The organism is Sulfidibacter corallicola, assembly GCF_017498545.1.
Lineage (GTDB): Bacteria > Acidobacteriota > Holophagae > Acanthopleuribacterales > Acanthopleuribacteraceae > Sulfidibacter > Sulfidibacter corallicola.
In genome coordinates, this window is record NZ_CP071793.1 from 8790904 (window position 1) to 9252276 (window position 461373).

246 protein-coding genes, 3 pseudogenes and 5 CRISPR repeat arrays (2 of these 254 cut by a window edge) are annotated in these 461373 nt (G+C 60.4%); of the genes and pseudogenes, 122 read left to right on the forward strand and 127 right to left on the reverse strand.

Going from position 1 to position 461373, the window contains the following annotated elements; translation table 11 throughout:
* The 5 genes from J3U87_RS26735 to J3U87_RS26755 form a co-directional block, all read left to right on the forward strand.
* A protein-coding gene (locus J3U87_RS26735) for a CRTAC1 family protein (protein WP_237378849.1) crosses the window boundary here: on the forward strand, positions 1-1001 show its 3' portion. It extends 1171 nt beyond the left edge of the window; 1001 of the gene's 2172 nt are visible here — the last part of the coding sequence; the start codon falls outside the window, past its left edge; the stop codon is at positions 999-1001.
* Between the two features lie 167 nt (positions 1002-1168).
* Entirely contained in the window at positions 1169-1456 is a 288-nt protein-coding gene (gene grxC, locus J3U87_RS26740) for a glutaredoxin 3 (protein ID WP_237378850.1), read from the forward strand.
* Between the two features lie 331 nt (positions 1457-1787).
* Positions 1788-2978: a hypothetical protein gene (locus J3U87_RS26745; protein WP_237378851.1), complete on the forward strand. Its 1191-nt coding sequence runs from the start codon at positions 1788-1790 to the stop codon at positions 2976-2978.
* Between the two features lie 250 nt (positions 2979-3228).
* Positions 3229-5097 carry a lytic transglycosylase gene (locus J3U87_RS26750; protein ID WP_237378852.1) on the forward strand — a complete coding sequence of 623 codons (1869 nt, stop codon included), beginning with the start codon at positions 3229-3231 and terminating at the stop codon, positions 5095-5097.
* A 111-nt stretch (positions 5098-5208) separates the two neighbouring features.
* Entirely contained in the window at positions 5209-5424 is a 216-nt protein-coding gene (locus J3U87_RS26755) for a C1orf53 family protein (protein ID WP_237378853.1), read from the forward strand.
* A 205-nt stretch (positions 5425-5629) separates the two neighbouring features.
* On the opposite strand, the gene J3U87_RS26760 is transcribed toward J3U87_RS26755, so the two are convergent.
* Entirely contained in the window at positions 5630-7816 is a 2187-nt protein-coding gene (locus J3U87_RS26760; RefSeq protein WP_237378854.1) for a VWA domain-containing protein, read from the reverse strand.
* Between the two features lie 625 nt (positions 7817-8441).
* On the opposite strand from J3U87_RS26760, the gene fliK reads away from it, so the two are divergent.
* From fliK to lon, 6 genes are all read left to right on the forward strand, one after another.
* Entirely contained in the window at positions 8442-11930 is a 3489-nt protein-coding gene (gene fliK / locus J3U87_RS26765; protein ID WP_237378855.1) for a flagellar hook-length control protein FliK, read from the forward strand.
* A 131-nt stretch (positions 11931-12061) separates the two neighbouring features.
* Complete coding sequence (locus tag J3U87_RS26770) at positions 12062-12871, forward strand: hypothetical protein (RefSeq protein ID WP_237378856.1); 810 nt, start codon at positions 12062-12064, stop codon at positions 12869-12871.
* Between the two features lie 103 nt (positions 12872-12974).
* Positions 12975-15404: a PhoX family protein gene (locus tag J3U87_RS26775; RefSeq protein ID WP_237378857.1), complete on the forward strand. Its 2430-nt coding sequence runs from the start codon at positions 12975-12977 to the stop codon at positions 15402-15404.
* 298 nt (positions 15405-15702) lie between these two features.
* Positions 15703-17553, forward strand: a complete 1851-nt coding sequence (locus J3U87_RS26780) for an ATP-binding protein (protein WP_237378858.1) — start codon at positions 15703-15705, stop codon at positions 17551-17553.
* Position 17554: 1 nt separating this feature from the next.
* The gene (locus J3U87_RS26785; RefSeq protein ID WP_237378859.1) at positions 17555-18253 is read left to right on the forward strand and encodes a response regulator; all 699 of its coding nucleotides are present in this window, start codon (positions 17555-17557) and stop codon (positions 18251-18253) included.
* A 914-nt stretch (positions 18254-19167) separates the two neighbouring features.
* Entirely contained in the window at positions 19168-21609 is a 2442-nt protein-coding gene (gene lon, locus J3U87_RS26790) for an endopeptidase La (RefSeq protein ID WP_237378860.1), read from the forward strand.
* A 59-nt stretch (positions 21610-21668) separates the two neighbouring features.
* On the opposite strand, the gene J3U87_RS26795 is transcribed toward lon, so the two are convergent.
* Together J3U87_RS26795 and J3U87_RS26800 are read right to left on the reverse strand one after the other, a co-directional pair.
* Entirely contained in the window at positions 21669-23129 is a 1461-nt protein-coding gene (locus tag J3U87_RS26795) for a pyridoxal phosphate-dependent decarboxylase family protein (protein WP_237378861.1), read from the reverse strand.
* Positions 23130-23647: 518 nt separating this feature from the next.
* The gene (locus tag J3U87_RS26800; protein ID WP_237378862.1) at positions 23648-24892 is read right to left on the reverse strand and encodes a hypothetical protein; all 1245 of its coding nucleotides are present in this window, start codon (positions 24890-24892) and stop codon (positions 23648-23650) included.
* 177 nt (positions 24893-25069) lie between these two features.
* On the opposite strand from J3U87_RS26800, the gene J3U87_RS26805 reads away from it, so the two are divergent.
* Positions 25070-25537 (forward strand): hypothetical protein, encoded by a 468-nt coding sequence (locus J3U87_RS26805; RefSeq protein ID WP_237378863.1) that lies wholly within the window; start codon positions 25070-25072, stop codon positions 25535-25537.
* Positions 25538-25653: 116 nt separating this feature from the next.
* Here J3U87_RS26805 and J3U87_RS26810 read toward each other — a convergent pair whose 3' ends face one another.
* Together J3U87_RS26810 and J3U87_RS26815 are read right to left on the reverse strand one after the other, a co-directional pair.
* On the reverse strand, positions 25654-26982 hold the full coding sequence (locus J3U87_RS26810) for a hypothetical protein (protein ID WP_237378864.1): 1329 nt from the start codon (positions 26980-26982) through the stop codon (positions 25654-25656).
* A gap of 325 nt (positions 26983-27307) precedes the next feature.
* Positions 27308-27916, reverse strand: a complete 609-nt coding sequence (locus tag J3U87_RS26815; RefSeq protein ID WP_237378865.1) for an ECF-type sigma factor — start codon at positions 27914-27916, stop codon at positions 27308-27310.
* Between the two features lie 462 nt (positions 27917-28378).
* Between J3U87_RS26815 and J3U87_RS26820 the strand changes: the two genes are divergently transcribed.
* Positions 28379-31759: a serine/threonine-protein kinase gene (locus tag J3U87_RS26820; RefSeq protein ID WP_237378866.1), complete on the forward strand. Its 3381-nt coding sequence runs from the start codon at positions 28379-28381 to the stop codon at positions 31757-31759.
* Between the two features lie 30 nt (positions 31760-31789).
* On the opposite strand, the gene J3U87_RS26825 is transcribed toward J3U87_RS26820, so the two are convergent.
* Entirely contained in the window at positions 31790-32017 is a 228-nt protein-coding gene (locus tag J3U87_RS26825; protein ID WP_237378867.1) for a hypothetical protein, read from the reverse strand.
* Positions 32018-33851: 1834 nt separating this feature from the next.
* Complete coding sequence (locus J3U87_RS26830; RefSeq protein ID WP_237378868.1) at positions 33852-35843, reverse strand: choice-of-anchor X domain-containing protein; 1992 nt, start codon at positions 35841-35843, stop codon at positions 33852-33854.
* Positions 35844-36316: 473 nt separating this feature from the next.
* On the opposite strand from J3U87_RS26830, the gene J3U87_RS26835 reads away from it, so the two are divergent.
* Together J3U87_RS26835 and J3U87_RS26840 are read left to right on the forward strand one after the other, a co-directional pair.
* Positions 36317-37414, forward strand: a complete 1098-nt coding sequence (locus J3U87_RS26835; protein ID WP_237378869.1) for a PA0069 family radical SAM protein — start codon at positions 36317-36319, stop codon at positions 37412-37414.
* A 110-nt stretch (positions 37415-37524) separates the two neighbouring features.
* A complete protein-coding gene (locus J3U87_RS26840) occupies positions 37525-38295 on the forward strand; it encodes an NRDE family protein (protein ID WP_237378870.1) in 771 nt (256 codons plus the stop codon).
* A 275-nt stretch (positions 38296-38570) separates the two neighbouring features.
* Here the strand turns inward: J3U87_RS26840 and J3U87_RS26845 are convergent, their stop codons facing one another.
* Positions 38571-39926 carry a M43 family zinc metalloprotease gene (locus J3U87_RS26845; protein WP_237378871.1) on the reverse strand — a complete coding sequence of 452 codons (1356 nt, stop codon included), beginning with the start codon at positions 39924-39926 and terminating at the stop codon, positions 38571-38573.
* Between the two features lie 551 nt (positions 39927-40477).
* Between J3U87_RS26845 and J3U87_RS26850 the strand changes: the two genes are divergently transcribed.
* Positions 40478-45769, forward strand: a complete 5292-nt coding sequence (locus tag J3U87_RS26850; RefSeq protein ID WP_237378872.1) for a two-component regulator propeller domain-containing protein — start codon at positions 40478-40480, stop codon at positions 45767-45769.
* A 352-nt stretch (positions 45770-46121) separates the two neighbouring features.
* On the opposite strand, the gene J3U87_RS26855 is transcribed toward J3U87_RS26850, so the two are convergent.
* The 6 genes from J3U87_RS26855 to J3U87_RS26890 all read right to left on the reverse strand — a co-directional run bounded on the left by J3U87_RS26855 (position 46122) and on the right by J3U87_RS26890 (position 56699).
* Entirely contained in the window at positions 46122-47540 is a 1419-nt protein-coding gene (locus J3U87_RS26855) for an IS1182 family transposase (RefSeq protein ID WP_237377403.1), read from the reverse strand.
* A 950-nt stretch (positions 47541-48490) separates the two neighbouring features.
* Complete coding sequence (locus tag J3U87_RS35060; protein ID WP_272932426.1) at positions 48491-52180, reverse strand: CUB domain-containing protein; 3690 nt, start codon at positions 52178-52180, stop codon at positions 48491-48493.
* 385 nt (positions 52181-52565) lie between these two features.
* Positions 52566-53231, reverse strand: a complete 666-nt coding sequence (locus J3U87_RS26875; RefSeq protein ID WP_237378873.1) for a purine nucleoside phosphorylase YfiH/LACC1 family protein — start codon at positions 53229-53231, stop codon at positions 52566-52568.
* Between the two features lie 95 nt (positions 53232-53326).
* Entirely contained in the window at positions 53327-54352 is a 1026-nt protein-coding gene (gene dusA / locus J3U87_RS26880) for a tRNA dihydrouridine(20/20a) synthase DusA (protein WP_237378874.1), read from the reverse strand.
* Between the two features lie 103 nt (positions 54353-54455).
* Entirely contained in the window at positions 54456-55202 is a 747-nt protein-coding gene (locus J3U87_RS26885) for a LolA-like protein (RefSeq protein WP_237378875.1), read from the reverse strand.
* A 225-nt stretch (positions 55203-55427) separates the two neighbouring features.
* On the reverse strand, positions 55428-56699 hold the full coding sequence (locus J3U87_RS26890; RefSeq protein ID WP_237378876.1) for a S41 family peptidase: 1272 nt from the start codon (positions 56697-56699) through the stop codon (positions 55428-55430).
* Positions 56700-57131: 432 nt separating this feature from the next.
* Here J3U87_RS26890 and J3U87_RS26895 point away from each other — a divergent pair, with 432 nt between their 5' ends.
* Positions 57132-58484, forward strand: coding sequence for a flavin-containing monooxygenase (locus J3U87_RS26895; protein ID WP_237378877.1), 1353 nt, complete (start codon positions 57132-57134; stop codon positions 58482-58484).
* A 289-nt stretch (positions 58485-58773) separates the two neighbouring features.
* Here J3U87_RS26895 and J3U87_RS26900 read toward each other — a convergent pair whose 3' ends face one another.
* Positions 58774-59436, reverse strand: a complete 663-nt coding sequence (locus tag J3U87_RS26900) for a TetR/AcrR family transcriptional regulator (RefSeq protein ID WP_237378878.1) — start codon at positions 59434-59436, stop codon at positions 58774-58776.
* Between the two features lie 156 nt (positions 59437-59592).
* Positions 59593-60069 (reverse strand): low molecular weight protein-tyrosine-phosphatase, encoded by a 477-nt coding sequence (locus J3U87_RS26905; RefSeq protein ID WP_237378879.1) that lies wholly within the window; start codon positions 60067-60069, stop codon positions 59593-59595.
* Positions 60070-60325: 256 nt separating this feature from the next.
* Here J3U87_RS26905 and J3U87_RS26910 point away from each other — a divergent pair, with 256 nt between their 5' ends.
* The 4 genes from J3U87_RS26910 to J3U87_RS26925 all read left to right on the forward strand — a co-directional run bounded on the left by J3U87_RS26910 (position 60326) and on the right by J3U87_RS26925 (position 70660).
* Positions 60326-62326: a methyl-accepting chemotaxis protein gene (locus J3U87_RS26910; RefSeq protein WP_237378880.1), complete on the forward strand. Its 2001-nt coding sequence runs from the start codon at positions 60326-60328 to the stop codon at positions 62324-62326.
* 598 nt (positions 62327-62924) lie between these two features.
* Complete coding sequence (locus J3U87_RS26915) at positions 62925-66227, forward strand: ligand-binding sensor domain-containing protein (RefSeq protein ID WP_237378881.1); 3303 nt, start codon at positions 62925-62927, stop codon at positions 66225-66227.
* A 254-nt stretch (positions 66228-66481) separates the two neighbouring features.
* Positions 66482-69838, forward strand: coding sequence for a sensor histidine kinase (locus tag J3U87_RS26920; RefSeq protein WP_237378882.1), 3357 nt, complete (start codon positions 66482-66484; stop codon positions 69836-69838).
* Between the two features lie 411 nt (positions 69839-70249).
* Entirely contained in the window at positions 70250-70660 is a 411-nt protein-coding gene (locus J3U87_RS26925; RefSeq protein ID WP_237378883.1) for a hypothetical protein, read from the forward strand.
* 38 nt (positions 70661-70698) lie between these two features.
* Here J3U87_RS26925 and J3U87_RS26930 read toward each other — a convergent pair whose 3' ends face one another.
* The 6 genes from J3U87_RS26930 to J3U87_RS26955 form a co-directional block, all read right to left on the reverse strand.
* Positions 70699-71712 carry an AraC family transcriptional regulator gene (locus tag J3U87_RS26930; protein WP_237378884.1) on the reverse strand — a complete coding sequence of 338 codons (1014 nt, stop codon included), beginning with the start codon at positions 71710-71712 and terminating at the stop codon, positions 70699-70701.
* A 323-nt stretch (positions 71713-72035) separates the two neighbouring features.
* Entirely contained in the window at positions 72036-72872 is an 837-nt protein-coding gene (locus tag J3U87_RS26935) for an oxidoreductase (protein ID WP_237378885.1), read from the reverse strand.
* A gap of 329 nt (positions 72873-73201) precedes the next feature.
* Positions 73202-74731 (reverse strand): hypothetical protein, encoded by a 1530-nt coding sequence (locus J3U87_RS26940; RefSeq protein ID WP_237378886.1) that lies wholly within the window; start codon positions 74729-74731, stop codon positions 73202-73204.
* 27 nt (positions 74732-74758) lie between these two features.
* Positions 74759-75586, reverse strand: coding sequence for a hypothetical protein (locus J3U87_RS26945; protein ID WP_237378887.1), 828 nt, complete (start codon positions 75584-75586; stop codon positions 74759-74761).
* A gap of 66 nt (positions 75587-75652) precedes the next feature.
* Positions 75653-76465: a 4'-phosphopantetheinyl transferase family protein gene (locus J3U87_RS26950; protein ID WP_237378888.1), complete on the reverse strand. Its 813-nt coding sequence runs from the start codon at positions 76463-76465 to the stop codon at positions 75653-75655.
* 87 nt (positions 76466-76552) lie between these two features.
* Positions 76553-77503, reverse strand: a complete 951-nt coding sequence (locus tag J3U87_RS26955; RefSeq protein WP_337249543.1) for an acyltransferase domain-containing protein — start codon at positions 77501-77503, stop codon at positions 76553-76555.
* 389 nt (positions 77504-77892) lie between these two features.
* On the opposite strand from J3U87_RS26955, the gene J3U87_RS26960 reads away from it, so the two are divergent.
* Positions 77893-79962: a S9 family peptidase gene (locus J3U87_RS26960; protein WP_237378890.1), complete on the forward strand. Its 2070-nt coding sequence runs from the start codon at positions 77893-77895 to the stop codon at positions 79960-79962.
* Positions 79963-80415: 453 nt separating this feature from the next.
* Here J3U87_RS26960 and J3U87_RS26965 read toward each other — a convergent pair whose 3' ends face one another.
* From J3U87_RS26965 to miaB, 5 genes are all read right to left on the reverse strand, one after another.
* Positions 80416-82380, reverse strand: a complete 1965-nt coding sequence (locus J3U87_RS26965) for a M3 family metallopeptidase (RefSeq protein ID WP_237378891.1) — start codon at positions 82378-82380, stop codon at positions 80416-80418.
* A gap of 1795 nt (positions 82381-84175) precedes the next feature.
* Positions 84176-84877, reverse strand: a complete 702-nt coding sequence (locus J3U87_RS26970) for a DUF4336 domain-containing protein (RefSeq protein WP_237378892.1) — start codon at positions 84875-84877, stop codon at positions 84176-84178.
* A 1304-nt stretch (positions 84878-86181) separates the two neighbouring features.
* Positions 86182-87009 (reverse strand): ParB/RepB/Spo0J family partition protein, encoded by an 828-nt coding sequence (locus tag J3U87_RS26975; RefSeq protein ID WP_237378893.1) that lies wholly within the window; start codon positions 87007-87009, stop codon positions 86182-86184.
* Positions 86999-87757: a ParA family protein gene (locus J3U87_RS26980; RefSeq protein WP_237378894.1), complete on the reverse strand. Its 759-nt coding sequence runs from the start codon at positions 87755-87757 to the stop codon at positions 86999-87001. The genes J3U87_RS26975 and J3U87_RS26980 overlap by 11 nt, the downstream gene beginning before the upstream one ends.
* Before the next feature lie 339 nt (positions 87758-88096).
* Positions 88097-89479 (reverse strand): tRNA (N6-isopentenyl adenosine(37)-C2)-methylthiotransferase MiaB, encoded by a 1383-nt coding sequence (miaB, locus tag J3U87_RS26985; protein WP_237378895.1) that lies wholly within the window; start codon positions 89477-89479, stop codon positions 88097-88099.
* A gap of 937 nt (positions 89480-90416) precedes the next feature.
* On the opposite strand from miaB, the gene J3U87_RS26990 reads away from it, so the two are divergent.
* The gene (locus tag J3U87_RS26990; protein WP_237378896.1) at positions 90417-90821 is read left to right on the forward strand and encodes a hypothetical protein; all 405 of its coding nucleotides are present in this window, start codon (positions 90417-90419) and stop codon (positions 90819-90821) included.
* Between the two features lie 138 nt (positions 90822-90959).
* Here J3U87_RS26990 and dnaE read toward each other — a convergent pair whose 3' ends face one another.
* The 6 genes from dnaE to J3U87_RS27020 all read right to left on the reverse strand — a co-directional run bounded on the left by dnaE (position 90960) and on the right by J3U87_RS27020 (position 101281).
* Entirely contained in the window at positions 90960-94424 is a 3465-nt protein-coding gene (dnaE, locus tag J3U87_RS26995; RefSeq protein WP_237378897.1) for a DNA polymerase III subunit alpha, read from the reverse strand.
* 279 nt (positions 94425-94703) lie between these two features.
* Complete coding sequence (gene era, locus J3U87_RS27000) at positions 94704-95591, reverse strand: GTPase Era (RefSeq protein ID WP_237378898.1); 888 nt, start codon at positions 95589-95591, stop codon at positions 94704-94706.
* 627 nt (positions 95592-96218) lie between these two features.
* Positions 96219-97694 (reverse strand): replication-associated recombination protein A, encoded by a 1476-nt coding sequence (locus tag J3U87_RS27005; protein ID WP_237378899.1) that lies wholly within the window; start codon positions 97692-97694, stop codon positions 96219-96221.
* A complete protein-coding gene (locus J3U87_RS27010) occupies positions 97691-98641 on the reverse strand; it encodes a GHMP family kinase ATP-binding protein (RefSeq protein WP_237378900.1) in 951 nt (316 codons plus the stop codon). The genes J3U87_RS27005 and J3U87_RS27010 overlap by 4 nt, the downstream gene beginning before the upstream one ends.
* Positions 98638-99843: a M20 metallopeptidase family protein gene (locus tag J3U87_RS27015; protein ID WP_237378901.1), complete on the reverse strand. Its 1206-nt coding sequence runs from the start codon at positions 99841-99843 to the stop codon at positions 98638-98640. Before J3U87_RS27015 ends, J3U87_RS27010 begins: the two co-directional genes overlap by 4 nt.
* Before the next feature lie 898 nt (positions 99844-100741).
* Positions 100742-101281 (reverse strand): hypothetical protein, encoded by a 540-nt coding sequence (locus J3U87_RS27020; protein WP_237378902.1) that lies wholly within the window; start codon positions 101279-101281, stop codon positions 100742-100744.
* 411 nt (positions 101282-101692) lie between these two features.
* On the opposite strand from J3U87_RS27020, the gene J3U87_RS27025 reads away from it, so the two are divergent.
* From J3U87_RS27025 to J3U87_RS27045, 5 genes are all read left to right on the forward strand, one after another.
* Entirely contained in the window at positions 101693-103420 is a 1728-nt protein-coding gene (locus tag J3U87_RS27025) for a cyclic peptide export ABC transporter (RefSeq protein ID WP_237378903.1), read from the forward strand.
* Entirely contained in the window at positions 103417-104658 is a 1242-nt protein-coding gene (locus J3U87_RS27030) for a prohibitin family protein (RefSeq protein WP_237378904.1), read from the forward strand. Before J3U87_RS27025 ends, J3U87_RS27030 begins: the two co-directional genes overlap by 4 nt.
* A gap of 209 nt (positions 104659-104867) precedes the next feature.
* Positions 104868-107135, forward strand: coding sequence for a hypothetical protein (locus J3U87_RS27035; RefSeq protein ID WP_237378905.1), 2268 nt, complete (start codon positions 104868-104870; stop codon positions 107133-107135).
* Positions 107132-107875: an ankyrin repeat domain-containing protein gene (locus J3U87_RS27040; RefSeq protein ID WP_237378906.1), complete on the forward strand. Its 744-nt coding sequence runs from the start codon at positions 107132-107134 to the stop codon at positions 107873-107875. Before J3U87_RS27035 ends, J3U87_RS27040 begins: the two co-directional genes overlap by 4 nt.
* 57 nt (positions 107876-107932) lie before the next feature.
* Positions 107933-108970, forward strand: a complete 1038-nt coding sequence (locus tag J3U87_RS27045) for a hypothetical protein (RefSeq protein ID WP_237378907.1) — start codon at positions 107933-107935, stop codon at positions 108968-108970.
* 929 nt (positions 108971-109899) lie between these two features.
* Here J3U87_RS27045 and J3U87_RS27050 read toward each other — a convergent pair.
* The 4 genes from J3U87_RS27050 to fadR all read right to left on the reverse strand — a co-directional run bounded on the left by J3U87_RS27050 (position 109900) and on the right by fadR (position 115751).
* Positions 109900-111462, reverse strand: a complete 1563-nt coding sequence (locus J3U87_RS27050; protein WP_237378908.1) for an FGGY-family carbohydrate kinase — start codon at positions 111460-111462, stop codon at positions 109900-109902.
* Positions 111455-113170, reverse strand: coding sequence for a glycerol-3-phosphate dehydrogenase/oxidase (locus J3U87_RS27055; protein ID WP_237378909.1), 1716 nt, complete (start codon positions 113168-113170; stop codon positions 111455-111457). Before J3U87_RS27055 ends, J3U87_RS27050 begins: the two co-directional genes overlap by 8 nt.
* 80 nt (positions 113171-113250) lie before the next feature.
* A complete protein-coding gene (locus tag J3U87_RS27060) occupies positions 113251-114840 on the reverse strand; it encodes an FAD-binding oxidoreductase (RefSeq protein ID WP_237378910.1) in 1590 nt (529 codons plus the stop codon).
* Between the two features lie 107 nt (positions 114841-114947).
* Positions 114948-115751: a fatty acid metabolism transcriptional regulator FadR gene (gene fadR / locus J3U87_RS27065; protein ID WP_237378911.1), complete on the reverse strand. Its 804-nt coding sequence runs from the start codon at positions 115749-115751 to the stop codon at positions 114948-114950.
* Positions 115752-116180: 429 nt separating this feature from the next.
* Here fadR and J3U87_RS27070 point away from each other — a divergent pair, with 429 nt between their 5' ends.
* From J3U87_RS27070 to J3U87_RS27080, 3 genes are all read left to right on the forward strand, one after another.
* Positions 116181-117815 (forward strand): ATP-binding protein, encoded by a 1635-nt coding sequence (locus J3U87_RS27070; RefSeq protein WP_237378912.1) that lies wholly within the window; start codon positions 116181-116183, stop codon positions 117813-117815.
* Between the two features lie 41 nt (positions 117816-117856).
* Positions 117857-118222 (forward strand): PAS domain-containing protein, encoded by a 366-nt coding sequence (locus tag J3U87_RS27075; RefSeq protein ID WP_237378913.1) that lies wholly within the window; start codon positions 117857-117859, stop codon positions 118220-118222.
* Positions 118223-119573: 1351 nt separating this feature from the next.
* The gene (locus J3U87_RS27080) at positions 119574-121910 is read left to right on the forward strand and encodes a glycosyl hydrolase family 18 protein (RefSeq protein WP_237378914.1); all 2337 of its coding nucleotides are present in this window, start codon (positions 119574-119576) and stop codon (positions 121908-121910) included.
* Positions 121911-122436: 526 nt separating this feature from the next.
* On the opposite strand, the gene J3U87_RS27085 is transcribed toward J3U87_RS27080, so the two are convergent.
* Entirely contained in the window at positions 122437-123372 is a 936-nt protein-coding gene (locus J3U87_RS27085) for a diguanylate cyclase (protein ID WP_237378915.1), read from the reverse strand.
* 302 nt (positions 123373-123674) lie between these two features.
* Here J3U87_RS27085 and J3U87_RS27090 point away from each other — a divergent pair, with 302 nt between their 5' ends.
* Both J3U87_RS27090 and J3U87_RS27095 read left to right on the forward strand, forming a co-directional pair.
* On the forward strand, positions 123675-124358 hold the full coding sequence (locus J3U87_RS27090; protein WP_237378916.1) for a cyclase family protein: 684 nt from the start codon (positions 123675-123677) through the stop codon (positions 124356-124358).
* Positions 124359-124785: 427 nt separating this feature from the next.
* Positions 124786-125211, forward strand: coding sequence for a type 1 periplasmic-binding domain-containing protein (locus tag J3U87_RS27095; RefSeq protein WP_237378917.1), 426 nt, complete (start codon positions 124786-124788; stop codon positions 125209-125211).
* Between the two features lie 1265 nt (positions 125212-126476).
* Here J3U87_RS27095 and J3U87_RS27100 read toward each other — a convergent pair.
* Together J3U87_RS27100 and J3U87_RS27105 are read right to left on the reverse strand one after the other, a co-directional pair.
* On the reverse strand, positions 126477-127646 hold the full coding sequence (locus tag J3U87_RS27100; protein WP_237378918.1) for an MFS transporter: 1170 nt from the start codon (positions 127644-127646) through the stop codon (positions 126477-126479).
* Positions 127647-128323: 677 nt separating this feature from the next.
* Positions 128324-129325, reverse strand: a complete 1002-nt coding sequence (locus J3U87_RS27105) for an N-formylglutamate amidohydrolase (protein WP_237378919.1) — start codon at positions 129323-129325, stop codon at positions 128324-128326.
* A gap of 584 nt (positions 129326-129909) precedes the next feature.
* Here J3U87_RS27105 and J3U87_RS27110 point away from each other — a divergent pair.
* The 3 genes from J3U87_RS27110 to ribD all read left to right on the forward strand — a co-directional run bounded on the left by J3U87_RS27110 (position 129910) and on the right by ribD (position 137381).
* Positions 129910-131601 (forward strand): hypothetical protein, encoded by a 1692-nt coding sequence (locus J3U87_RS27110; protein ID WP_237378920.1) that lies wholly within the window; start codon positions 129910-129912, stop codon positions 131599-131601.
* 330 nt (positions 131602-131931) lie between these two features.
* Positions 131932-135015, forward strand: coding sequence for a sensor histidine kinase (locus J3U87_RS27115; protein WP_237378921.1), 3084 nt, complete (start codon positions 131932-131934; stop codon positions 135013-135015).
* Between the two features lie 1229 nt (positions 135016-136244).
* Positions 136245-137381 (forward strand): bifunctional diaminohydroxyphosphoribosylaminopyrimidine deaminase/5-amino-6-(5-phosphoribosylamino)uracil reductase RibD, encoded by a 1137-nt coding sequence (gene ribD, locus J3U87_RS27120; protein ID WP_237378922.1) that lies wholly within the window; start codon positions 136245-136247, stop codon positions 137379-137381.
* A gap of 142 nt (positions 137382-137523) precedes the next feature.
* On the opposite strand, the gene J3U87_RS27125 is transcribed toward ribD, so the two are convergent.
* Positions 137524-139947: a TonB-dependent receptor plug domain-containing protein gene (locus J3U87_RS27125; protein ID WP_237378923.1), complete on the reverse strand. Its 2424-nt coding sequence runs from the start codon at positions 139945-139947 to the stop codon at positions 137524-137526.
* A gap of 262 nt (positions 139948-140209) precedes the next feature.
* Between J3U87_RS27125 and J3U87_RS27130 the strand changes: the two genes are divergently transcribed.
* The 6 genes from J3U87_RS27130 (at position 140210) to J3U87_RS27155 (ending at position 153052) form a co-directional block, all read left to right on the forward strand.
* Positions 140210-140548 carry a hypothetical protein gene (locus J3U87_RS27130; protein WP_237378924.1) on the forward strand — a complete coding sequence of 113 codons (339 nt, stop codon included), beginning with the start codon at positions 140210-140212 and terminating at the stop codon, positions 140546-140548.
* A gap of 784 nt (positions 140549-141332) precedes the next feature.
* On the forward strand, positions 141333-144770 hold the full coding sequence (locus tag J3U87_RS27135; RefSeq protein ID WP_237378925.1) for a M12 family metallo-peptidase: 3438 nt from the start codon (positions 141333-141335) through the stop codon (positions 144768-144770).
* Positions 144771-145841: 1071 nt separating this feature from the next.
* The gene (locus tag J3U87_RS27140) at positions 145842-146483 is read left to right on the forward strand and encodes a hypothetical protein (protein ID WP_237378926.1); all 642 of its coding nucleotides are present in this window, start codon (positions 145842-145844) and stop codon (positions 146481-146483) included.
* A 1156-nt stretch (positions 146484-147639) separates the two neighbouring features.
* Positions 147640-150006, forward strand: a complete 2367-nt coding sequence (locus J3U87_RS27145; RefSeq protein ID WP_237378927.1) for a PPC domain-containing protein — start codon at positions 147640-147642, stop codon at positions 150004-150006.
* A gap of 458 nt (positions 150007-150464) precedes the next feature.
* Positions 150465-152651 carry a glycosyltransferase family 2 protein gene (locus J3U87_RS27150; protein ID WP_237378928.1) on the forward strand — a complete coding sequence of 729 codons (2187 nt, stop codon included), beginning with the start codon at positions 150465-150467 and terminating at the stop codon, positions 152649-152651.
* The gene (locus tag J3U87_RS27155) at positions 152648-153052 is read left to right on the forward strand and encodes a DUF2304 domain-containing protein (protein WP_237378929.1); all 405 of its coding nucleotides are present in this window, start codon (positions 152648-152650) and stop codon (positions 153050-153052) included. The genes J3U87_RS27150 and J3U87_RS27155 overlap by 4 nt, the downstream gene beginning before the upstream one ends.
* Positions 153053-153633: 581 nt before the next feature.
* Here J3U87_RS27155 and J3U87_RS27160 read toward each other — a convergent pair.
* A complete protein-coding gene (locus J3U87_RS27160) occupies positions 153634-154017 on the reverse strand; it encodes a tautomerase family protein (protein WP_237378930.1) in 384 nt (127 codons plus the stop codon).
* A 361-nt stretch (positions 154018-154378) separates the two neighbouring features.
* Here J3U87_RS27160 and J3U87_RS27165 point away from each other — a divergent pair, with 361 nt between their 5' ends.
* A complete protein-coding gene (locus J3U87_RS27165) occupies positions 154379-155467 on the forward strand; it encodes a CNNM domain-containing protein (protein WP_237378931.1) in 1089 nt (362 codons plus the stop codon).
* A 291-nt stretch (positions 155468-155758) separates the two neighbouring features.
* Here J3U87_RS27165 and J3U87_RS27170 read toward each other — a convergent pair whose 3' ends face one another.
* Positions 155759-157132 (reverse strand): tryptophanase, encoded by a 1374-nt coding sequence (locus tag J3U87_RS27170; protein WP_237378932.1) that lies wholly within the window; start codon positions 157130-157132, stop codon positions 155759-155761.
* An 830-nt stretch (positions 157133-157962) separates the two neighbouring features.
* Between J3U87_RS27170 and J3U87_RS27175 the strand changes: the two genes are divergently transcribed.
* Positions 157963-165030, forward strand: a complete 7068-nt coding sequence (locus J3U87_RS27175; protein WP_237378933.1) for an RHS repeat-associated core domain-containing protein — start codon at positions 157963-157965, stop codon at positions 165028-165030.
* Positions 165031-165629: 599 nt separating this feature from the next.
* Here J3U87_RS27175 and J3U87_RS27180 read toward each other — a convergent pair.
* The gene (locus J3U87_RS27180; protein ID WP_237378934.1) at positions 165630-165803 is read right to left on the reverse strand and encodes a hypothetical protein; all 174 of its coding nucleotides are present in this window, start codon (positions 165801-165803) and stop codon (positions 165630-165632) included.
* A 235-nt stretch (positions 165804-166038) separates the two neighbouring features.
* Here J3U87_RS27180 and J3U87_RS35390 point away from each other — a divergent pair, with 235 nt between their 5' ends.
* The 6 genes and pseudogenes from J3U87_RS35390 to J3U87_RS27210 all read left to right on the forward strand — a co-directional run bounded on the left by J3U87_RS35390 (position 166039) and on the right by J3U87_RS27210 (position 178470).
* The gene (locus J3U87_RS35390; RefSeq protein ID WP_420038225.1) at positions 166039-166347 is read left to right on the forward strand and encodes a phage integrase N-terminal SAM-like domain-containing protein; all 309 of its coding nucleotides are present in this window, start codon (positions 166039-166041) and stop codon (positions 166345-166347) included.
* A gap of 24 nt (positions 166348-166371) precedes the next feature.
* A complete protein-coding gene (locus J3U87_RS27190) occupies positions 166372-166686 on the forward strand; it encodes a transposase zinc-binding domain-containing protein (RefSeq protein ID WP_272932525.1) in 315 nt (104 codons plus the stop codon).
* A gap of 23 nt (positions 166687-166709) precedes the next feature.
* Positions 166710-167444 (forward strand): IS91 family transposase, encoded by a 735-nt coding sequence (locus J3U87_RS27195; RefSeq protein WP_237384541.1) that lies wholly within the window; start codon positions 166710-166712, stop codon positions 167442-167444.
* A gap of 384 nt (positions 167445-167828) precedes the next feature.
* Positions 167829-170908: a CRISPR direct-repeat array (repeat unit 29 nt; unit sequence CGGTTCATCCCCGCGGGCGCGGGGAACAC).
* A 139-nt stretch (positions 170909-171047) separates the two neighbouring features.
* Positions 171048-171935, forward strand: a pseudogene (locus tag J3U87_RS27200) (tyrosine-type recombinase/integrase).
* Between the two features lie 6 nt (positions 171936-171941).
* Positions 171942-173192: an IS91 family transposase gene (locus J3U87_RS27205; RefSeq protein ID WP_272932427.1), complete on the forward strand. Its 1251-nt coding sequence runs from the start codon at positions 171942-171944 to the stop codon at positions 173190-173192.
* A gap of 384 nt (positions 173193-173576) precedes the next feature.
* Positions 173577-177326: direct repeats of the CRISPR family, unit length 29 nt; unit sequence CGGTTCATCCCCGCGGGCGCGGGGAACAC.
* A 706-nt stretch (positions 177327-178032) separates the two neighbouring features.
* Positions 178033-178470, forward strand: a complete 438-nt coding sequence (locus tag J3U87_RS27210; RefSeq protein ID WP_237378936.1) for an avidin/streptavidin family protein — start codon at positions 178033-178035, stop codon at positions 178468-178470.
* Positions 178471-178741: 271 nt separating this feature from the next.
* Here the strand turns inward: J3U87_RS27210 and cas2e are convergent, their stop codons facing one another.
* The 9 genes from cas2e to J3U87_RS27255 form a co-directional block, all read right to left on the reverse strand.
* On the reverse strand, positions 178742-179095 hold the full coding sequence (cas2e, locus tag J3U87_RS27215; RefSeq protein WP_237378937.1) for a type I-E CRISPR-associated endoribonuclease Cas2e: 354 nt from the start codon (positions 179093-179095) through the stop codon (positions 178742-178744).
* Positions 179076-179996: a type I-E CRISPR-associated endonuclease Cas1e gene (gene cas1e / locus J3U87_RS27220; protein WP_237378938.1), complete on the reverse strand. Its 921-nt coding sequence runs from the start codon at positions 179994-179996 to the stop codon at positions 179076-179078. Before cas1e ends, cas2e begins: the two co-directional genes overlap by 20 nt.
* Positions 179993-180643 (reverse strand): type I-E CRISPR-associated protein Cas6/Cse3/CasE, encoded by a 651-nt coding sequence (gene cas6e / locus J3U87_RS27225; RefSeq protein ID WP_237378939.1) that lies wholly within the window; start codon positions 180641-180643, stop codon positions 179993-179995. Before cas6e (J3U87_RS27225) ends, cas1e begins: the two co-directional genes overlap by 4 nt.
* Positions 180644-180645: 2 nt before the next feature.
* On the reverse strand, positions 180646-181416 hold the full coding sequence (cas5e, locus tag J3U87_RS27230; RefSeq protein WP_237378940.1) for a type I-E CRISPR-associated protein Cas5/CasD: 771 nt from the start codon (positions 181414-181416) through the stop codon (positions 180646-180648).
* 3 nt (positions 181417-181419) lie between these two features.
* Positions 181420-182466: a type I-E CRISPR-associated protein Cas7/Cse4/CasC gene (cas7e, locus tag J3U87_RS27235; RefSeq protein ID WP_237378941.1), complete on the reverse strand. Its 1047-nt coding sequence runs from the start codon at positions 182464-182466 to the stop codon at positions 181420-181422.
* A gap of 131 nt (positions 182467-182597) precedes the next feature.
* Entirely contained in the window at positions 182598-183143 is a 546-nt protein-coding gene (gene casB, locus J3U87_RS27240) for a type I-E CRISPR-associated protein Cse2/CasB (RefSeq protein WP_237378942.1), read from the reverse strand.
* A complete protein-coding gene (gene casA / locus J3U87_RS27245) occupies positions 183140-184759 on the reverse strand; it encodes a type I-E CRISPR-associated protein Cse1/CasA (RefSeq protein WP_237378943.1) in 1620 nt (539 codons plus the stop codon). Before casA ends, casB begins: the two co-directional genes overlap by 4 nt.
* 297 nt (positions 184760-185056) lie before the next feature.
* On the reverse strand, positions 185057-187897 hold the full coding sequence (gene cas3 / locus J3U87_RS27250) for a CRISPR-associated helicase Cas3' (protein ID WP_237378944.1): 2841 nt from the start codon (positions 187895-187897) through the stop codon (positions 185057-185059).
* Positions 187898-188038: 141 nt separating this feature from the next.
* Complete coding sequence (locus tag J3U87_RS27255; protein WP_237378945.1) at positions 188039-188602, reverse strand: 3'-5' exonuclease; 564 nt, start codon at positions 188600-188602, stop codon at positions 188039-188041.
* Between the two features lie 597 nt (positions 188603-189199).
* Here J3U87_RS27255 and J3U87_RS27260 point away from each other — a divergent pair.
* The gene (locus J3U87_RS27260) at positions 189200-191221 is read left to right on the forward strand and encodes a right-handed parallel beta-helix repeat-containing protein (RefSeq protein WP_237378946.1); all 2022 of its coding nucleotides are present in this window, start codon (positions 189200-189202) and stop codon (positions 191219-191221) included.
* Positions 191222-191715: 494 nt separating this feature from the next.
* The gene (locus tag J3U87_RS27265) at positions 191716-192036 is read left to right on the forward strand and encodes a hypothetical protein (RefSeq protein WP_237378947.1); all 321 of its coding nucleotides are present in this window, start codon (positions 191716-191718) and stop codon (positions 192034-192036) included.
* Between the two features lie 220 nt (positions 192037-192256).
* Here the strand turns inward: J3U87_RS27265 and J3U87_RS27270 are convergent, their stop codons facing one another.
* The 7 genes from J3U87_RS27270 to J3U87_RS27300 all read right to left on the reverse strand — a co-directional run bounded on the left by J3U87_RS27270 (position 192257) and on the right by J3U87_RS27300 (position 202791).
* On the reverse strand, positions 192257-193687 hold the full coding sequence (locus tag J3U87_RS27270) for a PKD domain-containing protein (protein WP_237378948.1): 1431 nt from the start codon (positions 193685-193687) through the stop codon (positions 192257-192259).
* 14 nt (positions 193688-193701) lie between these two features.
* On the reverse strand, positions 193702-194655 hold the full coding sequence (locus J3U87_RS27275; protein WP_237378949.1) for a hypothetical protein: 954 nt from the start codon (positions 194653-194655) through the stop codon (positions 193702-193704).
* A 391-nt stretch (positions 194656-195046) separates the two neighbouring features.
* Positions 195047-195640 (reverse strand): ECF-type sigma factor, encoded by a 594-nt coding sequence (locus J3U87_RS27280; protein ID WP_237378950.1) that lies wholly within the window; start codon positions 195638-195640, stop codon positions 195047-195049.
* A 48-nt stretch (positions 195641-195688) separates the two neighbouring features.
* Complete coding sequence (locus tag J3U87_RS27285; RefSeq protein ID WP_237378951.1) at positions 195689-198445, reverse strand: serine/threonine-protein kinase; 2757 nt, start codon at positions 198443-198445, stop codon at positions 195689-195691.
* Between the two features lie 434 nt (positions 198446-198879).
* Positions 198880-199566, reverse strand: coding sequence for a hypothetical protein (locus tag J3U87_RS27290; protein ID WP_237378952.1), 687 nt, complete (start codon positions 199564-199566; stop codon positions 198880-198882).
* Between the two features lie 808 nt (positions 199567-200374).
* Positions 200375-201067 (reverse strand): type I-E CRISPR-associated protein Cas6/Cse3/CasE, encoded by a 693-nt coding sequence (gene cas6e / locus J3U87_RS27295; protein WP_237378953.1) that lies wholly within the window; start codon positions 201065-201067, stop codon positions 200375-200377.
* Between the two features lie 179 nt (positions 201068-201246).
* Entirely contained in the window at positions 201247-202791 is a 1545-nt protein-coding gene (locus J3U87_RS27300) for a hypothetical protein (protein ID WP_237378954.1), read from the reverse strand.
* 1070 nt (positions 202792-203861) lie between these two features.
* Between J3U87_RS27300 and J3U87_RS27305 the strand changes: the two genes are divergently transcribed.
* The 3 genes from J3U87_RS27305 to J3U87_RS27315 are packed head-to-tail and all read left to right on the forward strand — an operon-like array spanning position 203862 to position 208064.
* Positions 203862-204887, forward strand: a complete 1026-nt coding sequence (locus tag J3U87_RS27305; protein ID WP_237378955.1) for a ferritin-like protein — start codon at positions 203862-203864, stop codon at positions 204885-204887.
* A 38-nt stretch (positions 204888-204925) separates the two neighbouring features.
* Positions 204926-206938, forward strand: a complete 2013-nt coding sequence (locus J3U87_RS27310) for a LodA/GoxA family CTQ-dependent oxidase (protein ID WP_237378956.1) — start codon at positions 204926-204928, stop codon at positions 206936-206938.
* Positions 206925-208064, forward strand: a complete 1140-nt coding sequence (locus J3U87_RS27315) for an NAD(P)/FAD-dependent oxidoreductase (RefSeq protein ID WP_237378957.1) — start codon at positions 206925-206927, stop codon at positions 208062-208064. The genes J3U87_RS27310 and J3U87_RS27315 overlap by 14 nt, the downstream gene beginning before the upstream one ends.
* A gap of 289 nt (positions 208065-208353) precedes the next feature.
* A CRISPR array of direct repeats spans positions 208354-211067; the repeat unit is 29 nt; unit sequence GTGTTCCCCGCGCCCGCGGGGATGACCCG.
* A gap of 91 nt (positions 211068-211158) precedes the next feature.
* Positions 211159-211797: direct repeats of the CRISPR family, unit length 29 nt; unit sequence GTGTTCCCCGCGCCCGCGGGGATGACCCG.
* Positions 211798-212181: 384 nt separating this feature from the next.
* On the opposite strand, the gene J3U87_RS27320 is transcribed toward J3U87_RS27315, so the two are convergent.
* From J3U87_RS27320 to J3U87_RS27335, 4 genes and pseudogenes are all read right to left on the reverse strand, one after another.
* Positions 212182-213432: an IS91 family transposase gene (locus tag J3U87_RS27320; protein ID WP_237378958.1), complete on the reverse strand. Its 1251-nt coding sequence runs from the start codon at positions 213430-213432 to the stop codon at positions 212182-212184.
* A gap of 6 nt (positions 213433-213438) precedes the next feature.
* A pseudogene (locus tag J3U87_RS35395) lies at positions 213439-214194 on the reverse strand (tyrosine-type recombinase/integrase).
* A complete protein-coding gene (locus tag J3U87_RS27330) occupies positions 214166-214324 on the reverse strand; it encodes a phage integrase N-terminal SAM-like domain-containing protein (protein WP_237378959.1) in 159 nt (52 codons plus the stop codon). Before J3U87_RS27330 ends, J3U87_RS35395 begins: the two are co-directional and overlap by 29 nt.
* Before the next feature lie 522 nt (positions 214325-214846).
* Entirely contained in the window at positions 214847-215674 is an 828-nt protein-coding gene (locus J3U87_RS27335; RefSeq protein ID WP_237378960.1) for a transposase, read from the reverse strand.
* Between the two features lie 42 nt (positions 215675-215716).
* On the opposite strand from J3U87_RS27335, the gene J3U87_RS27340 reads away from it, so the two are divergent.
* From J3U87_RS27340 to J3U87_RS27350, 3 genes are all read left to right on the forward strand, one after another.
* On the forward strand, positions 215717-216304 hold the full coding sequence (locus tag J3U87_RS27340; RefSeq protein ID WP_237378961.1) for a hypothetical protein: 588 nt from the start codon (positions 215717-215719) through the stop codon (positions 216302-216304).
* A gap of 277 nt (positions 216305-216581) precedes the next feature.
* Positions 216582-217907 (forward strand): AAA family ATPase, encoded by a 1326-nt coding sequence (locus J3U87_RS27345; RefSeq protein WP_237378962.1) that lies wholly within the window; start codon positions 216582-216584, stop codon positions 217905-217907.
* Positions 217904-218623, forward strand: a complete 720-nt coding sequence (locus J3U87_RS27350) for a retron system putative HNH endonuclease (RefSeq protein WP_237378963.1) — start codon at positions 217904-217906, stop codon at positions 218621-218623. The genes J3U87_RS27345 and J3U87_RS27350 overlap by 4 nt, the downstream gene beginning before the upstream one ends.
* 391 nt (positions 218624-219014) lie before the next feature.
* Positions 219015-219285: direct repeats of the CRISPR family, unit length 27 nt; unit sequence GTATTCCCCGCACGCGCGGGGATGAAC.
* A gap of 386 nt (positions 219286-219671) precedes the next feature.
* On the opposite strand, the gene J3U87_RS27355 is transcribed toward J3U87_RS27350, so the two are convergent.
* Positions 219672-221027 (reverse strand): IS91 family transposase, encoded by a 1356-nt coding sequence (locus J3U87_RS27355; protein WP_237378964.1) that lies wholly within the window; start codon positions 221025-221027, stop codon positions 219672-219674.
* Between the two features lie 549 nt (positions 221028-221576).
* On the opposite strand from J3U87_RS27355, the gene J3U87_RS27360 reads away from it, so the two are divergent.
* Entirely contained in the window at positions 221577-222713 is a 1137-nt protein-coding gene (locus tag J3U87_RS27360; RefSeq protein ID WP_237378965.1) for an alpha/beta hydrolase-fold protein, read from the forward strand.
* A gap of 1405 nt (positions 222714-224118) precedes the next feature.
* Here the strand turns inward: J3U87_RS27360 and J3U87_RS27365 are convergent.
* From J3U87_RS27365 to J3U87_RS27390, 6 genes are all read right to left on the reverse strand, one after another.
* On the reverse strand, positions 224119-224487 hold the full coding sequence (locus tag J3U87_RS27365) for a DUF779 domain-containing protein (protein ID WP_237378966.1): 369 nt from the start codon (positions 224485-224487) through the stop codon (positions 224119-224121).
* A 104-nt stretch (positions 224488-224591) separates the two neighbouring features.
* A complete protein-coding gene (locus J3U87_RS27370) occupies positions 224592-226088 on the reverse strand; it encodes an aldehyde dehydrogenase family protein (protein ID WP_272932428.1) in 1497 nt (498 codons plus the stop codon).
* A 341-nt stretch (positions 226089-226429) separates the two neighbouring features.
* Positions 226430-227641: a hypothetical protein gene (locus tag J3U87_RS27375; RefSeq protein WP_237378967.1), complete on the reverse strand. Its 1212-nt coding sequence runs from the start codon at positions 227639-227641 to the stop codon at positions 226430-226432.
* A gap of 9 nt (positions 227642-227650) precedes the next feature.
* Positions 227651-228937 (reverse strand): hypothetical protein, encoded by a 1287-nt coding sequence (locus J3U87_RS27380; RefSeq protein WP_237378968.1) that lies wholly within the window; start codon positions 228935-228937, stop codon positions 227651-227653.
* On the reverse strand, positions 228867-230252 hold the full coding sequence (locus tag J3U87_RS27385; RefSeq protein WP_237378969.1) for a hypothetical protein: 1386 nt from the start codon (positions 230250-230252) through the stop codon (positions 228867-228869). The genes J3U87_RS27380 and J3U87_RS27385 overlap by 71 nt, the downstream gene beginning before the upstream one ends.
* The gene (locus J3U87_RS27390) at positions 230206-230670 is read right to left on the reverse strand and encodes a hypothetical protein (RefSeq protein WP_237378970.1); all 465 of its coding nucleotides are present in this window, start codon (positions 230668-230670) and stop codon (positions 230206-230208) included. The genes J3U87_RS27385 and J3U87_RS27390 overlap by 47 nt, the downstream gene beginning before the upstream one ends.
* A 379-nt stretch (positions 230671-231049) precedes the next feature.
* Between J3U87_RS27390 and J3U87_RS27395 the strand changes: the two genes are divergently transcribed.
* Together J3U87_RS27395 and J3U87_RS27400 are read left to right on the forward strand one after the other, a co-directional pair.
* Entirely contained in the window at positions 231050-232255 is a 1206-nt protein-coding gene (locus tag J3U87_RS27395; protein ID WP_237378971.1) for an AAA family ATPase, read from the forward strand.
* Positions 232252-233127, forward strand: a complete 876-nt coding sequence (locus tag J3U87_RS27400) for an HNH endonuclease family protein (protein WP_237378972.1) — start codon at positions 232252-232254, stop codon at positions 233125-233127. Before J3U87_RS27395 ends, J3U87_RS27400 begins: the two co-directional genes overlap by 4 nt.
* A gap of 745 nt (positions 233128-233872) precedes the next feature.
* On the opposite strand, the gene J3U87_RS27405 is transcribed toward J3U87_RS27400, so the two are convergent.
* Entirely contained in the window at positions 233873-235123 is a 1251-nt protein-coding gene (locus J3U87_RS27405) for an aspartate aminotransferase type Ic (RefSeq protein WP_237378973.1), read from the reverse strand.
* A 535-nt stretch (positions 235124-235658) separates the two neighbouring features.
* On the reverse strand, positions 235659-238928 hold the full coding sequence (locus tag J3U87_RS27410; protein WP_237378974.1) for a sensor histidine kinase: 3270 nt from the start codon (positions 238926-238928) through the stop codon (positions 235659-235661).
* 625 nt (positions 238929-239553) lie between these two features.
* Between J3U87_RS27410 and J3U87_RS27415 the strand changes: the two genes are divergently transcribed.
* From J3U87_RS27415 to J3U87_RS27425, 3 genes are read left to right on the forward strand one after another with little or no spacing between them, the layout of a single operon-like run.
* Positions 239554-240141, forward strand: a complete 588-nt coding sequence (locus tag J3U87_RS27415; protein WP_237378975.1) for an RNA polymerase sigma factor — start codon at positions 239554-239556, stop codon at positions 240139-240141.
* Positions 240138-240731: an anti-sigma factor gene (locus tag J3U87_RS27420; protein WP_237378976.1), complete on the forward strand. Its 594-nt coding sequence runs from the start codon at positions 240138-240140 to the stop codon at positions 240729-240731. Before J3U87_RS27415 ends, J3U87_RS27420 begins: the two co-directional genes overlap by 4 nt.
* A complete protein-coding gene (locus J3U87_RS27425) occupies positions 240728-241396 on the forward strand; it encodes a hypothetical protein (protein WP_237378977.1) in 669 nt (222 codons plus the stop codon). The genes J3U87_RS27420 and J3U87_RS27425 overlap by 4 nt, the downstream gene beginning before the upstream one ends.
* 152 nt (positions 241397-241548) lie before the next feature.
* Here the strand turns inward: J3U87_RS27425 and J3U87_RS27430 are convergent, their stop codons facing one another.
* On the reverse strand, positions 241549-243414 hold the full coding sequence (locus J3U87_RS27430; protein WP_237378978.1) for a GNAT family N-acetyltransferase: 1866 nt from the start codon (positions 243412-243414) through the stop codon (positions 241549-241551).
* Positions 243415-244813: 1399 nt separating this feature from the next.
* The gene (locus J3U87_RS27435; protein ID WP_237378979.1) at positions 244814-246430 is read right to left on the reverse strand and encodes a M43 family zinc metalloprotease; all 1617 of its coding nucleotides are present in this window, start codon (positions 246428-246430) and stop codon (positions 244814-244816) included.
* A 392-nt stretch (positions 246431-246822) separates the two neighbouring features.
* On the opposite strand from J3U87_RS27435, the gene J3U87_RS27440 reads away from it, so the two are divergent.
* From J3U87_RS27440 to J3U87_RS27500, 13 genes and pseudogenes are all read left to right on the forward strand, one after another.
* Positions 246823-247752 carry a M28 family peptidase gene (locus J3U87_RS27440; RefSeq protein ID WP_237378980.1) on the forward strand — a complete coding sequence of 310 codons (930 nt, stop codon included), beginning with the start codon at positions 246823-246825 and terminating at the stop codon, positions 247750-247752.
* A 1320-nt stretch (positions 247753-249072) separates the two neighbouring features.
* Complete coding sequence (locus tag J3U87_RS27445; protein ID WP_237378981.1) at positions 249073-251121, forward strand: type VI secretion system Vgr family protein; 2049 nt, start codon at positions 249073-249075, stop codon at positions 251119-251121.
* 112 nt (positions 251122-251233) lie between these two features.
* On the forward strand, positions 251234-252247 hold the full coding sequence (locus J3U87_RS27450; RefSeq protein ID WP_237378982.1) for a DUF2169 family type VI secretion system accessory protein: 1014 nt from the start codon (positions 251234-251236) through the stop codon (positions 252245-252247).
* A gap of 12 nt (positions 252248-252259) precedes the next feature.
* Positions 252260-253354, forward strand: coding sequence for a beta-ketoacyl synthase N-terminal-like domain-containing protein (locus J3U87_RS27455; RefSeq protein ID WP_237378983.1), 1095 nt, complete (start codon positions 252260-252262; stop codon positions 253352-253354).
* A gap of 22 nt (positions 253355-253376) precedes the next feature.
* The gene (locus J3U87_RS27460) at positions 253377-253856 is read left to right on the forward strand and encodes a DUF4150 domain-containing protein (protein ID WP_237378984.1); all 480 of its coding nucleotides are present in this window, start codon (positions 253377-253379) and stop codon (positions 253854-253856) included.
* Positions 253857-253912: 56 nt separating this feature from the next.
* Positions 253913-255280 carry a hypothetical protein gene (locus J3U87_RS27465; protein WP_237378985.1) on the forward strand — a complete coding sequence of 456 codons (1368 nt, stop codon included), beginning with the start codon at positions 253913-253915 and terminating at the stop codon, positions 255278-255280.
* A gap of 9 nt (positions 255281-255289) precedes the next feature.
* Positions 255290-255793: a hypothetical protein gene (locus J3U87_RS27470; protein ID WP_237378986.1), complete on the forward strand. Its 504-nt coding sequence runs from the start codon at positions 255290-255292 to the stop codon at positions 255791-255793.
* Positions 255794-255810: 17 nt separating this feature from the next.
* Complete coding sequence (locus J3U87_RS27475) at positions 255811-256230, forward strand: hypothetical protein (RefSeq protein ID WP_237378987.1); 420 nt, start codon at positions 255811-255813, stop codon at positions 256228-256230.
* 17 nt (positions 256231-256247) lie between these two features.
* Positions 256248-258659: a glycosyltransferase family 2 protein gene (locus J3U87_RS27480; protein WP_237378988.1), complete on the forward strand. Its 2412-nt coding sequence runs from the start codon at positions 256248-256250 to the stop codon at positions 258657-258659.
* Entirely contained in the window at positions 258656-259993 is a 1338-nt protein-coding gene (locus tag J3U87_RS27485) for a hypothetical protein (RefSeq protein WP_237378989.1), read from the forward strand. The genes J3U87_RS27480 and J3U87_RS27485 overlap by 4 nt, the downstream gene beginning before the upstream one ends.
* Before the next feature lie 39 nt (positions 259994-260032).
* Positions 260033-260380, forward strand: a complete 348-nt coding sequence (locus tag J3U87_RS27490; protein ID WP_237378990.1) for a DUF5397 domain-containing protein — start codon at positions 260033-260035, stop codon at positions 260378-260380.
* A pseudogene (locus J3U87_RS27495) lies at positions 260380-260659 on the forward strand (virulence factor). Before J3U87_RS27490 ends, J3U87_RS27495 begins: the two are co-directional and overlap by 1 nt.
* 64 nt (positions 260660-260723) lie before the next feature.
* Positions 260724-261761: a phosphatidate phosphatase App1 family protein gene (locus tag J3U87_RS27500; RefSeq protein ID WP_237378991.1), complete on the forward strand. Its 1038-nt coding sequence runs from the start codon at positions 260724-260726 to the stop codon at positions 261759-261761.
* 1107 nt (positions 261762-262868) lie between these two features.
* Here the strand turns inward: J3U87_RS27500 and J3U87_RS27505 are convergent.
* Positions 262869-263873 carry an alpha/beta hydrolase gene (locus J3U87_RS27505; RefSeq protein ID WP_237378992.1) on the reverse strand — a complete coding sequence of 335 codons (1005 nt, stop codon included), beginning with the start codon at positions 263871-263873 and terminating at the stop codon, positions 262869-262871.
* A 223-nt stretch (positions 263874-264096) separates the two neighbouring features.
* Here J3U87_RS27505 and J3U87_RS27510 point away from each other — a divergent pair, with 223 nt between their 5' ends.
* Positions 264097-264990 carry a LysR family transcriptional regulator gene (locus J3U87_RS27510; RefSeq protein ID WP_237378993.1) on the forward strand — a complete coding sequence of 298 codons (894 nt, stop codon included), beginning with the start codon at positions 264097-264099 and terminating at the stop codon, positions 264988-264990.
* Positions 264991-265321: 331 nt separating this feature from the next.
* Positions 265322-265900 (forward strand): ECF-type sigma factor, encoded by a 579-nt coding sequence (locus tag J3U87_RS27515; RefSeq protein WP_237378994.1) that lies wholly within the window; start codon positions 265322-265324, stop codon positions 265898-265900.
* Positions 265901-266119: 219 nt separating this feature from the next.
* On the opposite strand, the gene J3U87_RS27520 is transcribed toward J3U87_RS27515, so the two are convergent.
* Positions 266120-266731: a DUF4352 domain-containing protein gene (locus tag J3U87_RS27520; RefSeq protein WP_237378995.1), complete on the reverse strand. Its 612-nt coding sequence runs from the start codon at positions 266729-266731 to the stop codon at positions 266120-266122.
* 293 nt (positions 266732-267024) lie between these two features.
* Here J3U87_RS27520 and J3U87_RS27525 point away from each other — a divergent pair, with 293 nt between their 5' ends.
* Complete coding sequence (locus J3U87_RS27525; RefSeq protein ID WP_237378996.1) at positions 267025-268689, forward strand: diguanylate cyclase; 1665 nt, start codon at positions 267025-267027, stop codon at positions 268687-268689.
* 370 nt (positions 268690-269059) lie between these two features.
* Here the strand turns inward: J3U87_RS27525 and J3U87_RS27530 are convergent, their stop codons facing one another.
* Positions 269060-269311, reverse strand: a complete 252-nt coding sequence (locus tag J3U87_RS27530) for a hypothetical protein (RefSeq protein WP_237378997.1) — start codon at positions 269309-269311, stop codon at positions 269060-269062.
* Positions 269312-269977: 666 nt separating this feature from the next.
* Here J3U87_RS27530 and J3U87_RS27535 point away from each other — a divergent pair.
* Positions 269978-273214 carry a TonB-dependent receptor gene (locus tag J3U87_RS27535; RefSeq protein WP_237378998.1) on the forward strand — a complete coding sequence of 1079 codons (3237 nt, stop codon included), beginning with the start codon at positions 269978-269980 and terminating at the stop codon, positions 273212-273214.
* 96 nt (positions 273215-273310) lie between these two features.
* Here J3U87_RS27535 and J3U87_RS27540 read toward each other — a convergent pair whose 3' ends face one another.
* Together J3U87_RS27540 and J3U87_RS27545 are read right to left on the reverse strand one after the other, a co-directional pair.
* Positions 273311-273589: a hypothetical protein gene (locus tag J3U87_RS27540; RefSeq protein WP_237378999.1), complete on the reverse strand. Its 279-nt coding sequence runs from the start codon at positions 273587-273589 to the stop codon at positions 273311-273313.
* A 33-nt stretch (positions 273590-273622) separates the two neighbouring features.
* Positions 273623-274366, reverse strand: a complete 744-nt coding sequence (locus tag J3U87_RS27545) for a hypothetical protein (RefSeq protein ID WP_237379000.1) — start codon at positions 274364-274366, stop codon at positions 273623-273625.
* 330 nt (positions 274367-274696) lie between these two features.
* Between J3U87_RS27545 and J3U87_RS27550 the strand changes: the two genes are divergently transcribed.
* Entirely contained in the window at positions 274697-275224 is a 528-nt protein-coding gene (locus J3U87_RS27550; protein ID WP_237379001.1) for a GNAT family N-acetyltransferase, read from the forward strand.
* Between the two features lie 293 nt (positions 275225-275517).
* Here the strand turns inward: J3U87_RS27550 and J3U87_RS27555 are convergent, their stop codons facing one another.
* Positions 275518-277959 (reverse strand): M14 family zinc carboxypeptidase, encoded by a 2442-nt coding sequence (locus J3U87_RS27555; RefSeq protein ID WP_237379002.1) that lies wholly within the window; start codon positions 277957-277959, stop codon positions 275518-275520.
* Between the two features lie 394 nt (positions 277960-278353).
* Here J3U87_RS27555 and J3U87_RS27560 point away from each other — a divergent pair, with 394 nt between their 5' ends.
* From J3U87_RS27560 to J3U87_RS27570, 3 genes are all read left to right on the forward strand, one after another.
* Positions 278354-279673: an MDR family MFS transporter gene (locus J3U87_RS27560; RefSeq protein ID WP_237379003.1), complete on the forward strand. Its 1320-nt coding sequence runs from the start codon at positions 278354-278356 to the stop codon at positions 279671-279673.
* A 778-nt stretch (positions 279674-280451) separates the two neighbouring features.
* Positions 280452-283487, forward strand: coding sequence for a di-heme oxidoredictase family protein (locus J3U87_RS27565; protein WP_237379004.1), 3036 nt, complete (start codon positions 280452-280454; stop codon positions 283485-283487).
* 264 nt (positions 283488-283751) lie between these two features.
* Complete coding sequence (locus J3U87_RS27570) at positions 283752-287111, forward strand: family 31 carbohydrate-binding protein (protein WP_237379005.1); 3360 nt, start codon at positions 283752-283754, stop codon at positions 287109-287111.
* Positions 287112-287482: 371 nt separating this feature from the next.
* Here the strand turns inward: J3U87_RS27570 and J3U87_RS27575 are convergent, their stop codons facing one another.
* The 3 genes from J3U87_RS27575 to J3U87_RS27585 all read right to left on the reverse strand — a co-directional run bounded on the left by J3U87_RS27575 (position 287483) and on the right by J3U87_RS27585 (position 291889).
* Positions 287483-289303, reverse strand: a complete 1821-nt coding sequence (locus J3U87_RS27575; RefSeq protein ID WP_237379006.1) for an amidohydrolase — start codon at positions 289301-289303, stop codon at positions 287483-287485.
* A gap of 341 nt (positions 289304-289644) precedes the next feature.
* Positions 289645-290247, reverse strand: coding sequence for a TetR/AcrR family transcriptional regulator (locus J3U87_RS27580; RefSeq protein ID WP_237379007.1), 603 nt, complete (start codon positions 290245-290247; stop codon positions 289645-289647).
* 331 nt (positions 290248-290578) lie between these two features.
* Positions 290579-291889, reverse strand: a complete 1311-nt coding sequence (locus J3U87_RS27585) for a protoglobin domain-containing protein (RefSeq protein WP_237379008.1) — start codon at positions 291887-291889, stop codon at positions 290579-290581.
* A gap of 438 nt (positions 291890-292327) precedes the next feature.
* Between J3U87_RS27585 and J3U87_RS27590 the strand changes: the two genes are divergently transcribed.
* Positions 292328-293029, forward strand: coding sequence for a peptidoglycan recognition protein family protein (locus J3U87_RS27590; protein ID WP_237379009.1), 702 nt, complete (start codon positions 292328-292330; stop codon positions 293027-293029).
* Between the two features lie 298 nt (positions 293030-293327).
* Positions 293328-294812 (forward strand): sodium:solute symporter family protein, encoded by a 1485-nt coding sequence (locus J3U87_RS27595; protein WP_237379010.1) that lies wholly within the window; start codon positions 293328-293330, stop codon positions 294810-294812.
* Positions 294813-295806: 994 nt separating this feature from the next.
* On the opposite strand, the gene J3U87_RS27600 is transcribed toward J3U87_RS27595, so the two are convergent.
* A complete protein-coding gene (locus J3U87_RS27600) occupies positions 295807-297912 on the reverse strand; it encodes a cation:proton antiporter (RefSeq protein ID WP_237379011.1) in 2106 nt (701 codons plus the stop codon).
* Between the two features lie 209 nt (positions 297913-298121).
* Positions 298122-301514 carry a hypothetical protein gene (locus J3U87_RS27605; protein ID WP_237379012.1) on the reverse strand — a complete coding sequence of 1131 codons (3393 nt, stop codon included), beginning with the start codon at positions 301512-301514 and terminating at the stop codon, positions 298122-298124.
* 690 nt (positions 301515-302204) lie between these two features.
* Here J3U87_RS27605 and J3U87_RS27610 point away from each other — a divergent pair.
* Both J3U87_RS27610 and J3U87_RS27615 read left to right on the forward strand, forming a co-directional pair.
* Complete coding sequence (locus J3U87_RS27610) at positions 302205-307337, forward strand: tetratricopeptide repeat protein (RefSeq protein WP_237379013.1); 5133 nt, start codon at positions 302205-302207, stop codon at positions 307335-307337.
* 77 nt (positions 307338-307414) lie between these two features.
* Positions 307415-308116 (forward strand): hypothetical protein, encoded by a 702-nt coding sequence (locus J3U87_RS27615; RefSeq protein WP_237379014.1) that lies wholly within the window; start codon positions 307415-307417, stop codon positions 308114-308116.
* A gap of 554 nt (positions 308117-308670) precedes the next feature.
* On the opposite strand, the gene J3U87_RS27620 is transcribed toward J3U87_RS27615, so the two are convergent.
* Positions 308671-310743, reverse strand: coding sequence for a M28 family metallopeptidase (locus tag J3U87_RS27620; protein WP_237379015.1), 2073 nt, complete (start codon positions 310741-310743; stop codon positions 308671-308673).
* A gap of 1184 nt (positions 310744-311927) precedes the next feature.
* Here J3U87_RS27620 and J3U87_RS27625 point away from each other — a divergent pair.
* Positions 311928-312533 (forward strand): trimeric intracellular cation channel family protein, encoded by a 606-nt coding sequence (locus J3U87_RS27625; protein ID WP_237379016.1) that lies wholly within the window; start codon positions 311928-311930, stop codon positions 312531-312533.
* 25 nt (positions 312534-312558) lie between these two features.
* Here the strand turns inward: J3U87_RS27625 and J3U87_RS27630 are convergent, their stop codons facing one another.
* The 8 genes from J3U87_RS27630 to pulA all read right to left on the reverse strand — a co-directional run bounded on the left by J3U87_RS27630 (position 312559) and on the right by pulA (position 328134).
* Positions 312559-314367 (reverse strand): V-type ATP synthase subunit A, encoded by a 1809-nt coding sequence (locus J3U87_RS27630; protein WP_237379017.1) that lies wholly within the window; start codon positions 314365-314367, stop codon positions 312559-312561.
* Entirely contained in the window at positions 314364-315041 is a 678-nt protein-coding gene (locus J3U87_RS27635; protein WP_237379018.1) for a hypothetical protein, read from the reverse strand. The genes J3U87_RS27630 and J3U87_RS27635 overlap by 4 nt, the downstream gene beginning before the upstream one ends.
* A 13-nt stretch (positions 315042-315054) precedes the next feature.
* Entirely contained in the window at positions 315055-315741 is a 687-nt protein-coding gene (locus J3U87_RS27640; RefSeq protein ID WP_237379019.1) for a hypothetical protein, read from the reverse strand.
* A 16-nt stretch (positions 315742-315757) separates the two neighbouring features.
* Positions 315758-316204, reverse strand: a complete 447-nt coding sequence (locus J3U87_RS27645; RefSeq protein WP_237379020.1) for an ATP synthase subunit C — start codon at positions 316202-316204, stop codon at positions 315758-315760.
* Positions 316189-317982, reverse strand: coding sequence for a V-type ATP synthase subunit I (locus J3U87_RS27650; protein ID WP_237379021.1), 1794 nt, complete (start codon positions 317980-317982; stop codon positions 316189-316191). Before J3U87_RS27650 ends, J3U87_RS27645 begins: the two co-directional genes overlap by 16 nt.
* Positions 317979-318575 carry a V-type ATP synthase subunit D gene (locus J3U87_RS27655; RefSeq protein WP_237379022.1) on the reverse strand — a complete coding sequence of 199 codons (597 nt, stop codon included), beginning with the start codon at positions 318573-318575 and terminating at the stop codon, positions 317979-317981. Before J3U87_RS27655 ends, J3U87_RS27650 begins: the two co-directional genes overlap by 4 nt.
* Positions 318572-319936, reverse strand: coding sequence for a V-type ATP synthase subunit B (locus J3U87_RS27660; protein ID WP_237379023.1), 1365 nt, complete (start codon positions 319934-319936; stop codon positions 318572-318574). The genes J3U87_RS27655 and J3U87_RS27660 overlap by 4 nt, the downstream gene beginning before the upstream one ends.
* Positions 319937-321366: 1430 nt before the next feature.
* Positions 321367-328134, reverse strand: coding sequence for a pullulanase-type alpha-1,6-glucosidase (gene pulA / locus J3U87_RS27665; protein WP_237379024.1), 6768 nt, complete (start codon positions 328132-328134; stop codon positions 321367-321369).
* Positions 328135-328430: 296 nt separating this feature from the next.
* Here pulA and J3U87_RS27670 point away from each other — a divergent pair, with 296 nt between their 5' ends.
* Together J3U87_RS27670 and J3U87_RS27675 are read left to right on the forward strand one after the other, a co-directional pair.
* Complete coding sequence (locus J3U87_RS27670; protein WP_237379025.1) at positions 328431-329897, forward strand: nicotinate phosphoribosyltransferase; 1467 nt, start codon at positions 328431-328433, stop codon at positions 329895-329897.
* 214 nt (positions 329898-330111) lie between these two features.
* Entirely contained in the window at positions 330112-330801 is a 690-nt protein-coding gene (locus J3U87_RS27675; protein WP_237379026.1) for an NUDIX hydrolase, read from the forward strand.
* A gap of 50 nt (positions 330802-330851) precedes the next feature.
* Here J3U87_RS27675 and J3U87_RS27680 read toward each other — a convergent pair whose 3' ends face one another.
* Positions 330852-331040: a hypothetical protein gene (locus J3U87_RS27680; protein WP_237379027.1), complete on the reverse strand. Its 189-nt coding sequence runs from the start codon at positions 331038-331040 to the stop codon at positions 330852-330854.
* Between the two features lie 1179 nt (positions 331041-332219).
* Here J3U87_RS27680 and J3U87_RS27685 point away from each other — a divergent pair.
* Positions 332220-333797: a bifunctional aminoglycoside phosphotransferase/ATP-binding protein gene (locus J3U87_RS27685; RefSeq protein ID WP_237379028.1), complete on the forward strand. Its 1578-nt coding sequence runs from the start codon at positions 332220-332222 to the stop codon at positions 333795-333797.
* A gap of 50 nt (positions 333798-333847) precedes the next feature.
* Here the strand turns inward: J3U87_RS27685 and J3U87_RS27690 are convergent, their stop codons facing one another.
* Positions 333848-334066 (reverse strand): hypothetical protein, encoded by a 219-nt coding sequence (locus J3U87_RS27690; protein ID WP_237379029.1) that lies wholly within the window; start codon positions 334064-334066, stop codon positions 333848-333850.
* A gap of 31 nt (positions 334067-334097) precedes the next feature.
* Here J3U87_RS27690 and J3U87_RS27695 point away from each other — a divergent pair, with 31 nt between their 5' ends.
* From J3U87_RS27695 to J3U87_RS27705, 3 genes are all read left to right on the forward strand, one after another.
* Positions 334098-334673 carry a lysophospholipid acyltransferase family protein gene (locus J3U87_RS27695; protein WP_237379030.1) on the forward strand — a complete coding sequence of 192 codons (576 nt, stop codon included), beginning with the start codon at positions 334098-334100 and terminating at the stop codon, positions 334671-334673.
* 520 nt (positions 334674-335193) lie between these two features.
* On the forward strand, positions 335194-335751 hold the full coding sequence (locus J3U87_RS27700; RefSeq protein WP_237379031.1) for a YceI family protein: 558 nt from the start codon (positions 335194-335196) through the stop codon (positions 335749-335751).
* A gap of 83 nt (positions 335752-335834) precedes the next feature.
* Positions 335835-336656: a hypothetical protein gene (locus J3U87_RS27705; protein ID WP_237379032.1), complete on the forward strand. Its 822-nt coding sequence runs from the start codon at positions 335835-335837 to the stop codon at positions 336654-336656.
* 89 nt (positions 336657-336745) lie between these two features.
* On the opposite strand, the gene J3U87_RS27710 is transcribed toward J3U87_RS27705, so the two are convergent.
* The 6 genes from J3U87_RS27710 to J3U87_RS27735 form a co-directional block, all read right to left on the reverse strand.
* Positions 336746-338467: a hypothetical protein gene (locus J3U87_RS27710; protein WP_237379033.1), complete on the reverse strand. Its 1722-nt coding sequence runs from the start codon at positions 338465-338467 to the stop codon at positions 336746-336748.
* Between the two features lie 886 nt (positions 338468-339353).
* Positions 339354-340499: a DUF4097 family beta strand repeat-containing protein gene (locus J3U87_RS27715; protein ID WP_237379034.1), complete on the reverse strand. Its 1146-nt coding sequence runs from the start codon at positions 340497-340499 to the stop codon at positions 339354-339356.
* 128 nt (positions 340500-340627) lie between these two features.
* Positions 340628-341650 carry a hypothetical protein gene (locus J3U87_RS27720; RefSeq protein WP_237379035.1) on the reverse strand — a complete coding sequence of 341 codons (1023 nt, stop codon included), beginning with the start codon at positions 341648-341650 and terminating at the stop codon, positions 340628-340630.
* A 9-nt stretch (positions 341651-341659) separates the two neighbouring features.
* The gene (locus J3U87_RS27725; RefSeq protein ID WP_237379036.1) at positions 341660-342205 is read right to left on the reverse strand and encodes an RNA polymerase sigma factor; all 546 of its coding nucleotides are present in this window, start codon (positions 342203-342205) and stop codon (positions 341660-341662) included.
* 110 nt (positions 342206-342315) lie between these two features.
* Positions 342316-343617 carry a glycosyltransferase family 4 protein gene (locus J3U87_RS27730; protein ID WP_237379037.1) on the reverse strand — a complete coding sequence of 434 codons (1302 nt, stop codon included), beginning with the start codon at positions 343615-343617 and terminating at the stop codon, positions 342316-342318.
* 387 nt (positions 343618-344004) lie between these two features.
* Positions 344005-344433 (reverse strand): GFA family protein, encoded by a 429-nt coding sequence (locus tag J3U87_RS27735; protein ID WP_237379038.1) that lies wholly within the window; start codon positions 344431-344433, stop codon positions 344005-344007.
* A 387-nt stretch (positions 344434-344820) separates the two neighbouring features.
* Between J3U87_RS27735 and J3U87_RS27740 the strand changes: the two genes are divergently transcribed.
* A complete protein-coding gene (locus J3U87_RS27740) occupies positions 344821-346305 on the forward strand; it encodes a LamG domain-containing protein (protein ID WP_237379039.1) in 1485 nt (494 codons plus the stop codon).
* A gap of 174 nt (positions 346306-346479) precedes the next feature.
* Here J3U87_RS27740 and J3U87_RS27745 read toward each other — a convergent pair whose 3' ends face one another.
* The 14 genes from J3U87_RS27745 to J3U87_RS27810 all read right to left on the reverse strand — a co-directional run bounded on the left by J3U87_RS27745 (position 346480) and on the right by J3U87_RS27810 (position 390869).
* Entirely contained in the window at positions 346480-347181 is a 702-nt protein-coding gene (locus J3U87_RS27745; protein WP_237379040.1) for a LytR/AlgR family response regulator transcription factor, read from the reverse strand.
* 53 nt (positions 347182-347234) lie between these two features.
* Positions 347235-348986 (reverse strand): histidine kinase, encoded by a 1752-nt coding sequence (locus tag J3U87_RS27750; RefSeq protein WP_237379041.1) that lies wholly within the window; start codon positions 348984-348986, stop codon positions 347235-347237.
* Between the two features lie 442 nt (positions 348987-349428).
* Positions 349429-350277, reverse strand: a complete 849-nt coding sequence (locus J3U87_RS27755) for a hypothetical protein (protein ID WP_237379042.1) — start codon at positions 350275-350277, stop codon at positions 349429-349431.
* A 415-nt stretch (positions 350278-350692) separates the two neighbouring features.
* Positions 350693-351178, reverse strand: coding sequence for a hypothetical protein (locus J3U87_RS27760; RefSeq protein ID WP_237379043.1), 486 nt, complete (start codon positions 351176-351178; stop codon positions 350693-350695).
* An 11-nt stretch (positions 351179-351189) separates the two neighbouring features.
* Positions 351190-353619 (reverse strand): RHS repeat domain-containing protein, encoded by a 2430-nt coding sequence (locus J3U87_RS27765; protein ID WP_237379044.1) that lies wholly within the window; start codon positions 353617-353619, stop codon positions 351190-351192.
* Between the two features lie 81 nt (positions 353620-353700).
* Positions 353701-354063, reverse strand: coding sequence for a hypothetical protein (locus J3U87_RS27770; RefSeq protein WP_237379045.1), 363 nt, complete (start codon positions 354061-354063; stop codon positions 353701-353703).
* Between the two features lie 171 nt (positions 354064-354234).
* Positions 354235-354474 carry a hypothetical protein gene (locus J3U87_RS27775; protein ID WP_237379046.1) on the reverse strand — a complete coding sequence of 80 codons (240 nt, stop codon included), beginning with the start codon at positions 354472-354474 and terminating at the stop codon, positions 354235-354237.
* A gap of 100 nt (positions 354475-354574) precedes the next feature.
* A complete protein-coding gene (locus tag J3U87_RS27780) occupies positions 354575-355873 on the reverse strand; it encodes an RHS repeat domain-containing protein (RefSeq protein WP_449222393.1) in 1299 nt (432 codons plus the stop codon).
* Between the two features lie 237 nt (positions 355874-356110).
* A complete protein-coding gene (locus J3U87_RS27785; protein ID WP_237379048.1) occupies positions 356111-356452 on the reverse strand; it encodes a hypothetical protein in 342 nt (113 codons plus the stop codon).
* 5 nt (positions 356453-356457) lie between these two features.
* On the reverse strand, positions 356458-367737 hold the full coding sequence (locus tag J3U87_RS27790; protein WP_237379049.1) for an RHS repeat-associated core domain-containing protein: 11280 nt from the start codon (positions 367735-367737) through the stop codon (positions 356458-356460).
* 639 nt (positions 367738-368376) lie between these two features.
* Positions 368377-387528, reverse strand: coding sequence for a CARDB domain-containing protein (locus J3U87_RS27795; protein WP_237379050.1), 19152 nt, complete (start codon positions 387526-387528; stop codon positions 368377-368379).
* A gap of 113 nt (positions 387529-387641) precedes the next feature.
* On the reverse strand, positions 387642-388127 hold the full coding sequence (locus tag J3U87_RS27800; RefSeq protein WP_237379051.1) for a hypothetical protein: 486 nt from the start codon (positions 388125-388127) through the stop codon (positions 387642-387644).
* Between the two features lie 50 nt (positions 388128-388177).
* A complete protein-coding gene (locus J3U87_RS27805; RefSeq protein ID WP_237379052.1) occupies positions 388178-388966 on the reverse strand; it encodes a glycosyltransferase in 789 nt (262 codons plus the stop codon).
* A 973-nt stretch (positions 388967-389939) separates the two neighbouring features.
* The gene (locus tag J3U87_RS27810; protein ID WP_237379053.1) at positions 389940-390869 is read right to left on the reverse strand and encodes a PDZ domain-containing protein; all 930 of its coding nucleotides are present in this window, start codon (positions 390867-390869) and stop codon (positions 389940-389942) included.
* Positions 390870-391272: 403 nt separating this feature from the next.
* Between J3U87_RS27810 and J3U87_RS27815 the strand changes: the two genes are divergently transcribed.
* Complete coding sequence (locus J3U87_RS27815; protein WP_237379054.1) at positions 391273-392778, forward strand: sialidase family protein; 1506 nt, start codon at positions 391273-391275, stop codon at positions 392776-392778.
* Between the two features lie 39 nt (positions 392779-392817).
* Here the strand turns inward: J3U87_RS27815 and J3U87_RS27820 are convergent, their stop codons facing one another.
* Positions 392818-393285, reverse strand: coding sequence for a type III secretion system chaperone (locus tag J3U87_RS27820; protein ID WP_237379055.1), 468 nt, complete (start codon positions 393283-393285; stop codon positions 392818-392820).
* A gap of 44 nt (positions 393286-393329) precedes the next feature.
* Positions 393330-393881 carry a type III secretion system chaperone gene (locus J3U87_RS27825; protein WP_237379056.1) on the reverse strand — a complete coding sequence of 184 codons (552 nt, stop codon included), beginning with the start codon at positions 393879-393881 and terminating at the stop codon, positions 393330-393332.
* A 494-nt stretch (positions 393882-394375) separates the two neighbouring features.
* On the opposite strand from J3U87_RS27825, the gene J3U87_RS27830 reads away from it, so the two are divergent.
* From J3U87_RS27830 to J3U87_RS27840, 3 genes are all read left to right on the forward strand, one after another.
* The gene (locus J3U87_RS27830; protein WP_237379057.1) at positions 394376-398386 is read left to right on the forward strand and encodes a ubiquitin carboxyl-terminal hydrolase family protein; all 4011 of its coding nucleotides are present in this window, start codon (positions 394376-394378) and stop codon (positions 398384-398386) included.
* A 205-nt stretch (positions 398387-398591) separates the two neighbouring features.
* Positions 398592-399245 carry an ECF-type sigma factor gene (locus J3U87_RS27835; RefSeq protein ID WP_237379058.1) on the forward strand — a complete coding sequence of 218 codons (654 nt, stop codon included), beginning with the start codon at positions 398592-398594 and terminating at the stop codon, positions 399243-399245.
* A gap of 1032 nt (positions 399246-400277) precedes the next feature.
* Positions 400278-407471 carry a polymorphic toxin-type HINT domain-containing protein gene (locus J3U87_RS27840; protein WP_237379059.1) on the forward strand — a complete coding sequence of 2398 codons (7194 nt, stop codon included), beginning with the start codon at positions 400278-400280 and terminating at the stop codon, positions 407469-407471.
* 1161 nt (positions 407472-408632) lie between these two features.
* Here J3U87_RS27840 and J3U87_RS27845 read toward each other — a convergent pair.
* A protein-coding gene (locus J3U87_RS27845; protein ID WP_420038213.1) for an IS3 family transposase occupies positions 408633-409752 on the reverse strand; the annotation gives its coding sequence in 2 pieces (ribosomal slippage) (positions 408633-409464 and positions 409463-409752; 1122 coding nt in all).
* Positions 409753-411000: 1248 nt separating this feature from the next.
* Positions 411001-413325: an ATP-binding protein gene (locus J3U87_RS27850; protein WP_237379060.1), complete on the reverse strand. Its 2325-nt coding sequence runs from the start codon at positions 413323-413325 to the stop codon at positions 411001-411003.
* 262 nt (positions 413326-413587) lie between these two features.
* On the opposite strand from J3U87_RS27850, the gene J3U87_RS27855 reads away from it, so the two are divergent.
* The gene (locus tag J3U87_RS27855; RefSeq protein ID WP_237379061.1) at positions 413588-413812 is read left to right on the forward strand and encodes a hypothetical protein; all 225 of its coding nucleotides are present in this window, start codon (positions 413588-413590) and stop codon (positions 413810-413812) included.
* 12 nt (positions 413813-413824) lie between these two features.
* Here J3U87_RS27855 and J3U87_RS27860 read toward each other — a convergent pair whose 3' ends face one another.
* The 3 genes from J3U87_RS27860 to J3U87_RS27870 form a co-directional block, all read right to left on the reverse strand.
* A complete protein-coding gene (locus tag J3U87_RS27860; protein ID WP_237379062.1) occupies positions 413825-416167 on the reverse strand; it encodes a hypothetical protein in 2343 nt (780 codons plus the stop codon).
* Positions 416168-416830: 663 nt separating this feature from the next.
* Positions 416831-418669 (reverse strand): ATP-binding protein, encoded by a 1839-nt coding sequence (locus J3U87_RS27865; RefSeq protein WP_237379063.1) that lies wholly within the window; start codon positions 418667-418669, stop codon positions 416831-416833.
* Positions 418666-420984: a tetratricopeptide repeat protein gene (locus J3U87_RS27870; protein WP_237379064.1), complete on the reverse strand. Its 2319-nt coding sequence runs from the start codon at positions 420982-420984 to the stop codon at positions 418666-418668. The genes J3U87_RS27865 and J3U87_RS27870 overlap by 4 nt, the downstream gene beginning before the upstream one ends.
* A 1524-nt stretch (positions 420985-422508) precedes the next feature.
* Between J3U87_RS27870 and J3U87_RS27875 the strand changes: the two genes are divergently transcribed.
* From J3U87_RS27875 to J3U87_RS27910, 8 genes are all read left to right on the forward strand, one after another.
* Positions 422509-423150, forward strand: a complete 642-nt coding sequence (locus J3U87_RS27875) for an RNA polymerase sigma factor (RefSeq protein ID WP_237379065.1) — start codon at positions 422509-422511, stop codon at positions 423148-423150.
* A gap of 1618 nt (positions 423151-424768) precedes the next feature.
* Positions 424769-425614 carry a hypothetical protein gene (locus J3U87_RS27880; protein ID WP_237379066.1) on the forward strand — a complete coding sequence of 282 codons (846 nt, stop codon included), beginning with the start codon at positions 424769-424771 and terminating at the stop codon, positions 425612-425614.
* A gap of 1575 nt (positions 425615-427189) precedes the next feature.
* Positions 427190-428251 (forward strand): M12 family metallopeptidase, encoded by a 1062-nt coding sequence (locus tag J3U87_RS27885; RefSeq protein ID WP_237379067.1) that lies wholly within the window; start codon positions 427190-427192, stop codon positions 428249-428251.
* Positions 428252-428712: 461 nt separating this feature from the next.
* A complete protein-coding gene (locus tag J3U87_RS27890; RefSeq protein WP_237379068.1) occupies positions 428713-429447 on the forward strand; it encodes a carbonic anhydrase family protein in 735 nt (244 codons plus the stop codon).
* Between the two features lie 311 nt (positions 429448-429758).
* Positions 429759-430214 carry an Hsp20/alpha crystallin family protein gene (locus tag J3U87_RS27895; RefSeq protein ID WP_237379069.1) on the forward strand — a complete coding sequence of 152 codons (456 nt, stop codon included), beginning with the start codon at positions 429759-429761 and terminating at the stop codon, positions 430212-430214.
* 131 nt (positions 430215-430345) lie between these two features.
* Entirely contained in the window at positions 430346-431035 is a 690-nt protein-coding gene (locus tag J3U87_RS27900) for a methyltransferase domain-containing protein (protein WP_237379070.1), read from the forward strand.
* 122 nt (positions 431036-431157) lie between these two features.
* Positions 431158-431649 carry an SRPBCC family protein gene (locus J3U87_RS27905; protein WP_237379071.1) on the forward strand — a complete coding sequence of 164 codons (492 nt, stop codon included), beginning with the start codon at positions 431158-431160 and terminating at the stop codon, positions 431647-431649.
* 254 nt (positions 431650-431903) lie between these two features.
* Positions 431904-432137: a RebB family R body protein gene (locus J3U87_RS27910; protein WP_237379072.1), complete on the forward strand. Its 234-nt coding sequence runs from the start codon at positions 431904-431906 to the stop codon at positions 432135-432137.
* 239 nt (positions 432138-432376) lie between these two features.
* On the opposite strand, the gene J3U87_RS27915 is transcribed toward J3U87_RS27910, so the two are convergent.
* Entirely contained in the window at positions 432377-433429 is a 1053-nt protein-coding gene (locus tag J3U87_RS27915; RefSeq protein WP_237379073.1) for a hypothetical protein, read from the reverse strand.
* A 462-nt stretch (positions 433430-433891) separates the two neighbouring features.
* Here J3U87_RS27915 and J3U87_RS27920 point away from each other — a divergent pair, with 462 nt between their 5' ends.
* From J3U87_RS27920 to J3U87_RS27970, 12 genes are all read left to right on the forward strand, one after another.
* Positions 433892-434566, forward strand: coding sequence for an SRPBCC family protein (locus J3U87_RS27920; RefSeq protein WP_237379074.1), 675 nt, complete (start codon positions 433892-433894; stop codon positions 434564-434566).
* A 128-nt stretch (positions 434567-434694) separates the two neighbouring features.
* Entirely contained in the window at positions 434695-434973 is a 279-nt protein-coding gene (locus J3U87_RS35400) for a RebB family R body protein (protein ID WP_420038226.1), read from the forward strand.
* 50 nt (positions 434974-435023) lie between these two features.
* The gene (locus J3U87_RS27925; protein ID WP_237379075.1) at positions 435024-435398 is read left to right on the forward strand and encodes a RebB family R body protein; all 375 of its coding nucleotides are present in this window, start codon (positions 435024-435026) and stop codon (positions 435396-435398) included.
* A 143-nt stretch (positions 435399-435541) separates the two neighbouring features.
* Positions 435542-435883, forward strand: a complete 342-nt coding sequence (locus tag J3U87_RS27930; RefSeq protein ID WP_237379076.1) for a hypothetical protein — start codon at positions 435542-435544, stop codon at positions 435881-435883.
* Positions 435884-436224: 341 nt separating this feature from the next.
* Positions 436225-436422: a hypothetical protein gene (locus J3U87_RS27935; protein WP_237379077.1), complete on the forward strand. Its 198-nt coding sequence runs from the start codon at positions 436225-436227 to the stop codon at positions 436420-436422.
* A 994-nt stretch (positions 436423-437416) separates the two neighbouring features.
* On the forward strand, positions 437417-438220 hold the full coding sequence (locus J3U87_RS27940) for a hypothetical protein (RefSeq protein ID WP_237379078.1): 804 nt from the start codon (positions 437417-437419) through the stop codon (positions 438218-438220).
* Positions 438221-438434: 214 nt separating this feature from the next.
* On the forward strand, positions 438435-438677 hold the full coding sequence (locus J3U87_RS27945) for a hypothetical protein (protein ID WP_237379079.1): 243 nt from the start codon (positions 438435-438437) through the stop codon (positions 438675-438677).
* Between the two features lie 317 nt (positions 438678-438994).
* Positions 438995-439267, forward strand: a complete 273-nt coding sequence (locus J3U87_RS27950) for a RebB family R body protein (RefSeq protein ID WP_237379080.1) — start codon at positions 438995-438997, stop codon at positions 439265-439267.
* Between the two features lie 393 nt (positions 439268-439660).
* Positions 439661-439933, forward strand: a complete 273-nt coding sequence (locus J3U87_RS27955; RefSeq protein ID WP_237379081.1) for a RebB family R body protein — start codon at positions 439661-439663, stop codon at positions 439931-439933.
* 399 nt (positions 439934-440332) lie between these two features.
* Positions 440333-440731, forward strand: a complete 399-nt coding sequence (locus J3U87_RS27960) for a RebB family R body protein (RefSeq protein WP_237379082.1) — start codon at positions 440333-440335, stop codon at positions 440729-440731.
* Between the two features lie 443 nt (positions 440732-441174).
* Positions 441175-441897, forward strand: a complete 723-nt coding sequence (locus J3U87_RS27965) for a hypothetical protein (RefSeq protein ID WP_237379083.1) — start codon at positions 441175-441177, stop codon at positions 441895-441897.
* Between the two features lie 15 nt (positions 441898-441912).
* A complete protein-coding gene (locus tag J3U87_RS27970; protein ID WP_237379084.1) occupies positions 441913-442581 on the forward strand; it encodes a hypothetical protein in 669 nt (222 codons plus the stop codon).
* 390 nt (positions 442582-442971) lie between these two features.
* Here the strand turns inward: J3U87_RS27970 and J3U87_RS27975 are convergent, their stop codons facing one another.
* The gene (locus tag J3U87_RS27975) at positions 442972-455892 is read right to left on the reverse strand and encodes an RHS repeat-associated core domain-containing protein (protein ID WP_237379085.1); all 12921 of its coding nucleotides are present in this window, start codon (positions 455890-455892) and stop codon (positions 442972-442974) included.
* Between the two features lie 92 nt (positions 455893-455984).
* Positions 455985-461373: the end of a LamG-like jellyroll fold domain-containing protein gene (locus J3U87_RS27980; protein WP_237379086.1), read on the reverse strand. It continues 17495 nt past the right edge of the window; the window shows 5389 of its 22884 coding nt (coding positions 17496-22884); its start codon lies off the right edge, out of view — the gene reads right to left on this strand; its stop codon occupies positions 455985-455987.

The following is a 461373-nucleotide window of genomic DNA, read 5'->3' on the forward strand; positions in this document are numbered from 1 at the left end:
TGGACCTGATCGTCGCCAACAACCAGGGCAGCCCCAAGTTGTTTCGCAACGACGGCCACGGCGAGGCACACTACCTGAAGGTTCGCCTCCAGGATCGTTCGGGCAATCGCGACGCACTGGGTGCGCGGGTGACGATCCAGGTGGGCGACACCCTACAGGTTCGCGAGATCGGGAACGGCAACCAGTTCGTCTCCCACAATCCCGCCGAAGCGCACTTTGGATTGGGCGCCGCCACGCGGATCGACCTGCTGACGGTGACCTGGCCCGACGGGGCGCGGGAAACCCATGCCGACATCGAGGTCGATCGCAAACTGGTACTCACCCGCGAGCAGGCGCCGAACCAAGGCTGCGGGACGGCCACCACCCGCGTGCTCCCGCACGTAACGCGCCCCGGTAACGGCTTTCACTCCGAACTGTTGATCAGCAATCACGGAAGCTTGGACGCCGTCGTGGATGTGGTGGCCTACGGCACCGGCGGCGAGGCATTGGCGATGGCCGCCATCGATGTGGATGTGGCCGCCTTCACCCGGGTCGCACTCGCGTCCCTTTTTGGTGATGCCAAGGTCAGCCATCTCACCCTCACCGCCCCGCGGGAAGTCGTTTCCGCCATCCAGTACCGTCACGACCTGGCCGCCAACACGCCGGCCCAGGTCCGCGAGCGCCGTAGCACGGCCCACGCCTTCGAGGTGGTTGCCGGCAACGGCGTCCTGACGTTCGACGGCCTGGCGCTCGTCAATTTCGGGGACGGGGCTGCCGCTGTGACGGCATCCTTGTTGGACGACCGCGGCGTGGCCCTGGAAGAAGCGATCCTCGACGCCGCCCTGGCTCCCCGCGCCAAGGTTTCGGCCGTGTTCTCCGACTTTTTTCAATCCGACCTGTCCGGACGACGCGTTCGCATCACCTCCGATCAGCCCGCTCACGCCCTTTTCCTGAGAGGCACCCACCCCGGCATCGAGCCAGGCCTGCTGTTCGAAGTGGCGTCGACCGGCCAAACCGAATAGGGTTCGCCCGGATTGCGCGCGTGTCCTAGGGCAAGCTGGCCGCCTTGCCTCGGCACCGGGAACGAGCCACGGGAATGTTTGCGTTGCCGCCTGGTGTTCGCTTAACCTAAAACCTGGTGTCCGTTTCTCCGATTCGGATTCGAAACGGCACGCGACTGGGAGGTCTCATGAGTGATTCACAAAACTACCAGGCCGAGGTGGTCATCTACACCACGCCCTGGTGCCCCTACTGCATCCGCGCCAAACATTTGCTGAACAAAAAGGGCGTGGCCTTTCGCGACGTGAACGTTTCCTTCGATCGCGAAATGCGCCAGAAACTGGTCCAAATGAGCGGCGGTCGCACCACCGTTCCCCAGATCTTCATCAACGGGCAATCGATCGGTGGCAGCGACGAACTGCACGGCCTGGAACACCAGGGCGAACTGGATGCCATGCTGGCCGCGGCGCCCGCCTGACCAGCATTCGGCACGAGTACCCGCCGAAACGATTCGGGGTCCCACACGATTGCGGACCCCGAATTATTTTTGGTACATTTTCGTGCCGCGGCTACTGGCAATGGGTATGATCCTTCTGAAGCCGGGAGGATCTCGCGAATCCAGGGGTGTCTCCGGCAGGTAGTGGTGTTAGAATTATAAAAGCCATAGACACAGTGGTTACGTAACTGGTTGCAGGGCACGTCAAATTACCGGACGATTTCGTCTCTCCCATCCCGTCATTTTTGCCGCCTTCCGTTGCGGGGACGGAGAGACCCCTTTCCAAGATCCTGGGAACACATACGAGGAAACATTGAGCGATCGCAAGAAGGTTCTCCTGTACCTCATCTACGGGGAGAAAGAGGATTACTGGAGAGAAGTCAAATTCAGCATTCTAAGCGCCCTGCGCTTCCTGAACGAGGAGCCGGATCACGGTATCGACATCGTTCTGGCCACCGACAAGCTCGACTACCTGACGGGTTGGCCGGTGGTGTCCCACCCGTTCGATCCGGATCGGCTGGCCGAATGGGCGGGGCCCGACAATTACCTTCATCGCTCCAAGAATCGCGTCATGGCGGAGGTCATGGACCGCTTCAAGGGAACCTGTATCTTCATCGATACCGATACCTACTTCACGCAATCGCCGAGCCGCCTGTTCGAGCGCGTCGGACCGGGTCACACGGTGATGCACAAACCCGAGGGCCTGATCCTCGAGGCGCACAAGGGCATCGCGGATTACGCCGTCGGCCGGCCGTTGACGGATCCCGAGGGCGGCACCTACACCATTTCCGCGGATTCGATGATGTTCAATTCGGGGGTCGTCGGCCTGGACTATGCCGATCGGGCGTTGCTCGATCGCGCGCTATGGCTGGTCGACGAACTCTACGGTCCGACCAAGGTATTCAACGTCGAACAGTACGCCCTGGGCGAGGTGTTGCGAACGCGCACCGACCTGCAGATGAGCGGCGATCTCCTGGTTCACTACTGGGGATCGACCCGCGCTTTTTTTCACCTTTCGATGGAGAATTTTTTCAACGACCACAAGGATTTGCCGTTGGCCGACCTGGCCGGGCTCTGCGGTACGATTCGCGCCGAGGTCCCCAAGAATCCTATCTCTCAGCGCCTTTGGGCTCGCTTGCAGCGCATTCTGGGGATTTGGAGCGAGGTCTATGGCGCCGCCTACCTGGCGGTGCGGGCCAGCGTTCAGCAGGAAGGGCATCGCACGGGCGAACGGGCTTCGGCGGCATTTCGCGACTACGCTCTCTTCCTCCTGCGCGAGGAGCGGGACAACTGCGCACGCAACTTTGCCGACGGCAAGATCAAGTCGCACCGGCTGGAAAACCGTCTGTCTCACATGTTGCAGGGCCGGGAGTGGCGCGAGGTCCGCGACCCCGAATGGCTGAACCGCTTTCCCCAGGAAGAACAGGACCGCTGGGACCGGTTTTGGGGTGAGACCAAAACCCTGTTGGAGCGGGTGCGCGAAGCCCAGGGACGCACGACGTAAGAAGTCGGGTCGCGATGATTCTCCAACTCTGAAGCCGTCATCCAAACCAACAACACCTGGACAGGGATTCCGGGCTTTCTGTATGGTAGTCAGGGGCTTGTAGGCCTAATTCGAGCGACGTCGACACCATCAGACGTGTCAGACATACGCGGTGTCGATGATCACTCTCGGGAAATCACCGTCTTTTTTCAGTTGCAGCCCCGCCTGGGAACCCTAAAAATGGCAGAAGCCAACGTTATGGAGATGTCGTTTGTCCTACCGTGTCACCACCAAGTCGTCCTCGAACTCGTCCGCTCTTTCCTGGTCCACGATGCTGTGTCTCGCCTTTCTGAGCCTGGGATGCCTCAGCGCCAAAAAGCAGGTCGCCCAGACGGAGGCACCGCCCGATCCCGTCGACCGAGAACCCCAGATGCAGACCGTGGCGACCGAGGCCGAACCCGAATCGCTCGCGGATGTGGAAGACGACTCCGTCCCGCTACCTACCAGCGACGATCCGTCGCTTCTGGCGAATCAGGGCGAGCCTGAAGATGCGACCGCATTTCAACCGGACGCGCATCACCATCATGCCGCCGGCGAAGGGGAGCCAGAGGAGTCGCTGACGCCACGCCAGATGCTGGAACAGGCCTTGGGCGCCTACCAGTTGTCCCAGGAGGCTTGGAAATCCGGCGAGCTCGAGGCGGCCCTGAGCGAATTGGACAACGCCTACACCTTGATTTTGGGCATCGACGAACGGCAAAATCCCGAGATTCTCCAGGAAAAGGACGACCTGCGATACCTGATTTCGCGCCGGGTGGTGGAGATCTACGCAAGCCGAACCACTTCGGTGGGTGATCTGAAGAAGTCGATCCCCATCGTCATCAACGAACACGTGGAGCGCGAGATCCGCAGTTTCCAGACGCGCGAACGGAAATTCTTCCTCGCATCCTACAAGCGGTCGGGCATGTATCGACCCATGGTCGAAAAGGTCCTGGCCGAAAACGGCATGCCCCAGCAGTTGATCTGGTTGGCCCTGATCGAAAGCGGCTTCAAGACCAACGCACTTTCCCGGGCGCGGGCGCTGGGCCTTTGGCAGTTCATCCCCTCGACCGGTTACCGCTACGGGCTGGAACGCAACCGCTATATCGACGAACGCATGGACCCGATCAAGGCCACCAATTCGGCCATCGCCTACCTGCAGGATCTCCACAACCTGTTCGGCGATTGGCTGACGGCCCTGGCCGCCTACAACTGCGGCGAGGGACGTGTCCAGCGTGTGATCAACGGGCAGCGCCTCAACTACCTCGACAATTTCTGGGACCTGTACGAACAACTGCCGCGCGAGACGGCGCGCTACGTGCCGCGCTTTCTGGCGACGCTGGCCATTTTGGAGGATCCCGCCAAATACGGCTTCGATTTGCCCGAACTCGACGCGCCCATGAATTTCGAGATCGTCAAGGTCGATCGGCCCCTGTATCTTTCCGAGGTCGAACGGCGCCTGGGCCTGCCGGCCAAGAGCCTGAAGAAGCTGAATCCCGAGCTGCGTTACGGCCTCACGCCGGACGTGACCTACAATCTGCGAGTACCGCCGACCTACGCCGAGCAGGCCGTCACGGCGCTTGCCGAGATCCCCGCCGGGGAATTGCCCGCCGACGCCTACGTGGTTCACCGCGTTCGCCGCGGCGAGAGTCTGTACACCATCGCCAAGAAGTACAAGACCACCATCGGTCGCATCGTGGCCGCCAACAAGATGAACAACAAGAACCGCATTTGGCCGGGTCAGAAGTTGAAGGTTCCCGGTCGCGGCGTGAAACTGCCGCCACCCACCGTCGCCGCCTCGAGCGGGAGCTGGGTCACCCACAAGGTGCGTTCGGGCGACAACCTGTGGCGCCTCGCGGGTCAGTACAACACCACCATCGGCAAGATCAAGAGTTGGAACAAGCTCAGCAGCAGCCGTCTGAGCCTGGGCCAGACCCTGAAGATTCAACAGGGTTCGGCAAGCAAGCAGTACCGCGTGCAGCGCGGCGATACCATGGCCAAGATCGCCAAGAAGCTGGGCGTCTCGCTCACCAAGCTGTTGCGCGCCAACAACATGAGCAAACGCGACAAGATTTATCCCAACCAGGCGCTGGTCGTGCCCTGATCTCGAATTCGCCGTTCTGCACGCGACAGCGCCCCTGTTTGCGAAGGGGTTCCGGTGTTAGACTTGGGAGCCGCGCGCGGTGCATACGGATTTCCCGAGGTGGAGGGTGACATGGACAGAGAGGACATCCCGTCGCTGTTCGAGAGATTGAGCAGCGACCGGTACTTGACGCCGGAGGGATACACGGTCTTCACCGAGCGCTTCCACATGAGTCGTGGTTTTTGTTGCGGAAATGGGTGCCGTCACTGCCCGTTCGAGCCGCGGGCCCAAAAGAACAACCGCCACGTCGCGGCCGCATATCTCACCCATCAGCCGAAAGGAATCTAGGACAGGGGTGGAAAGCCTGCCGGAGGAACTTGCCGAAGTGATTCAGCCGAGAAGTTCCCTCGGTAGCACATCCAGCGAATGGGCCTGCCGAACACGGAGTAACTCTCGACAATCGAGATCGATGATTTGATTCGTGTCAATCCGTGTGGTTCGGGCACAGACTTCCTTGCGCCAGGGGGGCTCGAGAAAGCGCTTCCCTGAGACCCTAATCCGATTGCTGGGCCGTCTGGTTTTCACCGTAGATTTCGTCCAGATCCCCGAGGAACGGACGAAAGCGCGCCTGGGTATTGGGCTTCTTGATGAACAGGTCCAGACTATCGGGCTCCAGCTTGTTCTGGCGGGTGTAGAAATTTAGCAGGTAGTACGATCGCAACTCGTGGTAGATCCGCAGGAAGTCGCGATCCATGTGTCGGAAATCCCGTATTTCGGTGGCCATACAGCCGGTCAGCCCCGCCAATTCCTCCAAGAACGAAAAGCCCGAGCGATCCCATTTCGGCAAGCGCTCCTCGTTGAAATACAGCGCGTACAGCATCACCGGTGATCCGCTGAGCATTTCGCGCAGGCTTTCGTCCACCACGGTCGACATCGTATTCAAGCCGTCGGATACCAGGATGATGACCTTGGTCCCGGATCGCGCCATCAACTGCTCGTGGGCCACGTAGATCGCGTCGTTCAGGGCCGTGGCCGATTGGGGCGCCAGGGTGAACAACTTACCCTCGGGGGTGGCCGAGGGTTCGGTGAAATCGAACAGCCGCATGACCTTTTGGTCGAAGGTGTAGGCCGCCACCCGATCCTTGGGCCCGAGCTGCTCGATGAAGGTGTTGACCGCGAACTGGGTGCTGAACAGTTTCGGGCCGCCCATGGAAGCCGACGTGTCCAGCAGGAACACCACGTTCAGGGGCGCCTCGTTGCGGCGAAACCGTTCGATCGGACGTGCGTTTCCGCGTTCGAGCACCATGAAATCCAGGGATTTCAGGTTCCGTAGCAAACGTCGCCCGCCCTGGGTCACGATGGCGCGAATGGTCACCAGGTTCACCTGTTCCTCCACTTCGAGGGGAACCGCCTTGAATTCGGTGGTGGTGACCGCCCGGGTCTCGTCGTAGAAGAAGGCCTCGGCGCGCAATTGCTGCCGACCGTACTGTTTGTGGAACTTGTGGCGATGTTGGAACGGCGGGGAGCTGAATTCGCGCACCAGTTCGTCGTTCACGTAGAGGTCCATGCTCAACAGCCGCGACGGCGAGCTGGGACCTTCGATGCGAACCGAAACCTCGCCGCCGACCAGGTCGCCCGAGCGGGGACTGAGCACCGTCGGCTTCAAACGGGGCTCCTGTTTGAAGGTGTGACGCCGCGCCAGCAACGTGGAACGATGCGAGTCCAGTTTGCCCGTAATGCGTTCCAAGACCTTGCGGGCCCGTTCGTTGGGCGCCACGACGGCGATGTTGCGCACCAGCAGTTCGTGGGCTCGATGAATGCGACCGGTCGTCCTGTAGATTTCGGCCAAGGTCGCCAGGGCCGTGGGCTCCGCCGGACATCGCGCCAGGTAGGCTTCCAGGTCGCGTTCCGCGGCGCTCTTGTTCCCTCGCTCGTAATGATCCAGGCCCGAGATCAACAGCTTCAGGGTCTTGCGATAGTGCTTGAGGTGAAAGGCGCTGGTCTGGAGCAGGGCCGTGCCCTGCCATTCGAAGTGCGCCGTACCCAGCATGTGGGGTCGCCGATCCGGATCGTTGCGATGCCAGACCGAGCCGGATCCCGCCACCGCGTGAATGATTTCCCGGCGCTCGCTGGTCGGCGTGAAGGGCGTGATGAAGGAGAGTTCCATCAGGAAGTGATCTGCACCGGGTAGGCTGCAGCGCACTTCGCCTTCCGGAAAGAAGATGGCCTTGACGAAGTCCAGGTACCCGTTCAGGTCTTTCAGGGGGATCGTGCGGTGATCGTCTTTTCGCGCCACGAACGCGTAGCCCGGCTTGGTGGAAAGCCCGATCGAAACCCGGTTGCGCAGGCGTTGGATCGGTTTGCCGGTCAGGTGACGCAATGCCAGTTGGTAGGGCAGGTCGTAGAACACCTTGGGTTCGGTCAGGGGCTGGGGGAAGACGGAGGCGCGCTCGCGATCCACGTGAAGCAGGCACAGCCACATTTGCCGCAATACCCCGTCCAGCAGGCCGTATTGCAGGGATTTGGGAAGGCCCAATTCTTCGCGTTCCATGTCGTCCATGGAGAGAAAGGGTTCCAAGGTGCCGGTGACGATCAGTTCCGAATCGGTGGCCGTCGCATGGAGATCGACAAAGTGGATGATCGAAAAGGCGGCGGGATCGTCGGTCGTCGCGGCGGTGGGTTGCTCCGGCGCGATGGGAGCCAGAAAAAGGAGCGAGCACAGAGAAAAGAACAGGGACATGATCACCTCAAGGGCGGACTGAGACGGTGAAAGTCATTCAAAACCAAGTCAGATTCGGAACCAACGAGGGGTCGACCCCGACGCGATGCAAATCGCTGTGATTGAACCGCTATATGCTAACAACGCCAGACCGGGCCAAGTCCCTTAATTCCGGTTTGCCCAGACGTGATCCGGCCCACCGCAAACCGAAGGCGGCCATCCGAAGCCGAGTCGCGCCGCTGCACGTTCAGGCGGGTTCGGGCCTCCCAGGATGGGTGGCATAATTTTTTTAAAAAAAATTGTGAACGGTTCGGTTCGATTCGGTGAGTGTGTAAGTGGTAGAGCATTTTGAAGGGAGCTAATAACTCCAAAACGCATTCGCGTTACGTTTGATCGCCCACCTCACGGCTGGGCGATTTTTTTTGTCCCGATCGCCGATATGGCGGCTCACGTTCCAAACGGCGGATGGTCGTGCTCGCGAAAGGCGGGATCCCGCATTTCTCGTCGGACTTCGCCTTCGGAGCGGAAGGTTTATGGGAAATGCGGGTTACAATGGACGCAAAGTCCTTGGAACATGCGACGACCGCTTTCTTCCGGTGCTCCGGACCGACGCGAAGCGGTGGCGCTCGTCCTTGTGGGAGCGACAATGAAGGTTCAAACCCCGATGCCGGAACCTCGCCGTGTTCGGCTCGACGTCAACCGTGACGGACCGGTTCGCCTGGAACAGGGGAATGCCTCCTACGGGGTGCGGCTCGGGGACAAACTGATCGGGTTCTCCGGTGAAGAGGCGCGCTCGGTCGCGCTCAGTATCGAAAAAGGCCGCCTGCAGGTCCAGGTCCAATCCGAGGCGGGCCAGCCACTTGCCCAAATCAACGTGCCCCACGCTTCCGCCCTGCAACAACACATGCAGGTTCTGCAGGATGCCGGCATTCATTTCGAAGCACGGGAAACGGCGGAACTCGCCAAGCTGATGCAGCTCAGCATGAACACCGGGGTGACCCGAACGGACATCCTGCTGATGCTGGACGAGATCGCGCACGGCGTCGCCCAGGTTCAGGCCCCCGGCGCCATCAACGCCGGCGATCTCTATCCGGAACTCACCAACAAGGTTCAGGCATTGCTGCGCGCCATGCCCGAAGACATTCAGCGGGTGGTGTTGCTCAGCAACGCCGACCGCTTCGACGACGCCACCTGGCGCGCGCTCCAGGTGCTCAACAAGGTCGACGCGAATTTGGACCCGGCGACCTACCGCTTTCTCACGGGCAAGGGCCCTTTGGATGCGCGCGTCTTGGCCGAACTGCCCAAAATCGCCGCGCGCGAACCCATGGGCCTGCCACCACTGGTCAAACCACTGGATGCAGGGGCCTTTCAATCTCTGGTCGAAGTGCTGCGGACCAAGGCCCCTTCCTTATCGGTGGCCGGCGGTCCCGCCTGGGTTCGCTTTCCCCCGGCCCTGGCCGACCAGTTCTTCCAGACCATGAACCTGGAGATTCCCAATTTCGCGGCCGCCGGTTCCTTCGAGGAGTTGGAGCAGCGATTCTGGGTCGAGTCCGCCCTGCGCCACACCGGTTCGACCCGGTCACCGCTGGCCGAGCGGTTGCTTCACCTGTTGGACGCCAAGAGTTATCACAAATTGGCGGCTTTTCTCACGGGCAAGCCGGGTATCCATTTCGACGGCGAGTTGAAATCGGCCCTGATCCACTTTCTCAAACACCCGCCCGCCAAGCCGCCCTCGGAACGGCTCACCAGTCTCGACCCCACCGCCCTCTCACGGGTGAAGGAATACCTGGGAACCCAAAAACTCGACCTCGAGAAACTGTTGGGGGAGGGGCTTCCCAAAGCCGGACAGGGCCGCATGCTGGCCTCCCACGGTGGCGAACGGATGTTGTCGCTCGCACGGACCTTCGCCGCACTGGACCCCGCCCAGAAGGCGGCCTTTTTCGTGCTCGATCGCTTGGATCCGGTCAAGCACGGCGACTTGTTTCAGTTCTTCAACGGCGAACACCGGCTTTCGCAGATGACGCCGTCACTGCAGAAATCTCTCGAACGATTCCTGGCGCAGTCCAATTTCCCGAGGGTGCAGCAAGGCCTGAACGCCTTCGTTCCCGCGCGATTCGACCATTTGAGCGATGCCATCGCGCGCATGCCGCATATCGGCGAACCCGACGGATTTCTGCCGGCCAACGCCCATCTTCGCGATGCACTGGCCGGAATGGGTGAGGGCGGTCAAACGACGGCCGTCGACAACGACCGCTTCTCCCAATCGCGCAAGACCTTCGGTGAATTGGAGCCGTTGTTGGGCAAGTTGCCCAAGGATCGCGTCAATCGGGAGCTCACCAACCTGTTGCGCAACCACCTGCTCGATTTCAAGCGCGTGGCGCTGATCGACCAGGCCTGGAAGGCGGGTGACGTGGTGGACGGCCTGTTGCGGGGCGAGGCCGATCCGCGCGCCACGCTGCCTCGACTCGTGCACACCCTCAAGACCGCCCGCTACCTGCTTTCCCACGAGCGTCACCATCCACTGGGAGAGGTGTCCTGGGATCTGTGGCGCCAGGGCGAACGCACCCTGACTTCCGATAACGCCAATCCCGATCTACGGGAGCGGGTCACCGCCGCCGATCGCGGCATCAATCGTTACCTGTGGCTCGATCGATTTTTGGCGGAGCGAGCCGCGACCGAAACGGATCCCGCCTTGTTCGACGACCAGTCGCGCATCATTCGGCTCGACAGGTTCCTCAACAGTGTTCGTTTGAACGGCAGCCGACCCCAGCTCTTCAACATCTTGGAACAGCATCGCGGCCTGTTGCGGGAATTGAGCGAAGTGGGCGCCCAGGAGCCGAGCCTGTTGGTCGACGGCTTCGAACACGCCCTGAAGGGCCTGAAGGGCGAAGAGATCAACGACAAGATCACGTCTTTTTTGCAAAAGCATTCATCCAAGTTCCACCGCATCGCCCTGCTGGATCAGGTCTGGAAAATCGGGCGCCTGGGGGAGCGCATGGCCCAGGGGGGCGGCGATCCTTTCGAGGCGGCGCGCGGGATGGCCGACGGTTTGCGCGGTTTGGTTCGCCTGCTGGAGCAGCATGGCGATGCCGAGCTCGATTGGGACCTGTGGCGCCAGGATGTGCGCGACCTGCCGCGGCGCACCGATCCGCGTCCCAATCTCCAGGATCGCCTGGTGCGGGAGGAGCAAGGCATGCGGCGCTACCTGGCCATGGACCGCCTGCTCCCCGACAAGGATCCCGGGCTCGAGGAAAAACTTCGCGAAATGAGTTGGATCCGCCGTGCCGAACGCTTTCTCGGTCAGGTGGAACAGCATCGTGGCGAGAGCCTTCCCAAACTGATGGCCGCCTTTCAGAAGAATCGGGCATTGCTTTCCGAGCTGACGCGGTTCGCCCTGGAAGGGGAGCACCACGACTGGAGTTTCCAAACCAAAAGCCCGCTGAATGCCCGTAAAGCGCAGCAGTTCGAACAGGTTCGCGAACAGATTCTCGCGGGTCAAAAGCCCGATCTCGGATCCTTGTTCGAGGGGCCCTTCCTCAAATCCGAGTTCGGCGAGCGAGCCGAATCCCATCAGCGCCTGGAGATGAAACGCTTGGAACCGCTGTTCAAGGAGGCCATGGCGCGCATGGAACGCCAGGTGGACGGACTGCCCACCGAGTTGCTGCAATCCCTGTTGCCCGAGGGAGCCGACAGCATCGGCAAAATCAAGCAAATGCTCGATCTGGTGCGCGACTTCAACCAACACCAGAACCTGAACCAGGCGCCGCTGTACCTGAGCCTGCCTTTCAAGATGGGCGATCGCGATACCGAAATGGAGCTGGCCTACATGCGCCTGCCCGGCAGTGGCGATCGCAGTCGTTTTCTCGTGGTCATCCACCTGGATTTTGCCGGCTGGGGCCACCTGCGCGTGGATGCGCTCAAGGAACGCGACCAATTGAACGCCACCTTCTGGGTGGAAAACCGCAAGATGCATCACCGCGTTCTGGCCGATCTTCACCTGCTCGAGGATCGGCTCGAAGAGCTGGGTCTGGGGGAAGCCTCGTTGACGGTCAAGGTCGCACCGGAGCGCGCCGCCAGCTCGGTTGCGGATATGTGCATGCCCGAAGACGAAAACCGCTTGGACCTTTCGATTTGAAGGCTCTTCGCCGTTCCCGCCGCGAAGGCCGAAAGGGCCCTCGTTCGCGGTTGTCTCGCTCCGGTTCTGGCGTTGCGCCGTGATGTCGGTGTATGCTGAGGCCACACGAAGCAGCAGGGGAGTGAGGGTTCATGGCGCACATCGATGAGGCCGCTCGCGAAATCTTGGCCCAGGTTCAGGCCGGCAAGATCTTGCCGGGAGAGGCACTCGACCATCTCCTGGCCATGGCGGAAAAGCACAACCTGGTGCTCGCCGACGATTTGGAGCGTCAGTTCACCGGCATCATGCAGACCAAGGAGTTCCTACCCGAAGACATCGTGGTTCGGGTGAGCGAGCCACAGCCCGATGTCCGCGAGCCCACGCCGCAACCGGGATACGAAGAACACGGCCCGGCCGAAGAGGGTCCGGAGGGCGATGTCCTGGTCCAGACGAACGAGGACGAACCCGATTCGGAAGATTTTTTGGATCAACTCTCGTGGTTGGTTCGCGACCTGCTTTTCCTTCAGTTCCAGAAGCTGGATCTCTTCCACCGCCAGGACGAGAAGTATTCGCTCTCGGATTTGTTGGCTCGTACCGGTTTGCGTGAGGGGCACGGGGCCTGGCTCGACGAGTTGGTGGGCTTTCTGACCACCACGGAGATGCTGTGCAAGCACGATATCCCCGGCCAAGGCACCGTTATCGGTGCGCAAATCACCACGGAAGCGGTTCGGCAACGACTGGCCAACTTGGCACGCTATCGCCAAAACCTCACCCGCGACTTACCGCAAGCGGCTGATCTGTTTCGCGTTCTGGAGACCTGCATCCAGGCGATGGGCGAATACATGGCCGAACATGCACGTTCGGAACCCTCGGAGCGGCAAGCGGTTACGCCCGAGGCCGCAACCCTGCGCATGTTGAATCTGCGCGAAGTCCATACCGAGCCCGAGGCCCTCTCTCCCTGAGCGTTTCGGCTCGACGACCGTCTCGATCCATTTCATTTCCATTCGATCGCCGATTGGCTCGTTCGCATTCACTCGCAATCTCCCCACCTTTCAGGAGTACTCCATGCCATCGAAGCACTCGAAATCACCCTCTTCCGCCTCCCCGCTCGATCGCCGAAGCTTTTTGCGTTATTTGGGCGCCGGCGCGGGCACTGCCGCCTGGGTCGCCGCCCCGATCGGCGCGGCCGCAACCTCTTCGAAAAGCGGGCCCGCCGCTGCCGCAGCCACCGAACCCGAAGCCCACTCGGCCGATTGGAGCCTGACCGACGGCATGCCGGCCTGGAAACCGGTGGCTTCCCCGGTTCCTTCACCCGGCAGCTTCGCCGATCCAAGCCTGGACAAGACCCGGCTCCATCGGTTCGAAGTCGTGGACGACATGCTGTTGCCCGAAGGATTCGCCTACCGCGTCCTGGCGGGTTGGGGCGACCGGTTCGGCCCGGACGCGCATCGCGTTCAATTTGGATACAACAACGATTACACCGGTTTGGTCCCGATCGAGGGCACCTCCGACGATTTCTATTTGTTCGTGAACCACGAGGAACTTTCCTCCCGGCCCTGGCTCCAGGGGTTCACCCAGTACCACGGGGGCCGCGCGCCCCGTGTCGCGATCCGGCCCGACGCCGAAAACCCCAAAAAGCCGCGACTGGAAATCGCGGGCACCCTGATGCCCACCCACGCCTGTGACCTGAGCGATTTCGGGGCGCTGTCCAAGGAACTCCAGGCGGAAATTCGCTACCTCTGCGAACAGGGTCTCGGCGACCTGGGCATCTCGGTGTTGCGGATTCGTCGATCCGCCCAGGGCCACTACTCGGTGGTCCAAGATGCCACCGATCACCGCCGCATCTCTACCTTCTCCACCCAAAACATCGATCCCGCCGTGGTGGCCAAATTCGCCATGGACGGGCCCGCCGCATCGGTCGCCAAGGCCGGACCGGGAACGTTTGGCAATTGCAGTGGCGGCACCACGCCTTGGGGAACCTTTCTCACCTGCGAGGAGAACATCCAGAACCACGTGAACCCGCTGATCAAAGCCGATGGCAGTCTTTTCCCGCGAAAGGAGAAGCTGGGAGCCTCGCCCTCGTTCAACCGGGCCGGCGAAGTGGACGCCCGAACGCCCGAGCCCACCTTCATCGCCGGTATGGGCGCCGGCTTGAAGCAACCTCTCGACGGCCGCGGCTACGGCTGGGTTTGCCAGATCGATCCGAAGACGGGCTTGATGGCCAAACACTCGATGCTGGGCCGGTTCCGCCACGAGAATGTCGCCCTTCGATGCCAAGCCGGTAAAAAACTGGCGGCGTACATGGGCGACGATCGGCGCGGCGGTCACGTCTGGAAATTCGTCAGTCGCCGAACCGTCGCCGACCCCAAGGATCCCGCCAATTGGAACCTGTTCGGCGAGGGCACCCTTTATGCCGCAAAGTTCGACGCAGGTTACGGCGGTCGCTGGATTCCGCTCCAGCTCGACACCCCGCTGGCCGAGCCGCAACCGCAACACACAGCCAGCCAACACCTGTTTTTGCCGCGCCGGCCCGACGGTGGACATGTGGCGGTCGGCGTCGCGGGTGCAAAGCGAACCGAGCAGACACCGGCCGATTGGATGGCCGCGGTAAGCGCGTTCGCCGGCAAACCTTTCGATCAGTGTACTTTGGGCGATCTGGTCTCTGCGCCCGAAGGGATGACCGGGGCGGCTCGCGATCGATACCGAATGGGCGTTCTGCTGATGGACGCCTATGCCATGGCCGGTGCCGCCGGTGCCACGCCCGCCTCCAGGCCGGAAGATTTGGAAGTGCATCCCACCGACAACAGTGTCTATATCGCCTTCACCGACCACACCGGCGGTGGCGACGGTTCACCGGACCTTCGCGTGTTTCCCGATGGAAAGGGTGACAGTTCCCGAATGTACGGTGGTATTTTTCGAATCGTGGAGGAAGGCGATCGGCCCGATGCCACGAAATTCGGCTGGGGGCGTTTCGTCCCTTCGGGTGAGGTTTCCGACGAAGGCGGCGGCTTCGCGTGTGCCGACAATCTGGTTTTCGATCCCAAGGGGCATCTTTGGATGGTGACGGACATTTCGACCAGCGTGTTGAACCAGCCCGTCGACCGCCGCAAGGGCAAGACCAAACCCGGAGGCTCCAAATTCCCCGGTGTCTTCGGCAACAACTCCCTGTTTTTCGTGCCGACCCATGGGCCGGGGGCGGGTACGCCCTTCTGTTTCGGGATCGGGCCGGTAGAATGCGAGTTGACCGGACCCACCTTCTGTGACGGCGGCCGGGGGCTGATTCTCTCGGTACAGCATCCCGGAGAGGTGAACGGAACCCGGCGTGCCGCGCGTCCCGAGGAGGAACGAAACTATGCGCTTACCGATCGCCGGGGCGAACCGTTCCAACAGACGCGCAAGGTACCGCTGGGAAGTAACTGGCCCTCCGGTACCTTGGATCAAACGCCGCGTCCCTGTGTGGTGGTGATTGCACGGGAGGCACCACAGCGGGGATAAGGGGTCTTTGCAAAAGGGATCTGCGGGAGGGTTTGGGCAACCAGGCCTTCCCTTCGCGCGCGCGTTCGCCCCATATCTGGCCAAAGGGTAACTATCCAAAGCTACGGATATTTCTTACTTTTCTTCTTTTCCGGAATTTGTGGGTCAAGCACGCTCGTTTTTTCTCTTCGATCCGGGTTAAAGTATGGGTTGGATGTGATTTTCTTATCGCTGCTCCATGAGTTTCGGCGCCTGAATCACGCGCCGTGCTCAATCTTCGGATTCGATAAATGCTGAAGGCGGGAATAGGTTTTTTAGTGTGAAATTCAAGCTCAAGATGGTTTACAAGCTATTTTTCGCGATGTTGATCAGCAGCGGCGCCGCACTCGTGCTCATGAGTATGTTCATGCAGTGGAGCCTCAATCAAGGCTTCCAGGAGTACCTCGACCGCCTGGACGTCGATGCGGAACGCGATTTCGTCAATCGGTTGGCTACCGAATACGCCGTTCACGGCTGGCGTCGCCTCGAATCAAACCGCCAGGTGTGGCACGACCTGCGCGAAGGCAACTCATTTGGAACGGGAAGCGGCCATCGGCCGCCGCAACATTGGTTCGAAGACCCCACCCGATCGCGCGCGGATCGGCGCAGCGGCAATTTGGAGCCCGATCACGGATGGGGGAGAGGTCCACGTGGCCCGCGCCGGCGCGAAGCCGATGCCGTCAGTCCGCAGTACGGCCCGCGCTCGCCGCGGGACCGCTTCGAGAACGATACTTCGGTGACGCTTCCCGAAACGAATGTGGCCAAAGTGGAAAACGGCGCACACGAGCTGGCCGCCAAGGGCGACGACAGTTTGCCCGAAACGAAACCGGATCGAGCGGGATCGGCTGGTACGGCCACGGCTTCGGGTGAACGAGATTCAGGATTCGCCTCGACCTCGGGCGATCCCCGCAGCCGCGGCGGTTACGACCAGGGCTCGAATGGGGTCGACGATGATTCCACCGCCGACACGACCGCACGGAACGGAGCCTGGTCCTCGGACGGCAGGCGAGCCGTTGCGAGCGGGCGACGCGGCGGACGCGACCTACCGCCGCGTTACGTGTTGCTGGATGCCAACCACCGGCCGATTGCCGGACGCGCCATCAACCGCAAGGACCTATTGCTCGAACCGATTCTGCACCAGGGTAACATCGTGGGTTACCTGGGCATCGGTCGGCGCGAAAACCCGATCACGGGCAACGATTATCGCTTCCTCGCCGATCAATACCGCAAGTTCTACATGTTCGGCGGGTTGGTTTTGGTGCTTGCCAGCCTGGTCTCCGTCTTTCTGGCGCGCCATTTTTCGAGTCCCATCAAATCCCTGGCCCGAGCCGCTCACGACCTGGCTTCCGGCGCCTACAAAACGCGGGTCGAAGTCAGTCGCGGCGACGAATTGGGGCAACTGGGGCAGGATTTCAATCACCTGGCCAATACTCTCGCCCACAACCAGGAAGCACGCCAACGCTGGATCGCCGACATTTCTCACGAGCTGCGCACCCCTCTGGCCGTGATGCGCGGAGAACTGGAAGCGATTCAAGACGGCGTCCGCCGGCCCGACGACGGCAGCATCAAGTCGCTTCACAACGAGGTGCTGTGCCTTTCCCAGATCGTCAACGACCTCTACGAACTCTCTCTTTCCGACCTGGGTGCACTCAATTATAAAAAGGAACCACTGCATCCCAGTGAAGTCTTGGATCAGGTGGTCCATCTTTACGAACCGCGGCTCGCCCGTCGCGAGCTTCAACTCGAGTACCACGCCAACCTGGGTGACGAGGTGGAAATCAGCGGCGATCACCAGCGCCTGACCCAACTGTTCTCGAACCTCCTGGAAAACTGTTCGCGCTACACCAATGCCGGCGGAATGGTTCGGGTTACCGCCCGGATGAACGGCGAGGAGATCCTGGTGGGCATCGAGGACACCCCGCCCGGGGTTCCCGAGGAGATGCTGGGCAAACTGTTCGAGAGGTTGTTTCGCGCCGAGGTCTCTCGCAGCCGCAAACACGGCGGTGCGGGCCTGGGCCTCGCGATTTGCAAAAACATCGTGGAAGCCCATCAGGGCTCCATCGAAGCCAAGACTTCAGAACTGGGCGGCCTGGCCGTCTGGATTCACTTCCCGTTAGAAAGGTGGACATGACGTGAATGATCGTGACAACAGCGAAGCAGGAACTTTGGTGGTGGTCGCAGAGGACGAACCCAAGATCGCCAAGGTCTTGACCGATTACCTTTCCGCCCACGGTTACGAAACGCACTGGATCGAAAACGGCAGCGAGGTCGTGGATTACGTGCGCAGCAGAAACCCCTCGCTTCTGCTCTTGGATGTGATGTTGCCGGGCAAGGACGGCATGAGCATCTGCAAGGAACTGCGAACCTTCACCCAGATGCCGATCTTGATGCTGACCGCACGCGTCGAAGAAGTGGACCGTATCCTGGGGCTCGAGCTGGGCGCCGACGACTACATTTGCAAACCCTTCAGTCCGCGCGAGGTCGTGGCTCGAGTGAAGACGGTCTTGCGGCGGGCGGCACCGCGCAGCGAGGAGCCCGAAGAGGAGAAGGTGTTCGCCGTGGACGAGGAGCGTCGCGAAATCCGGGTCAAGGGCAGCTTGCTGACCCTGACACCCAACGAGTACACCCTGTTGCGGGTGCTCATTAAGCAACCAGGCCGCGTATTCACGCGCGACCAGTTGGTGGACAATCTCTACGACGATTTCCGCGCGGTCACCGATCGCACCATCGACAGCCACATCAAGAACCTGCGCAAGAAGATCACGGCGGTGATGCCGGGAACGGAAGTGATCCGATCCGTGTACGGGGTGGGGTACAAGCTGCAGTTGTAACGGCGCGCGTCCGGCTGCCGAAGAATCCAGGACACCGGGTCGAACCTCCGAGCGTCGAAGCGTCGCGTTCGGGTGCGATCGAAATCGGCCCGGTCGACACCGGCAAGTATCGAGGTAACGCCTGTCCATTGCCAAAAAGCGCGAAGCGACCCCCGCCTGGCTCAACGACGGGCGTTTTCGCGGGATTCCCGAAAGCGGAGAGCGGCACGGCCGTTGATCGGGCAGGGCCGGTATGGCCGCTGGCTCGACGCTTCGAAGCGATCAGGGCCGGACAGGAACAAAACACCAAAGAGCGACGCACCAATGGAAGCAGGCGCTTCGGAACCGGCCATGCCATACCGGCCGTGCCATACCGGCCGTGCCATACCAACTGCGGCGACGCCCCTATCGTGGATGTGAGAACTCCCAAGTGATTCGTTTCGATTAGGTTTCGATCTGAAACCCAGTGGTCGGTATGCCTAAGACCTGTGTTCCGGTGGTTCGGCAATCCGACCATCGGCACTCCGGATCTCGGCATGAGTGGCGTATATGTACCTGAAACGGAAGGTCGATGCCCTTTTGGACGAAAGTCACTCATTCGTGTCGCGTCACTTCGACGCGTTGATCCAGCGGATCAACCTACCGGGCCTTACCCTTCTCTCGGCTTGCGGGTTCTCTTCGCGATGAGGCTTCGACGCGTTGATCCAGCGGATCAACCTACCGGGCATCACGACCCTCTCGACAGGCGGGAACTGTGATGTCGCATGACATCGCGGGGAACCGGGTCCCTTCCGGCACGTAAATCGGGACGTCCGTCCCTAGATGTCGACCCCCCGGTGGAAAGCCCTCCCAAAAGAAAAAGTGAATCATAAGTCACTTGCACTCGTATGCAATGAGTGATTTACTTATTGAAAAATTGAGTGAGGTGCTATCACATGAGTGAACAGCTCGACACTAAAGATGAGATCCACACCTACCCGCTCTTGGCTCTCAAGAATGTCGTCGTTTTTCCCGAAACCCCCAAGTCCCTCTTCTTCAACCGCCCACAGTCACTCGAAGCCATCAAGGAAGCCGTGACCCGCAAGCGGCCTGTGCTTGTCGTCACCATGAAGTCTCCCGATCGCGACGTGAAATCGCGCGACGATCTACACCAGATGGGCGTCATCGGCCGCATCGCAAAGGTTCAGCGCCTGCCCAACGGCGCGGTTCAGGCCCTGCTCGAACCCAGCCAAAGGGCCTCCGTTCTGGCCGTCGACCTGAATGGCCCCTTCTTTACCGCCAAGGCCCGCCCGGTCTCCTCGCGCGAATCCGCCGATCTGGAACTGCCCCAACTGGTCCAGGCCCTGAAACACGAGGTCTTCAACCATCTGGACATGGAGAAAAAGCACCAGCAGATCCAATGGAACGAGGAGTTGGACCGCAAGGACGTCCCCGCCGGTCGTTTCGCCGACGCCGTGGCGCCGATGCTCAACGCCTCGCTCGACGAACTCCAAGACATCCTTGAAACGCTGGATACCCGCGAACGGGTGGAAAAGGTCTACACCCTGCTCTACAAGGAAATCCAGCAACGCAAGTTCGAGAAGGATCTGAAGGCCCGTATCGAGGAACAGGTCGGCAAGCGTCAAAAGGAATACTTCCTCAACGAACAGATGCGCGCCATTCAGGAAGAGATGGGTGAATCGCCCGAGAACGCCGAGTTCGACGCCATCGCCAAGGCAATCGAGGAAGCCGAAATGCCCGAGGCGGTTCGCGAAACGGCCGAAAAGGAATTGGCCAAGCTCCGTCGAATCGGCCTGCAGTCCCACGAGGCGACCCCGGTGCGCAACTACCTGGATTGGTTGACCAGTGTGCCCTGGTCCAAGGCCACCGAGGACAATCTCTCGGTCCACCACACCGAGGAAATCCTGAACGAGGACCACTACGGCCTGGACAAACCCAAGGAGCGGATCATCGAGTACCTGGCCGTCAGCCAGGCGGTCGGCGCGCTCAAGGGTCCCATCATCTGCCTTTCCGGACCTCCGGGCGTGGGCAAGACCTCGTTCGCCAAGAGCATCGCCCGTTCCCTGGGCCGCGAATTCGCGCGCATCAGCCTGGGTGGCGTGCGTGACGAGGCCGAAATCCGAGGCCATCGACGCACCTATATCGGCGCCATGCCCGGCAAGATCATCCAAACCATGAAGAAGGTCAAAACCGTCAACCCCGTGCTCTTGTTGGACGAGATCGACAAGATCAGCAACTACTTCGGCGGCGGTCCCACCGCGGCCTTGCTGGAAGTCCTCGATCCCGAGCAGAACCATACCTTTATGGACCACTACCTCGAAGTGGAGTACGACCTTTCCAAGGTGCTGTTCATCTGCACCGCCAACGACCTGGGCACCGTTCCGCTGCCCTTGCGCGACCGCATGGAAATTATCGAACTCAGTGGCTACACCGAGTTGGAAAAGGTCCACATCGCCAATCGCTACCTGATTCCCAAACAGATGAAAGAAAACGGCCTGGTCGACGATCAGCTCCAGATTCCCGGCAAGCTGTTGCTGGAAGTCATTCGTGGCTACACCCGTGAAGCCGGCGTACGCGGCCTGGACCGGACGATTTCCAAACTGTGCCGCAAGGCGGTCACCGATCGCCTCAAGTCCGGCAAGGAGAAGAAAATCCGTTTGACCCGGCGCAAGGTCCAGAACTATCTGGGCATCGCCCCGTTTTCGCACCAAAAGCTGGAGCAGGAGAACATGCCGGGCATGGTCACCGGTCTGGCGTGGACCTCGGTGGGCGGGGAAACCCTCTCGATCGAAGTCCAGGCGATGAAGGGAACCGGCAAACTGAGCCTCACCGGCAAGCTCGGCGATGTCATGAAAGAGTCGGCCCAAGCGGCGCTGTCCTACGTCCGCGCCAACGCCAACGACCTGGGCATCTACGGCAAATCGTTCAAGAACATGGACATCCACATCCACGTACCGGCGGGTGGGACGCCCAAGGACGGACCCTCCGCCGGCATCGCGCTGGCCGGGGGCCTGGTTTCGGCGCTCACCGGCATCCCGATTCACTGGAACGTGGGGTTGACCGGTGAAATCACCTTGCGTGGCAACGTGTTGCCCATCGGCGGCCTGAAGGAGAAGTTGATGGCCGCCCTGCGCGCCAACCTGGACAAGGTCCTGATTCCCGTCCAGAACGAAAAGGACCTGGCCGAGGTTCCGGCCGAGATTCGCGATCGGTTGCAAATCGTCACGGTCAAGCACGTGAGCGAAGTGTTCCCGGTCCTGCTCGAACACCTGCCGATTCCCGTCAAGGAACCCGAAGGCGAGAACTCCGAGCGACAGGGCGCGTTCGTGCCCGATCGCATCGAGTCCGGCTCGAGCCAACCCTCCGGAATGGACTGAGGCTGGCGACGAAACCCGTGCAAAAGGAGCCGCGCAGGAGATCCCTGCGCGGCTTTTTTTCAGGCGAGGCTTCGGGCGATCTCGTCGAGCTTGATCAGCGTTTCGTGAATTTCCGAAACCTCGGTGCGTGGATTGATGGTGCACATGCGAATCACCGTCCTTTCGCGTAAGCGAGTGTGAATCACCATGCCATAGCCCTCCTGGTTGAATTGGTCCACGATGGCCTCGTTAAGGGCGTTTCGTTCGTCTTCCCGGGTTCCTGGCGGGGCGTAGCGCAGCGTGAGCACCGCGAGTTTGGCCTGCGTGACCACTTCCCAATTGGGTAGGGTGCGTGCCGCACGTTCCGCCTCTTCGGCCAGGTACATGCCCCAATCCTGGGCCTTGCCAAAGGACTCGGCCCCAAAAATCTTGAGCGACAACCACAATTTCAGGACGCGAAAGTCACGGGTCAATTGAATGCCGTAATCGCAAAAATTGCGTTCGAGCGAGTCGTCTACCAGTTTCAGGTATTCGGCGCGGTACTGGAACGTGCGCCGCAGGTGAACGCCTTCACGAACGATCAGGCACCCGCAGGAATAGGGTTGGAACATCCACTTGTGCGGGTCCATCCCGATCGAGTTCACGCGATCGAGTCCGGCGAGCATCTCCCGACCTCGGGTCGAAAAGATGGAGCCGGCACCGTAGGCGCCGTCCGCGTGGAGCCACATGCCTTCTTCTTCGCAGAAGTCGGCGGCTCCCTGGATCGGATCGATGCTGCCGGTGTTGGTCGTGCCCGTGTTGATCACGAGGCAGAAGGGACGCATACCGGCCTTGCGGTCGCGCCTCACTGCTTCGGCAAGGGCGTTCAGGTCGAGTGTGTAGTCTTCCAGAGAGGGCAAGCGGCGAATGTTTTCACGAGGAAAACCCAGCAACCAAAGGTCGCGGTCAATGGATTTGTGTGTTTGATCGGAGCAGTAGATGGTTGCGTCGGCGGTCTTGTTGTCCAACAGCGCGTTGCGTGCCGTGGCCATGGCCACCAGACCGGCCTCGCTGCCACCACTGAGGAAAACCCCTCGCGCTTGGGCGGGAAAGCCGCAAAGGGTGCGTAACCAGTCGATGACGATCAGTTCGATCTCGGCGGCACCGGCTCCGCCGATCCAGGTTCCGGAGAATACGTTGAATCCATTGGTGAGGCATTCCGCGACCGCTCCGGGGAAATTACCCGGTCCCGGAACGAAAGCGAAAAAGCGCGGATGGTCGTGATGGGTGATGTTGGAAAAGACGCGGTTCTGCACGTCGTCCAGCACGTATTCTGGCGGACTGCCCTCGAGGGGCAGGCGATCGTTGAGCAATTGGTCGAGGACGGATTCGCTCTTGTAGTTCATCACTTTTTTTTCGCGGATCTGGGTCAAATGGCGGATGACCATGTCGATGGCTTGGTAGCCGAGCCGTCGCATTTGATCTTCGGAGAGTTCGAGATGGCGGTTCAGAGTCGATGCCCGACCGGAAGTCACCTCCGAAAGATTGGGAGCCAAGGCCATGAAAAACCTCCAATGGGAAAGAGAAAGGGTCAGATGAACTTTTCGGTAATGGCATTTGTGACCTAAATTTTATTCTGTGATTTTTTTGAAAATATACCTATGTAAACAAGTGTCACATAACCAAAATTTAAACGTATCTCAAGGTTTTCGCGGTTTGAAATCCTTTCAAAAGAGTCGTGTTCTAGTCTGAATTTCGGCCACAACGCAATCGATACCAACCCGATGAAAAGATTGATAATGGTTACGTGCACCTTTGCTTATATTCAATTTTTGATGAAAAAAAATCTCACGACCAGTGCGAAAATCGCTGTAATCGATCGATCGTGAGGGTTCGTCATGAATTCCGATTCGAATCATTTTTGAACGATTTATGCGAATTTCAGCTCGACGCAATGCTGAAAAAAACCGAATTTCACCTGAAGAAGAGTTAGGGAAGCGTTGACGTGTTTGGTTCATCGGGACCACTCTCGACCATGAGGTGATGGCGGTGTCCCGTCAAAACCCTGGCTGGATCGGGGTCACGAGGGAGGTAGTTTGGAAAACCCTTCCCAGATGACCATACCGATCTCGCCGGCAATCGCTCGAGCTTCGGCTCGGTCATTCTTCCACGAGGTCGAATCACCTCGAACTTTGTTCAAACGGGCCCGGGCGACCAAGGATTCGGCCAGCAGGGGCAGGAGCCGTGCGCGGCGAAAACCATGCACGGCAATGTCCAAATGCCGTGCGGCTTTTTCGATAGGGGCGTCATCCTTGTCGTCGCCCAAAGCCGTGAGTACAAGTCCCATGCTGAGATGACCCATCCATTTCGAAAGCGTGAATTCCCGTCGAGTACCATGATCGAGAAGCCGTTGCGCGTGGTTGGCGGCCGCATCCATTTGATTTACGGAAAGATAGGCCTGAACCAAAAAAACGTCCAAGATGCCGTCATCCCGAAATAGGAATGAATCGTCTTGAAATGAGCTCCAATCGCAGGGTGGCGCATCGGAAACACCCCGTGCTCGCAGGATAAAAAATACGGCGTTCGCCACTCGTTTTCGGAAATCGATCGCTTTAGGGGAGTCACTTGTCACGATGATCCGAGGCCGAGAAGTACTGCCCGCTTCCACGCTCAGCTCGTCAATTTCGCGAGCTACTTCCAACGCCCGCGCATCATGGCCCTGCCAAAGCGAGGTGGTGAGTTCGATGCATTGATTCCTGAACCGGGGCAGGCTGTCGGGAGAGGTATGTACGCGAAGCTGCGAGGTTGTCGACCGAACGGCATCAAATTTTCCGGCAAGCATGAACAGGTTTGCGCGTTGGACTTCCAGGAGGCGACAAAAGTGCCCTTCGTTCGACCCGATTGATGCGGAAGCAAAGGCTTCGATCCCGTCATCCAGCAGCGCGAGGCTTTCCGGCAACGCCGCCAAATCGACGGCCAGGTATTGCTGGCTTCTGTTGATTTGGCCGAAATAAATCACACTCCAGATCGACATGGGATCATATCCTCGCGTGCCATGCCATAGCGCGGTCATCAGCGGCTTCATCTCGTCCAGTGTATCCGGATGCTTCTTTGGGCAGATCTTTTGATAGTGTTCACACAACCGTTGATGTGCGGTCTTCACCACCAAGGGCTCCAGCTCGGAGGATTGTGGCTCTCCGTATGCCGAGGCCTCATCGGTCAATCGCCAACCTTCCCCGACGCGCTCCAGGAAGCCGTCTCGAGCCGCGACCGAGATGGCGTACTTGATCGCCAAATCCGCTTGCCCGACCAAGGCGTCGGTCAAGCCGGGAAGGGATTCATCCCGAATGACCGCCTCGATCGCCTCCCACGTCGCCGGTTCGCGAAACAACGAAAACACCAACCAGAGTTGCACCTTCCAGGGGGCTGTCATGGCTTCTGCCTGGTGGGGTTCCGACGAATACCCAAGCATCCCGTCTTCGGCCCGCCTGGTGGACTCGGCATGCGGCAGGTAGGCGCTCATATCGACGGACAAAGTACGCACGGCCGGCTCGGGGTTTTCGAAGCCGACAACCGCCGCCCGCCACGACCAAGTGTCCGGCGCGCCCAGAGCGAAGGCTCTGATGCCCTTCGCCGGAAGCCACAAGATCAGGGCGACCTTCAAGCGTGCAAGTGCATCGCGATGATAATTGAAGCCGTTCAACCAAGTTTGCGATTGGTCTCCCGTGAATACCTCTTCCAAACCTCGCAACAAAATCGGTTGCCGGGGAGAGGCCAAATCGACAAGCCGAGATTCCCACTTGGAGAAATCACCGTCGGTGCTGGGATCCCAGTCGAACAAAATCGCGTGCGGCCACATCTGCATCAACCGTTCGATGGCGTAATTGCGCACGGTGAGGTCCTCGTATTCCGCGACGATCAAACGGAAACCGGAACCCTTGCCAACCAAACGATCCATTTGGCGAAGTGAACCTTTCCACGAGTCAGGCTCTTCGAAAGCGCACCACGATTCCGGCAGCGTCCGGCTCGGCTCTTTTTCGGCAGGGAGCGGATGTGTCTCGCTCGTTCTCCGGGCTTCATCCTCGGTCACGATTCGGTTCCTTCGGCCAGCTTGCGATAGTGACTGATGCGGCGTACGGCGGGGTGGGATCTGCGCCAGTAACTGTTGTATTCCAGCAACGCGAGGTTGTAGAGCATGTTGTTGATCCGTTCCGGTTCACATTCCGGCTCGTGTCCTTCGTCGATCTGATGCAGCGCCTGGTAATCCTGGGGGCCCAACCAGCGATCAAAATCGGCCGCCAACCGGTCCATGGCTTTTTCGACCGCCTCGTCATCGAACAGTTCGGTCTCGGTCAGGGAAAAAGTCGACGACATGAGCCGAATCAATTCGCGAGGGTTGCCACCGGAATAGCGTACCAGTTTGGCAAGGGTCTCTTCGCTGTCGAACAGGCTGATATCTGCCCGTCGCAACGCCATGTCCCGCAAAACCCGATAACCCGGCTCGAACAGATGGGTTTCATCGTCCTTTTCGTGAAGCTTCACCATCGGCAGCATGTGGGTCTTGAAGCGAGTCTGTAACTGATTGCCCGTGTGCAACAGGTGAATCGGGGCACAATAGAGAAAATTCCCCGCGATCAGTTGGAGCTGATTGGCATCTTCGATGAAAAATCGTTGCGCATCTTCGCCGTTCAGGCGATCGGTACCGTCGATGATGAACAACACTTTGTGGCCCAGCCCATCCTGATGGATGATCTTCTGGACTTCGGCGAGAAGCTTGTTGAAGTGGGCGGCGAAGTCCGTAAAACTGTTTTTGATGGCCTTGCGCAGTTCGGTCTTGTAGGTCGCATTCGACTTGAAACTGGCGGTCACTTTTGCGAACAGGCTCGCCAAAAAAGGGAGTCCTTGCTTCGCCTGGACACCGGCTTCGGTTTTCAGCTCGAAATCCTGGGTGTTGGTTTTACTTTTCACCCGCTCGTAAAACCAGTCTTTGAGCGGTTCGACGAGTGAATCTTCGATGGAGATGGACTCCTGTGCCAACTGGTGTAACAGTTCCCCCGCGGAGGCCATCAACACATCGGTATATTGTAAATTTTGGGGATCCAAACGCTCCAAGATATCGGTGAACACCACGAAAAACAAATCCTGACCGTGAAGACGGCCGGCCAGCTTGCGCAGTTCGGTGCTTTTTCCACAGCCGCGGTGCCCGCAAAGAACCAGGTATTGAGAATCGTGTGCGCCACGGAGTTTCCACGAGCCTTTATCGGAGACGCCCAATTCTCGCAGCATGGGACGCAACGAAAATTCCCCTCGCCCCTGGGTCAAGTCCAAATAGAGTTCATGTCCCTGGCCCAGGGCACGATCGTATTCCAAAAGCTTGGCCGTATCCCAGATGTCCTTTGGCGGTTCGAATGTCATGTGCGTTTACCTTTTACGATGAAACAAGATAGCGGACTTGATTCGGTAGTGATGGCTTCGGTTCATTTCATTCTGCCACATACTTGGATCGATCGCAGTCTGTTTCGCCTCCGTTCCCTCCGCGACCTCGGTTGCGGCAACCCGGTGTCACGCCGACCGAGATGGAAAACCGCCTACCAAGTCGGCATGCCGACATGCGTGTCGTATGAAAGGAGTCACTCGGACCCTCCGCGGAAGCCGATGCCCGCGTTCGGCACGTCGCAAGTCTTGGCTGGGCGCTGCTCGGGGTAGGGAAGTGGTCCGCCTTTACTGCCCCGTGGGCCGCTCAGGCCGTCAGTTTGTGGCGCAAAAAACCCAGGGCCGCCTTGAGCTCCAGGAAGACCTTGGTTCGGCCGTAGCTGGTCTCGCGAATGATCTGGTCGATGGTCGCGTCTTCGAAAAAGCGCAATTTGACGATCTTGGCCTGTACCGGGTCGATTTGCTCCAGCAGATCGAGCGCCCGTTGCAGCCCCAGGAGCTGCTCGGGACCCAGCGGCGGCGGCTTGACCTGGATCTGGTCGTTGACTTCCTCGCCCTCGAAGCGACCGCCGTGGCGCAATTGGTATTTCTCGTGATTGAGCAGCACCCACAACAGAATTTTTTTGGCCAGTGCGTAAAATTCCCGGCGATTCTGCCACGGTCGCTCCGGATCACCGCGGTATTCGCTCAGTTTCGGGAAGGCCTGGTGCAGCAGATCGGTGGTGCACATGTCGACCCCGCGACGATGGTCCGAAACGAACTCGCGCAACACTTTACGGGAAAGTTTGCGCAGCTCGTTGGCGACCGCGGGCCACAATTCGTCCATGCTGCCGGGTTCGCCATCCTGCCAACGAAGTAACAATTGGGTGATGTCGCGATTCAAATCCCCGGCAAAGGGAAACTGACGTTTGTTCAATGGGTGCTCCTCACTGATCTCGTCATATTTTTACATTTTTCGTCGGGAGCTGCCCAACTTGTTCTGCGTTTCCCGCGATTTCTCCCAGGCATCCGCACATCACCCGCAAAAGCCCGGCCCCGGGCAGATCGTTGGTTTTCGGCGCGGGGGCGGCCTGTGGTATTTTCATGGTGGCCCGTCCCTTTCCCCGTCGGTCAAGTACATGCATCGAACGCCGAAACATAGAGCAGCTCGGGTGTGTTTCGTGATCTTCCTGACCAACGCCGGGCCGTTTGGGTTTCACGCCTGGTTTATGATTCGAGGGATCTTTTGGGTTCGCGCATACATGACCTCGTTTTCGCTTTAGACGCGCTCCCGGCCAACAGCCACGTTCTTCAGCCACTCTGAAAAGTTCAACCCATTCCACGCATCGATCGTTTTCTTCGTGGGTCTCTCGCTCGCCGTCAGGATGTGTTCCGCTTCATGAATCTCCAACGTGAACGCCGTATTCTCGATCTTTTCAAACGTGCCCTGGTGTTGCCGGATTCGGAACGCGAGGCGTTCGTTCGCGATGCTTGTGGCGAGGACGAGGACCTCTGCCGCACCATTCTGGTTCGCCTTCAAAAAGCCGACGAGGTCATGAACACCTTCGGCGAATTGAGCGACGGCGGAACCCTCGCCGGCATGCGCGTCGGTCCCTATCAACTGTTGCGGCTCATCGGCGAGGGCGGCATGGGCGATGTCTATCTGGCCACCCGCCAGGGCGAGTTCTCTATGGAAGTGGCCGTCAAATTCCTCAAACGCGGCGTCGCCGACGATGTCATCAAGCGCTTCCAACGGGAACGCCAAATCATGGCCGATCTCTCCCACCCCAACATCGCGGCCCTGTTCGACGGCGGCAACACCAGCGGTGGACGGCCTTACTTCGTGATGGAGTATGTCGAAGGCATACCCATCGACGATTACTGCCGCAAACACGATTTGAATCTGCGCCAGCGCCTTCGGCTGTTCCGCAAGGTTTGCCGCGCCGTGAGTTTCGCCCACCGAAATCTGGTCATTCATCGGGACCTGAAGCCGGCAAACATCCTGGTGGACCGACACGGCGAACCCAAACTGCTGGATTTCGGAATCGCCGGGTGGCTCGACCCGTCTACGCGAGCCCAGGATACCGAGACGATACACGGCCATCGCGCCATGACCCTGGAGTATGCCTCGCCGGAACAGGTCAAGGGCGAGCGGTTGACCGCCGCCACCGACATCTATTCTCTGGGCGTCATCCTCTACGAGCTGCTGACCGAGACCCGCCCGCTCAAGATTCGCGACCTGCCGCTGGTCGAGGCCATGCGGCGGATTTGCGAGGAGCCCCCGCGGAAACCCAGTTCGCTGGTGTTTGCCTCCCAATCCGATGTGCCCGAAATGGATGTGGGCACCACCAGAGTCTCGCGCATGACCCACGTGCCCCGTTGGCGGCGTCACATCGCCGGTGATTTGGATACGATCGTGCTCATGGCCCTGCAAAAGGAGCCCAGCCAACGGTTTCCGTCCGTGGAGGCGCTCAGCGAAGAGATCTGGCGCTACCTCGAAGGTCTGCCGCTGCGGGTGCGACCCAAGAGTTGGCTCTACCGAACCACGAAGTTCGCCGGTCGTCACCGCACCGCACTGGGGGTCGCTTCCGGCTTTCTGGTTTTGGTGTTCGCCCTGTTGGTGACCCTTTGGTTTCAACAGATTCAATTGAAGAAGGAGCGCGATCGCGCCCACGTGGAGCGGGACCGCGCCCAGCAGGAACGCCAGGTTTCCGAAATCGCCACCAAATTCCTGAAGGGTGTTTTCGAGGCCGCCGATCCACGACTCGCGGAGGGCGAATCGATCACGGCCGACGATCTGCTGGCGGAAGGGTCGCTTCAAATTCGCGGTGCGCTGCAGGAGTATCCCGAAATACGCGCCAACCTGCTGGATACCCTGGCCGAAGTCCACATCAGCCAGGGCCTGTTTGCCGAGGCGCTCTCCTTTCTGAGCGAGTCCGAGGCGCTGCGAACCTCGCTGACGCCCGGCTCGTTGGAACTGGCCAAGGTCAAACACCTGAAGGCGCTCGTGCACCTGGAACTCGCCGACTATCCCGCCGCCGAAAAGGCCGTCAAGGAAGCGCTCACACTGCGCGAATCGGCACTCGGCAAGGTTCATCACCAGACCTACGAGAGCCTGTTCCTCATGGGGCGAATCACCTATGAAAAGGGGAATTACCGTCAGGCCGAACCGCTGTACCGGGAAGCGATCGAGGGCATGGCCAGGCTTCGCGAAGCCAGGGACCTCGAGGTCGACAAGGAAGCCCTGCTCAAGTTGGGCGCCGTGGCCGCGCCTCTCGAGAAACGGGACCGCGACCTGCTGTTCGCCGAAATGGCGGCCGAGTTCGCCAATTTCCTCTACGTGCGCGTCAAGTACCGTCAGGCCCTGGCCTATCAGCGCCGCGCACTGGAACTGTTCGAGGCATATTTACCGCCGCGCCACCCCGACATCGGCGATGCCCAACTTACGCTCGCCGGTATCCACGTGGCACAGGGTCGCCTGGAGGAAGGCAAATCGGTCTATCGCGACGTATTGGCGCTGCGCGAGAGAACCTATGGCGAAAACCACCCGCTGGTGGCGGATGCGCTCGGCGACCTGGCCGACCTGCAGATGATGATCGGCGAGTTCGACCAATCGCGGCAATCGATGGAGCGCGCCCTGCACATTCGCCGAACCCGATTGGGAGAGAACCATCCCAAGGTGTGGCTCAGCCGTCAATCGCTGGCGCGCTTGGCCCAGGTCGGCGGCGATTTCGAAACCGGGAGCCGCGAATTGAACCTGGTCCTCGAAGGCCAGCGCAAAGTGCTCGGTGCCTCGCATCCGGACATCGCCGAAACCCTGAATCTCCTGGGGATCATGACCTTCGAGCAGACGCGCTACCAGGAAGGCATCTCCTTTTTCCGCGAGTCGCTGGAAATGAAGCGCCAATTTTACGGCGACGAGCACCCCACCGTGGCAACCACCATGGACAACCTGGGCCTGCTCTACCAGGAACTCGATCGCTTGACCGAGTCCGAGCGCCTCCATCGCGACGCGCTGGAAATGCGCCGCCGCCTCCTGGGAGAGGACGATCTGGACATCGCCTACAGCCTGACGAGCCTGGCGATCGTGCAGCAAAAACGGGGGCAACCGAACGAGGCCGAACGGCTGGCACACCAGGCGGTGGGCATCTACCGCGGGGTTCTGGGCAACGACCATCCCGATCTCGCCAGCGGGCTGAACAATTGGGCCATGATGCTGCTGGACCTGAATCGCTTCGAGGAAGCGCTGCCCCTGCTGGAAGAGACGCTCACTATCGAGCGCAAAGTCTACGGCAGCGAACACCCCACGATCGCGATCACGCTCACCAACCTGGCCGGCGCCCTCGTCGATCTCAATCGCCTCGAAGAGGCCGAACAGCGGTATTTGGAGGCCCAGGGAACCCTCGTCCAAAACATGGGCCCGGACTATGGGGAACTACTCTACCCTCTGCGGGGCCTGGCCAAGTTGTATCTGGTGCAGGGCCGTGTCAAGGAGGCCGAGGTCACGGCACGCAAGGCCCATCGACTGGCACTCACCATTTTCGACAGGCACAACTTCCAGGCGGTCCGTTGCGAAAAGGTTCTGGGACTGGCCCTGGCGGCCCAGGGTCGCTATGCGGAGGCGGAACCCCTCCTGATTCATGCGGAGCAGGTGCTCGCGAGTCATCGCGGGATTCAAACCCGGTTGATTCGCGAGCTCTGGGTCACCCTGATTCGGGTTTGCGAGGACCTGGGTCACGAGGAACACGTCCGTCAGTTCAAGAATCTGCTCAACCAATGACCGACAGGGAGCCTCGGCCCCGGCTGGCGATCACTCCTCGGCGAGAATGGTCAACTCGGCCACACTGGTCCAGGGATTTCCGTTGATTTCTTCCAGGGCTTGGAGCGCGACCATGCGGCCGTCCATGGTTTCGAACCGAACGGTCTTTTCGGCACAGCATCCGTCGAATTCGCCCAGTGAGGAGTTCCCGCATTTTTTGAGAGTCGGCGCGGCAGTAGGTTGGGCTGCCAGCCCGACCAATCGAAGCAACTCAAGCAACGACAATCCATTGAGCCAAAGAGCGGAGCCCGATTTTCTCCCTCACGACCCCCATCGAAAGCCGTAATGTCCAAGGTCCCCGCATCGTGAGAGGGGCGTCGGGCCTGTAGGTGGAACAGCTTGTTCCACCAATCGAAGCAACCCAAGCAACGACAATCCCTTGAGCCAGAGAGCGGAGCCCGATTTTCTCCCTCACGACACCCATCGAAAGCCGTAATGTCCAAGGTCCCCGCATCGTGAGAGGGGCGTCGGGCCTGTAGGTGGAACAGCTTGTTCCACGAATCGAAGCGGCGTCCGTTTCGGTCAGGTATTGAGCCAAAGAGCGGAGCGATCCGTTCTCCCGTGCAGGTCAAAGCCGAGATTGAAACCCTCTCGATCGTATCGGTACATCGCGTCGGAGGAGCTTCGGCTGGTTGAGCAAGCTGCTCAACCTACGGGCTTTACGAAGCTTGGGAGCTTGAGGGGACCTCGTGCCGGTTGGCTTCGACGAGCAGCCGATCTTAGGGGAACGGATCCCCGACCCGAATCGGGTCGACCCATCGTAGAGCGTGATCCCGGAGTTCCCGCATCTCGAGAGGGCGGCAGGACCTGGAGATGGAACAGCTTGTTCCACCAATCGAAGCAACCCAAGCAACGACAATCCATTGCGCCAGAGAGCGGAGCCGATTTTCTCCCTCACGACCCCCATCGAAAGCCGTAAGGTCCAAGGTCCCCGCATCGTGAGAGGGGCGTCGGGCCTGTAGGTTGGGCTGCCAGCCCGACGCTTCGAAGCAACCCAAGCAACGACAATCCATTGAGCCAAAGAGCGAAGCCGATTTTCTCCCTCACGACCCCAATCGAAAGCCGTAAGGTCCAAGGTCCCCGCATCGTGAGAGGGGCGTCGGGCCTGTAGGTGGAACAGCTTGTTCCACCAATCGAAGCGGCGTCCGTTTCGGTCAGGTATTGAGCCAAAGAGCGGAGCGATCCGTTCTCCGGTGCAGGTCAAAGCCGAGATTGAAACCCTCTCGATCGTATCGGTACATCGCGTCGGAGGAGCTTCGGCTGGTTGAGCAAGCTGCTCAACCTACAGGCTTTACGAAACTTGGGAGCTTGAGGGAACCTCGTACCGGTTGGCTTCGACGAGCAGCCGATCTTAGGGGAACGGATCCCCGACCCGAATCGGGTCGACCCATCGTAGAGCGTGATCCGGGAGTTCCCGCATCTCGAGAGGGCGTCGGGCCTGTAGGTGGAACAGCTTGTTCCACCAATCGAAGCAGCGTCCGTTTCGGTCAGGTATTGAGCCAGAGAGCGGAGCCCGAATTTCTCCCTCATGACCCCCATCGAAAGCCGTAATGTCCCACGCCACATGCCATCGACGCGACCTAGCATTGATCCAAATCGATCATCGAGAGCTCCAGAAGCTCGACTTATCAGCTTCGCTCTTGTACCACTTGATCTTGCGTAGCCTGAATCGCTTCGAAGCGTCGGGCTGGCAGCCCAACCTACAGGCGCGACGCCCCTCTCACGATGCGGGGAATTTGGACTTTTCGGCTTTCGATTGGGGTCGTGAGGAAAATGATCGGCTTCGCTCTCCGGCGCAATGGATTGCTGTTGCTTGGGTTGCTTCGAAGCGTCGGCCCAGCGGGCCAACCTACAGGCCTGACGCCCATCTCGTGAAGCGGGAACTGTGGACTTTGCGACTTCGTTGACGCATGGCGAGGGAAAGTATCGGCTTCGCTCTTTGGTGTAACTCTCTTCTGTGATAGACGAAAAAAACCACCGGCGGAACGACGGTGGGCCGTTCTGCCGGTGGTTTTGGATGCCTTCGCGGAAAGGCTGAATTCAGTGCGCCAAATCAGCGTGCCGCGTTGCTGTTCATGTTGCTGTTACGCGAAGAGTCCTTGACCTGGGCCGGGTCCCGCATCTCGATGTGACACCAACCGGTCTTGTGGCCCATGTTGTTGGCGCCCGAGAGCTGGCCGGCCCATTTCTCGGTCGTGCCGTCCTCGGGATCGTCCAGCACGAACTCGGCCGCGATATGGCAAAAGTCCCACCGCCACCAGACGTCCTTCTCGGAGGTGGTGTGGTAGTAGACTTTTTGCCGCGCCCAAGAGGGAATGCCCGACAGCCACTGGGATGCGCCGTCGTACGTCATGTCCTCGTTGGTGCCGCAGGAAATGCCGAAGATGTCGCCGATCGCCGCGATGAGACCGGCCAAAACCGTACCCTGGTAGGGCGTGCCGACCGATTGAATCAGTCGATTGCCGGTGGCGTTGTCCAACCCGCTCCAATAATAGGTATAGAGATGGAGCGCGGCCGCCCCGCCCTGGCTATGGGCCACCACCCCGAACGAATCCAGGTTGGAACCCTGCTGGGCGATCAATTGGGCGAAGGTGTCGTGGCTGCGGTTTTTGTTGGGGTCGGAGAAGACCTGATAGTTGCTGAAATGGTTGGTCGGCCAGGTGCCGCCTCCCGAGCAGAAACCGTGAACCAGCATCAGTTTGCTGCCGGCTTTGTTGCGAAGATCCCGCACCGGGCGCGGGCCCATCAGCATTTCTTCGTCGACCGTCTTGAAAACCGGCAGGGTGTGTTCGGGAATCGCCGGCATCTGGACGGGGATTCCCGCCTGCTTCTCGATCAGGGCGATGTAGGTGGTGCTGTCCTCGACTCGAAGGTTGCGCAGTTCCAGATTGCCGTGAACTCCGGCTCGGCTCAGCCAGCGCGTATCCAGGCCCAGATTCAGGAAGCCATCCTCGACGCGCGCCATGCCGCCCAGCCAGGCGACACCCTTGTAGGGGCCGGTGGCGTCCTTGCCCCAGAGCTCCGCATAGACGCGATAGGAACCGCCGGTTTCCATTTCGTCCACGGGAATCTGCAGGTTCACGCGTTTGGAAGACACCGGGCTGGCTTCCACCAGGGGCTCGCGCAGATCCAAATTGGGGAGCAGGACCTCGATCGCGTCCATGGTCGAGCGGACCCATTGCCGCCCTTGGCCGTCGGTGCCGCGAGCCACGATGTGGGCAACGTAGCGACCCGGCTCTTCGGGCGTGAAGCGCAGCGAGAACTGGCGATCTTCGGCCAGCGCGTCGCCATCGGATCCGTCGTCGCGCATCGTCAGCCTGTGGATCTCGCCGGCAGGCGATTGCAATTCCACCAGAACCTCGTCCAAGCGATGGGAGAGAGACTTTTCGTAAGAATCGCGATCTTCGTAACGCTGGGTCACCTGGCAATGAAGCGTCAGCGGGGTGCCGACCAACTGGCGACGATGCCCCAGGTGGGTATAGATCGCCGCATCGGCCTCGTCGGCGATCACCAGGAATCCGTCACTGAAGGCGAGCGGATCCACGCCGCCGTGTTTGGCCTGAATCGAAATCGACCAATCACCGCGGGGCATCTGGTCGACCCGGTAGAAGGAGCCCGGAAGATCGTTGTTCAGCACCGAAATGGACGTGTGCTCCTGGAGCTGGGCGAGATCCTCGATGGGATAGGCGCGCTTGCCGTTGGGGGCGCGTAACTGGAGCTGCCAGGGTTCGCCTTGGTTGAGGACCAGCAGGTGAACGGGACCGTCGATCGCGATCGGGACCCGAGCGCGCCAGGTCAAAGTGCCCGGATCGGTCTTGCTCGGCTCCAGCCGCACCGGCAGCAGGGCCGAATGGGCGCGTGTACCCGCATCGGCGGGGTCGATCGACTTCATGGTCGAGAACGCTTCGGGCGGCCCGGCAAGCTGTTTCGGTTGAGGGTAAGCGGCGAGAAGGGGAAGGGCGAACATCAAGGACATGGTCAGGACGGAGGCAAGGGTAGAGGGGCGGGCGCGAGAAACGAGCCTACCGATTAGTTCAGGAACCATACTGTCTCTCCTCGAGACGTGCCGTCCGAGGTGGCATCACTTTGGAAACAGGACCCCGATGGAAAATTGAAAAATGAGAATATAGAGAGGATATGTCCGGTCGTGAAAGACCGGGGGCCACCGGGGCGCCAGCCGGTCGGGAAGGCACGGTGGAATGTGAAATTTAAATGGCCAAACAATGAATGTGTGCTCATTGTAACCAAAAAGAAAATAACCGGTAAATAAAAAACGAAAATATGTTGCCGGAAAATCGCCGCGTCGATCCGCATCCCCTGAAAATTTGCGCCACCTTTCCCGGAAACCCGCTGCTGATTTCCCGATTGACCTCCGGTCATCACCTGCGCGATCCCGCCTTGGAGCCCAAGCGAAGTGGGGCCTCCCAAATTCTCTGAATTCCGGATTGACCCCTTTCGCGACCGGCGCACGGTAGAATGGGGCATGGCGATGTGGCACACGGCAACGGGGGCGCTCGGATGACGGATCTGGATCTCAAGGTGACGCGCAAGGGGAGAGGCGCCCTCACCAATCGCGAGGGACGCTTCGAAAAAGCCCAGTCCCAGGCCTTCGACGACGGTTGGGGTACGCTCGAAGATCACCTGGCCGAATTGCCGCCCATCAAGACGACCGTATCCGAGGATGCCACCCGGTCCATCGTGACCCGCAATCAATCGCCCGATATCCCGTTCGAGCAGAGCATCAATCCCTACCGCGGTTGCGAACACGGCTGCATTTACTGCTACGCCAGGCCGACGCACGCCTATTGGGGGCTCTCACCCGGGTTGGATTTCGAGACGCGCCTGTTCAAAAAGACCAATGCCGCCGAGTTGCTGGAGAAGGAGCTGCGGCGCAAGTCCTACGAGCCCAAGCCCATCACGGTCGGGGCCAACACCGACCCCTACCAGCCGGTCGAACGGGAACATCGCGTCACCCGCGAGGTGCTCACCGTGTTGTCGCGGTTCCAGCACCCCGTGGCGCTGATCACCAAGTCGGCCCTGGTGTTGCGCGATCTGGACCTGCTGGCGCCCATGGCCGAAAAGGGCCTTGCCCAGGTGTTCGTGTCGGTGACGACGTTGCGGCCTGAGCTGGCGCGGATCATGGAGCCCCGAGCCGCGGCGCCCCATCGTCGCTTGGAAACCCTTCGCGCGCTTTCCGAGGCCGGCATTCCCACGGGCGTCATGAGTGCGCCCATGATTCCGGCGCTCAACGATCACGAGTTGGAAGCCATCTTGACCGCCGGTGCCGAGGCCGGCGCCGCCTACGGCGGTTACGTGTTCCTGCGCCTGCCGCTGGAGCTTCGCGAGCTGTTTCGCGAGTGGCTCGAAACCCATTTTCCCGATCGCGCCGAACACGTGATGAGTTTGATCAAGCAGAGCCGTGGCGGTAAGGAGTACCAGGCCGAATTCGGCAAACGGATGCGGGGTACCGGTCATTTCGCGCATTTGTTGAGTCAACGGTTTCGCCTGGTCGCACAAAAGCTCAATCTCAACAAGAGCCGCAACAAGCTGCGCACGGACCTGTTCAAGCCACCGCCGCGCGCGGGCGATCAACTGTCGTTGTTCGAGGAGCCCTGAACCACCGCGAAGCTGGAGTACCGAACCCGGTCGGGTTATCATTCGAGTCATTCCCGCGGCATCGCAGACGCGTCGAAGCGGGAATCAATCGGGAACCCAGCGGACAGACGATGTGCATCATTTTTCTGGCATACCAACACTTCCCACGGCTGCCACTGGTCTTGGTGGCCAATCGCGATGAATTCTACGGCCGTCCGGCACTGCCGCTGGCGTTCTGGGAAGACGAACACCAGATCTTGGCGGGCCGCGACGGAACCGCGGGCGGATCCTGGCTGGGCGTGAACCGCTCCGGTCGAGTCGCGGCCATCACCAATATCCGCAACCCTGCCGAACGCAAGATTTTCGCGCCGTCGCGCGGGCTTCTGGTGCGCGATTTCCTGCGAGGCCACACCGGCGAGCGGGAATTCATGAATCTCCTGCTCGAGAAGGGCGGCGACTACAACGGGTTCAACCTGATTTTCGGAACGGTTTCGCGTCTGTACTGCTACGACAACCGCACCAACCGCATCGAGGCTCTCGGGGCCGGCATTCACGGGCTGAGCAACGACGTGATCAACACGCCCTGGCCGAAGGTAGCCAAAGGGAAGCGCTTCCTGGACGGGCTTTCCATGGATGCCGACGAATGGTCCGTCGACCGGCTTTTCGAACTGCTGGGCGACCGCGAGCAACCCGACCCCGCATCGTTGCCCGATACCGGCATCGGGCCCGAGTGGGAGCGCCTGCTGTCGCCGATTTTCATCGTCAGCCCCATCTACGGTAGCCGCTGCGGAACCGTGTTGACCCTGGATACGGAAGGTGGCGTGTACATGGAAGAGCGGACCTATTTCAGGAAACCGGACAGCTACCAGGCACACCGGTTTCAATTCACGCTCGGTACCTGAAGGATCGTTTCGGGCGAGGTGCCCGGCGGCGAACCGCCGGGCCGCAGACAGCTAGAGCCTATCCAGAAACAGGGTTTTCCTGAAAATGTACCTCTGCATCTGCAGGGTCGCCAATTCCAACGGGTACCAGCATTCAGGCGTCAGCCAATCAACTTGAAACAATGATCTTGCTGTGACCTGGCGCCTGATGCCGGATACCGTGCCCATCCAGCCAAACCATTTTGGAAATCACGATCTTCCCGATTCCGGATGGGCACGAGCCAGATCTCGATCGATTACTGGCAGGCCGTCAGGGCGTGAACGAAGTCCAGGACATTGACGATGTTGTTGGAGTCGTAGTCGTAGCCCTGGCCGACGCCCTCGTTGCGCCAGTAGCTGTACATGTCGGCGGCCACGCCGTCGGTGATGGTTACCGTGACCTGGGCCTGCGCGGTGCAGCCGTTGCCGTCGGTGATGGTGACGGTGTAGGTGGTGGTCTCGGTGGGCGCGGCGGTGGGATTGGCCACGGTCGGATCGCTCAGGCCGTCGGTCGGTTGCCAGGAGTAGCTGTAGTTGCCCGCGCCGCCGGAACCGCCGGCGGAGAGTTCCGTGTCGCTGCCGAGGCATACGGCCACGTCCGAACCCGCATCGACCGCGACGTCGCTGCCGTCACAGTTGTTGTTGACGATGGTGTACAGATCGGTGCGGTAACTTTCCAGGGTGCAGCGCATGCGACGGATCTGTTCGGTGGTGAATTCCCACATGCAGGGGTCGTAGGAATAGTTCATGTAGTTGTGAATGGGCTTGAGTTCGCCACAATCGTTTTCGGTATCGTTGCAGGAACTGAAATTGGGGCTGAGCTCGGCGTTGGTGTCGCAAATGAGGTCGCCGTCGCTGTAGCAGTTGGGCGTGCCCTGGCTGGGGCAGCCACCGCTGTTGGTGAAGGTGTGTTCCAAACCGAGGAAGTGCCCGACTTCGTGGGTCGCGGTGCGGCCCAGGTCGAAATTGGTGTGGTTGCCCGTGTTGGCGGCGAAGTAGGTGTGGCCGATGACGACGCGATCGGCGTTGGTCCCCACCAGGGAGCCGTTGGCGTTGGCGGGCAGGAAGGGGACGTAACCCAGGGAACCGTCACCGGAGTTGGTGTAGATGTTCATGTAGCGCGAGGGGTCCCATGCCAGATCGTTGTAGTAGCCGCCGTTGTCGTTGTACCAAGACGTGTTGCAGGAGCGGGTGATACCGGTGGTCGGATTGCCGTCCGGGTCGGTCGTCGCCAGAACGAACTGGATCTTGGCGTCACTGCCCGGCTCGCCACTGGAACCCTTGATGGCTTGGAAATCTTCGTTCAGGACCTGGATTTGATTGTGGACCAGGTCGTCGCTGAGCGAGCCGACGTTGCAATTGTCGTCCATGATGATGTGGACCACCACCGTGATCTGGTAGCTCGCCGCCGGATCGTAGGCCTCTGTGGGGTTGGTCAGGTTGTCGCTGCAATCGGAGGGATCGAAACGCGACTCACCGTAGCGCTCGATGAGCTCCTCTCGCGTCGGGGTCCCGCAACGGCGCAGGTCGCCCTCTCCGAATGCCTCTTGTGCCTGCACCGCGGGAAACCACAGTACGAGGCAAACGACAGACCAAAAAAATCTCGAGTTCACATGTTCCTCCTGGAAAATTGGGCGGCCAATGTAACCGACCGAAAAGAAAAAACGCATTGTACCGAAGCAAATTGAAGGGGACATCAAGCCATGGATCCATGTAACGAAGGTTTGATTCAAAAACATCGATCGGAAAAAAGTTCCGTGGAACCTTACGCAAACGAAAGTACCCGGTGATCATCCCATTCCTTATAAGTCAGGAATTCTCACGCGGAACGGCCGGTTTCGCGTTTTGTCAGAAACCTCACGCTTTTCCGGAAAAATTCAAAAAAGATTTCGCCACTAACAATACTATCCTCGTGAATCGAGGTGAGACAGAGGCCATATTTTACTTGGTAGCCTAAGTATTCTACAAGTAGATCTCACGGGGATCATTCGCCGGTAGCAAGCCGATCTCCCCTAAAGTATAATGGATCCAATTCCTACTTGGCTGATCGGTTTTTCTCTCAAGGTGCCCCATGGCGTACTTGGCGGGCGGGGTAGGGGCGTGGTCAAATCTGGCGCACTCCCGCGAGAAGCGTCGTGATTGGTTCAAGAACGGGTGGAAGCCTTTGAATTTCTTGAGATTACACTGGAAGTATCTATCCTGTGGGATCGGTCTGCTACTTCTTTCTACGGGCTTCCTCCACGGCCAAAAAAGCCAGATCAGCTTCCAGCAGTGGAATCGGACCAGCGGTCTGTCCCAGGGTTCGGTGTACGACATCCTTCAGGACGAAACCGGCTTCATTTGGATCGCCACGCAGGACGGATTGAATCGGTTCGACGGTTACGAGTTCGAGATTCTGCGCCACAATCCCCGAGATCCCGACAGCCTGTCGGGCAACCACATCGTCCGCCTGTACCAGGATCGCAAGGGCGAGTTGTGGGTCGGCACGTGGGATTCGGGCCTGAACCACCTGCGCCTCCAGGAAAATCAGGTCACCCACTACCGCGTCGGCATGGAAGGCGTGGGCTTGGATCACGACCGCATTCGCGCCGTCGAGGGCGACAGTACGGGCCGGTTGTGGATCGGCACCGAAAAGGGCCTGAACCTGTTCGATCGCGAGCGGAATCGCTGGAAAAACTTTCGCGAGGCTTTCGCCAATCCCGCACCTTCGGAAGCGCTGGCCTCGAACGAGGAGCGATCGGCCCTGTCCCTGGATGGCCGGGTCCGCAGCCTGCTGATCGACGGCCGTGACCGGGCCTGGGTGGGGACGGGTGCCGGGTTGGATCGCATCGAAATCGATGCCGAATGGCCGGAAACCCTATCGCCTCGGAGCATTCAGCGAATCGCCCTGCCAGGAGAGGCCCATGGCCGGATCACGGTCACCGGCCTGGTCCGCGATCACCGCGGCACCTTGTGGATCGGTACCAGCGTGGGTCTTTTTCGCATCTTGCAGGCCGAGGAGGGGGCCACCACCGCGACCGCCGTCCCTCTGGCCAATCACCGCAAGACCGCCGACGAGCCCCTTTTCATCACTTCGCTCACCCTGGAGAGCATGGGTGACGAACTCCTCTGGATCGGCACCCGAGAGGGGCTCATTCGCTACAACCCCAATTCCGAGCAGGTCTACGTACACGGCTACCGACCCAACGACCTTCACGGCCTGGGTCACCCCCACGTGCGTGCGCTGCTGCTCGATCGGATCGGCAACCTGTGGGTCGGCACCGAGTCGGGCCTGAACGTCTTCGCGCGCCAATCGCGCCGCTTCGTCAGTTATCGCCACGCACCCGACAACCCCAATTCGCTTTCCAATTCCACGGTGTGGTGCTTCCTGGAGGACCGGCCCGGGTACCTGTGGGTCGGCACCTCTCACGGGCTCAATCTGTACGACCTCTTCACCGACCGCGTGGTCCAGTTCCAGGCCGATCCCAAGAACCCCAAGTCCCTTTCCGACAGTCGCGTCTACAGCCTGCTCAAGGACGACCAGGATCGCCTTTGGGTCGGGACCCATCGCGGGCTGAGCCTGCGCGATACCGAGGATTCCGGATTCGCGCGGTTCCGTCACGAGCCCGAAAACCCCGCCAGCCTGGCCAACAACGTCGTGTTCGTGCTGCTGCAGGACAGCCGTCGCGACATCTGGGTGGGCACCATGAGGGGGTTGCACCGCTGGATTCCGGAACAGCGCGCCTTCGAGCGCTTTCAGCACGATCCCGACAACGAGTTGAGCCTCAGCGGCAGCGAAATCATGGCCGCGCTGGAAGACCGCCCCAGTCGCCTGTGGGTCGGCACCACCCGCGGACTCAACCGCTTCGACACCGAGACCGGTCGCAGCCGCCGGTACCTGCAGGATCCGGGGAATCCCTACAGCCTGAGCAATCACAACATCCTTTCGCTGGCCAAGGCATCCGACGGCACCTTGTGGGTCGGGACCAAGGCCGGACTCAACGCCCTGGAGGACGCCCAGCAGGGGCGGTTTCGCGTGTTCGGCATCCCCCAGGGATTTCCCAGCGAGACCATTTACGGCATCGTGGAAGATGGCCGCGGCATGATTTGGACCAGCACCAACAACGGGCTGGTGAGGCTGGATCCGCGGAGCCAGGAAATCCAGACCTTCGACATCTACGATGGGCTGCAGGGCAACGAATTCAACTTCGGCGCCTGTTACCGCAATACCAGCGGCAGTCTTTTTTTCGGAGGCCCGAACGGCTTCAACATGATCGCCACCAACCGCCTGAAGGACGACGTGCCGCCCCAGCCGGTGGTGCTCACCCACTTGCGCCTGGACAATCAACGAACGACCGGTTTTTTCTCGGGACAGGCTTCGGAGCACACCATCGCACCACTTTATCTCTTGGATCAATTGGTGTTATCCGATCAGCCGCCGGTCATCGGTTTCGATTTCACCGCTCTCTACTATTCCGGCACACCCAAAATCCGCTATGCCTACAAGATGGAAGGGTTCGACGAGGCGTGGATCGAAACCAACGGCGACCGTCGCACCGCGACCTACACCCGACTGCCCCCCGGCGAATACCGATTCCAGGTGAAATCGACCGATTGGAACGGTGCCTGGGGCGAGCCCACCCACCTGGCGATCCACTTGCGACCACCGTGGTGGCGCACGCTTTGGGCGATGAGCCTGTTCGCAGTCCTGGTGGTCGGCATGGCGATCTTCGGCGTCCAGCGGGTGCGGGCCCGCCTGTTGAGCGAGCGCCACGCGCTGCAACGGTTGAGTGAGATGGATCGCCTCAAGGACCAGTTCCTGGCCAATACCTCCCACGAGTTGCGTACGCCCCTGAACGGGATCATCGGCCTGACCGAATCCCTGCTCGACGGGGCCGCGGGTGCCGTGACGCCCCGCATGAAAACCGATCTGAAAATGATCGTCTCCAGCGGGCACCGGCTGGCTCGGCTCGTCGACGACATCCTCGACTACGCCAAATTGAAGCGGCACGATTTGGATCTGAACCTGATCCCCAATTCGGTCAAACAAACCGTCGATCAGGTGTTTTCCATCAGCAAGGGCCTCATCGGCAAGAAACCGCTCGAGCTGATCAACATGGTGCCCGAGGACTTTCCCGTGGTGCTGGCGGACCCCAACCGGTTGCAGCAGATCCTCTACAACCTCATCGGCAATGCGATCAAGTTCACCGACCAGGGGACCGTCGCCGTCAACGCCAGCATGGAAGGGGACCAGGCCAGCATCACCGTCGCCGATACCGGCTGTGGGATTCCCGAATCCCAGGTGGTCTCCATTTTCGAGTCGTTTCACCAGGCCGACGGCCACACGGCGCGCGTGCATACCGGCACCGGAATCGGGTTGGCGGTCACCAAGCAACTGGTCGAACTGCACGGCGGCAGGATTTGGGTGCATACCAAGCAGGGCACCGGTTCGACCTTCTTTTTCACGTTGCCTTTCGCCCAGGATACGGGCAACGCCGAAGCCTTCTTTCAGACCGGCGACCTGGCGGACGCCCATTCGCCACTGGCCGATCGCCTGCCTGCCAAAACCACCCAATCGTTCGGGACCCAAACCCTCAAGCTGCACAGCCCCATGCTGCCCGGCAGCCCCAACATCCTGCTGGTCGACGACGATCCGGTCAACCGCAAGGTGCTGGCCAACCACCTCTCGCTGCGCAACTACAACCTGGTCGAAGCCGTCGACGGCAAGCAGGCCATCTCCGTTCTCGCCGATCGCAGCGACGTCCATCTGGTGCTTCTGGACATCATGATGCCCGATCTGTCCGGATACGAGGTGTGTACCCGCATTCGCGAGCAGTATTCCATGCAGGAGCTGCCCATCATTTTCCTCACCGCCAAGAACCGTTCGGAAGACATGGTTCGCGCGTTCAAAGTGGGCGGCAACGACTTTCTCTCGAAACCGGTGTCGAAACCCGAACTTTTGGCACGGATTCGAACCCATTTGGATCTGATGTATGTCAACCGCAACCTCGAGAGCCTGGTGCGTGCGCGCACCGAAGAGCTCCAAAGCCGCAACTACGCCCTCGACCAGAAATACCGCGAAATGGAGACCTTGAACCAGATTGTCCAGGCCATCAACCGCGAAATCGAATTCGAGCGCGTGCTGGAAACGCTGCTCCATCAAATTACCAGCCTGTTCTCGCAAGCCGACCGGGCCTTTTGTTTCGTGTTCGATCGCATGAAGAAAACTTTCATGGTTCCGGCGGCGATCGGCTACCCGGACTCGGTCTTCCATTTCGAGCGCAGCGAGGAACAGCTCCGGGCGCTGCTCCAGGCCCACCGGCGCGAGTGGCAGGAAGGCTTGTTCACCAAGACCGAGTTGGATGTCGCCCAATGGGAAGAAACCGGCTGGGCGTTCACCCAACCCGTCGGTCTCCTGGCGATGGTGTTGCGGCTGGAAGATCAATTGGCGGGCGTGATCGTCTTGGAGACCCTGACTCCGGAGCTAGCCTTTGGCGATGAAGATCTCGAGAAGTTCGAGCTGTTCCGCGACCACATCATTACCGCCTTGATTCGGGCGCGCACCATGACCGACCTCATGAACGCCCAGAACGCGTTGGTCAAGACCGCCCACCAGGCCGGCATGGCCGAAATCGCCAGTTACGTGCTGCACAACATGGGCAACAGCCTCAACAGCCTGGGCATCAGTTGCCAGCTCATTCAGGAACATGCAACCAAGCGCAAGTGGTTGGAAATGCTCGAAAAGTTGGGTGATTTGCTGACCAGCGAAGAGGACCGCCTGTCCGAATTCATCGTCGAGGATCCACGTGGCGCCAAGATTCCCCAGGCCGTGCGCACCATCGCCTCGGCCATGCGCGAGCACTTGGCCCTGCTGGATCACGAGGCCGGCCAATTGAACGACCAGGTCTCCACGACCCTGGCCATTCTTCAGCAGCAATGGCAGCACTCGCGCGGCGAAGTCTTGCGCGAACAGGTCGACATCAACGAACTGCTGGAAGAGGCGCTCGGTTTGGATTGGTATTTGATCCAAAAGCACATGATCAAGGTGGAGCGGGATTTACAGCCGGTGGTGGAGATCTCGCTCGAGCGGGCCAAGGTGTTGCGCACCTTCCTGTGTTTGTTGGAAAACGCTCGGGAATCGGTCATGGAACAGGTGGCCGAGGGCAAGGGATGGATTCGCGTCGCGACCCAGATGGAGCCCGATCGGGTGGTGCTCACGCTTTCCGACAACGGCAGCGGCATCGAGCCGGAGGTTCGCCAGCGGGTGTTCAACCAGGGGTTTTCCACCAAGCCGGGTCGCCATGGGTTCGGGCTGCACTATGCGGCGGCGACCATGGACGAGAGCGGCGGCGAGATCGAGGTGGAGAGCGACGGCACCGGCACGGGCTGTCTCGTTCGCCTCAAATTTCCGCTCGAGCCGCCCAAGCGGAAGGTGAAATATCCGGCATCCGCGTCGCAGACCGCCACCGAGGGTTGAGCGCTCCGAAGTCCCCGCATCCAAGGAGGAGTGCCATGTCGGTAGGTTGGGCAGGGGTGGTAAGCCCGCTGGGCCGACACTTCGAAGCGCGAATCTTCGCAGTGCCCGCATCCAAAGAGGGTCGTAAAGCCTGTAGGTTGAGCAGCTTGAGGCTGTGTGAAAACCCTGAATTCCCTCGTTTCGGCCTGCACCGGTTCTTTTTCTTCACCGGCCGTTCCGGCCGTTCCGCAACTTAATCCTTATCTTGTTGGCTTTGGGGTGATGGTTTCTGTCTCCTTTTTCTGGTGAGGTAGCACCTGATCTTTTAATTAGCTTGGTTAAAACAACTTACAACTCAGTCGCGGTATTATTCTTACAGAGCTTCCATCAGTCTTTCTTGTCCCATGATGTTGAAGAACCTCTTCATGTTGTAGGCCAGGGCCGCCAAGTTCATTTCTGTCCTCACGTTCTCCATTCCTTTCGTTAAGAAACTCCCATACTGGAAGCTCGCCTTTAGCACCCCAAACGGATGTTCCACCAGCCCTTTTCGGGCCTTTTGCAGGAAGCCCTTTTTCTTGCTCTCCCGCTCTAACTCCTCGATTTGATCTTCATATGCGCTTCTCTCGATCTGTCGACCGCTTTTTGCGGTGGTGCATTGATCTCTGAGCGGGCATCCTTTGCAAGCCTTCGTTTTATAGATGGTTTTCGCTTGTTCTGAGCTCTTCTTTTTCAAGGGCTCCAACACCTCTCCGTTCGGGCACGTGTAGGTGTTCGCGTCCCTGTCGTAAACGAATGCCTCTTTCGTGAATCGACCCGATGTCTGCTGCCGGGTTCTACAGGGAGGCACCCTCGGTGTAATCCCTTCATCCAAACACTTCGCCATTTCCTGATGGCTGTAATATCCTTTGTCCGCTACAACCTCGCACTTTTCGATCCCCAGATTTTCCTTTGATTTTAGGCTGATCCCACTCAACTGGTCTTTATCGTTTCGCGCTTGGTTGACATCCACCGCCGCCACCAGCTTGTGCTTGTGATCCACTCCGATTTGCACGTTGTAACCCACTGTCTTCCCATGCCTTCCCCTCATTGCACGGGCGTCCTCATCTGTAAGAGATACCTGACTATCTTGGCTCTCCTTCAACCGAGTTTCGGCCTCCTTCAATTCCTCCTTTTGCTCCGTCAACTTGCGGATTTTTTCTCTCAGCTCTTTCTTGGTCGCCTTTTGAACCTTTGCCTCTTTCTCGTCCTGCTTGGTCAGCTTTTCCAGGTAGTCTTCGATGCGTTCTTCGATCTGGCTTATCACCTTCGCCAAACGCGAGGCATTGAAGTTCCGTGCCTGGCTGTTGACTGCTTTGAACTTGCTGCCGTCAATACCGAGCAATTCACAGCCGAACAATTGGTTCTTTTTGCAGAGTAGGGTGAACTGGCGAAATACCCCAGCGATCCCCTTTTTGTTGTTCTTGCGAAAATCGGCAATCGTTTTGAAGTCGGGTTTCAGACCACGCATCAGCCACATCAGCTCTACGTTCCGATGGGTTTCCTTTTCGAGGCCTCGACTGGAACGTATCTTGTTGAGATATCCGTAGATATAGAGCTTGATCAGGTCCTTGGGATCGTAGCCAGGGCGCCCGGTTTTTTTAGGTTCGGAACGTACGAATTTAAGTTCTTCCATGTCGAGCGAGTCGACAAAAGCATCAATAAACCGAACCGGATTCTCCTCAGCAACAAAGTCGTCCATGAGGGGAGGAAACATCTGGGTTTGATCACGAGGAGTGCCTGAAATGTATCTCATAAAACACGGATACCTCACTTGTTTTAAAAGACTTATAGCACAAAATTGCGCAAAAATAAACGTAAAATACTGATAAATATACATGTTATGAGTTTTCACACAGCCTCAGCTTGCTCAACCATTCGAAGCGAGGTAACTTTCAGTAATTCAAGCTCGTCAAGAGCGAAGTGTCGACGTTGGCATATCCGTGTTCATCGAAGAACGAGCGGGCGAGGTGCCCGCAAGTTGAGAGATTCGTCCTGCCTGTAAATGAGGGTACTACCCAGGCCAGCTTGCTCCATCATTTGAAACTGGCCGTCAGGGAGCGCTCGTATCCCGGAGATGGTTGCCAAATGTATCTCTGCCGAAGTAATTCCTTCTGATTCCTTCAACCGAAACCCCCAGCGATTTCGGTTATTGGCCCCGAACTTCCGATCTCGATAGCTCCGCTCTTTGGCTCAATACTTCGTCGAAGCCGAAGTCGCTTCGATTGGTGGAGCAGGCTGCTCCACCTACAAGCACGACGCCACTCTCACCTTACGGGCACTCCAAAGAGACGCACTTCGACATGTCGGTCGGGCCGGCTTACCGCCCCTGACCAATTTACTGCCATCGCAACACTTTTGGGCTTGCCGGCACTCCGTAGATTGGCCCCGAACTTCCGATCTCGATAGCTCCGCTCTTTGGCTCAATACTTCGTCGAAGCCGAAGTCGCTTCGATTGGTGGAGCAGGCTGCTCCACCTACAAGCACGACGCCACTCTCACCTTACGGGCACTCCAAAGAGACGCACTTCGACATGTCGGTCGGGCCGGCTTACCGCCCCTGACCAATTTACTGCCATCGCAACACTTTTGGGCTTGCCGGCACTCCGTAGAGCACCGTGGCGATTCGAGCCCCGGAGCAAAACGAAAAAGGCGGATTCGGACGACGTCCGAACCCGCTTGATCAGTTTGGAGGATTTTCGTGTCGTTACGGCTCGTAGTAGACCGTCAACGTCACGCCCGAGAACGCGTTGTAGCCGCGAAGGCTGACGTGCCAGGTTCCGGCTTGCGGACTCGCCACATCTACCGATTCGCGGTTACCGCCTATGTAGGGACGGTAATCCCAGTCGTCTTTTGTGGGCTGTGCCCCATTTCGCACGTACAGGTCGGCATCGCCGCTTCCACCCTCGATGTCGATATCCAACTGGCTCGCACCTGCCGGAATCTCGATGGTGAAGTGCAACCAATCACCATGGGCCGCCGCCAAATCGGTTTCCGTGAAACCCTGGCGGGTATCGATCTGGTAGGAAGCCGTGAGCTGGAGATTACCGAAGCTGTTGTAGGCCCGAATACCGATGAAGTACTCACCCGCGCTGGGGTTCGCCACCGTGCAGGTTTCGTTGTTGCCGTTGCTGTAGGGACGGCAGTCCCAGTCGTTTCGGGTGGGCTGGGCGCCCAAACGCGTGTACAGATCGGCATCACCGAATCCACCGCTGATTTCGAACGTCAGGTCGCGTGTGTTTTCCGGCACGATCATGCGGAAGTACAACCATTCATCCTGGCTGGCACTCAATCCCTCGATCGTCTGGCCGTTGCCGATGACCGGAATGCCCGAACCCATTTCAACGGTGATCGTCACCGAATCGGATTCCGTCGCTCCGGCACTGTCGCTCACGGAGGCAGTGATGACATGGATGCCTTCCGAGAGGGTCGAGACAGAGAAGGAAGCGCCGCTGCCGATGACGCCGTCCCTGGAAGACGACCAGGAGAGCGATGCCGCAAGATCGCCGTCTTCCGCATCGTCGGCACTGCCCGCGAAAGAAACCGCGTCACCGACTTCATAGGTGGCACCGTCGGCGGGCGCCGTGATGGATACCACCGGTGATTGGTTGGGGGGACCCGCTTCGGTCGAGAAGTGAGCCGCCCATCCGTGCCCGATCGTGTTGTCGTCCGAAACGAAGCGGAAGGTCAGGGCACCGCTGGGATTCGTGGCCGTGACTTTCCCCGGCGAACTGATGTTGCAGTACGTGCCCACCAACGGTGCGGAAGTATCCGTACCATCGTAGATTTCCAGGTAGTCGTACAGGCAGGTCCGATCGGAGGGCTCCATGCTGAAGGCGCCAAAGGTGAAGGTCAACGGGTTGCCGCTGGGTGGGACGATGGTCATCACCCGGTTTTCGTCGTTGGCATAGGAACCGTAACGGCCGGAATCGATGAAGATGCCCGATTCCGCCTGAACCGTACCGGACTGCATCGTGTAGACCTGAGTCGCGTCCGTGTCCACTTGTTCGATGAGTGAGCTCCAACCGGGGCCCGTCGTGTTGTCGTCGGTGAGGAACCGGAAAGTCAAGGCCCCGGAACCGTTCGAATCGCTGGCGCTGACCACACCCGGAGAATTGCTGTTGCAGAAGGTTCCGATTTTGGTGGCGCTTGTGTTGGTCCCGTCGAAGATTTCGAGGGTGTCGTACTCACAGTCGGCGTCATCGCCCTCCATCAGGAAGGAAGCGAAGGTGACCCGCAGCTTTTGGTCGGCCGATTGAGGGTGGAACGTCAACGTCTGGTTGGTGTCGTCGCTGTAGTCGGCGTATTTCCCGCCGTCGAGGAAGATACCACCGGACGTGGTCTCCTGACCGTTTTTCATCAGGTACTCGTTGCCGCCCGGATCCTCCAGGGTGATGAACCCACTCCAGCCGGGTCCGGTGCGATTGTTGTCGGAGACGAAGCGGAACGTGAGTGCGCCCTGTGCGTTCGAGGCGGTGATGATGCCCGGCGAGCCCGCGCTGCAGAAGGTGCCGATCGCGGGCGAGGACGTGCCGGTCCCGTCGTAGATTTCCAGGTAGTCGTACTCGCAGTTCTCGTCCACATCTTCCATCATGAAGGAGGTGAAAACCACGCGCAGCATTTTACCGGCTTCACTGGGCGACAGGGTCATGGTTTCGTTGTATTCGACCCCGTAGTTCCCGTGCAGACCGGGATCCACGAAAACCCCGGAACCCGTGGAGAACGTGCCCGACTGCATGATGAAGGTGGTATCGTCCACGTAGTCGAAACCCGCTTCCCAGCCGCGATGGTTACCGCTGCCATTGGCGATGAACCAGAACGTAATCGCACCGGAAGCATTGGTCGCGCGAATCACACCGGGTGAATTCGAGCCCGTGTAGGTTCCGATGAGCGGCGCACTGGTCGACGTGCCGTCGTAGATCCGGAGTTGGTCGCTGTCCGCAAGCCTGAATTCTGCGAAGGAGAAACGCAGCATTTGGCCGTTGTCGCGCGGGTAGGCCGTCAACGTGTGGTCCACATCGTGGTCGTAGTAACGGGTGGGCTGGGCGTCGGTGAAGGTACCCTTGTGGATCAGGGCCGTACCCGGATGCATGGCCAGGTCGTCGGATACCTGAATGTACCGGCGGCGATGGGTTTGGTGGGTGGCACCAGAGGCCGTGTTTACCGTGAGCACCACGTCGTAGGCGCCGGCCTCGGCGTAGGTGATCGGCGGCGGCGTGGCGCCGTTGTGGGCGCTCGGGCTCCCGCCGGGAAACGACCAGGACCAGGACGTGATCGCACTGGAACCGGAAACGGATCGATCGGTGAAGTCGACGGATTCGTTCGGCGTGATGCGTTTACCGGAAGCGAGGAAGGAGGCGCGAACCTGGCTCCCTACGATACCGGTATCCACCAGGTTGTTCTGGGTCCACAACTGGTTGCGCAACGCGACCTGGGAGTTGAGGGCCGCGTGCATGCGGGTGACCTGCCCCTGGGAGAAGGCGATCGGACACTTGGCGTAGTCCATGAAGTTCTGGACCATGTCCAGGCTGCCACAAGTGGATGCCGAGGTGTCGCACCCGCTCGTTCCGGAGCAGTTCGGCGTGTCGCTCACGCCGTCGTCCTCGCTGCAGGCCTCGGCGCTGCCGTGGGTGCCCGGACCCCAGGTATGCCGCAAATTCAGCGAGTGGCCGATTTCGTGAGTGAGTATCGAGTGGTAGCCGGGCGTGGTGGCACCCAGGGCCCAGGTGGAAATGACGATGCCGTCAAGGTCTTCCAGGCCGCTACCTTCGTCCACCTGCGACGGGAGATAGGCCCAGGCCGAACCGTTGCTGCCGTCCGAACTCTGAACGACCCACACGTTGAGGTATTTGTCGTGAGGCCAGGAGTTGACGCGTTTCAGCTCCGGGTAACTCCAGAGGCCGTTGTAGGTGTGAATGGTGACGTCGCGCGTGATGCCGCTGGTCGGGTTGCCGTCGGGATCGCGTTGCGCCAGCACGAATTCGATACGGGGATCGGCCACGATACCGGCGAAGGCTGGAACGATGTCGTCGAAGACCCCGTTCTGGGCGTTGAACTCGCGGTTCACGATCTCGAGCGCCTCGTGGATCTTGGCGTCGGTCACGTACCCGTCGTTGCCGTTGTCGCTCTGCCAGGTCATGACATGGAACACCACCGGAATCGTGTAGATCGGAGCCTTTTTCTCCGAATCGGAAAGTGCGGAAAAGCGTTGAAGGTCGAGTTGCTGTTGGGCTTCCGCCTTGCGGTGGAGCGCCTCCAGCTCCGGCTGTTGTCGGTAGAGCCCGTGAATGTGTTTTTGAAGGGAAGGCCCGACACGGCAGGGTCCGCCCGTTTCGGGCAGAGCCAATAGGGGAAGGGCCGCCTGGACGAGCAGAAGGAAAAGGAGCAGTGAACGCATATGCTCTCCTCAAATCAAGAATGGATTATCAATGGCGAGGTATCGAAATAGACAAATGAAATTTATCTGATATACCAAAGATGTACATAAATTTTTCGAAATGTTTACCAATTTGTCAATCCCTATTCTTACCGGGGCCGTCCAGGTTTCCCCTTGCGACTGGCCTTTCGACCAATCCGAGCAGGGCCGTACACCCTTTTGGCGTTGCCAGCCTCAGCCAAAAAAAATGCGCCCGTTTTGGGCGCACTCATGAATTCAGATATTTAGAACCCTTGGCCGGGTCCATGCCAGGTACTGGCGGCGATGACCGTTTCGAAGGAACCGCCCGTGCCTCGGTTCCCGGATGTTTCAAAAAAACGCCTGACTCGCTTAGCGGCTAGGAAGGCTAGATTCCCTCGGTCATACGATAGATGTAGCTGTAAATGGAGCGATCGCGATTTTTGTCACGGCGAAAGGAAGGTAGGGGAGAAGCCACCGTACAAACCGGAACCACCTCCACCCGAGCCTCCGCAATGCCGAGCTCGATCAATTGGGCGCGAGCCATGCCCTTGAGATCGAACAGCCGCTTGGTGCCGCCCGCCGGCGCCGGCTTCAGGTGCGAAGCCAAGGCCGGGTCTTCCGCGAGCCACGCTTCGTAGAGGTCGCGGTCGACCTCGTAGTTGTCCGCCGAAATGGCGGGGCCGATGAACGCGAAAACCCGCGACATGTCGAAGTGCCCGGTCAGGCGTTCGACGATGCCCGCCCGAAAACCGCGCCAACCCGCGTGAACCGCCGCGATTTTGTGGCCGTCACTCAACACGACCGGCAGGCAATCGGCGGTTTTCACCACCAGCGCCACGCCGGGAAGTGTCGAAACCAGCCCGTCGCCCTCGTGGTAGCTCCGTTCATTGGCAAAATAGGCGTCGTCCCGGATAGCCACACCGTGAACCTGTTTCAACTGTCGAACCTCGAGGCCCAGCTCGTCGAGAGATTCGAGTTCGAGGCACGAGCCCATGCGAACGGGGCCCATCTCGGCACTCCAGCATCCATTCGAAGCCAAACGGTAATCCATGCATACCTCTATCGTTCGCGTCATGTCGCGTTTGTGCACGCGGGCCATTGCCGGGAATTGTCTCACGGGGTGCCCACCCAGGCCAATGCGCCCGCTCAGGAAGCTTCGGGGTGTGCCGATTGCGTCAGTTCGGCAGGGGTGTAACCGAAAGTCTTGATGTAGAGTTCCACCAAATCGAAGGTTTTGGGATTGTCTTGAATGAGACGACTCACCGCCTGACGCCAGCGACGGGCACGTGGGCGGTTCTTGAACAGGCCAACCAGGTGTTTGCCCACGAGGGAGAACTTGAGGCCCGAGGCGACTTCCCGGCGGGCGTATTCGTTCAGGGCCGCCATCAGCCCCAATTCGTCGATCGGCTCCCGCGGCGGCTCGCCGAAGATGACGTGATCCGCTTCGCCGAACAGCTCCGGCTGCTGATAGGCCGCGCGACCGACCATCACCCCGTCCACGTGTTTCAAGTGTTCCTTGGTTTCCGCCAAAGTCTGGATCCCACCATTGATGACGATGTCCAAATGGGGAAAGTCTTGTTTGAGTTGGTAGATCAAATCGTAGCGCAGGGGAGGCACGCTGCGGTTTTGGGCGGGGCTGAGGCCTTTCAGCCAGGCCTTGCGGGCGTGCGCGATGAACAGGTCGTTGCCGCTCTGGCTGACGATCTCGATAAAGCGACAGAGATGTTCGTAACTGTCCAGGTCGTCGACACCCAGGCGGTGCTTCACGTTCACCGGAATCGAAACCACGTCGCGCATGGCCGTGACCACTTCCGCCACCCGCTCGGGTTCCTTCATGAGGCAGGCACCGAAGCGGCCCCGTTGAACACGGTCCGATGGGCAACCGACGTTCAAGTTGATTTCGTCGTAGCCGTATTCTTCACAGACGCGCGCCGCGGTGGCGAGTATCTTCGGATCGTCGCCGCCCAATTGCACGGCGATCGGGTGTTCGATGGGATCGTATTTCAGCACGCGATCCAGGAAATCGGAATTCAGATTGTAGGTGATCGTGTTGCCGACCACCATTTCGGTGTAGAGCAGGGTTCTCTTGGTGAACTGGCGCATCATGAACCGGAAGTGGCGGTCGGTATAGGCCATCATCGGCGCCACGCTCAAACGGTGGTAATCCTTCAAGTACGTTTCTCCAGATTCGGCCCGTCGGCCGAACGAATGCAAATCGAACGAAATCGGCCCATCGCGTGCGGGCGATGAGCCGGTGTCGGGTGGCGCGTGGCGCCTACTCGGTGGCGGCGGCGGTCAGCTCGGAAGGGAGCTGAAACTTACTGTCGGGAATCTTGGCGTTGATTTCCGTTTCCTTGATGACCAGGTTCATCTGCTGGCCCATCACCGAGACGTTGGTCTCCATCGGGATCTGGAAACCCTTGTGGATGTCCTTGTATTGGTGGAAGGTGGAAATCACGTTCATCTGGCCCATGGCACTGGTCATCAGCGCTTCCGTCTTGAGGATCAGGTAGGTTTCCTTGTCGATGTACTGAACCATTTCCATTCCGGCGTTGGTGACGATCTTGATTTTGTGGGTCGCTCGATCGCCGACGTTCTCCTCTTTCAGGTAGGCCACTTCCTTGTAGTGGTCGCGCCAGTTGAGGATGGCCTTGAAGTCGTTTTGCAGCAGGAGGTTCTCTTTTTCCTGGCCTTCCAGTTTGCGCGTCCCCATCATCGGGTTCTTTTCGTAGCATTCGGTACCGTCGCAGCCCTGCTCCGCCACCATCGACATGCCCTGCCCGACGATTTCCATTTTGGTGTAGAGTTTCCCACCGTCTTTCATGAGAACCTGGAGGTCCGCGGTCAGCCCCTGGGGCATGGTCGCCTGTCCGTTCAGGATCAGACTCGTGATTTCCTTGGCAGCGATCTCGCCGCCCAGAACCTTGGCCGATTTGTCCAAAACTTCGTCGGCTTTCCCGGCCAGCAAGACCGGAGTCATCAATAACCAAAGCACCGCAAGTGTCGTTTTGGTCGCATTCATGGGAAAACTCCTTCTCTTCTGAGGTGTCCGGCATGGGGTCGACGGAAAAAACCGTCGGGACACCTTTGAAACTTGTCGAATCGATAATTGTAACTCGGATGACCCGAAGTTGGCGAATTGGAGGAAATGGCGCGGTACAACCCGGGTTTCGGTGCGCCCGGCTTCAGGCGAGCGCGGCCCCGGGTGGGAACCGCGTGCCTTCGAGAGCCTCGATATCGTCCGGGCTTACCCGCTTTTTCCCTTTTGGGCACGAATCCAGGCCAAGGCGGCTTCCATGGCCGCGTCCTGTTTGTGACCCAGGCTCTTCGCCGTGTGGGGCGTCTCTTCGTCGGGTTTGACGCCGTTGCCTTCCAGATGGCGGCCGCCTTCGCTGACGTAGTCGGCGATGGCGTATTGGAAGCGGTCGCCATTGGGGAGGAGCTCGATGATCGAGGGCAGGGCCGCACCGGCCGAGCGGGTTCCGAAGACGCGGGCACGTCCGAGATCCTGCAGGCCCGCCGCGAAAATTTCGCTGGTGCTGGCCGAGCCGCCGTCGATCAGGACCGCCAGCGGCTTGTCGTAGATCGGTTTTTGGGGGAAGACCGCGAAATTCAGGCTACCGCCCGTGTTGTTCATCACCCCCAGCTTGGCGTTTTCCGAGAGCAGCCGGTTGGCCAACGCCACGGCGATGAATCCGATCCCGCCGCCGTTGCCGCGCAGGTCGATGATCATGCCGTCCGTTTCGGCGAACGTCTTGAGGGTCTCGTTGTCGAAGCGGGTCTTGACCTCGGGAATGAAGACGTTGAACGCCATGTAACCCACGTTGGACGGCAGCACCCTGGATTCGTACTCGAAATAGATGGTGGGGAGATTGAGCAGTTGCTTGGGTTCACCGGCGGGTTTGGAGGTGGTGAGGCTGACCTCGAAGGTCTTGCCACCGTCGGCGACCTTCAACTTTTTCGTTTTTCCGGGGAAATCCTCGAACAGGGAGTTCAGCGTGCGGGTCAGGTAGAGCCGGCTTTGGGCTACGGAGCTGTATACATCCTTGATTTTGGTCACCACCGGCGCAAGTGGTTTGCCCTGGAGTTCCAGGATGCGACATCCGACGCTCAGTCCTTGTTTCGCGGCCTCGTCCGTCAAGTCGACGACGTAGACTTGATCGTCGACGAGGGCGACCTGAATGCCCAGCGTGCCCGGTCCGCCTTCGGAGAAGTCGCCCACCAGGCCCTCCAGCTCGTTGAACGAGCCGGAGCCGTAGACGTGGAAATGGCTTTGGCCCAATTCACCGATCATTCCGTTGATCACGTCGTGGAGTTCGGTGCGATTTTCGGCCTTTTCCGCCTTTGGCCGGTATTTTTCTTTCATGGCCGCCCAATCTACGCCGGTCGCTTCCAAATTCCAATGGCGGTCCTTGATGGTCTGCCAGACCTTGTCGAAGGAAGCCATGTCCTCGGGCGAAGCTGCGTGGATCGGCGCCAGAAAAAGAGATGCTGCCCATATGGCGAAAACCAACTTCATAACGTCCCCTTAGCTAAATTTTTGAGCGTGCGAAGCCGTGGTCAAGGGCTTCGACGTTATATTTGTCTTTCAGGTCGGACGATTCTTACCGCCAAAGTGAACGATATCGGTTTTTCTTCGGTATCGCTTCACAAACGGCGCCTCGTCGGGAACGATGCGCCGCACTCGGGAGTCGGTGCAGGCTCCATCCAACCGGTCGATCTCGGTGAGGGGAGATCGCACCGTTTCCGGATGGGCACATGTTAGCACTCTACGGGAAAAAGAGGCCCGTGATGTGGATTCGGTGGAGAGGGAAGGAGATGACTTTAAAACTGACGCATGTGTCAACTTTGTGTTGACAGTGTCGTTCACTTCTGGGAATCTAGAATCCCATTCCACTCACATCGGGGCTGGACCCGGGGCCTACCCGTCCACCCACCTGGAGATGCCGATATGACACAGAATCGACGGATCGGCGTGATTGGTGCCGGGCCTTGTGGCATTACCGCGCTCAAAAACTTGCGCGATGCGGGTTTTCAACACATCACCGTATTTGACCGTAACCGGGACGTCGGCGGGAATTGGCTCTTTTCCACCGAACCGGGCCATTCCAGCGTCTTCGAGACCACCCATACCATCAGTTCCAAGAAGTTGTCCCAATACGACGATTTTCCCATGCCCGAGGACTACCCCGATTATCCCGGGCACCGGCACCTCGCCAGCTATTTTCAAAACTACGCTCGTCAGTTCGGGCTTTACGAACACATCGAGTTCGGCACGACCGTGACTCGGGCCGAGCCGCGCGACGGCGGAGGTTGGCGGCTTTCACTGCAAAGGGAAGCGGGCGAGCCGACCCAGGTCGAGGAACGTGAGTTCGACGAGTTGGTCGTTTGCAACGGCCACCACTGGGACCCGCGAATGCCGAGGTATCCGGGTCAGTTCGGCGGACGGCTGCTCCACTCCCACGACTTCAAGAGGGCGGCCCCCTTTGCGGGCGAACGGGTCCTGGTCATCGGCGGAGGCAATTCCGCCTGCGACGTGGCCGTCGAAACCAGTCGGGTTGCCCAGAGGACCGACATCAGCATGCGTCGCGGGTATTGGATCACGCCCAAATTCATGCTGGGCGTTCCCACGGACATCATGAACGAACGGCTGCTGTGGTTGCCCAAACCCCTGCGTACCTGGGTTTCGGAAAAAATCCTCTATTTCCTGCGTGGTTCGAACCGCTCCTATGGGTTGGCCCAGCCGGACCACCGCTTCGGTGAAACCCATCCGACCCTCAACTCGGAATTGCTGTACTTCATTCGCCACGGCAAGGTGACGCCCAAGCCCGACATCGAGCGGTTCGACGGCCACCGGGTTCATTTCAGCGACGGCAGCCAAGGCGACTACGATTCGGTGATCGCCTGCACCGGATACCGCATCTCCCATCCTTTTTTCGACAAGGCGACGGTCGACTATTCGGAGGGTCCGGTGCCTCTCTATTTAAAGATGTTCCCCAACGGGCCGAAAAATCTGTATTTCATCGGGCTTTTCCAGCCTTTGGGCAGCATTTGGCCCTTGGCGGAACTGCAAGCCAAGATCCTGGCCCGTTACCTGGTCGGGACCTGGCGATTACCTTCCGATTTGGGCAGGGCGATTCACGCGGAGATCCATCATCCCGATTACCATCAGTTGGATACGCCGCGTCACACGATCACGGTGGGATACCACGCCTTCCGCAAACGGCTGTTGAAGCACCTGCCGGCGCCTATCGCTCAGGTCCCGGCAAACAAGAACGTTCGCAGTAGTTTGACTGGGGCCTGAAGGCCGATACCGTGCCCACCCAGCGAACTTCACGGAGCATTCCCGCGAGGTTTCAGCGCTGGTTGGGCACTTCCACAAGGATATGCGGACACGCACCAAATCTGGGGATACTAGGTACACCTAATCATCACAGACATTTAGCCGATACCTGATACCTGATACCTGATACCTGATACCTGATACCTGATACCTGATACCTGATACCTGATACCTGAAGGCCGAGCCGTGCCCATCCAGCGGCCCCCGGTGAGGTTTGTCGCGAGGTTTCCCGCGCTGGATGGGCACACGCTCATTTTCCGGCCGAGCTCGTTTCCACACTGGCGCGACCCGCGACGCGGGCCATCCCGCCCTGGAATAGGTCGGAGAGAAAATTCGCCATCGCCAGCGGCTCGATTTCCGGGTCTTTCGCCATTTGGGCCAATATTTCGAAGCCCGCTCCGGCCATGACCCAGGTCATCCATTGAACCGGGGCGCGGGGCATCATGCCCGAATCCATCGCCCGTTCCAGGTCGGCGGCGAGCTCGGAAAACAGCGCACTCACCAGTTGGCCGTCCGCGACCAGTCCGCGCAACACGGCCTGGTTCCGCGAGACCAGTTGCAACAGCTCGGGCTGGTCCCGAAACATGTTGAAAAAAGCCAGGAAGGCGTTGGCCAGAAAACCGTGGGCGTCGCGCGCTTCGCCGCGAGCCCGTTGGACGCGACCGCGTAGGTCGCCGACGATGCCGTTCATCAGTTCCTGGAACACCGTTTCCTTGTCTTGAAAGTAGTTGTAGAAGGTGCCGGGGGAGAGGCCGCTCTCACGGACAATGTCACGGACCGTGGCGGCGTCGTAACCGATTTGGGCAAAAACCCGCTGTCCGGCTGCCAGGATGGCCTGACGATTTCTGATTTTTTTGAGTTCTCGTGCGCCCATCTGGGCGTGTGGGTCTGTGGTTTGGTCCCGATTGTCCAAAGGGATTCACTCCTTCACGAAAAATGATGGTGTGCATTTTCGAAGGGAATCGCCCGAAATCGATCGCGGGCAGGGAATGGGCGTCCGTGTGGGAAAGTTACAGGACGGGTCGGTCGTCGGCTCGGAACGGGTGTGGTTCGGCATGAAGGCCGATGACTACAACCCGTGTTCGCGGCGCACGTGATTCAGAAGGGCGTCGGCGCCGGACGCGATCAGGTCGAACGTGTGCACGAAGCCTTCGGACCCTCCGTAGTAGGGATCGGGCACGTCCTCGGTGGCGACGTCCTCGCTAAACGACAGAAATAGATGAATCTTGTCGCGATGACGTTCCGGCGCCATGGCCAGCATATCCTCGTAGTGGCTGCGATCCATGGCGAGCAGGTAGTCGAACTCCTCGAAATCCCCGTGCTGGATCTTGCGGGCCCGTTGTCCCGAAAGGTCCACCCCGCGGTCGCGCGCCATGCGCACGGAGCGCGGATCGGGTGGTTCGCCGACGTGATAGCCGATCATGCCGGCCGAATCGATCGCGAACCGATCGGCGAGGTCGCGCGTGTCCACCAGGTCACGGAAAACGCCCTCTGCCGTTGGGCTGCGGCAAATGTTCCCCGTGCAAACGAACAATATTCGGATCATGTGAAACCTCGTTTTCTTGATCTGAGCCACGAAGTACCTATTATGGTCAATTCTTGCGGCGCTGTCAGCTCGGAGACCGCCAAAAATTCGCATGATCTCGATCGAAATAAACGTTCTATTCGAACGCGTCAAAGGCTACAATAATCCTACTTGATTCCCAATTTTGAATTTTACCTTTAGATTCTGGATTTCTTGCGGTGTGCCAATTAACAGGGCTGCCCTGTGACGGCACCTGCCATGGACGTAGGAGGCCTGGTTGCTCAAGGATGTATCACTCTCGCTTCTTTTCAATGGTTTGTTTGCCCTGTTGATTTTGCTGTCCGTCGCTTCGCTTTTCACCGGGGGAGCCGCGGACGACTCGGGTGGAAAGACCGACCCGCGGGCCGTCCTGGCCCAGCAGGCGGAATTGGCCGAGCGCCTTGCGAAAGAAACCCTGGCCCTGGCCGGCGGTGTCGATGGGGAGACCTGGCACCGTGCCCGTCAGCAGACCGAGGGCGACTTTTCCGCGATCATGAGTGCCTTTCGCGGTGAGCAGGTCCCGGCCGATCAACGGAGTTCGAACCTGATCCTGCCCGATCCGACCGCGAACCAGGATCTCTTGGACAAGTTGAACGGGGTGGATACAGCCTGGCAGGCCCTGATCGCCAAGGCTCACGAAGTGGCGCCATTGCCCGATGCCACGGGGGATGCGGCGCCGGCGGGCGGCGATTCGCTGGGTTTGGGCCTCGACATGGATGCGTTGCTCGAAGAGGATACCTCCGCAGCCGAGGGCGCCGATGCGGCGGCCGACACGGCGGCGGATGCACTCGGCGAAGAAACGATCGCGGCGGAACCCGCCCAGCCGGCCATGGACGCGGCCGCGGTTTCCGCCATGATGACCGAGGTCATCAAAACTCGCCAGGCAATCGCCGATGCGAGCCAATACCTCGCAGGGTCCGCCGGAGGCGGCGGATCGACGGGCACCACCGGATGGGTGATCGGGGGATTGTCGATTCTGATCGCCCTGCTCGGCATCGCCATGGTGCGCTCTCGATTGGCCGGACCGTTCGCGAGAGTCCTGCAATTCACCCACGAACTGGCCGAGGGCGACCTGAACCGCGAGCTGCCCGAAACGGGCAGGGACGAAATGGGTACCCTGGTGCGGTCCCTCAATCGGATCAGCACCGACGTCGGCGGCGTGATCGGTTCGATCCGTGCCCAGACCGACCAACTGGACCAAAGCTCCGATCATCTGTGTCAAAACCTCTCCGACAGCGCCGCCAAGGTAGGCGAAGCCAAGTCCCATGCCCACGGTTTCGCCGAAAACATCGGCCACTTGCTGACCCAAAACGGGACGCTCGCCTCGCTGACCGACAATCTCAACGAGGAAACGGAAACCATTTCGGGCGTTTCCGAGAAAGTTTCGAGTGGCCTACACCATGCCTCTTCCGAAGTCGTGCAGTTGTCTTCGGTCATCAACGAATTGGCGGCATCGGTCGAGGAAGTTTCGGCCTCCCTGTCGCAGATCTCGGCCAGCACCGACGAAACGGCGCAACTGTCCAATCAGGCGGCCCAGCAAGCCGGGGAAACCTCGGAATTGGTGACGCAACTCGGTGAGTCCGCTGCCCAGGTGGGCAATGTCGTGACCTTGATTCGGGGCATCGCCGACCAGACGAACCTGCTCGCGCTCAACGCGACCATCGAGGCCGCGTCGGCAGGGGAGGCCGGCAAGGGATTCGCGGTTGTCGCCAACGAGGTCAAGGAACTGGCTCGAAAAACGGGTGAGGCGACCCAGTCCATCCAAAAGCAGATTCAGGCGATGCAGTCCAATTCCCAAGAGGCCGTGGCCGCCATCGGCAACATCGTGAACGTGGTTCAGGAAATCAACCGGGCCTTCGGCGACATCGCCCATTCCGTTCGCGAACAGTCGCAGGTCATCTTCGATGTATCTCAAAGTGTCACTCAGAGTGCACAGACCACCAACCAACTGACCGAGCACATTCAGGGTGTCGCCAAACACGTAGACACCGCGGATTCCTCGATCCACGTCCTCGTGGGCCACGCCCAGCAGATCGCGGATCAGGTCCGCGGCTATTCGGGCGATCTCGGCGATTTGCAGAAGCACCAGGTCGCGTTGGTGGATCGGGTGGACCACAACGGCGACCTGTTGACCCAGAGCGATCAATCGAGTCGTGAGGTTCGCGAGCAGGTGGCTTCACTGAAAGATCAGATCGGTCGCTTCAACCTGACACAGGCGACGGGTGCCTCGCTCAACTGACGAGTCGATCCCCAGGCGGCCCCACTTTTCGAAGTGGGCCCCAAAACAAAAAAAGGAGGTCCGCTACCCGCTTGCCATGGTAGCGAACCTCCATATCGGTGGTGAGGAACTCGGAGAGGAGACTTTTTAAGAAAGCCTACAGGGCCCGGTAAGAGCACGTTGCATGCCACCGAATTGCGAACCGGTTTGATTCGGGACGCCATCCACCGAGAATGCGACAGGGGTCACGGCACGGATAGGGGAATGGCGCCCTTTTCGGGCAAGGACGGCCGATACGCGACCGTTCACGGCTCGAGGGGTCGCGGTGATTCGAGCATGGAGGGGAGAGCGTCTGACGTCTTTGGCACACCAATGCGCCGCCAAGGTGTCTGGAACCGGTGACAGATTGGCGCAGCGTTGTCTTCTTGTGACGGTTAAGTTAAGAAAAGATACTGTGTTTTTCCCTTTTTGATGCGTCACCGGCATGATAGGGTTAGTGAATCTCCTTCGGCGGATCTTCTCGATGTTGCCGGGATTTCTCCGCTTACCAAAAATCCCCAACAACCGCAAACGACAGCTTTCCAAAATATGGAATCGCCCATTGGGAACCGAACCGTTCATGTTCTCTCGGTATCTTGCCCAGTGCCTCATCCTCCATTTTCTTGCGTCCACGCTGTGGCTGAACGCCAAACATTCGCCTTGGAATCCTCCTCGATTCAAGCGGATCGGTTTGGAACAGGGCCTGTCTCATCGATCCGTCTACGCCCTCCACCAGGATCATCAGGGGTTTTTGTGGGTCGGCACCCAAAACGGGCTCGACCGCTATGACGGGTACCAGTTTCGCTCCTACAAATCGGAGGCGACGGACCCCAGCACACTCTCCAGCGACAATGTGAGCTGCATCTACGAGGACGAGGACGGGTATCTCTGGATTGGGACCTGGGGCGGCGGCCTCAATCGCTACGACCCGAACAGCGACACCTTTAAACGCTTCAACTCGGAAGGCGAGGGGGGCGAAGCCCTGAGAGCGCTCCGCATTCAGCGGATTCACCGAGGCCAGGGAGATATCCTGTGGCTCAGCACCTATGCCAACGGGTTGGTGCGGTTTCATCGCCAGACCGGCCGTGCCCAATCGTTTTTTCCTCAATGGGAGGAAGACGATCGCCAGAGCCGGGTTTGGGATCTCGCCATCGATGCGAACGGTTTGATTTGGGTCGGCACCGAGCGTGGTCTCTACACCTTCAATGCGGGCGACGAGACCTTCATGCGTTTCGAGGCCCAAGGGCAGCTCGGGGTGGAGCTGAATCAGGCCCAGGTGCGCACCCTGTTCCTCTCGAAACTGAACGACCTTTGGATCGGTACCGATCGCCGCCTGTTTCGCTTGGAGTTGAACGCCGGTCGCCTGGTTCGGGAACAGCCGATCAAGGAAGACGGCACGCCCCTGGAGCCGACCAACATCAACACGATCATCAGTGGCAGCGCCGGTAGATTGCTGGTCGGCACCCTGTTTTTCGGACTCTTCGAATACGACCAGATGACCGGGCGCTGGGCCCACCATCTCAGTTCCGGAACCGACGCGCAGAGCCTCTCCCATCACGACGTGCGCTCGCTGCTGATCGACCGGACCCGCGTGCTGTGGGTGGGCACACGCGGTGGCGGCCTTTCCAAGCTGGATACCAAACGCCCCAAATTCGAGCTGTACCGTCACGTGCCGGGCAAGCCTCACTCGCTGCCGGCCGCCGAAGTTCGCGCCATGACGACCCAGCCCGATGGAACCCTCTGGGTGGGCACGCGCGGCGGTGGGCTGTCGCGCATCGACCGACGCAACGACACCGCCCAGCACTACCTGGCCGACTCCGCCGTGGCGGACAGCCTCAGCCATTCATGGGTCTACGCCCTGTTGTGGGATCGGCGCGATCGCCTGTGGGTGGCTACCTACGCGGGACTCAACCTCATGCAGGAAGGCGGTGGGTTCCGTCGCTACTTCCACGACCCCGAGCGACCCGACTCGCTTTTGGACAACCAGGCGGAAAGCCTGCTCGAAACCCACGACGGCGAGATCTGGGTCGGCACCGCGCGGGGGATTTCGCGATTTCGCGACGGGCACTTCATCAACCATCCCTGCCACCCGACGATGGAAGGCGCACCGCGCGGCACGCACGTGTACACGATTTTTCAGGATTCGCAGGGCACGATTTGGGTGGGCACCGCACACGGCGGGCTCAACCAGTTCAATGCCGAGCGGCAGATGTTCTCCTCTCACCAACCCATCCCCGGAGATCCATCCAGCCTGCCCAACGCCACCGTGCTGTCGATCGGAGAAAACGGCAAAGGCCTGTGGGTGGGCTCCTTCGGTGGTGGACTCAGCCTGCTGGATCGCGAATCGGGCCGGTTTCGCCACTACGGCCTGCGTGACGGATTGCCGAACAACATCGTCTACGGCATCTTGGCCGATCACGAGGATCAGCTCTGGATCAGCACCAACAAGGGGCTGTGCCGGTTCGACACGAACGAAGAGACCTTTCGAGAATTCGGGATCGACGACGGCCTGCAGAGCGAGCAGTTCTCGGTGGGTGCCTATCACAAATCCGGCGACGAACTCTTTTTCGGAGGCCCACTCGGCCTCAACAGCCTGATCCCTCGAGACCTTCACGATCATTTGAACCCGCCCCACATCGCGCTCACCCGCTTTCGCGTCATGGATCGGGAGCGCCGGCCCCCGCTCGGCCAAGAAACCGTGGCATTGGAGCATTCCAAAAATTTTCTGTTCTTCGAATTCTCGGCCCTGGACTTCACGGCACCCGAGAAGAACCTCTATCAACATTATTTAGAAGGGTACGATCGCGATTGGTCGCCGCCAGGACGCCAACGCGTCGCCGATTACCCGCTGTTGGCGCCTGGCCTGTACCGGTTCCGCGTTCGCGCCGCCAATCACGACGGCGTCTGGAACGAGGAAGGGCTCACCCTGTCGATCCGAATCCTGCCGCCGTTTTACCGCACCCCGTTGGCCTACGCGCTCTATCTGGCGGCCCTGTTCCTGTTCGCGGGCATCCTGCTCCAGGCGCGTAGAAAGCGGTTGGAGCAAAAGGCTCGGGTCGAGCGAATCCTCGAACGCCAGAAAATGGCGGAAGAATCCAGTCGCTCCAAAAGTGCCTTCCTGGCCCAAATGAGCCACGAATTACGCACGCCACTCAACCACATCATCGGCTACAGCGAGATCCTGGAAGAAGAAATGGCCGAATTGATTCACTCGGAACAGGATCGCGGCCAGCTCAACACCGATCTCCTCAAGATTCGTTCGGCGGCCTACTACCAGTTGTCCCTCGTCAACAACCTCTTGGACTTCACCAAGATCGAGTCCGGCGACATTCAACTCTTCCTCGAGCGCTTCCCCATTCGGGAGCTTGTCGAATCGGTGGTCAGCCAGCTTCGGGCCCTCCTCAAGAAACAGGGCAACCAGTTGCTGTTGGAATTCGAACCCGCCAATCCGGGCAACATGGTCGCCGATATCATCAAACTCAAGGCCTCGCTGCTCAACCTGCTCAACAACGCCAACAAGTTCACCGTTCGCGGCCAGATCAGCCTGCGGGTCTTTCGCTACGATCGCGAAGGGGAGGAGTGGGTCGGTTTTCAGGTCGAGGACACCGGCATCGGCATCAAAGAGCATCAGCTCCAACACCTGTTCCGCGAGTTCACCCAAATGGAAGATCACAACAAATACGGCGGAACGGGCCTCGGCCTTTACGTGACCCGTTGTTTCTGCAGGCTGATGGGGGGCTCGATCGAAGTGGCCAGCCAGTACCGGCGCGGCACCACCTTCACGATGTACCTGCCTGCCGTGGTCGGCACCGAAAACGTCACCATCCGCAAAATGAAGCCAATCATCGTGGAACAACCCAAGACAGGGGAGACCCATGTCTGAACCGGACGGCTCCGCGCCGAGCCGGATTGCGCCTTGTGGCGCGGGGCGGGACTGCGCCAAAGGAGCATTTCGCGGTACAATGAATGCAAAGGCTGATTTCGACAGGTACCGCAAAGCCGACTCCTATGAAAAAACTGGGAGAGGCGATCTTTTTTCGATTTCTCCGATTGGGTTTGCGACATGATGGCTTTCAGAGGCTGTGAATTGAGAATGGGTCCTGGGACCTTTGCGCGAAAAAGGGCGAGGATCGTGTGATGCGCATTACGGACTCAGAGGGGACCGACGTCCTGGCCGGCAGCTTTCGAGGTCTGCGCCTGGCCTTTTGGGGTTTCGTTCTCTCCTGGGTGACGCTTTGCGCGGGAGATCCGCAGACCGAGGGCCGCTTCACGCGAATCGACCTCGAACAGGGCCTTTCCCACAACTTCGTCTGGACCATTTGCGAGGATGGCGAGGGGTTCCTCTGGTTCGGCACCTACCACGGCCTGAATCGCTTCGACGGCTACCAGTTCAAGACCTTCTACAAGGATGACGACGATCCCCATACAACCAACCTGGGCGATGACAACATCAGCGACCTGGTGCTTGATCGAGAGGGCCACCTTTGGATGACCACCTGGAAAGGCGGACTTTACGGGTTCGATCCCGACAAGGAGCAGTTTCGGCCCTATCGCCATCGCGCCGGCGATCCGGAGAGCCTCGCCTCGAATCACCTTCAATCGGTGATTCTGGCCGAACGGGGCGCACTTTGGGTGGGTACGCTGGACCACGGCATCAATCGTCTCGACACCCGCACCGGCAAGGTTCGCCGCTACGATCCCGGCCTGTTGCCGGGGGCGCGCATCTGGTCGATGTATCTAGAGGGGGACGAATATCTTTGGATCGGCACCAACAAGGGGCTCGTGCGCATGGCCCTCGCCACCGAAACCTTCGAATGGATCGGCGAGGAAGGGACCGAACTGGATCACCAGCGCGAGATCCGCAGCCTCGTGGCGGACAACGAGGGATCCCTTTGGATCGGCACCGATCGCAATCTGGTCGTGCTCGATCTCGGCAAGGGTACCTATGCCGAGGTGCCCAAGCCGCGTCGAGGTCCCAACCAGCCCGATCAGTTCACGGTGACATCGCTCTACCTGGACCGCCATGGTCGGATTTGGGCAGGCAGCAAATTTGGCGGGCTCTTCTGCTACCTGGCGCCGGACCTCCTGTGGCGACGCCACCAGACCAATCCCAACGATCCCTATTCGATCAGCCACCACGATGTCCACGACATCTTCGAGGATTCTTCGGGAAATCTTTGGGTCGCCACCAAGGGCGGCGGCGTGAACCGGCTCAACCTACGCCCGCCCAAATTCACGAATCTCTCGCACGCCCCTTCGGACCTGGACAGCCTGACGTTCGGCAACGTGCGCGCCATCGCCACGACCCGCGACGGCCTGACCTGGGTGGGCACCTACGGCGGCGGACTCGACCGCTACGATCCCAGGGAACAGAGTTTCGTTCACTACCGCTCCCAGGCGGAAGACCCCACGACCATCGGCGACAACTACGTGATTTCCATTCTGGAAGCTCGCGACGGCAATCTGTGGATCGGAACCCTGAACGGCTTCAATGATTTCGACCGGCAGACCGAGCGGTTCGTTCGCTATCGAATCGAGGAACCCGATCCCGCGGATCCCACCGTCAAGAAGATCAACCGCATTTTTTCACTTTACGAGGATGCGACCGGACGCCTTTGGCTGGGCACCGGACGAGGCGTCCACCACTGGGAACGGGGGACCATCACTCCTTTCACTCCGGATGTGCCCGCCTACCGCAACCTCTCCGCCGCGCGCATTCATTTCCTCTGGCCGGATCGCGAGGGCTTGTTATGGATCGGCAGCAACAAGGGCCTGGCCCGGATGAACCAGGGGACGGGGGAGATGACTGTCTTCGGCACGAACAACGGCGACCAGGACATCTTGCCCGACGACGCCTTTTATCACATGTGTGACGACGACGAGACCTGGTGGCTCGCCTCCAGGAGCAGCGGCCTGATCGCCCTGAGCAAGGAAGACGATTCCGTGCGCACCTTCCCGGAAGGTCCCGGCATTCCCCAAGGCGCGGTGAACGGCGTTCTGGCCGATCGCCGCGGTTACGTTTGGCTCAGCACCAACCGGGGCATCACACGGTTCGACCCGGTCAACGGTAATTTCCGTCACTTCGACGTCACGGACGGTTTGCGCAACACCCAATTCGCCAAGGGATCGGCCTACCGCTCACCCAACGGGCAAATGTTTTTCGGGGGCATGCTCGGGGTCGATTCGTTCTATCCGGGCCAAATCTCCGACGATGGGTTCATCGCCCCGGTGGTCATTTCGGGATTCAGGATCATGGACCGCGATGCGGGGATTCGTCTCTACGACCGATCGCGCATCGAACTGAACTATCGCCAGAACTTCATTTCCTTCGAGTTCGCCTCGCTCGATTACACCCGGCCGGCCCTGAACCGCTACGCCTATTATCTCGAAGGCCTCGATCCCGATTGGAACTTCGCCGGCACCCGCCGGTTCACGACCTATCCGAATCTGGCGCCCGGTGCCTATCGCCTCCATGTGAAGGCCACCAATCACGACGGCGTCTGGAACGAAGACCCGATCGTGGTGGACATCGAAATCAAGCCTCCTTTTTATTTTACCTGGTTTGCCAAAATGTCTTATTTGGCCATCGGATTTGTCTTGGTTTTTGGATTCATCCACCGCCAACGGGAACGCGAACGACAGCGCGCACGCATGGAGTTGTTGACCGAACAACAGAAAATGGCGATCGAGGCCAGTCGCGCGAAGAGTGCCTTTCTGGCCCACATGAGCCACGAGCTCCGTACGCCGCTGAACGCCATCATCGGTTACAGTGAGCTGATCGAGGAAGAGCTGGAGGAACCCGATGACGCGCATCCGTTGCTCTTGGATGTGGGCGTGGATGTGGCCAAGATCAAATCGGCGGCCCAGTACCAGCTCTCCTTGGTGAACAACATCCTGGATTTGACCAAGATCGAATCGGGCAAGGTCGACCTGTTCGTGGAGGAGTTCGACGTCGCCACCCTGGTCGGCAACGTGCTCAACAACATCAAGCCCATGCTCCTGAAAAACAAGAACACGCTGAAGCTCCATTACGAGCCGGGACCCCCGGGACTCATGATCACGGATATCACCAAGCTCCACGGGGTCCTGCTGAACCTGTTGACCAACGCCAACAAGTTCACCGAGGGCGGCCACATCCACTTGATGATTCGCCGGCTCAGACGCCAAAAGGACCACTGGTTGGAATTCCAGGTTCGCGACACGGGCATCGGCATGCGCCCGGAGAAGATGGATCGCCTGTTCAAGGAGTTCTCACAGATCGAGGACCACAACAAGTACGGCGGAACGGGTTTGGGACTGTTCATCAGTCGCTACTTCTGCCGCTTGATGGGTGGCGACATCCAGGTGGCGAGCACCTTCGGCAAGGGATCGACGTTCACGTTCACGTTGCCCGCGATCGCTCCCACGTCACCGACCGTGGACGAAGAGACCACCACCGCGATCCTGGCACCGGAAAGCCTGAGTACCCATCAAACCGCCGATTCCATTTCGTGAGGCGGAGTTGTTCGCTGCCATTTGGGCATGGGTTTGAGGAAGAACGCTTTTTTCACCACATTTCGCCAATGGTGCGTGACCACCGGTTCCAAATGTAACGGGTGACCGAGCTGGACAGCGTGCATCGTAAAACCAATTTGGCGGTTACAGTCTTCTCGAATTTGGATGGGCAACAACTGGATTGAAGGCAACGAAAAATGGTAATCTTTTGTTTGTCACGAAAATTCACTTTCTGGAGTTTATATGATTCCATCCATTCTATTCCTTTCGATCCTCGCATGCCCGACGATTCATGTTCCGTTCAACACCTTTTGCCTCGACCCCTGTTGGCCTGCCGGTCCCGGTATGTGCGGAGAAACTCCCGCCGATTGCATGGATGAGATTCGCGAATGGGTGAGACGGGGCCGGGAAATGATCGCGAACACGCCTCCCACGCCAGAGTGCAGCCACGCGCTCATCGAGCAATGGCGGAATATGCACTATTACGGGTCGATCTACACCAGTTATTGCCGGCTTTGTTTTTCCGACATCATGAACCCCAAAAAGGGTGAGGCGGCATACTTCCAAGAAACGGTGGAATCCTATATCGAATTCTCGCGGACCATCGAACTGTGGGAACGGCGCAACCCAGTCGCGGCCCTGAAACTACTCATGCAACACAACACGGGCGCACTCGAAAATGCACAATTCGCTCGAAAAACCTGGTTGGAGAGGGTGCCGAGCGACGACCGGGACGCCGTGCTCGATATCCTCGAAATTCACCTCGTGTTCCTGGAATTCGAAGCCGAGCTGTTGGCACAGGCGTTGGATGTGCACAAATGAAACGGGGCCTGATGTTTCGGGCCGATCCGATCGAAAGGTCAGGAACGGGCCTCCAACGCGAGGTGCTTGCTGCGGTATTCGCCCGGTGTTGCGCCCGTCCAGCCCTTGAACGCGCGCTGGAACGAGTTGCTGTCGTGGAAACCCAGCAAGTAGGAAATCTCGCCCTGCGGAATCGAGGACCGCACCAGGTAGTGTTGCGCCAGCTCCTTGCGCGTGCCGTTCAAGATGTCCTGATAGCTCGATGACTCCCGGCTCAGGTGACGCTGCAACGAACGCTTGCTCATCGCCAGGCGGTTGGCCACCTCCTCGATCGAATTCTGGCCGCTGGGCAGCATTTCCAACAGCGCGCTCTTGACCCTTTGCGCGATGCTGGTTTCGGTGTCCAGGTCCGACAGCTTTTTTTTGAGTTCGGCTTCGAAGAAGTTCCACATGCCGGCATCTTCGGTCAGGAACGGGTAGGTCGCGTCTTCGGCGGAGAACCCGATACGTACGGCCTGACCGGATCGCAGACGCGTGCCGAAGTAAACGTCGTAGGGCGCCGTATCGGAGGGGAGGTTAGGGAGTTCCGCCTGGACGGGAATGATGCGCTTGCGTGTCGCCAAGCGCGCCAACTGGGTGAAAAACACGAGCTCGGCGGCACCCAGGGAGCGCGGAATCGCACCGTCGTGCCCGTAGCACGTCAATGTGAGGCTGGTTCTCTCTTGGCTGATGTCCACCGTCATCCTCATGGGACCGATCAATCGCTTGAAATCGGCCAGGCGCAACAGTGCCGTGTTCAGGTTGGGACAGCAGAGACAGGCGAAAATGGGCGGATCGAAAGCCTCCACCGAAATCGCCTGACCGATTTTCAAGGGCAGTTCCTCGGTGCCCGCGGCCTGTTCGAGCCCGCGCCAGAGATTGAAATACTCCGCCGCCGTCAGGGTCGCATCCTTGCGCGAGAACAGGTCGGTGGGCAAACCCGCCAGGGTCAGGACGTGACCCGGGTTGATGCCCATGTCCGCGATGATCAGTTTCCAGCCCCGGTTCACGCTGAAATGGATTGCCTGTTTCATGGGGACGACCTCGCTTCGATCCCCATGTCGGGGATCGCTTCAATATCTTCGGGTTTATGGGAGGTTTCGGAAAAGGGGAGCCGAATCATGAGGCGAGGCCCTGCTCCTTGTGGGCATCGATTCGGGTGAGGTCATTGGTGCATGGTGGGCGTACTTCGACGCGCCCCACCGCCATACGGGTCCGTGCACGAGCGCAGGGGTCCTGGGCGGCGTCACTGCCACCGTGACGACATACGTTCATGGGGATGTCGAGGTCGACTCCGGTGACCCACTCTTCGCGGAGCCGTCATCGCCACCCGTGTTTCGGGGAACCTTGGCGACGATCAGTGCACCATCGAAAGGACGATTCTGTCGAAGACCCGGTCTCCGAACCACTTGCGAATGAACATCATCGGTCTGGCGTACTTGCCGGCCACGTAGCGGGTTTTCGGCTTGGATGCGCGAACGGCCTTCAGGATCAGCTTCACGATCACGCTGGGATCGGAGGCACCGCCACTTTGGTAGGAGGCTTCCGTCGCCGCGGCCATGGCATTGGCCATGTCGCCGTAGGGGCCCTTGCCGGAGCGCTGGACCATCGGGTCCATCATCACGCTGCCGAACTCGGTTTGGATCGCGCCGGGTTCGATGACCACCACGTCGATGTTGAACGGGCTCAGTTCCAACCGCAGGCAGTCGGACCAGCCTTCGAGGGCGTGTTTTGTGGCGTGGTACCAGCTACCCAGCGGAGTGTAGACCTTGCCGCCCATGGAAGAGATGTTGATGATCTTGCCGGCCTGTTTTATCCGCATGGAGGGCAGTACCAACTGCGTCAGGCGGGCCAGGCCGAACAGGTTGACTTCGAATTGGTATCGGGCGTCGTCGATGGCGACGTCTTCCATGGCACCGTACAAACCGAAACCGGCGTTATTGATCAGAACGTCCACGCCACCGTGATCGCGTTCGATGGTCTCCACGACGGCGCGTACCTCGTCGTCCACGGTGATGTCCATCTTCAAGGTGATGGCGCCGAAACGCACCAAATCGGTCATGGCGTCCAAGCGTCGGGCGACGGCGTACACGACCATGCCTTCGCGCAACAATGCTTTGGCGAAGGCTTTTCCCAAGCCCGAGGATGCGCCCGTAATCAAGGCCACTTTTTTCTTCGCGGTAGCTGAATTCATGATGTCCCCCTGTGCCAATCGGCGTTCCTTACTGGTCACCAATTTAGTGGGAAACCCAATTGGGGAAAATGGCGGATCGCGCCATGGTTGATTCATTTGGCGCCACCCCGGCCGCAATACGCGACGGGCCCCATCCAGAAGGTGACATTTCGCATTTCGGATCGCCCGAAAGGTGCGACCCGGGGCAAACCCATCCATGCCTTGCGGTATGTTGGGATGGGCATTGTCCGCGATCAACCGGATGCTTGGATGGCCGTTGCTCGCGATCAATCGAACGCTTGGACGGTCACCGTTCGCGGCCAATCCTGGGGAGATGTGCAGCCCAGGCGCTACTCGATGCCTTCTGCGGCGAGGGCGTCGACGATCTTAGGGTGGCGCCGTAACCGCGCCTCCGCCGCCTCGGGCGTCAGGCCCCGTGCCACCAACGCCGCTCGGGGGACCAGGCGCGTCTGCCGCACCGCGCGCGCGATCAACGCCTCGCGCGGCACGCCCACGGTCGCGTCCAGCAAGCGCCGAAGCACATCGTCCGCGTCATCTTCCGAGCATCGCCCCAGGTGGGCCACGATGCGACAGGCACGCGTGTAGAGCTTCAAGTTGCTGATGCGCAGATCGATCATGCGATTGCCGAACACCTTACCGGCCCCGACGAAACCAAGCGTGGAAACGGCATTCAGCCGCCACTTCCACCACAGGTCGCGCAGGCCGGCGTCCCAGGTCCGTACCGCGTCCGGCTCGGGCAACGTCAGCAGGATGGCATCGCCCGGGACGGCCACGCCGGGAGGAAGAATGGCCTCGGGTGGCCGCAAGGCCAACACCGCACGCGGCGGTATCCGCCGTCCTTTGGCGCCATCGCCCAACCACCCTTCGACCGGTACGAGCCGGTGAAGGCTCATATCGAAGCCAGGAAGCCAGCGCGTCACGGTACCCGGCACCCGTGCCTGGACCTGGTTCGGTTTGGCGCCGAAAGTGGGCGGGCATTCGCTCGCATCCAAGATCGCCATCAACCCCAACCGATCGGGGGCGAGGTAGACGAGCTGGCCGTCTTCGGCCAGACAGGCGACGGCCGCCTCGATCACGTGCGACAGATCTGACGCACGGTGGTAGGCGTCGGCCAGCACCTGTCGACATGTCTCGATTCGGGCCCGCGGTGCTTCCGTCCCGAGCAGCACATCGAGTGTGATTTTCGTCGCGGTGCCGCCTTTCATGCGGGTCGACCCGGTCAGGGGCTCGGGCCCGATGGCGGGGGTCAACACAAAGGCGTCCGGCATTTCCTGCATGGTCGCCAGCAATGCGCGGAACGAGTCGCCGTGACGGCCCAATCCGGTCAGCGGCCGATCGACGGCGGTCCCGGGACTGGTGAACCCCAAGACGGCGACCGTCGTGTCGGGACGATCCAGACAAGCCGCCACCTGGCCGGCCACATAGGCCGCCGAAAGACCACACGTGATGCCCACGTACACGGCCGGCCCCGGATCGGCCAGGTAGGGGACCAGATCGGCGTGCCCGGCGGCAGGGGAGTCCTCGACCCCTTCCCGGGCTCGGAAATAGGCGGCCATGCCGCCGGCCAACAACCCATGAACCTGGGGTTTGCCACTTGTCGCCGCGCACTGCAGCGCCAGACGCCCACTGGTTCCCGCTCCGCCGAACACCACCCGACCGCCCGGCTTTCGCAGCGTGTCGTGGATTCGGCGCCACAGCGCCTCCAGGCCCGCCAGGAAGTCGGGATCCAGCAGGCCCGCGCCCCAGGCATCGCTGCCGAACAGCTCGCGATCGGCATCGGCCAGCAGGTTCAGGGCCTCGATCGTGGGCACCCGATCCAACCGGGACGTGTGGGGATGATCCATTTCGGTCATGCGCATGGCGACCTCCGCGCGTTTCGAGGTTCCTTAAAAGACGATCCGAAAAACGCGATCCACCATTTTCTTTTGGACGTCCAGGTGGTCACAGCCCTCGCGGCGCTGGGCTTCGATATTGATGTAGCGGACCTTCTTCATCTCGGCGAATACCGACAAGGATCCGTCGTCCTCATCGGGTAGGGTCGCCACCTGGCGATGCTGGAGCACGATGTTGTAGCCCCATTTGCGCAGCTTGCGGAAATCCCGCTTGCGGTTGATGAAAAACAGGTCGTCCTCGTCATGGGTGCCGTGGTGCAGTTTGGCGATGTACTTGGCGCCCTTGTCCAGTTTCTTCTGGTAGCGTTCCATGGATACGGTGCCGATGCCGCCCTTTCCGTCGTCGTCGTAGCCGTCGGTATTGTTGTGAATCGCCACCACCACCGTGCCGCGCTTCAGGTCGTTCATGTGCCCGACCACCCAGTGGCCGATGGCCAGGGCCCTGGCCATCGTCGGTTCGAAGTCCGGATGTTCGCGGGTCAAACCTTCGTTGAGCCGCAGCAACGACGACGCGGCACCCGCCGAGGTGAACATGCGGTTGGGATCCAGTTCGTAACGCCCCTCGTTCACGGTGAGGGTCAGGTGACGCTCACCGTGCTGGCGAAGGATCAACAAGTGCCCTCGCTCGCGCACCACCTTCTCGGCGAGGTAATCGTTGACCACCTTCTCGTTTTCGTGGGGCGCGAAAAAGAAGACCTTGCCGTCGTAACCCGGCGAAGAGAAGAACTGCAGACGAATGTCGTCCTGGTCGGGGAAGGGCACCACCTGCGAAGGCGGCGGTGAAAAGGCGAAGGCGAAAAATGCAACGAACAGATTGATCAACGGAACACTCCTGAAACGACCCGTTTCGGTGGTTGAAGAAATTCGGGGAGGTTGAACGGTGCGGGCTCAATCCATCGAGTCGCGCAGCATCTCGCAGGTGAAGGGTTCGGATCCGACCAGCGGTACGGCCTTGCGCAGCGACAGACGGAACGAGACCCCGGGTTTGCGCTCGAGGGTCAGGGCCATTTTGTGTTCGTCCGACACACGCCACGAGCGGAACTGCCATCGCTCGGGGTCGTCGAGCTGTTTGGGATCGATGTAGATGCCGATCCGGCGCCCCTCTTCGAGCAGGAAACTGAAATCGCCCAGCGGGATGGACAGCCCCATGCCACGCGCCTTGATATAGGATTCCTTCAGCGTCCAATAATCGAAGAAGCGATCCTTTTGGTTGGCTTCCGGCAGGCTCTTCAGCTCCGTCACCTCGCGCTTCGAAAAGAAGCGATCGGCGATCTGGATCTGCTCGCCGTCGCGCGTGACCTGCTCCACGTCGACACCCACTTCCAAATCCTTGACGACGGCGATCGAAATCAGGCCGCGGGTATGGGAAATGTTGAAACGGAGATTCGGCCATTCGGGCTCGCGCACGATCGAGGGCCGGCCGTATTTATTGGTCTCGAAGGTCCACATGGAGGGCCGAACTTCGGGCACGTATCGCGTGAGCAGGCTGCGAATGAAACCACGCGTGACCAGGTACTGGTGCTGATCCCGCTCGAAATAGAAGCGCTTCTGTTTCTTGGCCTCGAGCGGATTGAGGTAGAGATGGTAGCGCTTGAGGAGGTCGGGATCGGTGATTTGGTTGGAAAAGGCCAGCCACACGTGGATTTCGTCGTCGTGTAATTCGAGCGGCGTGGCCCAGTTGTCGGACTCGCTGATGGGCATGTCGGTTCCTTGGAATGGCTTTGGGGGAAGGGGAGTGGGGTGCGGCACGCCGGAACGGGGCGCCGCGGCAGAGATCCTCACGGAGCGTCAACGCAGCGCGGCGACCGCCTTTTCCAGCATGCTCAGTTCTCGGCCGAAGGGCGTCAGGATGTTGACGGTTTTGGACGTGGAAATCCTACCGGCCCCGTACTTGACGAAATTGGCGAGCGTACCCGAGGGCCCCAGGTCCACATAGCGCAGGGGACCCATTCGCTCCAGCGTCTGAACCGCTTTTTCGAATTGCACCGCTTCCCGGCACGACCGCCAGAAATGGGCCTGATCGGGGAAGTCCACCCGTCCGCCGGCCACCCCGGAAAAGAAGGGGATGCGCGGCTCCTTCGCGGGGGAAAGGCCATCGAAATAACCGGCCCTGCCATTCTCGATCAGCGGGGAGTGGAAACCTCGGCGCACCGGTAACTTCTGGCAGATGATGTCTTCGTCGGACAGCGACGTCTCGATGTGGTCGAGGCGATCGAAAGTGCCGGTCACGCAGAAATGGGTGGCGAAATTGATCCCGGACAGCCAGGTGCCCTCGAACATCGAAGCCCGCTCCTGCATCATCTCGGGCGGGCCCAGGATCGCCATCATGCCCGCTTCCACCGTTTTGTCCTCGAAAGTCAACGCCTGACGCACCAGCAGCGGTATGACCTCCTGGACATCGAAAACTCCGGCCTCGACCGCCGCGTTCCACTCGCCCAGCGAATAACCGAGCACGAAATCGGGACGGATGCCTTTGGATCGAAGCAATTCACTCATGGCATAACCCAGCATGAAGCAGCCCGGATGGGTGTGACGCAGGCGGTCGAACGGGTCCGACTTCTTTTTGGAGGGATCGAACACGATGTCGATCAGGGATTGGCCCAACAACGGGCGGGCCAGTTCGTCGCAAGCCTCGAGGGCGCGACGGAACACGGGTTCTCCTTCGTACAGTTCCTTTCCCATATGAAAAAATTGAGCACCTTGGCCCGAAAACATAAACGCGATTGGAAGACGACTCATGGTGTGGGTTCCTTTTTGGTTCTTGAGGTGGTGGCCGAAGACATCCGAGGACGAAGGGGCAACTGGGGCGTGGTGCCGAGCCGGGAGTGGATCCCGAGGTCGACGGCACGGTGGATTGGCGATGCTCCGATGCAAGGATTCCGGCCGATTTCAGCACATTTACGGGCAAACGGCAATGGGGAGAACCGGACCCGCGGACGGGATCCGGAGCACCGGAATTGGGGTGTGCACCCGCCATCGGCGTGCTCGGTCCGCCTCGCGTTTTCGGGGAACGCTTTGGCGGTCCAGCCTGAAAGTGTCGAATCCTTCGGTTACTGCTATGATCGAACGGAATTTTGGTAATGATCGAACCACGTTGAACTCGAGTGAACCCGAGAAAGGATGGATTCATGATCAGCAGTAGAAAGGGGAGAGGCGTTCTGGGCTTCTTCGTTTGGGTGGCCCTGTCCGCGGTTCTGGTTGTGGCCACAGACCGCCGCCCCATGACGGCGGAAGACCTGTGGGCCATGGCGCGCATCGCATCGCCGAAGCTTTCGCCCGATGGAAAATGGGTCGTCTACGCACAATCGGTCTTCGATATGGAAAAGAACAAAGGCAACAGCGACCTGTGGCTCGTGCCCTTCGACGGCTCGGAACCCGCGCGCCAACTGACCTGGCAGAACGGCTCGGACAACGGTGCCGTTTGGCATCCGGACGGCCGCTCCCTGTTGTTTCGTTCGAAACGCAACGGCGACGGCACCCAGCTCTACCTCTTGCCGATGAATGGCGGTGAAGCGCGACCCCTGACCAGCCTGCCCGTCTCGCCTTCCGCACCCCAATGGTCGCCCGACGGCAAGACCGTCTACTTCCTGGCCCAAACCTGGCCCGACATCAACGACGATTTCGACGCCTTGAAAGACCGCCTCAAAGAGATCAAAGACGATCCGACCCAGGCCAAAATCACCGAATCCCGCCTGGTTCGGTATTGGGATCACTACATGAAAGCGGGCGCGGTCCAGCACCTTTTCGCACTGGACGTGGCCAGCGGCAAGGTCGTGGACCTGATGCCGGGCGAAACCCTGTTGCTGCCGTTCTGGTCGTCCTCCTCCACGTTCGCGGTTTCACCCGACGGAACCCAGATCGCCTTCTCCGCCAACAAGACCGAGCCGCCCTACACCACCCTCGATTTCGACCTGTTCCTGATCCCTTCTAGCGGTGGAACCCGCGCCGACGGCACGATCCGCAACCTGACGGAGTCCAACCCGGCTTTCGATCACCATCCGCGTTTTTCGCCCGATGGAACCCACCTCTACTTTGACCGCAACGACCGTGTCAGCGTGGCGCCCGACGTCTCGGAGCTGGCACGATTGAAATTGGCCGACGGATCCGTGGAAACCCTGTTGCCGGATTTCGAAGAGGAAGTCGGTAGCCTGGCCTTCACCCCGAACGGCAAGGGCATCCTGTTCGTCGCCCAGAAGCAGGGGCACAATCAGGTGTTTCGCGCGAACCTCGGCAACCGCAAGGTGACCGAGGTGTTTTCCAAGCATTCGTCGACCGGCCTTTCGGTCTCGAAACAGGGCGACATGGTGTTTCTGCAGGAAGCGATCGGTTTTCCGGCACGCCTGCTGGCCATGAAGGCCAAGGACAAAGAACCGCGGATTTTGGTGGATCCGAACGCGGAACGCATGGCTGCCTTGGATGTGGGCGCCGCCGAATCGATGACGTTCAAGGGCGCCGACGGCGATGATACCCAAATGTTCGTCATCTATCCGCCCGGCTTCGATTCCACCAAAAAGTGGCCTCTGTTACAGGTCATTCACGGTGGCCCCCACAGCGCCTCCCGCGACGCATTCCACTACCGCTGGAACCTGTCCCTGTTCGCGGCCAAGGGTTACGTGGTGAGTGCGGTCAACTTCCACGGCTCGACCGGCTTCGGGCAAGCCTTCCGCGAGTCGATTTGGGGCGCCCATGGCGACAAGCCCTTCGACGACATCATGAAGAGCACCGACTTCCTGGTGGGCAAGGGCTTCATCGACGAAAAGCGCATGGCCGTCACCGGTGGTTCCTACGGCGGCTACATGGTCTCCTGGATCGTGGGTCATACCGATCGCTTTGCGGCGGCCGTCAACCACGCCGGGGTCTACGACCTGATGTCGCAGTTCGCCTCGGACTGGACATGGAGTCGTCCGGGCAACTACGGCGCCGCCCCTTGGGAAGATCCCGAGCGCATCGATCGCTACTCGCCGAGCCGATTCGCCAAGAATTTCTCGACCCCGACATTGATCATTCACGGAGAGAAGGATTATCGCGTGCCCTACACCCAGGGTTTGAACATGTACCAGGTACTCAAGGGCAAGGGCGTGCCCTCGCGCCTGGTGATCTACCCCAGCGAGAACCACTGGATCCTGACCCCGAAAGGCGGGGTGTTGTGGTGGAAGGAAGTCCACGACTGGTTGGGTCGTTACCTGGCCGCCCAGTGATTCTGGTACGCGTTTTCATCGACGGTGAACCCAACATGGATCAGGCCCTCCAAGCTCGGTTGACCGCGGACAATCCCCATCCCAACTCGTCATGTTGGGATGGTCTCCGTTCGCGCCCCACCGGATGCTTGGATGGTCTCCGTCCGCGGCCAATCCTGGAGGGATGGCCAAACCCATATTTGGACGGCGATACATAAAAACGCGTGCCGCAGGGACGACACCAGCAGGCGTCCTGAAGGGACGACAGGGTACAGCGAAGGCGGTTCGCACCTCCAGCGCGACCCGGGGCAGATCCTCGTCCAAAAGGATCTCGGATTTGGCGGCGTTTTCCCATCGGCATTCGTTTATCGGACATTGGCAAAGAAGGTGGTGAAAAAAACCCTCCCTTAAAACCATGCGGGGACGCGCTCCCGACGCCCCCGACACGGCTTCGAAAGGGGAGTGGCACCGATCTCAAACCCCGAGGTTCTGGAGAAAGGCGTCCATGTTGGGTTCCCGGCCGAGGAAGGCCTGGATCAGCTCCATCGGTTCCTCGGTGTTGCCTTTGGCCAGCACCTGATCGCGCAGGGCGCGGCCGGTGGCGGTATCGAAAAGCCCGGCCTGTTTGAACCGCGAAAACATGTCGTCGGCGAAGACGCGGCTCCACAGGTAGCCGTAATAGCCGGCGGCATACCCGACCAGGTGGCCGAACCCGGCCTCGAAGTGGGTGTCCGGCATCGGTTCGAACAGGGTGTGCTCGCGCTGCAGGTCCATGACCAGGGCGTTGATGGATTGCCCCTCGCCTGGCCGGTAGCGATCGTGCAGCGTCATGTCGATCACCCCGTAGAACAACTGCTGCTGGGTGTTGATCCCACTGTTGAGGTGCTTGGTGGCCAGTAGCTTGTCGACCAACGCATCGGGAATGACCTCGCCGGTTTGGTAGTGACGGGCGAAGGTCTTGAGGGACGCGCGCTCCCAGACCCAGTGCTCCATGATCTGGGACGGCATCTCGACGAAGTCCCGCATGACGTTGGTCCCCGCGAAGGTGGACAGTGGGGAAGTGGTCAGCAATTGGTGCATCAGGTGGCCGAACTCGTGGAACAGGGTTTCCACGTCATTGTGGGTCAAGAGGCTGGGGCGATTCTCGGAAGGCTCGGTGAAGTTGCACACGAGGGCCGCGGTGGGCGTCGCGTATTCGCCATCACCCAGGCGCTTGCCTGGCTGGATGTCGAAGCACGCGGCGTGGCTGTACTTGTTTTCCCGCGGGAAAAAGTCCAGGTAGAACAGGCCGCAGCGCTTGCCGTCGCGAACCACCTCGAAGGCCCGCACGGTGTCGTGCCACACCGGCAGCTCGGAATGTTCGCGGAACTCGATGTCGTAGAGGGTCTGGGCCACCGAGAAGATGCCGTCGAGGGCGCGATCAAGCGGAAAGTAGGCCTTCAGTTCTTCTTCGTTGAGCTGGAACTCCGCCTCGCGGTAGGCCTCGGTGACGAAGAGTTTGTCCCAGGCCGCGACCTCACCCTTGGCGGCGTAGGTCTTGAGCGCATCGTAATCGCGCTGGGCCTTGTCCACCACGCGCCGCGACAGTTCGTCGTAAAAATCCCAAACCTTGCCGGGTTCCTTGGCCATGACGCTGTCAAGCTGGTACTTGGCGAAGGTATCGTGACCCAACAGTCGGGTACGCTTCGAGCGCAATTCGAGAATCTCTTCGAGCAGGGTTCCGTTTTTGTCCTTGGCGCGATTGTTATATAGGTAGTAGAGCCGCTTGCGCAGATCTTCCGATTTGGCGAACTTCATCACCGGCATGTAACTGGGCGTTTGCACCGTGATTTTGTAGGTACCGTCGGGTTGGCGATGGCGGCTCTTGAAATCATCGGTCAGGCCGTCGAGTTCCGCTTCCTGTGCGATCAGGGAATCGTTGCACTCCGAGATGTTCTTGTTGAATTGAAGTTCGCGGGCACTCAGTTGGTCATCGATCTCCTGGAGCGTGGTGCGGTCCTCGGCACTCAACTTGAACCCGTTTTTCAGGTAGTAATCCATGCTCTTGTCCAGGTAACGCAGTTCGAGCGAGTCCAGGGAAACGCGGCCCTCTTGAACCTCGCGATTGAAGGCGTCAAGTGATTGGAACAGCTCCTCGTCGAGCGCCAGCGCGTTGAGAAAGGTGAACAGATCCTGAACCGCCTGCTGACAGGCGGAGCGAATGGTGGCGTCCGGATGGGTTTCGTTCAGCAGGTAAAGCGGCGAGAGCACGCGATCCATGACGAACCGCATCTCGTCTTTCAGCATCAGGCGCGCTTTGTCGGCGACATCCGTTTCGAGGATTCGGGCCTTCAATTGCAGTGCTTCGTCGCGCGCACGCTGGGCGGCCTCGGCAATCAAATCGGTCGTGATTTGGTCGAAGGGGATCGGTTCGCTTGGAACGCGAAAAAAGGGATTCATACAACCTCCGCAGTGGTGAAAAGGACGGTTTCGTTAAGTCGCCGCATTGTACCACTAACCGGACGTCGGCTCGGTCGATTCGTGATCCGGGTGTGAGGTTGGCGATGTCGGCGTGCCGATAAAAGCAAGACATTCAAAACATCAAGGTTTTAACACCGTGAACAAAGTCTTGATAGTGTTTGTCTTGATTCTGAATTAGTCTTACTATGGGTGCAGGATTCGCGTTGTTCCAAAGTTCACTCCCGGAGGAAGGGGAGTGGCGGCTAATGCGGGTTCGATTCTGAAAACGAGGGATTTTTTTACCACAGAGGCCGCGAAGGTCACGGAGGTCAAATGCCCTCCGGGTCTTGGAGGGGGCGTCCCAGATGGGGCAGGTCTGAGTACGCGGAGGTTTGCCTGGATCGAACTCGAGGGTGCGGAGGTTGTCGAAATCCGTTGGGTCACGGTCACCTTTCATTTGCGCCCTCGACCCTGCCGGACCCGAGGGCGCCGGAGGCTACCGTACTTCGTGTCGAACCTGAGTACGCGGAGGCTGCCGAATTCCGCTGGGTCAGGGTCACCATTTATTCACGATCTCAACCCCGTCGGGCCCGAGGGTGCAGAGGCTACCGAACTCCGTGTCGGACACGAGCACACAGACACTATCGGACTCCGCATTGAACCGGAACACGAGCAAAACAATATAAAGCAAAGCATTAGATATCAGTTTATTGGAACTTATTTCCAGGTTTAGGAGCCATTATCGATATTTTAAATCAGAAATCTGACATCTAATGATGTATTTGTATTCAAACCTTGTTTTTAAAGTTATTTATTCCTGTCTGTCGAAGTTATGGACGAGCCATGAGCGTCGAGGGATTGGGTTGTATGGCGACCAAGCCAGGAACGATGACCGACGGAGAACCATGATCAATCGGAGCAAGGCTACGTTCGGTCCGCCGATATCAGCAAGAGAGCCAGGATATGTTTCAACGACCAGAGTTTGATGATGCGATGATGCGCTGTTACGAGAAGCGCTGCTTCAATCTTGCGACGGCATCAATGGCAACGGGGGGATCCATTCCCCCTTTGCCGCAATTCCGTGGTTGCTGCCGCCTTGACCAGCAGGGCGGCAAGGGATCGTCATCATGTCTGCAAACGAAGGGGGGACCCATTCCTGATGTCGCCAGGGGGTCAATTCTAAATGTCGCTTGACATCGAACGGGGCCTGGTCTCGCATCCAAGACTCCAGATACCACTCACGAGAGGCGTCTGGTTTCGCATCGGTGAAACGGATCCTCGAAGTAACGAGACTCCACCCAACCTCAAACCCCAGCAGCCGACCAGGGCGGATGCTTCGAGACCAATGCGACAGCAGTCTCTGCGACCTCCGTGACCTTTGTGGTGGAAAAACCTGCTCACCGAAGCCGCAAACCCGCCGAGAAGACGACAACCCCCAAGAAGACACCCTGGCTGCCGAATCGGACACAATCGCGAGAAACAAGCCCGTTTTGAGTGAAAAATCGCGATGCCTCAATCGGTGACATCCTCATTTTGCAACTGAGCGGGAGTTTAAGCCCAACCCCTTGTACCTAAAGAGGTTGACAAGCAGCCACATAGGCGAGATCACAACGCGACACATGTAGCGGCCGAGCCATCCTTTCCGAAGCATCTTTTCCCTATAAGTCATATTATGTAAAGTTAACGATTGTTGCGAAGCTTCCCAGGAGCTGATTGCCGCGCTGGCAATTCTCTCCCTCGCGCTCTTCCAGTCGGGATTTTATTCGGAATCGGAATTCGACTGTCGCGTTTGCCCTCAATGTTTCCCGAACGCTTTTTGGAAAGCCGACCTGCCGTCCTCTCGGACGAGCCGGCCGTGGGAAAGCACGATTCTCTCGAAGTCCCATTCCAAGATCTTGGAAATGGATTGCTGGAACAGCACCCTGTCTTTGATCAGGGCTTTCTTCTCGATGGGTGCCCAACCGAACCGACCGTAGTTGCCCATCACCCTGAACAGCATGCGTGTCGTGATTGGACTCTCCTCACAGATGTGCAGCCCGATATCCGTCACGACCAATGTGCGGGTGGTCGCGTGAAAGAAGACGACCTCATTCAGCGTAGGACATCCACCCACGACATGGTGTGCCAATTCGGACGACCAAGGATACGCCTTGCCTTCCTCGAGAACCTCGTCGAATTCGATATCGGGTCGCTTGATGTCCAGACCTGGCGAACAGTAAAAACGGGCGTCGGGATATTGCGCCTTGTAGTCACCCACAAACAAATGGTGCCAACAGTTGGGTGCCGCCACGTGCCTGACCGAGCCTAGGGCTTCGAGGTCCTGCTTCAGTTTTTCCCCAAGTTTTATCGGTGAATGGACGAACAGGTCGCCTTGTCCCGTCAGGTCGATGACGGTCATGCGGGCGCCGATTTGCAAGCCAAAAAAACGGAACGGTTGGCGGCACGTCCAGATCCCTTCTTCGAACGGTTCCAGCAAGCCATAGGGACTCTCACTCATCTCACCCACCCTGTAACCACGATTGCCGGGGATGAGTATACCGAATGCCTCTCCCCTACACCACGGTCATCCAGGTGCATGTGACTTCCTCGATGGCGAATGCTTGGATCATATCCATCCCGATCGGCTGCTGCGTTCGCGGCTATCCTTCCAGGATTGGCCGCGGACGGTGCCCATCCAAGCATCCGGTTGACCGCGGACAGCGACCATCCAACTATCCGGTTGACCGCGAATGGTTCCCATCGAGGCATCTGGTTGGCCGCGGACGGTGCCTATCCCGACACAACGCAAGGCTGGGATGGGCCCGCCCCGGGTCGCGCTGAAGGTGCGACCGGACGTCCCTTTGGACCACCATTTATTAAAAACGCGTGCCGCAGGCGCGCCACCAGCAGGCGTCCTGAAGGGACGACACAGAACAGCGAAGGGTTAAGGAGGCAGCGCCGACGCAACCCTGGTTACCTGGGGTTCCCGCATCCAGCCCTGGAGGGGCGGCTCCGCGAAGGGTTCTTCGAATATGGCGCGAACTCCGCGGGTGGCCATCCGAACTTGGCGGGAATCCCCGCGGATGGCCTCGAACATGGCGGGAACCCGACGGAGGGCCATCCGAACATGGCGGGGACCCTACGGAGGGCCATCCGAACATGGCGGGAACCCGACGGAGGGCCATCCGAACATGGCGCGAACCTCGCGAGGCGCTTCGTAGTCCCGCCCCTTCAGGGCTGGGGTTCAGGCACTCCATAGAACCAGGGTTGCGTCGCCTCTGGCTCCTTAACCCTTCGCTGTAATGTATGACCCTTTCAGGGTCCCTGCTGGTGGCGCGCCTGCGGCCCGCGTTTTAAATAAGTTGTGGTCCAGGCATTCCGTTGGCCATCCCTCCAGGATTGGCCGCGAACGGTGCACATCCAAGCATCCGGTTGATCGTGGACAATGTCCATCACCGGAACGCCGGACCGCCTTCGCTGTAATGTATGACCCTTTCAGGGTCCCTGCTGGTGGCGCGCCTTCGGCACGCGTTTCAATCAAGTGATAATCCCAACAGAGGGCTGGCCATCCCTCCAGGATTGGCCGCGAACGGTGAACATCCGAGCATTTGGTCGATAGTGGAGGAATCGCATCCAGGCATCCGTTCGGCCATAAACCATAGCCGACTCATCCCATCTCAAAACCCAGCAACGATCCGAGGCGGAAACTCCAAGAACCAAGGCGCTTACGACCTCCGTGGCCTCCGCGACCTCCGTGGTAAAAATGAACCCTTCCCCCGCAAAACCATGCCGGGATTCGCTCTTCACTCCCCTCGCCTCGCTTCACTCCCCTCCCCGGGCCTGGGCCTTCAAATCGGAGAGCACCTGTTCCAGCGCTTCGATCATCTCGTCCGCCTCGACCTCGCTCTTCTTGAACTTCAGCGAAAAATTGAAGGTCTTGCCAGGCGATCGGTACTTGAACACGAACGGCTTGGGTTTGCTCTGCTTCTTCGCGACGCGACGTACCTCTTCCCTACTGGCACCGTTCGCGATCCGCTCGATCATGGCCAACTGCTCCTCGAGCGTGTCGAGCCGGGCCACGCCCAGCAACATGGTCTTGGCCGTGATGTCGGCCTCCATGGCGGCCTCGCGAACTTCGGGCGCCAAGGTGGCCAGCGTCAGGATTTCGGTGACCGAGGAGCGGCTTTTCCCGATCCGGCGGGCGATGTGATCGTGGGTGTAATTGAACTTCTTCAACAGGACCTGCAACCCGTCCGCTTCTTCGAAGGGATGGAGGTCCTTGCGCTGCAGGTTCTCCACCAGCGCAATTTCGAGGATCTGGTTCTCGTCCAGGTTCTTGATGATACAGGGCACCATCTCCAACCCGGCGGCGGTGCTCGCGTGGTAGCGTCGCTCCCCGGAAATGATGCGGTATTCGCGCCCTTCCTTGTTCACCAACAAGGGTTCCAGCACGCCCTGCTCCTTGATGGACAACGTCAACGATTCCAGATCGCCCATGTCCTTTCGGGGCTGGTCCGGGTTCGGGCTGATTTGGCTCAGAGGAAGGTGGCGACCCACCACGCCTCCATCGCGTTCCGTCACCAGGTTGTCCACGTAGTGGGCACTGTGCCGCATTTTCTTGGTGGTCGGCAAGCCTCTTCTAGCTGACACGCTTGAGCACCTCCTCGCTTAGGTTCTGGTATTGAAGGGCGCCGGTACTGCGCGGCGCAAAAGTGAAAATGGACTCTTTGTAGGCGGGCGACTCTTCCAGGCGCACGTTGCGGGTGATGACCGTCTGGAACACCTTGGCGCCGAATACCTCGCGAATCTGGCCGAGAATATCGCGGCCCAGCACGGTACGCTTGTCGTACATGGTCACCAGCACACCCAAAATCTCGAGTCCCGGATTCGTGCGTTTCTTGATTTTCTCCACCGTATCCAGCAGGTCGTCGGTCCCCTCCATGGCGAAGTAGGACGACTGAATCGGCACGACCAAATGGGTGCTGGCGACCAGTGCGTTGACGGTCAACAGACCCAGGGTCGGCGGTGTATCGATGAAGACGAAATCGAAATCGTTGGCGACCGAATCCAGCACGTCCTTGAGTCGATAGGGTGCTTCCAATTCGCCTTGGAGCTGCTGTTCGACGCGGGCCAGGCCGATGCTGGCCGGGGCGATCCAAAGGTTTTCGGTCTGCGTCTCGTGAATGGCGGCCTCGGCATCGCTCTCGGGATGGAGAAGCCAGTCGTAGGTAGAGCGTTCGGCCGGCTCACTCAAAAACGACATGCTGCTGTTGGCCTGCGGGTCCAAATCGATGAGCAGCACTTTCTTGCCGGCGAAACCCATGGCAGAAGCTAAGTTGATGGCAGTCGTGGTCTTACCGACGCCGCCTTTCTGGTTCGCAATGGAGATGATCATCATATGTACCTAACCGATTCATGGTTTTTTAGGGTTGGGTCTCCTGAAATCAGGAGCCATTTTAGCCCATCGTTTCGGGCGATGCCAGGGAACAAAACGGCGTGAACGCGGGTGAAAGACGCAAAGCCATGCCTCACAGGCGTTGCGGGTTGTCATTTTTTTGTGAGGGTGAGATCGACAAACCTGGACGATTCACGACCGCGCCCACCGGTCGACGGGGCCTCGGCCGCGAACGCAACCCGAGCCTGCCCCTTGGGGAGCCGGCGCACCCAAGTCACCCGCGCGACAACCTGCCACCCGTAACTCCAAATGGGAGAAAGTCGGCATGCCGACATGGGCGATTCAGGCGGTGGCGATCTCCACCGGCACTTGTTCGGCCAGGTGCTTCACCTGGTGGTCCGTCAACTTGCCGCGCAGGGTGTGCAGGCCGGTGTCGACGATGTCGACGTTGACCGGCTGCCCGTAAAAGCGCTCGGGGTTGCCGATTTCGGACTCGACGTGCACGAGAATGTTGTCCCGGGTCCGGCCCGCGATGGGATAGCGATCCCCTGGCTTGACGGTGTCGACGAGGATGTTGGCGGCCTTGCCGACGCGGGCATCCATCAGTTCTTTTTGCACTTCGGCCTGGTGCTGTTGAAGAATCTTCAACCGGTACTGCTTCTCTTTCAGCGGTACGGGGTCCCCGTGTTTGACCGCTCCGGTTCCTGGCCGTTCGGAGTAGGAAAAGGAGAAGATGCGGTCGTAGCCCACTTCGTCCAACAGCGTCACGGTATCCCAGAACTCGTGCTCCTTCTCGCCGGGAAAGCCGACGATGAAGTCGGAGGTCAGGCTGAACGGCACGCCGTCGAGCACCTCGCGAATCATGGCCACTTTGTCGAGGTACAGCTCGCGCGTATACTCACGGCCCATGCGCTTGAGGATGCGGCTGTTGCCGGACTGGGCCGGCAGGTGGATGTTGGTGGCGACCTTGGGGCAGTCGCGAATGGCCTCGATCACTTCGCGATCGAAGTCCTTGGGGTGCGGCGAGACGTAGCGAATGACCTCGATCCCCGAAATATCGTTCAGCGCGCGCAGCAGGTACGCGAAATTGACGGAGCTGAAATAGGAGTTGACGTTCTGACCCAGCAGCTCGATCTCCTTGTAACCGGAATCGGCCAAGCGGGCGACTTCGTCGCGGATGTCCTGCCAGGGGCGGCTGCGCTCGCGACCGCGGGTGAAGGGCACGATGCAGTAGGTGCAGTAATTGTCGCAGCCTTCCATGATGGTGACGCGGCCGCGCAGGCTGGAGCTGCGCTTGGGCAGGCTGGCGGGGAACAGGTGGTTCTTGGGATCCTTGTGGGTGTCCACCTGGCGCCCCTGGTGGCCGTGGATGCCGTCGATCATGTCCGGCAGTTTTTTGAGGGCCTGGGTGCCCAGGACCAGGTCCACATAGGGGGCGCGATCGAAGATATGGCCGCCGTTCTGTTGGGCCACACAGCCGGCGACGCCGATCAGCATGTCGCCGTCGCGCTGTTCCTTGACCTTTTTCAATACGCCGAGGCGAGAGAAGACTTTTTCTTCGGCTTTCTCGCGAATGGTGCAGGTGTTGAGCAGGTAGACATCGGCCTGGTCGACTTCAGAGGTGGGCTCGTACCCCATTTCCGAGAGGATGCCGGCCATTTTCTCCGTGTCGTGCTCGTTCATCTGGCAGCCCCAGGTTTCGATGAAGTAGTGCTTTTTGGTCATGGTCTTGTCCCTAAGAAATGAAGTCGTGCGGCCGGTCACGGAGCGCGGCGCAACTGACAGTTATATCGCGAAAGGCTCGACCCCGCAAGCGACGATGTCGGCGTGCCGACATCGAGCGATCGGGTGCCGGCGGAGGTGCAGGAGGTGCGCGCGGACATCGCGATGAACAACCCCCTGCCCGGGTCACGCCGGAGGTGTGAGTGGACGTTGCCGGGCTGGTAGCGATACTCTGGGACGTGGTTTGGGATGGTCATTGGCCGTGATCGAACGGATGCGTGGATGCTCTCCGTTGCGGTCAACCGAATGCTTGGATGCATTCGGTTGGCCGCGATGGTGCCCATCCCAGCATACCGCATGGTTGGGATGGGCACCTGCTCCGGGTCGCGTTGACGGTGCGACCGGACGTCCCTCGGGATAGGCACCTGCTCCGGGTCGCGCTGAAGGTGCGACCGGACGTCACCCGGGACCACAACTTATTTAAAACGCGCGCCTTGGCGCGCCACCAGCAGGGACCCTGTAAGGGTCACACAATACAGCGAAGGGTGAGGTGCCGTAGAGGCACCGTAACCCTGGTTGCCTGGGGTTCCCGCATCCAGCCCTGAAGGGGCGGCTCCGCGAAAGGTTCTCGGACATGACGGGAACCCCGCGTGGGTCATCCGATTATGACGGGAACCCTGGGAGATCCGGTCCTGACGGGAACTCCGCGAGGGCCATCCGAACTTGGCGGGAACTCCGCGAGGCGCTTCGTAGTCCCGCCCCGTTGGGGCTGGGGTTCGGGAACTACCGAGGACCAGGGTTGCGTCGTCGTTCCGACTCCTTAACCGGACCGCCGGACCGCCTCCGCTGTATGGTGCCGTCCCTTCAGGACGTCCGGTCGCACCTTCAGCGCGACCCGGGTCGAACCCATCCCAACGATGCGTCTTTCGGGATGCCCGTTATGCTTGGTCACCCGAATGCTTGGAAGCTCTCCGTTGGTGGCAATCCCTCGTGGATGGCCGCCAATGGAACACATCCCATCAAGAGTCAACACGGACAGAGACGCGGGTGGCCTAAACCGCCTGCCCGATGTCGGCATGCCGACATTGGGTTTCCCGCCGGCATCACGACGGCTCTATCCCAACAGATCCGCAATCCGGTTTTGGGAATTGAGGGCTTCGCTCTCGATCAGGTCGCTTCGTTTGAAGTGAGTGGCTTCGATTGGTTCACCAAGCTGGTGAACCTACAGGCCGTTCGTCGCTCTTTGGATGCGGGGACTTCTGACGGCTCGGCTTCGGACTGGGATGTCGGGCCGGCGGCCCAACCTACCGGCAGTTCGTCGCTCTTTGGATGCGGGGACTTCTGACAGTTGGGCTTCGGACTGGGATGTCGGGCCAGCGGCCCAACCTACCGGCAGTTCGTCGCTCTTTGGATGCGGGGACTTCTGACGGTTCGGCTTCGAGGGACGGCTTCCGACGCCAATGTCGGCATGCCGACATTGGCGTCAGTAGCGCAACAGCATCTTTATTTTTCCGTTTTCCTGGGTGAACCGCGACAGGGCACTGCCCGGCTCCACGTTCAACGACTGGGGTTTGATCACGGTCTTGTACTTGCCGTCCACCTGCACTTCGAAATAGACCTGGCACTCGCCAGGACTGCCCTTCAGCTCCTGGTGCAGTCGCGACAACAGGCCCGCGTCCACCTCGCTGGCGTCGAATTGGAACACGCAGGATCGTACCCGTTTGGCCTCCCACTCGGTCAGCTCCCAGGCCTCCTGCAACTGCACGCTCGGTTTGTCGTTGCGGAAGTCCACCCGGCCCTTGATCACCAGCAGCGCCTCGTCCGCCAGCAGGTGCTTGAACTTTTCATAGCTCTTGGGGAACACGACCACGTCCGCCACGCCATAGAAATCTTCCAGCGTCAGGAAGGCCATCATGTCGCCCTTTTGAGTCGTGATCTTGCGGACCGACTGCACCAGGCCGCCGATGATGACCTCGTTGCCCGCCGCCGTCTTTTCCAGGTCCCGCGTGTACCCGGTCGCGTGTTTCTTGAACAGCTTTCGGTAGGCCTCCAGCGGGTGGCCCGAGAGGTAGAACCCCAGGGTCTCCTTCTCGAAGTCCAACTTTTCCTTGTCCGGCCACTCGTGCTCGCCGAATTTGACGTAACACCGCTCCCCTACGTCTTCACCGAACAAGTTGTCCTGGCCGCCCTTGGCTTCCTTCTGGATCTGTTGGCCCCAGCCGTGCAAATCCTCGATGGCGTCGAACATGGCCCGCCGCGGCAGCTCCATGAAGTCGAACGCGCCGGATTTCACCAAAACTTCGATCACCTTTTTGTTGACCTTGCGCAGGTCCACTTTTTCGAAGAAGTCCACCAGCGAGTCGATGCTCTCCTCCCGCTTGACCTCCATGATCGACTCGAGCGCGTTGTCGCCCAGGCCCTTGATCGCACTCAACGCAAAGCGGATGTTGTTTCCCTCGCAACTGAACTTGTCGCGCGAGCGACGAATGTCCGGCGGCAGCATTTTGATGCCCATCTGCCGCAACTTTTCCACGTAGTTGACTACCTTGTCCGTGTTGTCTTTATCGAGCGTCAGCAAGGCGGCCATGAACTGGACCGGATAGTTGGCTTTCAGGAAGGCCGTTTGATAGGCCACCAGGGCGTAGGCCGCCGAGTGCGATTTGTTGAAGCCGTACTTGGCGAACTCGGCCATCTTGTCGAACAGGCCACCGCACACGTCCTCCGGGTACCCCTTTTTACTGGCGCCCTCCAGGAACTCCAACTTCTTTTGGGCCATGACCTCGGCCTTCTTCTTACCCATGGCGCGGCGCAACAGGTCCGCGCCGCCCAGGGTGAAGCCGCCCACGACCTGGGCGACCCGCATGACCTGCTCCTGGTACAGGATAACGCCGTAGGTCTCTTCGAGGATGTCTTCCAGGACGGGGAGCTCGTAATGGGCTTCGGCTCCGTGGGCACCCTCGATGAAGGTGTCGACCATGCCCGATCCCAGCGGACCTGGCCGGTAGAGCGCGTTGAGGGCGATGAAATCCTCGAAGCGTTTGGGTCCCAGGCGGATCAGCAGGTTTTTCATTCCGTCGGATTCAAACTGGAACACCCCGTCCGTTTCGCCTTTGCAAAACAGCTCGTAGGTTTTGGGATCGTCGAAGCTGGTGATCGTGTTCAGGTCCACCTCTTCACCGGTGGTCTCCTTGATGTTGGCCAGCGCGGTGGAAATCACCGTCAGGGTCTTCAGGCCCAGGAAGTCCATCTTCAGCAGGCCGATCTGCTCGGCCTCGTCCTTGGCGTACTGAAGGCTGATGGTGCCCTTCTTCGGATCCTTGTAGATCGGGCCCCAGTTGGTCACGTCGCCAGGGGCGATGATGACCCCGGCCGCGTGCACCCCCGTGTTGCGGCTGAGGCCCTCCACCTTGATACTCAGGTCGATCAGTTCCCGGATCCGGTCGTCCTTCTCGTATTCCTCGTGAAATTCCGGGCTTTGGTCCAACGCCTTGGGTAGGGTGATGCCCAGGTCTTCCGGTACCAGCTTGGCGATTCGGTTCGTTTCCTGCGGCGAGAACCGCAGCGTACGCCCCACGTCCTTGATGGCCATGCGGGCCTTCATGGTACCGTAAGTGACGATCTGACAGACGTTTTCACGCCCGTACTTCTCCGTCACGTAGTCGATGACTTCGCCACGCCGGTCCTGGCAGAAGTCGATATCGACATCCGGCATGGTGACCCGCTCTTTGTTGAGGAAGCGTTCGAACAGGAGATCGTACTGCAAGGGGTCGATATCGGTGATTTCCAGCGAGTAGGCGACCAGGGAGCCGGCCGCCGAACCGCGGCCCGGACCCACCGGCACGCCCATTTCCTTGCCTTTGCGGATGAAGTCCCAGACGATCAAGAAGTAGCCGGGAAATCCCATGTCGTTGATGACCTGGATTTCTTCCTTGATGCGCTCGTAGTATTCCGGCCACTCCTTGCGCAGCACGCCCTTGTCCTTCATTGGTTCCAGCACGGTGCGGCGGCGGTTCTCGAAGCCTTCCAGGCTGACGTGCTCCAGGTAGGTTTCCAGCGTGTGGTTTTCGGGAATGTCGAAAAGCGGGAGCTGGTATTCCTCCATCAACTTGAACTCGATCATGTCGGCGATTTTGACCGTGTTCTCGACCGCTTTTTCGTACCCCTTGAAGATCTCGTACATCTGCTCCGGGGTCTTGAAATAGTATTCGTTGTTGGGGAAGCGCCACCGGCTGTCGTCGTCGCGGAACGCGTTGGACTGAATACACAACAGAACGTCGTGCACCTCGGCATCGGGTTGTTCCAGATAGTGCACGTCGTTGGCCGCGACACATCCCACGCCCAGCTTTTCCGCCATCCCGGCCAGGACCGGAATCATCTGGATTTCCTCGTCCTGAAAATGATTTTCCAGCTCGATGAAGAAATGCTCCGGCCCGAACAGATCGCGCAGGCGCTTGGCGTAGGCGAAGGCCTCGTCGTAGCGGTTGGCTTTCAGGTGCTGGGGGATGTAGGCACCCAGGTCGCCCGAAAGGCAGATCAAGCCCTCGTGGTACTTTTCCAAGAGTTCCCAATCCACGCGCGGCTTGTAGTAAAAACCTTCCGTGTAACTGGTCGACACCAGCTTGCAGAGGTTCTGGTAGCCCGTCTGGTTCTTGGCGAGCAGGATCAGGTGGAAGCTCTCGCGCATCCCGCCGCGATCCGCTTTCGAGCGTTTGATCTTTTCGTGCCGCGAGGATTCCGTGAGGTTCACCTGACAGCCGAGGATCGCCTTGATCCCCGCCTTCCGACACTCGTTGTAGTGGCGGATGGCGCCGAACATGTTGCCGTAGTCCGTGTTGGCCAGGGCGGTCATGCCCAGCTCCTTGGCCTTGGCAACCAACTGCGGGATTCGGCAGGAGGCGTTCAACAACGAATATTCGGTGTGAACGTGCAGGTGAACAAAAGAACTCATCAAACAACCTCTTTATAATCAATTGATTACGTAAAATTGCAAATGTCGGGAGAATCCGACGTCGAGCCATTGCGGCCAGGGGTGGCAGAGCGCGTCATTCGTTGGTCTCGCGGCTCCGAGACCCTTCCCTGTCGAACCTGTGGCTCTTGATGTTGATGTACTATAGCCCGCCGCATGGGCTCGCGCCAAACGTTTCGGGCGCCCCTGCGGAGACCATCCGATCGCCGTGCGATCGGGCTCGGAGCGGTTTATATAACCCTTTTATTTCAAGAATATGGACTATTTTAGGTTGATTTCACCCAAAAAGCGGTCGTTGTTCCGCCAGTTCTCGCTGACCTTGACGAACAGGTCCAACTCCACCGGTTTTTTCAAGAGTTCGTGCAGGGAACGTTGTGCGCCCCGGCGGATTTTGCTGATCATGGAGCCCTGTTGGCCCAGGACGATGCGCCGCTGGCTGGCTTTTTCGATGTAGATGACCGCGCCGATTTCGTACGTCTCACGCGCTTCGTCGTATTGAAAAGATTCGATGGCGACGGCCGCGGCGTGCGGAAGTTCTTCGCGTGTGTAGTGCAGGATCTTTTCCCGAATCAGTTCCTGCGCCATGAACCGAATGGGTTGATCGGTCAGCATGTCGTCCTGGAACAGGAATTCGCCCTCCGGTAGATAGGAGGCGATGATCGACATCAAATGATCGCGGTTGTCACCGGTCTTGGCCGAAATCGGAATCAATTCTTTCGGTTGGAATTCCTTGTGGATCGTGTCCAGGGTCGGCAAGACTTTCGACTTGTTGACCAGGTCCATTTTGTTGGCGACCACGATGATCGGGATATCGAGTTTGCCCAGCATCTCGTGGACGAAGCGATCGCCTGAACCAAGAGGTACCGAAACATCGATGAAATGGAGGATCAGGTCGGCGTCGCCGACGCCTTGGTTGACCAGGCGCATCATCACGCGGTTCATGGCGTGATTCGGTTTGTGGATGCCTGGCAGATCGAAAAACCCGATTTGGAGATCGTCGCCGTGGTAGACGCCAAGGATGCGGTTCCGCGTGGTTTGGGGTTTGTCGGACACAATGCTGACTTTTTCGCCCAACACAGCATTGAGAAAAGTGGATTTGCCGGCGTTCGGGCGGCCGGCAAGCGCGATGTAACCGCATCGTTTGGTCAAAGAATCCTCCCTGAGAAAGGCACCGAAAAGCCATGCGAGGCTTCCGGAGCGAACCCATCCGGCCGCGCCCGAGATGACGATGCGCGGTGTAGGGTCGAAAACCGATGAGGCAACGCCATCGGCTTCCGCATCATACACGATCGACGGTATCGGCGCATCAACCAACCCGTGTATGCTGGGATGGGTACCATCGCGGTCAACCGAATGCTCGATTGTTCACCGTACGCGGCCAATCCTGAAGGGATGGCCGGCCGTATGTTTGGACCACCATACATAAAAACGCGTGCCGTAGGCACGCCACCAGCGGGCGTCCTGAAGGGACGACACAGTACAGCGAAGGGTGAGGTGCCGTAGAGGCACCGTAACCCTGGTTGTTGGGGGTTCCCGAACCCCAGCCCCAACGGGGCGGAACGATGCGAGCCGTCGCGGAGTTTGCGTCAAGTTCGGACGGCCCAATGCGGAGTTTCCGTCACCTCCGCGGAGTCCATCGCAAAGTTTGCGTTAGTGCGAAAAGCCCTCGCGGAGCCGCCCTTCCAGGGCTCAGGGCTGGATGCTCGAAATAAATCGAAAAATCGGAAGCACGACGCACGAGCCTCCGAACCATTGCATTCAGAATGCGTTACCGAATCACTCTTCGGCCGGCTTGTCTTCGGTTTCTTGCTCTTTTGCCGCAGGGGTTTCCGCCTCCGCGAGACGAAACACGCGCTTGAACGTCAGTTGACCTTTTTGAACCAGGAGGTTCAGGCCGGCACGAATGACCGGTTCCGGGACATCCAGCGCCTCGGCCAACACCTGAGCCTCGATTTCGAAATGGTCCGCTTCCGCCTGTTTGGCCCGCAAAGTCTCGAGCAGGCGTTCGAGCAATTCCGCCGGTACCTCTTCCCTGCCCTGGGCGCGCTTCCCGGGTCTGACAAATTGTTCATGCGCAATCTCTTCAGGAAGAAAAATCTGACTTTTCTCAGGGTGTTTATGTGAATAAACATAACCCACACCATGACCTAAATCTTTGGCTCCCTTGTAGTGGCTGTCGCGCAAATGAGGCGGTATGGGATCCAGTCTTCGGTTGCGAATCAGGGTTGCCGCTTTGCCCAAAGCTTCCACCGCTTCGTTGGACTTGGGCGCCCGAGCCACGTACAACGCGGCCTGAGCCAGCGGAATACGCCCTTCGGGCAGGCCCAGGACCTGTACCGCACGAAAGGCGTGACCGGCAACCACCAAGGCCTGGGGGTCCGCGTTGCCCACATCCTCGGCTGCGGTCACCAACAGGCGACGGGCGACAAACAAAGGATCTTCGCCGCTTTCCAGAAAACGGACCAGGTAATAGATCGCCGCGTTGGCATCCGATCCTCGCAGGGATTTTTGAAACGCACTCGCCAGATCGTAGTGATTGTCACCTTTGCGATCGCCGGATACCTGGGTTTGCCTGAGGCACAGGGTGACATGATCGAGCGTGATGATCTCGTCGGTGGCCCGAGCGATCATCGACGCGCTCTCCAAAACGGTGAAAGCCAGCCGTAAATCGCCCCCGGTCCGCGTCGCAACCCACTGGAGGGCTTCGGGGTCGGCTTCCAGGCCAAGGGCCGCTACGGCGCCCTGCATGCCTTCGAGAATCGTGTCCGGACCTAGGGGCTCGAGTTGAATGAGCTGCACGCGGGACCGCAACGCCTGATTCAGGCTGAAGTAGGGGTTTTCGGTGGTGGACCCGGCCAGCACGAAGGTGCCGGCTTCCAGGATAGGCAACAGTACGTCCTGCTGACCCTTGTTCAGGCGATGAATTTCATCGATAAAAACCAGGGTTCGGCGCTCGTATTGTTGCCAGCCGTTGCGCGCCTCGGCCGCCAACTCGCGAATATCCTTGACCGATGCCGAGGAAGCGTTGATCGAACGCCCCTCCCAATCCAACAGCGAAGCCAGAAGCCGGCTCATGGTGGTCTTGCCGGTGCCGGGTGGCCCCCAAAACACGATGTGGGGCATGGTTCCCCGTGCCAGAAAGGCTTCGAGCATGGAAACCGCACGCGACTGACCCAGGACCTGATCCAGAGATTTGGGGCGCAGGCGCTCCGCTAACGGCGCGGGCGGCGTGGATTCGCCAAACAGGCTCACGGATCGACTCGCTCACAACCTCGCATATCCGGCTTTACTTCGAAGACTTGGAGGTTGTTTTCCAAAGCGGTGCTTTTTATTTCGTCGAGATCGTAATCGGGACCGTAGGCCAGCATGCAACCACCGCCCCCGGCGCCACAAGCCTTGCAGGCGAGCGCATCTTTGAAGCGTGTCGCGAATGCGGCCATATCCTCGGTCAGGATCTGTGGGCACAGCTCCTGGCGGAGCGCGGCTTCGCGCTGCATGCAGGCAAAGAAATCGCGAGCGTCGCCCGACAGGAGAACCGATTCCAGATCGTGCGCATTGTCGGCCAATGCGTGCAGGGTGCGCAGCGTTCGCGCCTCGCCTTCGCAGGCCGCCTTGACCACCGCCCAATTGTTGATCCCCGAGTGATGCTGAATCGGCGAATAGGCCAGGATCAAAGGGCGTTCCGTGAGGAATGCGGGCACGGGGAGCGCCTGACGGGTAGGCATCCCCAATTCATAACTGATCGAACTCAAACCGCCGTGAATGGCGCCGATGGCGTCCTGGGTCCCGGCAGGCTTACCCAGCAGGCGGTGTTCTAGAACAGTCACCCACTTCAAGACTTTATGTTTATCGAACGAATGGTCGTTTTCAAGACTTTGGACGAGGTTGACCAGCGCCACGAGCAGGCTCGAACTGCCCCCCAAGCCGGAGGCCCTGGGAATATCGCTGGTCACGCGGAGGCCGAGAGCCTCCGGCGCCCCGAAATAGGCAAAGGCCTTCTCGTACAGCGGCATGCTGGCAAAAGGTTGCGGTTTGCCTTCGTCGAGGGCGACCCCTTCCCATTCACGCGTGGCTTCGATGGTCACGCGTAAATCGATGGCGAGGTTCAAGGTCTTGGCGTGTTCGACCAAAAAACACAAAGGGGGAACATCCAGCGTTCCCCCGGCGAGATCGATGCGCGCAGGTGCGCTGAACTTCATAGATCCAAAGCTCCGGAACAAAAGGATTTGGCGTAGGTGTAAAACATGCGGGCCCCTACTTCGAGCGCCGCTTCGGAGGGTTTGTAATGCGGCGAGTGAATGTTGGCGCATTCATCCTGGTCGCACACGCCCAAAAAGAAGTAGACGCCGGGGATTTTCTCGGCGTAGTAGGCGAAGTCTTCGGCGGCGAGAACCGGCTGGACCGGTGTGGTCTGGAACCCCGAATCTTGAAGCGCGGCAACCGCGTGTCGGGTCCACTTTGGGTGATTCTGCGTCGAGGGGCACATGGTCTCGTTTTCGAACTTGTACTCGGCGCCGTGTGCTTCGGTGATGCCGGCGATGATTTGATCCAGAAGCTGGGGAATGCGATCTCCCGTCTCCACGTCGAGTGTGCGAATGGTGCCACTCAGGCGTGCCTCGTCGGGAATGATGTTGAAGCGCTGGCCGGCGAGGAATTCACCGAACGAGACCACGACGGGATCGCGCGAGTCGGTACGGCGACTGACGATGCTCTGGGCCTGGGTCACGATCGCCGAGGCGATGTAGATGGGATCGATACCCGCTTCAGGGGTGGAGCCATGGGCCTGCTTGCCGCGCACGGTGAGGAAGAACCGATCGGCGCGAGCCATGATGCCGCCCGAACGATAGCCGACATGGCCCACGGGGAGATTGCCCATGGTGTGCAATCCGAAGATAACGTCGGGGACGGGGTCGCTGAGTGCGCCGTCGGCGATCATCAGCGAGGCGCCTCCCTCCTCGCCCGGTGGCGGGCCCTCTTCGGCGGGCTGAAACAGAAAGACGAAGGTACCGGTGAGGTCCGGATCGTTTTTGATGGACAGCATGGCGCCGAACAGGATGGCGGTGTGCATGTCGTGACCGCAGGCGTGCATCACGCCTTCGTTCTGCGAGGAAAAGGGCAAACCGGTCTGCTCGGTCACGGGCAGGGCGTCGATATCCGCGCGGAAGGCCAGCGTCCGCCCCGGTTTCCCTGTGTCGTACACGACCCTCAATCCGGTTTTCGCGTGGACCGTGATCCGATCGAAGCCGGCGGCAGCGATCTTTTCTTTCAAATACGCTTGCGTCTCGAACTCGCGATTACTGAGTTCCGGGTGGCGGTGGAGGTGCCGTCTCACGGCCAACATTTCCTCCTGGACTGACCGATCGATGGTCAGGTCGGCGCCCAGGACTACAAACCAACACATTAACCCAATCAACAATGGATAACTCCGACGCTTCGTGGCGCATGGTAGATACCGTTTTCGGACGTATTGCCGGTTGGCAATCTAACACGATTCTCGCTTCATTGCGAGAGGTTATCGCGCCGCGGCAATCTTACGGTGTCGCGCATGATTCGGCGTGGTTTTCGGTTCGGATCGGGCGCGCTTCAAACTGAAAAAGTTCACCACAGAGTCGCCGGCCACCGGGTTTCAAGTGGGTAACTAATCGAAGCGAATCGTTTGGGAGTTCCCGCATTTGTGAGAGGGGCGTCGTTGCAGTAAGTGCCGGGCCATACCGGCCGTACCCACCCAGGGCGCCGGGCCGACATTCATTGACGAACTCCCCGAACATCCGCCCTTTTAGGTTTATCTTCAGGTTTTACATTATATAGAGCCAGGAACCAGGGGGCATCCACAGCTCGATTTCGAGACAGAAACAGCGCACCTGGGTTCTGGCGAAGGGCCATGGGTCGTTCATCCGAAAAAATCAGCAGGAACCCATGAACATCGGAACCCAGGAAAGGATCCGCATTTGATGACACACCATGGTCCTGCTTTTCCTGGTTTCCATCATTCCAGCCTTCCTGATCAAGATTTGACGACGGCAAGACCCAGCTCAGGTAGAATGCACCACTTTGTTACATAAGAGCCAGGAACCAGGGGGCATCCCCAGCTCGATTTCGAGAAAGAAACACCTCACTCGGTTTCAGCGAAGGGCCATGGGCCATTTGTCGAAAAATTAAACCTGGAACCCATGAATATCGGAAATCAGGAAAGAAACATCATGTAGGCTGCAGACGACGAAGTTCTTCTCCTGGTTTTTGAATTTCCTGGTTTCTTGATTTTCGTCGACGGCAAGACGGATCCCCGGTCGAGAACCAATTCAGTCTTCTGCGGTGTCCGGGCGCGTTTCCCGGTCGCCGGCATCGGTCAAACGGAAGACGCCCCATTGAAGCCGTTCGACCTTGTCGGTCTTGTTGGCCAGGTCGCGCACGATCTGACCCAAGTGGTTCATGTCGGCCTCGGGAAACAGCTCTCGATAACAACGGGTGATGTCGTCCAGGCGTGGGTTTTCGATACCGCGCCGCTTGAGCGTGGCGAGCGTGTCCAGCACAAGCTGTCTGCGATTGACCTGACCTCGATAAGTGCGCCGCTGGGTGCCCGCTCGCTGAGGCGTGACCTTGGGCGTGGGGTTCTCGTTGCCCGGTGCCGTCGGGGTGCGAGGTGCCGATTTCTCGGCTGGCGGCTTCGTTTCGGTCGTCGCCTCGGAACGGGGCTGCACGGACGGAGGCTCGGCGCGCGTCACTGCCGGCGTCAGATCCTGTCCCTGCCGAGCGAGCAGCATCAACAGCCTGGCGCATTCCTCCGCACCAGCCTCGATTTCAAGATTGGGAATGTGATCGTAGGCGATCTTGATCTTCATGCCCGCATGGTACCTGTTTTTGTATTGAAGATCAAGATCCGAGAGGGTTAACGAAATCAGATACTAAGACTTGTGCATCAACTGATTGTCTTAATCAAGCCTGCGTCTTGTTTTTGTCTCAGATCTATTGTCTTGAAATCAACACAGAGCAAACCCCATCACTCCGAATGAACCGTCTCCCCCGCGAAACCCACCCGGAAACGTAAATCGGATCACCACAGTGATTGCCAGCATTCGGACTTTCATGTAACATATTCATTTTCTCGGACTTTTCATCTTCTTGTCTCCCTCCCCTCCCCCGGAGATGTGGTCGCACATGCGCCCTTCCCGCCCTGTTCGCCTTTGGAGCCCTTCCATCCGGTTGGGATTCCTTCGCTTAATAAAATTCCATCCACGATTGCGTATTCATCCATGAAACTCTTACAACTTTTCCGAAAGGAAGCTGACTCCTCCGGAACGCCGCTCATCGTCATGACCATTCTCTCCGGTCTCGCCAACGCCGGCATTCTCGCGGTCATCAACTCCGCCGCCGATCAGGCGCTCGATAGCGGTGCGGCCAGCTTCCGCATGCTCGCGATTTTCCTGCTTGCCATCTGCGTCTTCTTCATTTCGAAGAAATATGCGCTGTTGGAAACGGCCGTGTTGGTCCAGAAGGTGATCGAGAACATTCGCGCCCGCATCATCAATAAAATTAGAGCCGCCGATCTGCGTACGATCGAAACCCTGGGCGAAAGCGAGATCTACAACCGACTGACGCAGGACGCCCAAACGATCTCCAGCGGAGCGCCCATGATCGTGAACGCGCTGCAGTCGGCGGTCATGCTTTTCTTCTGCGTGCTCTACCTGATCGCCCTCTCGAAGTTGGCCTTTCTGATCACGGTGGGCATGATCGTGGCCGCGATCTTCGTCTACTTTTCCAACCAACGCGAGGTGACGCGCAACATCGCGTTGGCGACCGATCAGGAGACGGAATTTTTTTCTTCGCTGAACAACGTCCTTCAAGGCTCCAAGGAACTCAAGGTCAACCAGAGCCGCAACGACGATCTGTACAATAATTACGTGCTTCGCATTCTCTCCAAGACGAAGGACCTGAAGATCGTCTCGGAAAAACTGCTGCTCTCCAATTTCATGTTCACCCAGGCGTTCTACTACGTGTTGCTGGCCGTGATCGTGTTCTTGCTTCCCAAGTTGGGGCACATCAGCGGAGATGTCATCACCAAGACGACGGCGGCCATACTGTTCATCGTCGGTCCCCTGGAAATGCTGGTCGCCGCGATTCCCAGCCTGGCCAGAACCAACGTCTCGATCGACAACATCGAGGACCTGGAACGGAAACTCGACAAGTACACCCGCCGCGACGCGCCGGTGGAGCAACACGTCACCGAACGGCTGGCACGTTTCGAAACGATCGATCTGTGCAATCTCGTCTTCAGCTATGGCCACCAGAAGGGGCGCGACACCTTCACCCTCGGCCCGGTGGATCTGACGATCCACGCCGGCGAGGTGCTGTTCATCATCGGCGGTAATGGCAGCGGGAAATCCACGGTGATGAAGCTGCTGACGGGGCTGTACTACCCCGATTCCGGCTCGGTCCTCGTCGATGGCGAACCCATCGACGAGAACAACTACCAATCCTACCGGGAACTGTTCTCCATCATCTTTACCGATTTCCACCTGTTCGATCGCTTCTACGGCCTGCAGGACGTGGAACCCCAACTGATTCACAATTTCATCAAGGAAATGCAGCTTTCGGGCGTGGTAGGCTACAAGTCCGGTCGCTTCACCAACCTGGATCTCTCCACGGGCCAACGCAAACGCTTGGCGATGATCAACTCGTTCCTCGAGGACAAGCCGGTCTGCATCTTCGACGAGTGGGCCGCGGACCAGGATCCGGGGTTCCGCCGTCACTTCTACGAGCACATGCTGCCCAAACTCAAACGCGAAGGGAAAACGATCGTGGCGGTGACCCACGACGATCACTACTTCCACTGTGCGGATCGCGTGTTGAAGATGGACATGGGTAAGTTCGTGCTGTACCAGCCGGAACAGGCCGAAGTGCCCTTGACCCGTCACAAGGTCAAATCGAGAAGAATGATTCCCATCGTCAGATCCATGACCCGAAAGAAAGTAGCGCCATGAAATCGAAAAAAGACACCTCACCCCAAGACGCCGAACCTCGCAAGGACGAACCGGGTTCCGAACCGCGACCGGACGAATCCGGAGCCGACCCATCTCCGAACGAAGCCGCCGCGGACACGGAACCCCATGCGGCGACCGGTGGCGGTGGCGGTTCGGACGACGGGAACGGCGGCAACGGCTCGGGCGGCGACGGTGACGGCGAGGAAGCCCCGAAGCCGCGCAAAGGACGGTTCGCGGCCGCGCGCGCGAAGATCGCGGAACGCGTCGCCAACGCACGCCACTACCTGCTGACCCATCGACGGGAAATCGCCATCGGCATCCTGTCGTTCATCCTGGCGTTGGTCATCCTTTGGCCGTACATCTTCATCGCGATCCACTCGGGCCAGGCCGGTGTCTACTACAGCCGTTTCTTCGGCGGCACTCGGGTGGACGAGCGCTACGACGAAGGAACCCATTTCATCTGGCCTTGGGACAAGCTGTACATCTACGACATCCGCATCCAGGAATCCAAGCAGGTCATCGAGGCCCTGGCGCGCAATGGTCTGACCATCAAGGTCCACATTTCGATTCGGTATCGCCCCATTCGCGAGCGGCTGGGTTACCTGCACAAGAATGTCGGCCCAAAATACCTGACCAAGATCGTCGTGCCCGAGATCGAGATGGTGGTTCGCGAGACGGTCGGCCACTACTACCCCGAAGAAATCTACAGCACCAAGCGCGAACCGATCGAAAAGATCATTCGCAACTCCAAGGGCGAGGTCGGCTCGCGCTACATTCAGGTCGACGACGTCATCGTGCGTCGTATCGAGCTGCCGAAAATGATTCAGGACGCCATCCAGCGCAAGCTGCAGCAGGAGCAGGAGTCTCAGGAATACGTTTTCCGGTTGGAGAAGGAACGCCAAGAGGCGGAACGGAAGCGCATCGAGGCCCGAGGGGTCCGCGATTTCCAGGAGATCGTGTCGAGCGGTATCAGCGAGCACCTGCTGCGCTGGAAAGGGATCAAGGCCACGCTGGAATTGGCGAAATCGCCCAATTCGAAGATCGTGGTCATCGGGAGCGGCAAGGACGGTCTACCACTGATCCTCAATACGGCCGAAATGGACAAGTACCTGGAGGAACACGTCCCCCCGAAAAAGGGCCACAACCCCAAGGGAACTCCGGTTTCGCCGACCGGCGATCCCCTACTGAACAACGACCCCAAGGAGGAAAACAAGCCGGCCAGCGAGGAATCGTTGTAACATGACCCCGCGTCCACATGTGCCGGAGTGACGCGGCTCCCGAACCTGCCCATGGACCCACCCTCGCGATAAATCGCCGCCGATTGAAAGAGGCCCTCTCCGGCAACCTCTCGAGATTGACGAACCGCCAGCCTGGTGATAGCGTCGAGGCATTCCCGCAAAAAAATCGCGGCCCGCGCCATCACCGTTCATTTCACACGAGGTTGCCCATGCGTCTTGCTTTCGCGCTCCTGTTCTGGATTCCGTTCGCCTCGGCACCGCTGCTGTGGGCCTGCGGCCCGGGAGGCGTCTACGAAGAAGTCCATTTGAGCCTGTTCGACTACGAACTCGCGGCGCCCCGCGACGCCGATCCCCCCACCCCTAGTCCGGGTTACCCCACGATGACGAATCCGGCAGACCTGCAATCGCTTCACAAGATCAATCGCCACCTGTGGCACGCGTACGGTCAGGACATCGGCCTGACGCACCTGGACGAAGAAATATACACCTTGACGCAAGAGCAGATCTCCGCGCGGTTGACAGCTCAGGCGCCGGATCGGCTCCGAGCACGCGAGGCCTACACCTACATGCTCGCGGCAAAAGAGGTCCTCGGGCTGCTGGAACACTTCGGTTGGACTTCGCGACCGAGCGAAGAAATCCACCGGGCCGGGGATTTGGAACGGCTCCTGACCCGATGTGAACAGCACGCCCGCGCCGATACCACCCACGCCTTCATCGCCCAACGCTACGGGTTCCTGGCGGTACGGCTGGCCGCCGAGCTGCAGTCTTCCGAGCGGGCCCGCGTCCTGTTCGACGAAACTGTCGCCAACCACGGACCCGGCCTCGTCACCGATTGGGCCTCGGGTTATCTGGCCCGCGCCCATTACGTGCGTCGCGAAATGACCCAGGCCCTGCCGATCTATTTCGACCTGATGAAGGTGACGCCGGTGGAGATCGCCCGGCCCGCCTACCAGTCCCTCCAGTGGGCGCTCGCCGGTCAACCACCGGATCAGGTCGCCGAACTGGAATCCAAACTGAGCGACACGGATGACAAGGTCTGGGTCTGGCTGATCTCGGCCGACCGTTACCGCGGCAACTGGGTCGCCAAGGCTTTCGAACGCGTGTTGACGCTGGCGCCCGACTCCCCGGACCTGGCGTTGCGTGCCGGCTCCATCATCCACGGCATCGAAATTCACGAATTGGAGGGCCGATGGGACCTCCTCACCGCTCCCAGAGAGGCCAGCGCCCCCAAGCAATTCGCCGCGCTTCGCCAAGCCTTCCTCAAAGCGGCCACCCATCCCAAAGTGCCTCACAAGGCCTATTGGTACCTGGCCGCCTGCTACCTCTCGTTGCTCGACGGGGACGGGACGGCGGCCGAAACCCACCTTGCGGCCGCCCGCGCCGTCGGGGACACCGATTCCAGAATTCGCGACCAGGCCAATGTTCTCGAAGTCTTGCTGATGCTCGGCCAGAACTACCAGGGAAGCGCCGATCACGATTGGAAGACCCGGGCACTCGCCTGCCTGGATCGGTTTCAGGTCAATCGCGAACTGGACCCAGAACACGCCAGGGAAAAATACCAATCGCTGATGTCGGTCATCGCCCAGCTTTTCTTCAAGGAGGGCGACATCCCGCGGGCCGCCCTCACTTACGAGAAAGCCGGATCCGATACCCTTGCGATCGAAATGTTGGGCGCCATGGTCGACAATGCGGACCTGGACGCCTTCGCCAAACAGGTCGACAATCCCTCGGATCCCATGGATCGCTTTTTGTTCGAGGGTTCCGTAGTGGCCAACCGCGATCGATTGCTTCAAATCCGGGCGTTGCGCGCCTTTCGCCGCGGTGCCTGGCGGGAGGCACACACCTACTTCGACCAAATGGGTGCGGGCGACGCCTCGCCGATCGTTCACTTCTCGATGCAGAACCCGGAACTGGTGAACGAATCGGAGTCCCAACAAACCAGTCTGAGAGGGTTGGTAACCCGGCTGGAAGCGTTGGATCTGGGCCGTAAGGGACTGGCCAAGCACGATCCGATTGCCCATGCCCGGATCACCCTCATGATGGGTCACATCTTCTACAGCCTGAGGTCCACGGAGAGTCCCTATATCGCGGGCGGCGTGGACCGCCGCCGTTGGACCCACAATTACATTTACTGGGGGACCGAGGGACACTGGTTCACCGGTCCCATGAACGATGCCTACGGCTCGGCGGCATCCGATGAGATGGATCTGCTGAACAGGTACCTGCGCGCCGAGCGCTACTATCTCGAGGTCGCCGACAACGAGGCCGCGCCCGAGTTGGCGGCGGAGGCCTGCATCATGGTGCAGGCCTCCCGCAACCGATTCCTTTCCCGTGAGATAGTCCCGAGTCGGGATCCCGAACATCAGTATTTCTCGCACTTCGTCCGGAAATACAAGGACACCGCCTTTTTCGAGGCGTACCGTCCCACCTGTCCGCCATTGTCCGCCTTCGAACCGAACTCGGGAGACACGCCATGATCACGCTTCTCTGCGCCCTCTTGTTTACGGATCCCGATGCGATGCTCTCGGCGATCCAAAAGGAGCGGGACCCTGCGATCATCGAAAGGTACCGCCTCACCAATGACACCCGCATTCACGGCGTGCCCGCCTTATACCACGCCCTTGCCGCCGGCAACGCCCCACTGGTCGAGGCCCTTGCGTCCCAAACCTTTTCGAACGAGGCGGACGACCTGCTGAACGCCACGCCGCTCTCCTGGTCCCTGCTCTACGGTCGCACCGACATGGCGCTCTGGTTGATCGATCACGGGGTATCCGTAGACCAGCAGGACCCGATCAACGGAGAAACCCCGTTGATCTGGGCCGTGCGTCATCGCGACAAAACATTTGCGGAACAGCTCCTCGCCCGCAAGGCGCGACCGGAAGTGCGCGACGCACAGGGCCGGGATGCACTCTACTTCGCCTACCACCTGGTGGATCCCGAACTGGTGGCGTCGTTGCGACGAGCCGGGGCCGAACAGACCGAGGCCGAGCGGCTCTGGGCGGAATCGGTGCGGTTCGACAGGATCGAAGTCATCCACCTGCTGCTGGAAGCCGGTCCGCCGCCGACCACGCCTGTGTGCCCGTATTTCAAGTGGTGTGACGAACTCGAAAACCCCAAATCCCTGCTCCAGCTCGCACGGTACCTGAATCGACCGGCCATCGAGGCCCTGCTCGAGAAAATGCCGGCGGATTCCGAATCAAGCGATCGAGAGCCCTAGGAAAAGGCGGCACCCTTCTTGACGATCTCTTTTTTCCGCGCACCACGCAGGGCCGCCGTGCTATTGGCATCTGCCCTCGCCACAGCCTTCCTGATCGGTGCGGCCACGACATGCACCCGTTCGGGCCCAGCTCCCAAGGCCGCCTTCTACTACTGGAAAACCGGCGACAAGCTGAACGACGCCGATGCGGATCTGCTCCAGCGGCTTGCGGTCGACACGCTCTACCTTCGCTTTTTCGATTTGGATTGGGATGCCGAAAAGGGGCAGCTTCGGGTACGGGCCCCGTTCCATTCGCGCGGCGGGTACCGCCCCGAACGCGTCGTCCCGGTCGTCTTCATCACCCGCTCGACACTCGAACACCTGGCGCGCCGCGATCCGGACGAACCTGCGCGGTTCCTGCGCGACCGGGTCCAGGCCATGTTGCACGCTTCGGGGATTTCCACCATCGACGAGATCCAGTTGGACTGTGATTGGGAACCCCGCCACCGCGAAACCTATTTCGCCCTGATCGACGCGGTTCGCCGGACCTTCGACCAGGCCTTCGGGGATGTCCACGTCAGCGTCACGATCCGGCTCTACCAGCTCCGTCACCGCACGACCGCGGGCATTCCGCCGGCCGACAGCGGGGCGCTCATGTTCTACCACACCGGATCCCCCCGCGATTTCGAGGAGACAAACGCCATTCTCGACAACCGGGTCGTCAAGGGCTACCTTCGCGACGCCGCCGGCTATCCCCTACCGATTCAAGCGGCCTACCCGACGTTCTCCTGGGCGATTCAGTTCACCGCGACCAAACGCTTTTTGCGGTTGGTGAACGAGGCCACGCTCCAGGATTTCGATCCGACCCATTTCCGAGAGGAGGAGCCGGGCCTGTACCGCGCCATCACGGACCACATGCTCGGCAGGGATCAGGTCGCCGTGGGCGACTATCTCCGCATCCAACGCGTGGAGCCGGACCAACTGCGCGAGCTCGTCACGGAGACCGAAAAGCATTTCCGACCGCAATCGGTGCTTCTCTTCGACTACGACCGCGAACGGATCAGGCGTTGGCTGGAGGCCGACCCCCAATTGTTCGACCGGGTCTTTGCGCGGTGAGCGAAGGGTACCGTTTGAAGCCACCGAATGCCGAGAGATGCGTCGTGCAGGGCCGGTAAGCCGGCTGGATGTACTTTCCGAAGCGATCCAGGCTAGGAGTTCCCGCATGGTTTGAGGATCGGCGCGGCTGTAGGTTGGCCCGCTGGGCCGACACTTCGAAGTGACGGAAGTCGCAATGTCGCCCGATCACCAAGAGCGGAGCCAAAGGTTTCGCTGAAGAACGGCGGCCGGAGACCCCGCACGTTCGTATGCGACGTAAAGCCTGTAGGTTGAGCACGGCCGGTATGGCAGCTTGCTCAACCAATCGAAGTGACGGAAGTCGCAATGTCGCCCGATCACCAAGAGCGGAGCCAAAGGTTTCGCTGAAGAACGGCGGCCGGAGACCCCGCACGTTCGTATGCGACGTAAAGCCTGTAGGTTGAGCACGGCCGGTATGGCAGCTTGCCTTACCGGCCGTACCATACCGGCCGTACTCAACCAATCGAAGCTATCCTGCAAAAATCGAAATTGGTCATCGAGAGATCTAAAGGACCGATTTATTTGCTCCGCTCTTTTACCACTTGATCTTGCGAAGCGTGGGTCACTTCGAAGTGTCGGCCCAGCGGGCATACCGCCCGTGACCAACCTACCGCGACGACGCCCCGCTTCGAAATGTGGGAACCGCGCGCGTTTGTGGCTTCGAATGGTACATCCGGCGGATGTACCTACCTGGCACGACGCCCCTTATCGACATGCGGGAACTCCTCGAACGAGTCCCTTCGAAGTGTCGGCCCAGCGGGCCAACCTACAGGCTTTACGTCGCTTACGAACGTGCGGGGTCTGCGGGCCTGCTCGCTTCGGGTTGTCACTTTCTCGAAACCAGGCGGGTTTGCCCGCTGGTCCTCGGCATCTCGAGGTGCGGGTACTCCCCGCTGGAGCCTGTCGACCGCTCAGCCGGAGATGCCGGCCATGACCTGGTAGATCTCTTTGTACAGGGGACGCAGCCTGCGGTACATCTTCAGGTAGACGTTGCGGTACAGGGCGTCGTACCGGCGCGCGTGCTCCGGAATGGGGTCGAACACTTCGCCGAGGTGGGTCATCTCGGATACGGCCGTTTCGAAATCGGGGTGCAGACCCAGCCCCACCGAAGCGATGATCGCGGCGCCCAACCCGGAGGTCTCGTAGGTGTGGGGCCGCGCGGTGGGCAGGCCGAACACGTCGGCCGTGATTTGAAGCGCGGTGTCGCTCTGGGAGCCCCCTCCGGAAACGCGCAAGCTGGTGATCGGAACGCGCGACCGACGCGCGACGCGCTCCTTACCCTCGCGTAAGGCGTAGGCCAGGCCCTCGAGAATCGCGCGGTACAAATGGCCGCGCGTGTGCGATTCGGTGAACCCGATGACCCCACCCTTGGCTTCCGGGCCGGGCAGTTTGATTCCGGGCGTCCAGTAGGGCTGCAACATGAGTCCGTCGCTTCCCGCGGGAATGTCGCGAATCAACCGTTCCAGCAGGACCTCGGGCGGTACACCCTGCGCGCAGGACTGCTCCACTTCCTTGTGGCCGAATTCCTGTTTGAACCACTCCACCATCCAGTAACCGCGAAAAATCTGAATCTCCGGGCTGTAGTGACCGGGGACCCCGGCGGGATAGGGCGGTATGAAGGGAATCGATTCCACGTATTTGGCCTGGGTGGTGTTGATGGTGGCCGTGGTCCCGTAGCTCAGGCAACCCACGTTCGGCTCGAGACTGCCGGCACCCAGCACTTCACAGGCTTTGTCGGCCGCCGCCGCGATGACGGGCAATCCCTTGGGGATCCCCGTTTGTTCGGCCGCCCAATCGGTGATCTCGCCCAGTCGCTCGGCGGGTGGCACCAATTCGTTCAGCAGGGTCGGCTCGATGCCCAACGCGTCCCACTTCCAGTCGCGCGGTCCCGCCCATGCCAACCCCTTGTAATCGAAGGGCAAGTAACCCACCTGGCTGCCGACGGAGTCGGCGAACCGACCGGTCAGGCGGTAGTTCAGAAAGCCCGAGAGCAGGACGAACTTGTGGGTATCGCGCCACAGCTCCGGCTGGTGGGTCTGCAGCCAGATCGATTCGGCATTCGCCTGTAGGTAGGCCACCGTGTCCGCCACCCTGGCCACTTTGAACAGCAGCCCCCACAGGCCGCCGACCGGTTTCTGACCCGACGTGGTGCGCTGGTCCAGCCACAGGATCGCCGGGCGCAGGGGCCGGCCTTCGCGGTCCAGATTGACGACGGTCCCGCGCTGGGTGGTCACGGCGACACCGGCCAGCGCGTCCTTGCGCACGCCGGGCCGCTTCCAGAGCGTTTGGCAGGCTTCGACCAGGGCGTTCCAGTAGACCTCGGGATCCTGCTCGGCCCAGCCCGGCTTTTGGGCGAAATAGGGCTGAAACGGGACCCGCACCTTGGCGATCAACGTGCCCCGCGGGTCGAACGCCAGTGCCCGCAGGCTCTGGGTCCCGTTGTCGATGGCGAGAATCTGGGGCTCGTCACTCATGGGGCACGACCGGTGGGGTGGCTTCCCGATCCTCGGGTTCCGTCGCCTCATCGGATGCCGCGCGTTCGATCATTTCCGGCGGAAGACTGTAGTGCCGACGCCAAATTTCCAGGTAGGCCGCTTCTTCCTTCTCCCAACGGGCGTCGTCCCAATCCAGCTCGATCTGGACGATTTCCCGAATGCGCGGCAGGATGTCCCGGCCCCCTTCGGCCAGGAGCAGGCCAATGCGCGTTCGCCGCAACAGCAGATCGTCCAGGTGTGCCACCTGCTCGCTTCGCGCGGTCCAACGCAGTTCGACCCACAGTGTCTCGGTACCGGGAATGGTCCTCAACTCGTCGGGACCCGCGCAGCGAATCAAGGCCCCGGCCGCCAGGCCATAGCGACCGAGCAACCGGTTTCGAATCGGGGCCTCCAGCGGCGGCAGGGCTTTCCAATCCGGCTCGTCCTGACGGAATACCGGCGGATGCTTGTCGATGTGCACATCGTCACCCAGGTATTTTTTGGCCTTTTGCAGCAGGTCGAAGGCCATCTTGCGGAAGGTGGTCAGTTTGCCACCCGTGATGGTGAGCAGCCCGTTCTCGTCCCAGATCGCGTGGTCCCGCGATTCCTTGGAGGGATCCTTGGCACCGTGACTGATCACCGGCCGCACGCCCGACCAACTGGCGATGACGTCGTCGACGGTGAGATTCAGCCGCGGGAAACGCGCCTGTACCACTTCCATCAGGTAGTCGACTTCATCGGCGGTGACCGAGGCCTCCTCATCGAGATCCTGACGGTGGTCCACATCGGTGGTGCCCAACACGCTGGCGCCTTCCCAGGGCAACAGGAAGACGGGCCGGCGATCGCGGGGATGGAGAATGGTCATCGCCTGCGGCGCGGGCAGGCGCCAGGCCGGAAACACGAGGTGGCTGCCACGCAGGGGGCGGAGCCGCTTTTCCTCCGTACGGCGGAGATGGTCGGCCCAGGCTCCGGTGGCGTTGACCACGACGCGGGCGCGCAATCGGGCCGATCCCCCGTGAATCAAGTCGTGAAGCACTACGCCGGCGACGCGATCGTCCTCGAAAAAGGGTTTTTCGGCTCGAACGTAGTTGAGTGCCGAGCCGCCCAGGGCCATCGATTCGAACACGAGCCGCAAGACGAGGCGCGAATCGTCGGTCTGTGCATCGTCGTAGCGCAGACCGCCCTGCAACCCTTCCGGATCCAGGTGGGGAACCATCATCTTGAAGGTCTCGGCGTCGAACACCTCGTGATCCATCTTGGCCGCGAGCAGGTCGTACAGGGTGAGGCCGGCTCGAAAAGTCCACTTGCCGGGTTTTTGTCCCTTGTAGTTGGAAATGAGGAACTTGAGCGGTTGAACCAGGGTTTGCGATTCCTTGAGCAGGCGCTGGCGTTCGTGGATGGCATCGCGGGTCAGCATAATGTGCCCTTCCTTGAGGTAGCGCAACCCGCCGTGGACCAGCTTCGACGAGCGGCTGGACGTGCCCCACGAGAAATCGCGCTGCTCCACCAAAAGGACTTTGAGGCCCATGCGGACCGCTTCGCGCATGATGCCGGCGCCGGTGATGCCGCCACCGATGATGATCAAATCCCAAACGGGGTGTTCGTCGGAGGCCAGTTCGCCCCAGAATCGGGACCGCCAGGACGCGTTCCAGGCCTCGCAACCCCCGGAAGGAGAGGGTTCGGTATTTCCATGCTGGTGTTCACTCATGACTCGCCTCTTTTATTCATCTCGACCCAAGTCGCGTGTGCTGGGTAGGTTTGGTGAGCTTCGTTGGTGTCTTGGGGTGATCAGACCAATTTTCCGGGATTCATCATCCCGTTCGGATCGAAGAAGCGGCAGTTCGCCTTCAGCGCTTCGATGCCGAGCGGGGTTTTTTCGTGAACCAGGTAGGGACGGTGATCCTCGCCGACGCCGTGTTGATGGCTGATGGTGCCGCCGTGTTTGACGATGGCCTCCGAGGCCGTGCTCTTGAGTTTGTGCCACCGGCGCAGGGTTTCTTCACCGGTAGGCGCCAGGCGGAAGAGGTAGGTGGTGTAGATACTGCTGCCGGTGCTGTAGAAATGACTGAGGTGGGTGAACACGTGGGTGCGTTCCCCCTCGGGTTCGAGGGCCGTGCGCAACGCATGTTCGATGTCGTGCATCGCTTGGCCGACGCGGCTCCAACTGACGCAGGTCTCCAGGGTGTCGACCCCGAACCCCATGGTCCACAGCCCGTTGCGCACGTACGGCGTGCGGAACCGGTTCTTGCGCCAGGCATTGCCGAGCATGCGGTACATGTGGACGCCGCGGTAGCTCTTACAAATGCTCAGGGCCTTGCGCCGGCTGAGTTTGACCAATTCGCGCGAGCCGGTGAAGCCGAGGATCAGCATGCAACCCTCCTCGCCGACGCCGCGAAGCTCCAAGTATTGTTGAAGTCCCTTGATCAGGCGTTCCTTGCCGGCGAGCGCGAGGTTGGTGCGGGTCTCCAGCGCATTGCTCAGGCGCATCATCGAGAGCGGGAACCCTTCCTGGGAAATGGCGCGGACGGCCTGTTCACCGTGCGCCCAATCGGGGAAAAACACCGCGTGGAAACGCTCCGAATCAGGCAGGGCCCGTACCCGAACGGTGGCCTCGCTCAAGATCCCCATTCGCCCTTCCGAACCCAGGACCATCTGGCGCAGGTCGGGACCGGCCGCCGAAGCGGGCAGCGGTGGTGTGACCAGGTCGCCGGCGGGCGTGTGCAGGGTTCCACCGGCGAACATGTCCTCGATGCGTCCGAACCCCAGCGATTGCTGGCCGGACGAGCGGGCCGCCACCCAACCGCCGAGCGTCGAATATTCGAAGGACTGGGGATAATGCCCCAGGGTAAAACCACGGGCGCGCAGGGCGGCTTCCAGGTCGGGACCGGTGACGCCCGCGCCGAAACTGGCCAGGCGATTGGTCTCGTCGAAGTGGGTCAGGGTGTTCAGCCGCGTGGTGGCGATCGTGAGCACCGGCGCTTCGCCCGCGGGCGTGGTCAAATGGCCAACCACGCTGGTGCCGCCGCCGTAGGGAATCACCCGCGCGCCGACCTCGTCGGCATAGCGAAGCAGGCTGCGCACCTCGTCGGCGGTGGTGGGAAGCGCGACGCCGTCGGGAAAGCGCGCCAGGGAACCGCTGCGCACGTGAACCCAATCGGGAAAACTTTGACCCGCCGCATGGCGCAGGCGTACTTCGGGGTCGCGGTCGACCAGGGGATGTGCCGGCAATCGCGAAGTGGGCACCCTGGCGATCGTGGCCTCCAGGGAAACGTCCTGTTGCGGTTCGCCCTCCCCGACCAGCTCGGCCAACAGGGCCTTTGCCGTGGGCGCCAGGTGCATGTCCACCGATTCGTCGCCCCATCCATTCCATCTTTTCATCGTCTCTCCTCCCCCAACTTGCCGCTCCGCACCTGCACGGCTATGGAGCGGCCTATCTTTCCAGGCCCATGTGTGTTTCGTGTCGAACCAAGGACGGAACGATCGATTCAGCGCGAGTCGATCTCGATCGCCGGTTCGGCGATCACCGGTTCCGGAGGCATCGCTTCCGGAGCGGCGCCCGTTCCCTGTTCGGATGTCTTGGTTGTCTGTGCGTTGAGATTCGCCTGCAATTCGGCCCAGTAGACAATGCTCTGGCGCATGACGTTCTTGGTCAGGGATTCCGCGGCATCGCTCTGGCGTTGGCGCGCGAGCTGCCCCAGCGTGCGATAGAACCGATCCGACGCCCGCCGCGCGGCAGGCAACGAAAAGTAGGCGATGCCGATGTCCAGGTAGAGTTCGCGGAAACCGTTGAGAATCAGTGGGTAAACCGGGTTGGCGCTGGTCACGGCCAAATCGTGGTGGATGTCCCAGTCGAACCGGCAATAGGCTTCCGCCTCGTCCGGTAGCTCTTCGTGTCTGGCGGTCTGGATCACGACGCGATCGGGATCGTGAATGATGGCCGCGCAGGTGTAGGCCGGCGCCAGAACCTGGCGAACCTCGAGCAGTTTGGCGATGAACAGGGGATCGACGGCGCGGCCGGTGGACACCATGGCGCTGAGCACGTTGAGGCCGCCCTCGATCCAAAAATCGTTGACCACCGTGGGCTTGCCCTGGCGAATGGTGATCCAACCGTCGCGGTCCAGCTTTTTGAGTGTTTCGCGCAGGGTCGGGCGGGTGATGCCGAGCTTCGCGGCCAGTTGGCGCTCGCCCGGGAGCGCGGTGCCGGCGGGCAGCTCGTCGTCGAGAAAGGCGCGAATGAGCACCTGTTCGGCGTGGACGGCGGGCTTTTGCAGGGGTGGTAACGCGTTCAAGGAACACCTCCAACTGGTAAGTGGTCAGACCAGTTGATTTTCACTATAAAAAAGGGGCGACCTCGGTGTCAAGCACCGGTTGTCGCAAATTTCCAGCACAGGAAAACCGGCGAGTTTCTCTTAGTGCCCTATTCGAAAAAATCCGTCGAATTTTCGCGCGCCTTGTCCTGGATCGAGCCGCACGTCTTCTTCAAGTATCCAGGATTCGCGGGCCTCTTCCCTCTCCTCTGACCTATTTTCCGCACGATTGGGGACCGCGATCACGTGAGGGGTGACAGGGAATCCCGTACCCCTGCGGTTCGGCTGCGAGGAAATGGTGCGAAAGAGGTTGCGTTGCCTCTTCGTTTTTTGAAAAATCAAGGTATTGATTTTTGTCCACGATACTTTTGAAAAAAATCGAGACACGGGGCGCACCGAGGAGCCGCATCTTTGAAACAGCCCGAAATCCCGCCCAACGAGACCAAGCGCCTGGACGCCCTGGCCGAGTACGATCTATTTGACGACCCTCGTGGTGAGGTTTTCGACGACCTGACCTGGTTGGCCTCGGAAATCCTCGAGGTGCCTATCTGCCTGATCAGCCTGGTCGACCGCGATCGCCAGCGTCTGTTGACCCGCCAGGGCCTCGACGTCGCGGAAATCCCCAGGCACATCTCGTTCAGCGCCCACGCCATTCTGGGGGATGAGCCCTTGGTCGTCACCGATGCCTCCGAGGACCCGCGCTTTTCGGGCAATCCCCTGGTCGTCGGTCAGACCGGCATCCGGTTCTACCTGGGCATCCCGCTCAGAACGCCCAAGGGGTACAACATCGGCTCCCTGTGTTTGATGGATACGCGACCCCGGAAGGTCACCGAACGCGCCATCGCCAGGCTGCGCGTCGTCGCACGCGCTGTGATGGCCGAATTGGCACATCGCCGGGAACGACGCAGGCTGAATCGGGAACTGGCGGCCTCGGCCCAGGAAAATCAACGAAAAGAAACCCTCTTGACCGATCTGTGCTGCGAGATCCGGGAACCCCTCGCGGTGGTCGAAGGCAGCACCAACATTTTGATGGAAGCCGAGGGGCTTTCGGACGTTCATCGCGAAGATCTGGGTTTGATCCACCAGGCCACGAGCCAGGTGGCTCAGGTCATCGACAACATCTTGATCTACCAGAACGCCCACGACAGCAAGCTTCCCGGAAAGTACGAAGCCATCAATTTCCGGGCCCTGCTCGAGAGTGTCATCGAGTCCTACGACCTCCTGACCAAGCGCAAGGAAAACCAAATCACGCTGCACGTTCACGAGGATGTGCCCCACGTGTTTCTCACCGACCCCCTGATCGTGCGTCAAATCCTGTTCAACCTCGTGGACAACGCCTCGCGCCACACCCGTCACGGGACCATCGAGGTGGGGGCCCACGCCGATCCTCAGTCCCAGGCGCCGGTCATGCTGCGAATTTGGGTCAAGGATTCCGGCTCGGGCTTGAACGAAAGCCAGCTCCTCGCGTTGGAGCGGTTCATCCGAACCGGGGAAGACCAGGAAATGCGCAGCCGGGCCTATTCGGGCCTGGGGTTGTACCTGACCCACCAGCTCGTGAAGGAGTTGGGCGGGAATCTCAGGGTGACCAGCAAGCCGGAAGCGGGCATGACCACGACCTTGCTGATTCCCGTCACGCTGCCCGACGACCAGGTCGATGCGGGCGAGCCCCTCATGATGCTCTCGGCCTTGGTGGCCTGTACCGATCCGATCTCCCAAATCATGACGACCCGGTTCCTGCGCCAACTGGGTCACGAGGTCGCGACGGTGGATTCGGTCGAGGACCTTTGCCGCCACTGTCGGGAGCGACGCCGGGACCTGGTGATTTTCGACAGCTCGCTCGGTCACGAGAAGCTCTCGGCGATGGTCGAGGCCCTGGCTGGATTTCAGAGCGAGGAACGCAAGGTGGCCAAGGTGGGCATCGTCGCCAATGACAACCAGCATCGGATTTTTTCCAATCTCGGTATCGTCGAGATCCTGATGAAACCCGTGACCAAGACCCGTCTTCAGCAGAGCCTGTGGACCCACGTCATGGACGAGGTCTCCTGATGCAGCCAAGCCCGAGGCCGCGCGACGGCCGGGAGGGACCGATGGGCAAGACAACTTACCGCGATGTCCCCGTCATGATGCATGCGATCGACAACGAAGGTGTGCTGATCGACGTGAATGACGAATGGTGCCGCGTCATGGGCTACCGCCGCGATGAAGTGCTCGGCCGGAAATCGCTGGATTTCCTGACGGAGGAGAGCCGCAACCTGGCCATCAAGTCGGTGCTGCCGTTTTTCTTCGAGAAGGGCTATTGCAAGAACGTGCCTTATCAGTTCGTGACCAAGAGCGGCGCGATCATCGAGGTCGAATTGTCGGCGGATTCCGTGCGGAACGAGGACGGCACGGTGCGCGAGTCGCGGGCGGTCTTGGTCAACCGCAGCGAGCGGGAGGCGGACGACTATTCGTAGGTCGGGCGTCGGTGCTCGGCCTTTGATGGTGTTGGGTTGGGGCGTTTTATTACCACGGAGTCGCCGCCCAGGCCGGGGGCCCGGGTTTCAGGTGGGTAACTAATCGAAGCGAATCGTTTGGGAGTTCCCGCATTTGTGAGGGGGGCGTCGTTGCAGTAAGTTGGCCCGCCGGGCCGACATTTTTCGACGAACTCCCCGCACATCCGCCTTTTTAGGTTTTTATCTTTATCTTCGAACTTTACAGAGTTTGTTACATAAGAGTCCACGGAGTTCGTGGAGGGAGCGTGCACGACCCAAGACGGCTCCTGCTTCCCAGGATTTACACATCATTCGCTCGGGGATCGCCGGAACAAAAAACTTGTCCCAAGCCATCCCCAGCCTTTCATGTCCCCCTGCCAAAAAATTCCAATCTCGGTTACTTCCAAAAACATCAATTACCAATTAGTTTTTTAAATACAAATACTTACCGCCTTTTCCGAGTCATTTTCCCATGCAATGGGCGATGGATCGCCTCCGCTGCTCCGCGAACTCCGCGAACCCGTGGTGAAAAAGCCCTGCATCAACCGGCAGGCAACCATCGACGATCAAGCCTCAACAACCGTGGTTTGTACACTACGTCCATACTCCACGAACGGAAAATGCACGCCCCGTTTAATTTTTAGAAATAAAAAACTTACGATATTCACCACCTCCGGAGCAAGCAAGGAGTCCCGCCCATTCCCCCTCCCTCCGCGAACTCCGCGATCTCAGTGGTGAAAATGATCCCTCGCCAATCACCATGTTGGATCGTGCCACTCAAACCTCTTTGATAAAACGGCTTAGGTATTTTTGTCACTTAGTTTTACAAAAGATATCGCAGTTGTCTTCAGAACGACCTCTCGGGGCATGCTTTCCCGGCTTTTCGACGTAGAATCACACCCCCTATGTTGTGGTTTTTTGTGATCCTCTTCATTTTTTGATCAAATTCGCTGGCTTTTGGGTATAATCCGGTCACAACAATTTGTAATTCCACTAAACAAAAAGTGCTTTCGGGGACCTCAAAGCCGAAGAACGTGGCTCACCTCACAGATCGCTCGGCCAAGATAATGGAGGTTAGATAAAGAAAGTCGACCCTGTCCCGATTTCGCGATCGACTCATTCCATTCGCTTCTGCTCTGTCGTTGATTCGTATGTCGTTTTTTTCATCATTTCAGGGATCGAAGCGAATTCGGGATTGGCCTGCCCAGGCCGGTGGTCAAAGGCTTTGGACCGAGGAAGGCCCCTCCGCGAGGATGGGTCCGTGAGGCTGGACGCTCCTCTTCCAGGTCCGCGAATGCAACGAACATGTGCCATTTTTTTGAGGAGAGAACATATGGTTTTCCATGGAACGCGGGCGCCGCTAAGGCTCGCACTGTTGAGTTTGATCGGAATGGTGGCGACTGCCACGGTTGCGGCCCAGGACATTCAGTACCGGGTGGATTTCAGCCTGTCGTCCGATTGGGGCAGCGGCCACACGGGAAAATTGGAGATCACCAACACCGGCGCCGCAACGATCCAGGGCTGGCGCCTTGATTTCGACTACGATTACGGCATCGACAGCATCTGGGATGGACGCCTCGAGGGTCGCGAGGGCAACCGCTATTCGGTGGCCGACATGGGTTGGAACGCGACCATCGCACCCGGCGGAAAAGTGAGCTTCGGCTGGAACGGCAGCCCCGGCAACGTGGAGGCGGTGCCCACCAATTTTCGACTGAACGGCGCGGCACCCGGTGGCGGTGACGGCTCCGATGGCGGTGATGGCGGCGACGGAAGCGACGGTTCCGATGGCAGCGATGGTTCCGATGGTTCCGATGGTGGTGACGGTTCCGACGGCAGTGATGGCTCCGACGGTGGCGACGGCTCCGATGGCGGTGACGGCTCCGGTTGCGCCGCGATCGACTTCAACGTGACCGGCGCCTGGTCCGGCGGCTTCGGCGCCGAGATCACGGTGGCGAACACCTCCGACGCCGAGATTCGCGACTGGAAACTTACGTTCGAGTTCGACGCCCAGATCGGATCCCATTGGAACGGTCGCGTCACCCAGAGCGGCGGCTCCTACGAAGTGGAGCCCGCCTCCTGGAACGCGGTCATCCCCCCCGGCGGCAAGGCCACGATCGGCTTCAACGGAACCTACAGCGGTTCCGAGGTGCCCCAGCCGCGAGGCTACCACCTGACCCATACCGGCGGCGATTGCGATGGCGGCGACGGCACGGATGGCGGCGACGGTGGTGATGGCTCCGACGGTGGTGATGGCTCCGACGGCGGTGACGGCTCCGATGGTTCCGACGGCGGTGACGGCTCCGACGGCGGCGATGGCTCCGATGGTAGCGACGGCGGTGACGGCTCCGACGGCGGCGATGGTTCCGACGGTAGCGACGGCGGTGACGGCTCCGACGGCAGCGATGGCTCCGATGGTAGCGACGGCTCCGATGGTAGCGACGGCTCCGATGGCGGCGATGGCGGCGACGGCTCCGACGGTGGCGACGGTGGCCACGGCAAACGGATCATCGCTTACTACACCTCCTGGGCGATCTACGGCCGCAACTTCCAGGTGGCCGACATTCCTGGCGATAAAATCACTCACATCAACTACGCCTTCGCCAACATCTCCAGTGCGGGCGAGATCATGATCGGCGACTCCTGGGCGGACGTCGAAAAGAGCTACCCCGGCGACACCTGGGACCAGCCGATTCGCGGCAACTTCAACCAACTGCTCAAGCTCAAGGAGCGCTACCCGCACCTCAAGACGCTGATCTCGGTGGGCGGCTGGACCTGGTCGGGTCGCTTTTCCGACGTGGCCCTGACCGATGCCTCGCGCGCCAAGTTCGCCGCCTCCTGCGTCGCGTTCGTGAAGAAGTACGGCTTTGACGGCGTGGACCTCGACTGGGAGTACCCGGTCGCCGGAGGCTTGCCGAGCAACGTGTACCGGCCCGAAGACAAGCAGAACTGCACCAAGCTCTTCGCCGAGCTGCGCCGTCAGTTGGACGAGTTGGGCGCCCAGGAGGGCAAACACTACCTGCTGACCGCGGCGATCGGTGCCGGTTACGACAAGATCGCCAACCTGGAAGTGTCGGCCATCGACGCCCTGCTCGACTTCATCAACGTCATGACCTACGACTTCCACGGCGCCTGGGAAAACACCACCAACCACCACTCCCCGCTCTACGCCAATCCCAATGACCCGAACCCCAACGACCAGATGCGCCAGAAGTACAACGTCAACGGCGCCATCACCGAGCTGCTCGAAGCCGGTGCCCAGGCCCGCAACCTGGTGGTCGGCGTACCCTTCTACGGACGCGCCTGGAAGGGGGTTCCCGCCACCGACGGCGGCCTCTTCAAGTCCAGCACGGGCGTGCCGCCCGGAACCTGGGACGACTGGGCCTCCGGCGCGACGGGTGTCAACGACTACTGGCAGATCGCCGAATTCGCCGGCAGCGGCAACTACACCCGCCATTGGGACGAGGCGGCCCAGGCACCCTACCTGTACAGCCCCTCGCAACACGACGGTCACTTCATCAGCTACGAGGATCGGGAATCCCTGAACATCAAGATCGACTACATCCGCAGCAAGGGCCTCGGCGGTGTGATGTTCTGGGAGATCTCGGGAGACGACCGCTCCTTCGGCCCCGCCTCCCTGGTGCACACCATTCACGAGGGACTCAATCGCTGATCCCTCGACCTAACTGAAACCCCGACACGACGATCGGCGGAGTCCTCGCGGGCCCCGCCGATCGAACCATTTTTATCTCCTTGATGGGGATTTCGATCCACCTGCGCAAGCCGACCAAAGCATGGATGTCGGCATGCAGACATGGTCGCTGCGGTGCGCCGGAAACCCAGGCGTCGCCAGCGGATTCGAGAATCGATGATGGCGCGCGGCCTGAACCGAGTGTCACGGCCACCAGTTGTAAGGGAATGCTGCCCTATCCATGGTGCCCCTCCAGAAACAGGGGTTTTGCGGAAGGGGTCCTCTGGATCGACATGGTTTCCAACGTGAGCTGCTTTCAGCAGTCAGCCAATCACCGATGACCAAGCATCTTGTGAAACCCGACGCCTGAAACCCGATAGCGTGCCCATCCAGCCAGCCCTTGTTGGGCGCCACGATCTTTCCTTTTCTGGATGGGCGCCAGCTAGAAGCTCGGGTCTCGCCGAGGTTTCCGCTGACCGATGACGCGTCTTGGGTCCCCGAACTCGCCTTACGTGTCTTGGGTCGTGGAACTCACGACCTTGATCTGGTTGCGACCGGCGTTCTTGGCGATGTCCAGCGCCTTTTCGGCGGCTTCGATCAATCGATCCTCGTGCAGATCGGCCGTGGGCACCAAACTGGCCAGTCCCAGGGTGACGGTCACGTGACCGCCCACTTCCTCGGCGTCGCGGTTCTCGATTTCCAGCGCTTCCACCTGCTTGCGCAGCGTTTCGCCCACCAGGAAGGCCGCTTCGGACTCGGTTTCCGGCAGCAGCACCGCAAACTCTTCGCCGTTGTAGCGCGCCACGAAGTCACCGGGGCGTTTGACGGTTCGCGCCATGGCCTGGGCCACCAGCTTCAGGCAGTCGTCGCCGGCTTGGTGGCCGTACATTTTGTTGAATTGCTTGAAAAAGTCCATGTCCACGAGGATCAGCGAGAGGGCGCGGCGGTTGCGGCGGGCGCGATTCCACTCTCGCTTGAGGGTTTCGTCGAAATAGTGGCGGTTCTTGACGCCCGTCAGCCCATCCAACACCGAGGCGTGCTCCACCTGCCGCCGCAGGAACTGGATCTCCAATTGGGTCTTGATGCGCTGCAGGACCAGCGGCGTCTGCAGCGGTGCACGGAGGAAATCCCGAACGCCCAACCCGAAGGCCTCGCTGAATCGGGGCGCCTCGTCATCCACGGCCATCAGCAGGATCGGCACGCTCTGGGTGCGTTGCTCGGCGCGCAATTCCGCGCACAACGCGTACCCGTCGCCGTCCGGCAATCGGGTACTGGTCAGGATCAGTTCGATGTCCGGGTTCTCGCGAAACTGCCGCAAGGCGTCTTCTTTGGAGGTGGCCTCGACCGGCCGGTAGATCTCTCCCAGCAGAGTGGTCAGGGTTTCTTTCGTGTCGTGCTGCGGGTCCACTACCAAAATCTTGGGTCGCGCATTCGCTATCAGCATCGACACATCCTCCATGATTGATTCGTTCACGCCAGTTTAGGCAGCGACGGTTCAAAGTCAAGCACGACAAGACGATCTATGACATTCATCTCGTGGTTTTCTGGGGGTGGAGAAGCGGGAAAAGTAGACGCTTTTCATCATAACAGATCGCAGACCTCGGCAGTACTCTATTGCGTATAGGCAATTACCCGCTTCGCGGCGGGTCGGAACCGGCTCCGGAGGACCTCGATTCGCACTTGACTCCGCACGCCATTTGCTCCCATGGTCTGTATCACCCCCATCCTTAATATCGCGAGGTGCCCATGTCTCCCGAAATCAAACCACCCAAAATGATCGATCTCAATCACCCCATTTCCGCGGGGATGATCACCTACCGCGGGTTGCCCGGTCCCGTTATCGAAGATTTCATCGGCTACGAGGCTTCCCACGACCATTACGCCGAGGGTACCGAATTCCACATCGGCAGAATTGACATGATCGCCAACACGGGAACCTACATCGACACGCCGATCCACCGCTACCGATCGGGCTACGACCTGGCCGAACTGCCGCTGGCCCACATCGCCCATCTTCCGGGTCGCGTCTTTCACGCTCCCGCCGAACCGCGCGTACTCGGCCCCGAACTCTTCGAGGGCGTGGACATCGCGGGCAAAGCGGTCCTCATCCACACGGGCCACGCCCGCTGGTGGGGCGACGACCGTTACTTTCGCGATCACCGCTGCCTCGACGAAGCGGCGGCCGAACTGCTTTGCCGCCAAGGTGCCCGGCTGGTGGGCATCGACAGCCTGAACATCGACGACACCGTCGAAGGCGGTCGCCCGGTTCACTCGCTGCTGTTGGAAGCGGGAATTCCGATCGTCGAGCACATGTGCGGCTTGGACCAACTGCCGGACGAGGGATTTCTGTTCTACGCGGTACCGCCGCGCATTCGAGGACTGGGATCTTTTCCGACGCGGGCTTTCGCTATCGTGAATTCCGAAGGTTGACGCGATCGGCCCGAGATGGTCCTCGCCTTCGATCAGGCAAGGCATGAAACCGACAACCAAGGAAACCCCAGCCTTCGGGGAATGCCCATCCTGGTATTTCCCTTCCTGGGTTGCACGCTGCCTGGGTTCCTGGCGGGTTTTCGCGAGAGTGCCGCCAGGCTCCCGCTTCGGCATTCGGTTTCGAGATCCCTTTTTCGAAACGGTATCTCGCGGTCACGGTGCCGGTCACCCGTTGATTTCATGAATTAAGTTGCGTTGTGAACAAATCATGAGGATAACTCCCAAAAATGTCGCGGTGCGCGAGCCTATACGGTCGTTTTTGTGACAAGTACGTGATTTTCCGTAATTTGGAGCGGTATTTTCCAATACCGCTTCGGTTCCACGGTACAATTCTGTGACGTATGTACTTGCTTTGGAGGCATCGATCATGCGCCTGACTGGAGTCCTGCTTTCCTTGATTTTGATGATTCAAACCAGTGCGTTCGGCAATGAGCGGGTGGCCGCGGATCTCGTGGAAGTGGTCAATCAAAACCCCAAAATCAAAAAAATTGCCGTCATCTACAACCCCAACATTTCCGAAGTCCTGATACCTCCCCAAATCGCCCAGGCGAAGCTGTTCAAGGTACCGGTCAAGAACACGCGCGAGATCGCGCAGGTGGTCAATCGTTTGGTGTTGGCCCAACATGATGTCAACGCCATCTATTTGGTGCACGACCGTTTCAAGGCCGTGACCAACAAAGCTTCGGTTCGGTATTTGGGCAAGGTCGCTCGCAAAAATCAATTGGTGTTGCATTCGGACAACCAGGAAGTCGCCTCTGGCTTCGCCGAGTTGAATGCGCGCGTCGAGTTGTAATCGTTCTCAACCGATGCCATCTCCCCGCAAAAGCCGCTCCCCCGAGCGGCTTTTTTGTGCCTGACCCCGTGGAGAAACCCAAACGCGTGCCTCGGGTGTTTTAGGGGAACGGGGACGCTTCGCGCTTTAGCCTCGAGTTCTTTCGTTGCTCGAGTCGCTTCGATTGGTTCACCAAGCTGGTGAACCTACAGGCCTTGCCGCCCTCTCGAGATGCGGGAACTTCCGGATCACACTCTTCGATGGGTCGTCCCGATTCAGGTCGGCGATCCGTTCCCCTAAGATCGGCAGCTCGTCGGAGCCAACCGGCACGAGGTTCCCGCAAGCTCCCAAGCTTCGTAAAGCCTGTAGGTTGGCCCGCTGGGCCGACGCGTCGAAGCAACCCAAGCAACAGCAAACAATTACGCAATTGAGCGAAGCCCAGAATTGCCCTCGCGGCCCCATCCCAAGTTGCCAAGTCCAAAGTTCCCGCATCGTGAGAGGGTTGTCAGGCCTGTAGATTAAGCAGCTTGCTCAACCAGCCGAAGCTCCTCCGACGCGATGTACCGATACGATCGAGAGGGTTTCAATCTCGGCTTTGACCTGCTCGGGAGAACGGATCGCTCCGCTCTTTGGCTCGATACCTGACCGAAACGGACGTCGCTTCGATTGGTGGAACAAGCTGTTCCACCTACTGGCCTTGCCGCCCTCTCGAGATGCGGGAACTCCCGGATCACACTCTACGATGGGTCGACCCGATTCGGGTCGGCGATCCGGTCCCCTAAGATCGGCAGCTCGTCGGAGCCAACCGGCACGAGGTTCCCGCAAGCTCCCAAGCTTCGTAAAGTCAGTAGGTTGGCCCGCTGGGCCGACGCGTCGAAGCAACCCAAGCAACAGCAAACAATTACGCAATTGAGCGAAGCCCAGAATTGCCCTCGCGGCCCCATCCCAAGTTGCCAAGTCCAAAGTTCCCGCATCGTGAGAGGGGCGTCAGGCCTGTAGGTTGAGCAGCTTGCTCAACCAGCCGAAGCTCCTCCGACGCGATGTTCCGATACGATCGAGAGGGCTTCAATCCCGGCTTTGACCTGCTCGGGAGAACGGATCGCTCCGCTCTTTGGCTCTATACCTGACCGAAACGGACGTCGCTTCGATTGGTGGAACAAGCTGTTCCACCTACTGGCCTCACGACCCTCTTTGGATGCGGGCGCTGCCAAGATGCACACTTCGATCGGTGGTAATAAAATCTCGGCCCCGAAACCATGCGGGGCCGGGCGCCCGACCTCAACCCATCAAGGCCGCCCGCGCTCCGCTTGCAACGTCTGCGGCAATTCGGAGGCCGGATCCTGGCGTTTCAAGGGATTCAGCCAGAGCAGCACCAAACCGGCAGCCTGCAACGGCAGGATCCATAAAAACACTTCGCGAATCGGCATCTGCTCGTGTAGCCAGCCGGACAGCCCACTTCCGACGATTGCCGATACCCCGCCCACACAGGTCGAGAACAGCCCCTGGTAACTGGCGCGGTTCCCCTGTTGGGAAAACCGCGAAATGGCCTGCATCGCGGCGGCGTAAAAAAGGCCGAAGCCGAGACCGTGCAAAAGTTGGCTCGCGCCCAGAACCCAGGCCACCGGATACAACCCGATCACCAACCAGCGAATCAGGTTGGCCGCGAACGCCGCCAAAAGCAGGGTCCGGTAGTGCCAGCGTTTGAAGAACCAGCCGGAGGCGAGGAATACCCCGATCTCCGCGAGCACACCCAGGCTCCAATACCAACCGGTGGCCTCGGCGGAAATCCCGGAATCGATCAAGAGCAGGGTGAAGCCGTAGTGATACGGCGAAAAGGACAGCCAGTGCAGCATCATCGCCAGCAACCAGAGCCACCAGCTCCCGGTGAGCTCTCGCCAGAAGGGAGATTGCCGGCGCGTCTGGCGGGGTTTGATTTCGCGCGGCAGGAAAAAAGAGTTCAGCCAGAACAGGAGGGCCGCGACAACCAGCGCCGGGAAAAAGATCCGCAGGCCGAAGCGATCGACCAGGTAGCCCATGCCGATCGATGACACGATGAACCCGAGCGAGCCCACCAGCCGCCGGTGACCGTAGCGCTTGGGGTCGCCGCCCGAGACCTGCATGGCCAGGGTGTCTTGAAGCGAAATGACGGGCGCTTGGGCCGCGCCGAACAAGAACAGCGGTAGGAGAAACAACAGGCCGGCCTCGTCCGAGAACACCCAGAGGATCGGGGTCAAGGCCATCAGAACCAGAGCGTCGAGCCGCAACAGGCGATCCACGGAGAGGAAGCGATCACTCAGGCGACCGCCGAGCAGGGGCATGATCGCGTTGAAGAAGTAAAACCCCGAGAGAATCAATCCCGTTTGGGATTTGGAAAAACCCAGATCCAGCAAGACCGGGCTGAGATACGGCAGAAGCAGGCCGAACAGCAGAAAGAAGAAAAAGAAACTCGCAGCCATAGCTCCCCCAGGCGGTTGCCAAAGCGGCGTATTGTAACACGACACTGTGGAGTGCGGTGCGCGAAGGAGCCGTGCAAACAATGCGTAAGTTGTTTTTTACCACGGAGTCGCCGCCCAGGCCGGGGGCCCGGGTTTCAGGTGGGTAACTAATCGAAGCGAATCGTTTGGGAGTTCCCGCATTTGTGAGAGGGGCGTCGTTGCAGTAAGTTGGCCCGCCGGGCCGACATTTTTCGACGAACTCCCTGCACATCCGCCTTTTTAGGTTTTTATCTTTATCTTCGAACTTTACAGAGTTTGTTACATATAGAGTTCACAGAGTTCACCGAGGCAGGCACGAAGCCGTCGAGGGGGGGAATTGCCATCCTCATAAAGAGCGGCTTGAACTGCCACTCAGCTACCTAATTATCTTCGATGTGAACAAGAAATCTCTATGTTTTTTGGCAACAAGATTGAACTAAACGATTTAAACTCAAGGGTGATCACTGAAAAAACGCTGATCTTCGGAAACCCCCCATGTGCAGGCTCCGAAAAAGGTTTAGTTGGGACAACCCGTGTGGAATCGTGGCTAACTTCTAAAAAATTATTATAATTCTCCGTTTTCTCTGTGGACTCAGTGGTAGAAACCGCAGCCACCACAAAGCCGGGATGGACAACCCCTCAACCGGCGAACATCCAACTCAAAGTGTATCGGAGAGGAAACCGGCGATGCCTTCTACCAACGGATCGGTCATGTGCGCCAATTTCGTCGGGCTCACGGGCCAGATGGCAAACGGCTCGAACGATTCGGCCAACAAGTCGCGCCGAATTTCCATCGACAAGATGCGGTGGGGATAGCGCTCGCAGTGATGGTACCCGGCGGCGGCGGGATGCAACGGATAGGGGTCGTCGCAAGTGATCTCGATGTCCTGCGACCGATAGGCCGCCAACACCCGTTCCACCAGGCGCGGCGGGGCCAGCATCGAACCGTCCGGCGGGGTGGTGATCAACTCGACCGCGGGCCGATGGGCGTAGGTCGCAAATTGCGCCGGCTGGTAGGCGCGGTGCAACGTGTCGACGATGTATTCCCCTTCCACCAGGGATACCGAAATCGGTGCGTAGGTGTGGAGGTTGAACGCAAAGCCCTCGTTTTCGCACGCGAACGCGTAACCCCGGCGAGCCTGCTGCTGGTAGCGATCGTACAGCTCGTGCAGCAACGTCAAATCGGCTTCGTCGTCGATGAACGAAGCCGTCGTTCCGGTGAGGTTGGCGGCCTTGCGAACCGATTCGTCGATCACCCACTGGCGATTGACGTCCACGATGGTGCGTGGCAACAGGCTTCGCAACACCACGATGTCCAAGCGACGCTGGATCTCGCGCAGTCGGGTTCGCTGCGTCGCACCCAGGCGGTCGCCCAGCCGATCGACGAGGGCCGGATCGGTCAGCGCACCGGCGAGGTAAAAAGCGTATTCGGGGGAACCCTGGTCGGTATTGACCATGAAGAAGTCGTCGTATCGGTCGTCGGTGTACTGGCGAATCCGCGATTTCAAGCCGTGTAGATGCGTCAACTCGGTGGCCCCGTGGGGTAACTCGATAAAAAGGGGGACGGGTGGATCGGACAGGGGGGATCCGCCCGAGAACCGAAACACATCACATATTCCTTCGACAGACTGAATCCCCTTGTAATCCGAAACTTTCTCCATACCCGAATCTCCTCCCTTGCAAATAACTTTCGCAGCACCCATCATATCCTGGACATTTGGCCAAAGAACCTGGCCCAGAACCGCCACAACCCGCGAACACGCTAGCACCCTCGCTTCGGTTGGGCAACAACCAATCGAGATCGAATCCGGTTCGGTTCTCACCCGCCTCGACGCCCGTCGCGCGTCTTTTCCGCCGATCGGAAAAGAACTGAATTCTGGCGCTCAACATGAAGTTAAATTTGATGTTAATATACGTTTAGGAGAAAATGAGACTTGCTCTGTTTCAAGCATTACCCATGAATCTTTAAAGCCTTGACTCCGGATGCCGAGCTTCGTTCTCCGCGCTCCTGGAATTGGGAACACCCGTCGATCGCCATCATCCCCAAGGATGTCGTGTATGGCGGCGTCGATTTCGGTCGCTCACCCGTATTCGGGAACCCGCCAGGTGGGCGTAAAATAATATGGGTCCTTTTCGGTAAGTTGTGCTCTCCGCTTTCTTGAATCTACCATTCCTGAAATGTTTATCCTTATTCATTCCATACACATTCATCGTCGCCGATCTCTTTCGGTTTTCGGGAGCTCCCATGAAAGAACTGTCCCCAGAATGCGACCTGGCCTATGACCTCACGCAAGATGCACCAGCCCTGCTGGAGGGGCTGCCCGACACCCCTGCGACCAAACACGCCTGGCTCGAACGCCGCGCGCACCTGGAGGCCGCCTACGCCGAAGAACAGGCCAGGCAGCACCTGGTCGCCGCATCGAAACACGACGAATCCAGGGTCCGCGCCGACGCCCTGACCCAAATCGAAAAGCTAAGAAGTGAATGGCGTCTGATCAGTCAAAAATTGGACGCCGTTCAAAGCCAATTTTTCCCGGTTTCGGACGACTGTCCCAAGGTGTTTCGCGCCTGGCAGCGTCAAGTCGAGGCAAGGCAAGAAAACCATACCGAGAGAAAAACGGAGATCGAACGGGAAATCGCCGAAATGGCCCGCGAACACCGAGAAGAGGTCGGTACCGCCCGCCTCGATTGGCGCGGGCACGCGCGACCCCTCACCTCCCTGATCTGGGAGTTGACGGGTTCTTCCCGGCGCACCCGTGAAGAGGCCTGGCGCGTGGTTTCCCAGGAATACTACCGCCTTGCGCCGTTCCGCGAGGAGCGTTTCTCGCGCATGGTGAACCTGCGCCGCGAGTGGGCACCCCCCACCGAAGGCGACGATTTCCGCGCCCTCGTGTTCCGCCAGGCCGGGCTGGATGCCCTGGATGCCGCCACCTGCCGGCAATACGCCGAGGCCTGTGAAAAGGTGGTCGTCCCGGCATTGCGCGTCCGCGACGAACGACATCGTCGGTTCCTGGGTGTCGAGGTGTTGTATCCCTGGGACATGCAGGTTCCCGCCTACCAGGCCCCTCCTCCCCTGGGCGACAACCCCAAGGACTTGATTCCCATCGGCGAGCGCCTGTTCGAAGCCATGGATCCCGAGCTGCACGCGTGGTTCAAGACCCTGGTCGAGAACCAGTGTATGCACATCGAAACCTGGCCCGACAGCACGGCGGAAAGCTTTTTGGTCATGCGCGACCTGACGGGCCTCCCCTACCTTTCGCTCACCTTGACCACCAGTTGGACGGATCTCCATCTCCTGCTTCAGGAACTGGGCAAGGCCTTTCATTATTTGGCGTGTCGCCATCGACCCACCCATTTCGACCGCAATCCCTCGACCGGCTCGCTGCTCATGGCGTCCTATGCGCTGGAACTGCTTTCCATGGAATACTGGGATCACCTCTATCCCAATCCGCGTGACTGCAACCTCGCCAAACGGGAACAATACGAGCGGGTGCTGGCCCTGCTACCGCGTTTCGCACGACTGGATCGATTCGAGTCACAGATCTACCACATGCCGATCCAATCGGCGGTGGCCCGTTGCCAACTGTGGTGCGATTTGGACGAACGCATGGGGCGAACCTGTGATTGGTTCGGGCTGGAGCACCTGCACGCGGTTCAATGGCACCAGGAACGGGGCCTGCTGGAGACGCCCTTCTCTTCGATCGAGCACGCCTTGGCGCTGCTCGTCGCGCTCGATCTGTGGATGACCGCCCGCGCACAGGGGACTCCCGAAGCGATCTCCCAATTCAAGGAATTGCTGGCACTGGGCAACGCCAGAGGCCAGAACGCGATTCTGCGCGATTGGGTGGCGACCCACGGCACCTGGGAAGGGCGCCTCGGCGAAGTGGTCGAGGCACTGACCGCCGAACTGACTCTTTTGGATCAGGCCCTGGATTGAACGGGTCCTTTTCCAATCGTTCGCGGATCGGTTGGGCTCGTGTTTTGACCTGAAATGGGACATTCCAGTGTGCAACAGTCTTGTTGCACGAAGGGAAGCACCCTGTTCTCAAAAAGTTAGGATTCCTCGAAATTCGGCGCCTTGGGAATCCGAATTTCGAGGGTCACACCGCCGCCACAAGGCCATCGCCGCCTCGCAACGGGGCCTGGCGGCAGGATCCGAGGGAGCCGTTCGCCAAAACCGCTGTTTCTGGATGGGCCCCTGCCTGGTTATAATAGGGTCACGGCATTTCAATGAAACACGGTTCACACGACAGAACTGGAGTCGTGCATGAGTACAGGCTCGGGCCCCCGGCCGGCGCGCTTCGATTGGAGACCTCGTCTTCGTTCAAGCCTGTCCCCTTTTCTCGAGATCGCATTGATTCTGTTTGGGCACAGCCTTGCCTGGGCCCAATACCTTCCCTTTCGCACGCTTTCCATCGACGACGGCCTCCTGCAATCGACCGTGTACGACATGTACCAGGATCAACAGGGATACCTGTGGCTCGCGACGATTGCCGGAGTCAGCCGATTCGACGGTCTGGATTTTCACAACTACACCAATCACGACGGGCTTCCCCATTATTTGACCCGATCGATCCTGCAGACGCCGGACGGGCGGATATGGGTGGCGACCGATGGCGGCTTGGCCTCGTTCAACGGAGATGCGTTCGAGAGTCTCGGGCACATCGATCCGCGTCTGGATCTCCCGGTTCGCGCGCTCTACCCCAGCGGCCCGGGCTTTTTCATCGGCACGCTGGGAGCTGGTCTGTGCCTGTGGAACGGTCACGCCCTGACCTGTTTCGATGCACCCGAGGAGATGAAATTCAGGCAGGTCGGCGCCATCACGTCGGATGGGCGGGACGGGCTTTGGTTGAGTACCGAACGCGGCATCGCTCACTTCGACGGGATTCGCATCACCCCCTTCCCCGCGGCGGACCGGTTGCCCGCGCGCAACGTGCGAACCCTCTACCGGGATTCGCGCGGTCGCCTGTGGATCGGCACCCACCGCAACGGCGCCCTGATTTGGGACGGCAGCGAGCTGCGTGTCCCGGGCCCCGTGGCGACCGACGACGCCGGTTCCCAGCCAGAAGAATCGGTCGAGAACCCGTTGGCCGGCGAGGCGGTCAATCGCTTTTTCGAGAGCGAGAACGGCGACATGTGGGTGGCCACCCGCGAATCGGGGGCCTTTCGCTTCGACGCCGAAGAGCGACTCGTGAAGCAATACACGAGTGCGGTCGGCTTGGGTTCGAACAGTGTCTATTCGTTCCTGCGCGATCACGAGGGCGGCCTGTGGTTCGGCACCTTCGGCGGCGGCGTGTCGCGTCTGCCGGGCGAGGACCTGTTGCGCTACGCCAAGCAGACCGGGCTGCCCGACCCCAACGTGTACGCGATTACCCAGGACGGCGAGGGCACCATTTGGATCGGCAGCAACGGTGCCGGGCTTTCGCGCATGGAGGGCGATCGCCTGGTGCAGTTCGAACGCAACGACGAACTGGCGCATCCCAAGGTCATGTGCGCCATGTCCGCGTCGGACGGGTCCCTGTGGGTCGGCACGCTCGGCGGCCTGAGCGTGTTCGACGGCCAGGCCTTCCGCCACTACAAACGCGGGAGGGATTTACCGCACAACACGGTCTACGACCTGGCCGAGGATGACGGGGGACGGGTCTGGATCGGGACCCGTCGTGGCCTGGTGAAATACGAGAACGGGATGTTCACGAGGCCTCGCGGCCCCAACAGTTGGAAAGCCGCACAGATCAACACCCTGTGGATCGATCAGGACGGGGTGTGGTTGGGCTCCGCCGAAGGGTTGGCTCGGGTTTCCCGGAATGTGATCCAGCCCATCCAAAGACCCACCGATGCCGAACTCTTCGTTCAAGACCTGGTGCGCGACGGCGACGGGGTGCTGTGGTTGGCGACCAGTGACGGGCTGTACCGCTACGATCACCACGGTTTCGAACGCTTCGGCGCCAAAGAGGGGCTTTCGTCCTCGATGTGCAAGGCGGTGACGATCGATCGGCGCGGTCACTTGTGGGTGGGCACCCTGCGCGGCCTGTACCGCTACGATTACCGCACCTTTTCGGTCTTCACCTCGCGGGACGGGGTGGCCTCCAACGAAATCAACCGCGGCGGAGCCTTTCGCGACAAGACCGGCAACCTGTGGTTCGGCACCGTTCACGGTGTGACCAAGGTTCGACACGACGCGAACTTCACGCCGAACACCACGCCCCCGCCGATCCACATCCGCGGCCTGGTGGTCAACGGCGTTCCCCAGCGCCCCAAGGACGTCTACAGCCTGCCCCACGACCGCAACGACCTGGCCATTTCGTTCAAGGCGATCACGTTCTCCGCCCCCGAGGAACTGAAGTACAGCTACCGTTTGAAGGGCGGCGAGGCCGTCTGGCGCCAGGGCACCACCGACAACGTGCTGTTCCCGGCCCTTTCGCCGGGTCGCTATACCTTCGAGGTGCGCGCCTGCAACAGCGACGGCGTCTGCAGCGAAAGCCCGGCTCGCCTGTCGTTCCAAATCCACCCTCCTTTCTGGGCGGAGGTCTGGTTCCGCGCCCTGCTGCTGGCGGTGGTGCTGGCGTTCGGCTACCTGGTGTTCCAGGATCGCATGCGCAAGGAACGCATGCGGACCAATGCCGCCGCGGCTACCGCCACCGCCGAGGCCAAAAGCCGCTTCCTGGCCGCCATGAGCCACGAATTGCGTACGCCGCTGAACGCCATCCTCGGGTACAGCGAGCTGCTGGCCGAGGAGGCCGAAGACAACGACCACCAGCAGTACCAGGACGACCTGGATAAAATCAACTACGCGGCCCGCCAACTCCTTCAATTGGTCGACAACCTGCTGGACCTCTCCAAGCTGGAGGCGGAGAAGACGTCGATGCACTGGGAATCGTTCGCCGTCGAAGAATTCGTGCTGAAGCTGACGGGGTTGGTACAGCCGCTGGTGGCCAAGGGCGGCAACGTGTTCCGCACCAATCTCGATGGCAGCCCGACCCTGATTTATGCCGATCGCACCAAATTGCGTCAAATCCTGCTGAACCTGATCAGCAACGCGGCCAAGTTCACGGAAAACGGCACCATCACCCTGCGGGTGACGATCGACGCGGCCAAAAACGGCGATCCGCACACGCTTTGGCAGGTGGAGGATACCGGTATCGGCATGGACCCCACCCAGCTCCAACACCTGTTCCAGGCCTATACCCAGGTGCACACGGCCGATGTGGCCAAGTACGGCGGCACGGGCTTGGGACTGATGTTGTGCCGCCGCTTCTGTACCATGATGGGTGGCGATCTGACGGTGTCCAGCGAGGTCGGCGTGGGCACGACCTTCTCGGTGGTGCTGCCGGACAGGCAGAAGCCGGCGTAGCGGCAACGCGCCAAGCCCACGAGCGTCCATTCCCCAAAACACCCACCACCGAAGCCGTAAACCATAAAACAAGCATTTCCAGAAAAGTACACCTTGCCTGCCGGTTGAACAGGGGCGGTAAGCCAGCTTGCTCAACCAATCGAAGCGATCTAGCATGGATAGAAATCGATCATCGAGAGATCTAGGCCCGACTTATTTGCTCCGCTTTTTGGCTACTTAATCTTGCGAAGCGTGGATCGCTTCGAAGTGTCGGCCGGGCCGGCCAACCTACAGCCGCGCCGATCCTCAAAGCATGCGGGAACTCTTCGCATGGATCACTTCGATCTAGCATGGATAGAAATCGATCATCGAGAGATCTAGGCCCGATTTATTTGCTCCGCTTTTTGGCTACTTAATCTTGCGAAGCGTGGATCGCTTCGAAGTGTCGGCCGGGCCGGCCAACCTACAGCCGCGCCGATCCTCAAAGCATGCGGGAACTCTTCGCATGGATCACTTCGATCTAGCATGGATAGAAATCGATCATCGAGAGATCTAGGCCCGATTTATTTGCTCCGCTTTTTGGCTACTTAATCTTGCGAAGCGTGGATCGCTTCGAAGTGTCGGCCGGGCCGGCCAACCTACAGCCGCGCCGATCCTCAAAGCATGCGGGAACTCTTCGCATGGATCACTTCGAAACGTACATCCAACGGATGTACCTACCGGGCACGACGCATCCCTCGGCATTCGGGCATTCCGAGCACTTTTGTTTCAAGTGAAGATTGGGCTCGCGATCTGGGCGGCCAGACTTAACCTACTAGGTTTTAGGCCTTTTACCGTCGCCCGAGCCTGCCGGGCGATCTCGCGTGCGAGCGACGAAGATTCCGGCGACGGTCCGGGTGGGAACCACGACCGCTTGGCGACACCTGCGAAGTTCCGAAGGCCGCGTCAAAAAACGCCGCGTTCAAATATATGGACAAGGCCGCGACCCATTTCCGTCTCGGAATTTTCTCATTCAAGCTTTTCCTTGCTTTTTCCCCACGCCCTTGGTTTGATACTTGCCGGATCGAAGCTGCCTGGGGTTGGGGCGCCATGATGTATGCCGTAGGATCCGAGGTTTCCCACCAACACCACCTCTCTCCGCTTCGAATTGGCGACGCCTCGATCGGCGTGCGCTGCACGTTGGAGCCTGTCCCCTTGGCGCCAACGCCCGCTGTCGCAAAGGGGAATGCTTGAAAATGGGGGAGCACACCATGGAAGGTGAGGTAATCAAAGATCAACCCGAGTGGCGCCAGGGTGATATCCGATTCATGAAACGCGCATTGGAGCTGGCCGAGCGTGCCGCGGGGCGCACGTCGCCGAATCCGATGGTCGGGGCGGTCATCGTCAAAGAAGGCCGCGTGATCGGCGAAGGCTGGCATCATCGCGCCGGCGAACCCCACGCCGAAATCGAAGCCCTGCGCAGTGCCACCGAAGACGTGCGTGACGCCACGGTCTACGTCAGCCTGGAACCCTGCTGCCATTTCGGCCGCACACCACCCTGCACCAAAGCCCTGATCGATGCCGGCATCACCCGCGTCTTCTACGCCACCAGCGACGAAGACCCGCGCACCAAGGGCGAAGGCCACAAGGAACTCGAGGCGGCCGGCCTGGAAGTCGTACGCGGCCCGCTCGAGGAAGAGGCCCGCCACCTGAATCGCGCCTTTTTCCACTTCATGACGGCGAAACGCCCCTACGTCATCGCCAAGTACGCGATGAGCCTGGACGGGCGAATCGCCACCCACACCGGCAACAGTCACTGGATCACCGGGCTCGAGTCGCGCGCCGAAACCCACCGCCTGCGCGACAACTGCGATGCGCTGCTGGTCGGTGCCGGAACCGCCATCGCCGACGATCCGGAACTGGTGGTCTCGCTGGAAGAGCACGACGGACGGCAACCCCTGCGCGTGGTGCTGGACAGCACCGGTCGCGTGCCCCTGAAGGCCAAACTGTTCGACGCGTCGCTGCCCGGCAAGACCGTGCTTGCGACCACCTCGGCGATGGACGTCTACCATCGCTCCGAATTGGTCAGCAAGGGCGTGGAGGTCTGGGAGATTGCACCCACCGAAAATGGCGAAATCAGCCTGATTCCCCTGCTGGAACGGCTCACCCAGCACGACGTGCTGTCGCTCATGGTCGAAGGCGGCGCCATCACCCTGGGTTCCTTCTTCGCCGAACACCTGATCAACGAAGTCTGGGCGTTCGTCGGGGCCAAATTGATCGGCGGCTCCGGTGCACCCGGACCGATCGGATCCACGGGCATCGCCCGCCTGGAGCAGTCGCCGCCGCTGGACGTCTACGAGACCGAACGGCTCGAAAGCGATGTCCTGATCAAGGCGAAGGTCGTCTGAATCGAACCCCGCCCCATGCGTGAGCTCGCCCCCACCGGAATCGGTTGAATCCCCCCCCGAGTCGATTCTCCAGGAGAGGCACAAACCAAAAAGGCCGCCCCGTAAGGCGGCCTTTTCGCGTTTCTGGGTCCCGAAATCGGGATTACATTTTCAGGTTGAATTTGGTGAAGAAGAACGAACCGTTGATGCCCATCTGGACGTTTTCCCAGGGCGCACCGTTTTCGGTCTCGTTGGGATCCTGGCGCGTCGGGTTGGTGTCGAAGATGTTGGTGCCGCCGAAGGTCCAGGTCACGCCGCGACCCAGATCCACGTTGAAGGACAGGTCCACCGTGGTGGCGGGATCGTAGGATTGCGGCGGTGAATCGGGATCGTCCAACTGGGTCCAGGTACCCGAGACCACGTCGCCGAAGTGGGCGACTTTCAGGTTGCCGCCGAAACGGTCGCGCGAGTAATCGAAGGTCAGGGTCGCCTTGGTTTCGGGTGCCGACCCCTCGACGAACATCCGCTCACGGGTGCTGAAGTAGATCTCTTCCTTGCCTTCCAGGCTGGGGGCGGTGTTGATTTCCTCGACCTCCGTCTTGTTGTAGTTGAAGGCCACGAAGCTGTTCAGGTTGCCGCCGGCGAGCTTGCCGCGATGGGCGATGGTCAGGTCGACTCCCTCGGTGCTGGTGTCGATCGCGTTGGTGAAGAAGCGCGCTTCCGAAAGGCCCTGGGCGTCGATGATTTCGCCGATGTCCGAGTCCTCGGCCGTGAAACCGCCGGTCAGGACGATGCGGTCCTCGATGTCGATCACGTAGCCGTCGAGGGTGATGGTCAGTTCGGAACGCGGGGTGTAGGTGAACCCGAAGGTCAGGTTCTCGCTGGTTTCTTCCTTGAGCGAGGGAATGCCCACGAGGCGCGCCAATTCGCTTTCGTTGGGCGCCAGTTTCACGTCGGCGGCGACGCCGGCGATAAAATCGGTGAAGGTGGAGCTGAAATAACGCTGGTGCAGGCTCGGCGCCCGGAACCCGGTGCTGACGCTGCCGCGAAAGGCGATCCGCTCACTGGCCTTGTAGCTGAGGGCCAGCTTGCCGTTCACGGTGTCGCCGAAATCACTGTAGTCCTCACCGCGGACGGCCGCGGCCAGCAGGAACTTTTCGGAGAACTGTAGTTCCACGTCCAGGTAGAGCGCCGTGTTGTCGCGATCGGCATCGATCTCGTCGACCGGTTGAAAGCCGGGGAAGCCCTGGGACCCGGCATTGCCGCCGCCCGCACCGTCGAAGTCCGCGTAGGAACCGGGCTCGCCGGCGAAGATTTCGTAGGTTTCACGCCGGAACTCGAAGCCGGTGGCCACGTTCACGCCGGCCAGCACATCGGGGAAGAACCGGGAGAAGTCGAGGTTCGTGGTGTGCTGGGTGAACTGGAAACCGCCCGCGTCGAATTCGGTGGGCGAGATGCCGTTGTTGGTGGTGGCGATCGAGGCGTTCAGCGTCTGGGTGATCAGGTACTCCATGCGGTTGGAACCGTAGGTCGTACTGATGTCGTAGAACCAGGCGCCGGCCAGGCCGTGGAACCCGAACGCGGCCGAGTAGTCTTCGATGTCGGTTTCGATTTCGGGTACGAAGCCGTCGGGGTACATTTCCGCCGAGTTGCGCGAGGGAATGTCGTCGGAACCCACGCCGTCGCGGTACCAGGCACCGGCGGCGCCGTCGCGGGCGTTGAGGCCGCCGTGGCCGTAGAAGGTGCCCACGTCGCCGACCGGCTTGCTCAGGTTGAAGAACAAAATGCTGTTTTCGGTTTCGGCATCGCCGATGATGCGCGGTTCGTTGTCGCCGGAACGGTCGGTGCGGTCACGGGTCAGAAACTCACCCGTCAGGTTCAACACCCCGCCGTTGCCCAGTTCCATGCCGTAGTTCAGGGCGGCCTGGCCGTAATCGCCATCCCCTTCCTGGTACTGCCCCAAAGAGGCCACCGCATTCAGGCCCAAATCCTTGCGCAGCACGATGTTGATGACGCCGGCGATCGCGTCCGATCCGTATTGGGCCGCCGCACCGTCGCGCAGGATCTCGATCCGCTCGATGGCGCTGACGGGGATCGTGTTCAAATCGGTGCCCACGTTGCCGCGCGCCCGGGTACCGAACAGATAGACCAGCGACGACGTGTGGCGCCGCTTGCCGTTGATGAGCACCAACACCTGATCGGGTCCCAATCCGCGCAGGGTGGCCGCATCCACGTGGTCACTGCCGTCCGAGCCCGACTGACGGTTCGAATTGAAAGACGGCGCGGTGAACTGGAGAAGCTGGCCCAAATCCAATTGACCCGAATCGGAAACCAGTTCCTCGACCGGCACCACGTCGACCGGCACCGGGGTTTCCGTCTGCGACCGCTCCAGACGTCGCGTACCGACCGTGATCGTTTCGACGATGGCCGGTTGTTCGACCGACTCTTCCTCCGCTTGACTTTCCTGGGCGAAGCCCATCGCTCCGAGACCGCAGAGCCCGACCATCGCACTCGTTGTCCAAATGTTCCTGAATCGGCGCAGCAGCGTCCGGCGCAAATCCGATTCGGTCTGCCAAAGAAATCGCATGATTCCCTCCTGTGAACTCTCCTGGGTTTTGTCCCGATCGACAAAAAAGCTTGCCGGATCACTGTCCGGGCCCACTTCGAGGTGCCGTGGCCCGACCGTCCCGAATGACGGCCACTTGGGACACCAACCCGTCGAAGCCCCACCCGAGGTCGACCACACGGGAGGCGTGTGCCGAGCGGATGAGATTCGACCATGTGCAGTAATCGCGTATCCTCCGTTCGTTCAGGGCCGGCAATATTAATGAAAACCGGAGATCGCCTGAATGAAGGGTTTGGTAGAAAAATACATTCACGTTGAGTTCGGTAAGGAGCACCGTGGCAAAATCAAACACAAAAGTATGCAATGGCTTATCGCCGATCGGGAGTTGGAAAATCATTTCCGATTTCTCCGGCCAGGTCAATACAACATTGAAAAAAAAGGTGCCAACCCGGTTAATATGGCGCACCGTTTCGCGTGGGTTCGGGCTTCGAAACCGGGGCCCTTCCGGGCGCATCGCACATGGATAAGGTGCCTAACCACAGGGACCATGGAGAAAACCCGGGCAGCACGGGGCGGCGACCGCGACGCGTTCCGCGGCACCCGTGGATCCACGCCGCGATGATGACCGGGATCACACATGCACTATTTTCGGAGACACACGTATTCACATGGAATTAAAATCAACTCATGCGGCACACGAAACTCACCTCCCAATCCTGCCGCACTTTTTCAAAATTCCCTCTTGAAATTAGTTATCCTTCTCCAACACCTTGAAGCATAGGCTCGGATATGGGCTTGATCGGCGTTGTCTATGGCAAGGGACAACGAATCCGATCGGGACCTCGTTCCTTTTTCAAGCTTGAGCAAATTGGCCGGAACACTCCGGCCTTTTTTTATGGTGACCGCGCCGCCACGACTCGCCATCGCGGTCCTTTTCCATCGCGAACGGGCCGGTTCGTACCACTTTTTCACGCTTGTTTGCCTACCTGAGTCACCAAATCTACCGATCTTTGTCACTTTTCCATAGATTTTTGCGATATTTTTTTGGACTGATTGAATACAATCTTTTCCTACGCCCGTTTTTCCCCCTTGTTTTTCTCTACCGAGTACATCGATGGGCGGGCTGATTCGACGACCGAGTCGTGGCACGCCACTCGGGGTCCGTGATACGACACAAGGCTTTTTCCAAACGCAGGAGCCATCGAGCCGATCGACCGGTACCCGGTCGATCGCGAGGGTTCGAACGACCCGGAACCATGGGTTCGCGCCGCTCTCGCTTCCCGTCGCGACAAAAGTCTTGTGAGGCGCACCGCCATGAATCGTACCCATTGGTAATGAACTCCCCGAATTTTTCCGGTCGTCCTCAATCGTGCAATCTCGCTAATTACTTAAAAGGTGAACAAAACATGATCTTGAGTCTCCTATTGGCAATGGCAATTCAGGGCTGGGACGCCCCCCGATCGCCGGTCGAGCCCCATTCGCTCGCATTCAGCTACCACTCCCCCGCCCAAAAATCCCTCCCCGCCCAACTGAAAGCGTTTCCAACTCCCGATGGCACCGTCGACCTGGCCCTTCAATCGTTTGACATCTGGCAACAGGAAGGCGTGGTCGTCGAATACCGCAGCGAAGGCATCCGCCGCCACAAGCCTTCCCGCGATCGGCAGTACTACCGCGCGGTCACCAAGCAAGGCCGCCTGATTTTCCTCGCCGGCAACGCCGCGGAAGGATACCGCGGATTCGCGGAAACCAAGGCCGGCGTGCAACGGCTCACCTGGCGCCAGGACTCGGTACGCTACACCACCCAGATCAACAGAGGATTCGAGTGTCGCGCCGCGGCAACCGGTTTCAAGTTCCCCGAAATGTCGAAGTCTCCCCGCAAATCGGACGACGGCCAGATCACGGTGATCGACCTCGCCATCGAGACCGACAATTTCCTTTATCGGGAGATGGGTTCCACCGAGGCGTTGGTAGAAGTCATCAGCCTCAGTTTCGCCGCGGTCAGCGCCATTTACGAACGCGATCTCGGTGCGGCGTTGCGCCTGACCCACGTGGCCGTGTACCCCGAAGCCCATCCCTGGAACACCTTCACCCTCTACGAACTTCAGGATCACTGGCAGGATCCCAACAACGGCAAACAGCACATCGCGCGTACCCTGACCCATTTGCTCACGCCCATCGGCGGCTATGGCCAGGGGTTCATCGATACCTTGTGCGACAGCACCTGGGGATTCGGCCGCAGCGCATTTTTCGGCACCATCCTGGAAGACGGAGATCTCTCGGATGTCAGCCTCTTGGCCCACGAGCTGGGTCACAACCTGGGTAGCCCACACACCCACGATTACCTGCCCGCCATCGATCGCTGCCCGACCTATACCGGCGACGCCCCCGCTGACGGCGGCACCATCATGAGCTACTGTTACTTTCAGACCGCCATTCCCGAAACCTTCAGCTTCCACCCTCGCGTGCAGGAGCTGTTGCGCGACCGCATCGCCGCCGCGGCGTGCACGGCCGGTACCGAATCGGCGATCGCCTTCGAAGACCCGAACTTCAAGCTGGCGATTCTCGCCCAGGCCGATGCCAACGACGACGGCGAGATCTCCCTGGACGAAGCCGCCTCGGTGACCGACATCGATGTCAGCGGTCAGCAGATCGAAAGCATCGCGCCCCTGCGCCACTTCGTGAATCTCGAAGGCCTGATCGCCACGGACAACGGCATCACCCGCCTTCCGGAGGCGCTGCCCGCCACGTTGCTTCGGCTGAACCTCGCCGGCAACCCACTCAGCACCGAAAACTGCACGCTGTTGGCTTCGCTGCGCCATCAGACCTGGGAAACCTTCGAACTCGGCGAAGGGTTTTCCTGTGACCAGGATCGGCTCCAGTTTGCGGATCCCAACCTGACCGCCGCACTGGCGGCCCACGACACCGACGGGGACGGCCACCTGAGCCGGCTGGAAGCGTCCGCCATCAGCTCCCTCGACTTGACCGAACGGGACATCGAAGACCTGAGCGGCCTGGACCAATTGAAGAATCTCCGCAGCCTGGACGTGAGCCGCAACCGATTGACCCGACTGGCCAGGTTGCCGCTGAGCCTGATCGACGTGACGGCCACCGACAACCAGCTCGAGAACATCGACGAAATCGTTCGCCTGCACCAGTTGAGCTACCTGGACGTGTCCGGCAACCGGCTCACCGGGCTGCCGCAGATCGATCATCTGTTCTTCTTGGAGACGTTGATCGCGGACGACAACCAGTTGACCGAGTTGCCGAGCTTGATCGCCGAGTCGCTGGGATTGTCGCGCCTGTCGCTGGCCGACAACCAGTTGACCGAGCTGCCTGAACTGCCGAAACTGCTGTTCTTCCTGGATGTTTCCGGCAACGAGTTGACCGAGCTGCCCTACGTGGCACCGGTCAATTACCAGGATGCGCAGCTTTTGTTTTTCGAAAACAACCGCATCGGCACGGACAGTTGCGACCTCCTGACGGAATACGTGGAACGCGACCTGTCTTCGCTGAGCTACCTGCCGCAAAAGGAGGGCGTGACCTTCGACTGCCTGGCCACACCTTCGCGCCCGCCGATCATTCAATCGCTGCCCTGGATCGTCAACAACGGCTCCTTCAAAAGCCAGGTCGCGATATGGAACAAGGCCTCCGAAACCCGTACCGTCAGGCTGCGCGGGGTCGTACGCCAGCGCGAAGCCTGGACCACCGTCACCTTGGAGCCCAACTCGCGAACGCTGTTCGCCCCCGAGGACCTGTTCGGCAACGCCACCCGGTACAGCCTGTATCTGCACGGGTTCCACAAGGACCTCACCATGACGGCCCACCTGGACAACCTGCGTGGCCCCTCGGCGGGCACCCACGCCGCGAGTCATGCCGCCACCTACGCCACGATGACCAACAAGGTGACCTTCGTCGGTTTGACCAGCATGTCTCCGGTGGTGCTGACGCTGCCAGGCGCGACCTTCGAGGCGCCGGTACCGCTCAGCCTGGAACTGTTCGGCGCCGAAGGACGAATCGGTGACGCGGTGAGCGTCACGCCACAGGGCGCGGCGCCCTACGTCGCGCAACTCGAGAAGCTGTTTCCCGAGTCAGTGGGGCAGGCGGACCTGACGCTCCTGGCTCGCGCCCCCAGTGGCAATCGCTTGTGCGGCACCCAGTACCACTTTCAGGGTTGGGCCGAAATGGCCATGGCCGAAGCGACGCCGTTTCTCTACAACAGCACCATTCGCTTCTTCCCCGTCGGGAACGATCTGAAGTCGGTTCGCCTGAACCTGTTCAACGCCGGCGAAAGCGACGGCGGCATCTTCCTGCTCGCCTACGGTGCCGACGGAGCGCGGGCCAATGCCGGCTTCCAGGTGAAGGCCAAGGGGACCTTGACCATCGATCCCTCCGAGCATTTCGACGGGGATCAACCCACCAGCCTGCTGGCCTTCGGCAGTGCGGCGACGTTCGGGAGCATCATGCTGCAAGATCAGGTGGGATCCGGCGACGCATCGCCCGCGATGATGCCTCTGCCGCGGTTGACCTCCAGTCTCTCGACCATCGAGTTCCACGATTTGGCCGAATCGGCGCAAACCCTGCTGTATCTCGCGGCCTTTCGGCCCACCGACGTCACGCTCCACCTGTACGACCTGAATCATCAGGAAATCGCCCAGGAAACCTGGACCGTTCCCGAGGGTGGCAACGCCACCTGGGTCGGCGATTTGGGCGAGGTCTTTCCCGGTGTCGACCTGGAAGACAAGTACCTGGTCGTCCAAAATGGTCGCGGTCAGCCGATGGTCGGCTACCTGCGTCACGTGAACGAGGAGGGACGTTCCTCCCTGCTGGGTTCGCTGCCCAAATAACGGGTTCACCGACTGCGGAAACCCAAAAGGCCTCGGCACTGCCGGGGCCTTTTCTCGTTGGGGAAGCGGGTTCGGATGTTTACCGCCGAGTCGCCGCCCAGGTCGGCGGCCGGATTGCCGATGATCCGGCACACCGACCACCGGGTTTCAAGTGGGTAACTAATCGAAGCGAATCGCTGGGGAGTTCCCGCATTCATCAGAGGGGCGTCGTGCCTGGTAGGTGCGACCGCTGGTCGCACATTCCGAAGCTCCTGTTTTTATTGGAGCTTCGCTCTTTGGCGTTCTGAATTTTCGCAGCCCTGATCACTTCGAAGTGTCAGCCGGGCCGGCTTACACCCCTGACCAACTTACTGCCGCGCCGACCCTCGCAGCATACGGGAACTCTTCGCATGGATCACTTCGGCGAGTTCAGCCAGCGGCTGAACCTACCTGGCACGACGAATCTCTCGACTTTAGGACACTCCAGACGAATTCGTTTCGAGAGAATCACGTACCGGCGGGCATACCCGCTCGATTTCGAGAAAGAAACAGCACACCTGGTTTCTAAGGATCGGCATTTGGTGCCGTATCATGGTCCTGCTTTTCCTGGGTTCGTTCATTCCTGCCTTCCTGATCAAGATTTGGCGACGGCAAGACCCAGCTCAGGTTGAATGCACCACGTTTCAAGAGAGAGCAAGGAAAGCGCCGAGGAACAGACAAATGAAACCGTGTTCAATTGAAAACTCGCACCATAATGCCGCAATTTATGCCCAAGAGACTTGCCGGAGTGCAAGGGTTCTCCTTCGGTACTATCATTACCTTTTTTGAGATGAATATTCTTTTATTAGATTTTCTCTATTGTGATTGTTTCACTTATTCATTATGGTGGTGTCCGAGGCATACAACCGGTCGCCACGGCTTCCCCGCACAAAACGATTCATCGCCGTGGATCCCTGCCCGGACAGACATTTCGCGCTCGATACCCTCGCGCATATGTCCCACGGAATGACAAGCCTCCAGATGAGCGCGAGAGTCCACGCGCAACGCTTTCTCTTTTCAACTCACCTTTGGAATGCACTCTCGGGAGGATCAATGCGAGGCAGATTGAGGTTGGTACCCCATTACTCGGCGGCAGATGTGGATTGGGCGGAGGACTTACTTTCGTCCGCGCTGGAACAGGTCGATGAAGCCAAAGTTTTTTATGATTACGATGACTGGGAAAAACCGGATTTTATCTGCCCACTGTTGAAGAAAGTGGCCGCAAACAGCTTCGGCAAAGAGCTGATCACCCGCGTTTCCAAGACAAGTCGCAGCATCGAGCTTCAATTCAACGAACTCGGCGCGACGGGAGAGGCATCGGAGCCGGAGCCCACGACTGCACCGGAGCCGACCACCGCCGGTGAACCGCTGTCGGCGCCGCTCCAATTCTCGATGCCAAGGGAAGCCCCCGACGAAGACGGTTCGGCCAAAGCCAAGGCGGTCAAGGTCACCAAACTGGCACCCGACCCCAAGCTCAAATCCGAAGAGGACGAAAAACCCAAGTCGAAGCTGACCGCCAACCAGAAGCGGGTGGTCGAGGCCCTGCGCGCCGCGGGACGGCCGCTCAGCCGGGACGAACTGCTGGAACAGGCCGGTATCGCCAGGTTACCGCGCGTGCTGAAAGGGGTTCGCACCATCACGTTCCGCAAGAAGGACCAAACCGAAGCGGTTCGCTACGAGCTCGATCAAATGTAAAGGCGATCCGTGGTCGGATCGCCACGGAATCAGGGCTATCAGGTATCAGGTATCAGGTATCAGGATAAAAGAGCACAGCTCCGCTTCATGTGTAAACTCTTCGGTTTAAAACCGTTTCCATGGCGAAGTGTGCGCCTGCGAAGGAGTGCCCTTCCGAGGAACGGGCTAGCGGACGAGGCGTGTCTCCGTTTACAGGAACCCTCTGCAAAAGGTGAGCTGTAACACCTGATTTACAGTGATTTACACTTGTTTTACAAAAGAAATCCAATTAATATATCACTCAGATCGAACAGGCACACACCCATCTCATACTTGCCCTGCCCCGCGGGAACAACCTCTACCCTTTCCCATCCGCGATTCGGTCCCCTCCCGTTTTTTTCATTTCATTGGTGGGACCCGCTCTTTTAACCTCCCTTCATCATTTTTTCGTCAAACGGCGAGCCGGACCCCTGTGCCGGTCGTCCCGTCTCGTCATCTCATCACGATTCCCGTTGGCATCTGCCGATCCCCAAAGACCGATCGGCAGCAGCCGGTCTCGGTGCCTCGCCGTGCGACCGGTAACCGTGCGTTTTCCGATTCCCGCTCGAAGATGACCGGGCTGGGAAGTGGTGTGCCTTCCCGTGCCTGGGCGTTTCATGAGCCCAACCGAAACCCCCAATCCCGAACCAAACGGCATCGTCCGATTTCGATGCCCCAACCCCCCGAATCGCGTCCCAGGTCCGGCCCCGTGCGGTTTTTGCGCCGTCGGGTCGTCCGGTCTCTTTGGATGACGCGACTAACTTAGCGGGAACCTTTTTCGAAGAGAAGCGACGGCACCCACCGCCTCGTGACATCGCGACCCCCGTCGACCCCACGATCCGAACGGACTCGACGTCGACACCGATCGGTTTCGCGGACAAGGGTCACTCGATTCACGAGCAAGGGTCTAGGTGTGTCCGCAGGAAGCGCTTTTCGGAAGAAGGGGTTCCTAGAGGAGAGAACAATGCGTCATTGTAAGTTTGCATTTTCACATTTCCTTTTTCTATCTGCGACCTTGCTGCTCTTTCCGTCACCTTCGATTGCACTACCAACCGATGGTCGACACCTGAAAAAGCCCTCGGAAACCCATGCACCCGAGGCATCTCAGCACGTTTTTCTGCAAAAGAATGCGACCGAATTGCAGAATCACATTCCGCTGAACAACCTTTCTGCTTCTCAAAATACGGAGACCCATTACTACATCAACATTCCCGCCGGGGCCTCGAACCTGAGTGTTCGTATTTCCGGCGGCAGCGGGGATGCCGATATGTATCTTCGCGAGGGGACGGCACCCTCCCAGACCGAGTACGATTGCCGCCCCTGGGTCAACGGCAACCCCGAAACCTGTACTGTCGCCCAACCCAACCAGGCCACTTATCACGTCATGATTCGCGCCTACACCAGCTATTCCGGGCTCACCCTCGTGGCCGACTACGAGGCCCCGGTCGGCGGCCCCTTGAGCAACGACGTCCCGGTCACCGGACTGGGCGACGCTCAAAACGGCCAAATGCACTTTTACCTGGATGTGCCCCAGGGCGCGTCAAACCTCACCTTCAACATCGACGGCGGCAGCGGCGACTGCGACATGTACGTCCGCGCCGGAGCGCAACCCACCAAGACGACCTACGACTGCCGGCCTTGGGTCAACGGCAATAGGGAAACCTGCGACTTCGCCAACCCACAAGAGGCACGCTACCACGTCATGCTGGTGGGCTACAGCAGCTACAGCGGCGTGACGCTGACCGCCAGTTACGAGGGCGGCAACGGCGGCGACTGCACCCCCGGCCAAGACGGCGGGTTCACCCTCCACAGGTTGGGCAACGGCGAGGTTACCGAGAACAGCTACGGCTCCTGGATCCGTATCCAGGGCAATGTGGACGAGAACTACCAGATCAGCGTCTGTCAAGATCCCGAATACGGCGTGATCATGTTCAGCGGCAGTCCCATTCAGATCAGCAACGGCTTCGATCATCGGTTCACGTACAGCTACAACCACCTGGGAAGCCGTCCCACCAATACCGACAGCTTCGTGGTTCGGGTCGAGAACAACGGCAACGTCTCCACCCAGACCATCGAACTCACCCTGAACAATCCGACCGTGCCGCACCCGGTGCAACCGGCCTGTGCCGACATCAACGTCGACGCCGACCTGGACGGCATCCCCGACTGCGCCGAGCAGCCCGGCCGCACCTTCTACGGCATGCCGCTCTACGACTGGGGCGCGCGCACCAACCAGAAGGACATCTTCATCGAGGTGGACTATATGGCGGTTCACACGTTGCGCGACTATGAAGGCAACGTCATGACCGACGGCGAAGGCAACCCGCTGCAGGACCACGGCACCGAGCCCCTGCGCGAGTCGCTGGACATCGTCGTGGACCTCTTCGCCCAACGCGGGTACACGGTTCACTTCGACATCGGCGACCTCTACGACCAGAGCCCCGGTATCGATCCGGCCGATCACGACCTGGGTGCGGGTCAGGCGATTCCCTTCGAAGAATACGTGCACCTGAATCGCTGGACGGACACCTACAACGGTCGCGAAATCCCGGTACCGGGCATGAGAGAAGATTTCATGCCCCAGTACTTCGAGAACAATCCCGAGCGCAAGCGCATCTTCTACTACCTGTTGTTCGCCAACTCCCAGGGCGGCAGCAACCGCGGTTCCTCCGGTCAGGCGCCGGATACCTTCGACTACTGGTTCTACCTGTCGATGGGCGGATCGCGCTGGCGCATGGATGACGACACGCCGGAAAACCGCAACATGCTCATCAACGCCCACGCCTCGACCATCTTCCACGAGCTCGGTCACGTGGTCGGCTTCGCCCACGGCGGCAATCCCGAACTCTCGTACGACGAACGTCAGTTGTTGAACTACAAGCCGAACTACCTCAGCAGCATGAACTACCTGTATCAGCTCCAGGGCGTGCCCCACGATTTCCCCGACCTGGACGTACACGCCATGATTCTCGATCGCTATCAGTATGCGCGCGGCAGACAGGGCATCCAAGCCTGCCGCGACGAGCTGTACGCCCGCAGACCCGACAACTACACTTGGGGCAACCTGTTGCACGGCCTGTTCGGCGATCCGTCGCAATTCCACATCACCTACTCCGACGGGACCAACGCGCCGATCGACGAAAACGCGATCTCCGAGGCCGGAACCCTGGGCGGCCTCGATTACGACTGCGACGGCAGCGTCTCCAACAGTACGGGCAGCTTCGACATCAATTTCTCCGGCACCTACAACGTGCTGGAAGACTACGACGACTGGGACAACCTGTACCTCTACTACCGGTATCTCAACTACCAAAACGGACAGTTCATCATCGAGCCGGGCACCAATGTACTTTGGGCGCGCTCACCTGGTGACGTAAACGGACAGAACAGCCAGAGCCTGCGCAAGGAAGAAAACCCGATCGGCGTGCAGGAATGGGTACCGCCCCAAGAGGTGTTTGACGCGATCCACAAGCGTCAGAACCGCGAGGTGCGCATCCAGAAGTAATCGCGACAACGCGGCACCTGTTCGCTGCTTCCCACGATCAGGCGCCGTTTCACACGGCGTCTGAACCGAGGCTCGGTTCGGACGCCGTGAAACCGGTACAACGGCGATTGGACACGAGGGATACCCTTGTCGTCGAATCGCCGTTTCTTCGTGAACCCGTGGATCTGAAGAAGATCCTGTTGCCGGTCACCTGGACAGGTGCCGCCAGGGCAAAAAAATGGGCTTCACCGTCGATTCCGGGCGATGACCGATTGGTGCTAATTAGTACAAGTATATTTATTTCAAACAGTTAAAGAAAAACCACGCGTTTCGGCCTTCATTCTGCTTTCTCCGGATTTCATCCGCAATGTGACGGAGATCAACCCATCTCCCGAGTGCGTCGGTTTCGGGATCCAGGATCCTCCCGAACCGGTTCTATGCGGGTTTCGATGAATGAAGTGAAATTCAGGTGGTTTTCGATGAATCGTTCCAGTACGTGGGGGATACCGGCATTTTTTCGCGAGCTCTACCGCGAACCCATGACCGCGAGAGAACCGTCACGGCGCCCTTTTGTCACACCGATGGCGATCCTGTTCATCGCCGCGATCTTTCTGCGGATGTGGTTCCTGCACCGCTTCGGCACCTTGCTGTTCCCCGATTCCCTATTTCGCTATCTTCCGATCGGCGTCCATGCCCCGGAGCGGTGGCTCGGCTCGGTTTACGATACGCCCGGCTATCCGCTCTTCATTTCGGCCGTGCATCACGGACCCGGATTGTACCCCTGGCTGCAGCTCGGCCAGGCGGTGCTCGACGGGTTGACCGCGCTGATGGTGCTCGACATGGGGCGCCGGCTGGATTTGGGGATCTGGGCCTGGCCGCCGGCCTTGATCATGGGCTTGGGTGCCCATCACATCGCGTTCAGCAATGCGGTCCTTTCCGAAACGCTGTTTTGCTTCTTGACCGTGGGCTGTTGCTGGTGGTTCCTGCTGCTGCGGAGCCGACCCGACCGCGGCTACGGCTATTTCGCGGGGCTGGGGCTGTGGGTGGCCGCCCTGACTTTGACTCGGGCGAACGGGGTCCTGTTCCTGGCGCTGTTCACCTTCGCCGGCCTGTGGTTTTCCTCGCTGAAGGGTCAACGCGGGAAGTGGATCCTCTTCGGGAGCTGTGCCGTGGTGCCGATCCTCGCTTGGGTCGGCTACAACTACCACTCGCGAGGCCTGCTGGGTATCGCCCAAGGATCCGGTTGGCAGTTCCTGCAGGCTACGTCCTACCACGGCCTTCTGGTCGCCGAGGATCTTCCCGCGGAGGACCGCGACGCCTACACGGACCTCGCGTCCCTGTACCGGATTCGGGCGAAGCATTTCGACCCCGCCAAACCGAGGAGGGCGGTGCTCGGTTACGATCGGCAGTACCGCGACATCGCGTTGTCGGCGGTCAGGCGGGATCCGCTGGGGTACCTGCGCGGGGTGGTTTCCTCGATGCGGCTCCCCACCCAGGAGATCTACGACATGTCGAAGCTGCCGTTGCGGCAGGGCAATTGGACGCATCATCGCAACCTGGCCGCCAAGACCGACTACCTTCACTGGATGCCGCCCTATCACGAGCAGGGCCTCTTTCGGCGCCTGTACGGGCACCTGATGGTGCTGTCCTTCAAAAACAAGATGCCCATCTTGATGCTCTTTTCGCTGTGCGCCTGGTTGTATGCGGTGTACCGGAAGCGTCCCTACCTGTTCCTCCTGGGCGGTCTCCCCTTTTTGAACGGGCTGCCGCTGCTGTTGATGCTCAACCCCATCGATCGCTACTTCTACCCGTTCGAGCCCTTGCTGTGGCTGACCCTGTTCGCCGTACCGCCACTCGTGCGGCGCGCCGCGTTCGGGGCCCCGGCAAGCGACCGGCCCGGGTGGCGTTGGTGGTGGCCTACGGCCGATGTCTCGGCGCTGGGCAGCGACCTCGCAACGGGTTCCACGCGCGTGATCGATCGTGGCCTGGTGATCGTGCCGGCCTACAACGAGGCCGACAACCTGCCGACCCTGCTGGACCGTTTCGGTGACCCGGAGGGTTGGGACCTGCTGGTGGTGAACGACGGGTCCAGCGACGACACGGCCGAGATCCTGGCACGCTCCGGTGTCCGCCACATCAATTTGCCGATGAACCTCGGGATCGGCGGTGCCATGCAGACCGGCTACCGCTTCGCCTTCGAGAACGGATACAGCCGGGCGATCCAGATGGACGGCGACGGGCAACACCAGCCGGAGCAGATCGCCCGCCTGGAAACGGCCCTGGCCGAGGCGGACTGCGTCATCGGCAGCCGATTCCTGGAGCGGCGCGGCTACCAGAGCACGCCGTTGCGTTTGTTGGGGATCCGGATGATTTCGTGGACCCTGTACCTCATGTCCGGGCGCCGCATCCGCGACTGCACCTCGGGGATGCGCATGGTCAACCGGCGCGTGCTGGCCCTGTTCGCGAACCACTACCCTCACGACTTCCCGGAGCCCGAGTCGCTGGCGATGCTGTTGCGGGCGGGATGTCGGGTGGTCGAAGTGCCCGTGGAGATGGCCGAACGCGGCGGCGGCGCCAGCTCGATTCAGGGCCTCAAATCGGTGCTCTACATGATCCAGGTGATTCCCAAAGTGGTGTTGTCGTCGATTTTTCGGAGGTTTGTATGAGCGAGATCCCCTTTTCGGTGTTGGGCTTCACGATGGTGTTCGTGGCCTGTCACCTGTGGTTGCTGCGGCGCACGGTACAACGCAATTTGATGACGCAGAATTCGCTGCTGTTCTGGTTCGCGGTGGCATTGGCTCTGTTCCTGATGGCGTTGTTCCCCGCGCCGATGATCCAGCTCACGTCGTGGCTGGGTTTCGAAATCGCCGCCAACGGCGTCTTCTTCCTGGCGATTGGGTTTCTGATGTTTCTCAACCTCCTGCAATCGCTGGAGATCAGTCGCCTGAACCGGATGATCCTGAGCTTGACGCAGGCCTACTCGCTGAAGATGTGCCTCTCCGAGGAGGTGGAGGCGGGATCCTTTCCCGTGCGGCACGGGGAGGATGCTGCCGAGTTGGGGTCTTGATTGGGGGAGTTGGGTGCAGGGCCCGGCATGGGTTGGTGGGAGGGGAATTTTCCACCACCGAGATCGCGGAGTTCGCGGAGGCGGACCAGTCCGCACCCTTCCCCCGGAAGTATCCACCCGCCCTAACATGGCGTGGAGTCAAGTAGGAGGCGGACCAACACGTCGAAGTGCCACCATTCGGAGTTCCCGCATGTCGATAAGGGACGTCGTGCCAGGTAGGTACATCCGCCGGATGTACCAATCGAAGCCAGCAACGCGCGCGGTTCCCGCATTTCGAAGTGCGCCGTCGTCGCAGTAGGTATGCCCGCTGGGCCGACATTCGAAGCAGCCCATACTGCGCAAAATCAAGTGGTAAAAGAGCGGAGCAGATATGCCAGGTCTCTCGACCTCCCGATGATGGATTTCACCATGCCCAGTCGCTTCGATTTCTTGAGCACGACCGGTAAGCGAGCCTGCTCCACCAATCGAAGGGACCCAGGCTCGCGGCTCCGAGGCTCCAAAGAGCGAGGCGTGCAGCGCCATCCCGCCCGCCACACACGCTCGAACGCCTCGGTAGCAATCGACACCCACCGAGGATCCCGCTAGACGTCGACCTTATAGTTGAGCGCGGCCTCGTCGCCGGTCATGCCGCGAAAGCCCCAGCAATGGGCCGGCTGTTCCTTGATCGTGATTTCCAGGTCCACGGGGGCGATGCCGAGCCGCGCCTCCACCTGACGGAACATGGCTTTGATCAGCGCTTTTTTGGTTTCGATCTTGCGACCTTCGATCATGTTGATCTCGATGACCGTGTAGGCGCCGCTACGACCGCCCGGGTAATAGAAGTCCTCTCGGTCCATGGGCATGAATCGGTGGGCACGCTTGTCTTCGGGCATGCCGAGCACCGCTTTCATGCAGTCGTGCAAAATATCGGAAAGTTGGGCCTTGATGGGGTTGAGCCGCTCTTTGATTCCATAAACGACAATCACGCAAACCTCGCTTGGGTTCAGGGTCATGGACATCGAGGACGAAACGCAGCGTCCCCGACATCCCGATCGGCGCCCTGGTATGCCACGGCGACCATCCAGAAAACCCATCATACCCTGTTCGTGACCACCATCGCCCAAGGGCTCGCCCCGCGTCCACCCTACCGAAAACCAACGGCAATCGGCGCGAAACGATTCAGGTCCCAGGGATCCCCCGGAAAAAATCGACCCCGAAGTCTGCGGCAGGTGCTGGACGGCGGGCGTTAGGCCTGATATGTTCTGGCAAAATCTTACGGGGATGAACGTACGCGAGAAGGCTTCCTCACTGAAGCCCGAACCCGCATCACAGAGGAAAAACCAATCTATGACACTGCTGATCGTCTATGTGGTCCTTGCGCTGGGCGTTTCGTTTTTGTGCTCCATCCTTGAAGCCGTGCTGCTGAGCATTTCGCCTTCCTTCGTCGCCCAACTGGAAAGCGATCGACCCAAGCTCGGCCGGCGTTTGCGCCGATTTAAAGACGAGGTGGACCGTCCACTTGCGGCGATCCTCAGCCTCAATACCGTCGCCCACACGGTGGGGGCCGTCGGTGCCGGGGCACAAGCCGCCGCGGTATTCGGTCAAACCTATGTCGGCATCATTTCGGCCGCGCTGACCCTGCTCATCCTGGTCCTCTCCGAAATCATTCCCAAAACGCTGGGCGCGCTCTACTGGCGCCGGCTGACCCCTTGGCTGGTGCGGATTTTGGGACCGATCACGCTTTCGATGTGGCCCTTGGTGAAAATGGCCGAAGGGCTCACCCGCCTGCTGAAATCCGGAGACGTGGTCCTGGTCCTGGAACGGGAGGAAATCCTCGCCCTGGCCGGGCAAGGTAGCGAGAAAGGGGTCTTCAACGAAAGCGAATCGCGTATCCTCCAGAACCTGTTTCGCCTGCGCGAGGTGCGCACCGAAGATATCATGACGCCGCGCACCGTGCTCTTCTCGCTGGAGGAAACCATGACGGTGGCGGAGGTACGGGCGTCCCATCCCAATATCCGCTTTTCCCGCATTCCCGTCTATAGCGAGAATCCGGACAACGTCGTCGGCTTCGTGCTCCGGAGCGATGTGCTGCTTTGCGCCGCGGAAGGACGTGGTCAGACGTTGCTTTCCGATCCCGAACTCAAGCGGCCGATTACGATCGTCCTGGGAAGCTGTCGGCTGTCCGAGCTTTTCGAACGGTTGATCGGCGAACACAACCACTTGGCGGTGGTCGTCGACGAGTACGGAGGTGTCGAGGGGCTGGTGACGATGGAGGATTTGATCGAGACCCTGATCGGTTTGGAAATCGTCGACGAATCGGATCCCGTACGCGACATGCGAGAACTGGCCCGCCTACAGTGGTTGCGACGGGCGAAGCGCATCGGTTTGAACGTGGACGAGGACCCGGAACCCCCTCGCGAAGCAGAGGACAAGTGACGGAGGGACCGCGGCGAGGCCCATCCCGAAACAACGGGAACATCCAGCGCGAATTCGAACGTGAAACACCATGCTTCGTTTTTGGCGAAGGGCCACGGGCCATTCACCAGAAAAATGAAGCATGAAGCCATGAAAATCGAAAGCCAGGAACGGATGGCAGATGGGGTACCATGGCCATGCATTTCCTGGCTTCGATTTTTCCTGACTTCCAGATAACGTGGTGACGGCCGCAAGACCCATCCCAGGTTTTATGCACCACTTCGTTCCGAAAGAGCTTGCGTCGTTCGGTAATTAGGCCAGTGGCTGGAAATGACACGAAAAGTGTCGAAGCACTTTGGGCTGTTTGGTAATTTTCAGCCCCGCATAGGCTTCGCGATGGTTCCAAACCTCCTCGATCACCTCGGCAAGGTAGTCGAAATGGCTTTGGGTATAGACCCGCCGGGGGAAGGCCAGACGCACGAGTTCCAACGGCGAGGCCTGCTCGATTCCCGCTTCGTCAAAACTACCGAACATGACCGAGCCAAGCTCCACCGCGCGAATGCCACCCTCAATGTAAAGCGCGTTGACGAGTGCAATGCCAGGATATGCCAGCGACGGTATATGGGGCATAAACGCTTTCGCATCCAAAAATACAGCGTGGCCGCCACCCGGTTTCATCACGGGAATGCCCTTTTTTTCCAACTTGTTCATTAGATAGGAAACCGTAGCGTGGCGATAGGTTTGATACTCGAAATCCAAGGCCTCCATCAACCCTACCGATATGGCTTCCAGATCGCGCCCGGCCAAACCACCATAGGTGGGGAATCCTTCGCGCAGAATCAGCATATTCTTAAAATCTTCGGCCCAAACGTCGTCATTACAAACGAAGAAACCGCCGATATTGGCCAAACCATCTTTTTTCAAACTCATGGTCGCCGCATCCGCGTAAGAAAAAATTTCTTGTGCTATCTCGAGCAAAGCCTTGCCCCGATAGCCTTCTTCGCGCTCGTGAATGAAGTATGAATTCTCGGCAAAGCGACACGCATCGATGATCAGGGGGATTCCGTGTCGCTTCAGGACTTCTTTCACGCCACGGATGTTGGCCATGGAAACCGGTTGCCCACCGCCGGTATTGTTGGTCACCGTAATCATGCAAAAAGGGATCTTTGCGACGCCATGCTCTTCGATACAGGCCTCGAGCTTCGCGATGTCCATGTTGCCCTTGAAGGGCGCGTCCAAGGTTGGATCCAAACCTTCATCGTTCAGTAAATTCAAGGCCTTGGCACCCGCCACCTCCAGGTTGGCCCTGGTCGTATCGAAGTGGCTGTTGTTGGGGACCACATCTCCAGGCTTGATGCGTGTCATCGCCAACAGGCTTTCGGCGGCACGGCCCTGATGCGTCGGGAACACATGCTTGATGTTGGTGATGGTTTTAATGGTATCCCTGAACCGCTTCCAAGACCTGCTTCCCGCATAACTCTCATCGCCGAGCATCAAGGCGGCCCACTGTTGGGCCGACATGGCTCCCGTGCCGGAATCGGTCAACAAATCTATGGCACAATCTTCCGCATCCAGCAGAAACACATTATGAAATGCTTCTTCAAGCTTTTGGATACGTTCTTCTTTTGTGATGATCTTGATCGGTTCGGTCATTTTAATGCGGAAGGGTTCCATGATAGTACGCATAAAAGATCCTTTGTTTATGTGCTTGGTGTCCCCACAACAAATGTCGTGAGATGAGCCGGGAACCATGTTCTTTTGGCGTATTCATTGATTGTAACCATTATGCCGTCGCCCACCACCATATATGGTAATCCTTGGGATTTCAAGGGGAAACACGAGGTCTTTTTGTACCCGTGCGAGATATCGATTCGGCGCTGCCAAGCGACCCGGCGAAGGCCCCCACGGGTTCACCCATATCACCTCGTTCTCGGCGGGATCGAGGCCGGACCTCGCGTGGTTTCTCGATGCGCGCGAACGGCGGAACGCCCGAGTTCTGATCGCGCCGGGGTGGTTGGCGAAACCGGAATCGAGAAAGGTGGACCCTTCGATGGTATTCATGGCTTGATCGCGGCTCGTCACACTGGTCGAGAAAGGTGCTCGCCAGCCAGATACATCTCCAGAAGGAAGCGTGAACAAGATCACGAAATAGCCCGGCTGCATGATTGAGCTTTAAACAAACACAGTTCGCCATGACGGTTTGTTCATGAGTTCGGGTTAATTATCGACAAACTGAAAATCGATAAATCACGCGTACTCAATACATTCATGGAGACAAACTGTCTATGACTTCTTTTCGTAGAGCTTGGTTAGTAAAACCCAAGCTTTTCTTGATTTTTGTTTTTCTGTGGGCCCCGCTCGTTTTTGGCGCCGGACCCTTTCATCAAAACCTTCTCCAGAACCCACAAGTCGGCTCGCCGACCAGTAACCGCATCGGCCCGCAAAACCCGCGCGGTTGGGAAGGAAGTTACGGAAATTGGCACTTCCAAAACGGCGAAATTCGAACCTGTGACTTCATGCATTTGCGTCAAACCATCGACCTTCGTCAGTTGGGTTTCACCGAGGAAGAACTGAAGACCCATCCGCGAACCGACTTCAGCGCGCGAATGTTGGCTCAATTGTTTCACGGTGATCGCTTTGTCTTCCGCGTCACCCTGCGCGACGACGCGGGAGAAACGCTCGACGTGCTGCGCGTCGACACCGACAGTGCGTCGGCGTTGCGGGACGAATGGGAACCCATCGCCATTTCCTCGAGCGACTATCACGGTACACCCGCCGAGATCGAGGTCTATGTATTTGGCGAATCGGCGTTTGACGGTTGTTTTGGTCCGCTCGTTCGCGACCTGAACTTGCGCCTGAGCCAGCCGTTTCCGGCGGGCGGCCTGATCGGCGAGTTCTCCACGGACGGCTTCGGAAGCGCCAACTACCAAATCGGTATCGATGTCCCGCCCGGCATCGGTGGAATGCAACCGGCTCTGGCGCTCACCTACAACAGCAATACCCCCGACGGCCTGCTGGGCATCGGCTGGACCCTGAGCGGGGTGCCTTCCATCGGCCGTGGTCCCCAAACCAAAATGAACGACGGTCGCTACAAACCCGTTCGTTATCGCAGCGACGATAAAGATCGCTTGTACTACAACGGGCAACGCTTGATTGCCGTCACCGATCGCAACGGCCGCGAACTCGATTCCCCATCCGCGCGGGCGGCCGCATACGGCCGTGACGGTACGGTCTACCACACCGAAATCCAGTCGTTCATGCGCGTGACCCAATCCGGCGACATGGACGGCACGGCCTCGTTCACCGTCGATTTCGGCGACGGTCGGCACATGATCTTGGGCGGAAACGACGACTCCCGAGCGAAGTTGGCCGGGAAAACCCGTACTTGGGGTGTCGATTCCCTTACCGACAGCAACGGCAATGAAATCCTGTTCAGTTACCGGACCGACACCGGTTCCAGTTTGTTGGTCGATCGCATCGACTACACCAACAACGGCGCCTACAGCGGCAACCGCGCGGTGAGTTTTCGGTACGAAGCACGGGAAAAGCCCGTCACGATTTACGAAGGTGGCCACGCCCTGACGGTCTCCCACACCCTGAGCAACATTTACACGCACCTGGGCAGCGAAGACGTCCAATACTACGCGCTTTACTACGAAACCAGCCCCAGCAGCGGCAAACCGCGTTTGAATCGACTGTATCGCTGTACCTACGATGCCATGGGTAGCGTCGGTTGCTTCAACCCGATGAAATTCAACTACCAGGACAGCCCCAATTTCGGGGGACGCGAAGAGGTTCTGCTCGACTCGTTGGGTACCCCCGTTCACCAAAACGATTCTTTCGTTGTCGGTGATTTCTACCTGGACGGTTTTGCCGATCTGCTTTACTACAATCACGATCGCCGTGGTTTCATCGCCTACCATAGCCAGGGCTCCGCCGCGTCCAGCGGCTACGGCTTCCAAAACCGCGATTTCCATACCGGCTTGGACTTTCCCCTGTTCCGCAATGCCGCCCAGCCGTTTTTCGCCGCCGACTTGAACGACGACGGCCTGACGGACGTGCTCTATCTCACCGGCGAGGGCAACGAGTTTGCCGCGGTGATCAACTCGGCTTCCGGCCAAAAAACCAACATTCACTACGGGCGTCGCCCCTCGACACAACCCATCTACAGTTGGTCGCACCAATGGGTGGTCGATTTCGACAACGACGGTTTTCCCGACCTGGTGTACCAGGCGTTGAACGGCGATGATTACTATCTTTTGCGCAACGACGGTTCTTCTTTCGAAGCGGCGCGCCGGATCGCCTCGAATCCCCGCCCGGTGAACCTCGATTCTTCCCAACAGTGGATTGCCGACGTAACCGGCGACCGTAGGGTCGATTTGATTTTTGTCGACGCACACAATCTCAACTACTACGTCATGGTCAATGACGGTGCGTCCTGGGGTTCGCCGCAACAATGGCACACCTTCAGCAGCAATGTCGTGTTCGGGTTCAAACACTGGTTGGTCGACGCCAACGGCGACGGGTTGGGCGACGTGGTGTACGCCCATTCCAAAAGCCCGGGCACCATCGGCTTCAAAGCCTTGTTGAGTACCGGCACTTCGTTTATGGCCAAAGACCTGATCGACCGCAGTACCAAGGCCACCGCGGGCGGCTCGTTGCAATGGTTGACCGATATCAATGGCGACGGGGCCATCGACCTGCTCTACCAATTGGTGAACCAGGGTGTGCCCACCAACGCCTACTACCAAACCACCCAATTCGGCAACGGCCCGGACGACCAATATCACCGCAAGTTCGGTGACTTCGAAGAAATCGGCGATGCGACACCGGCCCAACAGTGGTTACTCGACGTGAACGGTGACGGCGTCGCCGACGTGGTTCGCCGTTACGATCACGACGATTACAAGGGCATTCGGGTTCTCCTGAACCAGGGGAAACGCAGTGACTTGTTGATCGAAATCGACAACACCATGGGTGCCGGGGTGGAAATCGACTATCGCACGCTGAGCCCCGGCGATCACTATCGCGTAAGTTCAACTCATCCGGGCGCCGGTCAAAAGTACTTTTTCGGCCCCATTGCCATCGTGTCCTCGTACCGGATCAAGGCCAAAAGCAATCCCGACACACGGTTCCGCATGATTTACGAGGACGGCATCTTGGACGCGGAACGCGGCTTCACCGGTTTCCGCAAAACCCGTTCGATTCACCAGGGTTCCAAGATCGTTTCGGAAACCCGGTACCACACCGAAGGCGATCTCGCGCGACGGGTGAAGGAACAGCGCAGTTACCTCGCCACCTCCGGTGACGGTGAGGGCCAATTCCTTTCGTCTTCGACCCAAGCATACGAAGTTCGGCGCAAAAACGGGGTGATCACCATTTTGCCGACCGTTCAGGTTCAAACCACCGACTACGACGGCCGCGACGGCGTGGTTCGCACCACCAAATCCTACGACGCCTTCGGCAACCAAACCGTCGATTTGGTGGAAAACCTCAGCGACCCCTCCGATGAAGACATGGCGACGGTGATCCGGTACGCCAACGACCCCACCAACTGGATTCTGGGCAGAAAACTGGAAACCAAAATCATGGTGGGCAACCCGCAATCCACCGACGTGTTCCACACTTGGCGCGCCGGCGTGGACCAATCTTGGATTCGTTACAGCTACGATGCTCGCGGCAACAACACCACGCTCGAAGAATACCTGGTTCCCCAACACCGGTGGGCCGTCGAGTCGAGTACCTTCGATCGCTTCGGCAACCCCACCTCCAAAACCGGACGCGCGGGCGATACGGTTCACATCGCCTACGAAACCACCTGGAACACCTACCCCCATCGCATCTCCTATCCCGTTTCCGGGTTGAGCGAAACCCAGATCTACGATGCCCGTTGGGGTGAACTCACCACGGCGACCGACGCCAACGGGGTGATCGCCACCACCAAATACGATGGGTTCGGCCGGCCGATCGAGACGTGGACGCGTTCAGCCGACGGCAGCGACGTCCTGATCGGGGAAACGGTCTATGGGTTCGACGGCGATTACGGCTATTTCGTCGAAGACCGCACGCGCGTGAGCGATACCGATGACAACCGCGACAACTGGAGTTGGGAGCGTACCTACTTCGACGGCTGGATGAACGCCTATCGCATCGAGTCGCGCGGCGAAAACGGCGACGTGCTCGTGCGCCACGACCTTCTGGACGAGGCCGGACGCCAATGGCGCAAATCGCTGCCATACAAAAAAGGTGAAACGCCCAGCTACGTGGAACTGGCGTACGACGCCAGGTCGCGCGTCATTCGCATCGACGAGCCAGGCGGAAAACAAACCCACATCCAATACGGCGCCAACGCCCAGGGTCCGGTCGAGACCCGGCGTGTTTCCGATCCTTCCTCCACCAACGCCGGCGTGCTCGTGACGACCGAAACCCAATACAATTGGGACGGCCAGAAAACGCGTTTGACCAACCCGGACGGTAGCCGGCAAACGTGGGCATACGACGTGATGGGCCGCATTCTGGAAGTGGTCGATCCCCTGGGCGGCGTGTCCCGCTTCAGCTACGACTCACGTGGCAATGTCTTGAGCCGCACCGAACCCGATACCGGCACCACCACCTACACCTACGATCTCGAAGGCCGGCGCACACAACAAACCGACGCGGCCGGCAACCAGGTCCGCTTCCGTTTCGATGCCATGGGCCGCATGATCGAAGAGGTCCGCGACTACGCCGACGGAACCTCGAAAGACGTGACCTTCACCCTCCGTTACGACGAAAGCGGCGTGGCCTACGGCAAAGGACGCGTCACGTCGATCCATCGCGACAAGGATCCCATGACTTGGCGGTGGGCCTACAATCGCCTGGGCCTGACCGACACCATGTCGCTCGAAGTTCGCTCGGGATCCTTCACCGGCCGAACCTACGTGATGCGTCACGAGTACGACGCGAGTGGGCAATTGACGGCCATGACCTATCCCGACGGCAGCGTCCGCCGGCACCAATACGACAATGCCGGCTTCCTCACCGCGATTCGCCTCAAACAGGCCGGTAGTTCCACCGAACAGACGATTGTGCGCATGCGTGACTTCGCCAGTGCCGGTCGTCCCCAAACAATCGAGTACGGCAACGGTTTGACCACCGATTTCACCTACGACGTGCATGGTCGAATCCTGTCGCGCAACCTGTACCGCACCCAAAACGGCAGCGATCTGTTGGATACGCGGTTGACCTGGAGCCCGGCCGGAAAGGTCACCTCCATCAGCGAACGCATGGATGCCGACCAGAACCAATTCTTCAGCTACGACAACCGCGGACGGCTTAAGACCGCGAGTGGTGCCTATGGTTCCTTGGACTATGCGCACGACGCCAACGGCAACCTGGTTTCGCGTGACGACGAAACCTTCTTCCGCGACGACGTGGTTGCCGTCAACCGCTTGAGCGAAACCTCCAGTGGGCGACGGTACCGCTATTCCGACGGCGGCTGGATGACCGAACGCCAAAACGGCCAAAACCACATTCGCCACGAATTCGATGCGGTCGGCAACCTCACCGCCGTCGACACCAGCGCCAACGGCGGCCGCGATTGGAACAACCACGAGCGGGCCACCCACGATTACGGCAACCGCACCGTCACCAAAAACTACGCCGACGGCAGCGCCGTCCTTTTTGCCTTCCCCGGATTTCGCGTCGACCGCACCGCTTCGGGTCAAGTGACCCACACGGTGTCGATCGGGGGGAAAAGCGGTGAATTGTACGCGGTGACCCGCGCCGGCTTCGGGAATGCCCAGAGTGCCGCGCTCCTGCCGAACCTGTACACCACCACCGACCTGAGAGGTCTGGTGATGAAGTCGCAATGGCAGTTTTTGGCCGCGTTGGAACGGGTGGTGGACCATCCCCATTTTGGGTTGGCCCTTTCGCTGGCTTTGTTGCTCGCCGCGATGGCGCTGTATGCCTGGCTGGCGTTCCGCGGGGCCCGCTCGCGTTCTGCCATCGGCCGTGCCCGCGGGGTTCTCGCCCAACTGGGGGTCGGTTTGGGCCTGGCCGGCGAACGCGACATGCGCCTGCGTCGTCGTGAAGCGACCGAATTCGTGCGCGACCGCGGTTTCGCCCGTTTGGCGACCGGCTTCACCATGGTGGCCATGGTGTTGGTGGGTCCCGCCTCCATGGCCGCCACCGTTCCCGGCGTCAACGGGCCCGGCCGTCCGGTTGCGGGTACCGTGCGCTATTTCCACACCGATCAAATCAGCAGTACCCGGCTGGTAACCAACCAATCCGGCGCCGTGGTCGCCCAGATGCTCTACACGCCCTATGGCCGCCAGGTGGGTGCCGCATGTGAGGGTGTCGACGATTTCGTGCCAAAATTCTCCGGAAAGGAATGGGATGGGACCAGCGGGCTCTACGATTTTGGTGCGCGCCACTACGATCCCCATGCCGGTACCTTCATCACGCCCGATGCGGCGCGGCAGTTCCCCAGCCCCTACACCTATGCGGGCGGCGATCCGGTCAGCCTGATCGACCCCGACGGCAACTTCATCGTGTCCTTGATCGTCGGGGCGATCATCGGTGCCGTGATCGGCGGTTACTTCGGTGGTGTCAGCGCCAACGGCGGCGAGTACAATCCCGCCAAGTGGGATTGGGCGTCGGGTAAGACCTGGGCCGGCATTTTCATCGGTGCCGGATTCGGTGCCGTGGGCGGCGCCCTCGGCGGCGCGGCCTTCGCGGCCGGCGGGTTCACCCTGAGTTTGGTCGTGGGTGTGACTTCCGGATTTGTTCTCGGCGGCCTCGAAGGCGTGTCCTTGGGGGCGCTCAACGGACAAACCGGCGGGGAACTGTTCACCTCGTTCGCGGAAGGCGCGCTTTACGGCGCGTTGTTCGGCGCGGCGGGCGAAATTGCCGGATACGGCGTCGGCAAGGCACTCGGCCGGGCGGCCAAGGCCCTGAAAGGCCGGTTCGGCTCATCGTTTTCGAAAGTGTCGCGCGCCGGTTCGCGCGTGAAGGGCGACTTCCCTAAGGATCTCGGGCCCGTGACCGTGAAGAACTCCGGAGGCTTTGAAGCCGGCGACCAAATTGGTGGGCGTTCCTTCAACAGCCAGACCTTCCTGCGCGACCACTTCAAAGGCAAAACCAAGGTGGTTCCCTGGGATCCCAACCTACGCGCCAAGAAATCGACGCCTCACTTCTATTCCGTCGAGAACAAGAGCGGCGGCGAGGTATTCGTCACCACCGAATTGACGGATAGTTACATGGTTCGCAAACTGTTGAAAGGATTGCCCAAAAAGAAGGGGAAGCAGGTGACCGTTCTCTCGGGAACCCACGGCGACCTGGAAGGCGGCCTGGCGCGGGAGATCGACTTCTTCAATGAGGATTTGGCGACCGTGGCCAATTTGAAGCGCACCAAAACGGTGGAGGTCGTCGACGTGTTCGACCTGTCACCGGAGGCCCTCAAGGCGCGCATCAACCGTCCTGGCACCGTGGTTTGCGCCTGGTGCCTGAGCGAGCGGTCGACGGACGTGATCGACGCCCTCAAGTTACCGCGGGTGGTGCCCGGGCGTGATTTGAAACCGGCCTATTCCGTCAATTATCCATAAATCGGGACCCTCCGATGCTTTGACGACCATGCTCCAACCGGGCGGGACCCACGTCCCGCCCTTTTTTGTGGTGCCGCTCACGACCCGGCACCTTCGGGGGCGAGATCCCCTGTGGGTCCAGCGGTGGAAGGTCCCAAAGGTGAACTTCGTCCTGGCCCGGTGCATTTCGCCCCAAAAGTCGCGAGCCGTTTCGGCTGCCACCACAAAGTCGCCGCCCAGGCCGGTGTTCGGATTGCCGATGGTCGGATTGCCGATGGTCGGAATGTCGATAGTCCGGCACACAGGCCACCGACACACAGGCCACCGGGTTTCAAGTGGGTAACTCATCTAAGCGAATCGCTGGGGAGTTCCCGCATTCACGAGAGGGGCATCGTGCACGGCCGGTATGGCCCGGTAGGTGCTGGGCCATACCGGTCGTGCCCACCAAGGACGCTGGGCCGACATTTATTGAAGAACTCCCTGAACATCCCCCTGATCAGGTTTATAGCTTTATCTTCGAACTTTACAGAGCTTCTTGCAAAAGAGCCGCGCACCAGCGGGCAAACCCGCCCGATTTCGAGAAAGAACGCTATTTCTGGTTTCTGGCGAAGGGCCTTGGGTCATTCATCCGAAAAATTTAGCAGGAACGCATGAACATCGGAAACCAGGAATGGATCGGCATTTGGTGACACATCATGGCCCTGCTTTTCCTGGTTTACATCGTGCCTGTCTTCCTGATCAAGATTTGGCGACGGCAAGGCCCAGCTCAGGTTGAACGCACCACTTCGTTTCAAGAGAGTGCACCCAGCCGCCGAATCCACGCCGGCCTCGACTCCGGGAGATACCATCGAAAACCCACCGGGGTCCATCTCCGCGGGCGCGGGGAACACTCACCATTTGGGTAATAGAAAATGTGTCCTGGCGGTTGAACTAAACCGCTTCGCGGTAGTTGGCGGCCATCTTTCGAAAGAGGCCACCTTGTGATCGAGGAGGAATCACCCCCTCGATCAACGAAACAAGGAAGTCGTGATGACCGAACTTAGAACTCAATTTACGCGATTTTTGGAAACCCGCAACTATGCGCCCGGCACCATCTGCCGATACGTGCTCACTGTCGCCGATCTTGCCCAGCACTACCACCGCCGCCCCGACCGCATCAATGACGAGGAAGTTCAAAACTTCCTCCATAACATGGCTTACCGGCGCAAACTCAGGTGGTCTACCATCCACACCGCCGTGTGTGCCCTCCACTGCTTCTACCATCGCTTCCTCCGCCATCCCCCGCATCAATTCATGATTCCTACACCCAGGCTTCCTAAACGGCTGCCCCTTGTTTGAAGCCCCGAGGAGATCCAGCACCTCATTCGCACTGCGGGTCAACACTGCACGCAAACCCAAGTGATCTGCGGCAATCGCCATTGTCCGCGCTGCGGCGGCGGCGCCCGTTTCCGCTGGGTCGCCCAACGCATGGACGAGCTGTTGCCGGTACCCTACTTCCACCTCGTATTCACCTTACCAGAGCAGCTCAATGCGTTGGTCCAGCACAATCCCCGGCACACCCTCGGCTTGCTGTTCCGTTCGGTTCGCGATACTTTGGCCACCTTTGCCAAGGATCCAAAGCATCTCGGTGCGGAACCCGGAATTCTGATGGTCTTCACACCTGGGGTAGCAAGCTGAACCTTCACTACCATCTCCACTGCATTGTCACCGGTGGTGGTCTGGCGCCCGACAGGTCGCGTTGGATCGCCTCACGGTCACCCGACTACCTCTTTCCGGTCCGCGCGATGAGCCCCGTGTTTCGCGGAAAGTATCTTGGCGGCCTGGCCAAGCTGATCCACGACAAGCAGCTTCGATTTCCTGACGCATGCGGTGAGGGCTATTGGGAAAGACTGAAATCTAGGCTCTATCGAAAGCCATGGATGGTCTACGCCAAACCGCCGTTTGGGGGGCCCGAGCAGGTGCTCAAATACCTCGGTCGATACACCCATCGTGTCGCGATTTCCGACAAGCGCATCCTCAGTCACGTCAACGGGATGGTGCGTTTCGTCTACAAAGATTACCGCCAAAGGGGGCGACGTCGGGTCATGACGTTGCCCGAACGTGATTTCGCGCGTCGCTTTTTGGATCATGTATTGCCACGCGGTTTCGTCCGAATTCGCTACGCCGGTCTTCTGAGCCATCGCAAAAAGGCGGAGAGCCTGAGCCGGTGTCGCGAGCTATTGGGCACCCCGGTTCTCCAACTGCCCCAACCCGGAACGACCTGTCCGACCCACCCTGCCGAAATCGAGACGGCAGAAGCCTCCGACCCGTCGTTGGACCAAGCGCTTGGGCCAAGAACCTGTCCGGAGTGCAACCACGTGGCCTTGTTCTTTAAAGAGCCGATTGCGTGGGTGGTGGTCACCCGGGCGAGACGAAAATGGTGGGACACCTCATGAGCACCGTGAAAGTCCGCCTGATGAAGTTAGACCCCAAAAGAGATGCCCAAAAAGAGGCATCACGGCCAAAGCTTGGCTTGAACTCAAGTTGGCCACGTGTTCGGCCGGGTGGACCCGGCCAAGCTCAACTGCCGACAGGGTCTTGGTTCGTCCCGACTTCGATTCGGAGCGATGCAGCACGAGGCGTAATGGGTTCCGGACAAGGATGGCGGTTCGAGGGAACGGGGTACTTCCATAGAAACCCCATAGGGAGCGGGGCGGTAAGCGAGGGGCGGTAAGGGAAACGCCGTGCGGCTCAACGGTTCCGTTCAACCAGTCTTATCAAGAAGCGAATCAGCGGAAGTCACGGTACCGATGCGGGCTCGCTTCTCGATAAGACTCTTTTCGTTCATCCCCGCGGGCGCGGGGAACACCGACCGCTGCGGGGCTCTCGCCCGAGCAATTACGGTTCATCCCCGCGGGCGCGGGGAACACATAAACGAATGTCGCAACTTCGGCAAGTCAAACGGTTCATCCCCGCGGGCGCGGGGAACACCCATCGGCCGCGCTTCGTCGCTCTGAGGCTGTCGGTTCATCCCCGCGGGCGCGGGGAACACGTTCTGAACCGCCAACCCAAACCCGACCCCGCCGGTTCATCCCCGCGGGCGCGGGGAACACGAATATACTCTAGAAGATCTTGTCGAACGAAACGGTTCATCCCCGCGGGCGCGGGGAACACCTGGCTGAGGTGCGGGCCCGTGTCGACGTGGCCGGTTCATCCCCGCGGGCGCGGGGAACACGAACAGTGGATGATAGTAAACAAATTAGAGCACGGTTCATCCCCGCGGGCGCGGGGAACACGCTTCGTCATACCATCCTGCCGCAGCTTTGGCCGGTTCATCCCCGCGGGCGCGGGGAACACTCCGAGAGGCGCCATCGATCGAAGGTGGAATGCGGTTCATCCCCGCGGGCGCGGGGAACACGCCCTATGGGCGGATCCCTTTTGAACCGCTTGGGGTTCATCCCCGCGGGCGCGGGGAACACGGCGATCTATGGTTTTCGTGGTGCCGACACCACGGTTCATCCCCGCGGGCGCGGGGAACACCAAGAACTCGTTACAATCTTGGGTGAGTGTCGCGGTTCATCCCCGCGGGCGCGGGGAACACGGCCATTTTCTTAGCTGCTGCGCGTCGTTGTTCGGTTCATCCCCGCGGGCGCGGGGAACACTGCCAAAGAAAAAATCATATTTCACGGAACCACGGTTCATCCCCGCGGGCGCGGGGAACACCCTAAGATTGTTAGGTGTTAGCTTCGTTTCGCCGGTTCATCCCCGCGGGCGCGGGGAACACTGCCAAACATCATGGCATGAATCTTGTCATCTCGGTTCATCCCCGCGGGCGCGGGGAACACATACCATCAAGCTAACTCATTGTGTACCAAGGCGGTTCATCCCCGCGGGCGCGGGGAACACGGTGCCGTCGTAATAGATCCAAAGCGGTGCCACGGTTCATCCCCGCGGGCGCGGGGAACACCGCATGCGCTCCAGCAAACGGCATACCATTGCCGGTTCATCCCCGCGGGCGCGGGGAACACTACAGCTCTTGAAATGGCGCAGCTTGCGGATCTGGTTCATCCCCGCGGGCGCGGGGAACACTGCATGGCTGCAGCATACGCCCGTTTTTGCGTCGGTTCATCCCCGCGGGCGCGGGGAACACACATTAACGTAAAATTTTCTCATCCCGATAAACGGTTCATCCCCGCGGGCGCGGGGAACACCAAACGAGGCTACGATTCGGCCATCCGAGGCCCGGTTCATCCCCGCGGGCGCGGGGAACACTCCAAGTTCCTGACACGTCACGTCCTTATTGACGGTTCATCCCCGCGGGCGCGGGGAACACCAATACGCAATGGGGCGCCCGAACACCCATTGCGGTTCATCCCCGCGGGCGCGGGGAACACCATCTTCATATAGGCTTGCCGCATGTCTCGGACGGTTCATCCCCGCGGGCGCGGGGAACACCACCACCTCTGGAAGACGTTAATGTGAACGATCGGTTCATCCCCGCGGGCGCGGGGAACACTACTATGTCGGAAAACTCTTCAACATCGGTGTCGGTTCATCCCCGCGGGCGCGGGGAACACCCCTACTTCGAAACGCTGTTTAGGTCCGAGAACGGTTCATCCCCGCGGGCGCGGGGAACACTCTTTCAGTTGGATTTTTACCACAGTTCTGAACGGTTCATCCCCGCGGGCGCGGGGAACACTTAGATTGTAGTGTTAGCAGTTAGAGTTTAGTTGGTTCATCCCCGCGGGCGCGGGGAACACAAGCATACGGCTTCGAGACGCAAAAAACGGGCCGGTTCATCCCCGCGGGCGCGGGGAACACGATAGAGATACCAGCTCGAAAGACCGAATGGGCGGTTCATCCCCGCGGGCGCGGGGAACACTTTTTCCGTTTTTTGTGACATGTGACACATCCCGGTTCATCCCCGCGGGCGCGGGGAACACGTCGTGGCGGTTGGAAGTGGATGTTTTTGTGATGGTTCATCCCCGCGGGCGCGGGGAACACAAGCCGGGTAGGGACGTCCTTTTTTTTCGCCGCGGTTCATCCCCGCGGGCGCGGGGAACACCGGGCTGCTCTACGAACGCCGCGAAATGTTGACGGTTCATCCCCGCGGGCGCGGGGAACACACGGATGTATAACTGCCTGGATTGTAAACGAACGGTTCATCCCCGCGGGCGCGGGGAACACAGACATAGTATTAGGCACCATGCTAGCACACGCGGTTCATCCCCGCGGGCGCGGGGAACACACACCTAGACTATGTCGTCAAACCCCCGTTCAGGGTTCATCCCCGCGGGCGCGGGGAACACCTTGGCGAGAATCCGCCATTCGCGATAACAGGCGGTTCATCCCCGCGGGCGCGGGGAACACAAACCCTCTATCTTTCCCGTGAGATCGAAAGCCGGTTCATCCCCGCGGGCGCGGGGAACACGACATATGCGTGCATGTCGCCGCTAGATGCAGCGGTTCATCCCCGCGGGCGCGGGGAACACCGCTAGATCGGTGCAATCGTTGGCGACCATGACGGTTCATCCCCGCGGGCGCGGGGAACACGATGAATTCGCGACCAAAACGTTCCGCGGCCCCGGTTCATCCCCGCGGGCGCGGGGAACACGGTCAAGCAAAAGTTTTGACTTTTTTAGGAGACGGTTCATCCCCGCGGGCGCGGGGAACACGGCTTTTAGCCGTCTGGGTAGGTCAGTGATACCGGTTCATCCCCGCGGGCGCGGGGAACACAAGCAGAGTCGTTTTTCCCGACCCTGCCACGGCGGTTCATCCCCGCGGGCGCGGGGAACACGATGGCATAAAAAATGATTTTGGTGAGTTTCATTGGTTCATCCCCGCGGGCGCGGGGAACACGACATTGATTTGTTCGAGGAATATATTCCCGAGGGTTCATCCCCGCGGGCGCGGGGAACACCACGCGGGTCTATGAGATGGAGTCAATCACAACGGTTGAACTAAACCGCTTCGCGGTAGTTGGCGGCCATCTTTCGAAAGAGACCACCTTGTGATCGAGGAGGAATCACCCCCTCGATCAACGAAACAAGGAGGTCGTGATGACCGAACTTAGAACTCAATTTACGCGATTTTTGGAAACCCGCAACTATGCGCCCGGCACCATCTACCGATACGTGCTCACTGTCGCTGATCTTGCCCAGCACTACCACCGCCGCCCCGACCGCATCAATGACGAGGAAGTTCAAAACTTCCTCCATAACATGGCTTACCGGCGCAAACTCAGTTGGTCCACCATCCACACCGCCGTGTGTGCCCTCCACTGCTTCTACCATCGCTTCCTCCGTCATCCCCCGCATCAATTCATGATTCCGACACCCAGGCTTCCTAAACGGCTGCCCCTTGTTTGGAGCCCCGAGGAAATCCAACACCTCATTCGCACTGCGGGTAAACACTGCCCCCAGACCCAAGTGATCCTGATTGTGGCTTACGCCACCGGCCTGCGGCTCAGCGAACTCTGTCATCTTCGCCTGAAGGATCTCGATCCGGACCATCAAACCACCTGGGTCCGCCAGGGGAAAGGGGGCAAAGACCGGGCCGCCCTCTATCCGCCCCGCCTCAAACAGGTTTTGGATGAGTACCGGGAAGCCTACCAACCGCTCGACTAGTTGTTTTACCGACCCGATACCCCGCACCTTCACCTTTCACCCAAGACCTTGGTCAAACGATTCGCCAAACTCAAAGAACGGGCCGGCCTGATTCGTGAGGGCGGTCTTCACTCGTTTCGACACAGCTTTGCCACCCACCTCATTGCACGTGGCATTGATATTTACACCGTTCAAAAGCTCCTCGGACATAAGAGCGTCACCACGACTCAGGTGTACATCCATCTTGCCCAAAGCATGATCCTTTCCCGTGCCCAAAGCCTCGACCTCCTCGACTACCAATCCTTCAAGGGGGTCGTGACACCCAAGAGATCCCAGCCCTGACCCGGCATGTCCGGCAAGGGACCCGGTCTTCTGATCCGTTCCCCAGCCACCGCCCGACTCGGTGACCTCTTTGCCCATCTCGGCCCCTCCTTTCTCAATGCGGAGGGCCTGACGGGAGCGCAAGCACGCGTGTTCCGGGATCTTGCGCAGTGCCGCACGCCCGCACTTGGCGGTGAGATCTGGTCATGTCGCCATTGCGGCGAGTCGGTACCCGTCTATCATTCCTGCGGCAATCGCCATTGTCCGCGCTGCGGCGGCGGCGCCCGTTTCCGCTGGGTCGCCCAGCGCATGGACGAGCTGTTGCCGGTACCCTACTTCCACCTCGTATTCACCTTACCAGAGCAGCTCAATGCGTTGGTCCAGCACAATCCCCGGCACACCCTCGGCTTGCTGTTCCGTTCGGTTCGCGATACTTTGGCCACCTTTGCCAAGGATCCAAAGCATCTCGGTGCGGAACCCGGAATTCTGATGGTCCTGCACACCTGGGGTAGCAAGCTGAACCTTCACTACCATCTCCACTGCATTGTCACCGGTGGTGGTCTGGCGCCCGACAGGTCGCGTTGGATCGCCTCACGGTCACCCGACTACCTCTTTCCAGTCCGCGCGATGAGCCCCGTGTTTCGCGGAAAGTACCTTGGCGGCCTGGCCAAGCTGATCCACGACAAGCAGCTTCGATTTCCTGACGCATGCGGTGAGGGCTATTGGGAAAGACTGAAATCTAGGCTCTATCGAAAGCCATGGGTGGTCTACGCCAAACCGCCGTTTGGGGGACCTGAGCAGGTGCTCAAATACCTCGGTCGATACACCCATCGTGTCGCGATTTCCGACAAGCGCATCCTCAGTCACGTCAACGGGATGGTGCGATTCGTCTACAAAGATTACCGCCAAGGGGGGCGACGTCGGGTCATGACGTTGCCCGAACGTGATTTCGCGCGTCGCTTTTTGGATCATGTATTACCACGCGGTTTCGTCCGAATTCGCTACGCCGGTCTTCTGAGCCATCGCAAAAAGGCGGAGAGCCTGAGCCGGTGTCGCGAGCTATTGGGCACCCCGGTTCTCCAACTGCCGCAACCCGGAACGACCTGTCCGACCCACCCTGCCGAAATCGAGACGGCAGAAGCCTCCGACCCGTCGTTGGACCAAGCGCTTGGGCCAAGAACCTGTCCGGAGTGCAACCACGTAGCCTTGTTCTTTAAAGAGCCGATTGCGTGGGTGGTGGTCACCCGGGCGAGACGAAAATGGTGGGACACCTCATGAGCACCGTGAAAGTCCGCCTGATGAAGTTAGACCCCAAAAGAGACGCCCAAAAAGAGGCATCACGGCCAAAGCTTGGCTTGAACTCAAGTTGGCCACGTGCTCGGCCGGGTGGACCCGGCCAGGCTCAACTGCCGACAGGGTCTTGGTTCGTCCCAACTTCGATCCGGAGCGATGCAGCGCGAGGCGTGATGGGTTCCGGACAAGGATGGCGGTTCGAGGGAACGGGGTACTTCCATAGAAACCCCATAGGGAGCGGGGCGGTAAGCGAGGGGCGGTAAGGGAAACGCCGCGCGGCTCAACGGTTCCGTTCAACCAGTCTTATCAAGAAGCGAATCAGCGGACGTCCCGGTACCGATGCGGGCTCGCTTCTCGATAAGACTCTTTTCGTTCATCCCCGCGGGCGCGGGGAACACTTTGCGGGAACGTTTCATTTTTTGAACGGTTTCGGTTCATCCCCGCGGGCGCGGGGAACACGGATTATACTACTCCTCGTTAAATGGATTCTTCGGTTCATCCCCGCGGGCGCGGGGAACACTATAAAATAACTAGGGTTAGAAAAGCTTACCCTGGTTCATCCCCGCGGGCGCGGGGAACACATTTAAAGCAACCCCGGATACATTGATGAAGTTGGTTCATCCCCGCGGGCGCGGGGAACACCTTTCCGACAAACAGTTTTTCGCCGTTCTCGTCGGTTCATCCCCGCGGGCGCGGGGAACACTTGATCGCGTCTCTGAGATCCCTCGCGTTCCGCGGTTCATCCCCGCGGGCGCGGGGAACACCTCCATGGTACTATTTAAGCCCATGAGGGTATTGGTTCATCCCCGCGGGCGCGGGGAACACAAGTCGATTGAAGATGCCGTAATTGGATAGTCCGGTTCATCCCCGCGGGCGCGGGGAACACCGATCCGCATGTTAGCATCAAAAACCATGATACGGTTCATCCCCGCGGGCGCGGGGAACACACCTGACAAAACACAACACAAATCTAGTATATCGGTTCATCCCCGCGGGCGCGGGGAACACGATTTTTGGCGCGTCGTCCTCAAGACTGCCCGCGGTTCATCCCCGCGGGCGCGGGGAACACCTTCCACAAAAATACCATATACTCTTATGGTCTGGTTCATCCCCGCGGGCGCGGGGAACACGATCGTGACCGTGACACATACGTTTTTTGGCGAGGTTCATCCCCGCGGGCGCGGGGAACACTCATAGTATCACTCGCATCCGAAGCGGGCAGTCGGTTCATCCCCGCGGGCGCGGGGAACACCTCAAAGAAGAAGAAAAAGAAATCATAAGGGACGGTTCATCCCCGCGGGCGCGGGGAACACTAAATTGAAGGCATCCAGGGCCCCCTGAATGCCGGTTCATCCCCGCGGGCGCGGGGAACACGTGGTGTGATAATATCGTTAGGATGGTCGTTTCGGTTCATCCCCGCGGGCGCGGGGAACACGATGGTACAAAATCGCAACAAGTGATAGAGAGCGGTTCATCCCCGCGGGCGCGGGGAACACAAAAGAGTGAGGTTCATTATGAAAGAAGGTTATGGTTCATCCCCGCGGGCGCGGGGAACACTTCTCGACTGGCAGATCCGCCAGGAAACGTTCCGGTTCATCCCCGCGGGCGCGGGGAACACGCGAAGCACTCGGATGGATTCCCAAGTTCATTCGGTTCATCCCCGCGGGCGCGGGGAACACACCTCCATGTAATTAAGCTAGTTCTAAGCTAGCGGTTCATCCCCGCGGGCGCGGGGAACACTTGATCGCGTTCCGGAGATCCGTTGCGTTGCGCGGTTCATCCCCGCGGGCGCGGGGAACACAACCGTGCCAACACTAGCCCCATAGATAACTGGGGTTCATCCCCGCGGGCGCGGGGAACACGCCATTTTTTTTTCCTAGTTCCATCCCCAGGGCGGTTCATCCCCGCGGGCGCGGGGAACACGGTGAGATAGGGTTCGAAGACGACTGTGTCGTCGGTTCATCCCCGCGGGCGCGGGGAACACGTATTGAATGTTCAATTAGATCATGTGTTAACTGGTTCATCCCCGCGGGCGCGGGGAACACATCTGATTAATATCTAACTCTTTAAGAGGAATCGGTTCATCCCCGCGGGCGCGGGGAACACGTCGTTTGTGTAATGCAAAATGATTCTGTAAACGGTTCATCCCCGCGGGCGCGGGGAACACTTCTATTTCCTCTATGATCTTCTCAGCATATTCGGTTCATCCCCGCGGGCGCGGGGAACACGAAATCATGTTGCTTGGCAAACCGGACGTTGTCGGTTCATCCCCGCGGGCGCGGGGAACACCTCCCGCAAGGCCCCCATGCTGCTTTTTCAAACGGTTCATCCCCGCGGGCGCGGGGAACACAAGGAAATAATGGATAGATACAATCACTTTGCCGGTTCATCCCCGCGGGCGCGGGGAACACCGCGCATGCAGAGTGGGCCGCCCTCATTTTTACGGTTCATCCCCGCGGGCGCGGGGAACACTTAAAATTAATTGTGTTGTTGCAACAGGGATTCGGTTCATCCCCGCGGGCGCGGGGAACACCTTAGGTTAACTGACAGTAATGTCAACGACCTCGGTTCATCCCCGCGGGCGCGGGGAACACTACTAAGATAGGCAGTAGGCAGATTGAAGGTACGGTTCATCCCCGCGGGCGCGGGGAACACGCACAGGTGTTCACATGCAATGTTTACGAGCACGGTTCATCCCCGCGGGCGCGGGGAACACCTGTATTCTCGCAATTTCCGACGCGATAGAGACGGTTCATCCCCGCGGGCGCGGGGAACACCACATTGTCGACGCCCTGTATCTGAAATACATCGGTTCATCCCCGCGGGCGCGGGGAACACTTTTTAAAAGTGCTTTACTCATCTAAAACATCCGGTTCATCCCCGCGGGCGCGGGGAACACGTTGTATAGGGCCGAGATGTGGAAGCCGGCGACGGTTCATCCCCGCGGGCGCGGGGAACACTGACTCTAGAAGCTTTAACAAAAACGGCGGGCCGGTTCATCCCCGCGGGCGCGGGGAACACAAGAGTCGTTTTCTGGTCAACTTGCCAGTTGGCGGTTCATCCCCGCGGGCGCGGGGAACACTTTCGAGACAGCGGCAACTCATAGAGAATTTGCGGTTCATCCCCGCGGGCGCGGGGAACACTTTTGTACTTCAGTGACGCGGCGACAAAAGACCGGTTCATCCCCGCGGGCGCGGGGAACACTCGCCAAAAAACGATTGGACTGTGGTAACGATCGGTTCATCCCCGCGGGCGCGGGGAACACGGTACCTCTCTGTCTAATGTGCTGGTGATGAGCGGTTCATCCCCGCGGGCGCGGGGAACACCACGTCATCTCAACCCACCATGCCATCCGGAACGGTTCATCCCCGCGGGCGCGGGGAACACAGTTACCGCCGAACGCGTGATTGGCGGATACGCGGTTCATCCCCGCGGGCGCGGGGAACACGATGGCCGCAGTGATCACATCGCGAGCGAACGGGGTTCATCCCCGCGGGCGCGGGGAACACGGCATAACAATCGGAGTCTCGCAGGAATCGGGCGGTTCATCCCCGCGGGCGCGGGGAACACCGTTTCCCGAGTTCGATGTCGAATTACGGTATCGGTTCATCCCCGCGGGCGCGGGGAACACCCGGAAGTTCGTCCACTTCCGGTTCCTGTGAGCGGTTCATCCCCGCGGGCGCGGGGAACACCCATTTTTACGTGGTGCTCGTCAGAAGAGCACCGGTTCATCCCCGCGGGCGCGGGGAACACCATTTTTTTTTCTAGTTCGTCCCAGGGCAGGGCGGTTCATCCCCGCGGGCGCGGGGAACACGAAGAATCTCTAATTGCTTATATAAATGCAATAGGTTCATCCCCGCGGGCGCGGGGAACACAAATGTTGGTCCTCTCCGTAAACTAGACCAGCCGGTTCATCCCCGCGGGCGCGGGGAACACTGAATTAATTTCTAACTGTCTGAATCCATTGGCGGTTCATCCCCGCGGGCGCGGGGAACACAGACGCGAGCCGGTGGCTACGATCTCAAAGGCCGGTTCATCCCCGCGGGCGCGGGGAACACTCAGAAGACTGCTATTACCCTGTGGATTCTGTCGGTTCATCCCCGCGGGCGCGGGGAACACACTGGTTTCGAACTTACCCAATCTCAGGGAGATAGGGCTTTTGGGAAATGGTACCGATTTTGCCAGCATTTCCAACACTGCATCGGAACCCTCCATCCCATGTCCGTTCGAAGCGCTAACCCTATCTTACAACAAGTCACCGACATGAAGGACACTTCCTGCACCCCTTCCCCGGCTTCGGCACGCATCCCATCAATCTCGGTTTCGGGAAAGAACGACATCGGCTCGACCCCGTCGAATTCGACACCCTTCCTCCTGGTCCAACCCACCTGGTCCCCTTCCTCGATCGATGCCACCGGAATCCGAGAACGACCGTTGCCAGGAAGTCGGATGGATCGAATGGCTCGAGGGCGAAAAAATGTAACGACGAACCACCATCTTCGTGGGTACCTTCCCGGGTTCCTCAGTTTATGGCTTCCTGATTTCTTCGACGAAGTTCCCGGTGACCACAGCAGTTTCTCGCGAGACCGAATGGGCCGTCCTCGCGCCGGAAGGTCACATTCAGCCCGAACAACCATGCTAGAATCCCCGGCATTCGCACCTATCCCCAGTCCTCCCCCGGCATTCCCCGCCTTACTTCCCCCCCTCGCAGCACGATCAAATACCGCAGATCCCCAAACACCCACACTCGGTGTCGGTTCGTTCCTTCGAGGCCTGCTGGGGTTGCGCCGGATTCTCCCCAAAGCCAGTCACGGAAGGAAAACCCATGAAAAAATTCGCCATTCTCACGTTCGCCCTTTCCTTTGCGTTTCCCCTTTTCGGCCAGTCGCCCAAACCCAACTGCAAGAATCTCCAGGGCGATTGGGTCAACGAGCTCGAGTCGGTCATAACCATCAACAAAGTGACCGAAACCGGCCCGGGCTACGGAACCTTCGAAGGTCTCTACAAGCCCCCTGGCTCAGCCGGCAAAGTTTTTGCCTTGAGCGGATTGTATAACGATGTCGCCGGTTCGGGTCACCAAGCCAAAGCCCTGACGTTCTCGGTTCAATGGCGCGATTGGGGCACCCTCACTACCTGGGCCTGCACCTGCCAGGAAGTGAACGGTGTCCCCACCCTGAAGTCGGTGCTCCACATCATTCGCGCCAACGCCGATGTGGCGTGGTCCCACGTCACCACCAACACCGAGACCTTCGTTCCGAAGTAGCCCCCGCACGGGCGGGGTACACTCTGTTTTTCACGTCCGCCGCTGATCCCGCGCTGGTGCATCCCCGCGCGGGCGGGGTACACGATGGTTCCTAACTCGACACGATCGAGTTGGAGGGTACATCCCCGCGCGGACGGGGTACACGTCGAGGTTGTCAACGGCGAGTACACCGACCCCGGTTCATCCCCGCGCCGGCGGGGTTTTGCCCAGGCTTGCCGGTGCTGGATCGAAACACTCTCTTCCCGAGCTCGTTCGAGATCATGGCTCTACCTTACAACAGGTCGTCGAACTGGAAGGGTACGTCCTCCTCCCCTTCCCCATCCTCGGCTCCCGCCGCTCCGCCTTCGGTTTCGGGGAAGAACGACACCAACTTGACGCCGTCGAAATCGACCGGCAGCCTCCGGTTCCGCCCCGACGTGGCGAAGTCGTAACCCTGGTCGTTGGGCGCGCTCCAGGCCATGACCGCGTTCCCCTCCCCCACCAGTTCCTCCACGTGCAACCAGATCATTTCGCGCTTCTTGGCGTTGACCTGGCCCACGTACACCCCGGCCCGAATCTCCAACAACCACACGGCCAGGCGCCCCCGCAGCCGCGGCGGCACGTTCTCAACCACGATGACCAGCATCGCCCAGCCCCTTTTCGTCGGAGAACGCTGGCCCGACCACGCCGGCCTGCTCGATCGTCGCCACGTCCAGGCCGCCCGCCGCGAGCACCTCGTCGATCAGGGGAATCAAGCGGCCGAGCAGCTTGGCCTTGCGGAAGTGGTCACGGCACTTCAGGCGAACCTCGCGGACCGGGTCCTTGCTCTTTTTTGCCGCGACCGCGAACGCCACGGGCACCACGCTCTCGAACTTGACCAGGTCCGCGATGTCGAAGACGAAGGAACGCGGCTTCCCCACGTGCACGAACCCGATCGACGGCGCGTACCCGGCCGCCAAGATAGCCGCCTCCGAGAGCCCGTACAGGCAGGCGGTCGCCGAACTCAGGCACTGGTTGATGCGGTCCGAACCGTCCCAATCCTTGGGGTCGTAGTTCCGCTTGCCCCAGGGAATGCCGTAGCGCGCCGCCATGTCTCGGTAAATTTCCCGGACCCGCTTCCCTTCCAGGCCCCGCAGTTGGTTCACACTGCGCCTGGCCGGCGGCTCCTCGCCGAACCGGAGCGCGTACATCTTGCGCACCACCTTCAACCGCAACGTCTCGTCCAGCGCCAGCTTGGCCTGGTACAGGAGCCGGTCCGCCCTGGCCCCGCCCGGCTGACCCGCCGCGTAGAGCCGCACCCCCGCCTCACCGACCCACACCAGCAGGCAGCCGACCTTGGCGCACAGCTTCACCGCCTCGTGGGTCACCCGACAGCCGGGCTCGAGAAACAGGCACGTCACACTCCCCACCGGGATGTGGGTCCGCACGCCTCGCTGGTCCACCAGCACGAAGGCACCGTCGCGCACGTCCAACTGGCCGCGCTCCAGGAAGAGCCACGAGATGCGGTCCTTGATCGGCGTGGGCCGCAACTTGGGCAGGATCGTCATGCCCGCCGGACCAGCATCAGGCCACACCCGAACGACTTGGCGGGCCCCAACCCGTTGAACAACATGTTCCGAAAGGCATCGACCTCCGTCACGCGAAGGGTTCCCGTGAGGTCCATCGTGGTCACCGTCATGGGGTCCGGGTGCTTCCGCTTGTGGAACACCGACGGTCGGTAGCAGGCGACCAGGGTCCGTCGCGCGCCGATTTCGAAACCGTGCGACGACGCGCGGCGCGCCAGCCACTCGCAGCCCAACCGGTAGATCAACTCGTTTTGATCCAGCTTTTCGCGTGCCTCTTTATCTAATTGGTACTTGTAGTCCATCACGACATCGAAGCGCTTGACCCGCTTGCCTTCCCGGCGCGAGACGACGGGATTGACGCGCAAATCGAAATGGAGCAGATCGCCGTTGCACAGGTCGGGGGTGTAGGGTTTGGTTTCGACCCGCCACTTCGCCACGGGTTGCGGCGGTTCCAGGGAAACCAGGAAATACCTCGGACGGCCCCGATCCAAGTCGTACCGGAACATCCAGCGACGCTTCGCCTTGGGATCGAGGGGAAAAAACTTCCACACCATTTCGTGATGGCGGTACGGGTTCCAGTTCGCGATCTCCTTGGGACTGCCTTCCCACGTTATCCGGCTCAAATACATCGTCAATCCCTCCCCTCACGGTGATCTGGGGCGACCTCGCCCTCCGGCTCCAGGAGTCCGCCTCGTTCTTCTCGCGCGTGAAAGAGCCAACGTCGCCGGGAGGCCAGGCCATCGCGACGGTGGAACAGGTGCTGCGTCTTCAGCGAATCGTCGTGCCCCTCCCAATACACGCGTTGCCCCCTTCCGGCACCCCGCGGTCCCCGCACCTGTTCTCGCAAGAGCTGGGGCAGGGGTGCCTCGGTGAAGGCGACCTTCAGGTTCGGCGCTTCCACGATCTTGGGGATCAGGGGCCAGGCCGGCGGACAACTCTTTCGGCCCAGGTACAAGTGGAACCTGGGCCGAGCCAGGGCCTGGCTCAGTCGCGCCAACGAGAAGGCACCTTCCTCCCGCATCCACAGGACCACCGTGAAGCAGGCATCGGCCCGGTAATAGCGGTCGGACAGAACCGTGTTCAGCTTTTGCTCGCCCAATTCCTCACGCCGGGTGTACCAGCCTTTCCCTTTGCGCGAGCCCGGCACCTGGGAGGTGTGGTAATCCTTGAGTACGATCCCGGGCGCATCGACCCGCACCGCGAACCCCAAGGTCCGGTGCAGGTCCTCGTGGACGTCCGCCTCTTCCCGGGAAAGGCCCAGCGCGGCCCCGAGCAATCCCAACACGGCGCTTTTGGTGGGCCGCCCCTCATCGCCGCGATGCTCGCCGACCGCCACCGGACCCCAGGACTGCAGCGGCCCGAAGAGGTGCAACACCAAGAACCGTTCGAGCTGTTCTTCCATGGCTCACCCCTCGCTGACGAAATCGAGCAGTTCGCCGAAGCGGCCTTCGCCTGCCGCGGGATAGAACTCCATGGCGCGACCGGCACCGACCTCGTAGCAGTCGGCCAGGTTCGAACGCATGGTGCGCATGGCATCGACCGCGTTGGCCAAGATATTCGATTGGTCGCTGTCCCGAATGTCCTTGATGAAGGCCATCGCCAAGGATCGCGGGCTTTGGTCCTCGTGCTCGGCGAGGATGTAGCTCGCCAGGCCGAGCGCGGCGAAGCTGTTTTGCTTCCCGCCGGGAGAAACCTTGGCGATCGACGCGACCAGGGCCCGAAGGCTGTGGCTGGCCAGGTCCGCATCATCGCCGAGGTTGGACACCAATTGGTCGCGGTTGATGTTGACATAGAGGTAGTAGAGACCCGATCCGAAGCCGAGTTCGTCCAGGTGGCCGGCTCCCGTGTCTTCGCGTCGATTCAAATCGTCGACCGCGGTAAAGAAGTCATCCTCGACCGCGACCTTGTTGACCGAGATCGCGTGGGCCACCTGAACCGCGGCCTCACAATTCTGGCTGGGATGGTCGGCCAGCATGCGGCCGAACATGGCGATGTCGGCCGCGTGTGGGGCGCCCCGCAGGGCGTGCAGCTCGTCGTCGGTCGGCGGACGCTTCTGCTCGGCGCAGGTGCGCGCCAGTGCCAGCACCGCGGCCTTCTCTTCCGGCGAGTAATGCACCAATTGGGGCGTATCCAGATCGCCCTTCTTGATGTTGGAAAAGGTCTTGGTGAAATGCTGGGCCCATTCTTTGGCTTTCTTTTCGTCGATGCCCTGTTCCTCGAGAATCGGCATCACCCAGGAGGTCGCGATTTTGCGCGTGCGCACGCCCAAGTGGCCGGCGAGGGCTTCCTGAAAGAGGTCACTGGTGCGCCAGGCGCGTTTGAGGCATTGGGAAGAGATGCGCAGGCGGTTGGTGCCGCCGACCTGAGCCGTTTTGGGCCGGCCCAGATCGTCGCGGTTCAGGTTGGACGGCGGATAAAAGGTCAGGACATGCAATTGGGTAAAACGGGACATGGTGACTCCTCATGAAGCGCGAAAATATTGCGGAAGTAATGCGGAAGTGATTCGAAAGTGGTGGAGAGACGAAGCGCGATCGAAGGCGGCGGAATCCTCGATCGCAGCCCGGGCAGCAGGCAAACCGGGGTTCAACCCTTCTTCTGCGGCAGATGGGCGTAGTAGTCGTAGGCGAGCCTTTTGCGGGTTTTGGCATTCCAGGTCCACATCACCCTGGTCAGGTCGGCGATGTTGATTTCCCGGCCCAGCAGGTGAATGATGCGCCGCCAGGCACGTAGTTGGGCGTCCGAACCCTCGGAGGCCAGCAGCCGTCGAAAGCGCAGTTCACTGACCTTGGGACGGCCTTTCGCGTCGTCGGCCATTTGGCGGGCCAAGGGCTCGTTGTCCTTGTTGGCGCGAACCCGGGACAGCAGCATCGCCAGCCGCAACAAGGTGTCGCGCTCGTAGGGCGTCAGGCTGCAGGAGGGGCGGCGAACTTCCCCGTCCACGACCTGCGCCGCCTCGACCATGTGCAGCAGACGAAAGAACCCGGGACAGGCGCAGGCCTCGTCCTCGCTGGCGGCACGGCGGAGTTCGGCCCTTTCGCGGGCGAATTTGCGGTGACTCGACGGATCACCGAACCACTTCAAAACCACGGTCATCACGTGTGCGGTGAGGTCTCGGTTGGCTGTGTTCATGCGGTCGTCTCCTCGCGTTTCGTTGGGGCGGGCGGCAAGTCGAGCATCGCTCGCAGCCGTTTGCCCCTGGGTGAAGTGAACTTGACGAGCTGGTTGTAGGCGCGCGCGACGCGGGCGGGATCGACGACTTCGACCGCCCGGTCGGCAGTGTGCGACTCGAAACAGACCAGGGCTTTGCGCTGCAATTGCCGCAGCCAGGTCTCCCGGGGTTCGACCGCATCGGGGTCGTGCGCCAATTGGGCCACGAGAGCCAAAAAGTCGGCTTCGGTTTCGTTCCAAAAGGTCAAGTCCAGATGGGACCAATCGCCACGGGCCTTGATGGGCCCCTTGAACGCCGATTTCACCTGCGCCCGCAAGGTTTGACAGACGTTTCGCGCCGCCTGGATCATGCCCTGGATGTGTGCGCGGTAGTGTTCTCGCTGGTCGATGTCGTCGGCGTGGGCCAGGAGCACCGGCATGGTCCGGTCGATCCAGGCGCGGGCTTTGGCGTTGTCCATGTCGTAGCCGAAGACCCAGAGGCGGGGTTCCCGCATGTCCGACTCGCGGGTGATTCGCTCCAGGTACCGCACCCGATTACCGTAGCGGCTGACGATTCGCGCGGGAAGCCTGCGCTCCTTGCCCTGCTCGCAATCGGAAAAGGCCAGGCCCAGCCAGTGGTGGTAGCTCAGGGATCCGGGTTGGCCGTGGAGGGGGAGCACCTGGTCGGCCTTGTCCAAATAGTGCGGCGTGAGGGGATGGTGCCAGCCCTCGCCGTAGTTGTTGCCGTAGTTCTTGGTGACATAGTCGCGAAACAGCGCCGACCGGTGACGGCCTTCGAGGTCGCAGATCCCGCCGTCGCGATCGGGGTCGCACAATCGGATGCGGCGCGGCATGCCCCAGTAATGCACGGCCGGGTGGCACGACACCGCGTGGATCTCGGAGCCCTTTTTCTTGCTGTCCCGGGTCGGTCGGGCCCAGGGGAAGCAGTCCTCCAGCTCCCATTGACGGTGGGCATCGGGGTGCCCGGCCAGCAGGTCGTCGCGGACCAACACGCCCAGCCACAGGGTTTGCCACAGGGTCGGGCGCCAGATGACCGTCGTCAACGGGCCGCCGCCACGGAGGCCGACCCGGTGACCGGCGCCGCCGCTGGGCGCGTTGGTTTGCAGGCAATAGAGCGCGACGGCGGTGAAGAAGGGACCCAATTGGCGAACCGTGCCGCGCTTGACGAAGTGATCAATGTTGTTTTTCAGGGTGTTGCCGCCCGGGGCCTCGATCAGCAGGGTCCCGATGCCCTTGGCCTCGGATGGCGTTGGCTCCAGCTCGAGATCCTGCATGAACCGCACGCCATCGCCCAAGAGTTCGAAGAAGGGCGCGGCCTTGGCGAAGACGGCCTGCAGCTCGTCCGGGTCCGGCGGGTTCGCGAATCGCTGGAGCCACGTGTCCTCGTCTGGCGGGGCGAACAGGGTTTGAAGCACGCCGATGGCGAGCTGCACGAGGGCGCCGTCGAAATCGTGGCGAGGGGTGAGGAACTGAGTGACGGAGTTCCGGGTTTCGGCGATTTGGTGAAGGGGGATGGTGTCTTCGCGACCATCCTGGCGCAAGACGGGAAAACAGCGATCGGTCAGTAGATTCAGCATATGTATCTCACTACGTGATAATCAAAAAAGATCGACGTATTGCTCGTTATTGGTATCTGCGAAAAAGGGCGGAAATTTGGATCAATATGCAGTGATTTTTTTCGGGTCCACCCTTCGCTTTTTGTCGTGCATCCAAGGAAAGGTCTTTTTGGAAGTGGATCCTGTGGATCGGCCGGGTTTCAAATGCAACCTGCTGTCAGCAGTCAGGTATCAGGTTTCGGCTAATTATCTGTGAACAAGCTGATCCCTGATCCCTGATCCCCTGCCCAGCCAGCCGAGCCAGCTTGGAAGTTACATTCAATTCGTTTCTGGATCGGCATCCGGTAGCGCCAGACCTTTTTCTCGCGAGTAAAAAAGGGGACGCTCGCCGTCGCCGGTCAGGGCGCGACCTTCCCACTCCCCTTCCCCGACCGGAACCATGGGAATCAACGCCACGCCTTTGTTCCGGTCCGGCAAGGCATCGCAGAGCGCCAGGTACGCGCGCTCCTGTGGTCCCTGCCAGCCCGGGCTGCCCGTTACCGGGCCGAAGCGCACCGAAACCTGGCTCTTGTGCCAACGCAGGAGTTCCGTTTCGCCTGGGTCATTCGATGCCGAAGCGAGTGGTGAGAATCGCTGGCCGTCCCACTCGGCCAGTCGAAGCCGAATCGGGTTTTCGCCGAGCCGGGTCGTCAGTTCCTCGCGATCCAATACGCCTCGTTCATGGGAGCTTTCGTAATCCTGTTCCCACGAGAGGGTTCGGAGAATGGCCTTGGATCGATTGCCCAAGTTTTCGGCACGATGCTGCTCGTCGATGTCCCGCAGGAGTTCCGGGAGATCGACCGCCCCGTACACCGCCTCAATCAGATCTCGCGAATCCTGCGGCAACGCGAATGTGGGTTTTTGACGCAGCGCTTTTTGGGTCAACCAGTTGGTGGCCGTGTTGGGATAGACCCAGGCCGCGTTGCCCAAGACGTCCTTGTACCAATCTTTCTCTGGATCTTCCCGCCAAGCGGGGGCGAGGACCAAAAAATGTTTGGATCCGCGTTCGTCCCTGCGGCGGCCGTGGTTGGCGGGGTCCAGCCACTCCCCCGCCTCCGTGCGCGGGTGTCGTTGCTGACGACCCAGTCGTTGGACCAAGGCATCGATGGGGGCCAGGTCGCTGACGACCCGATCGAAGTCCACGTCGAGCGATTGTTCGAGGACCTGGGTCGCCACCACCACCTGGCCACGACGGCCACGGTAGTCGGCCTCCTTGCCGAACCGTGCCAGCAGGTCTTTTTGAATGCGCTCGCGGTCCGCGCCGCAGAAGCGGGCGTGGAACAGGTGCAGGCGGTTCGAATCGATGCCTGCCCGGTTCGCAAGCCGTTCGAAGGACTCGGTCGCCTGGTCGACCGTATTCCGAATCCAGGCGACGCACTTGCCCTCGGCCACCCATGCCTCGATTTGCGCCAAAACCTCTTCCTCGTCGTGAACGAAAGCGGCGTTCACGTGTTGGACCTGCGCCTCGGGTGTTTCCCAGGTCGCGTGATCGGCTGTCAGGGCGCTCGCTCGAACGTGGGTCATCAGCGGGAAAGGTGGCTTTTCGCCGTACACCAGGTCGATGTCCTCGGGTGGGTAGCCCAGGGATCGGTAAAAGCTTTTGACGAACGATTGGCGCAACCTGCCGGGAAGGGTCGCCGAAAGCAGGATGGTCGAACCGCCGGCCCGCGTGTGGAAGGCGATCAGGTTCTCGATGATGTGGCGCATGTAATCGTCATAGGCGTGGACCTCGTCGATGATCAGCACCTTGTTCACCAGCCCGAAGAGCCGCATGGCACCGTGCTTGACGGGCATCACGGCGAGCATCGCCTGATCGACGGTGCCGACCCCGATCGCGCCCAGCAGGCACTTTTTGCGGTTGTCCGCCAGCCACGACGAGCAAAGCGCGGAGGCCGGCGCGGCTTCGCCATCGAGGTGTCGTTCCGCGGGCACCGCCTCCAAACCCAGACGGTTGGAGAACGCGGGGTTCAGGGCGGCCGAGCCGTGGGCCAGGATCAGGGCGGGTTGGCGATCGCCGGGGATGTAGAACTGTTCGAAGGTCTTCTCCATCCGGTCGAACATCTGGTCGGCCGTGGCCATGGTGGGCAGACCCATGAAGAAGCCGGCGGCCCGGCCCTTGGCCATCAGCTTTTGGGTTGCCATCAAGGCCGCTTCGGTCTTGCCGCTGCCGGTCAAGTCCTCGATGATGATCAGGTTGGGGCCTTCGGTATCGAGGTTCAGGGCGGTTTCGATCCTGGCCTGAAGCGGGGTCGGTTCCGAGAGACTTGGGAAGAGTGCGGCGAACGTCTTGGCGGGCGCGGTGGGCGGGGGCACCAGCCAGGTCTCGGCAAGCGCTCGCTTGGCGCCGGGAACCGCGACGGTGTGGAAGTAGTCCTCGATGGGGTGGTTGGCGCCCTCGGTGTGGTAGGCGAAGAAGCGCTGGTTGGAGCCCAGCCAATCGCAGACCATGGTGAAGCCGGCCAAGTAGAACGAGAGCTGTTTGAAACGTTGGTCGAGGTCTCCCTTCGCCGAGGCGGGCCAAGGGAGTTCGAACGGGAACAGCTTCGTCAGGTCGGCAACCCATTGGGCGGCGGCGCGGCGGTCCTCTGGGGAGAACAAGGTATGGGAGCTCTTCGGTGTTTTTGGAGGGCGGCCGTGATGGCCGGTCACCGCCACGGCGAGCGCGTCCAGCGGGCCGATCCAGGCTTGTTTCCAAGTGGGGTCGCGGAACAGGGGCCGGAGGTGGATTGGTTCGAGCTCGATCCACAACTCCAGACCGAGCGCATCGTGCCTCGGGCCGCGTCGATGGCGGGTGGGCCCGGTTGGCTCCTGAAGGGCCCGATAGATTTCGGGGACTTGCGCCTGGAACAGGTGGCTGAATTTGCCGAGGTCGTGGCAGGCCACCAAAAAACAAAGGAACCGCAGCGACGCCTCGCGGCCCAGCGGCTCGAGAAACGCCTCGAACAGCCTGGCCCAATAGGGCCTCTGGCTCGAATCCGGTGCTGGGTTGGCGCCGCCGAGAAGCAGGTAGGCGACGGCGGCGACGTCGAGGCAGTGGAACGGCAAGAGGTGGTAGGGCTCGGCCCCGTCGTGCTCGGGTTTGGCTTTGCCCCAGTAGCGGAAATAATCTTTTTCGGTCACGAGAAGTCCCTTTGCGGGATGGTTTGGAGAGGTGAGCCACTTATACCGCGATGGCTATTCCCGCTTCAATTAACTTTCCCGAGAAATTGGAAATAAATGTGAATACCACTTGAACGACCATCCTCTGTAAATCCCACCAAATTATTGCGTTCCATTCGATTCGGCAGGGCCAACCCCATCCAGAGCGAGCGCGAGCAGTGCGGCACGCTCCGCGTCGTCAGGTGCCCGGTGGGGCCGCAAACCTTCGCCGATCCCCAAATGGCCGCAAAGATCGGCCAGCCGGTAGGACGGCCCATGGGGCAGCCGGGTTTTGGCGAGGGCGTGGGTGCAGATGAAGGTCAAACGCGGGCCCGGCAGACCGCAACGGGCGCAGGCGTCGTAGAAGAAACGGCGCTCGAAGGCCGCGCGGTGGGCGACAATTGGTCCGGCCCCGAGGAACCGGCAGATCTGCGGTAGGAGGGTGACCAGCGTCGGAGCCTTCCGGAGCTGCACCTCCGAGATCCCGGTCAGGCGCGAGATGGAGGCCGGCAGCGATGGGGTGTGGACCAGGTTGGACCAGCGGTCCAGGATGCGGGAGCCTTCCACGCGGACGGCTCCGATTTCGATGATCCGGGCCCCGAGGTGGGGATAGAGCCCGGTCGTCTCGAAGTCCAACGCGACGAAGGATGAAGGCAGCGGCGAAAATTTGGAGATTTGGTTGAGCATGGGTCTATGATAAATCGGGACAGAGATCTCGTCAGCAGGCAAAAGCCAAGGTCTGGAAGCGAATGTAAAATTGGCGCTGGAAGCAAATCTTTTCGAGACCAGAGTGTTCCCTGCACCCGCATCGATGACCCGGGTAATGCACAGATTTCGCACACTTGGGTTGATGGGAAGTCGAGTTCTGGGCCAAAAAAAGACTCCCGATGGTGGGGGCCTGCGTTTCTCATCGTGTTGCCGTGATGATTTTCGGTGAATTGAGTGGGACCTTCGGGTAGGTTTATCAACTCCATCGACCGCTCCCCTACAACACCCAGATCAAACTGGGGATTTCCTCCAAGGGTTCGAGGAGGTTCCAGAGGATCCAATTTCGGTTCAGAGGGTCCCGGCTTGGAACGAGCCGTCACGAGCGTCTCCCGCTTTCGCCGTCCCGTTTCGGCGGGAATGCTGGGGGTATCGGGGACTCCTTGAGTGAAGTCACAGACAAAGAACGATCTATCCGAGTAAGGTGCCTCTTTCAATCACTGCGAATGAACACGAACAGGATTCTCGCCGGCGAGCAGTTTGCCCGGCTCAATGCCGAGCACCAACAGAGAGGCAATCATGGTCCCATTTTCCAAACAACTCATGATCCCCACGTTTGCCGCACTCGCCTGCCTACCGAACTTGGCTGCCGTCGAGATCCAACTCTACGGGAATCATCACACCATGGGAATCATCGTCGAGATGGACAGCGGTGAGGACGCCGACCAATCCGCAATCGCCACACCGAGCTACGGTCTTCCCGGAGAACCCCTCCAGGAAGGGTTCCCGCTGACCCGCGTTTCGGCGACCCGATTCGTCGGCAGCCTATTCGATTTAACCCCCGGAACAAGGTACGAAGTCCAGGTGCGCTTCAGCGACCCGGGCGATCCCATCGACGGACTCCTGCTCGAATCCGAAGGCGAGACCAGGGTGGAACCACAACTGCCCGCGCCGCAACGGGAATGGATTGTGAGCCCGAATGGATCGGGCACGGATTGCACAGAAAATGCGCCTTGCTCGTTTACCGAGGCGTTGAGCCGGGCGGTCGCCGGTGAGGTGATCCTTATGGGAGGCGGCGTCTACTACATCGGTGAATTCTCGCCGCCTCGGTCCGGGACGATCTCAAACCCGATCATGATCCGGTCCCAGCCCGGTGAGCAAGCCGTTTTCGACGGCGCCGACCCGGCGGCTTTCCATTGGACGGCGCAGGGCAACGGCGTGTATCGGACGACGGCCAATGCTGCCGACACCCATTTGGTCACAGCAAACGGGGAGCGGCTCTATCCCTACGGTAACTTCGCCGACCTGGAATCGCTCGAATGGGGATTGCCCGGTTTCTTCGCCGACGGGACCACACTCTACGTGAAACTCGCCGGCAATGCCGATCCCAACGAGGCCGTGATGATCGTGTCCCGCTACAACTACGCGTTCGAGTTCGGCGGGACCGGGCTGGCCCTCCACGACCTGACCTTCCGCCACTACGGTCGCGGCAGCTACGCCAAGGCGATCTACCTTAACGGTGCCTCCGAATGTTGGATCCGCGACTGTACCTTTGCGATCAACGACACTGCGATCGGGATTAAACGCGAGGCGAACCGCAACCTCATTGAACACAACGAGTTCTACGATACCATCTACCTCTGGCCATGGGACGCAGTCAAGGCGGGCGCCCAGCTCGAGAGTGGTGCGATCGTCTTCTTCTCTCCGGTGACCGGGCGGGGCAACATTATTCGCCGCAACTCGTTTCACGACTTTTTCGACGCATTGGGGGCCTGTCCGGAAGGCGATAACGGCACGCTCACCAACGAGACCGACATCTACGAAAACACGATTGAACGGGCCGGCGATGACGGCCTCTCGGCGGACGGCGTCTGTTCCAATCTCCGGATCTGGAACAATACCTTCCACGATGTGCTCGTCGGCATCTCGCTGGCACCGATCCTGGAAGGCCCGGTCTACGCCCTGCGAAACACGATCTCGCGAACCGGCGGTGGGAACAGCAACTACACCGGCCTGCCCTTTAAATACAACGTCGCCGGACAACCGACCTCCGGGATCTCCTATCTGTTTCACAACACCAGCTACGCGGAGAGGTCCGACAATCACGGGTTCTGGATCAAATCACCGGGGACCTGGCGCAATATCGTCATGCGCAACAATCTCTGGGTCGGCACGGCCCACGCCCTCAACAACGCCAACACCTCCCAGCCCATCGATATCGATTACGACCTGTTCTGGAACCAGGGAGATGCATCCCTGATCCGCTGGGGCGCCTCGCGCTACGATTCGCTCGCCCAATTCATCGCGGCGACCGGGCTCAACCCGAACGGGATCGCCGCTGACCCGCTCTTGCTCGATCCCGAAGGCGGCAATTTCACCCCGAACGGAAGTAGCCCCGCGGTCGATGCCGGCCTGGTCATCCCGGGGATCAACGATTCTTTCAGCGGGGACGGACCGGATCTCGGCGCCCATGAGCGTATCGAGTCGGAGGGCGGACAGTGGATGAGGTGGGGTGCCCACAGCAACGACGCGCTCTACCTGGCATCGCTTGACGGTAACGGCGACGGCATCCTCAATGTTCTGGACTTCATTGCAAACTGAGCCGCAGCCAACTTCGGACACCATCGCGGCCTGGAAAAGAAACAGATCGTTAATTGATCATTTTTTTCAGTGGCTTCGGTAGCTCCATCATGATTCCGCCCTCGGCTCATCGCTCCGATTCTCTTCTCGGATCACCCTGATTTCACGGCTCCTCTCCACTCGGCGTTCCATGCTGTCGAGCCGAGGGATTTGCCTTCCTATGGCAGCGTCCGAACTCGTAGTAAAATGGCACCCTGTCCAGGAGCTGAAACCCATACCAAGGCCGCGCCCGCCTCGGATTACCTTTTTGCCTCGAGGAGCTGTAATTGCTGCTATTCCTTCTTTTCATATGCGGTGAACCCACCAGACCGATGACCGAAATGCACGGTGATTGCTCAGATTACTCTTGGGACATGACCCGGGAGTTCCAACTCGTGCGTCAGGCACGAGAAACGACGGAACCCTTTTCGGGAACCTTTCTCACGGCCCGGAAACAGGAGGTTACGCTGGTGCCCATGCCGCAGGTTTCCTATGCCGCCCCGCCACCTGAGCGCAAAAAAAGCTTCCAGGGTCATTATGGCGGATCATGGCCGTTAATCATCGAAGCCGACGGCGTGTATCGTATCTGTCTGGATTCAAAGATCTGGTTGGACCTGGTTGACACCGAAACCGGCACGCCCCTGTCCTCCAACCTGTTTGAAATGCAGACCGGCTGTGAAGAGATTTTTAAGGTGGTGACCTACACCTTGGAGAAAGGAAAAAAGTACAGCCTCCAGTTGGCCTTTGCCAAGAACCCCCACGCCACCGTCCTGATTACCCCACACCGAAGCCCTTAGGTTCCCGTGAGTCTCCCATTCCTCCACCAACCGCTCACGACAACGTGTGACATATCGACACCCGCGCACACAGGGTGACACGAAGCGCTCGTCGCGCGGCACGCGCGCGATCCCACCCAAAAACGAACCGGAGACGCCCCGTGGGAACGGCTCCGGTTCGGGTTGGCCGGCCGACGCATTCGGAAAGGACGGCCTCACGCCGCCGCGACCGAGTCGACTGCTAGAAGGGTTCTTCGATCAGATAGAGCTTCGTCTTCACCGACAGGGCGTTCGAGGGTCGCGAGGTCGCCGAGCCCGAAACCGCCTGGATCCGGTACCAAGTGACCGTCAGGCTACTGCTTGGCGCCTCCGGATGATTGGGGTGAATTCGCATCTGATCGGTAAATGCCGATCCAACCGTGGTCCCGATGACCTCAAATGAGCCATTCCCCAAGGCGCGCTCCACCCGATACGAATCGGCGCCGGAGACCGCCGTCCAAGTGATGTGCGGATGCTTGCCGTCGGCAAAGGTGACCATCACCCCCGTCGGCGGGGTGAGCGTCCCCACGTCGATGGTTTTGGTCAGGCTCGAGGCAACGCCGTCGCCGTCGGTCACCGTGAGGCGTACTTCATAGGCGCCGGGATTCGCATATTGATGGGTAGGGTGACGCTCATTGGAAACGCCGCCATCGCCGAACGACCAAGCCCACGACACGATACCCAAGTCGTCGTAGGACATGTCGGTGAAGGTCGTCTGGTTCGGCCCAACCGCGTAAGTGAACCTCGCCGTGGGCGCCTTGTTCAGCGTGAGACCCAACACCACTTCGTGCTCATCGGTTTCGATTTCCGTGCGCACCACCCCCAGTTCCTCGGGCAACGCCGGCAGGGTGAAACCGCCCATGTCAAAATCCTTGTTCACAAAATGGTCGTTCAGCGCATGGGTTGCCACGGACCTCAAAATGCCCGGTAGATTGCGCGACGGATCCAGCTCGGAATCGTCGGCGCGGAACACGAGCCGAACCTGATCACCTTCCGTCGCCACCCTAAAGGAGCCGTAGAGGAAAAAATCGACGTCGTAAACCTTGTCAAATTCGAAGAGCTCGAGATCAATCTCGCCGAAAAGCGTCAGCAGGCCGTAAACCACCACTCGATTACCCGGTTGGATATCCACCTCGACCGAATCGAGATTGGCCATCCAAGCCTGTAACAACGCGCCGTACTCCAAATCGCCGACATTGACGACGCGTGCGACGGTAAGCACCGCCAACCCGCGATTTATGTCGGATTCATTCATGCGAACCCGCACATCGCCCAGCCTGCTTTCCGGCGGCGACGCCAGCGTCTCGGCGTGGCGAAACGAACTCCGGGCCACCCCGTTACAGGCCCTGACGCGAAACCGATGGACACCTGGCTGAGCCAGATCGACCTCGGCAGACCGATTCAAACCCGAGTAAGCCAGAAACTCGGAACCCGATGGATCTATTTGAAACAACTGGTAATAGGTTACCTGCCCCGTGGCCGCCCCCCAGGACACCTGTACCGACGGCGCGTAGGCCGAAGCAGGCACCGTGAACGAGGAAGGCGGACTCGGCGGCTGGAGATCGGGGTCTTCATCGCCGCAAAAGCCGGGAAGGTAGGCGCCAAGGATACATAAAACGAACATCTTCTTCATGACTGCCACTCCTCTCAATTGAATGCCCCTCTAAGGATGCCGCCGGCCGGGTTGGCTAGCCATTTGCGCGCATAGACCGAACCACCACCACGAAACTCGCCGTAGACAACGACGGCACCGGACCCAATCGCGCGATCCGTGCGGAAGAGCGTCCATTGGTTCTTGCTCGTCAGGCCCGTTTGTGCGGTGGTATAGGGTCTATTTTCCATGGTGAAAACCTCCAAGATGACAACCTCTACTTCCAGGTTCGCCCACAAATAAACACCACCGCCGCTTGCAATCCGAACATCGAACCTGGGGCGTTCCGCGTCGAACCCGGCCGAAACGGTGAACTGAAGGGACCCGTCCACCACGGCGAACCCAATCCCCAAATCGGCGACGGTGATCGCGTGGTTAGCCAATTGCTCGCCGCCCAATGCCTCGAGCAATTGGCCGCGATAGACCTCCAATTCCAACAAGCCGTATTCGGCCAGGAAGGCGTCCACCAGCCAATCGGGAAGATTGGCGCCGCGAAGTTCGTCAACCAGGCCCTCGAGGCTCGCCAAGACCGACCCGGTCGTGACCCGGCAGCGGCCGATATCGAGCCCCGGCCGAATCACGGCGCGGTAAACCGGTGTGGGCGAACCCGCGATAACCGCGCTCGCCGAAAACGAGAAGACGAGGTCGGCCCGATCGGTGGTGAACTCGGCGCGCACCTGATCCAATTCGATTTGGTAGGTGATCAAGTCGTCAAGGTTCCCCGTCACGGTCATCGGCAGGCGATCTTCCAAGATTTGCGTCTCGATCAATTGATTCACAAGGGTTTCGTCGACCTCCACGGCGGCGGAAATTTCGTATTCACCGTCGAGGACGCCGTCACAAGGGTCCAAAGCGAAAGCAGGAGCCGCGGTCAAGCACAAGCAAACGCCGATCGCCAGGCGTTTCCCCAAACTCGACCACCACTCCCTGGTTCTGAAAAGATCTAGCATGATCGTTCTCCAGTCATGGGTAAATGGTCGCGCACCACAAGGGCCGCGACAGGCGGGCGCCGGCCGGACCACCTGGACCCGACCGTTTCATCGCCCGACACCGGAGCACACGAGCTAGGGTTAGATAAGCGCTCAAAAAAACGGAAAGTCTTTCGCTCAGGTAGAGCCCATCCAGAAACGAAAAGATCGTGACTCCCAAAATGGTTAGGCTGGATGGGCACGGTATCGGGTATCAGGTATCAGGTATCAGGTATCAGGTATCAGGCCCAGGTATCAGCAAAATCATTGTTCAGAGGTGATTAGCTGATACACGAATGCTGATACCAGGTTGCATTGAGAATCGACCGATCCCGAGGAACCCTTTCAGGAATACCTTGTTTCCGGATGAATACTAGGTCATGGCGAGGTTGCCGCCCGAGTGCCTTAACTGGCTTCGAACCCAGCCATTTGCGGCTTTCAACTCGCGACGAATGGTGGATTCGCCCAGCTCGAAGGCCTCGGCCATTTCAGCAATCTTCAGCCCACACAGGAAGCGGCACTTCCAGATATTGGCCTGACGGCGATCGAGCCGTTCCAAGCCGGCCAGCGCCTGGCCGAGCGCCAACAGATCCGGGCTCGGGCGGCCGTCTCGTTCGGGATCAAACGAAACCCAAACCGTGTCTCCACCGTGTTTTGCCGCTTTCTTGCGCTTGGCGTGATCGACCAAGATATGCAGCATGGCGGTGGAGACCAAGGCGTAGAACTGGCCCCGCGACCGCCAAGGGCGGTCGGTGCCGGGCTCGCGACTCAACAGTTTCAGGCAGGCTTCATTGACGAGCACGGTGGGTGAAAACAAGGTGTCGGAGCGAGACCCGAGCCGTGCTCGAGCGATTTTCACCAGCTCACCGTGGGCCAGCGCAAACAAACGATCCAAAGCCCCGCGATCGCCGCCGCGCCAACGCTCCAATAACTCGGTAATCTCACCCGCCGCCGGGGCGTGCTGCATAACTCCTCCTCGGCAAGGTGGACGGGGTCGGCATGCGTCCCGGCCCGATCATCCGGCCTCCAGGGCCGAATCGTTTGATTCCATGGAATCCAGTAGTTGCCGGGCACGCTTCGTGAGCGGATCATCGGCGCCGAGCACCTTCGACCTGCCGTCCAGGCAGGCCTCGATCAAGGTTCGCGCCTCTGCCTGCTCGCCGTGAGCGGCGAGGAAGCGGCCCAAACGCTCCATCGCGTACAAGGTCGCGGGATGGTCCGCTCCCAGGAGGGTGCGCCGTCCCGCCAGGAAGGCCGTCAAACCGACGCGCGCTTCGGCCTCGCGGCCCGCCTTCTCGAGCACCGTACAGAGATTGCCCAGCAGGGTCAGGGTATTGCGGTTCTCGACCCCCGCGACCTGTTCGAGCTCGCGGGCACGGACCTCGCGGAACAAGCGAATCGCGTCTTCATGACGGCCCTGCGCGCCAAAGACCCGAGCCTGGAAACCAAGGACCCGGACCGCCATCGCGTTGCCTTCACCCATCGCCACCAAACTCCGCTCGCGCGCCTCGTCGAACAAGGCGTGGGCTTCTTCGTAACACTGCAGCCGGCCAAGGATACCGGCATGGTTGATCATCGCCTCGAGGGTCTTTTCGTGATCGGCTCCCAGGACGCGTTCACGGGTTGCGACGACCCGGCGAAATACCGGCTCGGCGTCGGTGAAATTGCGGCTTCCGCGCAGCGCCCCGGCCAGGCCGTGCAGGCTCGTCACCGTATCGGGATGATCCGGCCCCAGTACCCGATCGCGACGGGCGAGTAATTCGCGGAACAAGGGCTCGGCATCGGCGTGCCGTCCCTGCCGAATGCGGATGAATCCCAAGACGTTCATCGCCGTCAAGGTACGCGGATGGTCCTCGCCGAAGACCACACGGCAACCGGCCACCACCTCCTCCTGGAGCGCGTGCGCTTCCGCCAAGCGGTTGAGCGAGGAAATCGTCGCGGCGAGATTGTTCAGGCTGCGCAAAGTCTGCTCGTGTCGATCGCCGAGACGTGCACGTCGCCCCGCCAGGACGCGCCGGTGTTTCTCCGCCACACCTTCGATGCGTCCCATTTTGAACTCGGCCTCGGCCAGAGCCTCGAGCGCATCGAGCGTGCGCAGGTCCCCGGCGCCGAAAGCGCGCTCACAAGCCGCCAGGTTCTCGCGGGCGAGCGCGTTCGCCTCCTCGTGACGGGCCAGTTCGGTCGCGATCTCGATCATCACCAGTCGGGTGGCGATGCGGTCGGGATGGGCCGGCGGAAAGAGCTCACGACGAATCGCCAGTGCGGTCCGGCCATGGGATTCGGCCTCGCGGAAGAGGCCCAGGCCCAGGTAGGTCGCTGCAAACACGTGGTTGAGTGCCGCTTTGGTCTCGGCTCGCCCCTCGAAATCGTCGCCGATGCGGGCTTCGAAGGTGGTGAGTAGGTCGCGCACCTTCACGTCGGGGCCCGCCTCCAGGGGACTCGGCGACGCCAGGAACTCTTGAAGCATGCGCACCGTGTGTTTCACGTGGGCCGCCTCGGCACCCGCGCGTTTCCATCCGGAGGCGGCGCCGACGATCCCGGCCAGAAGCAACAGAACGAAACTCCCCGCCACCCCCACCTGGAGCCGGTTGCGCCGGATGAACTTCTTCGCCTGATAGAGGCGGTCCGGCGGTGCCGCCCACAGCGGGCGACCCTCGAGGTAGCGTGTTAAATCGCTCGCCAGCGCCCACACCGACGGGTACCGTGCCTCGGGATCCGCCGCGAGGGCCTTGGCCACGATCCAACGCACATCGCCGGCAAGCAACTTCCTCAGGCTAACCGAGGTTTGCCCACGCTGCGCCGCGCGCGCCGACGTATCGGCGCCGGCCAACCTGGCGAGTAACAGCCCTTCCAACGGCACGGCAGCCTCGTCTTTGGCCCGCTCGTCATGGGCCGCCGGCCGACCGGCCAACAGTTCGGCCAGAATCACGCCGAGCGAGTAGACGTCGGACCGGGTGTCCGCGGGCAAACCGCGTGCCTGTTCCGGACTCATGTAGGCGCGCGTCCCCACGACCGCGCCCGTCCTCGAACGCACCGGGTTGGCCGGTTCAGCACCGGCTTCGGCACCCTCCGGCCCGGCCTCGAAGCGCGCGATGCCAAAATCGATGACCTTTGGCCCGGGCTTGCCGTCGATTTCAGTGATCAAGATGTTCGATGGTTTGAGATCGCGATGGATCACGCCCTTATCGTGGGCGAACTGGACCGTCTTGCAGATCTCGAGGAACAACCGGATCCGGTCGGTGGGTGTCAGGCAACGGCGGTCACACCACGCACCGAGATGTTCGCCCCGAATAAACTCCATGGCGAAAAAGGGCGCGCCGGACGGGGCGGCCCCGCACCCGAAAAGGGTGGCGATGCAAGGATGGTGGAGCTCGGCCAGCACCTGTTGTTCGTGACGGAACCGAAGGATCGAGGCCGGCGAGACCCGCTCCGGTCGAATCAGTTTCAAGGCCACCTGGCGACGAGGCGCCTCTTGTTCCGCGAGAAAAACCGAACCCATGCCGCCCTCGCCCAGCCGCGCCAAAACGCGATACCCGCCGATGACGGCCCCGGGTACCACCTCCTCAAGAAAGGACGAGGCCTCGTGGCCGATCATCTCCTCGAGCGAAGCACCCTGCTCGGTAGCCGCCACCAGGATGGAGCGCACCCATTCCGCCAGGGCGCCGTTGCCGGCGCAGGCCTCCGCGAGATAAGCTTCCCGGTCTTCGCCGTCCAGGTCCAGGGCGTGATTGTAGATGGCGAAAGCGCGCGTTCCCGGAACCTCCAAATCCATGTCACGTCTCCCCATTGCGAGATTTCCGCCTGATGGTACGGCGTCGCCGGCCAAAGGCGATAAGAAGGCACCAAACCAACCAAAGCTCTCATTATATCGGGGTGAGTCAAATTACATAGACCTTACCTATTCCCCTCCCTCTCCACACCTACTCGCGGCTATTTTTTTTCAAGAACCCGAGTAATTTTCACCAACCACTTACTCACCATTTGCGGCGACATCGAGCGACGAGAACCAACGGTTCCCCACACCCCCGCCATGCGATCAAGTTAAGGATTCAACCTTAGCGATCAGGCCGGTAAGCAAAGGTGTACCAGACGGTTTTCGTGTTTCGATTCGTTGGCAGACGGCGCGGGTACTTTCGGCCCGGCTCGATGCTGGTCCTCGCTCTTAAAATGATCCTGAAAAGAAACGGAGGGTCACGTTTCCGATCGTTAAAGACTCGACATGGGTCGATACTTCGAGGCTTGTCCGAACAATTCCTGTTGGGCTTCGGCGCCGATCTCTCTAGAGCACTCGGCCAACATTTTTTTGAGGAGCGCCGCTTCCTCATCCCACAGTTCTTTGGCTGAAGGGGATCGCCCGAAACCTTCGTGCTTGGCGTCAAACAAGCCGGACGCAAACACTTTTCCGCTGCCACGCTCGATGAAGCGGACTTGGACAAAACACTGAACCATGAGTTTCGTCAAACTGGGAAGGTTGTGAGTGACGGCCCAGTAGTTCGTTTTCACTTCGAGCACAAAGTCGAAATCGGGGTACTTCGTGGTGACATTCTCCCGTCTTCCTGAAAAGGTTCCGTGCCGATTGGAAATCTTCACGTCCATGTGGTAGCGATCAGCCAATACCCGAGCGAGGTGGTCGGCAACCGGGATTGCCGGGTCTTCAAGCTGGAAACGCGCGACCTTTGATTCTACGGGCTCGGATCGACCGAATATCTCTTTCGGATCCAACTCGTCTTTCATCACTTTGGCAAAAGACTTGTCGGCGAAAGGAACGGGGTCCCAGGTATGGACTACCAGCGTTCTCCCTTGCAACGATGTAGCTTCGGCTGATAGGGCCATTTTTTTAGGTCCACAACCCGCCAACATGATCATGCAGCCCACTACCAACGCTCGATTCATGATGTTTCTCCAATCTGCTTCACCACTGTCGGCTCGTGTCCACAAAGCCATGGCTGGGATCCGTTCTTCGTAAATGGCCAAGCTTCTACACGGAATTCACCATCGTGGATTCTGGGTCTAATATGACCAAGCGAGATTTGGTCGGGTTCGTGGTCAACTATCTGAGGGGGAGCACCTACTTTTCTTGTAAATATTTTGATTTCAGTGTATTGAGGACAAACAGGGCGATACCGGGCCTCGGAATTGAACCGGTGAGTCGCCGCCCGGGCCGGTGTGCCGGTCGTCCGGCAATCCAACCATCGTCAGTCTGACCACTGTGTTCTCAAGTGGGTAAGGTTAGACATTTAGAGCCACATCGGGCCCATGCTTTTTCTGGTTTCGATTCTTCATGCCTTCCCGATTTGGTTTGACGACGGCAAGACCCAGCGCAGATTGAATGTTCCCCTTTGTTTCAAGAGGGCCCCGAACCAGCAGGCCAACCCGTCCAATTTCGAGAACGAAACAACGCGAAGTGAGCCGGCCCGAGGAGCCCGCATTCGCGCAAGAGACATAAAGCCTGTAGATTGAGCAGGACCGGTATGATTCCGCAATTCCCGGCTTCCCGATCGATTTTTCTGGAGGCCTCGTCATGAACCTGCTTATGGACCCAATCCCGAACAAGCGCCCCTTCGAAGAAATCCTCGTTGCCACAAGGACCGACCGATTCGAAGCCATCCCGACCACTGCTTGGGTAAGTCGCATGAACCAACAGCCTCGCCCCCACAAATGGGGCCCATCGGCTGAGCGATCGAGGCCGCGATGGGCACCTTCAACACGGGGCCGGGATGGAGACGAGCGCCCCGGATTCAGATGGAGCCAGGGTTGCATAGGGACCCACCAACAAAAGGCCGCATCCAAAACTCTTTCCCCGCCCGATGCCGTTCACCATCGCCGTCGTGAACGCGGCCGGGTCCGTCACGGTCAACGCGCCCGCGAAGTCCACCATGCCCAAGGTCAGCCAACGCCCCTTGCGCCGGAAGGTGGCAAGACGGCACGCCGCGACACGAAGGCTTTCCGGATCGCACCGGAACCCATGGCGGTTCGCTTGATCGAGGAGCCACATCGCGCAGGTTTCCTCCAAGCTGGTGGCGTCTTGGGGATCGTGGGTGCGGATCAAGTCGAATCGTTGCCCGCGCGCCGCGCTGCCCAAGGATCGAGACCGCGTCGGATGCGCCCGTAGGGCGAACGGGAAGCTTAACCCCGCTTCCAGCTCCGGTAAATCGAACGGCGTCGAACGCAGGTCCCAGATCCCCGCCATATTCCGGGGCGGCCGCACCGACAACGCCGAGAAAAACGGCTCGCCCCGAACGAGATCGAAGCGGTACAGGAAATCTCGGTCCCGGTCGGCGTGGTCCCCAAAAAACTGCCAAACCACTTGGTGCGCCCGGTAGGCCGACCAGTCGGTTCCCGCCATCGTCACCCCGGTTTCCAAAGCCATCGTGTTGAAATGCAAATACGCCATGCCGCAGCCTCCCAAACATGTGAGATGTTGGGGAGGTGCAGCTCGAGACCCCCTCCCCTATCGGTACATAGGTATTTTTAGGCGTTCCTGGTTCACGCCATTTCAAGCCTTGCTTCTCGAAAAGGCCGGAACCTATCCCGAACTCCTGTTCGAGATAGGCTCCGGACAAGCATCCTGCCTTACTGGGGTAAGGCAAAAACGGCTACAGGTGGGGTCGGTTCGTTATTTTCGTGATCACCGACCACATAAACCCGGTCATCCTGAATGAACAGGCCACTCGGCTCACGCAGAATCGTCGGATCGATCCCGAACGTGCGCTGGATTTCCCCATCGAGGGAGATCTCGAGCAGGTCTTTGTAGGCATAAGAAAGCGCGTAGATTTTGCCGTCGTAGTATTGGACCCCGGCGGCATCGTAATCGAAAATACTGCCCTCGACTTCACCTTGATAGGAAAGCGTGCGGCGCGACAATTCATTGAATGCCGCATCGACCTCGAGCAGGATGTCCTCTTGATCTTCAGCACCATCGGACAGAAGGAAAAAGGAATTCGAATCCGCACGGTGGGTCAGTCCCGAAAACGACAAGGTCTCGCCATCGTTACCCGGATAGGCCACATCGAATTCTTCCCGATATTGGTAGGTGTCCATGTCCCGTTCATAACGGGCTACGTATCCCTCATCGGTCAATACATATACATTGGCGTCATCGCCACTGATGCCCTCTGTACAACCTTGGTTACATTGCACGTTCTGATAGTCGACATCAAACTGCCCCACACTTTGAAAGTCTTCATCGAGTTCGAAGACTTCCGCCTGATCGGTGGTGAGAAACCACTGACCTTGGGCGCTCCGCCAAATGCCGGAGGGCTGCTTGACATCTTCAGGCAAGCTGATGAGCTCCACCAGGGCCAGTTCCGCGGCATTTTCGATCGGTGAAACCCGTTCCTTGTGTTTGTCTTCAACCAGCACCAGGCTCAGGTCGGGATGGGTTGTGGCAATCAGGATGCTGTCGTCCGGCATCAGGTCGATATCGGTAATCAGGTCATTTTCGAACCCCAGCACTTGCCAGGACGACACAAAATCCAAGGAAAAATGCCCCATCTCGAATTGGTAAATCACATTGTCGCCAAGTGATGTGTCCACCACATAGACAGAGGTCTCATCCACGGCCAGGCCGTTGATCTCCATGGGGCGATCAAAGTCGTAGCGCGTGAAGCACCAGGGGAACCGCTTGTGCAACCGCAGCAGGTCGCCGCGGCAGGCATCATAGACCCAGACATAATCCGAGTCGGGCGTGGTGGCAATTTCGCTGAAGGCAAAGTGGCCCCAAAGGCGCCAGGTCCGTTCGATGCCCTGTGCCGTGTTCTTGTAAAAAACGTTCCGGCTTCCATCCACATACCAGTAAATACCATCGCCGTCGTGATCGAAATCGAGGGCCGCAAGCAAATCGTCGTCGACACTCCCGGGCGCATAGGGCAACTGGGTTTCATTGGCGTCGATGTGCCCATAGGCCCCGTTCCGTTGCAGTATTTCGATCATGGGCAGGCTGGTTTCCACGATGGTCGGATGGTTAATCGGTTCGTGGGGACCGTAGTCCACATAAAGCGATAAGGGAAAGTCTTCCTCCATGGTTCGGTGATCGCCGTCGGGTACCGTCACCGGAATGACGATGCCACCAAAGGCGCAAAGGGAAAAGGTCGTCAGCAGAAAATAAACAGATTTCATAAGAGCTCTCCTTTGTGTAGCGGTTCAAGGAAAGCCTAAGGGAGGGCCCGTGAAGCGGCCGTAAAGTGGAAGTCAAATGCAGGTGAAATCCATGCGGAAGGCGTTCCGGAGTTGGGTCGAAAGCTTCGCTGGTACGTAGTGCCGCTTGCATAACTTTTTTAAAACCACAGAGTCGCTGCCCAGGCCGGGGGCCCGGGTTTCAGGTGGGTAACTAATCGAAGCGAATCGTTTGGGAGTTCCCGCATTTGTGAGAGGGGCGTCGTTGCAGTAAGTTGGCCCGCCGGGCCGACATTTTTCGACGAACTCCCCGCACATCCGCCTTTTTAGGTTTTTATCTTTATCTTCGAGCTTTACAGAGTTTGTTACATAAAGAGTTTGTTACATAAGAGGTTACGGAGGCTGGTTCAGTGAGGCTGAGGGAACGCCTGCTTCACCAGCAAGGAAGAGTGGATCGGATGGTTACATGGAAGGTCGCAGATGAATCAAAGTTGATTCATGTTTGTGGCCGCTATTTATCATTGATGTATTTGTTGGATTCTTTGTAATCGATGGCCCAGCATGGCCTTGGCTCGCAGTTACGGATGTAATGAAGGTTTCCTCGGGACATCTCTCGTGCGTTTGCAAAGGTAGTTTCCAAAGGATAATTAAAATTCTCGATAACCAAATGTATTTCTTGAGTCATCCTCACCGGCAAATGGCGGTAAAAATCTCCGCAGGTACGTCGCACGGCTCTCCGTGAACTCCGCGAACTCCATGGTAAAAAAAGACTTACACGTCAACCCCTTGCACCGACAGAAAACCCCCTCCGCCCCACACTGTGGTGAAAACCCGCAGTCACCGTTCACCGCCAAGGCATAGTATTCTGTGGGCTCATGTCGTGCGAATGCGCGTCTTACAATAGTTATCTCTTATTGATACCCGTGAAAATACCGCTTCCATATTTGCGCACTGCCTGAAATTTAACTAAGATAGATGATATTCCTCAAAAAACTTGCCCCACCGCCTCCGTTTCCATAGCACGGGAATGGGTGCGTCTTTCCCTCCCCCACACCGATCAGCGAGGTATCACCATGTCGTCATGCGACCCCGGATGTTTTCCGCCCAAATGGCATCTCGACCACTTGCGGACCCACCTCCAGGCAGCGGTTTGCCTAGAGTTTTGGACCGTTCCTTATTACATGACCGCCGCCTACTCCATCAAAAACCCCGCCAGCCCCGCGTTCCGCTTGATTCGCTCCGTGTTCTACCAGGAAATGCTGCACATGCAATTGGCGGCCAACGTCTACAACGCGTACTTTGACAACTTCTCGTTTTTGCCCGAGTTCCTGCAATACGAGGAGATACCGGTCCTGAATTTTAATTTGGACACACCCAATCCCACCGAGATCTACCACCCCTACACCGCCGAGTTGGGACCGCTGGACCTGGCGCGCATCAACACCATGTGCTTGATCGAGTACCCCGATTGGGCCACCCACGGTTCGCCCAGCCTGCAGGAAGACATCTACCAATACGGTTCCATCGCCGAATTTTACCAGGCCACCTTGGTGGGCATGGCCGAACTGGTGGAACACCTGCGCGGCGGCCAACGCCAAATCGATTTCTTCAAAAACTACTACAACCATTTTGAGAACCAAACGGTGATTCACGACGGGCTGGACGGCCTGCGCGAAGCCCAGAACCTGATTTGGGCGATCACCGACCAGGGTGAGGGCCAGTACCAAGGCGATCGCGAGATTCCGCTCCAGTACCGGAACACCGCCGATGGCGTGATGCCGGCCTGGGCGCATTTCCGGAAGTTCTCCAGCATTCGGGCTCGGTTGCTGAGCGGCCGGGTCATCGAAGATTCACCGGTGTATTCCGGTGAGACCAATCCGGCGCCGGGAACGCCCGGGTACCAAGCCCAGCAGACCTTGATCGATAACTTCGCGGTCTTCCTTCAGGAGTTGACCGATCTCATCAACGGCCATGCCACCGCGGACTTCGGTTCCCTGATGCCGACCATCGGCGCCAACGTGCTCTCCTGCTGGCGTCACGGCGCCGTGCCCAAATTCTACCCCGACCCCAAAACGCAAACGGATCAACCGGGAACATAAGGGGGCCTCCCCCAGCCTTGAGATGAGGAGCATTGAAGATGACACAGGTTTTTCGCATTCACCCGGCGATCGGCTTCGCTAGGGTCGGCAACAGTGAAGAGTACTATCTGCAACCCGAAACCATCGCCGGGCTGCCCGTGCCCGACGGCCTACCGCCCACCTCCGGCGGCCTGCCGATCAAGGCCGGCACCGAAGACACGCCGATCACCTCCGACGACGTGCGCGACCGGTTCGGTCAATTGAAACGTCAGGCCGCCCGCTTCCGCGTTTTCGAATACGATCTCGAGAAAACCCCCGAACGGTACCCGAACCATGGCGGGCGAGAGCTGGAGCTGGGCAAGACGAAGGTCGACGGCAAGAACGTCGTCGACATTGTGTGGACGGTCCACACGGCCAACAAAAAGGCGAACAACTATGTATTGGAAAACCCCGAGCTGAAGCCCTTCGAGCAAATGATCGACGGCTATGCCCAGGGCGCCCTGCCGCCGATACGCAATCCCCAGGAAGGCGACGACCTGAACAATCCGGCCCGCATTCGCCGCCTGGTCATCGACCCCGGGCCGCGCGCGATCAAGGGCTGCAGTGCGCCCAAAGTCGATTTGGACCGGACCACGCCCGCGTCCTACGGCTGCGGCGCCGAAATCGTCACCAAATACGACTATCCCAAATCGTTTCCCGGCGATAGTTTCAACCGCCTGTACGCCCCTGACGGCGAAATCGATACCCTCGGCCAAATCGAGACGGACGAGCAGGGGCGCCTGATCTTCGCGCCGGCCTATGGCCGGGCCAACAGTTGGACCCGCGGCGATGCGCCGGGACCGCTGACCGAGCCGGTGGATAACGACGGTTGGTTCGACGATACCTGCGACGGACCGGTCCGGGCGGTGCTCGTGTTGGAGGACGGCTCGACGGTGGACACGGTCGGCGCCTGGGTGATTTCCACCGATCCCGGTTACGCGCCACAGACCCTGAACGTGGTGTCGCTTTGGGACGATATCTACGATACCTGGGTGCGCAAGCTCCAACTCGCGCCGGAAATCTACGACACGCGCTTCAACAAAAAGTACCAACCCGATTTCGCCGAACACATCTACCCGATCTTTCGGGCGGCGGCGTTGCAGCGCTGGAACACCAACCTGCCGGAACTGGCGATTCGATCCCACGATGCGGTGGGTGCGATTTCGGCCGACGACCACCCGGCCCAAACCATCCTCGGCGGGTTGGGCTTCATTCGCAATCCCAACATTTCCAGCCAGAACGTGGTCGGTGCCCCGCTGATGCCGCTGTCGCTGGGCGACCAGGGCAAACCGTTCCTTTCACCTTCGTTCACCCAGTATTTCTTCCTGGAGCAATGGAACGCGGGCACCTTCAAAAAGGGCGGATATACCCTCGGGAAGGGCGAGGCCCTGGATCGCGCCGTCCTGATGAACTGCCTGGGCGGTCGTTTCTCGCCAGGGATCGACATGACCTTCATCGTGCGTCAACCGGGACTCTACATCACCCACTGGAACTGTTCCGGCGTCGGCCCGTTCCGCATCAACGGCAAGCATTTCGATTACGCCGCGGTGCAGCCCTCGCAGCCGTTGTTGACGGAAGGATGGGTGCCGTGCCATACGCCGCTGGGGCCGCACATCGAGCCTGGCGATACCTCCAAGTTCATGTCAATCCCCTGGCACACGGACTACAACAGTTGTGCGGTTCACCAGACCGATCCCAACCCGGACGACAGCACCACGGTGTACTGGTCGTGGCCGGCCCAGCGCCCGGTGGCGGTCTACGTGGCCGCCGAAGCCAGTGGCGATGCTCTCGGGCCGCAACGGTTCTCGGTCCGCGGCCCTGGCACCTTCACCGATAACCCGGCGCAAGAAGGCCGCTACCAGGAGTATCTGGATTTCGTCGAGAACTGGCCCAAGGTGGGGATGATCATGACCGGCAGCCAGATCACGACCGGCACGTACGATCCGGAACATTTCCTCGAGGTGGAAAGCCTCCTGGATGCGCCCGGCGTCCAACCTTGGCCGCAAAACGCGAAACCCGATGACGATGATTGACCGTTGCGAGGTGGTCGTCCTCGGCGGGGGCCCGGCAGGCTGTGCCTGCGCGTTGGCCCTCGCGCGCCTCGGCGTGGCCGACACCTGGGTGATCGAGGCCGGCCGCTACCGGAATCTTCGGATCGGTGAATGCGTGCCGGCCGAAACGCGCCACCTGTTGCACCGCCTCGGCTTGATGGCGTCGTTCGCTGCAGAGGGGCACGCTCGCTCGGTGGGCGGATGCGCCCTGTGGGGCGGGCCCCGGCCGGGGTTCAACGACGCCCTGTTCAACCCACACGGACAGGGATTCCACCTGGATCGCCGGCGTTTCGATGCCTGGCTGGCGGCCCACGTGGCCAAAGGCCCTGGCCGATTGCGACTCGGCGCCCGCTTCCGCCAGGCGGAACGGCGCGGCGGGCGCTGGCTCGTGACGATGGACGACGGCGCGAAGTTGGAGGCCTCGTTCGTGGTCGACGCCACGGGGAGCAAAGCCGTGTTCGCCCGCCAGGTCGGCGCACGACGCATCGTTCACGACCGGTTGATTTGCCTGACGGGCTTTTTTGCCGGCATCGAGGGGGACGAGGTGCCCACCCAGACCTTCCTGGAGGCGGTCGAGGACGGCTGGTGGTACGGCGCCCGGTTGCCGAACGGCATCATGACCTGTGCGTTCGCGTGCGATCCGGACACGGTGCGGCGGGGCGCGCTGGGCGATCACCGCCAGTGGCTGATGAAGCTCCTGACGACCCGACTCCTGCCGCCGCACATCATGGGCCGTCCCCTGGTGGAGGGGAGCCCGTTCATCAAGGCGGCGCCCTCGTTCATCCTGGATCGAATCGCCGGCGACGGCTACGTGGCGGTCGGCGATGCGGCCTGTGCCTTCGACCCGATCAGCTCGCGAGGCATCCACAAGGCACTGAGCGACGGCATCGACGCGGCGGAAGCGGTGGCGGCCACGCGACAAGGCGAACGCGACGCCCTGGCGCGGTATGCCGAGGGCGTCGTCGCCCGCTACGAAACCTACCTAAAAACACGAACTTCCCTATACCGAGGAGAAGCCGACCGGCGTCAAAGCAGCTTTTGGCACAACCGGTTGAAGGATGCGCCAGGGTCGACCACGAACGGAGGGGGTGGGCTTTACGGCAGCTAGGAAGCGCCCCCAAGGCCGCTTGGGTGACGAACGGACGCGGCGGGTATCTGTCGTTTCGGCTTGGAAGGGTCCGCGGCGGGCGGTGGGGTTTCCGACTGGGACGCGGCCAGCTATCGAGGAATGAGAGATTGTGCTAATTTAGGGGAACCTGGTTAGACCTGTGACAATTCTGCGGTGCAACGATTCAAAATGGGAAGAGGATGAACGAGGGATGGCCTCCCTTAAGCAACATAGGTACCACTTCACAAAAACCGTAACCAATTGAAGATAAAGCCAGTTCCAAACCAGAGTGTTCCCCGCGCCCGCGGGGATGACCCGACCTATTGGCCCTTACTCGAAGAAGAGACGCCGTGTTCCCCGCGCCCGCGGGGATGACCCGGTGGCGGTTGCAGTGCCAGACGCCGAAATAACGTGTTCCCCGCGCCCGCGGGGATGACCCTTTCTACTAACAATCCGGATCCAAAAGCGAGTCGTGTTCCCCGCGCCCGCGGGGATGACCCGGTAATTCAAGAAGTCAATCTTATCTCTCCATAGTGTTCCCCGCGCCCGCGGGGATGACCCGTACCATTGAGCTAATGCGATTGCTCGGCTAGAGTGTTCCCCGCGCCCGCGGGGATGACCCGATACATGCCATCGGGAAATGCACGCCATATGAGTGTTCCCCGCGCCCGCGGGGATGACCCGCCCTTCGCGTTACCAGGGAGCCGAAACGACGGGTGTTCCCCGCGCCCGCGGGGATGACCCGACACGCTTGGTATATCGAAGTTCATGATATGCGTGTTCCCCGCGCCCGCGGGGATGACCCGACCGAGACCATTATCAACGTGATCGGCTGGGTGTGTTCCCCGCGCCCGCGGGGATGACCCAACGCTTGACTGCCATCGGTTACATCACTCGATGTGTTCCCCGCGCCCGCGGGGATGACCCGGCGAAAAGAAAAAGTGCTTTATGTGCTTGAAAGTGTTCCCCGCGCCCGCGGGGATGACCCCAGCCGGGTGAATTGCTGACGCGCACACAAAATGTGTTCCCCGCGCCCGCGGGGATGACCCGACTGTCGAATTAAATCCCCGGCAGCTAAGAGAGTGTTCCCCGCGCCCGCGGGGATGACCCAACTTCAATAGCATCCTGTTGAATTTCGGTTTTGTGTTCCCCGCGCCCGCGGGGATGACCCATTCGGACAAATACATTCCGTCGAAACACGCGAGTGTTCCCCGCGCCCGCGGGGATGACCCAGCGCAGAACAGACCAAACATCTCATCGACGTCGTGTTCCCCGCGCCCGCGGGGATGACCCGACGCGGCCTCGACGACCGCGTCATGTTGTGAAGTGTTCCCCGCGCCCGCGGGGATGACCCGAACGCGATGAGCGCGATTCTGGAGGCGTCCAAGTGTTCCCCGCACCCGCGGGGATGACCCGCACACGTCTCATGTCCTCTGGGTGCAAAAAACGTGTTCCCCGCGCCCGCGGGGATGACCCGTCACCTATAAAATGCTGGGAAGGTTCTGTGGTGTGTTCCCCGCGCCCGCGGGGATGACCCGCCACATCTTAATATGGCCTGAATTAGCTCGAAGTGTTCCCCGCGCCCGCGGGGATGACCCGGGATCGTTCTGGTTGAAGCTATCGAGGATATCGTGTTCCCCGCGCCCGCGGGGATGACCCGGAATCGACATGGAAAAATTGGAAGTATTACGGGTGTTCCCCGCGCCCGCGGGGATGACCCGGTACCGAGAAACGATAACTCTTCTCTAGTCGCGTGTTCCCCGCGCCCGCGGGGATGACCCGCTGGCCCAGAAAATGACGTTCGGTTCGGAAACGTGTTCCCCGCGCCCGCGGGGATGACCCGAGAACTAGGTTTGTAACAATCACATGGGATTAGTGTTCCCCGCGCCCGCGGGGATGACCCGTCTTTGTTGCTTACCTTTCTCGTATTCAAGGAGTGTTCCCCGCGCCCGCGGGGATGACCCGATCCCAGGCTGTTTCATTGGGGTTGTTGTGGTGTGTTCCCCGCGCCCGCGGGGATGACCCGACTATGAAGAAGTAAAAGATATTAATTGCGGAGTGTTCCCCGCGCCCGCGGGGATGACCCAACGCATAAAACTGAAAAAGGACGGCTATCATGGTGTTCCCCGCGCCCGCGGGGATGACCCGCACCAACGCACGTTCGGCTGTAGTAGCCATGAGTGTTCCCCGCGCCCGCGGGGATGACCCGTTTCGGGCAAAAATTTTATGGCATTATCAGAAGTGTTCCCCGCGCCCGCGGGGATGACCCGTATCCATGTGAGCCGAGAAACGGCAATAACAGGTGTTCCCCGCGCCCGCGGGGATGACCCGAATTCGCTGAATTTTTGGACCGTGAAGCAACAGTGTTCCCCGCGCCCGCGGGGATGACCCGACGGACAAATCTTAGGGCATAATGGTCAGCTAGTGTTCCCCGCGCCCGCGGGGATGACCCGGCACATGGCTTAGTGCCGGTATATACTACCACGTGTTCCCCGCGCCCGCGGGGATGACCCGCGTGTCACATAGTATCTCAATACCATGTGTCCGTGTTCCCCGCGCCCGCGGGGATGACCCAACAGGTGTGAAAATTGATCGAAAGCCATTGAAGTGTTCCCCGCGCCCGCGGGGATGACCCGATCCAAAATTTCTCGAACATGTGGACTGATTCGTGTTCCCCGCGCCCGCGGGGATGACCCGATCACCCGCTCTATCGTGGGTGAGGGTGATTGGTGTTCCCCGCGCCCGCGGGGATGACCCGGTTTGGGATTAACCATGAATAACATCAATCCGGTGTTCCCCGCGCCCGCGGGGATGACCCTTCTCGAGAAGCGGTGAGCGTAGATTGAACTGAGTGTTCCCCGCGCCCGCGGGGATGACCCGGCTTACGTCGATCCCGACGCCGCGTTCATGGGGTGTTCCCCGCGCCCGCGGGGATGACTGGTTAGAGCGAAGCTCACAGGAACTGGAAGTCGGGTGTTCCCCGCGCCCGCGGGGATGACAATTAATATTAGTGATTGGTATCGAGATGATACGGGTGTTCCCCGCGCCCGGGGGATGACCCGGCAATAGCGTCGCGACGTCCTTTTATCGTGTTGTGTTCCCCGCGCCCGCGGGGATGACCCCAGTTGTACTAATGGCAGATCCGTTAAGTGTGCGTGTTCCCCGCGCCCGCGGGGATGACCCCTCGCACTGGTAACGCGTCAACTTTTTGACATCGTGTTCCCCGCGCCCGCGGGGATGACCCGCCGTAGTTCCGCCATCCCATGATGTCCTCGATGTGTTCCCCGCGCCCGCGGGGATGACCCGTGAATGACGGGTTGCCTTTTTCCGTCAAACCAGTGTTCCCCGCGCCCGCGGGGATGACCCGGTCCCCTTTTTCAACGTCCGGCTGAGGCTCGGGTGTTCCCCGCGCCCGCGGGGATGACCCATCCGCGTCCTGGTGGGTCGCCCTGAGTATCACGTGTTCCCCGCGCCCGCGGGGATGGCCCGTCGGCCTCGATAGGAGCAACACGGCGGTTAGTGTGTTCCCCGCGCCCGCGGGGATGACCCCGATCGCGTCTTTGGGTCGGTTGGACAAACGTTGTGTTCCCCGCGCCCGCGGGGATGACCCGATACGAAGTTGCATTTCGAACTCGTAGGCTGGGTGTTCCCCGCGCCCGCGGGGATGACCCGAAATGACGGCCATATTGTTGGCGTGTCGATTGGTGTTCCCCGCGCCCGCGGGGATGAACGAAAAGAGTCTTATCGAGAAGCGAGCCCGCATCGGTACCGTGACTTCCGCTGATTCGCTTCTTGATAAGACTGGTTGAACGGAACCGTTGAGCCGAGCGGCGTTTCCCTTACCGCCCCTCGCTTACCGCCCTGCTCCCTATGGGGTTTCTATGGAAGTACCCCGTTCCCTCGAACCGCCATCCTTGTCCGGAACCCATCACGCCTCGCGCTGCATCGCTCCGAATCGAAGTCGGGACGAACCAAGACCCTGTCGGCAGTTGAGCTTGGCCGGGTCCACCCGGCCGAGCACGTGGCCAACTTGAGTTCAAGCCAAGCTTTGGCCGTGATGCCTCTTTTTGGGCATCTCTTTTGGGGTCTAACTTCATCAGGCGGACTTTCACGGTGCTCATGAGGTGTCCCACCATTTTCGTCTCGCCCGGGTGACCACCACCCACGCAATCGGCTCTTTAAAGAACAAGGCCACGTGGTCGCACTTCGGACAGGTTCTTGGCCCAAGCGCTTGGTCCAACGACGGGTCGGAGGCTTCTGCCGTCTCGATTTCGGCAGGGTGGGTCGGACAGGTCGTTCCGGGTTGGGGCAGTTGGAGAACCGGGGTGCCCAATAGCTCGCGACACCGGCTCAGGCTCTCCGCCTTTTTGCGATGGCTCAGAAGGCCGGCGTAGCGAATTCGGACGAAACCGCGTGGCAATACATGAGCCAAAAAGCGACGCGCGAAATCACGTTCGGGCAACGTCATGACCCGACGTCGCCCCCCTTGGCGGTAATCTTTGTAGACGAAACGCACCATCCCGTTGACGTGACTGAGGATGCGCTTGTTGGAAATCGCGACACGATGGGTGTATCGACCGAGGTATTTGAGCACCTGCTCGGGCCCCCCAAACGGCGGTTTGGCGTAGACCACCCATGGCTTTCGATAGAGCCTAGATTTCAGTCTTTCCCAATAGCCCTCACCGCATGCGTCAGGAAATCGAAGCTGCTTGTCGTGGATCAGCTTGGCCAGGCCGCCAAGGTACTTTCCGCGAAACACGGGGCTCATCGCGCGGACCGGAAAGAGGTAGTCGGGTGACCGTGAGGCGATCCAACGCGACCTGTCGGGCGCCAGACCACCACCGGTGACAATGCAGTGGAGATGGTAGTGAAGGTTCAGCTTGCTACCCCAGGTGTGCAGGACCATCAGAATTCCGGGTTCCGCACCGAGATGCTTTGGATCCTTGGCAAAGGTGGCCAAAGTATCGCGAACCGAACGGAACAGCAAGCCGAGGGTGTGCCGGGGATTGTGCTGGACCAACGCATTGAGCTGTTCTGGTAAGGTGAATACGAGGTGGAAGTAGGGTACCGGCAACAGCTCGTCCATGCGTTGGGCGACCCAGCGGAAACGGGCGCCGCCGCCGCAGCGCGGACAATGGCGATTGCCGCAGGAATGGTAGACGGGTACCGACTCGCCGCAATGGCGACATGACCAGATCTCACCGCCAAGTGCGGGCGTGCGGCACTGCGCAAGATCCCGGAACACGCGTGCTTGCGCTCCCGTCAGGCCCTCCGCATCGAGAAAGGAGGGGCCGAGATGGGCAAAGAGGTCACCGAGTCGGGCGGTGGCTAGGGAACGGATCGGAAGACCGGGTCCCTTGCCGGACATGCCGGGTCAGGGCTGGGATCTCTTGGGTGTTTCGACCCCCTTGAAGGATTGGTAGTCGAGCAGGTCGAGGCTTTGGGCACGGGAAAGGATCATGCTTTGGGCAAGATGGATGTACACCTGAGTCGTGGTGACGCTCTTATGTCCGAGGAGCTTTTGAACGGTGTAAATATCAATGCCACGTGCAATGAGGTGGGTGGCAAAGCTGTGTCGAAACGAGTGAAGACCGCCCTCACGAATCAGGCCGGCCCGTTCTTTGAGTTTGGCGAATCGTTTGACCAAGGTCTTGGGTGAAAGGTGAAGGTGCGGGGTATCGGGTCGGTAAAACAACCAGTCGAGCGGTTGGCAGGCTTCCCGGTACTCATTCAAAACTTGTTTGAGGCGGGGCGGATAGAGGGCGGCCCGGTCTTTGCCCCCTTTCCCCTGGCGGACCCAGATGGTTTAATGGTCCGGATCGAGATCCTTCAGGCGAAGATGACAGAGTTCGCTGAGCCGCAGGCCGGTGGCATAAGCCACAATCAGGATCACTTGGGTTTGCGTGCAGTGTTGACCCGCAGTGCGAATGAGGTGTTGGATTTCCTCGGGGCTCCAAACAAGGGGCAGCCGTTTAGGAAGCCTGGGTGTCGGAATCATGAATTGATGCGGGGGATGGCGGAGGAAGCGATGGTAGAAGCAGTGGAGGGCACACACGGCGGTGTGGATGGTAGACCAACTGAGTTTGCGCCGGTAAGCCATGTTATGGAGAGTTTTGAACTTCCTCGTCATTGATGCGGTCGGGGCGGCGGTGGTAGTGCTGGGCAAGATCAGCGACAGTGAGCACGTATCGGTAGATGGTGCCGGGCGCATAGTTGCGGGTTTCCAAAAATCGCGTAAATTGAGTTCTAAGTTCGGTCATCACGACCTCCTTGTTTCGTTGATCGAGGGGGTGATTCCTCCTCGATCACAAGGTGGTCTCTTTCGAAAGATGCCCGCCAACTACCGCGAAGAGGTTTAGTTCAACCGTTACTTATTTTAGTAACGGCATGGGCTACCGTGTGTTCCCCGCGCCCTCGGGGATGAACCAGAATCTAATTCTCAACAAGCATTCGGGCACCTGTGCTCCCCGCGCCGCCGGGGATGAACCGCCCTAGCTCCGCCAACCCGGCTGGATTTATCAATCGAAAATCTCAAGCAAGATTGCGCGAATGATGGAATGCCCATGCCACTGGCTAGACGCGCGCCCGAAAGGGGGCGCGTCTTATGGCACATGCCCGAGTTAAACCTGTATTTCGCGTGATTTCCTGCATTGGAGGTTTATTTTCAACCCCTCTCTGGTCTTTAGGGGGGTTCTGTACGATTTTCCATCTTTCGCTTCAATTTTAAGCAGCCGAAAGCCACCGCCTCCTGTGTTCTCGGTTGGTTAATCGTTTTGGCTTCGTTAACAGGTCTGAACCAGTTGCTGTAACCGGTAGAGGTTGTAGACGATCGCTTTGCCTGTCAGCTCCGCCTTCACCGCTTCCAACCCTCTCCGCCATACCCGCCCGAATCCAAACAGCGCTTTCAATTGGCCGATCAACCCTTCCACCGAAGATCGCATTCGCCGCGCTTCGCGGTAGGGTTTGCTTTCCCACGCTTCCTCGCCTGCGATCTCACCACTGAACGACTTCGTTTGCACCCCTTGCCGCGCCAGCCACTGCTGGTTCGCCTTGAAAGCATATCCGTCGTCTGCGCTACAGGTCGCGGGCGTGGTCCCTATCCGTTCGAATGCTTCTCGGCACGTCTGCTGGAACATACCGGCATCCATTGGGTTACCTTCGGGCACCGAGACCGCCACCACGAATTGGCGGGCACTTTTGGCGATCTGGACTCGGTAACCGACTTCGGGCTCGCGTCCCCCTTTCTCAATCCACGCAATCGACGGATCGGCCACACTGAGAACCCGTTCGGCAGTCCCGACTTTTTCTTGCTCGATCACCCGACGACACGTCGTGTGAATCAACGAATCGAGCTGGGACACATCTTTGGTCATCCGCGCTTGCCATTCCATCCAACGCTGATAGCCCCGGCTGCCAGGCCGGTGGCCGTGCTCCCAGGTGGCAAGGTGGTCAAGGATCCCGCCCATCTCTTGGGACAGATACTCGGCCGCATCGATCATGAGCCCGTAGTGGTGTTGGCGAACCGCCTTCGCGCCCTTGCCCGAAGCCAAGCGAATCGATCGACGGGCTGCTTCGATGTCTTCGCACCAGACGTCGATTCGTGATGCCATCGAAGTCGTGACGTCCTCCAGGATCGGCTGGCAGAGGCCTCTGTGAAGGCTTCGGGCGATCTTGGCGATCAGCTCGGAATCGGCTGGCCAGGCCGTGTTGCCCCGAACGGCAGTACTATCGAGGGTGACCTCGGCGAAGTCATCGAGGTTCCGAGATCGAATGGTCGTGATGATCCGGTCCAAAACCAGATCCAACGTGGCCTGGCTGACAAGATTGACGTTATGTGTGATGGTCGATCCCGCTGGACAGGGACGCCCCTGCTGCGAGAAATAGCGCGCAACGGTGCGGGATTCGGCAAAGAAACCTCGGGCCGAAACAGATTTGACGCCATCGAGAAAATAACGGCAGATCAAGCAGAACAAGACGTCTTGAGCAGACATGCGGCGCCGTCCGATGCCCAGCTTCAGTTCGCTAGGTGTCATGGCCTCGAGGGGATCGGGATCGTCGAGGCCGGGAAGATGAGGGGTTCCAGCGCAAGCGCGACGGTGATTGAGGCGCGCTTGTTTCAAGACCAGTGCATGGCGGTCGAGGTCAGCTTCGAGCCGTTCGAGGATCTCAGGAAAAGTATTGAGAAGATTGAGGAGTTCGTCAATCGCGTAGGCGAAGTCGGAATCGGGAAAGGCGATTAATTCGAGTTGGTATGGGAATGGAGTCATAGGGTCCATGAGAGATAGCAACCTGCAAACATTGATGTTGACCCGAAGAGAATACCTCATCTCGCGATGTTGTTACTCGGAAATATGCTCCCATCCGAACATTTAAGAAAATCACGAAATACGTTCGCAGGAAGACGCCAGCCTTTCGGGCTGGCGTCTGGCTATGGTGAGCGCTGAAGTTGGGTTATGATATGCTTCCCTTGTTTCCAAGCTACAAGAATCCAGCCAGGTGACTTCGTCGGAGAAACCCATGCGCATTGACCAACTGCGAATCAAAAACTTCAAAGGCTTTGCTGAAGAAACCTATCAATTCTCTGCACCATTCAATCTGCTCATCGGCAAAAACGGCACCGGTAAAACCAGCATTCTTGAAGCATTATCGGTCGCCGCTGGAACCTTGTTCATTGATCTGGATACCCAAGATAAAAGAACCATCGAAGACAACGAAATCCGTTTAGTCAAACACCAGGTGGCTCCGGCTGAATTCAGAATGGAGCGCCAGTTTCCCGTTGAAATTGAAGCCAAAGGTGAGGTAGCCGGTAACCCTGTTGAATGGCAGCGATCCAAAAAAAGCAGCGGGGGCAAAACGACTTACAAATATGCCTCTGAATTACGTGAATGCTCAAAAAAAATACATGAACAAGTGATGAATGGTGAGTCCGTAACTTTACCCATGATTGGTTATTACGGAACGGGGCGGGTCTGGTTACAGAAGCAGGCGAAACCTGTTTCCGCGGGAAAGGTGCCGTCCCGTTTTGACGGCTATACGGATTGCTTGGATCCCGCTTCGAATGAAAAACTGTTCATTGCCTGGTACAAGCGCATTGCCCTTGTCCATTATCGAAAAAGCATCAGCCGCCAAGAAGGGCCTGGCAGTTTTCAAGCCGTATCCCAAGCCGTGGTAGAAGCCATGCCCCGATGTGAACAATTCTTCTATCGCGCCGAAGAAGACACGGTGTTTGCTCGTTTCAAAGATGGCCGCGAATTGCCGCTGCAACATTTCAGCGATGGCGAACGCAATATGCTCGGTATGGTTGCCGATATAGCCTATCGCATGGCCATCCTCAACCCGCATCTTGGGGAAAAGATCATCAAAACCACCCCGGGTGTGATTCTGATTGACGAAATGGATCTGCATCTTCACCCAGAATGGCAACGTCAAGTCGTGGAGTCCCTGGTTAAAACCTTCCCAAGTATTCAGTTTATTGCCACGACCCATTCGCCCTTCATCATCCAATCCCTGGAACCCAATCGGGACAGGATTATCTCTCTGAGCCCTGTAGAAGGTTTTCCGCCGCGGAATGTTGACACCATGGGTGTGGAAGAAGTTGCCGAACATTGGCAGAATGTTAGCCATGTGCAAAGAAGCGCACGCTACAGGGAGAAAATAGACACCGCGGAAGCCTATTTCCGATTACTGGAGGAGGCAAAGCAGGCACCGAAATCTGAACGCGGGGATTATCTGGAAAAGCTGGATAGCCTAATGGACGAAATGGAAGCCGAGGGCCATGATCCCGCCTATCAAGCCGCCATGCGATTGGAGCGCGCCGCCGCGGGATTTGGGAGAACTTCATGAGGCCGGTTGATAAAGGCTCTTCGCCCTGTGCGTCCTTCTCCGAATATGGTGATGCCAAACCCTACTTACTAGAACGGCTGGGAAACTATTGTTCCTATTGCGAGATTCACATTGCCCTCAATGCCAATATTGCCGTGGAGCATATGGAGGCCAAGGCTTATAAACCGAATCTGAAGCGCGAATGGAGCAATTTCCTGATTAGCTGTACCATGTGCAATTCCATGAAAAGTGCTAAGGATGGGAGACCACTTGGACATGAAAAAGGTCCACGGGACTTTGATAAAAATTTGTACCTATGGCCTGATGAACACGACACTTGGAATGCATTCCGTTACCTTAAAGATGGTCGTGTAATCGTCAATCCAAACTTGGCTTGGCAGGACCGAGTCTCGGCAAGGCGAACTCGCTGCCTGTTTAAATTGAATCGAACCGAAAACGAAGATAGTGATAATCGGTTTCAATTGAGAGAACAGGTAAACCGAACGGCCCGGCACTATCTTGCCAAATATGAAGCAGCCTTGAAAATAGGATACCCCGTAAGCGAGCTGTTTGAACTGATTTATGACATTGCTAAAAGAGATGGGTTTTGGTCCGTTTGGATGACCGTTTTCGCGGACCATGAAGATATGTGTCGCAAATTGATCAACGGCTTCAAGGGTACAAACAAAGCCTATTTTGCACAAAAGCTTGGCGGAACAAAGGGAGCAGACTCATAACCATCGAGTTGGATATTATCCATCGACTTGGCTCCCCGTGAACATACTGAGTTTTGGAAAACGGAAATACATCTCACCGGTCCCCATCACTCCTTGTTTGATCGGGGGTGGCCACTCTCCCGCCGCAAAGCCAGGATGTGAAACGAGAAACCTCATCGAGCCTGGCAATGAGCCGTGGGGGTCGACGGGTATAGCCGCGAGCAACACAGCGGGGCCCAAGGAGGCTAGAGATTGAAAGGCCAAAGCGGCCAGGGTAAAATGCGTGCAAGAGGACGTTTTCAGGGGAAAAAAGGTGAAGGCAAAATCGGTACCAATTTGCCAAATACACAACCCCCTGGCTTCCTTCTAGTTCTAGACCAGTGTATTTTAATCAGAGCCAAAGCAACAGGGGATATTCCCCGCACGCGCGGGGATGAACCAACAGGTTACCGTCCGAACCGGTTCCTCACGACGTATTCCCCGCACGCGCGGGGATGAACCGCTTACGTCTATCTCGACCTCTGGAATATTCGAGTATTCCCCGCACGCGCGGGGATGAACGGGGGAAGGCTCTCTTTCACACGTTCGATCATTTGTATTCCCCGCACGCGCGGGGATGAACGCCGGTTCAATGATCGCATAGAGCACCATAGGATGTATTCCCCGCACGCGCGGGGATGAACGAAAAGAGTCTTATCGAGAAGCGAGCCCGCATCGGTACCGTGACGTCCACTGATTCGCTTCTTGATAAGACTGGTTGAACGGAACCGTTGAGCCGCGCGGCGTTTCCCTTACCGCCCCTCGCTTACCGCCCCGCTCCCTATGGGGTTTCTATGGAAGTACCCCGTTCCCTCGAACCGCCATCCTTGTCCGGAACCCATCACGCCTCGCGCTGAATCGCTCCGAATCGTAGTCGGGACGAACCAAGACCCTGTCGGCAGTTGAGCCTGGCCGGGTCCATCCGGCCGAGCACGTGGCCAACTTGAGTTCAAGCCAAGCTTTGGCCGTGATGCCTCTTTTTGGGCATCTCTTTTGGGGTCTAACTTCATCAGGCGGACTTTCACGGTGCTCATGAGGTGTCCCACCATTTTCGTCTCGCCCGGGTGACCACCACCAACGCAATCGGCTCTTTAAAGAACAAGGCCACGTGGTCGCACTTCGGACAGGTTCTTGGCCCAAGCGCTTGGTCCAACGACGGGTCGGAGGCTTCTGCCGTCTCGATTTCGGCAGGGTGGGTCGGACAGGTCGTTCCGGGTTGGGGCAGTTGGAGAACCGGGGAGCCCAATAGCTCGCGACACCGGCTCAGGCTCTCCGCCTTTTTGCGATGGCTCAAAAGGCCGGCGTAGCGAATTCGGACGAAACCGCGTGGCAATACATGATCCAAAAAGCGACGCGCGAAATCACGTTCGGGCAACGTCATGACCCGATGTCGCCCCCCTTGGCGGTAATCTTTGTAGACGAAACGCACCATCCCGTTGACGTGACTGAGGATGCGCTTGTCTGAAATCGCGACACGATGGGTGTATCGACCGAGGTATTTGAGCATCTGCTCGGGTCCCCCAAACGGCGGTTTGGCGTAGACCACCCATGGCTTTCGATAGAGCCTAGATTTCAGTCTTTCCCAATAGCCCTCACCGCATGCGTCAGGAAATCGAAGCTGCTTGTCGTGGATCAGCTTGGCCAGGCCGCCAAGATACTTTCCGCGAAACACGGGGCTCATCGCGCGGACCGGAAAGAGGTAGTCGGGTGACCGTGAGGCGATCCAACGCGACCTGTCGGGCGCCAGACCACCACCGGTGACAATGCAGTGGAGATGGTAGTGAAGGTTCAGCTTGCTACCCCAGGTGTGCAGGACCATCAGAATTCCGGGTTCCGCACCGAGATGCTTTGGATCCTTGGCAAAGGTGGCCAAAGTATCGCGAACCGAACGGAACAGCAAGCCGAGGGTGTGCCGGGGATTGTGCTGGACCAACGCATTGAGCTGCTCTGGTAAGGTGAATACGAGGTGGAAGTAGGGTACCGGCAACAGCTCATCCATGCGCTGGGCGACCCAGCGGAAACGGGCGCCGCCGCCGCAGCGCGGACAATGGCGATTGCCGCAGATCACTTGGGTTTGCGTGCAGTGTTGACCCGCAGTGCGAATGAGGTGTTGGATTTCCTCGGGGCTCCAAACAAGGGGCAGCCGTTTAGGAAGCCTGGGTGTCGGAATCATGAATTGATACGGGGGATGGCGGAGGAAGCGATGGTAGAAGCAGTGGAGGGCACACACGGCGGTGTGGATGGTAGACCAACTGAGTTTGCGCCGGTAAGCCATGTTATGGAGGAAGTTTTGAACTTCCTCGTCATTGGCGGTCGGGGCGGCGGTGGTCGTGTTGGGCAAGATCAGCGACAGTGAGCACGTATCGGTAGATGGTGCCGGGCGCATAGTTGCGGGTTTCCAAAAATCGCGTAAATTGAGTTCTAAGTTCGGTCATCACGACCTCCTTGTTTCGTTGATCGAAGGGGTGATTCCTCCTCGATCACAAGGTGGTCTCTTTCGAAAGATGGCCGCCAACTACCGCGAAGCGGTTTAGTTCAACCGACCCAAACATGGCATCCCATACGTAGAGGTAGGTGTTCCGCGCGCACGGGGGGATGAACCGGCGCGCTCGGTTCAGTCAGACCCTCGGCAATGTGTTCCGCGCGTGCCCGGGAATGAATCGGCCACACGGTGTCATCATCTGTTTGGCTGAGACCCTGTCCCTGTGCCCGAATGGCCGAACCGGGAATCCCGACGGTTCAACCGTTGTGTTTTGGGCGCCCCCCACCTGCAGGGAAAATCCAATCAAACTATGTTCCGCCTCGATGCGACTCAGATGAAAGGGGTTAATTCCGTCTGCCGTGCCGCGAAGGTTCCATGGCACTTCGAAGCGACGCACGCTCGAAGCCAGGGCCGACGGAAACCCTCACCATGAGTCTCGGATTGGAGGATCGATTGTTTTTCTTGCTTTGCCTGCTCGCGGCGACACCCACGCATGACCCCAAACCAACGCCCCTGATCGGCGGTGAACGCTTCGCGTTGCCTTCGCGCATCATGGGCGAGGATCGAACCATTTACGTCACCCTGCCCCGCGGTTACCAAACCCAACAAAAGTCCTATCCCGTGGTGTACATGACCGACGGGCAAACCCATTTGGACCACACCACCGCCAGCATCGCCTTCCTGGCTGAAAACGGACGCATGCCGGAAATGATCGTGGTAGCGGTGGCCAACACGCAACGCACGCGGGATCTGACACCACCGCCCAATCCCGGCAAAAAAGTGTGCTGCGGCGCCGACCGCTTCCTGGATTTCTTCGAAAAGGAACTGTTCGCGGAAATTGACAAACGCTACCGCACCCAGCCGTTTCGCGTGTTTGCCGGGCACTCCTACGGAGGGCTGTTCGCGGTCCATGCCTTCCTCAGCCGAAACGAGGTGTTTCAAGCCTACCTGGCCGTCAGCCCCACCCTCTTCTGGGCCGACCACGACCCCGTCGAACGACTCGACCGCTTTCTGAAAAACCGGACGTCGCTCGCCTCCTCCTTGGTTGTCGTTCAAGGCAACGAACACCCGAAAATGAACCCGCCCTTCCGCGAATTCGTCGACATCCTGGGAAAGAGACGGATCGACGGCTTTTTTGCGGCCCACCGCCAAATCGACGACGAAGATCACGGCTCCGTCGTCCTGCGCGCCAATTACTGGGGCCTGCAACAGATCTTTTCCTTCTGGCCGATAACGCCGGAGACCCAAAAGGGCGGGCTGGCCGAACACCTCGATCACTTCAAAAAGATTTCCCAACGCATGGGTTACCCCGTCACCATGACGGAATCCCACTGTAATCGTTTGGGCTACCAGCTTTTACAACAAGGCGACCAGGCGGCGGCCATCGAAGCCTTCCTTTGGAACACCTCCCACTACCCTTCCTCGGCCAACGCCTTCGACAGCCTGGCTGAAGCCTACGAGGAACGAGGCGATTTGGACAAAGCGCTCGCCAATTACCGAAAAGCCCTCCAACTGGCCCAACAGAACCGGGAAGAAACCGGTTATTACCGCAACAACGTGGCGCGCATCGTCGCCAAGAAAAAGCCATGACGCCGTCGCTCCCCGGTTTTCGGATCGGTTCGGAGAACCGGGAGCCCCTCTGCAGCCTTGTGCTCATCCCGAATGGCAAGGATCGATCGACGGTGAATCACTCCCCTCCCTTGGCTGGCCAACCCGGATCGAATCGAAGTGTTCTTCAAGGGGGTCGACCAGGGCCGGGGGGGGTTTTCACCGATTTCTCTCGAAACAGTGTTGCTCCGAATCCCCGAATGCCGCGAGATCCGTCGTGCCCGGTAGGTTCATCGGCTCGATGAACTCGCCGAAGTGATTCATGCGAGGAGTTCCCGCATGCTTTGAGAGTCGGCATGGCAGTAAGTTGGTCACGGCCGGTATGGCAGGGGCGGTAAGTCGGCCCGGCCGGCTTTTCGAAGCAGCCCATGCTTCGCAAGATAGCGTGATCAAAGAGCGAAGCGGGCAAGTCGGGCCTCTAGATCTACCGATGATCGGTTACGTTCTGTGTTAGGTCGCTCCACCTGCAGGCCTTTTTCCCCTCTCACGATGCGGGGATTTTGAGATTAGTCACTTCGAAGAGTCGGCCCGGCGGGCCAACGTACAGGCCTTACGACCCTCTCACGATGCGGGGACCTTGGACCTTACGGCTTTCGATTGGGGTCGTGAGGGAGAAAATCGGCTTTGCTCTTTGGCGCAATTGATTGTCGTTGCTTGAGTTGCTTCGATTGGTGGAGCAAGCTGCTCCACCTACAAGCCCGACGCCCCTCTCACGATGCGGGTACTTTGGACTTGACGACTTCGGATTGGGGTCGTGAGGGAGATTTCGGGCTTTGCCCTTTGGCGCAATGGATTGTCGTTGTTTGGGTTACTTCGGCGCGTCGGCCCGGCGGGCCAACCTACAGGCCCGACGCCCCTCTCACGATGCGGGTACTTTGGACTTGACGACTTCGGATTGGGGTCGCGAGGGGGATTTCGGGCTTTGCTCTTTGGCGCAATGGATTGTCGTTGCTTGAGTTGCTTCGATTGGTGGAGCAAGCTGCTCCACCTACAGGCCCGACGACCCTCTCACGATGCGGGCGCTGACTAGATGCGCACTCCGAAGTGTCGGCCCGGCGCCCTGGGCGGGCAGGGCCGTTAAGGCCCGGCACCTACAGGCTTACCGGCCCTTACGCGCGCAGGCTCTCCGAATCGGCTCGCTTCGATTCGTTACCCACCTGAAACCCACTGGCCGGTGTGCCGGCCACCGGCTTGAGCAGCGACTCAGTGGGGAGAGATTGGCGATCCTGGTCGGAACTCGCAGTTGGCGATGATTTCAGGATTCGGCGGGTCTCAGCCTACCCGAATTTCAGGTTTCGGCGGGTCTCAGCCTGCCCGAATTTCAGGTTTCGACGGGTCTCAGCCTACCCGAATTTCAGGATTCGGCGGGTCTCAGCCTGCCCGAATTTCAGGTTTCGACGGGTCTCAGCCTACTCGATTCGCCCTCCGGCAGCAGTTTCGAGATGGCCACGAAGCGCACCCCCAGCGGAATCTCCAGTGAAAAGCTAGCCCCGCGACCCGGTGTGACATCTATGGTGATGTGCATGTTCTCCAGATATTTAAACTGATCCGGCGCCATGTAGAAACGGCAACCGTGAATTTCGCCGAGACACACATCGCGAGAGCCGATCAGGAAATCCTCTTTGGCCAGGCACATAGGGGACGAGCCGTCGCAGCAGCCTCCGCTTTGATGGAAAATCAGCTCGCCGTGTTGCCGGCGCAGTTGGTCGATAATTTGTCTGGCCTGATCGGTCACGGCCAATCTTTCGAGGTACATGACTCCTCCCGGTGGGCATTGAAAACCGAAATGACCCGATTCGAACGAAGGGCGGGCCGGCACCCCCTCACGGAACTGCACACGAGCGGGAGCCGGCCAAACTTTTAGAAGAAACCCAAGGGGTTTTTGTCGTAGGACATCAACATGTTCTTGGTGTGGCGGTAGTGATCCAACATCATCTTGTGGGTCTCGCGACCAATGCCGGATTTTTTGTAGCCGCCGAACGAGGCGTGGGCCGGATAGGCGTGATAGCAATTACACCAGATGCGGCCGGCCTCGATGCCCCGCGCAATGCGTTGCATTTGATGAACATCCCGCGTCCAGACGCCCGCACCCAGGCCATACAGGGTGTCATTGGCGATTTCCAGGGCTTGGGCATCGTCCTTGAAGGTCGTCACGCCCAGCACCGGACCGAAGATCTCCTCCTGGAAAATGCGCATGTTGTTGGTGCCCTTGAATACGGTGGGTTTGATGTAGTAACCGGCGGGGAAGGTTTCGTTTTGGAAGGGTTCACCACCGATCAGCAGTTGGGCACCTTCCTGTTTGCCCACGTCGATGTAGTTGAGAATCTTTTCGTATTGGTCGTTGGAGGCCTGGGCACCCATCATGGTTTCGGGATCCAGCGGGTTACCCAATTTGATGGCTTCGACGCGTTTCAGGCAGCGGGCCATGAAATCGTCATAGATGTTTTCCTGAATCAACGCACGTGACGGACAGGTGCACACCTCGCCCTGGTTCAGCGCAAACATCACCAGCCCTTCGATGGCCTTGTCCAAGAATTCGTCATCTTTGGCCATCACGCTGTCAAAAAAGATGTTCGGCGATTTGCCTCCCAACTCCAGCGAGACCGGCGTAATGTTTTCAGACGCATATTGCAGGATCAGTCGACCCGTGGTGGTCTCGCCCGTGAATGCCACCTTCTTGATGTCCGGGTGGGTAGCCAACGGCTTGCCCGCTTCCGGCCCAAAGCCGTTGACCACGTTCAACACGCCCGCCGGCAGCAGATCGGCAATCAAATCCACCAACACAAGAATCGAGGTCGGCGTCTGCTCGGCCGGTTTGAGGACGACGCAGTTGCCCGCCGCCAGTGCCGGTGCCAGCTTCCAGGTCGCCATGAGAATCGGGAAGTTCCAGGGAATGATCTGGCCCACCACGCCCAGCGGTTCGTGGACCTCCATGGAGACCGTGTTGGCATCCAGATCGGTGATGTCACCGGCCTCACCGCGAATCACGCTGCCGAAGTAACGGAAGTGGTCGATGGCCAGCGGCAGGTCGGCGGCCATGGTTTCGCGAATCGCCTTGCCGTTGTCCCAGGTTTCCACCAGGGCGAGCTCTTCCAGATTCGTTTCCATGCGATCTGCGATCTTGAACAACAGGTTGCTGCGTTCGGTGGCCGAGGTCTTGGTCCAGGTTTCGGCGGCACGCCAGGCGGCCCGTACGGCTAAATCGATGTCCTTAGCGTTGGATCTAGGGACTTTGCCCATAAATTCACCGTCTACCGGCGACGTATTGTCAAAATATGAACCATCAACCGGTGCGACCCACTCGCCCCCGATGTAGTTCTCGTATGACTGTTTAAAGGAAGGTTTTTTGAAAGCCATAATGATCCCCTTGAATGTTTGATCGATTGCCGGCGGATCACGATTACGGAGAAAGGTACGGCTTTACGGCACAGTCGCGACATACCGGCGAGGACAAAGTGAAAAAGCGGTCGCTGCGGGACCTCACGTCATATGGGGAGGTAGGCGTCGGCGACCGCAAAAAGCGAACATACCGGTTCGTGAAATCGTCGCGAGCCGGCGCCTGAAGAATCGGGATATTTGAAGCAGGCTAGTATAACACGGTAGCGATAGTCGGCATTCAATGGAGCGTTGCGGGGCACTGCATCCTCGTCAACCTGCCGAAGGGCGATGCCCCGACAACCAAACCAAATGACGGCCGCTCAGGCCGTGGCGACCGGAAACACCAACTGTTTGAGTTCCAGCAACGGGCGGGTCTGGTCGGGGTTCACGGTTGAATACAGACTGAGGTCGAAGGACCAGCACCCGCCGGTTTGCACCGGGTCGACCTTCTCTTTCCAGGCCTCGATCGTATCGGCGACCCCCGGCACGGTTTGATCGTCGACGCGGGTGCGCGGATGGAGGGCGACGGGCAGAAACGTTTGCAGCGGGGGGTCGCCTTCGGCCAAGGTGTAGCCATAACGAATGGCGAAGCCGATGTCGCGATCCTCGAAGCGCTCGTCGAACAGGGTGCCGAGCACGGCACGAAACGCGTCGTCCTCGCTTTCGCCCTTGCCCGTCCATGGTTTCATCACCAGGGGATCCGCGACGCGGATCAGCGGGAACAGCGGTTGGGGGAAGGCCGATTCGGGCGTGCGGAACATGAACGACGAACAGGTGCGCGGCCCACTGGCGCCCAACAGACGTGCATTGTGCACGACCGAAACGGCGGTGGTCGCGTTTTGGACCTCGGCGATGTGCAGCTTGGGGAAGGTCAAGCGCAGCCGGCGTGGGGCAGTCACCGGCACTCGCACCTTCTCGGGGAAAAAGTAGTCCCGCGTGGATCGCAGTGGGTCGGTCCCTTCCAAGGGAACGACGATGTCACCCGCCAAAACCACACTCACCTCGGGCCAGCCCAGCCTGTTGTCGTCGTCGAGTTGGGTAAGCGAAAGCGCGTTCAGCAGCCCGGTTTCGTTTCGGGTGGTAAACGAGGCCAGATAGTTGTGGATGCGGTGTTCCAACGGTTTCACTTCTGTTCGGGTTGGGCTGCGGCGACTCGGGTGGATCAGGCCCAGGTCCGCTGGGCGGTACTCCGCGGGGCGGCCCTCCGCGGGGCGGCCCCCCGCAGGAGGCAGGCCGGCATCGCCCTCGCCCGCTCCCCCGCCCCAGTGTGCGGCCCAAGCCGCGGAGACCCGCTCGGCCAGGTCGGCGTAGGTGTCGAGCGCGGTGAAGAGCGCGGTATCGTCTTGGTCTCGGTCCGGTTTTTTGAGGCGATCCAACAGGCGCCACAAGGGGCCCTCGACGGCGGCGTACTGGGCCAAGGCATCGAAAAGTTCATCGGCCGTGGGTTTGCGACCTTGCTCGTCCCCGCCCTCGCTCCGATTGAATTCGACAGCGATGAGGAGCTGATCTTGGACTTCCCCCTGGTAGGACACGGCAAACCGTTAATCCCACAAAAGCGCGTCGGCCAAGGTTTTGGGCGCGGGATGGGTCAACGCCTCCTGGAACGCCAACGCCGGCTGGGCCGGATAGGAACGCAGTGGAACGGGGATGATGGGCGTGCCCAGATCGACGCGATAACCGGCGGGCGGATCGGCGGCGAAGTTCCGCACGAAATGCAGCCAATCGGCGTTCGTGTAACCGTCGGTCACCTGCTCGATGTGGTACTCGATTTCGTTGACGGCATAGGTCGGGTTCAGGGTCGCGGCCGGATCCTGGTCGGGTCGACTCAACGTGAGCGGGAAAGTCAGGGTCCCGGCCTCAGCCGTCGCCAAGGAACACTTGGCGTTGCCGAGCCGTGCGATGTCGCCGTCGTCCCGATCGTCGGCGAGCGAACCGGGCCCTGACAAACGCGCGTTGGCAACGTCGTTCGGTGCGTCGACGCCGACCTGGTACTGGACCATGGCGGTCCCGTCATAGGCGCGCACGAGATCGCCCAGCAGCCGTTGGCGGAGCACCTCGCGGGCGGCTTTCCACGGAACGGAGCCGACGGCGGCACCGGACGCGTCCTGATCGGCGAGGATGACCGACAAGCCGTCGGCGACGGCCTCGGCGAGGCCTTGCTTGGCGGTGAGCAATCGCCCGAGCGCGCTCGGGTTGACCGGGTATGCGGCGGTCACGTAAGCCCCGGTACAAAGCAGGTCGAGACCCGCCAGCCAGGCATGGGCCCAATCCTCCATGTCGACGCCCTGGTAGTCGCGCGCTTGCGGCGTACCCAAGCCGCCGGTATCCGGGTCGAACGGCGCGACGGCCACATCCGATGCGCTTTGCAGGTTGGGGTACAGCGGGCGAAGGGCGAAGATGTAGGGCTGCGGGCCCTTGCCCGCGACGGCCACCGCGGGCGGGGTGATCGCGCGCGCCTTCATGTCGGCGGCAACCGCCGGGTTCAACCACGGCATGCTCCCGTTGTCGCCCGTGGCGACGGCCGGGTACCAACCCGTGGTGAACACCGCCGCGCTGCGCGCCGGGCCGAGCCCGCCGGCCACCACCGCCTGTACTGCCAAGGTCGCTTCCGTCGCGGATGGGACCGCCCTCCGCGCAAAAGGTTCCGACGTGTACCAGGGTTCGCCTTGCTCGGAGCCGTCTTCGACCAGCACCAGGCGGTAACCCGTTGCGCCCGGCACCGGCGCAAAGCGTGCCGTCAGCGTTTGGCCGTCGTATTCAACCGCCAGTGCGCCGGGAACACCGGTCGAGATCGGCGTCGACGCGCTCCAGGGTCCTTCCAAGGCCACATTCTGCCCACCCGTCGCCCGGACCCGGAAGCGGAAGCCGCCGCCCGCATTCAACACGCCGTCCGGGACCCTGTAGGGGGTGGTGGTCGCCGTGTCCTGGTGGACCGAGATCGCCCTGAAGGATGTCGACCGCGTAGCGTACATCGGCTGCTCCGGTCACCGCCTCCCAGCCCAAGGTACAAACCGTGCCGCCCGCCGACCAGGTCGCCGTTCGTTGACCGGGTACGCGCGTGATCGGTGTGACCCGTGGAGAGCTGGGTCCCGCCGTCATGGTCCCCACGGCGCGAACCACGACCGCCGTCGCGCCCGTTTCGCCCCACGAAACCCCCGCCGGCAGCAGCAGCGTGCCGCTCGTGCCGCGGAACAGGCCCTGAATCGGCGCGATCCCATCGGCCGCGACTGTCAACCGGTAACCCGTGACGCCGGAATCGGAAACCGTCCCCCAAGTCGCGGAGAGCCGGTTCGCTTCGACCGTCACCCGTTGCAAGCTCGGTTGGGTGGAGAGCACGGGCCACGGACCGCCGACCGGGCCTATATCGCTACCGCGCGCCGAGGCCGCCGAAACCGTATAGGCCGCGCCCGCGACCGCGTCGGCAAGGGTCGTGGTTTGCGCGAAACCGACGCCTCCGGTTTCCGTGCCGGGGATGGGCGTGTCGGTGCCGTCGTTGAGGCGGATGATCGCACCGGTGGCGAGCCAAGGCCCTGCCGGCGGCGTCACCCGCGCCGACACATGAAGCTGTTGGTCGGCCCACCACGACTCGATCGCCACTTGGTCGGGCGCGCCGAGTAACAATTCCATACCGACACCGAGACCGCCGATTGTCGCGTCCTCGCCCGGGCCAGACGCCGTCGCCAGCGACAGCGTGTAATTTCGCGAACCGTCGAAGCGGCCATCCAGGGTGAAGTCGAGGTGGCGCTGATCGCTTCTTGTCAGGCCGGTGACCGTATCGACCGGTTTGGAAACCGCAATCTGGAATTGGCGCCAAGTCACGATGGCCACATAGTAGACGAGCCCCTCTCGATCACTCACCTGCGGCGTGGCCACCGTCACCGCGAGCTGTTCGGCCGTCAACCCCGTGACCCGCAGGCCCGTCACCTCCGGCCCAACGGCAGTGACCGGTCGCGCCGGTGGTTTCTGGGGTGTCACCGGTGGTTTTTTCGGGTGTTGGCCTTGCACGTCGGTGACCTCGAAGGGCTTGGTCGTCGGGCCCGTGGCGACCCCGGAGATGGGCGTGAGCGTGACGGTGTAATTGGGGTCGCCGAGAAGGTCACCATTCACGGTAAAGGTCACACTGTCGGGATCGGAGGTATTCACCGTTTGGTGATTCGATCCGTTGCTGAGCACGATTTTCATTTCGCCCGGGGTGGGGGGAGCTTTCTGGCGGGTCCCAATCGACGGTCACCGACGTCCCGTCAAAGGTCGCGCTGGTGACCGTCGCGGTGGTGTAAAGGACGGGAACACCGCTGCTGAAAACCGTGCCGTCGCCGCCACCCTGCACAATGAACATGCTATAGACTTCCGTCGCGTTGAGACTTGCCGCCGCACTCCAGCTCTCGGTTGCCGGAGAAACGGAATTGGACCATTCCACCCCAACGTTGGTGGCACTCACGACGTTATTGTTCGGGTCATTGAGTTGGGGCTTGGACGAATTCCCGCAATCGTTATTCCAGGTAACGCTGAAGCTGGGTTGGTTCCCGGCCATGGTGCATGTCACATCGGTGATATTGGTCATGATGCAGGGACCTCCAGGACGCGCGGTCGGCGCGCGAACGCTTCTCTTCGGATCGAGACTCGGCCGGAATCAAATGGAGCAAGCAACAGACGAAGCGGTGTGTCATATAAAGATAGGCGTCCAGAATAGGCACGGAAAATTCACTTTTCGAGGAATTTCCCGACACTCACGTCACAAGTAAACCCCATTAACCAAGCGGATCCGACAAGGCCTAATGGTAGCCGTAAGTGACAAACTGATGGATCGCGTCACCGTTCATGGCTCGAACAAAATGATCGCGTCACACCAAAAATACTACCGCTTCCCCACTACTAATTACCGAATCACGGGGATGCGCCACTCGTGATAAGGTAGAGACATTCAAACCAAGAGAGAAGCCATGTACATCAGTCATATCAGCCTTCGCAACCTGCGCTGTTTTCGCCACACCGACTGCACCTTCCGCCACCCGGACGCAGGCGATTCCGTCGGAGAGGGCTCGAACAATGTGAACCTGATCGTCGGAGGCAACGGCGCCGGTAAAACGACCCTGCTCAAAGCCATCGCGTTGGCCGTGCTGACTCCCATTCTCCGCGATTGCGGTTATGTCTCCCACCGCATGGTTCGAGAAGGCATGGGACTTGCGCGCATCAAGGGATCGTTGATGCTGCACGAGGCGGAAGCCGATACACCTTTTCTTTCTTGGCCGACTTCTCTGGAGATCAAACGGCTCAAGGGCAAGACCGCGCGAGAAACACTGGACACCAAAACTGGCGAGAATTATCTAGCAGCCTACCGCGAGGACAATCACCCCTCCTTTTTCCTGGCCGGCTACGGTGCCACGCGGCGGATCGAAACCGGCGAATACAACCTGGGCGCCATTCGCCGCAAACGGTGGTTGCGCTATCATCGCGTCGTCACTTTGTTCGAGGACAACGAGGCCCTGACCCCCTTGGAATCCTGGCTCCCCCAATATCGCAGCACCAAACGTTTCGATGAAATTCTCACCTTGATCAACAACTTGCTTCCTGACGGCACGACCCTTTTGGATGAAGATCAGGGCGGTGATTTTCTGTTCAAACACAACGGCATCACCCTTCCCCTGTCCACCCTATCCGACGGGTATCGCGCCTACATCGCTTGGACAACGGACTTAGTCGCCCACATGGCCGCCTGCGCCCCCGACGGCATGCCCCTGGCGACCATGCGTGGGGTAGTCCTGGTCGATGAGGTCGATTTGCACCTCCACCCCGCATGGCAATTACAGATCGTAACTCACTTGAGTAAAACCCTGCCCAACTTGCAATTTATTTTCACCAGCCATAGCCCCATCGTGGCGGGAACCTTCCATAATCCTCCGCTGGTGATTGAAGCTGAGGAGGACGGCGCCATGGCCGTTCACGAACGGGGAGAAACGATTCACGGCTTCAACGTCGAGCAAATCCTGCATAGCCCCTATTTCGGTCTGCGAACTACCCGAGCACCCAGTAAAGAGCGTGAACTGGTCGAGCTGCTACGGGACGCCCAAGCCGGCGACCTGAACGCCGCCCGCCGCTACATGGCCCGAGCCAACGAAACCACATCGCTACAAGAGCCCCAGTCATGATTCGCTTCTCCATCACTCTTGAGGCACTACACCGATTGATTGAGGAGGAAAAACCCGGCTGGGGAGATCGAGCGGCGGACCTCACCAAATCACCATACAATCCAGAAACCAACAAATTGAGATCAGGTATTTGGAGCGAGATCAAAGCTGTCTATATGCGGCTCCAACACAACAAATGTGGTTATTGCGAACGCCTGCTGGAAAGCGAACGATATGGAAAGATTGAGCATGACGTGGAGCATTTTCGCCCAAAAAGCGCAGTAACGAAGTGGCCCACGAGGGCGATCAAGCAGGAACGCGACCTGGACTATGATTTCCCGACCGGCAACGCCTCTGCAAGGGGTTACCTCAAACTATGGCACCATCCTTTTAATTTTTTAACGTCTTGTAAACCCTGCAACACGCCCCTGAAATCATGTTACTTCCCCATTGAAGGCCGCCGCAACACGCGGGCTGGAGATCCAATGCACCAACCGGGAGAAAGGGCGCTGTTGGTTTATCCTTTGGGTGATTTTGACGAGAATCCCGAGGATCTCATCGATTTTTACGGGCACTTGGCCATCGCCAAAGGTCCAGTTGGTACCCGCCAACATCGGCGAGCCATGGTGACCATTGATTTTTTCGAACTGAATCGCCATACCTTACAATCCCAACGCGCCGATGTCATCACGCATCTTGATGTCGCCTTTCGGTTGCTCGCCAATGGAAATGACGAGGATCGCATCGATGCGAATGAGGACATCAAAAGGCTCTGCCGCAACGAATCCCATCACGCAGCATGTGCTCGCGCCTACTGTCGGCGCTATACCAGCAACCCAACGGAAGCCCGAAAACTCGCCCAAGCAGCGCGGATGTTTCTTACACCAAACTAAGCACTGCTCGACTCTGCGTCGGCGGCCCCTCTCTTGAAATAAATCCGTTTGGAGTTCCCGAATGCCGAAAGATTCGTCGTGCCAGGTCGGTTGGGCACGGCCGGTATGGCCGCTGGCACGACACTTCGAGGTGATCTGCGTTTCGCAAGGTCGATTGGTAAAAGAGCGAAGCGGATAAGTCGGGCCTAAAAATCTCTCGATGATCGATTTTGAACCCTTCTAGACCGCTTCGATTGGTTGAGCAAGCTGCTCAACCTACATGCTTTACGTCGCTTATGCGCATGCGGGTTCTCCAAGCCGGCTCGCTTCGCGTTGTTTCTTTCTCGAAATCGAGTGGGTTGGCCCGCTGTTGCGCGGTTCTTTTCTGACAAATGGTTGACACAAGCATCAAACCAGGCCGAAATGCGCTCTGAGTGGTAGAGGACATCGGTATGGGAATCCCCCAGGGGAAGGTTAACCATAACTCAGTCAACGAACAGCTCAAACTTACGGAACCATCGGCAATAAGCGCTCTCCGACGAACATCGCGTCGAACCGGGACCGCTATTGCCGATTAGGGGTTGGCTCCGCCCGTGACGGACCGAAACGTAACGCCGTGTCAGCAAAATCCACGTTTGCAACTGGAAGGTGGTCGCGTAGGACGTCTGAAACAGGATTTGGCCGCGATTTCGGCATTCCGGCCCCTGGCTGACCTCACACCGGTTGGAGACGACGGGCGGATTCAGCGATCCGCCCGCCTCTGGAATCAGGCGTTTTTCTCGGCCGCGGCGAGCTTCACGCAGAGGGCCATGACCTCGGTCGCCTCGAGGATCGCGGGCAGGCTCGGCATCGAAGGCGCGATGCGAATCGTCTTGTCGTCGGGATCGTGACCGTTCGGGTGGGTCGCCCCCGCCGGGGTGAGCTTGACGCCAGCCGCACCGGCCAACGCCACCACGCGCTTGGCCAATCCCGGCGCCGTGTCGAGACAGATGAAATAACCGCCGCGCGGTTGGGTCCAGGTAGCCAGGCCGGTTCCTTCCAATTCCCGCGTCAAGACCTTGCGGACCCCTTCGAACTTGGGCCGCAAAATGGCCGCGTGCCTTTTCATGTGGGCGCGAATCCCGGCCATGTTCTGGAAGAACCGCAAGTGGCGCAGTTGATTGAGCTTGTCGTTGCCGATCGTCTCCATTTTGACGTGGCCCAACACGTCGGATCGGTTCTCCACACTACAGGCCATGGCGGACACGCCGGCTCCCGCGAAGCTGATTTTGCTGGTGGAACCCAACATGATCACGCGGTTGGGGTTCCCGCACTGTTTGCAGGCCTGCAGGATGTTCTTCAACTGGTCTTCTTGATCGTAGAGGTGATGGTGGGCGTAGGCATTGTCCCACAAGATCCGGAAATCGGGGGCCGCCGTGGTCATCGAGGCCAGCCGATCGACGACCGTGTCACTGTAGGTCACGCCATTGGGGTTGGCGTACTTGGGTACGCACCAGATGCCCTTGATCGACGCATCCTCGGCCACCAGCCGCTCCACCTGGTCCATGTCGGGCCCCTCGTCGTTCATGGCGACGGGAATCATCTCGATACCCATTTCCTTGCAGACGTTGAAATGGCGGTCGTAACCCGGGACGGGGCACAAAAAGCGGACCGCCGATTCGCGGCACCAGGGGCGCGGGCTGCCAGGCACGCCGTGCAGCATGGCGCGCGCGATGTAGTTGTGCATCAGGGTCAGACTGGCGTTGCCACCGATGATGACCTCTTCGGCGTCGCATTCCAGAAAGTCGGCGAACAGTCGCTTGGCCGCGGGCAGACCGTCGACCACGCCGTAATTGCGGCAATCGGTGCCGGCATCGTCCTTGTAGTGGTCGCCATCGACCAGGGTCAGCATGGCATTGGCCAAATCCAGTTGCTCCGGGCCTGGCTTTCCACGGGTCATATCTAGCTGGAGCTGCTTGGCTTGGACGGCCGCATAGCGCTCCTTCAGTTGTTCGAGGCTTTCTTGGGGATGAGTCATGGTAGGTTCCTCTTCATCGTAGTTTGGGGGGAAACACAGCGTCAACCGCTGGAGACGATGGCGCGGGGATCGGGTCGTCGAACCGGAGGCGCAACGACCCGCTTCGGGGCTTTGGCGAGCGTCGCGAACTTGGCGAACAAAATAGCACACTTCGGGTGATGGGGCTCCCTTCGCTGGCCAGTTAGTGCTCTCATCCAGGAATCGGGTTTTTCTGCAAACGCTCCCCTGAATCTGAAGGGTTGCCCATACCAACTGGCATCGGCAGTCAGGTCTCAGGCGCCGGCTCATTCCCTTTGACCAATGATCTTGCCGAGACCTGACGCCTGATACCTGATATCGCGCCCTTCCAACCGGATCGCTTGGGTTGTTGACATGATTTCGTTCCTGGATGGGCCTGATGATTCGTGTCAATCCGTGTGATCCGTGGGCAGTTTTTTCCAATGAACGGGAAGATCTATTGCGAGCACCAGGTGACGCCTCGGAACCAACGCCGAGATCAACTGGCAAGATCTCTATCCCACATGATTTCGAGCGCCTAGGGCACCGCGATCGGGAGATCGATCTGGAAGGTCGCGCCCGTGCCGGGCCCGTCGCTGTGCACCGAGATCTTGCCCTTCATTTCGGAAATGACGTTGCCGCAATAGTGCAGGCTGAATCCGTGACCGTGCTTCTTGGTCGTGTAGCCCTGGTGGAACACACGGGTGATGTCTTCGGGTGCGATGCCGGCACCGTTGTCGGTAATCTCCAGGCGCACCCAGTCGCCGTCCTTCCGAAAGGTATGGATCCTGACCTGTTTCTCGCGCTCCCCTACCTGAACCGTGGACTCCCAGGCGTTCTTGACCAGGTTCCCCAGGGCCCGCAGCAATTTGGTCTTCTGCACCCTAACCAAGGGTGAATCGCTGATCTCGGTGACCAGGTTGACGCGGTTCTCGCGAATGCTGTCGGCCTGCAGCAACACCGCCTCGTTCACCAGCTCCCGTACTTCGACGACCTCGTACCTGTCGTTCTGCTCGGTCAAGGCCTGCTGGGCGCGAATCACCTCGTTGAGTTCCTTGACGTTTTCGGTCAGCCGCTGACCCTCTGCCGCCAGATCGATCCTCAGCCGTTCCAGACTCTGGGCCGTGCGCTCCACGAACGGCACCACATTGACGCCACGGGGATCCTCCGAAAGGAATTCACCGAGGTGGTCCTGGTTTTCGACCAACAATTCGCCCAGCCGCGTCATTTGCTCGGTGGGCAACTTGTGGGCGAAATCGCGGATCAGGCCGGCCGAGACATTCACCCCGTTGAGGCCGTTGCCGAGGTTGTGGATGACGTCGGCCGAGATCTCGGCCATGCCGGCCAGGTGGGCCGCGCGGACCAAATGCCCCTGTGCCGCCTGCAACTCGCGGTTGGTTTTCTCGAGCGCCTGGGTCCGGGCGCGAACCAACTCCTCCAACTGGTTCTTGCGCGACTCGACCTTGCCCAGACGCAGTTGGTGCCCGCCAAAGATCAGCAACACGAACATCACCAGGGCGAACGCATAGAACACCTTGGTCTCGTAGAAATACGGCTCCAGGTAGAAGGAGACGGAATCGCCCACTTCGTTCCAGACACCGTCGTTGTTGGCGGCCTGCACGCGGAACCGATAGTTCCCTGGCGGCAGTGCGGTGTAGTAGTGAAAGCGCAGGTTGCCGATGTCCTCCCAGTCCTTGTCGAATCCTTCCAGTTGGACGCGGAACCGCACCTTGGCGGGCTCCTCGAAACTGATCCCGGTGAAATGGAACGCGATCTTCTCGGTTTCCGGGGGGAGCCGGCGCCGCGCGTCAGGCGGCACTTCGACGCCGTCGACCAGCACCTTGGTAACGTAGGTCGGCGGTTTCCAGGGGTTGCGGGTGCCCTGCGAGGGATCGAGGACGATCAGCCCGGTCATCGAGGGCATCAACAGGCGACCGTCGGCCGTGCGCCAGCCGCAGGGGCTGCTGCCGCCGTTGCATTCGACCAGCCCCTTGTCACCGCGCGATCCGAATACGGTGCTGGTCAGACGGTCGAGGCGGCCATCCGCCACGGCGTGGAGGTCGGCCTGCGAGACCCGAAAGAACCCGTCGTGGGTGGTCATCCAGAAATGGCCGCGGCCGTCGTCGAGAATCTTGAATAGGATATCCTGGAACAGCCCGTGATCGCGGGTCACCGTGCTGAACTGCCCGTCGACCAAGCGGTTCAGCCCGCCGTAGGTGCCGAACCAAAGGGCGCCGGTGTCGTCCTCCAGAATGGCGCGTACCGAGTTGTTGGCCAGGCCGTTGTCGGTCGTGTAGGAGCGAAATTTGCCGTCCGCATAGCTGCTCAGCCCGTGGTCGGTGGCGATCCAGATCGTGCCCTCGCGGTCTTGGTAGAAGGCGCGAATGACTTCGTCGGTCAGACCGTCGGCGGCGGTGTAGTTGGTGAAGCGTTGCCCATCCCAGACGGCGACCCCGGTCTTGGTCCCGACCCAGAGGTTGCCCTCGCGATCTTCCATCAGGGCGCGGATGTAGTCGCCGACCATGCCGTCGCGTTTGGTGAAGACCCGCACGCGATCGTCGCGCAAGCGGCCCAAACCGTAGCGCGTGCCGGCCCAGACGTCACCGTTGGAATGGGCCAGCACCGTGAGGACGAATTCGTTGACCAGGCCGTGCTCGCGATTCCAGCTCTTGACCTTGCCCTCGTGCCAGCGGCTGATGCCGCCGCCTTCGGTGCCCATCCACACGGCACCCTGATTGTCTTCCATCACGCTCCAAACCAGGTTTTTTGGCAACCCGTCCAGCTCGCCCACCACGTAGTACTTGCCATCCTGGTACTGAAAGAACCCGTTGCGGGTCCCGACCCAGAGGGTCTGTTCGGCGTCCTCGGCAATGGAGTAGATGCCGGTTCCGAATTGAGAGTTCGGCCCGGTATATCGCTGGACCCGTCCCTCGCGGTAGCGCGCCAATCCCACTTGGCCGGTGCCCAACCAGATGTTGCCGCCGGAGTCTTCACAGATGGCCTCGATCTGTAGGGACCGCGGCTGACTGGGCACCCATTCGAACCGGTAGGGCGTTTCATCGACCGCACGGTCGCCCGACGGCAGGGGAATCGCCCGCATGAGGCCGCTGACCCGCGTGCTGACCAGGATGGTGCCTTCGCGACTTTGAAAGAGCGCCGAAATGTTCTGGCCCCAAACCTCTTCGTGTGCCTCGAAATGCCGAAGCGTCTCCCCTTCCAAGATGCTGAGCCCCTGATCGGTGCCGATCCAGACCCTGCCCGCATCGTCCGCCAGCAGCGACACGATGTTGTCGGAACCCAGTCCGTCGGCGGTGGTATAGGTGCGGAACCGGTCGCCCTCCATGACGCACAGGCCATCGCTGGTGCCGATCCACAGACGATCGCGCGTGTCGCGCGCCAGGCTCCACAGGTGCAGGCTGGGCAACCCGTGTTCCAGAGTATAGGCCTCGAAGACGCCGTCGCGCAGGCGAACCAAGCCGCTGGCGCGGGTGCCGATCCAGAGGGTGCCGTCGGGGTCCTCCAACAGCACTTCCATGTAGCCGTCTTTGAAGACCGGATTGAACAGGCGATCGTCATACTGATAGAAATTTTCGAAGGTATGGCCGTCGAACCGCGCCAACCCGTTCTGGGTGGCTACCCAAAGGTATCCGGATTTGGCCTGAAGCACATCGTTGACGGTGAGCTGGGGCAGGCCTTGGGCGGCGCCCCAAAGCGTGACGCGATACTGGTTCGGCTCGCGATCGGGGTCGAGTGCGTGAAGGAAAGGCAGTAGCAAAGTCAAGGCGAACAGAGAACGAAAGTGACGCATAGGCAAACGAACCACGGAGAGAACGTGCGTCGCGATGCGCCGACGTCTCTTCCGGCCAGAAAAGGGAGGATATGAGGGTTGCGCCATTGTACACCAGTTTGCGTCGTTTTGCGGCCAGGAGAAATGATCGGCGCGAAAAGGCGATCGCGCCGGGGCCCGGCAGTGCGGAGGTCTCGTTCGTGTCGTCTGTTTCCTAAGATAAAAATCGGTTCGCTTTCTTATTTTCCAAACCTGAAAACTCTGAAAGAGGCGCTAGAATTCCAGTTGGGAAGTGCCCATCCAGCAACGGGGGATGTCGCAACCGTTCCTCCGCCTTGGTTGGGCACCATGTGCAAACCGGTATCGACAGCCAGCTCTCACGTTTCGACCAATCACCGGGCGATGGGAATCTTGCCGAGTCATGCCACCCGATACCCGAGCCCGTGCCCATCCTGAAGGACCGACTTGGCGGTTCCGATTTTTCCATTTCCGGCTGGGCACCGGAACGCCGCCCCCGAAGGTCACGCAGTGCCTCGGCGCAGCGCCCCCACCGTTCGGGATCCACCTCCGGCGCGACCCTCGCAAAAAAGTTTAGACTACCGTTCGAAACGGCGCGTCAGAGGGGGTGGAAAGGGGAAAAGAACCCATGGAGCACTTACTCGACACGGAATTGGTGAAACGCGCCCAGAAGGGTGAAGGTCGGGCGTTCGACGTGTTGGTCGAACGGTATCAGGCCAAGATCACCCGTCTGGTCTACCGATACGTGCACGATACCGATACCGCCTTGGACCTGGTCCAAGACATTTTTTTCAAAACATTTCGCAATTTGATTCATTTCAAGGGCGAATCCCAGTTCTCCAGTTGGATCTACCGGATCGCCATCAACGATTGCATCGATTACAAAAGACGCCTGAAAGTTCGCAAGGAGCAGTCGCTCCAGGTCATCCAGGATCGCGGCTACGACGTGGCCGATCACCGGGCCGAAGCGGACGTGGAAGGCATTTACGCTGCCAAGGATCAGCGCGCCTGGGTCGAAGAGGCCGTGCGCGACCTACCGCCCAACCAGCAATCGGTCGTGGTCATGAAAATCTATCAAGACATGACCTTCGACCAGATCTCGGAGATTCTCGACGAGCCGGTCAGCACCATCAAGAGCCGGCTGTACAAGGCATTGAGCAATTTGGGCAGCGTCATGAGGAGAAAACAAGTGATTGAAGAAGGGGGCTTATCGTGAGGCATCTCTCCGAAGAAGAATTGATCGACGTCCTGATGGGGGAACCCCGAGACGACGAACGGGCGCAACACCTGGCCGAGTGCCCACCCTGCCAAGAACGGTTCCGCTTGATTTCCGATGGATTGAAAGTGGCCAAGGCCGCCGAACCCATCATCCCGGCCATGCCCAAACGCCACATCTCGTTTGCCCGCTTCAAGCACCGGGCGCTGATTCGGCGCACGGCCGCACTCGGCGCGGCGGCAATGTTGGTGCTCTCCTTGCTCGGTTTCCAGTTGAAATTCGATGCACAGGGTTTTTCCATGGGATTCGCGTTGTTCGGCACGAAGGCCAACAACCAGGAACAGCGCATCGCGGCCTTGGAGGAGCGGCTCCTGGAAGCCATCGAGCTCAATGCCCAACTGACCCAACGCGAGGTGGATCGCCGATTTGACGCGGTGTACGAGGAGCGCGACGAAAACCTGGGGGTCTTCACCGAGGCCCTGACCGACAAGATGAAGGAATTCGAGCTTAAAAACGCGGAATACCTTGTCACACTTCGAGAAGACTTGATGCGCGAAGCTCGCAAAAACGAATTAAGGACTCGTCAATGATCGTCATGAATCCCTCCACCTTCGCTCTTTTCTTTCTGTTGCTGCCTCCCTTCGACGCGAATAACCGCGAATTGACCATCTGGGAGGAGATCGCCGGAGTCGAGGTTCTGGTGAAAAAGCGCATCAACGAACAGGGCACCCGATTCGGCGTCTTCACCTCAGATCCGGTACGCGGCTATTACCTCGACCAAAACGGCGTGTTGGTGCTGATTCCGGTGCGGTACCGCAGCCAGGCGGCCCAACCGGTCGGCGACAACGCCACCGCGATCGAAGGTCAGGCCCAGACCATCTCGCTCAACCGAAACGAAGTCAACCGGCGCATGCGGGCCTGGCGGGAAAAGCTGCAGCGAGAGGACCTGCTGCGCGAAGCCGATTTCGAGAAGATCGTCACGCAACTTCGCGACAGCATCCCCGAGTTCATCGGCCAACTGACCCAATTGTCAGCGGAGGAGAAGCTGATCCTGGTCATCGAGGAGCGCGAACCGGCCTGGTACTTCGCGGGGTTGAACGTACGTCACGACAGTTCGCGCAAATTGGTCACGCTGAGCGTGAACAAGAGCGACGTGGCCAACGTGTCGGCCAAGGAAACGGAATTTCCCGGCGATTGGATCAACAAGGTCAAGCGCATCAACAATCAGCGCGACCCCAGCAGCATCCTCCCTTGAGGCGATCTCGATTTCGGTAAGGCCGATGGCCGGGTCGCCGAAATCGAGAGAAGCGTCCAAACCAGGGCGAGGACCACGAATCGGAGCTCGGGGATCGCACCATCGGCCGTCCGCGCTCGGGCGGGAAACCCGAGCCGTCTCCACCCTTCCGCTCAACTCACGGGCGTCGGGGTCGGCGAAGCGAAACGCGCCTCGATATCCTCGCGGTCGATGATCAAATCCCAGAGATGGGCCGCCGATTCGGGAATCGGCGCCATCAGCTTGAACCCCTCGCGCAGGTAGAAACAGGTGGCGTCCACGTTCTTCTTGTGCACGTTGAGCCGGACACAGTTGACGTTCGGGAAGTGCAGGATGCCGCGCAGAAACGCGCGTAGCGCCCAGCGGCCCACGCCCCTCCCCTGGTACTGCTGGTCCACCTGAAACCCGAAGAACCCGGCGGCACCGGTTTCTTCCAAGGTGTAGCAGAACATGCCCACCGGCTCCTCGCCCATGCGAATCACCACGGTCTGAGGCCGGATTCCATCGGAAAAGACCTGTTCGCGCAGGAGCTCTTCCGGCCTGGGCACGTACCGACGCTGGGCTGGGGGTAGTTCCAACTGGTGCATCTTCTGCCAGAGCGAAGGATTGGCGGGCACCACGTTGAGCCGGGCATCGTCCTGCGAGGCGGTCTCGGGTTCGGCGGTATCGGTGCGCTCGAGCCAGGCGTACTTCAGGGAGAACACGGCCAATATCTGGTGACACCAGCCTTGGAGCCAAGGCGTTTGCGTTTGGTGGTCCTCCGCTGCGAGCCGTCTCAGCTCGGCCATCATCTCCTTCCGCGGCAGGCACAGGACGGCCAGGGCCGCTTCGGCGAAGTCGTGTACCAACTGAAGGGTTTCCTTCTCGTACGCGCGCATGCGCACCACGCTCAGAAAGCGGGCGTCCGGGCGGATCGGTTTCTTGGTTCCGTCGAGCAAGGCGCGATCCTCTTCCACCGACCCGGGAAACTGCGCCAACGCCGTGTCCACGTGCTGAACAAGCAGGTGCAACGACAGAATTTCGTGCTTCAGGGAACGCGGTTTCCCTTCGCGATCGCTCTGGTACACGCTTTGATCCAGAGTGGCGGACACGACCATGCGCAGCTCGGTCAGGCAGGTTTCCATCGAATCCCAGGAGTCGGTCGAGACGATGAAATCTTTTGAGTCGGCGCCCTTCCAATGCGCCAGCCTCAATTTGATCGTGGGATCGCGCGGGTCCGGCACCAGTTTGATGCGGGCGTCGCGGCGGTCGCTCGCGCGATCGAGGAAGCCGTAGTTGACGAAGAAACGACCGTTGGACTTGGCGCCGTAGGTGACACACAGTTCGCTGCCGGCAGCCAAATCGTGATTCAGTTGAAGCACGAACCCATTCTCGGCCGAGGCGAAGTGTCGCTTGCAATCGTACCCCTGGCGGTGGTTGTACATGTCGAGCAACGGCACCAACGCGGGAATGCAGTCGTCCTCTTCGCCGGGAACCCCGAAACAGCGGGTGTTCACCACGGTCATGGCCCACGTGAACGCCGAAAGTGCGTGACGGGAGAAGCCGGGCACGGCTTCGCAAAGCGAGCGGTAATCGGTCTCGATGATCCGGCGCCGCTCGTGAACCATGTCGAGGCAATAGGAACCCTTGAGACAGGTGAGCAACCGGTCGTTGAAAAAAATCGGACAATCGTCGAAGTCGGCGGGCAGGGTCCGTAAATACGGCAGCCAGAAGGAACGCGGATTCTCCATTTCCTGAAGCAGAAACGCGGCGAGCACACATTGTCCGGAGATCAAGCTCACTCGCGATCGGTGAATCGCCCGACCGATATCGGAGGCGTCGGCCGTATCGCGACACATCATGACTTGCCGGGGAATGAACAGGGCTTCGTTTCCGCGCGAAAATGGCTTGGCGGCAATCACTCCGCGGTTTCCAGGCGCAAATTCGACGACACGCTGATCGGGAAAGCGCGCGCCATGCTGGAGGAGCCAATGAATCAGGGCATCGTGTTCGTTCATCATTCGAATCGGCATCGCATTCATCGGGTTCCTCGCCAAGGGTGGTTTCGAAAGGGCCGCGACCCAACACAGGTCCGCGAAACACATGATAGCGAGAAACTATGTAAAGAATATGGAGGTCCCACGGTAGAACGCAAATTCGCGTAAAGATCGGAGGTGGCGGATTTGATCGGGGTGGGGTTTGGGTCGATCTTTTTTATTTTTACCACTGAGTCCACGGAGTTCCCAGAGAAGCAGGAAAGGGCTCGGTTCCCCTGCGTTACAGAACCCCCATTCCGAAAAGTACGACAGAGCAAAACAACTTGGGGCCACCCTACCGACTGGGCCGATATGGCGAAGGCTGTCGACTTCACCGTTCCGAGAGGAGACCGAGGGAAACGCAGTCGCCATAGACCGAGATGAAACCTTGACGGAATATCATCTAGGTCATGCGTCGCAGAGCTTGCTCTGGGTCACACCTAAAGCTTGAATATATAGTCTAAAAAACCGACACTCAGTGTGGCCGAAAGCGCTTTGAACAAGATTGACCTGGCGCGCTGCACGGGCCTGAAACCTACTCCAAAGGTATCCCTTTCGAAAAAGCGAGAATCTGAAAGCAGTTCAGTTTCGATCTGTATCTACCCCGAAACCCTCTGGCCTACTTCAACCTCGGTGGGCTCGGAATCTATCGCCTCAGAGCCTCGGACTCAACTGCAGCGAAGACTTTCTCAAACCTCCGTGTCCTCCGTGGACTCTCTTGAAACAAAGTTGCTCGGAGTGCCCGAATGCCTAGAGATTCGTCGTGCCAGGTAGGTTGGGCCGCTGGCCCGACACATCGAAGCGATCCGCGCTTCGAAAGATCGAGTCGTAAAAGAGCGCAGCAGATAAGTCGTGCCTCCGATCTCTCGATGGCGCAAAATATTTCTACCAAGTCGCTTCGATTGGTTGAGCAAGCTGCCATACCGGCCGTGCTCAACCTACAGGCTTTACACCTCTATTGCACGTACGGGCTCTCCGAGTCGGCTCGCATCGCGTTGTTTCTTTCTCGAAATCGAGCGGGTATTCCCGCTGGTCCGGGGCTCTTATGTAACAAACTCTGTAAAGCTCGAAGATAAAGATAAAAACCTAAAAAGGCGGATGTGCAGGGAGTTCGTCGAAAAATGTCGGCCCGGCGGGCCAACTTACTGCAACGACGCCCCTCTCACAAATGCGGGAACTCCCAAACGATTCGCTTCGATTAGTTACCCACCTGAAACCCGGGCCCCCGGCCTGGGCAACGACTCAGTGGTAAAAAAAATCGCCCCCACAAGCCCCGACCAAACCGCGACGCAACCTCCACCACCCACAAAAAATGGCGGGCGGCGCCGAAGCGCCTGCCCGCCGAAAAACCGGTCAAGACGGAATGTCCGGACCGCTCGAGGTGCTACTCAACACTGATGACCGGGTTCGCCAGCAGGAAGGGATTCTGGCTGCCGGGTCGAGAACCGCGCAGGGCCGTCACACTGATGGGACCGGTGGCCTCCAGGCGAATCACGGCGTTGCCGGCATCGGGGAATTGGCGCGACAAGTCAACCAGCGATTTGGCGAGCACGCCCAGGTCTTCGACCAGCACCGCGGTTTCGCGGGACTGATCCACGTCGCCGATCACGGTGGCGCTGACGGTTACGGGTACGGTGCCCGTGTTCACCATGGCGATGCCGTCGAAGATGAGGTCGGCCTCACCCAGGTGAATCAGGAAACCCCGACCCTTGATCGTGGTTTCCGACACGTGGGCGCTGACCCCGTGGGCACCGGCCACGCGGTAGGCCGCCGATACCTTGGCCGCGGTGGCACCGGTGACGGCGATGTGGCTGGGCTCGCCGTCGTTGGCGATCAGACTGGGGCGGATCACGCTGCGCGACTCCGCCGGGATGCCGATCTCTTGTTCGCCGATAACCGTGCCCGCCGGATCGTAGACCTTCAGCGTGTAGGACAGGTCGGCGGTCGAGGGATTGGTGAGGTACAGGGACGTTTCGAAACCGCCGCCGTCGCGGGTGACGTGGGGGATCCAACGCGCGTTTTCGTTGCCGGTGGAACCACCGCCGGCGTCATCGGAAATCAGCTTCTGGCGATAGTTGAGCACCACGCAACGCATGCGGTTGACCTGTTCGAGCGTGAACTCGGTCATGCAGGTCTCGGGCATGTAGTTCATGTAGTTGCGAACCGGTTCCTCGGCATCGCAGGAGGTGCGGGCGGCACAACTGCTCACATCCAGATCGGGCACCGGATGGGGATTGGTGTCGCAGATCAGGTCGCCGGTCTTGTTGCAGTCTCCGGTGATGCAGGGTTCGCCTTCCTCCATGCCGAAAAAGGTGTGTTCGAGGCCCAGGTAATGGCCCATCTCGTGGGTGGCCACGTGGTGCGATTCACCGGTGGCATCGTCGCGACCCATCAGGTCGTAGGCCACCACCATGCCTTCGAAAGCGGGCTCGGCCCAGGGTTCCCAGGGCATTTGGTAGACCACGCCGCCGGCACCCTCGCCCGCACTGGTGTACAGGTTCACGTAACGCTCGGGATCCCATTGAAGGGCCGCGCCGTATTGTTCCAGCTCACCGTCGAAATAGGCGTCGTTTTCCACGTAGACGATGCCCGAGCTCGGGTTCCCGCTGGGATCCCGATCCGCCAGGACGAACTGAATGCCGCCGTCATTGCCCGCGGCGCCGCTGGTCCCCTCGATGGCGCGAAAGTCCTCGTTGAGGATGCGCACCGCGTCGCGCACGGTTTGCTCACTGAGTTTGCCGGTGCCGTCCGCCTTGTGAATGACGTGAATGACCAGCTTCAAGGTGAAAATGTCGTCGACCCGATAGGCGTCGCTGATGATGGTTCCGTTTCCGTCGCAATCGGAAGGAACCTTGGATACGAATTCGGCCCGGCGCGTTTTGGTGCCGCAACCGCGGCGTTCACCGGGACCCGCCCATGCGGAAACACTGAACAACAGCGCCGCGACCAGCAAGAGCACTCGGTTTGTGGCGATGGAACTGGGTTGAATGAATGGGATCAATGGAAACTCCTTGTGCGTAGATGTGCAGTTCAAGCAGGTCCTTCCGTCCGTCGGCGCACCGATGCCCATGTACGGCGTCCCTCGAGACCTCCGCACCGCAATCATGTGACGTCTTCTTCCGGCGAAATCGAGTATTTTTTAAACAATTATCAGGTTTAACATACGCCTTTCAAACGTCTCCCCTGCTTCTTATCGATCCTTTACGCGGTGCCCGCGGTTCCCCCCGACACATGGTCCGCTTTTTTGGGGATTTGCGATAGATCCCACGCGCGACCGGCATCCCTGGCGCCGTTCCTCCGCCGATTTTGTTATGATTCGAGCCAAGAAGCATTGCAAAAACCGGTGGAGATCCTTCACTTCCACCAAGGCGCGAACGAGCGAGGACGGCCGCCATGTTGACGATCGATTCCAGCGACGCAGATCCCCTAATTCCCGACTCCGAATACCGCCACATGTTGGAAGCCGTCGACGGCGCACGCCTCAAACGATGGCTCGAAACCGTGGCCGTGCCCCGCCATTTCACGATGGAACCGGAGGCCAACCGGCGCATCGGCGACTGGCTGTTCGATCAATTGAAGCGAATGGGCTACGACGTGGCGTTCCAGGGAGACTATCGAAACGTGGTGGCCCTTCCCGCACAACCGTTCGACTGTCCGCTGGTGATGGTGGGCGCCCACTACGACAGCGTGCCCTATTGTCCGGGCGCCGACGACAACGGCAGCGCCGTGGTGGCCCTGCTCGAATGTGCCAGGATCCTTTCCCTCGCGAGTCGGCCACAGCCGGTCGGATTTCTTCTGTTCAATTGCGAAGAGGACGGACTGCTGGGTAGCACCGATTTCGTGAAGCACTACCAGAAAGGCGATCCCTACACGATCGGCGGGATCCAGGTGCTCGAAATGCTTGGCTACTGCGATCATCGACCCGGATCGCAACAGGTGCCGCCCGGTCTGCCGATCCCGGTGCCGATCTCCGACACCGGTAATTTTTTGGCGATTCTCAGCAATCGCCACTCCAACGCCCACAACGATCGCCTGATGCGCCTGGCCAAAACCTACGTGCCGGAATACGAAGTCCTGGGTTTGAAAGTGTTGATGGGCGTCGAACAGTTCTTCCCGGTACTCCATCGCAGCGATCACTCGCCGTTTTGGAAAAAATCGATACCCGCCATGATGTGGACGGACACGGCCGAGTTTCGCAACCCGCATTACCACCGCAGCAGCGACGTGGTCGACACGGTGGATTTCGCGTTTCTTCGGTGGGCCACCCAGTTGCTGGTGTTGGCGGTGTGCGACATGGCCCGCGAATTCCGGATGCATCATTGAGCCGCTTGGCAGAAATTTGATTGGCGGTGACTTCGGGTTTTTACCACCGAGTCGCCGCCCAGGCCGGGGGCCGGATTGCCGGTGGTCGGAATGCCGAACCACCGGCACACCGGCCACCGGGTTTCAAGTGGGTAACTAATCGAAACCAATCGCTTGGGAGTTCCTGCATTCACGAGAGGGGCGTCGTGCACGACGCACATTAATTAGGTTGGAACTCCTCGCATGGATTACTTCGATAAGTTCATCCGGCGGGCTTATCGCCCTTGATGCCCCTACCGGGCGCGACAAATCTCTCGGCATTCGGGCACTCCGAACGGAACTTGCTCCATCAGAGACTTTAAACTTTATCTTTGAGCTTTATAGAGTTTGTTACATAAGAGCCGCGAACCAGCGGGCATACACAGTTCGATTTCGAGAAAGAAACACTATATATGGTTTCTGGCGAAGGGCAATGGGTCATTCATCCGAAAAACTTAGCAGGAACCCATGAACATCGGAAAGCAGGAAAGGACCGGAATTGGTACACATCATGGTCCTGTTTTTCCTGGTTTCGTTCATTCCTGCCTTCCTGATCAAGATTTAACGACGGCAAGACCCAGGTCAGGTAAAAAACAACACTTTTTTTCAAGAGCGGTCACGCCAAAAGCATTTTTTTGAGCGTGGCCTTACCGTCCACGTGGACGTCACTCTTCGGTGAATCCATCAGGAAGCCAGGAACATCCGAAGCCAGGAAATTGACGGGGTCGATCGTTCGAAGCCGACGACCAACGCCGACAAGGCGCCATCCTCTAGATCTTCTTCCCGGTTTCCTTCCTTCATGGGTTTCTGATTTATTTCACGGAAGCTCCGGGTGCCTACCCAGAGACCAATTTCCGCGATCGAAGCTCGGTTGACAGGTGAGACACTTCGGATGAGCAAGCGCTCCAAACGGCCGCTCTTTGATCGGTTCGGGAGAATCTCTGGGACGCCGACGATTTTTAAACGTCTGATCGAATTGCTTCGATGGGTTGATCAGGTTCCTCCCGCCAGGATGAAGCCTGAACGCAGCCAACGAGAGCGCCGCTCTCCATCATGTTGGAAAAAACTGCAAATAAAACGAATAATCCCATTGAAAATAACCACTTACCTATAGAGGTGCGACCTGGGACACACTGCGTCCCACACCACTTGCGGCCCCACCAACCTAAGACTATAATGCTAAGAATACCTATTCCTTTGGAACTTTTTCCTTAAACCGTTCTCCGCCCGAGGTGTTGCGCCGGTTTCGGCTGCCCGGGCACTATGTTATGGCGCGCTCGCGCTGGAAAAAGAGGTCGTTCTATGACCGCGTTGCAGCACAATGTTTCCGACGTCTATTGGAAATCACCCGGAAACGACATCGAGATTTTGACGCTTTCGGTTCAGGAAGAGATCTCGGAACTCTACCAAATCCAAACGCAAATCGTCAGCGACAACCCGGGCCTGGCCTTTTCGGACATGCTCTACAGCGAAGCGAAAATCGAGCTGATGTGCGGCGACGAACTCACCGACACCCGTTACTTCGGCGGCATCATCACGCGCTTCGGTCAGGCTCGCACCCGTTTCGGTCAACACGACCCCAGCGACAAGAAGACCTATGTGTACCACGTGGAAATCCATCCCAAACTCTGGCTGCTCACCCGCCAGACGCGATCGCGGGTCTACCAGCAGGTCTCGGCCGAGGACATCACCAAGGAGATCCTGGGTGAATTCGGCATCGCCAACCGCTGGACCCTCGGCGCCAGCCCCTCGATCCGCGACTATTGCGTGCAATACCAGGAAACGGATTTCGCCTTCATCTCGCGCCTGCTGGAAGAGGAAGGGATTTGCTTCTTTTTCGACCAGGAACGCGGCGAAGTGCTGTTCACCAACAAGATGTCCGGCCATCCCGGCTGTAAACCCACGGCCCAGGCCCGCTACGACGAGGACACGTCGCCACACATGAAGTTCGGCAAGGACGAGTGCATCACGGATTTCACCTACGAACAAACCGTTAGCACCGGCTGCTTCGAGGTCCAACACTATAATTATGAAACCGCGCAGCTCGACCTGAAGGTGAAGCAAAAGGACAAGAGGAAACCGCTCTACACGAACCTGGAGCACTACGACCACACGCGCAACTATCGCGACAGCGGCGAGGGCAAGACCTACGCGACCCTCGCCAAGGAAGAATCGGCCGCCACCGCCCGCCGCGCCCACGGCAGCGCCAACTGTCGCTCCTTCGCGGCCGGCCACACGATCACGATCACCGATCACTTCCACGACGACTTCAACGCCAAGTGGCTGCTCACGTCCTGCTCGATCAGCCTGGAACAGGGCCAATACGCCTGTGCGTTCACGGCCATGCCCTGCGACATCCCCTTCCGGCCGCCGCGCAAGACACCCTGGCCGCGCGTCTACGGCACCCAAACCGCCGTCGTCACCGGCCCCTCGGGCTCCAAGGTCTACCTGGACCAGCTCGGTCGCTGCAAATTGCAGTTCCACTGGGATCGCGAGGGCCAGAAGAACGATCGCTCGTCCATGTGGGTGCGCGTCTCCAACGGCTACGCCGGCCCCGACTACGGCATTCAGTGGATTCCGCGGGTCGGTCACGAGGTCATCGTCACCTTCCTCGAAGGCAACCCCGATCTCCCCCTGGTCACCGGCCGCGTGTACCACGACGCCAACCCGCCGCCCCTGGGCCCGTCCAACAAGTGGCAGAACATCATCAAGACCATCAAGGACAACCACATCATGTTCGACGACAAGGACGGCGCCGAATTGATCGACGTGCGGGCCCATCGCGACATGAACACCCTCGTGGAAGCCAACGACACCCAGACCGTCGGCGATAACCGCACCATCTCCGTCGGCAAGAACCACAAGGAGACGATCGGCAAGGACATGATCATCACGGTCGAAGGCAACCTGCAGGAGAAGGTGGTCAAGGATTACCAGGAAACGGTGACGGAAAACTACAAGATCTCGGTCGGCAAGAAAATGGAGACGACGGTCGGTTCGGACTACAACCTGAACGTGGGCAAGAACCAGACGGTCGTCATCCAGAAGGACGCCAACCTGGAAGTGAAGAAGAACCTGACCGCGACCATTGAGAAGGACATCTCGATCAGCGGGAAAAAGAACTACACCATGGACATCAAGGACAAAGCGGTCGTCTCGGTGGGCAAGGACATTACGGTTACGGGCAAGAAAAAAGCAACCATCGACATCGCCGACCAACTCACCGTCAAGGTGGGCTCGGCCAAGATGGTGATGAAAAAGAACGGGGACATCCAAATCACGGGAAAGAAGATCACGGTCAAAGGATCCGGCGACGTGGTGATCAAGGGCTCGAAAATCGGCATGAATTGAGGGCTTCCGGGCTCGTGAATCGGGGTCATATGTATCGCATTCGAAATCAATCGACCGCCGGCGGCGGATCGCACCTGGCCAGGCATGGGGCCAAGCGGCGAAAGGGGTGCCGATGAAACTGGTCAACCACACCCCGTTTGCGGCGGAGCGCACGGTCTACCAGGATCCGGAAGGTCGCGATCAACTGTTGGTGCTGCTCAAGGCCACCTTCGACGTGGGCGAGGACGGCACCTTGGGTCCCGCCGAGGAGCAACCGCCCCCGCGGTCGAGCGACACGTACCGCGACGAGGTGGGTACCTCCAGCATCCTCTGGGAAAACGAGATGGGCCCCGCCAAGCCGGCCACCGACATCGTCATGGTGGGCACGGCCCAAGCGCCGGGCGGCCGGGCCGTCAGCCAGTTGGGCGTCAGCTTGAAGGTCGGCGCATTGGAGAAAACGGTCATGGTGACCGGCGAGCGCATCTGGGAGGACGCACTCACCGGTGCCAAACCCTCGGCACCGCGTTTCTTCACCCAAATGCCGCTGATCTACGAGTTGGCCTACGGCGGCAAGGACGCCAGCGCCGAGCGCCAGGACCATTGGGAACGCGAGCCGCGCAACCCGGTAGGCCGCGGCTTTCGGGCCAAACGCTCGGCCCAACCGATCGAGGGCACGCCGCTACCCTGCATCGAAGATCCCAGCGCGATGGTTCGCCGCATCAGCGACCGCCCGGCACCGGCCGGCTTCGGCTTCCTGGCCCGCGATTGGCAACCGCGCCTGAGTTTCGCGGGAACCTACGACGAGGCCTGGCAGACCGAGCGTGCGCCCCTGCTGCCCCGCGATTTCGACCCGCGTTTCCACAATGCCGCCCATCCGGACCTGATCGCGCCGGGCCATCTGCGCGGCGTCGAACCGGTCGAGGCGATCCACGTCTCGGAATCCGGCCACCCCTGGCGCTTCGCCCTGCCCGGTTTGCGCGTGGGTGCGCGCGTCAAGATCGGCCACGTCGAAGAACAACTGATTCCACCCTTGGATACCGTGATCATCGATGCCGACAACCGCCAGGTCACCCAGATTTGGCGGGGTGTCCACGACGTCCACGACCGTCTGTTCCACGTCAAGGAAATCCAGATCGAAACGACCTGAGTCGGAGCCAGCATGAGCAGTACAGTGACGATCCACCATCTGAGATCCACCGATCCGGCCCGACAGGTCTGCGTCAGCGGCATCGGCCTCCTGACCCCGATCGGGTTGCATGCGCCGCAGTGTTTCGCCTCGATGCGCGCCGGGATCGCACGATTCGAAGAAACGGAGAATTACTACTGCCAGGCCTCGGACGAAGAACTCGCCGAATCGCAGCCGTTGGTGTGGTCGCGGGTGCAGACGCTGGCCGCCGAACCGGGTCCGCAACGGATCGCCGCGCTGGCCGCCGAAGCCGTCTCGGACTTGCTGGACCGCACGCCCCTACGCCGTCGCGATCTGGACCGATTGGCGTGCATCCCCGTGCTCCCACGTCCCCTGGGGCGCGATCTGCTGCAGGACATCGAAGCCCGGACCGGCATCGCGATGCGCCCCGGTTCCGGTGCGATTCACGAAACCGAGGCCGGGTTTCCCCTGGCGGTGGAACAGGCCTGTACGGCCATTCTGGAAGGCGCGATCGATGCCTGTGTGGTCGTTGCAGCCGATTCGTTTCTCGAATCCGGCCTGCTGGACCAGCTCGATGCGAGCGGCCATTTGAAATCGGCGCGCAACCTGGACGGGTTCATTCCCGGCGAGGGTGCGGCGGCGATCATGCTGGAGACCCGGGCCCGAGCCGAAGCGCGCATGACCGGCGCGATGGCCGTCATCGAAGCGGTGGCCTCCGGGCTGGAACCGGAGCCGCCCGGCTCACCGAACCCGACCTCGGGCGACGGACTGGTCGAGATCCTGAACCAGTTGAACGAAGAGTTGGAGGACCTGGCCCTGCCGGAATGGGCGATCGTCACCCTGAACGGCACCTCCCGCCCGGCGCGCGAATGGGGCGCGGTGCTCAGCCGCATGCTGCCCAGCCTTCAGTTGGGCGAAATCTGGTATCCGACCGAAAGCCTCGGTCACTGCGGCGTGGCCGCGGCGGCGATCGGATTCGCGCTGGCCGCCTACGCCATGCGGGAAAAGCAGGCGCCCCACCCCTCCGGCCTCCTGGCCGCCCTGGGTTCGGATGCCCGACGCGGCGTCCTGATCTTTTCCCGAGCTCACGCGTCACCCGCCACCTAATCCCCTGTCAAGGAGTTGCATCATGCCCGTCACCGTCGGCGCCAATTTTCGAACCGTGGTCCACAAGTCCAGCAACGGCATCACCATGGCCTTTCCCGACGTGTGCCTGACGCCGGCACCACCGTCACCGCCGGTTCCGATCCCCTACCCCAACATGGCCATGTCTTCCGACAGCGCCAAGACCGCCAAAAAGGTCAAGGCCGACGGTTGCGCCATTTGCGTGGAGAGTTCGAATTTCAAGCGCAGCACCGGTGACGAGCCAGGCGTCAACAAGGGTGTGGCCTCCGGAACGGTGATGGACAAGGCTGAATTCATCACCTACTCCTTCGACGTGAAGGCGGAAGGGAAAGGCGTGTCGCGCGCCTTCGACCTGATGCTCCACAACAGCAAGAACACCCCACCCTTTCCGTTGATCCAGCCGCCGCTGATCACCATCCCGCTCTTCCCCGACCCGCCGGAAACGCCGAAAGAATGGGCGCCCGTCAAGATCGACGTCGAGTAATAAAGCTCCCAACCCTATCGCTATCTGCACCTTTCCGATGATTGAGGAACCCAATCATGGCCGTTATCAAGCAATATGTGAATCTTCCCTCGGGTGTCACCAACGTTCACGGCAATACCCGCACCCTCAAGCTCCAGCCGAACAACATCCCCAACGTGAGTGCGGGCGATCGGGTGGAGTGGTGGGTCGAGCCGATTGGCGCGAACAACACCAACGAGATCTATCTCTCGTTGACCCAACGGGCACGGGTCCGCCACGCGGAAACGGTGCGGGCGGCCTCGGGCTTTTTCGAGAACGACGTGATCCTGCCGCACGTCGGCGGCGACAAATGGGTGGTCAAGGCCGCCAAGAAGGGCGACCGTGCCAATTTCGTCAGCACCGATACCTTCGAGACCTGGCGCCGGATCTATTACACGGTCTACTACGTGGGCAACGCCTCGCTGAATTTCTTCAATTCGATCGAGGCCGATTTCGTCAACGCCTTCAAGCCGGGGTTCATCGAATTGGTCAACACCAGCAAGACCGCCTCGCTGACGGTGGTGGCCCGGGTCGACGGCACCATCGTGCGGTCGCCGGCCCTGTCCTTCCCGTTCATGGCGGGACCCCCCAACGGCATCATCAACCTGGCGCCCTCGGGGACCGGGACCCTGACCAACAAACCCTTCAACGTGGCCCTGCTGGTGGCGCCCAACATCTTCAGCACTTCGCCCCAGCCGCGCCAACAGTTGGGCGTGACCGCGGTGACGGGTTCGACGGTCTACCACCACCTGATGTACACGGATCCGGCCAACGCCACGGCCTGGATCACCCAGGGCCAGGTGCGCTGGCCCGGCAAGCCCTGGACCAACGTGATTCCGCGGTTCAGCCTACCCACCAATACCAACCACAACAGCGTGGTGCGTTGGGACTTCAATGCGGTGCCCGGCCTGACCACCCACCTCGCCACGGCCGGCAACACCTTCGACATGCGCTGGACCGTGGTCAAGGAACACCGCATCATGGGGTACAGCTTCTGCAATTTCTGTCTGGTTCGCACCATCGACGGCACGACCGAGGTCCTGCAGACCTTCACCCACGAGGTCGGCCATGGCGTGGGCATGGCCGTGCAGAAGGAATCGCGCTGGAATGCGGCGGGCGCTTCGCTGTCGGACGAGCACAACCCCAACTGGCACACCGATGTCTACGGCGGCCGCGGGAATCACTGTAGTACCAACGCCGTATTGGGACCGGGTCCCCCGGGGCTCACCTCCGGCCAAGCCTACCGCTACGGCGGCGCGGGCAAGCTGTGCACCATGTTCTACCGCGGCGACGCGAACGTGGAAGCCAAGGGCAAGTTCTGCACGAGCCATTGCGAGCCGCGCATGAAACGCGTCAAACTGGACACCGCAACCATGAACTCCCGGTTCTGGAACTATTTCGGATAGGACGTCACCATGTGGTTTGAAGAGCCCCTGATATTCGATTACAACGAGATGCCCACCTCGCCGAAGTTCGAGCCCGGCAAGGACCTGATTCGGCTTTCGGCCTCGCGCATCACCTACAGCGACGGTGTGGCGCGGTTCGACGTCCACTTGACCGCGATGCTGCCCGGCCACATCGCCGATCGCTACCACACCTTGGCCGAAGCCTTCGTCCTGGTCCTCAGCGATCCGGCCCAGCGCCGCAGCCTCACCTGCCGCACGGTCAACGACTTCGTGCGCTACCCGCCGGGAACACAACCGGACCACAACCTGCGCGCCGAACCCCCATTTCCGCCCCACCCGCTGGACGAAAAGCCCCAGGGCGGGTTCCAGGGTTGTTGGATCAACACCACCCTTTCCTGCCGGACCCCCTACCCCACCCGCTCGCCGAGCCTCTTCGTTCACGCGGTGCTGGAATTGGCGACCTCCAACGTGGTGGGCCTCGACCTGGTGGGTTTGCAACCGGTCATTTACTAAGTGCCAAGGAATCGATTATGTACGGCAACACCATCGAACTCGGACGTCAGTCGGCCTCGCCCGTGCTCAGTAAACCGGGCCTGGCGATCGCGCTTCCCAACAACCCCTTCCGCCGCACCGGCGGGCCACGCCCCATCCTTTACGGATGCCTGCGCGAGCCCAAGGCGACGGCACCTCCGCAACGGCGCAAGCTGCTCGACGGCCTGTTCCTGACGGCGGTGGAGATCCAAGACCAAAGCCCCAGCAGCCGCAACCTGTTCGAGCGCAAGGCGGTATTCGACGACGACATCCAGGATTACGGCACCGATTGGGGCGCCTGGTTCCACCTGGACCTGCAGGAATGGCTGCAAATCGCGGCGCCCACCTATGCCTTCATGCTGCATGCCTCGTCGCGGCAGTTCGTGTCCAACGTGATCTACGTCCGTTTCGAAGCCTGAATCTACCGAGGAATTGCATGCCATTGGACATCGTGTACTCCATCATCGTGGTGAGCTGCGAGAACCTGAACCTGACGGTGCGTTGCCTTGAATCGCTGCGCGCCACCCTGCCTTTCGAGGGCACCGAAATCCTGATGGTGGACAACGGATCCCACGACGGGACGCGCGGGTACCTGAAGGAAATGGCGGAGCGGGACACGCGCATCCGGGTCATGCCGCGGGTGAACAACGACGGCTGGTGTGTGGCCGCCAACCAGGGACTCGCCGCCGCACGAGGCCGCTACCTGGTTTTGCTGAACAACGACGTGATGGTGTCGGAGGGGTGGCTGGGCGGCCTGCGGGCCTGCATGGACCAGGCGCCCGACGTCGTCGGCAGCCTGGGTCCGGTGGGCCTGGCCGGGCCCCTGAGCAACTCGGTCGGCGGACTGCAGGCGGTCGAGGGTCCCAACCACCCGGATGCGGCAACGCTGAACGCCCACGCGGCCGAGTTCCGACGACAAAACGAACGGCGATGGGAGCGGGCCTGGTTCCTCTCGGGTTTCTGCCTCATGTTCGCGCGGGCCTGCTACGAAGACATCGGCGGATTGGACGAGCGTTTCAGTCCGGGCGGCTTCGACGACAACGATCTGGTCCTGCGTGCCGAAGAGGCGGGCTGGTCCTGCGTGGTGGCCGGTGACGTGTACGTGCACCACGAGGGCGGCGCCACCTTCCGCCGGACACACCCGGAGATGCGTTTCGGCCTCCGCAACCGAGCCCGGTTCTCGGAAAAGTGGCGCGAGGCCAGGTCCGGCAGGCGCAAGCTGGTGGCCGCCTACCGCATCAAGGACGCACGCGACACCATCGAGGAGAGCCTGAACGCCACCGCCCGCTTCGCCGACCACATCGTGGTGCTCGACGACGGCTCCACCGACGGCACCGGCGACATGGTGCGGAACCACCCGGCGGTCACGCGGTACGTCTTCCAGGATCTGCCGTTCGACGAACGCAGGGACCGCAACAAGATCCTCGAGATGGCCGGCGAACTGAATCCCGACTGGGTGATCTCGATCGACGCCGACGAAGTGTTCGAGATGAATCGCGACCGCGCCCAGAGATTGATGCACCTGAACAACCCGCACATCAAGGTCTTGGGTTTCCACTGGTACACCTTCTGGGAACCGGAACATACCTGGTTCCGCGCCGACGGGATCTTCGGCTCGATGTGCGGGTACCGCATGTACCGCTGGCATCCCCATCAACGCATCGTGGACGGCACCGAGGAGGGCCTGCACTGCGGCAACATTCCGCAATTTTCGGAGGGCGCCCGCCACTACACCGACATCCGGGTGCGTCATCTCGGCTACGACCGCGAAGACCTGCGCCGCGCCAAGTACGATTTCTACCGCCGCATGGACAAGAACCCGCGCGCCGAATTGGTGGGCAACACGACCTACGACCACCTGATCAGCCCGACCATCATGCTGCGCCGCTACCAGAAGCGGCACGGCCTGGCCCTCTGCATGATCACCAAGAACGAGGACGAACGCCTGGAAGCCTTTCTCGACGAGTGGCAGCCGTTTGTCGACGAAATCTGCCTGGTGGATACCGGCAGCACCGACGACACCCTGGAGATCGCGCGCCATTTCACGGACAAGATCGAGCGATTCTCGATGCGGGGGCTGCAGTTGGACGAGGCCCGCAACCGAGCGAACGCGATGGCCGACATGCCCTGGATCCTGTCGATGGATCCGGACGAAACCATCGACCGCGGGCAGTTGCCGTTGCTCCATCGCCTGCTGGACAACCCCGAGCCGCACGCCTACTCGTTCGAGGTCGCCAATCACCAGAAGGACGATCCGCCGGTTCACACCCTCGCCGTGCGCCTGTTCCGCAACCAACCGGAAATCCATTATTCGCGTCCGGTCCACGAAACGGTGGAGCAGTCGCTCTACCGCATTCCCGACGTGCAGATCCTGCCGAGCGGCATTCAGATCCAACACTTCGGCTTCCTGAAGAGCGACCAACAGGTACAGTCCAAGATCGAAGCCTATTACCAGACGAACAAGCAATACCGCGAGACCTTTCCGGAAGATCCGCTGCCCTGGTTCAACGAGGCGCTCCACTTCCTCAACGAAGGCGATGTGCGCAAGGCCGGAGCCTTTTTCGAGCAAGCCCTGGCGCTGGATCCCCAGTTCCTGTCGCCCTATGCGCAATTGGCCTACATTCACCAGGAACGCGCGCTGATCCTGTGGGAGAATCTACTGAAACACGCGCCGCCCACCCATCCGATTCGCGAGCAGGCCAACCAAACGCTGCATGGCTTGATGGCGATGACGCCGCCGCGACCGGTGGTCGGTGAGGCGCGTGGACGTGAGACGACAAACCAAGCGCAGACCGGCCCGATCGGCCGCGGCGCTTCGAAACCCGATCCTGGAGAGCAGTCACCGTGATCGATGTGGACACCTTCAATCGGCAGTTGTACGAGGAGCACTTGGAGGAAGCCAGCTTCCTCTACGAGCAGCGCGTCCACGGCCTCGACGACCTGGAATTGACCTGGCTGGACCTGGCCGCGTACGAATCCCGTCGCGACGCCCACCTGGCCGGCCTGATCTGTGGGGGTCCCCACGCTCTGGCCATTTGCCGCGAAGCCGGGCTTGCCGGCGATCCCGGCGAACTGTTCTGTGCCGTCTACGTCCATTGTCGGCAGGCCGACATCATGCCGCTGCTGGAATTCCTGCACGAATTCGAACCCAGCGATCCGGAGCACATTCGCGCCCTGGTGGAAGCGCTGGTCCTGGCCTGTCCCCAAGTCTGGTACAAGGACCTGCTCTACTTCGCCAAGGACCAGGTCCCGATCTACCGACCGGTCGTCCTGCGGCTGCTGGCCTGGTACCGCAACCGCCTCGCACTCACCCTGCTCGACGAGTACGCAACTTCGGCCGACGGCCTGGGCAGCGCCTTCCCCTGGGCCTGCGGCCGCATCAACGCGCGGCACCAGGTCTCCGAACTGCGGCGCATCCTGGAAGCCGAGGACAAGAACACGGATCTGCGCGAAACGGCATTGGCGCTACTGCGCCTGGGCGACACGGAATTGGCGCCTTTCCTCGCCAAGCGCGCCCGCAAGCCTTGGACCCGCCTGGCGTTGGGCCTGTGCGGCGGTCCCGGTCACTGCAACAAGCTGATGAACGCCACGCCCACCTCTTCTTCCACCCTGCTGGGGTTGGGCCTGCTGGGCGACGTTTCGGGTATCCCACCGCTGTTGGGCTACCTCCGTCGCACCGAGGTGGCACCCATCGCCGCTCGCGCCTTGGAACTGATCACCGGCGCCACCCTGTTCGAGCGCGCCTGGGTCCCGGAGGAACCGGACGAGGACGTGCTCTCCCCCGCGGAGCTGGAAGCCTGGCGCGACGGCAAGCCGGTACTCAATCCCAACGGCAATCCGGCCGGCGAGTACGTCGACCGCATCAGCCAGGACATCAACACCTGGTTGGCCTGGTGGCGCAAGAACGAGGAGGCCTTCGAGCGCGGCAAACGCTACCGGCGCGGCAAGTTGATCACGCCGAAGCTCTTGCTGGACGGTATGGCCGATCCACACACGCCCAACATGCTTCGCGATCTGGCGCACCACGAGCTCTTGATCCGCTACGGATGCGACGTGCCGTTCGAGCTGGAAATGCCGGTGGCCCAGCAACAGCGGGCGATCGAGCAGATCGCCGAGTGGGTGGCCCACAACGACGATCGTTTCAAGCCCGGCGCCTGGTACAGCCACGGTTTTCTGGTGTAGTGACCAAGCTCTGGCCGGACACCAGGTCTGGTGTCGGGAGTGCCCGGGCTCATCCGCTTCATTGTTGCCTTTATCATCGATCAAGTTGCGAACAACAACCGGTTCCCGGTCAGGGCGAAGGCATTCTTGCAACAAGTTTCTGGCAAGGCAATTCTTGTTGTGAGCGTGTGCAGAGGAGTCACCGGAATGAATACCAAGACCTCCATACCCCAAGTACCGGTCGGAAAGATCAAAAGCTTCGGTGCGTTTGGACCCAAATACGAAATTGGTAGACCGATACGTCAATTAGAGGACGGCGATTGGATGATTTCCGTGGTGTTGGTCGAGACAGGTGAAGAAGTGGAGTATCGATTAGCTCGTCTCAACAATGACCCTGAGGCGCGTTGATGTACGCAATCGCATTCGATCTAGTGGTTGCAAGCACCGAGCAACACCATCCCCGATGGCGTATCGCAGGCCTACGCCGACATCGGTTCCGTGTTAAATGAACATGGTTTTCGACGTGTGCAAGGCAGCCTTTACGTAACAGAAAACGAAGACATGGCCAACCTTTTCCTGGCCATGCAGTGCTTGCGAGGCCTCGAATGGTTTCCGAATTCAGTCCGCGACATTCGTGCCTTCCGTATCGAGCAGTGGTCCGATTTTACGACAGTCGTCAAATCATGATGAATTGATAGGCGATGTTCAGTTTTTAACGCGGCGCGGGCCGATCCCGGATAAAATGGGCGTCATGCTCATCTATTGTTGGTTGCTGCTGGCGCTCCATCCTTCGATCGCCAGCGATGAAGAAATCGTTTTTTTCCCGAGCCTGGCCAAACAGTCCGCCGAAGGCACCTGGCAAGCGCAGGTTCACGGCTGGATTTTCGAGCCGGAGTTCGATTCCAGGACCCGTCGGGCCCTGGCGGCTTCCCTGCGCAAAGCCCTCGGAGACCTGACCGACTCGGAAGCCCGTCTGTTCGAGGAACGCATGCGCTGGTTTCTCGTCGATAACGAACGGGGCAAGCGGATCACCATTCTACTGGGCGAACATCAATTCACCTTGGACAAGTCCGATGCGTCGGGCCACTTTCACGGCGAGATGACATTGCCCGAAAAAAGCCCCGACTCCTTCGCGGCGGTGACCTCTCCCCGCGATACGCGCCTGTTCCGCGGTCGCCTGCATCGGGTGTCCGACGGCGGTTGGGCCGTCGTTTCGGATATCGACGACACGATCAAGATCAGCGGCGTTCTGGATAAACGCGAATTGTTGATCAACACCTTTTGCCGTCCTTTCGCGCCGACACCCGGACTCGCCGAGATCTACCGGCAATGGGCGGCACGCGACGCATCCTTTTTTTATGTGTCGGCGAGCCCATGGCAGCTCTATCCCGACTTGGCCGAATTCATCCGCTCGAATCGCTTCCCCCTCGGAGTGTTTTTCCTCCGACCTCTGCGCGTCAAGGATCGAACCTTTTATCATTTCCTATTCGAGGACAAGATCGCCTACAAACGCGAACGCATTCTGAACCTCTACCGCGATTTTCCCACCAAGAAGTTCCTGCTGGTGGGCGATTCGGGCGAGAAGGATCCCGAAGTGTACGGCGAGATCGCCGCTCGGTATCCCAAACGGACCCTGGCGATCCTCATCCGTCAGGTGCGGGAAAAACCCGACCCCGACCGCTTGTCGGATCTGGCAAAGCGGGTCGCGCCGATTCCGGTGGTGGTGTTCCGCGAGCACGAGGAACTGGCCGGGTTCGATCCGTTGCAAAGCACGCCATCGAAAGATTAAGAAGAGACGACCATAATTTGACCAGCCTGTCCCCTACAGGCGGCTCGATGTCTCTCTCCAAGATGCGGGCAACTTCCGCCGGTACACCGATGCTCGGCTCCGCGATCTCCGCGACCTCTCTTGAATCATGGTGGTGCGTTCAACCTGAGCAGGGTCTTGCCGTCGTCAAATCTTGATCAGGAAGACAGGAATGATCGAAACCAGGAAAAGCAGGACCATAATGTGACACCAAATGCGGATCCTATCCTGGTTTTCGATGTTCATGCGTTCCTGCTAAATTTTTCGGATGAACGACCCATCGCCTTTCGCCAGAAACAAGGTGGTCTGTTTCTTTCTCGAAATCGAGCTGGGTATGCCCTCTGGTGCGTGGCTCTCTTGAAACGAATCTGTCTGGAGTGCCCTAAAGTCGAGAGATTCGTCGTGCCCGGTTGGTTCAGCGGGCGGTAAGCCCGCCGGCTGAACTCGCCGAAGTGATCCACGCGAGGAGTTCCCGCATGCTTTAAGGGTCGGCGCGGCAGTAGGTTGGCCGGCCCGGCCGACACTTCGAAGCGATCAAGGCCTCGAAAGATCGAGTCGTAAAAGAGCGAAGCAGATAAGTCGGGCCTTCGATCTCTCGATGGCGCAAAATATTTCTGCCAAGTCGCTTCGATTGGTTGAGCAAGCTGCTCAACCTACAGATTTTGCGTCACTTACGAGCATGTGAGTTCCTCGGATCGGCTCGCTTCGCGTTGTTTCTTTCTCGAAATCAAGCTGGGCGTCCGCCCCGTTTGTTCGTGGCTCTTATGTAACAAACTCTGTAAAAAGCTCGAAGATAAGGACAAAAACCTAAAAAGGCGGATGTGCGGGGAGTTCGTCGAAAAATGTCGGCCCGGCGCCCTGGGCGGGTACGGCCGGTATGGCCCGGCACCTACTGCAACGACGCCCCTCTCACAAATGCGGGAACTCCCAAACGATTCGCTTCGATTAGTTACCCACCTGAAACCCGGTGGCCGGTGTGCCGGTGGTTCGGCATTCCGACCATCGGCAATCCGTGGTCCGGCATTCCGGCCCCCGGCCTGGGCGGCGACTCAGTGGTGGAAATCCTGAGACCTTCACCCCGAAGGCAGGCTAGGCTTCGGATGCACCGCCACCCTTCAAAAAATCGGTGACCCGCGCCACGATCTCCGGGTCGCGCAATACTCGATGGTGACCCAACCCGCTGGTTTCCCAGTAGGTTCCATTTTCCCAACTGGAGGCCACCGCGCGCCCTTCCCGAACGCTGACCCAATGGTCGTCGCGGTCGTGGACGACCAAACCATCGGGATTCATGGCTTCGAGATTGGCGGTCACCGACATGGCCCGCCAAATATCGCCGACCTGACCGACCTTGGCTTCGGCGATGCGCTTCCAATGGGGCACCACGGGCTCCGGCACGCCCAAACCCACCTGGAAACTGCGAATGGCGAACTCCAATCCGCGTGCGGGGGCCAGGAGCACGAGCTTCTCGATCGAGACGCCGCAGCGCAGGGCGTAGGTGGCCGGTGCGCAGCCGAAGGAGTGGGCGATCATGGCGTGGAACGGACCTTCCTGGCGCTGGATCGTTTCGATCACCCGGGCGAACGCTTCGCCGTGCGTCTGCTTGCCGGCCGAATCGCCGTGGGCCGGCGCGTCGAAGGCCAACACCCGAAAACCGGCTTCCACCAGCGGCTCCGCGAATGCCGCCATTTGCGTGCCGCGCCCCTGCCAACCGTGAACCAGCAGAACCAGGGGGCCGGTCCCGCCCCATCCGTAGAGTTGAACCGTACCGTCGCGCCACACCAGCGTCTCGCGCCGCTGCGCCGCCTCCAGCCAGGCCTGTTCACGGGCCGGACGGGCCGCCTTTCCCGGGGTGAACCAAAGACGCGAAACCAAGGGCGCCAACGTTCGCGGGGCCAACTTTCCGGCAAAACCCAAGGTCGCCCTCATCCAGGGCGGAGCCATGGGGCCGGCATAGGTGAACGCCGAATCCTTCATGGAGGCGACTTCTTCGTCGGACAAGGGCACGATTCTCGGGTTCAACGCCGATTTGGGGACCTGCCGAATGGGTGATGACGTATCGGGAACGGCGGAAGCGATCGAAACCTGCTGAGCCATAAACGGCCTCCTCGAAAAAAGGCGGGCGCCGATACCGGCAAACCCGCGAGACTGGATGTGACCGTCGAATAAAGACGCCCAATAACACCTTAATGCCGGCATGAACGCATAGCCAGATCAAATCCAGCAATGACTCCATGCGAATTTGCATTGCCAAGCGAATCGATCGCGGATAGGATGGATCTGACGTTCCTTTTCACACTTCTGCACGGAGGATTCCCACGTGTTCCAATGGGATGACTTGCGCTACTTTCTGACCGTGGCCCGATCCAAATCGATTGCCGAGGCGGCCCGCAAACTTCGCGTCAACCAATCCACGGTGAGTCGCCGCCTGGCGGCACTGGAATCGGACCTGGACGTGCGTTTGTGCACGCGCGACACGCGAGGCCTATCGCTCACCAGCGCGGGCGAGCACCTGCTGGGCCTGGCCGAAGAAATGGAACGCACCGCCCTGAGCATCACACGCACCCTGGAGGGCGCCAATACCGAGGCCGCCGGAACCGTCGTGGTCGCCACGATCGAGGAAATCGCCACCTGGTACATCGCGCCCTTGCTCCCGGAATTCTATCGGGACTTCCCCAAAATCCGAATCGACCTACGCAGCAGTCCCTACCTGGTCAACCTCAGCCGCGGCGAGGCCGATGTGGCCATTCGGCTGGTGCGACCGCATCAGTCGGACCTGGTGGCGCGCAAATTGGGAGGTTTCGGTTACGGGGTCTACGTCTCCGAGGCCTATCACGCCAAGCTCACCGAGGAGCAGAAAACCGATCCCTACGCGGTAGAGTGGATCGTGCCCGACCTGATGTTCCCGAACTTACCCGAATCCAATTGGTTCCACGAGCGCCACCCCAACCTGGAGGCCATCCTGCGCTGCAACGGGTTCAAACCCCTGATCGCGGCCGTCAAAGCGGGCCTCGGTGCGGGCCTGCTGCCGCGACCGACGGCCCGCCACATCAAACACCTGGTGCGACTGCCGATCGATACCGGCGACATCTACCGCGAAGTATGGCTCGTGGCCCATCAGGAGCGCCGCAAATCGGCGGCCGTTCAGGCGGTCATGAACTTTTTGGCCGAATCCACGAGCCGTCCCCTGATCTCCGAGGATGAAGAGGCCTGATTGCGGTGCGCCCGAATCGCGGATGCGACGACCTCGCCCTGAGTCTCGACCTTTGCGCTCAATAAGTGATCTGCATCACGCTTTTTCCTGAACACTCCTTCAGTCAATCAACCGAGACCGAACGCGATGGATTTTCGTGCTAGAAAAGCCATGCGTACTTAATTCATCTATTTTCCTAATTCAGCACTTTTTCTTATTTTATTAGGTTATTTTGTCAAACAACTGAATTTCGAATGATCCAACCAAAGCCATCCTTCGAGGTGGCCTTCCCTACGTTTTTTACAAAAACCCTTATCTCGCACCATTTTATCTCCACTACCCGAGGCATCCGATGAATCACGACATTACGGGCCATCTCGATCGATGGTCCCAAGGTGACCCCGCTGCCCTCAACGAACTTTTCCAGATGGTCTATCACCATCTCAAACACCTGGCCGAGTCCTGCTTTCGCCGCGAGCAACATCAGGTCACGCTCCAGCCCACCATCGTCCTTCACGAACTCTACCTGCGGCTCGCCAAGGGCAGCCCATTGGCGTTCGAGCACCGCGAACAGTTCTTCGGCTTCGCTTCGCGCATCATGCGGCAAGTCCTGGTCGACCACGCCCGCGCCAGGAAACGCGTCAAGCGCGGCAGCGGCATCGTCTTCAATCCCCTGGAAGAAGATCAAGTCGGCCAGAAGGCCATCGATTACGAAACCCTGTTGGCCTTCGACCAGGCACTGAACAAATTGACCCAAATCGATCCGGACAAGTCGCAAATCTTGGAGATGTGGTACTTCGGCGGTATGTCGAGCACGGAAATCGCCCAAGTTCAGAATATCTCGCGGGCAACCGCCAAGCGCCAGATTCGTGCGGCCAAGTTGTGGATATTGAGCCACCTCCCCCAATCGCCCAGATCATTGGCCCTGTAATGTACTGCAATCGGCGCCTGGAAATGGAGGCCGACGAGGTGAAGGATTCGCATGATGCCTCCGTCGGCCCCCTTTTCGGTGGGTGACGGAAAAATGCTCCTGGATCCGCTCGATCGGGTACTTGCCCCGGTATCCGAGGTACGCCAGGATGGTCGCCACTTCGTGTGCGAATCCCATCCCTCGCCGTCGTCTCGACCAGCCCTTTTCTGGCGAGCCCGATCAGCGCAGAGGCACGCGGGCCACGGTCCCGCTCCCGCCCCCGATCTGGAGCGAATCTGGACGCTCGCCCTTCTTGAATTCGAAAACCACCAGGCCATCCGCTGACTTTTCCGGCTTCAATTTCTGCGAGGTGATCCTGCCGCGCGCGCCCCGCATCTTCAGCGACGTATTGTAGCGATTGCCGTTGCGGGTATACATCGAGAATCCAAAGGCATCCAACCGATAGCTGCGATCGGCGCGGTTGGTGACCTCCACGTCGACGACCATGAACTGAAACCCTTTGCGCGGCGTCGTGGTGAAAATCCACCCCTTGAGCGAATCCTCCACCTTGAAACTGCGCACCGTCAGAAGCACCTGGTCCCGGAACGTCGTGTTCTCCAGCTTTTCGAACTGGCCGAACCGCTCCTTTTTGAGGCGCAGGGACGTTTCGATGTGGAAGCCGATTCCCACCAAAGCCAGAAGGGCGACGAGCAGAACGGCACGGGTGCTCACCATCCGCATCGCCCGCGCAAATTGAAAGTGATCGAGCTGGGTACCCGCCGCCTCGAATTGCGGCAGATCCTTGGGCTGAATGTTGCGGCTCTTGCTGTCTTGTTTCCAGATGGGCTGCATCGATGTGTTCCTGAGGGGTGGCGATCCGGCGTTTGACTCGACGATGGTCCGAGGCGCCCGATCATGACCGATGGGGTGGCTTGGCACCATTATAAAGTGAATCCGGCGCCTCGGTGGTCCGCGCCGAGAACTTCCCCGAGGAAAAGCATGTCCCGTCGGGATTTCTGGGGACGAGCCATTGGTATTTCCACCGTAATTGGCCTAAAATAGCTGGAATTGCTTTACCTCGTCCATTCAGAGCGTGGCCCCGGCCATTTTTGGCGGCCTTACTTTCCCTTCAGGTGGCTCGAATCATGGAGAACCCTACCATCCTCAGTTGCAAGGTTGATCTCCGTGCGCTCCATGATGTCGATGTTCCCGTAAAGCTGGTTTCCAACTGGCGTTCGCTCTACGATTTACTCAAGGCCCAAATCGAGGATACCTACGCCGTCGTCATTCCCAGCACCGATCTTTCCCAGCAGGACGACGCCATCGATCGCGTGCTCACGCTCGCCGTGGAGCACGGTGTTCCGGTGATGGCCTACATCGATCCGGACAACCGCCTGCAGCACTCCGCCTACTATGGTCAACTCTCGGGCCTTTTGTGCGAACCGCTGGACAAGCCCTCGATCAAGGAATTCATCCATTATGCGCGGGAAGGACCGCGGGACCGTCCCGAAATCATCCTGGCCGTGGACGACAGCCGTACCGCGCGCGGTGTCCTGTTTCGCGAATTGGGTATGGCGGGCTTCAACATGTATTACATCAGCGACGGAACCTGTGCCCACAAGGTCGCCGCCGTCCTGAATCCCAGTGTGATCGTGACCGATCTGCTGATGCCCGGTATCGACGGTTACGAACTGTGCCGCCAACTTTCCGCATCCAGCGAGACGGCCCACATTCCGGTGGTGGTCATCACCTCGCTGGACGGCAACGAGTTGCTGCGCAAAGGCTTCTCGGCCGGGATCAAGGAATTCTTTCAAAAACCCTGGCCCAGCAAGCACCTGCTGCGTTTTATCGAGCGGCTGATCGTCGACCTGCGTTACCGCCGTTCCGAGACCGCCCTGATTCTCGAAGACAGTCCCACCATTCGGCGCCTGGTGGTGCATTACCTCAATAAACTGGGCTTCCACGTCCGCGAATTCGCCCTGGGTGTGGAACTCGTGCGCTACCTACAAAGCAACGAGGGCGACGCCGACCTGATGGTGCTCGATTGGGAGCTGCCCGATTGGGACGGCTTGGATCTGGTGACCACCATTCGCGGAAAAAAAGATTTCGCCTTTACGCCCATTCTGATGCTGACCGGACGAAACAAGGAGTCGGACATCGTGTCCGCCCTGCGCGCGGGCGCCGACGACTACATCACCAAACCCTTCAAGTTCGAGGAGTTGGCGGCCCGCATCCAAGCGCAAATGCGCATCAAGCGGCTCATCGACGAGTTGCACGAGAAGAACAAGTTGCTCGAGGAACTGGCCCTCACCGACAGTCTCACCGGCCTCTACAACCGCCGTCACTTCGATTCGCAGATCGAACTGTTCTGGGCCCACCACGAACGATCGCACAGCAGTTTTTCGCTGATGCTTCTGGATTTGGATCGGTTCAAACTGATCAACGACACCTACGGCCATTCGGTCGGCGATGCGGTGCTTCAAGCGGTCGCCTCCCTGCTCAAGGAGATCTGCCGCAAGGGCGATCTGGTGGCGCGGATCGGCGGCGAGGAATTCGCCATGATCCTGCCCGAGACATTGCAGAGCCAGGCCTGGGTGGTGGCCGAACGCTACCGCCTGGCCGTGCAGGAACACGTGTTCGAAATCGGCGACCACCAAATCGAGGTCACCGTGAGCATCGGGCTGGTCGATACCGATCGGCCGGGCGTGACCTCCGACGAAGACCTGCTCAACTTCGCCGATGCCACCCTCTACGAAGCCAAGCGCACCGGACGAAATCGCGTGGTGCTCTACGGGGAAAACCAGACCTGACGGTTCGAAAGTTGATGTGTCGCTTCGGATACATCCATACAACACCCGTCACCAAGGCAGGATTTCACATCTCCCCTATCCTTATTATGGGGAGCGGATCCAAAGGATCCAATGCCAAAATCCTGCTCCACCCGCAAAATCTGGGCGCCGCGCCGGAGGATCGTCCGCTTGGTTCCCACCGGATGAGGTCCCATACATTATTAATATGAGCGAGGGAAAACAGGCCCGATTCGACGATGCTCGCCGAACCGGGAACTGTTGCTTCATCGAAAAACTTTTCGCCAAATCCCCTCGCCGACCAGGTTCGGTTTTACAGTTTCCTGACGGAACCGCAACCGGCCATGCCGCACCTCGTCAAAAAACAAAACCCTCATTTAGGATCGGTCGACGGCTTCTCCACCTGGTCGTCCGCGGGCGGTACTTCGTCGTCGGACATTTCCTGCAACGCTTTCGAAAGGAATGTAATGACCACGGCATAAAGGATAAAGCCCCCGATGAACACCCAATCGAAGATCTCTCGGGGCAACCATCCCATAAAAAATGTCAGCGCCAAAATAGCGGCAATCACGGCCCAACCGACGGACACACCGAGGATGACTTTTCTTAACAAAGCAGGGTTCAAACTACAACTCCTTAACAAAACGAAGACATTGTCGAACGTCAAGCATTGTAGCCGGGAGTGGTGGTGGAAGAAAGTATCGTGGGCGGATAAATGGCTCTGGGAGGGGAATGTACAGGGTTTTCACGGGTTCTCCAAAGAGAATAAAGTTAGGGGTTCTTTTGGACATCAATGTAAAAAATTCCATGACGCAGCTCGGCAACTTAACATTTTTTTAACATAAGCCTCAAAGACTGCTAACATTCCAATGGCACAGTTGCCAGGCTTTGACGGTGGGCGGTCTTGTCCCTGTCCATCGAGGATCTTCGAACAAGCGCCTCGGCGTTCGGTTTTTCAGGCCGATACGCGTCCGAGGGTTCGGAAGCGACGATGAGAAATACCTGGATGTACTCCGGGATATCCCTAGCTCTTAATCTTTATTTGCCTATCTCGAGGGAATCTCCTTTGATTTGGACCCGGTATTGTGGACAAGACGGAACAGAGCCAGTTCCACACGACTCCGTCGGCGGGGTACGTATCGGTGATGGATTCGGCATCATCGACAAAAAGCAATCTGGTATGCCGAGCGAGGTCTCCGGTTGCTCGCAACGGAAGAGGTCTCGAAAAAATATGGAGAGCAAGTTTGTCCTTTCAAATTTACCAACCTAAGCCCGTGCTTGGAGGGGAGCGATGAAATTATTTAAATCCATGATTTGCGTTTTGTGCGCAGCATGGACGACGGTAGCCCTTGCCCAGGGTGTCACGACAGCGAACCTAACTGGTGATGCCGTCGATTCCAACAATCAGCCTTTGCCCGGCGTCGTGATCAACGGTGTTCACGAACCCACAGGAACTCGTTACAGCGCCGTCACTCGTGCCGATGGCCGTTACGACTTGCGCAACGTTCGCGTTGGCGGACCCTACACGATTACCGCAACCATGCCGGGTTTCAAGACCCAGCAGCGGAACAACCTTTTCCTGAAACTGGGTGAGACCCAAGAGATCAACTTCCAAATGACCGTCGACGCCGTGGAAGAAACCTTGGTCGTCGTCGCCGACACCAACGCGCTCATCAACCCTGGCCGCCAAGGTGCAGCCAGCAACGTGAGCGAAGAGGCGATCGAAAAGCTTCCCACGGTCAACCGCGCTATCTCCGATTTCGCTCGTACCAACCCCTATTTCCAAGATTACAGTGAGGGTGGCGCCAGCACGCTTTCCGTTGCCGGCCGCAACAACCGTTACAACAGCATCCTGATCGACGGCGCCGTGAACAACGACCTGTTCGGTCTGTCGGCTTCCGGCGCGCCCGGTGGCCAGGCCGAAGCCCAGCCCGTCAGCCTCGAAGCCATCCAAGAAATCCAGTTGCTTGTCAGCCCCTACGACATCCGTCAGGGCGGTTTTTCCGGCGGTGGCGTCAACGCCATCACCAAGTCCGGCACCAACGACCTGAGCGGTTCGTTGTTCCACTATTTCAAGACCGACAGCCAATTCGGTGAGTACGTACTTCCCGGCGGCGACATCGCCGAGTTCGGTGAGTACGACGAAACCCAGACCGGCTTCAGCGTCGGTGGCCCGATCATCAAAGACAAGGCCTTCTTCTTCGTGTCCGCCGAATCCCGACGCAAAGAAGTCCCCACCGGCGTCGAGATCCGTCAGGACGGCACCAGCGGCACGGGACAGAACTTCGGCTTCTTCGACGAAGCCCAAGAGTTCGTCAGCATCCTGCGCGACCAGTACGGCTACGATCCCGGCGGCCTCGACGAGATCACCCGCAACACCGACAGCGACACCATCTTCGTTCGCTTCGACTTCAACATCGGCGACGCCCACCAGTTGACCGTGCGTCACAACTACGTCGACGCCGAGAACGATCGCATCGCTCCGGACCTGTTCGCCTACAACTTCCCGGGTAACGCCCAGTTCTTCCCGAACGAAACCAATTCGACCGTCGTCCAGTTGAACAGCTCCTTCGGCGGCTTCTACAACGAATTCCGCTTGAGCTACCAAACCATCAAAGACCGTCGTACCGGCGTTGGCGATCCGTTCCCCTGGGTCGAGATCGAAAACATCGATCCGGACAACAACTTCCCCAACGACCAGTTCCCGGGCCGCATCGGCGACGAGTTCGAAGCCGGTACCGAGCGCTTCTCTACCCGCAACGCGCTGGACCAGGACATCCTGGAAATCACCAACGACCTGACCTTCTTCATGGGCGCCCACACCATCACCGTGGGTACCCACAACGAATTGTTCAGCTTCGACAACCTGTTCATCCGCGAAAACTTCGGTGCCTACCAGTTCGACACCCTCGAAGATTTCCGCAATGGCTGGGCTCGCCAGTACGACTACAGCTTCTCCGCCACCGACGATCCCCTCGAGTCCGCCAAGTTCGACGCCCAGCAGTTGGGCTTCTACGCCGGCGACCAGTGGACCGTCAGCCCCTCCCTCACCGTGACCCTGGGCCTGCGTTTGGACGTCCCCCTGTTCCCGGACGAGCCGACCAACAACCCGATCATGGATTCTTTCCAGTGGTATGAGGACAACCCCATCGCAAACCCCAACGCGCAATTGCGCACGGGCGGCCTGTCCACCACCAACACCCCCGACGGCAACCTGCTGTGGTCGCCCCGTGCCGGTTTCAACTGGGACGTCACCGGCGACGGCAGCCGTCAGTTGCGCGGTGGTCTGGGTATCTTCTCCGGCCGTACCCCGTACGTGTGGCTGTCCAACCAGTACTCCAACACCGGTATCGAGTTCACCCGCGTTCGCGCCAGTGTTCGCGGTGTCAGCGAAGACAACCACATCCCCTTCAACCCGGATCCGTTCAACCAGCCCGAATCCATCGAAGGCGTTCGCACCTTCACCAACGAGATCGATGTCATCGATCCCGACTTCGAGCTGCCGCAGGTCTTCCGCACCAACCTGGCCTACGACCACGACCTGGGCTTCTGGGGCATGGTCGCCAGTGCCGAAGTCATCTACTCCAAGAACATGAACGAAATCCTCTATCAAAACCTGAACATCGTGCCTGAGCGCAACGACGACGGTTCCATCGCCACCGCTTTCGACGGCCGTCCCATGTGGGAGCGCCAGGACAACGGCCTCAGCGATGTGATCTACCTGACCAACACCAGCGAAGGCGACCAGCTCTCGCTCAACGTCAAGCTCGAGCGCCCCTTCCGCGACGGCCTCTACTGGTTCGTGAGCTACCTCTACAACAGCTCCGAGTCCGTCAACGACGGTACCTCCAGCCAGGCCTTCTCCAACTGGCGTTTCGTGCCCAACCAGGGTAACCCCAACGAGCCCGAAACCGCCGACTCGCGCTTCGGTATCGAAGACCGCTTCACCGCTTCGGTCGCCTACGACTTCCAAGTGGCCGACAAGTTCACCCTGACCGTTTCCGGTTACTACAACGCCCAGTCCGGTCGCGCCTACTCCAACATCTTCAACGGCGACGTCAACGGTGACGGCCAGTTCAGCAACGACCTGCTGTACGTGCCCGCCTCCATGGACGAAGTCGAATGGCGTGGTCCTTCCGGCCTGAGCGAGCAGGAAATCTGGAACACCTTCGTGGAATACGTGGAAGCCGACGGCAACCTGGAGTTCGGCCAGATCGCCGAGCGTAACGCGTCTCGCGCACCTTGGATCCACCAGTTGGACATCAGCTTCGCGCTGAAAACCAGCTTCAGCCGCTACCGCGTTCAGGCCTACCTGGACATCTTCAACGTCGCCAACCTGCTCGACGACGAAGACGGTCTGCACGAGTACGTGAACTTCAACACCGTGCAGCCGATTCGCTACCGCGGCGAAAACGACGAAGGCAAGCCGATCTACGACCTGCAGATCACCAACCCCGACAACCGCTTCACCATCGACGACATCCGTTCCAGATGGCAGGGGCAGTTCGGTATTCGCTTCAGCTTCTAAGCCTGAGTCGATCTTCGAACACGGAAAGGGCCGCGGTAACGCGGCCCTTTTTTATTGTTCAGGTTTTGGCGTTTCGGATCGTCGGATTCGTCGGCTTCAGCTCAGTCCCCGTTCCAAATCCCTGCGCATTTCGGCCAGGACCGCGATGCGCCGGTTCATCTCCCCCCGGATTCGCCCCAGTTCCGCTTCGGTTCGATTTACCTGGCCACGTAGCCGCCGCACCGAGGCAGTCTGTTCGCGGGTTCGCCGCACCAATTCGTTGCCGGATTGGATCCGCACGCCGAGCATCCAGACCAACTGTTCCAGCATCGCCACGTCGAGTGGCCGAGTGGCGATCGCGCTCCTCTCTCCTGCTCCCTGTTCGAACTCACACATCCGCCACCTCCCCATCGTCCCTGTCCGTTCACCTCAAATGAAGACCTCGACCCCTTCTTTGTAGAGAGACCCCACTTTCTCATCATCTCCCAGTTCCTCGAGACCCTCGTTCAGCCTACGGTAATCGTGTAGATCCTTCAGCTCGATCAGCCCGTCTTCCACATGTTCGCGCTGGTGCAGGGGAAAGAACCGGGCGATCAGGGCCACCAAATGGTCGAGGTCGCGCACCAATTTCACCCGGCGCAAGATCGTCACCAGTTCGATCTTGGGCAGGTACGCCATCGGCACGAGGTCCGCACCGCGATAGAAGAGCATCGGTTGTTTGCCGAAACTTGGCAACAAAGAGCTGCCGAGAAGGTGGCCGGCCACCAGAAATACCCCTTGACCAGGGCCGACCACCGTCTCGAGCAGCAACCGTGCGAGGGAGTCGCAACCGTTGAGCATATCCTTGGGGAGCAACAGGCCTTGGCCGCGCGTATCGCGACCTTCGGCCAGTAAATGTTTGCGTTCCAGGTGATCCCGCAACAACCCGCGAGCATCGGGCGCGTTCAGGCGGGCCCTGAGAAATCCGTTGCGCTGAAGCCAGGCCCACTGAAGGGCGACCAGGTTGGTCTCGCCGATGGGCAACATCGGAAGCGGCAACATGCTCGCTCCCGTTTCCAGTTCGACCGGCACGGAATCATAATCGACAATCGCGGTTACGGATGAAGGGGTGACCTTGCGGACCTTGTGTGACGCTCCGGCCACGAGTTGAATCTTGGGAAAACGCTTCTGCATGTCAGCCTCCTCTACCGTTGGCGTGCCTTAGGTTCCTGGTGGAACTTCGCGTCGGTGCCCGGTAGGAAGAGCAGTGACCGTGCCAAGACTCCATTTTTCGCTAACTTACTCAATCCAAACATGTTTCTAATGATGAGTTCATTTGGCCTGTCTCGCTTGAGACATTCAACTTGTCTCACACATGTCTCTGCACGAGACATTACTGAGACAATCCCGGCAATGGCCCCACCTGTTTTCCGGGAACACGGGTTTGCGGTACCTGCTAAAATGAAAGCACTTGCACCGCTTCTTCTCGATCCGGTTCGACCTTTGTACCAAAGTGAGGTTTGTTTGAGTTCCAAGTCATACGCGGTACGCAGAGCGAACTTGGAGGATGCGCTGCCCCTGGCGGCTTTCGCCATGCGCACCTTTATCGATACCTACCAGGACCACAACACGCCGGAGGACATGGAGCAATACCTGGCCGAGCACCTGACCCTGGCGTGCCACAAAAAGGCGCTGGCACGGGAGGACACGCTGTTCCTCCTGATGCACATGGCCGATGAGTTGTGCGGTTACGCGCGGATGAATCTGGAGAAACCCACGGTGACGCTCCCCGTGTCGCCCTGCCTGGAGTTGGAACGGTTCTACATCGACAAGCCCTTCCACGGCGAGGGATTGGCCTCGCCGCTGATGGCCGCCTGCGGTGACGAGGCGCGTTCGCTCGGATTCCGCGGGATTTGGCTCGGCGTTTGGTCCGAAAACCGACGCGCGCGGCGATTCTACGAAAAAATGGGTTTCGGCGATGTCGGCGAAAAGAGCTTCATGCTGGGCAAGGACCTGCAAGTGGACCGCGTGCTACTCTGGGATTTGGAATAGCCAGTATCCCTCCAGTTACAGGGTTTTATTACACATGCTCCTCCGAGTCGGCCGGGTTTCCAATGCCGACTGGTATTGGCAGTCGGGTCTCAGGTATCAGGTGTCAGCTCATTACCTAAGAACGAGGTTTTTGCCGAGACCTGACGCCTGAAGCCTGATCGCGTGCCCATCCGGGCGTTTCAGTTTCGCGGTTGCGATCTTTTCGCTGCTGGATGGGCACCGGCTCGCGGTTCGAGATAGATCCCTCGACGCAAAGCACCGAATTCGCTGACGGTTAGGGTCGGCAGCGGCGATCACTCCAGGCGGCTCACCATGTCCAGGACAGTGATACCTTCCGGCCAGCGACCAATCAGGTCCATGAAGTTCGTTTCGGAGCAGGTCGCCCCCGACCCGCTGAGGCGAATCTCGTCCAAGTACCAGCCATCCGCCGTGACGCCCTGGTCACTGGTCAACCGGAACCGAACCTGTACCTCGCCCTCCCCGTCCAGATCGGGAAGCGCCACCTCGGTTTCGTTCCAGGTCGTGTTGGTGCCGCTGATGCGGCTGGCCTCGATCCAGGCACCACCCGCGATGCGGTATTCGACGATCCCGTAGTCGTAGCCCGATTCGAGGTCGTATCGCTGCCAATAGGTCAGGCGTACATTCGTGACGCCGGCCATCGAGAGGGACGGCGAAGTCAGCGACATGTCACGGTTGTTGCCGTAATCGCCGCTGGGACTGTCAGTCCAGGCGAAGGATCCCTGGTGCACCACCTGGTCGGTCAAGGCCCAAGTCCCCGAGGCGACCCAGCCCGCCGCACCTTGCTCACCGTCCTGGGTGACCTGGTCGCAAATGGGCTGAAGCGCGAAATCGCGCGTGAGCACTTCGCCTTCGACCGCCGCCACACCGGTCTGCTGGGCGGAACCGTGATCGTCCGCCGCCACCGTGAGGGTGTAGGTGCCCTCCGGCAGGGTCAGGCTGTAGTGGCCCGTTTCGTCCGTTTGGGTGGAAAACTGGCCGGCGGTGACCGTCGCCTGCAACGGCTGGTTCGTTTCGGCCTGGGTCACCCGTCCTTCGATGCGCGGCGCAAGCTGAGGGTGAAGCACGTACAGAAACACGGCGGTAACCGCTCCCCAATTGCCGTCGCTGTCGCGTGCACGAAGGTACAGCGTGTGGCGATCCGTGGTCAAGGCGCCGCTGTCCAGCGTCACGCCGACCGTCTCTTGGGTTTCGTCGTATGCGCCGTCCTGGGAAGCCAAGGGAAGCCCGGTCGCTCCCTGTTCCCAGGGCGCCATGTCCACGTAATATTCGGCAGCCGCCACGGTCTGGGTCGGTTCCACGCCGTTGCTCTGGTTGAAGCGACCGTCGCTGAGTTCGGCGGTCAGGTTGACGGCTTCTCCCTGCAGGACCGCCACGGCCGAGAGGGAGACGTCGAAGGTGTCGGGCCCGGCGGGCGTGAGGTAGGGCGTCCGCGCCACCCGCGCCGCGTACCACAAGGCGGGCAGGTTTTTCGGCAGGATGTCGTTTTCGTAGAAACCGCAACTCTGGAAAAAGGAGGTTCCCAGTTCGAACGTATAGGCGGGAATGCCCAGGTCACCGTAGGCAAAATCGTCGGTGGTCCCATCCGTGTTGAAGGACTGGGAAGCCTTTTCGGGGCTGTATCCGTTGAAAAAGGCCATTTTCCGGCCCAAAGTCGCCAAGGCGGCACCATTGGGCGCCTCGGTCGTATCGAAGCCGTAGGGCCACAACACCAGCTCGCTGAAGCTGTGCATATCGAAAAAGATACCGGAAGCATCGTCCGGTGCGGGGTCGTCCACCCCGTCGCCGCGTTGGTCTTCGAAGATGGTGCGGACGTAATTCACGATCGCCGAGGCCTCGGGCTCCGAACCCGCACTGGGGCCGCGAAACGTCTCGTTGCAGGCCGACCCGCTGGAGCCGCCACAGCAGCCCCACATGAACGGAAAATTGCGGTTGAGATCGATGCCGCGGAGAGAAGAACCGGAACAGAAATCGTTGTCGGCGTTCTTGCGCCAAGATTGGCCGGCCTCGGCCCGCTTGCGGCCATCGGGGTTGGCGATCAGCAGAAAATGAAACTCTTGGGTGTCCAACAGCCAGGTGGCGTCGGCGTCCACACCGTACCCGGCGGCCAGGTCGCGCGCGAACTGGGTCATCAGCGGCGCCGTGGTGTATTCCCGGGCGTGCACCGAGGACATCGAGAACCACACCGGTTTGTCGCCCGCGGTATTGCGATTGGTGAGTTTCAGGACCATCAGGTCGTAACCCTCCTCGGGATTGTCCAATTTTTCCCACGAGTCGCCGATATCCACCCATTCCGCCAAATCCGGATGGTTGGTCACCAGCTCCTGGGCGATCGAAAACGTCTCCTCCACCGTCGGATAGCAGGGGAACCCCGGAATACCCACGCGCTGGACTCCGCGGAACGCAGGCGGACCCTTCAAACGCTTGGTTGCGGCTTCGTCGACGACCAGGACCAGGCCCAGCGCCAACAGGTCGGCGATATCCTCTTCCGAAATATCCACCAGCACATAGCCGTTTTCCCGGTCGGCCATGCGGGGCTCGTGTAGGGCCGACAGCTTCTGCAACATGTCGCGGTCGGCATAATAGGCGCGCACGAACCAGGGCCCCTCGAGATAGGGCGTCTCGTTGATGAAGTCCCTCGTCTGCCCGAACAGGTCGACCGACGCGATGTAGATCAGCACGAGAACCGAAGCCCACAGGCGCAAACCGTTATTCATGTATCTCCCCTCTTTGCGAGTGTTCCGGACGTCTGGTCGCGGTACCAGTGTCGATCAGCACGCCGGCATCGCCCATGCGGGCGGTCACGAATGGCCAGGAAACCCAAGTTTTTTCCAAACAATCACAAACCATTCGGGTCTGATTGTCGAGAAGGCCCTTACAAATCATAAAAACGGAGCAAACGTTCTTTTCCCCCACTACAAGTAACTATTAGCTAAGCTTCAAGTTTTACGCAATTTAGATCGAGGTGGCAACCTTGTTGTTCATCTCTCGGACGCACAATCCACATCAGATGCTGTAGAATGTGCAATCTGCGTTTCCGGAAGCGGTCGAAACCGGCCGTTTCGGACCAGTTTTCCGGCATTCGAATGTTGGATTCCACGGGGTGGTGTCATGGCGCAAATATTTCAGTTTTTCCGCTCCGCGTATTCAGGCATTCCACGTTCCATCTGGTTGCTTTGCCTGGTGTTGTTCATCAACCGTGCCGGCACCATGGTCCTGCCTTTTCTCGCGCTGTTTTTGACCCAGAGCCGCGGCCTCGACGAAGGGCACACCGGAGCGATGCTGTTCGCCTTCGGTTTGGGCTCCGTGCTCGGTTCCTATGCCGGCGGACGTCTCTCCACCATGTTCGGTTCGACCCGCATCATGACGGTCAGTTTGTTTGGGGCCGGCATCGTGTTCCCCCTGTTTCTCCAGCTCGCCGGCTTGGTCGCGCTGGCGTTCGGCTGCTTCATCATCGGATTCGTGAGCGACGCCTTTCGCCCGGCGATGATGACCGCGGTCGCGGAGCGGGTGACGACCGCCAACCGCACGCGCGCCTTCGCCCTGATCCGCATCGCCGGAACCGGCGGGATGGCGATCGGCCCGGGGATCGGCGGTTTCGTGGCGGCAGCGAACTACGATTGGATTTTCATGGTGGACGGCCTCACCTGCCTGGGCGCGGGTGTGCTCTTCTTAATATTGGTGCGCCCTTCCACCATGGCCACCGCACCCGCCGCCAAAGCCGCGACCGCCACGTCGGAAAAGCGGGAAGTTCCACCCAACTCACCGTTCCGGGACATGCACTTCATGGCCTTGATGGCGCTGTTTGCGCTGCTTTTCATCATCCTGTTTCAAATATTCAGCACCTTTCCCCTGTATTTAAAGAAAGATCTCGACTTTTCGGAAGAGCGGATCGGCCTGTTGTTCACCATCAGTTCCGGAGTCATTCTGCTGTTCGAGATGTCCCTGGTACACGCGTTGGACGGTCGCGATCCGCTCAAGCTCTTTGGATTCGGGTGCTTCCTGTTCAGCTTGGGATTCGCGTTGTTGGTGTTTCACGACAGCTTCATGTGGGCCACGGTCTGCATCGTGATCATGACCGTCGGCGAAATGTTGTCGCTGCCGTTTTCGCACACCCTGGTGGCGGAGCGTTCCGGTGAAAACAGCGGCACCTACATGGGTGTCTATACCGCCGCCGGTTCGCTGGGCGCCTTGATCGGCCCGCCGCTCGGCATCTACCTGCTGGACCAGATGGGCGGGTTTTGGTTCTGGTTGTCCGTCGGCAGCGTCGGTTTGGTGTTGTGGCTGGGCAGCTTGGTGCTGAGCGCTTTCTGGAAACCCGTTGAAGCACCGGTGGCGACCGTTTCATCCGAAAACCCCGATGGGAGAACCCCGGATGGCCGGACCCCGGATGGCCGGACCCCGGACGGCCCGACGCTGGATTCAGCGTAGATCCGCGAACCACCAGAACCAAGCCTGGCTCAAACCCAAAGAGCGTGCCATGCAACGTTGAACCCAGCGAAACAAACATCGAATATAAGCTTTGTTTCTGTAATTCATGACGTTCACCCCACAAAGCGACCAGAAAACCTGAGAGGGACATTTCCGACCAGAATCTCCGCAGCATCCTAGGCAACCCAATGCTTCGGACCCGGCATCGGCCTTGTCGTCGTCGAAGATGAATCAGGAATGCTGGAAATCCAAAAGCCAGGAATAGAACCATCATGGTGGGCAACCAAGGGGTGTTCTTTCCTGGCTTTCGGCCTTTCCGGGTTCCCGATTCAATTCCGGGAGTCACGCCCCATGGCCCTGCGCCAGAAACCCCACCAGGTATTTCAGTCTCGAAATCGAGCGACTGCACCTACTGGTCCGCGGTTCTCATGGATGGGATTTCACACGGAACGATCACCGAACACGACACCCGAGACTTCTCATCCAGGTAAAAGTCGGAGATGTTCCCAACTGTCGTTTATTTTTTTGGAGACGACTGATTTCACATAACCACTCTGTCCAAATCATTTACATGAATACAACTAATATCCCACCGAAACCCAATGAAAAAAAGTTGTAAAAGTTGATGAAAAAAGTCACATACAAGTTGTATTGTTAACGCTAACATATCTCCATTCATCGCTCGTACTCCGCTTCTCCCAATTTTTGTGCGGGTCGTTTACATACATTCTCGAATTTGTCTCACTTGGTTCCATGCGATCCGCCGTGAGGATTTTCCATGAAAAGCTTCCTTCTACCTGTTTTCGTTCTATTCCTGGTTCTCCCTGTTTTTTCAAGCTCCAGATCCTTCGATCATCAATGGAGTTTTTCCAATAACCGGCTCGACCTATCCTTTTCACCCCACGATCCCCTTCCTTTCCCCACCCCAACCGAACGGGTCACCCTCTTCTTCCGGGTCAACGACGGCCCTATCCGCGAACTGAGCCTCGATGGCGGCTCCCCCTGGCGCACGACCATCGGCGGCGTCGCGGCGGACGATCGTCTGGACTACTATTTCGCGTGGCAGGTCCAAGGGTCGCGGCGGCCCATCGAGATCAACAGCGCCTGGCATGCCCTTCCCCGCGCCGATGGGCCCGTGGCCCGACAATCCTTTCCCCTCACCTTGCGCACCGCCGGCCGCAATCGATTCCGCCACGAAGGCGAGATGCGGACCGACAACTACGTGGAAGGATACTTTGCGGGAACGCTCTACGACCTGACGATCGTCGATCACGGCACGCGGTTGACGGTAACGGTGGAACCCACCGGCGTCGGTGACTTCATCGACTTTCGCTATCACGACTACCAAGGCTACGAGGCGCTCTGCGAACGGGCCGAATTCACGACGGGCCTGCACATGGCCAAACAGGGCAATGTCTTTTCGGTCGACGTCCCGAACACCCAGCCGGGCACCGTGATCGATTTCGAGTTGACCTTGAAGGTCACCAACGGCATCGGCAAAACGGAACAGTATTACTCGGAAACCATGCGCTACTACACCGGCACCGGCAAGCTGGGCGTGCAGCACCAACACCCGTGGGCAAACGCCGCCGATCTGGCCTCGGTCTCGCGAATCACTATTCCGGAATTCGATTTCGTTCAACACATCAACAACATCCAACCCGATACGATGCGCACCTTCATCGAAGGCAAGACCCTGTTCGACACCGATTGGGAAACCGGTGAGCTGCGCGGACCGGCCACCTTGACGGACTGTAACGGCAACACGTCGGCCCCGCAGCCGGAAACCAGTCCCCGATTCGAATCCGGCCTGCTGGGGCCGCAATACGACAGTCGGTCGTGCTTCGGGTGCCACGTGCTGGACGGCCGCGGTCAACCGGCGGTGGATTCACGCGACGAAAACCGCTCCCAGGTCATCGGCTTGAGTGTCGCGGGCAGCAACGCCCCTCACCCGGTCTATGGTCCCCAATTTCAACAAGATGCCGTCGACGGCAGCCAGCCCGACGGCGTGATGCACACCGCCTGGGAAGAAGTTCACGGCAACTTCGCCGACGGTACGCCCTATACCCTGGTTCGGCCGCGCTACAGCTTCAGCGAGCTGCGCGACGAGCCCATCGATGGCGAGTCGGTACTTTTTTCGGTCAGGATGGCCCCCCAGTTGACCGGTCTCGGCTTGCTGGAAGCGGTCTCGGAAGCCGAAATCCTGGCATGGGAAGATGCCGACGACGCCGACGGCGACGGCATCTCGGGCCGCGCCAATCGCGTGTGGGACGAAGAACAGAACCGCACCAGGCTCGGGCGTTACGGCTGGAAGTCGGGCGCACCGTCCCTGAAACAGCAGGTCGCCAAAGCCCTCCTGAACGACATGGGCGTGGGCACCCCCATCTTCCCGGATCGCGGTCGCGTGGAACTGGGCTGGGATCAACTCGAAGAGATGGCGACCTACGTGGCCAACCTCACGCCCCCGCCGCGCAGAAATTGGCGCGACCCGGCGGCCATTCGCGGCAAGGACCTCTTCGAGGCCGCCAACTGCATCGCGTGCCACCGGCCGTCGATGCGAACCAGTCCCGACACCCCGCGGCGCGAGTTGCGCAACCTGACCATCCAACCCTTCACCGATCTCCTGCTCCACGACATGGGTCCCGGCCTGGCCGACAACCGCCCGGAAGTGGGCGCCAACGGGCGTGAGTGGCGCACTCCGCCGCTTTGGGGCGTCGGCAGCGTCGGCGATGTGAACGGACACACCCGCTACCTTCACGACGGTCGGGCGCGCAACCTGATGGAAGCCATCCTCTGGCATGGCGGAGAGGCCCTGGAATCTCGCGACGCGGTGTTGGCAATGAGTGCCGGTCAACGGGTCGACCTGCTGGCCTACGTGGCCTATCCGTTCACAGACCCGGGTGCGCCGACAACCGGTGGAGATGACGGTTCCGATGGCTCTGACGGCAGCGACGGTTCCGACGGCAGTGACGGCTCCGATGGCTCTGACGGCAGTGATGGTTCCGACGGTTCCGACGGCGGTGACGGCTCTGACGGCGGCGACGGTTCCGACGGCAGTGACGGCTCTGACGGCGGCGACGGTTCCGATGGCGGTGATGGCGGACCCTGTGACGACTTCGGTTTCATGTTCACGGATGCCAACACGATCACGGTCTACCACCGCGATCTCGGCTGGACGGCCCAATGGAACTATGTCTGCCTCGACGGCTATTGCCTGCCAGGAGAGCTGGTGAACGGCCGCTACGTCCACGCATTCCAGGCCACGCCCGGCCAAAGCTACGACCTGACCTTCAAGGTTCAGGACAACCAATTCAGCCAATACATTGTCGAGAAACGCATTGTCTTCCAAGCCGACGATGCCTGTCAGGGCGGCGACGGCGGTGACGGTTCTGATGGTTCCGACGGCGGCGATGGTGGCGACGGCGGCGATGGCTCCGACGGTTCCGATGGCGACGACGGCGGGGATGGCTCCGACGGTTCCGATGGCGGCGACGGCGGGAATGGCTCCGACGGCGGCGACGGCGGACCGGGCCCATGCGGCGATTTCGGCATCGCCCGGTTGGACGACCACCAGATGGTCGTCTTTCACGAAGACCGCGGCTGGAGCGGAAACTGGCACTACCTCTGTCTCGACGGTTACTGCGTGCCGGGAAGCCTCGGCGACGGCAGGTACGCCCGCGTCTTCCCTGCGGAACCCGGCCGCACCTACCGCATCGAATTCAAAGTACAAGACGACGGCCTCGGACAATACATCACCGAAAAAACCATCACGTTCGACGACGACACTTGCCTCTGGCAGGGCCCCGTTCCCTAGTACTCAGGCGCGTGGCCCGGGTACGGCCACGCACGATCCGAAGTGGAGGAATCAGCTCTCACCCGTGAGCGGGGTTTCGAATCACGTCCCGGCAACGCCGAGTTTCGTGCGATCGATGGCACGGAACTCGGCCGCGCCTCCTCTCATCGATTCGAAGTCCCTTCCTTTGCGTCCGGGCCGTCACGCCCTCCGCTGAATGCATCCATCGCGTGACATCCCAGGCGACCCATTCCATCAAAATGCCTACTTTTCGAGGAGAGATCCATGAAGTCCCATTTCAGTGCGATCCTGATGTATCTTGCGATTTTCGCGTTCTCATGGACCGCGCATGCCGATTTCCCCGGTGCCAACTGGGTTCAAGTCGGCGGTGGCCGCTACACGACGACGCACAACAGCCAGTACTTCAGCAATCCCACCGTGGCAGGCGGCCCCCCAGCCCGTTTCTTCACCGACAACGTGTCGTTCCCCTATCCCACCCACCATTGGTGGAGTAGCGCCAGCCACCAGCCTTTCTCTTTCAATCTCTACCCGCTCCCCTTCGCCATGCGCTTCACGGCGCAGGGCATGATGCTCGGCGTACCGCCCGTCGTGCTGCGCCAGGCCAACAGCGGCAGCTACGACTTCGACGCCCTCATCCAGTCGGACTACCACGGTGAGAACAACGCCGACCTGGTGGTCACGGCGAGCGGTGGATCGTTTCAGGAGGTCCGCGTTCACGACTACGGCGACTGGCACGTAGTGCTGCGCATGCTGGCCAACGGCGGCCACATCGACGTCACGTCTTCGGCCGGCTCGCCCTTCATGGTGGCCGAATTCCAGGGTCTCACCCCCGAACTGAGCGTCAACGGCTCCGCGAGCATCGTTCACGGCAGCGCCGGTTCAGACGCGGTCGCCGTGCGCATCGACAACCGCCACTACGGCATTTTCGTCTCCAGCCAGGGTTCGATTCAGGTGGGTGGCTCGATCCGCGTCGGCAACAGCCCGTACGTGATCGTCGCGGCCCTGCCGGACAGTTCGGCGGCCACCTACGAGCGGTTCCGGACGCACGCCTACGCCAAGGTGGTGGCCTCGCGCATTTCCTGGGACTACGACGAGCGGAAATCGGAAGTGACCACGGTGTACGAGGTCCGGACCCAACCATTGCGCGGCGCTGAAACCCGCACGATCCAGGCCCTGCTGCCCCACCAGTGGCGCGGCCAGAATCTCGACCTCGACGGCTCCGACTACCGCACCGTTCGCGGCACGCTGAAGAATTTGGTGGGCAACCAGTTCGCCACGGTCCAGCCGTTCCACGGCGTCTTGCCCTACCTGCCCGACACGGGCGCCGCCACGGACCAGGAAATGATGGCCTCGCTGGATCACTGGATGAGCTACAACTCCGGCAACCGCGGCCAGGCGGCCACCGTGCTGAACCTGCCGCACCTCGATCGCGGCCTGGACGGCTGCGACGACTCCTACTGGGTCGGAGAGCGCTTCCACCACATCGCCAGCATCATCGCCGTCGCGCGTCAGGCCGGCCGAATGGACGTGGCCAATCAGGCCGCGAACGAAATCAAGCAGGCGATGGACTATTGGATGAACCCCCAATACCCGCGCCCCGGCGACGAAAACCACTTCTTCTACGACCAGGAGTGGGGTCACATCATCGGTCAAAACGTCTGCGGCTCCTGGCGAACCCTCTGGGAATTCAACGATTGGCACTTCCACGCAGGCTACTGGCTGCAGGCGGCGGCCCAGGTGGCCCTGCACGATCCCAACTGGCTGGCCCAGTCCGATCTGTGGCCCATGCTTCGCCTGTTCATTCGGGCCGCCTACTCGCCCGACCGCAACGATCCCATGTTCCCCTTCATGCGCCATTTCGAGCCCTGGTTCGGTTACTCCCACGCCGCGGGATTCGGCGACGGCTGGAGCGACCTGGGCAACAACCAGGAATCCCACGGCGAAGCCATGAATTTCTGGCACGCCGCCATCGTGTTGTCCACCATCGCCGGTGACGACACCATGCGGGACATGGCCATCTGGGGCTACGTCCAGGAGAGCCGCGCGGGCCTGGAATACTGGTTCGACTACACCGGCGAAAACCACCACCCCAACTTCCAGGGCACCACCTGCGGCATCGTGTTCGACGGCGCCTGCATGTACAAGGTGTGGTGGGACATGAACGGTTCCAACGCCTGGGCCGACGAGGTCGTGGGCATCAACCTGCTGCCGATCAACGCCGGCAAAATGTACCTGACCCAAAACGTGCCCGGCATGGGCCGCAAGCTGTTCGACAACATCGCAGCCGACGAAGCGCGCTCTCCTCAGGGTACCATGCAGCGCTGGACCGACCTGTTCTACATGACGTTGGCCCAAACGGACCCCGACGAGGCCATGAGCCTGTGGCAGGGACGCCCCTATTCGGCGTTCATGCAGGTCGGCGCCCACACCCTGCACTGGATTCGCACCTTCCAGAACCTGGGTGAGCCGGTCGGCTCGGTGACCGCCGATACCTCTCTGTACACCGTGTTCCAAAAGAACGGGCAGCGGACCTACGCCGCCTACAACACCGGAGATCGCGAGATCGTGGTCAATTTCTCCGACGGCAGAAGCCTGCGTGTCCCGGCACGCAGCATGGCGACCTGCAGCGGCGACCAATGTGACGGCAGTGATGGTACCGATGGCTCCGACGGCGGTGATGGCACTGACGGCGGTGACGGTACCGATGGTGGCGACGGCACTGACGGTGGCGACGGCTCCGATGGTGGCGACGGCACTGACGGTGGCGACGGCTCCGATGGTGGCGATGGCTCCGATGGCGGCGACGGTGGTGATGGCACCGATGGCTCCGATGGCGGCGACGGTGGTGATGGCACCGATGGCTCCGATGGTGGCGACGGCTCCGACGGTGGCGACGGCGGCGACGGTGGCGATGGCGGCGACGGCACACCCTGCGGCGACTTCGGCATCCAGAAAATCGACGACCAGACCGTGCGCGTCTTCCACCGCGACAAAGGCTGGAGCGCCACCTGGCATTACCTCTGCCTCGACGGCTACTGCCTGCCCGGCACCCTGGAAGACGGCGTCTACTACAAAGATTTCTCCGCGACGCTCGGCCAGACCTATGGCATCACCTTCAAGGTACAGGACAACCAAATCGGCCAACTCATCGTCGACGACACCGTGACCTTCGGTACTTCCGATTGTGGCGGTTCAGACGGTGGCGACGGTGGTGATTCCGGTGACGGTGGCGACGGCTCCGATGGCGGTGATTCCGGCGATGGAGGCGATGGCTCCGACGGTGGCGATGGAGGCGATGGCTCCGACGGTGGCGACGGCGGCGACGGATCAGACGGCGGCGACGGCGGCCAATGCGATGGTTTCGGCGTGGCCTGGAACGGCGAAAACGGCCTCTACGTCTACATCGTGGATGAGGGCTGGTCAGCCTCCTGGCAGTACATCTGCCTCGACGACTACTGCATCCAGGCCGAGCTCGTCAACGGCTACTACCGCCAGGCGTTCGTCGCTCAGGCGGACCGCACCTACCGCATCACCTTCAAGGTGCAGGACAGCGCCAGTCACAGCGGCCAAACCATCTTGGAAAAGGACGTCCGTTACGACACCGACGCCTGCCGCCTACCTTGACCGATGGCCGGCTCACCCGATTCGAAGAGGCCGGGTGGACGGGCACCGCTCGTCTCTCGGATCTCTTCCTTCCCGATGAACCGGGTCCCCAGGGACCCCTAATGGGACGAGGCGAAGGCCTGGAGTGAAATCCACGCTTTCCGCCTCGCCCGGCAACGTTCCAACGCGACCTCTCCCATGTCGGCCTTTTGATGATCGGCGCTTATCCCACGGTGTGGCAACTGTCCCGGATGACCACCGACCCCGGCATCGGAGAGGGTGAAGTGCGGTTCCCTGCGACCCGGACCCCACTTCACACAGGGCCCCGTGCGCACACCCAAGCACGGGGCCCTTCCCCTTTCGAGTCGCGAGATACGGTCATCCACCACTCGTTATCGTTTGGGCCGACCGTCGTACACGATGCGACCATCCAGCATGGTCAACAACACCGAGGTACTGCCGATCGCGGTGGTGCCCACCTGGAAGATGTTCCGATCCAAAACGATCAGGTCGGCCCGCTTGCCGACCTCCAGCGAACCCACGCGATCTTCCTGGCGCATGACATAAGCCGCATCCAGGGTATAGGCCCGCACCGCGGTGGCCAGATCCGGCAGGTTTTGGGGCGCGCGGGTGAGGGCCCGTTGCATGCCCACGAACGGGTTCAGGCTGCTGACGTCCCAATCGCTGCTCAAGCTGATCCTGGCGCCCGCCTCGTGCAGGTCTTTGAGGGGAATCAGGTTCTGCGACCGGTTCCCAATCAGGAAGGCCACCTCGATCCAGTTCTGGGGCTGCGCGAAATCACCCGAGACCTGCATGTCGGCGATGACGTTCAAGGTCCGAAACCGATCGTAATCCTCGGGGTTCACTACCTCGAGGTGGGTCAGTCGGTGGCGTCCCGCGTCTTGGCCGGCCTCGATCGCGTTCAAGGCCTCGCGCACGCCCCGGTCACCGATGGCGTGAATGTGGAAATCGAATCCCAGCGGGTCCAGTTCCTCGATGTAGCGCGCCAGTCGCGCTTCGGTGAAGTAATTGAGGCCGGTTTGGCTGGGAATGTCGCCGAGGGTTTCCTTGTAGGGCTCCAACATCGCGGCCGTGGAGTTGATCAGGATCCCGTCGGCATAGACCTTGACCTGGTTCTGGCGCAGAAGCGCGTCGGGATCGTTGCGGTAAAGCCCTCGCAGTTCCGCCAACTGGGCTTCGTCGTTCATGCTGGGATAGGCCCAAAGACCCAGGATCGCACGCACGGTCAGGCGCGACTCGCGTTCGGCCCGCTGCCAGGCGTCCTGGAAGTCTCGCTTCCAATAGGTGCGCCCCTCGCAAACCGAGGTGATCCCGTGGCGATTCAGCTCGCCGAGTGCCTCCAACAGGCCTTCGTAATTCAGTTCCTTGATTTCCTCCGTGGGTTGCCAGGCGAGATCCATCACCAAGTCGCCGGCCGAATCGAAAAGGATGCCGGTGGGCTCTCCGGTGGCGGGATCCTTCACGATCACCCCACCGGGCGGATTGGGCGTATCGGCGTCGATGCCCGCCCGTTCCAACGCCAGTGAATTGACCCAGAACGAGTGCGACGTCTCTTCCATGATCGCGGCGGGCCGATCCGGAATCGCTTCGTCCAAGATGTCGACCGGCCTGCGCTGGGCCTCCAACAGGGTGAACACCGAATGCCCCCAACCCAGCACCCAATCGGTGGCCTGCTGGTCCGGCGCGCATTGGCGCAGGACGGGGATGTATTGCTCGGGATCGGTCACCGCGGTATCCAGTATGCAGGTCCCGGAAAAGGGAGAGCGCGCCTCCAAGGGGTGCATGTGGACGTCGTGGATCCCCGGCATGGCCATACGCCCCTCGAGATCGATCTCGGTCGCACCGGGCCCCGCCTGGGCGCGGGCGGATTCGTTGGTGCCCACGTGGACAATGACGCCATCGCGAATCAGAAGAGCCTGAACCCACGGGTTTTGGGAATCGACCGTGTACACTTCGCCATTCACCAGCAGGATCTCCTCAACGTCCTCCAATCCATTGACCATGCACACAAAATCTCGCACATCACCCTCCCCGTCTTGGTTGCAATCGGCCGTGTCGGTCCGCCAGCCGGCGAATTGCTCGTCCATTTGTGAGGCGGGAATGTCCCGGCAGGCGTTCTGGCCGCAATCGGCTGTCGCGAGTGCACCGATCGCGAGTGCGAGTATCGCGGTGAAAAAAATGGCTTGGCGCATGGGGTTCCTCCCTCGATTCGAATCCCGGCGAGCAAGCCGGGAGGCCGAGACCGGCACAAGCATCAATGTAGGGAAAGAAGAAATAAATTTCAAGATCTTAAAATTTAAATTTTCGAGAACCCACACCGTAAATGCAACTTAATCTCCACTCAACCTACTTGTTAAAAACTATTTACAACGGAGGATTCAAACCCGGAGTTTTTCTTCGACGAACCGATGCGATGTGACTTTTTTCTCAAAATAGACGCACCGAAGCCGGCAACCACAGGGCGATCACCAATCCGGAGCCTCGAAAAGGGGTCCCTTGCCAAACCGCGCTACCAACTTGCCGAGGTTGGGGTTCAGTGCCGCTTTGCCTGCTCGGCGATTCCGTCCAAAATCATTTTTGCGACGCGATAGGCATCCTTGCTGCGCGAAACGGGAAAGCCCAACCAGCGTCGGGTCGCGTTGGCTTCGGACAGGCACAGAATCGCATGGGCCGCCATTTTGTTCTGTGGGCCGGAAAACTCGGGAAAGTAGCGGTCGAGGACCTCGCGAAACGATTTCTCCACGGCCTTGTAGATGCGCTTGACTTCGTCCATGACCCGCGCGTCGCGCTCCGCAAGCGCCAGGAGCTCGGAAAAAATCGCTTCCTCTTCACGGGTCTGGTCTTCTTCGGCCGGTAAAAACAGGAACTGGAGCAGTGCTTCCACCGCGGCCGTTTCGGTGGCCCGACTCAGGGCTTCCTGGAAATGGGCCAAGTAATGCTCGGTAAAGCGATCGATCAGCGCGTTCAAAAGCTGATCCCGGTTGCCGATGTAGTGGCGAATGATCGTGTGTTTGACACCCGCTTCGGCGGCGATTCGTTCCAGCGAGCTCTTTTCCAACCCGTGTTTCAGGATACAGCGCTGAAAGGCATCGAGAATTTGCGTGCGCCGCTCGACCGCGAGGCTTTTTCGTCCCATCGATCCTAGAATCCTAACCCGGACGAACCGGTTGAGATCAGAAATGCACCGAGCCGCCGGCCACCCGGTGAACCGCCGAATCTCGGCGTTCGCTCGGCGGTGACCATCCGACTCGAGGTCGCCACGGCGGGGTCCGACCCTGTTGCGACCCTTTGCAGTGCAGGCCATGGTCAGCGATCAACCTACCACCCGAGGCTTCGCGGCGCAATCGAGATTCGGCTTTGGAGAGCTGAACGGCCCGGCCGCACACCCGATCACCGGAGTGCGATCGGGTGGTCCCTCTATCGGAATTCCCGGCGGGATCGGGGTTACGGCTACGGAGCTTCCGCGCCTACGAACGCCGGGTGAGCTTGAATTCGCCCAAGAGCTCGGTCAGGGCCGCCGCCTCCTCTGCGGATTGCTGGGCATGGGCTCGGAGCTGTTTCACGGACACGTCCATTTCGGTGGTGGCCGAGGCCGTGCCCGAAACGATGCCGTCGATCTCCTGAATGACCTTGTTGACGTTCTGGATGCCGGAGCCCACGTGTTTGGTGCTCGTTTGAATGGAGCCGATCAACTCGCGGATCTGCTGAATGGAGATATTCGTCTGGCGCGCCAGTTCCTTGACCTCTCCGGCGACGACGGCAAACCCCTTGCCGGCCTCTCCCGAACGCGCCGCCTCGATGGTGGCGTTGAGCGACAGCAGCTTCGTCTGTTCGGCGATTTGCACGATGATGTTGGTGATGTTGTCGATATTGCTGCTGGCCTTGGTCAACACTTCCATCTGCGAGACCGTTTCGCGAATGTTGACCACCGTATCGCCGGTGACGGCCCGCGCCGTTTCGCCCTGGCGCGACAGCTCTCCGATGGTGGTGGTCATTTCACCGATGGCCGCGGCCACGGTGGAAGCACCCGTCGTGTACTGTTCCTTCGCGTGGCCGAACAGGGAGCTGAAGGTTTGATCGAGCACATCCAAGGCCACGTTGAACTCTCGCACGATGCTCTCGAACTTGCTTTTTTCGTCCACTGTCAATCGTACGGTCAGGTCGCGCTTGGCCAGCTTCTGAAAGACTGCAGCCATCTCATCGATGAACAGATTGCTCTCCTCGGCCATGGCGTTGATCTTGGCCAGTCGGGATTGGGCCAGGGCCTCCAAGACCAACGACATATCGAAGTGGCAGAGCTTTCCGAAGGAAGCCATGAACTGGATGAGTTCCTGGGGCGTCGCGCCCTTGTCCGCCACCAAGCTGGTGAGCGCTTCACGGATGATCTCGTACTGACCCACGTACCAGAACGTCTCGAGCTTGATGTAGTCGTGCCGATCGCCGATTTGCTGGCGATAGGCGACATAGTTGTCGTCGATCACCCCGGAGAACATGGATTCAAGGTATCGCTTCAGCAAGGGTCGTTGGCGCTGCACGGTGCTGTGCGTTTCCAAAATGGTCTTGGTTTCCTTGATGGAGAGCAAATTGTCATAAAATCGGTCGATGACGACGTCCAGATCCTCTTCCACCTGATGGTACCAGTAGGCGATGATGCCCAGATCTCGCTCCGTCAGGCGCTGGTACCTCACGCGGATCATGATGTCCGGATTCTTGACGCGTATGATCCCGGGTTCGATGACCCGTTCCGTTTTCTTTTTGGATCGAAAAAAGCCGAGCACGTGGACCTCCGTGGGATTCACGATTGATGTTCAAACATGCACGAGGAAAACGGTTCGAGACACGAAGGGATCGCCCGGCAAACCGTGCCGCCGCGCCCCGCGCTCGCCAACGGTCGGGTTCATGAAGTGAAAGGCCTCTAAGGTTCGCCCGATCGACTCCCCAGGACGACATCCGGCGCGAGAACACCTCGACCTTCCTTTCAGCACCGCTTGAATCTCTTTCCTCTCTTATCTCTCATCAGGTGGTAAATCCTTATTTTTTGCCTATTTCCTCAGCGATGCACGCCACACCATCTAGAGCGCTCGGTGTCCCGGGCCCCATCGATTTGGCCCACCCATGGGAACGGCTCCTGGGCGCATCCATTGGATTGCGCCATTTTCATCACTTGCTTTTTCGCGAGATCTATATAAAAACCTATCGTATGGAATGAAATGAACATGAATTTTCTCAGAACCTGGCTTATTTTTCTCCTGATCGCATGTTTTTGCGCATGGCTTCTCCCCCGAGCCCGCTACCGCTCCATCGTGATCCACCACACGGCGTCCCCATCCGACAGCCTGGCTTCGATCCGCCGCGCACATGGCGCACGTGGCTGGTACGACATCGGTTATCACTTGGTGCTGGCCAATGGACAGGCCGGTGTGCCCGCCGGGCATTTGGAGGTGGGCGCCCGTTATCGCTGGGGCGGATACTCGGTGGCCACCCGCAACAAGTGGTGCAACGTGACGGCCCTGCATCTGACGCTGGTGGGCAACTACGAAAACGCACCGTTCCCCCAGCACCTGCAGCCGGCGCTGGCCAACGCGGTGCGGACCCTGTGCCGACGGTACGGTATCGACCCGGCAAACATTCACCTGCACCGCGACTGCAGTGCCACCGCATGCCCTGGCCGCCACATCGACCGCGACGCGATCCAGCGGTGGTTGAAGACCGACCCGGAGGCGGTGCCCCAAGCGCTCGCGGCGCAGCACGAACGGGCGCTGCGCCAAACGCTCGTGGCACCGCTCCCCATCGGCCTGAGCGTGTTTGGGCTGGAGATCGCATTGTGGTCGATCGCGCACAGGTGGCGCAAACGACGCCGTTCGGGACGGGATGAACCGGTCCAATCGGGCGGCCCCCAACGAGGGGACATCGAATGAGGAACCTCGTCCCAAGTTCACGGCCGAGTCGCTCGCGCATGGAGGGAAAGGCATGGGGCGTCGGGTCAAAAGATCGTCGAAGAATAGAGAATGGAAAAAATTTTCTGATATCTTCCTGATATTTCACAAAAGATTTTTCGAGGTTCTCGTGTAAGATGGTTTCCACAAGCCATTCGCTCGATGCGAGCACGCGCCGCACTCCACGCCAATTCGGGTCATTTCCCCAACCCGCGCCTTTTCGTCGGCGGTTTCGTCGTTCGCTTCCGATGCAGCTCATTCTGCACGAGAAGGTGTTTTCATGATTTACCTGACCGCAATCAGTCTATATCTCGGCGCCCTGATCATGATGGGTGTCTACAAGTCCAAGAAAATCAAGACGCAGAGCGACTTCGCCGTTGCCGGGCGCAGCCTTTCCCCCTGGGTGCTGGTGGGCACCATGTTGGCCACCTGGGTCGGCACGGGTTCGATTCTGGGCAACGCCGGCAAAGCCTACGAAACCGGTCTCGCGGCCCTGATGTTGCCCATTGGCGGCGTCATGGGCGTGATGGTCCTGACCCGCATTGCGGGCAAGGTTCGCGGCATCGAAAAATTCACGGTTCCCGAAATCATCGGATCGCGTTACGGACAGAACGCGCGCGTCTTGAGTGTGGTCGCACTGGTCATGGCCTACATGGTGATCGTGTCCTACCAGTACAATGCGGGCGGCGCGGTACTGCACACGGTCCTCACCGACGACGCCGGTTCCAGCATCCTGTCGCTGCAGGCCTGCACGGCCATCGCGGTGGCGGTGATCATCGCCTACACCATGTTGGCCGGCCTCGTGAGTGTCGCCTACACCGACGTGGTGAACGGGGTGGTCATGACCCTGTCCTTCGTGATCGCCCTGCCGATTCTCTGGCATACGGCCGGCGGTTGGTCCGGCATGGAGCAGGCGTTCGCGGCGACGGGCCGCGACACCCACATGCAGTTTTGGGGTGTCTATTCGGGATTCGACATCGTCAACTTCCTGCTGCCGCCGTTTTTGCTGGCCATGGGCGACGCCAACATGTACCAGCGGTTCTCCGCATCCTCGACCAGCAAGGGCGCCACCAAGGCGACCATTCTCCTCGTGTTCGCGGTCATCATGATCGAATTGGCGATCATCTCCTCGGCCTGGATCAGCTCCAGCATGATTCCCGACGCCGCCAACGGCCGCAACGTGCTGATCTACGCCTCTCACCAGTTTCTCCCCACGGCGCTGGGCGCCATCATGTTGACCACGATGGTCGGCATCATCATTTCCACCGCCGATTCCTTCCTCTTGGTACCGGCCACCACCCTGATTCGCGACGTCTACCTGCAGTACGTCAACCCCGACGCCGACGAGCGCCGCATCGTGTTGCTCAGCCGGTTGTTCGTGTTGGGTCTGGGCCTGATCGCCTACGCGGTCTCGATGGGCTTCGCGCAGTCGGCGACCTTCTTCGACAAGGCGCTGTACGCCTACACGATCTACGGCGCGGCCATCACGCCATCGTTGGTGGCGGCCTTCTTCTGGAAACGGGCCACTTCGACCGGCGCCGTCGCCTCGATCATCGCCGGCACGGTGGTGACCCTGGTGTGGAAAGAGGCCGCGTTCATTCAGGACATCGTGCCTGGCTTCATCTACCAGAACTGCGACGAGGTCTTGCCGGCCATCTTCGCCTCGATCCTCTGCCTGGTCAGCATCAGCCTGCTCACCCCCAAGCCTGGCACCGAAACCCTCGATGAGCCGGGACTCCAGGCGGGCGAAACCCAACCCACCTGATCGCCGACCTGCCCGAAGATCGAGCCATGTGCGGGGGGGGTTCTCCGCGCATGGTTGTTCCCAGCGGCTCTGCGAAGGGCTCCTCAAAGGTGACGTCAACTCCGCGAGGGAGCATATAGTTCCGCCCCGTTGGGGCTGGGGATCGGGAACCCCCAACAACCAGGGTTGCGTCGGCGCTGCCTCCTTAACCCTTCGCTGTACTGTGTCGTCCCTTCAGGACGCCCGCTGGTGGCGTGCCTACGGCACGCGTTTTTATGTATGGTGGTCCAAACATACGGCCGGCCATCCCTTCAGGATTGGCCGCGAACGGTGAACAATCGAGCATTCGGTTGACCGCGATGGTGCCCATCCCAGCATACCGCAAGGTTGGGATGGGCTCCTGCTCCGGGTCGCATTGACGGTGCGACCGGACGTCCCTCTGGACGGGCACCTGCCCCGGGTCGCGCTGAAGGTGCGACCGGACGTCCCTCTGGACCACAACTTATTTAAAACGCGCACCTTTGGTGCGCCACCAGCAGGGACCCTGAAAGGGTCATACATGACAGCGAAGGGTTAAGGAGTCGGGACGACGACGCAACCCTGGTTGTTCGAGGAGCCCGAACTCCAGCCCTGAAGGGGCGGCTCCGCGAAGGACTCCTCGAACTCGACGGATGCTCCGCCTGGCGGCTCCTCGAGCAGGACGGGCACTCCGCGACGGCCCGCATCGTTCCGCCCCGTTGGGGCTGGGGTTCGGGTACCCCCAACAACCAGGGTTACGGTGCCTCTACGGCACCTCACCCTTCGCTGTACTGTGTCGTCCCTTCAGGACGCCTGCTGGTGGCGGACCTACGGTCCGCGTTTCAATAAGTTGTGGACCTGGCATGATGTTGGCCATCCCTCCAGGATTGGCCGCGAACAACGATCAACCAAGCAATCGGTCGACCGCGATGGTGCGCAGTCCCACACAAACACCAGGCCGTGATGGGTGCGCCGGTCCGAATCCTCGTCGTGCGCCCTAATTCACCGGCTCTTCCGCTGCGGTCGAACTCTCGTCTTCCGAGAACGCCTCATCCTCTTCCTCGGCGCTTGGACCCTCGGCCAGTAGCTTGCGCGCCAGCTTCACCGAATCGGATGTGCCCGTCACGAACAGCAGGTCGTCAACCATCAATCGCTCGGATCCGGTGGGCAATACCACGTCCTGTCCCTCGCGGTGGATCGCCACCACCAGGACCCCGGAACGCGCGCGCAGGTTCAACTCCGTCAGGGTCTTCCCGACCCCCGCCGAATCCTCGAAAATGTAGATGCCGTCCATGTTCTCCAAGTTGGGAAAGAACGCGTCGGGTGCCTGCTCGTTCACGCCCTCCGAACGCTGGCGATCGAGGAACGCCACCAGGCGTTCGGCTTCCGATCGGATTTCGGCGTCCAATCGGCCGGCCGATTTCCACAGAAACGCCAGCATGATGACGATGACCGCCACGATCACCACGCCGATTCCCAGCGAGCCCACCAGCGGTCGGAAGGCCGCGGCCGCAGGAATGCCGGCACCCATCATCACCAACACGCGAACGGCCGAACGCAGCACCGACTGGCCGGTAGGCGTCATCGCCGTCGCGGACCGCGCCCGGTGGGCGGATACCTCGCAAATGATCCATTCACCCAAATTGTGGGTGTTGCGGGCGATGCCCAAAAGTGGCGGAATGGAAATCAACAAGAGGAAACCGTAGGCGGCCAGGATTCGGTAGGCCGCCGGCACCCCGAGTTGCTCTCCCAAAACTTGGGTAATGTCGTAGAAGAAAAAGAGAAAGACGGCCGTCACGAAAATCCAGCCAAGCGTATCCAACACGATGGCACGCAGCGCCTTGCTCCCCACCGAACGCTCCTCGGTCGTCTTCCCCTGGCGAATGCCCTCGAACCACCCTTCGTACACGACCAAAAGGTGCTTCATCCGGGCCGGAAGATGCCGGTCCACGAAATCGACCAGGCGCGGCGCGCCACGCAGGGCAAGCGGCGTGGTGAAGGCGGTAACCACCGCCACCGTGACCAGGATGGGCTGCAAACTGGGGCGAACCACGCCCGCAACGATGCCCAACGACGCGATGATGAACCCGAACTCACCGATTTGCCCCAAACTCAAACCGGCCGTCAGCGACTGTTTCACCCCGTTCCCCGAGAGAATCCCGGCGATCGAAATGCTCATCAACTGGAAAAACAGGACACCGGCGAGCACCAACGCCGCCGGCCCAATGCTCTCCAGGGCCAACAGCGGATCGACCGTCATCCCGATCGAAACGAAGAAAATCGCGGCGAATACGTCCTTGATCGGCTTGATGATGTGCTCCACATCGTGGCCGCGCCCCGATTCGGACACCAACAACCCCGCCACGAAGGCACCCAGGGCCACCGAATAGCCCAACTCCTCGGCGAGCAGCGAGAAGCTGAAGCAGATCCCCACCGCGGTGACGATCGAGGCCTCGGCGTTTTTGAGGTTGAGCACGTACCGCACCAGACGCGGCACGATCAGCAACCCCAAGGCGACCATGGCGGCCAAGGTGAGCGTCAATTTACCCAGGGTCACGCTGAGGCTGGAAACCGAGAACGTGCCGCTCTCGGCGACGGCCGACATGGCGGCGATCAGCGCGATCGCGGCGACGTCCTGCAACACCAGCACACCCAGGACGAAGGTGCGGACATTCTTGGGAACGGGCCGCTCCTCGAAGATCTTGCTGACGAGCATGGTCGAGGAAATACAGATGCTCGCCCCCAGGAACAGGGCCTCGACCTTGTTCCATCCCAGCCAGATCCCAATGGAGAAACCGAGCCAGAGCATGGTGCCGATTTCGATCAGGGCCGAAAAGCCCGCCACCGGCAGCACCTTGAACAGCTTGGATAGTTGAAACTCCAGGCCGATCACGAACATGACCAGGACGACCCCGAATTCGGAGAGTGAATGGACCCGCCCCATGTCGGCAAAGAGCGGAATCGGAATGTAGGGACCGACGATCAGTCCCGCGGCAAGGTAGCCGAGAATACTGGGTTGATTGAACTTACGGCAAAGAATGCCGGTACCTGTCGCAACGCCTAGAACGATACCCAGATCGTGAACGAAACTGGCAGTGGCCACGAATTCTCCTTGGCGCAAAAGGCCGTGCTCGATCGAGAGAAACAAGGGAGACACCTTATTCTAGGGCCGACCCGAGAGAGGCACAAGCGGAACCGAACGCGGTCGCCGACCTTCGACGCGACCCGCGGCACCCCCCCGAAACCACGACCGCAAAAAGAAAAAGCTCCCAACCTTGTGATTGGGAGCTTTGCGATCGAACGCGCGGACGATCAATGACCGGTGGTAGACATCACCAACGGCGTCTTGAAGACCGGCTGCTCCAGATTGACACAGCTCACCATGTTCAGGATCGTGACATCCGGCCAGGTGGCGTACAGCGACTCGAACGAGCAGCAGGATTGCGAGGATGCCTCGGGCACCTGCACGTTGACGTTGGTCAGCGAGATGCTGTCGACCCGGAAACCGGAACCGACGGCGGCACCGTCGGTGCCGTAGCGAAGCTCAAGGTAGAGCTGACGGCCGGCCTGATTGGCGCTGTCCAGCGCCCCGGCGCTGAAGGTGCTCTCGGCCCAAGTTTCCATCGCGGCGGCAAAGCCGTCCTCGCCGTTGTTGCAGAACGAGGAACTTGCCTGACCGGACGCGTTGTAGGTGCGCCCTCCGTCGGGCGCGATCACCGAACGGCTCGCATCGGTGGCGTTCACCAAGGCCAGGTTGGCGCGGTCCCACCAGCCTTGACCGAACTCTTCGATGTCGAAATGGGTTTGGATCGACAGGGTCGAATCGCTGGAGAGTTCCATCAGCGGCGAATAGGCCACGTCGCACACGTTGTGGGTGTTGGCGGAAGACGCCAGGTAGAATTCGGAACCGCCGGCGCCGTCGATGGCATTGCTGCGCGTGAAGGTCCCGGAAATCGCCTGGAACCCGTTCATGTCGGTTTCGAAATCGAAGGTCGCGACCGGCAGCGTTTCCCAGTTACTTTGGGTCTTGTCGAAGGTGTAGGACCCGGTGGCGCCATCCACCCCGTCGGCCTCGGCCACAATTTCCACCTCGAGCCCCGCATTGAAGCTCAAGCCCGACGCGGTGAAGGCCAGGGTGACCGGGGCGCCGGTGCAATCGCCGGTCAAGCTCGCGGCGACAGTTTTGGGCAGGGTTTCGTTGAGCACGATGTCCGGTTGGTTGGGGAAACGCACTTCGGTGATGCGCACGTTGGTCAACGCGTTGTTACCCAGGTTGAAGGCCGAGACGCTGATGACCGCGTCTTCGCAGTTGTCCAAGAAAATATCCCCGTCACCCGAGGTGATTTCCAGATCGGCCACGAACCCCAGGGCCAGTCCTTCCGGTCCTTCGGGTGTCACGGTCACACAGCCGCTCGAAGGTCCGAAACAGGCCTGACCGGCACCCATCGGCACGACCAGATAGGTGTACTCCATGCTGGGTGCCAGCTCGGCATCGGTGAAAGAGGTGCCGGCGGTTTCGGTCAGCAGGTACTTGCCCAGGGCACAGGCGTCGACGCCCTCGGAACGATAAACCCGGTAGGTGTCGGCGTTGGGCACGGCGTTCCAGGTGAGTTCGGCGCCGAGGCTGGTGGCGGCGGCCTGAACCGTCGGTGCCGCGGTGGGGCCGTTGGCACAACCGCTGTTCTGAACGGTGAGGCTGTCACAGGCGATGCCGTGGCGGTCGAAGGCCGCGAAAATCGCGGTCATGTGGGGCGTCCCGTTGTCCAGGTTGCCGTCGTCGTCGTCGGCGGCCAAGTAGTTGAGATAGCCGTTGTTGGCACCACAACCGCCGGAGCCCTGGTTGCATTGGAAGGCTGCGCCGACACCGCCGGAGCCCTGGAAGATCAGGTGTGCGGTGAGTTCGTGCAGCGCACGTTCGTCGAGTTCGGGGAAGGCTGCGGGAAGATCGCGCTTCCAGAGATCCCAAACCGCCTCGGCATAGACCTGACCCTCGCAGTGCACGCTGCCGCCGCAGGGGCCGCCGCCGCCGAAGGGCTTGCAGGTGTCGTTGGCCCAGGTCACGTTGTGCGGGCTGTTGGATTGGCGCTTGCCCCAATCGATGTCGCGCACACCCGTGCAGTCCAGGCAGGGATCGCCGAAACCGCTGCAGTTGATCGTGCGGAAGTTGCGACCGATGCAGGAGGTGTTCAAGCGAATCGCGGCGAACAGGTCCGCGATGCCCTCGCCCGGGGTGGAAATGCCCGGCGTCGCATCGGCACCGTCCATGCCGTGGCCCCACTCGTGGTCGAACACCCCGGCGATTTCGCCGGTGTTGTTACAACCGCCGCCGGACTTGAAGAAGCGCAACCCGCCGGGGCCGCCCGTGGCGTTACAGGTATCGTCGATGTTGACCTGAACCGGCAACGGTGAACGCACCCAGTCGTTGTCCGGCAGGTGCCCGCGACCGATTTCGACGATGCGGTTGATTTCGTAGTAGGCCGAACGCGATGACTTGGTGTTCCCCGCCGAACGGCCGGCCGCCACGACGCAGTCCGTATCGCCCGGCGCATCGCCGAAGCCCAAATCCAGGTGGTTGGTATCGGTGCTTTCCTCGAAGGTACCGCAAACGTCGTTGATCACCACGTATCGGCCCGCGAGTGTACCGATGACGGTGGTGTTGTTGCACACGGAGATGTTGCCGCCGCCGTCGGTGTAGAGGGTGCGGCCGGTGGAAGTGGTCACCGGCAGGAACGGAAAGGGATAGTCCTGCTCCTGCCCCTCGGGCCCCACCCCGTCGTTGGTCAGGGGATACACGCCGCCCGATACGGTGAGACTTTCCGCGAAATAATGGCTGGTGTCCTGGAACGAAAGAACTTCCCCGTTTTCAGCGTCCACAAGCGCTTCCCACTCGGGAATTTCACCGGAGAATTCGGGGGCCAGAACCCAGCAGAGGCGATAGTCGTAGCCGTCACCGAAATGCTGGTTCGGCGTGTGGCGGTTCTTGGCCATGGGAATGTACTCGAGTCTGGCCTCGTGGCGAAAACCGTCGAAACGCAACGACTCGCCGAGGTACTCGCTCAGGATGTGCTGGCTCTCCGCTTCCGAGATTGTCGCGGCCCGCGGCGCCACATCGCCCCAGAAATGGGCGCCGAACAGGACCAGGTTCCCGTTGTTGACTGCCGCGTTGATGTTGCTGTGCCGCACGGGAATACCGTCGATCGCGCGCGGGATGTAGATGCGCACCAGCTCGCGATCGCGGTAGAAGGTCACTTTGTGTTCGGCTCCGAATTCGGAGGGATCCAGGTGGAGCTGCTCTTTGTATTGCCCCAGAAAATCAGTGAATGCGGTCAACACGGCTTCTTTTTCCTGGGCGACGCTCTTGAACGACCGATTCCAGGAAATCTTGTTGCCCACGCCATTGCCGGGCATCAACGGACGACTGAGCAACACCGTCCCCCAACGGCCGGAGAACCCGTCCACCCGGCTCGCCTGAACGTTGGCGCCGAGCGCGCGGAGATCGGCGTTCAAACGGCCCTGCTCGGTGGAATCCACCTCTTGCAAAGACTGGTAGGCCTGGTTCACTTCGAGATCGGCATGACGGTAACGGACCCGTTCCCAAATCGAATCGTACTCGGGAGTGGTTTGGGCGAGGAGTGCACAAGGAAACAGGACAAGACATATCGCCAAGCAACGCCTGGCAACGGGTCGATGAATCGCAAAAAGCATAGGTACTCCAATTGATTTTTTTACGCGCCGACATTTGTGGCGCACCTGCGAGCAAACAGGCCGTATATTGGGGGCCATGTCATTGAGAGAACCATGGATCGTCGAGCGGGCGAATACGCCATCGCCAAAGATCGAGCGGAATCGGAAATCTTGAGAAATGCGAAAAATATATAAATGATCCCCTAAAAAATATCTCACCATAGCACAAGAGCTCGGGAATGAGCATCTCTCTGGTTTTGGAGGAGTAAGGATTTGATTCCAGGACTCGGACGCAGATTGGCGACACGAGTACCCAGCCGAGAGGGCGCACGGACGAAGCCTTGTTTGCCTGGTGTCCCGGCACCGATTTCCAGATACCTGGACCCGGCTTTGTGTGACATGGGCCACGCCCGGCGTTCGCATCGCGGTCGCCAAACCGTCATTAGGAGTGTCGATCCCTAGCGGGAACGCCCCCGTGGGGCTCCGAAAACAACGGTTCCCTTGACGACCCCCATGATGACCGAATCCCGGCTGGAACGGAAGAATGCGAAGCCCCCGGATTCCAAAAACTTGCCCGACGGAGTGACTACAAGTTTTCAAGGTAATTTAATTAACTTATCGCGTCAATTTTTAGGCTTTTTAACTTATCAGCCTATCATGTATCATGATTTTAGCGTCAGTAGGACGTGAGTTTGTTTTTTGCGAGTTGCCATGACCCTGGTTCGGCCCTATCGGAACGCCATTGCCGTTCAAATCGACCAAATGTATCGGGATTGCCGGTATCTGGATGCCTACCGCGCGACCCAACCCTACTGGTCCCGCCCTTCACTCGCGGCGCGGCTCACGGTCGAAGAACTGGTCCTGGCCGCCCGACTGGCCGCGAAGCTGGGAGGCAGCCGCGAGTCGCGCATCCTGCTGCGCGAAGCACGCAAGCGATCGCCCCAACACCCCCAGGTCCGCTTCTTCGGCAGCGACGGGGAACCCTCTGGCGAACCTCCGTTGAATCAACTGCGCGATTTTGTGGAAGATCCCGATTTCGGATCGGAAGACCCCGCCCTGGATGCCCGGTGGGTTGCCCAACACGCCCAGATCTTCGCCCGTTACCGCGACTTCGAATCGAGCACGTTCTGGATGACGCGAGCCCGCGAGCTGAATCCGGTTTGCCCCTGGCTGGACCTCCACCAGGCCCATATCTGGATGGAAGCGGGTCGCTGGGACGACGCCCTTCCGTTGGTGGAAGCCGTATACGCCCGCCAGCCAGGCTGCACCTCGGCGGCCCACGCCCTGATTATTTGTTATGGTTATTTCAACAAACTTCCAAAGGCCGCGGGCCTTTTGCTCCAATGGATTCAAGCCGGCGGCCAGTCTCTGGAGATTCTGCAACTGGGCCTGATTTACGCCTTGCACGCCCTGGAGCGCAATAGTGGCGGACAGGTTCGCGAACAATTGCTGCCGCTGGTTCAACTGGCCCGGCGCCTGCCCCATTACGCACCGCTGGCCGATCGCACCACGCGCCGTCGGAACCACGCCATTCAGGCCGAACTCGCCAAGCAACTCGGCGACCACGGCTCCCTGGCCTTCCACGCGAAACACGCCCGTTCGGAGCACGTCGACGACCTGTTGGCGGCCCTGAAGGAAAAGGCCAAAGGGCGACGGATCCTGCTGAAACATCCGGTCATCCGCCAGAAACACAACACCTGTATGCCCGCTTCCTTGGCGACCTGCCTACAGACGCTCGGACTCAAAATCGACCAGGACGAGTTGGCGCGGAAGCTGGCCTACGACGGCACCAACCCCTGGCGCGTGAAACGATGGGCCGAAGAAAACGGACTTTGTTTTCGACCCTTCCTGGCGCATCGCGATACTTTTCTGCAACTGTTGAAACGCGGTATTCCCAGTGTCGCGACGTTTGTGCACCCCGGAATGGGTCACGCCTGCACCGCGGTGGGATTTGACACGACCACCGATTCCCTGCTCTATCACGACCCGAGCGGCGATTTTCTCGGTGACATCCCCCTGAAATCCTATCTCGACCAAAACGGACCCATCGGACCTCTCTGTTTCGCGGTCATTCCCGAGGAGATGTCGAACCGGGTGCGCGACGTCGTTTGGCACCAAGCCCGAGCCGCGGAACGCCTGATCGAGTTTTGGTGCCACCACGAAAAAGGGGCGCTGGCCAAGTGTCGCGAAATCGCCGAGGCAGCGAAGTCATGCGATCCCGAAAGCCCCCTGACGCGCTACCAGAGCGTGCTTTGCCGGCAGATGGCCGGCCATTGGTCGGAAACGCGACACCAGGTTCGCGACCTCTTGGAGACTCATCCCCGGTCCACCAGCCTGCAAATGCTGTATCTGGGTACCTTGCAACACGATCGAAACCCCACCGCCTATCGCGCGGCATTACGGGCGATCGTGGAGGGCCTTCGCCTGCCGGAGCTCGAAGCCGAGGTCACCATCTTCCCCCACACGCAATTCCACGCGGCACTCGCCCAACAGCTCGCCCATTCCGCGAAACACCAACCAAGCGCGGCCCGGGTCATCGAACGCGGCTTGCGTTTGCAGCCCCATCAGGCCGATTTGTGTTTTGCCCTGGGTCAATGGTTGATGCGAACCCAGCGCAATCGGGAGGCGCTGCTGCCCCTGCGCCTGGCGGCCACGCTACACCTGGAAAACGATGTCTTCGCCCGCGGCTACGCCTGGGCCTGTCACAAGCTAGGCGAAAAGGAACGCGCGCTGGGCTTCCTCGCCCAAAGAGCCGAACACCTGTGCGCGGAAGCCGGTGGTGCCGGGCCATGGATCGAATACATTCGGGCCGCGGAAGCCTTCGGTCGACCGGACCAGGCGCTGGAGATCCTCGAGAGCAGCCTGGAACGGCGTCCCGAAGACGGAACGCTCTGGGCTTTCGCCTCCGGTTTTCTCATGCAATACGGGAAGCGGGAGGGTGCGAAACGGGCCTGGAACGCCACGCGTCGCTTGGCCACCGAGGAAGAGCGACTCGAGACAGGCACCCTGTTGCACGCCCACACCGGAGATCACCAAAGGGGCCTCGAGACGGCCGAACGATGGGTGGCTCTCAACCCAAATCATTTGGGTGCGAGACGCGCCCTGATCCAATTCGTCGGGCTCACGCAGGGTCCCGACGCGGCCGCGGCACTTCCGGCCCGATGGCATCGGGAACAACCGGAACATCGCATGTTGGCCCAACTCTACCTGGAACAGTTGACCGAATCGGCCGCCACTCGGGAAGATCGGCTGCGCTTGATCGAGCATCTGAACGAACGCTTGGCGGAACAACCGGGTGACGATTGGGCCCTTCAGGTTCGCGCCTGGACCTGGTTCCACCTGTGGCAGGCCAGTTCGCGGGCGGATCGAGCCGACCAGGAAGCCCGTCTGGATGCGGCGGTGACGGAGGCCCTGCACGCCGATCCGGATCATCCGAACCTGACGGAACTGCAGGGAGCCATCGCCTTGGAGCGGGGCGAACCGGCGTTGGCGGAGCAACATCTCACGCGGTTGCTGGCGCACGATCCTAACAACTACGCCGCATTCAGCCATCTGTACCAAATCTATGCAAGCAGGGACGGCGGGGAGCGCGAGGCCTTGCTTGCCACCATCGAGCGTGCCTTTTACGCGGCCCCTCACCATTTCGAACCAGCCGAGATGGTGAGCCTGTGGATGTGCGAGCTGTTCGGCTTCCCCAAGGCCGAGGCTCAGGTACGGCGCTGGCTGGACACCCGCCCGGACGATCCGATGCTGGCTCACGCCTGGATCAACCTCCACCTGCGCGAGGGCGCGGGCCTCGAGTCCCTGAGACGGGTGAAGCCCACCCTGCAACGCATGATGGACCAACATCCGCAACACACTTCTTTTAAATTGACCCTCGCCGATTTCTACTTGAGCGGCGGCAAGATCGACAAGGCGCTCGCCCTGTACCGGCACTTGACCGAACGGAATCCGTCCGACACCAAGATGCGGGCGAGCTATGCCGAGCTCTTGGTCAAAAAAGGTCACCTGGACGACGCACTGGTGCAGTGGCGCAAAGTGGTTCGCCTCGATCCCTTCGCGTTCGACGGCTATCGCGCGACTGCCCGGATCCACCTCCAACGCGACCAGACGATGGAAGCGCTGGACGTGGCGCGGAAAGGGGCCGAACGCATCGTTCACGATCTGTCGGCCTGGGAAATGGTGCTGGATCTACTGTGCCAACTGAATCGCACCCAGGAAGCGGAGCAACTGGCGCGGGAGCTGCCGGACCGCGTCAACGACCGCGCCATGGGCCTGATGTTGCTGGCGGAGACGCTGAAACGCGAACAATTGGCCGGCCAGTTCGACGAGGTCAAGGCCGCCTATGCCGCCGTGTTGGAACAGCGTCCCAACCATTGGCCGGCCATTTACGAAATGGTGAACTGTCACTGTGTGGAACGCCAGTTCGACAGCGCTCGCGACCTGCTGCGCCAGGTCAAGCGACGGAACCCGACCCAAACCTTGGTGGAACCGATGCTGGCCCTGGTCGATCGCGTCGAGGGTCACAACGACCGTGCCTTGGACGCCATGCGCCGGCACCTGGAGCGCACCCCGGCCGACATCTGGGCGTGGCAGCTCGCGGTTCAGTGGACGCGCGAGGACAACGCGCTCGAAGTCGGCAACGATCTGCTGCTCTACCTGAACGAAGACCTGTTCGAAAACGTGGAACTGGGCCTCATCAAGCTGGAGTTGGAAGAGATTCTCGGGTTTCCCGCGCCACGGCTGGTGGAGAGCTGGGAGCGTCTGGCCAAACGGTTTCCCAGTTCGGAGGATCTTCAGCGCCATCGCTTCGATTTCTGTTTCCGCAACGGCCTGGCGCGCCACGCCGCGAATGCACTGACCGACCTGGCGGCGAGCATCGCTCCCGACGACGCCGAAATCCTGATACGCCACACCCAACTCGCCTGCCTGGAAGGGAACCAGGATGTGCTGGTCGATCGGCTACTGGCGATCGGCGCTCCGGATGTCCGAATCTCGGAGGACCGCCTGGAATACCTGTTCGATCAAATCGACGAGCACTTTTTGCTGCGCCCGGCCCTGGCGCGTGTCCTGGAAAAGGTGGAGGCCGGCACCGAAGTTTCGCCGGGATTCGTGGGTGCCGTCATCGGCTTCAGCGGCAGCCAAAACTGGTGGGGGGTCCTGGCCCAGGTCGGCCGCCTGCTCGAACCCATAGCTCGAAAGGAACCATGGCAATACTACCTGGCCATGGTGCTCGACGCCCTCTCCGACGAGCACGGTCCCCAGATCGTGCTCGCCTGGCGGGAGGCCAATCCGGACCTTAGACCCGAGACTTCCGTGCTCTGGAGCGTGGTATCCTGCGCCTACATGAGGATGGGGCAATGGGACAACCTATGCATCTGGCTGGATGCCTGGCAGGATTGCGGGGATTTTCCGCTTTCCGCCCAGGTCGAGTACCTGGTCGGGCTGCGCGGGCTGGGTCTCTGGCACGAGATCGAGCCCAGGGCGCGTGCCATCCTCCAAAGCCAGCCGTCGGATCGAAGTGCGGCACATACCGTCGTCATCCTCATGAGCGCGTTGTTGGTTCGCGGCCAGGACCAGGCGTTCCTGTTCGAGTTTCTGACCTGGGGTTCGCTCGTGGAGCAAGCGTCCGAACCCTGGTACTCGGTACTCGCATGTTTTGCCGCGCTGCTCGACACCCAACGCGTTCGCGATCCCAACGCACTGAATGCGCGCTTTCGCCTGGCCGCGCAGGAAATCCTGGAACCCCAAAATCCCCTGCGCCAGGTGTGGCGCGAGTGCATGAAACGTCGCCTGTCGTTGGGTAGGCGCATCACCTGGTCGCTCACCCGCAAGCTTGCCTGAGCCGCCGCATTCCTTTTCTCGATACCCATACCTACCCGAGAACCTCGATACAAATCAAAAGATGGGAGAGTGAGCACATGCTGCATGGATTTGGTGCACACCTGGAGGACATTCGTCGGCACTTCGGAAGGCCGCCCCGGACGGGTCCCGATTCGCGGGAGCACTGGTCCCGCCCGATGCCGGGCTGGCTGGAGGCCGCCCCCGACCGATCTCGGCTGGCCGCCTTCTTTTCCGAGCAACCGGAAATCCTGGAGCGCGGCGACGTGGTCTGGGGCATGTTGGTGCAGGCGCACGAGGCACTGTTCGACGCCGACGGCGAGTTCGAGGCGGTCCCGGGCGAGTTCGTCTATTCCCGCGACCCACACTACACCGAACACTTGGCCGAGTTGCGCGACATCGCCAAAGACGTCTATCGCCTCAAGGATTATCGTCCGCGGAACGAGCCCTTGATGCGCTTCGCCGAAAAGGTCTTCGACGCGCACGACGAGGTGTTCGACCTGCCCGTTCCAAAAATCCTCACGAACGGACGCGACGTGCGTTTCAGTCACCTGATCGTGCACCGTGAACACCTGCCCGAAGGGTACATGGCCAAAACCTGGCTGCCCCTGATCGCGCCTCCCGAAGGCCTGCACCACGCGGCGGTGGTCAATCGGCATTTCTGGCCGCAAGCCTTGGTGGAAACCTGGCTGGGCGGCACCTGGCAGGCCGACGTGTTCGCCCCCGCCCCCATCAAGCGCGAATTGCCGGCGCACCTGCCCGCCCAACCCTCGCTGGGATAGCTCGGCTTCGAACCCGAGCTTTTCCAACGAATCGCCGCTCAGGCCTATGGGTTTCAGGTTGGAACCTAATCGGGGTGAATCGCCGGGGAGGCCACGCATTTGTGAGGTGGGCATCGTTGCAGTAGGTGCCGGGCCCGCTCAGGGCGCCGGGCCGCCTCGTCGAAGGGATCTCGACTCGGAATTCCCGAATCAGGAGGGAGCCGTGGTGCCTGGAGGTGAGGGGGCCGCCCAGACCTGCCTGCTCCACCAATCGAAGCGACCTAACATGGATAGAAATCGATCATCGGGAGATCTTGAGGCCCGACTTTTCTGCTTCGCTCTTTTACCCGTTGGTCTCGCGAAGCCTGGGCCACTTCGAAGTGTCGGCCGGGCCGGCCAACCTACCGCGATTCCGACCCTCGCAGCATGCGGGAACCCCTTTCATGGATCACTTCGAAATGGTCATCCGGCGGGTTTGCCGCCCCTGGCGCCCCTACCTGACACCGGTTTGCATTGAGAATCTGCCGGTTCAGAGGAACCATTTCAAAAAACGGCTGATTCCGGATGGGCGCTGATTAGGGAGTGGGATTACTGGTCGCGCTGACGTTGCCGATCGCCGGTTCACCGATTTGGTTGAAGACGAAGACGACACCGGTCAAGGGCTGATCGGCGGAGGTCGCCGTCATGGTGACGTTCTGATCGATCCCGGGAAAGAGCCCGTCGGTCGTGACCGCGACCGGCACGCCCGGCGCCAATCCGCGTCCGGTCTCGGTATCGGTGCGCAGCAGGTCGCCGGCCGCATTGTGGAAGGTCAGGGTCACGTCGGTGGCGGCAGCGCCCACATTGACGATGACCGGCGCGGAGATGTTCCCGTCGATCACGGGCAGGTAGCCGAACAGAATGGTGCGCCCATAGCGGGTGCCCTCCATGGTGCCGTTCTCGGGCATGGCCACGGCCACGCCTTGGGACGGCGACAGCCCGGAATCGGTATCGCGGTTGAACGTGACCCAGCGACCGTGAATGGTGGTCCGGTCGGCAGCGAGTTCGACGGTGAAGCCCGGGCCACGGTCGAAATTCGGGAACAGGGTGGCGACCCCCTCCTCCAAGAAGCCGTTGGCGGGTATGGTGCGGCTGGCGGTCGCGGTGCTGCCGTCGGTGCGGCGCGCGGTCAATTCCACCTGCGCGGCCGTAGAGCCGTAATTGTTTGCAACCAGGGTACTTTCAAAGCGATCGGTATAGGAAAGCCAGGAGTACATCCATCGGCCGACCGCTTCGAAGCCCGAGCCCCCGTTCTCGATCCCGACCATCTCGGCCATCGCCGCCACATTCATTTTGAGCACTTCCAGGCCCATCGAGATACTGACGTTGTCGGCGGTGTCGGTCGTCCGGTGGTAGCCGGAATAGCTGTCCCAATCGTTTTCGATCGTCAGCAGGGCCGGGACACCGCGGTTGATATAGGGCACGTGGTCCGAACCGAAGGGGTTGAAACTGGTTACGACGCGCAAATTGGTGTAGTCGGTGGCAGCCGTGGAAAAGGCTTCCACCAGCGAAGCACCCACCTGACCGGACTCCAGCAGGACATCCAGGTCCTCGTCCCCGGTGTAACCGATCATATCCATGATCAACACACCCTTGACCTTGCTCAGGTCATCGTTGCCGGCGAGTCGGGCCGCGTGGTCGAAACTGCCGAAAAGGCCCTGTTCTTCGCCGGAATAGGCGATGAAGAGGATGGTCGATTTGGGCTTGGCGGCCGCCAATACGCGTGCCATTTCCAGCACGCCGGCCGTGCCGCTGCCGTTGTCCTCGGCGCCTGGTGCGGCGTTGGTGGGGTCCTCGGAAATACTGTCGTAGTGGCCGCCGATGATGTACCAATCATCGGGGCGCTCGGTTCCCTCGATCACCGCAATGACGTTCTGGACGTTGGTGCCCGAAAAGGTGAAACCCTGGGTGGAAACCGTCAACCCCTCGATCGCCTGGAACTGGCCAATCAACCAGTCGCGCGAATCGGCGATCTCGGTGCCCAGTGAATAGCGATTGAATTCGGCGAGGCGGGTGACGTCGCCGAGCCAGCGATCGCCGTCGATTTGATCGACCACCGCTTGGATCGCGGGATCCGGCGCGCGCTTGTGCTGCTGCGCGGTCCGGTTTTCGTGCTGGGCGGCCAAGACGCTGAAGGGTTCCAAGCGACGGAAATCCAGGTCGTGGGCATGGGCGCCGTGCGCCAAGTGGCGCGGCGGCTCGGCGTACATTTGAACGACGGCGCGGCGACCGGCACGGGCCAACTCGATGCCGTCCAGATTCGGCAGGGTTCGAAAGTGATCCAATTTCACGACGTACAGGCGTTCGCGGTCGACGCCCACGTCGGCGAACACGCGAATCACCGGGGCATCGGCAGCCGCATTTCGAATCAGGCTCTGGAGTTCGGCATCAGATGCCAGAACGAGGAGCGACGGTCCCATTTCCACCCACCACGCGAAGGCGGGGTTCTGCTTGAGGGCCGCCACGCGGTCCGGCCCCACGCGATCGATATCGATCAAAGCGTAGCGTTCGTCGCCGGACCAAACGGGCAAGGTCGAAAAAAAGAAAAGGGCGACACACAAGGCCAATCCGCGACAGGAGCGGATTCGATTCGGGTTGCTGAGCGACATGTTTCCTCCATTGACGGCTGACAGACATCCATTATAAGTCACCGTGTAGTACGAGCTCTTGAAAAGACTCCCCCACCCTATCAATCTCCACGCCAACTCGGCGTGGGGAGGTTTCCAGCCAAACGAGTGCCGGAAACGTCGTTTTCCACTCCGACCAGTGATGGCCGCGGATGTTCATCACTGAGTCGCCAGGGTGGAAAAACTTCCCAAAACTCGGCAAAGAGAAATTTAGTCCACGAATCACACGAATTGACACGAATCAAAGCACTTCCAAGGGACTGTCTCCGTCATGACCTGAATAATGAAGCAGGAACCCCTGAATATCGGAAACCTGGAAAAACCAGCCATTTGGTGGCACAACACGACCTTGCTTTTCCTGGCTTCGACTCTTCCAGGTTTCCTGATACAGATTCGACGACGGCAAGACCCATCTCAGGTGGAATGCACCACTGAGTCACCGCTCAGGCCGGGGGCCGGATTGCCGGTGGTCCGGCACACCGGCCACCGGGTTTCAAGTGGGTAACTAATCGAAGCGAATTGCTTGGAGTTCCCGCAATTGTGAGAGGGGCGTCGTGGCAGTAAGTGCCGGGCCATACCGGCCGTACCCGCCCAGGGCGCCGGGCCGACATTTTTCGACGAACTCCCCGCACATTCGCCTTTTTAGGTTTTTATCTTTATCTTCGAACTTTACAGAGTTTGTTACATACAGAGTCACCGAAGAGATTAAACCGGCCCAACCTCGGAAGAACCGCTTGGGTGATTTCTCGGATTAGAACCATTTGGTCCACGAATCACGCGAATCAACACGGATCAAAGCACTTACACGGCACTATCGCCGTCATGCCGCCGGAATCCGTGTCAATCGGTGTGATTCGTGGACAAACTTTTTTTCCAAAGATGAACCAAAAAAGGATCGTTTCGAAACCCCTCGGCTCGCCCCCTGGCAAGACATTGACCACCTTTCGGGGTCACACACTGCCAGTCGTTTCCTCGGGGGGTGACTCGATCGACCGCTGGCCCGCGTGGCGGTCGACAAACCTAACCGACGCAGCTTCAACGTTTTCTCTTGGCGTCACGGGTCAGGCACCCGTAAAGTTAGGCCAGATCCGGCCGGCTCTCTCCCGTTCGCCACGACGCCGCGCCGCGATCCATTCGTATCCCATCGACAGGCTCTCGGGTGACTCATGCTCTACGTGTTCGATTTGGTCGGTGTAGCCGTGTTCGCCGTGTCCGGCGCCCTGGTGGCCGCGCGTAAAGGTATGGATCTGTTCGGCGGCATGGTGTTGGCCGTGGTGACCGCGATCGGCGGCGGCACCATTCGCGATCTGCTGCTGGACGCGCCGGTCTTCTGGATCGGCGATCCGACCTACGTGATCGTGGCCGGCGGCGTCGCCCTGATCACGGAAATCTTCGGACCGCGCATCCTACCGCGCGGCAAACCGCTGCTGTTCGCCGATGCCTGCGGTCTGGCGCTCTTTACCGTGATGGGCGCGGCCAAGGCGAATGCGACGGGAACCCCGGCGATCACGGCCGTCGTGATGGGTGTGCTCACCGGCGTCGCCGGCGGCGCGATCCGCGACGTGCTCGCCGGAGACATTCCGCTGGTGCTGCGCAAAGAGATCTACGCCACCGCCTCGATTTTCGGCGCCACCGTCTACATTCTGATGCGCCACCTGGAGCTCGGCGCCCAGCTCGCGGCCTGGACCGGGCTCTTCGCCACGCTCCTGCTGCGACTCGCCGCCATTCGCTGGCACCTGCAACTGCCGCGTTTCCTCGGTGGACCGGAGTGAGGGTTCGTCCGATCGCGCTCGCCGCTCAGCCGCCCAACAAGGCCTTGATTTCGGCGCGATACCGTTTGAAATCCGGACTCGTTTCGGCCGCGTAGTTGAAGTTTTTGAACAAACCCGTCAGGCGTGTGAACAGCTTGCGTACCGCGTCCTTGTCCGCGAGGTTCGGTTCGTGGGCGACCACCTCGGCCACCATGGCGAAGGTGACCTTCTGGCGAGCCAACGAGGACGAGGCATCCACGTCGTCGAAGGCGTCCTGCTGCAGATAGACCATGTCGACGAAGGTCGCCCGCTGGTAGTCGAGGTAGTCCTCCAGGCTGATGCCCTCCTCACCCGTCACCTGCATCATGTGGGCGACCTCATTGCCCCGCTGCAGCAAGCGCAGCATCCGTTCCACGCGCTGCGTCCAATCGGGATCCATTTCGCGGTCGAACCAATCGCGAAGCTGTTCGCGGTAACGGCTCCACGACAGACTGGGATCGACTGCCGGGTAAAACCGCTTGTAGGCTCGCTCCGAGCTGAGCCCCAGAAAGGTCTTGACCGTGCGCATGGTCGACTGGGTCACGGGCTCTTCGAAATTCCCGCCCGCCGGCGAAACCGTGCCGATCATGGTCAGGCTGCCGACGCTGCCGTCGTTGGTGCGAATCACACCGGCCCGTTCGTAGATGCCGCGGACGGACGAGTCCAGGTAGGCCGGGAAGGCCTCCTCGCCCGGAATCTCCTCCAAACGCCCGGACGTCTCGCGCATGGCCTGGGCCCAGCGCGAAGTGGAGTCGGCGATGATCAGCACGTGAAAACCCATCTGGCGGTAGTATTCGCCAAGGGTGACACCGGTGTAGATCGAAGCTTCACGGGCGGCCACCGGCATCGACGACGTATTGCAGATGATGATGGTGCGATCCATCAGGGAGCCACCCGTGTGGGGATCGATGAGGTTGGGGAACTCGGTGATGGTCTCGACCACCTCGCCCGCGCGCTCGCCGCAAGCGATCACGATCACCACGTCGACCGCCGAATAGCGCGAGATCAGGTGTTGCAAAATGGTCTTGCCCGCCCCGAAGGGTCCGGGAATGCAGGCCGTGCCGCCACGTGCCACGGGGAAAAAGGTGTCGACCAGGCGCAAACTGGTCACCATCGGTTCCTCGGGATACAGCCGCATGGAGCTGCGCCGGCGCAACAGTGCAGCGGGAATCGGGCGCCGCACCGGCCAATGCATGGTCATCGTCAGCGTGCGTTCGCGACCGTCGCTCTCGACGACCCGCGCGATCGGGTCGTTGACGGTGAAATTGCCGACCTGAACCCAATCGACCGTGACCTCGCCGACCATGTCGAACGGCACGAAGATTTTATGGGTGAAGCGATCTTCTTGCACCGAACCGAGCACGTCTCCGGCCCTCAACACGTCGCCGATCTTGGCCGTGGGCGTAAATTTCCAGCGCTTGTTGGGATCCAACCCGTCGACGGCGGTGCCCCGCGGCAGAAAGAACCCGTGGAGCACGGCGAGGTTTTCCAGGGGATTCTGCAGGCCGTCGTAGACCTGGCTGAGCAGTCCCGGCCCCAGGGCCACCGACAGCAATTGACTGGAAAGCTCCACCGCATCGCCGATGGCGATCCCGCGGGTATCCTCGAATACCTGGGCGTCGGCTTCCCGACCACGAATGCGCAGTACTTCGGCCTGCAGGCGTTCGGCGGGATTGGAAGAGGGCCGAATGAAGACGACCTCGTTCTTCATGATGCCGTGGCGCTCGCCCTCCTCTTGGAGTTCGAAGGTGACGATGTCGTCGCGAACCACGATGACTTTGGCCAAAACCGATGTTTTTTCGCTTGTGTCGATCACGAGATATGCTCCAAAAAGGGTCGCGAAGAGACCATTGCCTCCGCGACCAAATCTTCGAACAACGCCGGCGCGTGGGTATGGGCGCAGCCGGTCCAGCGCGCGATCAGGTGCCAGCGCTGAACGTACAGCGCCACCGCTTCGAAATCGAAATAGTGGCGCGCCGCAACCCGGCTGTGGTCTTCCCATTCGATGGCGAGCAGGCGTTTTTCCAATTCCCAGCTCAATCCCTTGTTCAGGAGCTCGGCGACTTCCGGTAGCCACGGCATGAGGTGCTCCATGTGGAAATAGGGATACTGCAGGTGGTTTTCGATGTAGCGGTCCCAGGGCCGGTAACCCCATCGTCCGGCATTGCCGGGGGTGCCGCCGGCGAGCCGATAACGCAGCGCGGTCACCACGGTCCGCAACGCGAGGCGACGCTCGATCACGGTTTGAAGATCGGGATGCGGCACCCGGGCCAGGGCGGCGGTGGTTTCCGTGACGATGCGCCCATCCTCGATGCCCGGCTTGTTCCAGGCGTAGATGTTCTCGATATCGGCCAACACCTTCGTATCTTCCTCGCTGAGCATGCGGAGCCGCTCTTCCAGCCGAATCCGCGTGATGGGCAGATGCTTGTTCTTGAACAGGCTCGGCAAGTGCGGCAATGCGGTGATCAGGGTGTAGTAGGTGTCGGCCACGGATTCCTCCGGCTCAGTGAATCACGCCTTCCATCAGGGCCAGGAATCGCGGTTGCAGGTGTTGCAGCAGCAGCTCGGCCACCGCCCCGTCGCTCATGTCGACCTCGATGTCGCAATCGACGATGCGAACCCGAATGCCGTTTTCGTGTTCCTCTCCCGGGTAGAGCACCACGCCGTCGCGCAGCAATCCGGCCGCCACGCTGGAAACGAAGTCGTCGACACTGCCCTCGCGCACCTCGACCGGGTTGCGCCGCAGCTCATCGACGTCCACCAGCTTTTCGGGAAGCAGCAGCTCCAGGCGCTCGCGGCGTTCCAAGTCGGCCTCGTCGCGCAGCCGACCCGCGACCTCGAGAATCAGGCGCCGCAGCATTTCGCCATCCTTCATCTCCATGGAGACCAGACGCTTGATTTCCTTGGAGAAACGGTTCAAAAGAATGTCGCGGGTGCGCAGCACCGAATCGCGCGCGGCGACGCGCAAGGCCTCTTCGCCCGCGTGTTTCAGGGTTTCGGCCTGCTGGCGCGCTTCGGCCAGGATGGCGTCGGCCTCGGCTTTGGCCTGCTTGACCAGGGCGTCCGCCTTGGCGCGCGCCTCCGTTTCGATCTCGGCCGCCTGTCGACGCCCGGCCTCGACGCCCTCGTCGCGCAGGCGCGCCAACAGCGTTTCCACCCCGGATGCGGTGGGATGCGGTGTTTCGCTCACGACCACCTCCTCTCGTTCAGGTCGGAATGCCGGCACTGATGACCAGCGCGAAGATGAAGGCAAAAACAGCGAACCCTTCGACAATGGCCGCCGGTGCCACCGACAGGCCGAAGATTTCGGGTTTGGACTTGGAGACGTTGATGGCCGAAGCACAGCACTGCCCCTGACGGATGCCGCTGTACAGAAGGGCCACACCGGCCAGGATCCCGACGGCGAACAGGCCTGGCGCATTCTCCAGGTTGACCTCGCGGTTCAGTGAAAACATCACCACGATGCCGTAAATCGTTTGAGAGGAAGGCATGGCGGAAAGGCCGATGTACCTGCCGTGACCGCGATCCGTTTCCAACAGTGCGCCGCAGGCGGCTTGCCCCGCCAGCGCACAACCGATGATGCTGCCGATGGCGCCCATCGCCATCGGCCCGTACAAACCGGCCCAACCCAATGCAATCATGAACGGTTCCATGGATCGATCTCCTTTTTGGCGAAAGCCCGGAAGGGATATCCCTCTTGGGAAATGCTCCAGTTGTAGAATTCGATGAGGTTCAAACGCAGGCCGTGGACCACACCACTGACCACGGCCAACACGAAGTTGAGTGCGTGCCCCAGAACCAGCAACATCGCGGCGAACACGATGCCGATCCCGGCGAAACGCTCGGCCACGTCGGCGGCCATTTGGTTGAAGGTGGTCGCCAGGGAGGCACTGGCCAAACCCAGGGCGAACAACCGCAGGTAACTGAGCACATCCCCGAATGCCTTGGTCACGTCGGTCAGGCCCTTGAGGCCTTCGAACAAGCGACGGCCGATGCCGGCCGCGCCGGCGAGTGGTGCGCTCCCGGAAAAGAAGAGAACCGCACCCAGGCCGAGGCCGCCGGAGAGCCAACTCACCAAGGTCGGTTCTCCCTGCAGCCAGTAGGCGGTGCCGGCCGCGATCAGGAAAAACCAGCCCAGGGGAGCCAGGGCGATGGACGAGCCACGGGCGGCCCAAGCTCGCGCCAGGTTGGCCACCGCGATGTGAATGATGCCGATGAACACGGAGAGCCGAATCATGGCGTCGAAATCGCGGACATCCAATATGGCGACTTGGGCCAGAAACGGCGCCGGTGGTGGCGTCCCGAAGTAACTGCCCACCAGGGCGCCGTACACCACGCCGGCGAGACCCATGGCCAAACCCAGCAGGCCCAGCCGCCGGCCGCGCGGCGAGCGCGACAGTTTGCGCCACATCAACAGTGGGAACAGGGTGAAGACCAGCGCATACCCGGCGTCCGACAGGATCAGCGCAAAAAACACGGCAAACGAAAAGAAGATGACCGCCGAGGGATCCCAACTGCCGTAGCCGGGCGTTTGGAAGAAGTTGACGATGTCGGCGCCGGCCGCCACCTCGGGCGGGTTTTTCAGCAGGGTCGGCGGCGCGTCCTCGGCACTCGGCGCCTCCCACAGCAGCGCCAAGCCGTGCTGTGAAGCGAAGGCCGCCAGTCGTTCGCCCGTATCCTCGGGCGCCCAGCCGGCGACGGCGAACACCTCGCCCGCATCGAGGACCACGAGCTCGGCCCGATTCAGCGACAACCGGTTCTCGTAGTCGGCCTTGCCCGAAAGGAGCAGGTGGATCCACCGCGTGAGCTGGGTACGCTCGATGGCCGCCTCTTCCATGGCGATCTCGACCCGGTCGAGGTCTTCCTGCAGCCGGGCCAAGGTGATCGAGCCGGTGTGAACGCGCGGCACCGGCATGGCGTCTTCGGGCGGTTCCGTCTTGGACACGACCACCAGGTAGGCATCGCGATTGTCGCGGTGCACCACCTGCCACACCAGGTCGGAAGCCACGACCCGCGCCATCTGGTAGTGGGGCAGGATGTAGAACCACAGCTTGTAACCGCTCAGGTCGTCCAGATCCGGGAAATCGAAATTGCCCCAGGGCTCCAGGTTCTCGATGCGATCGATCAGGGCTTCGCGGCGATCTTCCAACTCGCGCATGGTTTCGCGTATCCGGAGCGCGTCGCGGGTCACGGTCGCGGGATCGAAATCGGTGGGGTCCTTGATCTGGCGACGCTTGAACGGTGCGGCCAGCAGGAATGCGATCGCCTCGGTCAGATCCGCGTCCACTTCACCGATGTGGGCCGTGGCCGCGGTGGTTTCGGAAAGCGTTTCGAGATGAAGCACCCCGAGCGCCTGAAGCCCGGCCAGCACCTCCCGTCGCTGATTGGCGAGCCCGATCAAAGTGGCCTTGCGGAGGTCGACGATCGTCATGCGCCCTCCCGCTTGGCCTTGGCGATCTTGGCGCGAACCACTTCCGCGCGCTCCTGGTCGGCAAGGAACAAATTGATCTTTTTGATGTTGGCCCGTGCTTGGGGGATCAGGACCTTGTCCAACAAGTTGAGGCGCTGGGTCGTCTTGCGCTGGGCCTCCTCGAGCAAGCGCAGGCGTCGCTCGAAGATCTGCTCCTTCACGCGCAGTTCCAGGACCTCGCGCATCAGGATCACCAGGCGATCCACCCAATGGGGCATGCCCAGATAACCGTACTCTTTGTAGCCGAACCGAACCTCGCCCATCACCGGCAACCGAATGCCGACCAGGTTCTCCCACCGGAGATCGACCTGCGTCACCCAGACGAGCCCATTGCAATCGATGCGACCCGTGCCCAACATCGGTAGATCGCGACCGACCTCTTCGCGATAGGTCCGCAACGTGTCGCGCAGCTCGGCGAGCGCCGTCTTTTGATCCTTTTTGGCCGCCATGATCTGGCGACGCTTGAGATCCAGCGACGGCAGGAACTGCGAAAATGCCGAGAGGCGGCGCTGTTCCCGACTCAGGGCGCTCTTGTTGAGGATCAGGCGACTCATTCGCCCACCTCCACCTCGACGGCGGACTCGGTTTCGGGCAGGTACTTGTCGACGAGGTTCTGTTTCATCAGCAGTTCTTCGGGATCGAAACACTCGGCCATGGTGCGCCAACACAAATCGAGCGCATCCTCCAGGTCGAGCGAGACCTCGATGCCCATGAACCGTTCGCGGAAGAGGCGGCCGAACCGCAGCAGTTTGTGATCGTAGTCGGAAAGCTCGAAGGACATGGCGTGTTTCTGTTCGGCATCGCGGGCACCGGCGAAAAAGCGGATCATCGCGTTCATCACCTGGGCGTGGTCCTCGCGGGTGACCTTGCCGATCACGTGCTGCTTGAGGCGCGATAGCGAACCGAAGGGGTCGATGACGCCGTTGTGCAGGTAGAACTGGCCCTCGGTGATATAGCCGGTGTTGTCGGGCACGGGATGGGTGACATCCCCTCCTGGCATGGTCGTCACGGTCAGCACGGTCACCGATCCGGCCCCGCGGAACATGCTGGCCTTTTCGTAGCGGCGCGCAAGTTGGCTGTAGAGGTCGCCCATGTACCCGCGGTTGGAGGGCACGTGTTCCATGGAGATGCCGATTTCCTTGAGGGCATCGGCAAAGGCCGTCATGTCGGTCAGCAGGACGAGCACGCGTTTGCCCTCGTCGACGGCGAAGCGTTCGGCCACGGCCAGAGCCAGGTCGGGAACCAGCACCGTTTCCACGGTCGGGTCCGAAGCCAGGTGCGAAAACATGATCGTGCGGCTGAACACGCCGGCATCCTCGAAGGCCCGCTTGAAATAGTGGAAATCGTCGAAGATCAGGCCCATGCCGCCGAAGATGACGATGTCGGCGTCGGCCTGAATGCCGATGCGCGCCAATAACTTGTTGTAGGGTTCACCGGCAACCGAGAAGATCGGGATTTTCTGGCTCTCGACCAGGGAATTGAAGACGTCGATCATGGGCACGCCGGTGCGAATCATGCGCGAGGCCAACATGCGGCGGGCGGGATTGACGGAGGGTCCGCCGATGTCGATCTTGGGGTCGTGGTCGAGCCCGGGCCCGCCGTCGATCGGGGCACCGACGCCGTTGAAAACGCGACCCAGGATGTGGTTGGCGTAGGTCACCTGCATCGGGTGACCCAGGAAGCGCACGGAGGCACGGGTGGAAAGGCCCTTGGTGCCGGAAAAGACCTGGAGCGAGACGCAATCGCGATCCAGTTCGATGACCTGGGCGAGGCTGTGCATTTCACGGCGCTGTCGATCTTCGATCACGGCGAGATCGCGAAACCGAACCGGTTTGCCGTTGCCCGCGCCGTCCGCGGGTACGTGCACCTTGATGATGTCGCCGACGATTTCCAGAATACGGGAATAGCTGATCATAGGGCCCGTCCCAGCCGAGATTTCGGAAGCATTCATATCGGGCGATGGGTTTGAAATCGGTGGTGTTCTTCGGCGAAGGGTATCGTTTTCGAAGAACCCGCAACAGTGGCAAAGACACAGGAAAAAAACAACGTAGGGAGCGACTTATCTTAACACAGGCGGCGAACCACACCCGGGATTTTTCGATCTGGCGCGACGTTCTTTGAACGCGGATTCAGCCGCCACCCATCGAAATTTCTCGGCTGGGTGTACCCGCAAGTCGAGAGCGACGTCAGGCCAGGTAGGTGCGACCGCCGGTCGCACATTCCGAAGCTTTGGGGCTAGGAGTACCCGCATGTTGTAAGAGGCGTCGTTGCAGTAGGTTGGTCAGGGGCGGTAAGCCGGCCCGGCCGACATTTCGAAGCGATCTCGATCGGGAGTTCCCCCATGTCGAGAGAGACGCCGTGCCTGTAGGTGAGGGGGCCGCCCAGGCCAGCCTGCTCCACCAATCGAAGTGATCAAGATCGGGAGTCTCCGCCAAACTCACAAGAGACGCAATGCCAGGTAGGTGCGACCGCCGGTCGCACATTCCGAAGCTTTGGGGCTGGGAGTACCCGCATGTTGTAAGAGGCGTCGTTGCAGTAGGTTGGTCAGGGGCGGTAAGCCGGCCCGGCCGACATTTCGAAGCGATCTCGATCGGGAGTTCCCCCATGTCGAGAGAGACGTCGTGCCTATTCGGTTCATCCAGCGGGCTTGCCCCTCGTGATTGACCTTTCTGGCTCCACGAATCTCTCCGCTGGCGGGAACTCTTGGCAACATTACTTCGGCGAAGGGACAACGTCGAGCCGATGCGTACTGTTCTTCCTGTAACGTGTTTGTTCTATGCACGTTGCTTCGATTGGTAGAGCACGCTGGCTTGGGTGGCTCCCTCAGCTACCGGGCACCACGCCTCTCTCCTGATTCGGGTACCCCGAGCTGGGATCGCTTCGTCTGGTGCGACCAGCGGTCGCACCTACCGGGCACCACGCCTCTCTCCTGGTTCGGGTACCCCGAGTTGGGATCGCTTCGTCTGGTGCGACCAGCGGTCGCACCTACCGGGCACCGCGCCTCTCTCCTGGTTCGGGTACCCCGAGCTGGGATCGCTTCGTCTGGTGCGACCAGCGGTCGCACCTACCGGGCACCACGCCTCTCTCCTGGTTCGGGTACCCCGAGCTGGGATCGCTTCGTCTGGTGCGACCAGCGGTCGCACCTACCGGGCACCACGCCTCTCTCCTGATTCGGGGACCCTGAGCTGGGATCGCTTCGTCTCGTGCGACCAGCGGTCGCACCTACCGGGCACCACGCCTCTCTCGGGCTGCGGGAACGCCGTGCATGCGCGCTTCGTTGGCGCAAAAAAAGCCCCACCGAACGGGATCCGGTGGGGCCTTCGTTCGCGATTGAATCGATGTCGGTCAGTCGCCGCTGTTCAGCAACGGCTCGATCATCGCCAACAACGCGTCGGCCACCTCGGGCGGCACGTCACCGCGAAGCACCCACCACCGCGTGACTCGCAGCATGATGCGCGCGAAGTCGTCCTGGTCGCTGATCGCGAACAGGCGCGCCGAGTTCAGCAGCGTCAGCAAACGGGTCCCGATCAGCGGTCCCAGGGTGCCGTCGTTGATATGTACCGTGACCACCCCGATGAGTTCCTCGATGCCGATCAGCAGCACATCGTCGGCGGCGTCGGCCGGTTCCACGTACACCGCGACGGTGCGGCCCGGAACCGTCAAGGTTCCGCTCTCGCCATCGAAACCGGCGTCGCGCACCACCGGATCGATGGAACTCGCCTGAACCGGATGCAGCGCCATCGTGCGGCCCGCGAACCAATCGGCCTGGAAGTCGATTTGGTTCGGTGTGCCGTTGAATACCACCGCAACCGCGTCGTAACGCGAATCCAGGTCGGCCTCCTCCAAATCCTCGACAGTCATGACGATCACGCCGGGAATCTGGTCGGGTCCCGTGTTGTGGAAGCGCAAACGGTCCTGGACATCGGCGGCCGTGCGCAGTCGAAACAGCTCGGAACTGTAGCGAATGCGCAGCAGTTCGCGGAACAGGGCGGCCGATTTGACGATGTGGTCGCCACTCGGCACCAGTTCGGGATTGGCCAGCAGCGGCGCCATCAGGTCCCAGTTGTCGAAGTTCTTCTCGGCCACGGGCAGGCCCACGCCGAAGTTGTTGGTTTCGTAACTGAAATCGAGGCGATTGAACCAGTCGCCCGAGTTGAAGCTGTCGCGATCCAAAGACTTGGAGCGCAACATGTCCACCCCGGCATGGTAGAAGGGCACGCCCTGGCCCAAGGTCACCAGGCTCAGGCCCAGCATTTGGGCGCGCACCCGGTCGGCCATGGCGGTCTCCAGCGGCAGGCCGTAGACGTTGATGTCGTACAGCGTCTGGTTGTCGTGTTTGCTGATGTAGGTGATGACTTCCTGGGGATCGAGCGTGTAACCCGCCGGCTGATCGCCATAGGGCACCTGGGCACCGGTCACCGGGGTCCCGGTTCGATCCTCGAATTGGTAGTTGGCGAGGTTTCCGGCCAAGCCCACGCGAATTTGGTCGGAGAGCAGCAGCAGCGTGGCCAGCGTATCCCCTTGCGGCAGGTGGTTGGGATCCGTGTGCAAGCCGTTGGCGAAACCCTGACGGGCCAGGTCCGGACCGTTGTCGAAGGGACCGCCGCCGCGCACCGCATCGCGCAGACGGTCGCTGAAGGTGCCGATGCCCGTGCCGGCCATGTTGAGCTGGGTGGCGTTCTCGCCGCGGGCGCCGTTGACCACCTCACCGAAGTTCCAGCCTTCGCCGTAGAGGTAGATGCCTTTGCCGTCGACGCCGTCCTCGGCCAGGGTCAGCGCGTCGAGCGCCTCGCGGACCACCAGCATGTTGCGTTTCATGTGGTGACCCATGAGGTCGAAGCGGAACGCATCCACCTTGTAGTCGCGCGCCCAGACCACCAGCGAATCGACCATGAGCTTTTCCATCATCGTGTGCTCGGCGGCGGTGTTGTCGCAGCAGGTGCTGTTGGTGACGTTGCCGGATTCGTCGAGGCGGTGGTAGTAGCCCGGCACCAGGCGGTCCAGAACCGAGCGGGAACTGGCCCCGGAGGCATTGGTGTGGTTGTAGACCACGTCCATGACGAACCGCAAACCGAGCTTGTTGACGGCGGCCACCATTTCGCGGAATTCGCGAATCCGGCCGTAACCGCTGGGTTCCGTGGCATAGGAGCCTTCCGGCACGGTGTAGTGCCAGGGATCGTAGCCCCAGTTGAACCCGTCCGCGTCGGAGGTGGCGGAGACGATGTCCTGCTGCATGTCGGAATTCGCGGGCAGGTCGGCCAATTCGTCGAAATCCGGCTCGATGCGTTGGCCCGCATCCTCGATGATCGTGGCGATATCGAACACCGGCAACAGGTGCAAGTGGGTCAGGCCCGAGGCCGCCAACGACCGCAGGTGGTTCATGCCGTTGGAGCCACTGGCGCTGAACGCCTTGTAGCGGCCCCGCCATTCGCTGGGCACGGTGGTGTCGGTGATGCTGAAATCGCGCAGATGCAATTCGTAGATCGTGATGTCTTCGAACGCGGCCAATGCCGGCTTGGCCAGGACGTCCCAATCGGCAGGCTGGGTGGCGGGATCGTGCATGTCGACGATCAGCGAGCGCTCCGAGCCCATCGCCAGACCCAGCGAATAGGGATCGGTGACGCGATGGGTCAGCAAGCCCAGACCGGGCATGTACACCCTGGTGTTGTACACGTAATAGGTCCCGCGCATGTCGGGCGAGCCCGTGGCCTCCCAAATCCCGGTTTCAGGGTCGAAGGTCATCTCGCGTACGCCGAGATCCTCGGTAAAGGCACCCTGGTGCAGGTGGAGCTCCACGTGCTGCGCCGTCGGCGCCCAGACTCGGAACGTCGGCACCTCGTCGCGCCAGACAATCCCCAGCGCTTCGTCGCGGGCGGCCGCGAACAGGTCGTCCAGAACACCCGGAATCTGGAGGCCCGTGGCGCCGTTGGCCTCGCCGTCGCCGTTCACTGCACCGACCGCCAACTGACCGCGCAACAGCTCGATCAGGGTGGCTCGATCCAGGTCGGGCAGGCGCAGGGCCGGTAGATCGGCCAAGTGCGGGAATTTCTCGCGCACGGCCTGATCGGCACCGTTCGGATCCAGCGCCAGGGTCACCGAGGTGCCGCCTTCCACACCGGAATCCGAGGTGGCCAGGTTGGCGTCCGGATCACTGTGCAAGGTGTAGATCAAGCCCGCGTCATCCGCGCCTTCCCACAGGATTTGGTCCCGGCTGACCCAGTAGGCGCGTCTTTCGTTGATATTGCCGGGATTGGGACCGCCGGGTCCCGCGCCTCGACGCGGCAACAGGTAGGGATCCTCGGGATCGGCACCCGAGAGCTGCCATACCTCGTAACCCACGTTGCGCAGGTCCAGGAACATGTCGGCATCGGGGTCTTTTTCGTCGCCGCGATGGATGATGTAGGCCAGCTCCGTTGCGCCGTCCTGAAGCGGAACGCGGAAGTACACGCCGAACCCGTCGCGACCCGCCGGCTTGATCGGCGAGGTCCAACCGGTCGGCGATGCGGCGCCGTTCCAGACATGCAGGCCCCAGAACTGGGTGAAATCGTCGCTGTCGGTGTCGCCGTAGTCGCCATCGGGGCGATGGTAGTGAATGGTCGCGTAGTTCTCGGCGGCGCCGCGCTCGCGGTAGAGCGTCTCGTCTTGGGCCAACACCCAGATCGCGGGCGTTTCGGCCGGTGTGAAGAAACGATCGCCACCGGGCTCACGATCACCGTCGGGGCCCGTATCGTCGCCACCGGGTTTGTGAATGATGAACTTGAGCGGCTTCGAAGCGGCCGCCGGATCGTTGGGATTCAGCGGAAGACGCCACCAGGCACCGAACTCGTCGACGCCATCGGGCTGGCGAGGTGCGCCCCAATCGGTTTCGATGGCCGGATCGATGGCGTTGGCGCCATCTTCGGACCACAGGTGCAGGCCCCAATAGGCTTCGGTGCCCACGCCGTAATCGCCGTCCGGCCGCTGGTAACGGATCGTCGCCGCCCCTTCGGCCGCGGCCTGGGAGAAGTAGTGACTGCCGTCGTCCTGGCGGATCCAGATCTGGTTTGCCTCGTTGATGTCGAAGGCGCGATCGGCATCCGTGCCGTCCTTGGTGTCGCCGCGGTGCACGATGAAGTTGACCGCTCCTGGCAGGCCGGACAGCCCGATCCAGGCGAAACGACCGTAGCTGGACTCACCCAAAAAGGGCTTGGGTGCAGGCCATTCGGTGGCTTCGTCGGGGTCTATGGCGTCGCCCCACAGGTGGAGCCCCCAGAAATCGTTGAAATCGCCCGTCGTATGATCGCCGTAATCGCCATCCTCGCGCTGGTAGTGGACGATCGCGAAGGACGGCGTGCTGTCGGAACCACTACCCACCTGAGCGGAAACTTCGGTCGCGCGCGCCTGACCGGCCAGGTCGTCGAAAATGGCGCGGAACCGCAGTGGGGTCCCCGAGGCCATTTCGGTCGTGTCGAAAAACACGCGATAGGGTGGGTTGGTGTCGGTGCCGATCGGTTGCCAGTCACCGCCATCCACCGAAACCGCGAAGGACAGGGTGCCGAACGTGTTTTCGTTGCCGCTCACGGCGACTTCGACGAGGCCATCGACCGAACCCCCCTCTGTCGGGTTGGTGAAGGTCGGTGCGGACGGCGCGGGAACGGAGATCGGTGCGGCCGCGCGGTACACGGCGTAGGACAACCCGGCCAGGGAGAAATCGAGCTGGCCGGCGTCGTTGGCTTGAAGGGCGCTGCCGCCCGCGGGCAGGACGGCTTCGAAGGCCGTGGCCGGACTGAAGGTGGCGATTTGGGCGGATGCCTCGGCGGTACCGTTGTTCAGCGCCACCACGTATTCGACTCGGGTTTCGGGGTCGATTCGCGAGAAGGCGAAGATCCCGGCCTGGGGCTGGCTGTAGCGCGTGATCTGGAAGCCGCGACGCAAGCCGGATTCGGCGGCACGCGTCGCACTCAGCTCGGCGATGGCCTGATACAACGGATGGCTCTGGTCGAAGTTGGCCTGGGCGGTGGTCGCATCGGTGCCGATCAGGTCGTTGTCGTTGTAGTCCGCCGTTTGGCTGGCCAGCATGTCTTCGCGACTGTCCTTGTCGCCTCCGCCGCCCACGAATCCCTGCTCGTCGCCGTAGTACAGGATCGGGAAACCGCGCGCGAAGAACATCAATGCATGGGCCAGGCGAAAGCGGGACATGCGCTCCGCGTCGTTGGTGGGCTGGGACCGCAGCGCGAAGCCCAACCGTCCCGAATCGTGATTGCTGAGATAGGTGGCCATTTGATAGACGTTGCTGTCGGCGTCCGTGTAGTAATCGTCGGCCTCGAAGAAGCCGCGCAGGTCATGTGTCGGCGCACCGTGAACCGCGAAGCCTTCTGCCGCCCCCTTGAACGCGAAATCCAGGGCCGAGGGCAGGCGTCCCGCCGTGGTGTAGTTGCGAATCAGCGCCGGATTGAATTCGAAAACCTCGCCGAACATGAAGAAATCGGCGATGCCAGCGGACTGGGCGTGGGCCGTCACCGCGGGGGCGAAGCTCTGCCAGAACTCGATGTTGACGTGCTTGACCGTGTCCAGCCGGAACCCGTCGATCCCGAATTCATCGATCCAGTGTTTGCAGATATCGATGAACCCGTCGACCACGTCGGGATGCTCGGTGAACAGGTCGTCCAGGCCGAAAAAGTCGCCGTAAAGGGAGTTTTCACCCACAAAGGTGGAATTACCGCGGTTGTGGTAGTAGATCGGGTCGTTCAGCCAGGCCGGCGATTTGGCGTTGGCATCGGCCTCTGTCGGGAACGTCGGCGTATAGGGGAAACTGGTGGCCGGGTCCAGCTCCGGGAAGGCCTCGCCACCGGCGTAATCGCGATCGTCGAAGGCATTGCCCGCCGCGTCCCGGTAAGGCGCGTCTTCCTTGGAACGATAGGCGTTCCCGTCCTCGGCGTACCTGATCACATCGGCAGTGTGGTTGACCACCAGGTCGAAAAAGATCTTCATGCCGCGGCCATGGGCGGCATCGATCAGGGCTCGTAACTCGGCTTCACTGCCCAGGTGCGGATCCACGCCGAGGAAATCGACGATCCAGTAGCCGTGATAACCGGAAGCGAAGCCCAGCGTGCTGGTCGTGTCCGATTGGACGGTGCGATTGCGAAAGACCGGCGTCATCCAGATCGCGGTGACACCCAGGTTCTGAAGGTAATCCAGTCGATTGGTGAGCCCGACCAGGTCGCCCCCGTGGAAATATCCCTTTTCCTGGGGCCAGAATCCGTGGCGAATACGGTCGTCGTCGCTGTCGCCGCCGGGATCGCTACCGAAATCGTTTTCCACGCGGCCGTTCTCGAAGCGATCCGGCAACACGAAATAGAACACTTCGTCCTGAATGGCGTGCTGAACGGCGGGTTCACCGCCCGCTACCGGTATGTCTACGTCCACCCGCAACAGGTTGTCGGAAGGGTCGAAGGTGAAGGTAACGTCGGCCTGATCCGCTTCCACGGAAAACGCGATGTTGTCGCCACCGGGCTGACCGTCGGCGCCGTAGTTGACGTCCCAACTCTCGTCGATCGTCGCCTTGCACTGGTAATCGCCTCGCGGCAGGGTCACATCCAATCGGTAGATGCCGTCGCCGTCGGGGTCCTGGAGCCACGAGCCCAGGCAGGAGGGATCCCAATCGGCACCACAACCCAACTCGGATTGAAAGTCTCCCGCGGCAGTGACAATCAGGTCGTTGTGGTTGTCGGTCACCCAGTGGCTGCGATGGTCGTAGTAGAACTTGACCGCGGTTTCTTCGGTCAGGTTCAGGATAATGTCGGAGCCGCCTGCAGTGGCATCCGCTCCGTAATTTTCGTCCCAGGTCCCGTTCAGGGCCGCCTTGTAGGCGTACTCGCCCGCGGGAACCGTCCAGGTCGCCTGCCAGACGTCGTCTTCGTCGTCCAGGGTGAGAAAGGTCGTACTGCATTCGGGTTGCCAATCACCGGGACAACCCAGTTGAGCCTGTAGAGATCCGGCGATCGTGACGGTATCGGGATTGTCCTTGCGAATCGAATCGTGAGAGGCGGAAGGGGGTGTGCCGGCAAAGGCAGAGCAAAGCCATAAGGCCAAAAGCATCAATGCCGACCATCGAGGCGGCGTTGCAGAAAGCATGTTGTCTCCTTGAATAAAGGGCGGGTGCACGATGAAAAGAAAACCGATGCGGCAACCAAAAATCGCACGAGAAACACCGCATGGGTTCGATGAATGCCAGCGAACACGACCCAAGGACGGTCGAAAAACCAAAGGATTCCATACGAATCGCAGTGGACGAAAATGGATTAATACGAATCTCGCCGGAAATTAAAACCCGAGAAAGGTAGCGGTCACAAGTTTTTTTAAAAATGTAGGGGGCCGGAATTGACAAGCACCCGAACTTAGTGTACTTTTTACACCACAAGGAGGCGCCCATGTCCGTTCCGTCTAACCTCGCCATGCTCACCGACCTATATCAACTCACCATGGCGGCCGGCTACTGGAAGCACGGCCGCGCGGATTCCGAGGCCGTCTTCAATCTTTTTTTCCGGAAACCGCCCTTCGGTGGGGGCTACGCGGTGTTCTGCGGACTGACGGAAGTGATCGAATTCCTACAATCCTACCGCTTCGGTGACGAGGAGGTCGCCTACCTCGCCACGCTGCGGGGCCACGACGGCAAAGCACTTTTCCCGCGCGCGTTTCTGGACTATTTAGCCGGGCTCGAACTGACCTGCGAGGTGGCGGCCCCACCGGAGGGCACGGTGGTATTCGCCAACCAACCCCTGATCCGGTTGCGCGGTCCCCTGCTCCAATGCCAGCTCCTGGAAACCACGCTCCTGAACCTGATCAATTTCCCGACTCTGGTGGCCACCAAGGCGGCCCGCGTGGCCCAAGCGGCCCAGGGCGACCCCGTCCTGGAATTCGGACTGCGTCGGGCCCAGGGCATCGACGGCGGCATCACCGCCAGTCGCGCCGCCTACGTCGGCGGCTGCGCTGCCACATCCAACGTCTTGGCCGGCCAGCGCTACGGCATTCCCGTGAAGGGCACCCACGCCCACAGTTGGGTCATGTCTTACGAGGACGAGCTCCAATCATTCGAGGCCTATGCGGCGGCCATGCCCAACAACTGCATTTTGCTGGTGGACACCTACGACACCCTGGAGGGCGTGCGGCACGCGATCGAGGTAGGACGCCGGCTGCGCGGCCAGGGTCAGGAACTCATGGGGATCCGTCTCGATTCGGGCGATTTATGTGCCCTGAGCAAAAAAGCGCGCGGCCTGTTGGATGCAGCCGGTTTCCACGATACCCGCATCGTCGCCAGCAACGACCTGGACGAATTCGCGATCAGCCAGCTCAAACGCGACGGCGCCGCCATCGACGTCTGGGGTGTCGGCACCAAGCTGGCCACCGCCTACGACCAGCCCGCGCTGGGCGGGGTCTACAAGTTGACCGCCTTGCGCGAGCACGGCGACGCCTGGCGCTACAAGTTGAAACTGTCCGAGCAGGAAATCAAGATCTCCCTCCCGGGCATCCTGCAAGTGCGCCGTTTCGAACAGGACGGCCGCTACATCGGCGACATGATCTACGAAGAAACCCTCAGCCGCCCGGAACGGCGCGAAATGGTGCCCTACCGAGGGGGCGAGGCCTGGACGATTCCCGCTTCGGCCACCAGCCAGGACCTGTTACAGCCGGTGTTCCGCGACGGTTCGGTGTTGGTGCCGCCCGAGTCGGTGCATCGCGTCCGGGCCCGCGCCGGCGAGCAACTGGCCATGCTTCCCGAAGGGGTGCGCGCCATGATTCAGCCGGATCCCTACCCCTGCGGCGTGGAATCCGAGCTGTTCCGATTGAAAACCAGCCTGATAAAAGAGTTACGGGAGTCGACCGAAACCACTACGGCGTGACACAATAGGGACCAAGATGAGCGATCGTACATCGGGCGCACGATTTCCACGATTGGAGGTTGGGGCGCCCTGTCCTGCTGATGGTCCTCACCCCGAGACCCGGAATTTGGTGGCCGATCGCTTTTTGTTAAAACACCGGCTGGCGCATTTCCTCGATGACCGCAGGCGCGGAACCCGATCCAAGGCCGCTCTCGCGACATCGGAAAGGATTCAAATGGCATTCACCTATCATTATCCTCGACCCTCCGTCACCGTCGACTGCGTGGTTTTCGGCTTCGACGAGGGTGACCTGAAGATCCTGCTCATCCAACGCAGACTGGATCCCTTCAAAGATTATTGGGCCCTTCCCGGCGGATTCGTGAAAATGGAGGAATCGCTGGAGGAGGCCGCACGCCGCGAGCTGGAAGAAGAGACCGGGATCCACAACCTGTATTTGGAGCAGTTGTATACCTATGGTGCGGTCGATCGCGATCCGCGCACGCGCGTGATTTCGGTCGCTTATTACGCGCTTGTCAAGTTGAGCTGTTACGGCATTCGCGCCTCGGGAGACGCCGCCAATACGGCCTGGTTCTCGGTTCGCGAGCGTCCGGAACTGGCCTTCGATCACGCACAGATCCTGGAAACCGCCCTGGCCCGGCTCAAAGGCAAGGTGCGCTATCAGCCGATCGGCTTCGAGTTGTTGCCGGAACAGTTCAAGCTGACCCAGCTTCAACACTTATATGAGGTCATCCTGGAAAAACAGCTCGACAAACGCAATTTCCGCAAAAAAATCCAGGGAATGGGCCTGTTGATCGACACGGGTGAATTCGAACAACAGGTGGCGCACCGGGCTGCCAAGCTCTACCGCTTCGATCGGGAAAAATACGATCAGTTGGTTCAGCGCGGCTTCAATTTCGAGGTGTAATGGCGCCGTCACGGTAGGGCCGAGCGCGGAACGCGCTCGCATCCGACTCCTCAATCGTCATCGTCGAGCGCCAGATCCAAGAGATCCTCTCCATCCACCATCCAGCCGTAGGTGTAGGTCAAGAGGTAGACGCCGATAAAAATGGCGATCAGCAGGCCCATGCCCAATTCCTCGAACAGCACCGATACGACGAAGGCCACCACGCCGGCCACGATAAAGCGAATCAACTGTTTGATCATGCGAACCCTCCCGTTCAGGTCGTTTTCGTTTGGTTACGCAAAAGCGGGCGCGGAACTCGTGGGAAAGAGGCCTCCGAGAGAGGCGTCGTCACATTCATCTCTGGTGGGAATTTCTTCGTAGATGCAGGGCAACACCTACATAACTTCTTTTAAACCACAGAGTTCACTGAGTTCACCGAGGCAGGCACGAAGCAACCAAAAAGCACAAACAAATCGCATTATCCAAAATAACACCTTAAATACCTTTGTCCACGTCCGCCGTCTTCCATACAGGTAAAACCCGTTAAACGGTTTTTGATCACATGCTTGAATTGGTGAGTCATTGGCGTAGTTTCTTGGAAAAGGGCCATTTTGCCCACGAATCTCACGAATGGACACGAATCAAAGCATGTCCAGGGAATCGTCCACGCCGTACCGCCGGTCTTTCAAAAAATCGGGAACAGGGGATCCAAGAATGTTCCTTTAATTCGTGTCAATCGGTGTGATTCGTGGGCAGACTTTTTAGCCAAAAATGAGCCAGGAAGAGGCGGTTTCTTGTAAGTTCCCAAAGGACAACCAGGACAGCGCGGGGCAAAAGTATAATATTTACATATACTTAAACAACGACACCTCAATCAAGTAACCACGAACTCACTTGAAAGATGGTGTGTTGGGTCCAACTGCTCTCCGCGATCACGGTGAGCTCTTATGTAACAAACTCTGTAAAGCTCGAAGATAACGCTAAAAATATCTGTTGGAACAAGCTGCGTTTGGAGCGCCCGAATGCGGAGAGATTCGTCGTGCCAGGTAGGTTCATCCGCCGGATGAACTAGTCGAAGGTATCCAGGCGAGGAGTTCCAACATATTTTCGAGGGTCGGCGCGATCCTAAGTCGGCTTCAAAATGTGCGCCGGGCCGGCGCACCTACCGGGCACGACGCCCCTTTCGTAGATGCGGGCACACCTATGCGATTCGCTTCGATTAGTTTCTGACCTGAAACCCAGGCCCCCGGCCTGGGCAACGACTCTGTGGTAAAAACAAATCCAACCATTAACATCCCTGCCTCCACAAAGAAATCCTCTCCCTCGCCTCCACTCCATTCTCACTGAATTCTTTAATGGGATTTGGGTCGTCGGCGGTTAAGATGGGCCGACCTCTATCGATCGAAACCCGGTCCGAACCAAGACGAGGAGGTTCCGTCGTGACCACCCCGGAAGAGGCGCGTCAAGCCCCCCTGATCGAGGCCATGCACCATGGCGCATTCTATCCCCACGAGGTGGACGCCCCGGTCGAGGTCGTGCGCACGCACATCTCCCACGTTTTCCTCGCCGGCGCCTATGCCTACAAGCTGAAGCGCCCCCTGAATCTCGGTTTCCTGGACTACACCACGCTGGCCAAGCGCAAATCGTACTGCCAGGCCGAGTTGGACCTGAATCGCCGCTACGCACCGCAACTGTACCGCGAGGTACGACCCATCGGGCGCCGCGCGGCCGGGTACGTCATGGGATCCGAACAGGATGTGGTGGACTACGTGGTGTGCATGCGCCGTTTCGACGAAGCGGATGTGTTCAGCCGCATGTTCGCGGACGGTCGACTCGAGTCCGAGCACCTGCGTCGGCTGGCGGTACGCCTAGCCGATATCCACGCCCAAGCCCCGCGCGGCCCACACATCACGCGGTTCGGCTCACTCGGGGCAGTGCGCAAAGTGGTCGAAGACAACTATCGCGAAACGGCCGCGTTCGTGGGCTGCCTGCAGACCGAAAAGCAATTGAACGAAACGCGGGCCTATACCGATCGCCTGTTCTCCGAGCATGCCGACTGGTTTCTCGCCCGCTGTGACGGCGGCTTCATTCGCGAATGCCACGGGGATCTCCACCTGAACAACGTATGCTGGTTCGAGGGCGACCCCTGCCCTTTCGACTGCATCGAGTTCAACGAAGCATTTCGCTTTATCGACGTACTTTACGACGTCGCATTTATGGTCATGGATTTGGTCTACCGCGATCGCCTCGACCTCGCCTTCGGGTTCCTCAACACCTACCTGGAACGGACCGGCGATTACGCGGGCGCCCGCCTGATCCCGTTCTACGTGTCCCTGCGCGCCTACGTGCGTGCCAAGGTCTACTCGCTGATGAGCCTCGACGAAGCACTGGGCTCCGAAGCACGCCACAAGCTCGAAACAAAGGCGGCCGGATTCTATCGGCTGGCCTGGCGCTTCGCCCAACCGCGGCACCTGGGCATGGTGGCCGTGGCCGGATTCTCGGGTGCCGGTAAATCGACGGTGGCCGCCTACGCCGCCGGCTTGCTCGGCGCAATCCATCTCCGCTCGGATGCCCTGCGCAAACACCTGGGCGATCAGCCGCTCGACAGCCAGGGAGATGCCGATCTCTACGATCCCGAACACACCCGCAGGACCTACGCCGAACTCATCGAGCAGGCGGTGGCCCTGGCGCGAACCGGCATGCCCGTGATCGTGGATGCCAAGTTCGACCGCCAGACCTGGCGAGCCCAGCTTCTGCAGGCGGCGAACGAAGCCCAATTGAGCCTCCATTTCTGTTGGTGCAGGGCCGACGAACCCATCCTGCGTCATCGGTTGACCCATCGAATCGGGGATGTGTCCGATGCCACCGCCGACCTACTCCCACACCAATTCGCGCAGTGGCAAGGGTTCGAAGCGGACGAGCCCGTGTTCGAACTCGACACCGATGGCGATTGGCAACACCGCCTGCGCGAGGCCCTGGCGCAGGTTCTTCCGAGCGTCCCCGCCGGGTTCCTCTAAAGCTTTGCAAAAAAACGTGAAAAAACTCCCCTACCCTTTTGCAAAACCGCCTAGAATGGAGGGCGCAGCGAGGCGACATGCCGTTCTTCCTCGCGACTGCATGTGAGCTGTCCACCCCGGAGCGGAGCCGCCTCCGACACTCGGGATTTGCGGATCTGGTGGGCACCCACTTCGGGTTTTCGGTACCACGGCACTTTTTCAGCTTCGAATCCTGGCATCGCCTTGCCGAAATCAGGAAACATTTTCGAATCAGGTTTTTCGAGATACATGGCGCATCCTCAACAAGGCTCACGATTTTGGTTGGCCGTTCGTCGTTTGATCGGCAAGACCTACATGAAACTTCTCGGTTTCAAGGCGGTGGGTGAGATTCCCACGGAAGCCAAGGTCATCACTTTGGCCGTGCCACACACCACCAACTGGGACCTGCCGAACATGCTCTTCTACTGCTTTTCCACAGATCAGCGCATCTCCTTCATGATGAAGGCCTCGGTGTTTCGCTGGCCGTTCGGCGGCTTTTTCCGTGCAATGGGTGGCATTCCCATCGATCGATCGAAGAAGAACGACACGGTCGCCCAGATGGTCAAGGCCTTCGAGGAAAGCGACTACCTGAACGTGGTCATCCCGCCGGAGGGAACACGCGGCCGCAGAGATTACTGGAAAACCGGCTTCTACTACATCGCTCTCGAGGCCAACATACCGATCGTCTTGGGGTTTTTGGACTACGCACGCAAGGAAGTGGGTTACGGCCCGGTGCTCCACCCAACCGGTGACATCGAAAAGGACTTCGAGAAAATCGCGGCCTACTACAAGGAGCGCGGCGTTCAAGGCAAATACCCGAAGAACCAGAGCGAGATCCGACCCAGGCCCCGCGATTGACCCCATTTGGGACTCAGATCTTCCACGAATGACGTGGCTCCGGATCTCCCGAAAACCCAGGTAGGCTGTCGTGGAACCTTCGGTGGGTGAAACCCATTTGTCCACGAATCACCCGGATGCACACGAATAGACCTAATTCCGGGATGCCAGAGTCCAGAACGGTGAACTCGGACTTGGCTGTCCCTACATTTTTTTTGAATCCTAGATTTTGGTTCGGGTGCCTGCACTGGGTCTGAGCGAAACCTGGCTCCCGCTCGGGTGAATTCGGGGACCGTGAATTCGGGGACAACCATGGACCTCGGTTCAATGGGTCGCCAGGTCGTTTGCGAGTGAATCGTGCCACCCTACTCGATCAAAATGATTGAAACACGTCATCATTGTGATCGCACCTAACCATTCACCATTCTCTCGTTTTTATACATGTTGTTTTTTATCAAACAGTTACAGTACAACACAAGCTGGCACGAGACTTGGTCATGGGGCTTCCGTCGAAATGACACAACACTTTTGGAGGACTTCCATGTCTCGTTTGATGACCCTTACCGCACTCGCTCTCACCGCCTTCGCGACCGTTCCCGCACTGCATGCGGCCAACTTCCAAGTGGATGGCTCCCACGCCTTCGCCACCTTCAAGGTCGGTCACCTGGGCATCGGCAACACCGTCGGACGCTTCAACGACATTTCCGGCGAAGTCGATCTGGACAACGGTAAAATCGAAATCACCATCCGCACTGCCAGTGTGGATACCCAGGACGAAAAGCGCGATCAACACCTCAAGGGCCCCGACTTTTTCAACGTCAAGCAGTTCCCCGTCATGAAATTCAAGGCGACGAGCGTCAAGCCGGCCGGGAACGACCGCTTTCGAGTGGAAGGCAAAATGACCATTCGCGGCAAGTCCAAGAACATCTCATTGGAACTGATCAAAATCGGCGAGGGCAAGGATCCCTGGGGTGGTTATCGCCTCGGTTTCGAATCGACGTTCACGGTGAAACGCGAGGATTTCGGCCTCGACTTCATGCCGGGCGGCATCGGCAGCGAAGTGGAAATCTACGTCTCCCTCGAAGCACTGAAGAAATAAAGGATACAGGCGGCCCGGCTATCCGTTCCCGGTAGCCGGGACCCCCGAACAGAATGGGAATCCCCAATTTGAAGGAGTACCTCATGTTCACGCCGATCCTCTACGGAGTCCTGCTTCCCTTGTTCTCCAGCGCCTTGGTTGTCGGCGCCTACGTGCTGGCCACCCGCAACCGAAGCCGTCGTTTTTCGCCATTCGGCATCGCGGCCCTGGGCATCGGGTTCATCGGCGCCTATCTCGGTTTGCGAGGCATGCCCTCGTTTCCCCCCAATGAGGCGAGTCAGTGGCTGCTGTTGGCCATTCCCGTGGCGAGCCTACTCACCGCTGTACAACGCCGTTTGCCGAATCGGGCCCTCGCCCTCGGGTCGATCGGCCTTTTCTTCGCGACATTGTTTTTTGCGATGTTGCAGCCCATGTTCGAATACCATTGGGAATCCTTTGGCCTAAAGGCCTTGTGGCTTGCCGGGTTGACGGCCTTTGCGGTCCTTTTTCGCTGGAACTGGGACCATCTCGAGGACCATTCCCGCTTCGGCACCCTTTCCGTCGTCGGCGCCACGTCGCTGGCGGCCTTGCTGTTCGCGCTGTCGGGCAGCATGTTCCTCGCGCAATTGGCGGGTGCGTTCGCCGCCGCGGCCGGCCCCCTGGTTCTTTTGAGCTTTTGGAACAAAGATCTTCCTGTTTTTGCCGGCACACGCGACCTGTTCAGCACCGTTCTCCTCGGTCTGACCACCATGGCCTTCTTCTACGCCGAGCTGCAACCCGTGACGGCGATCCTGTTCCTCTTCGCTTTGCTGTTGACCGGTTACACCGGGCTATTCCCTGCCCATTCCCTGACCAAGAAAATCGCCGTTCCTGGCGCAACGGCCGGAGCGGCCCTCGCGTTCGCCATCATCCAATCCGGGTTCTAGTTGGTGCCCAGCCACCAACGGATGCTCGGTTTCCCATGGGACGCCGGACATCGCTGAATCGTCAATTCAACCGTGGCCGAACGCGGCGTTCAGGGTTCAGGAAGCACCTGACCGAGATAACCACCGATCTTGCCGGACTCGGAAACACCGATGAAGGCGTAGGCCAGCAGTTCACCATCCGCACGACACACCGCGTGGCTACTGTCGCGCGGTACCAACGTCACCTGTTTTTCATGGGGCTGGAGGGTCTCCGACCGGCTCTCCAGCAGACGACCGTTCGAGTCGAAGAATTCCAGGTCCATTTGCACTTCATCGGCGCTGGGATTGGCGATCGTCAATCCCGACCAAAAGGCCCCGTCGGTGCGCAGGAGGGGGAAGAACTGCTCGGTCTGACCCTGGTTCGGCAGCAGTATGCCCGAAACGCCGACCCCGTTCTCCCGGTTGCTGCCGATCAGGGCGATGCCGGTGATCGGCGCATCAGCTTCCAATTTGGCCCAGGCGACCTGGTCGGTGGATAACAGATGGGTGGTGCCGATGACCCCCAACAGATTGGATTGGGGCTGGACGGTCAGGACTTCCTCGGCCGCGAGCGCACCGGAAGCCGCATATCCCGTCAGCCGCACCGATACCGCTTCTTCGTTTTGATTGGCGAGGGAAAAGCCGGTCCAGAAATTGACGCGATCCATGGCGATATGCGGCAGGTAGAGAAGCTCGCTGCCGATCGCCTCCGAGGGATCGATGCGTACCGCGTTGACCCATGCCTCGCCGCGTTCGTCGTGGCGGCGGAAACTCAAATAGCCGTTGTGGGCGCGATTGCCGTGGACCTGCAACCAGGAGGCACCACCCGTTTCGGACACCTCGAAACCGAGCTGATGGACGCCTGGCTGGAAGCGCAATCCGCCGCGATCGTCGCCTTGAGCCCAGGTCAGGGACACCGATTCACCGGAGGCGAACACCCAGGCGTTTTCCCAGGAGCTCGCATCACGCGCCAGGTGGGGCACGACCCAGTAGTGGTTGTCGCGCGAATCGAGGGCCGTCACGCTGAGATCCTCGCCATCCTCGAAGAGCACCATCGGCAACGGCCGGTTACAGGTGTAGGAAAAGGCGCTGCCACCGAAAGAGGCATCGATGAGCAACTGACGGTTCGGGCGCAGCTCGATACGTTCGTCGTCGAGGGTGATCAGGACGCGCTCGTCGTGGGGGTTGGTAATCGCCAGCAAATGACCCTGTTGCAGCAGCGGAAGGTGGCCCGCAAAGCGCTTACAAGTGGAAAATTGGGAGAAATTCTTGTCGAACCGCAGGGTCACTTGGTTCGCATGGTGTGCCGATTCCTTCTTGCCATTGGTGTTCTGGTAGAACGAGACGCTCAAGTTCACGAGGCCCGGTTCGTCGGAAACGAGCTGGCAGACGCGAATATCCTTCAAGGTGATCATCTGGGAGGCGCCATTGAGGGTGTTTTCCAGGAGCGTGAACGAGATCGCGGAAAAGCCTTTGCTGTCACCGGCGAGCGGTTTGACCGGCCCCCAAACGCCGCCCAAGTTGTCCGTAACCGAGCCGTGATCTTCCAGCCGGAACGGCACGGTCGGCTGTCCCGAGGGCTCGAACCGGGCATTGACGCTGACGCCGGGCACGGTGAGCACGAACACGCTGCCGGGTGGGATCGGCACGTTGTTCACCAGGGTCACGGTCGCACTGTTTTGTAGGCAGACCGATTGGTTCAGGTTCCCGCACAGTTCTTCTTCCGCGAGCGCGGTGATTCCCACGAGTGTTCCAAAGACTAGAGCCAGGACGAGACATCGTTTGTAAATCATGGAAACGGCCTCCTGTCCCATGGCGGTGTGACGGCACAAGTCTAAAAAAGCCATGGAAAACGGCAAAAAGGGTACAGCTTGTTCCTAGATATATAGCAATCGCGGGGCCTAGCGGTCGACCGATGCCGTCACAAATCCCCGCTTGGTCCACGAAAAACTCGAAAAGACACGATGAGTCACCGAGGGTTCCTAATTTGTCCACTAAATACACGAAAAAACACGAACTGGAAACGCCCACCATGGCCTTCCCAGTGACGCGGACGCCTCATCGTGGGGCTTAGGGAGTACATTCTGTTGTTTCTCAGCCGGTTACATCTAGGAACTTGAAAGCGGCCCAATAAGCCGACGGGTTCGGTTCCTGTGTGGCGACGCATCACACGCGGCATATGACGACTTGTCCACGAATCACACAAATCCACACGAATACGAATACAATCGCTCCGTTCAAGGCCTATTGCGTTGTTTTCACAGAATTGAACACGTGCCCAAATGATTCACAAGTGGCAACTAAATCTACATAAGCGATTGATATTTTTAGCTTTACGATCGGATCCCTCTAAGGGGGGGGCCTGTCGTGTACCACCCATGGGTTTTGTCTTTTCGTGTCCATCCGTTGTGATTCGTGGACAAACAGAAAATATCGATCACGATCCACCTGCAAGGCTCATCGGTGGGTGGGGTTTTCAGCGCGCAATTCCGACCAACCGCCCATATCGGCTGGAAGCGCGGGTATCGAGGAAGGGTTTTTCGTGTTTTTTCGTGTTTTTAGTGGACAAAAAAGGCCCGACAGCGGGCGCTGCCGGGCTTGTAGGATGACGTCACATCATCGGTGACATTTCCGAAGGAAGATGAAGATCGAGTTCGCCTCCCGCGTTGGGAGCGCGACTCAATCGACGGCCCGAATGCGAATATGGCCGTTGACCGTGTGGATCTTGATTTTGTGTTTTCCGCCGTTCACCTCGCCGGTGCCGACGATGGTTTTGGCGTTGCGACCGCGCTTCCAGCTCCACCCCGAACCCTCTTCCTTCTGGACACGAAAATCGGAGTGGATGTCGTAGTTGCGGTTGCTGTTTTTGGTGTACTGGATTTCCAGGTCGAAGTGCATCGAGAGTTCGCGCGGTACGTAGAGCGTGATGTCGCCGCCCATCGAGCCCAACTCCACGTCGCGACGGCCGCTGGCGGGATCGCCCACCATCTTCACCGTGACGTCGCCACCCATGGTGGTGGCCTTCGCCCAGCCGTCGACTTCACCGATTTCGATGTCGCCGCCCATCGTTTTGGCGACCGCAAACTGGGCCGCGCGGGTGATGTGGATCTCCCCGCCCATGGTCTTCACCTCGGCGCCGAAAGGTGCGTCTTCCACGCGGATGTCGCCGCCCATCGTCGAAATCTTGACCACGTCGTCCGGTGTGAAATCGGCCTTTTTATTCTTGGAAAACTTGACGTTGTCGTAGATCACGTCGCCGCCCATCGTCGAGCCGTCCACGTTGCCCACCACGTTGGTGAACTCGATGTCGCCACCCATGGTTTTCACACGGCCGTCCAAGGTGCTCTCGTTGACCTCGATGTCGCCGCCCATCGTGAGTAGGTCGACCGAGCCCGCCAGTGCGGTCAGAATGATCTTGCCGCCCATCGTCTTGCCGCTGAATTCACCCTCCAGGTTCTTCATGGTCAAACGTCCACCGGAGGTGTAGACCCGCACATCGCTGAGGCGCGGCGCCTTGACGACGAGGTCCACGTCGATGCTGGAGCGCCAACTCTTGAACTTGGGCTCACAGCGGATGCTGAAGCCGGCATCGGTGGGTTTGGCCTCGATGACGACGTCCTCCTCCCTGCCACGCAGCTTGTAGGAGACCTCGGCCCGGTCTTCGTCCCAGCCTTCGACCGTGATCGACCCCCCGGTCTTGAGACGGATGTTCAATTCCTGACCCGGCGCCAGGGTGTAACTCTCGTTGATCGTCTTGCCGGCGAAGAGCGGTGCACTCCACAGCAGGCTCAAGGCGGTGAGCAGTGTGACGTTTGCCTTTATCATCCTGAAAACTCCTTCATCAGTGTCTGTGTGTTCGTGGTCATTCAAAAGCGACGGCAGGTCGGGGAACGTCGAAATGTCGAAATGTCGAAATGTCGAAATATGTCAATCGATCGTCGATCGTCACGCGATCAATGGCGTTCCCACTCGTTGACCCGCATCAGCAGGGGCGTGTCCCCCCGTTCGCGCAGCTCGGCCTCGATTTCGCGCAGCAGATTGTCGTTGGGCGCATCGCCCATCAGACAATCCAAGGCATCTATGCGCATGGTTACCGACGGATCTTCCTTCAAAACCCGCAGCAGTGCCTGACGCACCTCGGAATCGCCCGTGGCCTGAGCGAGCTTGGACATGGCTTTCATGCGCACGGCCAGTTCGGAATCGGATTCCATCGCGCGGATGAGCGCCCGCTTGATTTCGGGATCCATCACGGAATCCGTCATGCCGATGGCCTGGAGGCTGGAGTGAATGCTTTCGGGGCTCATCAGCGACCGCACCAACATGTCCTTGACCAGCGGGTCGTCTTTGGTGCGAACCAGACTCACATGGGCGGCGACGTCGAAGGACACGGCCACACGCCCGTCTTTGGTGGGCTCGACCGAAATGTTGCCATAGGTATAGGGCAGGCTCTCCAGATCGGGATTGCGGCTGGCCACCACTTGCGATAGGACCGGCACCGCATCTTGGAACTCCGGCTCCGCAGATTCGGCGTGGGCCCCAACCGGTTGGTACCACCAAAACGGGTCGGTTTGCGACCGAACGAGGCGGGCGCCCAGGAACACGCCGATCAACAGCGAAGCCGCAATGGCGAGCAACGGCAGCCAAGGGCGTCTCGGCGCGGCGGGATCCGGTTTGGGATCGCGCGGCAGGGGTCGGATGACGTGATCGCGAGCCTTCTGGCTGGATTCGAGCTCACTGAGTACCGCCCGCCGCATGTTGCCGAGTCGCGCATCGGTGATGCCTTCGCCATCCTCGTCCATGTTCAGCAGGGCCTGGTGCACCGCCTTGAGCGTCGCTTCTTCATCTTCCGGCACAGGGCCGGTTCCATCGGCCGCATCCGAGCGGGCGGCGGCCGAGATGTCGTTCCAAAGGGTGCGAGATCGCTCGTTTCTTTCGGGATCGTTCGCGGGATCTTGGGATGGATGGGCATCCATCATGTCTGCCTCCTATATGACGCGGCGAGCACTTCCGGCCATTCGTTTGAGACTGCGGTAAAGCATGTTCTTGACCACGTCTTCGCTGCACTGCAGGGTGGTGGCGATATCTTTGATGCTGCAGTCTTCGAAGTACTTCAACACCACGGCCAGGCGATATTTCGGGTTGAGCAAATCAAGCAGTTGCAACAGCATGCGCCGATCGTCCGCACGCTGAAAGGCCCATTCCTGACCACCTTCGACCGGTATTTTCTGTTCCAGGCTCTCGTCCGGCTCCAAGACGTCGCCGTTCGATTTCCCTCGTTGCCAACTCAGGGATTCGTTGTAGGCCATACGCATCAGCCAGGCTTTGAAACGGTCCGGGTCCGCCAGCGTATCCAGCTTTTGGTAGGCCTTCAGGAACACGTTTTGACTGATGTCCAATGCGTGATCGGCGTCGCGCGTGAAGCTCATGGCAATCTTGACGATCGTTCGTTGGTAACGAATCATCAAGGCGTCGAATGCTTGTAAGGACCCACCGCGGGCTTTTTCCACCAATCGCGCATCGTTTGTGTCCAAGCAAGCCTCCTTGACCTGCAAGACGCTGAGGGGTTCGGAGAAGTGAGCAGGAAATTTAAAAAAAATGTCGGGCCAGGGTGGGCCGGCCCGGCAAGGGCCCGTTCCGTGGCTCAGGACGTGGTGGCGGTCGTCACGAAGCGTTGGTAGACCTCGAGCGTTTTCTCACCCATGCGCGCCACGCTGTAGAGTTCCGGAACCGCGGCGGCGCCCTTTTCTCCCTGCTCGGCACACATGTCGCGCCGGTCGAGGTAATGGGCGATTTGCTCGGCGAGCGCCCGCGCATCGTCGGGGACGACCAGGCTACCGCCACCGGTTTGTTCCACCATTTCCGTGTAGGCACCGTGACGCGGCTGCACCACTGGAACGCCGCAGGACATGGCTTCCAGAATCGAGAGGCCCTTGGGTTCCTTGTAGGGCGCGGGCACCGAGAACAGGTCCAACCGCTGGAGAAAGTCGATTTTCTGTTCGCGGGTCAACTCACCCGCCCACTGACATCGCGCGCCGTGCCCGGCACGTTCCACCTTTTCCTTCAACTCGTTCACGTAGGCCGTGTCGCGCCCACCCAGGTAGCCCGCGATGCGAAGTTCGAGATCGGGATGATCGGCGGCCAGTCTCAGAAACGCGTCGATCAGCAAATGCAGCCCTTTCTCGGGGCATTGACGCGCGAAAAATCCCAACAGGAAGGGTTTTCCGGCGCCTGGCTTCTTGGTCCCGGGCACCAGGCCGTCGAGGTTCAAACCCAGGGGCACCACATCGATTTTTTGCGGCGCCACCTGAAGATAGTCGACCATGAAGCTCTTGTAGAAGGAGCAGGTGGCGATGAATCCGTCGATTTCGGCGGCACGACTGCAGAGCAGACGGTGGGCGCGACTCTTGTAGGGCTCGATCAGTGCGTCGAGGAAGATTTCCTCGCCCTGCAGGGCGCACAGCACGGGCACCCCGACCTCTTTTTTAATCGCGGGTCCCATACCGGCCAGCATCGAGTTGGTCAGTTGCACCAAATCGGGTTTGAATTCCCGAGCCAGCCAGCGCGTCAACTTGCTCAGTTCCTTGTGAAGCGGGCCCTGATCGCCTTCGAGCATGGAGACCGTCAAACCTCCGAGATCCTCGGCACTGGTGGACGCACTGAATCGAGAGACCCAGTTGAGCAGGGCCGGCGTGTCCAGGACTTTGTCCAAAAGCCACGGGGTGTGGCGGAACAGCGACATCTTTTCCTGGAGGTACACGTTGATGCCGCCGAAAAAAACGCGACCCATGCTGACGTTTTCATCGTCCGTGCGCAGTGGGGTGTACGTGGGGATCAGCGAGATGTCCAACCCGCGACGCTGCAGCTCTTTGACCAATGCGTTGTCGCGGATGCAGCTCCCGCAGTACATGCCGGCCGCTCCGGCGGTGATGTAGGCCACGCGCACAGCGTTCCTCCCCCATGGTGTCGAAATCGTTGGTGGTCCCCAACCTTCCTGATCCATCCAAATGAGCGGGAGAGGCCGCATCGACGAAACCCGACCGGACGCCCACACTCTTGGAAACCAGGAGTCAGGGTAGACACTATCCTACCGCGCCTCGGCCGCAAGTGGTTGTGATCTCTCGACCAAGCCTACGGCTGGCGTCCCTTCCGAACGTCCATCGCCGCGCGGAAGAGATCCCGGAGGACGCGAAACCGGTTCCGGCGAAGCGAATGACCGCGATTGTCAATCACTTCGCCGGAGGGATCGACCCGATTGGTGATACCCGCAGATTTCGGCACCGGGCGCCCGGCTGCACGTTCACACCTGCGGCACGATGGGGGCGAGCGCCGCTCAGTCCGCCGAGGGACCGTATTTGGCGAATACCTCGGCACCGGTCATGTCTTCGGTCTCGTTGGCGAATGCATAATATTCCGGTTTTTCGTCGATGAACACCTGGTGATCCATCTCGAACTCGTCGCGATTTTCCAGCAGCCCGACGGGCACGATGTACTGTTGGTTACCTTTCAGGCGGTAAAAGAGATGGCATCCGCACTTGTTGCAGAAGCCACGCTCGGCCCACATGGACGAGTTGAAGACGGTGATGTTCTCTTCGCCCTCCAAGGTGACCTCGGTACCGCAGTCCAGCGCCATGAAGGGTCCGCCCGACCATTTTCGGCACGTCCCGCAGTGGCAGGCACCGACGCGCTTGCTGACGTTCTTGGCGGTGAGCCGCGTCCCGTTGCAAAGACAACCACCTGTGATTTCACTGATTTCCGACATGGATTACTCCTTTATCGAGAATGGGTTATCGAATGAGGTTCGGTTTCATTTCCGATTCTAGCCAATCCCCCGCCCAACGCCAAACCCTAAGCATCACCCCGATCTTTTCGGATGTGGTTGGGTGCCCTTCGGAGACGCCGCGACCAAGTGGAAAACCACGCCGTCCATGCGCGACGTGACTGCCAGAGCTCCTGTTTTCGAAGGTGGACGGGGACGTTGGTGCAGCCGCGGAGCCGTTCATTTGAATTTCGTTCCGTTGGACCGGCGCATCGACCTAAGGTTGCCTCACCCGGCAGTGCGGTAGGCATGACCACGAAGGAATCCCTCGACCGCGCATGACCGGAATTCGCCCCGACGCGGATTTTTGAACCTGCAAAGGAGTTCTCGATGTTTCGATTCAAACGCTTCCTGCCGCTGCTTCTTCTCGCCCTCGGATCCCTGGCTATCGCCGGGCTGGACGAGGGTTTGGTCGGCCACGTACCTTTGACCTCTAATGACCAATTCAAGGAAACGGTTTCCAATACGACGCCCTCCAACACCGACACGGACATGGAAGGCTGCCCCTTCGACGAGGCCGCCGACTTCGACGGCAACGACTACCTGGAATACACCTCGATGACCGACTTGGCCTTCGCCACCAGCGATTTCTCCATTTCGTTCTGGGCCTATCGCGCTTCGGCCGCCACGTCCTTCGAGCACATGATCTGGTATCGCGAATCCAGCACCGATTTCACCGGCTATTCGCTGGACTGGCAGGACGACGGCGATCTGGCCTTTCGCATCGATTTCGGCACCCTGGCCGAGGAAGTCTACGTAACCACTCCCGAAACCGGAAAGTGGCACCATTACGCCGCCACAGCCGATCGCGACGGCGACATCAAGATGTACTTCAACGGCGTGCTGGTCGATACCTACACCTTGACTTCCAGTGCCAGCATCGGATCCACCAACTCGAAGCTGATGCTCGGTGCCGGTCGCGATGCCTTCGACGCGCTGAACAACTACACCACCGCCAAGCTGGACGAGGTGCGATTTTACGATCGCGTCCTCGAGGCCTGGGAAATTTCGGACCTTTCCCAATCGTTCGAAGGCGTGCGCCTGATTACGGAGGACATCACCCTGGACGTGCCTTCGGATTACGCCGATATCAATGCGGCTCTCGCCTGTTTGGATGGCAAGCACATCGATCAGGACGCGACGGTAACCATTCAAGTGGCCGACGGCACCTACAACAACGTAGCCACGATTACGGTCGACCATCCCGACGGTGCCCGCATCCAACTGTTGGGCGATACCGCCGATAAAACCAATGTCGTCCTGAACATCGCCAACAGCTCCGACGGCATCGTGGTGACCAACGGGACCCAGCTCGGCATGTTGAACGGGTTCACCATCAACGGCGGCACCACGCCCGGGAACGGGGTGACGGCCCGCCGCAACAGTTCCATCGTTTGTGGTAGCCAATTGGCGGTGGCCGATTTCGTCTGGGGCGTGCTGGCCGAGATGAGCTCTTCGATTGAGTGTAACAGCATCGACGTCGACGATTGCAGCTCGGTCGGGCTCTACGCCGTAGGTGGCTCCCACATTTGGGCCGACAACGCCGACATCGACGATTGCGGTTTCGGCGTTCGCGCCGAAGGGGCCTTCATCCGCATCGAGAACGGCAGTGCGAACAGTTGCACGATCGGCTACAATACCGCCGGCGGCGACATCCGGGGCAAGGACAGTTCGCTGACCAACAACACCACCGGGGCAAACGCCACGTACGGTGGGCACATCGACATCCGGGGGGTGACCTTCAGCGGTAATACGACCAACACCTCACCGGCCATCAATGCGGTTGGCAACGACAACTCGATGGTCAACAACTGATTTGGGTTCGCGACGCGCCCACCGACATGTGGCCCAAGCGGCGCCTTTCGGCTACCGCTTGGGCTTTTCTCGTCGGCGCGTGGCCTCACGGCCATACACCATCGGATCGGGTGCGGCACCTCCATCGAGCTGGCTCGAGGGGGCACGGCCAAACCCCATCGGATCGGGTGTGGCTCATCCATCGAAACGCTGTTTCAATTGTTTGTAGCGCGTGCGCCCGATCGGCAGCCGTTCACCATTTCGCAACACCGCGGCATAGCGACTTCCGCGCCCACTGATCAGGCTTTCCACGACATTCATGTTTACGATGTACGATTTGTGGATCCGTTCGAAGTTCGGCGGCAACACTTTCTCTAAGCGTTCCAACGATTTGTCGTGCAGCATGGGCGCCGCGTCGGAGCTGTACAATTCCGAATAGGGACCGGCCCCCTGAATGTAGCGAATGGTATCGAGAGACACGAGCGCCAGGCGGCTCCCCTGCTTGACGGCCAGATACTTCGTATGCGAGCAGACACTGCGACGGCGATCCGAAACGCGTGACAAGGCGGCTTCCAAACGCTTCTTGCCAAAGGGTTTTGCAATGAAATCGAGCACGCCGAATTCGAAGGCCTGAAGCGCGAACTGGGTATTGGCCGAAATGATGATGGTGTGAAAGGCGCCGGCGACCGCCTGCTTCAGCAAGGCGAACCCGTCCTTCCCCGCCAGATCCAGGTCCAACAGCAAGAGGTCAGGCGGATGTCGTTCGAGCCATTGTTGGGCTTCCGGCAGGGATTCGGCCGTGTGCATCCGAGTGAGATCGTCGCCGAGAATGTCCTTGCACAGCCGGGCATTGCGCTCGCGAATCACGGGCTCATCTTCCACGACGAGGATATGCATGCTGTCTCCCTAAAACCGCGGTAGGCGCGTTGATGAGGGCTCGGCCCACCTGGCTACGCCTCGCACCAGGACAATTCCGTGTGCCACCGGCCACTGGAAGGCCCACTGATCAGCGACCAGTTGCCCGGATAGCACTCCTCCAAACGGGTTTTGATGTATTGCAGACCCAATCCCTCGGAACGGGTGTCGCCGCTTTCGGTCGGCGCCTCACCCGGCGAACCTTCGCCCAAGGGAGCCGAGAAACGGTAATGGTTTTTTGCGATTTTGCATAAACGGAACACGACTTCGCGGTCTTGGTTCGGACCATGGGTGATGCCGTTTTCGATCAGTGTGTGGAACAGGGTGGGCGGTACCGATTCCTCGCCGCTAATCCCCTCGCAATCCAGGCGATACCGATTCTTTCTACGAAATGCCATGATGCGCAGGTGACGTCGACAGAGCGCCAGTTCGTCTTCCATCTTGACCGACGATTTGGCACACATGCGTCGGAACAGGGAGAACTCTTCGGCCAAGGCCTCGATGAAGTCCGGTGCCTCTTCGGGGTGTGTCTCGAACCAGGCCATGGACGCGGTCAACGAGTTCATGAGGTAGTGGGGTTGAATCTGCTTCTTTTGAAGTTCGAGCTGAAGGCGCTCCACGCTCGAGGTCAGTCTGTCGATGTGACCAGCGTGGGTAGACAGATCGGCTTGCGCACGGGCCGCGGATCGCGCCAGGGAAATGGACACGGCGAGGACCAGCCCGACGAACCCATAAAGGACCGTCGGGAATGCCGCGAAGTGCCAAGGCCAGGCGAACAGCCCGATTTCGGCCAGAATGTCGCAGGCACCGACCGCAAGGAACAGGGTCAAGCCAAGGCACAGGATCCAGCCGCTGCCAGCCAGGATTTGGTGTCGCCGGCGCGCCATCTCCACCCCGCACCGTCCCAGCTCGAGCATGCAGCCCAGCAAAAAACCCTGTCCCCATCGTTGAACCCAGATTTCGGCGGGCCACAGCGCGAGCAAGGCGACGGCGGTCGCACCAGTGAGGCAGCAACCGATCCAAAGGCCGCGCCGTTCGGCCTCGACACTCGCCTGCGCGAATGCCAGGATCGCCATCACCGAGCCCCACAGGAAGAAATACTGAAGGCCGGGCAACAGGTGATTGGCCAGAGGATCGTCGGTGAAGTAGTGTTGAAAGCGAAGGCAACACAGTGCGGCGCAGCAGCCGGTAAACAGGGAGAAGTGTAGGTGGAATCGGGCGGCAGGTTGAAACAGGAACATGGCCAGGTGCAGGAAGCAAAAGGAGAGAAACATGCCGGTCAATCCCATTTGGTGAACGGTCGCCCAGTGACTCAGCCTGGCCCGTTCCCCGAAAAGATCGCTCAGGGCCCCGAACCTCACCTTCTCGCGCGACGGGCCATCCCGGATGACCCGTACCCATGAGCCTTCCTGCCTAAGGGGGAAGGGAACGACCTCGGGCAAACGATGGCCGGGCAGCTTGTCACCGCGCACGTGGCGTGGCCAAATGCGCACCTCGTCCACATAGAGCGTCAGCCCCTCATCCAGTGGGTCGACCAGGACACCCGCCTGAATGTCCGAGGCCCCCGGAGACGTGGACAGAACGAAGCGAAGGTGCGGAACCCCGGCCTCCCCGGTGGCGGGTGGCGGGTCGGTCTGCCAACCTGAGTCAATCCACCACGCCACGGCGTGAGCTTCGAGGGGAACCGCCAAGTCGATGCCCAGATCGGCCAGGGAATGGTCCGCCGCGTATCCGAATGGATGTGACAGCAACGCCATCCCGAAAAGAAAGTACCGGATGCTCGCCATGTTTCCTCCGGTAGAAAACCGCTCAGGTCCCGAGTGCCCATCGGGAAGTGCAGACATTTCGATGGGGTCCACTCGTCCCGGTCCCCAGACTGAAAGCGAAGTCGTGTCCCACACTGGATACCGGATCCCGGCTCATCGCCCCTGACAAGCCGCGTCGCCGAGATTCGAGGTCCGAACTTTGGGAACGGGTCCCTCTTCCATGGCCCATCCGCTTGGCAGGTTTCCCTTGTTGGATGGGCGTTCACTATCGTCAGCGTTATTTAGACGAAAAAAGGTTCAGCATCGACGGTCGTTTTCTCCCTCAGGGAGTTACTGAAAAGCGAAGGAACCGTTTTCACCAATCAGGCCTCAGCGCTTGTTGCAGAGCTTCCTGGATCGGCGTAAGCGAGAATGAGGTGATCGGTTGCTTTTGGCGGACCTTGACGGTTTCTTCGGCGCCCTCTCACGACTGGTGCCCGGGCTGGTAGCTGTACGTGCGGTCCCGTTCGTAGCCGTCGCCCTGCTCGAGCTCGTAGGTGCGGTTGCCCACCCGGTCCAGCGACAGGCTGGTCGTCCGGCGGTTCTGCGGGGTGGCCCGCGTCCACTCGGTCAGCCGGCTGTTGATGTCGTAGCGGTACGTCGTCTCCCAGCGACCTACATCACCGCGGCCCTCCACCATACTGGCGCGACTGCCGTCCGCATGGTAGGTCGCGTGGTAGCGCGTGGCGCTGCCGTCCGGGCGCTCGTGGCTGAGTTCGGTCGGCCGGTTGGCGCGGTCGAAGGCGTACGCGGTCCGGGTCCCGTTGTGTAGGGAGATCTCCTCCGGCAGACCGTTGGCGTGGTAGCCGAACCGCGCCACCCCCTGGCCGTCGACCACCGCCGTCTCCAGCCGGTTGGCCGGGTCGTAGGTGTAGCGCACCGTGAACCCGCGCGCATCCGTCACGCTTTCGCGCGTGCCGTTGTCGTAGTAGCCGATGGTGTGGCCCAAGCCGCGGCTATCGCTGAACTGGTAGGGCCGGTCGAGGTCGTCGTAGTCGATGTGGCGCTCGTAGGTGCCCTCGCTGCCGATCTGACACACCCGGGTCAGATTGCCGTTGGGGTCCCGTTCGCGGTCGATGCTGTGGATCGCGGCGTCCGCGTGGGCGTTGCCCTGCCAGGTCTCGTCCATGATGCGGTCGCGGTAGTCGTAGCCGAAGGTCGCGCTGCCGATCGGGCGCTCGATTGAGGTGCGGTTGTCGTTGGCGTCGTAGCCGAAGCCGGTCACGCCGAGGCCCGGGTGCTGGATGGCCGCCAGGCGGCTCGTCAACTGCAATTCAAACGATATCTTCTATTCCCCCCTTTAGCTCCTCCAAGACCCAATTAAAGATTCTTCTGGAATTTTCACAGGCATCAACCTTTACCTACCGAATATCCTCTTTTTTGGAGTTCATAGTCCTAGCTCACCTACTCTTAATAGCATTTCGTTATCTAACCAATAACTATTTACTATATAAATTTAATTCATTATTCAGGCTTTCATAAAGTCCTTTCGACCATTCGCGATGGTTTAGAAGGATAAAACGATATTATTTTTCAAACACTAAGCCTCAATAATCACCTTAAATCACAAACGCAAAGTAGAAATCTATCATTTGACAGCCAAAGCTACGCTGAATCAATACCGAAGCTCCTTCAGAAATAACTCGTAGTCAATGTTTTAATACTTGGTAGTGAATTTTTTAGGTAAGCTAGTCACCGACGCTTGGTTTGCCTGGCAGCTCTGGAAGAGAAGATCTTCTCCAGTCCCACTCGGGGCTTATTGACCATCGATCAAAGATATCTTGTGCTGAAATCAGTATTCCATAGTCATTATCAAAGATACATTGGCTTAAGTCTCCTTTATCATCCAAAATGTGCACAAGAAAGAATTTAATAATTTTTCTTGCCAATTGTTGCTTGTTGTAATCGAAAGAAATAACATTAAAATTATTTTTCAGCTTACATCTAACTGAAACATCTATCCAATCCCACTCTCTTGCATCTTCAACAGAATTAAGAGGTTGAGCTAATTGCCCGATATTCATAAATGTTTCATTATTATAATAACACAATGTGCAATCATGTCCATCAAAATTAGATACTGAGTTACGAAATCCGAATTTATCAATCAAATCTTTTTCAAAGAAAGAAAGTCTATATTTTGGCAACAAAAAAAGACGCATTCCTTGAGACAAACTCTCCCTCCCTACTTAAGCACTTCTATGAGTAAACTGAGATCGTTGGTAACGGGTATGTGCGAACCAGCCTTGACAACTGTTCTTCTTCCAGCTTTGTTCTTTTCAAGAATAAAACCAAGAACTGGTTTGTCAATTGCTGATTGAGTTCTTTGCACTTGCTCGATGATTTCAGTTGCGCTAGAGGCTTTCTTCACTTGCAAAACTGCATTTGGTAATACTACATCTAAATCGGTCAATAATTCCCCTGGACGTAAAGGATTCGGAAGAGGCACATTGACATCGTCCACGCGAACACCTGCTCTTTCGAGGTCTCTAACGAGGGGCGCAAGACCTGGATCTCCGCCCTGTCGAGCCTTTCGAAGTAATAAAGCACGTCTGTTCCTGTCAGCAATCTCCGCTGCTGATCGTCTTTTTTCTGTAGTCTTCTTTTGTTTTGTTAATAATCGACGAGAAACGATCTTCCCTGATTTTATCCTGCTGGCTGCCCGAACTCCAGCATCGATTGCGGATTGGAAGTTGCCGCCGAGCGACCCCAGCCTGGGTTTCATCAGCTCCCGGCCGAATTGTCTCCCGTAGATGCGTGCAACGCGGCCGGCTGTCGTGGCGGCCCCTTTCGCCTTGGCGAGGGTGACTTTGGCGCCCTGTTTCACCCTTTTGGCGACCGTCGCCGTCTTCTCCACACCCTCCTTGACGACCTTCGCACTGGCCTTGACACCGCGCGTGACGCGGCTCACGCCTTGGGTGACTCCCGCCTTCAGCGTCGCGGGATTCAGCGTTCGGAAGCCCCACATCACCGATATCAGGTTGGTCGTCGCCTTGCCGATCCGCTCCGGATCACCCGATGCGATCGCTTTGCCGTACTCCACGGGCAGGTTGGCACCACCCGTGACCACGCCATTGAACAGCTCCCCGTGGGTCATGCCCTGCTCGGAACCCTTGCCGATCGCGCTCTGCATCTGGAAATCGATGAACTCACCCGTCAGGGCATAGTGGGTCATGCTCACGTTTGTCATGCCCAAGTCGAGTGCCATCTTGACGGTTTCTTCGGCGCCCTCCACCACGACACTCAGCGCTCCTTTGAGCAAGCCCATCACACTCTTTTGCACCGAGGTCTGCGCGATTTGGATATTCGCATTGGCGTCGTGCACCAAATCCATGAACCCGTTCAGGCTGACGTCGTTGTTCCCCGTCGGGTCGATGAAGGCCAACGGGTTGCGGCTGGCGTACTGGTAGCGGTGCAGGCTCGGCGGGCGGTCGAACTGGGCGAAGTCCCATCGGTCCATGCTTGCGAACACGCCCAGATCCTGGTCGTAGTAGCGCGCCTTGGCGTACGTCAGCTCGGTCTCGGGGTCGTACTCATGCCCCGTGAATCCGTAGCGGTTGTAACCGCCCGACGCACTCGCGAACACCTGCTCCTCGCGACCCCACGGGTCGAAGGTCTTGGCCTCGACCAGCGCACCCGCCGCATCCGTCAGCTCGGCCACGCTGCCCAACGGGTCGTGGTGGAACCACTGCACGCCCACCCCGACCCGCTCGCTCGCCAGCCGCTGGCCCGCGAAGGCGTAGCTCGCCAGCGGGAGAGGGTCCCCGCCGGCGCCCGCCCCTTCTTCGTGCTCGCTCAGTACCGCCAACTCGTCCCAGGTGTACAGCATCGCCGAACCCTGGCGGCTGTCGCCCCACTTGCGGATCCGCCGGTCCAAGTCGTCGTAGGCGAAGTTCAACGCCTCGATCCCGTCGTGCTCTACCCGCCGCAGCCGGTCCCGCGCGTCCAACCGCATCCGCGTCGCCGTCGCCCGCTTGGCGAGCCGGTCCACGTCCGTCTTGGCGGTGCGGTTTCCGTTGGCGTCGTAATCGTACAGCACCTGCCGCGAAGCGGTCACCACCTCGCCCTCACGCGTTGTTTCGGTGAACCCGCTGATCTGGTGCCCGGGCTGGTAGCTGTACGCGCGCTCTCGTGCGTAGCCGTCGCCTTCCTCTAGCTCGTAGATGCGGTTGCCCACCCGGTCCAGCGGCAGGCTGGTCGTCCGACGATGTTGCGGTGTGGTCCGCGTCCACTCGGTCAGCCGGCTGTTGATGTCGTAGCGGTACGTCGTCTCCCACCGACCCAAATCACCGCGGTCCTCCACCAGGCTGGCGCGACTGCCGTCCGCATGATAGGTCGCGTGGTAGCGCGTGGCGCTGCCGTCCGGGCGCTCGTGGCCGAGTTCGGTCGGCCGGTTGGCGCGGTCGAAGGCGTACGCGGTCCGGGTCCCGTTGGGTAGGGAGATCTCTTCCGGCAGACCGTTGGCGTGGTAGCCGAACCGCGCCACCCCCTGGCCGTCGACCACCGCCGTCTCCAGCCGGTTGGCCGGGTCGTAGGTGTAGCGCACGGTGAACCCGCGCGCATCCGTCACGCTTTCGCGCGTGCCGTTGTCGTAGTAGCCGATGGTGTGGCCCAAGCCGCGGCTATCGCTGAACTGGTAGGGCCGGTCGAGGTCGTCGTAGTCGATGTGGCGCTCGTAGGTGCCCTCGCTGCCGATCTAACGCACCCGGGTCAGGTTGCCGTTGGCGTCGCGTTCGCGGTCGATGCTGTGGATCGCGGCGTCCGCGTGGGCGTTGCCCTCCCAGGTCTCGTCCATGACCCGGTCGCGGTAGTCGTAGCCGAAGGTGGCACTGCCGATGGGTCGCTCGACCGAGGTCCGGTTGTCGTTGGCGTCGTAACCGAAGCCGGTCACGCCCAGACCCGGATGCTGAATTGCCGTCAACCGACCGGCCAGGTCGTAGGTCCAGGCGCTGACGACCTGCTCGGCGTCGGTGACGGTCTGTTCCGTCCAGGTCGGGTTCCAGTCGTAGCGGGTCTCGGCGCCGTTGGGCTCGATCACCTGTCGCAGATTGTTCAGCAAGTCGTAGGCGTACTGCGTTCGGGCCCGCTCCCCCGACCGTATTAATCATGACCCAGGTTACGGCTTACCCGGTCATCGCACACCTAGCCCGAGTTCTCCAATCGCTTGTATTGCAGGTCACACACCACTTCTTCCAAATCTAGTATGTGAACAAAAGGCTTTAAATCTACCCTAGTGAATGTTTTGAATTTCGGCTATTTGCACCCCGCAGCTTCTCGCTTCTTTTATCAGTCGCTCTGCACTCCCTCTTTCTTTTAACCAAATCTCTATTCGCTTACCATCCAAAAGTAAATCTGTATTAATTTTTGCATCCCGAAACCTCATCTCAGAAAATTTCAACAGTGCCTTGGTGAGACTTATACCTGCAAAACCTTCCTCCCAGCCTCCAAAAACGACCTTGACTTTATTCATCTATTAAAATCTCCCTAATCTTTGGCACTTTACCCTTGTATTTCCCTGTGGACCCTCGCGCTCCTTCAAGTAGTATTTTATCAATTCCCTCTTTTTTTCCTTAAATCCGAATTAATTCATTTAACTCTTTCAGTCCGACCTCCCCAGGTCTCGCCCCATCAATGTGAACACCTTTTAGCCTAGGCGTGTTGCCTTCACGAATCTCGTCAAACATAATTTCCAATTTAACCCTCTTTTTTGTGGTAGCGTTAAGCAACTTTGACCCATCATCATCTAAAACTGTAGTAATGTCTCTCTTAAATGTGGTTTGGGTTGGTGTTGAACCAGATTTCTTTCGGGTTACAGATGCTTGCTCTTTTTTTGGTGTTGGCCTTTTTAAAGAACTTACTTCAGCTCGCGGTTTCTTGCCACGCAAAATGTCGCCAATTGCTTGGATTCGTTCGCTGTTAATGTTCGCAACTGTATTGCGTTTCTTGACGCGCCATTCGTGGCGTGCCGCCTTTCTTCTCGCTTGCTCGGCAGCCTCCTCCACGGACTGGCTCGTCCTCTCGGCGGCGCTCCCTGCGCCATTCCGAAGAGATCTCGGTGTCCCTTTCGGGGTTTCGACGTCGGCACCTCGGGTTCTTGAGCTGGTGGCGTTTTCCTTGGTGACCTTGGCTCGTCGGGTGTCCTCGCCCGCGTCCAACATCTCGTCCGCCCGAGAGGTGGCCTTGGAGCTGTCCAGAGCGTCGGAAGTGGCCTCGATCCCCTCATCCAAACCTTCTGCCGCTTTTCTTCCTTTTCGCGATTTGGTGAACCATTTGCCCACCTTGGCGATCATTTTGAGGACCGGCCCGCCTGAAAGACCAAACAGGGCCATCCCGTATTCAACATTGCCTGCTTCAGGGTTCGTGATCGTTTTGTAGTCGCCGTACGGAGTGATATCAAAGAGAAATTCCGTGGTTATGTTGGCAACTTTTACCGCGGTATCGGTCGACGAATTTACGGTGCCTGGCACTATGCCTCGGGCTTTCAATAACTTTTCGTGATCTTTATCCGTTTCGGCATCGGCTGCTTTCCCCTCGTTACCGGTGGGATCGATGAACCTCAAGGGATTACGGTTCGCGTACTGGTACCGATGCAGACTTGGCGGCATGTCGAACTGGGCGAAGTCCCAGCGGTCCATGCTCGCGAACACGCCCAGATCTTGATCGCAGTAACGGGCCTTAGCGTACGTCAGCTCGGTCTCGGGATCGTACTCGTGCCCCGTGAATCCGTAGCGGTTGAACCCACCTTCGCTGCTGCTGAACACTTGCGCCTCACGACCCCAGGGATCATAGGTTTTGGCTTCGACCAACCGACCCGCCGCATCCGACAACTCGGCGACGCTGCCCAGTGGATCGTGGTGAAACCACTGCACGCCTATGGTAGAGATAGTCAACAAAGGGATAAAGGATTAAGGTCTCGACTGCTTGCAAAAGTTAGATTATCTCTGCGAACCTGCTATGCCGATTGGTTTGATTAGATCCATACTAAAAAGCTTTATACGCTTTCCGCAGCATTCGCTTTGGGTAAAGGACTAGTTTGACACATTTAAAACCAGCGGAGCGCCAAGTTTATCTTAAATTAAAAATCTTATCATTGTCAATATCAACATTCACTCAACAATGCGAGCAGCTCCTCTTTGAATTTTTCCTTCTTGACAAAAAAGGCGGCCATTGTTTATTGTATAATACTCAAATGACAAACCATTCTCATCATCATCTATTTGACAAGTTATTTCTCCTGTTGCGTCTATAATTATTTGAGCAAGCTCAATTAAGATTTTTTCGAAACTTCGATTAAAATCCCTACCTGTATATTGAACTTCAAGCTGTGACTCATAAAGATCGTACTCTAATTCTTTAGAAACAAACAGTTTCAATATTTGATCCACTTTTTGAGTAGTTAGATCATTAATTTTGATCAATCCTTCATACTCACGGATAGTATTTGCCATGCTGTTCACCTAGTCTGTATGTCAATCTTATATTTAGCATTGATTCTATCTGCATTTCGATTAATAAAGTCCACCACCTCCTGGGCTGGTCTATTACCAACAAATTCAAAAAAAGCTTCTCTTCCTGTTTCCCGTGCAGCTCTTAAGGTTTCTCTGATCTGATTTCTACGTCGTTTACTTAAGAAGCTCTTTGGTTTAAAAGCAAATGATTCTCCACCAAAAGTCTGCGCAACATATTCTTGGCTAATGGCATCGAACTCTCTGTTCCCAAAGCCTTCCATCTTGACACTGGCCTCTCCCTTCAATCTTTTTGCCAAAGCATCAGCCGCTGGATCAATATCTCCTGTTGGCAATATTTTTTCCTTATTTTTTAATTGGTTGACTTTGGCATATCTTAGTTTTTTGGTATTAACTTTTATTTTGCGGGATGCGACAACCTTCCCTGATTTTATCCTGCTGGCTACTCGGACGCCAGCGTCGATTGCGAATTGGAAGTTGCCGCCGAGCGACCCCAGCCTGGGTTTCATCAGCTCCCGGCCGAATTGTCTCCCGTAGATGCGTGCAACGCGGCCCGCTGTCGTGGCGGCCCCTTTCGCCTTGGCGAGGGTGACTTTGGCGCCCTGTTTCACCCTTTTGGCGACCGTCGCCGTCTTCTCCACACCTTCCTTGACGATCTTCGCACTGGCCTTGACACCGCGCGTGACGCGGCTCACGCCTTGGGTGACTCCCGCCTTCAGCGTCGCGGGATTCAGCGTTCGGAAGCCCCACATCACCGATATCAGGTTGGTCGTCGCTTTACCGATCCGCTCCGGATCACCCGATGCGATCGCTTTGCCGTACTCCACGGGCAGGTTGGCAACACCCGTGACCACGCCATTGAACAGGTCCCCGTGGGTCATGCCCTGCTCGGAACCCTTGCCGATCGCGCTCTGCATCTGGAAATCGATGAACTCACCCGTCAGGGCATAGTGGGTCATGCTCACGTTTGTCATGCCCAAGTCGAGTGCCATCTTGACGGTTTCTTCGGCGCCCTCCACCACGACACTCAGCGCTCCTTTGAGCAAGCCCATCACACTCTTTTGCACCGAGGTCTGCGCGATTTGGATATTCGCGTTGGCGTCGTGCACCAAATCCATGAACCCGTCCAGGCTGACGTCGTTGTTTCCCGTCGGGTCGATGAAGGCCAACGGGTTGCGGCTGGCGTACTGGTAGCGGTGCAGGCTCGGCGGGCGGTCGAACTGGGCGAAGTCCCAGCGGTCCATGCTTGCGAACACGCCCAAGTCCTGGTCGTAGTAGCGCGCCTTGGCGTATGTCAGCTCGGTCTCGGGGTCGTATTCGTGGCCCGTGAATCCGTAGCGGTTGTAGCCGCCCGCCGCACTCGCGAACACCTGCTCCTCGCGACCCCACGGGTCGAAGGTCTTGGCCTCGACCAGCGCACCCGCCGCATCCGTCAGCTCGGCCACGCTGCCCAACGGGTCGTGGTGGAACCACTGCACGCCCACCCCGACCCGCTCGATCGCCAGCCGCTGGCCCGCGAAGGCGTAGCTCGCCAGCGGGAGAGGGTCCCCGCCGGCGCCCGCCCCTTCTTCGTGCTCGCTCAGTACCGCCAGCTCGTCCCAGGTGTACAGCATCGCCGAACCCTGGCGGCTGTCGCCCCACTTGCGGATCCGCCGGTCCAAGTCGTCGTAGGCGAAGTTCAACGCCTCGATCCCGTTGTGCTCCACCCGCCGCAGCCGGTCCCGCGCGTCCCACCGCATCCGCGTCGCCGTCGCCCGCTTGGCGAGCCGATCCACGTCCGTCTTGGCGGTGCGGTTGCCGTTGGCGTCGTAGGCGTACAGCACCTGCCGCGAAGCGGTCACCACCTCGCCCTCACGCGTCGTTTCGGCGAACCCGCTGATCTGGTGCCCGGGCTGGTAGCTGTATTCCCGTTCCCTTAGGTAGCCGTCGCCCTGCTCGAGCTCGTAGGTGCGGTTGCCCACCCGGTCCAGCGACAGGCTGGTCGTCCGACGGTGTTGCGGTGTGGTCCGCGTCCACTCGGTCAGCCGGCTGTTGATGTCGTAGCGGTACGTCGTCTCCCAGCGACCCACATCACCGCGGTCCTCCACCATACTGGCGCGACTGCCGTCCGCATGATAGGTCGCGTGGTAGCGCGTGGCACTGCCGTCCGGACGTTCGTGGCCAAGTTCGGTCGGCCGGTTGGCCCGATCGAAGGCGTACGCGGCCCGGGTCCCGTTGGGTAGGGAGATCTCTTCCGGCAGACCGTTGGCGTGGTAGGCGAACCGCGCCACCCCCTGACCGTCGACCACCGCCGTCTCCAGCCGGTTGGCCCGATCGTAGGTGTAGCGCACCGTGAACCCGCGCGCATCCGTCACACTTTCGCGCGTGCCGTTGTCGTAGTAGCCGATGGTGTGGCCCAAGCCGCGGCTATCGCTGAACTGGTAGGGCCGGTCGAGGTCGTCGTAGTCGATGTGGCGCTCGTAGGTGCCCTCGCTGCCGATCTGACGCACCCGGGTCAGGTTGCCATTGGCGTCGCGCTCGCGGTCGATGCTGTGGATCGCGGCGTCCGCGTGGGCGTTGCCCTGCCAGGTCTCGTCCATGACCCGGTCGCGGTAGTCGTAGCCGAAGGTGGCACTGCCGATGGGTCGCTCGACCGAGGTCCGGTTGTCGTTGGCGTCGTAGCCGAAGCCGGTCACGCCCAGACCCGGATGCTGAATCGCCGTCAACCGACCGGCCAGGTCGTAGGTCCAGGCGCTGACGACCTGCTCGGCGTCGGTGACGGTCTGTTCCGTCCAAGTCGGGTTCCAGTCGTAGCGGGTCTCGGCGCCGTTGGGCTCGATCACCTGTCGCAGATTGTTCAGCAAGTCGTAGGCGTGCTGCGTTCGGGCCCGCTCACCCGTGGGCGACGGCGCATCCCGCAAGGTCAGGTTGCCCGCCGGGTCATAGGTCATCCGCACCTGCTCGTCCAACTCGTTGGTGGTACTGACCACCCGGCCGTAGAAATCGTGCGTCTGGAACAGGCTGACCCGGCCGTCGTGCACCTCGCCCGGGTACCCCAACTGGTTGTACTGACGGAACTGCGTCACTTGGTCGCCGACCGCCTGGCGCGCCAGCCGGCCGTGGGCATCGTAGCTCGTGCGGCGCGCGATGCCCTCCGCGTCGGTCTGCACCAGGACCCGGTTCTGGCGGTCGTATTGGTTCGTTTCGAGGCGGATCCCGGCCCGCGATCGGGTCAGGAGGTTGCCGAGTTGGTCGAACCCGGCCACCGTCGTGATCCCGCGCCGGTCCACGGTCTGCACGGTCAGGTGCTCGTCGTCGTACGCAGTGCGGATCTCGCCGCCTGCATCGCGCTGCCATAAAAGCCGGTTCAGGCCGTCGTAGTGGAAATGGGTCTCGTTGCCGTTGTAATCGCGGGCGAACCGCAGGTTGGCGGCATCCCACGACTGATGACGCGTCGCACCGCGTGCCGCATCGGTCTGCTCGAGCAGGCGGTCGAGCTCGTCGAACAGGCCCGTGACGGTGTTGCCGCGATGATCCGTGCCCACCACCGTCGTGCGCCCGGCGGATTGGCTGTAACTCCAGTGCGCGGTGATCGTGCCGGTCGCGTGACTGGACTGACGCGTCAAGGGCCGGTCGAAGCGGTCGTAGCTGATCTGGGTGTGAATCCCTCGCGGGTCGGTCGCCTCCACGAGGTTGCCGAAAATGTCGTAGCGGTGGCGGGTGAGGTAGTCGTGCGGTGCCCGCTCCTCCACGACCCGACCCATGCCGTCCACCTGGCGCAGGGTCTCGAAACGCTCGGGATGCTCGACCCGAACGACGCCGTGGTTGGCGTTGTAGTGGTAGCGCTCGACGATGTCGCCCTGACTCATGGCGATGGTCTGGCCGAGCTGGTTCATCTCCACGGTGATCGGCAAGTCCTCGGGCAGGGTCTCGATCACGCGGCGCCCGTGTTGAAGGTAGGCGTAGCTGCGGACCTGGTCGCCGCTGCCGGCAGGGTTGAGGGAGGTGTGCCGCACGACCCGGTTCAGCTCGTCGAACTGCTGGGTCTCGCCCGCACCGGTCGTCCGGTTCCGCCAGCCGAGTAGGTTCCCGCTGGCGTCGTAGTCGTACTCGGTGCGGTGGCCGAGCGGATCGACCTTGAACGCCACCCGGTTGAGCGGGTCGTAGCTGTAACTGGTGACGTGGCCGTTGCCGTCCACCTCGCGGATGCGGTTGCCCGCCACGTCGTAGTCGAAATCGAGCTGGTGCCCCGTGGCCAGGGTCAGGGCGTCCAGATGGAGGTTCGGGTCGTAGCTGGCCTGGGTGACGGCGCCACGCCAATCCGTGATCGAGGCCACCAGCTCGGTGCCCGCACGGTAGGTTCGCGCCGAATAGAACTGACCGTTGAGGGTTTCGCGCTCGAGGCGGTCGGCCGGGTCGAAATCGCGCACGAAAGTCTTGGTCATGCCCAGGTCCCCCGACCAGACCTCCTGGATCGGGTTACCGTGGATGTCGTAGGTCAGGTCGCGCTGCATGCGCGGCTGGCCCTCGCCGGGGTCGAGGGTCAAGGTGACGGCGCGGTTGAGTTCGTCGTAGCCGTAGCCGATCTCGAGTACGCCGTCTCGGACCCGCTGGGGCTGGCCCATAGGCAGGTGATCGAAGTACTGCATCAGACGGCCGCCACTCTGGTCGGCCGTGGACGTGCGCTCCAGCAAGCGGTCGAGGTGGTCGTAGCGGTAGCTGGTGTTGCGGTCGGCGCTGTCGCGGCTGCTGCGCAATCGGCCACGGCTATCGTAGGTCGTGCGGACCACGTTTCCGTCGGCCAAGGTCTGGGTCTGCGCGTAGCCCAGGTCGTCGTAGCGGTAGCTGGTCTCGTGGCCGCGCGGGTCCGTCACCGTCTCCAGCAGGCCGCGCGCGTCGTAGCCGAACTCGGTCTGGTTCCCCATGGCGTCGTTGACCGCCAGCACCGCGCCCGTGCCCTCGTCGAGGTCCCAGGTCGTGACATTCCCCCGCGGGTCGGTGTAGGTCAGCGGCTTGTTCCACAGGGGATGGTAGGTCCAGGTCTCCTCCATCACGCCGTCCTGGCGCTTGAGGATGGTGTTGCCGTTGGCGTCGTAGCCGTAGCTGAAGCTGCGCCCCGCTTCGTCCGTCTCGCTCAGCAGCAGGACGTCGTCCTCGGTCCAAGTCATTCGCTTGGTGCCTAGCGGGCCCGTGATCTGGATCGGCTGACCGTTGAGGTTGAACTGGTAGCTGGTCGTGCTCAGGTCGTCACTGACGTCCGCGCCCGTGATCCCGTTGCCCTGGTCCCAGTACACGAATCGCGTCGTCAGGCCCTCGGGCTCGCGGATCTCCTTGATCCAGCCCGCGTCCACCGCAAGGTCCGGCAGCTCGCCGGGCGCGTAGTAGACGTAGGTCGTCTCGAAGCCGTTGGGGTTGGTGAACTGGGTCAGGCGGTGGCCCTCGCAGGCCCGGGTATACTGGTAGCGCTCGATTCGCTCGTCGCGCGTTACCTGGACCAGTCGGCCGTCGGTGTCGTGCGCGAAGTGAACCGTGATCGCGGGCACCACGCCCTCGGTCGCGATCGAGGTCAGCAGTGGGTAGAAGCCGCTGTAGTCGTAGCTGAAGACCAGCTTCCGACCGCCTGGCTCCTGGACCTCGCGGATCTGGCGGGTGAGGTCGTCGTAGCGGATCACCGTCCGGTTGCCGAAGGTGTCCTCGATGAAGCGCAGGTTCTGGCCGAAGGTGAACGGCGCCTCGCCGCCCGGATCGAACGGCAGCGGCGGTCCGTAGACGTAGGCCCGGCCCGACTTGGTGATCAGGGTGTAGCCGCCGTAGACGTTGGCCTCCAAGCGCGAATGGACCCCGGGCATCGCCGGCCGGTACTGGCCGTCGCTGTGGCGCCGAAAGACCTGGCCGCTGCCGTCGCCGCCGACGACCTGCAGGATGTCGCAGCCGCCCTCCACCAGGCGCGACTGGTAGTTGTGGATCCAGCCGATGCCCAGCGGGTTGTAGTTCTGGCCGCCGCCGCTGCTGTAACTGCGGGTGAAGGCCAGCCCGCCGTTGAGGCCCGGGATGTGAAGATCGGTACTGCCCACGTTCAGGCTGCCCGAGTTGAGGTTGACGCCGCGCACCACCGTCGACCCGATCGCCATGCGCTTGCGGACCCGCTTGACGATGTCGACCGTGCCGCTTCGGGTCAAGGTGTAGGTGTTGCGGGCCCCGTCGCGGAAGTCGGCCTCGAAGGTCCACTCGAAGAGACCCGGCGTCAGGAAGTCGTGGCTGGATTCGTACTGCCCGGGCGGCAGCGGCACGCCGTCGTAGAGCACGCGGTCGCCCAGCGAGAAACGGACCCGCGTGGCCTCGTGGTTGAGCTGGAAGCCGAGATTGCGGTTGATGGCGCTGCAGCTCGTGTCGGCGTCGCCGACGGGGTCCTCTTCCAGGACCAGCTCGTAGTCGGTCTCGTAGCCGCGGGCCCGCTCGTCTTCGGTCTCGCCGGGCACGATCACGCCGACCCCGCCGATCAGGAACTTGTAGGGCAGCAGGCGCTTGGGGCCGAACACCGGACCCGCTTGGCTATCGAGTGGATCGCCGGTCATCTGCCAGGCCATGAAGCCGCCGGTGGTGGGTGGCTCTCGTTCGAACAGGAAGGGCCGGGCCGCCTCGTGGGGCAGGCGGGCCTCGGCCAGCTCGCCCTCGTCGGTGCCAGTGGTGGGCAGGTCGTCGATGAACATGGTGGTGAAACCGGTGGCCTCGTCGGTGAGGCTGAGGTCCACGTCGCGGTAGTCCTGGAGGTGGCTGTAGGTGTAGCGCTGGGCGAAGACCGGCCAGGCGCGGAAAAGGCCGTCGCCGTCGGGATCGGCGCAGGCGTCGTCAGGCGCCTTGCGATCCACCTCTCGCTTGCGGGCGGTTGGCGGGTTGGTGTCCAGCCAGAGGCTGTGCTCCTCGATGTCGATGACGGCGAGGTCGGCGCCGCGGTCGAGGGTCACGTCGACGGTGGCGGTGAACCCCTCGGGCGCGAGCTGGCCGGCCCGGTCGACGTCGTAGCTGAAGCGGATCTGGTAGCGGGCGTCGGGGTCCCAGACGCTGCCGGCCAGGAGCTGCATGCGCGTGCTGCCGGTGCGGAAGGAATCGGAGACTACGGCGCCGTCCTTGAGGATCTCGTAGCGGTGCAGGCGCAGGTAGGGCAGGTCGGCCGGTGTGAAGGTCGGTGCCACCGCGACGTCGGCGACCTGGCGGTTGCGGCCGTCGAGCGCGACGCTGACCGGCTCGTCGAAGGTGCAACTGTAGAACCCGATCAGGAAGTCGGTGTCCATCGAGTCGGCGAGTTTGGTGATACTACCGTCATCGAGGTCCTGGCTGTCGACGTGGTAGTAGAAGCGGCCATGCACGATGCCTGGCTGGTCGACGGTGAAGGAAAGCTGGAAGCGGCCGAACCCGTCGAAGGTGGTCAGCTCGTAGGGCAGGTCGGCGTCGTGGTGGCCGTCGCGCAGGCGCAGGAAGCCGGGCCGCAGCTCCTGGACAGGGACGTGCTGGTCGCCCAGGTCGAAAAAGAAGTCCTTGCAGGCCAAGCTGGCACTGCAGGCGAAAGCCTCGCGTTCGCCTTCGTTGCCGGGGTCGTGCACGGCGACCTGCACGATTTTAGTGACCTCGACCGGGATGTCGAACGGGTGGCCGCCCGAGCTGTCGGGATCGATGCGGAAGAGCCGGCGGGGCATGCCGTTGCGGTCGGCGCTGCTGACGCCGTTCCAGCCGAAGTCACCAAAGCGGAGCTGGTAGCAGGGATTGCGGTGGGCCGCCTCGGCGGCCGGGTCGTCGAGGCCCAGCAAGTTGCTTCCGGCGCTGTAGCTGACCCCGCAGATGTCGCCGGCCTCCCAGCCGGTGCCGCGCGGGGCGATCCCGGTTTGGGCGGGATGGATGCAGGACCTGCCGTAGACGGGGCCTTCGTAGTCGGCGTTGCCGGGGTAGTCGATCTCGCCGAGCGAGGTGGCGGGGTCGTAGGGCGCCGACACGAGCAGGACGGTCAACGGCGGGGCGCCCCCGCCGGAGATGTCCAGCGCCTCGGCGCGGTCGACGATGCCGCCGCCAAAGGAAACGACGTCGCCGAACTGGCCTGGCTCGAGGTAGAGGCCGTCGCCGAACAAGCGGGCGGTGAAGGAGACGCGCCGCTGGGGCTGGCGCAGGTCGCGTTCTTCGAACAAGGCGGCGTCGGGCCGGTACGGCAGGCTACCGGCCTCGGCGACGAAGTCGGCGGCGATGCCTTCGAAGCCGTCACAGCTCTCGGAGGTGTTGGTGCCCTGGAGTGCGAGCTCGATGGTGTGGTTGGCGATGGGGTTGCCGTGGGCGTCCAGCAGGAACGGGAACAGGCTGGCCACGTGGCCGACGGTGACGATGAAGTTGAAGCTCTCGCTCTCGAAGGTGGTGTCCAGCCGAACGGCGGTGGTGCGGGCCGCACCGGGCTTGACGAGCGCGGTGGCGTCGTTGTTGGCGACGACGGTGGGGTCCTGGGCCGAGCGGGCCACGTAGTGGTAGGCGGAGACCATCGAGAGGTGCTGGTGGGCTTCCTCGAGCTGGACGAAGAGGGCGTTGCGGTCGGTGTAGGGCGGGACCTGGAACCGGAACTCGGCGATACCCAAGCCGTTGGTGACGGCCGCGTGGCTGTGGTAGCCAACGGGGACCTGGTCGCGCTGGTTGCGGAGCTGGAGTTCGATCGAGGCGTCGGGCACCGGGCGGCCCAAAGAGTTGAGGGCGAGGAAGTGGAACTCGGCCTTGCCGGAATCGGCGGGCACGACGTCGAAGTCCCAGCCGGGCACGGTCATGAGGAAGGCCACCTCGCGGTCGCCGAAAACGCGGCGGTCGACCTCGGGGAAGGCGAAGGCGGCGCCCAGGATGTTGAACAGGCTGCTGGCGGTGTTGGCGGTGACGGCGCCGCTGAGGCCGTCGTCGAGCAGCCAGGCGGTGCGGCCGTCGCTGGGCTGGTGGAGTCGGGCGGCGAAGACGGTGGCCTCGCCCAGGGCCAGCGGCGCGGTGGTCAGCCGGACCTGGAGCCCCTGATCGAGCGCGTCCTCCAGGCGAAGCCGGAACGACGCGGGCAGTGGGAACGCGTCCAGGCGGTCTTGATCACCGGGCATGAGGTCCTCGACGCCCAGGCCCTGGGCCGCGGCGTAGCCGAGCACGCCGGGCACGGAGACGGCCCGCAGGTCGGGGTGCAGCGATTCGAGGATACGACGCTCCTGCTGGGCGGCGGCGAGGCCGTCGAGGCGGCGGAACTCGGCGAGGCGTTCGGCGGGGAAGGCTGCAGAGGGCGCGACCGGCCGGGCCGGCAGGGAGTCGGCGTCGAGTGCGAGGGCGACGGGTTCGAGCGCGGCGGACAGGCCGTCGAGCGTGGTCAGGCGGTGGTGGACGCGGGCCCAGGCGAAACCGGCCGTGGGCTGGACCAGGCGCAGGCGCATGGCCTTGGCCAGGGTCCAGCGGGTGTCGGCCACGCGGCGGAGGTAGGCGGTGGCGACCGCGTGCAGGCTGTTGCCGAAGGGCCGCGCGGGGTCGTAGACGGGCAGGTCGGTCGCGGCGGGGACCAGGGGGTGGCCGCCGCCGGAGACGGCCAGCACGGCGAAGCCACCGCAGGTCAGGGCGTTGGTGACGGTGGCGAAGGTCTCGGTTGGCGTTTGAATCGCGAGGTCGAGTTCGAGGCGCTGGCCGGGTGCGAAGTCCAGGTCGGCCGTGGCGATCGGGTTCCCTTCGAGCAGGAGCGCGGGCTTGAGGCGCAGCAGGTGGGCGGGAACCTGCCAGCGGGAGCCGTGAAGGGCGACCAACTCGAAGTCGGCGGGCGTGGCCGGCACGGCGTCCCACGAGAGGATGCGGCCGCCCAGCTCGGCAAGGGCGAGCTCGTGTTCGAGAATCGGGGTGCCGGCGGCGTCGCGGACCAGGAAGCGGGCGCGGTGCTGGAGCGCGCGGGGCAGGGTCGAGGGCGTGAAAGTCGCGAGGCGCTGCTCGACGGTGAACGGGAGGGTCAGGGCCAGGAGGTCGGGACCGGCGGGCGGGGCGACGTAACCGGCGGTCAGGTCGGCGAGGTTGGCGCCGTGGACGGCGAGTTGCTGGTCGAGCCAAGCGAGGAAGGTCGTGGCACCGTTGTCGGACGGGGCTTGGTCGTTCAGCGGGAGGTCGGCCCCGGCAATGGTTTCGAAGGCGTCGAGCAGGGCGACGGTGTCGAGATCGAAGGCGGCGAAGGCGTCGGTGGTGTCGGGAGGGACGGTGCCGCGGGACAGCGGGTCCAGGGGAAGCCAAGCGCGGTCGCCGGCGCCGGCCCCAGTTCCGCGATAGCCTGAGAGCGGCAGCCAGGCCTCGACCCAGAAGCGCTCGAGCCGAAAGGCCTCGATGCGGCCTTCGGCGAGGATCGGTTCGAAGGGCACGGCGGCGGCGCGCAGGACCTCGGCGACGGCGCCGGGCTCGGCCACGCTCAGCCAGGCGAGGGCGGGCTCGGCCGGCAACAGGACCTGACCGTGGATGACGCGGGCTTCGACGTCCATCTCGGTGAGCAGGGCGGCGAGGAGCAGGGCGGCGTCGAGGTCGTTGGCGGCGCGGTCGTCGAGCACGGTGCGCGGGGCGCGCTGGTTGCCGAAGTAGGGGTCGTGGGCGAGATGGATTTCGAGGTAGCGCAGCAGGGCCAGCGGCGATTGGCGGGCTTCGGCGGGCAGGCGGTCGAGCAGCGGGGTTTGGCTGGTTTTAGCCTGGTGTTCGGGACCCGCATTGCCTGAAGCCTCGGCCAGGAGGTCGACGGTGTCTACGGTGCTTGGCGGCGGTCCGCGGCGGAGTGGCACCGCGCCGGCTTCGGGGCTGGCCCACAGTGGGGCCCAGGGGGCCAAGTCGGAAGGTTCAGGCTCGGCCAGCAGGGCGGTCATGCGATCAGGGAGGTCGGCCGCGGTTTTGGCGTGGTCGTCGAGTAAGTGTCGCAGGTCGGTCAGGCGGGCCAGCTCGTGCTGAAGGCGGGCTTGGCTTTCGTCTTGGGTCACTAGGTCCATCAGCTCGCGCGTCTGGTGGATCTGGAGGGCCAGCCAGTCGTCCAACTCGGCGCGATCGGACGCGATGGCCGCGGTTTCGTCCTGGCTGAGGTCCCGTTTCTGGCTGGCGTTCAGCCGGTCGCGCAGGCGTGTGGCCAGACGCCGCTGGGCGCGCATGGCCTCGGCGTGATCGGTGGCGCGAGGCAGCTCGGGCCGATAGGTCGGGGTCTGTGCGTACAAGACCGAGGCGCCAATCAGGGCCAGGCAGAGGAAAACGCTTTGGACGGAGCGCGGGTTGGGAACGAATCGGGGCATGGGGACTCCACGGGGGTTACTGGTTTTTGATGTTTGGACGTCACTGCGGCTCTCTGGAACTGCGGGAACAGCGAAGGTGGAGTCGCTTCGGGGCGTTCGGCTGGCAGCCGAACCTACCTGGCGCGACGACCCTTTGGAGGTGGGAACATGACGGGGTATTGGTCGCTTCGATTGACTTGATCGATCGGGGATTTGGGCTTCGCTCTTTGGTGTTGGTTGCTCTCGATGCTTGGGTTGCTTCGATTGGTGGAGCTGGCAGCTCCACCTACAGGCGTTACGACCCTCTCTTGAGACGGGTGCTGTTTGGTTTGGGTCCTTCGATTGGTGGAGCTGGCAGCTCCACCTACAGGCGCTACGACCTTCTCATGAGACGGGTACTGTTTGATTTGGGTCCTTCGATTGGTGGAGCTGGCAGCTCCACCTACAGGCGCGACGACCCTCTCTTGAGCCGGGAACCTCACAGTTGGGACCCTTCGACTGGTCGGGCCGGCGGCCTTACCGGCCCTGCCCAACTTACTGCCTCGACGACTCTCTTTTGGGGCGGGTACTGCTTGGTTGAATTGCTGCGGTGGATTGATCGCGGGGTGGCTCGTCAGCTCCCGCTGCCTCCGCTTAGGGAACCTTTGTTCTCGGCGCATCTCAGTTCCCTCTCGTGGTGTTGTACTGCCAGATGAGGTCGAGGACGTCGATACGCTCGCTGCCGTCGATGTCGGCCTCCAACGGCACCCCATGACGGCGACCCCAATCGGCCTTGCGCGGCGCGTAGGGCATCAGCCGGAAGAGCTGGGCCCGCGAACCATCGAGGTACCAGGCCTCATCCACCGGGCTCCCCGGCAACAGGCAGCCCTCGCCGATGGGGTCGGGACCGGACAATACCCGCGCCACCTTGCCCTCGCGCTCGTACACGGTGCCCCCATGCTGGTAGCGGTAATGCTCGGGGCCAAGACACAGCAGTCCCCGCGGCGCCCGGGCGAACGCCAACATCCCAACTTCCTGGCCGCTCGCAAGGTCGATGCGACGCACCTGCGAGGAATCCACCTCGCCGACGAGCACCGTGTTTCGGTCGCCAGGAATGGCCGTCACGCCCTCGATGGTAAAACCGACAGGGATGGAGAACGGGGCACCGCTCCGCAGACCGAACAGCCCGTCCTCGGTGACGGCGGCCAGATTCCCCTCGGCTGCGACAAACCCGTGTGGGGCACCGGTCACCTGGGGTTCGGCCAAGATTTCGGTGCGGCCGTCGTCGCGAATGCGCAGGATGCGCCCAGAGGCTTCGAGACCGAACAAGTCGCCGTCGTAGGCCAAGCGGATCACCGATGCCAAGCCGGGTCGCTCGGGCGAAACCTGGCGCGCACCGCTCTCGATGTGGTGCACGACGAGCCGCTCACCATCGATCGAGAAGATACGACCCCCTCCCCCATCGACCGCGACAGCCTCGTATGCGCGATTCTCGGAAGTCCACTGGATGTCCGCGCCACCGTTCTCCCAGCGCCAAAGCGTGCGCCGATCGGCATCGACAAACCAGGGCGAGCCCTCCTGAACGACCACGGAACGCAGTGGGCGAACGTGGCGGAACGCCGTCTCGACCCGACCATTGCCGTCGATGCGCAGCAGCCGATCACCAGCCGCGCACAACCAGGAGCCCCGGTCGACATCGGCCACCAGGGCGACGGGCGCCTCCCCAGCCAGAAACGGCGTCAGGTCGAACCAGGCCGCAAGCGGCGCGTCGGAAAGCGAGCCCCGGTAAAGCATTCCGGCGCCATCGAGCGCGAGCAGGTCACCATCTTCGTGAACGGCGAGCCATTGGCCATCGCTGAGCGCGCCGGCAACGGTCGATTCGGTCAGGTTGCCCTCGGCACCCAGCCGCATGAGCCGCCCTTCGGCATCCAGGTAGAGCAGGTCACCGGAAGCCGGCTCGACCACCGCGTGGCGCGGTGCGCCGCCGCACGTAAGCTGGCGTTCGGAGGCATCGCGCCGCAGCATGAAGCCCATCTCGTCGAGGTGGAAATAGGCGGTTCGCTCGTCCACGGGCCAAAACCCGCGAATACCTCGCCCGGTACCCAGGGAACCGCGTCCCCGCACCTGGCCAGGCTCCCCGTGGAACCACGCCAGATCGGCATCGTCACGTAACCAAAGGTGCTCCCCGGATTTGTGGAGTTGGCTGGGAAGCATGCCGTGGCCGTGGGGCAAGGCGACCCAGGACCAGACGTCGACCCCGGTGCCGCAAAGCGCGATCTGGAACTGACGCGCCCCACCGATTTCAGCAAGCTCGATCGTCGAACCGAAGTTTCCGGCACGGTCCGGCACGAAGCGAACCACGACCTCGCGTGAACTGCCGGGCTCCAGCTCGATGGGCGTGTCGCCTTCCAGTTGGTAGTGCTCGTCCTGGCCCGCCACGTCGAGCGCGACCAACCGGTCGGCGTCGTTGCGCAGATGGAGCCGGCGCCGGCCGACCTTGCCAAGATCGACTCGGTCAAAATTGAGTTCGAGCGGGGCAACCACCAAATCGGGCGTCCCGCGGGTGCCCATCATCGGCAGCACCAGCTCGGACATGTCGACGCCCTCGACCTGGATCACCAGCTCGGCCTCGAAGCGACCCTGTGCCGGAGCCAGGAAGCGAATCGTGCCCGACCTGTTGCCGAACGGCGGCACCGTGGGGGAGGCAAAACCCAGGAACGAGAAAGCCCGCGCGCCTTCCCCGCCGATCTCCACGCCACCGAGCGCGACCTTCTGGGCGGTGTGGTTGGCAATGAGGAACGGCTGCTCGACCGCCACCTCGCTGTCGCCGAAGACCAACGTCTCGGGCGTCAGGCTGAGCGGCGCCTGGAGTTCCAAGTCGAACGCGACCTGGCGTTCGGTTCGGTTCCCGGCACGGTCCAGAGCCACCACCCGCAACAGGTAACTGCCGTCGGCGGAAATGACGGTGCCAGAATTGAAGGGTGCCTCGTCGAGGGTGATCAGGGTTTCGGCTAGCCAAGCCTCCTCGATCGAGATTCGAGGTTGGACGGGCCGGTCGTAAACCACACCATCCTCGACACCCGAAATCACCACGACCGGCGCGGTGCGATCGATGACGAAGTCCACGGACACTTCGGCCCGCTCGCCGGTCGCATTGGCGGCCCGTGCACGCAGGGCATATTCCCCTTCCGCCGCGACCGGCGTTGCGGAGGCGAAGGTTGCGCCGTTCAGCGTGATCTCGGTCTCGGTAATCTCCTCGCCGACGAAACGAATCACCGGCGTGACCGAATCCGCGTAGAAGCCGCCATCGGCGACGCCCTCGACCTCGATGGTCAGCGGCGGCGCATCGCCCAACGCGAAAGTCAGGGACCGTTCGCCGCGGTTGCCGGCGAGGTCGATCGCGACGACATCCAACCGGTAGGTGCCGTGGGCCGAGACGGTGGTGCCCGACACGAAGGATGTGCCGTTCAGGGTCAGTTCGACCGTACCGGGATGCAGTTCCTCGACCGTCACGACCGGTGTCACGGGTGTATCGTAGGTCTGGCCGTCAGCCACACCCTCGATCAGGATCTGGGGCGGTGTCTGGTCCAGCGTGAAACGCCGCTCGACCACCAGCACACTGTCGTTGCTGCCCAGCGCCTCGACGCGCAGCAGGTACTCGCCCTCCATGGTCAAGGTCTGGCCGGACACGAAGGGCTGCCCGTTGAGAAAGGCCTCGTAACTGGCACGGGCCGTGTCGCTGACGGAAATCGTGATCGTCACCGGCCCACGCAACACGTCGCCGTCGCGCACGGGCTCGATCACGACGAGCGGCTCGACCCCGTCGACGACAAAGTCGTAGCGGGACGAGTGGGTGTTGCCGGCCAGATCGTTGCCGTGCAGAACCAGGGTGTATTGGCCGGATTGGACGATGGACAGTGGACTCTGCACGGGCTCGCCGTCGAGTGTGGCCGTCACGGTGCCGGGCCAATCGTCGACGAGCTGCCAGGTGATGAGCAGAGTCTCGACGTAGGTCTGGCCGTCCTCGACACCGAACACCCGCAGCTCGGGAGCGGTGCGGTCGATGGTGAAGCGGCAGCTCGAGGAAGCGGTATTGCCGGCACGGTCGACGGCGCTGACAGCCAGGGTGTAGACCCCCTCGGCGGCCACCTCGCTCCCCGAGGCGAATGGCGCTCCATTCAGCGTCACCTGGCTGGATTCGGCCGGCTCGCCATCGACGAGAATGACCGGGAAGACGGACTCGCGGTAGTAGCCGCCGTCCTCGACGCCGGTTTTCACGATTTCGGGAACGGTGGTGTCGATTTCGATCTCCGCCCGAACGGTTTGGCTGGCCTCGCCGCGTACGGCCCGGGCCTCGAGGCGATAGACGCCTTCTTCGGTAAGCTGCAGCGGCGCGGTAGCGGACGTTTCGTTGACGGTGAAGGCCTCCAACGAGGCGCCGTTCGCGAGCTGGATGTCCACGGTCACGGGCATGCGGTAGGCGGTCCCATCCGCGATACCGGTAAACTGAACCAAGTCCTCGTCGCCATCCACCAGCGTGAACGCCACCCGGGTTTCGGTTCGATGATCCAGGCGATCGACGGCGATCACGACCAACACGTACTCGCCCAGCTCGGCCACCTCGGTACCCGACAGAAAAGGCTGATCGTTCAAGGTGGCGGCCACCCGAACGGGCGTCAGGTCGGTGACCTCGAAGCGGGGATGAACCGCCGCGCCATAAGTCCCGCCATCTTCGACCCCGGTGACGGTCAGCTCGGGCTGGCTGCGATCGACATAAAAGGTTTCCTCGACGCGGGCCCGGTTATTGTTTCCATCGACCACGGTCGCTTCCAGGTAGTAAACCCCCTCGTCATCGACAACCCCACCCGCCGCGAACGGCTGATGGTTGAGCAGGATCTCGGGTTCGGGCAGTGGGTCCTGATCGTCTTCGACCACCACCACGGGCGCGACGCTTTCCGCGGTGTATCCCTCGGCGGGCAAACCTTCCAAGCGCAGGACCGGCACCTCGTCGGTACGAACCTGGACCAGGGCCTCGACGGAAACGGCCACCGGAGCCGAGCCCTGATCGCGGTTGTGCAGATGGAGTCGATAGGTGCCGCGTACCAAGCCACGACCGTCGAACACCAAGACGGATTCGACGGTTTCGTGCGGCTCGGCTTCCGCGAGCCATTCGGCTTCGGCCAGGACGCTGTCGTCTAGATCCAGTAACCGGACCACCAGCGGAAGCGAAAGCGCGCGGTTTCCGGTGTTGCGAAGGGCCACGGCGGCCCGAATGGACTGGGGCAACGTCACCGCGCCCGGGGTCGGGTAGAGCGAAGCCTCGGCCGCATACCGCGCCACGTTGGTCACCGTCAGCGGATGACCGACCCGACGATAGGTCTGCCCATCCTCGGTCAGCGCGAGCCACAGCGTCACCTCGCCCTGGGGCAGATCCGCCCCGGCAACGGTGACCTCCAGGTCCCAGCCGCCCCCTGGCAGCAACACCGGTGCGACGCCGCCGGCGCCCGGTGCCAGGGTACCCTCGTGTTCGATGTCCAGCGCCCACTGGAGACGGCGGAACGCGTAGTTCCCCGACGTGTTGCGCACCGCGATGCTTCCTCTGAGGTCGGCTCCCGCACCGATGCGACCGGGCAACCCGGAGAGATCCGCTTCGAGTCGGGCATCGGCCCGCAGCGTGACTTCGAGCGACCGTTCACCGACCAGGTCATCGCCACGGTACAAGCTGCCAACGAGGCGGTAGGTCCCGGCCAGCCAGGAGGCGGTCGAATGCCGCCAGGCGTGGTCCCGTTCGGCAAACGACACCAAGGTGCCGGTTTCCCATGGTTCGAAATCGTGCAGCAGCTCGCCGGCCAGGGTTTCCAAACGCACCAACACCCGCAAGCCGGACGCCGCCGCACCGGTATTGACGACCCGCGCCGTCAGCTCCAGATCCGCAAGGGGATCGATCGGATCGGTTTCGGTCGCGAGGTCCAGTGCGAGACCCGCTTCGTCCGTGACGACGAAGGTGTGGGCGGCGCCATTGTTGGTTTCGTCCAACTCCTCGATCGCATCGCGCCCATCGAGCGTGGCCCGTAGCCGGTAACGGCCTGGCTCCCAATGGCGGGTGTCCAGATCGAGGCCGACCGTGGCGTACGCGCCCGCAGCCAGCAACGGCAAGGTCGACGACGGCAGGAAACGCGGATTTTCGTCAGGACCGACCAAGGTCCAGGAGATTTCGAGATCGCGCAAATCGCCACCGCCCCCATTGCGCACGTTGAGCAGCGCGGCCACGGTTTGGCCGACCGACGCGGCGGCGGGCACGAACCGGAGCTGGTCGTAGGAGGTAACGGCATCGGGCAGGTGAGCCCGAGACACATCGAGGACCAGGTCGGCGCCGAAGGGGCCCCGGTCCAGACTCATCGGATCGAATACGTTGGCACGGATGCGGTTCTCGCCGGGATCCAACTCGGAGAGCTCTGCCTGGAACCAACCCGCGAGGCGAACTTCGAACAACCGGAAATCAATACCGTCGCGACTCGCGAACAGCAGGGTGTCTCGGCGGGTCTTGGTGAATCCCCAAACGGTTCGATCGGATTCGGGCAGTGAGGTGACCCGCGGTATTAGGCCGGAGATGTCCCAGGCGACCGGCAAACCACTCGACGTGGCGGCGAAGAGAAAGCGGCCGTCGCCGCTGATGCCGACCAAGCGCTCGATCTGGCTGTTCAGCGGGATGGCGACAGGCTCGGCGGTGTTGGGCCGGGCATCGACGGTGAACCCAAGCGCGAAGCACCGCTCACTGCCATCTCGCCAAACCAGTCTGCGGGCGCCGTCGGCCCAAACCGGGTCTCGCAGGACCTCGCGCTCCAACAGCAGACTCGGCTGCAAATCGTCCCGGAGCAACGCGACGCGGACCGGCGCCTCGCCCGAAACCACCAACACGCCACCGAAGGCGGGCGCATCGATCAATTGGGAAATGGCTTCGTCGTGTTCGAAAAGTGCTTCGGTTTGGCCGGAACTCGGATCGTGCATGGAGATCGTCGCGCCGTTGACCACCCAAAGGCGGCCATCGCGGCGCCAGAGCAGTGGTCCGGTGACGAAGCCGCCCTGAACGGTGAGCACCTCACCGGAGGCGATGTGCAGCAGTTTGGCGAATCCGGTGGCATCGCTGTAGGCGTCGACGAACGCCGCGAACACACCTTCGTCGTCGACGGTCAGGTGGCTGAACCGACGCGAGGCGGTGATGCTGCGCGAGCTTTGGGACTCGGGATCGTGGATGACCATGTAGCGACTGACCGCGGACGGTACCAGCACGATGCCTTGGGCACCAAATACCAGCCGCTGTGGTTCTCGGTCGACCAATCCCAGGTCGCGAACGCGATCGAAAGAAAGGGCCGTGGCCTCCACTTCCTGCCGCCCGTTGCGGTGGATCTGGACCCGACCACCGGGTTCACCGAAGCCGGTCAGCTCGGTGCGGCCGCGGTAGAGGGTCAGGCGCGATCCTGCGGATGCCGGCCAACTGAAGGTCGGGGCAGTCAGCGGTACGACGACACTGACCAGGTTCGAGTACGTGGCGCGGCCCTCAACGTCGAGCACCGCGACGCGGTACACCAGGGTGCGGTTGGCGGGTAAGCTGCCGGTGTCGCGGAAAACCAAATCCGTCAGGGTTTGGCCATCACCGGGCCCAACCACCTCGAATCCTGAATCTTCCAAAAAGCGACGTTCGACGGTAAAGCCATCAAAACCAGTGCTTTCGCGATCGTAGTTCCAGACGAGGAGAACACTTCCGTCGGCATCTACCTCGGCGGTCAGGACGGGAGCCGTGGCCACGCCGCCGCTGAGGGTCACCGATACGGTTTCGCTGGGTTCGCTTTCGTTGCCGGAGCCGTCGACCGCGGTCACCCGGTAGGCGAAGGTCCCACTGTGCAACGCCGCATCCACATAGGCCGTGGTGACGGCATCGGCCAAGCCTCGGTCGTCGCGATAGACGCGGTAGAAGGCCACGTCCGCCGAGGGAGAAGCCACCCATGCGAGCCGCGCATCGGCGCCCTCGAGCGACACCACCAATTGACTCGGCGGCAGGGGGGCTTCCACGTCACCAAGGCTCAGCACGACGGGCCCGATTTCGGCCGAGCCGCCATCCACGAAGCGGGTTGTCAGGCGGTACTCGTGGCGGCCGGTGCCCGGATCGGAATCGGTGTAGCCGGTAGCAGCGGGGGCGATCAGGGGCTGGTGGTAGAGCGACAGTTCGCGAATGGCGGGTGCGCCTTCCGTTGCATCGAGCCGTAGGATGACCTGACCGGTCAGCGGCATTTGGTCGACCAGCCCGGATTCGCGCGTGTCGAACACGGAACCGAGGGGCAGATCCAAAGCCCGCCAGGGAATCACGACGCCGTGACTCTCCAACCGAACCGCCAAAGACGCGGGGATCGGATGACTGGTGTCCCACTCGATGCGCAAGCCCGCATAGGCCGCCGGTTGCGCGAAATCGAACACGATTTCGTTGGCGCCCAAACGGCCCTGCCACAAGGTGCCGGCATCGCCGTCGGTCAAGCTGGCCACAGGAACCCCATTGGCCCGAACCTCGGCGAACTGGGCGGCGGACATGGACACCAGCGGCTGAAGCTCGGCCTCGCCGCGCGAGAGGTGGTAACCGGCGAGGTACGCCGCGTCGACGGCCGGCGGTTGCCAGCTCAGGATCGCATCGGCCGGATCGCCACCATCGGATACAACTTGGAGATCGGTGGCCGCTTCGGCCGGGCGCACGCGAATCACGGTCATGTCGGCATGCAGACTCTCGTTGTCCTGTCCATCGCGCTGCACGACTCGATAGGTGAACAGGCCCGGTTCGGGCAGGCTCAACTCGATGCGGAACCGTCCCACCGAATTGACCTGGGCCGTGGCAAGCACCTCGGTGCCCTCCCGCAATTCGACCGTTTCGAAAGGTGCGGTCGCGCCGGATCCCTCGATGGCCACGGCCGGGGTTTCGAATCGCAGGGCGGGCTCGTCCAGCGTCGGGGCGAAAAGCATGATTTGGCGCGATTCGCCGGGTTGGCTCGAATTGCCCGCGGTATCGACGGCCACCAGGTGGTAGCGATAGGTTCCCGCGGCCAGGCCGGAATCGGCGAAGGTGGATGTCGCGGCGTCCAAGTCGGCGGCGAGCGCGCCGTTTCGCATGAGATGGATGCGGTCCAGGTCGGCCTCGCCCTGGGTTTCCCAATCCAGTTCCACACGGTCCCCACGCAATCGAACGGCCGTGATGGCCGGGGCCGCAGGAGCGGTGGTGTCGCCCTTGGTCACGGTGATCACGGGTGGCGCGGGATCGAGTTCACCACTCCCCTGCTCTTCCGCCACGGCGCGCAACTGGATCTCGCCGTCCTCGATCGCAGGAGTCCAGTTCACCAGCCAGGGTTGCTCGCCGTCAGTGGCGATGTCGGTCCAATCCACGTCGGCGGGCAGTTTGTACTGAAAGCGGACGGACTGGATGTCCTGAGCGTTCGAGACCGCCTCGAGAGTCAGGTCCGATTCGAAGCGGGCTCCGTCCAGCGGACGCAGGAACGCCACGTGGGGCGCCTCGCGATCGTGCAGATAGGGGTCGGAAGGATCGGAAAGCGCGCTTTCGTTGCCGGCCTGGTCCACCGCACCGACTTGATAGGTGTAAGTGCCGTCGGGCAAATCGCCCAAACCCACCGGCGGATCGAGCCAGGCGGTGCTGAAGCCGTCCACCCGCCCGATGTAGGCGCCGTCGCGGAAAACGCGGTAGGCGGCCACGTCGGCGTCGGCATTGGGCGCCCAGGTCACACGCAAACGACCCGGGTTGGATCCGAGCGCGGCGACGGTCGGCGTGGCGGGTTTGGCCGGAGGCTGGTTCTCGACCCGGACCTCGACGAATCGTTCCCCCACGTTGCCGCTTGCGTCGGAGGCCCGGAAGCGCAGCAAATGCGGCCCTTCGACCAGTCCGGCGACAGCCCATTGGGCCAAGAGCCCGAAGCCGACGTTTTCGGTCCCTTCCGCGAGCGGCAGCCAGTTCTGGGGATTGACGCCCACGCCGTAGTGCAGGGACCAGTGAACCAGGCGCTCGTCGTACACACTGCCGACGACGTCCAGCAGGCCCCCGACGACCTGGCCGTTCACGGGTGCGGACAGGGACGGCACGGGCGGCGTCGCATCCACCAGGAGTTCGACTTCCGCGGACTCACTCAGGTTGCCCGCCAGGTCGATCGCGCGAACCTGGTACAGCCAGAGCCCGTCGCGGACGGGTTCGTCGCGGAACGACGTGGCGGCTTGCGGAGCCTCGGTCAGCGAGGTGCCGTTTCGGTAGACGCGATACCCGAACACATCGCCATCGCCGGGTGATGCCCAAGTCAGCGTCACAGCGGATCTGAAGGCCGGCGTCTCGAGTAACGCAGCCTCGGCGAGCAAGCCGGTCGGCGGGCCGGGCGGCGTGCGATCGACCACCAGGTCACGACTCGTTTCGGAGATGCTGCCCGCCGCGTCGGCGGCGCGCAGGCGCAGGCGATAGGTGCCGTCCGGCGGCAGGCGGGTCCAGGCGAACAACACGCCGTCGGTGACGGGTTCCGCACCGCGGAACAGGGTGACGAATCCGTCTTCCTTGTCCCGGTCATCGCGTTTGCCCTGCGTCAAAGGCAGCAGGGCCAGCTCGTACCAGGCGAGCTGGAGATCACGGGCCGTTCCCCGAATCTCGACGGGTGCGGCCAGCAAGCCACCGTTGGGCAGGGCGTCGAGGGCCACCTCCGGCGGCCGCGTGTCGATGGCCACGGGCACCTCGAGCGTGCCCGTGAGCCCCACGCGATCGATCATGTGGGCGCGAAGGGTGTAGCGGCCGTCGGGCATATCGTCGACCGCGACGGAGGCCGCGAAGGACCCCTCGGCCAGATCGGCCAAGGCGGCCGCGTCCCATTCTTGGCGCCAGCGCGGATCGGATTCGTCCTCGTGCACGAGCGACAGGACCAGATCCTCGGGAAAGGCCTCTTCGAAGGTGCCGGCCACGTTCAACGTTTGGCCGAGGCTGACCACATGGTTGGCCACCGGTACATCGATGCGCAGTCGCGGAGCGGTGCGATCGCGGTAGAAATCGACTTGCCGGGTCGAGACGTTGCCGGCCACGTCGGCGGCCGTGAAGAACAGCCGGTTAAGCCCCTCGTTGGGTTGATCCAGCTCGACCAGGGTCCGGCCATCCAGCGCGCCACTGCCCTCGGCCACGACGACGCGCGCCTGGCCCGGGGTTTCGAAGGCCAGGTCCCAAACCCCGACCCCGCTGCCGGAACCATCGGACAAGGTCACCACCACCGGAACGCGATCCAGATTGTTCACGGTGTCCGCTTCCGGTTCGGACAGCGTCATGCTCGGAGCGCGGGTATCGATTTGCACGTCCAACTCGGCACTGTTGACGCCACTGTCGGTGGTTGCGGACAGCATCAAGGTATAGCTGCCGTCCGGCAGGTTCGCGCCACCGACCCGACCGTCGAAAAACCACTCGCCCGAGCCGATTCCGGCGGGAACGTCGGCACGCAGCACATGGGTTTGCGGGCCTTGGGCGGTCAGTGTCAGGTTGGCGGCCGCACGCAACTCGTAGCGAAGCACGACACCGTCCTGACGGCCGTCGTCGTTGGGCGAGAGCAGATCGCCGGTCGCCTCCCATCGCGCGATCACGGGATCGAGCGCGACGGTAACGACCACACTGGTCTCGGCCCGGTTGCCGGCAAGGTCTTCGGCGGAGAGATGAATCAGGTAATCGCCCGGCGCGGTGACGGACAAACCGGCGATGCGGCGATCGGACAAGGCCGTCGGGCGCGTCAGGTCCGCGAGGATGTTCGCTTGGTTGGGGGCCTCGGCAGGTGCGGCAGTCAAGCGGACCCAAGCCAATTCGGAAGCGTCGGAGGCATCGACGCGCACACCCGAGGGAACGGTGACCGCTCCGGCCGCTGGTGACAGCAGTGCCAATTCGGGCAGCGACGTGTCCAGGTGCAGCGTGGTCGCGCGGCGAACCTCGGTGCCACACGACGCATAACCGGCGACGACCAGGCGATAGGCTCCCTCGGCGACGCGTTCCCCGGCATCATTGCGGCCGTCCCAATGCAGGGTCAATCGACCTGGCCCGACTTCGCCACCGCCGCGCAACAGGCGGACGGGCGGCTGATCGACCCCCTCGAAACTCTCGATCCAGGCCGCAACCTGAAGCGAGCCTTCGAGGCCGACGGGCACGATGGCATTCTCGCGGCGGCCATCTCCGTTGGGAGAGAACCGCGTGACGGCATCACTGCCAACGGTGAACAAGGTCAGCCCGGCGGCCAGCGATTCGGCGTCACCGGAGAGCTGCACGACGGCGGTGACCTCGTTGCAGAAGCCCGCGTCGTTGATCGCCTGGAGGTGCAGCTCCCACGCCGCATATCCGGCGGCGGCCCAGGGCGCAATGTCGATCGTGGGGAATTCGGTGGGTGCGGGGGCGGACAGATCCACTTCGACGCGCGGCGTATCGCGGCCCACGGGCACGGCCCAGGCGGAGAAGACGGGCATCCCCAAGTGAGACGGCGACGGTTGCGGTGCATGGCTCGCGGACGCGACGCTCACCTGTAACTCGCGAGCGATGGGCACGCGGTTGTCGAGGGCATGCTGCAATTCGCGCTCGGAAGGCGCGCACATCACCTGATCGGGTACAAAAATCTCGATCGGCTCTGGAGTGAAGGGAATGATTCCGGCCAATTGAACCAGGGGTTCGGTGCTGTCCAGCGTTTCCACCAATTCGAAGGAAATCTGAGCGCGACCCAGCGTCGGGGAAATGCGAATGTTGTGTCCTTCCCGGTCGCGAACGACGGCGTACACCAGGTGTTCCCCTTCGGTTTGCAGCTCGGTCTGGTCCATCTCGAAGCGCCGTTCACCCAGCAACGGAGGGCGCAGGTCGAGCGCCAGCGGCACGGTGCCCGCCGCATCCGCGAACAGGGAGATCGCGGGGAAACTCGGTGTATCTCCGGCCTCGGCGACGAGGTAGGTCCGCCGGCTCTGGCCCTGGTCACGGCAATGGTCGTAGAGCGGGCGTACGGTGACGGTATTGATGCCGCAAAGGGTGCCCACCGTGAGCGTGCCCAGCGCGATTTCGTCGGGCTCGCCCGGATTGAACACCACGTTCTCGAGCAACATCCTTTTGCGAACCAGGCCGGGCTCGGCATTCGGCGGCAAATTGTCGGGCCAGTCAGCCTGGAAGAACATGCCGCGGTAGCGGTCGGGCTTGCAGATATTTCCGGAAAAGGGGCGGGCGCTCAGGACGATCGGCGTATCGAAACGGCGATCGACATCCACGCCGCCCAGAACCCGGCCGGACATGGTGCGCACGCCGCTGTCCTTGTCGACCGAGACCTGGTAATCGACGCGAAAGGCACCGTTGCCGTCCGGTTCCAAACCGATGAAATCGATTCGCGGCGCAAGAATCAGGCGCCGCATGAACTCGGAGCGCCAGGTGCCCCCCAGCCGGTCCTGGCACACCAGTCGGAAGATCACGTCGCGATCCGACGGCAGATTGGCTTCGGCGAGGCCGGGCTGAAAGCGCGGTCCCTCGAAGAGGCTGCGCTCGGCGTCCAGCTCGGTCAGGGTGACCAAATCGTCGGTGTCCCCGCCGTACTCGAGGGCCGTCAGGGTCAGGGGAAAGCGATCCCGGGGAACGAGCGCCACCAGGTCGAGATTTTCGAGGCCGCCGATCGCGGTTTGGGCCAGGATCGGTGCGGACCCATCGGTGCCCAGGAACGGCGTGTCGTCGGGGCCCGCCAACAGCCAGAGGTTGGCGGCCACGGCCGAGCCCGTCGTGAAGGTGGCCCGATTGCCGGCGTGGTCCTCGGCCACCAGCCGGAACTCCTGTTCGAAAACCTGTTCAAGCGTGTCCAGACGATCGAGATTGCCCGGATTGGTGGCGTAGGCAGCGTGCTCGGCACGCACGACCGTCCAGTTGACATCCTCGAGACGGCGCCTTTCGAGGCGCCAGGAGGCGAGGTGCAAATCGTCCACTTCCAGTGCGTAACGCGTCACGATGGTCAAGACGTCGTCCTGGTTGCGTTCGCGTCGCGGGGGGTCGAGCGCCAGGGTCAGTTCGGGCGGGGTCGTATCGACCGTGACTTGGAAGGCGATACCGTTCAGGTCGAGCCGATAGAGGCCGTCCGGTGCCACGGCGCCACCGGCGTCGCGGCCGTGCCAGGTCAAGCTGCCCTGAGTGCCGGCGCCGAAGAACTGTTGGCTCTGGAACAGCGGGCGCCCTTCCGAATCGGAAACGGTCAGGTTCGCTTCGAAGGCGGCCCGAACCTGGAACTGCATGGTGACCGCGTCGGCGACGCCGTCGCCGTTCGGCGAAATCAACAGATGGTCGGGAAACGCGTCGTAGAACGGCTTCTGCTCCTGAACGCGGACGCTCACCAACCGGCGCCGCTCGTTACCGGCGCGATCGCGTGCGGTCAGGCGCAGCAGATAGGCGCCGGGATCTTCGGGAAGCCAATTCCCGAGAAACCCATTGACGACACTGAAATCGCCAGACATGCCTGTGGGAATCCATGTATCTGGTTCGGCAAGGGATGCCGCCTCGATAACCCAATCCCGGAAATGGCGGTCGGTCGCCGTGCCTTGGAGGCGAACCACACCGCCGGAGAGCGTGAAGGCCTCGAAGATCAGGCCCAGATTGTGGCGGGTGGTGTACAGTCCCTGCTCGGGGAAGGGCTCTCGGGTGGCGATCTTGGCACCATCCGGCGAAATCAGGCCCTGCAGGAGATTGATCAGCGAATCGGGCTGGCCGCTGTCGTAGACCGGGTATCGCGAACCGCTCGGCCAGTCGAGGAGGACCACGACGTCTGTCGAGCCGCTGGTTTCGGGCGTGCGAATCAGGCGTCCATCACTGAGCGCGACGGTGGGATCGGGCTCGGCATCGGGGAAGGCTTCGAGCCAGCGGAAAGCACGGCCGCTGTCGATGTGGAACCAGACCAAATCGACCGGGTTACTGAACTCGGAGGCCTGAAGCCCAAACGCCAGGTATCCCCGATCGCGATGCAGGGTCTTGATGAAGCCGCCGGTGGGGGCCTGCTCGAACACGTAGATCTCGCGGAAGCCCGTGCCATCAGGCGCGAGGCGCACCAACCTCGGCGCGCTGCCGTTCCGGCGTTCGACGACGTAAACGTGACCCTGGTACGCGAAACCCCCGATGACCTGGTCCCACTGGCCCTCGGCTGGATGCAGCTCGTGGCGTTCGCCGTCGTCCAGATCGATCAGGAAGAGTTGGGTGCCGTTCTGCGCCACCAGGACCTGTTCGCGATTGGCCCAGGCGAGGACCACGTGGCCTTCCTCCAACTCGAAGGAGGCCTCCGTCTCCTGATTCGGTCCATAGACGGCCACGGTGAAGGTATAGGGAAAATCGAAGTAGTCGAGTGGTCCGGCGATCAGCAACCTGCCAGGCTGTCCTGGCAGCGTAAATACCTGATCTGTTTCAATATACCACTCTTCGAAAGCTCCGCCGTCGGGTGCCACCACGATCGGTGGACCGGAGGGAAAGCGGCCGATCAGGGCGCTGCCGTCCTCGGCCCAACCGGCCCATTCGGAACCGCCGACAAACGCCGAGGTCAGGGTGTCGAAAAAGCCCGGATCGGGTGAGGCCAGCGCCTCGCGGATCCGGGTGTTGTTGGTGTCCAGCGAAACGGTGATGTCGGCGATGGCGAATCCGGACGCCGATTCGCTGAGCCTGAAGACGTAGTAGCCGTCGGACAGGGCTTTGCCATCCGCACCGAGACCGTTCCAAACCAGCGAGCCGCTCCCCTGCCGTCCGCGCCAATCCTGTTGGCGCCGGCCCGAGCCGTCCAACAAGGCAATATCCACTTCGGGTTCCTCGGTGTTCCAGAAAAGCGTGACGCTGTCGGCAGCACCGTCGCCGTTGGGCGAAAAGACGGTGCGGTCGACGGCGATCTCCCCGCTGCGGGGCGTGAATCCCAAGTAGGCGGTATTGTCGGTTTCCACCTGCTCTGCGATCAGGTTTTCCGGATCGAGCACACAGACGAGTCGCTCGAGATCGGCGGGCACCACGAACGTCAGGGCGACCTCGGCGCTTCCAGGCTGGAGATCCAGTTGGGTCTGGTCGAGTGGTACGCTGTCGCGATCGTCGGCATAAAGCGCAACCACGAGATCTTCGGCCGATTGGCCACCACCGTTTTGCAGGGCGACGCGAACGGTTACGGTTTCGCCGACCGCCGGCCAAACCGGATCGAGGATCATCGGCGTCGGTCCGAAGCCCGCGTTGGGACCGCCGGTCACGAACAGGGGCCGGTAGGCCGTGTTGTCGTCGGCATCCGATTCGGGGTCATCCGTAGCGACTTGGGCCACGAGGACCTGCTCCCCGCGAAACGCGATCGGATCGATGGCGAAGGTCACGAGGCGGCCCTCGCCGGGTTGGAGTGCGGCAACCGTCTGTTCCGGTGCGATCGAGGCACCCTCGGGGCTCGCGAGGTACAGGTTCACACGGCCGTCGGCGGCTACACCCCCGGTGTTCCGAACGGTGACACGGACCTCGAGCCGGCCACCCTCGCGATAGGGCGGATCCGAAAGCGCAATGGCGTCGGAGCCCAGATGCAGATTGGCCTGATCGTCGGCGCGCGTCGCGTACGGTATTTCCAGGCGGTTGTCGCCTTCGTCCAGCTCGGGCCAGGCGGCGTCGGGATCCAGATCGGCGCGAAGGGTGCCGCTCTGGGTTTCTGCCGGAGCGGGCCACACGAGCTCGGCCACGGCGGTTCCCGCCCCTGGCAAATCGACCGTGGCGCGTCCCAGCGGTGCGAATCCGCCGCCGCTGTCGGCACTGAAAAGCACGGGCACTCCGGTACGCGGCTGGAGGTGGCGGTTGCGCACCGTGACGCGCAGGCGGTTGTCGCGCGAGATGAGGCCCGGCGTCAGGCTCAGGGAGTCCGGTACCAGCTCGAAATCGTTAAAGGCGGCGCCGTCGAAACGAAGGACATGGCGGTTGTTTTCTGGCCGCACGTCGCTGTCGGTGCCGGTATCCACCAGCAGAACCAGGTCGTAATCAGCCAGGTGTTCCAACGTGGTGGTGAGTTCGGCATCGAAGTTTCCTCCCGGCGCGAGAGCGTCCACACGCTGGGCCACGAGCCGACCACCTTCGGCCGGATCACCGAGATACAATGCGCTGGTGACACTTTGCGGTCCCGTGCCACCGATGTCGACGAGTCGGTAACTCAGCCGAAGTGATTGCGGCGCGGTTTCGAAGACATTGGGGGTCGCCACGACGCTGAGCGGGTCCACCGCCACGTCCACGCCGCCCGCTTCGGCCAGCACATCGATGGTGCGACGCAACGTGTTGTTTTCCGGAAAAGGGTCTTCGGCGGTGTCCACGTGCACGAACAGGTTGCGCAGCCCGGTGGGACCATCCACCACCCAGTCCAATTCGGCGACGGTGTTGCCGGTGATCGCGACCAGGTCCGGCAGGGCCAGTGGCCCGGCGATGCGCTGTCCGGACCCGTTGGGATCTCCGTCGAACAGTGAAAGCGCGGCGCCGCTCAAGGGCAGACGTCCGGTATTTTCCACACGGACGCGCAGCCGAAAGGTCTCACCCAGGACGGGACGCAGGCTGCTCAGAACCAGGCTTTCGTCGTCCAGTCGGGCATCGGCGGTAGGTGCGTTGAAATGAAACGGGAACGAGAGCCGGTTGTTCGCCGGTGCCGCGTCCGGTGTGCTGCTGCCGACGACGAGCACCAGCGTGAAGGCCTCCACATCGTCGGGAAGGGTCCAGGTCGTTTCCAGGCGGGCCGCGGCGCCGGCGGCCAGTGGCTGGCCAAGCGTGGCCCGATCCAGTTGTTCGCCGCCGTCTTCGGGCTCGCCACGATACAGGGTCAAGGACAGGTCCTCGGCCTGGCCGCTGCCCAGGTTGCGAATCTCGGCGGAAACTGTCAAAGGCAGGCCTGGCACCGGATTGGCCGGAACGAGGGTGATCGAGGCCCGGTCGAGCGCGGGATCGGGCGACTCGGTATCGGCCATCATGTCCAGGGTTTCCAGGACGATGGCGGTATCGTGAATCAAATCGTTCCAGCCGCCCGCGGTCGTTTGCGCGCGTTCGAGAAACGATTTGGCGGCCGTGTCCAATCCACCCGCCGCCACCAACGCGCGCAGCACCGCACAAGTCACGGCGAAATCGACGTCGGTCTGGCCCAACCCGCCGTGCGCCCCTTGAAAGCCGAGCAACCAGTTGGTGGCCCGGGTGCGGGCCTCTTCCAAACCGCTCGGTGAACCGGAATAGCCGGCCAGGGCGGCCAGCACCTCGGCGGTTTCGTAAGCGGCGCCGACGTCGAGGCCCCAGGCGCCGTCGCCAGCCTGCCGCTCGAGCAACCAGGACACGGCCCGGTCGGCAGCCTCACGCGCACGCGTTTCGGCCACCCCATTCAAGGCGCCGAGCGCCAGAGCGGTGTCCAAGGGAGAAGCCCTGAACCCGGACCTGAGCGCAAATCCACCGTCGTCGCCTTGTGCGTCAAGCAGGTCTGTCAGCCGATCCTCGTCGGCTCGATTGAAATGGGAGAGTGTCGCCAGAATCCGAGCGGTCTCGTCCACGTTGCGATCTTCGAGTGAGGCAAGGAGGTCCAGCTCCGCGCGGACGTCCACCCCGAATCGGGCCAAGGCACGGATGGCCGCGGACGAGTCACGGACGAGTGTGGCTTCGTGATCCGCCCAGAGCCCGGTCGACCCCCTACGGTTTTGCAAGAAGGTCAAAGCGACGGCGGTATCGGGCTCGCTGCGATCGGCGGCGATGGGAGCGGGTCGAAAGTCCAGGTGTCCCAGCCCGCGCGTCTGTTCACGGAAGAGGTTGGCGGCTCCGCCGAGGCCCAGTTCGACTTGGGCGAGCGTCGTCGTCGAAGGCGCCTGTTCGGCATACAGGTAAATGAAAAGGACGCGAAACGATTGAAGTCGGCCGTCATAGGCCGGCTCACGGGGCCCCATCGCCGCGGTCAACCGGTCGATTTCGATGGTTTCTGCGGCAGCGCGCGCTTCCCGGCCGGGACTGAGGGGGCTGTCGGGCGGTGAGGCGGTGCCGATGGGCCGCAACAGGGTCAAAGGCGCGACCCGATCCTCAGGCAGAAACCCCATCAAGTATAGATCCAGGTCGGAATACCGCAGCTCCACGCCCCGCGCCTGCCAGGTGTCGTCACTCACCCGCGCCCAGTCGTGGCCGTACATGCGCGACGCGTCGCTGTCCAACCAGTAGCTCCAGTGTCCGCTGCCGCTCAGCAAGTCTGCCGAAGGACTGCCGCCATCGAGAAAGCGGGCATGCGCCAACCAGCGGTGACCCAACTCGTGAAGCAGAACGTCGCGAAGGGAAAGCGCATCGACCAGACCGCCTGTCGCGAATTTGTCGAGCGCGCCAAGCTCGATCAGGCCTTGCAAGCGACCCGCGCTGTGGAAGTCGGCGGTGCGGTCGAAGTTTTCCAAGCCGATGCCCGCGACGTCGTTGCGGATCGGTAGGTAAAAGGCTTGAACACCCTCGATATAGGTGAAGTCGGAAGTGAGCACCGCAAAATGATACAGATCGCCAAAATGCTGGTAGACGGCACCCATCATCGCCTGGCGCAGTTCGGGATTCAACGGGCCCAGTGCCTGGTATCCAAAATCCTGGGGATCTCCCGTAAAGCGGAAAACCGCCACATTCCCAACCACGCGATCCAATTGAAAACGGGCGTCCGGCATTTTGGATCGGGTCGATTCGGTTCCCTGGGCGAAATTGGGCGACACGACACAAGCGGGTCCGGCATGGATGACGCCAAATCCCAATGGGACTGCGCCCAACCACAAGAGTAGGATGTGACGGAAAAGGGATCTTTTCATGGGACTTCCTTCAAACGTGACCTTGGCGGAGAAAGGCCGATTCGACACGCGGGTCGCGGCAACAAAAAATGGAGATGGGGCGCGCCGGCTTGCAGGGGCGCGGGTTCGATGGATCAGTGTCGATCGGAGGTCTGGGCCCGCGATCGTGCCTGTTCGATGACGCGGCGCACATCGGCCGGCACCTCGCCTGGCAGCATTTCGCGGAAAAAGGTATCGCCGTCCGCGGTCGTCTCGAGCAGGGCGAACCCGCCTGGGGTCCGAAACAGCAGGCGACCGTCGTGAATGGCGGTCAACAGGAAACCCTCGCGACCCAGGCGGTCGCCGACCTTGGCCACCCGTTTGGTACCCGAGGCCGTGACCACGGCGTAGGACCCGTGCAGCAATCGGATTTGGATGGCCTCGATGGCGTGCTCGGCCAAGGTGTGGCGTCCATTGGCGTCGGGTCCCCGATGATCCTCGAGGCGTACGCCGAATGTGTCGTCCTGGGCCGAAACCGCGAGCGGCCCCATCAAAAGGGCGCCGGCCAGGATCAGGCCTTGCCAAATGAAGCGCAGGTCAGGCGCGAAAGCTCTAAAAGTGTTCGGAATGGTCTTTGTCAACGTTCATGCTCCGAAATACGTGGGTCAGTGGGTAAACACACGGCTGCTCCTCATCCGTGCCGCTTCGCGATGTAGGACGCCACCGGTAACGCCGCGTCCTCCCGGCGATCGATCTCGCCGGTCAGGAGCCTGGGTCGCCTGAACGGGCGCACCACCGCCAGCAGCATCAGCGCTTCCAGCACGTCGCGCACGCCCAACTTGGAGGTGCCGGCCATGCGCCGCTCGAAGGTGATGGGTACCTCGGCGAATCGGGCGAGTCCGGCCGTGGCCCTCAACTTCAACTCGATCTGGAATCCGAACCCGTTGGCGTGAAACCGTCCGAAATGGATGCGTTCCAGTAGGTCGCTGCGCCAGCCGTTGAAACCGCCGGTGATATCGTGAATCGGCAAGCCCAGGCGCCAGCGCGCCAGGCCCGAACCGAAGCGAGACAGCCGGCGGCGCCAGGCGGTCATGCCGATGGAACCGGAATCGTGAAGGTAGCGCGAGCCGATGATCGCGGAGACACCGTGTTCCCGAACGGCCAACATGCGCGCCAGGTCCCGCGGCGCGTGGGATCCGTCGCCATCCATCTGGAACACCCAGGCATAACCGTGGTTGAGCGCCCATTGGAAGCCGGAGAGGTACGCCGCGCCGAGTCCCCGCTTGGCCTCGCGAAAGAGATGGAAGACGCGTTCGGGAAACCGATGCTCGAGATCCAAAATGACACGGCGCGTGCCGTCGGTGGAGAGATCGTCGATAAACAGCAGGTGAAGGTCACCGGCCAGGTCCAAAATGTCAGCGGCCAGACTTTCGATGGTGCCCACTTCGTTGTGCGTGGGAATCATGATCAGGGTAGGCACTGAGATCTCCTGGGTTCGACCGTCCCGGCACCCGGCGAGGTCGCGCACTCGTCTTCTCGGCCCGGTCTCGGTCGCTACCGGCGCGCAGCCGGGCAGGAAGCGCAAGATCCATGAGTGACTTCGGATGGAAACATCCGAAAAGGATCGGCGTGAATTGTGTGGGCTCCGACGAAAGAAACCACTAGGGCTCGTGGAGAGCGGCGTGGAAAAGAAATGTCAGGGTCGGAGCATTTGCTTTGGAAGGTGGATTGAAAGGGTTGTTCTGCCAGTCGATGTGATGGCGAGTCCAGTCGACTCAACCGAAAAAACGATATTTTCACGCCAAAAAGCGGTCAAAACACCGTCATTAAAATTCATGGTACGTCATTTTCCCCCGAGGCACAACAACAAGTTTTTCCAAGAATTACCCTGAGGCCGGCCATTCCCTGCCCGGATCGAGGATTGATCTCCACGGAGTCGCCGCATAAGCCGAGGGCCGGATTGCCGGTGGGTACCCAATCGAAGCGAATCGCCAGGGAGTTCCCGCATTTGTGAGAGGGGCGTCGTTGTAGTAGGTTGGCCGGCTCGGCCGACATTTCGAAGCAACGTATGTAACGGAAGAGCGTTAGGCTAAAGAGCGAAGCCGATACTTTCCCTCGCCACCCGCCATCGAAGCGACCTCGCGAAGATCGAAATCGATTATCGAGGGATCTCGAGGCCGACTTATTAGCTTCGCTCTTTGACCACTTGATCTTGCGAAGCCTGGGTTGCTTCGAAGCGTCGGCCCAGCGGCCTTACCGGCCCTGCCCAACCGACTGCCGCGCCGACTCTCAAAGCCTGCGGGAACGCCTCACATGGGTCGCTTCGAAGCGTCGGCCCAGCGGCCTTACCGGCCCTGCCCAACCGACTGCCGCGCCGACTCTCAAAGCCTGCGGGAACGCCTCACATGGGTCGCTTCGAAATGTTCATCCGGCATGCGAGAACCCCGGCGTTGTCAGCGGCTCGCCACACGGGTCATGTTCACCGTGTATTTCTGATTGCCGCGCTGGATGACCAGGGCATTGGTGATACCGGGCCCACCCGCCATGATCTGGGCCGCCGATTGCTGGGTCACACCGGAGAGGCTGCGCCCGTCGATCGACAGGATCCAGTCACCCGCCGCCAGGCCGGCATGGGCCGCCGGGTAACCGGGCGTGACCGAGGTGATCTTGACATAGCCGTTGACGACCGAGTAGTTGAACCCGAAGATCCCGCGCACCGGCTTCGGCGGACCCGCCTGTGGCGCGTTCGGTTGGGCGCGCACCACGGAGACGTTGAACTGCTGATTGCCGCGCTGAACGCGAAGTTGATTGATTTTGCCGGGCGGCCCTTTGATGATCTGCTGCGCACTGGCCAAATTGGTGTTGGCCAGGCTGACACCGTCGCAGGCCAGGATCCAATCGCCGACCTGGAGTCCGGCAAGGGCCGCCGGCATGCCCGGCGTGACCTGGGTGATGCGCACGTAGCCCTGCTGGATTTGGTACGAAATGCCCAGCAAACCGCGTGTCCCCGGTGCATTGGGCGTGGCTGAGGCGATGCGGGTCATCGTGAGGTTGAACTTTTGATTGCCGCGCTGAATGAGGTAGGTATCGGTCTGGCCCACGGGGCCGTGAATGATTCTCTGCGTGGCGGCCATGGTCGTATTGGCCAGGTTGACCCCGTTGAAGGAGAGAATCCAATCGCCCGCCATCATACCGGCCCGGGCGGCCGGCATGCCCGGCGTGACTTCGGTAACCTTCACCCAACCGTTTTGCACCTGATAGCGGTAACCGCAATATCCGCGAGGCGGGCCCGAGTACTGGGCGGCCAGTACCGTGGTGAGGGAACAGGACCAAAGCAACCATCCGAGGAGCATCGCGCGCGGGGTGATCGTCGGCTTTTGCATGGAAACTCCTCCTCTGCCTTACATCGCCCGAATTTTGAACTTGGTTATTTTCTTTTTTATATTGTTGGGCCAAGTTACCTATTTCACAACCGGAAAGTACAGAACGTCGCCGCATAGAAATGGCGGAAGTTGGAAACGGATCCTCGAAATCGGCAATCCCCCGAGACAGACCGGCTTCGGCAGTCCCCGTTCGGTCGGCGACCAATCACTTTCAAACGAGTATTTTGCTGGCACCTATAGCCTGATGACCGATCGCATGTCTCTCAAGGCCGACCCTCACCGGATTTCCCATCCTTTCCTTTCAGGAAGGGCACGATCTAAAGTGCGGCTCACACCGTGCCGACCAAATAACCATCCTTCCAAATTTCCACCGACCTCATTTTTCTCCGAACGAGGTGTCGTGATGTCGTTGCCATCTCCAGATCTTCGCTCCTGGTGCCTTTCGATCGCTCTTGGCCTGCTGTTCCCGATCGCGGCCGTGCCCACGACGGCCCAGTCGGAATGGACCGATCCGGCGCCCGTCAACACCAACGCCGCCAACGACGAGGACTCGGATCTCGATCCACAGGTCGCCCATGACGGCGCGGGCAACTGGGTCGCCGTATGGACCACGGAAGACACCCTGGGCGGCACCATCGGCACCGACAACGACATCCTCGTCGCGCATTCGGGCGACAACGGCGTCACCTGGTCGGATGTCATGCCGCTGAACACCAACGCGGCCAACGACTCCGGCACGGACGGGCGCCCCCACATCGCCTCGGACGGCGCCGGAAACTGGGTCGCCGTGTGGCATTCCACCGAGAACCTGGGGGCGGCGATCGGCACCGACTTGGACATCCTCGTGAGCCGTTCGGAAGACAACGGGGCCACCTGGACCGCACCCGCCGCACTGAACACCACCGCGAATGCGGATACCTCTCACGATTTCGATCCGTTCATCGCGTCCGATGGAAAGGGCATCTGGCTCACGGTCTGGTACAACACCTTGGATCCGGGCAATACCGGCGAAGATGCAGACATTCTGTTCTCACGTTCCATGGACAACGGCGCGACCTGGTCGGCCCCGGCAACGTTGAACACCAACGCCACCACCGACGGCGGCGCGGACTTCATCCCGCGCATCGCCACGGATGGGTCCGGCAACTGGGTCGCGGTCTGGTACTCCAATGAAACACTCGGCGACACGATCGGTCTGGACAACGATATTTTCGCAGCCAGTTCGGCCGATGACGGCGCGAGCTGGTCGGCACCCACCGTGGTCAACGACAATGCCGAAACCGACGGCTTCGAGGACACCAATCCCGAAATCGCGACCGACCGGGCCGGGAACTGGGTCGTCGTCTGGCATTCCGCCAGCGTCGCGGCGCGAGGTCAAGGCAGCGATTTCGACGTGGCGGTCGCGAGCTCGGCCGATAACGGCGCCAACTGGACCAACGCCATCGCCCTGAACACCAATGCGAGCACCGACACGGGTAACGACTTTCTCCCGAGTATCGACACCGACGGCGCCGGCACCTGGGTGACGGTCTGGCAGTCGAACGAAAATCTGGACGACGTGCTGGGAACCGACGACGACGTGTTCTTCGCCCAATCGGTGAACAACGGGGCCAGTTGGACGGCGCCCGCCGCCTTGAATACCGGCGCCGCCACCGATCAAGGCAACGACTGGACACCGCGCATCGGTTCCAACCGGGCCGGACAGTGGCTGGCGATCTGGTACTCCTGGGAAGACCTGGGCGAACCCATCGGCAACGATTTCGATATCCTGGCCGCGATCTCTCCGCTCCCCTGCATGCTCTCGCAGGCCTTCTTCAACGCACTGCCGAATTGGGGCTCGACAAATACGGTGCTCGATCTCATCACGATCGTGAACCAGGAATGCGGCGAGGCGCGGGAGGACGGCTAGGCCCGAAGGAACCTGCTCGGCCCGACCTGCGCCGCCCGTTCACACGCGCAACAGATCGGGACCGCCCAACACCACGGGATTCGGCTCGCCTTCGGGTTCACGAGGCAATTCGGGAATCTTCTTTCGCCAATGGGAAGCGACCTTGAAGAAGCGGTCCAGCGCCCGGTACAGAGATACTTCTTCAAGATCGGCCAGGGTGAACGCCGCATGCAGCCGCACACGCTGGCTGGTGGGGTCGTATCCGAAGGACAGGTCCATCGCGGAGGGGAACAGGTTTTCGGCCAGTAGGGTTTCCATGAGCGCCTCTTCGCGCTCGCGCGGCAGCGGACACAAGTCGGCGGCGACCGTCATCACCGGCCGCTCGTCGAGCAGGCCCAGTTCCAGCGTCAAATCGCCGTTGACCAAAAGGATACAACGTCCCGAATGGGGATCCGCGGTCAGCGCGCCAAGCCCGAGCCGCTCGGCCAATCCGGTCAGAAGTCGTTGAAATTGGGGAACATATTGCATGGTGGGGTCCTCCCTGTTCATTCTTTTCAATTCGAGTTGCCAGCTCACACGCGCATGGTTGGAAATGGAATCACTCCGGGTTCGGGATCAAAACCGGAACCGTTTCGCGGTTCCGAGTCCGCAGAACCCGCGGTCTCGACCCACAGGCCTCCCTTGAAGTGGTCCTGCCAGCGCTCCGCCACCTCGAGGAAGGCGCGAAGCCACTGCTCGAACGACGCCGCATCAAGCTCCTTGAATCCGCGAAAATCACTGACCACCAGGGTCCCGGTGTCGCGGTTGAGCGCGAAGGCCATGGGCATCGCCGGCAACGGCAGGGGATCTTCGCCCGCCGGGTCCAACCGATGACCCGCGTTGGCGCTCAGGACGAGGCGATACCCTTCGCTCCGTTTGTCGGGGCGAATCCGTCCCAAATCGGCGAACAGCACCACCTGGTCGGCACCCGGGCGGGCGCCGATGAATATTTGGGTTTCGCCGTCAAAGATCAGGTGGGCGACGCCCTCCTCATTGACGGGAATCGAACCCAGGCCCACTCGGTCGCTGAATGCCGACAACAGCGAATCCAGGGCAGTGACACTATCGGAAACTCGTCGATCCATTGCACCCTCTCTGTGAATGAAATTGCTCCTACTCCTTCACACGTCGGACGTTCGAAGGATGATCGAAGAAAGTGAAACGACAATCGTGACTGAGCCCGCATCTCGATCCAAAGCCGTTGCGCCACAGGTATTTCGACGCTAGGTTTCTTTTTCGAAAACGCGTCGGGAACAGCCGAGAGCGCAGCGATCGCGATGCCTCCCCGTCCACGGAACGCCTTATTTCCCGACCCGATTCACATCGTAATTCCAGCTTTTCCGCCGCCATATATTCAAGAGACACAATCACCCACTGACCGTGCCCTACCGCAGCCGATTCCCGGACGCCGAGGCGCCTCGATCCCTGACGTCATCGGATCGACTTGACCCGGGTTCGAGACACCAGTATCTCGAAATTCAGACCGATCGGGAGCCATCGGAAGGCGGACGGGCATCGCCATGCCCATGTCACGGCTTGCACGCCAGCGGGTTGAAAAGGGAGCGCCAGCACGATGAGTATGACGACCACACAATACAGAACCGCTGCCCAAACCGGAGCCCAACGAATTGTCGCTTCAGGCCATCAATTGAAGGCCGGAGACCAGCCCCGCGACATCGGGAACTGGTTGGGGAAAAACATCAGCACGTCCCTGGCAAAACTGTACAACTCCGCCGAAGCAGCCATTTGGTCGCAGTCCACCTACGACAAGATACGCACCGAGAACCGGAATACGGTGGCCGACTTTCAGGAAGCACTGAAGACCGATTACGGAACCGCCATCGCGCTGCGCCTCACGCAAGACTTCAACCTGGATCAAATGATTCGCGACCAGGCAAGCCTGGGTTCCACGACGGTCACTCAAGTACTGGCACGAGCCGACACCCTCCTCCACCAGGAAATGACCGGTGTCCCACCCTTCGTGGAGGCCGGCGTCCTTCCCCACGCCGATTTGGACCACATCAAACAGAAATATGGCAGCGATGTGGTCGAAGCCTTGCTGGCCACGCCGTTCATGCAGGAGAAACTGGCGGAAGGCATCCCCTTGAGCGAAGAACAATCGATCGATCTCTCGCTCGCGGCGAGCAAGCTGGCCGCCATGCGGGCGCACGACCCGTCGCTCGAATCCCTGGAAGCACTCAGCCACCAGGCCCAGAATCTGCTCGGCGAAACCTATGATTTCTCCAATCTCGAATCGGCCATTACCATCCTCAAGGACCTGGGCCAAAACCTCGCGGAACTTCCCAATCGGACGCGCAGGACCAATCCCTTCGCCCAATTTGAACCCGTGGCCTCCGGCGACCCCCACCGTGTCGAGAAGGAGTACGAGGTCTACGAGCAGCTCCTCACCACCACCAACACCCTGTTGGCGCAATCCAAAAAGACGCTACCCGGCTTCCACCGCGAGGTTCTCAAGGGCGTGGCCGCCGAACTCAAGACGGCCATTCGCGGCCGCGTGGTCAAAGACCTGATGGCCGAAATCCACGGCAAGATGTCGGACATGGCGCGATCCGGCGGCACCCGAAAAGTAGAGGGCTCGTTCACGATCGGCGCGGGGGCGACCGTTTTCGGGGTACCCGTGGCCACAGCCAAAGCCGGGCTCAAACTCAACTACACACTGCAAACCGGCGACGACCTCAAGGTCCGCGAAAGTGAAACCGCCTCTTTGAGTTTGAGCCTCTCCGCCGGTAAGAAAAACGTGGCACAGGTAGGCGCCGGTGCCGCCGCCAGCATCGGTAAGGGAAAAACCTACCGGAGCCTGGAAGACTATGTGCGCCATCAGGCCGACGCGTTGTTGAACATCAATCTCCCGCAGGCCTCGCCGGCCGGTCACCAGAAACTCCAAATGCAGCTCAAAACGCTGGGCATCATCAACAACGGCGACCGGCTCAACCTGGACCGGGACGTCCCACCGGACTTCGTCCGAACTCGCGCGAAAAGCGGCGAAGGCAAGTTGTCCTTCCAAATTCTGCGTTTCCTCAACACCACTTCGGCGGCGCAAAAGAAGACGACCTTCACCAAAAACCTCACCATGACTCAGGCCATGAATCAGCAGCCCGACCTGGTGAAAACCGCGACCAAGGAGCACTTCGCCCTCACGTGGAAGGGTGAGCACTTTGGCAAAGAGACGGGCCACGCGAAATTCGGGGAAATCGAAGCCAAATTGACCAATATTCTGGGCAGACCGGATTCACTGGACAAAACGCAGAAGCTGGCCTTCCTCCGGGCGGACCTGAAAGATGCGATGCACCACCTGGAAGGCGAATTCGACCATTTCTCCCTCGCCAGCAACACCAAAGCTACCAACCGAGAAGAAAGATCCGCGATCAAAGCCGCACTCACGGAACTGAAAGGCCACCGCGGCGCCAAAAACAAGGAAGCCTACCTCGAGGCGGTGGTCCATACCTTCACCCGACTCAGCCAGCTTTATCAAGCCACCTTTCCCGACGAGGCCTCGACCGACGGTGCGGACCCCGGCTTCGACAAGAGCATGGAAACCTTCGCCAAAAAATTGATGGAACCGCCGTTTAAGATCAATCCCAAAAACCTGCCGTCGCACCAGCGGGTCATGCAGGGCGAAACGAAGACGATCAGCAACACCTTCGAAGTCGACCTCGGCCTCGGGAAGGCTTCCGCCAAAATCCAGTACGACAACGTCACCAACGATTCCAACCCCGACAACGACGGCGACTATCTCACGGTTTCGGTGAGCGTGACGGCCGGCACCAACCTCAAGAGCGTTCTGACCGCGATGGAGAACAGCGAGGGCTTCAAGGGATTTTTCGAAGCCATGTGGAGTCGCAAGGATGGCCAAGAAGGCGGCTTCGACACCGAGCAACCGGTGATCAGCCTCAGCGAAGTGGAACCGATTGGGGTCGACATGGGGGCCAGTGGCCGGGTGACGGTGTCGCTCCGATTCGGCAAACAGGAAGACCAGAGTTACTCGATGCATTTTCTCCGCGTCTCGGGCGAGACCGCCAAGGGGTTCGACACCGAAGTCGGCGTCGACGTCATGCCCGGCGGCGGCATCACCCTGGGTGTGGGATACCAGGAGGAAACGTCGCGAAACCTGACGGAGCGACTCGGCACCAACACCTTGAACCACGTGCAGAAGCAATTCAACGGCATGAAGGCCGGCGGACAATTCGAACAGGGCACATGGGGCAAGTTCGTCACCGCCCACAGGAATCAGTTCGGCACCATGTTTTCGAACCTGGCCAACCCCAACAGCAAGATCAGTAAAGAAGTGGCGGCCAAGTTCAGGGCACTGGGCCAAGATCCCGTGCCCACGGATTTCACCGAAGCCATGAACCAATTCAAAGCCGACAAGAAAAACGAAGTCGCCTTTAACAAGGCCAAGGACGCGTTGACCCATCTCCTGACCCAGCAGTACGAGAAGCCCTATACCGAGGAGGTGACGCGAAGATTCGGGGTGGTTCACCGCCGCAAGGCCACGGGTCTGAAAGCGATGTTGAATCCCAACCGGCTGCGGCGCCTGTTCGCCAGACCGAAGAAGAACCTCGAACCCGTGCGACATCGCGCCAGCACCGTTTCTTCGTTCGGTTCGATCGATCTGCAAACCGCGGGTGAGGTGCGCAACACCGGTATCCCCAATGCCTCCCAACACCACCAATTCCTGACGTCGGCCCTCAACGTGATCGCCGGTGCGCCGGCCTATCGGGAGTTGTTCACGGAAGCTCACGTGGCGAGCCTCCAGAATTCCATCACGACCAAGGGCTTGGATTTCGCCGAAGCCCAGAAGCTGGCTACGGCCATGCGAACCCTGGTGACCCCTGGCAGCGACGGGGACAAAACCCAGGCCATGACCCACGCCATCGAAGCGATGACCGCGCTGAACCTGATCGGCCAAGAAGAACAAGAGGCCGCCGAACCGCTGCAGAACGCCTCCAATCTGCTGTTCGACAAGTTGTTGCCGCTGTTCGACCCCGAAGGCAGCACCAAGGTCGGATTGTTCACGACCACTCGGTACAACCTGAACCAGATGCAGCCGTTCACCCCGGGGGGTCAGGAACAGCTCCAGGACCTGGGCGAGGATTCGATCCACACCGAACAAACGCGGACCCACGTCCTCGACCTGCCGATCGCCAATGTCGCGAATCTCCAGGAGGCGCTCGATCGGTTCCAGGGCGCTCAGAAAATGGACGACGCGACGGCCGTGGTCGGCGGCCAGCCGAAAAGAGGCGAGGCGACCCGAACCACCAAGCCGTTCGGCGCCCCGCCGGTACTGAACTTCCGGCTGCACCGCGATTCGGCGGTCGAGGACAAAGCCACGCACCCGGTCGATATTCCGGATACGATCCAATTCGGCGGCGAGACCTACCACCTGCGAACGGCCGTTCTGCACCACGGCAAGGACGCGAAAACCGACGACTTCACGACCCTTCGCCACGACAACGATGGCTGGACCCACCACAACGGCCAAGAGGTGACACCCGTCGTCGATCCCAATGAAGGCACGAACAAGCGGGCTTTGGACAAGGGCCTGGTGTTCACCTACGTGCGCGACTAAATACGAGACGACGGGTGATCCGTCGCCAAATCCTGCCGGGGGCCCGCTCCCGGCAGGCGTTTCCCCGCATCGAGCCCGGTCGGGTTTTGGATGGGGCGCGGTGCCAGGTCGTGCACGCCTATGAATTGACGGCTCGATCCGCTTGTCAGGGTTTTCGCGAACCGCTCCCGTACTTGTGCGCAAACACAGGTCGAAGGGAGCTTTGATGTTCGCGTGCAAACAGCCTCCGCCCTCCTCCCCCGTTTCCTCCTTTTCCCAATCCGACACAGCCCACGACGAAGTCCCCGATCGTGGCGCCGTGACCTGCCTCCTGCAACAGTGGCAACATGGAGACACCCAAGCTCTAAACGAGTTGTGGCCCCACATCGCCGGGCCGATGCGACGCATCGCGGCCAGGATCATTCGCGAGCATTTTCGGGATCGGGACAACATCGCGTCCATGCACACGACCGAACTGATCCAGGAGGCCTTCCCCCGCATCCTCGACTACCAGGCGCGCCGCACCTGGGATCATCGCGAACAATTTTACGCACTCGTGCGGAATATCATGCTTTGGATCATTCTCGACTACAAGAAATACCAACGGTACCGCCAGGCCGAATCGCTTCACGATCTCGCCGGCAGGCACACGACGGTGCCCACCTCGCCGATCTCGCCGGAGTGCATGATCGCGCTGGACCAGTCGCGGAAGCGATTGGCGGCCATTTCGCCCCGTGCCGCCCATATCTTGGAACTGCGTTTCTACCAGGATTACAGCATTCGCCAGATTACGTCCATGTTGGGTCTGGGCCGGACCGCGGTGCATCAGGAGCTAAAGGCCGCCCTGGGGTTTCTCAAACACGATCTGGACAAATCTTGAAGCGATCATCATCTCGGCATCCCAGCTCCCGGAACTGCGGAACTTCGATTTGGCTATAAAAGTTTGTCCACGGATCACACCGATTGACACGGATATAAAAACCAATCTCGGATCACGGGTTCTCGATTTTTTGAGCTTCGGTAGGCGGTAGGCCGGCCGGATGAACTTGTCGAAGCGACTCATGATCCGAGTTCCCGCATGCTTTGAGGGTCGGCGCGGCAGTCGGTTGGGCAGGGCCGGTAAGGCCGCTGGGCCGACTTTTATTGACGAACGCCCCGAACATTCGCCTGTTTAGGTTTTGGGCTTTATCTTCGAACTTTACAGGACTTGTTACATAAGAGCCACGCACCAGCGGGCCTACCCGCTCGATTTCGGGAAAGAAACAACACGAAGCGAGCCGATTCGGAGAGCCCGCATGCACCCAAGCGACGTAAAGCCTGTAGGTTGAGCACGGCCGGTATGGCAGCCTGCTCAACCAATCGAAGCGATTGAGCAAAGATCGAAATCGAACATCGTGAGATCTCGAGGACCGACTTATCCGCTTCGCTCTTTTTCCCTCGATCTAGCGAAGCGTGGATCGCTTCGAAGTGTCGGCCCAGCGGCCATACCGTCCGTGCCCAACTTACTGCGGCAACGCTCCTCTCACACATGCGGGAACTTCCCGGAGGTTCGTTTCGATTTGCGACTCAGTGGTAAGTCATTGTTTTAGAGCGTCATTCAGTTCCAATCATCATTTGTCGCGCGAAAAGACCGAAAAAAACCGAACACTTTGAGCCGTTCATTCTAGGCAAGGTACATGGAGTCGATCCGATTTTCCCACGCGACCTCCACGGGACCTCCAGCCAGCAGCCCGGATCGGCTCCATCCCTCGGGCACATCGCGCGGTCGACCTTTTCCTTTCCGCATTGCAGCCTGCCCGACCGGGCCATCGGTGGCATCTCCATCGCCATGGCCTCCCCATATCTCATCCACAGGCGGTGACCGCACCCGCGGTCGCGGCCCGCTATCTCCCTGCATACAAGGAGTCTTTCCATGCATCGGCTATCCAAGCCAACCAGGATCTTTCCATACCTCCTATGTCTTTTCAGCTTCACCCACCTATGGGCCAACCCGGCCGGCGGCATCGAGGGCCTCTTCGAGGTCAACTCCTCGGGCGCGGCCAACTACACGGTGCCGATCGATATTCCGCCAGGAATCAACGGCGCCCAACCCAACCTGGCACTCCGCTACGACAGCATGATTCCCGATGGACCGCTCGGTCCCGGCTGGTCGCTCCAGGGCATTCCCAGCATCACCCGCGGCCCGCAAACCAGGACGGTGGACGGCAGGCAACGCGCCGTTCGCTTCGATGCAGCCGACAAAGACCGGCTCTACTTTCAAGGCCAGCGACTCGTCGCGGTACAGGACGCATCCGGAACCGCGTTGACCCAGCCGGATCGACGGGCTGCCGCCTACGGCAAGGACGGCACGGTCTACCGCACCGAAAAAGAGAGCTGGATGAAGATCGTCGGCCACGGCGACATCGACGGCGACGGCGCCTGGTTCGAGGTCATCCAGCGCGGCGGCCATCGCTGGATCTTCGGCCGCGAGGCCCAGGCGCGGGCCGAGGTCGCCGGTCACACGCGGGCCTGGGGCCTCGACCAGGCCAGTGACCTGAACGGCAATACCATCGCCTTTCAGTACCTGACCAACAGCTCCGGCTTGTTGCTGATCGAGACCATCGCCTACACCGGAGGGCATGTGGCAGCCACCCGTTCGGTTCATTTCGCCTATGTGGATCGGACCCCCTTGGTCCAATACCTCGGCGGGAAGACCATCGCCAACGACAAGCTGCTGCACACCATCACGACCAGGGTCTCGGACAGACCCGTCACGCGCTATACGGTGAACTACGAGGTCAGCCCCACCAGCGAGCGCCAACGGGTTCGGGCCATCGAACGCTGCGGCAACGCGGCCTATGAAGACGCGCGGGCTACCTCTCCCAATTGGGCGTGTTTCGAACCCACGACCTTCAGCTACGACGACACATCGTCCGAAATCCACGAAACCAACCTGGGCAGCCCGGCCCGCGACATGGGCTTCAGCGAGATGTTCTATCCCGCCGACTGGAACGGCGACGGTCTGACCGACTTCCTCTACAAGGAACGGGGCAACAACCGCTTCCGCCTGCTGCGCAGCACCGGTGACCGGCTGGTGGACGAGGCCTTCGCCGACGTCTCCACGCTGGGCGAGCCGGCCCGCAAAGAACAGGTCTGGTCGGCCGATCTCAACAACGACGGCATCTTGGACATGGTCTACCTGATCGCGGCGGGCGACCACGATCAATACGACCATCGCTACGGCGCGGTCCTGAGCAATCGCAACGGGGCACGCAACCTGGTGGTCTACGGCCAACGGGAGGACACACCCCAAGACCAGTTCGGCGACATTCGCGGCCACTGGCTGATGGACTTCGACGGCGACGGCGACGCGGATCTGATCTACAACCGCGCCCTCACCTCGGATTACCTGTGGCTGCCCAACGAGGGCGGCGCTTTCACCACCGCACGCCGTGCCACCACGCTCGGCGACTACGTGCACGACAACGGGCAATCCAAGGCCCAGTGGCTGGTGGACGTGAACGGCGACCGCCTGCCCGATCTGGTCTACATCCACGGCCTCAATTTCAACTACATGGTGTGCCTCAACAACGGGGAAGGCGGGTTTCGCTCGGCCCGGCGCTGGCACGGACACGCCGAGAACACGGCCTTCTTCTTCAATCACTGGTTGACCGACGTCAACGGCGACGGCCTGGCCGACCTGATGTTCGGTCAGTTGGACAACAGCGGCGGCGTCATCCAGTACCAGGCGCTGGTGAGCACCGGCACGTCCTTCGTGAAGAAATCGTTGGGCCATGCCGCGACCACCTACGTCAACATCTACGGCGCGCAACAGTGGCTGGCGGACATGAACGGCGACGGCATCCCCGATTTGCTGTACCAGCAATACGACGGCTGGAGCGACGAGGACAACCCCACCGAGCACAGCACCCAGCACTACCGCCTCCAAATCGGACGGAACGGATCCGGCTTCGACAGCCACGAGACCTTGTTCGGCACCAAAGACCACGAGTCCGACCAGGGCGACAGCGCCCAGTGGCTGCTGGACATGGACGGCGACGGCCTCACCGACCTGGTCTACCAGAAGAAGGACAGCAACGAACTGCGCGTACTGCTCAATCCCGCCGACAAGGCCGACCTGATCACCCGCATCGAAGAACCCTTCGGCGGCCGGGTGGACATCCACTACAAGCCGCTGACCGACGAGGCCCTGTACACCGAAGTCGACACCAGCGCACCCCTGGCGGAAGGGCAACAGTGGTTCCACGGATCCATGCGGGTCGTGGCCTCCTACCGTCTGGACGCGGGCCCCACCAAGGGTCAAACCTACAACTTCACCTACCTCGGTGGGGTCAGCGACATGCAACGCGGGTTCATGGGTTTCCGGGCGATGACCGTGGAAGGTCGCGACACGGGACTTCGCATCACCCATCGCTATCACACCGAGTTCCCGAAAAACGGCCTGCCCCGGGAAACCACGGAAGCCGGCGACGGCTTCAGCAACAGGACCCGTCACGGCTACGCCGCGACGACCACCGCAAACACCGCGGTTCATCGCGTCGAACCGACCGAAACCTCCGAGGAACGCCAGTTGGGCGGCACGACCATCACCACGCGACGCGAATACCGGTACGACGACTACGGGAACCTGATCGCCACACTGGACCTGGGCGATACGCGCCACGACGATGACGACGTGTTGACCGTGAACCGTTTTCGGGTGGATCCGGCGGCATGGCGCCTGAACGAACGACTGGAGTCGAAGACGCTCGCCCGCTCGACGATTCCCTCCGAGCTGGCCTCCCTGTGGCGCCGCTGGCATGCGGGCACGGACCTCTCCTGGCAGCGCTGGACCTACGATGCCAAGGGCAATCTCACGGAGGACCAAACCTACGTGGACACCCACGAGGTTTGGTCCGGCACCCGCTACGCCCACGACCGTTTCGGCAACGTCATTCAAACCACCAATCCCGAGGGCCACGTCACCACGGTGCGCTTCGAAGATCGACACCACACCTTCCCGCACACGACGCGGTTCGCGGAAGGCGGGCTTTCCCAGGAGGATCGCTACGACGCCCGTTTCGGCCTGCTCACCTCGAGCACGGACGCGAACGGCCACGTCTCGAGCACCGATTTCGACGCCCACGGACGGCCGGTTCGCAACTACGGGCCAGACCCCGACTCGGACGATCAACTGCTGATCTCCGTGACCCACTACGGCATGGACGGCCAACGCGGCTACTACGTGGAGACCCGAACCCGCGACACCTGGAACGAAGACGACCAGGACGGGTGGCAGTGGAAGCGCGTCTACCACGACGGGCTGTTGCGCCCCTATCGCACGGAAACCCAAGGCTATCGCCAGGACCAGACACGCGTGACCCTGACCGAATTCGATGCGGCCGGGCGCGTCATGGACGAGTCCCTGCCCTTCTACGACGGCGAGGCGGTGCGCTATCACCGCAGGATCTACTACGGCGACGGCCGCATCAAATCCATCACCGATCCCATGGGCGCCGTCCACCGCTTCCAGTACGGGGCGGACCAACAGGGCTTCTACGTGGTGGCCACCATGCCGGACCCCTCGGCCCAAGCCGGCGCGCGTGCGGGCGAGGTCAGCACCAAAACCTGGTTCGACGGTCACGGCCGCAAGGTGCGCCATCGAGACGAGGAAGGCCACATCTCGATGACCGCATACGATCGCCTGGGCCGCGTCACCACCAAAACCGATGCGAAAGGCGGTGCGAGCGGCTTCAGCTACGATTCGCGCGGCCAGATCACGGAGCACGACGCCCCCGATAGCGGGATCTCGCACTTCGGCTACGACTTGAGCGGACGCCTGGTGGAGAGTACCGATGCGCTCGGCAACAAGATCAGCATGACCCATGACGCGATGGGCCGCATCGCCAGCAAAACGCTGAGCCAGCCCTCGCAAAACCTGGACGACGTAACCTATCGCTACACCTACGGCGAGCGAGGCATCGCCAACGGCGCCGGTCGCCTGACCTCGGTCACCAGCGACAACCTGGGCAAGGCCACCTGGCGGTACGCCTACGACAAACAGGGCCGGATCAAGGCCAAGACCGTCGTACCGCAGTTCGGGGCATTCGCCGGCACCACCTATACCAGCCTCTACCGCTACGATCCCATCGGGCGATTGGTGGAAACGACCAATCCTGACGGCAGCGTCCTGCGCAATGCCTACCACCGCTGGGGCGATTACCTGGGCCGGGTCAGTCTCCATGAGCCAGGCCGGCGGGTGCCCGAGCAAATCATCCGCTACGAGGATTACACCGCGCTGGGACAGCCGCTACTGGCCGAGTACGGCAACGGCGTCACGACCGGTTACGGCTTCGACGCACTGGGTCGGATGAAATCCAGCAAATCCACCACGAGCGGCGGCGATCGCCTGCTGGACCAACAGTTCAGTTGGAACACCGCCCACAAGATCACCGCGGTTCGCGAAGGCACGAATCGATCGTTGAGCCAGACTTTCGGCTACAGCGCCGCCGGCCGCCTGACCTCCGCGTCCGGGATCTACGGGGACCTGGATTTCGCCTACGACCCCAACGGCAACCTGCAATCGCGCGGCACGGTGAAATTCCAGCGCGACGTCAACGCGGTGAACCGCCTGACCGGCAGCAGCGACGGCGACGTCTACGCCTACCACGACAACGGCTGGATGTCGCAACACCACACGCCCGACGGTGCGGCGAAGATGTGGTTCCGGTACGATGCCGACGGCCGCCTGATCTCGACCCGCGTCGAACGCGACCAGGACGGTACCCAAGTCATCAGCGAGAAAACGGCGCTCTACGACCCCGAAGGCAACGTATTCCTGAAGCGCGATCACGAACACACCACGCTGTACGCCTTCCCCGGCTACGAAATCACCCGACTTTCGGACGGCAGCTTCCTGCGAACCCTCCATGTGGGCGGCCGTTCGGGTGAGGTGGCGGCGGTGACGCGCGCCGGAAAGGGCGATACGGTCGCCTCGCTGGCGATGAACGGCGCACTCTATGACCGAAGCACCCTCGAAGGCCTGACCCACGCCGTCGGCTACGGGTTGTTGGCCAAGATGAGCCGGGTGGCCGAGAACGGCACCGGCGGCGCGGTGCTGCTGGGCCTGCTGCTCAGTGCACTGCTGCTGCTCTACCTGGTGGTGGCCTTCAAGGGCGCCCGCCGCGCATCGTGGCTGGGTCGGAGCCGGGAGGCGCTGGCCGCCGTTTTCGATCGAACTGGTTTGCTGGAATCCGGTCAGGCTCGCAACCTGGCTTCCCGCGACGTCACCGACTACGCCCGGCCCCGCTTCGCACGCGCCATGGCGACCGGCCTGGTGCTCGCCGCGCTGACGCTCGGCGGCGGAGGCACCGCGATGGCGGCCGTCACCCCTGGTGCCAACGGAGCCGGCGTACCGGTCGCGGACAGCATACGCTATTTCCACGGCGACCAGGTGTTCAGCTCACGGGTCGTCACCAACGAGCGCGGTACGGTCACCGCCCGCATCGCCTACCAGCCGTACGGCCGCATGGTCACGTCCCACGGCGAGGGTACCGACGATTTCGCGGCCAAATTCTCCGGCCGCCAATGGGACGAGGACGCCCAGCTCTACGATTTCGGATCGCGCTACTACGATCCCTGGAGTGGCAGCTTTCTCACCACCGACCGCGCCGGCCAATTCGCGAGCCCCTACAGCTACGTGGGCGGCGATCCCATCAGCCGCGTGGACCCCACCGGTGACTTCGCGGTGCTGACCGCGATCATCATCGGCGCCATCATCGGCGCCGTGATCGGCGGTTACTTCGGCGGCGTCGCCACCAACAACGGCAACTTCAACCCCGCCGCCTGGGACTGGTCCTCGGGCAAGACCTGGGCCGGGATTTTCGTGGGCGCAGCCTTCGGCGCCGTTTCGGGAGCGATCGGCGGCCTCGGCGCGGGCGCCAGTTTCGGCGCCGGCCTGGCCCTGTCGACGATCTCCGGAGCCGTGTTCGGCGGTCTCGAGTCGCTGTCGTTGGCCGCGATCAACGGGCAATCCGGATCGGATCTGTTCAACGCCTGGCTGACGGGTACGCTGTTGGGTGGCGCCATCGGCGGTGTCGCCCACGTGGGCTCGGCCGCCCTGGGCCAGATCGCCAAGCGCACCTTCAAGGCCTTCCGCTACATGCGCTCCTCCCTGGCGCGCACGATTCGCAGCGGATCGCGGGCTCCGCGGGCCCTGGCCAAACTGGGTCAGTGTTTCACCGAAAACACGTTGGTCGCCACCGACGAGGGCATGGTCCCCATCGATGACATCGAGGTCGGCGAACAGGTTTGGGCTTTCAACGAGGAGACCGGCGACATCGAAATGCGGCCGGTCGTCCGCCTGTTCCGTCGCACCAAGGACACGTTGGTCAAGGTCGAGATGGACGACCAGGTGATCGAGACCACCACCGAGCACCCGTTCTACGTGGACGGTCAAGGCTGGGTGGAGGCCGAGGACCTGGAAGCGGGCGATCGCCTGGTGACCCGTGCCGGCCAGATTTCGGAGGTCGACGCGATCAGCTTCGAGAAGGGCAGCTTCCGCGTCTACAACTTCGAAGTGGAAACGGCCCACACCTACTACGTGGCGGGCAGCCTGGCCCTGAACCAGGATGTCGCGGCCGGTCCCGCCGTGTTGGTGCACAACCTGTGCAACGCCGACCTGCGGGATTTGCGGTTCCGCTATCGCAGCATCCGCCCCAACCAAAACATGGCCGGCGCCTATTGGAAGATCAATGGCCGGCGCGGCCAGCTCTGGAGCGCCAGCGGTCCGGCCCGGGTGGGCATGCCCGACGAGGCCCCCAACGCCAACATCCGATACTCGCTTCTCAAGCCCATCACCCGCGAAGACGTGTCGGACCCGATCATGTTCGAGGATGCCGTGGCGCGCAACACCCGCGAATTCGACACCGAGTTCAAGATCTTGGAGGAGATCACCCAGCGGTTCAGGAACCACCAGGGCACGGCGACGGGGTACGTCCGGCTGCACACCGAGCTGGCGCCGTGCAACTCGTGCGACTGGGTCATGACCAACTTCAAGCGGCGATTCCCCAACGTGGACCTGGACGTGACCTGGGGACCCCACAAGGAACCACACTTCGTCCAATAGACGCAACCCAACCTGACACCTGAAACCGGGCCTGGCCTTCCCCATCGCGGTGAGGCCAGGCCCTTCCTCGTGTGAAGCGCGAAGCGACGGAGGCGCGACGTTCCCCCTCCACCGGAGCGCCCTCGCTCGGCGTTCCCGCATCACCAGAGGGGCGTTAGGCCTGTAGGTTGGCCCGCTGGGCCGACGCTCCCAAGCAACCCAAGCAACAGCAACCAATTGCACCAAAGTGCGAAGCCGATCCTTTCCCTCACGCCGCCAATCGAAAGCCGATAAGTCAAAACTCCCCGCATCTCCAGAGGGGCGTTAGGCCTGGAGGTTGGCCCGCTGGGCCGACACTTCGAAGCAACTCAAGCAACAGCAACCCATTGCACCAAAGTGCGAAGCCGATCCTTTCCCTCACGCCCCCAATCGAAAGCCGATAAGTCAAAACTCCCCGCATCTCCAGAGGGGCGTTAGGCCTGGAGGTTGGCCCGCTGGGCCGACACTTCGAAGCAACCCAAGCAACAGCAATCCATTGCGCCAAAGTGCGAAGCCGATCCTTTCCCTCACGACCCCAATCGAAAGCCGATAAGTCAAAACTCCCCGCATCTCCAGAGGGGCGTTAGGCCTGGAGGTTGGCCCGCTGGGCCGACACTTCGAAGCAACCCAAGCAACAGCAACCAATTGCGCCAAAGTGCGAAGCCGATCCTTTCCCTCACGACCCCAATCGAAAGCCGATAAGTCAAAACTCCCCGCATCCCCAGAGGGGCGTTAGGCCTGTAGGTGGAACAGCGTGTTCCACCAATCGAAGCGACGTCCGTTTCGGTCAGGTATAGAGCCAAAGAGCGGAGCGATCCGTTCTCCCGAGCAGGTCAAAACCGGGATAGAAGCCCTCTAGATCGAATCGGTACATCGCGTCGGAGTAGCTTCGGCTGGTTGAGCAAGCTGCTCAACCTACAGGCTTTACGAAGCTTGTGGGCTTACGGGAACCTCGTGCCGGTTGGCTCCGACGAGCTGCCGATCTTAGGGGAATGGATCCCCGACCCGAATCGGGTCGACCCATCGTAGAGCGTGATCCGGGAATTCCCGTATCCTAAGATGGGCGTCAGGCCTGTAGGTGGAACAGCTTGTTCCACCAATCGATATAGTGGACCCCGTTGTCTAGACCAAAAGGTGCCAAACTTAAGCTTCGGTGGCGTGGTACACCTCGGAGGGTTTCTGGTTGCCGAGCGATTGATGTGGCCGCTCGTTGTTGTAGTGTTCAAAGTACCTGTGAAGCCCATGGTACAGTTCCAGGCCGTTTTCGTAACTGTGCAGGTAGATGTGCTCGTATTTCACCGAACGCCACAATCGTTCGACAAACACGTTGTCCAGTGCGCGTCCCTTGCCGTCCATGCTGATCTGAACCTCTGCCTCCTGAAGGATTTCGGTGAATTTCGGGCTCGTGAATTGCGCGCCTTGATCGGTGTTGAATATCGAAGGTTTCTTGTTTTGCAGCGCGCGTCTCAGAACCTCGCGGCAAAAGGCTCCATCCAGCGTGTTGGAGATTTCCCAAGCCACCACGTACCGGCTGTACCAGTCGATAATCGCCGTCAGGTACATGTAGCCTCGCCGCATCGGCACATAGGTGATGTCGGTGCTCCAAACGTGGTTGGGATGGGTGATGGTCAGGTCCCGCAGCAAGTAAGGATACACGCGATGGGCCGGGTTGGCCGCGCTGGTGCGGGGCTTGGGATACACGGCCTCCAGGGCCATCAACCGCATGAGCCGTTGAATCCGTTTCCGGTTGACCGCATACCCTCGATCTCGCAGGAAGGCGGCCATGCGTCGGCTGCCGAAGTAGGGGAAATCCAGGTAAATACGATCGATCTCCGACATCAAGACCAGGTTTTCGGGCCTCTCGGGTCGCGGCTCGTAGTAGTACGAGGCTCGCGATAACCCAAGCAAGGCGCACTGCCGGCGAATGCTCAACCGGCGGTGATGGGGTTCGATACACAGCCGTTTCTCCTCAATGCAGGGATTCAGATTTTTTTTTGAGCCAGTCGAGCTCCACCTGGAGACGACCGATTTGTTCGTAAAGCTTGCCGATTTCCGGTGATTCGCCGGCGGGTTTTCGAGGAGCCTTCCCGCTCTCGAACACCTCCGGCAGGGACTCGATCACCTGCTTTTTCCAGCGGTTGATCAGGGTCGGGTGGACCCCGTACTGGGCTGACAGTTCCGAGACCGTTTTGATGCCGCGAATCGCTTCCAAAGCCACCCGGGACTTGAACTTGGGATCGTGATTGTTGCGCTTCCTAGCCAAAACTCGGTTTACCTCTCTCCGGCTCCGCAGTAGCTGTTGGCCGAGGGGGATATAAACGGACGAACGACCATGGTGTTAGGGTGGACCCCTGGCGCACCATGGACATCTTGATGGCGCAGCTTGCTGGGCCGTCAAGGTGTCCCCTGGGGTACGAGGGGTGGGCCCCAACACTATGGTGGAGCGCCCGCTTTATGCTCCCCCTTGGCTCTCTGCCCCGCTGTTTACCCGAGGTCCCACCTTAACGCTTTTGAAGCTTAGCTCCTGGTCTCGATTATGGGGTCCATTATACGAAGCGACACCGACTTCGAAAAAGTCCAGAGCCAAAGAGCGGAGCGATCCATTCTCCCGAGCAGGCCAAAGCCGGAATTGCGTCCCTCTCGAAAGGGTCCGTACATCTCATCCGAGTGACTTCGTTTGGTTGAGCAGGGCCGGTAAGGCAAGCTGCCATACCATTTTCACCCGTCCGATCACGGAGTACTGCATCTCCTAGCAATCGTTCTCAGAAAGGTAACCCGGCCAGATGAGACGATCTCAATACGTGAAAGCCAAGCGGAGTTGGATGTTGCGACCTTCCCGCATGAACTGGTGCGGTCCCGACCTGCGGATGTTGGCCTGGAAATACGCCTCGTCGAAAATGTTGTTGACCGCCAGAAAGTCTCCCTACCGGTCTGGCGGATATACCTCAGCTTGCTCTCTGCGAACTCGGGCGACTCTCTTGAAACTAAAGGGTACCTATAACCTGAGCTGGGTCTTGCCGGCGTCAAATCTTGATCAGGAAGGCAGGAATGATGGAAACCAGGAAAAGCAGGACCATAATATGTCACCAATGCCGATCCTTTCCCGGTTTCCAATCTTTATGAATTCCTGCTTAATTTTTGAAATATATGACCCATGGCCCTTCGCCAGAAACCAGGTAGGGTGTTTCTTTCTCGAAATCGAGCGGGTATGTCCGCCGGTGCGTGGCTCTTATGCAACAAACTCTGTAAAGACCGAAGATAAGGTTTAAAGTCTTTAAGGAAGCAAGTTCCGCTCGGAGCACCCGAATGCCGAGAGATTTGTCGTGCCCGGTAGGGGCATCAGGGGCGGTAAGCCCGCCGGATGAACTTGTCGAAATAATCCATGCGAGGAGTTCCAACCTAATTAATGTGCGTCGTGCATGCGGGAACTCCCGAGCGATTCGTTTCGGGCTCCGTGGTGGAAAAATGCCCCAGCCTCACAACCACCTAGAAACGAAGGCGATCCTACCCCCTACGAAATGACCACGTCGTTCACGGCCAGGAGCAAAGTGAACACGGCGCCTCGACCCAAGCCGTCGCTGCGACCGGTCAGCTCGCCGCCCAACTCCTTGGCCGCGTTGGCGCAGAAGTGCAGCCCAAACCCGTTGCCGCCTCGTTTGGTGGTGAACCCGTGGGAGAAGATCTTGGCCAGGTTGTCCTTGGAAATCCCCACGCCGTTGTCCACGACACGGATGCGGAGCCACCCCTCGTCCGGCGACGAAAGCTCGATCACGAGCCGTTTCTCCTCATCCGATTTGTGGGCCATCATCGCTTCGCGCCCGTTTTTGATCAAATTGATGAGGATGTGCATCAGCTTGACCTTGGAGGTCCGCAGGGGCTCGACGACCTGGTAGTCGCGCACGACGTGGATGCCGTTCTTTTTCAAGGAGGGCGTCTCCAAATTGAGGGCGTCGTCGATGACCTCGGCCAGATCGACCTCCTCGTAGAGCTCCACACCCTTGGCGTAGACCTGCTGGGTCATGATGATTTGTTTGATGATCTGGACCTTTTCCCGCATTTCCACCAAGGTCTCGGACAAATGGGTCAGCTCCGTTTCGTAGACTTCGCCGAAATCTATGAGGTACTTCATCAGGATCGGGCCCTTCTTCGATTGATGCAGGAACTGTTCGATGTGATCCAGGTTGGCTTCCAACAATTTCATGGCCTGCTGGTAGCCCTGGGCGTGGTTCTCGTTCAGTTCGCCGACCATTTGATCGACGGACACATTGAGGCTGTTCAGCACGTTGCCGATGTTGTGCACCACGCCGGTGGCGATCTCGGCCATACCGGCGGCGTGGGCGTTCTGCAGTGCGATGGCCTGGCTGGTTTCCAGTTCCCGGGTGCGGTCTTCGACCTTGGCTTCCAGGTTGCGGTTGATCTCCACCAATTGGCGCTGGGTGATCACCAACTCGGAGGTCATGGCGTTGAAGGCCTGCGCCAATCGTCCGATCTCGCCGCGTGCCCGAAAATTGACCTGGGGGTCTTCGATCTCGCCGATCGACTTGCCCAACTGGAGTTCGTGGCCGATGCTCGCAGCCTTGCGGGTGATGCGGTTGATCGGTCGCACGATGAACAGGAACTGGTAGGAAAAAGCGAGAATGAAGATGATCACGGCGATCAAGAAAATGTAGTTGAGGATGGTCATCTTGATTTGCCCGGCCACCTGGCCGTATTCGGCGAAAGGCTTGACGATGACCGCCTTCCAGTAGGCGCCAGGGATGTGGAACACGGACACCACGACCTTTTGGCCGAGCAGCAGATCGTCGTCGACTTCGACGGAATGGATCAGGCTGGTGTCGGGGAAGCGTTCGCGGTAGGGATCGAGCATCACGGCAGTGATCATTTGGGCGGCGTGGTCGTCCACCTGGTAGCTGCTGGCATCGATGGCTTCCACCAACTGTCGGGTGTAATAGGGGTTGGCCTGCGACAGGTCGATCAATTGCCGATTGAGTGCGTCCAGCTCGCGCGCCATGGGTCGGAAGCGGGGTTCCTGCTCGGCGAAACTGGTCACGGTGTGAAAGGCCTCGACCAGGTTCCCTTTACCGTCGCGAGAGTAGATTTTGGCGATCTCGGGTTTGGGAAAGGTGATGAATCGATTGTCGCGGTCCAATAAAAAGAGGTAGCCGCCGGTTTTTCCGGCCCATTGGGTGACCAGTTCGTGCAGGCCCTCGAGCTTGAGGTCTACCGTGGCCACACCCCTGAAGGCGCTTTCCGCATCGCGCATGGCCACCGTCACCGTCACCATCGGCTGGTAGGAGTAGGGGTCCATGTACGATCCGGACCAGAAGCTCCTGCCCTCCTCCACGATGTGCGGGATCACCACGTACCATTCCTCGTTGTGGTAACCGGGCGACGCCAAGAAGGAGGTGCGATACAGTTCGTCCGTGGTGAATCGGGATTCGTCGAACTCGGGGCCGGGCGCGTTGTACTCGTCGAAGAACACCAGTTGATTGCGCTCGTCGCGCCCCCAAAAAAAGCTCGCACGGCGAAGTTCGGGATCGAATACGTAGGGTTCGAACCACAGGCCACCGCCCGCCACGTCGAAATCGCCGTCGAAATCGAGCATGGGTCGAACGGTGTTGCGAATCAGGGCCTGTTCGTGGGGCAGCACCTCGCCCACGTTGGCCATGGTGCGCGTGAGGGCCTCGATCTTGTCCAGGCGGGCACTCATCTGGCTGACCACGTAGTTGCCGTTCTCTTCGATCAACTTGGCGGACTCGGCCATCACCAGCTTGGAGCCGACGGTATTCATGACGACGACAATGCCGGTAATGAGAGCCGTATCGAACAGCAGCATGCCCATAAGCACTTTAAAGGCAATGCTTTTATAAAAGGATACGCGCGTCTCGATGGGTTTCGAGTCGGGCCTTGGCTGCGGTAGAGCGGACATGGACATCGGCCTGATCACTCCGCACGATTGAATCACATCTGTTGGGGAGAATTTTGGGAGCGATCTTATTTTACCGTGGGTCCCAGTGGAAGGGAGGGTTTTTTGAACGTTACGTCAGAATTGTGGCGGCGGGGTATCTGAGGAGAGGTCGCCAAGTCGGTCGGGAGGATTGAAAACGAGCGATGCCCGTGACATTCAAGGGACCTGGAAGGCTTGGCGCGGGTTCCAAGAGATGAAGATCGAGTGGCGGCTGGAGGCGGGTGGCGATCCGGCATCGAAGGTCGAGTTCCTAGAGCGTCAGCCCTACCATGGATTGTCGGGTCGCCCACGCCCCTGCACCTGTCACCCGATCACATTGCACGAGGACATCCAAGAAATGTGCATGATCGACTGACTACCGCTCACGTCATCTTGGTTCGCGAGAAATATAAAACTGCGTAAACAACTCCGTTCTCAAAGGATCGCGGTCACTGGTAGGATCGTAGTACCAGTTGATATTGGGATCATGAAGAAACTCGAGTTCCTTTTCGAGGTTGAGATTCGTACTTTCGGTGTCATAAAGATCTTTGTCGTAACTGGGCCATTGGTTGGTTCCCGATTGCCAAAAAAAGTGACTGCTGTCGAAGAAATCCTTGAGAACGTCCGATGCATGTTGCCACTTTCGAATCATGATGTTGGCTTTTTCCCGGAAGTACCGATTGTATCGCTCGATCGGCAGCTCCGGAGGCGTTTTCCAGACGCCGGCCTCCTTCGCCTCGACATAGATCTGGTTCAACTGAACGATATCGATCACCGGATTATCACCCCAGTTTCGGAAGCTCTTGGTTACAGCTCTCAGGCCGGCTCGGATGGCCACGTAATCCTTGAGGCTCTTAAAACCCGAATGATACTTATATTCTTTGTTTCTTTCATTCCAAGTGGGTGGACTTCCGGTCGAGTGAAAGTCATACCTATCGAAATCATCCGTAACGGCGACTTCTCTTCGATCATCGTACACGTAGGTATCGAGCCAATCATCGTACCAAAGTATGGAGCCGATGGTGTCTTTCAACCTAAAATCTTGCTTTCTGTCCAAGAAGACACGGTCGACAGCGGACATCAACAGATTGAGTGCCAAGTTGAGAAATGACCCTAAATTGCTCAGTGGTACCGTATATTCTTTCTGTTTACCCAAAATAGTTTTATATCCACTCCAACCCCTGATATTGACTTGTCCAGCGAGAAGGTTGGTGTACAAACAGAAAGAATGAACGAACAAACGAAAGGTAACATTGGCTACAGGCAAACTTTTATTATTGTATAGGTTATAACACATTTCACGAGTCAAGGTCGTGGCCTGATCGAGCGCTTCGTCATATGAGTTCAACTTGGTGACCAGGGCCCTGTAGGCATCGCTCTCCGGGCTCAACGTAGCAAATTGGTCACGGTAATTGTAGACCAGGTCGGCCCATCTATCTCCGTAGAAAGTGCTGTACAAGCAATCGAGAATACTGATCATTTGTGATCTATAAGATAACAGAGCCTGCCTGATGTTATTTTTCTGAATGGCGTCCTGAATCTGGTCCTGCACATCGTTTCCATATTGCGACGAGATGGATGCAAAAATACTGAGCCCTGAAAATACACCTGCGACGGCGGTCAAGGGTGCGGCAAGGAAGGAAAAGGCTGCAGAGGCCACCGTGAAGATGGCCGAACCAAGACCGAACAAGGTACTGAGCGCTTCGGCATTCTGGGACCACTGAGGCTGATCCGGGGTGCTTCCACCAGAGGTAATCAACTGAAGCGTCGATTCCGGAATGACATCCGCATGGTCCTGCAGGGTCTGAATATTGGCTTGTACATCGAGCGTGACCGTTTCATCGGGAATGACCTGCCTTTGCCGAGAAACGGCGGGCGCACTCCGGGCACTGCTACCGTACCTTCCCCGGTTTTTTCGGCTGGGACAATCCATGCCACGACTTTGACTGGATCTTCGGTTTCGCGAGGGTTGCCCTTGGGGTTGTTGCGGTAGGAAATCGGCCACCCCCGCCTCGACGCATTCGGTAAGATCCAAAATGAGAGTCTTGTTCAAAAGCTGCCACTCGACTTCCACGAATAGGCCGTAATAGGCCAGCTTGATTTCTTCAAGCTCGTAATTGTCGGTAATCCAAGTGGTGAGCTCGAGACCGGTACCGGAATCGAATAACTTAACCCCCTGATCGGCCACCGACCCCTGGACCTCACGGATCCTGTTCATGCTGTCTTGATACATTTGATCATGACAAGAAATGTAGAAGCTCTTGGTAAGGCCGAGAATGAGGGAAGCCCTCGACTCGAGTGTGTCGTTGTCTTCAAAAGCGAAAGTACCATCCGAGATGCCTTGAGCGGATGCATGTAAGATGACCAATTCGGCAGAAGCGAATCGCGGCCATAAGGGCAGAAGTGATATTGGACTGTTATTCAGGGAAGATTGAACGATCGCTTCAATAATTTTCACTTGACTGTTCAATTTATAGAGAGGAGGAGTATTCCCTACGGACCCGGTCAAGAAATCTTTTAGATCTTTCTCGAGAGTTCGAAGTTCATCGTTGAAGGTGGCAACAGTTATTCGGTCGTGTTCATGGTTGTCCGAATAACCCATTAAGTAGCCCCAACCTTTTCCACATAGCCAGGAAATGATTTTCAAATCATTGACGATCCCCGTACGCACATCATACTTTTCCAAAAAATCGACGAAAGGTCGTAGAGCCTTGACAATGGTGATTGCCATACAACTTCTCCCAAAAAATTTGATTTAATCCCTAGACAACGGTGATCCCCCCGCGAAGAACTCGATACGTGCGCTTCTTTCGACAAATGGAGAACAAGCGTCGTCTCTTTCCTCATGTGGGCAATAGGCATCCACTAGGCATGGTGCCCTGGCGATGCTGCCGATAAAAAATGAAACAAAATGCACCCGCACCGTTTCATCCAATCGAAGATTTCTGGATCAAAACAACCCCACACGAATGTCGTAGGCGAGTCAGTTTGATTCGAACGCCACTCTCGAAAAGACGACAAGCCTTATCCCTCAAATTCGGGGATCGATTGGTGACGACGACGCACCATCGGATCGAACCGTCTTATCGGTCCTCACACATAGGACAGGACCCTGTCGGCATCGCTTCCCTTGGAAAGCGGGATTACAATATCTGGACGAAATTCAGTGCCGGACATGAACCATGCAAAGCACATTTTGGAGCAAGGTTCCCCTAACCTCTTGAATTCTGGGGCGGTGAAACAAATGAACCTTGTCGTCGAGCCACCACCAGGGCATCAAAAGGCCTCAATCACAGGAGATGGCTAGCCGCCAGCCAGGCCGGCTCCATTCATTCTGGGTTGCGGACCAACCTCATACCAAGCAGCCAGCGAATTTCTCGAAGGGGAAGGAAGTTCAACCTTCCAGCACGGGACCGGAACAATCTCGCTCGGGGCCGGCGAGGCAGAAGCTCTCCAAATGCTGAAAGCACCGTGTCAGCGCCTCACCCGTGTCCGAACCCAAGAGTGACGTGGTTCCCGACATCGCCAGGGCCATGGCCTCCAACAAGGACGCCAGTTTGGTCGCGCGCTCCGGTGGCTGGCGAAACAACTCACCGACCAACGCCGCGTTCAGGTTCACGATCACGTAGACCGGACGGTCCTCGGGAAGCGTGTCCGTAAACAACTTGACCATGTTCAACAGCGACGTGCCGATTCGCGCATCTACCTGATCCGCTTCCAGCCGTCTCTTCAATGCCGCATCTCGGTTGGGCACCATCATCAAGGGGATGGCACTGGACGCCAACCTCGTGGCCCTCACCCGAAAGCCCGGCCGACCGAAACACGTCTCCAGGTGCGCCCGTTGCGCCCCAGAGATCTCGACCTCGGGGAACAAGACATCGAGGCTTGGATGGGACCCCAGGATCAAAATGGCGTCGCCACGGTCCTCGCAGTACTTCCGAGCGAACGCGTAAGCGCCGTAACGCGAGCCGCATACAACCGGAATCCCCTGGCTGCGGTACAACATGGTTTCCGGCTCGGGTTCGTCACCCAAACTGACCAGCACCTTTCCCAGACTCGACCCGCAAATGTCCGGCATGACCATGTCGCCTTCCGTGGTCGGCACTTTGAGCTGATTCGCCAAGAGATCGAAGAGCTCGCGGTCGCATACCGCGGCCCCCAACAGAGCCTCATTGTGACGCCGCAAAATTCGTCGCCAGATGACGGGTCTGCGCCTGGCAAGCCGCAACAACCCTGCGATCAAGACGTCGCGAATGACTTCGGCCAGGCGAGCATAGCCCGCATCCTTCTGCAATGACTCCCTGCTTGCCGTGGGCACCAATCGAGACGTCTCGATCGCTCCCGAAACGAACCCTGCCCACAAGGGCAACAAATCACGCTCGTTCTCGCAGACCAACATTCCCCGAACGTACACTTGCATGCTTCGCAAATCGCTGGTCGCATACGTGTTCCGATCCTGAATCCACAGCAACCCATGGAGATCCCATTCGGGAACCACGACCGGAATGGTACAGATCGGCGGCGACCCTTCCTCCAGACGGCCGACAAATTGGAGGTTGCGCATTTCGGAGGAATGCTCGTCCACGGGCTGGCCGGTGCGCCAAGGCGGTGGCTCGTCGTTGACCCGCGTCTCCCCTAAAAAAAGGGGAACCGGCAGCAAGGAGGCATATTTTCGCAACAAATTCAAAACACCCAAAAACGTGTAAGCCTGAGCGAACTCCGGTTTCACATGAACCACGATTTTGGTTCCAACCGCCCGAGGATCCGTTTCTTCGAGCGCGTACTGTCGCCCATTCCGGCTGGAAAAATACCAACCGCGATGGGGCTCCTGATACGAGGTGGTCCAAACCTCGACCTTCCGACCCACGAAAAAAGAGCTGAAGAAGCCAAGTCCGAATGCACCGATCAAAGACCCGTCGGGAGAGGTCGTTGCCAACCTTCGGGAATAACCCGCCCCCATCGTGGCCAGGTAAGCCTTGATTTCCTCGGCGGTCATGCCCGCTCCGTCGTCCTCGACGCTCAGGGTCCCGTTGTCGGGATCGACCGCCACCCGCACAGCCGGATCCCTGGGAGCATCCGACTCGAGGCGCCGACGAACCAACGCATCGTGCGCATTCTGAACGAGCTCTCGGACCATGACGTGGGGTGTCGAGTAGAGGTGTTCGCTCAGTACGTCGACCAAGCCTTCGAAGTCGACTCGAGCGCAATGAAATTCGGAAAAACGCGGGTTCATGTACCCCCCTTGCACGAGTCCCGTTCGAATGACTCGACCCAGTTCAATTGGTAACGCACGGCCAGGCGGTGCCAGTGCGCTACCAAATCGACGAGGTTCAATGCCCAAGCCAATTGGGGCCACATCAACGGATGCGCGTAGGTCGCGGTCGCCCGGAGGAGGCGTTTGTGGAAAGCACGCCACGGCGCTTCGGGCAAGATGGCGAAGCGCCCATAAAGCGCCGGCAGCTCCTCGCAGGTCTGGGGATGGAAGCAGGTCTCACTCGAAGCATCCTCGTCTCGAGCCAGGGCGCCTCCCGCATCCACCACGATTCGCTCCAGTTCGGCCAGGGCCTGATTTCCCGGGTCGACCCCGAAAATGGGAAACGTGGGTACCGAGCGGGTAGCAGGCACCGATTCGACACCAAACACAGCGTCGTGGGCGGCATGCCCTCCCCTGTCCGAAGTGAACCGGAGCGGTTTGACAAGCACTTCATCGCCAAAGTTCAGTCCCGAGCTCGGCGGCGCCAGTTCGCAAACCAGCGCGGTCACCATGCCGGTCCGCCTCGCCGCAAGCTCGAACGCCCCGCCCTGTTCGCCGGTTCCACGAATTCTGACTGTCTCCGTAGGCCGTTCTTCACACGCGAACCCGCTTTCCCGAAGAAAGGTCTCGAATTTCTTGGCATCGAGCGCGTTGCCGACCTGGGCGGCCACCAATGCCCCTTCCCATGCCCATTCCGCAGAGCGATCGTCGGCAGCCTCGAGATCCGCAAGGCAACCAAACGCGGCATCGTATTGGCCGCACTTGCGGTACACCGCCGCCCGCATCAGGAGACTCTCGACGTAACGGGCGTGCCCGGAGGGGATTCGTTTCAAATGGGCGAGCGTTCGTTCCCAGGCGCACTCGCGCCAAGCCAGGTTCGCCAAAAACCAGTGGGCGGTGGCCCGATGGTGATCGGAAACATCATCTTCGACTCGTTTCTCACACGCTTCGCGAAGCCGGTCGTCGTGGCCGGAACGAAAGAGATGGTCACCAAGCAAGGAAAAGAGATGCCCATCCTCCGGAAATCTGTGGACCATCCGTGCCAACCAATCTCCTAACTCGGCCTGGTAGCCCAGTTCACCGAACAGGGACACGAGACGCGTTTGGAGCCGAACATCTCCGGGAGACGACTCGAGTACGTGCAGGAGCCTATCGCAAACCGCCTCCGGATCCGATGATGTCGGACCATCGCCCTGCACAACCCATTTCGGGAAGTGAAGGTTTGCCTTTTGCGCTTCGATTCGCAATCGAAGGTCCGCCAAACGAGAAGGTGCATCCAAAGGGCGAACCAGCCGCGGAAGAATGGAAGCGAAGGCCTCGGAAGCCAGTTCGGCCATGTACGGCAGCCCCGCCTGAAGCGCCAACTCCGCGTAATAGGCCGCGCCTTCCAAAGCGTACCGCAGGGCGCCCAAGTCCAGGAGCCGGCGAAAACCCTGCAGAAAGTCTCGTCGCGTCGAGGTCGCGTTGGCTACGCCCCCATGCCGAACGAGAAGATAGCGCACTTCCATCCACGTTGGATAGAGTTCGACCAGGGACGCAATTCGGCAAAATTCCGGCAGGACTTCAGATGCGGTCTCCACCCGATCGAGGCCGACGAGACACCGGGCACGGCGGATTTCTTTTGCGATGGAAAACCAAGCGTCAGGTTCGGATGCCTCATGGGCCTCGTTCAGTTGCCAGGCTTCACGGAAGCGACCCAAGGCAACCATGTTCCAAAACGTGTCGATGGCGAATGTCGGGGCTCCGCTTCCCTGGCCATTCGACGCAGCGAGTGCTTCCAAACGGGAAAGCTCACTTTGGGCCAACGCCACCTGACCCGCATCGCGCAACGCCGAGATCAGCTCGGATCCGATGCAGGTGAAGCAGGGCCACGAAGCGTCGATTCGCGCCAATGCCTCGGCCGCCACGCGAGCCCGGTCGGGGGCAAATCCCAAATGATCGCGAATATCGTAGGCCCAACAGACATCCTGAACCACACAGATGGCCTGGGGGCAATCCCGGGTTTCCTCGCGGTGTGCGAACTCCATCAAGCGAATGACCTCAGTCATGTGTTCGGCGACATTGAACTGCCGAATGACGACCCCCTGCATCAGCCAATGGCGAAAGTAGAGCTCGAGCCAGGGGTTCTTTTCCTGACGGGCCAACAAAATCGCCTCGGACAGGGTCTGCCGTACCCGGTCGATCTGGTTGGCCCGAACCCATTGGGGTACGGCAAAGATCAAATTGGCCAACCGATGTGCGCCTCGCCTGCGCAACACTTCTTCTTCGTTTCTCAACCAGGCCCAAATATCCATGGTCTCATCCCACCGAGAGTTTCAAGGCCGGAAACACCGAGCCTCATTCAGCGGAAACACCGCAATCGTCCTCCAACCATGAGGCACGCGAGCAGGGCGGAACATCCGAGGCAGCCGGGTGTAAAGAACGACAAACGTCTTCTCACAACAAGAATCGATAAAAGCTCACACACAGGCCATTCCCGATGGGCACGGAAACCGAGCCTTCCAGCCTGCATTTCGAGGGGGAATGGATCGGCCAGCGCGGGGTTCGTCTCGCCGAGGTTCACCGGCGTCCTATCCGTGAAATTCTCCCCAACCCGTTTTACTTCAATATTTTACCCGGATTGCGTTCACCGAACCCAAGGCGAGAATGGCAAGATGAAAAAATTCAAAAAAAGGAAGCGACTAGGGAAATCTAGCAAAAATCCGTGGATCCTGCCAGACCTCCTAATAAAAATTGCCGATCCCGATCCCCAGAGACTTTCCCGTTAGGATCTCAGGTTCTTTCCTAACGGAACGAGCGGGTGCCCATCCGGAACGGAGTCACGGAAGGAGCCAAGTTGGTTCGCCTGGATGGGCAAGGTATCGAGTTCCAGGCGCCAAGTCCCAACAAGCTACTCAATCACAGTTAATTAGCTGACACCGAATCCCTAGCCGCCGATGCCGGACTGCATTGCGAACCTGGCGATTGCGAGGGTCTTTCCCAAAAAATCGCTGCTTCCGGATGGGCCCAAGCACCCGGGAAAGTGCCGCGATAGGCGCTGAATCACCCATGGTGCGCGGGCCTTCCAAACGCATTTCCCCAATTGAAATGTAGGTCACTTTTTTGGTGGACAGCCTCATTAGAATTCCCTAAGATGAAGAAAATTCACACTGATACGGATTAATTTCAATAATTATCATTCAGTTTTTTCTCCTCTTTTTCTCTACTTTCAGCGCTCAAGCTCTTTTCAAAATGAATAGGTCTTCGAACACCAGACGCAATGCTTCACATATAGAGAACGCATTTTTTCACTTTTTCCTTTATTTTCTCATTTGTTTGTTTTAAAAAGATCTACTCTTCCATAAGCCCAGCTCGTTTTTCCGCCAATAATCCAAAAAGTCACACTCGCAAGCCTAGATAGGTCTCGCTCCGTCCAGAGCCGACCCTTGGGGGAAGTCACGCCATTTTGTGCCTTCCAAGTGGCTTTATGGCTCCATGGCTGTACAGCTCGGTCACTCTCCCCGCGACATCCTTCAGGGCCTTCGGTTCCGGTTCGCCCAGAAATCCATGTCTCGCTTTGGTTCAACTCCGCGCCAGGAAAAGGCAAAGATGCGGCTTGACCAACATCCAACATGGGCGAGCGAGCACCGATTGACTCTGGCTGTCGTGCGCTTGCCCATCAACGCCTTCCCGATCGACGGGCCTCCATCCGATGTCCCATCCAACACCGTCACAGCCCGCCCGTACCAACCGCCCCCCCCTCCCCCGGGGAAGAGACATCTCCGTCAACGTGGCCTTATCGGTTGGTCAACTTCAACAATTCTAGGAGATTAGAAAAAATGAAAAAGAGTTTCGGATGTGAATTCGTTCACAATTCGATCCGCCCCGCGTCTACTGAGTACAATCCCCAATTCGAGCATCGCAAAGCATCCCCCGACCCTTCACCCGAGAAAGAGGATTTCGAGGAATTCTGGAACTATTGGCAGGAACACGAACAGAAACTGTTCAATAGATGCCTGTATTTATCCGGAGGAAATCGACACGATGCAGAAGACGCTTTGTCGGACTGTATGATCAAGGCGTACAACTATGCATCGAATGCCACAAACAAAATCAAGAACAAGAAGGCTTGGCTCATGCAGGTCATCCACAATCATTTCATCGATCTATATCGCAAACGAAAATCAGTGCAATTCGCCGACGAGTCATCCAACACCTTGGTGGAAACCTCGGATACCCTGGCACTGGCTCCCAACCAGGAATGTCACATGGTCCACCAAGAGAAACTTGTTCAAGTATTGAAAAGTGCCGATGAACTTCCCAAAAAGTTGAAACAGACCTTTTACATGCACTTCATTCAGGACCTTTCCTATAAAAGCATGGCAAACCAAGGTGGTATTACGGTACCCAATGCCCGAAAACGCGTTCAACTCGTTCGTGAACGATTGAGAAAGAAACTGGAAACCGGCAATGGGAGTTGAGGGTTTCCCCAATCTTCGCCTCCCCGTTCCCCCCGTCGAGTCGACATGACAGCCAACCACGAACCCGGGCTGAGCCAACACGCATTCCCCAACAGACAAGGCCTCCCGGGTTTCATGACCCGCCCCGCAAACGCAACTGGGACGAATGGCCGCGTTTTGAGGGTACTTTGGCAAAGTCCCACATAACCCCCAACAAACGTTCGTCAACTTTATCGGAGCGCGCCGCCAACCCACCGTCTTCATTCATGTATAATGCTCAACATGTTTAATATATTGAATCATTTTCAAATGTTATATTATTGTTTTAATACAAACCATTCAAATATCGCTTACATCCAGAACATTCTCCATAGAAAACCATTGCCACAACATCGACATATCATAAAAAACCATATTTTCTATAAAATCTTATTGACGACCGCCTTAACTTATGTACTTTTATATAACACTCGTACCGAGTCCCCTCGCCCTAGATCTGTTTTAACTGGAGATACAAGTGGAGCTGAAGCACAACTATGCGGTCCATCTGGATGTCACCAAAAAGATCTTATCCAAGAGAGGCTTTTCATTCGTCAAGGAGCTCGATCCGGAATCGGGATTGTTCCTACGCTGGCCGAGTCCGGAAGAGTGGAATGCGGCCTCGGTTTCCATCGCACCCATCGCAGAAAGCGATTTTGACAAACACAACTTATCCGAAATCCTGGAACCACTGGAGCACATCCTCGACCTGACCCTCAAGAATCTCAAGATCATGAGCATCCATAACGTAACCAACCTTTTAGAAAAATCAGAACATTTAAAGTGCATGATCCTCAATCCCACCCAAGGCCATTTGAAAGACACCTTCCAATTCTTTGATCGATGGTTCTGTGCTCATTTAACCATATTTAAGATCCTTCATACTCTCGAAGAGGAAACTCATCCATACCGGTATGATGTTTTGTGGCAGGATGCGATCCAATACCTGATTACCCTCAGATGGCACTTGTACGAAACTCGCTTCAAATCGATCGGCGTACGGTTTTCCGATCGATCCCATTCCAATTTATGTATTGTCGATCATTCCTCGGGCAAGGAGCTGACACAAACGGTACCGTTTGAATCCCACAATGCGCGAATTCTCGACATCAAGGAAAAAATCGCCCACATTCTGGCGGAAGACTATATCGATGCAACCGGCGTTCAACCACGGCTCCGGTGGTTATTGGAAAGTGCCGACATCAAGCACACGCCGTCCCGAAACGAAGCGACACTTTCTCCGATCCATAGGCCCCACCTTTGGCATGTCACGGACAATCCAAAGGAATTTACATTATCGGGCATGGAACGGAAGTTATTATCGTCCTACGCCTTGGAGAGTTATTTATTTTTTAAGGGATTTGGGGGCGCTCGCTTCGCCAACGTTCAGGAAAACCACTTGGGAAAGCGGATCAACAGGCACATCGCCTCACTGTACCGGAGCCTGCCGGTTCCACCGGCCAAATATCTGGATAAAGGCTCTCACCTGTTCACCAGGTGGCCAGACGAACGCCTCCGATGGAAGTCCCACCAAAGAAAATGCGACGCGAGTCTCGAGCGATTCGAGTCGACCCCGACGAACAGCGATCTCGATCGGCGATTGAACCGAGCCGGCAGAGCCTTCGACGTCTACCTGACCTGCCATCGCAGGAAGGCCGCGAAGTCACAACCCCTTTCGGACACCGTGCCCCTGTTTCGCTCGATCCTGGCGGAAGCCGAGAACCTGCAACACAGCTTCTTCCGAACCAATCACATCTCCCAACTGGCGCTGTTCCAAAAACTCTTCCTATTCGTGCTGGCCGTGTACGCCACGGGAACCCTCACCAACCACAGTCATTTGAACTTTCCGAGATTCTGCAAAACGCGCCTTTGGCATTTCTTGACGGATACCTGGTGTTATTTGGCGAACATGATGAGCATTTTGTTCACCGATCGAAAGCGTGAATTCCATGTCCGAAGCCATATTCAAGCGGACAGCATCATTCAATTGATCTTCGATCGCCGCTATTTCAATTGGAATGTGGCCTCGGAAGTCGCCAATCGGGAAGGGACGCATCATTCAGACCATTTCGGTCAATTCCAGAATCTGCTTCGAGGCATCGCCGGCCTGCGCGCCATAACCTGCACCTTGAACAAAGGAATCATGGATACCGTCGAGCCGGTTTTCAAATTGGCCATGGGTTTGGGGTGGCGCCCACCCTGCGACATGACGGTCTGGGAGTACTTCACCCAGTCGTTTACGCCGCGAGTCATCGAAAAGATGATCCTGCCGGCGGCCAGGAGTGTGTTGATCACTTCGGATCGAACCAGCGAGGTCCATATCGACAATCTGTCCATCGATATGGATGCTTTTCGACGCATCATCGAAAATCCCACCTCGTTTCACGATCCCTATGCAAACAAGACCTGGCTGGATCCCGACTTTTCCATGCGCCCAAGTGGGTAACCAACGAAGAGAGGTCCTCGGTCGCATCGCGGTCGAGGCCCGATCCGCGATTCGTCCCGGCAGGAACTGCTCGCCCGGCACCGAGGTTCGACCCCGGTCTCGGACCATGGACAGGGAACCGCGACACGCCCAAGCGGTCGACCCAGGTCGCCTCGTCTCGGGAAAAATCCCAAGTCCGACAAAGGTTTCGGAGGCGATAAAGGGGTCGTGGGGATGGCGCCACCCATTCGGGGAAGACAGGGAACCCAAGGATGGGTTCCCTGTTTCGACCCGCACCGAGGGGTTCGCATTCCCAGGGTTCGATCGAACCGAGCGACAGTTCCTGCCATGCCGGATTGCGTCACGCGAGGAACCATTTCGATGGGCCCACGGCGCACAAACCAACACCGAAGGCGCGACGAACCGTTCCATCGCATGCGAATCACCCCCGAAGGAATCGATCCGATCGCGGGATCGACTCCCCCCAAAAGGAAGCGACCCTCCAATGCGTGCTGTCAATAAGACGCCTGAGAGGATCCTGTGTGAATACCTGGGGTGCCACCGCCCACCTGCCCAAACGAGACCCACCGGAGCGCCGTGCTCGAGGGCACCGGAAAGCGAAAAAGTGCCGGCGGGGACCCACGAAGAGAGAACACAGCCGCAACCTCCACCGGATGATCGAGCCGCAATCCTTGTCCCACACTTACTTCGTTCCAAATCGCCGGTCATCGCGGAAATTGATGCATCACAATCGCGGGAGCCCTTCGTCCCATTGGGTGAAACGGGCTGTAACATGAGCAGGTCGGAAGTAGGTCACGGAACCGACTTCCGACCTCTTTTTCCCAACGCGAGAGACACAGTGCGTTTCGTTTGGCATGAGACGAACTCTACATAGTGCCCATCCAGAAACGGAAAGGCTGCCAGCCCTGGGTGGTTTGACTGGATGGGCACGCGATCAGGTATCAGGCGTCAGGTTTCAGCAAGATACTTGTTCGAAGGTAATTAGCTGAAACCTGATACCTGAAGGCTGATAGCAGCTTGCATTGGAAACCCGACCGATTCAGAGGATCCCTAACAAAAACACCCTGTTTCTGGATGGGCACTACATAGTAACGATTCCTTCCACGCTGCCCGCCAAGGTCTTTTCAAGAAAGCCAGCGGTCATCGCCGACCGGAGTGGAGATCGACCTCAACGGTTTCACGTCCAGCTTGGTTCCCGAGGCAAGCCTGCCGCAGGTTCCTCAGGGCAGCGGTTATCCCCGATAGATCAAAACAGTATTCCTGAACCATGCCCTAAACCCACTATGCAACATCAGATCAGTGAGGCCGAAAGCCATGGCGCGTTACAGAGGCAAAATCCGTTGGATCAAATTCCGCGTCAAGAGGCGCAGCGCGGGACGCAGTAGACGCATTCTCCATCAGCGAATCGCGATTTTGGGATCGAATCGCCTGATTATCCGGCGGCGCTGGATCTCGGCTCGCCCATCAGGCGGAAATGCTCCGACCAACCAGGCGAAGGATCGAGACAAACCCCTGCTTTGCAAGATCGTCCCTCCCCTGATCAAGCGAATTTCTCAGCGGCTCCCCGACGAGCGAATGGCGGGATTGCGGGCGGAAGAATTCGTCTGGCCAAAGGGAGAAGTCCTGACCTACGTGTTCCTGAAGGACGGGAAATGGGGCACCTCGGACAAGGAACAAATGAAGCAGGTCGAAAAGGCGATGAACGAATGGAAGACCCGAACCGGAATGGATCTGGATTTCCAACCCATCGGCGATCAAGAAGATTCCTTGCTGCGCATCGGGTTTTGCCGAACGGATGGATCTTGGTCGTACGTAGGCACGGAGAATCGAAAGGTCTCGAAAAGCATGCCGACGATGAATTTCGGCTGGGATTTGACGACTCGATCGGGATACGGAACGGCATTACATGAGCTCGGACATGCGCTGGGACTATTTCACGCACACCAAAACCCCAGGGGCGGAATCAAGTGGAACGAAGCCGCGGTTTACGAAGACTTGGGCAATCCACCCAACAATTGGGACAAAGAAACGACATACAACAATATTATCCATAAAAATCCGCCGGGATATTATTACGGAGACGATTGGAACCCCAAGTCCATCATGGAATACGCTTTCGACCCGACCTTGATCTCGGCACCTTCTCCCTACGATGAGTGTGGCATCGATGAACCCTTGCAACTGGACCAGGGGGATATCGAAGTGATCAAGAAACTATATGGGGACAAAGCCAGTCATGCCACGAGCACCTTACACCACGATCGATGGGTTCGGCTCGATGCCGATCTCCGCCAGCAGGATTTTGTCTTGGAGCCCGGCCCATCGGGGTTGTACACGATCGAGACATCGGGTAACGCCGATACGCACCTGGACCTCTACGTCCAATTTCCCGGTCTTCCGCACAAGCCGCAACTCCATGTCGCTCGAGACGAAGATACCGGCGAATCGCGAAACGCCAGGATCACGATCAACATGTTGCGTCCCTTGACATACCTACTCAAGGTGCGCAGCGTCTGGCAGGCCTGTTCGGGCGAATCCACCGTGCGTTTTCGATGGGCGGGCGCCACCAAGGAGGGGCCTGGGCGAGGTAGGGGGCACAGGGGAACGCACCGGCCGTACCACTACTTCCCCTTCTGAACGGGACAGGGTCAGGTCCGGAACGGCACCTGTCGGCAAGCGCCCCCGAGCCCGACATTTCCGATCCATGCCGGCAGCGAAGCCGAAGTCGATCACCCAACCGAACACCACCGATTCCACCTCTCCAAAGGAGTCCCTCCTTCGGCTTCCGGCCGTGCCAGCAATGTAACGCCGACACGGCCGGAAGCCATTTTTTCCTTCAGGAGCCGTTGTGCTGCGGGCATGGAGCCCAAGCGGGCATGAACGACGCGAAAAACGACTTCAAAGACGCCCAGGCGCGGCCGGGCGCGTGGCCAGGGTCGCCGTAACCCACCCTCGCGTTTCGACGCATCGATCCCACGACATCGACCGGCAGGTGGTCGCCGTTCGAAATGCCCGTCGGCGGCGGCCCAGGCCAAACGCTGTCGCTCCCGTCTTCCGTTCGACACGGGCCTGAGCGGTCATCACAGATGAGGTTTTGCATGAACAAGGGTTTTTATTTTCTCGGCCGTGGACCCAATACCCCACCGAAACGCCGAACCTTTTTCGGCCGGGCTCCGCGCGTCTATGGCATTCCGATTTCCGACTGGGAACAAGTCGGTTCCGGCAACCTCCAATCGCCCATCGATCTTGGCAAGAAGCACAAAGGAGCGTTCGGGAGGATCTCGTTCCGCTACGGTCCGGTCCCCTTGCATCCGGCTCGCCTGACCGATCGATCACTGGAAATTCCCGTCGCTTCCGCACACCCGCCGATCGGCATGTTTCTGATGGGCGATTTTTTCGAATTGGACCGGCTTCAGTTCCACACCCCGAGCGAACACAAGATCGCGAACAAACGGTTCGCCATGAGCGCTCACCTGGTCCATCACCGGCACCAATTGACAGCGGTCGTGGGCGTGCTCTTCCAGGTGGACAAATTCAATCCCGGCTTCGAACGCATTCTCGATTCCGCCTTGGGCAATCCATGCGACCCAACGGGGACGCAGCCGGACCCGGTCGACTTGACGCATTTCATTCCCGACAAGGGAAGTTACTATCGCTATCTGGGATCCCTGACCACGGCACCACATACCGAAGGCGTGATTTGGACGGTTTTCGATACCCCCTTGGACATCGCCGATTTTCAGTACCGCCGGCTGCTCGGTTCGATGAAGTCCAACGCACGACCGATTCAACCGACGAACGACCGCACGATCAAATATTTCCTGCGCCATTGAGCCTGGCCGGGATTCTGTCGAGCCGCGCATCCTCCGAAACGGACCGGACCGGGCCCCAATGGCACGAGGCCCTGGTCCCACCGGGTTCTGGCCGCGATTCTTCACTCACAAGGATCCATCCGCTTCGTCTTAAATCTAGACGGAACGAGGCTGAGACCCCTTCCGCCACAGTTCCGAAAACCGCGGTGGCGGTCGTCTTCGCACTCCCGATCGACTCGACGGGCCCAGAGAAGGCGTTCCTCGACGCCGGCCCCCGCGAACCCCGAAACTCCGATCCGATTGACCCGCGAACCCACCTGGAGGACCCAAGCATGAGACAAAAAAAATGGATTTCCCCTGCCGGTCAACAAGGGAAAAGCAGAAACAAACCCGGTTTCACCGACAAGGAAGATCCCTACTATCAAGTCATCCAAAATTACTTGCCGGATCAGGATGCCCAGAATCCGGACATCAAGGTCAATATTTTCAACATTCGGCACCAAATGATCTACGTGCTCGACCTGCCCGGTGTCAAAAAACGCGACATCCGCATTCGACCCGACAAGAGTGCGTTCACCGTTTGGTTCTCGCGGGAAAAGCCGCGCAATTTCGAGCCGGAATACCGCGAATCCTATTTTGGCAGCGCGAATCGAACGTTCTCGTGTCCGACGAATTTGGATTGGAAAAAAGCGGATATCGATTTTCAAGACGGTGTCCTCACGCTTACGGTTCCCTTCGAGGGATCGCTGGTTCCGACCGACGCCCATGGTGTTCTGGACCTCTCCTGAGGCGCGATCACCCCAGATGGCGCAGCCACCGCCACCCACTTCGAACAGGTTCCCGCCACCGCGGGCCGCCCCGCACGATGTCCTCGAGTAGATTCCTGCCCTAAACCCACTCGAAATAGAAAGGTTGACACATGAGCCATCTCGAGAATTCGGTCATACCCTCGCCATCGCCATCACGATTCGCCCAATCTCTGTGCATGGACCTGAAACAGGCAGAAACACCCACCTTGGGTTTCCGATCCAAAGACCACCTGTCCCCCACCTGGCGGGAAGACGCGCCGCGCATGATCGCGAATTTGGTGGAAGAATTTGCGGCAATCTACGAGCACATTCTCGATCTCCGCTGCGGCGACGGCCTGCTGGGCGCGGAACTTCACCGGCGAGGCTTCCATCGGATCACCGGGCTCCACGACGACGAGCCCGAACTGCGTCTGGCACAGGCCAGGAACCACTACCAAAACCTAGTGCACTCCAAGCTCAAGGCGCCGCTCCCCTTTCTTCCGCTCTCTTTCGACATCGTCACCTATACCCACCTCGATCAGGGCCGATTCTACAAATCGCTGCTGTCCCACATCTGCCGGCTCATTCGGCCCGGCGGTCACCTGATCCTGACCCTGACCGAGGCGGTGTATCAATACGCACCGTTCCAAAACTTCATCAAGGAGCTCCTGCTCGGCGGGAATTGGACCTGGGCCTTCATTTCCGTACCGCATCCGTACCGATCGGGTCCGGAACGAGCGCGCGACGCCTTGGTGGCTCGATACCTGGTTTTCGAAATCCTCGACCATTCCGGCATGTCCAAAAAGGGACGCACCCTATGAAGGGAGCACGGGATGTCGAACCACCGCGACGCGTGCGAGGACAAAGCAGAAATCAATTCTCGACCCGAACCGACGGGATCGTTCGACGCCTTCGACTCGGGTCGACCATGGGGGAGTAATCGATGCAACAAGGTGAAGATCGACCCAGTGTCATCCGACATGCCACGATCGAATTGGAGGTCCACTTTCCCAGTGAACGCGGAGAAGTGTGGAACACGTTGACCAACCACATGCCTCGCTGGATCCCCAAAACTTACTATAGCCTGCCCACCTCCAAACGCATGGTGTTCGAGAGAAAGATCGGCGGGAATGTCTACGAAGCAGGTGACCATGGCAGTGGCTTGGTGTGGTTCCAAATCACCGCGATGATCCCCGACACCCACATCGCCTTCAAAGGCTATCTCTTCCCTGCCTGGGGAGGGCCCGGTGTTTCGTTCCTCACCTTCGACCTCTCCCAAACGACGTCCGGTTGCAAACTGCTGTTGACGGACCAAGCCATCGGCGTCATCACCGCCGATACCGAAAACACTTGGAGAAATGGATGGAAGGATCTCATCACCAACCACCTGTATCCCTACCTGATCAATTTCTACAATCGTGTGGAGTTGAAATGAGCCAGTGGTCACCGCGAAACTTCGTCTCGTTGCGACCCGCACGTGCATCTCGACCCCTCGCGTCTCGAAGGAGCCCTCGTCGTGCCGGCCGCTGCCGGGATCCACGGACCCCGCATCCGGATCCGTAACATCCCGCAAGGGACACCGCCGAGAATCGAAGGCGGGTCGACCCGCTCACGAGGCCTCTCGCCCACCCAACGGCACCGTTCCACCAACATCCAACCCCACAGGTTCACGCGTCCAGGAGGACTTCCATGATCGCCGCCACCCCCGTGTCTCTCGAAGCCGTCGCCAATCTCAACGACGAGGTGATCGGCCGCGCGCCCTCCCTCGCCATGGGCAATCTTTACGTCGCCACCTCGCATGCGATGGCGCTTTCGGCCGAGAACACGGCCTTCATGATGGCCCAGAACAAAATCACGGCATCGGCCGTGACGTCCGCAGGTGCCGCGATCATTCTCGCAGCCGTGGCGAGCGCCATCATATAGGAACCCCTGAATCGCGGAAGCCAGGAAAGGACGGGGCAACCATGGCCTCGCTTTTCCTGGTTCCGATTTTCCCGGATTCCCGATGAAGATTCGTCGGCGGCAAGACCCATCGCGGGTTGAATGCACCACTTCGCTTGAAGAGAGCCACGGACCAACGGGCATACCCGGCTCGTTTCGAGAAAGAAACAACGCGAAGCGAACCGTTTTGGAGAACCCGCCGCGGCGCGCGATCCCGCTGGTTAGGAAACCTTCGAGCGAGGCGTGCTCGGTGATTCGACGTGACGCAGGCTTCCGTCTTTCTCGATGGCGAGTGTTTCGACGGTCACGCGCATGCAACCAAGATAGTGATCCCAAACCGGCACCGACAGCCGCACCGAGGCCCTCGACTTCACCTGGTTGGAAGGCGTTCTCGCAGGAGCGTCGGCCCCGCGATGACCCGAAACCAGCGTGGTGACCGGACAGTCGGCGATTTCAAATCGAGGGACCGAAGAACGCAGCCCGCGGAGCTGTCCCAATCGCTCGATGCCCAGGGGAGGCAGGACTTGTCGCCGAACCAAACTTTCCTCGACCAGAACCGGAGCTAGGGAGGATCTCACCTGGCCCTTGCCGCACAAAATCCCAGGCGGGCCATCCAAGAGAGCCGTCGCCACCAAGTGCCTCTTGGGCGCGGCCGCCTCGGCCCCACCCGCTTCCTCCGCCACGTGAATCACTTGCCAAAAACCGGGGCCTCCGGCGCCTGGCGGAACCCGAAGAACGGAAAACCAACCCCGCACCGGTGCGCCCCAAACCGCAACCGCAATCCCCGGTTGCAATTCGTCCTCCGGTCCGGAACCTTGGCGCCGGCATCCGGGAAGCGGCTCCGAGACCAGGCACTTTCGATCCCTGTCCCAGCGATATCGCTGGATCCACAAGGTCCCGGAGCAAACCGCTTCGCCACTCCCGTTGGAACGCTTCGAAATGCACGCCTGCCCGCCGGGTACGAGGCGAAAGACGTGAACCAGGCCCTCGGCAAAAGCAACCTGGCAAGAGGCCAAGTGGGCACGGGTCAAGCGCGGGTGGCCTGTGCCACCACGCGATTCCGAGGTCCTTGAAATCTCGGGGCGGGTCGGGTACATCGGCAGCGAAAGAGGCCGTGTCCACGAACCTCGAGCGGAACGTTCGGCATCCGGACAGGACGTGCTTCGATAGCGAACCACGTTGTCGGGAGATACCGAAAACAAGATCGTATCCTCACCCAACTTTAAGGAAGTCAGGTAGTTCGACGGTGGATCGAACCGGGGCTTCAAAAACACGGAATCCTACTCCTCGTACCCGTCTCACCGCAACCTGGGGCTCTTCGAACCAGGGATTGCACATTCGGTTTCGGGTGAGACCATACTGGGCCCACCTTGGGTGAGCCATGTTCGGGAATCACAGTATTTCTAAAGACTCCGATTTCGCCTTGTTGTGACACCGCGACGTGTCTTTTTTTCGCATCGATCCAAATCACGGCGACCCGGTTGATTTTCGGGGCCCGAGGCGCGGCCTTGGAGGCCGGACTCCGTGAATCGGGTGTGGCGCTTCATCGTGCATCGCACATCTTCAAGTGGGGTATCGCCGAACACGACGTGGCCTGGTCGAAAGCCAGGAGCCGGGGGCGCTAAAAGGCGCATGAGCGAACCAGTGTGTCATCAGAGGTTTGCAGGCGACCCGCCGCGAAACGGGCGAAAGAATGTCACAACTGGTCGTCCTCGTCGTCAAAACGGGTGAAAGGATTGAGCGCGACCGCCACGAGCGCAGCGCAACAAGTCCCATTGGATCGACTCTCTCCGTCCCGTTCGTCGGGCAAAGCGCACGATGTCCGCTCTGCCATCGATGCGACGAATCGTACCTATCGATCTCCTTTCGGCGATCCTTTTCCACTATTTCTAACGATGATGGAAAACACCATGGCAGCATATGAAAATCCCACACAGTCGATACGTCATACCCGAGTGCTTTTAGAGATCGTGTTTCCGCTACCCCGCACCTACGTATGGCATGCGTTCACCCAGAAAATGAGCGATTGGATGCCCAAGGATTTTTATATTCTTTCTACCTCACAAAAAATGGTGTTCCAAACTCGCGTAGGTGGACAGGTTTACGAAACCGGCGATCGGGGAGAGAGTTTTACCTGGTTTCAAGTGGCCGCGCTGGTGCCTCAAAAGCATGTATCGCTGGTTGGGCACCTTTTCCCTTCTTGGGGCGGGCCGGGCGTCTCGTTCATCACCATCGACCTGACCGAAGCCGGCAGCGGTTGCAAATTCCAGTTGGACGACCAGGTTCTGGGACATATTGTCCAGGGAACGGAAGTCATTTGGAAAATCGGATGGGAAGAATTGCTTTCGAAACACTTTTCCAATTACTTGAAGAACGACCAGAGCCAAGGTGACAAAGACCTGTTGTTGTGAGTCGCCAAACGTATCGGAACGGATCCGATCCTCGGCATCGAGCCACGCGTGGCAAGGATTCCGCGACGCCGCGCCACGCTTTCCAGACCTGAACGAAAACGTCCCTCGTCAAACTCGAGTGAACGACCATGGGTTTTCCGGTTTCGACAACAAAACTGCCAGGGGACCTGCCCGCGGAGGAAACCGGAACCGTTGCACAGACCCCCGCCCAAAGTGTGTCACAACTGTACCAGGCGACGAGCCTGTCGCTTGCGCTCGCGGCCCAGAATGCCGCGGCCATTCAAATGCAAAACAACATCCTGGCCCAGGCGGCAACCGCCGCAAATGTTCAAAAAATACTTTCACTAAATGTGAGCGGGAATCGTCTTCGGAAGAGAAGCGTCGTCAGAAAACCCGCGAAGCGATAGCTTGATTTCATTGAATCCACTACCCACGAGAGGAAGAGGAGTGTCGTGTCATGAGCAAGGAACTCATCTCGAACGATCCATTGAACACCCTACAACCGGATTTGGTGCCCCAGGACAAGGCGTATTCCCCGCGAAGCCACGAAATCTTGGATACGGTCATGGCCGAGGCCCTCGGCATGGCCATGCACAACGCCGTGAATGCGCAAATCCAATCCCAAATGACCACCAACGCCTCCATCACCTCCGCCCTCTCCTTCATTCTGAGATCGTTCGAAGCCTTGCCGGAGCCGGAATTGACCGGCACCTACGACGCCCCGCAAGAAATCGAGCGGGAACCGAACGGCATGCGAACCATCGCGCCGCCAGCGACCGCGGGGGATGCCCCCGAAACCTACCCCGGCGAACCCGACCCGCCACCGCGATGACCGGGCATGGCCTGACGGGGGCGAGGCCTCGCCGGCCGTTTCCCAGAAGACTCCTCCCCGTCCCCCCACCACCAGTATGCAACGCCGCCGGGTAACGCCGGCCAAACACAACGGTACCCGCCAATCACGAAACGAGGGTTGACATGAGTGAAGAGAAAGTCGCACAGCCGACGCCACAGCAGGTTCAGAGTTCGTTGGAGATCAACACGAGTGGTTCGGAAAAAGCCTACCTATCGGCGGCGCATACGCTGGCCATCGCGTTTCAGGACTCCGTGGACAACATGAGGAACATGAACTCCATTTCCGCGACAACCATTGGTGTGGCGCTCGCCAAGTGTCTGGCCGATCCAGGCCATTCAGGACACTACATGGCGACCATCGCCCAAGCTCGTGCCATGGCGAAAGACGCTCGCGAAAATTTCGACCAAATCGGAACCAGCGCCACCGAACTGTTGGATACCCTGCAGTCGGTGGCATCCAAGTGACGCGCATCACCGCATTCGTTCACGGTCGCTCGAACGCCTTCGGCATGCCCCGAAACGGCTGACTCGAAGCGATTCTTCGGATGCTCGCGACCTCACGCAACCCGCGAGATGGTTCCCGCTCACCTTCGCAACCCCCTATCCAGATCCTCCGATCATTGCGGCGTTCATGCTTCCCGGGTTCGCCACGCGCGAACCAGTGGAAGATCGTTCCGAACGTTCCACCTATGCCAGGCGTGCGGCTCCGAGAGCCAATCGCCGCCTTCCCGTGTATCCGGCGGGAAGCGAGATCAACTGTTTACCGCCTGGCGGTGAACCCAACGTTCGAGCCAAAAGGAGCAGCCATGGCCAGCGAAGCGGAACAAAACGCGGTCGAAAAAGAGTCCACCGCGGTGTCTGAAGAAGGTAAGTCCCACGAGGACAGCGACCAGGTTTCCAAAGAGGGCTGTGAAGCCAGTGCCGAAGTTCTGGCGAACAACGATGCTGCCAATGTCGTCAAAGACGCCGAAAACGTCAGCAAGGAATTGTCCGGTTCGGCCTGATCTCCCCCGGGCCGTGCATCTCCCTTGCGTTGAACACCCGATCGCCACCGGCACCTCGCAAGGAGATGGGATCTCCTGCGGTCGCATCCCAAGCCGAGCCGACGGTGGATGCCATCGCGAATCGCGTCGTCGGCCCTCGAAAGAACCTGTCCCTCGAGGTTCGATCGAGCAGATCCTGGAGCGGTCGCCGCCTTGTCAGAAACCGCTTCATTCCGTTCTTCGAACCAACCCGAAATCCAGGAAGGGACACGTCACATCCCGTTCCTGCGATCGTATCCGCAGGATTCACGACCACATCGCCTGGTGGAAACGGTGGTGTTCGCCTCCATCAGCCTGCCAGGCCTTTGGAAGCGGTACTTCCGGAGGAGCCCCGAGCCTCGCCGGCGGAACTGCGCCCCGAACCGGTTGAAGAGACCGGTTTCGCGGCACGTGAATCCCCCAACACCCATCGTACCGAAAAGAAACCAATCAGAATCGAGGTGAATCATGGCAGAAACAACGAATCCTGTCTCCGAAGAGGCCGCATCTGTCGCTGTCGAGGCGGCACTTGTCTCGGAGGAATCGAAGAATGTCTCGGACGAAGTCAAAGGAGTCGTGCAAGGCAACGGCGGCGGCAATGGCGCTCGTTCCTCCCCCAGAAGAGTTGTTCGGTCCCGACCCAGAGGGCGGGTCATAAGGCGATAACTCATTGCCTTTCGACAGGCAGCCACGGTTATGGGGTGTCGCGGGCCCATGCCCGACACCTCGTGTCGACGGGTATCGTGCCGGCGACTTCCCGTCACCGTGCGATGTGACCCGGCGACCGATGACCGCCGTCCTTCATCCCATCGGAGAGTTACGCCCCTGACCAAGCCCATCCCAACTTGGACCCAGGTTCCGCGCCCTTCAAGGTGCCGATTCGCTCGGCACCACCCAACTCCCCTATCCACCCGCAAGGCGCCCCCTCCCGAGCCCCACTCCCCCACGGCAGCGAGACGCCTTCAGGAGAAACATCGTGCCCCAATCCGTTCGCCATCCCACCCAGCCACGCTTGGAACTCCTGCTGCACTACCTTTTCGAATACGTTTGGACCATCGACGCCATCGTCAAAGCCAAAGTCGTCCGCGATGAATGGCTTTCCGCGGAACTTTCCTCGGATTTGATCCAGTTTCCCCGACTCATCTCCAAATTGTTCCAAGAAGTTTCGGTGACGTCCCAGTCCGGTCCGTCCACCCACCAACGGTTTTCTCGGCTGCAGGAGTTGGCCGATCACAAACGGTGGGTCCGCGAGTCCTTGAAGCGGATCGTGGTCACGGGTCAGAAGTGTTTCGGGAACGAGGGAAAGAACCATCGACGCGACCCAGATTGGGGCCTCTTCACGGAGAAACTCGCGTCCGAAATCCAGTCCGTCACCAAACGCATCGTGGGGTTCTCTCGGAGGCCCGACTCGATCCTCTGGGAACACCACGCGGAAGCGCGCACGGAGCTGCCCATCCTGGCGACGCCCGGATGCAAGGTGGGCCTGATCGCCGCCATCGACGACCTGTATCGAAACGCTCAGATTTCGATCGGCGCGATCGCGGTATTGAGCACCCTGGAGCGCGTATTCGACATGCCGTTCGCCCGAGATTTGTACCTGATCGACATGACCGTCAACAGCACCAAACCAAAATGGGTGGAGCCCCACCCGAAGTATCGAAAAATCGTTCGCATTTCCCTCGATTCGATCCAACAGATTCGGGAAGCGCTTGTCGGCCTGGCCACCGCGAATTTTGGTTCCGCCTTTAAAAACCGAGATGTCACGGCACTTTTCGACTAGGCGCGAAGGAAGGGAACTCGAGGTCGGCTTGCGACCTGGCCACCTCACGACCGTGGGTCTCGCTTCGCACGGCGCGTTTCCGCAAGGATTCGTGATCGCCTCGGGGCGCGCCTGCGCCAGCCGAATTCCGCCAATGGCCGAGATCGCGTCCGGCCCGAGTTCCCTTCGCGAAGCAAACCACCAGACTCACCACCACTCATTGGGAGGCCCCAGAATGAAGCACAAGCGAGATGATTCACAGTTCGACTACTTGGCCGTCGCAAGGGAAGCCCAGGCCGTTCAGCAGGATGCGCTGGCCAACTACACCACGGGCGACCCCTACAAAGAATGGTATTTCCACGGAACGTCCCCCAACTTCCCAGCAGGACGCGAAGGGTTCCCCGATCGCGAGAACGCCTTCGAGCGGGATGCCGACGGAATCGATCCCGAAGAACGATCGCCAAAGGATGCGACTTAACCCCTTCCCCTTCCCTTTCTCTCCTCCAAGCTGTCCGTCGCGTTCCCTCCGTCCGGCTTCCCGAAGGACCGCCGGTCGCGCTTCGGCAGTGATCGGGCGCACACCGACTGCGCCGCTCTCGTCTCCTTTTTCGTGATCTCAATCCTTCAAAACCCAGATCCGCGCGGAGGACGCGTTCGGCACCAGGGGCGTCGGGCGGAAGCCCTCGGCCCTGTTGCCGGCCTACCGAACTCGCCGATCGCGAATGCCGCACTCACCTCAACCCACGACCAAAGACCCTCGGGTCACACAAGTTCTTCCAAAAATAGGAGCGTACCATGGCATTTCCCACCGCAGTCAACAGCCAGATCACCGATTCCGTCACTCAGGTCAACACCAAAGTCGTCGGCGATTCTCCCGCCGTCGCCACGACCAACCTCTACCTGGCCACCAGCCAGGCACTCAGCAACGCCGCGCACAATGCCACCAGCAACCAACAACAGGCCTACATGACCATGCAGGCCGCCACCACCCAAGGGGTATCCAGCCTCCTGCAATTGGGCACCACCATCACCGGTGAAGCTTCGGAAAACATCTTGGATTCCAAGTAAATGAAGGCTGGGCGAGGTTGAAGGAACAGCATCCGCCAGGGTCGGTTGCCGATGACCCAAAAATCGGAACCCTCGAATCGGCCCTCGACCTCGCCACATTCCGTTCTCGGTCACGGCTCGGCACCTTCCTTTCGCCAAGCCGGACACCAACAAAGAAGCAACCTGCATGGTGCGACGCAGGAAGACGAATCACAGGGGCCGCCGAGACGGGATCCACGGAGAAGAGCGGCGGGGTCGGCCCCAGGGCCGAAGCCACCGTTGCTCGATCCTCGTCCGGGGGCTCGCTCTCCCCGTTCCCTGTGGCGCTTCGGGTGTCGCCCCCTTCAGGTCACACCTACTCTGGGATCGATGGCGCAGCCGTCGACCCTCCGTGATAAGGACAGGAGTTCAAAAATGGCATTCCCAACCGCAGTCAACAGTCAGATCACCGATTCCGTCACCCAGGTCAACACCAAAGTCGTGGGTGACTCTCCCGCGGTCTCCACGAGCAATCTCTACCTCGCGACCAGTCAAGCCCTGGGCAATGCGGCCCATAACGCCACCAGCAACCAACAACACGCCTTCATGACCATGCAGGCGGCTACCACCCAAGGGGTTACGAGCCTACTCGCCCTGGGCACCGCTGCCACCGGAACGGCGTCCAAAGAGATCATCGAACTGAAATGATCCCATGGGGGTCGTGGCCTCACGTCGCCACCTCGCTTCCGGTGACGCGAGGCAACGGTGGCGCCGCACCGTCCTCCGAGTCCACTCGGAGACGGGTCCGGCGCCGCTCGGTTCGACCCGGCAGATAGGATTCCCCCCGATTCGTCTGGGAGCCCCCGATCCCAGGCGAATCTCTTCCTTGGGACAAGGGGAAGTGCAAGACCGGACCACGCCGGGCCCCCTTCCCCTTCCCCATTCGATCCCCCGCCTCCGCACAACCCGCTCTGTTCCTGAACCGCATCCACACACAAACCCTGGCGGCCAGGTGTCCGCGATCTATCGCGCTTTGGGGCACCCATGTCACCAGTGCAACCAAAATACAGGTGTCCATCCCGCACCTGACGAGGAGTGATCCCCAACATGGCATTTCCAACCGCAATGAACGATCAGATCACCGATTCGATCTCTCAAGTGAACCTACAAACGGTGGGTGTCGCCCCATCGGTCGCGTCCACCAACGCCCTCATCTCAACCAGCCAGGCGATGGCCAATGCGGCCCACAACGCCACCCTCCAACAACAGAACGCCGCGACGCACATCCAATCGGCGACCACGGTCGGCCTGATGCAATTGCTGAACGCCACCAACAGCGTGATCGGGCGGTCCCGCAAGTCGAAACAGCCAAGTCCCCAGCCGGTCAACCAGGGCAAGGCCTCGCGAACGCGCGTGGTCCGCGCGCCCGGTTCCCGATCCACCCAAAGCAATGACCACGGAGACCAAGCCATCCACGACAACGACGGGAACAACGCATTCGTCTGATCGTGGCCTCCACCTCCGGTACCAGGGGCGATCCCGCTCGCGGACTCCCCCCTCGCCGGGTCCGAACCAACACGTCAACGGTGCGCGTGTTTCTCACGGCACACGCGCCCTCACCCTTTCTCGTTGATCGCGACCGGACCACCGCGAAAATCAACGCCCGTTTCGCCGTGATGCAGGGTATTCGCGCAACGACCTGAACCACCAGCCAACTCGGGAGTCATGTGACGCGCGCGCCATGGACACGCGGCGAAGACGCCTGGCGACCGGCGACCGTTCGCAGATCTTCTCGAGTTTTTGATCGAGTTCGCATGGACCCGTTCGACTGTGGGGCTTTCGAGGCCCGACGCATCGCATCGAGGCGAATCGCTCATCGAGGGTTGAAGAATCCGTTCTACAACGCAAGTCCCACAGGATGCAAGATCCTTCACCCTGGGAGGTAAGCCATGCGGACAGTCAAGGCATTCGACAATCGGGAAGAATTCTTCCATTACACCAACTACATCGAGTTTGATGAACAACGCATCAACGCCGATCGAAATCAGATGCAGGTCGACAACCTGACCGAGTCGACGCGATACCTTTTCCTTTACCATCTGAAGAACCAAGACGAAGTGGTTTGCGATTACGACGTGATTCCCGCCGGCGAAGCCGAAGCGAAAGTCGAGCTCGATTACCACTACCAGCTCCTCAATCCCAAATTGTATTTCGTGGCCATCGACGAAGCGCTGCTGCACGTCCTCAAGGACACCGAGAAAAAACCCTCTCGAGAAGACATGGGCCGCATCATTTCCTTTTTCCCGATGACCTTGAATCCGAGATACACCGAGGCCCACGAGTTCAAGAAAAACGAGTACGGAAAATACAGGTTCCGGCTGTACGACACGCAGGTGACGTTTTCTTTGACCTTGATGAGCGAAGCCGACGCGTTGGCCAAACCGGATGACCTCCTGTCGGGAACCATCAGTGCCATCCCGTTCGACAGTGAAAACCTGGTCCATCAAACCATCCTGGGTTTGCTTATCGACAAGCGCAAACGAATCGCGCCCTTGCCGGGAGGTACGGCGCCCGCTCCGGAACAATCCAGATGCGACACATCATCACAACGGAACCTGAACTATCGAAGCACGGCGAACTTGGGTACCAACCCCTTTCGCATGATTCTTTAATCGAAAGGAGCACTCATGGGGGCAAGAGCGGTTAAAACGCTGATCAACCTTTTGGCAAGCGTATCCAAAGAATGGCTTTCCTACTATACTTCCACCACCCATTACAACACTGTCGAAAAAGAATCGTCGCACGTGGGTACCCGTCTCGATGTACCCGAGTCCGCCCTGCAGGACAACACCTATTTCGTGTGCATCGGCATTCCGGAAGCGACCGATGACGGATTGAATTTCAAGCTTCTGAAGACGCAGGACAAGGAGAGCGACCAATCGCTGCTTCTCGATTTGATCGGATTGAACAAGTGCCCAATTTTCGATTGGCCGATCGAGCACCAGACGGAAACACGCCAATTGTTCGTGTTCAAACACGAGCGCTTCACCAACAATCCCTATTTCCTGAACACCAGTTTCTTCAATGTTCATCGCAAGTCCCAACACCGGTATGACCGCCGGGACTACCTCTGTCACACCCGATACCGCTACTACATCAATCGGTACAAGGTCCGCCAAGAGGTTGCCCACGTCTACGGCATTTCCAATGCCGAAACCGCGCTCGAACACGGCCCGATCGAGACGACCGAAAAAAACTTCCGGGATTGTAGCGAGATCCCGGTCATCTCTCGGGACGGGCCGACCGCCGACATGTACAACACCCTGGTGAGTATCATGGAGCAGCCGCTTAGCTGATCCTCACTCGCAAGCCGTGTGCTCGGGTTTTGCGTTCCCGTCTCCGGCGTTCTACCCGAATCCAGCCGTGGAGTCAGAAACGGGAGCCGCGCCCTCTGCGGCTTCCGATTATTAGTTTCTGGCGAAGGAACATGGGTCATTCTCCCGAAAAATGAAGCAGGAAGCCAAGAACTTCGGAAGGCAGGAAAGGACGGGCATTTGGTGGCACCCCAAGATCTTGCTTTTCCTGGATTCGGTTTTTCCGGGTTTCCTGATCTAGATTCGACGACGGCAAGACCCATCTCGGGTTGAAAACACCGAATCGTTTCGAGAGCACCACGCCTGTAAGGCATATCCATCCTAATTTCTCCAGGGCAAAATCCAATGGCGACTTTCTCGGTTTTCCATCCTCTATTTCTGCAAATATTCAAGAAGCTCTTCCCGTGTAAAATAAATACCGTAAATCCAAGCACTGCCTTCAACAGTTAGTATTACGGGATGTACATCACCAACTATAAATGGATATTTCAATCCAGTCCAGACACTCCTTTTCGCATAACCTTCTGCCAAAGCTTCCTCTGTATACTTCAAAACCGAAGAGTACGTATACCCTAAATCTCCGATTAAGTCTCTAATTTCGTTACCGGTGTAAAAGAAATAATGAACCCCTTCATGGTCTAAGGTCTCAATCAAATCTTTGCCTTTTTGATCAAAGCGAACTTTGACTTCACCACCCTGCGTCACGCCTCGCTGGTTTAATGGTAATAAATCTTTTCTCCACTTGAATTCCTTACCCCATACCCTGTATGGATTGGGAGGAACACCCGGTGGAATGGGCTGTGGTCCGGAACTTCCTGGAATTTGCTTGGCATATTTAGCATAGCCAGAAAGGGACATCTGATCTAAGGCACCGGTTGCCGGCCTGCCAACCCTTACCAGCGAGGGGATTGCTTCCCCCACGCCCATAAAATAAAGATTGCTCGCCGCATGTGGGATAATGACTTTTTGAAAAACCTGATCCACTTCCTTTGAGGTATTTCCACCATTGATAGCATCCGCCACCATGCTAGCACCTTTTGCCCCAACATAAGCAGTACCAATGGAACCGACCGTACCCGCAGTAATACCGGCCCCTGCTGATGTCATCATGCCTTTAGCAGCAAGGGGGGCGGTCAATCCAAAATATATGCCCATCATGGCATCACGTTGAACGTTTTCCATACTCGATTCACGGTAAGTACCGGAACCAAACAAAGTGGGACCAATCCAACGCGTAAAAGCTTCCTGTCTTTTAATGACGTCGGAGCCCGCTATACCACCTTCCACGAAGTACTCTTGACCGTCATGTTTGAAAACAAATGGACTACCTTCGCGCATTGCTTCGTAATCGGCCTCGGAAAAGGTGAGATATTCGGAATCGTAGGAGTCATTTCTTAAAATTCTTATCGTGATTTTTAAACCATCCGGATCCATGAACAAAACCGGGTTGCCGGCCGCGTAGGCGTAGGGTTCCGTGAAGGTCGTGGGGTCGTAGATGTCCGGCGCGCGGAAGTCGGGGTTGATGAAGTGGCCCAGCCTGGGGTGGTAGAAACGGTGGTGCATGTACACCAGGCCGGTATCGTGCTCGTACAGGTGACCGCCCAAACCCAACGGCACGAACGGGAACACGGGATCACCCGGCAACGCGAATCCCTCGGTCGGCACGCTGCCCTCGGCCGCGTACGGAGGCCCTCGGTCGGGATGGGATGCCAGAAGCTCACCCCAGGGGTTGTAGGGGGTGTAGTACACGGTGCCGGTGCCCACCGCGTGGTACGCGAACGGGGTTCCCAGGTGGTCGGTCAGGATGTAGTAGTCGTAACCGCCACCCGTGAGGTCCTTCATGAACACCGGGCCCCAGGGGCCGTGGCCGATGGCGTGCGTCCACCGCGGCTCACCTGACGGCTCGGGCTGACCTCCGCCACCCAAGCTCCACTCCTGGGTGCCGATGGCGATCACTCGCGATTCGTGGTACGCAAAGACCAGGCGGCCCGAAGCGAATCGCGTGGCGGCACTCAAGCGCCGACCCTCCTGGTCGTAGGTGTAGGTTTCCAGGTGCCCGTCGGCCGAGTTGGCGATCTCGCGCAGACGGCGGAAGCCGTCGTATTTCAGCGTGATGGCCGCGCCGTCCGGCAAACCGATTTGGGTCAGGTTGCCTAGGTCGGGGTCGTAGACGTAATCTGTGTCGCCGAGACCCGTGGTCTGGTCGAGCACACGCCGTCCGTCGGCATTCGTGTCGCGTGTGTTGCTTTGGTTCAGGATGTTCACTTCGTTGAGGTGCCGTACCAGGCCCGACGCGATCTTGTTTTGGATCGGTCCGTAGGTCTCCTCGATGGTTTGAACGCCCGCCGGCGTCGTACGGGTGATGGTGATGCCGTCGAGCTGCTTCTCGGCGTCGTAGGTCGGCGACCAGCTCTCGCTCCAACCCGGACCGCTGCGTCCGACACCCGTGATCATGGGGCCCGAGGGATTCAGGTCCTGGGTGGCGCAGTCCGCATCGGCCGCGTCCACCAACCACGTCAGGCTCAGCCCCAAATCGCCGCCCACCTGGGTGATCGACTGCAGCCGTCCCTCTTCCTGCGCGATGTCAAAACCGATACCGTTGCCCCACGTCATTCGGGCCGGCCAGCCCTCGTCGTAGTCCTCGAATTGGGCCGACATGCCCATCGCCGAAACTGCCGTCATCTGGCCGGACTCGTCGTAGCTGAAGTGGAAGGTGGGCCCTCCGCCGGTCTGGATATCGATCGTGGTCGTGCGACCGGCATCGTCGTATTCGAAACGCGTGACCACGCTATTGCCGTCGGTGTAGGTGTCGATGCGATCCGGATCGACCGGTCGATTCGCCGCGGGATCGGGCTCCTTGTAGGTCCATTCGGCCAGGAGTTGGCCGTCGCGGGTGACCTGGGTCAAACGCCCGTTTTCGGTGTCGTAGCCGAAATCGATGACCTCGGCGCCCAAATCACCCGTCACCGTGACCTTGGATACCTGACCGGTCTGCTCGCCGTATTCGTACCGCTGAAGTTCGCGTTGGCCGATGCGGACGCTGTCCAACCGGTCACCGGCGTCGTACCCGTAGGTCTTGGTCTGCAGGCCGGCCGGTGTGATCGTCTGCACCTGGCCGACCTCGTTGATGTTCGCCACGGTTCCGCCAGGAAGGTTCAGGGTGAACTGATCGCCCTCGCCGAACAGCGTGAGCTCCGGGCCGGTGCCGATCCGCATCGTGGCCGGCGCGCCCCAACTGTTGTAGGTGTAGGTGGTCGCCTGCTCCAAGCCTCGGCGTTGGTAGGTCAGGTCGCCGAGCCCGTCGTAGTGACGCTCCAAGGGCAGGCCGCCCTTGGCCTGGAACACCACACAGCTCGGATTGCCGCCCGGATGGTACTGCAGGTCGATCCGGTACCGCCCGTCTCCCAGATCGATCGATCCGGGCAGGCCCTGATGGTTGTGGTCGCCGAAGGCGATCGGGTACCGACCGCCCGTGATGCCCAACAGCAACGGTCCGGCGTTCTCGTACTCCCAGTCGTAGCTCGCGGTGGGCGTGTCGATGCGATCGATGCGGTTCTCGGCGTCGCGCTGTATGCGCACCTGCTCCTCGCCGTTGCGGCGGTAACTGCGCAGGTCGCCCATCCCGCTGTACCGGTATTCCTCCGTGCTGTTGTCGGGATGCGTCACCATCAAGGTACGCCCGTAGTCCCGCCAATCGATGTCGGTGCTGAGGCCGGTGAAATCAGTGTAGCGGGTAGGCACCCCTTTTTCCCCGTCGAAGTGGAGGTCCGCCGTCGCCGCCGCCTTTCCGTTCGCCTCGGGACGGGTGAAGCGAACGAGTCCGTTGGGATCGACGGTTTCCCGTTCGATGCGCGAGCCCATCCAATCCACCGAAGAACTGCTCGTCGTATCCGACGCCGCGTAGGTTTCCAGACGATCACCACCGAGACGGCTCTTGCCCTCGACCTCTACCGACGCACGGCGCAGGCTGTCTTCGAGGTATGCCATCGAAACTTCTTTGCCGCGCAGGTTGCGGTAGCCGGTAAGCCGACCGCGGGCGTCGTAGGCCATGTTCTCGAGGGTCTGGCCGTTGGCCGTCGTCAGGCCGCTCAAGCGACCGAGATCGTCGAATTCGAAGGACTCCTGAACCAGGCCCTCGACCTGCGTCGGCGTACCGAACCGGTTGAACGAAGCACCCTCCACCTTGTAATCGTTCAGGGATTGGCGCACCAGGCCGCCCTTGCCATTGATCACCGAGGACCGCTCGATGCCGCTGCGGAGGTTGCGCTGCGACGTGGCGAACTCCATGCCCTGGGCGCCGGTCGCTTCGAGTCCGGTATCCTGCTGCACGTCGATCGCATTCACGTCGAGGCCGTTGCCGGAAAGCTTGGTGTGGGTGCGCAGGCCCGCTCTGTCCTGCACGGTGGTGATCGTGTGGAGTTCGCGGAAATCGTCGGTGACCATGACCTGTTTGTCACGGTACTCGTAGGTCACGCCCTTGTGCTGCGCGTCCCCAACACGCTTCAACAGGCCGAAGCCGGTGTATTCGTAGGTGACCGGGCCGACCTGGGCCATGGTGCCTCGGACCTGCCGCCCGAGCGCATCGACCTCGTACACCTCGTCGCGGGTCTTTTGGCCGGTCTGGATGGTGAGCCCACTGATACTGGGATTCCAAACCTGCGCACCCACATGGAAGGTATAGGACTCGGTCGAGCCGATGACCCGAGCGAGGACACCACTTCGGCCGTGGTATTGGTAGCTGACGTTGTTGCCGGCGTCTTGCTCGTCGACTCGCGTCGAGAGTCGACCGAGGTCGTCGTATCGGTACTGATAGGAAACACTGCCTTCGGGCGTGGTCCCTTCCTCTCGATAGGGACGGCCCCACTCGTCGACCGACGATTCCTGCGTGATTCCGGACACCTCGTACGTGGCTCTCGTGACCGCCAAACCATTATCAAAGGAATAGGAAAGAGATACCCTGTCGCCGGTTCCGGTTCTCACCACCGTGGGTCGCCCCACGCCATCGCGCGACACGATTTCGGTGCGGACACCGAGATCCGTCACGTTTTGCGCTTCACCGAATCGGTTGTGGCGATACTCGGTGACCGCGCCATCGATGCCCGCGACCTTGACTTCGGTAATGCGCCCGTTCTCGGCGCGGTAATTGTCCCCGTCCGGCACGTAGTTGACGGTCGTCTCGCCGCCCCGTTCCATCTGAAGATGATCGGTGGTCCGATAGGCGACGCCGCTTCCGGAGAGATGCTCTACGGTGGTGACGGTACCATCGCCGTGGGTGATGGTGCCCCCGCCGGACGAGACCTCGATGCGGGTCGTGAAGGTTTGCTCCAGCGGGTCCGTGTGACCCGTCGGGACGTGCGTGAACCACTCGGGCCCCTCGTAGGTCCAAGTGCGTTTGCCGCCATCGCGATGGTGCTCGGTCAGGTCACCCAAGCCGTTGTAGGAGAAGAATTGATCGCGGAACTTGTTTTCGGCCAACAGCCACTGGTAGCGTTCGCCGTCGAAGAGGTTTCGCGTCCAAACCAAGCCGAACACTTGCTCGCCTACAGAGTGACCGCTGCTCAACCAAAGCCCGTCCTGCTCGGCGAAGGTCACCTCTTGTGTGGGCGCCGGCGCCACGCCTTGAATGCGCACCGTTTCAGGCAGACCGATGGAGGGGGTCGTGGTGACATCCTTCAAACCGAAGGGCGTGGTGTATTGGGTGACGCGCAGCGGGCGGTCGCTGTCGGTGTATTCGAAATGGGTGATCAGGTCCGGGCTCGGCGCCGCGCGGTGAATGATCTTGGACAAGCGTTTCAGGACGAAGTCACCCGCCTCGAAGCCGGTCTCCTCCCACGCGTATTCCGTGGTCCGCGCCTGGCCCGTCGGGTCCTGAACCACCGAGGTCAGGTAGCCGTCGTCGTCGTACGCGTAGGAAATCGTCATGCCCAAGGCGTTGACTTCCTCCACGAACACGCCGATCGGCTTGGCGGCATAGGATCGATTGACCCGCCGGGCCCGTCCCTCGTCCTTGGTGATCTCCTTCACCAAGGTCGGATAGACCTCCCCGCTGCCCGTGCCGGACTGGAACTTGATCTGGTTGTTCCAGGGCTGGTCCATTTGACGGAAGAGCTGGGCCTCGCGATAGAGCGACGCCGGCATCTTTTCCGACTCGGGATACCGGAACAACGGGTACCGCATCTTCTCGGCCGCATCGGGATCGTCGGTCAGATGCTCGTTCAGTTGGCGGAACAGGGCCCGGTGCTGCGGCAGCGGCGCATTGGCCTGGAACTCGTACCACATGTTCTCCTGGTGCTGGAGCCGCCAACCGTCGCTTTCCAGCGTGAACTGGTTCGTCTCGTTTTCGGAGAGATCCACGGTGCGGCCATCATCGCTCACCGAACCGGAGACCTGAAACTGGCCAGGATGCTCGAAGACCAGCCGCGCCCGAGACCGATCCCCCTGGTGGAAGCCGCTGGGGAAGTTCTCCAGCGACCACCAGGCCGGATAGGCCATGTGCAACATCTGCCCATTGAGCATGCCCATGCCGTGGATGCCGCGCTGGAACATGAAATCGGAGGCCAACATCCGCGAGGGCGACAGATCGAGCCGGGCATCGCGGTGCGACACGCCGTGATCCGTCTCCAGCAACAGCGGATACTGGGCCAGCGCGTCGATCGGTCCGAGCTGCCGGAACCCGTCGATGTAGCGGGTCTGCGGCGACTGGTAGGCCACCAGGAAGTCGTGGGTGGCCCCGGCAATGACCTTGTGGTTGCGATAAATGGTGTATTCCACTTCGAACGGCCAGACGCCGCGCCCGCGCAAGTCGTCCTTTTTGTCGTCGCGCAAGTACTCCATCAACGGGACCGTGTTGAAACCGGCCATGCCCGTCACCCGGGCCTCCTCGCCCTCGACGGTATGGCTCCAGGACCCGTCCTTCTCGCGGAAGATGACGGTTGCCGACTCGCCCGCCTCCAACTCCAATTCGAAGGAGCCGATCTCCATCACGAACGCGAGGGCCTGATCGTTCGGGTCGAACATGTCGGTGGCGTAGAGCACCGTGTGGCGCGGGTAGATCAGCCGATCCTCCACATCGCCATCCGCGTCGTCGTCGTTCATCCAGGCGCTCAGATCGTAGGTGTTCCAACCTACGCGCCGGTATTTGACCGGAGCCAACTGCAAGCGCTCCAGGCCGCTTCCCTGTACGTCCTCCGCCCAGTAGAGCCCGCCGTCGTGGAAGAACATGGTGTCCATCGGCGGCACGTAGAAGGGATCCACCACCATGGCGGGGTGTTGCTCACCCAGCTCGATGACCGTCGGCTGTTCGTTCGGCTGGATGTAGGTCCACAAGGCGCGGACGTCCAGCACGGAAACCCGGTTGCCGAGATCTTGGACGGCGATGAACCCGAAGCCTCGATCCACGGCCAAATGGCGGTACCCGTTTTTCAGAACCAACGCGAGACGGGGCTTCAGCTCCGATGCGATATCGGCCGTATCGGGAACCTCGTAGAGGTAGAGGTACCCCTTGTCGGCCTGGAAATCCATTTCGGCGAACACGGCGATATCGCGCGTCACCAGCGAACCCTCCGTCAACAGGTCCAGGTTCTCGATGGCGAAACAACGGCGTCGCGAGCGGCCGGCCCGACCCGGATCGTCGGGAACCGGGACGAACGCGGGGAAGCCGCTGCCGGTGGGATACAGGGTCCGGGCAATGTTGCGGAAGTCGTAGAATTGGCCGGTGAAAAAGGGCGCATCCTCACGATGATCCAGGGCATCCACCCGCAGCAGACCCGGATAGGAAATGGCTGCCGCAAGCAGGCCGGGTTGCGGGCCCTCGCGGTTTTTCCAGAGGAAGCCCTCCAGGTCACCCGGATCGCCCGGATAGAAATACTCCATGACCTCGCCCAGCGCTTGGAGCCGGGTCGTGTACTCCATCAACGAAATGGTGTGGTTCGCCAACTGGTCGCCCAGCTCGCGCACGCGCGCCATGTAGTCGCGCATGTCGTAGACGCGGGTACTGCCGCGACGGGATCCGATGACGTTCTGCTCGCCGTCCTGCACCGCGTCCAGGCCAATGAAACCCAGGGCCAGGTAGGGACCCGAACGACCGATGTTGGTCAGCACGCCGGTTCCGGGTGGATCCAGGATGGTGATGCGGCGGAAGGGCCCGGTCTCGCCGGCCGCACCACGGCCCTGGTACTCGAAGAAGTAGAGCCGGCTCGAACCGTCGATAATGCGCTTGGCCTTGACGACGATCAAGGTGCCGGTCGGCAAATCCCCGGCATACACCTGGTTCCGAACACCCATCACGGTCGACTCGAAACCCTTCTCCACGCCCAGGGCGTCGGGCGTGAAGATTTCGATGTCGAATCCAAAGCCCTCGTAACCACCGGTCACCGGCGAACTGGCCACCACCTGCGCCTTCCCACCCGAATTCACGCGGGTATCGAGGAGCTTCAACCAAAAGGTGACACCGCGTGTCTCTTCGGCCGGCTCGGCCATCAAGAGCAGATTGCGATAGGCCGCGAAGCTCCGCACCTGATCCGTATCCTCCAGATCGAGCAGGCTTTCCGGGCGACTCTCCTGGGTCTTGAACCGGATTTCGTGGTAATCGAGGGAACTGCCGTCCGCTGCCGTTTGGATCAGGGTGTCGTTGTCGTGGTCCGTCAGGCCTTCGACCCGCAAGCGGTATTCGGTGTCGATGTTCAGCGAGGCCTGGGGCACGATCATCAGGGTGTCGACATACTGTTGCTCGGTGACCTCCAGGCCGTCCGCGCTCAGGTACAGCAGCGGCGCCTCATCACCCCGGGCCTGGTCGTGCAGGACCACGGTGTCATCCGCCACCCCCCGAACCGGCTCGCTGAAATACAGGATGAGCGGTTCGCGAATCAACATGTCCTCGTCTTGGTGCTTGGGCACGCTGCCCACGACCGATGGCGGCACCGCTTCCAGACTGGGCAGGTCGCCGAAGTTGCCCAGGGCCCAGATGTCGCGCACGAATCGCTGTTCCTGGCCCTTGAGATCGGTGATCCGCAAGTCGACCTGGTGCTTGGATTCCGCGGCGGTCATGCCCTGCGGAAGATCCACCGTGATCTGGCGCGAAGACGTCTCGCCCTTGACCTCGAGGGAATTGAACCAGGATCCGCCCACAAGCACTTTCTCAAGCGCTTGACTGCTCTTGATCTCGATGCGGAGCGAGCGATTGTCGGCACGGGCGAAGCGGCCGCGGGCATTGAATTCGGCGGTGGCCCAATCGTTGACCTCGGCTTGTCCGTCCTCCCAATCGATGACCCTCCACTCGAGTTCCAGCTTCGTCTGGGACACCTCACCGGGCTCGCGGATATCGAACGGCAGGTAGGCGGCCCGAATCGCGTAATGGGCGAACACGAGCTGCGTCAACGTCTGAACGAAGCCCTCGCCGTTCAAAAGCGAGGTCATACCCGTGACCTCGCCCATCACGCCGGTACGGGGATCGACCACGCGAAGCGATGGCACCAACTTGCCCTGCACCACATAGGAATAACTGGCGTCGGCCCAGGTGAGCCCGACCAAGGTGAAGTTGACCCCGTCGTAATCGGGATCGACGCGATAGACGAGCGCCTCCCGAATGGGGTAGTGCGGCGGCGTGTCTTCACCGGGATGGGCGTGGGCCCTCGGGATGAACCAGTGGGCTTCGTCGGCCCACAACATGTCGATCTCGAATTGGCGGTCGCGGACGTCTTCCCGCAGGGTGCGCACCCGGTAGATGTAGTGCTCGGCGCCGCTTTGGTCGGCGAGGATGGCGAATCTCAGACTGGCGCCCCGGCCTTTACCCGGGATGTTGTATTCGAAGCCCAAACCTTTGAGGTTGAAGCTCTTCCGTTTGCCGACCAAACCGCCGTTCTCGATGCGGTGCCCTCCCTGGGGCTCGCCGAAGGTGTGGGATGTCAGCTCGTCCAAGGCCAAGGGATCGGCCGGTGCCTGTACGCCAACCTGGAAGGAGTAAAGGATCATGGTGCTGTCGGGCTGGGTGGCGGGATCGATGTCGGTTTCGATGAATCCGCGAAAGCCGGGCAGTGGCGAGCCGTCCACGGTTTCGAACTGCACGCCTTTGAGCACCTGGTCCGGCGCGAAGTCGGCCGTCGTGGGGCTCTCCGAGACGGTGGCGCGCATGGAAGCTTCGTCGACCGCGGTGATCTCCAGTTCGGTGCCCGCCCCCGAGGAAACGCCCTCGACGTTCAGAACCAGGCCCGGCGCCACCTCGTAGCGAAACCCCTGACTGCCCAGACGCACCCGGTTGGGCCCGGTGCGCACCACGTCCAGGCTGGCCGAGGCCAACTCGCCGTTGGGCAGGGTCGCGCTCAGGTGCACCACATCGCCTGGCTTGGCTTCGATCTCACGGCGGTAACCGCCCGCGACCATGGTCTCGCTCAGGCTGTAGGCATTGACCGGATTGAGCACGGAAAGCATCGTGCGGTCGGGATAGGCGTCGGCCGGCGCCTCCAGGTACATGCGCTCGCTTTCCCAGCTCAGGCTGAAGCGCGTGAGATCCAGCTCACCGACGACCGCACGGGTCAGGGTGCGGAATTCGATCACGGCGGGTTCGGGCAATTGCCCGCCCTGGGTCGACACCAACGTCGTGCCCACCTGCAGCCGGTAGTCGGTGGCTTCCTGCAGGGTTTGGCGCGGGCGAATGCGCAGACCCGGAACTTCGGTATCCTCGAGCATTTGCAGGGGCACGGCGGAACCGCCGCCGACCGGGGTGAGGGTGATCGCCTGGACCCAGAGATCCGGATCGAAAGCGATCAGGTGGCTGAACTCCAGACGAATGTCGGGCATCAAGTCGACGTGCTGTTGGTTGTGGATCGGCTGATGGGCCACCAACGCCAATTCGGGATGATCCAGGGTCAGATCTTGATCGACCAAGGCGTCCAGACCGGTGACTTCGGGCAGTTCACGGGAAGCTGTCAGGCCCGTCGCGGCCTGAACCGCCTGGAGCGTCCACAGGTGCGCCACCCGAGGCACGAAGGTGCGGTAACTCCCCTGGGCGTCGCTCCATCCCAGCCATGGGTGCCCCTGGCTACCTACCGACACATCGGACGCCGGGTTCGAGCCGTGGCGCACGGTGCCGGAAACTTCGGTAATTGGATATTGAAGGGCGACGACCGCGTAATGACCGGATGCTTCCATGTCGGTCGTCGCGGGCGCATTGGACCACACGCCGTCGCTGAAAGTCAAACGACCGGCATAGGACCACCGCTCACCGTCGCGATGGGCCAGGAAGATCATGGCCGGGCTTTCGGGCTCGGTGACCGTGATGGTCGGCGCTTGCACCAGGTCGCGATCCAGGTCCACCGCGAAGGCCTTCACCAGCGAGGCACCCGCACCCAACGGCGGGATTCGGTCATCGTCGGACAAAATGCGGACCGCGCGCATGGTGCCGTCCTGAGCCCCCAGGTCCAAGGACACGGCGCCGAGGTTCCAGGCACTGTCGAATCGGTAACCGCCCTGATCCAGCCAGCCGGCTTCCGCCTGAAAGCGAATCTGGGCGTAGCGGGTGGTTTCCAACGACACCGACTCGCGACTGGTGACGTCCAAAGCCCCGCGCAGATGACGGGCACCGCCGGACGCGTAGCCGTGGCGATAGCAAAAGACATCGAGGCCGTAGGCCGGCGGGCGCAGATCACCGCTGAACCGCTGGTGGAACTCTTGGGCCTCGATTCGGGCCAGCGCCCCGGAGCGCAGGCTCTGCCCCTGAACCAACAGGGCGACTTGCGTATTCGGCTCGTCGATCAACGACACGGCCTGGGGATCGGTGCTCGCCTGATAGAGATGCGCTTCGCCAACGAGCTGGAAACGCACGCGCTCCAAAAGATCGCCGACCTGCGGCGGCTCGGTCTCCAATTCGAGATCGCGATAGGCCACCAGGTAGGATCCGGCTTCGATCGCCGACGCAGTTACCTGAAGTTCACTTCCGGCGACGATCACGGCCTGAAGCACGCGCCAACCGGACGCCTCGGCCCGCAACAGGAAGCTCGCGGCTCCCACGGGTACGGACCCGCGCGTGGGCGCCACCAAGGTGGCATCGCCACTGCCGGAGGCGTCGGCAAGTTCGAAGCCCGCCAGCGGCACGTAGCCGGTGGGCAACAGCGCGGGCAAGCCCTGACCGCCAAAGGGCGTGACGCGCACGCCGCCGCCGAACCCGGTGAGGGTGACCCGAACGTCGTCCGCCACGAACGGCAGGCTGCTCGATTGGGTCGGCCGGCGCGCCGTCAGGCGCAAATCGGTGAGGCGATATCCCCCGCCGGCCTGAGCGACCTTGCGGCCGAGCCGGACGTGGTTGACGGAATCGGTGGTGACGATCAAGGGTTCGCCGGCCAGGGTCGAGGTGAAGAGGCCGTCCGCGGCGGTGACCGCGTTTTCTTGGCCGGCCGGGGAACTGATGGTCAACGGGATCCCGGCCAAGGGCAGGCTGGTCTTGTCGTCCAACACCCGGCCGTACAGAAAGTTGGGCCGGGCGACCGGAATCTCCACGCGGTCTTGGACCCGGTTGCCGAAACGATCGATGACGGTCAGGGCGACCGGAACCGCGGCGCCCGAACCGTCGTGGGTGAAATCTTGGGCGAACGAGGTGCCGTCGTTGGCCTGGTAGACCACCTGATTGGCGACCTCCAGGGTCACCTGACGCGCATCCTCGGCCGGAGCGATGCAGAAGCTGACCGGGAACGACCCGTTGGGCGCCACGGTCGCCGGGGTGTTGAGGGTCAAGGCGGGGGCCACGCTGTCGACGACAAGCGTCACTTCGATCTGGCTTTGGTGGCCCAGGCTGTCGCGCGCTTCATAGATAAGGTTGTGTTCGCCGTCCGGCAGATCCGTCAGGGTATCGACGAAGTGGCCGTTCTCCACGGCCACCTCGGTCCCGTCTCGCTCGAGCACGGTTTGCGGGTCCAAATCGCGGACGGTGCCGTAGATGTGGATCAACGACTCGTTGGTAAGGTGAGGAAGAACCGGTGACGTGATCTGGAGATCCGGCGCCTCGGTATCGAGGAACAGATCGCGTTTGGCCGTCGCGTCGGCCAGGCCCTCGGACGAGGCCCGAAAGACAAAGGTATTGAGGCCCGCACTCAGCGTCACCGAGGCGCTGAAGTGACCCGAACCGTCCACCGCGACCGGCGCACCGTTCAGGGTTACCGCCGCATCGATCGGATCCACCTGACCCTCGATGGTCTGGGGCGACGTGCTCAGGTACCGGGGCTGGTCCACCAGCGTGATCGATATGTGTTCCTGGGCCATCGCCCACGGCGTACTCAACCAGATCATCAACCAAAGAAGGCGCATGTTCATCCTCACAGTTCTTCGACAGTGCGTTGCCGGGCGGAGGCGCACAGGCCTCCGCCGTCAGGTGTTCTGGCCGCTCGCGGGGAAGACGGTCAGCGCGGGTCTTCGATGAAGACCACCGGCATCGCGTTCGCCTCGACGGGTTGGCCGAACGATTCCTGTTGCAGCAGGATCTCGGGCTGCAGGTCACGCGCGGGGCTCGGCAGGTAGCCCTCGCAGCGCAGGTACCAACTGTCCGAATCCAGCGGGAGCACCTCGCGAACGCGAACCCGCGAGGATCCCGCCCGCAGCCAAAGCCCTTGCAACTCCAGCAGGGAGCGCTCGGACGTGACCTTCAGGACGGAACCGAGGTGATCCTGCAGCTCTTCCGCGATCTGGTCTTGCCCGATACGGTAGTGCGGCAACAGGTTCAGGAGGTCGGGGCGAGTTTGCGCGACATGAATCCGCGGGCGATCGCCGTGCCGGTCAGCCAGAATCAGGCTGCCCGGGTTGATCGCACCGGTCAGGATTCGACCGCCGAACCGGTGGCGCCGCTCGTGGTGCAGGGCCACGCGACCGCCGCCGCCGAAAGCCTCCTGTTTCTGTCCGCAGGAAACGTCGATGATTCCTCTACCGGAAATTTCAATTAATTTGGCGAGGACACTGCCGCCGGACGAGAGACCGAGGCCGCGTGCCCGAATGGTGCCATCCAGTACGAGCTCCGGAGCCTGGAGCATCACGGCACCACCGCCCCGTTCGCCACGGCCTGGCTGGACCGGCAGCACCGGCGAGCCGTAGCGGTGCTCGGCCGGTTCGTCCGTGGCCAGACCGCCGTGGGAGGCGCTGAACCGGTCTTCCGGATCGGTCCAGCCCTTGCCGTCCAGATCGATGACCGAGCTGGCGTCGATGTCGATCTTTTCGGCGGCGACGAGCTGTAGGCCGCCGATTTGACCGAAGGCCAGCTTGGGGTGGCTCAAGCTGCTACCGTCGCGCAGGTAGATGTTGCGCGCCACGATCGGTCCGGTGACCTCCAGGTGACTGCCCACCAACCACAGATCGCCGTCGCTTTCGAAGCCATCCAGGGTCAGGCGCTCGCCGCGGATTTCGGTGATCTCGGGACGATAGGTCGGTTCGGGCAAGGTCACACGTCGATCGGAGGACGCTTCCTCCTCGGCGGTTCTCTTCCCTGCCCCGGTCTTGGCGCTCGCGTCAAGGAACAGTGCGCGAACCTGGTCGGCGGTCAATGCGCGATCCCACAGGGTGGGCTCGTCGAGCGTGCCGCGGAAGGGTCGTTGATCGCGGTCGTTGAGTGCCCCGAAGGTCCAGGCCCGAGTCGCGGCGGCAGACAGGCTCGCGGTACTTTCACCGGCCAGCACGCCGTCGCGGTAGAACCGCAGGGTGCTGCCGGCGGCCGTGACCACCAGGTGTTGCCAGACACCGGCCTCGATCGAGAGTCCGGACTCGATGCGGGCGCCGTCGCCCATCCATCCGAGCCGATCCTCGCGGCTCAGAACCAGCGCCATGCCGTCGGACGCGCCGAGGTTCGACACCAACGCCATGTCCTGACCCGATGCGCTGGGCAATGCGGACGGTTTGACCCACATCGACCAGGTCCATTCGGCCGGATTCAGGACCGAATCCTCGGGCACCGCGACGTAGGCGGGATCGTCGCCGAAGCGCAGCGCGCGTCCCGCATGGCCGTCCGCGCTCAGTTCGGCACCGTGATTGAGGCCGTCGTGGCCGTTCTGGGTTTCGGGTACGGTCACCACGGGATCGGCATCCGTCTGCCAGGCCGGATCGGTGAATTGACCTGTTCGGCCGTTGGAGGAGGCGTCCGCGACCACCGCGTTCTCGGTTCCCAACTTCCACCAGCCGTAGAGGTGCTCGCTTTCGATCAAGCCGGATTGGGCGGGATCGTCGCTGGCCAGATCGTGCGGGTGCCGATGGGCGTAGGTCACGTGATCCGCGCCGAAGGCTGCCCGCCAGACCTGGACGTTCCAGATGTTGCCCTTGAAGTAACGGGACCAGTTGAGCGCCTTGCCGATCTGCGGGCTCACGACCGCACCGGCCTCGCCCAGGCCGCCGCCGCTGTTTTGGAAGGTGGTGTCCTCCTTGTCCAAGATCCCATCCACGTATAGCGCGATGCGGTTACCGGTGTAGTCCAAAACCCCGACCACGTGGTGCCACTGCCCGTCGCGAATGTCGTCGCTGCTGCGAACCGACACGGTGGGATCGGCGTCCAGACGCTGTCCCATCACCTCGGGTCGCCCGTTGTTGAGCTGCAGCAACAGGTAGGTTTCGGAGGTGCTCCGGCCGCTGAAGATGGTGCGGTTGCTCGAGGCATTGGCCTGTGGATCGACGCGGACCCAGGCCGATACGGTCAGCCCCTCGGCTGCCTGGATCAAATCCTCGGCGCCCGAGATGTCGACGACGGAGCTGGTGCCGTTCCACAGGGCCTTGGTTTCGGTGGCCTCGGAGAAGTCCATCGGCCAGTGGGCGATGGGCGTTTCCGACGTGGTGACCGGCGTCGTGTCGGATTCGGTCGCGGCCATGGCCGTGACGCCCGGCCCCTCGTTGCCCGCCGCGTCGAAGGCGACGATTCGAATACCGTACTCGGTGCCCGGATTCAGGCTTTCCACGCTGAAGGCGGCCGTGCCCGCGCCCAAGCTGACCGGCTGGGTCGCACCGTCGAAGAAGACGCGGTAGCCATCCACGGTGCCCAAATCGGGATCCGGCGCCGTCCAGGTGAAATCCAGGCGGTCGAGGCCCGGGTTCCAGGTCAGGTCGCGAATCGCACCCGGCGGTTGGAGGTCTTCCACCAGAGGTTGCAGCCCGCCCGTGGGTTCCGCCTGATGGAGACCGGCGACCTGACCCGCAGTCAGCGCGCGGTCCCAGAGGCTGATCTGATCGAGGCGACCGTCGAAGCTCATGCCGCCGAAGTGGTTGGTGGCCCAGAGCCAATCCGCATCCGCGAGACCCACGGCCTGCGTCGTGTCGAGCGAGGCCGCTTCGACGCCGTCCAGATAGAGCCGCATGCGATCTCCACTCTGCCAACTGAGCACCGCGTGGTGCCAGGCATCGGCTTCGAGTCGTCCCAGGGCACGCAGGCCGCGGCCGTCCTGCAGGCGACAAGCGAGGTAGTTTTCCTTGTCGACGAAGAGCTGGAACCCGGTCCCATCGTCGGCCTTGCCCAACAAGGCGACTTCTTTCCCTTCGGCGCTCGGCAAGGCGTCGAGACGGAACCAGAGGCCCAGGGTCATGGCCGGGCCGAACGTATCTTCGGGTCGGTGGTCCACCAGGACCCGCGACGATGTGGCGCTATCGAAACGCAACGCTTCGCCGAACAACCCTTGATCCAACGCAGCACGGCGATTGTGGCCGTGACGGGTGCCGCGACGATCGCGCACCGCACCCAGCGGGTCGGCATCCTGAATCCAGGTGGTGCCCAGTCCCTCGCCGTGGAAGCCGTTCCCGGAGTGGTCGACGAGCGTCGAGCCGCTGCCGGCGTTGAGTTTCCACCAACCCACCAGTTGGGTGAAGCGGTCGAGCCCGCTCGAGGCCATCTCCGAAACCAATCCCTGGGGACGGTCGAAATCGTAGGCCACGTGGTCGGCGGTCCAGGCGGCCCGCCAGATCTGAACGTTGTAGATCTGACCGGTGGGTCGCTGGGAATAGGTACCGTGATTGCCGATCTGTACGGATTGGCTGGGTACGTCCTCGGCCAAGCCGCCACTGCCCTGGAAGGGATTCCGCTCGTTGACCTGAACGCCGTCCACGTAGAGCGTCATGCGGTCGTCGAGGTAGTCGATGACGCCGACCAACCGGTGCCAACGACCATCGCGAAGATCGTCCGCGCCGCGAATGTAGCGCGTCGTCTGGCTGTCCAGCCGTTGGCCACGAACCTCGGCCTGGCCGTTTTGCAGTTGGAGCGCGATGTGGTAATCGGCGCTCAGATGATTCGCGATGCTGAGGACGACGCGCGTGCTGCGGTTGATGTCGGTGTCGGCCGGCAGCTTGATGCTGGCCGCGAGGGTCATGGCCGAGGCACTTCGACGCACGTGCGAAGCGCGGCCCAAGTCCACGGTCGCGTTGCCGTCGAAGTACAGCGAGGCCGGTTGGTTTTGGGGCTCGTCCAGGTCCCAATGGGCCACCGGGTTGGGCAGGTCGGCGATCACGGGATCGGCGACCCGCGTCCTGGCCGTGAAGACCACGCCGGCGCTCTCGTTGCCCGCGGCGTCGACACTGGTCAAGCGCATCGCCACAGCCTGGTCGGCCGCCAATCCGTCGACCAGGTAGGTGCGCATGTCCGGGCCGAGCACGACCGGATCCGCGCCACCAATCCCGTCCAGATAGAGGTGGAAGGCGGTGGGGGCCTCCCCTTCCGGAGCCAGCCAGTTCAAGGTCACCTGGCTGGTGGTAGGCTCCCATGTCAGGTTTCGCGGATCCGCCGGCGCTTGCTGGTCCGCCAGCACTTGATCCAACGAGGAACCGGCCACTTGCAGCACCTGGCCGCTGGTGAGGGTCTCTTCCCAGAGCGCCACATCGTCCAGCGAACCACGCAGGCCATCGCCTGATCCGGTATTTCCGAAGGTCCACACACCGCCGGAGACACCCAGGGAACCCGAGGCCGCGGATTCGGCGGTCACGACGCCGTCCAGATACAGGCGGGTGTTTCCACCCACGTCGTGGCTGACGACCACGCTGTACCAGCGACCCGTGGTCAAGGCGTTGGTGCCGGTCAAAAGCACGCCACCCAGATCCAGCTCCAATTGATCGCCGGCGTTGATGCGCAGGTGGGGTCCGCCCTGGGGTTGACCGACCAGGTGCATGGCCTGACCCGTGCCGGAAGGCAACGCATCCAGTCGCACCTTCAGGTGCATGCTCACCTGGTTGTAGGGTTCCAATGCCGTTGACGTGTGCATGACGACGGCATCGCTCTCCGCCAGGAGAAGTGCCGATCCCGGAGCCAGATCCTGGCGGGACGCCGCACCCTGGTTCACGAGCATCGCCTCGCCATCGTCGGCTTCGATCCCTGTCAGCGGCAGCGTGCCCGATACCTTGACGGCGCCTTGGTTCTCGCCGTGAAATCCGTTGCCGGAGCTGTCGGTGATGCGATCGGCCAGCAGGTCCTGGTGCAGCCAGATCCCCGCGGGCGGCATGGTGGCGCCGCTGTCGGTGGTCGTCAACGGACGCTGCGGATTGCGGAAGTCGCGTTGCACGGTTTCCGCCGACCAGGCCGAACGGTACACCTGAGCGTTCCAGATGCTGCCGTCGAAGTACTGCGAGTAGCTGCCGACCCGACCGATCTGCACGTAACGCACGTCGCGGTCGATGGTCTGGCCGGGATCGCCGTGCAGCGGTTGACGGCGCGCCATCTCTTCCCCGTCGACGTAGAGCACGGCCACGTCGTTCTGGAAATCGAGCACGCCAACGAGTCGGTGCCAGCGATCGTCGTTCAGCGATGTGTTGTCGCGAATGGATCGATAGCTGAGCGTGTCCAGG

Bases quoted from the DNA above. Each gene is read 5' to 3' on its own strand.
- J3U87_RS27700 (WP_237379031.1), top strand. From the start codon at position 335,194: ATGTCTCGTTTGATGACCCTTACCGCACTCGCTCTCACCGCCTTCGCG.
- J3U87_RS27170 (WP_237378932.1), bottom strand. From the start codon at position 157,132: ATGCGTACTATCATGGAACCCTTCCGCATTAAAATGACCGAACCGATC.
- J3U87_RS26760 (WP_237378854.1), bottom strand. From the start codon at position 7,816: ATGTCCCTGTTCTTTTCTCTGTGCTCGCTCCTTTTTCTGGCTCCCATC.
- J3U87_RS26965 (WP_237378891.1), bottom strand. From the start codon at position 82,380: ATGAATCCCTTTTTTCGCGTTCCAAGCGAACCGATCCCCTTCGACCAA.
- J3U87_RS27400 (WP_237378972.1), top strand. From the start codon at position 232,252: ATGATTCGCTTCTCCATCACTCTTGAGGCACTACACCGATTGATTGAG.
- J3U87_RS27645 (WP_237379020.1), bottom strand. From the start codon at position 316,204: ATGGAACCGTTCATGATTGCATTGGGTTGGGCCGGTTTGTACGGGCCG.
- J3U87_RS27815 (WP_237379054.1), top strand. From the start codon at position 391,273: ATGTCGTTGCCATCTCCAGATCTTCGCTCCTGGTGCCTTTCGATCGCT.
- J3U87_RS27790 (WP_237379049.1), bottom strand. From the start codon at position 367,737: ATGCCCCGATTCGTTCCCAACCCGCGCTCCGTCCAAAGCGTTTTCCTC.
- cas2e (WP_237378937.1), bottom strand. From the start codon at position 179,095: ATGCTGGTCATCGTGGTTGAGAACGTGCCGCCGCGGCTGCGGGGGCGC.
- J3U87_RS27165 (WP_237378931.1), top strand. From the start codon at position 154,379: ATGACACTGCTGATCGTCTATGTGGTCCTTGCGCTGGGCGTTTCGTTT.
- J3U87_RS26905 (WP_237378879.1), bottom strand. From the start codon at position 60,069: ATGATCCGAATATTGTTCGTTTGCACGGGGAACATTTGCCGCAGCCCA.
- J3U87_RS27850 (WP_237379060.1), bottom strand. From the start codon at position 413,325: ATGCTGCTGTTCGATACGGCTCTCATTACCGGCATTGTCGTCGTCATG.
- J3U87_RS27370 (WP_272932428.1), bottom strand. From the start codon at position 226,088: ATGGCTTTCAAAAAACCTTCCTTTAAACAGTCATACGAGAACTACATC.
- J3U87_RS26810 (WP_237378864.1), bottom strand. From the start codon at position 26,982: ATGACATTCGAACCGCCAAAGGACATCTGGGATACGGCCAAGCTTTTG.
- J3U87_RS27280 (WP_237378950.1), bottom strand. From the start codon at position 195,640: ATGCAGCACGCCCCGGCGGCGGGTGAGATTACCGAGTTATTGGAGCGT.
- J3U87_RS27410 (WP_237378974.1), bottom strand. From the start codon at position 238,928: ATGCGTCACTTTCGTTCTCTGTTCGCCTTGACTTTGCTACTGCCTTTC.
- J3U87_RS27140 (WP_237378926.1), top strand. From the start codon at position 145,842: ATGCGAGGCAGATTGAGGTTGGTACCCCATTACTCGGCGGCAGATGTG.
- J3U87_RS26795 (WP_237378861.1), bottom strand. From the start codon at position 23,129: ATGGCCTTGGCTCCCAATCTTTCGGAGGTGACTTCCGGTCGGGCATCG.
- cas6e (WP_237378953.1), bottom strand. From the start codon at position 201,067: ATGGCGTATTTGCATTTCAACACGATGGCTTTGGAAACCGGGGTGACG.
- J3U87_RS27655 (WP_237379022.1), bottom strand. From the start codon at position 318,575: ATGAGTCGCCTGATCCTCAACAAGAGCGCCCTGAGTCGGGAACAGCGC.
- J3U87_RS27745 (WP_237379040.1), bottom strand. From the start codon at position 347,181: ATGCATATCCTCGTCGTGGAAGATGAGCCCGTGATTCGCGAGCGCAAT.
- J3U87_RS27030 (WP_237378904.1), top strand. From the start codon at position 103,417: ATGAAATCGAAAAAAGACACCTCACCCCAAGACGCCGAACCTCGCAAG.
- J3U87_RS27715 (WP_237379034.1), bottom strand. From the start codon at position 340,499: ATGATAAAGGCAAACGTCACACTGCTCACCGCCTTGAGCCTGCTGTGG.
- J3U87_RS26890 (WP_237378876.1), bottom strand. From the start codon at position 56,699: ATGAAGTTGGTTTTCGCCATATGGGCAGCATCTCTTTTTCTGGCGCCG.
- J3U87_RS27355 (WP_237378964.1), bottom strand. From the start codon at position 221,027: ATGCGCCCGGCACCATCTACCGATACGTGCTCACTGTCGCTGATCTTG.
- J3U87_RS27320 (WP_237378958.1), bottom strand. From the start codon at position 213,432: ATGTCCGGCAAGGGACCCGGTCTTCCGATCCGTTCCCTAGCCACCGCC.
- J3U87_RS26990 (WP_237378896.1), top strand. From the start codon at position 90,417: ATGCTTGGTCACCCGAATGCTTGGAAGCTCTCCGTTGGTGGCAATCCC.
- J3U87_RS27020 (WP_237378902.1), bottom strand. From the start codon at position 101,281: ATGAAGATCAAGATCGCCTACGATCACATTCCCAATCTTGAAATCGAG.
- J3U87_RS26885 (WP_237378875.1), bottom strand. From the start codon at position 55,202: ATGAATGCGACCAAAACGACACTTGCGGTGCTTTGGTTATTGATGACT.
- J3U87_RS27135 (WP_237378925.1), top strand. From the start codon at position 141,333: ATGATCTTGAGTCTCCTATTGGCAATGGCAATTCAGGGCTGGGACGCC.
- J3U87_RS27890 (WP_237379068.1), top strand. From the start codon at position 428,713: ATGAACAAGGGTTTTTATTTTCTCGGCCGTGGACCCAATACCCCACCG.
- J3U87_RS27315 (WP_237378957.1), top strand. From the start codon at position 206,925: ATGACGATGATTGACCGTTGCGAGGTGGTCGTCCTCGGCGGGGGCCCG.
- J3U87_RS27335 (WP_237378960.1), bottom strand. From the start codon at position 215,674: ATGGCATCACGAATCGACGTCTGGTGCGAAGACATCGAAGCAGCCCGT.
- J3U87_RS27605 (WP_237379012.1), bottom strand. From the start codon at position 301,514: ATGCTTTTTGCGATTCATCGACCCGTTGCCAGGCGTTGCTTGGCGATA.
- J3U87_RS35390 (WP_420038225.1), top strand. From the start codon at position 166,039: ATGACCGAACTTAGAACTCAATTTACGCGATTTTTGGAAACCCGCAAC.
- J3U87_RS27520 (WP_237378995.1), bottom strand. From the start codon at position 266,731: ATGCAGCCCATCTGGAAACAAGACAGCAAGAGCCGCAACATTCAGCCC.
- fliK (WP_237378855.1), top strand. From the start codon at position 8,442: ATGAAGGTTCAAACCCCGATGCCGGAACCTCGCCGTGTTCGGCTCGAC.
- J3U87_RS27110 (WP_237378920.1), top strand. From the start codon at position 129,910: ATGAAAGAACTGTCCCCAGAATGCGACCTGGCCTATGACCTCACGCAA.
- J3U87_RS27100 (WP_237378918.1), bottom strand. From the start codon at position 127,646: ATGGCTGCGAGTTTCTTTTTCTTCTTTCTGCTGTTCGGCCTGCTTCTG.
- J3U87_RS27505 (WP_237378992.1), bottom strand. From the start codon at position 263,873: ATGGCTCAGCAGGTTTCGATCGCTTCCGCCGTTCCCGATACGTCATCA.
- J3U87_RS27820 (WP_237379055.1), bottom strand. From the start codon at position 393,285: ATGCAATATGTTCCCCAATTTCAACGACTTCTGACCGGATTGGCCGAG.
- J3U87_RS26875 (WP_237378873.1), bottom strand. From the start codon at position 53,231: ATGGATTACCGTTTGGCTTCGAATGGATGCTGGAGTGCCGAGATGGGC.
- J3U87_RS27105 (WP_237378919.1), bottom strand. From the start codon at position 129,325: ATGGAGAAAGTTTCGGATTACAAGGGGATTCAGTCTGTCGAAGGAATA.
- J3U87_RS27475 (WP_237378987.1), top strand. From the start codon at position 255,811: ATGTACGGCAACACCATCGAACTCGGACGTCAGTCGGCCTCGCCCGTG.
- J3U87_RS27455 (WP_237378983.1), top strand. From the start codon at position 252,260: ATGAGCAGTACAGTGACGATCCACCATCTGAGATCCACCGATCCGGCC.
- J3U87_RS27405 (WP_237378973.1), bottom strand. From the start codon at position 235,123: ATGACTCATCCCCAAGAAAGCCTCGAACAACTGAAGGAGCGCTATGCG.
- J3U87_RS27090 (WP_237378916.1), top strand. From the start codon at position 123,675: ATGTCTCCCGAAATCAAACCACCCAAAATGATCGATCTCAATCACCCC.
- J3U87_RS27865 (WP_237379063.1), bottom strand. From the start codon at position 418,669: ATGAACCCGCGTTTTTCCGAATTTCATTGCGCTCGAGTCGACTTCGAA.
- J3U87_RS27255 (WP_237378945.1), bottom strand. From the start codon at position 188,602: ATGCTCAACCAAATCTCCAAATTTTCGCCGCTGCCTTCATCCTTCGTC.
- J3U87_RS27840 (WP_237379059.1), top strand. From the start codon at position 400,278: ATGCATCGGCTATCCAAGCCAACCAGGATCTTTCCATACCTCCTATGT.
- J3U87_RS27305 (WP_237378955.1), top strand. From the start codon at position 203,862: ATGTCGTCATGCGACCCCGGATGTTTTCCGCCCAAATGGCATCTCGAC.
- J3U87_RS27910 (WP_237379072.1), top strand. From the start codon at position 431,904: ATGATCGCCGCCACCCCCGTGTCTCTCGAAGCCGTCGCCAATCTCAAC.
- J3U87_RS26755 (WP_237378853.1), top strand. From the start codon at position 5,209: ATGGACAGAGAGGACATCCCGTCGCTGTTCGAGAGATTGAGCAGCGAC.
- J3U87_RS27960 (WP_237379082.1), top strand. From the start codon at position 440,333: ATGGCATTTCCAACCGCAATGAACGATCAGATCACCGATTCGATCTCT.
- J3U87_RS27275 (WP_237378949.1), bottom strand. From the start codon at position 194,655: ATGCTAGATCTTTTCAGAACCAGGGAGTGGTGGTCGAGTTTGGGGAAA.
- casA (WP_237378943.1), bottom strand. From the start codon at position 184,759: ATGCTGAATCTACTGACCGATCGCTGTTTTCCCGTCTTGCGCCAGGAT.
- J3U87_RS27740 (WP_237379039.1), top strand. From the start codon at position 344,821: ATGTTTCGATTCAAACGCTTCCTGCCGCTGCTTCTTCTCGCCCTCGGA.
- J3U87_RS27900 (WP_237379070.1), top strand. From the start codon at position 430,346: ATGAGCCATCTCGAGAATTCGGTCATACCCTCGCCATCGCCATCACGA.
- J3U87_RS26770 (WP_237378856.1), top strand. From the start codon at position 12,062: ATGGCGCACATCGATGAGGCCGCTCGCGAAATCTTGGCCCAGGTTCAG.
- J3U87_RS27210 (WP_237378936.1), top strand. From the start codon at position 178,033: ATGAAAAAATTCGCCATTCTCACGTTCGCCCTTTCCTTTGCGTTTCCC.
- J3U87_RS26830 (WP_237378868.1), bottom strand. From the start codon at position 35,843: ATGGTTCCTGAACTAATCGGTAGGCTCGTTTCTCGCGCCCGCCCCTCT.
- J3U87_RS27395 (WP_237378971.1), top strand. From the start codon at position 231,050: ATGTACATCAGTCATATCAGCCTTCGCAACCTGCGCTGTTTTCGCCAC.
- J3U87_RS27925 (WP_237379075.1), top strand. From the start codon at position 435,024: ATGAGCAAGGAACTCATCTCGAACGATCCATTGAACACCCTACAACCG.
- J3U87_RS27115 (WP_237378921.1), top strand. From the start codon at position 131,932: ATGAGTACAGGCTCGGGCCCCCGGCCGGCGCGCTTCGATTGGAGACCT.
- J3U87_RS27055 (WP_237378909.1), bottom strand. From the start codon at position 113,170: ATGAGTGAACACCAGCATGGAAATACCGAACCCTCTCCTTCCGGGGGT.
- J3U87_RS27705 (WP_237379032.1), top strand. From the start codon at position 335,835: ATGTTCACGCCGATCCTCTACGGAGTCCTGCTTCCCTTGTTCTCCAGC.
- J3U87_RS27545 (WP_237379000.1), bottom strand. From the start codon at position 274,366: ATGCAGAAGCGTTTTCCCAAGATTCAACTCGTGGCCGGAGCGTCACAC.
- cas1e (WP_237378938.1), bottom strand. From the start codon at position 179,996: ATGACGATCCTGCCCAAGTTGCGGCCCACGCCGATCAAGGACCGCATC.
- J3U87_RS27945 (WP_237379079.1), top strand. From the start codon at position 438,435: ATGAAGCACAAGCGAGATGATTCACAGTTCGACTACTTGGCCGTCGCA.
- J3U87_RS27595 (WP_237379010.1), top strand. From the start codon at position 293,328: ATGATTTACCTGACCGCAATCAGTCTATATCTCGGCGCCCTGATCATG.
- J3U87_RS27060 (WP_237378910.1), bottom strand. From the start codon at position 114,840: ATGAAAAGATGGAATGGATGGGGCGACGAATCGGTGGACATGCACCTG.
- J3U87_RS27620 (WP_237379015.1), bottom strand. From the start codon at position 310,743: ATGTCGCTCAGCAACCCGAATCGAATCCGCTCCTGTCGCGGATTGGCC.
- J3U87_RS27290 (WP_237378952.1), bottom strand. From the start codon at position 199,566: ATGAATCGAGCGTTGGTAGTGGGCTGCATGATCATGTTGGCGGGTTGT.
- J3U87_RS27615 (WP_237379014.1), top strand. From the start codon at position 307,415: ATGCTGCATGGATTTGGTGCACACCTGGAGGACATTCGTCGGCACTTC.
- ribD (WP_237378922.1), top strand. From the start codon at position 136,245: ATGGAAGGTGAGGTAATCAAAGATCAACCCGAGTGGCGCCAGGGTGAT.
- J3U87_RS27885 (WP_237379067.1), top strand. From the start codon at position 427,190: ATGGCGGGATTGCGGGCGGAAGAATTCGTCTGGCCAAAGGGAGAAGTC.
- J3U87_RS27575 (WP_237379006.1), bottom strand. From the start codon at position 289,303: ATGCGCCAAGCCATTTTTTTCACCGCGATACTCGCACTCGCGATCGGT.
- J3U87_RS27175 (WP_237378933.1), top strand. From the start codon at position 157,963: ATGCATTTGCGTCAAACCATCGACCTTCGTCAGTTGGGTTTCACCGAG.
- J3U87_RS26835 (WP_237378869.1), top strand. From the start codon at position 36,317: ATGACGGATCTGGATCTCAAGGTGACGCGCAAGGGGAGAGGCGCCCTC.
- J3U87_RS27590 (WP_237379009.1), top strand. From the start codon at position 292,328: ATGAATTTTCTCAGAACCTGGCTTATTTTTCTCCTGATCGCATGTTTT.
- J3U87_RS27935 (WP_237379077.1), top strand. From the start codon at position 436,225: ATGGCCAGCGAAGCGGAACAAAACGCGGTCGAAAAAGAGTCCACCGCG.
- J3U87_RS26930 (WP_237378884.1), bottom strand. From the start codon at position 71,712: ATGAAACAGGCAATCCATTTCAGCGTGAACCGGGGCTGGAAACTGATC.
- J3U87_RS35060 (WP_272932426.1), bottom strand. From the start codon at position 52,180: ATGCGTTCACTGCTCCTTTTCCTTCTGCTCGTCCAGGCGGCCCTTCCC.
- J3U87_RS26820 (WP_237378866.1), top strand. From the start codon at position 28,379: ATGAATCTCCAACGTGAACGCCGTATTCTCGATCTTTTCAAACGTGCC.
- J3U87_RS27775 (WP_237379046.1), bottom strand. From the start codon at position 354,474: ATGAATAAAGTCAAGGTCGTTTTTGGAGGCTGGGAGGAAGGTTTTGCA.
- J3U87_RS26980 (WP_237378894.1), bottom strand. From the start codon at position 87,757: ATGATGATCATCTCCATTGCGAACCAGAAAGGCGGCGTCGGTAAGACC.
- J3U87_RS26940 (WP_237378886.1), bottom strand. From the start codon at position 74,731: ATGCGCATGACCGAAATGGATCATCCCCACACGTCCCGGTTGGATCGG.
- lon (WP_237378860.1), top strand. From the start codon at position 19,168: ATGAGTGAACAGCTCGACACTAAAGATGAGATCCACACCTACCCGCTC.
- J3U87_RS27470 (WP_237378986.1), top strand. From the start codon at position 255,290: ATGTGGTTTGAAGAGCCCCTGATATTCGATTACAACGAGATGCCCACC.
- pulA (WP_237379024.1), bottom strand. From the start codon at position 328,134: ATGCTTTCTGCAACGCCGCCTCGATGGTCGGCATTGATGCTTTTGGCC.
- J3U87_RS27260 (WP_237378946.1), top strand. From the start codon at position 189,200: ATGGTCCCATTTTCCAAACAACTCATGATCCCCACGTTTGCCGCACTC.
- J3U87_RS27735 (WP_237379038.1), bottom strand. From the start codon at position 344,433: ATGTCGGAAATCAGTGAAATCACAGGTGGTTGTCTTTGCAACGGGACG.
- J3U87_RS27895 (WP_237379069.1), top strand. From the start codon at position 429,759: ATGAGACAAAAAAAATGGATTTCCCCTGCCGGTCAACAAGGGAAAAGC.
- J3U87_RS27785 (WP_237379048.1), bottom strand. From the start codon at position 356,452: ATGGCAAATACTATCCGTGAGTATGAAGGATTGATCAAAATTAATGAT.
- J3U87_RS27670 (WP_237379025.1), top strand. From the start codon at position 328,431: ATGTCCGTTCCGTCTAACCTCGCCATGCTCACCGACCTATATCAACTC.
- J3U87_RS27515 (WP_237378994.1), top strand. From the start codon at position 265,322: ATGAATCACGACATTACGGGCCATCTCGATCGATGGTCCCAAGGTGAC.
- J3U87_RS27415 (WP_237378975.1), top strand. From the start codon at position 239,554: ATGGAGCACTTACTCGACACGGAATTGGTGAAACGCGCCCAGAAGGGT.
- J3U87_RS27350 (WP_237378963.1), top strand. From the start codon at position 217,904: ATGAGGCCGGTTGATAAAGGCTCTTCGCCCTGTGCGTCCTTCTCCGAA.
- J3U87_RS27040 (WP_237378906.1), top strand. From the start codon at position 107,132: ATGATCACGCTTCTCTGCGCCCTCTTGTTTACGGATCCCGATGCGATG.
- J3U87_RS26775 (WP_237378857.1), top strand. From the start codon at position 12,975: ATGCCATCGAAGCACTCGAAATCACCCTCTTCCGCCTCCCCGCTCGAT.
- J3U87_RS26855 (WP_237377403.1), bottom strand. From the start codon at position 47,540: ATGAGATACATTTCAGGCACTCCTCGTGATCAAACCCAGATGTTTCCT.
- J3U87_RS27835 (WP_237379058.1), top strand. From the start codon at position 398,592: ATGTTCGCGTGCAAACAGCCTCCGCCCTCCTCCCCCGTTTCCTCCTTT.
- J3U87_RS27525 (WP_237378996.1), top strand. From the start codon at position 267,025: ATGGAGAACCCTACCATCCTCAGTTGCAAGGTTGATCTCCGTGCGCTC.
- dnaE (WP_237378897.1), bottom strand. From the start codon at position 94,424: ATGAGTTCTTTTGTTCACCTGCACGTTCACACCGAATATTCGTTGTTG.
- J3U87_RS26805 (WP_237378863.1), top strand. From the start codon at position 25,070: ATGCGGCAGGTAGGCGCTCATATCGACGGACAAAGTACGCACGGCCGG.
- J3U87_RS27085 (WP_237378915.1), bottom strand. From the start codon at position 123,372: ATGCTGATAGCGAATGCGCGACCCAAGATTTTGGTAGTGGACCCGCAG.
- J3U87_RS27300 (WP_237378954.1), bottom strand. From the start codon at position 202,791: ATGAAATCTGTTTATTTTCTGCTGACGACCTTTTCCCTTTGCGCCTTT.
- J3U87_RS27810 (WP_237379053.1), bottom strand. From the start codon at position 390,869: ATGCAAAAGCCGACGATCACCCCGCGCGCGATGCTCCTCGGATGGTTG.
- J3U87_RS27310 (WP_237378956.1), top strand. From the start codon at position 204,926: ATGACACAGGTTTTTCGCATTCACCCGGCGATCGGCTTCGCTAGGGTC.
- J3U87_RS27365 (WP_237378966.1), bottom strand. From the start codon at position 224,487: ATGTACCTCGAAAGATTGGCCGTGACCGATCAGGCCAGACAAATTATC.
- J3U87_RS27330 (WP_237378959.1), bottom strand. From the start codon at position 214,324: ATGACCGAACTTAGAACTCAATTTACGCGATTTTTGGAAACCCGCAAC.
- J3U87_RS27795 (WP_237379050.1), bottom strand. From the start codon at position 387,528: ATGAAAAGATCCCTTTTCCGTCACATCCTACTCTTGTGGTTGGGCGCA.
- J3U87_RS27625 (WP_237379016.1), top strand. From the start codon at position 311,928: ATGCTCTACGTGTTCGATTTGGTCGGTGTAGCCGTGTTCGCCGTGTCC.
- J3U87_RS26950 (WP_237378888.1), bottom strand. From the start codon at position 76,465: ATGCCCATCAGCGAGTCCGACAACTGGGCCACGCCGCTCGAATTACAC.
- J3U87_RS27710 (WP_237379033.1), bottom strand. From the start codon at position 338,467: ATGATTTACAAACGATGTCTCGTCCTGGCTCTAGTCTTTGGAACACTC.
- J3U87_RS27680 (WP_237379027.1), bottom strand. From the start codon at position 331,040: ATGATCAAACAGTTGATTCGCTTTATCGTGGCCGGCGTGGTGGCCTTC.
- J3U87_RS27270 (WP_237378948.1), bottom strand. From the start codon at position 193,687: ATGAAGAAGATGTTCGTTTTATGTATCCTTGGCGCCTACCTTCCCGGC.
- J3U87_RS27095 (WP_237378917.1), top strand. From the start codon at position 124,786: ATGCGCCTGACTGGAGTCCTGCTTTCCTTGATTTTGATGATTCAAACC.
- J3U87_RS35400 (WP_420038226.1), top strand. From the start codon at position 434,695: ATGGGTTTTCCGGTTTCGACAACAAAACTGCCAGGGGACCTGCCCGCG.
- J3U87_RS26895 (WP_237378877.1), top strand. From the start codon at position 57,132: ATGACACAGAATCGACGGATCGGCGTGATTGGTGCCGGGCCTTGTGGC.
- J3U87_RS27480 (WP_237378988.1), top strand. From the start codon at position 256,248: ATGCCATTGGACATCGTGTACTCCATCATCGTGGTGAGCTGCGAGAAC.
- J3U87_RS27010 (WP_237378900.1), bottom strand. From the start codon at position 98,641: ATGAAGTTCAGCGCACCTGCGCGCATCGATCTCGCCGGGGGAACGCTG.
- J3U87_RS27450 (WP_237378982.1), top strand. From the start codon at position 251,234: ATGAAACTGGTCAACCACACCCCGTTTGCGGCGGAGCGCACGGTCTAC.
- J3U87_RS27285 (WP_237378951.1), bottom strand. From the start codon at position 198,445: ATGGATTTGGAGGTTCCGGGAACGCGCGCTTTCGCCATCTACAATCAC.
- J3U87_RS27560 (WP_237379003.1), top strand. From the start codon at position 278,354: ATGGCGCAAATATTTCAGTTTTTCCGCTCCGCGTATTCAGGCATTCCA.
- J3U87_RS27650 (WP_237379021.1), bottom strand. From the start codon at position 317,982: ATGACGATCGTCGACCTCCGCAAGGCCACTTTGATCGGGCTCGCCAAT.
- J3U87_RS27950 (WP_237379080.1), top strand. From the start codon at position 438,995: ATGGCATTTCCCACCGCAGTCAACAGCCAGATCACCGATTCCGTCACT.
- J3U87_RS26920 (WP_237378882.1), top strand. From the start codon at position 66,482: ATGCGCATTACGGACTCAGAGGGGACCGACGTCCTGGCCGGCAGCTTT.
- J3U87_RS27050 (WP_237378908.1), bottom strand. From the start codon at position 111,462: ATGAGTGACGAGCCCCAGATTCTCGCCATCGACAACGGGACCCAGAGC.
- J3U87_RS27565 (WP_237379004.1), top strand. From the start codon at position 280,452: ATGAAAAGCTTCCTTCTACCTGTTTTCGTTCTATTCCTGGTTCTCCCT.
- J3U87_RS27830 (WP_237379057.1), top strand. From the start codon at position 394,376: ATGACGACCACACAATACAGAACCGCTGCCCAAACCGGAGCCCAACGA.
- J3U87_RS27035 (WP_237378905.1), top strand. From the start codon at position 104,868: ATGCGTCTTGCTTTCGCGCTCCTGTTCTGGATTCCGTTCGCCTCGGCA.
- J3U87_RS27580 (WP_237379007.1), bottom strand. From the start codon at position 290,247: ATGGGACGAAAAAGCCTCGCGGTCGAGCGGCGCACGCAAATTCTCGAT.
- J3U87_RS27870 (WP_237379064.1), bottom strand. From the start codon at position 420,984: ATGGATATTTGGGCCTGGTTGAGAAACGAAGAAGAAGTGTTGCGCAGG.
- J3U87_RS26840 (WP_237378870.1), top strand. From the start codon at position 37,525: ATGTGCATCATTTTTCTGGCATACCAACACTTCCCACGGCTGCCACTG.
- J3U87_RS27155 (WP_237378929.1), top strand. From the start codon at position 152,648: ATGAGCGAGATCCCCTTTTCGGTGTTGGGCTTCACGATGGTGTTCGTG.
- grxC (WP_237378850.1), top strand. From the start codon at position 1,169: ATGAGTGATTCACAAAACTACCAGGCCGAGGTGGTCATCTACACCACG.
- cas7e (WP_237378941.1), bottom strand. From the start codon at position 182,466: ATGTCCCGTTTTACCCAATTGCATGTCCTGACCTTTTATCCGCCGTCC.
- J3U87_RS27125 (WP_237378923.1), bottom strand. From the start codon at position 139,947: ATGCGATTTCTTTGGCAGACCGAATCGGATTTGCGCCGGACGCTGCTG.
- J3U87_RS27965 (WP_237379083.1), top strand. From the start codon at position 441,175: ATGCGGACAGTCAAGGCATTCGACAATCGGGAAGAATTCTTCCATTAC.
- J3U87_RS27905 (WP_237379071.1), top strand. From the start codon at position 431,158: ATGCAACAAGGTGAAGATCGACCCAGTGTCATCCGACATGCCACGATC.
- J3U87_RS27465 (WP_237378985.1), top strand. From the start codon at position 253,913: ATGGCCGTTATCAAGCAATATGTGAATCTTCCCTCGGGTGTCACCAAC.
- cas6e (WP_237378939.1), bottom strand. From the start codon at position 180,643: ATGTATTTGAGCCGGATAACGTGGGAAGGCAGTCCCAAGGAGATCGCG.
- J3U87_RS27265 (WP_237378947.1), top strand. From the start codon at position 191,716: ATGCCGCAGGTTTCCTATGCCGCCCCGCCACCTGAGCGCAAAAAAAGC.
- J3U87_RS27345 (WP_237378962.1), top strand. From the start codon at position 216,582: ATGCGCATTGACCAACTGCGAATCAAAAACTTCAAAGGCTTTGCTGAA.
- J3U87_RS27130 (WP_237378924.1), top strand. From the start codon at position 140,210: ATGAAGGGTTTGGTAGAAAAATACATTCACGTTGAGTTCGGTAAGGAG.
- J3U87_RS27025 (WP_237378903.1), top strand. From the start codon at position 101,693: ATGAAACTCTTACAACTTTTCCGAAAGGAAGCTGACTCCTCCGGAACG.
- J3U87_RS27500 (WP_237378991.1), top strand. From the start codon at position 260,724: ATGCTCATCTATTGTTGGTTGCTGCTGGCGCTCCATCCTTCGATCGCC.
- J3U87_RS27875 (WP_237379065.1), top strand. From the start codon at position 422,509: ATGAAAAAGAGTTTCGGATGTGAATTCGTTCACAATTCGATCCGCCCC.
- J3U87_RS27445 (WP_237378981.1), top strand. From the start codon at position 249,073: ATGACCGCGTTGCAGCACAATGTTTCCGACGTCTATTGGAAATCACCC.
- J3U87_RS26970 (WP_237378892.1), bottom strand. From the start codon at position 84,877: ATGAGTGAGAGTCCCTATGGCTTGCTGGAACCGTTCGAAGAAGGGATC.
- J3U87_RS27460 (WP_237378984.1), top strand. From the start codon at position 253,377: ATGCCCGTCACCGTCGGCGCCAATTTTCGAACCGTGGTCCACAAGTCC.
- J3U87_RS27675 (WP_237379026.1), top strand. From the start codon at position 330,112: ATGGCATTCACCTATCATTATCCTCGACCCTCCGTCACCGTCGACTGC.
- J3U87_RS27555 (WP_237379002.1), bottom strand. From the start codon at position 277,959: ATGAATAACGGTTTGCGCCTGTGGGCTTCGGTTCTCGTGCTGATCTAC.
- J3U87_RS27015 (WP_237378901.1), bottom strand. From the start codon at position 99,843: ATGTGTTGGTTTGTAGTCCTGGGCGCCGACCTGACCATCGATCGGTCA.
- cas5e (WP_237378940.1), bottom strand. From the start codon at position 181,416: ATGGAAGAACAGCTCGAACGGTTCTTGGTGTTGCACCTCTTCGGGCCG.
- J3U87_RS27690 (WP_237379029.1), bottom strand. From the start codon at position 334,066: ATGTATCTCGAAAAACCTGATTCGAAAATGTTTCCTGATTTCGGCAAG.
- J3U87_RS27080 (WP_237378914.1), top strand. From the start codon at position 119,574: ATGGTTTTCCATGGAACGCGGGCGCCGCTAAGGCTCGCACTGTTGAGT.
- J3U87_RS27750 (WP_237379041.1), bottom strand. From the start codon at position 348,986: ATGGCGAGCATCCGGTACTTTCTTTTCGGGATGGCGTTGCTGTCACAT.
- J3U87_RS27430 (WP_237378978.1), bottom strand. From the start codon at position 243,414: ATGATGAACGAACACGATGCCCTGATTCATTGGCTCCTCCAGCATGGC.
- miaB (WP_237378895.1), bottom strand. From the start codon at position 89,479: ATGACCAAAAAGCACTACTTCATCGAAACCTGGGGCTGCCAGATGAAC.
- J3U87_RS27975 (WP_237379085.1), bottom strand. From the start codon at position 455,892: ATGCGCCTTCTTTGGTTGATGATCTGGTTGAGTACGCCGTGGGCGATG.
- J3U87_RS27610 (WP_237379013.1), top strand. From the start codon at position 302,205: ATGACCCTGGTTCGGCCCTATCGGAACGCCATTGCCGTTCAAATCGAC.
- J3U87_RS27390 (WP_237378970.1), bottom strand. From the start codon at position 230,670: ATGACCAATATCACCGATGTGACATGCACCATGGCCGGGAACCAACCC.
- J3U87_RS27075 (WP_237378913.1), top strand. From the start codon at position 117,857: ATGGGCAAGACAACTTACCGCGATGTCCCCGTCATGATGCATGCGATC.
- J3U87_RS27660 (WP_237379023.1), bottom strand. From the start codon at position 319,936: ATGATCAGCTATTCCCGTATTCTGGAAATCGTCGGCGACATCATCAAG.
- J3U87_RS26925 (WP_237378883.1), top strand. From the start codon at position 70,250: ATGATCGCGAACACGCCTCCCACGCCAGAGTGCAGCCACGCGCTCATC.
- J3U87_RS27440 (WP_237378980.1), top strand. From the start codon at position 246,823: ATGTTGACGATCGATTCCAGCGACGCAGATCCCCTAATTCCCGACTCC.
- J3U87_RS26935 (WP_237378885.1), bottom strand. From the start codon at position 72,872: ATGAATTCAGCTACCGCGAAGAAAAAAGTGGCCTTGATTACGGGCGCA.
- J3U87_RS27720 (WP_237379035.1), bottom strand. From the start codon at position 341,650: ATGATGGATGCCCATCCATCCCAAGATCCCGCGAACGATCCCGAAAGA.
- J3U87_RS27150 (WP_237378928.1), top strand. From the start codon at position 150,465: ATGAATCGTTCCAGTACGTGGGGGATACCGGCATTTTTTCGCGAGCTC.
- J3U87_RS27970 (WP_237379084.1), top strand. From the start codon at position 441,913: ATGGGGGCAAGAGCGGTTAAAACGCTGATCAACCTTTTGGCAAGCGTA.
- J3U87_RS27205 (WP_272932427.1), top strand. From the start codon at position 171,942: ATGTCCGGCAAGGGACCCGGTCTTCTGATCCGTTCCCCAGCCACCGCC.
- J3U87_RS26955 (WP_337249543.1), bottom strand. From the start codon at position 77,503: ATGAGTCGTCTTCCAATCGCGTTTATGTTTTCGGGCCAAGGTGCTCAA.
- J3U87_RS27860 (WP_237379062.1), bottom strand. From the start codon at position 416,167: ATGGCAATCACCATTGTCAAGGCTCTACGACCTTTCGTCGATTTTTTG.
- J3U87_RS27540 (WP_237378999.1), bottom strand. From the start codon at position 273,589: ATGTGTGAGTTCGAACAGGGAGCAGGAGAGAGGAGCGCGATCGCCACT.
- J3U87_RS27930 (WP_237379076.1), top strand. From the start codon at position 435,542: ATGAGTGAAGAGAAAGTCGCACAGCCGACGCCACAGCAGGTTCAGAGT.
- J3U87_RS27955 (WP_237379081.1), top strand. From the start codon at position 439,661: ATGGCATTCCCAACCGCAGTCAACAGTCAGATCACCGATTCCGTCACC.
- J3U87_RS27570 (WP_237379005.1), top strand. From the start codon at position 283,752: ATGAAGTCCCATTTCAGTGCGATCCTGATGTATCTTGCGATTTTCGCG.
- J3U87_RS27535 (WP_237378998.1), top strand. From the start codon at position 269,978: ATGAAATTATTTAAATCCATGATTTGCGTTTTGTGCGCAGCATGGACG.
- J3U87_RS26915 (WP_237378881.1), top strand. From the start codon at position 62,925: ATGTTCTCTCGGTATCTTGCCCAGTGCCTCATCCTCCATTTTCTTGCG.
- J3U87_RS26960 (WP_237378890.1), top strand. From the start codon at position 77,893: ATGATCAGCAGTAGAAAGGGGAGAGGCGTTCTGGGCTTCTTCGTTTGG.
- J3U87_RS27425 (WP_237378977.1), top strand. From the start codon at position 240,728: ATGATCGTCATGAATCCCTCCACCTTCGCTCTTTTCTTTCTGTTGCTG.
- J3U87_RS27825 (WP_237379056.1), bottom strand. From the start codon at position 393,881: ATGGATCGACGAGTTTCCGATAGTGTCACTGCCCTGGATTCGCTGTTG.
- casB (WP_237378942.1), bottom strand. From the start codon at position 183,143: ATGAACACAGCCAACCGAGACCTCACCGCACACGTGATGACCGTGGTT.